The sequence below is a fragment of the Solibacillus sp. FSL W7-1436 genome, assembly GCF_038007305.1.
Classification (GTDB): Bacteria; Bacillota; Bacilli; order Bacillales_A; family Planococcaceae; genus Solibacillus.
In genome coordinates this window covers 990515-1451887 of record NZ_JBBOWV010000001.1, presented here as the reverse complement: position 1 = coordinate 1451887, position 461373 = coordinate 990515, and the positions used below count along the sequence as shown (strand labels likewise).

At 39.3% G+C, this 461373-nt stretch carries 423 protein-coding genes, 15 tRNA genes, 18 rRNA genes, 1 other RNA gene, 2 pseudogenes, 4 riboswitches and 3 other annotated features (1 of these 466 running past the window's edge); of the genes and pseudogenes, 343 read left to right on the top strand and 116 right to left on the bottom strand.

Annotated elements, in window-relative coordinates:
• Nucleotides 1-194: 194 nt before the first annotated feature.
• Complete coding sequence (metG, locus tag MKX73_RS07275; protein ID WP_340716880.1) at nucleotides 195-2156, bottom strand: methionine--tRNA ligase; 1962 nt, start codon at nucleotides 2154-2156, stop codon at nucleotides 195-197.
• A gap of 343 nt (nucleotides 2157-2499) precedes the next feature.
• Between metG and MKX73_RS07270 the strand changes: the two genes are divergently transcribed.
• On the top strand, nucleotides 2500-2778 hold the full coding sequence (locus MKX73_RS07270; protein ID WP_008408305.1) for an AbrB/MazE/SpoVT family DNA-binding domain-containing protein: 279 nt from the start codon (nucleotides 2500-2502) through the stop codon (nucleotides 2776-2778).
• Nucleotides 2779-2893: 115 nt separating this feature from the next.
• Here MKX73_RS07270 and rsmI read toward each other — a convergent pair whose 3' ends face one another.
• The 13 genes from rsmI to MKX73_RS07205 form a co-directional block, all read right to left on the bottom strand.
• Nucleotides 2894-3763 carry a 16S rRNA (cytidine(1402)-2'-O)-methyltransferase gene (rsmI, locus tag MKX73_RS07265; RefSeq protein ID WP_340716879.1) on the bottom strand — a complete coding sequence of 290 codons (870 nt, stop codon included), beginning with the start codon at nucleotides 3761-3763 and terminating at the stop codon, nucleotides 2894-2896.
• Nucleotides 3744-4022, bottom strand: a complete 279-nt coding sequence (locus MKX73_RS07260; RefSeq protein WP_340716878.1) for a GIY-YIG nuclease family protein — start codon at nucleotides 4020-4022, stop codon at nucleotides 3744-3746. The genes rsmI and MKX73_RS07260 overlap by 20 nt, the downstream gene beginning before the upstream one ends.
• Nucleotides 4006-4755: a tRNA1(Val) (adenine(37)-N6)-methyltransferase gene (locus MKX73_RS07255; protein ID WP_340716877.1), complete on the bottom strand. Its 750-nt coding sequence runs from the start codon at nucleotides 4753-4755 to the stop codon at nucleotides 4006-4008. Before MKX73_RS07255 ends, MKX73_RS07260 begins: the two co-directional genes overlap by 17 nt.
• A gap of 88 nt (nucleotides 4756-4843) precedes the next feature.
• The gene (yabA, locus tag MKX73_RS07250; RefSeq protein WP_339174646.1) at nucleotides 4844-5206 is read right to left on the bottom strand and encodes a DNA replication initiation control protein YabA; all 363 of its coding nucleotides are present in this window, start codon (nucleotides 5204-5206) and stop codon (nucleotides 4844-4846) included.
• A gap of 24 nt (nucleotides 5207-5230) precedes the next feature.
• Nucleotides 5231-6046, bottom strand: coding sequence for a PSP1 domain-containing protein (locus tag MKX73_RS07245; protein WP_340716876.1), 816 nt, complete (start codon nucleotides 6044-6046; stop codon nucleotides 5231-5233).
• On the bottom strand, nucleotides 6039-7061 hold the full coding sequence (gene holB, locus MKX73_RS07240; protein ID WP_445783307.1) for a DNA polymerase III subunit delta': 1023 nt from the start codon (nucleotides 7059-7061) through the stop codon (nucleotides 6039-6041). Before holB ends, MKX73_RS07245 begins: the two co-directional genes overlap by 8 nt.
• A 105-nt stretch (nucleotides 7062-7166) precedes the next feature.
• Nucleotides 7167-7607, bottom strand: coding sequence for a YaaR family protein (locus MKX73_RS07235; RefSeq protein ID WP_340716874.1), 441 nt, complete (start codon nucleotides 7605-7607; stop codon nucleotides 7167-7169).
• A gap of 135 nt (nucleotides 7608-7742) precedes the next feature.
• A complete protein-coding gene (locus tag MKX73_RS07230; RefSeq protein ID WP_079523149.1) occupies nucleotides 7743-8072 on the bottom strand; it encodes a cyclic-di-AMP receptor in 330 nt (109 codons plus the stop codon).
• Nucleotides 8073-8141: 69 nt separating this feature from the next.
• The gene (gene tmk / locus MKX73_RS07225; protein ID WP_340716873.1) at nucleotides 8142-8771 is read right to left on the bottom strand and encodes a dTMP kinase; all 630 of its coding nucleotides are present in this window, start codon (nucleotides 8769-8771) and stop codon (nucleotides 8142-8144) included.
• A 19-nt stretch (nucleotides 8772-8790) separates the two neighbouring features.
• Nucleotides 8791-10212 carry an aminotransferase class I/II-fold pyridoxal phosphate-dependent enzyme gene (locus MKX73_RS07220; RefSeq protein WP_340716872.1) on the bottom strand — a complete coding sequence of 474 codons (1422 nt, stop codon included), beginning with the start codon at nucleotides 10210-10212 and terminating at the stop codon, nucleotides 8791-8793.
• A 349-nt stretch (nucleotides 10213-10561) separates the two neighbouring features.
• Nucleotides 10562-10677: ribosomal RNA gene (gene rrf, locus MKX73_RS07215) — 5S ribosomal RNA — on the bottom strand.
• Between the two features lie 87 nt (nucleotides 10678-10764).
• Nucleotides 10765-13693, bottom strand: a 23S ribosomal RNA gene (locus MKX73_RS07210).
• A gap of 230 nt (nucleotides 13694-13923) precedes the next feature.
• Nucleotides 13924-15481: ribosomal RNA gene (locus tag MKX73_RS07205) — 16S ribosomal RNA — on the bottom strand.
• Nucleotides 15482-15999: 518 nt separating this feature from the next.
• On the opposite strand from MKX73_RS07205, the gene MKX73_RS07200 reads away from it, so the two are divergent.
• Complete coding sequence (locus MKX73_RS07200) at nucleotides 16000-16188, top strand: hypothetical protein (protein WP_340716871.1); 189 nt, start codon at nucleotides 16000-16002, stop codon at nucleotides 16186-16188.
• A 63-nt stretch (nucleotides 16189-16251) separates the two neighbouring features.
• On the opposite strand, the gene MKX73_RS07195 is transcribed toward MKX73_RS07200, so the two are convergent.
• Nucleotides 16252-17130: a helix-turn-helix domain-containing protein gene (locus MKX73_RS07195; protein WP_340716870.1), complete on the bottom strand. Its 879-nt coding sequence runs from the start codon at nucleotides 17128-17130 to the stop codon at nucleotides 16252-16254.
• A 268-nt stretch (nucleotides 17131-17398) separates the two neighbouring features.
• Here MKX73_RS07195 and MKX73_RS07190 point away from each other — a divergent pair, with 268 nt between their 5' ends.
• Nucleotides 17399-18331 carry a DNA primase gene (locus MKX73_RS07190; RefSeq protein ID WP_340716869.1) on the top strand — a complete coding sequence of 311 codons (933 nt, stop codon included), beginning with the start codon at nucleotides 17399-17401 and terminating at the stop codon, nucleotides 18329-18331.
• Nucleotides 18332-18566: 235 nt separating this feature from the next.
• Here the strand turns inward: MKX73_RS07190 and rrf (MKX73_RS07185) are convergent.
• The 9 genes from rrf (MKX73_RS07185) to ffs form a co-directional block, all read right to left on the bottom strand.
• Nucleotides 18567-18682 (bottom strand): 5S ribosomal RNA (rrf, locus tag MKX73_RS07185).
• Between the two features lie 87 nt (nucleotides 18683-18769).
• Nucleotides 18770-21698, bottom strand: a 23S ribosomal RNA gene (locus tag MKX73_RS07180).
• 230 nt (nucleotides 21699-21928) lie between these two features.
• Nucleotides 21929-23485: ribosomal RNA gene (locus MKX73_RS07175) — 16S ribosomal RNA — on the bottom strand.
• 275 nt (nucleotides 23486-23760) lie between these two features.
• On the bottom strand, nucleotides 23761-24030 hold the full coding sequence (locus MKX73_RS07170; protein WP_340716868.1) for a pro-sigmaK processing inhibitor BofA family protein: 270 nt from the start codon (nucleotides 24028-24030) through the stop codon (nucleotides 23761-23763).
• 69 nt (nucleotides 24031-24099) lie between these two features.
• On the bottom strand, nucleotides 24100-24315 hold the full coding sequence (locus tag MKX73_RS07165; protein ID WP_251691791.1) for a YaaL family protein: 216 nt from the start codon (nucleotides 24313-24315) through the stop codon (nucleotides 24100-24102).
• A gap of 16 nt (nucleotides 24316-24331) precedes the next feature.
• Entirely contained in the window at nucleotides 24332-24928 is a 597-nt protein-coding gene (gene recR / locus MKX73_RS07160; protein ID WP_079523431.1) for a recombination mediator RecR, read from the bottom strand.
• A gap of 70 nt (nucleotides 24929-24998) precedes the next feature.
• Entirely contained in the window at nucleotides 24999-25313 is a 315-nt protein-coding gene (locus tag MKX73_RS07155) for a YbaB/EbfC family nucleoid-associated protein (RefSeq protein WP_008408640.1), read from the bottom strand.
• Between the two features lie 25 nt (nucleotides 25314-25338).
• On the bottom strand, nucleotides 25339-27087 hold the full coding sequence (dnaX, locus tag MKX73_RS07150) for a DNA polymerase III subunit gamma/tau (RefSeq protein WP_340716867.1): 1749 nt from the start codon (nucleotides 27085-27087) through the stop codon (nucleotides 25339-25341).
• Between the two features lie 225 nt (nucleotides 27088-27312).
• An RNA gene (gene ffs, locus MKX73_RS07145) (signal recognition particle sRNA large type) lies at nucleotides 27313-27580 on the bottom strand.
• 158 nt (nucleotides 27581-27738) lie between these two features.
• On the opposite strand from ffs, the gene MKX73_RS07140 reads away from it, so the two are divergent.
• From MKX73_RS07140 to MKX73_RS07125, 4 genes are all read left to right on the top strand, one after another.
• A tRNA-Ser gene (locus MKX73_RS07140) sits at nucleotides 27739-27831 on the top strand.
• Nucleotides 27832-27997: 166 nt separating this feature from the next.
• Nucleotides 27998-29260, top strand: coding sequence for an ATP-binding protein (locus MKX73_RS07135; protein ID WP_340716866.1), 1263 nt, complete (start codon nucleotides 27998-28000; stop codon nucleotides 29258-29260).
• Nucleotides 29260-30138 (top strand): response regulator, encoded by an 879-nt coding sequence (locus MKX73_RS07130; protein ID WP_340716865.1) that lies wholly within the window; start codon nucleotides 29260-29262, stop codon nucleotides 30136-30138. The genes MKX73_RS07135 and MKX73_RS07130 overlap by 1 nt, the downstream gene beginning before the upstream one ends.
• 81 nt (nucleotides 30139-30219) lie before the next feature.
• Nucleotides 30220-31488 (top strand): cation:dicarboxylate symporter family transporter, encoded by a 1269-nt coding sequence (locus MKX73_RS07125; RefSeq protein ID WP_340718863.1) that lies wholly within the window; start codon nucleotides 30220-30222, stop codon nucleotides 31486-31488.
• Between the two features lie 45 nt (nucleotides 31489-31533).
• Here the strand turns inward: MKX73_RS07125 and MKX73_RS07120 are convergent, their stop codons facing one another.
• Complete coding sequence (locus MKX73_RS07120) at nucleotides 31534-32154, bottom strand: RraA family protein (RefSeq protein WP_340716864.1); 621 nt, start codon at nucleotides 32152-32154, stop codon at nucleotides 31534-31536.
• 157 nt (nucleotides 32155-32311) lie between these two features.
• Here MKX73_RS07120 and MKX73_RS07115 point away from each other — a divergent pair, with 157 nt between their 5' ends.
• Nucleotides 32312-32689 (top strand): sodium:proton antiporter, encoded by a 378-nt coding sequence (locus tag MKX73_RS07115; protein WP_340716863.1) that lies wholly within the window; start codon nucleotides 32312-32314, stop codon nucleotides 32687-32689.
• A gap of 43 nt (nucleotides 32690-32732) precedes the next feature.
• Here the strand turns inward: MKX73_RS07115 and MKX73_RS07110 are convergent, their stop codons facing one another.
• The 3 genes from MKX73_RS07110 to MKX73_RS07100 all read right to left on the bottom strand — a co-directional run bounded on the left by MKX73_RS07110 (nucleotide 32733) and on the right by MKX73_RS07100 (nucleotide 34961).
• A complete protein-coding gene (locus MKX73_RS07110; protein ID WP_339174622.1) occupies nucleotides 32733-33401 on the bottom strand; it encodes a deoxynucleoside kinase in 669 nt (222 codons plus the stop codon).
• Nucleotides 33398-34036: a deoxynucleoside kinase gene (locus MKX73_RS07105; RefSeq protein WP_340716862.1), complete on the bottom strand. Its 639-nt coding sequence runs from the start codon at nucleotides 34034-34036 to the stop codon at nucleotides 33398-33400. Before MKX73_RS07105 ends, MKX73_RS07110 begins: the two co-directional genes overlap by 4 nt.
• Before the next feature lie 112 nt (nucleotides 34037-34148).
• Nucleotides 34149-34961 carry a hypothetical protein gene (locus MKX73_RS07100; RefSeq protein WP_340716861.1) on the bottom strand — a complete coding sequence of 271 codons (813 nt, stop codon included), beginning with the start codon at nucleotides 34959-34961 and terminating at the stop codon, nucleotides 34149-34151.
• 103 nt (nucleotides 34962-35064) lie between these two features.
• On the opposite strand from MKX73_RS07100, the gene tadA reads away from it, so the two are divergent.
• Together tadA and MKX73_RS07090 are read left to right on the top strand one after the other, a co-directional pair.
• Nucleotides 35065-35568: a tRNA adenosine(34) deaminase TadA gene (gene tadA, locus MKX73_RS07095; protein WP_340716860.1), complete on the top strand. Its 504-nt coding sequence runs from the start codon at nucleotides 35065-35067 to the stop codon at nucleotides 35566-35568.
• A gap of 10 nt (nucleotides 35569-35578) precedes the next feature.
• Entirely contained in the window at nucleotides 35579-36277 is a 699-nt protein-coding gene (locus MKX73_RS07090; RefSeq protein WP_340716859.1) for a YwaF family protein, read from the top strand.
• Nucleotides 36278-36343: 66 nt separating this feature from the next.
• Here the strand turns inward: MKX73_RS07090 and MKX73_RS07085 are convergent, their stop codons facing one another.
• Together MKX73_RS07085 and serS are read right to left on the bottom strand one after the other, a co-directional pair.
• A complete protein-coding gene (locus MKX73_RS07085; protein ID WP_340716858.1) occupies nucleotides 36344-37195 on the bottom strand; it encodes a hydroxymethylglutaryl-CoA lyase in 852 nt (283 codons plus the stop codon).
• A 215-nt stretch (nucleotides 37196-37410) separates the two neighbouring features.
• A complete protein-coding gene (gene serS / locus MKX73_RS07080; RefSeq protein WP_340716857.1) occupies nucleotides 37411-38703 on the bottom strand; it encodes a serine--tRNA ligase in 1293 nt (430 codons plus the stop codon).
• A gap of 96 nt (nucleotides 38704-38799) precedes the next feature.
• Nucleotides 38800-39013, bottom strand: a binding site (T-box leader).
• A 150-nt stretch (nucleotides 39014-39163) separates the two neighbouring features.
• Here serS and pdxR point away from each other — a divergent pair.
• On the top strand, nucleotides 39164-40567 hold the full coding sequence (gene pdxR, locus MKX73_RS07075) for a MocR-like pyridoxine biosynthesis transcription factor PdxR (RefSeq protein ID WP_340716856.1): 1404 nt from the start codon (nucleotides 39164-39166) through the stop codon (nucleotides 40565-40567).
• A 34-nt stretch (nucleotides 40568-40601) separates the two neighbouring features.
• Here the strand turns inward: pdxR and asnB are convergent, their stop codons facing one another.
• From asnB to dnaA, 13 genes are all read right to left on the bottom strand, one after another.
• Complete coding sequence (gene asnB, locus MKX73_RS07070) at nucleotides 40602-42428, bottom strand: asparagine synthase (glutamine-hydrolyzing) (RefSeq protein WP_340716855.1); 1827 nt, start codon at nucleotides 42426-42428, stop codon at nucleotides 40602-40604.
• A 127-nt stretch (nucleotides 42429-42555) separates the two neighbouring features.
• The gene (locus MKX73_RS07065) at nucleotides 42556-43893 is read right to left on the bottom strand and encodes a D-alanyl-D-alanine carboxypeptidase family protein (RefSeq protein WP_340716854.1); all 1338 of its coding nucleotides are present in this window, start codon (nucleotides 43891-43893) and stop codon (nucleotides 42556-42558) included.
• Nucleotides 43894-44027: 134 nt separating this feature from the next.
• Nucleotides 44028-45494: an IMP dehydrogenase gene (guaB, locus tag MKX73_RS07060; RefSeq protein WP_340716853.1), complete on the bottom strand. Its 1467-nt coding sequence runs from the start codon at nucleotides 45492-45494 to the stop codon at nucleotides 44028-44030.
• Nucleotides 45495-45691: 197 nt separating this feature from the next.
• A 5S ribosomal RNA gene (gene rrf, locus MKX73_RS07055) occupies nucleotides 45692-45807 on the bottom strand.
• Between the two features lie 87 nt (nucleotides 45808-45894).
• A 23S ribosomal RNA gene (locus MKX73_RS07050) occupies nucleotides 45895-48823 on the bottom strand.
• Nucleotides 48824-49053: 230 nt separating this feature from the next.
• Nucleotides 49054-50611: ribosomal RNA gene (locus tag MKX73_RS07045) — 16S ribosomal RNA — on the bottom strand.
• Nucleotides 50612-51090: 479 nt separating this feature from the next.
• On the bottom strand, nucleotides 51091-52182 hold the full coding sequence (locus MKX73_RS07040; protein ID WP_340716852.1) for an HD-GYP domain-containing protein: 1092 nt from the start codon (nucleotides 52180-52182) through the stop codon (nucleotides 51091-51093).
• A 181-nt stretch (nucleotides 52183-52363) separates the two neighbouring features.
• The gene (gyrA, locus tag MKX73_RS07035; RefSeq protein WP_340716851.1) at nucleotides 52364-54862 is read right to left on the bottom strand and encodes a DNA gyrase subunit A; all 2499 of its coding nucleotides are present in this window, start codon (nucleotides 54860-54862) and stop codon (nucleotides 52364-52366) included.
• A 93-nt stretch (nucleotides 54863-54955) separates the two neighbouring features.
• Entirely contained in the window at nucleotides 54956-56881 is a 1926-nt protein-coding gene (gene gyrB / locus MKX73_RS07030; protein WP_340716850.1) for a DNA topoisomerase (ATP-hydrolyzing) subunit B, read from the bottom strand.
• 60 nt (nucleotides 56882-56941) lie between these two features.
• Nucleotides 56942-58060: a DNA replication/repair protein RecF gene (gene recF / locus MKX73_RS07025; RefSeq protein ID WP_340716849.1), complete on the bottom strand. Its 1119-nt coding sequence runs from the start codon at nucleotides 58058-58060 to the stop codon at nucleotides 56942-56944.
• A gap of 3 nt (nucleotides 58061-58063) precedes the next feature.
• Complete coding sequence (gene yaaA, locus MKX73_RS07020) at nucleotides 58064-58300, bottom strand: S4 domain-containing protein YaaA (RefSeq protein ID WP_340716848.1); 237 nt, start codon at nucleotides 58298-58300, stop codon at nucleotides 58064-58066.
• A 125-nt stretch (nucleotides 58301-58425) separates the two neighbouring features.
• Complete coding sequence (dnaN, locus tag MKX73_RS07015; protein WP_340716847.1) at nucleotides 58426-59562, bottom strand: DNA polymerase III subunit beta; 1137 nt, start codon at nucleotides 59560-59562, stop codon at nucleotides 58426-58428.
• Between the two features lie 171 nt (nucleotides 59563-59733).
• Nucleotides 59734-61077 carry a chromosomal replication initiator protein DnaA gene (dnaA, locus tag MKX73_RS07010; protein WP_340716846.1) on the bottom strand — a complete coding sequence of 448 codons (1344 nt, stop codon included), beginning with the start codon at nucleotides 61075-61077 and terminating at the stop codon, nucleotides 59734-59736.
• Nucleotides 61078-61764: 687 nt separating this feature from the next.
• Here dnaA and rpmH point away from each other — a divergent pair.
• The 11 genes from rpmH (at nucleotide 61765) to MKX73_RS06955 (ending at nucleotide 72048) form a co-directional block, all read left to right on the top strand.
• Nucleotides 61765-61899, top strand: coding sequence for a 50S ribosomal protein L34 (rpmH, locus tag MKX73_RS07005; RefSeq protein WP_008408389.1), 135 nt, complete (start codon nucleotides 61765-61767; stop codon nucleotides 61897-61899).
• Between the two features lie 95 nt (nucleotides 61900-61994).
• Nucleotides 61995-62336 (top strand): ribonuclease P protein component, encoded by a 342-nt coding sequence (gene rnpA, locus MKX73_RS07000; RefSeq protein ID WP_008408387.1) that lies wholly within the window; start codon nucleotides 61995-61997, stop codon nucleotides 62334-62336.
• A gap of 132 nt (nucleotides 62337-62468) precedes the next feature.
• The gene (yidC, locus tag MKX73_RS06995; protein WP_340716845.1) at nucleotides 62469-63251 is read left to right on the top strand and encodes a membrane protein insertase YidC; all 783 of its coding nucleotides are present in this window, start codon (nucleotides 62469-62471) and stop codon (nucleotides 63249-63251) included.
• Entirely contained in the window at nucleotides 63252-64016 is a 765-nt protein-coding gene (gene jag, locus MKX73_RS06990; RefSeq protein ID WP_340716844.1) for an RNA-binding cell elongation regulator Jag/EloR, read from the top strand. It begins immediately after the preceding gene.
• Between the two features lie 173 nt (nucleotides 64017-64189).
• Nucleotides 64190-65575, top strand: coding sequence for a tRNA uridine-5-carboxymethylaminomethyl(34) synthesis GTPase MnmE (mnmE, locus tag MKX73_RS06985; RefSeq protein ID WP_340716843.1), 1386 nt, complete (start codon nucleotides 64190-64192; stop codon nucleotides 65573-65575).
• 33 nt (nucleotides 65576-65608) lie between these two features.
• A complete protein-coding gene (mnmG, locus tag MKX73_RS06980) occupies nucleotides 65609-67498 on the top strand; it encodes a tRNA uridine-5-carboxymethylaminomethyl(34) synthesis enzyme MnmG (protein WP_340718862.1) in 1890 nt (629 codons plus the stop codon).
• 60 nt (nucleotides 67499-67558) lie between these two features.
• Nucleotides 67559-68275 carry a 16S rRNA (guanine(527)-N(7))-methyltransferase RsmG gene (rsmG, locus tag MKX73_RS06975; RefSeq protein ID WP_014822346.1) on the top strand — a complete coding sequence of 239 codons (717 nt, stop codon included), beginning with the start codon at nucleotides 67559-67561 and terminating at the stop codon, nucleotides 68273-68275.
• A gap of 249 nt (nucleotides 68276-68524) precedes the next feature.
• On the top strand, nucleotides 68525-69409 hold the full coding sequence (noc, locus tag MKX73_RS06970; RefSeq protein ID WP_340716842.1) for a nucleoid occlusion protein: 885 nt from the start codon (nucleotides 68525-68527) through the stop codon (nucleotides 69407-69409).
• A gap of 222 nt (nucleotides 69410-69631) precedes the next feature.
• Entirely contained in the window at nucleotides 69632-70393 is a 762-nt protein-coding gene (locus tag MKX73_RS06965) for a ParA family protein (protein ID WP_340716841.1), read from the top strand.
• Nucleotides 70386-71231, top strand: a complete 846-nt coding sequence (locus MKX73_RS06960) for a ParB/RepB/Spo0J family partition protein (protein ID WP_340716840.1) — start codon at nucleotides 70386-70388, stop codon at nucleotides 71229-71231. The genes MKX73_RS06965 and MKX73_RS06960 overlap by 8 nt, the downstream gene beginning before the upstream one ends.
• A 109-nt stretch (nucleotides 71232-71340) precedes the next feature.
• Nucleotides 71341-72048, top strand: coding sequence for a DUF554 domain-containing protein (locus tag MKX73_RS06955; RefSeq protein ID WP_340716839.1), 708 nt, complete (start codon nucleotides 71341-71343; stop codon nucleotides 72046-72048).
• Here the strand turns inward: MKX73_RS06955 and yyaC are convergent.
• Complete coding sequence (yyaC, locus tag MKX73_RS06950; protein WP_340716838.1) at nucleotides 71965-72591, bottom strand: spore protease YyaC; 627 nt, start codon at nucleotides 72589-72591, stop codon at nucleotides 71965-71967. The two genes, MKX73_RS06955 and yyaC, sit on opposite strands and share 84 nt — an antisense overlap.
• Nucleotides 72592-72706: 115 nt before the next feature.
• Here yyaC and MKX73_RS06945 point away from each other — a divergent pair, with 115 nt between their 5' ends.
• The 6 genes from MKX73_RS06945 to rpsR all read left to right on the top strand — a co-directional run bounded on the left by MKX73_RS06945 (nucleotide 72707) and on the right by rpsR (nucleotide 76420).
• On the top strand, nucleotides 72707-73612 hold the full coding sequence (locus tag MKX73_RS06945) for a mechanosensitive ion channel family protein (protein WP_340716837.1): 906 nt from the start codon (nucleotides 72707-72709) through the stop codon (nucleotides 73610-73612).
• 3 nt (nucleotides 73613-73615) lie between these two features.
• Entirely contained in the window at nucleotides 73616-73816 is a 201-nt protein-coding gene (locus MKX73_RS06940) for a DUF951 domain-containing protein (protein ID WP_340716836.1), read from the top strand.
• Between the two features lie 128 nt (nucleotides 73817-73944).
• Nucleotides 73945-75045, top strand: a complete 1101-nt coding sequence (gene ychF / locus MKX73_RS06935; protein WP_340716835.1) for a redox-regulated ATPase YchF — start codon at nucleotides 73945-73947, stop codon at nucleotides 75043-75045.
• A 207-nt stretch (nucleotides 75046-75252) separates the two neighbouring features.
• Nucleotides 75253-75543 carry a 30S ribosomal protein S6 gene (gene rpsF, locus MKX73_RS06930; protein ID WP_340716834.1) on the top strand — a complete coding sequence of 97 codons (291 nt, stop codon included), beginning with the start codon at nucleotides 75253-75255 and terminating at the stop codon, nucleotides 75541-75543.
• Between the two features lie 38 nt (nucleotides 75544-75581).
• A complete protein-coding gene (gene ssb, locus MKX73_RS06925; protein WP_014822353.1) occupies nucleotides 75582-76139 on the top strand; it encodes a single-stranded DNA-binding protein in 558 nt (185 codons plus the stop codon).
• Between the two features lie 41 nt (nucleotides 76140-76180).
• Entirely contained in the window at nucleotides 76181-76420 is a 240-nt protein-coding gene (gene rpsR / locus MKX73_RS06920; RefSeq protein ID WP_191701183.1) for a 30S ribosomal protein S18, read from the top strand.
• 152 nt (nucleotides 76421-76572) lie between these two features.
• On the opposite strand, the gene rbsB is transcribed toward rpsR, so the two are convergent.
• Genes rbsB through MKX73_RS06890 form a run of 6 tightly spaced genes read right to left on the bottom strand, consistent with a single transcriptional unit; the run spans nucleotide 76573 to nucleotide 82214 of the window.
• Entirely contained in the window at nucleotides 76573-77511 is a 939-nt protein-coding gene (gene rbsB / locus MKX73_RS06915; protein ID WP_340716833.1) for a ribose ABC transporter substrate-binding protein RbsB, read from the bottom strand.
• A gap of 15 nt (nucleotides 77512-77526) precedes the next feature.
• A complete protein-coding gene (gene rbsC, locus MKX73_RS06910; RefSeq protein ID WP_340716832.1) occupies nucleotides 77527-78468 on the bottom strand; it encodes a ribose ABC transporter permease in 942 nt (313 codons plus the stop codon).
• Nucleotides 78455-79951 (bottom strand): sugar ABC transporter ATP-binding protein, encoded by a 1497-nt coding sequence (locus MKX73_RS06905; protein WP_340716831.1) that lies wholly within the window; start codon nucleotides 79949-79951, stop codon nucleotides 78455-78457. The genes rbsC and MKX73_RS06905 overlap by 14 nt, the downstream gene beginning before the upstream one ends.
• A 15-nt stretch (nucleotides 79952-79966) precedes the next feature.
• Nucleotides 79967-80356, bottom strand: a complete 390-nt coding sequence (gene rbsD, locus MKX73_RS06900; RefSeq protein ID WP_340716830.1) for a D-ribose pyranase — start codon at nucleotides 80354-80356, stop codon at nucleotides 79967-79969.
• On the bottom strand, nucleotides 80353-81231 hold the full coding sequence (rbsK, locus tag MKX73_RS06895; RefSeq protein ID WP_340716829.1) for a ribokinase: 879 nt from the start codon (nucleotides 81229-81231) through the stop codon (nucleotides 80353-80355). Before rbsK ends, rbsD begins: the two co-directional genes overlap by 4 nt.
• Complete coding sequence (locus tag MKX73_RS06890) at nucleotides 81228-82214, bottom strand: LacI family DNA-binding transcriptional regulator (protein ID WP_340716828.1); 987 nt, start codon at nucleotides 82212-82214, stop codon at nucleotides 81228-81230. The genes rbsK and MKX73_RS06890 overlap by 4 nt, the downstream gene beginning before the upstream one ends.
• A 497-nt stretch (nucleotides 82215-82711) precedes the next feature.
• On the opposite strand from MKX73_RS06890, the gene MKX73_RS06885 reads away from it, so the two are divergent.
• The 14 genes from MKX73_RS06885 to rlmH all read left to right on the top strand — a co-directional run bounded on the left by MKX73_RS06885 (nucleotide 82712) and on the right by rlmH (nucleotide 98801).
• Nucleotides 82712-83659: a YybS family protein gene (locus MKX73_RS06885; RefSeq protein WP_340716827.1), complete on the top strand. Its 948-nt coding sequence runs from the start codon at nucleotides 82712-82714 to the stop codon at nucleotides 83657-83659.
• A 13-nt stretch (nucleotides 83660-83672) separates the two neighbouring features.
• Nucleotides 83673-85649, top strand: coding sequence for a DHH family phosphoesterase (locus MKX73_RS06880; protein ID WP_340716826.1), 1977 nt, complete (start codon nucleotides 83673-83675; stop codon nucleotides 85647-85649).
• The gene (gene rplI, locus MKX73_RS06875; protein ID WP_340716825.1) at nucleotides 85646-86092 is read left to right on the top strand and encodes a 50S ribosomal protein L9; all 447 of its coding nucleotides are present in this window, start codon (nucleotides 85646-85648) and stop codon (nucleotides 86090-86092) included. The genes MKX73_RS06880 and rplI overlap by 4 nt, the downstream gene beginning before the upstream one ends.
• A gap of 12 nt (nucleotides 86093-86104) precedes the next feature.
• Complete coding sequence (gene dnaB, locus MKX73_RS06870; RefSeq protein WP_340716824.1) at nucleotides 86105-87457, top strand: replicative DNA helicase; 1353 nt, start codon at nucleotides 86105-86107, stop codon at nucleotides 87455-87457.
• A 188-nt stretch (nucleotides 87458-87645) separates the two neighbouring features.
• On the top strand, nucleotides 87646-88932 hold the full coding sequence (locus MKX73_RS06865; protein ID WP_340716823.1) for an adenylosuccinate synthase: 1287 nt from the start codon (nucleotides 87646-87648) through the stop codon (nucleotides 88930-88932).
• A gap of 289 nt (nucleotides 88933-89221) precedes the next feature.
• Nucleotides 89222-90691, top strand: a complete 1470-nt coding sequence (locus MKX73_RS06860) for a peptidoglycan DD-metalloendopeptidase family protein (protein ID WP_340716822.1) — start codon at nucleotides 89222-89224, stop codon at nucleotides 90689-90691.
• Nucleotides 90692-90928: 237 nt separating this feature from the next.
• Nucleotides 90929-91639 (top strand): response regulator YycF, encoded by a 711-nt coding sequence (yycF, locus tag MKX73_RS06855; protein WP_340718861.1) that lies wholly within the window; start codon nucleotides 90929-90931, stop codon nucleotides 91637-91639.
• 5 nt (nucleotides 91640-91644) lie between these two features.
• Complete coding sequence (gene walK, locus MKX73_RS06850) at nucleotides 91645-93480, top strand: cell wall metabolism sensor histidine kinase WalK (RefSeq protein ID WP_340716821.1); 1836 nt, start codon at nucleotides 91645-91647, stop codon at nucleotides 93478-93480.
• Nucleotides 93477-94808: a YycH family regulatory protein gene (locus MKX73_RS06845; protein WP_340716820.1), complete on the top strand. Its 1332-nt coding sequence runs from the start codon at nucleotides 93477-93479 to the stop codon at nucleotides 94806-94808. The genes walK and MKX73_RS06845 overlap by 4 nt, the downstream gene beginning before the upstream one ends.
• The gene (locus MKX73_RS06840) at nucleotides 94795-95628 is read left to right on the top strand and encodes a two-component system regulatory protein YycI (RefSeq protein WP_340716819.1); all 834 of its coding nucleotides are present in this window, start codon (nucleotides 94795-94797) and stop codon (nucleotides 95626-95628) included. Before MKX73_RS06845 ends, MKX73_RS06840 begins: the two co-directional genes overlap by 14 nt.
• 12 nt (nucleotides 95629-95640) lie before the next feature.
• The gene (locus MKX73_RS06835) at nucleotides 95641-96429 is read left to right on the top strand and encodes an MBL fold metallo-hydrolase (RefSeq protein WP_340716818.1); all 789 of its coding nucleotides are present in this window, start codon (nucleotides 95641-95643) and stop codon (nucleotides 96427-96429) included.
• 181 nt (nucleotides 96430-96610) lie between these two features.
• Nucleotides 96611-97903, top strand: a complete 1293-nt coding sequence (locus tag MKX73_RS06830) for a S1C family serine protease (protein ID WP_340716817.1) — start codon at nucleotides 96611-96613, stop codon at nucleotides 97901-97903.
• A 163-nt stretch (nucleotides 97904-98066) separates the two neighbouring features.
• A complete protein-coding gene (locus MKX73_RS06825) occupies nucleotides 98067-98231 on the top strand; it encodes a CxxH/CxxC protein (protein WP_079523607.1) in 165 nt (54 codons plus the stop codon).
• A 90-nt stretch (nucleotides 98232-98321) separates the two neighbouring features.
• Nucleotides 98322-98801 (top strand): 23S rRNA (pseudouridine(1915)-N(3))-methyltransferase RlmH, encoded by a 480-nt coding sequence (gene rlmH, locus MKX73_RS06820; protein WP_087617907.1) that lies wholly within the window; start codon nucleotides 98322-98324, stop codon nucleotides 98799-98801.
• On the opposite strand, the gene MKX73_RS06815 is transcribed toward rlmH, so the two are convergent.
• The 3 genes from MKX73_RS06815 to istA all read right to left on the bottom strand — a co-directional run bounded on the left by MKX73_RS06815 (nucleotide 98742) and on the right by istA (nucleotide 102911).
• Complete coding sequence (locus MKX73_RS06815) at nucleotides 98742-100451, bottom strand: recombinase family protein (RefSeq protein ID WP_340716816.1); 1710 nt, start codon at nucleotides 100449-100451, stop codon at nucleotides 98742-98744. The genes rlmH and MKX73_RS06815 overlap by 60 nt on opposite strands.
• 323 nt (nucleotides 100452-100774) lie before the next feature.
• The gene (gene istB / locus MKX73_RS06810) at nucleotides 100775-101497 is read right to left on the bottom strand and encodes an IS21-like element helper ATPase IstB (protein WP_340716815.1); all 723 of its coding nucleotides are present in this window, start codon (nucleotides 101495-101497) and stop codon (nucleotides 100775-100777) included.
• Entirely contained in the window at nucleotides 101490-102911 is a 1422-nt protein-coding gene (gene istA / locus MKX73_RS06805) for an IS21 family transposase (RefSeq protein WP_340716814.1), read from the bottom strand. Before istA ends, istB begins: the two co-directional genes overlap by 8 nt.
• Nucleotides 102912-103295: 384 nt before the next feature.
• On the opposite strand from istA, the gene MKX73_RS06800 reads away from it, so the two are divergent.
• From MKX73_RS06800 to MKX73_RS06780, 5 genes are all read left to right on the top strand, one after another.
• Nucleotides 103296-104216 carry an ABC transporter ATP-binding protein gene (locus tag MKX73_RS06800; protein ID WP_340716813.1) on the top strand — a complete coding sequence of 307 codons (921 nt, stop codon included), beginning with the start codon at nucleotides 103296-103298 and terminating at the stop codon, nucleotides 104214-104216.
• On the top strand, nucleotides 104217-105167 hold the full coding sequence (locus MKX73_RS06795) for an ABC transporter permease (RefSeq protein ID WP_340716812.1): 951 nt from the start codon (nucleotides 104217-104219) through the stop codon (nucleotides 105165-105167).
• Between the two features lie 24 nt (nucleotides 105168-105191).
• Nucleotides 105192-105890 (top strand): response regulator transcription factor, encoded by a 699-nt coding sequence (locus MKX73_RS06790; protein ID WP_340716811.1) that lies wholly within the window; start codon nucleotides 105192-105194, stop codon nucleotides 105888-105890.
• Nucleotides 105887-107260: a sensor histidine kinase gene (locus MKX73_RS06785; protein WP_340716810.1), complete on the top strand. Its 1374-nt coding sequence runs from the start codon at nucleotides 105887-105889 to the stop codon at nucleotides 107258-107260. Before MKX73_RS06790 ends, MKX73_RS06785 begins: the two co-directional genes overlap by 4 nt.
• 214 nt (nucleotides 107261-107474) lie before the next feature.
• The gene (locus MKX73_RS06780; protein ID WP_340716809.1) at nucleotides 107475-107798 is read left to right on the top strand and encodes a nucleotidyltransferase family protein; all 324 of its coding nucleotides are present in this window, start codon (nucleotides 107475-107477) and stop codon (nucleotides 107796-107798) included.
• Nucleotides 107799-107939: 141 nt separating this feature from the next.
• Here the strand turns inward: MKX73_RS06780 and MKX73_RS06775 are convergent, their stop codons facing one another.
• The 3 genes from MKX73_RS06775 to MKX73_RS06765 are packed head-to-tail and all read right to left on the bottom strand — an operon-like array spanning nucleotide 107940 to nucleotide 110654.
• Nucleotides 107940-108737 (bottom strand): hypothetical protein, encoded by a 798-nt coding sequence (locus tag MKX73_RS06775; RefSeq protein WP_340716808.1) that lies wholly within the window; start codon nucleotides 108735-108737, stop codon nucleotides 107940-107942.
• Nucleotides 108738-108769: 32 nt separating this feature from the next.
• The gene (locus tag MKX73_RS06770; protein ID WP_340716807.1) at nucleotides 108770-109483 is read right to left on the bottom strand and encodes a hypothetical protein; all 714 of its coding nucleotides are present in this window, start codon (nucleotides 109481-109483) and stop codon (nucleotides 108770-108772) included.
• Nucleotides 109473-110654 (bottom strand): nucleotidyltransferase domain-containing protein, encoded by a 1182-nt coding sequence (locus MKX73_RS06765; RefSeq protein ID WP_340716806.1) that lies wholly within the window; start codon nucleotides 110652-110654, stop codon nucleotides 109473-109475. The genes MKX73_RS06770 and MKX73_RS06765 overlap by 11 nt, the downstream gene beginning before the upstream one ends.
• Nucleotides 110655-111088: 434 nt before the next feature.
• On the opposite strand from MKX73_RS06765, the gene MKX73_RS06760 reads away from it, so the two are divergent.
• Nucleotides 111089-112921 carry an ATP-binding protein gene (locus tag MKX73_RS06760; protein WP_340716805.1) on the top strand — a complete coding sequence of 611 codons (1833 nt, stop codon included), beginning with the start codon at nucleotides 111089-111091 and terminating at the stop codon, nucleotides 112919-112921.
• An 82-nt stretch (nucleotides 112922-113003) separates the two neighbouring features.
• On the top strand, nucleotides 113004-114257 hold the full coding sequence (locus MKX73_RS06755; protein WP_340716804.1) for a hypothetical protein: 1254 nt from the start codon (nucleotides 113004-113006) through the stop codon (nucleotides 114255-114257).
• Nucleotides 114258-114473: 216 nt separating this feature from the next.
• Here MKX73_RS06755 and MKX73_RS06750 read toward each other — a convergent pair whose 3' ends face one another.
• Nucleotides 114474-115727, bottom strand: a complete 1254-nt coding sequence (locus MKX73_RS06750; protein ID WP_340716803.1) for an MFS transporter — start codon at nucleotides 115725-115727, stop codon at nucleotides 114474-114476.
• A 547-nt stretch (nucleotides 115728-116274) separates the two neighbouring features.
• Here MKX73_RS06750 and MKX73_RS06745 point away from each other — a divergent pair.
• On the top strand, nucleotides 116275-117066 hold the full coding sequence (locus MKX73_RS06745) for a sensor domain-containing diguanylate cyclase (protein ID WP_340716802.1): 792 nt from the start codon (nucleotides 116275-116277) through the stop codon (nucleotides 117064-117066).
• A gap of 110 nt (nucleotides 117067-117176) precedes the next feature.
• Here the strand turns inward: MKX73_RS06745 and MKX73_RS06740 are convergent, their stop codons facing one another.
• Nucleotides 117177-118583 carry a VWA domain-containing protein gene (locus MKX73_RS06740; protein WP_340716801.1) on the bottom strand — a complete coding sequence of 469 codons (1407 nt, stop codon included), beginning with the start codon at nucleotides 118581-118583 and terminating at the stop codon, nucleotides 117177-117179.
• A 359-nt stretch (nucleotides 118584-118942) separates the two neighbouring features.
• Here MKX73_RS06740 and MKX73_RS06735 point away from each other — a divergent pair, with 359 nt between their 5' ends.
• The 5 genes from MKX73_RS06735 to MKX73_RS06715 all read left to right on the top strand — a co-directional run bounded on the left by MKX73_RS06735 (nucleotide 118943) and on the right by MKX73_RS06715 (nucleotide 125972).
• Entirely contained in the window at nucleotides 118943-120511 is a 1569-nt protein-coding gene (locus tag MKX73_RS06735) for a histidine kinase N-terminal 7TM domain-containing diguanylate cyclase (protein WP_340716800.1), read from the top strand.
• A gap of 181 nt (nucleotides 120512-120692) precedes the next feature.
• Nucleotides 120693-122489 carry a sulfatase-like hydrolase/transferase gene (locus tag MKX73_RS06730; protein WP_340716799.1) on the top strand — a complete coding sequence of 599 codons (1797 nt, stop codon included), beginning with the start codon at nucleotides 120693-120695 and terminating at the stop codon, nucleotides 122487-122489.
• 618 nt (nucleotides 122490-123107) lie between these two features.
• Nucleotides 123108-123410: a DUF4212 domain-containing protein gene (locus MKX73_RS06725; protein WP_340716798.1), complete on the top strand. Its 303-nt coding sequence runs from the start codon at nucleotides 123108-123110 to the stop codon at nucleotides 123408-123410.
• A gap of 16 nt (nucleotides 123411-123426) precedes the next feature.
• Nucleotides 123427-125094 (top strand): sodium:solute symporter family protein, encoded by a 1668-nt coding sequence (locus tag MKX73_RS06720; protein ID WP_340716797.1) that lies wholly within the window; start codon nucleotides 123427-123429, stop codon nucleotides 125092-125094.
• 287 nt (nucleotides 125095-125381) lie between these two features.
• Nucleotides 125382-125972, top strand: coding sequence for a TetR/AcrR family transcriptional regulator (locus MKX73_RS06715; protein WP_340716796.1), 591 nt, complete (start codon nucleotides 125382-125384; stop codon nucleotides 125970-125972).
• A 91-nt stretch (nucleotides 125973-126063) separates the two neighbouring features.
• Here MKX73_RS06715 and MKX73_RS06710 read toward each other — a convergent pair whose 3' ends face one another.
• Nucleotides 126064-126309 (bottom strand): hypothetical protein, encoded by a 246-nt coding sequence (locus MKX73_RS06710; RefSeq protein WP_445783326.1) that lies wholly within the window; start codon nucleotides 126307-126309, stop codon nucleotides 126064-126066.
• 199 nt (nucleotides 126310-126508) lie between these two features.
• Between MKX73_RS06710 and MKX73_RS06705 the strand changes: the two genes are divergently transcribed.
• Both MKX73_RS06705 and MKX73_RS06700 read left to right on the top strand, forming a co-directional pair.
• Nucleotides 126509-127252, top strand: a complete 744-nt coding sequence (locus tag MKX73_RS06705) for a DUF4230 domain-containing protein (RefSeq protein ID WP_340716795.1) — start codon at nucleotides 126509-126511, stop codon at nucleotides 127250-127252.
• 319 nt (nucleotides 127253-127571) lie between these two features.
• Nucleotides 127572-128840, top strand: a complete 1269-nt coding sequence (locus MKX73_RS06700) for an OFA family MFS transporter (protein WP_340716794.1) — start codon at nucleotides 127572-127574, stop codon at nucleotides 128838-128840.
• Nucleotides 128841-128951: 111 nt separating this feature from the next.
• Here MKX73_RS06700 and MKX73_RS06695 read toward each other — a convergent pair whose 3' ends face one another.
• Entirely contained in the window at nucleotides 128952-132752 is a 3801-nt protein-coding gene (locus MKX73_RS06695) for a S8 family serine peptidase (RefSeq protein ID WP_340716793.1), read from the bottom strand.
• A 350-nt stretch (nucleotides 132753-133102) separates the two neighbouring features.
• Between MKX73_RS06695 and MKX73_RS06690 the strand changes: the two genes are divergently transcribed.
• Nucleotides 133103-133327 (top strand): hypothetical protein, encoded by a 225-nt coding sequence (locus MKX73_RS06690; protein ID WP_340716792.1) that lies wholly within the window; start codon nucleotides 133103-133105, stop codon nucleotides 133325-133327.
• A 139-nt stretch (nucleotides 133328-133466) separates the two neighbouring features.
• Here the strand turns inward: MKX73_RS06690 and MKX73_RS06685 are convergent, their stop codons facing one another.
• The gene (locus MKX73_RS06685) at nucleotides 133467-134054 is read right to left on the bottom strand and encodes a hypothetical protein (protein WP_340716791.1); all 588 of its coding nucleotides are present in this window, start codon (nucleotides 134052-134054) and stop codon (nucleotides 133467-133469) included.
• 317 nt (nucleotides 134055-134371) lie between these two features.
• On the opposite strand from MKX73_RS06685, the gene MKX73_RS06680 reads away from it, so the two are divergent.
• The 8 genes from MKX73_RS06680 (at nucleotide 134372) to MKX73_RS06645 (ending at nucleotide 141552) form a co-directional block, all read left to right on the top strand.
• Nucleotides 134372-134794, top strand: coding sequence for an organic hydroperoxide resistance protein (locus tag MKX73_RS06680; RefSeq protein ID WP_340716790.1), 423 nt, complete (start codon nucleotides 134372-134374; stop codon nucleotides 134792-134794).
• Nucleotides 134795-135189: 395 nt separating this feature from the next.
• Complete coding sequence (locus MKX73_RS06675; protein WP_340716789.1) at nucleotides 135190-136398, top strand: glycosyltransferase; 1209 nt, start codon at nucleotides 135190-135192, stop codon at nucleotides 136396-136398.
• Nucleotides 136364-137107: an HAD-IIB family hydrolase gene (locus tag MKX73_RS06670; RefSeq protein ID WP_340716788.1), complete on the top strand. Its 744-nt coding sequence runs from the start codon at nucleotides 136364-136366 to the stop codon at nucleotides 137105-137107. The genes MKX73_RS06675 and MKX73_RS06670 overlap by 35 nt, the downstream gene beginning before the upstream one ends.
• 163 nt (nucleotides 137108-137270) lie before the next feature.
• Entirely contained in the window at nucleotides 137271-137600 is a 330-nt protein-coding gene (locus tag MKX73_RS06665; protein ID WP_445783306.1) for a CotD family spore coat protein, read from the top strand.
• A 170-nt stretch (nucleotides 137601-137770) separates the two neighbouring features.
• Nucleotides 137771-138853 (top strand): type III polyketide synthase, encoded by a 1083-nt coding sequence (locus MKX73_RS06660; protein ID WP_340718859.1) that lies wholly within the window; start codon nucleotides 137771-137773, stop codon nucleotides 138851-138853.
• Between the two features lies 1 nt (nucleotide 138854).
• Complete coding sequence (locus MKX73_RS06655) at nucleotides 138855-139397, top strand: isoprenylcysteine carboxyl methyltransferase family protein (protein WP_445783325.1); 543 nt, start codon at nucleotides 138855-138857, stop codon at nucleotides 139395-139397.
• A 199-nt stretch (nucleotides 139398-139596) separates the two neighbouring features.
• Nucleotides 139597-140736 (top strand): zinc-dependent alcohol dehydrogenase, encoded by a 1140-nt coding sequence (locus MKX73_RS06650; RefSeq protein ID WP_340716786.1) that lies wholly within the window; start codon nucleotides 139597-139599, stop codon nucleotides 140734-140736.
• A 174-nt stretch (nucleotides 140737-140910) separates the two neighbouring features.
• Nucleotides 140911-141552 carry a peptidylprolyl isomerase gene (locus MKX73_RS06645; RefSeq protein ID WP_340716785.1) on the top strand — a complete coding sequence of 214 codons (642 nt, stop codon included), beginning with the start codon at nucleotides 140911-140913 and terminating at the stop codon, nucleotides 141550-141552.
• 33 nt (nucleotides 141553-141585) lie between these two features.
• Here the strand turns inward: MKX73_RS06645 and MKX73_RS06640 are convergent, their stop codons facing one another.
• Entirely contained in the window at nucleotides 141586-142329 is a 744-nt protein-coding gene (locus MKX73_RS06640; protein WP_340716784.1) for a DUF2268 domain-containing protein, read from the bottom strand.
• Nucleotides 142330-142429: 100 nt separating this feature from the next.
• Between MKX73_RS06640 and MKX73_RS06635 the strand changes: the two genes are divergently transcribed.
• Nucleotides 142430-142687, top strand: coding sequence for a hypothetical protein (locus MKX73_RS06635; RefSeq protein WP_340716783.1), 258 nt, complete (start codon nucleotides 142430-142432; stop codon nucleotides 142685-142687).
• Between the two features lie 41 nt (nucleotides 142688-142728).
• On the opposite strand, the gene MKX73_RS06630 is transcribed toward MKX73_RS06635, so the two are convergent.
• Nucleotides 142729-143577 (bottom strand): DegV family protein, encoded by an 849-nt coding sequence (locus MKX73_RS06630; RefSeq protein WP_340716782.1) that lies wholly within the window; start codon nucleotides 143575-143577, stop codon nucleotides 142729-142731.
• A gap of 522 nt (nucleotides 143578-144099) precedes the next feature.
• Between MKX73_RS06630 and mqo the strand changes: the two genes are divergently transcribed.
• The 8 genes from mqo to MKX73_RS06590 all read left to right on the top strand — a co-directional run bounded on the left by mqo (nucleotide 144100) and on the right by MKX73_RS06590 (nucleotide 151654).
• Nucleotides 144100-145584: a malate dehydrogenase (quinone) gene (gene mqo / locus MKX73_RS06625; protein WP_340716781.1), complete on the top strand. Its 1485-nt coding sequence runs from the start codon at nucleotides 144100-144102 to the stop codon at nucleotides 145582-145584.
• Between the two features lie 101 nt (nucleotides 145585-145685).
• Nucleotides 145686-146165 carry a methylated-DNA--[protein]-cysteine S-methyltransferase gene (locus tag MKX73_RS06620; RefSeq protein WP_340716780.1) on the top strand — a complete coding sequence of 160 codons (480 nt, stop codon included), beginning with the start codon at nucleotides 145686-145688 and terminating at the stop codon, nucleotides 146163-146165.
• 45 nt (nucleotides 146166-146210) lie between these two features.
• Nucleotides 146211-146816 (top strand): class I SAM-dependent methyltransferase, encoded by a 606-nt coding sequence (locus MKX73_RS06615; protein WP_340716779.1) that lies wholly within the window; start codon nucleotides 146211-146213, stop codon nucleotides 146814-146816.
• A 243-nt stretch (nucleotides 146817-147059) separates the two neighbouring features.
• Entirely contained in the window at nucleotides 147060-148271 is a 1212-nt protein-coding gene (locus MKX73_RS06610) for an ABC transporter substrate-binding protein (protein ID WP_340716778.1), read from the top strand.
• Nucleotides 148272-148348: 77 nt separating this feature from the next.
• Nucleotides 148349-149224, top strand: a complete 876-nt coding sequence (locus tag MKX73_RS06605; protein WP_340716777.1) for a branched-chain amino acid ABC transporter permease — start codon at nucleotides 148349-148351, stop codon at nucleotides 149222-149224.
• A gap of 9 nt (nucleotides 149225-149233) precedes the next feature.
• The gene (locus MKX73_RS06600; RefSeq protein ID WP_340716776.1) at nucleotides 149234-150172 is read left to right on the top strand and encodes a branched-chain amino acid ABC transporter permease; all 939 of its coding nucleotides are present in this window, start codon (nucleotides 149234-149236) and stop codon (nucleotides 150170-150172) included.
• Nucleotides 150169-150945 (top strand): ABC transporter ATP-binding protein, encoded by a 777-nt coding sequence (locus MKX73_RS06595; RefSeq protein WP_340716775.1) that lies wholly within the window; start codon nucleotides 150169-150171, stop codon nucleotides 150943-150945. The genes MKX73_RS06600 and MKX73_RS06595 overlap by 4 nt, the downstream gene beginning before the upstream one ends.
• 1 nt (nucleotide 150946) lies before the next feature.
• Nucleotides 150947-151654 (top strand): ABC transporter ATP-binding protein, encoded by a 708-nt coding sequence (locus MKX73_RS06590; protein ID WP_340716774.1) that lies wholly within the window; start codon nucleotides 150947-150949, stop codon nucleotides 151652-151654.
• Between the two features lie 113 nt (nucleotides 151655-151767).
• Here the strand turns inward: MKX73_RS06590 and MKX73_RS06585 are convergent, their stop codons facing one another.
• Both MKX73_RS06585 and rluF read right to left on the bottom strand, forming a co-directional pair.
• Nucleotides 151768-152493 carry a DUF6904 family protein gene (locus MKX73_RS06585; RefSeq protein ID WP_340716773.1) on the bottom strand — a complete coding sequence of 242 codons (726 nt, stop codon included), beginning with the start codon at nucleotides 152491-152493 and terminating at the stop codon, nucleotides 151768-151770.
• A gap of 51 nt (nucleotides 152494-152544) precedes the next feature.
• Entirely contained in the window at nucleotides 152545-153249 is a 705-nt protein-coding gene (rluF, locus tag MKX73_RS06580; RefSeq protein WP_340716772.1) for a 23S rRNA pseudouridine(2604) synthase RluF, read from the bottom strand.
• 353 nt (nucleotides 153250-153602) lie between these two features.
• Here rluF and adh point away from each other — a divergent pair, with 353 nt between their 5' ends.
• The 5 genes from adh to MKX73_RS06555 all read left to right on the top strand — a co-directional run bounded on the left by adh (nucleotide 153603) and on the right by MKX73_RS06555 (nucleotide 158609).
• Complete coding sequence (gene adh / locus MKX73_RS06575; protein WP_340716771.1) at nucleotides 153603-155129, top strand: aldehyde dehydrogenase; 1527 nt, start codon at nucleotides 153603-153605, stop codon at nucleotides 155127-155129.
• Between the two features lie 17 nt (nucleotides 155130-155146).
• Nucleotides 155147-155503, top strand: coding sequence for a DUF779 domain-containing protein (locus MKX73_RS06570; RefSeq protein ID WP_340716770.1), 357 nt, complete (start codon nucleotides 155147-155149; stop codon nucleotides 155501-155503).
• A gap of 116 nt (nucleotides 155504-155619) precedes the next feature.
• Nucleotides 155620-156594 carry a DUF4003 family protein gene (locus MKX73_RS06565; RefSeq protein ID WP_340716769.1) on the top strand — a complete coding sequence of 325 codons (975 nt, stop codon included), beginning with the start codon at nucleotides 155620-155622 and terminating at the stop codon, nucleotides 156592-156594.
• Between the two features lie 31 nt (nucleotides 156595-156625).
• A complete protein-coding gene (locus MKX73_RS06560; RefSeq protein WP_340716768.1) occupies nucleotides 156626-158056 on the top strand; it encodes an aldehyde dehydrogenase family protein in 1431 nt (476 codons plus the stop codon).
• A 64-nt stretch (nucleotides 158057-158120) separates the two neighbouring features.
• The gene (locus MKX73_RS06555) at nucleotides 158121-158609 is read left to right on the top strand and encodes an acyl-CoA thioesterase (RefSeq protein ID WP_008407032.1); all 489 of its coding nucleotides are present in this window, start codon (nucleotides 158121-158123) and stop codon (nucleotides 158607-158609) included.
• Nucleotides 158610-158667: 58 nt separating this feature from the next.
• Here the strand turns inward: MKX73_RS06555 and MKX73_RS06550 are convergent, their stop codons facing one another.
• Nucleotides 158668-159981, bottom strand: coding sequence for a globin-coupled sensor protein (locus MKX73_RS06550; protein WP_340716767.1), 1314 nt, complete (start codon nucleotides 159979-159981; stop codon nucleotides 158668-158670).
• Between the two features lie 164 nt (nucleotides 159982-160145).
• Between MKX73_RS06550 and MKX73_RS06545 the strand changes: the two genes are divergently transcribed.
• The 7 genes from MKX73_RS06545 to radA all read left to right on the top strand — a co-directional run bounded on the left by MKX73_RS06545 (nucleotide 160146) and on the right by radA (nucleotide 167109).
• Nucleotides 160146-160358 carry an acyltransferase gene (locus tag MKX73_RS06545; RefSeq protein WP_340716766.1) on the top strand — a complete coding sequence of 71 codons (213 nt, stop codon included), beginning with the start codon at nucleotides 160146-160148 and terminating at the stop codon, nucleotides 160356-160358.
• 120 nt (nucleotides 160359-160478) lie between these two features.
• Nucleotides 160479-160784 (top strand): DUF4870 domain-containing protein, encoded by a 306-nt coding sequence (locus MKX73_RS06540; RefSeq protein WP_340716765.1) that lies wholly within the window; start codon nucleotides 160479-160481, stop codon nucleotides 160782-160784.
• 202 nt (nucleotides 160785-160986) lie between these two features.
• Nucleotides 160987-161451: a CtsR family transcriptional regulator gene (locus MKX73_RS06535; protein WP_340716764.1), complete on the top strand. Its 465-nt coding sequence runs from the start codon at nucleotides 160987-160989 to the stop codon at nucleotides 161449-161451.
• 12 nt (nucleotides 161452-161463) lie between these two features.
• A complete protein-coding gene (locus tag MKX73_RS06530) occupies nucleotides 161464-162006 on the top strand; it encodes a UvrB/UvrC motif-containing protein (RefSeq protein WP_340716763.1) in 543 nt (180 codons plus the stop codon).
• Nucleotides 162003-163100 (top strand): protein arginine kinase, encoded by a 1098-nt coding sequence (locus MKX73_RS06525; protein ID WP_340716762.1) that lies wholly within the window; start codon nucleotides 162003-162005, stop codon nucleotides 163098-163100. Before MKX73_RS06530 ends, MKX73_RS06525 begins: the two co-directional genes overlap by 4 nt.
• Nucleotides 163097-165541 carry an ATP-dependent Clp protease ATP-binding subunit gene (locus MKX73_RS06520; protein ID WP_340716761.1) on the top strand — a complete coding sequence of 815 codons (2445 nt, stop codon included), beginning with the start codon at nucleotides 163097-163099 and terminating at the stop codon, nucleotides 165539-165541. Before MKX73_RS06525 ends, MKX73_RS06520 begins: the two co-directional genes overlap by 4 nt.
• Before the next feature lie 194 nt (nucleotides 165542-165735).
• Nucleotides 165736-167109, top strand: coding sequence for a DNA repair protein RadA (gene radA / locus MKX73_RS06515; RefSeq protein ID WP_340716760.1), 1374 nt, complete (start codon nucleotides 165736-165738; stop codon nucleotides 167107-167109).
• Between the two features lie 73 nt (nucleotides 167110-167182).
• On the opposite strand, the gene MKX73_RS06510 is transcribed toward radA, so the two are convergent.
• Nucleotides 167183-167830 carry an acetate uptake transporter gene (locus tag MKX73_RS06510; protein WP_340716759.1) on the bottom strand — a complete coding sequence of 216 codons (648 nt, stop codon included), beginning with the start codon at nucleotides 167828-167830 and terminating at the stop codon, nucleotides 167183-167185.
• 282 nt (nucleotides 167831-168112) lie between these two features.
• Between MKX73_RS06510 and MKX73_RS06505 the strand changes: the two genes are divergently transcribed.
• From MKX73_RS06505 to MKX73_RS06380, 26 genes are all read left to right on the top strand, one after another.
• A complete protein-coding gene (locus MKX73_RS06505) occupies nucleotides 168113-169189 on the top strand; it encodes a PIN/TRAM domain-containing protein (protein ID WP_340716758.1) in 1077 nt (358 codons plus the stop codon).
• Nucleotides 169190-169202: 13 nt separating this feature from the next.
• A complete protein-coding gene (gene ispD, locus MKX73_RS06500) occupies nucleotides 169203-169883 on the top strand; it encodes a 2-C-methyl-D-erythritol 4-phosphate cytidylyltransferase (RefSeq protein ID WP_340716757.1) in 681 nt (226 codons plus the stop codon).
• Nucleotides 169884-169997: 114 nt separating this feature from the next.
• Nucleotides 169998-170474, top strand: a complete 477-nt coding sequence (ispF, locus tag MKX73_RS06495) for a 2-C-methyl-D-erythritol 2,4-cyclodiphosphate synthase (RefSeq protein ID WP_251690903.1) — start codon at nucleotides 169998-170000, stop codon at nucleotides 170472-170474.
• Nucleotides 170475-170705: 231 nt separating this feature from the next.
• Nucleotides 170706-172166, top strand: coding sequence for a glutamate--tRNA ligase (gene gltX / locus MKX73_RS06490; protein ID WP_340716756.1), 1461 nt, complete (start codon nucleotides 170706-170708; stop codon nucleotides 172164-172166).
• 101 nt (nucleotides 172167-172267) lie between these two features.
• Nucleotides 172268-172489: a binding site (T-box leader), on the top strand.
• Nucleotides 172490-172581: 92 nt separating this feature from the next.
• Nucleotides 172582-173985: a cysteine--tRNA ligase gene (gene cysS, locus MKX73_RS06485; protein WP_340716755.1), complete on the top strand. Its 1404-nt coding sequence runs from the start codon at nucleotides 172582-172584 to the stop codon at nucleotides 173983-173985.
• A complete protein-coding gene (locus MKX73_RS06480; RefSeq protein ID WP_014822403.1) occupies nucleotides 173986-174399 on the top strand; it encodes a Mini-ribonuclease 3 in 414 nt (137 codons plus the stop codon).
• 137 nt (nucleotides 174400-174536) lie between these two features.
• Nucleotides 174537-175265 carry a 23S rRNA (guanosine(2251)-2'-O)-methyltransferase RlmB gene (rlmB, locus tag MKX73_RS06475; protein WP_445783324.1) on the top strand — a complete coding sequence of 243 codons (729 nt, stop codon included), beginning with the start codon at nucleotides 174537-174539 and terminating at the stop codon, nucleotides 175263-175265.
• Nucleotides 175266-175269: 4 nt separating this feature from the next.
• On the top strand, nucleotides 175270-175782 hold the full coding sequence (locus MKX73_RS06470) for an NYN domain-containing protein (protein ID WP_008407006.1): 513 nt from the start codon (nucleotides 175270-175272) through the stop codon (nucleotides 175780-175782).
• Nucleotides 175783-175876: 94 nt separating this feature from the next.
• Nucleotides 175877-176500, top strand: coding sequence for an RNA polymerase sporulation sigma factor SigH (sigH, locus tag MKX73_RS06465; protein ID WP_340716753.1), 624 nt, complete (start codon nucleotides 175877-175879; stop codon nucleotides 176498-176500).
• Between the two features lie 77 nt (nucleotides 176501-176577).
• Nucleotides 176578-176724, top strand: coding sequence for a 50S ribosomal protein L33 (gene rpmG / locus MKX73_RS06460; RefSeq protein WP_079523505.1), 147 nt, complete (start codon nucleotides 176578-176580; stop codon nucleotides 176722-176724).
• 41 nt (nucleotides 176725-176765) lie between these two features.
• Nucleotides 176766-176951 carry a preprotein translocase subunit SecE gene (gene secE / locus MKX73_RS06455; protein WP_079523504.1) on the top strand — a complete coding sequence of 62 codons (186 nt, stop codon included), beginning with the start codon at nucleotides 176766-176768 and terminating at the stop codon, nucleotides 176949-176951.
• 180 nt (nucleotides 176952-177131) lie between these two features.
• Nucleotides 177132-177671 (top strand): transcription termination/antitermination protein NusG, encoded by a 540-nt coding sequence (nusG, locus tag MKX73_RS06450; RefSeq protein WP_079523503.1) that lies wholly within the window; start codon nucleotides 177132-177134, stop codon nucleotides 177669-177671.
• Between the two features lie 180 nt (nucleotides 177672-177851).
• Complete coding sequence (rplK, locus tag MKX73_RS06445; protein ID WP_008406998.1) at nucleotides 177852-178277, top strand: 50S ribosomal protein L11; 426 nt, start codon at nucleotides 177852-177854, stop codon at nucleotides 178275-178277.
• A 132-nt stretch (nucleotides 178278-178409) separates the two neighbouring features.
• Nucleotides 178410-179108, top strand: a complete 699-nt coding sequence (gene rplA / locus MKX73_RS06440; protein WP_340716752.1) for a 50S ribosomal protein L1 — start codon at nucleotides 178410-178412, stop codon at nucleotides 179106-179108.
• 75 nt (nucleotides 179109-179183) lie between these two features.
• Nucleotides 179184-179330 (top strand) — a sequence feature (ribosomal protein L10 leader region).
• 32 nt (nucleotides 179331-179362) lie between these two features.
• On the top strand, nucleotides 179363-179863 hold the full coding sequence (rplJ, locus tag MKX73_RS06435; RefSeq protein WP_079523500.1) for a 50S ribosomal protein L10: 501 nt from the start codon (nucleotides 179363-179365) through the stop codon (nucleotides 179861-179863).
• A gap of 72 nt (nucleotides 179864-179935) precedes the next feature.
• Nucleotides 179936-180298, top strand: coding sequence for a 50S ribosomal protein L7/L12 (gene rplL, locus MKX73_RS06430; RefSeq protein WP_079523499.1), 363 nt, complete (start codon nucleotides 179936-179938; stop codon nucleotides 180296-180298).
• A 193-nt stretch (nucleotides 180299-180491) separates the two neighbouring features.
• Entirely contained in the window at nucleotides 180492-181094 is a 603-nt protein-coding gene (locus tag MKX73_RS06425) for a class I SAM-dependent methyltransferase (RefSeq protein ID WP_340716751.1), read from the top strand.
• A 243-nt stretch (nucleotides 181095-181337) separates the two neighbouring features.
• Complete coding sequence (gene rpoB / locus MKX73_RS06420) at nucleotides 181338-184892, top strand: DNA-directed RNA polymerase subunit beta (protein WP_340716750.1); 3555 nt, start codon at nucleotides 181338-181340, stop codon at nucleotides 184890-184892.
• Nucleotides 184893-185038: 146 nt separating this feature from the next.
• The gene (rpoC, locus tag MKX73_RS06415) at nucleotides 185039-188719 is read left to right on the top strand and encodes a DNA-directed RNA polymerase subunit beta' (protein WP_340716749.1); all 3681 of its coding nucleotides are present in this window, start codon (nucleotides 185039-185041) and stop codon (nucleotides 188717-188719) included.
• A gap of 180 nt (nucleotides 188720-188899) precedes the next feature.
• Nucleotides 188900-189151, top strand: coding sequence for a ribosomal L7Ae/L30e/S12e/Gadd45 family protein (locus MKX73_RS06410; RefSeq protein ID WP_008406985.1), 252 nt, complete (start codon nucleotides 188900-188902; stop codon nucleotides 189149-189151).
• 100 nt (nucleotides 189152-189251) lie between these two features.
• Nucleotides 189252-189671, top strand: coding sequence for a 30S ribosomal protein S12 (gene rpsL, locus MKX73_RS06405; protein ID WP_008406983.1), 420 nt, complete (start codon nucleotides 189252-189254; stop codon nucleotides 189669-189671).
• A 41-nt stretch (nucleotides 189672-189712) separates the two neighbouring features.
• Nucleotides 189713-190183 carry a 30S ribosomal protein S7 gene (rpsG, locus tag MKX73_RS06400; protein ID WP_008406982.1) on the top strand — a complete coding sequence of 157 codons (471 nt, stop codon included), beginning with the start codon at nucleotides 189713-189715 and terminating at the stop codon, nucleotides 190181-190183.
• Nucleotides 190184-190264: 81 nt separating this feature from the next.
• Nucleotides 190265-192343 (top strand): elongation factor G, encoded by a 2079-nt coding sequence (gene fusA / locus MKX73_RS06395; RefSeq protein WP_340716748.1) that lies wholly within the window; start codon nucleotides 190265-190267, stop codon nucleotides 192341-192343.
• A 140-nt stretch (nucleotides 192344-192483) separates the two neighbouring features.
• Nucleotides 192484-193671, top strand: a complete 1188-nt coding sequence (gene tuf / locus MKX73_RS06390; protein ID WP_340716747.1) for an elongation factor Tu — start codon at nucleotides 192484-192486, stop codon at nucleotides 193669-193671.
• A 203-nt stretch (nucleotides 193672-193874) separates the two neighbouring features.
• The gene (locus MKX73_RS06385; RefSeq protein WP_340716746.1) at nucleotides 193875-196052 is read left to right on the top strand and encodes a malate synthase G; all 2178 of its coding nucleotides are present in this window, start codon (nucleotides 193875-193877) and stop codon (nucleotides 196050-196052) included.
• Nucleotides 196053-196198: 146 nt separating this feature from the next.
• On the top strand, nucleotides 196199-197020 hold the full coding sequence (locus MKX73_RS06380) for a methyl-accepting chemotaxis protein (protein ID WP_340716745.1): 822 nt from the start codon (nucleotides 196199-196201) through the stop codon (nucleotides 197018-197020).
• 47 nt (nucleotides 197021-197067) lie between these two features.
• Here the strand turns inward: MKX73_RS06380 and MKX73_RS06375 are convergent, their stop codons facing one another.
• On the bottom strand, nucleotides 197068-197955 hold the full coding sequence (locus tag MKX73_RS06375) for a LysR family transcriptional regulator (protein ID WP_340716744.1): 888 nt from the start codon (nucleotides 197953-197955) through the stop codon (nucleotides 197068-197070).
• A 118-nt stretch (nucleotides 197956-198073) separates the two neighbouring features.
• Between MKX73_RS06375 and MKX73_RS06370 the strand changes: the two genes are divergently transcribed.
• From MKX73_RS06370 to rpsI, 40 genes are all read left to right on the top strand, one after another.
• On the top strand, nucleotides 198074-198754 hold the full coding sequence (locus tag MKX73_RS06370) for a response regulator transcription factor (RefSeq protein ID WP_340716743.1): 681 nt from the start codon (nucleotides 198074-198076) through the stop codon (nucleotides 198752-198754).
• The gene (locus MKX73_RS06365; protein ID WP_340716742.1) at nucleotides 198751-199722 is read left to right on the top strand and encodes a sensor histidine kinase; all 972 of its coding nucleotides are present in this window, start codon (nucleotides 198751-198753) and stop codon (nucleotides 199720-199722) included. Before MKX73_RS06370 ends, MKX73_RS06365 begins: the two co-directional genes overlap by 4 nt.
• 97 nt (nucleotides 199723-199819) lie before the next feature.
• Entirely contained in the window at nucleotides 199820-200581 is a 762-nt protein-coding gene (locus MKX73_RS06360) for an ABC transporter ATP-binding protein (RefSeq protein WP_340716741.1), read from the top strand.
• On the top strand, nucleotides 200571-202553 hold the full coding sequence (locus tag MKX73_RS06355; RefSeq protein WP_340716740.1) for an FtsX-like permease family protein: 1983 nt from the start codon (nucleotides 200571-200573) through the stop codon (nucleotides 202551-202553). Before MKX73_RS06360 ends, MKX73_RS06355 begins: the two co-directional genes overlap by 11 nt.
• Before the next feature lie 125 nt (nucleotides 202554-202678).
• On the top strand, nucleotides 202679-203998 hold the full coding sequence (locus MKX73_RS06350) for a Na+/H+ antiporter family protein (protein WP_340716739.1): 1320 nt from the start codon (nucleotides 202679-202681) through the stop codon (nucleotides 203996-203998).
• A 360-nt stretch (nucleotides 203999-204358) separates the two neighbouring features.
• Nucleotides 204359-204667, top strand: coding sequence for a 30S ribosomal protein S10 (rpsJ, locus tag MKX73_RS06345; protein ID WP_008406970.1), 309 nt, complete (start codon nucleotides 204359-204361; stop codon nucleotides 204665-204667).
• A gap of 51 nt (nucleotides 204668-204718) precedes the next feature.
• Nucleotides 204719-205348 (top strand): 50S ribosomal protein L3, encoded by a 630-nt coding sequence (gene rplC / locus MKX73_RS06340; RefSeq protein WP_008406969.1) that lies wholly within the window; start codon nucleotides 204719-204721, stop codon nucleotides 205346-205348.
• A gap of 27 nt (nucleotides 205349-205375) precedes the next feature.
• Nucleotides 205376-205999, top strand: coding sequence for a 50S ribosomal protein L4 (gene rplD / locus MKX73_RS06335; RefSeq protein ID WP_251690867.1), 624 nt, complete (start codon nucleotides 205376-205378; stop codon nucleotides 205997-205999).
• Entirely contained in the window at nucleotides 205999-206283 is a 285-nt protein-coding gene (gene rplW, locus MKX73_RS06330; RefSeq protein WP_008406966.1) for a 50S ribosomal protein L23, read from the top strand. Before rplD ends, rplW begins: the two co-directional genes overlap by 1 nt.
• A gap of 43 nt (nucleotides 206284-206326) precedes the next feature.
• Nucleotides 206327-207157 carry a 50S ribosomal protein L2 gene (gene rplB / locus MKX73_RS06325; RefSeq protein ID WP_340716738.1) on the top strand — a complete coding sequence of 277 codons (831 nt, stop codon included), beginning with the start codon at nucleotides 206327-206329 and terminating at the stop codon, nucleotides 207155-207157.
• A gap of 60 nt (nucleotides 207158-207217) precedes the next feature.
• Nucleotides 207218-207496: a 30S ribosomal protein S19 gene (gene rpsS, locus MKX73_RS06320; RefSeq protein ID WP_004233637.1), complete on the top strand. Its 279-nt coding sequence runs from the start codon at nucleotides 207218-207220 to the stop codon at nucleotides 207494-207496.
• Nucleotides 207497-207518: 22 nt separating this feature from the next.
• Nucleotides 207519-207863, top strand: coding sequence for a 50S ribosomal protein L22 (rplV, locus tag MKX73_RS06315; RefSeq protein ID WP_340716737.1), 345 nt, complete (start codon nucleotides 207519-207521; stop codon nucleotides 207861-207863).
• 3 nt (nucleotides 207864-207866) lie between these two features.
• Nucleotides 207867-208523 carry a 30S ribosomal protein S3 gene (gene rpsC, locus MKX73_RS06310; protein ID WP_340716736.1) on the top strand — a complete coding sequence of 219 codons (657 nt, stop codon included), beginning with the start codon at nucleotides 207867-207869 and terminating at the stop codon, nucleotides 208521-208523.
• Nucleotide 208524: 1 nt separating this feature from the next.
• Nucleotides 208525-208959 carry a 50S ribosomal protein L16 gene (gene rplP / locus MKX73_RS06305; RefSeq protein ID WP_008406960.1) on the top strand — a complete coding sequence of 145 codons (435 nt, stop codon included), beginning with the start codon at nucleotides 208525-208527 and terminating at the stop codon, nucleotides 208957-208959.
• A complete protein-coding gene (gene rpmC / locus MKX73_RS06300; protein WP_008406958.1) occupies nucleotides 208949-209149 on the top strand; it encodes a 50S ribosomal protein L29 in 201 nt (66 codons plus the stop codon). Before rplP ends, rpmC begins: the two co-directional genes overlap by 11 nt.
• A gap of 18 nt (nucleotides 209150-209167) precedes the next feature.
• Nucleotides 209168-209431, top strand: coding sequence for a 30S ribosomal protein S17 (gene rpsQ / locus MKX73_RS06295; protein WP_008406957.1), 264 nt, complete (start codon nucleotides 209168-209170; stop codon nucleotides 209429-209431).
• A 46-nt stretch (nucleotides 209432-209477) separates the two neighbouring features.
• Nucleotides 209478-209846, top strand: coding sequence for a 50S ribosomal protein L14 (gene rplN / locus MKX73_RS06290; RefSeq protein WP_008406955.1), 369 nt, complete (start codon nucleotides 209478-209480; stop codon nucleotides 209844-209846).
• A gap of 37 nt (nucleotides 209847-209883) precedes the next feature.
• A complete protein-coding gene (gene rplX, locus MKX73_RS06285; protein WP_191701161.1) occupies nucleotides 209884-210192 on the top strand; it encodes a 50S ribosomal protein L24 in 309 nt (102 codons plus the stop codon).
• A 28-nt stretch (nucleotides 210193-210220) separates the two neighbouring features.
• The gene (gene rplE / locus MKX73_RS06280) at nucleotides 210221-210760 is read left to right on the top strand and encodes a 50S ribosomal protein L5 (RefSeq protein WP_079523482.1); all 540 of its coding nucleotides are present in this window, start codon (nucleotides 210221-210223) and stop codon (nucleotides 210758-210760) included.
• 21 nt (nucleotides 210761-210781) lie between these two features.
• Nucleotides 210782-210967 (top strand): 30S ribosomal protein S14, encoded by a 186-nt coding sequence (rpsN, locus tag MKX73_RS06275; protein ID WP_008406949.1) that lies wholly within the window; start codon nucleotides 210782-210784, stop codon nucleotides 210965-210967.
• Between the two features lie 30 nt (nucleotides 210968-210997).
• The gene (rpsH, locus tag MKX73_RS06270) at nucleotides 210998-211396 is read left to right on the top strand and encodes a 30S ribosomal protein S8 (protein ID WP_008406947.1); all 399 of its coding nucleotides are present in this window, start codon (nucleotides 210998-211000) and stop codon (nucleotides 211394-211396) included.
• A 31-nt stretch (nucleotides 211397-211427) separates the two neighbouring features.
• Complete coding sequence (gene rplF / locus MKX73_RS06265) at nucleotides 211428-211967, top strand: 50S ribosomal protein L6 (protein WP_251690862.1); 540 nt, start codon at nucleotides 211428-211430, stop codon at nucleotides 211965-211967.
• 42 nt (nucleotides 211968-212009) lie between these two features.
• Nucleotides 212010-212369 (top strand): 50S ribosomal protein L18, encoded by a 360-nt coding sequence (rplR, locus tag MKX73_RS06260; protein ID WP_008406944.1) that lies wholly within the window; start codon nucleotides 212010-212012, stop codon nucleotides 212367-212369.
• Between the two features lie 21 nt (nucleotides 212370-212390).
• Entirely contained in the window at nucleotides 212391-212891 is a 501-nt protein-coding gene (rpsE, locus tag MKX73_RS06255) for a 30S ribosomal protein S5 (protein ID WP_008406937.1), read from the top strand.
• A 14-nt stretch (nucleotides 212892-212905) separates the two neighbouring features.
• Nucleotides 212906-213085 (top strand): 50S ribosomal protein L30, encoded by a 180-nt coding sequence (rpmD, locus tag MKX73_RS06250; protein ID WP_445265728.1) that lies wholly within the window; start codon nucleotides 212906-212908, stop codon nucleotides 213083-213085.
• A gap of 33 nt (nucleotides 213086-213118) precedes the next feature.
• Nucleotides 213119-213559: a 50S ribosomal protein L15 gene (gene rplO, locus MKX73_RS06245; protein ID WP_008406935.1), complete on the top strand. Its 441-nt coding sequence runs from the start codon at nucleotides 213119-213121 to the stop codon at nucleotides 213557-213559.
• A complete protein-coding gene (gene secY, locus MKX73_RS06240; RefSeq protein ID WP_340716735.1) occupies nucleotides 213559-214854 on the top strand; it encodes a preprotein translocase subunit SecY in 1296 nt (431 codons plus the stop codon). Before rplO ends, secY begins: the two co-directional genes overlap by 1 nt.
• Nucleotides 214855-214916: 62 nt before the next feature.
• A complete protein-coding gene (locus tag MKX73_RS06235) occupies nucleotides 214917-215570 on the top strand; it encodes an adenylate kinase (RefSeq protein WP_079523477.1) in 654 nt (217 codons plus the stop codon).
• 412 nt (nucleotides 215571-215982) lie between these two features.
• Nucleotides 215983-216201: a translation initiation factor IF-1 gene (gene infA, locus MKX73_RS06230; RefSeq protein ID WP_008406932.1), complete on the top strand. Its 219-nt coding sequence runs from the start codon at nucleotides 215983-215985 to the stop codon at nucleotides 216199-216201.
• 37 nt (nucleotides 216202-216238) lie between these two features.
• Entirely contained in the window at nucleotides 216239-216352 is a 114-nt protein-coding gene (gene rpmJ, locus MKX73_RS06225) for a 50S ribosomal protein L36 (RefSeq protein ID WP_000868344.1), read from the top strand.
• A 24-nt stretch (nucleotides 216353-216376) separates the two neighbouring features.
• Nucleotides 216377-216742: a 30S ribosomal protein S13 gene (gene rpsM / locus MKX73_RS06220; RefSeq protein ID WP_340716734.1), complete on the top strand. Its 366-nt coding sequence runs from the start codon at nucleotides 216377-216379 to the stop codon at nucleotides 216740-216742.
• 26 nt (nucleotides 216743-216768) lie between these two features.
• Entirely contained in the window at nucleotides 216769-217158 is a 390-nt protein-coding gene (rpsK, locus tag MKX73_RS06215; RefSeq protein ID WP_008406718.1) for a 30S ribosomal protein S11, read from the top strand.
• Nucleotides 217159-217303: 145 nt separating this feature from the next.
• Nucleotides 217304-218248, top strand: coding sequence for a DNA-directed RNA polymerase subunit alpha (locus MKX73_RS06210; protein ID WP_008406717.1), 945 nt, complete (start codon nucleotides 217304-217306; stop codon nucleotides 218246-218248).
• Between the two features lie 56 nt (nucleotides 218249-218304).
• A complete protein-coding gene (gene rplQ, locus MKX73_RS06205; protein ID WP_108714263.1) occupies nucleotides 218305-218682 on the top strand; it encodes a 50S ribosomal protein L17 in 378 nt (125 codons plus the stop codon).
• Between the two features lie 444 nt (nucleotides 218683-219126).
• Nucleotides 219127-219972 carry an energy-coupling factor ABC transporter ATP-binding protein gene (locus MKX73_RS06200; RefSeq protein ID WP_340716733.1) on the top strand — a complete coding sequence of 282 codons (846 nt, stop codon included), beginning with the start codon at nucleotides 219127-219129 and terminating at the stop codon, nucleotides 219970-219972.
• Nucleotides 219948-220820 carry an energy-coupling factor ABC transporter ATP-binding protein gene (locus MKX73_RS06195; protein ID WP_340716732.1) on the top strand — a complete coding sequence of 291 codons (873 nt, stop codon included), beginning with the start codon at nucleotides 219948-219950 and terminating at the stop codon, nucleotides 220818-220820. Before MKX73_RS06200 ends, MKX73_RS06195 begins: the two co-directional genes overlap by 25 nt.
• Nucleotides 220817-221614, top strand: a complete 798-nt coding sequence (locus MKX73_RS06190) for an energy-coupling factor transporter transmembrane component T family protein (protein ID WP_340716731.1) — start codon at nucleotides 220817-220819, stop codon at nucleotides 221612-221614. Before MKX73_RS06195 ends, MKX73_RS06190 begins: the two co-directional genes overlap by 4 nt.
• A gap of 12 nt (nucleotides 221615-221626) precedes the next feature.
• Nucleotides 221627-222373 (top strand): tRNA pseudouridine(38-40) synthase TruA, encoded by a 747-nt coding sequence (truA, locus tag MKX73_RS06185; protein WP_340716730.1) that lies wholly within the window; start codon nucleotides 221627-221629, stop codon nucleotides 222371-222373.
• Between the two features lie 233 nt (nucleotides 222374-222606).
• Nucleotides 222607-223044: a 50S ribosomal protein L13 gene (rplM, locus tag MKX73_RS06180; protein ID WP_251690846.1), complete on the top strand. Its 438-nt coding sequence runs from the start codon at nucleotides 222607-222609 to the stop codon at nucleotides 223042-223044.
• 29 nt (nucleotides 223045-223073) lie between these two features.
• Nucleotides 223074-223466, top strand: coding sequence for a 30S ribosomal protein S9 (gene rpsI / locus MKX73_RS06175; RefSeq protein WP_251690844.1), 393 nt, complete (start codon nucleotides 223074-223076; stop codon nucleotides 223464-223466).
• 70 nt (nucleotides 223467-223536) lie between these two features.
• Here rpsI and MKX73_RS06170 read toward each other — a convergent pair whose 3' ends face one another.
• Entirely contained in the window at nucleotides 223537-224574 is a 1038-nt protein-coding gene (locus MKX73_RS06170; RefSeq protein WP_340716729.1) for a C45 family peptidase, read from the bottom strand.
• Nucleotides 224575-224690: 116 nt separating this feature from the next.
• Between MKX73_RS06170 and MKX73_RS06165 the strand changes: the two genes are divergently transcribed.
• The 5 genes from MKX73_RS06165 (at nucleotide 224691) to MKX73_RS06145 (ending at nucleotide 230500) form a co-directional block, all read left to right on the top strand.
• A complete protein-coding gene (locus MKX73_RS06165; protein WP_340716727.1) occupies nucleotides 224691-225023 on the top strand; it encodes a 2-keto-3-deoxygluconate kinase in 333 nt (110 codons plus the stop codon).
• Between the two features lie 32 nt (nucleotides 225024-225055).
• On the top strand, nucleotides 225056-226795 hold the full coding sequence (locus MKX73_RS06160) for an ABC transporter ATP-binding protein (RefSeq protein ID WP_340716726.1): 1740 nt from the start codon (nucleotides 225056-225058) through the stop codon (nucleotides 226793-226795).
• A 25-nt stretch (nucleotides 226796-226820) separates the two neighbouring features.
• Nucleotides 226821-228596 carry an ABC transporter ATP-binding protein gene (locus MKX73_RS06155; RefSeq protein ID WP_340718858.1) on the top strand — a complete coding sequence of 592 codons (1776 nt, stop codon included), beginning with the start codon at nucleotides 226821-226823 and terminating at the stop codon, nucleotides 228594-228596.
• A 58-nt stretch (nucleotides 228597-228654) separates the two neighbouring features.
• Entirely contained in the window at nucleotides 228655-229368 is a 714-nt protein-coding gene (locus MKX73_RS06150) for an N-acetylmuramoyl-L-alanine amidase (protein WP_340716725.1), read from the top strand.
• A gap of 73 nt (nucleotides 229369-229441) precedes the next feature.
• Entirely contained in the window at nucleotides 229442-230500 is a 1059-nt protein-coding gene (locus MKX73_RS06145; protein ID WP_340716724.1) for a P-loop NTPase, read from the top strand.
• Nucleotides 230501-230542: 42 nt separating this feature from the next.
• Here the strand turns inward: MKX73_RS06145 and gerD are convergent, their stop codons facing one another.
• A complete protein-coding gene (gene gerD / locus MKX73_RS06140) occupies nucleotides 230543-231160 on the bottom strand; it encodes a spore germination lipoprotein GerD (protein WP_340716723.1) in 618 nt (205 codons plus the stop codon).
• A 148-nt stretch (nucleotides 231161-231308) separates the two neighbouring features.
• Between gerD and MKX73_RS06135 the strand changes: the two genes are divergently transcribed.
• Nucleotides 231309-231989, top strand: coding sequence for a KinB-signaling pathway activation protein (locus MKX73_RS06135; protein ID WP_340716722.1), 681 nt, complete (start codon nucleotides 231309-231311; stop codon nucleotides 231987-231989).
• A 70-nt stretch (nucleotides 231990-232059) separates the two neighbouring features.
• Here the strand turns inward: MKX73_RS06135 and MKX73_RS06130 are convergent, their stop codons facing one another.
• Nucleotides 232060-232704, bottom strand: a complete 645-nt coding sequence (locus tag MKX73_RS06130; RefSeq protein WP_340716721.1) for a hypothetical protein — start codon at nucleotides 232702-232704, stop codon at nucleotides 232060-232062.
• A 253-nt stretch (nucleotides 232705-232957) separates the two neighbouring features.
• On the opposite strand from MKX73_RS06130, the gene MKX73_RS06125 reads away from it, so the two are divergent.
• The 20 genes and pseudogenes from MKX73_RS06125 to MKX73_RS06030 all read left to right on the top strand — a co-directional run.
• Nucleotides 232958-234514: ribosomal RNA gene (locus MKX73_RS06125) — 16S ribosomal RNA — on the top strand.
• A 317-nt stretch (nucleotides 234515-234831) separates the two neighbouring features.
• A 23S ribosomal RNA gene (locus MKX73_RS06120) occupies nucleotides 234832-237760 on the top strand.
• A gap of 87 nt (nucleotides 237761-237847) precedes the next feature.
• Nucleotides 237848-237963 (top strand): 5S ribosomal RNA (rrf, locus tag MKX73_RS06115).
• A 277-nt stretch (nucleotides 237964-238240) separates the two neighbouring features.
• A complete protein-coding gene (locus MKX73_RS06110; RefSeq protein WP_340716720.1) occupies nucleotides 238241-238873 on the top strand; it encodes a FusB/FusC family EF-G-binding protein in 633 nt (210 codons plus the stop codon).
• Nucleotides 238874-238969: 96 nt separating this feature from the next.
• A complete protein-coding gene (locus tag MKX73_RS06105; RefSeq protein WP_340716719.1) occupies nucleotides 238970-240259 on the top strand; it encodes an alpha/beta fold hydrolase in 1290 nt (429 codons plus the stop codon).
• 160 nt (nucleotides 240260-240419) lie between these two features.
• Nucleotides 240420-240495: transfer RNA gene (locus tag MKX73_RS06100), tRNA-Asn, on the top strand.
• 131 nt (nucleotides 240496-240626) lie between these two features.
• Nucleotides 240627-240701, top strand: a tRNA-Glu gene (locus tag MKX73_RS06095).
• A 45-nt stretch (nucleotides 240702-240746) separates the two neighbouring features.
• Nucleotides 240747-240822: transfer RNA gene (locus MKX73_RS06090), tRNA-Val, on the top strand.
• 30 nt (nucleotides 240823-240852) lie between these two features.
• Nucleotides 240853-240936, top strand: a tRNA-Tyr gene (locus MKX73_RS06085).
• A gap of 13 nt (nucleotides 240937-240949) precedes the next feature.
• A tRNA-Gln gene (locus MKX73_RS06080) sits at nucleotides 240950-241024 on the top strand.
• Between the two features lie 17 nt (nucleotides 241025-241041).
• Nucleotides 241042-241114, top strand: a tRNA-Lys gene (locus MKX73_RS06075).
• 193 nt (nucleotides 241115-241307) lie between these two features.
• Entirely contained in the window at nucleotides 241308-242213 is a 906-nt protein-coding gene (rocF, locus tag MKX73_RS06070; protein ID WP_340716718.1) for an arginase, read from the top strand.
• A 150-nt stretch (nucleotides 242214-242363) separates the two neighbouring features.
• Nucleotides 242364-242927, top strand: a complete 564-nt coding sequence (sigW, locus tag MKX73_RS06065) for an RNA polymerase sigma factor SigW (protein WP_008405972.1) — start codon at nucleotides 242364-242366, stop codon at nucleotides 242925-242927.
• A 13-nt stretch (nucleotides 242928-242940) separates the two neighbouring features.
• Nucleotides 242941-243555, top strand: a complete 615-nt coding sequence (locus tag MKX73_RS06060; protein ID WP_340716717.1) for an anti-sigma factor family protein — start codon at nucleotides 242941-242943, stop codon at nucleotides 243553-243555.
• A 209-nt stretch (nucleotides 243556-243764) separates the two neighbouring features.
• Complete coding sequence (gene cdaA, locus MKX73_RS06055) at nucleotides 243765-244601, top strand: diadenylate cyclase CdaA (RefSeq protein WP_340716716.1); 837 nt, start codon at nucleotides 243765-243767, stop codon at nucleotides 244599-244601.
• A complete protein-coding gene (locus MKX73_RS06050) occupies nucleotides 244594-245604 on the top strand; it encodes a CdaR family protein (protein ID WP_340716715.1) in 1011 nt (336 codons plus the stop codon). The genes cdaA and MKX73_RS06050 overlap by 8 nt, the downstream gene beginning before the upstream one ends.
• 81 nt (nucleotides 245605-245685) lie before the next feature.
• Entirely contained in the window at nucleotides 245686-247038 is a 1353-nt protein-coding gene (gene glmM / locus MKX73_RS06045) for a phosphoglucosamine mutase (protein WP_340716714.1), read from the top strand.
• 374 nt (nucleotides 247039-247412) lie between these two features.
• Nucleotides 247413-247937, top strand: a complete 525-nt coding sequence (locus tag MKX73_RS06040) for a type 1 glutamine amidotransferase domain-containing protein (protein ID WP_251691090.1) — start codon at nucleotides 247413-247415, stop codon at nucleotides 247935-247937.
• A gap of 702 nt (nucleotides 247938-248639) precedes the next feature.
• Nucleotides 248640-250439, top strand: a complete 1800-nt coding sequence (gene glmS / locus MKX73_RS06035; protein WP_340716713.1) for a glutamine--fructose-6-phosphate transaminase (isomerizing) — start codon at nucleotides 248640-248642, stop codon at nucleotides 250437-250439.
• Nucleotides 250440-250657: 218 nt separating this feature from the next.
• Nucleotides 250658-250840, top strand: a pseudogene (locus MKX73_RS06030) (cytidine deaminase); the annotation flags it as partial.
• Between the two features lie 18 nt (nucleotides 250841-250858).
• Here the strand turns inward: MKX73_RS06030 and MKX73_RS06025 are convergent.
• On the bottom strand, nucleotides 250859-251278 hold the full coding sequence (locus tag MKX73_RS06025; RefSeq protein WP_340716712.1) for a DUF3888 domain-containing protein: 420 nt from the start codon (nucleotides 251276-251278) through the stop codon (nucleotides 250859-250861).
• A 219-nt stretch (nucleotides 251279-251497) separates the two neighbouring features.
• On the opposite strand from MKX73_RS06025, the gene MKX73_RS06020 reads away from it, so the two are divergent.
• Nucleotides 251498-252055: a hypothetical protein gene (locus tag MKX73_RS06020; protein WP_340716711.1), complete on the top strand. Its 558-nt coding sequence runs from the start codon at nucleotides 251498-251500 to the stop codon at nucleotides 252053-252055.
• 147 nt (nucleotides 252056-252202) lie between these two features.
• Nucleotides 252203-252610, top strand: coding sequence for a hypothetical protein (locus MKX73_RS06015; RefSeq protein WP_340716710.1), 408 nt, complete (start codon nucleotides 252203-252205; stop codon nucleotides 252608-252610).
• 352 nt (nucleotides 252611-252962) lie between these two features.
• On the opposite strand, the gene recJ is transcribed toward MKX73_RS06015, so the two are convergent.
• The 3 genes from recJ to MKX73_RS06000 form a co-directional block, all read right to left on the bottom strand.
• Nucleotides 252963-254633: a single-stranded-DNA-specific exonuclease RecJ gene (gene recJ / locus MKX73_RS06010; RefSeq protein WP_340718857.1), complete on the bottom strand. Its 1671-nt coding sequence runs from the start codon at nucleotides 254631-254633 to the stop codon at nucleotides 252963-252965.
• Between the two features lie 280 nt (nucleotides 254634-254913).
• The gene (gene lnu(G) / locus MKX73_RS06005) at nucleotides 254914-255717 is read right to left on the bottom strand and encodes a lincosamide nucleotidyltransferase Lnu(G) (RefSeq protein ID WP_153863849.1); all 804 of its coding nucleotides are present in this window, start codon (nucleotides 255715-255717) and stop codon (nucleotides 254914-254916) included.
• Nucleotides 255718-256069: 352 nt separating this feature from the next.
• A complete protein-coding gene (locus tag MKX73_RS06000) occupies nucleotides 256070-257113 on the bottom strand; it encodes an IS1595-like element ISBsp6 family transposase (RefSeq protein ID WP_076611814.1) in 1044 nt (347 codons plus the stop codon).
• A 673-nt stretch (nucleotides 257114-257786) separates the two neighbouring features.
• On the opposite strand from MKX73_RS06000, the gene MKX73_RS05995 reads away from it, so the two are divergent.
• The 6 genes from MKX73_RS05995 to MKX73_RS05970 all read left to right on the top strand — a co-directional run bounded on the left by MKX73_RS05995 (nucleotide 257787) and on the right by MKX73_RS05970 (nucleotide 265807).
• Nucleotides 257787-258221, top strand: a complete 435-nt coding sequence (locus tag MKX73_RS05995; protein ID WP_340716709.1) for a hypothetical protein — start codon at nucleotides 257787-257789, stop codon at nucleotides 258219-258221.
• Between the two features lie 288 nt (nucleotides 258222-258509).
• Nucleotides 258510-258989 carry a hypothetical protein gene (locus tag MKX73_RS05990; protein WP_340716708.1) on the top strand — a complete coding sequence of 160 codons (480 nt, stop codon included), beginning with the start codon at nucleotides 258510-258512 and terminating at the stop codon, nucleotides 258987-258989.
• Nucleotides 258990-259254: 265 nt separating this feature from the next.
• Nucleotides 259255-260061: a TnsA endonuclease N-terminal domain-containing protein gene (locus MKX73_RS05985; RefSeq protein WP_340716707.1), complete on the top strand. Its 807-nt coding sequence runs from the start codon at nucleotides 259255-259257 to the stop codon at nucleotides 260059-260061.
• A 29-nt stretch (nucleotides 260062-260090) separates the two neighbouring features.
• Nucleotides 260091-262265, top strand: a complete 2175-nt coding sequence (locus tag MKX73_RS05980) for a Mu transposase C-terminal domain-containing protein (protein ID WP_340716706.1) — start codon at nucleotides 260091-260093, stop codon at nucleotides 262263-262265.
• Nucleotides 262246-263955 carry an ATP-binding protein gene (locus MKX73_RS05975; protein ID WP_340716705.1) on the top strand — a complete coding sequence of 570 codons (1710 nt, stop codon included), beginning with the start codon at nucleotides 262246-262248 and terminating at the stop codon, nucleotides 263953-263955. Before MKX73_RS05980 ends, MKX73_RS05975 begins: the two co-directional genes overlap by 20 nt.
• Nucleotides 263921-265807 carry a TnsD family transposase gene (locus MKX73_RS05970; RefSeq protein ID WP_340716704.1) on the top strand — a complete coding sequence of 629 codons (1887 nt, stop codon included), beginning with the start codon at nucleotides 263921-263923 and terminating at the stop codon, nucleotides 265805-265807. The genes MKX73_RS05975 and MKX73_RS05970 overlap by 35 nt, the downstream gene beginning before the upstream one ends.
• Before the next feature lie 51 nt (nucleotides 265808-265858).
• Here the strand turns inward: MKX73_RS05970 and MKX73_RS05965 are convergent, their stop codons facing one another.
• Together MKX73_RS05965 and MKX73_RS05960 are read right to left on the bottom strand one after the other, a co-directional pair.
• Complete coding sequence (locus tag MKX73_RS05965) at nucleotides 265859-266569, bottom strand: type II toxin-antitoxin system VapC family toxin (protein ID WP_340716703.1); 711 nt, start codon at nucleotides 266567-266569, stop codon at nucleotides 265859-265861.
• Nucleotides 266570-266572: 3 nt separating this feature from the next.
• Nucleotides 266573-266803, bottom strand: coding sequence for a hypothetical protein (locus MKX73_RS05960; protein ID WP_340716702.1), 231 nt, complete (start codon nucleotides 266801-266803; stop codon nucleotides 266573-266575).
• A gap of 798 nt (nucleotides 266804-267601) precedes the next feature.
• Between MKX73_RS05960 and ltrA (MKX73_RS05955) the strand changes: the two genes are divergently transcribed.
• The 7 genes from ltrA (MKX73_RS05955) to MKX73_RS05925 all read left to right on the top strand — a co-directional run bounded on the left by ltrA (MKX73_RS05955) (nucleotide 267602) and on the right by MKX73_RS05925 (nucleotide 273773).
• Nucleotides 267602-268861: a group II intron reverse transcriptase/maturase gene (gene ltrA / locus MKX73_RS05955; RefSeq protein ID WP_340718855.1), complete on the top strand. Its 1260-nt coding sequence runs from the start codon at nucleotides 267602-267604 to the stop codon at nucleotides 268859-268861.
• Nucleotides 268862-269197: 336 nt separating this feature from the next.
• On the top strand, nucleotides 269198-270310 hold the full coding sequence (locus MKX73_RS05950; RefSeq protein WP_340716701.1) for an ABC transporter permease: 1113 nt from the start codon (nucleotides 269198-269200) through the stop codon (nucleotides 270308-270310).
• Nucleotides 270311-270988: an ABC transporter ATP-binding protein gene (locus tag MKX73_RS05945; RefSeq protein WP_340716700.1), complete on the top strand. Its 678-nt coding sequence runs from the start codon at nucleotides 270311-270313 to the stop codon at nucleotides 270986-270988.
• 116 nt (nucleotides 270989-271104) lie between these two features.
• Nucleotides 271105-271812, top strand: a complete 708-nt coding sequence (locus MKX73_RS05940) for a ZIP family metal transporter (protein ID WP_340716699.1) — start codon at nucleotides 271105-271107, stop codon at nucleotides 271810-271812.
• 91 nt (nucleotides 271813-271903) lie between these two features.
• Nucleotides 271904-272812, top strand: coding sequence for an aminoglycoside phosphotransferase family protein (locus MKX73_RS05935; protein ID WP_340716698.1), 909 nt, complete (start codon nucleotides 271904-271906; stop codon nucleotides 272810-272812).
• Nucleotides 272813-272853: 41 nt separating this feature from the next.
• A complete protein-coding gene (locus tag MKX73_RS05930; RefSeq protein ID WP_340716697.1) occupies nucleotides 272854-273063 on the top strand; it encodes an ATPase in 210 nt (69 codons plus the stop codon).
• Nucleotides 273060-273773, top strand: coding sequence for a class I SAM-dependent methyltransferase (locus tag MKX73_RS05925; protein ID WP_340716696.1), 714 nt, complete (start codon nucleotides 273060-273062; stop codon nucleotides 273771-273773). Before MKX73_RS05930 ends, MKX73_RS05925 begins: the two co-directional genes overlap by 4 nt.
• A gap of 267 nt (nucleotides 273774-274040) precedes the next feature.
• On the opposite strand, the gene MKX73_RS05920 is transcribed toward MKX73_RS05925, so the two are convergent.
• Nucleotides 274041-274808, bottom strand: a complete 768-nt coding sequence (locus MKX73_RS05920) for a sulfite exporter TauE/SafE family protein (protein WP_340716695.1) — start codon at nucleotides 274806-274808, stop codon at nucleotides 274041-274043.
• Nucleotides 274809-274906: 98 nt separating this feature from the next.
• On the opposite strand from MKX73_RS05920, the gene MKX73_RS05915 reads away from it, so the two are divergent.
• On the top strand, nucleotides 274907-275794 hold the full coding sequence (locus MKX73_RS05915) for a LysR family transcriptional regulator (RefSeq protein WP_340716694.1): 888 nt from the start codon (nucleotides 274907-274909) through the stop codon (nucleotides 275792-275794).
• 100 nt (nucleotides 275795-275894) lie between these two features.
• Nucleotides 275895-276323 carry a phosphate-starvation-inducible protein PsiE gene (gene psiE / locus MKX73_RS05910; protein ID WP_340716693.1) on the top strand — a complete coding sequence of 143 codons (429 nt, stop codon included), beginning with the start codon at nucleotides 275895-275897 and terminating at the stop codon, nucleotides 276321-276323.
• A gap of 67 nt (nucleotides 276324-276390) precedes the next feature.
• Here psiE and MKX73_RS05905 read toward each other — a convergent pair whose 3' ends face one another.
• A complete protein-coding gene (locus MKX73_RS05905; protein ID WP_340716692.1) occupies nucleotides 276391-277335 on the bottom strand; it encodes an S-layer homology domain-containing protein in 945 nt (314 codons plus the stop codon).
• A gap of 149 nt (nucleotides 277336-277484) precedes the next feature.
• The gene (locus tag MKX73_RS05900) at nucleotides 277485-278453 is read right to left on the bottom strand and encodes a DMT family transporter (RefSeq protein WP_340716691.1); all 969 of its coding nucleotides are present in this window, start codon (nucleotides 278451-278453) and stop codon (nucleotides 277485-277487) included.
• A gap of 140 nt (nucleotides 278454-278593) precedes the next feature.
• Between MKX73_RS05900 and MKX73_RS05895 the strand changes: the two genes are divergently transcribed.
• From MKX73_RS05895 to MKX73_RS05840, 12 genes and pseudogenes are all read left to right on the top strand, one after another.
• Nucleotides 278594-279454 (top strand): LysR family transcriptional regulator, encoded by an 861-nt coding sequence (locus tag MKX73_RS05895; protein ID WP_340716690.1) that lies wholly within the window; start codon nucleotides 278594-278596, stop codon nucleotides 279452-279454.
• Nucleotides 279455-279642: 188 nt separating this feature from the next.
• Nucleotides 279643-279849: pseudogene (locus tag MKX73_RS05890) on the top strand (MFS transporter); the annotation flags it as partial.
• The gene (locus MKX73_RS05885) at nucleotides 279836-280678 is read left to right on the top strand and encodes a M20 metallopeptidase family protein (RefSeq protein WP_340716689.1); all 843 of its coding nucleotides are present in this window, start codon (nucleotides 279836-279838) and stop codon (nucleotides 280676-280678) included. The pseudogene MKX73_RS05890 and the gene MKX73_RS05885, both read left to right, overlap by 14 nt.
• A 79-nt stretch (nucleotides 280679-280757) precedes the next feature.
• Entirely contained in the window at nucleotides 280758-281051 is a 294-nt protein-coding gene (locus tag MKX73_RS05880; RefSeq protein ID WP_340716688.1) for a DUF5316 domain-containing protein, read from the top strand.
• A 104-nt stretch (nucleotides 281052-281155) separates the two neighbouring features.
• The gene (locus MKX73_RS05875; protein WP_340716687.1) at nucleotides 281156-282283 is read left to right on the top strand and encodes an S-layer homology domain-containing protein; all 1128 of its coding nucleotides are present in this window, start codon (nucleotides 281156-281158) and stop codon (nucleotides 282281-282283) included.
• A gap of 140 nt (nucleotides 282284-282423) precedes the next feature.
• Nucleotides 282424-283245: a methyl-accepting chemotaxis protein gene (locus tag MKX73_RS05870; protein WP_340716686.1), complete on the top strand. Its 822-nt coding sequence runs from the start codon at nucleotides 282424-282426 to the stop codon at nucleotides 283243-283245.
• Nucleotides 283246-283505: 260 nt separating this feature from the next.
• On the top strand, nucleotides 283506-283925 hold the full coding sequence (locus MKX73_RS05865; protein ID WP_340716685.1) for an ABC transporter permease: 420 nt from the start codon (nucleotides 283506-283508) through the stop codon (nucleotides 283923-283925).
• A gap of 34 nt (nucleotides 283926-283959) precedes the next feature.
• The gene (locus MKX73_RS05860; protein WP_340716684.1) at nucleotides 283960-284409 is read left to right on the top strand and encodes a GNAT family N-acetyltransferase; all 450 of its coding nucleotides are present in this window, start codon (nucleotides 283960-283962) and stop codon (nucleotides 284407-284409) included.
• A 16-nt stretch (nucleotides 284410-284425) separates the two neighbouring features.
• Nucleotides 284426-284965 (top strand): GNAT family N-acetyltransferase, encoded by a 540-nt coding sequence (locus MKX73_RS05855; protein WP_340716683.1) that lies wholly within the window; start codon nucleotides 284426-284428, stop codon nucleotides 284963-284965.
• 42 nt (nucleotides 284966-285007) lie between these two features.
• On the top strand, nucleotides 285008-285262 hold the full coding sequence (locus MKX73_RS05850) for a YczI family protein (protein ID WP_340716682.1): 255 nt from the start codon (nucleotides 285008-285010) through the stop codon (nucleotides 285260-285262).
• Between the two features lie 108 nt (nucleotides 285263-285370).
• The gene (locus MKX73_RS05845; protein ID WP_340716681.1) at nucleotides 285371-285802 is read left to right on the top strand and encodes an NUDIX hydrolase; all 432 of its coding nucleotides are present in this window, start codon (nucleotides 285371-285373) and stop codon (nucleotides 285800-285802) included.
• 46 nt (nucleotides 285803-285848) lie between these two features.
• The gene (locus MKX73_RS05840) at nucleotides 285849-286910 is read left to right on the top strand and encodes a PQQ-dependent sugar dehydrogenase (protein ID WP_340716680.1); all 1062 of its coding nucleotides are present in this window, start codon (nucleotides 285849-285851) and stop codon (nucleotides 286908-286910) included.
• 266 nt (nucleotides 286911-287176) lie between these two features.
• Here the strand turns inward: MKX73_RS05840 and MKX73_RS05835 are convergent, their stop codons facing one another.
• From MKX73_RS05835 to MKX73_RS05815, 5 genes are all read right to left on the bottom strand, one after another.
• Nucleotides 287177-287380: a helix-turn-helix transcriptional regulator gene (locus MKX73_RS05835; protein ID WP_079523390.1), complete on the bottom strand. Its 204-nt coding sequence runs from the start codon at nucleotides 287378-287380 to the stop codon at nucleotides 287177-287179.
• Nucleotides 287377-287904 (bottom strand): DUF6773 family protein, encoded by a 528-nt coding sequence (locus MKX73_RS05830; protein WP_340716679.1) that lies wholly within the window; start codon nucleotides 287902-287904, stop codon nucleotides 287377-287379. The genes MKX73_RS05835 and MKX73_RS05830 overlap by 4 nt, the downstream gene beginning before the upstream one ends.
• 149 nt (nucleotides 287905-288053) lie before the next feature.
• Nucleotides 288054-288614 (bottom strand): signal peptidase I, encoded by a 561-nt coding sequence (lepB, locus tag MKX73_RS05825; RefSeq protein WP_340716678.1) that lies wholly within the window; start codon nucleotides 288612-288614, stop codon nucleotides 288054-288056.
• A gap of 43 nt (nucleotides 288615-288657) precedes the next feature.
• Nucleotides 288658-289830 carry a M20 metallopeptidase family protein gene (locus MKX73_RS05820; RefSeq protein ID WP_340716677.1) on the bottom strand — a complete coding sequence of 391 codons (1173 nt, stop codon included), beginning with the start codon at nucleotides 289828-289830 and terminating at the stop codon, nucleotides 288658-288660.
• A gap of 19 nt (nucleotides 289831-289849) precedes the next feature.
• The gene (locus MKX73_RS05815) at nucleotides 289850-290392 is read right to left on the bottom strand and encodes a GNAT family N-acetyltransferase (protein WP_340716676.1); all 543 of its coding nucleotides are present in this window, start codon (nucleotides 290390-290392) and stop codon (nucleotides 289850-289852) included.
• Between the two features lie 410 nt (nucleotides 290393-290802).
• Here MKX73_RS05815 and MKX73_RS05810 point away from each other — a divergent pair, with 410 nt between their 5' ends.
• On the top strand, nucleotides 290803-292470 hold the full coding sequence (locus tag MKX73_RS05810; protein WP_445783323.1) for a sensor domain-containing protein: 1668 nt from the start codon (nucleotides 290803-290805) through the stop codon (nucleotides 292468-292470).
• A gap of 41 nt (nucleotides 292471-292511) precedes the next feature.
• Here MKX73_RS05810 and MKX73_RS05805 read toward each other — a convergent pair whose 3' ends face one another.
• Nucleotides 292512-292913 carry a PH domain-containing protein gene (locus MKX73_RS05805; RefSeq protein ID WP_340716674.1) on the bottom strand — a complete coding sequence of 134 codons (402 nt, stop codon included), beginning with the start codon at nucleotides 292911-292913 and terminating at the stop codon, nucleotides 292512-292514.
• A gap of 81 nt (nucleotides 292914-292994) precedes the next feature.
• The gene (locus MKX73_RS05800; RefSeq protein WP_340716673.1) at nucleotides 292995-294206 is read right to left on the bottom strand and encodes an NAD(P)/FAD-dependent oxidoreductase; all 1212 of its coding nucleotides are present in this window, start codon (nucleotides 294204-294206) and stop codon (nucleotides 292995-292997) included.
• A gap of 120 nt (nucleotides 294207-294326) precedes the next feature.
• On the opposite strand from MKX73_RS05800, the gene MKX73_RS05795 reads away from it, so the two are divergent.
• The 4 genes from MKX73_RS05795 to MKX73_RS05780 all read left to right on the top strand — a co-directional run bounded on the left by MKX73_RS05795 (nucleotide 294327) and on the right by MKX73_RS05780 (nucleotide 297115).
• The gene (locus tag MKX73_RS05795; RefSeq protein ID WP_340716672.1) at nucleotides 294327-294989 is read left to right on the top strand and encodes a phospholipid phosphatase; all 663 of its coding nucleotides are present in this window, start codon (nucleotides 294327-294329) and stop codon (nucleotides 294987-294989) included.
• A 329-nt stretch (nucleotides 294990-295318) separates the two neighbouring features.
• Nucleotides 295319-295633: a PadR family transcriptional regulator gene (locus MKX73_RS05790; protein WP_339174242.1), complete on the top strand. Its 315-nt coding sequence runs from the start codon at nucleotides 295319-295321 to the stop codon at nucleotides 295631-295633.
• 2 nt (nucleotides 295634-295635) lie between these two features.
• Nucleotides 295636-296682, top strand: a complete 1047-nt coding sequence (locus MKX73_RS05785; protein WP_340716671.1) for a DUF4097 family beta strand repeat-containing protein — start codon at nucleotides 295636-295638, stop codon at nucleotides 296680-296682.
• A 76-nt stretch (nucleotides 296683-296758) separates the two neighbouring features.
• Nucleotides 296759-297115, top strand: coding sequence for a hypothetical protein (locus tag MKX73_RS05780; RefSeq protein ID WP_340716670.1), 357 nt, complete (start codon nucleotides 296759-296761; stop codon nucleotides 297113-297115).
• A 46-nt stretch (nucleotides 297116-297161) separates the two neighbouring features.
• Here MKX73_RS05780 and MKX73_RS05775 read toward each other — a convergent pair whose 3' ends face one another.
• On the bottom strand, nucleotides 297162-298874 hold the full coding sequence (locus tag MKX73_RS05775; protein ID WP_340716669.1) for an ABC transporter ATP-binding protein: 1713 nt from the start codon (nucleotides 298872-298874) through the stop codon (nucleotides 297162-297164).
• Complete coding sequence (locus MKX73_RS05770; protein ID WP_340716668.1) at nucleotides 298871-299605, bottom strand: MerR family transcriptional regulator; 735 nt, start codon at nucleotides 299603-299605, stop codon at nucleotides 298871-298873. Before MKX73_RS05770 ends, MKX73_RS05775 begins: the two co-directional genes overlap by 4 nt.
• A gap of 359 nt (nucleotides 299606-299964) precedes the next feature.
• On the opposite strand from MKX73_RS05770, the gene MKX73_RS05765 reads away from it, so the two are divergent.
• The 8 genes from MKX73_RS05765 (at nucleotide 299965) to MKX73_RS05730 (ending at nucleotide 306155) form a co-directional block, all read left to right on the top strand.
• The gene (locus MKX73_RS05765) at nucleotides 299965-301542 is read left to right on the top strand and encodes an NlpC/P60 family protein (RefSeq protein ID WP_340716667.1); all 1578 of its coding nucleotides are present in this window, start codon (nucleotides 299965-299967) and stop codon (nucleotides 301540-301542) included.
• Nucleotides 301543-301647: 105 nt separating this feature from the next.
• Nucleotides 301648-302049, top strand: coding sequence for a DUF948 domain-containing protein (locus MKX73_RS05760; protein ID WP_340716666.1), 402 nt, complete (start codon nucleotides 301648-301650; stop codon nucleotides 302047-302049).
• Between the two features lie 365 nt (nucleotides 302050-302414).
• Nucleotides 302415-302537, top strand: coding sequence for a hypothetical protein (locus MKX73_RS05755; protein WP_285848962.1), 123 nt, complete (start codon nucleotides 302415-302417; stop codon nucleotides 302535-302537).
• A 22-nt stretch (nucleotides 302538-302559) separates the two neighbouring features.
• Nucleotides 302560-302682, top strand: coding sequence for a hypothetical protein (locus MKX73_RS05750; RefSeq protein WP_008405892.1), 123 nt, complete (start codon nucleotides 302560-302562; stop codon nucleotides 302680-302682).
• Between the two features lie 449 nt (nucleotides 302683-303131).
• Nucleotides 303132-303695 (top strand): alkyl hydroperoxide reductase subunit C, encoded by a 564-nt coding sequence (gene ahpC, locus MKX73_RS05745; protein WP_087618112.1) that lies wholly within the window; start codon nucleotides 303132-303134, stop codon nucleotides 303693-303695.
• A 176-nt stretch (nucleotides 303696-303871) separates the two neighbouring features.
• Nucleotides 303872-305461 carry an alkyl hydroperoxide reductase subunit F gene (ahpF, locus tag MKX73_RS05740; protein WP_340716665.1) on the top strand — a complete coding sequence of 530 codons (1590 nt, stop codon included), beginning with the start codon at nucleotides 303872-303874 and terminating at the stop codon, nucleotides 305459-305461.
• Nucleotides 305462-305553: 92 nt separating this feature from the next.
• Entirely contained in the window at nucleotides 305554-305847 is a 294-nt protein-coding gene (locus MKX73_RS05735; protein WP_445783305.1) for a hypothetical protein, read from the top strand.
• Nucleotides 305848-305933: 86 nt separating this feature from the next.
• Nucleotides 305934-306155 (top strand): hypothetical protein, encoded by a 222-nt coding sequence (locus tag MKX73_RS05730; protein WP_340716664.1) that lies wholly within the window; start codon nucleotides 305934-305936, stop codon nucleotides 306153-306155.
• A 126-nt stretch (nucleotides 306156-306281) separates the two neighbouring features.
• Here the strand turns inward: MKX73_RS05730 and MKX73_RS05725 are convergent, their stop codons facing one another.
• Nucleotides 306282-307154 (bottom strand): MerR family transcriptional regulator, encoded by an 873-nt coding sequence (locus tag MKX73_RS05725; protein WP_340716663.1) that lies wholly within the window; start codon nucleotides 307152-307154, stop codon nucleotides 306282-306284.
• A 181-nt stretch (nucleotides 307155-307335) separates the two neighbouring features.
• On the opposite strand from MKX73_RS05725, the gene MKX73_RS05720 reads away from it, so the two are divergent.
• Nucleotides 307336-309537 (top strand): MMPL family transporter, encoded by a 2202-nt coding sequence (locus tag MKX73_RS05720; protein WP_340716662.1) that lies wholly within the window; start codon nucleotides 307336-307338, stop codon nucleotides 309535-309537.
• A 90-nt stretch (nucleotides 309538-309627) separates the two neighbouring features.
• On the opposite strand, the gene MKX73_RS05715 is transcribed toward MKX73_RS05720, so the two are convergent.
• Entirely contained in the window at nucleotides 309628-311364 is a 1737-nt protein-coding gene (locus MKX73_RS05715) for an ABC transporter ATP-binding protein (protein ID WP_340716661.1), read from the bottom strand.
• On the bottom strand, nucleotides 311361-313103 hold the full coding sequence (locus MKX73_RS05710; RefSeq protein WP_340716660.1) for an ABC transporter ATP-binding protein: 1743 nt from the start codon (nucleotides 313101-313103) through the stop codon (nucleotides 311361-311363). The genes MKX73_RS05715 and MKX73_RS05710 overlap by 4 nt, the downstream gene beginning before the upstream one ends.
• A 599-nt stretch (nucleotides 313104-313702) precedes the next feature.
• On the opposite strand from MKX73_RS05710, the gene MKX73_RS05705 reads away from it, so the two are divergent.
• From MKX73_RS05705 to MKX73_RS05690, 4 genes are all read left to right on the top strand, one after another.
• Complete coding sequence (locus MKX73_RS05705; protein WP_340716659.1) at nucleotides 313703-314221, top strand: fructose-2,6-bisphosphatase; 519 nt, start codon at nucleotides 313703-313705, stop codon at nucleotides 314219-314221.
• A gap of 17 nt (nucleotides 314222-314238) precedes the next feature.
• Nucleotides 314239-315816, top strand: a complete 1578-nt coding sequence (locus MKX73_RS05700) for an amidohydrolase (protein WP_340716658.1) — start codon at nucleotides 314239-314241, stop codon at nucleotides 315814-315816.
• 93 nt (nucleotides 315817-315909) lie between these two features.
• Nucleotides 315910-316416, top strand: a complete 507-nt coding sequence (locus MKX73_RS05695) for a DNA-deoxyinosine glycosylase (RefSeq protein ID WP_340716657.1) — start codon at nucleotides 315910-315912, stop codon at nucleotides 316414-316416.
• Between the two features lie 84 nt (nucleotides 316417-316500).
• Nucleotides 316501-316971: a DinB family protein gene (locus MKX73_RS05690; RefSeq protein ID WP_340716656.1), complete on the top strand. Its 471-nt coding sequence runs from the start codon at nucleotides 316501-316503 to the stop codon at nucleotides 316969-316971.
• 77 nt (nucleotides 316972-317048) lie between these two features.
• On the opposite strand, the gene MKX73_RS05685 is transcribed toward MKX73_RS05690, so the two are convergent.
• Nucleotides 317049-317819, bottom strand: a complete 771-nt coding sequence (locus MKX73_RS05685) for a TSUP family transporter (protein ID WP_014822492.1) — start codon at nucleotides 317817-317819, stop codon at nucleotides 317049-317051.
• 132 nt (nucleotides 317820-317951) lie between these two features.
• Here MKX73_RS05685 and MKX73_RS05680 point away from each other — a divergent pair, with 132 nt between their 5' ends.
• The 7 genes from MKX73_RS05680 to MKX73_RS05650 all read left to right on the top strand — a co-directional run bounded on the left by MKX73_RS05680 (nucleotide 317952) and on the right by MKX73_RS05650 (nucleotide 324315).
• A complete protein-coding gene (locus MKX73_RS05680) occupies nucleotides 317952-318671 on the top strand; it encodes a YjjG family noncanonical pyrimidine nucleotidase (RefSeq protein WP_340716655.1) in 720 nt (239 codons plus the stop codon).
• 65 nt (nucleotides 318672-318736) lie between these two features.
• The gene (locus MKX73_RS05675; protein ID WP_340716654.1) at nucleotides 318737-319405 is read left to right on the top strand and encodes a nuclease-related domain-containing protein; all 669 of its coding nucleotides are present in this window, start codon (nucleotides 318737-318739) and stop codon (nucleotides 319403-319405) included.
• Nucleotides 319406-319960: 555 nt separating this feature from the next.
• Complete coding sequence (gene ltrA, locus MKX73_RS05670) at nucleotides 319961-321220, top strand: group II intron reverse transcriptase/maturase (protein ID WP_340718855.1); 1260 nt, start codon at nucleotides 319961-319963, stop codon at nucleotides 321218-321220.
• A gap of 181 nt (nucleotides 321221-321401) precedes the next feature.
• Nucleotides 321402-322238 (top strand): putative RNA methyltransferase, encoded by an 837-nt coding sequence (locus MKX73_RS05665; RefSeq protein ID WP_340716653.1) that lies wholly within the window; start codon nucleotides 321402-321404, stop codon nucleotides 322236-322238.
• Nucleotides 322239-322244: 6 nt separating this feature from the next.
• Entirely contained in the window at nucleotides 322245-323132 is an 888-nt protein-coding gene (locus MKX73_RS05660) for an NAD-dependent epimerase/dehydratase family protein (RefSeq protein ID WP_340716652.1), read from the top strand.
• A gap of 66 nt (nucleotides 323133-323198) precedes the next feature.
• Nucleotides 323199-323801, top strand: a complete 603-nt coding sequence (locus MKX73_RS05655) for a lysophospholipid acyltransferase family protein (protein ID WP_340716651.1) — start codon at nucleotides 323199-323201, stop codon at nucleotides 323799-323801.
• 55 nt (nucleotides 323802-323856) lie between these two features.
• On the top strand, nucleotides 323857-324315 hold the full coding sequence (locus MKX73_RS05650) for a low molecular weight protein-tyrosine-phosphatase (protein WP_340716650.1): 459 nt from the start codon (nucleotides 323857-323859) through the stop codon (nucleotides 324313-324315).
• A 188-nt stretch (nucleotides 324316-324503) separates the two neighbouring features.
• On the opposite strand, the gene MKX73_RS05645 is transcribed toward MKX73_RS05650, so the two are convergent.
• Nucleotides 324504-325253, bottom strand: coding sequence for a hypothetical protein (locus MKX73_RS05645; RefSeq protein WP_340716649.1), 750 nt, complete (start codon nucleotides 325251-325253; stop codon nucleotides 324504-324506).
• A gap of 149 nt (nucleotides 325254-325402) precedes the next feature.
• Between MKX73_RS05645 and ypfJ the strand changes: the two genes are divergently transcribed.
• From ypfJ to MKX73_RS05610, 7 genes are all read left to right on the top strand, one after another.
• Complete coding sequence (ypfJ, locus tag MKX73_RS05640) at nucleotides 325403-326266, top strand: KPN_02809 family neutral zinc metallopeptidase (protein WP_340718854.1); 864 nt, start codon at nucleotides 325403-325405, stop codon at nucleotides 326264-326266.
• Between the two features lie 157 nt (nucleotides 326267-326423).
• A complete protein-coding gene (locus tag MKX73_RS05635; protein ID WP_340716648.1) occupies nucleotides 326424-327143 on the top strand; it encodes a YebC/PmpR family DNA-binding transcriptional regulator in 720 nt (239 codons plus the stop codon).
• Nucleotides 327144-327341: 198 nt separating this feature from the next.
• The gene (locus tag MKX73_RS05630; RefSeq protein WP_340716647.1) at nucleotides 327342-329090 is read left to right on the top strand and encodes a methyl-accepting chemotaxis protein; all 1749 of its coding nucleotides are present in this window, start codon (nucleotides 327342-327344) and stop codon (nucleotides 329088-329090) included.
• A gap of 176 nt (nucleotides 329091-329266) precedes the next feature.
• Entirely contained in the window at nucleotides 329267-330964 is a 1698-nt protein-coding gene (locus MKX73_RS05625) for a M3 family oligoendopeptidase (protein ID WP_340716646.1), read from the top strand.
• Nucleotides 330965-331111: 147 nt separating this feature from the next.
• Nucleotides 331112-332200, top strand: a complete 1089-nt coding sequence (locus MKX73_RS05620) for an AI-2E family transporter (protein WP_340716645.1) — start codon at nucleotides 331112-331114, stop codon at nucleotides 332198-332200.
• A gap of 102 nt (nucleotides 332201-332302) precedes the next feature.
• Nucleotides 332303-332770, top strand: a complete 468-nt coding sequence (locus MKX73_RS05615) for a hypothetical protein (RefSeq protein ID WP_339174159.1) — start codon at nucleotides 332303-332305, stop codon at nucleotides 332768-332770.
• A 20-nt stretch (nucleotides 332771-332790) separates the two neighbouring features.
• Complete coding sequence (locus MKX73_RS05610) at nucleotides 332791-333015, top strand: hypothetical protein (RefSeq protein WP_340716644.1); 225 nt, start codon at nucleotides 332791-332793, stop codon at nucleotides 333013-333015.
• 521 nt (nucleotides 333016-333536) lie between these two features.
• Here the strand turns inward: MKX73_RS05610 and MKX73_RS05605 are convergent.
• The 4 genes from MKX73_RS05605 to MKX73_RS05590 all read right to left on the bottom strand — a co-directional run bounded on the left by MKX73_RS05605 (nucleotide 333537) and on the right by MKX73_RS05590 (nucleotide 338785).
• A complete protein-coding gene (locus MKX73_RS05605; protein WP_340716643.1) occupies nucleotides 333537-335654 on the bottom strand; it encodes an MMPL family transporter in 2118 nt (705 codons plus the stop codon).
• Between the two features lie 108 nt (nucleotides 335655-335762).
• A complete protein-coding gene (locus tag MKX73_RS05600) occupies nucleotides 335763-336779 on the bottom strand; it encodes an inorganic phosphate transporter (protein ID WP_340716642.1) in 1017 nt (338 codons plus the stop codon).
• Nucleotides 336780-336798: 19 nt separating this feature from the next.
• Complete coding sequence (locus MKX73_RS05595) at nucleotides 336799-337419, bottom strand: DUF47 domain-containing protein (RefSeq protein WP_008405849.1); 621 nt, start codon at nucleotides 337417-337419, stop codon at nucleotides 336799-336801.
• A gap of 205 nt (nucleotides 337420-337624) precedes the next feature.
• A complete protein-coding gene (locus MKX73_RS05590) occupies nucleotides 337625-338785 on the bottom strand; it encodes a class I SAM-dependent methyltransferase (RefSeq protein ID WP_340716641.1) in 1161 nt (386 codons plus the stop codon).
• Nucleotides 338786-339004: 219 nt separating this feature from the next.
• Here MKX73_RS05590 and hflX point away from each other — a divergent pair, with 219 nt between their 5' ends.
• The 11 genes from hflX to zupT all read left to right on the top strand — a co-directional run bounded on the left by hflX (nucleotide 339005) and on the right by zupT (nucleotide 350729).
• Complete coding sequence (gene hflX / locus MKX73_RS05585) at nucleotides 339005-340282, top strand: GTPase HflX (RefSeq protein WP_340716640.1); 1278 nt, start codon at nucleotides 339005-339007, stop codon at nucleotides 340280-340282.
• A 316-nt stretch (nucleotides 340283-340598) separates the two neighbouring features.
• Nucleotides 340599-342083 (top strand): peptide MFS transporter, encoded by a 1485-nt coding sequence (locus MKX73_RS05580; protein ID WP_340716639.1) that lies wholly within the window; start codon nucleotides 340599-340601, stop codon nucleotides 342081-342083.
• A gap of 405 nt (nucleotides 342084-342488) precedes the next feature.
• Nucleotides 342489-343322 carry a GNAT family N-acetyltransferase gene (locus MKX73_RS05575; RefSeq protein WP_340716638.1) on the top strand — a complete coding sequence of 278 codons (834 nt, stop codon included), beginning with the start codon at nucleotides 342489-342491 and terminating at the stop codon, nucleotides 343320-343322.
• Between the two features lie 47 nt (nucleotides 343323-343369).
• Nucleotides 343370-344479, top strand: coding sequence for an o-succinylbenzoate synthase (gene menC, locus MKX73_RS05570; protein ID WP_340716637.1), 1110 nt, complete (start codon nucleotides 343370-343372; stop codon nucleotides 344477-344479).
• 277 nt (nucleotides 344480-344756) lie between these two features.
• Complete coding sequence (locus tag MKX73_RS05565) at nucleotides 344757-345713, top strand: ABC transporter permease (RefSeq protein ID WP_079523340.1); 957 nt, start codon at nucleotides 344757-344759, stop codon at nucleotides 345711-345713.
• Nucleotides 345700-346656, top strand: coding sequence for an iron chelate uptake ABC transporter family permease subunit (locus MKX73_RS05560; protein ID WP_340716636.1), 957 nt, complete (start codon nucleotides 345700-345702; stop codon nucleotides 346654-346656). Before MKX73_RS05565 ends, MKX73_RS05560 begins: the two co-directional genes overlap by 14 nt.
• Nucleotides 346653-347420 carry an iron ABC transporter ATP-binding protein gene (locus tag MKX73_RS05555; protein WP_079523338.1) on the top strand — a complete coding sequence of 256 codons (768 nt, stop codon included), beginning with the start codon at nucleotides 346653-346655 and terminating at the stop codon, nucleotides 347418-347420. The genes MKX73_RS05560 and MKX73_RS05555 overlap by 4 nt, the downstream gene beginning before the upstream one ends.
• 183 nt (nucleotides 347421-347603) lie before the next feature.
• Nucleotides 347604-348641: a siderophore ABC transporter substrate-binding protein gene (locus MKX73_RS05550; protein ID WP_340716635.1), complete on the top strand. Its 1038-nt coding sequence runs from the start codon at nucleotides 347604-347606 to the stop codon at nucleotides 348639-348641.
• A 63-nt stretch (nucleotides 348642-348704) separates the two neighbouring features.
• Nucleotides 348705-349037 carry an antibiotic biosynthesis monooxygenase family protein gene (locus MKX73_RS05545; protein WP_340716634.1) on the top strand — a complete coding sequence of 111 codons (333 nt, stop codon included), beginning with the start codon at nucleotides 348705-348707 and terminating at the stop codon, nucleotides 349035-349037.
• Between the two features lie 127 nt (nucleotides 349038-349164).
• On the top strand, nucleotides 349165-349758 hold the full coding sequence (locus MKX73_RS05540; protein ID WP_340716633.1) for a phosphatase PAP2 family protein: 594 nt from the start codon (nucleotides 349165-349167) through the stop codon (nucleotides 349756-349758).
• 149 nt (nucleotides 349759-349907) lie between these two features.
• The gene (zupT, locus tag MKX73_RS05535) at nucleotides 349908-350729 is read left to right on the top strand and encodes a zinc transporter ZupT (RefSeq protein ID WP_339196385.1); all 822 of its coding nucleotides are present in this window, start codon (nucleotides 349908-349910) and stop codon (nucleotides 350727-350729) included.
• Between the two features lie 106 nt (nucleotides 350730-350835).
• On the opposite strand, the gene MKX73_RS05530 is transcribed toward zupT, so the two are convergent.
• From MKX73_RS05530 to thrC, 3 genes are all read right to left on the bottom strand, one after another.
• Nucleotides 350836-351483, bottom strand: coding sequence for an NAD(P)-dependent oxidoreductase (locus MKX73_RS05530; protein WP_340716632.1), 648 nt, complete (start codon nucleotides 351481-351483; stop codon nucleotides 350836-350838).
• Between the two features lie 151 nt (nucleotides 351484-351634).
• On the bottom strand, nucleotides 351635-352546 hold the full coding sequence (gene thrB, locus MKX73_RS05525; protein WP_340716631.1) for a homoserine kinase: 912 nt from the start codon (nucleotides 352544-352546) through the stop codon (nucleotides 351635-351637).
• The gene (gene thrC, locus MKX73_RS05520; RefSeq protein ID WP_340716630.1) at nucleotides 352543-353601 is read right to left on the bottom strand and encodes a threonine synthase; all 1059 of its coding nucleotides are present in this window, start codon (nucleotides 353599-353601) and stop codon (nucleotides 352543-352545) included. Before thrC ends, thrB begins: the two co-directional genes overlap by 4 nt.
• Before the next feature lie 209 nt (nucleotides 353602-353810).
• On the opposite strand from thrC, the gene MKX73_RS05515 reads away from it, so the two are divergent.
• The 3 genes from MKX73_RS05515 (at nucleotide 353811) to MKX73_RS05505 (ending at nucleotide 357307) form a co-directional block, all read left to right on the top strand.
• Complete coding sequence (locus MKX73_RS05515; RefSeq protein WP_340716629.1) at nucleotides 353811-355043, top strand: MFS transporter; 1233 nt, start codon at nucleotides 353811-353813, stop codon at nucleotides 355041-355043.
• Nucleotides 355044-355400: 357 nt separating this feature from the next.
• On the top strand, nucleotides 355401-356249 hold the full coding sequence (locus tag MKX73_RS05510) for a MurR/RpiR family transcriptional regulator (RefSeq protein WP_340716628.1): 849 nt from the start codon (nucleotides 355401-355403) through the stop codon (nucleotides 356247-356249).
• 131 nt (nucleotides 356250-356380) lie between these two features.
• On the top strand, nucleotides 356381-357307 hold the full coding sequence (locus MKX73_RS05505; protein ID WP_340716627.1) for a manganese-dependent inorganic pyrophosphatase: 927 nt from the start codon (nucleotides 356381-356383) through the stop codon (nucleotides 357305-357307).
• A 19-nt stretch (nucleotides 357308-357326) separates the two neighbouring features.
• On the opposite strand, the gene MKX73_RS05500 is transcribed toward MKX73_RS05505, so the two are convergent.
• Nucleotides 357327-358703, bottom strand: a complete 1377-nt coding sequence (locus tag MKX73_RS05500) for an FAD-dependent oxidoreductase (protein ID WP_340716626.1) — start codon at nucleotides 358701-358703, stop codon at nucleotides 357327-357329.
• A gap of 155 nt (nucleotides 358704-358858) precedes the next feature.
• On the opposite strand from MKX73_RS05500, the gene MKX73_RS05495 reads away from it, so the two are divergent.
• From MKX73_RS05495 to MKX73_RS05435, 13 genes are all read left to right on the top strand, one after another.
• Nucleotides 358859-359563 (top strand): DsbA family oxidoreductase, encoded by a 705-nt coding sequence (locus MKX73_RS05495; protein WP_340716625.1) that lies wholly within the window; start codon nucleotides 358859-358861, stop codon nucleotides 359561-359563.
• A gap of 214 nt (nucleotides 359564-359777) precedes the next feature.
• Nucleotides 359778-360416 carry an FMN-dependent NADH-azoreductase gene (locus MKX73_RS05490; RefSeq protein ID WP_340716624.1) on the top strand — a complete coding sequence of 213 codons (639 nt, stop codon included), beginning with the start codon at nucleotides 359778-359780 and terminating at the stop codon, nucleotides 360414-360416.
• A gap of 199 nt (nucleotides 360417-360615) precedes the next feature.
• On the top strand, nucleotides 360616-360921 hold the full coding sequence (locus MKX73_RS05485; RefSeq protein WP_340716623.1) for a winged helix-turn-helix transcriptional regulator: 306 nt from the start codon (nucleotides 360616-360618) through the stop codon (nucleotides 360919-360921).
• Nucleotides 360922-361006: 85 nt separating this feature from the next.
• A complete protein-coding gene (gene murB, locus MKX73_RS05480; protein WP_340716622.1) occupies nucleotides 361007-361918 on the top strand; it encodes a UDP-N-acetylmuramate dehydrogenase in 912 nt (303 codons plus the stop codon).
• 99 nt (nucleotides 361919-362017) lie between these two features.
• Nucleotides 362018-362776, top strand: a complete 759-nt coding sequence (locus tag MKX73_RS05475) for an exodeoxyribonuclease III (RefSeq protein WP_340716621.1) — start codon at nucleotides 362018-362020, stop codon at nucleotides 362774-362776.
• Nucleotides 362777-362853: 77 nt separating this feature from the next.
• On the top strand, nucleotides 362854-365265 hold the full coding sequence (locus MKX73_RS05470; protein WP_340716620.1) for a penicillin acylase family protein: 2412 nt from the start codon (nucleotides 362854-362856) through the stop codon (nucleotides 365263-365265).
• 48 nt (nucleotides 365266-365313) lie between these two features.
• Entirely contained in the window at nucleotides 365314-365457 is a 144-nt protein-coding gene (locus MKX73_RS05465; protein ID WP_340716619.1) for a hypothetical protein, read from the top strand.
• Nucleotides 365444-365725 (top strand): late competence development ComFB family protein, encoded by a 282-nt coding sequence (locus tag MKX73_RS05460; RefSeq protein ID WP_340718853.1) that lies wholly within the window; start codon nucleotides 365444-365446, stop codon nucleotides 365723-365725. Before MKX73_RS05465 ends, MKX73_RS05460 begins: the two co-directional genes overlap by 14 nt.
• A 312-nt stretch (nucleotides 365726-366037) precedes the next feature.
• On the top strand, nucleotides 366038-366457 hold the full coding sequence (gene mntR, locus MKX73_RS05455) for a transcriptional regulator MntR (protein WP_339174086.1): 420 nt from the start codon (nucleotides 366038-366040) through the stop codon (nucleotides 366455-366457).
• Between the two features lie 26 nt (nucleotides 366458-366483).
• Nucleotides 366484-367341, top strand: coding sequence for a CvfB family protein (locus tag MKX73_RS05450; RefSeq protein WP_340718852.1), 858 nt, complete (start codon nucleotides 366484-366486; stop codon nucleotides 367339-367341).
• Between the two features lie 119 nt (nucleotides 367342-367460).
• Complete coding sequence (locus MKX73_RS05445; RefSeq protein ID WP_340716618.1) at nucleotides 367461-368375, top strand: DUF1002 domain-containing protein; 915 nt, start codon at nucleotides 367461-367463, stop codon at nucleotides 368373-368375.
• A gap of 98 nt (nucleotides 368376-368473) precedes the next feature.
• Entirely contained in the window at nucleotides 368474-368755 is a 282-nt protein-coding gene (locus MKX73_RS05440) for a GNAT family N-acetyltransferase (protein ID WP_340716617.1), read from the top strand.
• A gap of 345 nt (nucleotides 368756-369100) precedes the next feature.
• A complete protein-coding gene (locus MKX73_RS05435; protein ID WP_340716616.1) occupies nucleotides 369101-369508 on the top strand; it encodes a 3-oxoacyl-ACP reductase in 408 nt (135 codons plus the stop codon).
• A gap of 161 nt (nucleotides 369509-369669) precedes the next feature.
• Here MKX73_RS05435 and MKX73_RS05430 read toward each other — a convergent pair whose 3' ends face one another.
• Both MKX73_RS05430 and MKX73_RS05425 read right to left on the bottom strand, forming a co-directional pair.
• Entirely contained in the window at nucleotides 369670-371190 is a 1521-nt protein-coding gene (locus MKX73_RS05430) for a succinate CoA transferase (protein WP_340716615.1), read from the bottom strand.
• A gap of 333 nt (nucleotides 371191-371523) precedes the next feature.
• Nucleotides 371524-372174 carry a LytTR family DNA-binding domain-containing protein gene (locus MKX73_RS05425; RefSeq protein ID WP_339174070.1) on the bottom strand — a complete coding sequence of 217 codons (651 nt, stop codon included), beginning with the start codon at nucleotides 372172-372174 and terminating at the stop codon, nucleotides 371524-371526.
• 576 nt (nucleotides 372175-372750) lie between these two features.
• On the opposite strand from MKX73_RS05425, the gene MKX73_RS05420 reads away from it, so the two are divergent.
• The 3 genes from MKX73_RS05420 to MKX73_RS05410 all read left to right on the top strand — a co-directional run bounded on the left by MKX73_RS05420 (nucleotide 372751) and on the right by MKX73_RS05410 (nucleotide 375005).
• Complete coding sequence (locus MKX73_RS05420) at nucleotides 372751-373545, top strand: helix-turn-helix transcriptional regulator (protein ID WP_340716614.1); 795 nt, start codon at nucleotides 372751-372753, stop codon at nucleotides 373543-373545.
• Between the two features lie 289 nt (nucleotides 373546-373834).
• A complete protein-coding gene (locus MKX73_RS05415; RefSeq protein WP_079523311.1) occupies nucleotides 373835-374089 on the top strand; it encodes a hypothetical protein in 255 nt (84 codons plus the stop codon).
• A 25-nt stretch (nucleotides 374090-374114) separates the two neighbouring features.
• Nucleotides 374115-375005: a M15 family metallopeptidase gene (locus MKX73_RS05410; protein WP_340716613.1), complete on the top strand. Its 891-nt coding sequence runs from the start codon at nucleotides 374115-374117 to the stop codon at nucleotides 375003-375005.
• Nucleotides 375006-375107: 102 nt separating this feature from the next.
• On the opposite strand, the gene cls is transcribed toward MKX73_RS05410, so the two are convergent.
• Nucleotides 375108-376574 (bottom strand): cardiolipin synthase, encoded by a 1467-nt coding sequence (gene cls, locus MKX73_RS05405; RefSeq protein ID WP_340716612.1) that lies wholly within the window; start codon nucleotides 376572-376574, stop codon nucleotides 375108-375110.
• Between the two features lie 78 nt (nucleotides 376575-376652).
• Entirely contained in the window at nucleotides 376653-377453 is an 801-nt protein-coding gene (locus MKX73_RS05400; protein WP_340716611.1) for a YwqG family protein, read from the bottom strand.
• A 480-nt stretch (nucleotides 377454-377933) separates the two neighbouring features.
• On the opposite strand from MKX73_RS05400, the gene MKX73_RS05395 reads away from it, so the two are divergent.
• Nucleotides 377934-378071, top strand: a complete 138-nt coding sequence (locus MKX73_RS05395; protein WP_176141992.1) for an Lmo0850 family protein — start codon at nucleotides 377934-377936, stop codon at nucleotides 378069-378071.
• 92 nt (nucleotides 378072-378163) lie between these two features.
• On the opposite strand, the gene MKX73_RS05390 is transcribed toward MKX73_RS05395, so the two are convergent.
• Nucleotides 378164-379354, bottom strand: a complete 1191-nt coding sequence (locus MKX73_RS05390) for an FtsW/RodA/SpoVE family cell cycle protein (protein ID WP_340716610.1) — start codon at nucleotides 379352-379354, stop codon at nucleotides 378164-378166.
• A 290-nt stretch (nucleotides 379355-379644) separates the two neighbouring features.
• Between MKX73_RS05390 and MKX73_RS05385 the strand changes: the two genes are divergently transcribed.
• The 4 genes from MKX73_RS05385 (at nucleotide 379645) to MKX73_RS05370 (ending at nucleotide 383737) form a co-directional block, all read left to right on the top strand.
• The gene (locus MKX73_RS05385; RefSeq protein ID WP_340716609.1) at nucleotides 379645-380394 is read left to right on the top strand and encodes a hypothetical protein; all 750 of its coding nucleotides are present in this window, start codon (nucleotides 379645-379647) and stop codon (nucleotides 380392-380394) included.
• 98 nt (nucleotides 380395-380492) lie between these two features.
• Nucleotides 380493-381566 carry a D-alanine--D-alanine ligase gene (locus tag MKX73_RS05380; protein WP_340716608.1) on the top strand — a complete coding sequence of 358 codons (1074 nt, stop codon included), beginning with the start codon at nucleotides 380493-380495 and terminating at the stop codon, nucleotides 381564-381566.
• Nucleotides 381567-381578: 12 nt separating this feature from the next.
• The gene (locus tag MKX73_RS05375; protein ID WP_340716607.1) at nucleotides 381579-382949 is read left to right on the top strand and encodes a UDP-N-acetylmuramoyl-tripeptide--D-alanyl-D-alanine ligase; all 1371 of its coding nucleotides are present in this window, start codon (nucleotides 381579-381581) and stop codon (nucleotides 382947-382949) included.
• 92 nt (nucleotides 382950-383041) lie between these two features.
• Nucleotides 383042-383737, top strand: a complete 696-nt coding sequence (locus tag MKX73_RS05370) for an alpha/beta hydrolase (RefSeq protein WP_340716606.1) — start codon at nucleotides 383042-383044, stop codon at nucleotides 383735-383737.
• Between the two features lie 154 nt (nucleotides 383738-383891).
• On the opposite strand, the gene MKX73_RS05365 is transcribed toward MKX73_RS05370, so the two are convergent.
• On the bottom strand, nucleotides 383892-384065 hold the full coding sequence (locus tag MKX73_RS05365) for a hypothetical protein (protein WP_340716605.1): 174 nt from the start codon (nucleotides 384063-384065) through the stop codon (nucleotides 383892-383894).
• Between the two features lie 36 nt (nucleotides 384066-384101).
• On the opposite strand from MKX73_RS05365, the gene MKX73_RS05360 reads away from it, so the two are divergent.
• The 3 genes from MKX73_RS05360 to MKX73_RS05350 all read left to right on the top strand — a co-directional run bounded on the left by MKX73_RS05360 (nucleotide 384102) and on the right by MKX73_RS05350 (nucleotide 387821).
• Nucleotides 384102-385646 carry a DEAD/DEAH box helicase gene (locus MKX73_RS05360; protein WP_340716604.1) on the top strand — a complete coding sequence of 515 codons (1545 nt, stop codon included), beginning with the start codon at nucleotides 384102-384104 and terminating at the stop codon, nucleotides 385644-385646.
• 227 nt (nucleotides 385647-385873) lie between these two features.
• The gene (locus tag MKX73_RS05355; RefSeq protein ID WP_340716603.1) at nucleotides 385874-386353 is read left to right on the top strand and encodes a PH domain-containing protein; all 480 of its coding nucleotides are present in this window, start codon (nucleotides 385874-385876) and stop codon (nucleotides 386351-386353) included.
• Nucleotides 386346-387821, top strand: a complete 1476-nt coding sequence (locus tag MKX73_RS05350) for a PH domain-containing protein (RefSeq protein ID WP_445783322.1) — start codon at nucleotides 386346-386348, stop codon at nucleotides 387819-387821. Before MKX73_RS05355 ends, MKX73_RS05350 begins: the two co-directional genes overlap by 8 nt.
• A 46-nt stretch (nucleotides 387822-387867) precedes the next feature.
• On the opposite strand, the gene MKX73_RS05345 is transcribed toward MKX73_RS05350, so the two are convergent.
• Nucleotides 387868-388491 carry a rhomboid family intramembrane serine protease gene (locus MKX73_RS05345; protein WP_340716601.1) on the bottom strand — a complete coding sequence of 208 codons (624 nt, stop codon included), beginning with the start codon at nucleotides 388489-388491 and terminating at the stop codon, nucleotides 387868-387870.
• A gap of 90 nt (nucleotides 388492-388581) precedes the next feature.
• Here MKX73_RS05345 and acpS point away from each other — a divergent pair, with 90 nt between their 5' ends.
• The 29 genes from acpS (at nucleotide 388582) to tsaD (ending at nucleotide 408948) form a co-directional block, all read left to right on the top strand.
• Nucleotides 388582-388935, top strand: coding sequence for a holo-ACP synthase (gene acpS, locus MKX73_RS05340; protein ID WP_340716600.1), 354 nt, complete (start codon nucleotides 388582-388584; stop codon nucleotides 388933-388935).
• Nucleotides 388936-389000: 65 nt separating this feature from the next.
• Nucleotides 389001-389993 (top strand): LolA family protein, encoded by a 993-nt coding sequence (locus MKX73_RS05335; protein ID WP_340716599.1) that lies wholly within the window; start codon nucleotides 389001-389003, stop codon nucleotides 389991-389993.
• A gap of 240 nt (nucleotides 389994-390233) precedes the next feature.
• The gene (gene alr, locus MKX73_RS05330; protein WP_340716598.1) at nucleotides 390234-391352 is read left to right on the top strand and encodes an alanine racemase; all 1119 of its coding nucleotides are present in this window, start codon (nucleotides 390234-390236) and stop codon (nucleotides 391350-391352) included.
• A gap of 166 nt (nucleotides 391353-391518) precedes the next feature.
• Nucleotides 391519-391806: a hypothetical protein gene (locus tag MKX73_RS05325; RefSeq protein ID WP_008405780.1), complete on the top strand. Its 288-nt coding sequence runs from the start codon at nucleotides 391519-391521 to the stop codon at nucleotides 391804-391806.
• 4 nt (nucleotides 391807-391810) lie between these two features.
• The gene (locus tag MKX73_RS05320; RefSeq protein ID WP_008405778.1) at nucleotides 391811-392161 is read left to right on the top strand and encodes a type II toxin-antitoxin system PemK/MazF family toxin; all 351 of its coding nucleotides are present in this window, start codon (nucleotides 391811-391813) and stop codon (nucleotides 392159-392161) included.
• 275 nt (nucleotides 392162-392436) lie between these two features.
• The gene (locus tag MKX73_RS05315) at nucleotides 392437-392838 is read left to right on the top strand and encodes an anti-sigma regulatory factor (RefSeq protein ID WP_340716597.1); all 402 of its coding nucleotides are present in this window, start codon (nucleotides 392437-392439) and stop codon (nucleotides 392836-392838) included.
• Nucleotides 392839-392851: 13 nt separating this feature from the next.
• Nucleotides 392852-393847: a PP2C family protein-serine/threonine phosphatase gene (locus MKX73_RS05310; RefSeq protein WP_340716596.1), complete on the top strand. Its 996-nt coding sequence runs from the start codon at nucleotides 392852-392854 to the stop codon at nucleotides 393845-393847.
• Between the two features lie 68 nt (nucleotides 393848-393915).
• Complete coding sequence (locus tag MKX73_RS05305; protein WP_339174019.1) at nucleotides 393916-394248, top strand: STAS domain-containing protein; 333 nt, start codon at nucleotides 393916-393918, stop codon at nucleotides 394246-394248.
• Complete coding sequence (gene rsbW, locus MKX73_RS05300; protein ID WP_340718851.1) at nucleotides 394248-394718, top strand: anti-sigma B factor RsbW; 471 nt, start codon at nucleotides 394248-394250, stop codon at nucleotides 394716-394718. Before MKX73_RS05305 ends, rsbW begins: the two co-directional genes overlap by 1 nt.
• On the top strand, nucleotides 394696-395481 hold the full coding sequence (gene sigB / locus MKX73_RS05295; RefSeq protein ID WP_340716595.1) for an RNA polymerase sigma factor SigB: 786 nt from the start codon (nucleotides 394696-394698) through the stop codon (nucleotides 395479-395481). Before rsbW ends, sigB begins: the two co-directional genes overlap by 23 nt.
• A gap of 127 nt (nucleotides 395482-395608) precedes the next feature.
• Nucleotides 395609-397780, top strand: coding sequence for a Tex family protein (locus MKX73_RS05290; RefSeq protein WP_340718850.1), 2172 nt, complete (start codon nucleotides 395609-395611; stop codon nucleotides 397778-397780).
• 75 nt (nucleotides 397781-397855) lie between these two features.
• Nucleotides 397856-398329 carry a SprT family protein gene (locus MKX73_RS05285; RefSeq protein WP_340716594.1) on the top strand — a complete coding sequence of 158 codons (474 nt, stop codon included), beginning with the start codon at nucleotides 397856-397858 and terminating at the stop codon, nucleotides 398327-398329.
• 188 nt (nucleotides 398330-398517) lie between these two features.
• Nucleotides 398518-398593 (top strand) — tRNA-Asn (locus MKX73_RS05280).
• A gap of 5 nt (nucleotides 398594-398598) precedes the next feature.
• Nucleotides 398599-398673: transfer RNA gene (locus tag MKX73_RS05275), tRNA-Glu, on the top strand.
• 30 nt (nucleotides 398674-398703) lie between these two features.
• Nucleotides 398704-398779: transfer RNA gene (locus MKX73_RS05270), tRNA-Asp, on the top strand.
• A gap of 4 nt (nucleotides 398780-398783) precedes the next feature.
• Nucleotides 398784-398858, top strand: a tRNA-Gln gene (locus tag MKX73_RS05265).
• Between the two features lie 4 nt (nucleotides 398859-398862).
• Nucleotides 398863-398938, top strand: a tRNA-Lys gene (locus MKX73_RS05260).
• Nucleotides 398939-398992: 54 nt separating this feature from the next.
• Nucleotides 398993-399078, top strand: a tRNA-Leu gene (locus tag MKX73_RS05255).
• 10 nt (nucleotides 399079-399088) lie between these two features.
• A tRNA-Arg gene (locus MKX73_RS05250) sits at nucleotides 399089-399165 on the top strand.
• 19 nt (nucleotides 399166-399184) lie between these two features.
• Nucleotides 399185-399258, top strand: a tRNA-Gly gene (locus MKX73_RS05245).
• Nucleotides 399259-399455: 197 nt separating this feature from the next.
• A 16S ribosomal RNA gene (locus tag MKX73_RS05240) occupies nucleotides 399456-401011 on the top strand.
• Between the two features lie 230 nt (nucleotides 401012-401241).
• Nucleotides 401242-404170: ribosomal RNA gene (locus tag MKX73_RS05235) — 23S ribosomal RNA — on the top strand.
• Between the two features lie 103 nt (nucleotides 404171-404273).
• Nucleotides 404274-404389: ribosomal RNA gene (rrf, locus tag MKX73_RS05230) — 5S ribosomal RNA — on the top strand.
• Between the two features lie 133 nt (nucleotides 404390-404522).
• Nucleotides 404523-405614 carry an NADH-dependent flavin oxidoreductase gene (locus MKX73_RS05225; RefSeq protein WP_340716593.1) on the top strand — a complete coding sequence of 364 codons (1092 nt, stop codon included), beginning with the start codon at nucleotides 404523-404525 and terminating at the stop codon, nucleotides 405612-405614.
• 142 nt (nucleotides 405615-405756) lie between these two features.
• Nucleotides 405757-406095, top strand: a complete 339-nt coding sequence (locus MKX73_RS05220; RefSeq protein ID WP_340716592.1) for a hypothetical protein — start codon at nucleotides 405757-405759, stop codon at nucleotides 406093-406095.
• Nucleotides 406096-406338: 243 nt separating this feature from the next.
• Nucleotides 406339-406791 (top strand): tRNA (adenosine(37)-N6)-threonylcarbamoyltransferase complex ATPase subunit type 1 TsaE, encoded by a 453-nt coding sequence (tsaE, locus tag MKX73_RS05215; RefSeq protein ID WP_340716591.1) that lies wholly within the window; start codon nucleotides 406339-406341, stop codon nucleotides 406789-406791.
• Nucleotides 406788-407492: a tRNA (adenosine(37)-N6)-threonylcarbamoyltransferase complex dimerization subunit type 1 TsaB gene (gene tsaB / locus MKX73_RS05210; RefSeq protein WP_340716590.1), complete on the top strand. Its 705-nt coding sequence runs from the start codon at nucleotides 406788-406790 to the stop codon at nucleotides 407490-407492. Before tsaE ends, tsaB begins: the two co-directional genes overlap by 4 nt.
• Nucleotides 407492-407935: a ribosomal protein S18-alanine N-acetyltransferase gene (gene rimI / locus MKX73_RS05205; RefSeq protein WP_340716589.1), complete on the top strand. Its 444-nt coding sequence runs from the start codon at nucleotides 407492-407494 to the stop codon at nucleotides 407933-407935. Before tsaB ends, rimI begins: the two co-directional genes overlap by 1 nt.
• Nucleotides 407935-408948: a tRNA (adenosine(37)-N6)-threonylcarbamoyltransferase complex transferase subunit TsaD gene (tsaD, locus tag MKX73_RS05200; protein ID WP_340716588.1), complete on the top strand. Its 1014-nt coding sequence runs from the start codon at nucleotides 407935-407937 to the stop codon at nucleotides 408946-408948. Before rimI ends, tsaD begins: the two co-directional genes overlap by 1 nt.
• A 566-nt stretch (nucleotides 408949-409514) precedes the next feature.
• On the opposite strand, the gene MKX73_RS05195 is transcribed toward tsaD, so the two are convergent.
• Complete coding sequence (locus MKX73_RS05195; RefSeq protein ID WP_340716587.1) at nucleotides 409515-411455, bottom strand: ABC-F family ATP-binding cassette domain-containing protein; 1941 nt, start codon at nucleotides 411453-411455, stop codon at nucleotides 409515-409517.
• A gap of 243 nt (nucleotides 411456-411698) precedes the next feature.
• Here MKX73_RS05195 and MKX73_RS05190 point away from each other — a divergent pair, with 243 nt between their 5' ends.
• The 3 genes from MKX73_RS05190 to tatC all read left to right on the top strand — a co-directional run bounded on the left by MKX73_RS05190 (nucleotide 411699) and on the right by tatC (nucleotide 413482).
• The gene (locus MKX73_RS05190) at nucleotides 411699-412334 is read left to right on the top strand and encodes a redox-sensing transcriptional repressor Rex (RefSeq protein WP_340716586.1); all 636 of its coding nucleotides are present in this window, start codon (nucleotides 411699-411701) and stop codon (nucleotides 412332-412334) included.
• Nucleotides 412335-412412: 78 nt separating this feature from the next.
• Nucleotides 412413-412640 (top strand): twin-arginine translocase TatA/TatE family subunit, encoded by a 228-nt coding sequence (gene tatA / locus MKX73_RS05185; RefSeq protein WP_008408483.1) that lies wholly within the window; start codon nucleotides 412413-412415, stop codon nucleotides 412638-412640.
• Nucleotides 412641-412657: 17 nt separating this feature from the next.
• A complete protein-coding gene (gene tatC, locus MKX73_RS05180) occupies nucleotides 412658-413482 on the top strand; it encodes a twin-arginine translocase subunit TatC (RefSeq protein ID WP_340716585.1) in 825 nt (274 codons plus the stop codon).
• Between the two features lie 78 nt (nucleotides 413483-413560).
• Here tatC and MKX73_RS05175 read toward each other — a convergent pair whose 3' ends face one another.
• A complete protein-coding gene (locus tag MKX73_RS05175; protein ID WP_340716584.1) occupies nucleotides 413561-414073 on the bottom strand; it encodes a CPBP family intramembrane glutamic endopeptidase in 513 nt (170 codons plus the stop codon).
• A 495-nt stretch (nucleotides 414074-414568) separates the two neighbouring features.
• Between MKX73_RS05175 and groES the strand changes: the two genes are divergently transcribed.
• The 3 genes from groES to MKX73_RS05160 all read left to right on the top strand — a co-directional run bounded on the left by groES (nucleotide 414569) and on the right by MKX73_RS05160 (nucleotide 418117).
• A complete protein-coding gene (gene groES / locus MKX73_RS05170; RefSeq protein WP_008408486.1) occupies nucleotides 414569-414853 on the top strand; it encodes a co-chaperone GroES in 285 nt (94 codons plus the stop codon).
• Between the two features lie 115 nt (nucleotides 414854-414968).
• On the top strand, nucleotides 414969-416600 hold the full coding sequence (gene groL, locus MKX73_RS05165) for a chaperonin GroEL (RefSeq protein WP_340716583.1): 1632 nt from the start codon (nucleotides 414969-414971) through the stop codon (nucleotides 416598-416600).
• A 149-nt stretch (nucleotides 416601-416749) separates the two neighbouring features.
• Nucleotides 416750-418117 carry an S-layer homology domain-containing protein gene (locus tag MKX73_RS05160; protein WP_340716582.1) on the top strand — a complete coding sequence of 456 codons (1368 nt, stop codon included), beginning with the start codon at nucleotides 416750-416752 and terminating at the stop codon, nucleotides 418115-418117.
• A 147-nt stretch (nucleotides 418118-418264) separates the two neighbouring features.
• Here the strand turns inward: MKX73_RS05160 and MKX73_RS05155 are convergent, their stop codons facing one another.
• Nucleotides 418265-419011 carry an alpha/beta hydrolase gene (locus MKX73_RS05155; protein WP_340716581.1) on the bottom strand — a complete coding sequence of 249 codons (747 nt, stop codon included), beginning with the start codon at nucleotides 419009-419011 and terminating at the stop codon, nucleotides 418265-418267.
• 187 nt (nucleotides 419012-419198) lie between these two features.
• Here MKX73_RS05155 and MKX73_RS05150 point away from each other — a divergent pair, with 187 nt between their 5' ends.
• The 10 genes from MKX73_RS05150 to MKX73_RS05105 all read left to right on the top strand — a co-directional run bounded on the left by MKX73_RS05150 (nucleotide 419199) and on the right by MKX73_RS05105 (nucleotide 432238).
• Nucleotides 419199-420086, top strand: coding sequence for a LysR family transcriptional regulator (locus tag MKX73_RS05150; protein WP_340716580.1), 888 nt, complete (start codon nucleotides 419199-419201; stop codon nucleotides 420084-420086).
• A 5-nt stretch (nucleotides 420087-420091) separates the two neighbouring features.
• On the top strand, nucleotides 420092-420934 hold the full coding sequence (locus MKX73_RS05145; protein ID WP_340716579.1) for a tetratricopeptide repeat protein: 843 nt from the start codon (nucleotides 420092-420094) through the stop codon (nucleotides 420932-420934).
• Between the two features lie 143 nt (nucleotides 420935-421077).
• Nucleotides 421078-421572, top strand: coding sequence for a chemotaxis protein (locus tag MKX73_RS05140; protein ID WP_340716578.1), 495 nt, complete (start codon nucleotides 421078-421080; stop codon nucleotides 421570-421572).
• Between the two features lie 143 nt (nucleotides 421573-421715).
• Nucleotides 421716-423101 carry a protoporphyrinogen oxidase gene (hemG, locus tag MKX73_RS05135; protein WP_340716577.1) on the top strand — a complete coding sequence of 462 codons (1386 nt, stop codon included), beginning with the start codon at nucleotides 421716-421718 and terminating at the stop codon, nucleotides 423099-423101.
• Nucleotides 423102-423188: 87 nt separating this feature from the next.
• A riboswitch (SAM riboswitch) is annotated at nucleotides 423189-423286 on the top strand.
• Between the two features lie 102 nt (nucleotides 423287-423388).
• Entirely contained in the window at nucleotides 423389-425233 is a 1845-nt protein-coding gene (locus MKX73_RS05130; protein ID WP_340716576.1) for a bifunctional homocysteine S-methyltransferase/methylenetetrahydrofolate reductase, read from the top strand.
• Entirely contained in the window at nucleotides 425226-428657 is a 3432-nt protein-coding gene (gene metH / locus MKX73_RS05125; RefSeq protein WP_340716575.1) for a methionine synthase, read from the top strand. The genes MKX73_RS05130 and metH overlap by 8 nt, the downstream gene beginning before the upstream one ends.
• A gap of 69 nt (nucleotides 428658-428726) precedes the next feature.
• Entirely contained in the window at nucleotides 428727-429239 is a 513-nt protein-coding gene (locus MKX73_RS05120; protein WP_340716574.1) for a GNAT family N-acetyltransferase, read from the top strand.
• A 131-nt stretch (nucleotides 429240-429370) separates the two neighbouring features.
• Nucleotides 429371-430402, top strand: coding sequence for a fatty acid desaturase (locus MKX73_RS05115; protein ID WP_340716573.1), 1032 nt, complete (start codon nucleotides 429371-429373; stop codon nucleotides 430400-430402).
• Between the two features lie 88 nt (nucleotides 430403-430490).
• Complete coding sequence (locus MKX73_RS05110; protein ID WP_340716572.1) at nucleotides 430491-431627, top strand: sensor histidine kinase; 1137 nt, start codon at nucleotides 430491-430493, stop codon at nucleotides 431625-431627.
• Complete coding sequence (locus tag MKX73_RS05105; RefSeq protein ID WP_339173958.1) at nucleotides 431624-432238, top strand: response regulator transcription factor; 615 nt, start codon at nucleotides 431624-431626, stop codon at nucleotides 432236-432238. The genes MKX73_RS05110 and MKX73_RS05105 overlap by 4 nt, the downstream gene beginning before the upstream one ends.
• A gap of 92 nt (nucleotides 432239-432330) precedes the next feature.
• Here the strand turns inward: MKX73_RS05105 and MKX73_RS05100 are convergent, their stop codons facing one another.
• The 3 genes from MKX73_RS05100 to MKX73_RS05090 all read right to left on the bottom strand — a co-directional run bounded on the left by MKX73_RS05100 (nucleotide 432331) and on the right by MKX73_RS05090 (nucleotide 435393).
• Nucleotides 432331-433302: a proline dehydrogenase family protein gene (locus MKX73_RS05100; protein ID WP_340716571.1), complete on the bottom strand. Its 972-nt coding sequence runs from the start codon at nucleotides 433300-433302 to the stop codon at nucleotides 432331-432333.
• A 367-nt stretch (nucleotides 433303-433669) separates the two neighbouring features.
• Complete coding sequence (locus tag MKX73_RS05095; RefSeq protein WP_340716570.1) at nucleotides 433670-435022, bottom strand: ammonium transporter; 1353 nt, start codon at nucleotides 435020-435022, stop codon at nucleotides 433670-433672.
• Nucleotides 435023-435051: 29 nt separating this feature from the next.
• Nucleotides 435052-435393 (bottom strand): P-II family nitrogen regulator, encoded by a 342-nt coding sequence (locus tag MKX73_RS05090; RefSeq protein WP_079523171.1) that lies wholly within the window; start codon nucleotides 435391-435393, stop codon nucleotides 435052-435054.
• A gap of 361 nt (nucleotides 435394-435754) precedes the next feature.
• Between MKX73_RS05090 and MKX73_RS05085 the strand changes: the two genes are divergently transcribed.
• From MKX73_RS05085 to MKX73_RS05050, 8 genes are all read left to right on the top strand, one after another.
• Complete coding sequence (locus MKX73_RS05085) at nucleotides 435755-437224, top strand: nicotinate phosphoribosyltransferase (RefSeq protein WP_340716569.1); 1470 nt, start codon at nucleotides 435755-435757, stop codon at nucleotides 437222-437224.
• A gap of 18 nt (nucleotides 437225-437242) precedes the next feature.
• A complete protein-coding gene (nadE, locus tag MKX73_RS05080; protein WP_340716568.1) occupies nucleotides 437243-438067 on the top strand; it encodes an ammonia-dependent NAD(+) synthetase in 825 nt (274 codons plus the stop codon).
• A gap of 152 nt (nucleotides 438068-438219) precedes the next feature.
• Entirely contained in the window at nucleotides 438220-439161 is a 942-nt protein-coding gene (locus MKX73_RS05075; protein ID WP_340716567.1) for an AAA family ATPase, read from the top strand.
• Nucleotides 439161-440348, top strand: coding sequence for a DUF58 domain-containing protein (locus MKX73_RS05070; protein WP_340716566.1), 1188 nt, complete (start codon nucleotides 439161-439163; stop codon nucleotides 440346-440348). The genes MKX73_RS05075 and MKX73_RS05070 overlap by 1 nt, the downstream gene beginning before the upstream one ends.
• Nucleotides 440345-442495 carry a transglutaminaseTgpA domain-containing protein gene (locus tag MKX73_RS05065; RefSeq protein WP_340716565.1) on the top strand — a complete coding sequence of 717 codons (2151 nt, stop codon included), beginning with the start codon at nucleotides 440345-440347 and terminating at the stop codon, nucleotides 442493-442495. The genes MKX73_RS05070 and MKX73_RS05065 overlap by 4 nt, the downstream gene beginning before the upstream one ends.
• Nucleotides 442496-442526: 31 nt before the next feature.
• Nucleotides 442527-442628: riboswitch (purine riboswitch) on the top strand.
• 117 nt (nucleotides 442629-442745) lie between these two features.
• Complete coding sequence (gene guaA / locus MKX73_RS05060; RefSeq protein WP_340718849.1) at nucleotides 442746-444299, top strand: glutamine-hydrolyzing GMP synthase; 1554 nt, start codon at nucleotides 442746-442748, stop codon at nucleotides 444297-444299.
• A 190-nt stretch (nucleotides 444300-444489) separates the two neighbouring features.
• Nucleotides 444490-444639, top strand: a complete 150-nt coding sequence (locus tag MKX73_RS05055; protein ID WP_339173936.1) for a hypothetical protein — start codon at nucleotides 444490-444492, stop codon at nucleotides 444637-444639.
• Between the two features lie 249 nt (nucleotides 444640-444888).
• Nucleotides 444889-445776 carry a DUF2382 domain-containing protein gene (locus MKX73_RS05050; protein ID WP_340716564.1) on the top strand — a complete coding sequence of 296 codons (888 nt, stop codon included), beginning with the start codon at nucleotides 444889-444891 and terminating at the stop codon, nucleotides 445774-445776.
• Between the two features lie 293 nt (nucleotides 445777-446069).
• Here MKX73_RS05050 and MKX73_RS05045 read toward each other — a convergent pair whose 3' ends face one another.
• On the bottom strand, nucleotides 446070-446471 hold the full coding sequence (locus MKX73_RS05045) for a hypothetical protein (RefSeq protein WP_340716563.1): 402 nt from the start codon (nucleotides 446469-446471) through the stop codon (nucleotides 446070-446072).
• Nucleotides 446472-446748: 277 nt separating this feature from the next.
• Nucleotides 446749-446850: riboswitch (purine riboswitch) on the top strand.
• 140 nt (nucleotides 446851-446990) lie between these two features.
• Here MKX73_RS05045 and MKX73_RS05040 point away from each other — a divergent pair.
• The 12 genes from MKX73_RS05040 to purB all read left to right on the top strand — a co-directional run.
• Nucleotides 446991-448325: an NCS2 family permease gene (locus MKX73_RS05040; protein ID WP_340716562.1), complete on the top strand. Its 1335-nt coding sequence runs from the start codon at nucleotides 446991-446993 to the stop codon at nucleotides 448323-448325.
• Nucleotides 448326-448419: 94 nt separating this feature from the next.
• Nucleotides 448420-448896: a GNAT family N-acetyltransferase gene (locus MKX73_RS05035; RefSeq protein WP_340716561.1), complete on the top strand. Its 477-nt coding sequence runs from the start codon at nucleotides 448420-448422 to the stop codon at nucleotides 448894-448896.
• A gap of 401 nt (nucleotides 448897-449297) precedes the next feature.
• Nucleotides 449298-450853: ribosomal RNA gene (locus tag MKX73_RS05030) — 16S ribosomal RNA — on the top strand.
• A 339-nt stretch (nucleotides 450854-451192) separates the two neighbouring features.
• Nucleotides 451193-454121 (top strand): 23S ribosomal RNA (locus MKX73_RS05025).
• Between the two features lie 101 nt (nucleotides 454122-454222).
• Nucleotides 454223-454338: ribosomal RNA gene (gene rrf / locus MKX73_RS05020) — 5S ribosomal RNA — on the top strand.
• Nucleotides 454339-454847: 509 nt separating this feature from the next.
• Nucleotides 454848-455546 (top strand): response regulator transcription factor, encoded by a 699-nt coding sequence (locus MKX73_RS05015; RefSeq protein ID WP_340718848.1) that lies wholly within the window; start codon nucleotides 454848-454850, stop codon nucleotides 455544-455546.
• Nucleotides 455543-456991 carry a sensor histidine kinase gene (locus tag MKX73_RS05010; RefSeq protein WP_340716560.1) on the top strand — a complete coding sequence of 483 codons (1449 nt, stop codon included), beginning with the start codon at nucleotides 455543-455545 and terminating at the stop codon, nucleotides 456989-456991. Before MKX73_RS05015 ends, MKX73_RS05010 begins: the two co-directional genes overlap by 4 nt.
• A 1-nt stretch (nucleotide 456992) precedes the next feature.
• On the top strand, nucleotides 456993-458030 hold the full coding sequence (locus MKX73_RS05005) for a LolA family protein (RefSeq protein ID WP_340716559.1): 1038 nt from the start codon (nucleotides 456993-456995) through the stop codon (nucleotides 458028-458030).
• Nucleotides 458031-458183: 153 nt separating this feature from the next.
• On the top strand, nucleotides 458184-458372 hold the full coding sequence (locus MKX73_RS05000) for an NETI motif-containing protein (protein WP_079523775.1): 189 nt from the start codon (nucleotides 458184-458186) through the stop codon (nucleotides 458370-458372).
• Between the two features lie 98 nt (nucleotides 458373-458470).
• Nucleotides 458471-458570, top strand: a riboswitch (purine riboswitch).
• A gap of 169 nt (nucleotides 458571-458739) precedes the next feature.
• Entirely contained in the window at nucleotides 458740-459228 is a 489-nt protein-coding gene (gene purE, locus MKX73_RS04995; protein WP_340716558.1) for a 5-(carboxyamino)imidazole ribonucleotide mutase, read from the top strand.
• Nucleotides 459225-460349, top strand: coding sequence for a 5-(carboxyamino)imidazole ribonucleotide synthase (purK, locus tag MKX73_RS04990; RefSeq protein WP_340716557.1), 1125 nt, complete (start codon nucleotides 459225-459227; stop codon nucleotides 460347-460349). Before purE ends, purK begins: the two co-directional genes overlap by 4 nt.
• 13 nt (nucleotides 460350-460362) lie before the next feature.
• A protein-coding gene (purB, locus tag MKX73_RS04985) for an adenylosuccinate lyase (RefSeq protein ID WP_340716556.1) crosses the window boundary here: on the top strand, nucleotides 460363-461373 show its 5' portion. 291 nt of this gene lie beyond the right edge of the window; only the first 1011 of its 1302 coding nucleotides appear in the window; it begins with the start codon at nucleotides 460363-460365; its stop codon lies beyond the right edge, outside the window.

Genomic DNA, 461373 nt, shown 5'->3' with positions numbered 1-461373 from the left:
ATTACATATAGGTTACAAAATACATTTTAATTATTGTGTAAGCGGTAAAAATTGGGATGGTAAGTCCCAAAAAACCACTCAACATCCTTTTTAAACCATATATAAATTATATTTGAATAGTTTTATTTTTTTATTGTTGGTAAAATAATGAAAAAGTCTGCTGAACTTTTACGGTCCAACAGACTCTTTTCAATTTACTTCACTTGTGCACCATTGGCTAATTTCGGGTCAACAGTAGCCAGCGTTAAAATTCCATCATGTGAGCCTGCTAAAATCATCCCTTGAGATAATTCGCCGCGTAATGTAACAGGTTTTAAATTGGCCACGACTACTACCTTTTTACCGATAAGTTCTTCCGGTTTGTAATGCTCGGCAATACCTGATACAACTTGACGTTGTTCATAACCTAAATCAACCTGCAGCTTTAATAATTTCTTGGCTTTTGCTACTGGTTCACATGCCAATACTGTTGCAACACGCAAATCTACTTTCATGAAATCATCAATTGTAATTTCTTCTGTATCCGGTGCTTCTACTGTTGTCGTTTCTTCTTCCTGTATTGTTTTTACAGAGCTTTGCATTTGTTCACGAATGTAAGCTACTTCCACTTCTGTATCAAGACGCGGGAAGATCGGTGTTCCTTTTTCAGCAACTTTTATGTTTTTCGGAATAACATTACCGAATGTTTCAATTGTGTCCCATTGTAATGATTTTTCATCAAGACCTAATTGTTCAATAATTTGTTTTGGGGCATTTGTCATGAATGGCTGAATCATAACTGCAATATGACGTAAGCTTTCTGCCAAATTGTTCATAACAGCAGCAAGTTTATTTTTGTCGGATTCCTCTTTCGCCAATACCCAAGGAGAAGTTTCATCAATATATTTATTCGTACGTGAAACTAAAGACCATAATTCAGAAAGTACGACACTAAACTGCATTTTTTCCATACTTTCTTCATATCTAACACGTACATTCTCAGCATGTTCTTTTAATGCTGCATCAAATTGTGTCGCTTCCAAGTTTTCAGTAGGAATTACCCCATCGAAATACTTGTTCATCATGGAAACTGTTCTGTTTAAAAGGTTTCCTAAATCGTTTGCCAAATCGAAGTTTGTACGCTCGACGAATGATTCAGGTGAAAATACGCCATCTTGACCAAATGGCAGTTCACGCAATAGGAAATAACGTGTTGCATCCAAACCGTATCGCTCGATTAACATTTCGGGATACACAACATTACCTTTAGATTTCGACATTTTTCCATCTTTCATCATTATGAAACCGTGTGCAAAAATTTTCTTTGGTAATGGTAAGTCCAACGCCATTAAGAAAATCGGCCAATAAATTGTATGGAAACGAACAATATCTTTCCCTACTACATGGACATCTGCCGGCCAATATTTATTGAATAACTCTTCATTATCGGAACCGTATCCTAAAGAAGTAATATAATTCGATAATGCATCTACCCATACATAAATAACATGTTTCGGATTCCCTGGTACTTTTATTCCCCAGTCAAATGATGTACGGGAAACAGATAAATCTTCCAGACCCGGTTTAATGAAGTTATTAATCATTTCATTTTTGCGAGATTCCGGCTCGATAAACTCTAAATTATTTTCATAATAAGCAAGCAGTCGGTCCGAATATTTCTTCATATTAAAGAAATATGACTCTTCCTTTACTTTTTGCACATCTCGCCCACAATCCGGGCACTTTCCATCGACTAATTGCGTCTCAGTATAATAAGACTCACAAGGTACACAATAAAGTCCTTCATACTCGCCTTTGTAAATGTCACCGTTGTCCAAGAATTTCTGGAAAATTTTCTCTACAGAATCTTTATGACGCGATTCAGTGGTTTGAATAAAGTCATTATAGGAAATATCCATAGTATTCCATAATTTCTTGGCACCTTCAGCAATTTCATTTACATAATCTTGCGGATGCATATTAGCTTCCTGGGCTTTTTCCTGAATTTTTTGTCCGTGCTCATCCATGCCTGTTAAAAAGCGGACATCAAATCCTTTTAGACGCTTATATCGCGCTATTGCATCAGATGCAACCGTCGTATATGCAGTACCGATATGGAACTTTCCACTCGGGTAATAAATTGGGGTTGTTATATAGAATGTTTGTTGTTCACTCACGAAAGTGCCTCCATTTGTTTGTTAAGTATAAGTCTTATTCTAACGAAGTACGAAAATTGTTTCAATGAAAGTTTATTGGATTTCATCTTTGTCGAATAATCTAAACTAAATATTGGTAATTGATTAAATCTTTCCGACTATTCGAAATATTCAATGGTAAGTTTTTTTTATAATTTCCTTAAAAAGTACAAATATGACAAAAAAGTTTCTTAAATGAAGGAAATATGAATGCTAAATTATTGACGTTTATGGTATTAGTTGGTATGATTTTAACTAGATCAAGATGAATGTCGAATTTTGACGAATTTAAAATAATTTTTTTTATATAGGAGGAAATATTAATATGAAATCAACAGGTATTGTACGTAAAGTAGACGAATTAGGACGTGTAGTTATTCCAATCGAATTACGCCGTACATTAGGTATTGCTGAGAAAGACGCTTTAGAAATTTATGTGGATGACGACAAAATCATCTTAAAAAAATATATGCCTAACATGACATGTGCAGTAACTGGTGAAGTTTCTGATGAAAACATGCGTTTAGTAGGCGGTAAATTAATCTTATCTTCAGAAGGTGCAGAAGCATTAATGAAGGAAATTCAAGAAAACTTAAAAAAATAATACCACTTACTTAAGCAACTGAAGCGGTTACGCGTTCACTAAATTAAGTAATACAAAGTATTATTTTACCAAATATAAAAAGCGTTGAAAAGTATGTTGACTTTTCAACGCTTTTTTACTGATGGTATGCCTGATAAACATCACGTTTTGGCAAATTGCGTAATTTGGCCACTTCTTTAATGGCTTCTTTTGAAGATAATTGAGTTTCTTCTATTATATAAGTAACATGTTCTTCCAGTGACATTGACGTCCAATAAGCTTCTTCTTCTTCGATCTCACCCGAGGTATTGCCTTCCAGCACGATACAGAACTCACCGCGAATTTCATTTTCATTTGCCCAAACAATCGCTTCTTCTATAGTACCTCGCAAAAACTCTTCAAATTTCTTCGTTAATTCCCTTGCCAGTGTAATTTTACGGTCACCTAATACGAGCTGCAAGTCTTTTAATGTTTCCTTCAGACGATGTGGCGCTTCATAAAAGATCAGTGTTTCATCCCGTTTCGACAATTTTTCCAACTGTTCTCTGCGTTCCTTTTTATTTCGTTTTAAAAATCCGAAGAAATAAAACGGCTGTGGAGATAGACCGGATGCAATCAAAGCGGTTAAAGCGGCATTGGCTCCAGGGATTGGTACGACAGCAAATCCTTCTGCAATTGCTTTTACGACAATATCTGCTCCAGGATCCGAAATACAAGGTAAACCTGCATCACTTACTAATGCGATGGACTTCCCTTCTTGTAAATAGCCAAGCAATTTCTCCCCGCCTACTTCAATATTATGTTCATGATAACTAATGAGCGGTGTTTGAATATCGAAATAATTACATAGCTTTTTCGTATTGCGCGTATCTTCTGCAGCAATAATATCGACTTCTTTTAAAATACGCAGTGCACGCATCGTCATGTCTTCCAAATTGCCAATTGGTGTCGCTACTAAGTAGAGGCAACTTCCTTGTTCGTGCTGGCTACTTTTTTGTGAGTTCATCTGTAGCACTCCTTATATAGTTTATTTTTTGGGGACGTTTTAATTGTTTAAATGCATATTCAGCGGACATTGCCTGCTGCTTTGTTTCAAATGTTTCATAATAAATGCACGTTACCGGTCCGCGTGCTCTTGTATATTTTGCCCCTTTACCTGCATTATGTGCTGCAATTCGCTTCTCTAAATTGTTCGTATAGCCTGCATATAATGATGCATCACTGCACTCTAACACATAAAAGTAATGTTTAGTTTCCTTCTCCATATAAAAGTGCCCTCACTTCTGCCGTATATTCATTATTATCCTCATATACGTATAAGGGCGGCAATACTTTCAAATCCGGTTTGCCGTCTTTAATTGCTTCAATCAATAATGTATTCGCTTCTTTCCCGCGTTTCGGATAGACAAACTGAATACGCTTTGGTTCCAGCCGATTTGCCCGCATCGCACTTACAATATCCAAAAGTCTGCCTGGTCTGTGTACAAAAGCCGCCTTTCCGCCCTGTTTTAATAGACGGCTTGTTGCTTCAACTGCTTCATCAAGCGTTAAATAAAGCTCATGTCTGGCAATCGCATAATGTTCACTCGTATTTTTTTCACTTAATTCATGTGCCAAAAAATAAGGAGGGTTACATGTGACAACATCATATTTTTCAATACCAAGTAATCCAGGTGCATCTTTCACATCTCCAAGCTGCATGTCGATCTGTTGTGCCAAGTTATTGTATGCAATACTGCGCGTTGCCATATCATGCAACCGCGGCTGCAATTCCACACCTGTAATCTTTGCATTTGTCCGCGCACTCAAAAATAGCGGGATTACCCCATTGCCTGAACATAGATCAATAATATGTCCTTTGTTTTTCGGAACTTGTACAAATCGCGCAAGTAATACTGCATCCAATGAGAACGAAAAGACGGACGGGCTTTGAATAATCCGTAAATCTTCCGCCAGTAAATAATCTAATCGCTCATCATCCTTCAACCATTGTTCCACTATTAAATCCTCCACTTAACTGCTATTTTAATCAGTCTTTTCTAAACAAAAGACTGATATCTACTTTAGCAGATTCAGCCTTTTGTTTTTAACCATTTTGTTTATTTAAAAATGATAGACAGAACAAACAATCTTCACCTTTACGTGAGCTTCCAAAATGTACGTGACATACGTGGAAGCCTTCATTATAAAGCCTTGCTAAATTATCGTACCCTTCACCAATATCTACTGGTTCTTTTTTCAGCTCTTCTACTACTCGTTTACTTGCAGTTGCTTCATTCGCTAATAGTTCTTCTAAGCGCGTACGTAGGTGAAGGTTTTCTGTTTGAAGCGTCTGATGCTCCTCCATCATATGCGCAACAAATTGCTTAAGTGCGCTAAATTGCTGTTGCATTGATTCAAGCTGTTGTTCGAACTCCATAACAGTATCCAAAAAATTACGGTCCTTCACTCAAGCCACCCCATTAATTTCTATCTATATCAGATTTTTCTCATAATGCATAAGCTCTTCAAGCGTATATTCAACCATACGCTCCTGCTTCGTCAAATATACTTGAATGAGTCGCTCTAATACATTTAATCCGACGACTTTGCCTTCGCCTTCTGGTGTCATTGATAAATCACCGATGTCCGGCATACCTTCTTTTGCAATTTCATAATCATCATTTTCGTATTTTAGACAACACATCAAACGTCCGCATAATCCGGAGATTTTTGTTGGATTCAGCGATAAATTCTGGTCCTTTGCCATTTTAATCGACACAGGCTCAAAATCACCTAAAAATGTCGAACAGCAAAGCATTCTTCCACATGGACCAATTCCGCCAAGCAGTTTCGCTTCATCGCGAACACCAATTTGACGCAGCTCGATACGCGTACGGAATACACTAGCTAAATCCTTAACTAATTCCCGGAAATCTACACGTCCTTCTGCTGTAAAATAAAAAATAATTTTATTGCGATCAAATGTATATTCAACGTCAACGAGCTTCATATCCAGCGAATGCTCAACAATTTTCGTATTCGCTAACTCAAAGGCACGTTTTGACTCAATAGTATTTTCTTCTACCTGGAAACGGTCACGTTCATCTGCTGGACGAACTACTTGTTTTAATGGTAAAACAACGTCATTCTCCCCGACTTGTCGCATTGGTACAACGACTTTGCCATATTCAATTCCCCGCGCAGTTTCTACAATTACATATTCGCCAACTTCCAAAATATAAGCGGCTGGATCAAAATAATATATTTTACCCGCTTTTTTAAAGCGAACTCCGACTACATTATACAAATGTATACCCCTCCTGAAGATTCAGCATAAGCTGTTCCATCAATAACGTACGATTCATATTACGATTTAAATTTGTGCGGGCCTGCAAAATAGACTGCATTTGGCGTGACAGCTTTTCATATGTCAATACGAGTGCCATTTCATTAAATCGTTGATACATATCAGGATACGTGCACTTTGCTTGCTGATTCGCTTTAATCGCTACAATATCACGGTACGCAAAAAGCAGCAAATCCAGTGCTAGCTCCATATCTTCTTTTTCTTTGAAGAGTGGAAGCCATTCTTCATGAATATATAATAATGCTTCATGAACATTTTGATGAACAATCTCTACTAATTTTAACACTGTTTTTCGTGCAAGTACAAATTGCTCATCATTTGCAAGTGCAATAGCTGTTTCAAGATCGTTTGTCACCATGCTTGTTGTCGATGCCATTGAATTTGTAATACCCTGTTCCACCAGCTGATCCATCAGCATAGTACGAGGTGCTTTAGCAAATTTAATATGCTGACAACGAGAACGAATCGTCGGAATGATAGATTGGATTTGCTCGGTTAATAAAATCGCCACGACCTGTCCGTCCGGTTCTTCCAAAAACTTTAAAAGCATATTAGCAGAAGCAATATTTAATTTATCTGCATGATGAAGCACATAAATTTTTTTCCCTTCCTCTACACCTGTCATCTTCATTTCAGCAACTAAATCTCTTATTTGATCAATTTTTATAAATTGTCCATCAGGTTCTACTTGCCAAATATTCGGATGATTTCCCGAATCAACTCGTCTGCAATTTCGACATGTTTCACATGGAACATTTTCTGACAAATTTCCGCAAAGAAGAAGTTTCATAAAAAAAGAGACGACATCTCGTTTACCCGTACCTTTTTCACCTTCGAATATATAGGCATGTGCTAAACGATTTTTATCTACAATTGTTTGCAGTTGCTTCATCACTACAGGTTGCAGTTTCGTAAGCTCTTCAATAGTTCGTGTCAATTCCCTCACCTTTTTCATTTCCTGCTTCTATTTATTTGAATGCCCCTATGTACAATTCAAACAATATATTTTCTGCTTGGAAAAATGCCCGTGTCTAGTGCTCAACAAAGACACGGGCATTTTTTACATATACAGATTTATTAAAAGTCCCTTAATCTCGCCAATTTTCGCCAATAGCTCAATAGACTCTTTTTCTTCATTTAAAATATCTTCTGCCAATTCGACAAGACGTTCATCAATTGTTTCGACAATTTTTAAACGGCGTCCTTCTCCAAAACGGTTCCATGTATGTGATTGCTTCGTCTCAAGCCCATAATCTACTGTTTCTTGTAGAAAACGTTTCACAAGCATTTTAAAGCGTGCTAATTCACGTAGATTCCGCGATCGTGCTACTCGGTCTCCCGCTGTAGAAATATCACCCATTAATCTTGTGAGCTGCTCTGACTGCATTTTCGACTCTTGCTTTACAATCATGTCACCAAAGCGATTTCCGTTTTGATTTGTCGGACGCAAATCATTGCGATTCGCATTCAAATTTGTGCGGAGATCTTGATTAATCTTCATTTACCATTCTCCTCCAAAAAATAACGCCCCACTATACTTACTACCGAACTCGGTTTTATACGCTCAATAATATTTACTGCACGAATTTACCAATACCGAATGGGGCTTCAATTTCTTTCAGACTGCTGAAAGAAATTAAAAATGATGGAATTGTTCGATTGGTAATACAAATACAATCGCTCCTCCAACTTCAACTTCAACAGGGTACGGGATGTATGAATCTGCGTTACCCCCCATTGGAGATACAGGAGCAACCATTTGCTCACGTGATCGGCAGTTTTCACGAATAATATCTAATAGCTTTGGAATTAAAGAATCATCCGTACCTATTAAAAATGTTGTATTCCCCGATCGTAAAAACCCACCTGTACTCGCTAATTTTGTCGCACGATAGTTGTTTTTTGTTAATGCATTCGATAAGCGGTTGCTATCTTGATCTTGCACTACTGCTACTACTAACTTCATCCGTACTCACCCCTTCATTGAATTGGTTCCTCTATTATATCATAAATAAAAGGTACACTTCATTTACTTTTACCCTAATAGCGGATTTAAAATCCCCCATACTTCTTCGATTACCATTTCGATAGGCTGGTCGGCGTTCACTATTTTGTAGCGCTCAGGATATCGTCTCATCGCTTCCTCGTATCCTTCATATACCTTTTTATGAAATGCCAATCCTTCAGCATCCAATCGGTTAATTTCATCGCTGCGCGTCGCATGAATACGTGCTAATCCCTTTTCAGGTGCAATATTGAAGAAAATTGTTACATCCGGAAGTCGCTTTCCTATCGCAAATTCATTAATGGCAAGTACATCATCGACTCCGATTTCCCGTGCATAGCCCTGATATGCCAATGACGAGTCAATAAACCGATCGCATAATACATGCTTTCCTTTTTCCAATGCAGGCACAATTTTTTCATAGAAATGCTGTGCCCGTGCTGCAGCATATAATAATGCCTCTGTCCGCTCATGCATTTCTGTATGTGCGGGGTCTAAAATAACCGCCCGGATTTTTTCGGCGATTTCGATTCCGCCGGGTTCACGTGTCAGTAATGCTTCAATACGCTTTTCTTTTAAACGCTCCCCGATTGCTTTTAATACACTCGTTTTTCCGGCACCTTCCCCGCCTTCAAACGTAATAAATAAATTCCTTTGCATTTTTATATTCTCCCTGCATCTATATTATGACTTGTATTAATTTTTCCTGTAATCGGTGATCTCCCTGGAACATTGCCCCGATCGCCAGTAACTCCTCCAACTGATTAATATGTGCTTTTGTAATTTTTTCACCTTGTACGAGTAATGGAATTCCAGGTGGGTATGGAATAATTGTTGTTGCTGCGATTCGCCCGATAGCTTGCATGTAGGGAAGCCATTCATTCTCTGCCTTCTCTATTTCTTCAAAGCTATACTCAGGTTGTGTAATCGCTATCGTTTCAAAGCTTTCGGCTTCGTTTATATTCTCAATGCTTGGGAAGTGTTTTAAATGTTTATATACCTCTTTCATACGGTTACATAAATCCTTAAGTGAATAAGAGTCTCCCTGCTTTAATAGCGGTAAAATTAAAAGCACTTGTTTTGCATCTGCCAACTCTACAAATATATGCAATTTTTCCATTGCTTCTTTTAATTGAAATCCTGTATAGCCCGGAGCACGGACTAATAGTTTTAATGAATCATTCACTTCAACAACCTGTAAATCCGTTGCCATTGCCAAAGATTCAATAAATTGCCGGCGCTTCTCCATAAGATACGCATAATCGGCTTCCTTATAATTCGCCACATAGCTTCTTGCATCATCAAGGGAAGCTAATAATAAATATGATGGACTACTCGATTGTAACATACGTAAATAACGGTTTACTTTCTGCTCACTTACCAACGAGGATTTCATATGTAAAAAGGAAGCCATTGTCATAGCGGGCAGTGTCTTATGCGCAGACTGGACAACAATATCTGCACCTAGCTCCAATGCCGAAGCAGGCAGTTCCTCCGATACGGCTAAATGTGCCCCATGTGCCTCATCAACCAGAACAGGAATCTTATATGCATGGCATAATTTAATTTGTTCTGCTAAATCATTTGCTGTCACCCCGTAATAAGTCGGATACGTAAAAATGGCGGCTTTTGCATCGGGATAGCTCGCTACCGCTTGCTCTAATATCTCCAGATCGATACAACCCGCTGTCTGACTCTTTATATCCCACTTTGGCGAAACATATACAGGATTCGCTCCTACAAGTTCCAATGCATGAAAAATAGATTTATGTGCATTTCTTTGAACAAGTACTGTATCTCCTTTTTCACATGTTGCATAGATCATTGCCAAGTTTCCGACTGTTGAACCATTCACTAAAAAGAAACTACGACTTGCTCCATATGTAGCTGCGAGAAGCTGTTCTGCCTGCAAAATGGCTTCTTCCGGATGATGGAAATCATCCAGTCCTGTCAGTTCGGTTACATCATATTTTAATGCCTGTTTAATTTCATTTGGCAAATTCGACAGCAACCCATTTTTATGTCCAGGCACATGAAAAGATTGCGGTTCATCCGCAACAAACTTTTTCAATGCTTGAACGATTGGTCGATCATTGTTCACCACGTTCACCTCATTTTCATTGTCCTTCTATTATAAGGCTCATCCAACTTTCAGACCACCATTGGCATTAGAAATGAAAAACTAGCTAACGCTGATCTGTTAGCTAGTTTTAGGTCCGATATTGCTTACTTATAAGCTGTTAATTGAACTACTATTATTATCACTACTATCGCTATCTGCATTCGTCGCTGCTTCCAGACATTTGTTTTCTCAAAGTTCAATTATTAAAACTTGCTCTCTTATCTCGTTGTAATTGTCCTTACACAACAAACTCTGCCCACGTTTCTTGAACAAACTATAAATGTAAACAAACAAAAAACCCACTGATTTCTCAGTGGGTTTTACATGTGCGAAGCGACGTCCTACTCTCACAGGGGGAAGCCCCCAACTACCATCGGCGCTAAAGAGCTTAACTTCCGTGTTCGGTATGGGAACGGGTGTGACCTCTTTGCCATCATCACTTCACTATAGTGGGCTTTAAAAAGCCTATGTAAAAGAATTTTCATTCTTTCAAAACTGGATAAACGTTTCATTGAATTTGTGCAATAAAATGTGGTTAAGTCCTCGACCGATTAGTATTCGTCAGCTGCATGCGTCGCCGCACTTCCACCTCGAACCTATCTACCTGATCGTCTTTCAGGGGTCTTACTTACTTGCGTAATGGGAAATCTCATCTTGAGGGGGGCTTCATGCTTAGATGCTTTCAGCACTTATCCCGTCCATACATAGCTACCCAGCGATGCCTTTGGCAAGACAACTGGTACACCAGCGGTATGTCCATCCCGGTCCTCTCGTACTAAGGACAGCTCCTCTCAAATTTCCTACGCCCACGACGGATAGGGACCGAACTGTCTCACGACGTTCTGAACCCAGCTCGCGTACCGCTTTAATGGGCGAACAGCCCAACCCTTGGGACCGACTACAGCCCCAGGATGCGATGAGCCGACATCGAGGTGCCAAACCTCCCCGTCGATGTGGACTCTTGGGGGAGATAAGCCTGTTATCCCCGGGGTAGCTTTTATCCGTTGAGCGATGGCCCTTCCATGCGGAACCACCGGATCACTAAGCCCGTCTTTCGACCCTGCTCGACTTGTAGGTCTCGCAGTCAAGCTCCCTTATGCCTTTACACTCTACGAATGATTTCCAACCATTCTGAGGGAACCTTTGGGCGCCTCCGTTACTCTTTAGGAGGCGACCGCCCCAGTCAAACTGTCCGCCTGACACTGTCTCCTACCCCGCTAAGGGGCATGGGTTAGAAGTTCAATACAACCAGGGTAGTATCCCACCGACGCCTCCTTCGAAGCTGGCGCTCCGAGATCTCTGGCTCCTACCTATCCTGTACAAGTTGTACCAAAATTCAATATCAGGCTACAGTAAAGCTCCACGGGGTCTTTCCGTCCTGTCGCGGGTAACCTGCATCTTCACAGGTACTATAATTTCACCGAGTCTCTCGTTGAGACAGTGCCCAGATCGTTACGCCTTTCGTGCGGGTCGGAACTTACCCGACAAGGAATTTCGCTACCTTAGGACCGTTATAGTTACGGCCGCCGTTTACTGGGGCTTCAATTCACAGCTTCGCTTGCGCTAACCGCTCCTCTTAACCTTCCAGCACCGGGCAGGCGTCAGCCCCTATACGTCACCTTACGGTTTTGCAGAGACCTGTGTTTTTGCTAAACAGTCGCCTGGGCCTATTCACTGCGGCTTCTCTAGGCTATGCACCCAAAGAAGCACCCCTTCTCCCGAAGTTACGGGGTCATTTTGCCGAGTTCCTTAACGAGAGTTCTCTCGCACACCTTAGGATTCTCTCCTCGACTACCTGTGTCGGTTTGCGGTACGGGCACCTCTCACCTCGATAGAGGCTTTTCTTGGCAGTGTGAAATCAGGAACTTCGCTCATACGAGCTCGTCATCACAGCTCAACGTTATAGTATGCGGATTTGCCTACATACACGCCTTACTGCTTGAACACGCGCAACCAACGGCGTGCTTACCCTATCCTACTGCGTCCCCCCATTTCTCAAACGGTGAGGAGGTGGTACAGGAATATCAACCTGTTGTCCATCGCCTACGCCTATCGGCCTCGGCTTAGGTCCCGACTAACCCTGAGCGGACGAGCCTTCCTCAGGAAACCTTAGTCATACGGTGCATGGGATTCTCACCCATGTTTCGCTACTCATACCGGCATTCTCACTTCTAACCGCTCCACCAGTCCTTCCGGTCTGACTTCAACGCTGTTAGAACGCTCTCCTACCACGCATACTCAAAGTATGCATCCACAGCTTCGGTGAATCGTTTAGCCCCGATACATTTTCGGCGCAGCGTCACTCGACCAGTGAGCTATTACGCACTCTTTAAATGATGGCTGCTTCTAAGCCAACATCCTGGTTGTCTAAGCAACGCCACATCCTTTTCCACTTAACGATTACTTGGGGACCTTAGCTGGTGGTCTGGGCTGTTTCCCTCTTGACTACGGATCTTATCACTCGCAGTCTGACTCCCGTGTATAAATATCCGGCATTCGGAGTTTGTCTGAATTCGGTAAAGCGAGATGCCCCCCTAGTCCAAACAGTGCTCTACCTCCGGTATTCTCAATCACGAGGCTAGCCCTAAAGCTATTTCGGAGAGAACCAGCTATCTCCAGGTTCGATTGGAATTTCTCCGCTACCCACACCTCATCCCCGCACTTTTCAACGTGCGTGGGTTCGGGCCTCCAGTGAGTGTTACCTCACCTTCACCCTGGACATGGGTAGATCACCTGGTTTCGGGTCTACGACCACGTACTAATTCGCCCTATTCAGACTCGCTTTCGCTGCGGCTCCGTCTTCTCAACTTAACCTCGCACGTAATCGTAACTCGCCGGTTCATTCTACAAAAGGCACGCTATCACCCATTAACGGGCTCTAACTACTTGTAGGCACACGGTTTCAGGATCTATTTCACTCCCCTTCCGGGGTGCTTTTCACCTTTCCCTCACGGTACTGGTTCACTATCGGTCACTAGGTAGTATTTAGCCTTGGGAGATGGTCCTCCCGGATTCCGACGGAATTTCACGTGTTCCGCCGTACTCAGGATACACTCTGGAGGGAATGAACTTTTGACTACAGGGCTTTTACCTCGTTTCGCGGACCTTTCCAAGTCGCTTCGTCTAATTCATTCTTTTGTAACTCCGTATAGAGTGTCCTACAACCCCAAAGAGCAAGCTCTTTGGTTTGGGCTCTTCCCGTTTCGCTCGCCGCTACTCAGGGAATCGAATTTTCTTTCTGTTCCTGCAGGTACTTAGATGTTTCAGTTCTCTGCGTCTGTCTTCAACACGCTATGAATTCACGTGAAGATACTATCCGATTAAAGATAGTGGGTTCCCCCATTCGGAAATCCCCGGATCAAAGCTTACTTACAGCTCCCCGAGGCATATCGGTGTTAGTGCCGTCCTTCATCGACTCCTAGTGCCAAGGCATCCACCGTGCGCCCTTATTAACTTAACCAAAAGTTAACACTTGGATAAAATCCAAGATTTAGTTTACACGTCAATTGCTTGACTTGTTTAAAAATCTATAAAATAGAAATTTGATTTATTGCTTTCAATGTCGTTTTATCCAGTTTTCAAAGAACAAAGGTTTTGAAGTGTTTCATTCAATTAAGAATGAACCTTCAAAACTGAACAGCAACCGTTAATGTTTCATTCCCCAAGGGAATGATTCCGAAAAATCCTTAGAAAGGAGGTGATCCAGCCGCACCTTCCGATACGGCTACCTTGTTACGACTTCACCCCAATCATCTATCCCACCTTCGGCGGCTGGCTCCATAAAGGTTACCTCACCGACTTCGGGTGTTACAAACTCTCGTGGTGTGACGGGCGGTGTGTACAAGGCCCGGGAACGTATTCACCGCGGCATGCTGATCCGCGATTACTAGCGATTCCGGCTTCATGTAGGCGAGTTGCAGCCTACAATCCGAACTGAGAACGGTTTTATCGGATTAGCTCCCCCTCGCGGGTTGGCAACCGTTTGTACCGTCCATTGTAGCACGTGTGTAGCCCAGGTCATAAGGGGCATGATGATTTGACGTCATCCCCACCTTCCTCCGGTTTATCACCGGCAGTCTCCTTAGAGTGCCCAACTGAATGATGGCAACTAAGAATAAGGGTTGCGCTCGTTGCGGGACTTAACCCAACATCTCACGACACGAGCTGACGACAACCATGCACCACCTGTCACCGTTGCCCCCGAAGGGGAAACTATGTCTCCATAGTGGTCACCGGGATGTCAAGACCTGGTAAGGTTCTTCGCGTTGCTTCGAATTAAACCACATGCTCCACCGCTTGTGCGGGCCCCCGTCAATTCCTTTGAGTTTCAGTCTTGCGACCGTACTCCCCAGGCGGAGTGCTTAATGCGTTAGCTGCAGCACTGAGGGGCGGAAACCCCCCAACACTTAGCACTCATCGTTTACGGCGTGGACTACCAGGGTATCTAATCCTGTTTGCTCCCCACGCTTTCGCGCCTCAGTGTCAGTTACAGACCAGACAGTCGCCTTCGCCACTGGTGTTCCTCCAAATCTCTACGCATTTCACCGCTACACTTGGAATTCCACTATCCTCTTCTGCACTCAAGTTCCCCAGTTTCCAATGACCCTCCCCGGTTGAGCCGGGGGCTTTCACATCAGACTTAAGGAACCACCTGCGCGCGCTTTACGCCCAATAATTCCGGACAACGCTTGCCACCTACGTATTACCGCGGCTGCTGGCACGTAGTTAGCCGTGGCTTTCTAACAAGGTACCGTCAAGGTAGCGCCAGTTACTACGCTACTTGTTCTTCCCTTGCAACAGAGTTTTACGAACCGAAATCCTTCTTCACTCACGCGGCGTTGCTCCATCAGACTTTCGTCCATTGTGGAAGATTCCCTACTGCTGCCTCCCGTAGGAGTCTGGGCCGTGTCTCAGTCCCAGTGTGGCCGATCACCCTCTCAGGTCGGCTACGCATCGTTGCCTTGGTGAGCCGTTACCTCACCAACTAGCTAATGCGCCGCGGGTCCATCTTATAGTGACAGCGAGATGCCGTCTTTCAACTTTCAAACATGTGTTAAAAAGTATTATTCGGTATTAGCCCCGGTTTCCCGGAGTTATCCCAATCTATAAGGTAGGTTACCCACGTGTTACTCACCCGTCCGCCGCTAAAATTTTAAAGGTGCAAGCACCAATAAAATTTCCGCTCGACTTGCATGTATTAGGCACGCCGCCAGCGTTCGTCCTGAGCCAGGATCAAACTCTCCATAAAAGTAGTTTGAAAGCTCATTTGCTTTGCTAGCGATCCAACTTCGTTAGAAGTTGGAATCTATTGTTTGCTTCATTTAAGAAGCTTGTTTCATTAACGTTGCTTGTTCAGTTTTCAAGGTTCATTGCGCCGTTTAAGTGACAACTTTTATATCTTACCATTTTGTAAATGTTATGTCAACGTTTATTTTAAAATGTTTTTTCGATATTTGTTGTCGTCGTTGCGACTTCTAATAATATATCATGATATTATTCCTTTAGCAATAGTTTTTTATAACTTTTTTTGATTTACTATATTTAATGTCATTATTTACGTTTCTATCATCAACCAAGTCATGCTCACTATAATATTCCTCATCTATAACAACTCTACCATTGACTAACAAAAAGATTTAGATAAAAAAATCTTCCTTTTACAAGTACATGCTCATTAGAAAGAGATTAAATATTAACATTCTAATATTGTAACTTTTTTACAGAAAGCATATATACTTTATATAAGTAAAAAAGGAGGAAATTAATATGACACCTATTGAAGATCGTAAATGTAGAAATTGTGGAGGTTCTGAATTTGATGAAGCAACAGACTACTTGTTACTGAGGAAAAGTAAAGTTTCATTTGTTGGATCTGAAAAAATTTATACTTTCTGTACAAATTGCGGGGAAGTCCTATCAATTCGCCTCACAAATCCAAATGTTTTTAAAAAGTAAAAATGTAAACGGGGGGTTTCTAAGTATTTTAAAAACCCCTCTTAATCGTCATTTGTCAGCAAATCAAACGAGCCAGTGCCCTTTCAATTCCCTCAAGATTTTTAAAAGAGCTTCTCGTCCTAATATTTCTAAAAAGATTTCTGCACGCTTGTATTGATATTTAATCTCTTCTTCTGAATATCCAAGCTTCTCATAACACTGTCCGAGATAATAATAGAAGTTTCCTATATACGTTATTTTTTCAGTTTTAACCGATTCAGCAATGCCTGATTTTGCTATCTCAATAGCATCCTTATAAAATTCCATATCATAAGTAGTTTTTACTTTATTAAAAATGACTTTCAATTTGAAGGTATTAGAATCAAATAAAACGTTGCTGTCTAAAATATTCAGGTCGATTTTATTATAATAGAACATCGACATACTATGTTCCTTCTTAAGTGAATATAAAACAGCCAATGAATTTTGAATACGCGCCAACAAATAATTTTTATTCAATTCATAATTCGGTGTCTCGTGAAGCAGCTTTGTAATTTGCAGCAATGCCTCATCAATTGTCACTTTTTTTGTGTGATACCCACTTAAATAATATAACCACTTAAAATAGTATTGGTACCAGTTATTTTCTGTTTCAGAATCAAGTTCATTGTTGGCCAGATCATATATTTTTTCATACTCCATATAAGAGAGCAAAGTCTCTACCTGATTTAATAAATCTTTTTCCAAGTTATTGTTTTCCAAATAGATGATATCAGTGAAATGTGTAACCGGTATATTTAGTTTAAGAGAAAGTAATAACAGAATATCAATACCGGGTAACATCTTTCCCTTTTCAATAAGGCTAATAGTTGCCTGTGAACAAACATCTTTACAAAGTTGTTGTTGTGTAATGTTTCGGAGCTTCCTCAATTTTATAATTTCTTCCCCTAATAATTTCCCCATTAAGATTAACTCTTTCTCTATAACTTTAACAAGTTGTATCATTTGAATTCCGTAATCCCTTAGTCCATAAATTAATCCTATCAATACCTTAATTAAAATTCACCCTTAACTTTAGTAAAACCGTTTAATTAACTTATAGAACATCTTTTCTTTCTCTTTTTAAAAAAATTGGTATAAAACCGAACCATTAAGAATAGAAAAAAGTAGAGAAGTAAATTTAGCAATGCATAGAATAGAAAAATCCCCCGTAGAACAGGAGAGAGAAAAGATGGAACAAACGATTTCGATAGAGAACCGTATTAAAGAAATTTTCGCAGATGATCCGTTATATTTAGTAATTAAAGAAACACCAACTGAACAATTCTTTTTATCGGAACCTTATTTGTCCGACCTCATCGAAAAGAAATACTATTCCACACCTGAAGTTGCCAGCTGGTTTAATGTCACTGATGCACAGATACGTTACTACATTAAACCGTTTGAAGAGTATCTTTTTGATGGTGAAGCGTCAAATCCCACTACAGCATCGGTTATTCGTCTGGACTTTAAAGCTGTCTTAAAATTGCGTATGATTCTGCTTTTAAAAGACGAGTATCGTGTAAAAGGTTTAAAGCAGCTGTTACGTATTAATAAAGATGGCCATATTGTAAAAAAAAGAATCCCTTCCTCAACAGAAGTAGGAATGCCCGATAATATTGAATACAGACTCAATGCCATGAGCCAGGCCCTGGAGCAGATTATGAAGACAGGTTTGTTTAAAATGGAACAAGACGAAGAAACTGAGCAGATGCAATTAAGCTTAAATCATGATTTCTTTAAACAGGAAATCAAAGCACTCCCTCCGGAACCATCACAGGAATTGGGGGAGATCCAAAATGCCACAAAAAAACTTGAACAGGAAAATGCAGAATTGAAAAAGAAAGTCGAGGAAATCATGGCTTCGAATAAAGAAGATATCGCAATTCGTATTAGGGAAAAGGCAATTGAGCAAATTGTGCTTAACCGTTTGCAAAATGAGGCAGTCCAGCAGTACTCACAACAAAAAAAGACGACTCTTTTTCAAAAACTTTTCCGTTCTTCGCAATTGGAAGTCGATAAAAAACTGTACATCGCTGCATATATAGAAGAAAGGTTTTCTAAACAACTAACTCAAGCTCTTCTTGAATACCATGAACAATCTTTAAGCTATCAAGATGAGTGATTCAAAGTGCTTCCTTCTTTAAGGGAGCTTTTAAATTGAATATGGGACAATTAATAAGCTAAATATATTAGAAACATTTCCATTCTATTTTACTCGGCTTACACACAGCTTGTAATCTTATTCCTAATTCCTTTCTGGATACATTGCAGTTACCATTATTTAAAAGCTAAAGTTGATTAAATTTTAATTTAAAACGACAAAAAAACCCACTGATTTCTCAGTGGGTTCTACATGTGCGAAGCGACGTCCTACTCTCACAGGGGGAAGCCCCCAACTACCATCGGCGCTAAAGAGCTTAACTTCCGTGTTCGGTATGGGAACGGGTGTGACCTCTTTGCCATCATCACTTCACTATAGTGGGCTTTAAAAAGCCTATGTAAAAGAATTTTCATTCTTTCAAAACTGGATAAACGTTTCATTGAATTTGTGCAATAAAATGTGGTTAAGTCCTCGACCGATTAGTATTCGTCAGCTGCATGCGTCGCCGCACTTCCACCTCGAACCTATCTACCTGATCGTCTTTCAGGGGTCTTACTTACTTGCGTAATGGGAAATCTCATCTTGAGGGGGGCTTCATGCTTAGATGCTTTCAGCACTTATCCCGTCCATACATAGCTACCCAGCGATGCCTTTGGCAAGACAACTGGTACACCAGCGGTATGTCCATCCCGGTCCTCTCGTACTAAGGACAGCTCCTCTCAAATTTCCTACGCCCACGACGGATAGGGACCGAACTGTCTCACGACGTTCTGAACCCAGCTCGCGTACCGCTTTAATGGGCGAACAGCCCAACCCTTGGGACCGACTACAGCCCCAGGATGCGATGAGCCGACATCGAGGTGCCAAACCTCCCCGTCGATGTGGACTCTTGGGGGAGATAAGCCTGTTATCCCCGGGGTAGCTTTTATCCGTTGAGCGATGGCCCTTCCATGCGGAACCACCGGATCACTAAGCCCGTCTTTCGACCCTGCTCGACTTGTAGGTCTCGCAGTCAAGCTCCCTTATGCCTTTACACTCTACGAATGATTTCCAACCATTCTGAGGGAACCTTTGGGCGCCTCCGTTACTCTTTAGGAGGCGACCGCCCCAGTCAAACTGTCCGCCTGACACTGTCTCCTACCCCGCTAAGGGGCATGGGTTAGAAGTTCAATACAACCAGGGTAGTATCCCACCGACGCCTCCTTCGAAGCTGGCGCTCCGAGATCTCTGGCTCCTACCTATCCTGTACAAGTTGTACCAAAATTCAATATCAGGCTACAGTAAAGCTCCACGGGGTCTTTCCGTCCTGTCGCGGGTAACCTGCATCTTCACAGGTACTATAATTTCACCGAGTCTCTCGTTGAGACAGTGCCCAGATCGTTACGCCTTTCGTGCGGGTCGGAACTTACCCGACAAGGAATTTCGCTACCTTAGGACCGTTATAGTTACGGCCGCCGTTTACTGGGGCTTCAATTCACAGCTTCGCTTGCGCTAACCGCTCCTCTTAACCTTCCAGCACCGGGCAGGCGTCAGCCCCTATACGTCACCTTACGGTTTTGCAGAGACCTGTGTTTTTGCTAAACAGTCGCCTGGGCCTATTCACTGCGGCTTCTCTAGGCTATGCACCCAAAGAAGCACCCCTTCTCCCGAAGTTACGGGGTCATTTTGCCGAGTTCCTTAACGAGAGTTCTCTCGCACACCTTAGGATTCTCTCCTCGACTACCTGTGTCGGTTTGCGGTACGGGCACCTCTCACCTCGATAGAGGCTTTTCTTGGCAGTGTGAAATCAGGAACTTCGCTCATACGAGCTCGTCATCACAGCTCAACGTTATAGTATGCGGATTTGCCTACATACACGCCTTACTGCTTGAACACGCGCAACCAACGGCGTGCTTACCCTATCCTACTGCGTCCCCCCATTTCTCAAACGGTGAGGAGGTGGTACAGGAATATCAACCTGTTGTCCATCGCCTACGCCTATCGGCCTCGGCTTAGGTCCCGACTAACCCTGAGCGGACGAGCCTTCCTCAGGAAACCTTAGTCATACGGTGCATGGGATTCTCACCCATGTTTCGCTACTCATACCGGCATTCTCACTTCTAACCGCTCCACCAGTCCTTCCGGTCTGACTTCAACGCTGTTAGAACGCTCTCCTACCACGCATACTCAAAGTATGCATCCACAGCTTCGGTGAATCGTTTAGCCCCGATACATTTTCGGCGCAGCGTCACTCGACCAGTGAGCTATTACGCACTCTTTAAATGATGGCTGCTTCTAAGCCAACATCCTGGTTGTCTAAGCAACGCCACATCCTTTTCCACTTAACGATTACTTGGGGACCTTAGCTGGTGGTCTGGGCTGTTTCCCTCTTGACTACGGATCTTATCACTCGCAGTCTGACTCCCGTGTATAAATATCCGGCATTCGGAGTTTGTCTGAATTCGGTAAAGCGAGATGCCCCCCTAGTCCAAACAGTGCTCTACCTCCGGTATTCTCAATCACGAGGCTAGCCCTAAAGCTATTTCGGAGAGAACCAGCTATCTCCAGGTTCGATTGGAATTTCTCCGCTACCCACACCTCATCCCCGCACTTTTCAACGTGCGTGGGTTCGGGCCTCCAGTGAGTGTTACCTCACCTTCACCCTGGACATGGGTAGATCACCTGGTTTCGGGTCTACGACCACGTACTAATTCGCCCTATTCAGACTCGCTTTCGCTGCGGCTCCGTCTTCTCAACTTAACCTCGCACGTAATCGTAACTCGCCGGTTCATTCTACAAAAGGCACGCTATCACCCATTAACGGGCTCTAACTACTTGTAGGCACACGGTTTCAGGATCTATTTCACTCCCCTTCCGGGGTGCTTTTCACCTTTCCCTCACGGTACTGGTTCACTATCGGTCACTAGGTAGTATTTAGCCTTGGGAGATGGTCCTCCCGGATTCCGACGGAATTTCACGTGTTCCGCCGTACTCAGGATCCACTCTGGAGGGAATGAACTTTTGACTACAGGGCTTTTACCTCGTTTCGCGGACCTTTCCAAGTCGCTTCGTCTAGTTCATTCTTTTGTAACTCCGTATAGAGTGTCCTACAACCCCAAAGAGCAAGCTCTTTGGTTTGGGCTCTTCCCGTTTCGCTCGCCGCTACTCAGGGAATCGAATTTTCTTTCTGTTCCTGCAGGTACTTAGATGTTTCAGTTCTCTGCGTCTGTCTTCAACACGCTATGAATTCACGTGAAGATACTATCCGATTAAAGATAGTGGGTTCCCCCATTCGGAAATCCCCGGATCAAAGCTTACTTACAGCTCCCCGAGGCATATCGGTGTTAGTGCCGTCCTTCATCGACTCCTAGTGCCAAGGCATCCACCGTGCGCCCTTATTAACTTAACCAAAAGTTAACACTTGGATAAAATCCAAGATTTAGTTTACACGTCAATTGCTTGACTTGTTTAAAAATCTATAAAATAGAAATTTGATTTATTGCTTTCAATGTCGTTTTATCCAGTTTTCAAAGAACAAAGGTTTTGAAGTGTTTCATTCTATTAAGAATGAACCTTCAAAACTGAACAGCAAACGTTAATGTTTCATTCCCCGAAGGAATGATTCCGAAAAATCCTTAGAAAGGAGGTGATCCAGCCGCACCTTCCGATACGGCTACCTTGTTACGACTTCACCCCAATCATCTATCCCACCTTCGGCGGCTGGCTCCATAAAGGTTACCTCACCGACTTCGGGTGTTACAAACTCTCGTGGTGTGACGGGCGGTGTGTACAAGGCCCGGGAACGTATTCACCGCGGCATGCTGATCCGCGATTACTAGCGATTCCGGCTTCATGTAGGCGAGTTGCAGCCTACAATCCGAACTGAGAACGGTTTTATCGGATTAGCTCCCCCTCGCGGGTTGGCAACCGTTTGTACCGTCCATTGTAGCACGTGTGTAGCCCAGGTCATAAGGGGCATGATGATTTGACGTCATCCCCACCTTCCTCCGGTTTATCACCGGCAGTCTCCTTAGAGTGCCCAACTGAATGATGGCAACTAAGAATAAGGGTTGCGCTCGTTGCGGGACTTAACCCAACATCTCACGACACGAGCTGACGACAACCATGCACCACCTGTCACCGTTGCCCCCGAAGGGGAAACTATGTCTCCATAGTGGTCACCGGGATGTCAAGACCTGGTAAGGTTCTTCGCGTTGCTTCGAATTAAACCACATGCTCCACCGCTTGTGCGGGCCCCCGTCAATTCCTTTGAGTTTCAGTCTTGCGACCGTACTCCCCAGGCGGAGTGCTTAATGCGTTAGCTGCAGCACTGAGGGGCGGAAACCCCCCAACACTTAGCACTCATCGTTTACGGCGTGGACTACCAGGGTATCTAATCCTGTTTGCTCCCCACGCTTTCGCGCCTCAGTGTCAGTTACAGACCAGACAGTCGCCTTCGCCACTGGTGTTCCTCCAAATCTCTACGCATTTCACCGCTACACTTGGAATTCCACTATCCTCTTCTGCACTCAAGTTCCCCAGTTTCCAATGACCCTCCCCGGTTGAGCCGGGGGCTTTCACATCAGACTTAAGGAACCACCTGCGCGCGCTTTACGCCCAATAATTCCGGACAACGCTTGCCACCTACGTATTACCGCGGCTGCTGGCACGTAGTTAGCCGTGGCTTTCTAACAAGGTACCGTCAAGGTAGCGCCAGTTACTACGCTACTTGTTCTTCCCTTGCAACAGAGTTTTACGAACCGAAATCCTTCTTCACTCACGCGGCGTTGCTCCATCAGACTTTCGTCCATTGTGGAAGATTCCCTACTGCTGCCTCCCGTAGGAGTCTGGGCCGTGTCTCAGTCCCAGTGTGGCCGATCACCCTCTCAGGTCGGCTACGCATCGTTGCCTTGGTGAGCCGTTACCTCACCAACTAGCTAATGCGCCGCGGGTCCATCTTATAGTGACAGCCGAAACCGTCTTTCAACTTCAAAACATGTGTTAAAAAGTATTATTCGGTATTAGCCCCGGTTTCCCGGAGTTATCCCAATCTATAAGGTAGGTTACCCACGTGTTACTCACCCGTCCGCCGCTAAAATTTTAAAGGTGCAAGCACCAATAAAATTTCCGCTCGACTTGCATGTATTAGGCACGCCGCCAGCGTTCGTCCTGAGCCAGGATCAAACTCTCCATAAAAGTAGTTTGAAAGCTCATTTGCTTTGCTAGCGATCCAACTTCGTTAGAAGTTGAAATCTATTGTTTGCTTCATTTAAGAAGCTTGTTTCATTAACGTTGCTTGTTCAGTTTTCAAGGTTCATTGCGTCGTTTAAGTGACAACTTTTATATCTTACCATTCTGTGAATGTTATGTCAACATTTATTTTAAAATGTTTTTTTGATATTTGTTGTCGTCGTTGCGACTTATAATAATATATCACGATATTATTCACTTGGCAATAGTTTTTGTTATTTTTATTTAAATAATATTAATAATGTTACACACATCATACCGGGAATGCCTAAGATTGCTATTGTAAGAACTGAAAAGAAATTGATCGGCACATAAAAAAGAAGCCCTGCAGCCCCGATCATTAAGTTTCCTAAAAACAGTACAACGATAACAACTGCAATTTTAAACCAGAACCAGGCAAAGTACTCCCATACTTTTCCTCTTGCGTTTTTATTTAATAAAAAAAGAAACAAGACAACAAAACAGACCATAGCTAAACCTATGTATTGCATAGCACCATCCTTTTTTATTTAGTGGTAACATATGCAACTGCTTCGCTTCTTATTTCTAAAAGATTATGATTATTTAATTAGTACACGACGTACACGCGCTTCTTTATATAAGTAATAATGTATGCTTTCGGCTCTTTTTCGTTCAGCAATTACATCTAAGTTATAATCGTCGGTCAATTCTTCAATTACCTTCGCACTTTGTAATGCTTCTTTTGTCTCTTTAATAGAAGAAACTAGTTTCTCATCAAATTCTTTTTTGAGTTTCCCTTTCCGAGAAAATAACATGGGGCTTCCTCCTGTATTACAGCTCGCGTCTACCTTCCAGCGCTTTTGATAATGTTACTTCATCCGCATATTCCAAATCTCCGCCAACAGGTAATCCGTGTGCGATACGTGTAGTGCGAATTCCTGATGGTTTAACAAGGCGGGAAATATACATCGCTGTCGCTTCCCCTTCTATTGTCGGGTTCGTCGCTAATATTAACTCTTGTACACGCTCGTCATGCAAGCGCCCCAATAACGATGCTACATTAATGTCTTCAGGTCCTATCCCGTCCATCGGTGAAATTGCACCGTGTAACACATGATAAAGACCTTGATAATCACGCATCTTCTCCATAGCTATTACATCTTTCGGATCCTGTACAACACAAATCGTCGATACATCACGTTGTTTATCTGAACATATATGACAAGGGTCGATATCTGTTATATGACCACATTGAGAGCAATAGAGTAAGTTACGTTTTGCATCAACAAGCGCTTTTGCAAATGTCGATACAGTATCTTCTTTCATTGTTAATACGTGAAATGCCAATCGGGCAGCTGTTTTCGGACCAATGCCCGGCAGCTTCATGAAACTGTCTATTAATCGAGATATCGGCTCTGGATAATGCATTCTGTTCCCCCTTCTTTAAAAAGGCACATCCCAATGTTTGAGATGTGCGCTACATTCTACTTGATACAACTTAGAAAGGAAGGTTCATCCCTTGTGTGAATTTGCCCATTGTAGAATTTGTTGTCTCTTCAACTTTTTTCAATGCTTCGTTTGTTGCAATAACGATTAAATCTTGTAGCATTTCGATATCTTCCGGATCTACTACAGACTCATCCAAATTTACTTCTAGCATTTGACGTTGGCCGTTCATTACTACTTTCACCATACCGCCACCTGCAGCACCTTCAAATAACTGTGCATTTAAAGCCTCTTGTGCTTCCATCATTTCTTTTTGCATTTTTTGCATTTTTTTCATCATGCCTTGCATATTACCCATACCACGCATCTTATTTCCTCCTTAAAATGTATATTTATTCTTCGATAACCTCAACAAAGTCTTTTCCAAAACGTTTTTCGGCTTCTGTAATGAGCGGATCTTGCGCTTCCATTACTTGAACATCGTCAAGGAAAGGGGGCTCTTCTATTAAATCCTCCGCCGCATTCACTTCATCCGATGGTGATTTTTTTTGATTTAAGCCATTTTCATTTATAAAGTTTTCACGCAAACGGATCCAAGCCGGTTCCGGTATACATAAAAGTTCATATTGAATCCCTATTTCCGAAGCGATCTGCTGTGTAAACAATGAAACAAGTGCATTGTTGTCAGCTACCATTTGACAATGTATATCATACTTGAATTTTATCACAAAAGCACTTGCATTTGCGGCTACAGGCTCTGCATCCGCCAATAAAGCTGCATGTGATTTTTGCAAGCTTGCCAAACCACCCGCCCAAGCAGATTTCACTTTTTGCAGGTCAGGTTTTGTTGCAGTTTTTAATACTTCCTGTATACGGCCCGTTGGAGCATTATATTGATTCCCTTGGGGACGTACACGCTGGCGGGCCTGTTCCTTTTGTTGAACAGGGGCTCCTCCACCATTTTGAAGCTGTTGAGACAGTTGCCCTAACCGGCTTTCAAGGGAAGCTACCTTACCTTCAATAGCTGGATCGACTGCTGCTGTCGCTTGTGGTGAAGCTTTATATTGGGCCATTTTTAAAAGGGCCGTTTCTAAATATATTTTCGTATGATGCGAAAAGCGCATTTCTTGCTGGGTCTTCGCCAAAATATCGATAAAACCGTAAAGTGTATTAGCTTCAAACTGGCCTGCTAATGACAAAAACTTTTCATCCGGTGAAATAAACTCCAATAATTCCTCTAACGTACCATCTGCCTTTAATAGAAGCAGATCCCGGAAGAAAGTAATAAAGTCTTCCGCAAGGCGTAATGGTTCTTTCCCGTCCGCAATTAAGTTTTCGACACTTCCTAATACTTGGGCAACATCCTTTTCCTGTAGAGAAATCGCAATATCGTAAAACGCATCTTGGCTTACGGAACCTGTTACAAGAAGTACATCTTCCAATTGAACGTGTTCATTACTAAACGAAACAACCTGGTCTAGTAAACTTAGTGCATCACGCATACCTCCTGCTGCAGCTTGAGCAATTGCCTTTAATGCCTGCTCATCATAGCCCATACCGATATCTTCCAATACAACCTTCATACGCTCTACTATATCTATAGAAGAAAGTCGTTTGAAATCAAATCGCTGACAGCGGGAAATAATCGTTGCCGGCAGTTTATGAGGCTCTGTTGTAGCTAAAATAAAAACCGCATGCTCAGGTGGCTCTTCAAGAGTTTTTAATAATGCATTGAATGCGCTCGTAGAAAGCATATGCACCTCATCTATAATGTACACTTTAAAGCGAGCATTAGCTGGGGCAAAACGGACTTTTTCGATAATATCGCGCATTTCTTCCACCCTTGAATTGGAAGCAGCATCAAATTCTATTACATCCGTATGTGAACCTTCAGTAATACTTAAACAAGTAGGGCATTCATTGCATGGCTCACTTGCCGGGGCATTTTCACAGTTCAATGCTTTTGCGAATATTTTTGCAGTACTCGTTTTCCCTGTTCCTCGAGGACCGGAAAATAAATAGGCATGTGTTGTCTTGCTTGCGAGGAGAGCATTTTGAAGGGTCCTCTTTACATGTGTCTGACCTGACATTTCTCGAAATGACTGTGGTCTATAAACACGATAAAACGCTTGATATGTCAACCTTTCCCCTCTCCCTTCCATTTAAAAATACATACATTCAGTATAGCATAAAGTAAGTACAAACTCTTTTGAAATGAGATGAATAAATAATCTGTGACATTGAGCAGGAACTACTTTATTCAGTGATCAATTAGTAATAAGTTGAATGAAAATAAATTCTCTTTTTCATATAAAAAACGCATCCACCAATAAATGATGGATGCGTTTGAAATGGTAATTTTAATACCGTGCACCTTTCTTCGACTGCCGCACATAAGCGTTACTCTTGTCGCCAGCTCGGGTTAGGCTACCCCGCGGCACATAAGTGATACCACTTAATGCTGCTTCCTTCCGGACCTGACATGGTTCATGGGTACTTATTGCGCAGGACCCAACCGTCAACACTACGTGCAAAAGGCAGACCAAACAATACGGACAGCCTCAGAAAAGGAATTCAATCTTGCTAGAGCGGATTGCAAGTTACAGGGCACCGCTACCTCCCCATCTAGCACGGCAAGTATTAGTATACTAAGCAAGCTATCAAATTGCAATGAATTGCTTTAATTAATTTTTTCCAATCCAAAAAATTCAAAGATTTTTTGTCTAAATTTTATTGACGCAAAACTCATTACGTGGTAAATTAATCTTTGTCGAAAAGACATCTTATATTTTGGAGGTATACCCAAGTCTGGCTGAAGGGATCGGTCTTGAAAACCGACAGGCGGGTAACACCGCGCGGGGGTTCGAATCCCTCTACCTCCTCCATTTTTGAACTTTCATCCGCTGTAATTAGTTAAGCGGTTTTTTTTATATCTAAATTCACTTTAAAGTACTATTTTCATTCGTGGAAATAGTACTTTTTTGTATTTATAGACAACTATCTTGTACAATTAAGTACTATGTCATATTTGTAAAGGGCGGTATATCAAAATTGGAATCGACTCAGCCACATATTAAAACAACTAAACTATTCTTATTTATGCTACTCGTCGGCTTATTGACGGCTATTGGCGGCGAAATTAAAATAATTCCCTTTGAAGAAGGACCTTTTCGTTTCGGTCTAGGAAGCATTATTTTCTTCTTTGCTTTACTGATCCGTCCATTACCGATTGTCTCTACCGGTTTGCTGACTGCACTAATCGTCATCGTCGGTCGTTCATTTCTGGATATTTTTATTTATGGACAAAGCTTCCTTACTCATATCATAGAACATTTGCCGGCCGGTGCCTTTTATATAGTCTTTGCACTATGTTTTAAACTAATCCCGCTCGACGAGTTAAAAAAACAACCACTTATGCTCGGTTTATCGGCAACAGCATTTGAAGTAATATCAAACACGATCGAACATGTATTAACGGACATTCTGCTTGTTTCTGATCAGGAAACTTTTACTTCGTTTTTATTGTTCATCCTCGTTGGATTGTTACGCAGTTATTTTGTTGTAGGCATTTACAGCATGATTACAATGTCTGAACAGAAAAAGCAGCTGAAACAGCTCATGACAATTCATTCGGAGTTATATGTAGAAGCATTGTACCTTCAAAAAACGATGACCCAAATCGAGCAGCTTACAGCAAACAGTTATCAGCTATACAAAAAGCTGAAAACAAATGAGGCGCAGCTAGCTTCCGAAGCTTTACATATTGCCCAGGAAATCCATGAAGTTAAAAAGGATAATGAACGTATTCATGCCGGGCTTTCTAAAATTACAACGAGAAATTACCCGTCAGATTTTCTGTTGTCTGATTTACTAAGTTTTATTGTAGAAGCAAATGAAAATTATGCCGCCTATTTAAATAAATCGATTTCCTTTACACTGATTTGTCCTGATGATTATCAAACAAAAAACCATATTGCACTGTTTGCGATTTTAAATAACTTAACGGCCAACGCTGTGGAGGCAATTGAAGAAAGCGGATTTATTACATTGAATATCGTAGTCGAGCAGGATATGACTTCTTTTATTGTAGAAGATAATGGAGTCGGAATTGATGCGGCACTCATTCCCATCATTTTTGATGCCGGCTATACATCCAAGTTTAACGAGCAGGGCCAAGGTTCTACAGGAATCGGCCTTTCCCATACTAAAACAATTGTAGAAAACCTTGAAGGGAATATTCATGTAACAAGTGATACATCGACTTGTTTTATTGTACAGATTCCTACAAAAAATATTCAAAAGGAGAATTACTAATGCGCTATTTTATAGTAGATGATGACCGGGCAAGCCGTATGATGCTCAGTAATATTATTAATGACTGTGAACTCGGAGCTGTCATTGGTGAGGCAAAAAACGGTCTGGATGCCATTCCCCAAATTTTAATGATGCAGCCGGAGTTTGTATTAATTGATTTACTGATGCCGAAGTTGGATGGAATCGAAACAATTGAACGCCTTCAGCAAAATGGTTTTAAAGGTCAGTTTATTATGATCTCACAAGTGGTTAATAAAGAAATGGTCGCTGAAGGCTATTCAAAAGGAATTGAATTCTTCATTCATAAGCCTATTAATAAAGTTGAAGTACAAATGGTATTAAAACGGACAACTGAGCAATACTTATTAAGAAATTCTTTGCAAGTTATTCGCCAGTCCCTGACAAACTTTGATATCACAGATGTGACACATACAAAAAAGACGGCACGGGAACATATCCAGTCCATCTTAAATGATATGGGCATTGTCGCTGAAGTGGGCAGTGAAGATATTATAAAAATTATTGAACAGCTATTAATCGAGAAGCATAAAATAGCGCCGCTCCCTCCATTAAAGGAAGTATATGAACGTGTTGCCATGCTGACGAAAAATACGCCTGACGAAATTGTAAAAGAGAGTAAAGCAATTGAACAGCGTGTACGCCGAACTATATTAGCCGCAATGATTAACTTGGCGAACTTAGGGATTGTCGATTATACAAACTCTGAATTTGAGTATTATACCCCTCGTTACTTTGACTTAACGGATATTCGTTATTTAATGAATCAAATAGAGAATAATGAGCAACGTAAAGCAAAAGTAAACATAAAAAAATTCATCCAAGTTTTATATTCTGAAATTATTAGTAAGGTGGATTAGTCGGATTTTGTCGGATTTTGTATGTATCTAATAAAATTAGTTTTAGGCTAGTCCTGAATCTGATTTTTTAGGAGGAACTATATTTTGAAAAAGTTTAAAATTAGTTTAGCCGCGCAAATTTTAATCGGTCTTGTACTCGGTGTTATTGTAGGTGCTGTGTTCTTTGGTAATGAAACTGCACAGTCTTACTTACAGCCACTTGGCGATATTTTCTTAAACTTAATTAAGATGATCGTTGTACCGATTATTATTTCGACACTAATCGTTGGTGTTGCCGGAACTGGTGATATGAAACAATTAGGTCGTCTTGGCGGTAAAACACTTATTTACTTCGAAGTTATTACAACAGTTGCGATTGTTGTTGGTTTATTAGCAGCTAACCTATTCCAACCAGGTGCTGGTATTGATATGAATGCATTAGAGAAATCTGATATTTCTTCTTATGTAGAAACAACGGAAGCTGAAGAAGATAAAAGTAAAATCCAGATTATTGTAGACATCGTTCCTAAAAACATTATAAATGCAATGGCAGAAGGCGATATGCTGGCAATTATTTTCTTCTCTGTAATTTTCGGTTTAGGTGTAGCGGCAATTGGTGATCGCGGAAAACCAGTGCTCGCATTCTTCCAAGGTACCGCAGACGCCATGTTCTGGGTCACAAACTTAGTAATGAAATTCGCACCAATCGGGGTATTTGCACTTATAGGTGTAACCGTTTCCAAATTTGGTGTAGAATCCCTTATTCCGTTAGGGAAATTGGCAATCTTAGTATATGCAACTATGATTTTCTTTGTAATCGTTGTATTAGGTATTACAGCCCGTATTTTCGGTATTAATATCTTTAAATTAATTCGTATGATTAAGGACGAGCTATTACTGGCCTACACTACTTCTTCATCAGAGACAGTATTACCTCGTATTATGTTAAAAACAGAAAAAATGGGTGCACCGAAAGATATCGTATCGTTCGTAATCCCGACAGGTTATTCATTCAACTTAGACGGTTCTACTCTTTACCAGGCGATTGCAGCAATCTTCATTGCGCAAATGTACGGTATTGACCTTTCAATTATGGAACAGATTACATTAATGCTTGTATTAATGGTAACATCTAAAGGTATTGCGGGTGTTCCAGGGGTATCTTTCGTAGTACTTCTTGCAACATTGGGTTCTGTAGGTATCCCACTTGAAGGTTTAGCATTCATTGCAGGTATTGACCGTATTTTAGATATGGCTCGTACAGCTGTAAACGTAGTAGGTAATACATTGGCAGCACTTGTTATGGCGAAATGGGAAAAACGTTTCGACGAGAAGCAATTTGCTGAGTACCAAGCTGCGAACCTAAAATAAAATTAGAAAATGGCGTAGTGAACAATAAATTCACTACGCCATTTTTTATTTCACCACTTTTGCTAAATAAGCACGGATTGATGCTTCCCCATTATGTAATGCCTCATGTGCCCGTTCTTCATCCTTCTTTACTTTTGCTTCTGCAGCCTCAATAATCCGTTCAACATCCTTCTGAGGGATAATAACGACACCATCACTATCACCCACGACATAATCACCTGTTTGAACAGCCACATTTCCTACAGATACGGCTATGCCTACTGTCCCGCCCCCATGTTTATTGCCTGCTGCTACTGTTGTACCTAATGCAAATACCGGAAAGTCAATTTCCTTTGCAGCTGCTATATCGCGAATAACCCCATCCACTACAAAACCTTGCACACCGATACCTTGCGCTAGCTGCATAACAAAGTCCCCCGCTACAGCACGATTTGTATTGCCCTTAGCATCGATGACTAAAACTTCCCCTTTTTCAGCCTGACTGATCGCTTCTAGTACCGCTCCATTTTCCCCGTCCGGCAGGCGTACCGTTCTCGCTTGTCCTGCAATTTTAAAGTGTTCGGCAAGCGGTTTAATAGTCGATGCTACATTCGTATGTCCCCCTGTTGCATCGGAAATTGCTGTCGTCGGTAATGCACGTAAGCGATCTACCTTCGATAAAGTCATATTCCCATCCCCTTTTCGCTATAATGTTACAAATCGTAAAAATTTGTAATTATTTTAAGCATAAACGATATAACTTTTCCTTCGCAATATTTTTTAAAATCGTTACAAATATACTTATATTGGGAATACTAATAATAAAGAGAAGGAGGGATCTATATTGAACAATCCGCTCATTGAAACAGTGACAGATGAAAGTGGGAAGACAACGTATAGGATGAAGACCTTCGATATACAAGTTACTGCCCGGCTGACAGGCGGTCTCGCCCCTACAATCACATATATGCATAAAGATAAAGATGTTACGGATGATATACGTTCAATTCGCTTTCATTTTGAAAACCCGGCATCATATATCGAAAACTATGCTTCTTTTCAAAGGATGCTTTATGAAAGGGAACAACGTGCGGTGAACGAGCTTTATGAATCCATCAGTATGAAACCTAAAAATATGACGACCGGTAAACAAGTTTTATGGAGTTTCTTCGTGTTCCTTCTCATTATGGCACCTATTTTTATCATCGTTTGGACGAAATGAAAAAGACTGATTTCCGCTATTCTACAGAAATCAGTCCTTTTTATTATTTTCGTAAATGACTTGTTTGTTCTAGCATATAACCGATACGTGCTACGACATCCTCTACCTGTGCAGGGTTCTTCATTAAATCATAATCGTTAATATCAATACGCAGCACCGGGCATGCATTGAAGTTGTTAATCCAGTCTTCATAGCGTCCGTGCATTTCTTCCCAGTACGAATGAGGCGTTTGCTGCTCCATCTCGCGTCCTCGTTCATGGATACGTCCTATTACATCATCAATTGGACCTTCCAAATAAACAAGCAGATCCGGATGCGGGAAATACGGTGTCATAACCATTGCATCAAAAAGATTTGTATATGTTTCATAATCTGTCGGTGTCATTGTACCTTTGTCATAATGCATCTTCGCAAAAATGCCCGTATCTTCGTAAATAGAACGGTCCTGAATAAAGCCCCCGCCATATTCAAAAATACGCTTCTGTTCTTTAAAACGTTCGGCAAGGAAATATACTTGCAAATGGAAGCTCCATTTTTCAAAATCATCATAAAATTTATCTAAATAAGGGTTTGTATCAACCTTTTCATAAGATGTACGGAAGTTTAAGCTATGTGATAATGCTTTTGTCATTGTTGACTTTCCGACACCGACTGTTCCTGCAATTGTAATCACTGCATTAGCAGGAATATTGTACTTCTCTCTTAAGTTCATTTCTGATGCAAACTCCTTTGTTGTAACTTTTCTTCTACTAGTCGTAGTACGTAATTTAAATCTTCTTCATTCTTCACAAAATCAAGCTCATCCCCATTTAATGAGATGACAGGAATTTCTGGATGCATCTTTTCAAAATGTCCGATAAATTGATGATAATCGCTTGAAAGTTGTTCCATATAGTCACGTGAAATGTTCTTTTCCATTTCACGACCGCGCATAGCGATCCGTTTCATTAATGTATCTAAGCTTGCATGTAAATAGATGACCATATTTGGCTTTGGCATATCAGCAGTTAAAATTCGGTAGATCGACTCGTACTTTTCGTATTCATTCGGTTTTAAAGTACGTTTTGCAAAGATCAGATTTTTAAATATATGATAATCAGCCACTACTGGCCCTTGTGCTTCAATAATTTCATGAATATCAGATAATTGTTTATAGCGATTGCACAGGAAAAACATTTCCGTTTGGAAGCTCCACTCATTAATATCTTCATAGAACTTACCGAGAAATGGATTTTCATCTACAATCTCTTTTAATAAATGATAGTCAAACGTTTGTGATACGGCCTTAGATAATGAGGTCTTCCCAACACCAATCGGACCTTCTACTGTTATAAATGGCACAGACATTAGAAGTGCTCCTTCTCTTTTTATAGTCAATGCTTTTAATTTTATCACAACGTTCTTTAGACAACAAAGCAAACAATTCTATTTTAATGAATTCATGCATAGCCAATTTCTACTAATCAAATAGCGCCAGCGCTTCCTCCTGTAATTCAAATAACTTTTCACGCTGTTTATCATAATCAGCATTTATTTTTTCTAGCCGGGCAAATACCATTTCCTGAAGAGACTGTTCTTTTTCAATATAGCTTTGTTCGATTTGCTCATAATTTTTCTCAGTTTTTTCGGACAGATCGTGTAATGCCTCGAATAACTGATCATCTAGCTGGCTTTGTGATGCAGCTTCATTATCCATCAGATTTTCGATTGCCTCATCACGCTTTTGTACCAGCACATGGCAGTTTTCTTCAAACAGCTGCTCTGCTTCATCAAATTGCTGATTAGATTTACTCAAGGTGTCTGTAAACTCCTGATGTAAATTATCCAATGCCTGTTCCATTGCCCCTGTCAGATCCGTTGCCTGTGCAATCTGTGTTATTAGCGCTTTCTGCTGTTCATGATAAAATTGAAACTTCCTGCATTCTTCCGCTTGTTTTTGCTCAAGAAGTTCAATTTTATTGACGTGATAGTTTTTTTTCTCTTCTTCACAAACAATATTATATTTTTCTAATATAACTTCCCTTTTATTAGCGAATAACATTTCAATTTTTCCGATTGCTTGGTCGCGATTTTGGTTAAGTTTCTTTTCCTCGTGTTCATACTGTTGTGCAATCGCTTTTTTTTGCTGTTCATACTGCTTTTGCAGAGTCCTAGTCACTTGCTGCTCATTTTTCTCAATCGTCAATAATTTCTGTTCATATTCTTTATCCAGATCAGCCAATGCTTTTTCAAAATACTCATTTACTTCTTCCACGCTTTGAAATGATTTCATCGCTGTTCTCCTTCAAACTTTTCTTTCATCATAGCATGATTTATTTCTTGTCGCCCATCTATTCAATAGCATGCTAAACTAGGTTTTAAGGAGTGAGAGACGAATGCTCGAAAATAAAGATCACCATTACATGCAGGAAGCATTGGAAGAAGCAAAAAAGGCTGCTGCGCTTGGAGAAGTGCCGATCGGCGCGGTTATTGTATATAAAGATGAGATTATTGCACGTGCACATAATTTACGCGAAACAACCCAAAATGCTCTGACACACGCAGAAAGCATGGCCATTCAGGAAGCTTGCAGCAAAATAGGCAGCTGGCGGCTGGAAGAAACTACTTTATACGTCACGCTTGAACCTTGCCCGATGTGTGCAGGAGCTATTTTGCAATCGCGCATACCACGGGTTGTTTATGGTGCACGTGATGTAAAGGCGGGCTGTGTCGACTCATTATACCGTCTGCTCAATGATCCGCGTTTTAATCATGAATGTACTGTAACGGAAGGTGTTATGGCAGAAGAGTGCGGACAAATTTTAACAGACTTTTTCAAAGCGCTTCGCGACCGTAAAAAAGCAGAGAAATTAGCAAGAAAACAACAATCCGAAAAGTAAGGTGTGGGAAATGGACGGATTTTCTATTTTTGATTCGGTTCATATAATGTGGCTTATCATTATTGCGGTTTTTTTAGTTTTTTCTTTATATTTTTATCATTGTTTTTCTTATGAAAGGCAAGATCTTTTCCTGAAATCGGCTTTTTGGCTGCTGCTGTTTTTAGAAGTAGCAAAGCAGATTTATTTACTCGTAACCGATCAATATTCATATTGGAGTCCACCACTCCACTTATGCGGTTTTGGCATTTTCATTATTGGCTGGCACGCCTATTTCCCAAATCGCACAACAGCTACACTACTATACACGCTCACATTACCCGGAGCTGCGATTGCACTTTTATTCCCCGGATGGACAATTGATCCGGTTGGCGGGTTTTTGCACTTTCACAGTTTCATCTTTCATGCACTGCTTGTTGTAGTGGTAGCGGCTTTGATTTTGGAAAAGCAGCTGGCGACAAATTTTACTGATATTTGGCGGTCTGTATTATTTCTGTTAATCACAGTTCCGCCTGTGTATGTATATAACGCCCATTTCCATACGAATTTCATGTTTCTAAACCGTCCTGTAAAAGGGACGCCTCTTCAATGGTTGAACGATGCATTTGGGGCAACTGGTTATTTAGCCAGTTTAGCAGGAGTTATCATTTGTATTTGGATTGTGCTTTATATACTTCTTGCCTTACAAAAACGACGGCACATTACCGAATAAATGTGCCGTCGTTTTTATTTTGCTTTTTTCCAATAATCCATTTTAATGAATAGTTTCCGGCCATTCTCAAACTAAGCTGAAAGCGAAATTAGCCACTTCCTTTAATTTTTCCTGTTGGATATTTGTTTTTATTTCCATCGCTTCAAACAGCTCCACCACTTTTTCCGTTGCTACATTTCCTGTAGCTCCAGGCGAAAATGGACAACCGCCCAGTCCGGCAATCGAACTATCAAACTTTTCAATTCCAGCATTTATTGCAGCTATAATATTTGCATAGGCAAAACCGTTTGTATCATGGAAATGGGCCACGAACATTGTATCTGGGAAATCTTTTTTCAATGCGCTGAACCGTTCATACACGATGCGCGGATTTGCCTGTCCATTCGTATCTCCAATTGAAATTTCGTCAGCCCCGTCATTTACAAATTGTGCTACGACCCGCTTTACCTGCTCATAGGAAATGACCCCTTCATACGGACAGCTAAAACACATTGATACATAGCCCCGAATAAACTTCTGCTGAGCTTTGGCATGCCGGAACATTTCGCTGCACTCCGTCAAAGATTCCTCAATGGAACGCTTTATATTTTTTTGGTTGAATGTCTCACTTGCCCCGACGAATACCGCAATCTGCGGTACACCTGCATCAATTGCCCGTTCCAGCGCTTTCATATTTGGGGTTAAAGCGATATACTCCATCCCCAATTCGTTGCAGAACGCCGTAATTTCCTGTGCGTCCGCCATTTGCGGGACAATTTTCGGATGAACAAATGAAGCCGTTTCAATACGCTGGAAACCCGCTTCATATAATCGCTTGATTAATTGTTTCTTTTCTTCTGTCGGTACAAAGCGTGATTCATTTTGCAAACCGTCACGCGGACCAACTTCAATAATTTCAACTTGCTTAGGAAAGTGCATGATTTTCACCTCAATAAGATTTTGGAAGTTTTAATATATGTTCTCCTGCGTATGATAAAATCAGTTTCATTGAATTTTCCAAATCCACATTCACTAAATTATGTATATTATTTTATCGAATATAACAAAATACTCTCGATTTGTAAATCAAATGCTAATTCCTTCATTTTATAAAAAAAAAGTGTGTTGAAATTGAATTCAACACACTTTTTAAATTATTTTACAGTAATGATTTCTAGGCCACCCATATATGGACGTAACACTTCCGGAATAACAACAGAACCGTCTTCCTGTTGGTAATTTTCCAGAATTGCGGCTACTGTACGGCCAATTGCTAGACCTGAACCGTTTAATGTGTGAACGAATTCCGGTTTTGCGCCTGCTTCACGACGGAAACGGATATTGGCACGACGCGCTTGGAAATCTTCGAAGTTTGAACATGAAGAAATTTCGCGGTACATGTTTTGAGCAGGAATCCATACTTCCAAGTCGTACTTCTTCGCAGCTGTGAAACCTAAATCTGCTGTACACATTTTTAGTTTGCGGTATGGTAAACCTAAAATCTGTAACACCTTTTCAGCATGGCCAGTTAAAATTTCAAGTTGCTCATATGATTCTTCCGGTTTAACGAAACGCACTAATTCTACTTTGTTGAACTGGTGCTGACGGATCAGTCCGCGTGTATCACGACCTGCAGATCCTGCTTCTGAACGGAAGTTAGCGCTGAATGCAGAGAAAGCTTGCGGCAGCATATCTGCTGATAAAATTTCATCACGGTAATAGTTTGTTACCGGAACTTCGGCAGTCGGAATCAGGTAATAATCCATTTCATCTTCTTCACGAACTAATTTAAATACGTCTTCTTCAAACTTCGGTAATTGGCCAGTACCTGTCAGTGAATCGCGGTTAACGATTTGCGGTGGCAGCATTTCTGTATAACCATGCTGATCTGAATGAAGGTCCATCATGAAGTTCAGTAAAGCACGCTCTAGACGGGCACCTAAACCTTTATAGAATAAGAATCGGCTTCCCGTAACTTTAGCACCGCGTTCAAAGTCCACGATATCTAAATCTTTTGCAATATCCCAGTGTGCCTTCGTTTCGAAATCAAATGCCGGTACATCACCCCAAGTGTATTCTTCCACGTTGTCATCTTCTTCTGTGCCAACAGGTACTGATTCATGTGGGATATTCGGCAAACGCATCATCATATTTTTAAATTCATCTTCAATTGCATTTAACTCTGCATCCAATGCTTTAATTTCATCGCCTACTTCACGCATACGTGCAATCACTTCTGTTGCATCTTCTTTGTTGCGCTTCATAACAGAAATTTGCTCTGACACTTTATTGCGCTCTGCTTTCAATACTTCTGTTTTGGCGATTAGTTCACGGCGTTTTGAATCTAAGTTTTCAAAGTTGTCCAGATTTCCTAAATCTTCATTACGTGTAAGAAGCATACGTTTTACTTCTTCAAAATTGTCGCGGACGCGTTTAATATCTAACATAATTTTTCCTCCTAAAATTTATGAAATGATGATCTTGAGCACTTTAACGCGTTAATGTATTAGCGGAGTAAATACAAAAAAGCCCTCAATCCCTATGAAAGGGACGAGAGCTACCCGCGTTGCCACCCTAATTGAATAGAAAACTCTATTCCTCTTAACAATTAACGACTTTGGTAAGCCGGCTTCCACCTACTGTTATTTCGGAAAAAGCATCTCAAGGACGGATTCACAAGTGTCTTTATCAGCTTCCACCGACCGCTGACTCTCTAAAAAAAACGTGCTTGCTACTACTTCCTATCATCGAATTCATTTATAAATTTAACCATACTGTACTATAAAACCATATACATTTGCAAGTTCTGTTGAAAACGTTCACTAATTTTCTACAACATGCTATACTTTTCTGACACTATCAATACTAGTTAAAATCTAAATTTCAATAAGGTTACATAAGGAGGTAATGACAGTGCTTTTCTTTCAGCTTCATAAGGAACATACGATCCCGCTATATGAACAACTGTATATCGGTATAAAAAATGCCATTACTAACAACCAGCTGGCTGTTGGTGTACGTCTTCCTTCCAAAAGGGAACTTGCGGATTTTTTCAATATAAGTCAAACAACCGTCGAACTTGCGTATTCGCAGCTGCTGGCTGAAGGCTATATTATATCAAAACCGCGTATCGGTTATTTTGTTGAAGAAATAGATTCATTACCTTACCGCCAAAGTGACACATCAAACAATGAAGTTAAAAAAACAGCGGAAACGACAGAATATAAAGTTGATTTCTCTTCCGCAAAAATTGATGAGGAAGCTTTTCCATTTACAATATGGAGAAAATACGCAAAAGATGTGCTCGATAAGCCGTTCAAACATTTACTTCAGACAGGGGAACGACAAGGTGAGCTTGCGTTGCGTATCGAAATCGCGAACTATTTACACCAGTCACGCGGAATCGAATGCCAGCCAGAGCAAATTGTCATTGGCTCCGGTACCGAGCAGTTACTGCCTATGATTTTAAAAATTTTGGATGCTGACTCAAAGCTTGCTTTTGAAAATCCGGGCTATTCACCCATTCCCCGTCATCAGTTAGGGCAGCTCGCCATTCCTATTTCTGTTGATACAGACGGAATTGTGGTGGAACAATTACAGAAATCCAATGCAAATGTTGTTTATATTACACCTTCACACCAATTCCCAACAGGTGCGGTTCTTTCAGCCAACCGTCGCACTCAATTATTAAATTGGGCAGCTAAAACGCCAGACCGCTTTATAATCGAGGATGATTACGACAGTGAATTTCGCTATATTGGAAAGCCCATTCCGGCACTTAGAGGATTAGATGCAAATGACCGGGTCATTTATTTAAGTACTTTTACGAAATCTCTGATGCCATCCCTGCGTGTTGCCTTTTTCGTCTTGCCGCCAACACTCGTCGAACGCTATCAGGAACATTTCAATTACTATTCTTCTACTGTTCCTCGTTTTGAACAGCATATTTTAGCGAATTTTATGAAGGATGGACACTTTGCAAAACATCTAAATAGGATGCGTAAAATTTATCGTAAAAAACACGATAAATGCATTGAAGTCTTTTCAAATCATTACTCTCAAATATCAATATCCGGGGATGCTGCCGGTACAAACATACTCGTTGCATTCCGTCATGAAAAATCTGAACGGGAACTGCAAAAGATTGCACGTGAACACGGGACTCATATTTTACCGTTATCAAATTATTATTTAACAGAGCAGCATTACACGAAAAGAACATTTTTATTAGGTTTTGGTAATTTACAGCTCCATGATATTGAGCCGAACATCCATCAGCTGATGGACATTTGGGGAATTTCTAAAGATTAATATAAAAGAGACGTTCCGTATAGGAACGTCTCTTTTATGTTGAAATTATATTGATGCGGTACTGTTCGGCCCAATCATGTAATTGTATAAAATATGCGATGAGTTGTGGCCCTGCCATTAACTGGCCAAACCAAGGTATTTGAAACGATTGGCCGTTTGTAGCAAGCAACCGCTCTAACTGCTCCTTCTCAAACAATTCATGGAGAACTGAGTGCTTCTGCCGTAAAATTTGCTCCAATCGGTTGTGAACGAGTTCTGTATATTTAGGGTGATATGTTTTCGGATACGGGTTTTTCTTACGTTCCACAACTTCCTTCGGTAAAATATCCTGAAATGCCTTTCGTAAAATTCCCTTTTCCATTCCGCCGCTGTTTTTCATTTCCCAAGGAATATTCCAGACATATTCAATTATTGTATGATCGGCAAACGGTACACGGACTTCCATACTTGCACCCATCGTCATCCGGTCATTTCTTTCCAATAATGTCTGCATAAAGAACTGGTTATTTAAATAAAACAGCTGCTGGCGTTCCTGCTCTTCTTTCGTCCCTAAAAATGACGGCATCCCCTTTACTGCCTCTTCATAAGTACTTTGCATAAACTGCGGTAACTGCAGGCGTTTTTGCCAATCTGATTTAAATAACTGTTCACGTTCCTTTGTAGAACGAAGCCAAGGGAAAAGTGTTTCTTTTTTACCTTCATAAAACCATGGATAACCGCCAAATACTTCGTCAGCACATTCACCCGATAGTGCCACAGTATGTTCTTTTTTCATTTCTTTACAGAATAAGTAAAACGAGCTATCAATATCCGCCATACTCGGCATATCTTTTAAACGCATTGCCTGTTCTAAACCATCTACTAATTCCTGTTGAGTCAGCGTCACTTGTCGGTGCTTTGTCTGAAATGCCTGTTGCATTTTTCCGATCCAGTATTCATCCTGTGACGTTTGAAACGAGTTTTTTGTGAAGTGAAAGTCATTTTCTTCAAATGCTACGGAATACGTCGCCAATGTTTTCTGTTCTTTTGCAAGTTGTTGGGCAGCAACTGCCGTTATGATACTTGAATCGAGTCCGCCTGATAGCATTGTACTTAGCGGCACATCGCTTATTAGTTGGCGAATAATCGCATTAGTTACGAGTTCCCGGACATTTTCAATCGTTTCTTCCTCTGAATGCTCATGTTGTTTACTTTCAATGTCCCAGTACTGCCAGCTTTTCCTGAAACCGCTCCGCACTATCATGGCGTATGCGGGCTTAACTTCCTTAATTCCTTTAAATATGGCATGCCCTACAATACGGGATGGTCCAAGACTGAATAATGCAGCAAGCCCTTCTGCATCAACTTCAGCCTTCACAGCAGGATGTGCCAGTATCCCTTTTATTTCAGAACTGAACAATAGCCCATCCGGAAGCTCATAGTAAAACAGCGGCTTTACCCCTAGCCGGTCACGACATAGGAATAACGATTGCTCCTGTTCATTCCATACAGCAAAAGCAAATATTCCGTTCAAGTACTCCATACAACGCTCTTTCCATTCAACATAAGCCATTAAAATGACTTCTGTATCCGATGTTGTATAAAAGGAATGGCCCAAATTTTTAAGCTGTTCGCGAAGTTCATTTGCATTGTAAACTTCCCCATTATATACAATTGTCAATTCGCCGCGAGTCATCGGCTGGTTACCTGTCACTAAATCGATAATGGCAAGCCGTTTATGGCCCAGTAAAGCATGTTTGCTTATAAAGTATCCTTCACTATCCGGACCCCGGTGTAAAAGCGTCCTCGTCATTTTTTTAATCATTGACTCTTCATTTACTAAGTGAGTCGAGTAATCGATCCAACCTGATATTCCACACATGATTAATCCCTCCATGTACCAATGTATGTTTTGCATGGTTTATCGACAAATTGTCCCATTCGAAAAAATTTCTTAAAACGAAAAAAAAGCCTTTCTACAAGTGTTTACTTATAGAAAGGCTTATTCATTATTTAATTAAATTACCTGCAAATCCAAACACACCATTCCATAAATTACCGAAAAAGCTTCCGATACCTTGGAACATCAATGAGATTTTTCCTGCACGTTCAACCGATTCTGTCGTCACGACATCTGCTGTAATAGGATTGCCGTCAATATAGCCGAAATCTACACCTTCTTTTGGTGCAAGTACTGCCTGTCCGACTACTTGGTCTTTCTCAATTCCCGCTTCAAGTTCTTTCTTGTCCAGTGTCAATGTCGGAACGTATGAATCTTTTTCGCTCGTCTTAACCATTACAGAAACCGGCTCTTTTACACCGATTTTGACAGAGTCTTCTTTCCCTTTAATAACAGGAATTGTTTTTTGCTCTTCAAATACATAGTTACCTGGAAGAAGTTCTACTTTCGAAAATTGACCGAATCCATAATCGAATAACTTCGCCGTCGCATCAAAACGTGCTTTATAAGAGCCAACACCTTTTGAATCCACTGCCTTCATAACAACAGCGATTAAACGTGTATCGCCACGTTTAGCTGTTCCTGTAAATGTATGACCAGCAAAGTCTGTTGTCCCTGTTTTCAACCCGTCTACGCCTTCATATTCATATACAAGGCCTGGTAGCATGAAGTTCCAGTTGGACATACTAATTGCATCCGAAGTACCTTCACGGAATATTTTCTTCGGAATTTTTGCTGTTTCTAACATGTCAGGATGATCTTTTAATAAATGGTACGCTAATTTTGCTACAGAACGAGCAGGCATAACGTTTTCATCCTTTTCTCCAGTACCTTCTGGATGCATGCCTTGTAAATCAGCATTATTCAAACCTGTTGCATTTACAAATTTATAATTCTCCAAGCCAAGTTCTTCTGCTTTTTTATCCATTAATTTCAGGAATTCTTTTTCTGTACCTGCAATTGTTTCAGCAATTGCAATTGTAGCAGCATTTGCAGAATAGATTGCCATTGCTTCATATAATTCTCTGATCGTATACGTACCATCAGCACGTAACGGCACATTACTCAATAAACGGTTTTGGGAAACTTTATATGTATACTCTGTTACATTATATTGTTGATCCCATGAAATTGAACCTTCTTCGATTGCATCAAGTAATAGATATTCTGTCATCATTTTCGTCATACTTGCAATACCTAAAGCCGTCTCTGCGTTTTGCTCATATAAAATTTTTCCTGTGTCTGCATCAATTAAAATTGCTGCATCTACCGTTAACCCTAAATCCGTCGCTGCGTTTGTCTTAGCAGGGGCCATCGCCAGCATGCTAAGTATTAAAATCGGAATTAAGACAACGCTTAATACCGTTTGCATTCTTACCTTCTTCACAAAGCTACCTCCAAATTTTTATTCTTCTCTAACGCCATTTTATCATACATAAGTAGTTGTATGTGACCTTCTGTTAATAAAAAAACGTTACTATCTCAATTTGACGATAGTAACGTTTGAAAGTTTCCTAGTAATTATTGTAAAGAGTAGTTTGGTGATTCTTTCGTGATTTGTACATCATGTGGATGTGATTCACGTAAGCCTGCACCCGACATTTTAATGAACTGTGATTTTTCACGTAAATATTCTAAATCCGGTGCACCGCAGTAACCCATTCCGGCACGTACGCCACCAACCAATTGGTGAATTGTATCTGCTAAAGGTCCTTTGTATGGTAAACGACCTTCAATTCCTTCTGGTACAAGCTTTTTCGCATCTTCTTGGAAGTAACGATCTTTAGATCCTTTTTCCATTGCACCTAATGAACCCATTCCACGGTACACTTTAAAGCGACGTCCTTGGAAAATTTCTGTTTCACCAGGAGATTCAGATGTTCCTGCTAATAATGAACCTAACATTACAGTATGTCCACCTGCAGCTAAAGCCTTTGTGATATCGCCTGAATATTTGATACCGCCATCAGCAATAATTGTTTTGCCTAATTCACGTGCAACTGATGCTGCATCGTAAACAGCAGTAATTTGTGGTACACCAACACCTGCAACAACACGTGTTGTACAAATAGAACCAGGACCGATTCCTACTTTTACAACATCGGCACCAGCTTCAAATAATGCACGTGTCCCTTCAGCTGTTGCAACATTTCCTGCAATAATATCTAAGTCCGGGTAAGCTGCACGAATGTCTTTAATAGTATTTAAAACGCCTTGAGAATGACCATGTGCTGTATCAATTACAACGATATCCACTTGTGCTTCCACTAGTTTGGCAATACGCATCATTGTATCTTTAGAAACACCAACCGCAGCTCCTACAACTAATCGGCCATGGCTGTCTTTTGCTGCATTTGGGAATTCAATTACCTTTTCGATATCTTTGATTGTGATTAAGCCAGTTAGTTTACCCGCTTCATCAACAATCGGTAACTTTTCGATTTTATATTGCTGAAGAATTTTTTCAGCATCTTCTAAAGTTGTCCCTACAGGAGCAATGATTAAATCTTCTTTTGTCATTACATCATCAATTTTTAATGAGTAATCTGAAATAAAGCGTAAATCACGGTTTGTAATAATACCAACTAACTTTTGATCTTCCATGTTATTTACAATAGGGACACCTGAAATGCGGTACTTGCCCATTAAGTGTTCTGCATCGAAAACTTGATGTTCTGGTGTAAGGAAGAATGGATTTGTAATAACGCCGTTTTCAGAGCGTTTTACTTTTTCGACTTCTTCTGCTTGTTCATCAATACTCATATTTTTATGAATAATACCAATTCCACCTTGACGAGCCATTGCAATTGCCATTTTCGATTCGGTTACAGTATCCATACCTGCAGAGATCAATGGAATGTTTAACTTAATGCTGTCAGTTAGATTTACAGACAAATCAACATCTTTCGGTAACACCTCAGAGTGCCCTGGTACTAATAGTACATCATCAAATGTTAAACCTTCTTTAGCAAATTTTGTTTCCCACATTGTTAAGAATGCCTCCTATTTATAAAAGAATATTATTGTAAGGTTACCCCCGAGGGACATCACTGTCAAGATTCTTTAAAAAATAAAATAATTCGGAATATTATATTATCTTTGATTTTCTCCTTAAAACGAGAAAATAAGCGTTTTATAACGAAAATAACAAAAAACCCACTGATTTCTCAGTGGGTTTTACATGTGCGAAGCGACGTCCTACTCTCACAGGGGGAAGCCCCCAACTACCATCGGCGCTAAAGAGCTTAACTTCCGTGTTCGGTATGGGAACGGGTGTGACCTCTTTGCCATCATCACTTCACTATAGTGGGCTTTAAAAAGCCTATGTAAAAGAATTTTCATTCTTTCAAAACTGGATAAACGGTTCATTGAATTTGTGCAATAAAATGTGGTTAAGTCCTCGACCGATTAGTATTCGTCAGCTGCATGCGTCGCCGCACTTCCACCTCGAACCTATCTACCTGATCGTCTTTCAGGGGTCTTACTTACTTGCGTAATGGGAAATCTCATCTTGAGGGGGGCTTCATGCTTAGATGCTTTCAGCACTTATCCCGTCCATACATAGCTACCCAGCGATGCCTTTGGCAAGACAACTGGTACACCAGCGGTATGTCCATCCCGGTCCTCTCGTACTAAGGACAGCTCCTCTCAAATTTCCTACGCCCACGACGGATAGGGACCGAACTGTCTCACGACGTTCTGAACCCAGCTCGCGTACCGCTTTAATGGGCGAACAGCCCAACCCTTGGGACCGACTACAGCCCCAGGATGCGATGAGCCGACATCGAGGTGCCAAACCTCCCCGTCGATGTGGACTCTTGGGGGAGATAAGCCTGTTATCCCCGGGGTAGCTTTTATCCGTTGAGCGATGGCCCTTCCATGCGGAACCACCGGATCACTAAGCCCGTCTTTCGACCCTGCTCGACTTGTAGGTCTCGCAGTCAAGCTCCCTTATGCCTTTACACTCTACGAATGATTTCCAACCATTCTGAGGGAACCTTTGGGCGCCTCCGTTACTCTTTAGGAGGCGACCGCCCCAGTCAAACTGTCCGCCTGACACTGTCTCCTACCCCGCTAAGGGGCATGGGTTAGAAGTTCAATACAACCAGGGTAGTATCCCACCGACGCCTCCTTCGAAGCTGGCGCTCCGAGATCTCTGGCTCCTACCTATCCTGTACAAGTTGTACCAAAATTCAATATCAGGCTACAGTAAAGCTCCACGGGGTCTTTCCGTCCTGTCGCGGGTAACCTGCATCTTCACAGGTACTATAATTTCACCGAGTCTCTCGTTGAGACAGTGCCCAGATCGTTACGCCTTTCGTGCGGGTCGGAACTTACCCGACAAGGAATTTCGCTACCTTAGGACCGTTATAGTTACGGCCGCCGTTTACTGGGGCTTCAATTCACAGCTTCGCTTGCGCTAACCGCTCCTCTTAACCTTCCAGCACCGGGCAGGCGTCAGCCCCTATACGTCACCTTACGGTTTTGCAGAGACCTGTGTTTTTGCTAAACAGTCGCCTGGGCCTATTCACTGCGGCTTCTCTAGGCTATGCACCCAAAGAAGCACCCCTTCTCCCGAAGTTACGGGGTCATTTTGCCGAGTTCCTTAACGAGAGTTCTCTCGCACACCTTAGGATTCTCTCCTCGACTACCTGTGTCGGTTTGCGGTACGGGCACCTCTCACCTCGATAGAGGCTTTTCTTGGCAGTGTGAAATCAGGAACTTCGCTCATACGAGCTCGTCATCACAGCTCAACGTTATAGTATGCGGATTTGCCTACATACACGCCTTACTGCTTGAACACGCGCAACCAACGGCGTGCTTACCCTATCCTACTGCGTCCCCCCATTTCTCAAACGGTGAGGAGGTGGTACAGGAATATCAACCTGTTGTCCATCGCCTACGCCTATCGGCCTCGGCTTAGGTCCCGACTAACCCTGAGCGGACGAGCCTTCCTCAGGAAACCTTAGTCATACGGTGCATGGGATTCTCACCCATGTTTCGCTACTCATACCGGCATTCTCACTTCTAACCGCTCCACCAGTCCTTCCGGTCTGACTTCAACGCTGTTAGAACGCTCTCCTACCACGCATACTCAAAGTATGCATCCACAGCTTCGGTGAATCGTTTAGCCCCGATACATTTTCGGCGCAGCGTCACTCGACCAGTGAGCTATTACGCACTCTTTAAATGATGGCTGCTTCTAAGCCAACATCCTGGTTGTCTAAGCAACGCCACATCCTTTTCCACTTAACGATTACTTGGGGACCTTAGCTGGTGGTCTGGGCTGTTTCCCTCTTGACTACGGATCTTATCACTCGCAGTCTGACTCCCGTGTATAAATATCCGGCATTCGGAGTTTGTCTGAATTCGGTAAAGCGAGATGCCCCCCTAGTCCAAACAGTGCTCTACCTCCGGTATTCTCAATCACGAGGCTAGCCCTAAAGCTATTTCGGAGAGAACCAGCTATCTCCAGGTTCGATTGGAATTTCTCCGCTACCCACACCTCATCCCCGCACTTTTCAACGTGCGTGGGTTCGGGCCTCCAGTGAGTGTTACCTCACCTTCACCCTGGACATGGGTAGATCACCTGGTTTCGGGTCTACGACCACGTACTAATTCGCCCTATTCAGACTCGCTTTCGCTGCGGCTCCGTCTTCTCAACTTAACCTCGCACGTAATCGTAACTCGCCGGTTCATTCTACAAAAGGCACGCTATCACCCATTAACGGGCTCTAACTACTTGTAGGCACACGGTTTCAGGATCTATTTCACTCCCCTTCCGGGGTGCTTTTCACCTTTCCCTCACGGTACTGGTTCACTATCGGTCACTAGGTAGTATTTAGCCTTGGGAGATGGTCCTCCCGGATTCCGACGGAATTTCACGTGTTCCGCCGTACTCAGGATCCACTCTGGAGGGAATGAACTTTTGACTACAGGGCTTTTACCTCGTTTCGCGGACCTTTCCAAGTCGCTTCGTCTAGTTCATTCTTTTGTAACTCCGTATAGAGTGTCCTACAACCCCAAAGAGCAAGCTCTTTGGTTTGGGCTCTTCCCGTTTCGCTCGCCGCTACTCAGGGAATCGAATTTTCTTTCTGTTCCTGCAGGTACTTAGATGTTTCAGTTCTCTGCGTCTGTCTTCAACACGCTATGAATTCACGTGAAGATACTATCCGATTAAAGATAGTGGGTTCCCCCATTCGGAAATCCCCGGATCAAAGCTTACTTACAGCTCCCCGAGGCATATCGGTGTTAGTGCCGTCCTTCATCGACTCCTAGTGCCAAGGCATCCACCGTGCGCCCTTATTAACTTAACCAAAAGTTAACACTTGGATAAAATCCAAGATTTAGTTTACACGTCAATTGCTTGACTTGTTTAAAAATCTATAAAATAGAAATTTGATTTATTGCTTTCAATGTCGTTTTATCCAGTTTTCAAAGAACAAAGGTTTTGAAGTGTTTCATTCAATTAAGAATGAACCTTCAAAACTGAACAGCAAACGTTAATGTTTCATTCCCCAAGGGAATGATTCCGAAAAATCCTTAGAAAGGAGGTGATCCAGCCGCACCTTCCGATACGGCTACCTTGTTACGACTTCACCCCAATCATCTATCCCACCTTCGGCGGCTGGCTCCATAAAGGTTACCTCACCGACTTCGGGTGTTACAAACTCTCGTGGTGTGACGGGCGGTGTGTACAAGGCCCGGGAACGTATTCACCGCGGCATGCTGATCCGCGATTACTAGCGATTCCGGCTTCATGTAGGCGAGTTGCAGCCTACAATCCGAACTGAGAACGGTTTTATCGGATTAGCTCCCCCTCGCGGGTTGGCAACCGTTTGTACCGTCCATTGTAGCACGTGTGTAGCCCAGGTCATAAGGGGCATGATGATTTGACGTCATCCCCACCTTCCTCCGGTTTATCACCGGCAGTCTCCTTAGAGTGCCCAACTGAATGATGGCAACTAAGAATAAGGGTTGCGCTCGTTGCGGGACTTAACCCAACATCTCACGACACGAGCTGACGACAACCATGCACCACCTGTCACCGTTGCCCCCGAAGGGGAAACTATGTCTCCATAGTGGTCACCGGGATGTCAAGACCTGGTAAGGTTCTTCGCGTTGCTTCGAATTAAACCACATGCTCCACCGCTTGTGCGGGCCCCCGTCAATTCCTTTGAGTTTCAGTCTTGCGACCGTACTCCCCAGGCGGAGTGCTTAATGCGTTAGCTGCAGCACTGAGGGGCGGAAACCCCCCAACACTTAGCACTCATCGTTTACGGCGTGGACTACCAGGGTATCTAATCCTGTTTGCTCCCCACGCTTTCGCGCCTCAGTGTCAGTTACAGACCAGACAGTCGCCTTCGCCACTGGTGTTCCTCCAAATCTCTACGCATTTCACCGCTACACTTGGAATTCCACTATCCTCTTCTGCACTCAAGTTCCCCAGTTTCCAATGACCCTCCCCGGTTGAGCCGGGGGCTTTCACATCAGACTTAAGGAACCACCTGCGCGCGCTTTACGCCCAATAATTCCGGACAACGCTTGCCACCTACGTATTACCGCGGCTGCTGGCACGTAGTTAGCCGTGGCTTTCTAACAAGGTACCGTCAAGGTAGCGCCAGTTACTACGCTACTTGTTCTTCCCTTGCAACAGAGTTTTACGAACCGAAATCCTTCTTCACTCACGCGGCGTTGCTCCATCAGACTTTCGTCCATTGTGGAAGATTCCCTACTGCTGCCTCCCGTAGGAGTCTGGGCCGTGTCTCAGTCCCAGTGTGGCCGATCACCCTCTCAGGTCGGCTACGCATCGTTGCCTTGGTGAGCCGTTACCTCACCAACTAGCTAATGCGCCGCGGGTCCATCTTATAGTGACAGCGAGATGCCGTCTTTCAACTTCAAAACATGTGTTAAAAAGTATTATTCGGTATTAGCCCCGGTTTCCCGGAGTTATCCCAATCTATAAGGTAGGTTACCCACGTGTTACTCACCCGTCCGCCGCTAAAATTTTAAAGGTGCAAGCACCAATAAAATTTCCGCTCGACTTGCATGTATTAGGCACGCCGCCAGCGTTCGTCCTGAGCCAGGATCAAACTCTCCATAAAAGTAGTTTGAAAGCTCATTTGCTTTGCTAGCGATCCAACTTCGTTAGAAGTTGAAATCTATTGTTTGCTTCATTTAAGAAGCTTGTTTCATTAACGTTGCTTGTTCAGTTTTCAAGGTTCATCGTGTTGTCGTTGTGACAACTTTTATATCTTATCATTATTTCGTGTTGTTTGTCAACACTTTTTAATAAAAAGTTTTTTTGTCGTTGAAGCATTTATCTTTCATGCGACAACTTTTACTATTTTACAGCATCCTTCAACTCAAGTCAACTACTTTTTAATTTATATCTTTCAAAAGGTGTTATCTTGTAAGGACTTTAAATATAATAACATTTGATTTTCTAATCGTCAATAGTTTATTGAGTGTTTTTCTTTTTTTATTATACCTTTATTAAGACAGACAAAAATAATATAAAAAAGGGCTGCTTCTTTATATAAAGATACAACCCCTTAACGATTAATTAGTTTGATTTATATCCTTAAGAAAGGATACGCGAAATATAGAAGCTTCTATTAGAAGAAAGATCTATAATTTCCCCTGTGCGCGTTAATTTGACAAGTGGACGTGTAGGTGAATACTTATTGATGAACATTACTTCACCAAGCTCTAAATTTGATAATTCAACTTTCGTTCCAATTGGTAGATCAACGACAATATGCATTAAAGCCTGAACAACTTTAATATCAAATTTTCCAAACTCCTCTTCCTTAATCATCTCGGTTACTTTAAAAGGAGACTGCTTTGATCGATACATACGTTCACTGGTCATCGCATGGAATACATCTGCTACAGCAACAATCTGGGCAAAGATTGAAATCGATCCGCTACGGTCACCTTTTGGATACCCGCTGCCATCCAAACGTTCATGGTGCTGATAAACAGCTATTTTCATAATATCTTTTATAGCTGTTACATTTTTAATTAGTAAGTAACTATAATAAGGATGTTTTCTTACTTCCCTAAATTCTGACTCTGTTAAGACACTTTTCTTATCCCGTATACGTGAAGGAATTCTTGACATCCCACTATCTGCTAACATTCCGGCGATGGCAAGCTGAATCGTATCTCCCCGCTCATATCCCATTTTCTTTGCAATGACAGCCGCAATTAAACCTGTAGCAATACAATGGTGGTATAAATAATCCTTCGCATTCGAATAACTGTTCAGATCAAATATATAAGTGCGATTTTCTAAAACCATATCCATTAACGGAATCATTATGTTTCTTACCTTTGTCAGGTCTACTCTTCCGCCAGCTTCCCAATTTGAAAATTCTTTTTTCAATTGTTCAATTCCATCGAGATAGGATTTTTCAAAACTTGCAGATTGCTCCAATGGTAAAGTTACAGGAGGATTTTCTAACTTCTCTTCAATTATCTCTGTTTCATCAACTTCGTTTTCATTATGTATTAATACTGTTTTTAAGTTAAATAGTTCAAATACGCGTAAATGTTCTGGCTTTACTTTTGTATTTTTATAGATAATTGGATATTGTGTATTGGCAAAAATATCTTCAGCAATTACTTTACCTAATCGCAATTCCTCAACTCTTATCAATATTGCTTCCAATTTCACAACCCCTTAAGCTCATTATCGATTAGTAAGTAAGGATAAATACTCATCAAATAATCGATTCTTTCTAAATAACTACTAATCTTTCCATATTAACGTTAATTATAACGAATGGAAAATAAATTACAATCAAAAAAAGTAATCTAGATAGTCTAAACTAACTAGATTACTTTTGGAATTATTCTTCTACAGCTGAATTTGACTCTCCATCAGTTTCGGAATCGATTTCTTCATCATCCGGAGCATCATCTTCTTTTTTCACCCGTGCAACAGTTGCTACATATTCGCCTTCAGCAAGTCTGATTAAACGAACACCCTGTGTGCTTCGTCCAATAACAGATATATCATTTACGTCCATACGAATTAACATACCATTGATTGTTATTAACATAATGTCTTCTGATCCATCCACGGCCTTAACCGCGCACATCTTACCGTTCTTATCGGTAATTTGCATCGTTTTCAGACCTAACCCGCCACGGCTTTGTAAACGGTATTCGGATTCAGGTGTACGTTTACCGTAACCATTTTCAGTGACAACTAAAATTTCCTGACCTGGTTCAAGAATTTCCATTCCTACTACAAAGTCACCATCGCGAAGTTTAATACCGCGTACACCGGCTGCCGAACGACCCATCGAACGAATATCGTCTTCTTTAAATCGTACTAACATACCATCGCTTGTACCGATAATAATTTCTTTTGTGCCATCCGTTAAATGTACAGAAATTAAATCATCGTCTTCTCGTAATGTAATGGCGATTAAACCATTAGTACGGATATTTGCAAACTGATCAACAGGTGTACGTTTTGTTACCCCTGTTTTTGTAGTAAAGATAAAGTAGGCATCTTCTTTAAACTCAGTTACGCGAATCATTGCAGTAACATGCTCACCTTTATCAATATTAAGCAAGTTTACAATTGGCAGTCCTTTCGCTTGGCGACCGAACTCCGGAATTTCATATCCTTTTGCACGGAATACTTTCCCTTTTGAAGTGAAGAAAAGAATTGTATCGTGTGTAGAAGTGAATAATAAATGTTCTACGAAGTCATCTTCATTCGTGCCCATACCTTGTACACCACGGCCACCGCGTTTTTGCGAGCGATACGTATTCGCAGCTAAACGTTTAATGTAACCGTTATGTGTTAATGTAAGTACCGAATTTTCACGAGGAATTAAATCTTCGTCTTCAATCATTTCTAAACCGCCAGCTGTAATTTCTGTACGACGCTCATCACTGTAACGCTCTTTAATATCCGTCATTTCTGTACGGATAATTTCAACTACTTTTGCTTCATCAGCCAAAATCGCCTTTAATTCATCGATTAGCTTTAAAAGTTCCTGGTATTCAGCCTCAATTTTTTCGCGTTCCAATCCGCTTAAACGCACAAGACGCATATCCAAAATTGCCTGTGCCTGGCGTTCAGATAAATTAAAACGCTCCATTAATTGAGGTCTTGCTTCTTCACCGCTGCGAGAAGCTCGGATAATAGAAATAATTTCATCGATATGATCAAGCGCAATACGTAAACCTTCTAAAATATGTGCACGTTCCTCTGCTTTTCGAAGCTCGAATGCAGTACGACGTTTAATTACTACTTTCTGGTGTTCTAAGTAATGATAAAGCACTTCTTTTAGACCTAATACTTTTGGCTGTCCATCAACTAGCGCAAGCATATTTACACCAAAGCTTGATTGCATTGCAGTTTGCTTAAATAAATTGTTCAGTACGACATTTGCGTTTGCATCACGGCGCACTTCAATAACGATACGCATACCGTTACGGTCTGATTCATCGCGTAAATTAGTAATACCGTCAATCTTTTTATCCCGTACTAACTCGGCAATTTTTTCAATTAGTTTTGCTTTGTTGACTTGATATGGTAATTCGTGCACTAAAATGGTCTCTTTACCGTTTGAAGCTTGTTCAATTTCCACTTTAGCACGAATTGTCAGTGAACCACGGCCTGATTCGTATGCACGGCGAATTCCGCTGCGTCCTAGAATAATTCCCCCTGTAGGGAAGTCAGGACCTGGAATGATTTCCATTAGCTCTTCTGTCGTAATGCCTGGGTTGTCTGCTACTGCCAATACACCGTCAATCGTTTCTCCAAGATGATGTGGCGGAATATTAGTAGCCATACCTACGGCGATACCAGAAGCACCATTCACTAATAGATTCGGATAGCGAGCCGGCAATACTAAAGGTTCGTTTTCACTGCCATCATAGTTTGGTCCATAATCAATCGTATCTTTGTTAATATCGCGCAACATTTCCATCGCGATTTTTGACATACGTGATTCTGTATAACGCATTGCTGCGGCTCCGTCGCCATCAACTGAACCAAAGTTACCATGACCGTCGACCAGCATATAACGGTAGCTGAAATCCTGCGCCATACGGACCATCGCATCATAAATAGATGAGTCACCGTGAGGGTGGAATTTACCCATTACGTCCCCTACGATACGGGCACTCTTTTTATATGGTTTATCTGAAGTATTTCCCAGCTCCTGCATACCGTATAAAATACGGCGATGTACCGGTTTAAGTCCATCTCGCACATCAGGTAAGGCACGCGAAACGATAACGCTCATCGCATAGCTTAGGAAAGATGATTTTATTTCTGTTGTAATATTTCTAGATTCAATATGTCCATGCTGAATGTCAGACAAAATAAGGACCTCCTTCCAATTGCACTAACTAATCAATTATGCCCAAGCATAATTGTATCCTTCTGCGGGCGTTTGAAAACCCGCAGAAGGATGCTAAATATCCAAGTCTTGCACGTATACTGCATTTTCTTCGATAAAATCACGACGTGGGGCAACTTCATCACCCATTAAGTGATCGAAAATTTTATCTGCTTCAATTGCATCATCCAATTCTACTCGAATTAAAGTACGGTGCTCTGGATCCATTGTTGTATCCCATAATTGTGTTGCATTCATTTCCCCTAAACCTTTATAACGCTGTACATTAGGCTTCGGTAACTTCGGCAGACGGTTTAAAATATCTTCTAACTCCTGATCAGAGTAGCAGTATTCAACATGTTTCCCTTGTTTCACCTGGTAAAGCGGCGGTTTTGCGGCATATACATAGCCCGCTTCGATTAATGGACGCATGAAACGGAAGAAGAATGTCAGCAATAGCACACGAATATGTGCACCATCGACATCGGCATCCGTCATAATTACGATTTTGTGATAACGTGCTTTTTCTAAATTAAACTCTTCCCCAATACCAGTACCGAATGCTGTAATCATCGCACGGATTTCGGCATTCGATAAAATACGGTCCAAGCGTGCTTTCTCAACATTAAGGATTTTTCCGCGCAATGGTAAGATCGCCTGGAAATGACGGTCACGGCCTGATTTAGCCGATCCGCCGGCAGAGTCACCCTCTACAATATAAATCTCAGATTCAGCAGGGTTTGTCGAAGAACAGTCTGCTAATTTACCTGGTAAGCTTGAAACTTCTAGTGCAGATTTACGACGTGTAAATTCGCGGGCCTTTTTCGCTGCTACACGCGCACGTGCCGCCATAGTACCTTTTTCGATAACTTGGCGTGCAACCGTTGGATTTTCAAGCAGGAAACGTTCAAATCCATCTGAGAATAAAGCATTTGTAATCTGACTTACTTCAGAGTTACCAAGTTTTGTTTTAGTTTGACCCTCAAATTGAGGTTCCGGGTGTTTTATTGACACGATTGCCGTTAAACCTTCACGAACATCTTCGCCTGTAAGGTTGGCATCCGATTCTTTAATCAAGTTTGCTTTGCGGGCATAGTCGTTAATAACACGTGTTAAGGCAGTTTTAAAGCCTGATTCATGCGTACCACCTTCATACGTGTTGATGTTGTTTGCAAAGGACATAATATTAGAGCTGAAGCCTGAATTATACTGCATAGCAATTTCAACCGTAATGCCTTCTTTTTCGCCCAGCACATCAATCGGTACATGGATAGGTTCTTTATTTTCGTTTATATGCTCAACATATTCACGAATACCGCCTTCAAAGTGGAATGTTTCAGAACGTTCCTGTCCGATGCGCTCATCTGCAATCGTAAGGCTGATGCCACGATTTAAATAGGCTAGTTCACGGATACGTGTTGCTAAAATATCGTATTCATAAACTGTTGTTTCTTTGAATATTTCGCTGTCAGCTTTAAATCGAGTTGTTGTACCTGTATGGTCTGTTTCACCGATGACCGTTAATTTTTGAACCGTTTGACCGCGCTCAAAAATAATTTCATGGATTTTACCATCACGGTGTACTTGAACAATTGTCTGACTTGATAATGCGTTTACTACAGAAGCACCAACACCGTGAAGACCACCTGATACTTTGTAGCCTCCGCCACCGAATTTACCGCCGGCATGAAGTACTGTCATAATTACTTCAACAGCAGGCATACCCATTTTTTCCTGAATATCTACGGGAATACCACGACCGTTATCTTCTACGCGAATCCAATTGTCTTGTTCAATTGTCACTGTGATTCCTGTACAATAACCTGCTAAAGCTTCATCAATACTATTATCAACAATCTCCCAAACTAAATGGTGCAATCCTTTTGAACTTGTTGAACCAATATACATGCCCGGACGTTTTCGAACAGCCTCTAATCCTTCTAATACTTGTATTTGATCCGCATCATAAGATTGCTGGACTTTATTATCTTCTAAAGCCACTATTGTTCACCTACTCTTTCATAACTATCAGTATGCTTCTTTATTACGTATTTCAATGCACTATGGTTGTTCAATTGTTCCTTGTGTGACTTGGAACAATTTTGCGTGCTGTATTGTGTCATGGTGAATACCTTCTACGCTCGTTGTTGTAACGAATGTCTGGACTTCACCTTGAATTGTATTTAATAAATGTGATTGGCGATAATCGTCCAATTCAGATAAAACATCATCCAATAAAAGAATCGGAGTTTCCTTCGTTTCCTGTTTGATAAGTTCAATTTCGGCAAGCTTTAAAGATAATGCCGTTGTGCGTTGCTGCCCTTGTGAGCCATATACTTGAACATCATAATCATTCACAAAAAACTGCAGATCATCCCGATGAGGCCCTATAAGTGTTACGCCTCTCTCAATTTCACGCTGCTTCACTTCTTCTAGTTTCTTTATTAAGTAATCCGTCATTTCTTCGGCAGTCCAGCTTGCTTCCATCCCTGTTACAGGACGGTATTTTATGACAAGCTTTTCTAATCCTCGCGAAATGCCAAAGTGAATCGGTTCAGCCCAATCTTGTAAAAGCTCGATAAACTGAAATCTTTTACGGATAATTTGAATTGCCGCCTGCACATATTGTTCTGTATAAATATCAAACATCACATCAGATGCGAGTGATTGTTTTCCCGCATTTTTTTTCAATAAATGATTACGTTGTTTCAAAATCTTTTGGAATGTTAGTAAATCATGTAAGTAAACAGGGGAAATTTGTCCGATTTCCATATCGATGAATCTTCGGCGAATTTGGGGGCTGCCCTTTACGATATTCAAATCTTCAGGTGCAAACATTACTACATTCATCTGTCCGATATAATTGCTTAGTTTCGTTTGTTCAAGATGATTGATTTTGCCCTTTTTGCCTTTTTTTGAAATCGTCAATTCGATAGGAACGCCACCGTAACGCTTATTTACCACACCTTCTATTTTACCATAATCCGCATCCCAACGTATTAATTCTTTATCGTTCGCGGTACGATGAGATTTGGCCATCGCTAGTACATAGATTGATTCCATTACATTTGTTTTTCCTTGAGCATTCTCCCCAATAAAAACATTAATTTTATCTGAAAAATCCAGTGTTAACGATTCATAGTTACGATAATTTGTTAGCTGCAAGCGCTCGATGTTCATGTATTAATTTTCTCCGTTTTGAATAAATGCATCTACAATTTTGTAACGGCCTACACCAGGGATATTAATCACATCTCCATGACGCAGTTTTTTTCCGCGGCGATCTTCCACTTCTCCATTTACATACACTTCATGTTCACTTAAAAACCACTTTGCCATACCGCCAGAGCTAATTGCATCTGTCATTTTCAGCGCTTGACCAAGCGTTATATATTCTGTATCAATTACTAATTCATTCAACGTAATTCATCCTCCACTTAAATAAAGTCTTATCATTCTATCATACCTAAAAATTGTCCATAAGTAAAAAAGGAACGGTCTCATTAACAAGTTAAGACCATTCCTTTTCAAATTTTTATTTAATTTTAGTAAGTACGTACAGGTAAAATCAGCTGTAATATTGCATCATCTGCAACAGAACGTAGGATGAACGGGCGCATTGCACCTGTAAATTCAATTACTACATCTTGTCCATCAATCGCTTTTAAGGCTTCCATCATATATTTCGCACTAAATGAAATCTTTAATGATTCGCCTTCCAGATTTTCCACTTGGATCTGCTCTTCAACTTTACCGATCTCAGGTGAGTTCGATGAAATTTCGACTGTCTGATTTTCCAGTGTTTCAAAACGAACAACATTGTTGCGGTCTTCACGAGCTAAAAGTGAAGCACGGTCAATTGCCTGCAATAAAGATTTTCCGTTAATCGTAATCATTGTTTTAAACTCTTCCGGAATTAAACGTGATGTGTCCGGATAATTGCCTTCTAACAGACGAGAGAAGAATAGAACATCATCTGTTTTAAATAAGACATGCTGGTTTGTCAGTACGATTTGTACAGGATTATTTGTGTCTTCTAAAATTTTGTTCAATTCATTTAAGCTTTTCCCCGGAATTACGACTGAAGTAATGTCATTTGGTAAATTTTCAAGATTTACTTTACGACGCGCTAAACGGTGACTATCCGTCGCAACGCATATTAATGCATCACCTTCAACTTTCCAGTTTACACCTGTCAACACCGGACGGCTTTCCGATGTCGCTACAGCAAATACAGTTTCTCTAATAACTGATTTCAATAAATCTGTCGGAATCGTAAATTGTCGGTCTGCAGCAATTTCAGGCAACTGTGGATATTCGGTAGCATCTGAGCCAATAAGATGGAACTCTGATTTACCTGAACGAATGATAGTTGCATAGCCGTTTGTAATTTCGATTTCAACTTCATTAGTAGGCAATTTACGGATAATTTCATTGTACATACGAGCTTGCAGCACAATAGAGCCTGTTTGTGTAATATCCATAATTTGTTCGCCATTTTCTTCTACAGGAATGAATGTCTGGATTGTAATGTCTGCATCACTACCAGTTAACGTCATACCTTCGTTTGTAACATCGATTTTAATCCCCGTTAAAATGGGAATCGTCGTTTTAGAACTTACAGCTTTCATTACATCGTTTAATCCTGCTAAAAGACGATCACGTAAAATAGTAAATTTCATTAGTTTACCTCTCTTATATAATTAATTATTTATTTAAAGATATTAATAGATATAGTAATAGGGCCTGTGAATTTGTGGATAACCCCTATTTTGATCAAGTAGAGAGCGCTATCCACATGTTGATAACTTGTGAATAGTCTTGTGTGAAAAAGATAAAGTTATACACAGAGTTTATTTACCTAACATACTACGAATTTGTTTAATATCCTGCTGAAGCTGCTGATCTGTTTTAAGTAAAGAAGAGATCTTTTCATGGGCATGGATTACTGTAGTATGATCACGTCCCCCAAATTCTTCACCAATTTTGGGTAATGAGTAATCTGTCAACTCACGAGATAAATACATTGCAACCTGGCGTGGATAAGCAATCGACTTTGTCCGGCGCTTTGCTTTAAAATCTTCCAGGCGTATATTGTAATGTTCTCCTGTTGCAGTTTGAATATCTAAAATAGAAATCATGCGCGGTTTGGAATTCGGCATAATATCCTTTAAAGCTTCAGCAGCAAGTTCAGGCGAAACATCCATATTTACTAAAGAAGAGTAAGCCACAACTCGGATTAATGCCCCTTCAAGTTCACGAATATTCGTATCAACCTGGTTGGCAATATACAGCATGACTTCATTCGGAATATCAAGTCCATCCGCTTTCGCCTTTTTACGTAAAATTGCAATACGCGTTTCTAAATCAGGCGGTGCAATATCAGTAATCAGTCCCCATTCAAATCGTGAACGCAAACGATCCTCTAAAGTTGGAATTTCCTTTGGAGGGCGGTCACTTGAGATGACAATCTGCTTCGATTCTTCATGCAGTGTATTGAATGTATGGAAGAATTCCTCTTGTGTCGATTCCTTACCAGCTAAAAATTGAATATCATCTATTAGCAGTACATCAACATTTCGGTATTTATTGCGAAAATCGATTGTTTTATTATCACGGATTGAGTTAATGAACTCATTTGTGAATTTTTCGGATGATAAATAGACAACATTTGCTGTCGGATTATGTTCTTTTACATAATGTCCAATTGCATGCATTAAGTGAGTTTTTCCTAAACCTACCCCCCCATAAATAAAGAACGGGTTGTAAGCTTTGGCAGGCGCTTCTGCTACAGCCAAGCTCGCTGCATGGGCAAAGCGGTTACCTGAACCAATAACGAATGTATCAAATGTGTACTTTGGATTGAGCATACCTGGGGTAATGTCATGGTGTTCACTTGATTTTGCCTGAGTAATTGGGGGCGGAAGTTCAAAGTCATCTGCAGCCTGATCTTTCTGGACAACAAAATTAATGACTAGATCCTCTCCAGTTAACTCGTTTAATATTCCTGTAATCATATGGATGTAGTATTGTTCAAGCCAATCGCGGGCAAAAGAGTTAGGCGCGGAAATCGTCACTTTTGTGCCACTATGCGCAAGAAGTTTTGTTGATTTCAGCCAAGTATCAAAGCTCGGTTTCGAGATTTTCTGTTCAGCTTGGGCAAGGACGGCATTCCATAGGTTTTCTAAATGTTCCAAGCTCTTTCTTCCTTTCATTAATTCATTTCACATTCGATTCGTATATTTAAATGACAAAGCTCATACTAACAAAAATTAGTTGAGAGTCTCTTTTTATGTGAATTTCCTTACAAATGCAAACTTTCTTGCTGACGAAAAAAGAAAGGCTCTGTTAGATGGTTAATAGGAAACAGAGCTATAAAATATATATTTTATAATTAAAAAGGAGTTCATACACATAACCACAAGTTGTGGATAAAGGTTGTTCTAGAGTAGGGGAAATCTTTGTCCACAGATTATCAACAATTGTGGATAATATATTTCCCAGAAAAGAATTCCACAAAGTAAAACACAGTTATCGTATCAAATAAAGTTAGGTATTTCAATACTTAAACGATCTTATCCACATAATCATATGTTATATACATAACAGTTGTCCACAGGTTTGTTATATGTGAAAAACCTGTAGATAACGGTTGTGGATAATTTTTAAAGGCAAAAATACTATTCACAGCATAAACTTAAATTAATTTTAAAAATTGTGGATAAGTGTCAGCGTAGATCAGCAGAGGGATTATATGAGGTTTATAAGGAAAAAGAGAAAAATAAAATTGAAGCATTGACAAATAGGTTTCATTCTTTATATAATATCATGGTCTGTATGTAGAGATAGATATAGTAACGCTCGAATTCAGGAGGTGTATATAAATGAAACGCACGTACCAACCTAAAAAACGTAAGCACTCTAAAGTTCACGGTTTCCGCGCTCGTATGAGCACTAAAAACGGCCGTAACGTATTAGCTCGCCGTCGTAAAAAAGGAAGAAAAGTATTATCAGCATAAGTCCACTGAGCCACATCAGTGGTCTTTTTTTTCTTTTATCGTTGTTGAATGAGCAAAAAAAGTACCAATGATTAGATGGAGCAGGTGAATGGATCATGAATAAACGCCAACGTATAAAGAAAAATGAAGATTTTCAAAAGGTGTTTAAAAAAGGTAAGTCGTTTGCGAATCGCCAATTTGTTGTATATTGCTTGAAAAAGGAAGAACAACAGGCGTTTCGTATTGGCTTATCAGTGAGCAAAAAAGTAGGAAATGCTGTCACTCGGGTTCAAGTGAAGCGCTATATTCGCCAAGCTTTTCTGGAATTAAAAGATGAAGTTAAACAAGATATGGATTATGTTATTATCGCCAGAACGCAGGCGGCCACACTGGATTTTCACGAAACCAAAAAAAGCTTGCAGCATGTTTTAAAGGTTGCAAGAGTATATAAAGGATAGTTCCACAATTAATTGTTTATCATTCATTGCTCTAAACTTTGAATTTACAGAACAATTAGTAGTGTACGAACGTCCGCACATGGTAAAATATTGTCATAAAAATTGAATAGGTTTGCTTTAGGAGGAAGAAGGTTGAAGAAAAATCTATGGATAATGCTGTCACTTGTTTCAGTAGTATTACTGCTGTCAGGCTGTACAGAATTTGACCAACCAATTTCATCTGAAAGTGAAGGCTTTTGGAATGAATATATTGTTTGGCCATTAGTATCATTTATTAAGCTTTTTGCTGATATGTTTGAAGGTAATGCTGCGAATTATGCATTTGCAATTATTATCGTAACTGTTATTATTCGTCTAATCATTCTGCCTTTAACTATCAAACAAGTAAAAAGTTCTAAAAAAATGCAGGAAATGCAACCGAAGTTAAAAGAGCTGCAAGCGAAATACAGCTCAAAAGACGCGGCAACTCAGCAAAAATACCAGCAGGAAATGATGCAGTTAATGCAGACTTCTGGTGTTAACCCGTTAGCTGGATGTTTACCGATTCTTATCCAAATGCCGATCCTAATCGGTTTCTATCATGCGATTAGCCGTATGAATGCAACACCGGCTGCATTTGAACTAGGGACGTTTTTATCGGTTCCATTAGCGGAGCCAAGTATTGTATTTGCTGTTATCGCAGGTCTTATCCAGTATGTAGTATTAATGACTGGACCAGCAGTGGATAACCCGCAAATGAAAATTATGATGTACATCATGCCATTAATGATTGTTGGTTTCGGTATTATTTTACCTGCCGCATTATCATTATATTGGGTAGTCGGAAACTTTGTATCTGTATTACAAAACCTTGTTATTTACAAACCTTGGAATAAAAATAAACCGGATGCTACCGATGCTAAAGGGGCGAAATAAGTGAAACAAACTACGCAAATAGGCGCAACAGTAGAAGAAGCGATCTCATTAGCGTTACAAAAGCTTGGCCATACTCGTGAACAAGTTGATGTGGAAGTTTTACAAGAGGGTAAAAAAGGATTTTTAGGTTTTGGAGCACGAAATGCTGAAGTTCGTGTCACTGTAAAGGAAATTGTTCAGCAGCAAGTGGATCAAGAGAAGACTTCAGATTCTGCATCTGTTGTGGAAGAGCCGGCAATTGCCGAAAAAACAATCGAGCAGGATCCGGTTCCAGCTAATGAAGATCAACCAATTCACCATGAACAACAACAAGTGGATCCTATTGAAGAGGCAAAACAGTATTTAACGAATATTGCTTTAGGAATGGGAATTACAGATTTAACAATTGATCATGAAGCAGATGGTAAACATGTTTCATTTAAGTTATCGAGCGAGAAAGCAGCGTTATTAATTGGAAAGCGTGGTCTTACATTAAATGCGCTTCAGCATTTAACCCAGCTGATTCTTAATAAAACAGCCAAATCGTTTATGATTTTACAAATGGATGTGGAAGATTATCGTGAACGACGCCAAGCAGCACTTGAACAGCTGGCATTACGCATGGCTGACAAGGCCATTCGAACACGAAAACCCGTATCATTTGAACCAATGGCATCTTATGAAAGAAAAATTATTCATAATGCTTTGGCGAATCGAATAGATATCGAAACGCACTCGGAAGGTGTCGAACCAAATCGATATTTAGTCATTGAGCCAGTAAAATAATATACAGACATATTTCGACCTATTCTTCTGGATAGGTCGTTTTTTAATGAAAAATGGATTCAAATCTACATTACTTTAGATTTTAATAAAAATATGTTAGTCTAAATTGTTAGTTAGTATAGCACGGATGTGATTTATCCACATGTGGATAACACTGAAATAGGAGGATATAAATGGAATTCGATACGATTGCTGCGATTTCCACTCCGATGGGAGAAGGAGCTATTGCGATTGTTCGTCTAAGCGGCGATGAGGCGGTAGCGATTGCAGATAAAATATTTAAATCACCAAATCATAAACGTTTGACGGAAGTTGCGACACATACTATCCACTACGGACATTTAATCGACCCGAAAACCGATGAAGTGGTAGAGGAAGTTATGATGAGCTTAATGCGCGGACCTAAAACATTTACGCGTGAAGATGTTGTCGAGATCAATTGTCATGGCGGTATTGTATCTGTCAACCGAGTACTGCAGCTTGTATTACGCTACGGTGCACGTTTAGCAGAGCCTGGAGAATTTACGAAGCGTGCATTTTTAAATGGCCGTATCGACTTGTCACAGGCAGAAGCGGTAATGGATTTAATCCGTGCGAAAACAGACCGTGCAATGAATGTTGCGCTCGGCCAGATGGATGGAAAGCTTTCACGTCTTATTACATCTTTACGCCAGGCATTATTAGAGACGCTGGCACAGGTGGAAGTAAACATTGATTATCCGGAATATGACGATGTGGAAGAAATGACGATTCCTGTACTTCTTGAAAAATGCGGTTGGGTACGCGAAGAAATTATTAAATTACTTCAAACATCATCTCAAGGTAAAATTTTGCGTGAAGGTTTATCTACCGTTATTTTAGGACGTCCGAACGTAGGCAAATCATCTCTTTTAAATAGTTTAGTGCAGGAAAATAAAGCGATTGTAACCGACATTGCAGGCACAACTCGTGATATTATTGAAGAATACGTAAATGTTCGCGGAGTTCCTTTACGTCTAGTTGATACAGCAGGTATTCGGGAAACGGAAGATATCGTTGAACGAATTGGTGTTGAGCGTTCTAGAGAGGCATTAAAAGATGCTGATTTAATATTGCTTGTATTAAACTACGGAGAAGAGCTTACAGAAGAAGATGAACGCCTTTTTGAAACGATTCAGGCGATGGATTATATTGTCGTTGTCAACAAGACAGATATCGAACGTAAAATCGATTTAAACCGTGTTCATGAATTAGCTGGGAAACATCGTGTCGTAACGACTTCGTTATTGAAAGAAGAAGGTGTAATTGAGCTGGAAGAAGCAATTGCAGCATTGTTCTTTGAAGGGCAAGTGGAAGCGAATGATTTAACATATGTATCAAATGCGCGGCATATTGCGTTATTGCATCAAGCACAACAGGTAATTGAAGATGCGCTTGCTGCAGCTGAATCAGGTGTACCTGTCGATATGATTCAAATCGATGTGACACGTACATGGGAGATTCTTGGTGAAATTATTGGAGATACTGTACAGGAAAGCTTGATTAATCAGCTATTCTCGCAGTTCTGTTTAGGGAAATAAATCGGAATAATAGAGAGGAAGAACAACATGTCAATACAATACGAAGCAGGTAATTTTGACGTAATCGTTGTTGGTGCAGGACATGCGGGTGTGGAATCTGCATATGCAGCTGCGAAAATGGGTGCTAAAACACTCATGCTTACAATTAACTTAGATATGATTGCGTTTATGCCATGTAATCCTTCAGTCGGCGGACCTGCAAAAGGAATCGTTGTTCGTGAAATTGATGCACTTGGCGGTTTAATGGGACGCATTATCGATAAAACACATATTCAAATGCGCATGTTAAATACCGGAAAAGGTCCAGCAGTACGCGCTTTACGTGCACAAGCGGATAAATTCCAATATCAGCATGAGATGAAACGGGTTTTGGAAGAAGAAGAAAACCTTCAAATTCATCAGGCGATGGTCGATGAACTAATTGTAGAGGATGGCGAAGTAAAAGGTGTCATTACACAAGTTGGAGCAATTTACCGTGCACCGGCTGTCATTATTACAACTGGTACGTTTTTACGCGGGGAAATTATTTTAGGAAATCTGAAATATTCTTCTGGTCCAAACAACCAGCAGCCATCGATCAAATTAGCGGATAACCTAAAAGAATTAGGATTTGATTTAATTCGTTTTAAAACAGGTACACCACCGCGTGTAAACAACCGTACAATTGATTACTCAAAAACGGAAATTCAGCCTGGTGATGATGTACCCCGTGCATTCAGTTTTGAAACAACAGAATATATTATGGATCAGCTTCCTTGCTGGTTAACTTATACAACAGAAGAAACACATCGTACAATTGAGGAGAACCTGCATTTGTCTCCAATGTTTTCAGGGATGATCAAAGGGACAGGTCCACGTTACTGCCCATCAATTGAAGATAAAGTAACGCGCTTTAATGACAAACCGCGTCACCAGATTTTCCTGGAGCCTGAAGGACGCAATACACGTGAAGTATATGTCCAAGGTTTATCAACAAGCTTACCGGAGCATGTTCAGAAGAAATTAATCGCATCGATCCCTGGTTTGGAAAATGCCGAAATGATGCGTGCAGGCTATGCGATTGAGTATGATTCAGTGATTCCTACACAATTATGGCCAACATTAGAAACGAAAAAAATCCAAGGTCTTTATACAGCAGGTCAAATTAACGGTACTTCAGGCTATGAAGAAGCAGCAGGGCAAGGCTTAATGGCAGGAATGAATGCCGCAGCAAAAGTTTTGGGCCGTGAAGAAATCATTTTAGACCGTTCAGATGCTTATATCGGTGTTTTAATTGATGACCTGGTTACAAAAGGTACGAATGAACCTTACCGTTTATTAACTTCCCGTGCAGAGTACCGTCTTCTATTACGTCACGATAATGCAGATTTACGTTTAACGGAAATCGGTTATAAAGCAGGGATGATAACGGAAGATCGTTACGCGAAGTTCCAAGAGAAAAAAGCACAGATTGAACAGGAAATCGCCCGTCTGCGTGAAATTATCATCAAGCCGAATGCGACGACACAGGAGGTCATCCGCAATGCTGGCGGAGCAGAACTAAAAGATGGTATCCGCGGAGCAGACCTTTTAAAACGTACTGAAATGACGTATGATTTAGTTGCCTCCCTAATTCCACCAGAAGTGGAACTTACAGGGGATGTAAAAGAACAGATTGAAATTCAATTAAAATATGAAGGGTATATTCAAAAAGCACTTCAGCAAGTAGAGAAAATGAAGAAGCTTGAAGATAAGAAAATACCTGAAAATATCGATTATGATGCTATCCCAAGCTTGGCGACCGAAGCGCGTATGAAGCTTAAAAGTGTTCAGCCGCTTTCAATTGCTCAAGCATCGCGTATTTCAGGTGTAAACCCTGCAGATGTTTCAATTTTACTTGTCTATATTGAGCAAGGTAAAATTGCGAAAGTAACTACGAACTGAATGATGTGAGCGTCTTTATCCAAAAAAGGCGCTCATTCTTTAATATGGAGGAGTCATTTTATGAACGAAAAGCAGTTTATCGAAGCATTGAAGGAAAAGGGTATCGAGCTTTCAGAACACCAGATTGCGCAGTTTAAAAAATATTTTGAACTTTTGGTCGAGTGGAATGAAAAGATGAACTTAACGGCGATTACGGATTTGGAAGGTGTTTATTTAAAGCACTTCTATGATTCAATCAGTGCGTCATTTTATTTTGATTTTACAAAAGTGACAACGGTTTGTGATGTTGGTGCAGGTGCAGGCTTCCCAAGTATCCCGATTAAAATTTGCTTCCCGCATTTGCAAATTACGATTGTCGACTCGCTAAATAAACGAATTACATTTTTAAATCATTTAACAAATGAGTTAAACTTGGATCATATGACGTTTGTCCATGCACGTGCAGAAGAGTTTGGCCAAAATGCAGCATACCGTGAAAAATTCGATGTAGTCACAGCGCGCGCGGTAGCACGTCTTTCTGTATTGTCAGAGCTATGTATTCCTTTAGCAAAAGAAGGCGGTTATTTTGTTGCATTAAAGGCTGCAGCAGGAGCAGAAGAATTAAAAGATGCGACAAAGGCTATCTCTACATTAGGCGGAAAATTAATAGAGGAGTTTGCATTCCATTTACCGGTAGAGGAAAGCGAACGTTCACTTTATGTATTTGATAAAGTAAAATCAACACCAAAAAAATACCCGCGTAAACCAGGTGTTCCTAATAAAACACCGATTAAATAAAAAAATTAACAAAATTTGAAATATATCCGTCTTTTGCTGCATATATATTTATATTTATGTTTTTTTAGTGGATAGAAAAATATAAGTTTATTTTGAAATACAAATGGGTAAAGACACTATTTTGTCCTTTTTTAGGCGAAATCTGTCTTTCTCGTAAATTACTATTCATTGAACACTGTACATTTTTGAATGAATCAGAAATAATATTGTATATGAGGTAGACAGTTTCCTAAAGGTGGTGCCACACGGATGAAAAGTACTTTTTCACGTTTTTTCGGAGGCGGGAGCAAAGAGCCTGAAGTAAAAAGTGAAGTAGAAGTAATAGAGAATATCTCGATGGCTTCAGAAGAAGTAGTTAAAATTCCAATAGACAAAATCATTCCGAACCGTTATCAGCCACGTACAGTTTTTGATGATGAGAAGATTGAAGAATTAGCAAGAACAATTCATACACATGGCGTCATTCAACCAATTGTGATTCGTCCAATGGATAATGACCCGGATAAATATGAAATAATTGCCGGTGAGCGACGTTATCGAGCGATGAAATCTCTACAATGGGTAGAAGTGCCTGCTATTGTACGCAATTTAAATGATCGAGAAACGGCGTCTATTGCCCTGATTGAAAACCTTCAACGTGAGGAATTAACAGCAATTGAAGAAGCGCTTGCTTATCAAAAGTTATTAGGATTGCATCAGCTTACACAAGAAGCGCTTGCACAACGTCTTGGTAAAGGACAATCAACAGTTGCTAATAAATTGCGTTTATTAAAGTTGCCTCAATTTGTTCAGGATGCTATTTTGAATCGTGAAATTTCGGAACGTCATGCCCGGGCTTTAATTGTAGTCAAGGATGAGCAATTACAAATGCAGCTCATTGCAGCGACGAAAGAGTTTGATTGGAATGTTAGACAGCTTGAAGAGCAAATTCAAAAAATTCTAAATCCCGATGAGCCAGAGATAAAAAAACGTAAACCAAGCAGAAAAGCGATTAGCAAAGATGTGCGTATTGCCCTTAATACAATCAAGCAGTCGTTATCGATGGTGACGAAAAGTGGAATAAATGTAAAAACGGAGGAAGAAGATACAGACGATTACTACCAAATCACTGTAAAGATTCCAAAGAAAAAATAAATTATTGAACTGCCCGAAAGATAACGACTTTCTAGGCAGTTTTTTTAGTAGATTAGTAGGAACAGCAAGTTTTTTTGAAATAAATTTAGTTTCATAGCATCGTTTTCTAACATTTTTTGTTAAGATAAAAGAAATAGTATTATAAAAGGAAGATTTAGTAAGCCGAGATTTTTAGACTTTAAAAATATACCTAAATTGAAGTGATGAAAGCAGGTGCGGGTATTGGGACGTATTATTGCGATAGCCAATCAAAAAGGTGGCGTAGGAAAAACGACGACCTCTGTTAACTTAAGTGCATGTTTAGCTATTTTAGGAAAGAAAGTATTAATAATCGATATCGACCCACAAGGTAACGCTTCAAGCGGATTAGGTGTTCGAAAAGGTGACTTGGAAAGCTGTGTATATGATGTATTGATTAATGATGAAGATATTAAAGACGTCATTCAACAAACGGATGTAGAAAATTTATATATTGTTCCTGCTACAATATCATTGGCAGGTGCTGAAATTGAACTTGTGTCCACAATTTCCCGTGAAGTTCGACTGAAAAAATCTTTGCAGGAAATTAAAAATAATTTCGATTTCATTATTATTGATTGTCCGCCATCTCTTGGTTTATTAACAATCAATGCATTGACTGCCTCGGATGCACTGATTATCCCGGTCCAATGTGAATATTATGCATTAGAAGGGTTAAGCCAGTTGCTTTCAACAGTCCGCCTTGTCCAAAAGCATTTGAACAAGGAGTTAATGATTGATGGCGTGTTGCTCACAATGCTCGATGCCCGCACGAATTTAGGGCTTCAAGTAATTGATGAAGTAAAACGCTATTTCCAGGATAAAGTATATCGCTCGATCATTCCTCGTAATGTCCGGTTAAGTGAGGCACCGAGCCATGGTAAACCGGTAATTTTATATGATGCAAAATCACGCGGAGCAGAAATTTACTTAGAGTTTGCAAGGGAAGTGATTAAAAATGGTTAGAGGTTTAGGTAAAGGAATTGATGCGCTTTTTCGTGAAGAGGCCGTACATAAAGAAGATCAGGTACAGCAAATTGCAGTCGGAAAAATTTCAGCAAATCCATTTCAGCCACGTAAAATCTTTGATGAAACTGCAATTGAAGAATTAGCCAGTTCTATTATTGAACATGGTATTATTCAACCGATTGTTGTCCGCAAAAATGCCAGGAAATATGAAATTGTAGCAGGTGAACGTCGTTATCGTGCGGCTGTCAGTGCAGGTTTAACAGAAGTACCTGTCATTGTAAAAGACTTTAATGAGCAGCAAATGATGGAAGTTGCCATATTGGAAAACTTGCAGCGTGAAGATTTAACTCCAATTGAAGAGGCAGAAGCATACAACAGTTTAATTGTGAAACTGAATTTCACCCAAGACGATTTAGCGAAAAGATTAGGAAAAAGCCGTCCGCATATTGCCAACTTGATCCGTCTGTTGCAGTTACCGGAAGACATAAGAGACCTTGTCAACGAAGGAAAACTGACAATGGGGCATGGCCGTGCATTGCTTGGATTAAAAAATAAACGACGTATACCTGAAGTGGCGCATAAAGTAATAAAGGACCACCTTAATGTTCGTCAGTTGGAGAAGTATATCCAAGATTTAAATGAGGCCGTTTCACGTGAAACAAAACCGACGAAAAAAGATATTCATACACAGGCAACAGAGTCCCAGTTACGTGACTATTTTGGAACACAAGTACAAATCAAAAAAGCTAAGAACAAAGGTAAAATTGAAATTGAATTTTATTCGGATGATGATTTGCACCGCATTCTTGAAATATTAAATATGGAACAACAATAAAAAGTGCTGAACAAAAAGTTTCAGCACTTTTTTTATGAACAGTTATAATATAAAAAGATTAATATATAAAATTGGATTTGTCACACAGCAAATAGAAAGAGGAAATTTCATGGTATTACTAGGTTCTCTGTTAAATGCATTATTCATCATTATCGGTGCATTGGTTGGCCGTATTTTTAAAAATATTCCGGAATCCATGCAGCAGACAGTGCTATCCATTATCGGTTTAGTTGTTGCACTGTTAGGAATTCAAATGGGATTGGAGAGTACGAATTTTATTCTTCTTATTGTGAGCTTGATCATTGGTGCGGTCATCGGCGAATGGCTCGATCTTGAAGAGAAATTTAATCGCTTAGGTCGATGGATTGAGTCCCTTTTTGGAAAGCGTGCACAAAAAGGAACGATTGCAGAGGGATTTGTAACCGCAACGCTCATTTTTGTTATCGGCTCAATGGGAATTCTCGGTGCTCTCGATAGCGGCTTGCGCAACGATCACAATATCCTCATCACTAAAGGGATTATCGATGGATTTATGTCGATTATATTAAGTTCAACTTTAGGGATCGGTGTCTTACTATCGGCGGTTCCTGTACTTTTATATCAAGGAACAATTGCCCTATTTGCGGGTGTTATCAGTACATATATTCCTGGCGAAGCACTGGACCTGTTCATCACAGAAATGACGGCAACAGGCGGTATTATGATTATGGCAATCGGTTTGAATATTGCCGGATTAACGAAAATCCGTATAGCCAATCTGCTGCCAGCGATTTTGATGGTTGGGATACTCGTTGCTATTATTTTTCCGTTTCAATAGATGGCGCTGCCATGCTAAAACAAGTGCCCGAACAATTTTATCGCTCATAGAATACGTAACATGCAATCTTGTATTTTGTAATACTTTAGCCTCCATAAAGCCTCCTACATTAACAATTCCTTTAACAGAAATGTTGCCGATAGGGGGCAACTCTTTTTTCACAGCTTTCCCGGGATAAAGAGGACCCTGTTGGATTAGAATAGAACCAATCGCATTTGATTCACCTAAACAAGCATCAATCGCAATAATAAAAGGTTGTTCTTTTTCATTAATAAGCTGTTCATAACGCTCTACTATATTGAGTGCATGAAGCGGTGCCTGCAATGTTCCGATGACCGGAAACGGAAATGAAAAAGTTTGGTGCAGCTGGCTGCCGATAATTGGTCCTAATGCATCACCTGTAGACCGGTCTGTACCGATACAGCAAAAAATAAGTTCTTCATGGTCAAACGGAATCGTTTTTAGAAAGATTTCGCTCAGCTCCCAAACTGCGCTCGTCTGCTCATAATGGACACTATAATTTTGAGGACAGGCTTGTGTCATATTATCACTCCTTTAATTTTCTGATTTAAGTAGATTACTCGAGAAATAAGCTGAAATACGATATATTTATGCAGTATATTCAATTTTAAAGTTTGTTATACAAGAGGTGGTAAATTTGGAAGAAGATTTGAAATTAGATTTAGAGGAATTTTCCGAAACGGATTTAAAAGGACTAGCACACTATACGACAAGGCTCTGGGATTATGTCACAAGTGCTGAATTTTGGGATGCTATTATTATAGCCAGCGCAAAAATTCTGGCGATTATCGTTATTTCTTATGTTGTTGTTTTTATCGGTAAAAAGGTAATTCACCGTGTGTTTATGCTGCGCGTAAGAACGAATGAACGCCGGCACCTTACAATTGTAAAGCTGCTGCAAAGCGTTCTAAGCTATTTAGTGTACTTCTCTGCCATTATGGGGATTTTATCGGCCATGAATATACAAGTAGCTGGATTACTTGCAGGGGCCGGGATTGCTTCTGTGGCGATCGCCTTTGGTGCGCAAAACTTAGTGAAGGATGTCATTACAGGATTTTTCATTATTTTAGAGGATCAGTTTGGTGTAGGGGATTTTGTGAAAATCAATACGGCAGAAGGTACCGTTATGGAAATCGGTCTTCGTACAACAAAAGTTAAGGGAGTAACAGGAGAACAGTTTATTATTCCAAACGGCAGTATTGTAGATGTCATCAATTATTCAATCAATAACTCAAAAGCTACGATAAATATGCAAATTTCGCTCGATGCAAATATTGAAAAAGTGCAGATGGTTATACAAAACTATTTGGATACGTTACCGGAAAAATATGAGGAACTTGTTTCTGCTCCTGTCTTTTTAGGTGTCACAAATACGACAAGCACAGAAGCGACAATTGCTATTACAATAGAAACATTACCATTACAGCAATATTCAATAGCACGTATTATTCGGAAAGATGTAATCGACATCCTAACACGCAACGGTATTCCTCTTGCTGTACCGAAAATGATGTTTTATGAGCGAAATCAGGGAGGAGAATAATAGATGGAAGCAAAGCAGTACGCTCTAAATGACGTTGTGGAAATGAAAAAACAACATCCTTGTGGCACAAACGAATGGAAAGTAATTCGATTAGGTGCCGATATTCGCATAAAATGTGAGGGCTGCGGACATAGCGTTATGATTCCACGCCGCGAGTTTGATAAGAAAATGAAGAAAATTTTACGCCAGGCAGAAGAAGTCTAAAAGCAAAATAGACTTTTGTGCCCGCAATCAATATAATAGACAAGGTTGTAAAATTTAATGGACAGAAAAATCCATAAAATAATTAATAATAAATTTAAATGAACTGAACATAGAAAGGTTGTGTCAATATGGCATTAACAGCTGGTATTGTTGGTTTACCTAACGTAGGGAAATCGACTTTATTCAACGCAATTACAAAAGCAGGCGCTCTTGCGGCTAACTATCCGTTCGCAACAATCGAACCGAACGTTGGCAGCGTAACTGTTCCGGATGAGCGTTTAGACAAATTAACAGAATTAGTAGTACCAAAGAAAACAGTTCCGACAACTTTTGAATTTACAGATATCGCTGGTATCGTAAAAGGTGCTTCTACTGGTGAAGGTTTAGGAAACAAATTCCTTGCCCATATTCGTGAAGTAGATGCAATTTGCCAAGTTGTTCGTTGTTTTGAAGATGAAAATATTACACATGTTTCGGGTACAGTTAACCCGATCGATGACATTGAAGTTATTAATTTAGAGTTAATTTTAGCGGATATGGAATCAGTGGATAAACGTATTGCACGTGTAGCAAAAATGGCAAAACAAAAAGATAAAGAAGCAATGGTGGAAGAGCCGATTCTTCAAAAACTTAAAGAAGTATTGGAAGCTGAAAAACCTGCTCGTGCGGCAGACCTTTCAGATGATGAGAAAAAAGTAATCAAAGGTTTACACCTATTAACGATTAAACCGATGCTTTATGTTGCGAACGTTTCTGAGGATGAGGTAGCGGATCCATCTGAAAACAAGTATGTAAAAATGGTACAAGAATACGCAGCAGCAGAGGGCGCACAAGTAATCACTGTTTGTGCGAAAATTGAAGAAGAAATCTCTGAGTTGGAAGACGATGAGAAAAAGGAATTTTTAGCTGAACTAGGAATTGCTGAATCAGGTTTAGACCAATTGATTAAGGCTTCATACAGCCTGTTAGGTTTAGCTACTTACTTTACAGCTGGTGTACAGGAAGTTCGTGCATGGACATTCCGTAAAGGTATGAAAGCACCACAATGTGCCGGTATTATTCATACTGATTTTGAACGCGGTTTTATCCGTGCTGAAACAGTAGCATTTACGGATTTAGTAGAGTACGGTTCAAAGCCGGCTGCAAAAGAAGCAGGTCGAGTGCGCGCTGAAGGTAAAGAATATGTAGTACAAGACGGCGACGTAATGGAATTCTTATTTAACGTATAATTAGCAGACGCTTTGTGAGTAGAAATTTATCCTCACAAAGCGTTTATTTATATAGAAAATAATCTATTTCATTAATATTAAAAGGTACAGCCAGTTGCATAGAGATAACAACTATGATACAATTCATTGATGTGAGTAATAGAAGTTACTTACTCCTTGCTCCCTATTTAGTAGGAGAGCCCAAGTCCATAAGGAGGTGCAAACACAATGAGAAAGTACGAATTAATGTACATCATCCGCCCAAACATTGAAGAAGAAGCGAAGAAAGCTTTAGTAGAGCGTTTCCAAGAAATCTTAACTTCAAATGGTGCAGAGATCACAGAAGCAAAAGATTGGGGTAAGCGTCGTTTAGCTTACGAAATCAATGACTTCCGCGAAGGTTTCTACCAAATCGTGAAAGTTAACGCTGGTACTGAAGCTATCAACGAGTATACTCGTCTAGCTAACATCAGCGAAGACATCATCCGTCACATCGCAGTACGCGAAGAAGAAAAATAATTTTTAAACTTAAATGCTGAAAAAAGGAGGGCGCATTGATGATTAACCGTGTCGTATTAGTCGGAAGGCTTACAAAGGATCCAGAGCTTCGTTACACACCGAGTGGAGTTCCAATGGCACGTTTTACGATTGCCGTAAACCGTACATTTTCGAGCCAGTCGGGTGAACGCGAAGCAGATTTCATAGGCTGTATCGCCTGGAGAAAACAAGCTGAAAACTTGGCAAACTTCATGAGAAAAGGAAGTTTGATTGGTGTAGAGGGTCGTATTCAAACAGGTAGCTTTGAAGGACAAGATGGAAAGCGTGTGTATACTACAGATGTCGTTGCTGATTCAGTGCAGTTCCTAGAACCACGTGGAGGAGCTAATGCATCACAAGGTGCACCAAGCCAACAATATAGCGGTGGGCAAAATTATGGTGGTCAGCCATCTTATAATCAGCCTAACCAACAATTTGGGGGCGCGCAATCACAGGATTCTTACGGTTCTTATCAACAGCCAGCCCAAAATCAGCAAAATTATACACGTGTAGATGAAGATCCATTTGCTAACAGCAAAGGACCGATTGAAGTTTCGGAAGACGATTTACCGTTCTAAGAGCTTCACATCTATAATTAAAAATTAAAAGGAGGAACACGATAATGGCACCACGTCGCGGAGGCCGCAAACGCCGTAAAGTTTGCTACTTCACTTCAAATAACATTACGCACATCGACTACAAAGATGTAGATCTTTTAAAGAAATTCATCTCTGAGCGCGGTAAAATTTTACCACGTCGCGTAACTGGTACTTCTGCTAAATACCAACGTAAACTTACAAACGCAATCAAAGTTTCACGTATTATGGCATTATTACCATTCGTAGCTGAAGAAAAATAATTTTTCTTAAAAGTACAGCATAGGCTTATTCGGCCTCTGCTGTACTTTTTTTATTGTACGAGGTTTATACAGTTCCATATAAAAAAGGCTGCCACAAGATTACTCGTGACAGCCTGATAAGGGCAATAGCCTATTTAAAGGCCGTTGCGTTATTATTTTGTAATTAGTTCAAGATTGACCGGAATTACTTCTTCAACCATTTCACCGTTTAAATAAGCAATCGCTGTTTCCATTGCAATTTTTCCGATTTCATCAGGTTTTTGTGCAACCGTTGCGGCTAAACTTCCTGCTTTTACAGCAGCTACCGCATCGTCAGTCGCATCAAAGCCGACTACTACAATCTTCTTACCTGAAGCCGAAATTGCTTCTTGTGCACCTAATGCCATTTCGTCATTATGTGCAAATACGGCTGTAATATCCGGGTTGGACTGCAGGATATTCTCCATTACTGTTAAGCCTTCAGAGCGGTTAAAGTTCGCTGTTTGCTTGGCAACGACATCTAGTATACCTGTGACAGCCTCATTGAATCCTTGTCCGCGATCACGCGCAGCAGACGACCCTGCGACACCTTCCAATTCAACAACTTTGGCACCTTCACCAACCAGCTCTGTAATATAATCTCCAGCCAGCTTTCCGCCAGCTACGTTATCAGAGGCGATATGTGATACAACTTCGCCACCTTCAGATGAACGGTCTACCGTGATGACCGGAATATTTAAAGCATTCGCAGATTCAACTGCCGTTGCAACAGCAACTGAATCTACCGGATTGATGATGATCAGATCAACGTTTTGTTGGATTAAATCTTCAATATCGGAAGCTTGCTTGGATGCGTTATCCTGCGCATCAACAATCGTTGTTTTCACACCGAGCTCTTTCGCCTTCGCTTCTGCATTTTCACTTAGCGTTACGAAGAAAGGATTGTTTAAAGTTGAAATTGACATACCGATTGTTAATGTATCATTACTGCTTTCTGTTGATTTAGCCGATGTTCCGAAAGAAGGTTCCAAAGAGAAGCCTGGTTTTACCGAACAAGCCGCAAGCATCACCGTGGCCAAAAGTGCCATTAATAATATTAAATGTTTTTTCACGCTAATGACCTCCTTCTATGCTGTTTTTTTACGGTCGATTAACACCGCGATTAAAATTACAATTCCTTTTACTACTTGCTGGAAGAATGAAGAAACACCGATTAAGTTCAATCCGTTATTCAACACCCCAATAATCAAGGCACCTACTAATGTACCGAAAATCCAGCCTTTACCGCCCGTTAAACTTGTTCCGCCTAAAACAACAGCTGCAATTGCATCCAACTCATAAGATGTCCCTGCTGTTGGCTGTGCAGAGTTTAGACGAGATGTTAAAATCAGCGCAGATAAAGCGGCTAACATACCTGTTAATGAGTATACGGCAATTTTTACACGATCTACATTGATTCCTGATAATTTAGATGCGGATTCATTGCCGCCTACTGCATAGACACGGCGTCCGAATGTTGTTTTATGCATAATTACATATAACGCAATGAAAGCGAGAATCATTGTACATACCGGGACTGGAATACCGAAGAAATATCCTTTACCCAGCATTTGGAATGTAATTTCATTTCCTAAATCTGAAACAGGACGACCATCCGTATACACTAATGTTAAACCGCGGTAAATCGTCATTGTTGCCAATGTTGCGATGAATGGTGCTACTTTTCCTTTTGCAATGATGACACCATTGACAGCACCAAGAACGGCACCTAATAACAAGGCCGCCAGAATTGTTAATACAGGATCTATTCCTGAAGCGAGCATTGTGGCAGCTACGGCACCTGTAAGGGCTAATGTCGAACCGACCGACAAATCGATGCCGCCGGTTAAAATAACAAAAGTCATACCAAATGCGATAAGTGCACTAATCGAAACCTGACGTAAAATATTTAAAACATTATCTGTTGTCATAAAGCTTGGATTTAAAATCGTAATGACAATTACAATCAAAAATAATCCTAAAAGAGGACCTAGCTTTCCTAACATTTCTTTCGAGCTAGTTTTTAACAATTTCTTCTCCTCCTGTTGCGTAATGCATAATAGTTTCTTGTGTTAAGTCAACATTGTCTAAAATTGCCGTTTGGCGTCCTTCGTGCATGATCATTACACGGTCAGCCATACCTAACACTTCCGTTAGCTCTGAGGAAATCATTAAAATGGCTACACCTTGCTCAGCTAACTGATTCATAATCGAGTAGATTTCCTTTTTTGCACCGATATCAACACCGCGAGTAGGCTCGTCCAAAATTAAAATATCCGGTTTTGTACTTAACCACTTTGCGATAACTACTTTTTGCTGATTACCGCCGCTTAATGAGCCGACAGCCTGTGCCGCATCACTGCAGCGTATATTTAGCTGATCAATATATTTAGCAGCATGCAATTGCTCTTCTTGTGGTTGAATAAAACCACTTTTTGCAATTGCTTTTAAATTTGTTAAAAACATATTTTCCTTAATTGAAAAATCCAGTACAAGACCTTCTGTTTTGCGGTCTTCCGTCACAAATCCAATCCCGTAATTCATTGCCTGAATCGGATTTTTAATCGATGCTTTTTTCCCGTGGATAAAAATATCACCTTTGGATTTTTTAAGGTTTCCAAAAATCGCCTGGGCTACTTCTGTACGGCCTGCTCCCATTAAACCGGCGAATGCCAGGATTTCCCCTTTACGGATCTGGAAGTTTATATCTTTGCATAGTTCAGGACATGTCAGCCCTTTTACTTCTAAAGCGACTTCCCCAATCTTTGCATTACGGCTTGGATAACGTTCACCAAGCTCACGCCCGACCATCATTTTAACGATTTCATCAAAAGTTGTTTTTGGAATTTCACGAACCCCAACATACTCACCATCACGTAAAATGGTAATTCGATCACAAATTGCAAAAATCTCTTCCATACGATGTGAAATATAAACGAACGAAATACCTTTTGCCTTCAGTTCCCGGATCGTTTCAAAAAGTGTTTCAATTTCACGATCTGTAAGGGCAGCGGTCGGTTCATCCATTACGATATACTTCGCTTCCGAATTAATCGCTTTGGCAATTTCGATCAGTTGTTGTTTTCCGACTGACAGTGAACCCGCAGGCTGACGTACATCAATATGCAAACCGAGTTTTGCCAACAGAGCCTTTGCTTCTTTATTCATTTCGCGCGTACGAAGGAATCCCGTACGACCGATTGTTTTTTCTTTTCCTAAAAAAAGGTTTTCTGCTACAGATAAATGCGGCAAAATGTTTAATTCCTGGTGAATTACGTGAATGCCTAGGTTTTCTGCGTCTTTTGCTGAAGTAAATGTATACGACTGACCATCAACTAGCACATCGCCATTGTCACGCGAGTAAATACCGGCCAAAATTTTCATCATCGTTGATTTACCGGCACCATTTTCACCCATTAAGGCATGGATTTCCCCATCTAACAGGGTGAACTCAACATTATTTAATACGACGTTGCCACTGAATGCTTTTTTTATGCCCTTCATTTCAATCATGTTCCGTCACCTACCTTAGAAAATTACGCCGCTTTGTAGCATGATATTGGCGTATGGTGTTATTTCACCTGTACGAATAATGACCTTTGCTTCGCTCGACATCTTTTTGAATTGTTCATGTGATATATATGTAACCGGTTCCACAATTTTCAATAAAGATGAATGAATTGTTTCGTTTGCAGTTACGATTTCTTCAGCTAAGTAACAATGTTCCACTTTTAAATCTTCCAGAACGACTTCTAAAATTGTCATAAATCCAGGTTCTCCGAGCTTGTATGCTAAATCGATACATGTAACGCCGTCCGGAATCGGTAATCCGCAATCGGCAATAACAATTTTATCTGTATGACCTAAGCGTGCAAATATGCCGGCCAATTCGCGATTTAAAATGCCCTGTTTCTTCATTTTGCGCCGTCCTTTCGAGCAGTCACCTCATCTAATTTTGGCATACCGCCTTGGGCACCAAATTTTTCAACGGATAATGACGCCGCTAAATTCGCAAAAAATACCGCTTCTTCAATCGACTGCCCGTTTGTAATCGCATGTGCGAATGCACCGTTAAATGTATCACCGGCACCTGTTGTATCAACAGCAGTTGTTTTATATCCTTTTACGTGCACATGTTTTGATCCATCGTAGTAGCGTGCACCATCTTCACCTAATGTTACGATTAACTGATTTGGATATTTTTCCAATGCTGCTTCAACATCGTCTCCAAAGAGCAGGGCACATTCAGTTTCGTTTGGTGTTAAGTATTTAATATTAGGCATCCACTCAATGTCGAAGTTTGCTGCCGGGGCAGGGTTGAATAGTACAGGTACTTGAAGTTCTTTGCATAACTTTAAGCTGTACTCAATCGTTTCCACTGGAATTTCAAGCTGCATTACTACTAACTGACTGTTTTCAATGACCGTTTTTGCTGAAGCAATCTCTTCCGGTGTTACTTTAGAGTTCGCCCCTGGTACAACGACAATGCGGTTGTCCGATTCGTGGAGTAAAATATTTGCAATGCCAGTAGCACCATTTGTATTTATAACTAAGCTTGTATCTATATTTTCTTCATTAAGGTTTGCACGCAGCTCCGTACCGAAGCTGTCTGTGCCGACAGCACCCAACATTTTAACCTGGCTGCCTAGACGGGCAGCAGCTACTGCCTGATTTGCACCTTTACCGCCTGGAACCGTTGTAAATAAGCTTCCTAAAACAGTTTCCCCTTTTTTAGGGAATACATCCATTTGAACAACTAGGTCCATATTGATGCTACCTATTACCGTAATCATTTTGCAGCTTCCTTTCTTGTCGTCCCTCGCACAATTAGTTGTGGATCTATATTTAATACCGTTTGTATAATTTCTTTGCCTTCAATCTGTTCAATTAACATTGTTGCGGCTGCAGCACCCATCTTGTATAAATCCTGGCCGACCGTTGTTAATGGGGGTGATACCATTTCACCAAGTGCAATTCCGTCAAAGCCTACAATTTGCATGTCCTCCGGTACGCGCTTACCAAGTTTATGCGCAATATGGAGTGCAGCAATGGCTAATGTATCACTGCTTGCAAAAATACCTTCAATCTGCGGGTTTACTGATAAAGTCTGTTCAATCGCTTCGGCAGCAACTTTAAAATCGAATGATGTTGTGATAATAATTGGCTCCAGTCCTTGTTCATCCGTTGCTTCAAGAAATCCGGTAAGGCGGTCATCCGCGGTTTTTAAACCTTGTGGACCACGAATACACAGTAAATTTCTTGCCCCATTTTTAAATAAGTACTCCGCCCCAATCCTGGCCCCTTTTTGGTTATCGGTTGCCACAGTCGGGATAGTCGCGTCGATTATTCGGTCAAGTGCAACGATTGGCGTATTAATGGACATATAAACAGAAGGGTCCAGTAAGCTTGTTGCTACTATTAAGCCTGCAACATATGTTTGTGACAGACGCTCTAAATATAACAGCTCTTTTTCCATCTGGTCGTCTGAATTACAAAGAACAACTGTATAGCCATAGGACCATGCCATGTCTTCCACTGCACGCGCCAGTTCTGGGAAATATGGATTTTTTATATCCGGAACAATAAGACCAATAATATTGGATTGTTTTTTACTTAATGAACGTGCAACACTGCTTGGCTTATAATCCAGCTCAAGAATTGCCTTTTCAATACGTTCTGATGATTTTTTACTGACATAACCATTTTGGTTTAAGTAGCGTGATACTGTTGCCACAGAAAGATTTGCAACCTTTGCTACATCTTTAATGTTAACCATCTATCCGCCCCCTAAACAAAATGTGTTACCGGTTACATAATATATGCTATACAATACAAATTGTCAACGAAATAAAGGACATAAAGAACAGAAAAACAGCTTCCATTACGTAGAACCTAGTTATTCAGACAAAAAATACTCCATATTAAGTTATACTAAAAAAATTATAATGACATACTAATGATTTCTTTTATATTCGATGTAATGGATTCCCTTCCTATATATTGGTCATATGCCAGTATTTGCATGCACTTATAAAGCTTTAGATATAGGCGGATATTTAAAGTTTGGGGAAGTTAATGGGACTGTCATAATGGATTGGTTCGATTCATTCTTCTTATCGTAACGGTTATTTTGTTTGACCATGCAAAAATGGTACAATAGGAAGGTGAGAAAAGTTGATAGTAGACTGGTCGAAAAGCCGGCCAAAAGTAATAGCAAAGTTTGAATAGTCCTTGCATTATAGTCTAGCGAACAACAGATAAGGAAGGTTCTCCATGCAAAATAATCAATCAAGAAAGCTGGCACATGGTGCAATGATGATTGCGCTGTTCACTGTGCTGATGGCAATCGTATTTTATATTCCTTTGGCGAATATTATCGCGGCGATTATTGCTCCATTACCGATGATTTGGTATAGCGCAAACTATAATCGGAAGTCATCGCTTTTAGTCGCAGTAATTGCTGTATTTGTTACTTTTTTTATTGGTGGACTGCTATTACTGCCTGCGTCATTAATCTTTGCGGCAGCAGGTGTAGCGATAGGGGATGCTATTTTTCATAAAAAAAGTAAAGTATTTATGTTTATCTCAACGAGTCTTGTCCTGCTGATCACATTTGCGATTCAGTATTTAATTTCATTGCGTTTGTTTGAGGTAGATTTTATTCGGGATTCCCTTGCGCTCATGAAGACAAGCTATATGGAATCGATTAAAATGACGGAGAGTCTGACTGGACAACCTGTGCCCAAAGAAACAATGGAACTGGCGAATACAATGTTAAATACGTTGGAAATGACAATACCGGCTTCCATTACGTTTGCCATGTTGTTTTTAACATTTATTATTATTACTGTTAATTTACCGATTTTAAAACGCTTAAAAGTAGACGTACCGAAGTTTGCGAAGTTCAGTGAATTACGTTTACCGCGATCGGTGTTATGGTATTACTTGATCGTTTTATCAGTGAATTTATTCGTTCGTCCAGAGGCCGATTCTACATTGGCTATTATTATGCTAAATATTTCAATGGTATTATGGGTATTATTAACAATACAAGGTGTTTCATTTATACATTTTGTCATTGATTCGTTTGGCTATCCGAAGTTTATAAAAGTTTTGAGTACAATTTTAGCGATACCTCTTTATTCATTTGTTATTTTAGTAGGTATTGTTGATTTAGGCTTTAATGCACGTAATTACATTCGAGAAAAGAGTCAGAAATGAGGAGCTGATGGGAATGGGGGTTTTTCGTAAAAGACCAATTCGATATCCACTATTAGTATTGTTTTTACTTGGTGCAGTAGCAGCTATCCTTATTATGATGTGGAATGTATGGGTGGGAATAGCCTTTATAGCTATTTATTCAGCAGCAGCTTACTACACGGTAAAAGTTGAATTATTAACATATGTAGAAACCGAAAAGCATATACAAGCACTTTCCTACCGGATGGAGGATGTCGGAAAAGAGGCATTCCTGGAAATGCCATTCGGAATCCTGTTAATGAATGATGAAATGACGGTGGAATGGGCAAATCCGTTTATGCTCCGCGTCCTGCAGCAAGAATCGCTGGTCGGATATGAAATGGAAATGATTTCAGAAGAGCTGCCTCTACTTGTTAATCAAGACCAAAAAAATGAAACGGTCATTGCCATCAATGATCGGAAATATCATATTTATTATAAAGAAGAAGAGAAACTTTTCTATTTCTTTGATATTACAAAGCAAGCGCAGATTGAAAAGCAATATATGGCGGACCGTACAGTACTCGCTATTCTATTTATCGATAACTATGATGAGCTTACTTCGGGCATGGATGATCAGGCACGAAGCGTCACCAATACGATGATGACATCGATTATAAATGAATGGGCGGCAAATTATGATATTTTTGTTAAAAGAATCGCATCGGACCGTTACATGGCTGTGTTAAATGAATCGATTTTATCGGAACTTGAGCAGAAGCGTTTTTCAATTTTAGATGTAATTCGTGAACGAACACTGATGCAGAAAAATTTATCATTAACATTAAGTATCGGTATTGGAGCAGGATCTCAATCTCTTGTGGAGCTTGGGCAATTAGCACAATCCGGACTTGATCTGGTTCTGGGCCGTGGCGGTGACCAAGTTGCCATTAAGCAGTCCAATGGTAAGATTCGCTTTTATGGCGGTAAAACAAACCCTGTTGAAAAGCGCACAAGAGTACGTGCCCGTGTAATCTCGCATGCACTGAGTGATTTAATTCAGGATAGTGACCGCGTTTTCGTAATGGGTCATAAAAATCCCGATATGGATTCAATAGGAGCATCTGTCGGTGTACGTAAAATGGTTGCGATGAACGGTATTGAAGGATTTGTCGTAGTCAATTTTGATGAAGTACGCGGGAGTGTAGACCGGTTAATGACCGAACTGGAGCAAAAAACCGATTTTTACGATCGCTTTATTACACCGGACGAAGCTTTATCGAAAATCACTCCAAAATCACTTGTAGTTATTGTCGATACACATAAGCCGAGTATGGTAATTGATAGTCGAATACTAAGCAAAACGGATAAGGTTGTTGTTATCGACCATCACCGTCGTGGTGAAGAGTTTATCAATAATCCTACTTTAGTATATATGGAGCCGTATGCATCCTCTACAGCAGAACTTATTACGGAGCTGCTGGAATACCAGCCTCAAAATGAAAAGTTATTGCCGCTTGAAGCGACAGCATTATTATCTGGTATTATAGTGGATACAAAAAGCTTTACATTAAGAACAGGTGCGCGTACATTTGAAGCCGCTTCATATTTACGTACATTTGGTGCTGATACGGTGCTGATTCAACGTCTTTTAAAAGAAGATGTAGAAACATATGTCGCCCGTTCGAAAATTATTCAAACTGTTGAATTTCCGTTTGCAGGAATTGCGGTTGCACATGGTGAAGATTCAAAAGTATATGATTCAGTATTAATCGCACAAACAGCAGACATTTTATTAACAATGAAGGATGTCGGTGCCTCATTTGTCATTGCCCATCGCAATGATGGACTAATCGGTATTAGTGCACGTTCTTTAGGAGAAGTGAATGTCCAGCTTGTCATGGAAAAGCTTGGCGGTGGAGGCCATTTAACAAATGCCGCTACCCAGATGGAAGCACAAACCATTGATGAAGTGAAAAAATATTTATATGAAGCAATTAATGAAGTAGTCGAAGGGAGTAATGAATCATGAAAGTAGTATTTTTAAAAGACGTAAAAGGTAAAGGCAAAAAAGGTGAAATCAAAGAAGTGGCAGAAGGTTATGCACGCAACTTTTTAATTAAAAACGGTTATGCAAAAGAAGCCAATAACCAGGCAATCAGCGAACTGCAAGGTCAAAAGCGTTTAGAAGAAAAAAATGCGGCAGCAGAGTTGCAGGCAGCGAAAGATTTAAAAGAGCAATTAGAAGCAATTACAGTAGAAGTAAAAGCGAAATCAGGTGAAGGTGGTCGCCTATTTGGTTCAGTTTCTACAAAGCAAATTGCAGATGCATTACAAAAGAAACATGGTTTTAAAGTAGATAAACGTAAAATGGATTGTAATGACGGACTTCGTTCATTAGGTTTTGCCAATGTACCAGTGAAATTACATCAAGATGTAAAGGCTACTTTAAAGGTACATGTAATTGAAGAATAAGGAGCGACAACAATGAACGAATCCATGATGGACCGTGTTCCTCCGCATAATAGCGAAGCGGAACAATCGGTCATTGGAGCCGTATTCCTTGAACCACAAGCTCTAATAACAGCATCTGAAATTGTTGTAGCAGATGATTTTTATCATATTGCCCATCAAAAGATTTTCCAAACGATGCTGAACTTGAGTGATCAGGGAAAAGCAATTGATCTTGTCACTGTAACGGAAGAATTATCAGCAAAAAAAGAGCTCGAGGATATTGGCGGATTAAGCTATATTACTGAATTGGCAAGTGCAGTTCCGACAGCTGCCAATATCGCACATTACGCAAAGATAGTGGAGGAAAAGGCGATTTTACGTCGCCTTATTCGCGTTGCCTCTAAAATTGCGGATGACGGATATACACGGGAAGACGAGGTAGAGGTTCTTTTAGCCGAAGCTGAAAAGAAAATGCTTGAAGTTTCAAACCGTAAAAATGCGGGTGACTTTAAGCACGTAAAAGATGTACTCGTTCAAACATTTGATAATATTGAACAGCTTCAGTCACGTGACGGAGATGTGACAGGTATTCCTACCGGCTTCCGTGATTTGGACAAGATGACGGCCGGTTTCCAACGCAACGATTTAATTATTGTGGCAGCCCGTCCTTCAGTTGGTAAAACAGCCTTTGCCCTAAACGTAGCCCAAAGTGTTGCTGTAAAGGCCCGTGAAAATGTAGCCATTTTCTCACTTGAGATGGGCGCGGATCAGCTTGTCATGCGTATGTTATGTGCAGAGGGGAATATTGATGCACAACGTTTGCGTACAGGGGCTTTAGAGACAGAGGACTGGAGCAAGCTGACGATGGCAATGGGAAGTTTATCAAATTCCGGGATTTATATCGATGACTCTCCTGGCGTCCGCATGACGGATATACGTGCAAAATGCCGTCGATTGGCTAAGGAAAGCGGTTTGGGAATGATCTTAATCGATTACTTGCAGCTTATTTTAGGCAGCGGTAAGCCAGGGGAAAACCGTCAGCAGGAAGTATCGGAAATTTCCCGTTCTTTAAAAGGCTTAGCGCGTGAATTAAAAGTACCTGTAATAGCCTTGTCACAGCTGTCTCGTGGTGTAGAGCAGCGTCAAGATAAACGACCGATGATGAGTGACTTGCGTGAATCCGGTTCAATCGAGCAGGATGCCGATATTGTAGCCTTCTTATACCGTGATGACTACTATGATAAAGAATCGGAAAGTAAAGATATTATCGAAATCATTATTGCGAAACAGCGTAACGGTCCAACAGGAACTGTAAGTTTGGCATTCCGTAAAGAATATAATAAGTTCCTGAACTTAGAATTTACCCCTCCTCCACGAGAGGAATGATACTTAAACACGAACATTACACATTAGTTAAATGTGGATGTTCGTGTTTTTTGTTGACATTTAGGATTTGAAATTGATAAAATGTTCATGTTTCATCATTAAGGAATTAAAAGGTAAATTCTTATGAAAAAGAATGAAATACTTAATACATAATCATTAGGTGAATCATTCGTCGGAGGTGCATATAGATGACAGCTGTAGTTGTAGTAGGTACGCAATGGGGAGATGAAGGAAAAGGTAAAATTACGGATTTCCTTTCAAAAAGAGCAGATGCAATCGCACGTTATGCTGGTGGAGATAACGCGGGACATACAATTAAAATTGGTGAAGAGACATATAAATTGCATTTAATCCCTTCAGGAATTTTTTATCCGGATAAACTTTCGGTTATAGGAAATGGTGTAGTTCTTAATCCAAAGTCAATTGTAACGGAATTAAAAGGACTGCAAGCTAGAGGAATTGATACTTCCAATTTAAGAATTTCCAACCGTGCACATGTTATTTTGCCATATCATATTTATCAGGATATCGTAGAGGAAGAGTCACGTGGTGATGAAAAAATAGGAACAACAGCAAAAGGTATTGGTCCATGCTACCAAGATAAAGTTGCGCGAATCGGAATCCGTGTAGCAGATCTTTTAGATAAAGAAACATTTGAAAAAAAATTACGTGCAAATCTAATATTAAAAAATCGTTTATTTACGAAGTTTTATGAAGTAGAAGGCTTACAATATGATGATATTTTCGAGGAATACTACGCATATGGTCAAGAAATTGCCCAATATGTAACGGATACATCAAAAGTACTGAATGATGTTATTGATGAAGGCGGTAAAGTGCTGTTTGAGGGTGCGCAAGGAATTATGCTTGATGTCGATCAGGGTACTTATCCATATGTAACATCTTCAAATCCAGTGGCAGGCGGTACAGCAATCGGATCAGGTGTAGGTCCAACAGCTGTAGAACGTGTTGTTGGTGTATGTAAAGCATATACATCCCGTGTTGGTGATGGCCCATTCCCATCTGAGCTTCATGATGAAATTGGCCAGCAAATTCGTGAAGTAGGCCGTGAATATGGTACAACAACAGGTCGCCCGCGTCGTGTTGGATGGTTTGACTCGGTTGTCGTTCGTCATTCGCGCCGAGTTTCGGGGATAACAGATCTGGCTTTAAACTCTATAGATGTATTATCAGGCCTTGAAACAGTTAAAATTTGTACAGCGTATGAATATAACGGCGAACAAATTACAGAATACCCGGCAAACCTGGAAATCATTGAACAATGTAAACCAGTCTATGAAGAACTGCCAGGTTGGTCAGAAGATATAACAAACGTTCGGGCATTTGATGACCTACCTGAAAATGCGAAAAATTACGTACAGCGTATTGTTGAGCTTACAGGTATTTCATTGATGACGTTCTCAGTTGGTCCTTCACGCGAGCAAACAAATATTGTAAATGAAATTTGGAAATAATGATTTGAATTAATGGAGTGTATTAAAAGTCTATCCGGCTTTTAATACGCTTTTTTTATTAGTAAGAAAAACTATAAATGGATATAAAGTGGGGGTATGTACTATTTTACCTACTAAAAATGTAACATTCTTTTAGAAAATAATACATTTACATTACAAAAAGACTGGAACGGTTCATTTGAAATGTGAAATATGCTACATTAGCAAAGTGTGTTTTTAGTCACCGCTAGTTATTTTAATGAAAATACATCATTTTTATAGAACAGATCTAGTTGAAAGGAGCTTTATCATGAGTTCAAAAGGAAACAAGTTAGACTTAAAAAAATCAAATCTAAGTCTAATGAATCGTCATAATAGAAAACTTAAAATGGCTGCATTATTTGCCTTACTTGCTTCTACCGTGACATTCAATATAGGTTTCGCGAATGAAACAGATAAAGAAAAATTCGCTAAAGTTTTCCACGTTTATGTATCTGATACATACGTAGGTAGTGTTGCAGATGAAGCAACAGTAAATGAGGTTATCGAACAAAAAGAGCAAGAGGCAAGCGAACAATATGAAGATTTAACAATTGACGCAGGCGCTGATATCTCACTTATCCCAGAGCAAGTATTTACAGTCGATGCTAATGAAGAGCAGACATTAAAAAACCTTCATGAGGCAATTACTGTTCAGGCAAAAGCCTACTCACTAAAAGTGGGAGAAACAGTCGTTGCATCAGTGAAGGATAGAGAAGAGTTTGAAGCTGTAATTGACGGATTAAAGCTTCAATTTGTGACACAAAATGATTTAAAAGAATTGCAAAACAATGCATCTAAAGATTCTGTACCCGAATTACAAAAGGATGAAACACGTCTGGTAGATCTTACATTATCTACTCCGATTACAGGAGATGAAGTGTTGGCCGAGCCGGCAAATATTGTTTCTGCTAAACAAGCGGTACAACTGTTACAAACAGGAGCATTGGAGCAAGAAGTATATACTGTAAAAGCAGGAGATGTGTTAGGTTCTATTGCAAAAGCACATGATTTATCAACTGCTGAATTATTAAAGATCAATCCTACGCTTAAAGCAGATACTGTCCTGCAAATTGGTGAACAAGTCAATGTAACTGTACAAAAACCATTTGTTACAGTAAAGGCTGTTTATGAAAAGAAAAAAGTAGAGGAAATCGACTTTGCGAAAGTTGTCAAAGAAGATGCAACAATGCTTAAAGGTAAAAAAGTAGTTAAGCAGGAAGGCGAAAAGGGCAAGAAAGAAGTTTCATATTTAATTACCGAAGAGAATGGTGTCCGTACGGAAAGAATACAGTCAGAGGCAAATGTAGTATCAGAGCCTGAAAACCGTATTGTAGTTGTCGGAACGAAAGTAATCCCTTCTGTTGGAACAGGAACTTTTGCTTGGCCGGCAGTGGGAGGCTATATATCAAGTAACATGGGAGAGCGTTGGGGACGTTATCACTACGGAATTGATATTGCCCGCCCATCAAATTATACGATAAAAGCAGCGGACAACGGCATCGTCAAAACTGCAGGCAAGCATTCAACATATGGAAATTATGTAGTGATTAACCATAAAAACGGTTTTGAAACGTTATATGCTCATTTATCTCGTATTGATGTAAAAGTTGGACAAATTGTGGAACAAGGCTCCGCTTTAGGACAAATGGGTTCAACAGGACGATCAACTGGAACACATTTACATTTTGAAGTTCATAAAAACGGTAAAGAAGTAAATCCGTTATCATATTTAAAATAATTTTTAGCAGTCCAAGACAGAATTGGGCTGCTTTTTCTATAATATGGTCTTCAAGTTATGTGGATGGGAAAATTTCAAAAAATATTCTTAAATGGGTGGAATATTTCCCGGAAAATAATCATAGCAATATAGCTGTATAATGCACCAAATGGCAAAGCATGATAGAGTAGTTATAGTAAAAATAAAGATAACCTTTCATAATATATATAGAATTTATGAGAAAAGAGGAATTTTATGATGGATAAAACGATATTAGTTGTGGATGATGAAAAACCAATTGCAGACATTCTGCAGTTTAATTTAATAAAAGAAGGTTATCGCGTTATTTGTGCCTACGATGGGGACGAAGCGCTTCAAAGAGTAGAAGAGGAACAGCCGGATTTAATGTTGCTGGACATTATGCTACCTAAACGTGACGGCATGGAAGTATGTCGTGAAGTCCGTAAAAAATATGATTTCCCAATTATAATGCTAACGGCAAAAGGCTCGGAAATTGATAAAGTACTCGGATTGGAAATGGGTGCTGACGATTATGTAACAAAGCCGTTCAGTACACGTGAATTAATCGCCCGTGTAAAAGCGAATATGCGCCGATTAAATGTTCCTGCTCAAATAGAGGAGGCACAAGCGGAAACGAATGATATTGTAGTGGGCTCTTTAACGATTCAGCCAGATGCCTACTTAGTATTAAAGCGTGACGATTCAATTGAATTAACCCACCGTGAATTTGAATTACTGCACTATTTGGCAAAACATATTGGTCAAGTTATGACACGTGAGCATCTGCTGCAAACAGTATGGGGCTATGATTATTTCGGTGATGTACGGACAGTGGACGTAACAATCCGCCGTTTACGCGAAAAAATTGAAGATAATCCAAGTCATCCTTTATGGATTGTTACAAGACGAGGAGTCGGCTATTACTTACGAAACCCTGAACAGGAGTAAAATACATGCAAAAAGTGAGCTTTTTTAAGTCCATCCATGTAAAGCTTGTATTGATTTATGTCCTATTAATTATTATTGCGCTTCAAATTATAGGTATATATTTTTCAAAGCAGCTGGAGACGAATTTAAAAACGAATTTCCAAGATTCGATTCGCCAAAGAATAGAGCTTGTGCATTATAGTGTGCGTGAAGAAATGATAAAAATACGCGATGAAAATACCCCTCCCTCTTTAGGAGATAGTTTAAAAACGATTTTGGAGGGATTTTCTACAGAAGATATTAACAAAATCTATGTTGTGGACCATCAGGATCGTATATTGGCTACTTCCGACGATGACCAGGCAATTGTAGGTCAGCGTATAAATGAAGAAATTATCCAACGGGCCGTGTCTTCCGAAACTCTGTTGGATAAGATTTCATTGGATCGGGATACAGGCGAGCGTATATGGATAATGGCTGTTCCTATTATGGATAACGTAGGGCTTAAAGAGGATTTAAAAGGTGTCATTTACGTTCAATCGAATATTGAAAAGGTATACGAGCAACTAAATGAAATTAACCGGATTTTTGCAGCAGGTATTGCAGTGTCGCTTGCTATTACAATTATATTAGGAATTTTGGTTGCGCGAACCATTACTCGTCCCATTTCCGATATGCGGAAACAGGCGCAGGCAATGTCAAAAGGAAATTATGCAAGGAAAGTGCGTGTATACGGAACAGATGAAATCGGTCAGTTAGCCATTGCTTTCAACCATCTGACTAATCGTCTGCAGGAAGCACAATCCACGACAGAAGCAGAACGCCGGAAACTGGCAAGTGTACTTAGTAATATGACAGATGGTGTAATTGCAACAGACCGTAAAGGAAAAATTATTCTGATTAATGATCCGGCTTTGGAATTGCTTCATGATTCACGTGAAACAACTTTAAACCGTCCGATTGCATCGGTATTGCGCTTGGACCAGGAGTATAGTTTTGAAGACTTGATTCATATGAAAGATCCTGTGAATCTTGATTTTAGTATGAATGATGCGCCATATGTGTTACGAGCAAATTTTTCCGTAATTCAAAAGGAAACAGGTTTTGTAAATGGTCTGATTACAGTATTGCATGATATTACCGAACAGGAAAAAATTGATATGGAACGTCGTGAATTTGTTGCGAATGTTTCCCATGAATTGCGTACGCCTTTAACGACGATGCGCAGCTATTTAGAAGCGCTTGCAGAAGGTGCATGGAAAGATGAAAATATAGCGCCGACATTTTTAAACGTCACACAAACTGAAACAGAGCGTATGATTCGCCTTGTAAATGATTTGCTGCAATTGTCTAAAATGGACAGCCAGGAGTATGAACTGAATCTGGAGTTTATAGAATTTAACAAGTTTTTCATGCAAATTATCGACCGATTTGAAATGTCGAAATCACAGAATGTCGAGTTTATCCGATTAATTCCAGAAAAGAGCTATTTTGTAGATATTGATACGGATAAGCTGACACAGGTAATAGATAATATCATTTCAAATGCTTTGAAATATTCTCCTGACGGCGGCAATATTCGATTTGGATTTACCGTTCACGATAATATGCTTCGCGTTATGATTTCAGATGATGGTATGGGAATTCCGAAAGAAAATGTGACGCGAATTTTCGATCGCTTTTATCGTGTAGACCGGGCAAGAGCAAGGTCGATGGGCGGAACAGGTTTAGGTCTTGCAATTGCTCGTGAAATGATTGAAGCACACGGCGGGAAAATTTGGGCAGAAAGTGAGGAAGGCCAGGGTACTACGATATTCTTCACATTGCCATATGAATTGGATGAAGCGGGGGATTGGGAATGAAATATGTTGAACAGATAAAATCTCTTTTATTAGCATTCCTCGTTTTACTCAGCATTGTGTTCACACTTCTTATTTGGAATTACAAACCGGAATATGAAACGGTAAAGGAGACCCAGATTGAGGAAGTACTTGTCGGCAAACCGAAGGGCATACAGGAAGTAATAAAACCGTACAGATTGTTATATCGTCAAAATGAGCAATTTTACGGGACAGTCTCTTTAAAACCTTTAGAAGATTTGTACAGTCACTTAAGCTTATGGCAAGTGTACGAGATGGATTTAATTAACGTTGACCTTTCAGACAGTAAAATGAACGAAATACTGCGTAAAAATAATCGTATAACAATGTTTTATAGTGAAGAAATTCCAATGCGTGTTTTCTCTAATCTTTTGTCACTTAATGATTATGAAATACCAGATGCAAGCTTTACACGTCTTATCATAGACTGGTCAAATGTAGAGAAAAGCAGTCAGTTACAGTTGCTTTTCCTGAACACAGAAAAGCGATTATTATATAGAGCATACGCGGGTGTACCGGATAAAGATTATTTCACGAAGAAGATAATTGAACCGGCAAATGATTATAGCCAGTATGTTGAGGTTGAACGGGATGCTTTACGCTCTTTATATGTGCCCAAAGATCCTATAAAATCAGCAAGGTATATGTATTTAAATGAAGAGATTCAACCGGACTTATTTAAAAGAATTCTCTTCACCGAATTAAATATCGTACAACGGAATATTGAAAGTTCTCAATCCGAACGGTTTACTGATGGGACATCGTTAATGACAGTAGACAGTCAAAATCGAATTATAAATTATGTATACCCGACTGCAGAAAGTATTGCACCGATGTCTTCCACGACATTATTGATAGACAGCTATAATTTTGTAAATGACCATGGCGGGTTTACAATGGATTACCGCTTGTCTTCAATGAACATTGGAAGGCACAGTACAGAATACCAGCTATTTGTACAGGGTTTACCTGTTCACAGTAATGTTACGACAACACGTCTCGTAACTACTTGGGGTGAAAACCGCATTTTCCGTTACCGCCGTCCTTACTATTCAATCGGAACAGTTTTCCAAATAGTACAGAGAGAGCTTGAATCAGGAGAACAAGTAGTTGAATCCCTTCGTTTAAAAAATAAAAAATTATTTGAAGAAACAGAGGAAATCCTTGTCGGGTACAAGTTAACGCAGGAAAAAACTGAGGAAGATACAGACGTAATCGTATTGGAGCCAAGATGGTTTGCCGTAACAAACAATGTATGGACAGACCTTTCACCCGAAGAAGCAGGGGGTGATGAAGTTGGATTGGAGTAGAACGAAAACTATTTTTATATGGGTTTTTCTCGTATTGAATCTCTTTTTATATACGCAGTATCTAGAGAGTTATAAAGAAGGCCAGAAAATAGAAGTTTTAGGGGAAACGATGGAAATTGAAGCACGTTTGAAGGGAGATAATATAACGTATATCGCCCTTCCGAACAATAAGGAAAGTGCAGCATATTATTCCGGGCAAATTAAAAATTTCTCTCCATCTGAAGTGCCATACTTTACGAATCAAAGTGCAAAGATTGAAAATAACAATAAGCTGATTGTGACGATGGACAAGCCTGTAAAACCTCAGAAAACCGATACCCGAGATTCATATACTGATTTTGTCCACAATAATGTGTATGAAGGTGATTCCTATGTGCTATGGGATATCGATGAAGAGAAAAAAGAAGCGACATTTTTCCAGAAGGTAAACGATGTAACATTGTATTATAATGTGCGCGGTTATGTAAAACTTTATTGGGATGATGACAACCGCATAGTTTCCTATGAGCAAACAATGCTGGAAGAGCATAAAAAATTAGATAAAGAACAGAATCTATTAACTGCAAGACAAGTATTGCAGATTTTATATGGGAAGAATTTATTAAAACCGGATTCTCAGATAACGGAAATGAATCTAGGTTACTCCACAATCGTTCAATTAACGCAAACACAAGTATTTGCACCAACATGGGAAGTACGGGTAAAGCTGGCTGATGACACAGAGGAAATACATTTTGTGAACGCGGTACAAGGACGAATTGTAGAGATCCAAAATGACTTATCCGAAATTGTCGAGCAGACAGAGGATTTGGAAGAGTAAGGAGTTTTAACAATGCGATTTAGCGTTTTAGCAAGTGGCAGTACTGGAAACGCGGTCTACGTAGAAAATGATGAACATTCATTTTTGATTGATGCAGGCTTAAGCGGAAAGAAAATGGAGCAACTGTTTGCTAATATAGATCGTGATATGAAAAATTTATCAGGCATTTTAGTAACACATGAGCATAGTGATCATATTAAAGGGCTTGGTGTAATAGCACGTAAATATAATATTCCTGTCTTTGCAAATGCAAAAACATGGACAGCGATGGATGGACTAGTAGGAACAATTCCAACGGATTTATGTTTCGATTTTAATATGGAAACAGTAAAAACGTTTGGCGGGCTGGATATTCAATCATTTGCGGTGTCTCACGATGCTGCTGAACCGATGTTCTATACATTCTATGAGAACGGACGAAAGCTTGTTGTCATTACAGATACAGGCTATGTCAGCGACCGTATGAAAGGATATATCTCAGCAGCCGATGCCTACGTGTTTGAAAGTAATCATGATGTGAGCATGCTTCAAATGGGCAAATACCCTTGGAGTATTAAACGCCGTATATTATCGGATGTAGGACATGTTTCAAATGAGGATGCTGCAGTGGCAATGGCTGATGTTGTAGCAGAAAAACCTACGCAGATTTATTTGGCGCATTTAAGTAAAGACAACAATATGAAAGATCTGGCGCGGATGAGCGTAGAACAGACATTACAGTCTTGCGGCATTATTGCAGGAGAATATTTGCATCTGCACGATACCGATGCAAATGAGCCGACAAAGCTTGTGACAGTATAATTTTTGCAAGGCATAATTGAAGTAAATATGGGTAAAAGATAGGTGTGTTAAAAGTTTCTGCTTTTAGCATACCTTTTTTATTTTATTGATAATTTTTAATTAGGTTTTATGTGATTTTCATCTAATTTTAATGTTAAATGTGTATGCTATCAGTAAGAAGAATATAGAAAGGATGAGCAAGATGGGTTACTATCCTGAAGACGATAAGAAAGAAACTCAAAATGATCGTATTGCAGAGCTTGAGGCTCGTTTACAAAGAGAAGAAGAAGAGAAAAAACAGCGGCAAAATAGAAAAGAAAAAAAAGGCGGCAGTAAAGGCGGGTATTTTTTATCTGGTTTAAGTGGTGTTGTCGTTGGTGCTTTATTATTATGGCTCCTGCTTCCTTCGCTGGCAAATCAGTTGCCGGGTGGTAATGAAGTAAACTCGGTTACAAATGATTCTCCAAACTCAACGATTAGTCAAACTGCAACAGAAGTGACAACAGACGTAACGAATGCGGTTGAAAAAGTATCGAGTGCCGTTGTTGGGATAACAAACATTCAAAATGTGGCACCTAACTTTTGGAACCAAAGCACGGGAGAAGCTCAAGCGGTAGGTAGCGGTTCGGGCGTTGTGTATAAAAAAGATGGGAAATTTGCCTTTATCGTAACAAACCATCATGTTGTGGATGGAGCAGAACAAATTGAGGTAACATTGGATGATGGCGAGAAAGTAAAAGCAGAGCTTATCGGTTCTGATATTTGGACAGACTTGGCAATACTTTCAATACCAAGTGAAGGAATTGAGACAGTAGCAGATTTCGGGGATTCGGATGTATTAAAACAAGGTGAAACGGTAATTGCCATAGGGAATCCACTTGGCCTAGACTTTTATGGATCGGTAACAACAGGTGTAATTTCGGGGAAAGACCGCTCCGTACCGGTCGACTTAAATGAAGATGGCGCAGAAGACTGGTCAACAGAAGTATTACAGACGGATGCAGCGATCAACTCAGGGAACTCAGGTGGTGCCTTAGTGAATATTGCAGGTGAATTAATCGGTATAAATTCGATGAAAATTGCCCAGTCTTCAGTTGAGGGCCTAGGATTTGCGATTCCGATCAATTCAGCGATTCCGATCATCGAGCAATTGGAAAAGCACGGGGAAGTTCAACGTCCAACAATGGGCATTTCCTTAGTCGATCTGACGGAAGTACCGGCATATTATCAACAGCAAACATTGAGATTACCGGAGGAAGTCACAAATGGTGTTGTCATTTCCCAAGTTGTAAGAGGGTCTGCTGCGGATAAAGCAGGATTACAGCAGTACGATGTCATTGTAGAAATGGATGGCGAAAAGATCGAAAATGCAATTGAGCTTCGCAAACATTTATATAATGAAAAATCTATTGGCGATACATTAAAAATTAAAGTTTATCGTAACGGTAAAATAGTAGAAGCTAACTTAGAGTTGGTGGAAAATGCACAATTGTAAATGTGGATAACTTAATTAAAGACTGAAATTGTACACAACGGGTAGAGAAGAAAAAGGCTTGTCTTTTCTACTCGTTTTTTGTCTGTTACAATGGGTTGTGGATAACATTTCGAAAATTGTGAATAAGTTTGTGGAAATTTCAGAAAAGAAAGAAGGTTTAAAAATGAAGACTTACAGCTGCGAAACCCATATAGATCATGCGTTAGATATGCATGTGGCGGAAACAGAAAACTTCCCGATGATGGATTTACTATCGGAAGAAGAAAAGTTATCAACAACTTGTTCTTACTGTGAACAGTCAGCAACATATGTTGTATCAAGTAAATAACTTTACACAATATATAGTTTTTACTTGTGGATATGTGCATAACTTTTGTGGATAACTTGTTTGTAAATGGAATGTAAAGGTGGATAAGTTGTGAATATTACTATCATCTCGGTTGGTAAGTTGAAAGAAAAGTATTTAAAAATGGGTATCGAAGAATATGTGAAGCGATTAGGCGGCTACGCAAAAATCGATTTAGTGGAAGTACCGGATGAGAAAGCACCTGAACAGTTAAGTGATGCTGATATGGAAATCGTCAAACGTAAGGAGGGAGACCGTATCCTTGCGAAAATCAATGACGGGACATATGTTATCGCATTGGCACTCGATGGTAAAATGAAAACAAGCGAAGAAATGGCCGCTGATTTAGAGGCGCTGATGACCTACGGGAAAAGCAAAGTTGCATTTGTTATAGGCGGATCATTAGGATTGCATACGGATGTACTTAAGCGCGCAGATGAAAAACTGTGCTTCGGAAAAATGACACTGCCCCACCAGCTGATGAAACTCGTGCTAGTAGAACAGATTTACCGCAGTTTCAGAATTATTAAGGGTGAACCGTACCACAAATAGAGGCAAAAATTGTTGTAGATAAGGTGGTAATTCTTTATCGGAAGCGGGTATTGAAAATGTGTTTTCATTATCCGTTTCACGATATAACAAATGGATAAGTATAAAGGTTTTGGATATATTCATTTCAGTAAAATCAAATTCAAGTTCTATGGCTTTTATAGTTCTAGATTTATCTATTTGCTTGATTGCGATATTATCAATTAACAACTGAAGTAATTGTTTTTGATTTTCTCTAGAAGTCTTCCTATAAACTGACAGGAATTTTTTTAGTAGCTTTTCGATCAACTCTGGTTGAATCACTTTAGAATCGATAGAACCTAATTGTATTATAATCTCATTTTTCTTCTGTTCTAACTCCCTTTTCTCAATGGATACCTTTTGCAATCTTTCTTGCAGAATATCGACAGGAAGAGTATTTTTCTCAAAGGCATCCATATACTTTGCCTGTAATTGTTCAATTTCTTTTAATCGTATGTCAATCTTTTCTAGTTCTTTGTTAAGCTGACTTATCGAATGAGCAGAACTTGAACTTATGTCTGTGAGCGTCTTATATAATCTCTTCTTATTAGAACTAAAATGTTCAATTTTCTTGATAACCGTATCTTCTGCTTCATAAGCCTTAATAGAATTAGCTTTACAAGCAGCTGATCCTTTATTATGAAAATCGCTACAGACGTAATAACGATGTTTCCGTTTCGTCCCATCCTTTCGAGTATGTGTTGTAATCGATGGAACCATTCCTTGACCACAATCAGGACAGCGTAAAAGGCCACTAAGTAAAAATGGTTCGTTTGATTGACGCTGCTTAAATGATTTACTTTTTCTCCTTGCTCGTACAACGCTCCAAAGTTCGTCTGAAATAATAGGTTCATGTTTTCCTTCTACAAGAATGGGATTTGGATTTTTCCCTTTTCTTCGTTTAGAATCCCAATTTTCAAATTTTAGCCAACTGATTTTACCGTTATATATTACATTGTCTAGGATTTGTGCTACACCATTAATAGAGAAATACCGATTCCGTTTCGTCCTATATCCTGCTTTATTTAAATGGTTGGAAATTGCTCTAAGGCCCTTACGATTTGCATACATATGATAGATTAACTGTACTACTTCAGCTTCTTTTTCATTGATAACTAGTTCCTTCTTAACAGTGTCATATCCAAATACAACTCCGCCGTTCCATCTCCCTTCCAAAGCCCTCTGTTTCATTCCAAGCTTAACATTTTCCGCTAATGTATTTCGCTCCATTTCAGCTATTGAAGCCATAATTTGAAGTACTAAGCGACCTATAGGACTACTGGTATCAAAGTTTTCTGAGTAGGATATAAATTTGACGTTGTATTTTTCAAATTTATCTAGCATCATAAGTGTTTCTAGCATATTTCTAGAAAGTCGAGAAATTTTCCAAACTAATACCGCATCAAATCTCTCATTTTCTACATCTTTTATTAGTCTTTTCATTTCCGGCCGTCCTTTTACGGATTTACCGCTAATTCCTTCATCGACATATTCATCAATCACTTCCCAGTTATAGATTTGAGCATATTGCCGGAGTGTTTGAAGTTGAGCAGCTATACTGAAACCTTCTTTTGCTTGTTCTTCTGTACTTACGCGGGCGTAGATGGCTACTCTTCTTATTTCTGTTGTCATAGTTGTCCTCCTTTTATCATTATAATACTATGAAAATAATATTAGAGGAAAAAGGAGTTTAGTATTTATCAGATTGTATTTGTGTGGTAAGTAGTATTACGGAAATTAAATTCAGGACATTATCATTACTTTGAGGAAGATTTATAACTTGTGAAATAGTGTTCTTAATGCTAATAGGGGTTAGTTTAAAATTCAGATTAATATTCGCTCATGAATCATGTGAGATTGCGGAGTTATCCTTTATTACGTAGTTGTATTTTGCAAGAGAAAAGTGCAGAGAATTGCAACGAAAAATACAGAGTGTTGCCACCCGATTTTTTTCACTATTTTCTCGACAATGCATTTGTTAAACGGAAGCTCTGGCCCGTGTAGGAAATAATGTGGGCGTGGTGAATCAAACGATCCACCAGAGCTGCCGTTAAACGTGAATCCGAGAAAATGCGGTTCCACTGACTAAATTCTAAATTTGAAGTGATAATTAAGCTCTTTTGTTCATAGAACTCTGAAATAATTTGAAACAGTAATTCTGCTCCTTCTTTGCCGAAAGGTAAATAACCCATTTCATCTAAAATCATTAAATCAACTTTCTCTAATTTACTTCTAAACTGCTTCAATTTCCCCGTATGTAGGGCGTGCTCTAGCTCCTCAACTAAATGCGATACACGATAAAAACGTACTTCAAATCCATGCTCACAAGCCTTTCGGCCAAGGGCAGAAGCTAAATGTGTTTTACCTGTTCCAGGTGCGCCAACTAAAATGACATTCTCTTTTCTTCGAATAAAATCTAGCTGTTCTAACTCATCTTTCGTTAAATGGCTAGGAAAACAAATATCTTTATGCCACTGGTAGCTTTCTAGCGTTTTTGTATCAATGAAACGAGCTTGTTTCAAGTTACGTGCTATTTTTGCTTGTTCTCTGCCAAGCTGCTCTTTTAATAAAACTTGATACAGATATTCTTCCGGCTCAGTAAAAGGCACTTCTTTAATTGCTTCTGCTACATATGCTAATCTCAATTGCTTACAGAGTGTTAAAATATCTTCATTCATGATTTAACACCTCCGTCCCTTTTGGGGATAAGGCATCATATTCTGTCCAATTAACACCGTAAGGATGTTCAGTTTCTTCAGCCTCACGGCCAATATAATTATAAAAATTTTGATCAATATCATTCATATCATGTGTAAGTAAAAGTGTCAGTAATTCATTAATCCGTTGTTTTCTTAACGCAAGTGAAGGAACTGTTAAATACTCTTTAATGCGCGTTGGCAGATAGATTGAGTAACGGGAATGCCCTACAACACGTGGTTTTTTCAACCAATCTTTTAAGATTTCCTTCCATGGAATAAAACGACGTTTTCTCATATAAGGTCGGGCATCAGATAATAAAATTTCTCCGTCATTTGTGATGACTTTATACGAATCCCAGTAGGTCACACAAGAAAGCTGGACGTAGTTTCTTGCTCTTGGCACATGAATCAAATGCCCATCAAGTTTGAATTCATTATATTTATTAAACTTGATTAAAAACTGCTTAAATACCGGATACGGTTTTTCAGGTAATTTGATTAATTGCTTTTGCTCGCGCTTCCACAGTTCATCAATCATTACTTCTTTTTTATAATGAACTCGTTGACGATCCTTGATTAATTGTTGTTCTAATTGATTCGTTAAATCTTCAAGATCCTTTATTACCGGAGGTAGGCTAAAGAAGTTATAACGAACATAACCTACTTTACCTTCCACATGACCTTTTTCATTTCCTTTTCGTGGGTTACATACTTGCACTTTGAACCCGTAATATTGTTGGAAATGTCGAAAGGCTTCTGTTAGTTGTGCCTCTGAATCGCCTTTTCTTACCTTTTTCACCGCAGGTGTTAAGTTATCAATTCGAATGCTCAATGGGACACCACCAGCCTGTTTAAATAACACTTGAAGTCCGCCTAAAAAGCATTCTAAATTTTCACCCGGCATCGGTACCGCAAATGCTGTATTACTTGCTGGAAATGACATGACCAATGCGTGAACATCAAGTATTTCGCCATCTTGAACAGCTTCCATAATCCCGAAATCTACTTGAGCTTCTCCTTCTGGATGTTCTAAACGTTCATGACCTTTGTCTATTTCGTCTTCTTGTGCTGCTTTCCATTCTTGAATGAAATTACAAAGTGTTCTATAGGAACCTTTGAAGCCCTTCTTTACTAAATCTTCAAACATTTTCTTATTTGTACGGCGTAACTTTTTCTTAAGTTTTAAATCCTCTTCTAACCAATCAATTACGATTTCTCCCCATTCTTCGTCGTACATCATGCCCGTTTTCAAATGAGTTTTCTCTTGAGGCAATTGATCTCCATCGCCATATTTTTTGGCAGTGCGCCAATTCACTTGCATTGTATTGGCAATTTCGGTAATAGATAGTCCTTTTTCATTTCGTAATGTTTTGATACAATTAACTTCAGACATTGCTAGCATCCTTTCTTACCTCCACTTTTTGGATTCGACACCTAAAAGAGTAGAGGGACTTGGGGTGGCTGGCAAGTCTTTTTTTATGCACAAAAATAGTGCAGGACTCTGTACAAATTCTTTGCACTAGTCTGCACTTTTATTTTGCAATAAACAGTAGTAGATGATATACTGCGTACCAATTGAACTTGAACTTACAATATACTGCTTTTCTGAGAAGGAATGCAGCTTTTTTGTGTCCTATATTTTATCCTTTTTGGCTTGAGTGGAGAAATTCATATAGTAGATAAATCTTAATACTTTTTTAAGAACTTAATAAGTGTATGATAAAGTCCCAGTGTAATAATAATGAATAGATAAAAGATAAAACTGGAGGTATTAAAATTGGAAAATCAAGCAGTTGTTGAATTGATCAATGTTAAAAAACAAATTGGAAAAATTACTATTATAGATGACATATCTCTAAGAGTCTTCAAAGGGGAAGTTTTTGGTTTCTTAGGTCCTAATGGTGCTGGGAAAACAACAACCATACGAATGATGGCTGGATTAATTGGGATTACAGAAGGTGAAATTCTTATCAATGGGATTAGTATTAAGAAAAATTACGAAAAAGCTATTTCGAATGTAGGAGGAATTATAGAAAATCCAGAGATGTATAAGTTTATGTCTGGCTATGATAATCTAGTTCATTATGCCAGAATGGTTCCCCAAAAGATAACAAAAGAAAGAATAAATGAAGTCGTTAAACTTGTTGGTCTTGAAAAAAGTATAAAAAATAAAGTAGGCAGATATTCATTAGGGATGCGGCAAAGGTTGGGACTTGCTCAAGCATTGCTCCATTCGCCTTCATTGTTAATTCTAGATGAACCAACAAACGGTCTCGACCCTGCTGGTATCCGTGAAATTAGAACATATATACGAAAAGTTGCACATGAGGAGAACATGGCTGTTTTTGTATCCAGTCATTTGCTAGCAGAGATGCAATTAATGTGTGATCGAATTGGGATTATTCAAAATGGGAAGTTGATTCGCGTGGAAACGATAGGAGAAATGGTTGATGTTTCTAAAGAAGCAACCATTCAATTTCAGGTGAAACCTTTGGATGAAGCCTTTCATTTTTTACAATCCTTATATGAAAAGACAGATATAGAAATAGTAGATGATTTTATTAAGATAAGATTGAAACCAGAACAGATTCCTCAATGTAACAAAGCACTGGTGGAAAATGATTTCATGGTGTATGGAATAATCTCTACTCAAGCTACGCTGGAAGATAAATTCTTAGAAATTACGGAGGAAAAATAGATGGTATCGTTAATTCAATTGATTAGAAACGAAAATATGAAATTATATAAACGTACTGGTACTTGGGTGATGATAGGGTTAATTATATTGGCAATAATTGGTGTAGGGCTTTTTACGAAATTTGTTTTAGATTCAAATGAACAAACAGATTGGAAAGAGCAACTGAAAGCTGAAAATATGCAGTTAGAGAATACGATGAAAGACACTGAACAGTTGGGTATAGGGAGTAATTATGTAAAACAACAATTAGCTATCAATAATTATAGACTTGAAAATGATGATCCACCTATCAATTCTCAATCTTTGTGGGGCTTCATGATTGATGTAACAAATTTTACAGGTTTTGTCGGATTATTTTCTATTGTAGTTGCTGCAGGTATTGTGGCAAGTGAGTTTTCGTGGGGGACCATAAAGTTACTGCTCATTCGACCAGTTAGTCGTTCAAAAATATTACTTTCAAAATATATCACTACCATTTTATTTGCATTATTATTGATTACACTATTGTTTGGTTTATCCTTTATTTTTGGTAGTTTGTTGTTCGGATTTAGTGGGATAGAACAGTCTAATTTAGTATATCAAAATAATCAGGTTGTTGAGCAGAATATGATAACTTACATTATAAGTCTATATGGATTTAATAGTATCGATCTTTTCATGATGCTTACCTTTGCATTTATGATATCTACTGTGTTCCGGAGTAGCTCGTTAGCTATTGGTATCTCTATATTTTTAATGTTTACTGGTCCACAACTCGTGCAACTGTTAAGTAATTATGAATGGGTGAAGTATGTCTTATTTGCAAATACTAATTTACAGCAATATACGAATGGAATTCCTATAGTAGAAGGAATGACAATGGCTTTTTCCATAAGTATGCTTATTATTTATTTTGTTATATTTATTGGCGTTTCTTGGATTACTTTTGAAAAGAGAGATGTTACGACATAATAACGGTGGTAAAGGTGGATTATTATGAAGCCAGATAAAATTTTAGTTGTAGAAGATGAAACAGAACTTGGAGAATTAGTAAGAGATTATCTTACAGTGGAAGGATATCAAGTAATTCTCGCAGAAGATGGTGAGGAAGGAATGCAATTATTTCATCAGGAACAGCCAATTTTGGTTGTTCTTGATATTATGTTACCTAATATAGATGGAACAGAAGTATGTCGTAGGATCAGACAAGAATCAACTATTCCAATTCTAATGATGAGCGCTAAACAGAGGGATACGGATAAAATCATTAATCTAGGTATTGGCGCTGATGATTATATAACAAAACCGTTTAGTCCGGGGGAATTAGTGGCGAGGATTAAAGCCCATATTAGGCGTTATAAACATTTCTCTGATCAAAAACATGATAAGGGAATCGTTTCATATGGCGATCTAAGGTTAGATAAAAATAGGTATGATGTATATGTAAAAAAAAGGAAAGTTGATTTAACGGCGAAGGAATTCCAGTTGCTATATTTTTTGGTATCTAATAAGGGACAAGTCTATACAAAAGAACAGCTGTATGAGCAAATATGGGGATACAATCATATTGGTGATGTAAATACAGTTACGGTGTATATTCGAAAAATTAGAGAAAAAATAGAAGCCGACTCCTCCAGACCAAAATATGTTCAAACCGTTTGGGGTGTAGGTTATCGATTGAATGATGAATTATGAAATCAAGTCTGAAAAATAGGCTGATTCTCGCCTTTTTATCAATAATAATCATTCCTATCCTTGCCACAATTGCTTCATTTTTGATAGGAGCCGAAAATTTTGATTCTCAAGAGGATGACCAGTTGAATGCTTTATTCAAAGATGTAAAAAAGAATATTAGGGATAATGAAGATAATATATCCGATAAACAACTTTTTTACACAAATCTTGTTCCTTTATTAGATTATTACGATATTAACTTATCTATTTACGAACAAAGTAATGAATTACTATTTGACTCAAAACAATTTCGACCTAGAGATAAGAGTCAGAATCATCTAATTGACATTGGTAATTTTACAATAGATGTCCATACTCCTTTGGGTGAATTATGGCGAATTGATATTGAAGCCAATTCATTTAAAAGCAAACCCTTTAGTGTTTTTCGAGATGTCTTACGGCTCATTTTTATTAGTCTAGGAATTGGTCTAATTACTTTAATGTTACTAATTGTTGGGTGGATATGGTATATAACAAGGACGGTACTCGGTCCGATAAGACATATTTATCAAGCTACAGAGGAAATGAGGGTGGGAAATCTTGATTATCCCATAACATATAAAAGGGATGATGAGATAGGCCGGTTTATTCAGGGATTCAACTTGATGAGAGAACACCTAAAAAAATCCTATGCGAAACAAAAACAATATGAAGTATCACGAAATGTGTTAATAGCCAGTATCTCTCATGACTTACGAACACCTTTATCTTCAATAAAGGGATATGTTGAAGGTTTACTAGATGGAGTAGCAAGGGATCAAGAAATGCGTGAAAGGTATCTGAGAGTTATTTATGATAAATCAAATCACTTAGATAACTTAATTGAAGACCTGTTCGAATACTCGAAAATGGAAATAGAGGAACTTCCAATTCATAAAGAAGTTGTGAATGTAAATCATTACTTTGAAGAGATGTTGGATAAAGTGAAATTTGATTTGATTCGTAATGAGACAAAGCTTGAATATGTTATCAAAGCTCCCCCTATTCAGATGAAACTTGATCCTAAAAGGATAAGGCAGGTAATGACTAACCTAGTTGACAATTCAATTCAATATGGAAGCAATGAAATATTTATTGAAGTAGCACAAACAAATAAACACCTAATTGTAAAAGTGAGAGATGATGGTCAAGGAATTGATGAGGAAGATATACCAAACATTTTTAATCCCTTTTTTCGAGGTGAAAAGTCAAGAACTAAAAAACAAAGCAGTGGATCAGGATTAGGTCTTTCCATCGTAAATTATATTATTAAAGTTCATCAAGGTTCTATTAATGTCGAAAGTCAAAAAGGAAAAGGGAGTCTTTTTACACTTACCATCCCATTAAATTAACTTGAAGTCTCACAACTAGCTAACCAAGTCATTTACTGGGCAGTACACAACGATTCCATTCAACAGAAAAAATACCCCATAATCGGGGCGCAATTGTTTTATAAATGTCTTATTAAACTAATGAGTGGTTAGTGCAATTACGGTAATGGACTTTCTTCTACGAGAGATAAAATAATGAAAGGAAATAACTTACGTAGGAAATGGTGCTGGTGATATGTTATCGAAACAGGTAATCCTTGCTGAATTATCAAAAAACCTAAATACATGGAAAGAAGATTATGGTGTAAAGCTAATTGGTTTATTCGGCTCGTATAGCCGTGATGAACAAAAAGAATCTAGCGATATTGATGTGATCGTAGAGTTTAACGACGCGGATTTATCTTTTGATAATTACATGGATTTAAAAATTAGCCTTGAGGATCTTTTTCAGAAGCCGATTGAGTTAGTCATATTAAATGATATTAAACCTTCTTTAAAGTCAAATATTCTAGCAACCATTACATATGTAACCGAGGACAACCAGTGGGATTATAATTAGCAGTCTATTCGTCAGGAGTAATTTTCTGGGTATTCGAATCATTATTATAATTGCTTTGTTAATCAGATAACGGATCAGGGTACTTATCCAATTATAAAGTAAGTACCCTGTTTTTCTATTTACTCAAGGGTCTTCTTAATATCACAACACTTTATATCCCCTATTAAACAAATAGTTGCTTCGAGAGGCTTGATACACAATGATATTTTCAAACCCTGTTCTACTACCGTTTTTAAAACATTTATTTATGATTAATTGATTATGATTAGTATTCGTGGTGCAAAATACATTTAATTTCTTATAACTCTTGTGATAGACATTGGTTCTTTTTCTTATCTCTTTTATATATTCGGGATTTAGAGAGCGATTGCTATCAATCTCATTACCACTTTTAATAAAAATAGTAGGAAGATGAGCCTTGTTTGTTGGAATTTGGCTATCAGTAATTTCATAGGTATCAACCAGTATCAAATTCAACTCATTTGATGGATAATCCATATTCTTTTCGATGACATTAATGGATTGAGCTTTTACTTCTACATCACTATCAACAATCACTTCAGGGAAAATATCCTTCAAAAGTAATTTATACTGTAGATACATAGGTACTCTTACTAGACTAACCTTCCCATAGCCAAGAATTTTGCTGGCTAACCAATATACCCATATTGGATACTCATTATACTTGTTTCCAGAGTTGAATAATTTGTCTTTATTTGCTTTTGTTCTCCAAATATAAATAATTATAGATAAAATAAACCCGCCAATAATAGAAATTACTCGTTCACTATTAATAATGCTTTTTATCATTTCATCAAAATTTGTTGCATCCATACCTATCAGGGAGAGAATACCGTAGGCAATCTCTTGAAGTGGGTAAAAGATACTTACTATTACTGGTAACAAGATTAATAAACATTGAAATAAGACCTTATTCACTACCGATATCACCCCTAAATAATATTTTGTCATTATGCATAAGGGATTAATTTTCGCATACGTTTCTGCATTTGATTTTCTTTCCATTTATCGTAATAAAGAGAAATAATATCTTTATCAATAGAAAATTCCTTCCGAGTCATCACATTTCTATATTCAAGTATTTTTTTATGGAAAGAACATTTTGTTACAATGCGTTCACAACCACACGGACACTTCTTTTTATTACCTCTATTTGGTTTTTGACTTAATATATCTAATAAGTTAATTACCTGATCAATATATTTAAGTTCAAAAACTTCCACATAATCCTGAATAATACCATCTATACCGTGGTATAACTCACCAAATACAAAGTTTTCCTCACCTTGAAGTCTAAGTGAAATTGCATAGAAGTATGGAACCACACATGAATGAATAAAGCCATCTAAAGTAGGGTTGTCCTTAATACGTTTCTTCAAGCTCATTGGCGATCCTAAACATAGAGATGAATCGGGATACGCATGATAATCCAACGTTTTGGGAAATCTCTCTCCGATTTCGTAGACAGTCGGAATCTCATTTGGGAAAATTTTAGGGATGACAATCTTTATTAAAAACTCGTCCTTTATATTTCCATAGGATTCATCCGTTATATCTAGAGACAAGATCCCTTTAACAACGTACTCTTCGTTGTTTGAAGGAGCCAAAGACATTTGGGGGTTACTTTCTAAAAACATTTCTAATTCTTTAATATTAATATGCATCACCCCAAGGCTTCGGTGGATTTATTGGTAGGCTAGTGACATTTCTCTGTTTGTTACTTTTAAGATTGTATGTCTTATTTAAAAAGTTGTTATCTATATTCAAAGAGAATTTATTATTTAAGATTAAGCTAGCTGTTTCATAACTTTCCGTTTTTAATAAGTTGTTAAAATCAACTTTCGCTTGTAATAACCAGTTTTTGAAATTTCCTTCTAAATCTAATTTCTTTCCTTCTGACGTATCCCACCTGTCTGTAAAATCTTCATTGGGGTTCACAGGATTGGGAACTCTGGGAGTACTAGGGTTAATATATGTTGGCATATTTTCCAATAGATTCATCAATGCTTCTTCTAAATTCAATTCTCCATTATAGGCTCTAGCTGCCAAAGTTGTTATAATGATAGAAATCGGCTTACTATCATTTTCTCCAAACATATTATCGCGATGTCTCTTTAACAATTGAATACATCTTTGAAGAATGGTTTTTCTGCCATAAATTGGAACAGGCGTTATGGAAGAACGATTGTATATTCCGAAGTCGCCCATTGTCATGCGACTCTCAAACCATTTCAAATATCCTTCTGGATTACTAATATTCCAGTCTTGCGAGATAATGGAATAATTTTCAAGTTGATCATCAGTTATGTTTATAGCAGCGTCGACCACAGATTTGTTTAAGGATTCTTCATAATTAAAAGTATCTTCCAATTGTTTTTTGTAGACCGATTGCTTATCAATATTTAATGGTATACATGGAACTATATCTAAATGAAATTTAACCTCATCCATATACTCTAATCTCCAACAGCGGTGCTTCTTTTCTAGTTCCTGCTTGATACCCTTTGCTACACGATAACTTTCTAGTTCAGTACCAACCATTTCTTTTAATTGTTCCTGTGTAAATAAAGACTTAAAGTTTGGGATAATGACTTTACAACCCATGTCTAAATCATATTCTTCTTGTTCGATAATAGGTTTTATAGTAGTACCTAATGCAAAAGAGCCTTGAGGAAATATGTTTATATCTACATCTTTGAAAGAACTATTTTCTCTATTAAGCCATTCTCCCAACGACTTATATCTTTGAATTGTTTTTTCAACAACATAATCAGGTAAATCTAGTTGATCAATCATTTCTTCTAAAACACCTTTTTTATATATTTTTTCAGGCATTACAAATCCCCTTTCGTATTGTTTATCAATTGTTTTATGTTACCAACCATCATACTAAATATAGTAACATAGAATATTTGTTCCCACAATATATGGTGTTATTAATAATCTATTAAAAAGAATAACCTATACCTTTAGAGGATTTTTTAAGGAGCATATCACCATTTCCTAAATTTGCAAATACTTCTATATTGAAAGGGCAAAAAGGAGAAAGGATGGTCCCCTTTCTCCTATTCCATAAATATATCCTCGTTATTAAATTTGAAAACAACATTCTTTATTGTACGGTCTTTAGGTTTTTCCCCTTTAGTGACATGAACCTCTTTGATGATACGGTGTAAGAATAACTTTCTTTCTTCATCAGGAATTGAGGGGTATGAACAATGAGGCTACCACTTGAAGTAGGCAGTGTAATAGAGGTAAGAGGTACAAGGGTGAAGGTACAAATGTATAGCGACCTAAACCATACTTCTTTTAATTACGAAGGAGAGATAATAAATAATATATCAGTGAATAGCTTTGTTATTATTAAAAAGGGCTTTTTATACTTAGTTGGAAAAATAGATGCGGAATATATTGAAGACTTATTGAACCCTAAAAAACTACAAGAAAAAGATTATCGGTTTAGCAAGGGAACAATCTCTCGGATATTAGAAGTACAAATAGTTGGTTACTTAGATAATAAAAGATTTGATAATAGTGTTAAACATTTGCCAATGATCGGAAACCTCGTATATGTACCAAGGAAACAGGATATTATAGATATCTATGCAGGTAGTAGAACAGCAAATGTACAAAGCACTGATTTAACTTTTTCTATAGGCAACTCTATTCATGAAAATATTCCAGTAGATTTTTCAATCAACTCTTTTTTTGCATCACATATTGGCATATTTGGTAATACTGGGAGTGGCAAATCTAATACCATAGCTAAATTATATTATGAGTTGTTCAAGACTATTGGTGCAAATAAGATAGGAATGAAAAGTGCGTTTCATCTTTTCGATTTTAATGGAGAGTATGCTCATAGAGGTGTATTTGGTCTTGAGGATTCAGATATTAGCATTATAAATCTAAGTACTATTTCAGATAATAATGAGGATAAGTTAAAGATTTCCTCAGAATATTTCTACTCTCCAGAGATATTATCAGTTTTATTTAGTGCAACTGAACAAACCCAAAAACCATTTATTAAAAGACTATTAAGTAGGATGGAATATGCAAATGAAAATGGCTGGGGGATTCAGAATTGGCTACCATATTTGTTTGCTAAATCCCTAGTACATTCATCAAGGGAAGTCTTTGAGTATATTAAGGAAATAATTGATTATCTTTCGAAAGATTGGGAAGGTCAGGAACATGACCGATTTTTGGAAAGGATTAGATCCATTCAATGGCATACTCAGAGTAATTATTTCTTTATTAATGGATTAGCTCATTTTAATACTGTTGATGATGTAAAACAAACATACAAAGTTCAATCTGGGTACGAGTATTTAGTTTATTGGTGTTCTGAATTAGATAATATGGATATTGGCTGGTGTGATTATTTTATATTCAACGCTAAGTTACAACTTGCTAGTGATATGTTAAATCGTTATGCACAATTTGACCATATAAACCCTTTAATTCATAGGATTGAATCTAAAGTTAAAGAGCTTGAACAAATTATAGAGATAACTGAAGATACAATAACACAATCTTCGCTTATTACAATTTATTCTTTCAGGGAGTGTAGTGTAGATATAAAAAAAGTTATGCCCTCTTTAATAGCTAAAATGCTTTTCGATAATCATAAAAAGCAAACACATCAGAATAATATTGACAAGACAGTACATTTGATAATTGATGAAGCCCATAATATACTATCGAGCCAAATAGTAAATAAAGAGACAGGTTGGCATAGTTATCGATTAGAATTATTTGAAGAAATTATCAAGGAGGGTAGAAAGTTTGGCTTTTTCTTAACAATTAGTAGTCAGCGACCTTATGATATTTCACCAACAATTATTTCCCAAGTTCATAATTACTTTATACATAGGTTAGTTAATGATAAGGATTTGGATATGATAGATAATACTATTCCAACTTTGGATAGGGTCTCTAAAAATGCAATACCCACTCTTTCTAGTGGTACGTGTATAGTTTCGGGTACGGCTTTAACTATGCCGATACTTTTACAGGTAGAACAGGTTCATGAAAAAGCAAATAGGCCAAGCAGCGATAATGTAAATCTTTGTGATTTGTGGGATATAGATACTAACTGAATACCGAAAGAATTGGTGGTTTACTTTGTAGTAGATAAAGTATTTATGATTGCAGGAAACAATTCAAAGGGGGGAAATATCGATGGTCACAAAATGGATAAAAGAAAATCCGGATTTTTTTAAGAAAAATAATATGGATAGATTAATAGTTTTGAAAGGTAACAGTGATATAAAAGAGGAATTCGCAAAATATGCATTAATGTTTAAGGAGTCTGCACATCTTATTACTGAGTATATTTTTGAAAAGGCTGATATCAGTAAATTAGATACATATTTTTTCTCATTAGCATACCTTTACCGACATAGCCTTGAGCTACTTCTCAAAGCAATAGGGTTTAAATACACTTTAGACTTAGAGAACAGAAAAGACTTTATAAAAGACACGTTTCATAATTTATCGTTGCTTCTTGAAGCAGTACATCCGCACATAAAAGATAATGTGGTAAAAAATCGGGAGGCATTTCAATGGCTTGAAGCATTTTTAAAAGACATGAATGATATCGATAAGGAATCCGATTCTTTTAGATATCCTTTTGGAATAACAATTAAAAGGGAACCCTTTGATAACAAAAAGCATTATGGTATTAGATCATTCTTCGAAAAGCAGACACATATTGATTTATTCGCCTTTGCTAATAAGATGGAGGTAGCATTTGAAATTTTAGAAAGTTATTTGCTTGAGAAAGATATAAAAGATGAGTTGTTTAAAGAGTATAAACCAGTGTTTTTAGAAGAAGGTGGAGATTATTATTATCAAAGTGTAATTGGTTATTCATATAGTAAGGACAAATTTTATCCATATGTAAAAGCCTATACTGAATCAGCTGAGTATCTTTATGATTGTATGAGTAAAGATAGAAAACTTAATGGGTTGCTTTTTATTCCTATGTGCTATCTTTATAGAAACGCAATTGAACTTGCAATGAAGGAAATCTTATTTGAAGAATGCTCGTATAGCTTTCAGGAGACAGTAGGATTAATGAATAATAAGAAACATAGTATTTTAGGTTTATGGAATTCAATTAAGTCAGATATTATAAAACATGCTCAGGCTCCAGAAGATGATACGACTTTAACTAATGTAGAAAAATATATTAATCAACTTCATAATATTGATGGGCAAGCAGACAAATTTAGGTATCCTACAGATAAACACATGAATTTACACTTTGAAAAGTCTAAAAAGTTAGATATAGAGAATATAGTTAATTTTTTTGGTGAATTAGCTACTTTTTTAAGTGGTGTATGCATGATGATGTCTGCCCATAATGAATGGCTAGCTGAAATGGAAGCTGAATATAGAAGCGAAATGGAAACTTATTATAGAGAATACTGAAAGCATCTTTAAACAATTAGTATATGTAGACTTTGGAAATATAATAATTTACTTTGTCAAAGATGTAATCAAATGAATAATAAAATAGGCATCGGTACTTCACCAATGCCTATTTTTTGCCTCTTAAATCATCACGGTGAACCGTATCATAAGTAAGTGAGGTTTTAGAAACAGGCACATTCGCTTCATGCGATTGTGCCTGTTTTTCTACTAAAACTATTCAGATGTATTTTGTTTTCGGTCTAATTGATGGCTAAAGAAAGTTAGGAGACTTGCACAGACGGCAATTATCCCACCGACCCAAGCTACATTCATTAAATTCCCCTGATGGTACACAAATCCACCTAATGCAGAACCAAAAGCGATGCCTACGTTGCTTGCCACTGGCATTAGTGAAGCGGCGAGTCCTGTTGCTTTTGGCTGATAAATTCCTGCAAGATCAATTAAATATAGCTGGGTAGATGTTGTTAAAAGGATAGCCATTAACGACATTAATCCAATATTTATTAATCCTAAAACAAAATGATTGGTAGTCCAAAATAAACTTGTCAGCACAACTGCTTGTACGAGAAAAACAAACCGAAGGCGACCGATTGCATTTCGGCTAGCAATTTTACCGGCGAGGATATTGCTGAAAATCGAAATAAACCCATAACTAAACAAGATTATACTAATTGACTTATTTGGTGATCCCATTTCTTTCAAGATTGGTACAAGGTATGTAAAGACTGCATAAGTTGCGCCAAATCCGAGTGTAGGAATGAAAAAAGCCATCAATATACGAGGCTTGGTCAATAAAGAAAACTGATCACGTATCGAACTGCGTACTTGGCTGAGTTTATGAGGTAAGACAAAAAAGGATGCCAAAAACGCCAATGCCCCTAGGAAAGTGGTTAACATGAAAGTGGCATTCCAGCCGTAATCTTCGGCAATAACAATACCAATTGGTACTCCAACGACATTTGCAAGTGTGAAACCGCCGAAAACGAATGAAATAGCAAGTCCGCGTTTTTTAATTGGTATGGTTTCACTTGCTACAATCATGGCTAGAGAGATTAAAACTCCCGTTACAATCGCTGTCATAATCCGTAGTATAAGGAGCATGATATAGCTTGTCGAAATTATGCACAAAGCATTTAAAATGATGAAAGATGCTATTAAAAACAACATCCATTTTCGCTTTGGTAAATGACTTGTTACTGACATCACCAGTGGTGTAGCGATGGCAAATGTAATTGCAAACGCAGAAACGAGTGTGCCGGCTTTTACATTAGTCATATTAAGACTTGAAGAAATATCTGTTAAAATTCCGACAATAACAAATTCACTTGTCCCGAGAACAAATGTTAATAAAGAAAGTGTTAAAATCAGCAACCAATGTTGCTTTGATAATTTTGTGGAGTGCATAAATACCTCTTTCTTAGATGAATGTAATTGTGTGACATAGTAATTACACAACCTTAATATCATACCAAGAATATGTTTGCCTGAAAAACCCTAACTTAGTTAAGTGGAGGATATTGAATTTCTGGAATTGATAAGGATGCAGAGTTAGCAAAAGAGCATTAAAAAGTGCATTTAGGGAAAGTCACGGTGAACCGTATCACAAATAAGTGCGTTTTTAATAAACCATCTATTACAGTATTTTTATTGTAGTTGGTGGTTTATTTTTATGTTTCATCAAAAACTGATAATTTACAGATAGAATGTGATAAGGTACTTACTGAAAGGTTAACAGTCCGTAAAGGTTAAAAATATCTTATAAATTGAGTTTAGGTTATGCAGTGGATTACTTAAAATTGTATAACTATAATAGGGATAACAGGAAAAATTAAACTGATTTAAATGTCTGGTAGGAGACTTATGTAATGATTTTATTTTTAGTTGGGTTAGTAATTGGGTTGGCAACATATAGGGTCTATTTAAAGTATCAAAATCAAAATTTCTAAAAGATAATATTTCCTTAAAACTAGTGGAGAGGTCCAAGGATGTTATTTATTATTATCAGGTAATGCCTGTGTATAAGCATATATACACTAGTCCTTCTGTAGATTTCTTTTTAGGTAAAGGAACATTAGAAGCGCTAAATAAGGATTCGAATACACCTTTTGAAATGATTCATCCAGAGGATAAAGCAATTATGGAAGCGAAAGTTTCAGGGGAGATTGACTATAACGAGGGAATCATTCAACGTCTAAAAGGAACAGATGGGATATATCATTATTTTGAAGAATATGCAACGCCTATCTATGAAAATGGAAAAATCGTTGCAATACAAGGTATTATGCGTAATATAGATGACAAAGTAAAACTGGAGCGAGAGTTATATTATCAAAGCACACATGATGCCTTAACTAATATTTATAATCGTGGCTATTTTGATAAAATGCTCCATTATTATAATGAGTTAGAAAATGTTTCGATTGGTATGATTTTATGCGATGTTGATAAATTAAAATTTGTAAACGATACATATGGTCATAAAAAAGGCGATCAGCTTATACAAGCAGTAGCCAAGCTTTTAACGGATTTCTTTTCTGACACCACAATTATTTGTCGAGTGGGAGGTGATGAATTTGTCATTATTTTACCAAAGACATCTAGGGAACAGTTGGACTTCCTATTTGATCATTTCCGAAAGAAAATTAACCATTCCCCTGTTGAAAGTGATGGAATTCATCTTCAAATGTCAATTGGCAAAGCTTTTAGGGATCAATCGTTTAATGAAATGGAAAGCATTTATATAGAAGCAGATAAAAATATGTATATAGAAAAAAATCAAAAACGAAACTTAACGCTAAGATTATAGAAGAGCAGTTTATTAAAAGACCACTTAAAACGGGTTGTACTAGTTTTAAGTGGTCTTTTTGTATAAATTAACAGCAATGCATATTGGAATGCCTAACACTGATTGTAAACCTATTCTCCATCTGGACGGGATTCTTTAATCAGCTGGTCCATGCCTTCAATTCCTTCTTCTTTGATCTGCTTGAGTTCCTCATAAAAATTCTTGCCGGCTTCCTGACCTTGCTTAAAGTTGGCAGTGGCCAGATCCTTTAGGGCTCTCAATTGGTCATAGGTAATCATTTCTTCGTCAAAAAGTATATCGATTGCAACATATTCAGAAGTCACTTGAGCTCTTACGTTATTCATCCAGTCGACGCTGAATTCATTAATGTCATTTGTAGCATGAACGTCTCTCCAGTTTTTATCATTTATCGCTCCAACGCTCCACTGCTTCCATTTTTGAAGAATTTCTTCAGTACGTTCGAATTCGTTTCGAAGACCTTCTGCGTTTTGAACGTTAGTGTACGTTCCATTCGCTTCCTTTGCGACTTCCTTTAGCTGTTGCTGTGCCTTGGAGTCTGCATTAAAGCCAATTACATTAATGATTGGGGAGATGTTGCTTCCGGCAAAGCTTTTTGCTACTGTGACAGGATCTCCATCACATGTTTCAATGCCATCACTCACTAGGTAGATGAGGTTGGTGTTAGTCTCCCCATCTAAGCCCTCAAAACTTTTTGCTGCAGATTCAAGTGCACCGGCAATAGGTGTCCAGCCAGCAGGCTCAAACTGATTCATTGCTTGTTGGAAAGCAGCTTCATCATAAGGGCCTCGCTCATAGACTTCTTCAATGGCACCACACGACATCGCCTTATCAGAGCTATTACCTGTTCCTTTATGTCCGTAAACTCGAAGTGAAACATTGGCCTCTTCCGGAGCAGAAGCAAGGAAGTTCTGAATCTCTCGCTTCGCTTGAGCCATCCGTGTCTCCCCACCTGCATCCGCGCGCATGGAACCACTAGCATCCAAAATGATTTCGAGATTATAATTCTCTTTGAATTTATAACGGGGGTCTGCTACAGGCATCCCTTCCATATCAAACTGTGCCGCATCCAATACACTGGATGGGTCAGGGAGGCTGATTCTCGTTATATTATAAATATAGCGGTAGTAGAGTTCCAGTTCTTCCTGAGTAGCGTTCTCCGGTAGTGGGGATACATCCCCAAATAATTTTAGGAAGTTTGCATGGGCTTCTTCCGAATTCCCTATAGTTTCGTTGTTTAAGAGTCCCGCACCTTGTTGAACATAATCTTGCGGTACTGTAGGAATCTCTGGAAGATCCATCTCTTCCAGTTCAGCAAGGATACTTTCTTCCTCACTTACCACTTCCAGCGTTTCTGGCGTTTCCTCGTCCTCAGTTACTACGTTTTCTGTAGAAGGGCTTGTCACTGTCTCTGTCTTTGCTTCTTCGTCCTCCTGACAGCCAGTAAGGAAAATAGTTGCTGCGATGGCCATGGCCAATGGTCCTAATCTTATTTTCATGTTGCTCTCTCCCTTCATGAGTAAGTTGAAAGTTTCTGATGATATTTAAATTATACGGTATCCGAAGTAAATGGTTTCATTTTTTTTATTAAAATGTGAAAAGTATAGGGCAGAGGGATTGTGTTATGAAAAAACTTCTAAATGAAATGGACAAGAGTTTAGGTTTTGTTTTACTTATATTTCATCAATAACAGGAGCGCTGGTCATTTTCTAACAAACAAAATGATATTGTAAATCAGATGCTGAATGATAATATTACGAATAGATATATTAAAATGGATTTTTCAATTTGAAATAGTTCTATCATTATCTTTATAACTTAGTATTTATTGAAAAACTCTATCGGAGGATTACACATTATGAGCTATAACTTTATACTTTCATCCATTTTATTTCTTTTTACTTTTTGCTACATGATGTTGCTTTATTATGCTTGGCAAAATAGAGAAACTCCTATTTCGGTAAGTTATGGCTTGGGTGTCTTGACTGCGTTTTTTTATACATTTGGATATGCTTTTCAACTTTTAAGTACGACTGTGGATCAAATGATGTTTTGGATCCATATTCAATATATAGGAATTCCCTTTGCTCCATTTATTTGGGTAATCATGACATTACAATTTACAGGTAAGCAAAGGTTCTTAACAAAAAGAACGATTGCATTATTATTAATGGGTCCAATTTACACGTTAACTGCCCACTTTACAAATGAATGGCATCATTTATTTTATAAGAGCGCCACATTAGATTTTTCTCAGGGATTTCCGCTTATTGATTTGGACAGAGGCATGTTATTTTACTTACATATTTTCTATGTTTATATTTATCATCTATTTGGTGTCGTTTTATTGCTTCATGTGTATTTTCAAGCAAATAAAGAGAGAAGAAAACAAATTATCCTGATGTTAATTGGTTCATTATTTGTATTTGGTTTTCCTTTCATTCATTCGGTGGATGCACTTAAAATACCAATCGATATTTCTCCATTTGGCCTTATTTTTTCTTCTTTATTTTATTTGTGGGGAATTTATCAATTTAATATGCTGAAGTTATCTCCTCTGGCTATGAAAAAAGTTTTTGAATCTATAAATGATGCTGTAATTATTTTTGATACAGATAATAATTTAAAAATCTGCAATAAGTCCGCTAATAATTTGTTTGAGCAGATACCAAATAATAAACTGATTGGTAAACCTGCAGCAAAAGTGCTATCTCACTTTCCGCTATTAGTGAGTTTTATTGAACATAAAGCTGAAATGGATAATGGGTCAACACAATCAATGCAACTGAGAGAAAAATATTATAATGTCCATTTTTCATATGTAAATGGAAGTAATAATTTTCCAATTGGAAAAATGTTTATATTACATGATATTACCGAATCTATCAAATATGAAGAAAGCTTACTTTTGCAATCTAAACAATATGAATACTTAGCGCATCACGATGTATTAACCGGATTATATAATCGGACGTATTTTGAAGAAGAAGTTAAAAAGAAATTGGAACAGTCCAGAGAAAAAGACGCTGCATTAATGCTCTGTGATTTAAACTTTTTTAAAGAAATTAATGATGTATACGGTCATTTAACAGGAGATAAAGTATTAATTTTTGCGGCAGATTGCTGGCGTGAATGTTTGCCGGTCCCTAACATACTAGCACGTTTAGGCGGCGATGAATTTATTATGTTTTTTGAGCAAATTGAATCAAAGGAAAAGTTTTTTAAGCAAATAAATGAGATACGTCATGTATTCCAGATGAACTTATATAAGCGGGACAATATTGAAATTGAAGTTGTACCAAGTATGGGCATTGCTTTTGTTAAGGAAGAGGGCTCAGATTATGAACATCTATATCATACTTGTGATACGCGTATGTATGAGGACAAAAAGAATACAAAAGAACATTATTCGATGAAAGAATTGTAGAGAATGCCATTCAAAAATCAGTTTATACTCACTGCGGCATACCTTTACCGTAAATAGATACGGTTTAGGTAACGAAGTATCAACATTGCCTTGCTAAATAATATCCCGAAATGTGTATGGTAATTTCTAACCTGTAAACATAAGATGTTTTAAACATTGATGTTTGTAAGGGGGAAGATATTTGAGATCACAGAAACAGGAGAACATTCAGGAAAAAAAACCAAATTTTCTTATCTTTATAGTGGATGAACAACGATTTCCGACAGTTTACGAAAATAAGGAACTAAAGAAATGGCGTAAGGAAAATCTGAAGACACAGGAATTATTACGGGAAAATGGAATGGAGTTTTTAAACCACTATATTGGCAGCACGGCTTGTTCACCAAGTAGAGCAACACTGTATACTGGGCAATACCCATCATTACATGGGGTGACTAAAACAACTGGGGCTGCCGCTTCTGCATTTGAACCGGATGTATTTTGGTTAGATCCTAATACAGCTCCTACTTTTGGGGACTATTTCCGTGCGGCAGGCTACCGCACATTTTGGAAGGGAAAATGGCATGTGAGCCCTCAGGATATTTTGATTCCTGGAACTCAAAATGCATTGCCTAGTTACGACTCAAATACAGGTATTCCTGACCGTAATCTAGAAAAGCTTTACCTGGAATCCGACCGTCTAAATGAATATGGCTTTTCTGGCTGGCTTGGTCCTGAACCCCATGGAACTAATCCTCGTAATTCTGCTTCATCTGCTGCCATTGGAACAAGCGGGCGCGATGAAGTGTATTCAAGGGAAGCAGTTGAGTTAATCCATTCACTTGAAGCAGACCGTGATAATCAAGACCAGCCTTGGCTGATAGTATCTTCTTTTTTAAATCCGCATGATATTACGTTGTTCGGGGAGACAACTGAACTTCATCCATTATTCAACTTTGAAGTAGATCCTTCTGTTCCATTTATTCCGCCTGCTCCTACGTCGGACGAATTATTGGATACAAAGCCTACTGCACAACATAGTTACAAAGAGACTTATCACAAAGCTTTCCAACCAACAAGAGATAGTCTTTTTTATCGTCAGCTTTACTTTTCTCTTCATAAAAAAGTCGATCAGGAAATGGGTAAAGTATACAGTGCATTGAAATCCAGCAAATTTTACGATAATACAATTGTAATTTTCACTTCCGACCATGGGGATTTATTAGGTGCTCATGGGGGATTATTTCAAAAGTGGTATAACGCATACGAGGAAGCGATTCATGTACCATTTATCGTTCATAGTCCAAAAATGTTTGCAAACAGGCATATTACGGACATGTTGACGAGTCATGTAGATATCCTGCCAACTCTGTTAGGATTGGCTAAAATTGACGTAAACAAAATTCAGCAGGAGATAAGAAAAAATCATACTGAAGTACATCCGCCTGTAGGCAGAAATTTGATGCCTCTTCTTCATGGAGAGGATACTTTTCTGCGGGCAAATGAGCCGCTTTATTTTATGACAGATGATGATGTAACGAGAGGATTATCCCAGGTAAGTCTTACTGGCCAACCTTATAATTCTGTTGTTCAGCCAAATCATATTGAAACTGTCATTGCTTATCTTCCAACAGGTCAAAATAGGGAAAGAGAGCTATGGAAATTTTCCAGATACTTCGATAATCCGCAATTTTGGAGTAATCCGGACGTACAAGATCAAGTAACGGAAATTCAGGGGCAAACGCCTATTAATGACGATGTTGCTGTTTCTGTATCAAAAGTAGTAACGAAAACCGTTCCAGTTCCTGAACAATTTGAGCTGTATAATCTCACAAAAGATCCTCTTGAAAGAAAAAATCTTGCAAGTCCTGTAAATGCAAATATCGTTACAAGAATGATTGAATCATTATTGATGAGTCTCCTGGAAGAACAACGGCAGCAAAAAAGGCTTACACCAACGAATGGGTCCGTTTCGTGTGCAGAAAATAGTGGAGATTGATAAGGAATTTCTTCTAAAACACAAAAAAAGCAGCATCTCACGGGGAGATACTGCGGTAGAATTCTTTGTTCCTGAAGAACTCTAATGGGTTTGGCACCCAATAATGCTGATTTAATAAGCTTAAATTAACATTTTTGATGTCAAAAATATGTGGTCATTTACTACTATTCCAATATAACACAGTAAACCGTGAAATCTTTAATAATTATGTATTCTGTGTTTAAGTTCGAATGAAAACCCATATTGGACAGTTTAAACCATCTGGAACGTTGATTTACCATCGTCCCAGATGGTTTTATTTTTTTGCTGGTCTATTTTAGTAATCCCTAATCAACTGGATTTTTTTATTCCATAGTCGTTTTATCCTGGACTTTTTCGACATACATTAAAAAAAACATAAAGACATAGGGGGAATTTGTTGCTTCTGTTCATTATTCTTTTCTCCATTTGCTGTCTTGCTTATGGACTGATTAAAAAACGTTTCATCGCTCTCACCTTTCCTGTAATAGGACTTATGATTTTAATGGTTGTTAAAGTGATTTTAGTACCACTTCCTTTAAAGGAAACAATTCTTTTCATTTTTGATTTACGTTAAAAATTTGAAGAAAGAAGGTCTAGATGAAAAAAATCGACAAAAAAGTTGCTGATGCCTATTTCCGTGAGAAAAATACGTACATGGCTATTTATTTTGCTATTTGGTTTTTAGTGTCTTATGTAATGGTAGCGTTTGCAGACTCATTAACCGACGTTCAGTTTTTAGGATTCCCGTTCCACTATTTTATGGGGGGGATTGGAGCCTTATTTACTTTCATTGTTTTACTGTTTGTAAATGCAATGGTAGGGGACAAAATTGATAAAAAGTATGGGATCAGTGAAGAGCGAAATGAAGAAATTGGTTCAAACAATATGATTAATCATTAATGGAAGGGGGTAATTTATGGATACTCAATTTATAGTTTCAATGTTGATTATATTAGCTACATTTGCTTTATATATTTGGATAGCAGTTTATAATACTGCTAAACAAACATCGGACTTTTATGTTGCCGGTCGTGGAGTACCGCCAATTTTTAACGGTATGGCAATTGGGGCAGACTGGATGAGTGCAGCATCCTTTATCGGGATGGCTGGTACGATCATGTTACTTGGCTATGACGGGTTGGCTTATATTATGGGATGGACTGGCGGTTATTTATTTTTATCAATATTACTCGCGCCACAGCTTCGTAAATTTGGTCGCTATACTGTGCCTGAATTTATCGGAGACCGTTTCAATAGTAAGGCAGCACTAATTATAGCAGCTCTATGTACAATTATTATCAGCTTCACGTATTCAATCGGGCAGCTATCAGGTTCTGGTGTAGTAATCGGACGTCTCTTTGAAATTGATGCGAAAATAGGAACAATGATCGGCGTTGTGCTCATCGCATTTTATGCTGCATTTGGTGGTATGAAAGGTATTACTTGGACTCAAGTTGCACAATACGTCATTTTAATTATCGCCTATTTAGTACCTGTTATTTTTATGTCACTACATTTGACTAGTAACCCCTTACCATGGATTTCCTATGGCGAAATTTTAACAAAAATGGGTGAACTCGACCGGGAGCTCGGTATTTCGGAGTATTTTGCACCATTTACAAATGGAACCAAGTGGCAGTTTTTAGCTCTTATGTTCACGCTAATGTGTGGTACAGCGGGACTTCCGCACGTAATCGTACGTTTTTATACAGTAGGTACTATGAAGGCAGCACGTTGGTCAGGTGCATGGGCATTAGTTTTTATCGGGCTTTTATATTTTAGTGCACCAGCTTATGCAGCTTTTGCTCGTTTTATATTAATGACGGAAGTTGCTGGTAATAAAATTGCTGAACTGCCTGCCTGGACTCAATCATGGATTGATACTGGAAAATTGGGAATAGCAGATGCGAATGGTGATGGTATTCTTCAGTGGCTTGAACTGCAAATTGCCAACGATATTGTCGTAATGGCAACACCCGAAATTGCAAATCTAGGTGTATTTGTTATTGGGCTCGTGGCAGCAGGCGCAATGGCGGCTGCCTTATCTACAGCTGGTGGTTTAATGATTTCTATTTCCTCTTCATTTGCACACGATATTTATTACCGCATCATCAATCCACAGGCATCTGAACAAAAACGCCTGTTAATAGGACGTATTTCAATTGTTGTTGCAACACTATTAGCTGGGATTATTGCATTAAACCCACCTGGTGCCATTACCCAAATTGTTGCATGGGCATTTGCACTTGCAACAGGTACTTTCTTCCCGGCACTCGTTTTAGGTGTCTGGTGGAAGCGTGCTAATGCAAAAGGAACAATAGCAGGTATGCTTGTCGGCTTAGCGGTAACACTTATTTATATTTTCAGTGCTAAGTATGGCGGCTTTACGGTATTAGGCATTATTGATACTGGGGCCGGTGTTTTCGGAGCAATTGCAGCCTTCGCAACTAATATTATTGTTTCGCTTTCAACACGGGCTCCTTCTCAAGAACTTCAAGATGCAGTTATAAACCTCCGTTATCCAGAACAGATGGTTTATAAAGAAGGTGAAGTTTATTTAAATGACGGATCATCACAAGAGTAAAAGATTAAGACGCAGTTCCATTGTTTTTTAGCAAAATTTTATTGAAGCCAAAATATAAAGATATGCTCCCCAACAGGTAGACAGATGAATTACAAAAATCTGTTTATCGATTGGGGAGTTTTTATTGGCATCCAAGCTAAATTTTTTCTATTTAATCTCCAATTTATCTTTTTCTGAAATTTCAACATGCTGTTTATTATTATTTGTTTGTTTTATAATTTAATAAGAATTCAAAGCGATCAATAAAATAAACAGATTGTTCAATTTTGATGAAAGAGGGTGCTTTTTTGAGCGTTTATACTGAAAAAAATCGCAGAACAAAGGAGCTTATTCAAAAATCCTTTATGGAGATGCTGGAAAAGAAAACTTTCGAGTCAATTACAGTAAGGGATATTGCGAAAACAGCCAAGATTAATCGGGGAACGTTCTATTTACACTTTATCGATAAGTTTGATTTGCTGGACCAGATTGAAGCCCAACTATTCGAAGAACTTGGGGATCATATTGATGAATTGCAATCGAACTATTCTTCTGTACATACGTTCGAAAAAGAACAGGAACAATTAGCTTCCGCTTTATTTAATTCGATTAAAATGCACGCACCACTTTTAAAAATCTTTTTAAGTGAACATGGAAGAGCGGGTTTTCATCTTCGGTTTAGAGCAGCCTTTTCAGAAAAAGTGCGTGTAAACCTGGAGGGAAATGAAAGCTTCAATGCAAATTTAAATGTGCCGATGGAATACTTCTTAGCCTTTATCACATCTGCTTTTTTAGGACTGATTGAACAATGGGTTCAAAATAATTTAGACAAGACCCCTGAAGAAATGACAGCATTATATATTAATATAATCTCCTTTATTCAAAGGAAGAATACTTAGCATTCCTACAGACGGTATGGCCTGGGCATACGGTACAGCCGATATAGAGGCTAATAATCAAAATAAAAAAGAAGGTGCAATACCTTCTTTTTTAAATATTGCTTGTGCGCTGCTTTTTGATGAATCGGACCGCAACGATAATGGCGGCAACTGCAATAATCACATAAAATAGTTGCCGATATTGATGTGAGACAGAGACAATTCCATAGGAAACAGAGGCTAGTACAAGTCCATAAATCATGTTGCCAATTGTAGTAGCTGAGATAAAATAAGATATTTTCATTTTGCTTAAGCCGGATACGATGTTGATCAAATTCGTAGGAAGGAATGGCAAAATGCGCCCTGACAGAACAAATAGAAAACCGTTTTGATTGATTTGCTGCTCATATTTTTTCAGTTTTTATGAAAAGGATTACATATTCTCCGTTATATCTCGTAGTAACCTTTTTTAATTATTATTTGTTATGATATTCAAGTATAAATATGGTAATTATAATATGATTTTCCTCAACAACATAAAGGGAGGGGGAGGTGCCATGAGTAAAAAAGATGAAGCATTGACACAAATTGAACAAGTACTGCAGGAATTGAAAAAGGGTGAGGAAGAAAGTGCTGCCACCGCGGTTATAGGACAGCGCAGTGGAACCAACAATATTTCCGGAGCAATATTTAAAGTTATATTTAAATTTTGGGGTTTTAAGATTTTATTAATTGCATTGCTTCTTATCCTTATCACATTCGGGGGTACTTGGTTATTTTTCGGTAACACATTAAAAAAAGAAAGTACTGTATTTGTAGAACAGATCCAGGAATTAGCGACGCTTGCAACAGCTGAAGCCCATATGAAGGTGATCATTGAGCAAGAAGATAATAAACTGTTCGGTAATGATATTTCGGTTAATTTCCCAGGCACAAAAAGAGAACTATTATTAATAGTCCCCGCCACAGTCATTGCAGGTGTTGATCTTAAAGAAGTAACATCGGATGATATTAAAGTCAATGAAGATGACAAAGAGCTGGAGATCGTTCTGCCACGTGCAAAGCTTATCCAGGATCCCGCTATTCAGATGGAAAATGTCAAAACTTTCTCGGATGAAGGATTATTCCGTGGGGAAGTGAAATGGGATGAAGGGTTTGATCTGGCAGCGGAAGCACAGAAAAAAATAAAAGATGAGGTCATTGAAACAGGTTTGTTGGAATCGGCAGAAAAAAGTGCGGAGAAAGTTCTCACAGGTTTTTTCAGAAATCTGGGCTATACTGTGAAAATATCTTTTAAATAGATTTTAATTATATTCACTGAAATAAATTGGTAAAATTTTCTGCCTCAAACAGTCTAATTACTTTAATTAGACTGTTTTTTTATGTAATTAAGCACAGAATAATTCGAATAATTCGCGAAGTATTTCCGGAATTCAAAAAAATAGTATTCAATTATCGTGAATACTATTATATAATCACTTTGTTAATGTTCGTGAAAATAAAATATTTATTCTATAAATTACTTATTATTATTAATAATATGAATAATATACGAACTATTTTTATTTTATTTTAATTAAAGTTCGTTTTTAGAATAAATGAATAATGAGGAGTTTTGAAGTGGGTAAGTTTGAAAATAAATGGATGCGTGCGGTCATTCCAGCTTTATTGATTCACTGTAGTATTGGTACTGTTTATTGCTGGTCGTTATTTAAGGGGGATATTGCCTCTTATGTCGAAAAACCTGTCAGTGAAGTGGAATGGGCATTCAGTATAGCTATTTTTGTTCTTGGTATGTCTGCGGCATTTGGCGGAAAATTTGTTGAAAAGGATATTCATAAGTCATCCTTGCTTGCGGCAATATTTTTTGTTGCAGGTATGGCAGCAACAGGTTTCTTTATTTATCAAAAATCATTGATTGGTATTTATATTTCATATGGTGTTGTTATGGGGATTGGACTTGGAATCGGCTATTTAACACCTGTAAAAACACTGATGCTTTGGTTTAAAGAACAGAAGGGATTGGCAACGGGCCTTGCTGTTGCCGGCTTCGGGTTAGCGAAAGTTATTGCAAGTCCGTTAATGGAAAAGTTACTCGGCAATCGAAATAGTGAAGGGCTGTTAGTAAACCCTACAAATATCTATACAATGTTTTATATTTTAGCGGCGATCTATTTAGTAATGATGGTTGTCGGACACTTAATTTTAAAGAAACCGGCAGGATATGAAGAAGAAAGTACTGCAATGTATAGCTTCAGCTATAGAAAAGTATTGACGAATAAAACATTTATCGGTATTTGGCTAATGTTCTATATTAATATTACATGTGGCTTGGCATTAATATCCCAGGAAAAAGGGATTTTGGCTTTCATTGGATTTGGAGCGATTGGTTTAGTTAGTTCCCTCACTGCCATTTTCAATGCAGGTGGGCGAATTGCATTTTCTGCGTGGGGAGATCGCCTGAAAGATCGTAACTCCATTTACAAAATTATTTTCATTTCTTCTATTAGCATCATTTTATGTACGGTTGTATTTGACGGAATAAATAATTCTATGGCGATTCTTATCATTGCCTTACTTTGTATTGTAAATGCAGGTTACGGTGGAGGTTTCTCGTCTTTACCGCCGCTATTATCAGACCGATTCGGTATCGACAGTATTTCAACTGTACATGGTTTAGCTTTATCAGCATGGGCTTTTGCAGGTTTGACGGGCAATCAGCTAAGTGCAATTATCCTTGAAAAAACACAATCCTATGACATGGTATTATACGTAATCGCCGCTTTGTTCACGATTGCGACTTTAATTAGTATCTTCGTTGTCAAACCGGAAAAAGTGAACTTGGAAAATGAAGAGTTTAATAAGAAAAAAGAAATAGTAATTGGATAAAGTTTGAAAGGGTGCTTTGATAAAAGGCATCCTTTTTCTTAAGGATAAAAAAAGCTAAGTTTAAGCTCCATTGTATATGGAGTCTTAAACTTAGCAATACTAGCAAAAATATTAATTATTTTTAGGACCGTTACCATTACCGTTGCCGTTGCCGTTGCCGTTGCCATTGCCGTTGCCATTGCCGTTGCCATTGCCATTACCGTTGCCGTTGCCATTACCATTGCCGTTACCGTTGCCATTGCCGTTGCCATTACCATTGCCGTTACCGTTACCATTGCCGTTACCAGGCTTTACAACATTGACATCAAACGTAAGTGTATGCTCACCATATGTTACTGTAACAGTAGTAGTACCCTGACCTTTACCTTTTACAGTACCTGCTTTTACAGTAGCAATCTTATCGTTTTCTACTTGGTAATTTGCAAGATTAGTAACATCTTTTTCCGTTGTTTCACCGTTTAAAGTTGTTACTTCAGTAATTTTAACCGAAACTTCTTTACCGACTCTTGTCTCAACTTGAGCTTGGTCGATTTCAAGAGTTACAACTGGCTCTTCCACGACGGGAGCTTTAACTGTAACAGTTACTGTCGCTTCATTTTCGCCATGTGACACAGTAATTACCGTTGTGCCTTCCGCTACTGCAGTTACTAAACCATTTACAACTGTAGCAACATTTTCATCTGCCACAACATACGTAGCTTTTGAAGTTACGTCTTCTTCTGTTGCATCACCTTCAGCAGGTGTTGTTGTTTCTGTTACCGTAAGCTGTGCAGTTTCTCCAGCTGTCAGGTCCAGCTCAGTCGGATTTACAGAAAGGGTTACAACAGGTGCTGTAACTTCTTTTTCAAAGATAATCGCTTCTCCAACATTACCAGCAGCATCTGTAATAACTACTGTTACAGCATTTGTTTCAGCTGTAACCGGGAATGTGAAGCTGCCGTCCTGATTTAAATCGAATGCAACCGGTGCTTGTACTTCGCCGTTTACAGTCGCAACATATGAAGCTTTTAATTTATCATTTAAATCATAGTCTAAACCGTATAAATAAAGTTCTTCATTGTAGTCGATATACTTATCTGTTACCTGTCCCGAAACAACACCTTCAGTTTCTGAACCTGTAATTTCCGGTTTTGTCGTTTTTACAACAATCGGTCCTACATAACCCGCAACTATTCCTGTAGCTGCAAGGCCAGTAAAGTCGATTGTATACAGACCATCCGGAATTGTAGTTGCCGGTGCACTGCCCCATGGTTTATACTGCCCGCCAACATTCAGTGTATAAGATCCTTTACCTAATGAAGCACCTGAATGCAGATAACCGATGTAGCCGTCCCCATATTCTCCACCTTCAGGATTCATAATATCCCAAAGCTCGATATAGTTCGTTCCAACATCACCAGTTAATGTGAATGAAAGGACACCTGAGTCTTTAATACCGTCACCGTTAAATGACAGATCAGTTTCTGTGATTTTAAAATCTTTAATTTCAGTTGTCGCCGCCGCGTTACTGAAATCAGCCGCGAATGGCAATGAAGCTTCTGTAGATCCACCGTCAATATGGATGAAACCTAAAATTTCAGAGCCGCTTGGTGCTACAGCCTGTGAAGCAGTTAAAGTAATGTTTAACAGCTGCTCACCAGCTAAAGTAAATGTTGGCTGATCCACTGTAACTGCTGCATCGCCAAATGTTTTAGTCACATCTACGGATACGTTGTAGTTACCGCCGTTTCCTTTAATGTCTTTTACTAATATTTGTTTCGTTACAGAAATATTGCCGTCTTTCAATGATTGAGGACCAAAAGTAACCGTCCCTTTTTTATTTTCTACAATTTCACCATTGCCGTCTAAAACTGCTGTATCAAGTGCATAAGCAAGAATTTCGGGATGAGCTGCCGCATAAGCATTTACGCGACCGGCACCTTGAGAGAATACATCATATTTTGCAGTATCCAATACTTTAGCAGTATTCGAAAGCGCCACTTTTACATCAAAAGCATCCCAATCAGGATTTGCCTGTTTTACTAATGCTGCGATACCAGCAATATGTGGGGTTGCCATAGACGTTCCTGTTTTACGATCATATGCTTCATCGTAAACCGCATCAGGGAAGTCCGCTTGATACATAGGAATCGTTGACATAATGTTTGTACCAGGCGCTGTTACGTCTGGTTTAATATCGAAGTTCGGTGTAGAAGGACCACGTGAACTTGAAGAGTTTACATCGTCACCTGTTGTTGTAGTTGAAGCAAACTTGCCGAAGCTTACTTTACCTGTACCATCTTGTAATGCAGTGCGAATTGCATTGCCGTCTGTTACTGACATATCGAATGTTGGCAAGAACTCAAAAGAGTCACCAAGGAATGTACCTGAAATGTTCGGTGCATTCGTTCCGCCGGAAAAGTTATGGATAATTGTAGCTACTGCACCGTTTGCTTTAGCATTTGCAATTTTATCAACAAATGCGATATCACCGCGCGAAATTAGTGCCACTTTCCCTTCAACATCAATTCCTTCAAAATCTTTTAATTCTCCATTACCAGGAATCGCAACTAAATCAAACTCACCTTGAAGCTGTGTTGATAAGTTTTTACCAAAAGTTGTTCCCATTAAAGGAAGTTGTTTTGCTAAGTTGTAGTCGCCTACAGTAATGTTAACTTCACCGTTATACATTGTTTCCGGGTTTGTTGTATTACCTACTGCAATCCCTAAACGAGCAGTTGCAGGTGTGCCCATTGTTCCACGGTTTGGACCTGAGTTACCTGTTGCAACAACACCGATTGTTCCAGCCATCATTGCGTTATTGATCGCAAATGATCCTGCATCTGTTTCAGTGTTAGCGCCACCGCCTAGTGAAAGGTTGATGACATCCATTTCTTCTTGGACAGCTGTTTCAATTGCTTTAACAATACCTGATGTCGCACCGCTTCCGTATGCTCCAAGAACGCGGTAAGCATAAAGGTCCACTTTTGGTGCTATACCTTTAATGCCGAATTCGTTAGCACCAATTGCTGCAATTGTTCCGGCAACATGAGTACCGTGAGAAGTATAGAACGAGCTTCCGTTTGCATTGAATTCAGGTGTTCCTGCTGGACGCTCTGAAGGTAATGTTTCCGATGCATCGTTATCTGCACGTGGTTTAGAGTAAGTTGAAGAGTTAGGAATAAAGTTCTTTCCGCCTTTATAAATACCAGCAAATTCAGGGTGATCTGCATCAATACCTGTATCAAGTACTGCCACTTTTACCCCTTGTCCTTCAATTCCTTCATTCCAAAGCTTTTCAATGCCAAGGAAAGAAATACTAGTATTCATTTGTGCTTCCAATTGCTCGTCTTTAATAAGTTCTGATGATTTTTTTGATTTTGGAGATTTTGTTGTAATCTCTTCTGATGCGTATACCGTTGCATCCGGTTCAATTAAAGTGATTCCTTCAACTGAAAGCAGTTTTGGAATGTCATTTGCTTTAATTGTTGCCGCAAATCCGTTTAGTACCGTATCAAAAGTGTAGCCTTGTTTCATTTGCACCTGTTTGGCAGTTAACTCTTTTTTAACTTTTGCCTGTTGTGCTTTTACATTTGAACGTACTTCATTTGCACGGGCATTAGAAAACTTTTTGCCTTTAACCTGGCTGATTCCTTGCTCCAATGCTACCGGTTTTTCGGATAAATGAACGATGACTGCAACCTCTTGATTGCCTGAAATATTTTGCAGGCTTTCATGAAGGATTGGACCATCTTTAGACAAGCTAAGCTGTTCAGCGATTGCCGCCTTTAGCTGAATGACGCTTTCACTTTGCCCATCCTGCTTGAATGATTTTGATTCTGCGCTTGCATTCGAGAATGGAACCAATAAAGAGAACACCATAATGAAAGCCAGAATACTACTAAAGAATCTCGTAAACTTAAACTTCTTCAATTCTCATTTCCCCTTTGTGTTAAATTTTCGCACTATTCAGTTTAATGCGGTATTACCAATTTATCACAATGGAAATTATCCGAATATCGAAATTTATATTTTTTCCAAAAGATTGATAAATAGTATCAGTTTGTAAAAAATAGGTTAAATCTATCTTCCTAATAATTTAGTTAAATAGTAGAACTTTCTTATGAGAATAAGTAAATTGGAGGACCTAACTCACTAATAAAAGAAAGGGGATTGTATATATATTTAATAAAAGGAGTGGATAGTGGTTAAACTTTTTAATGAAAAGTTTAAAGCAGAAATGACTTTTATACTTTTCAAATAAAAATCAATGGAGGATGGCTATGTCAAATATGAATTTTAAACGCAACAATGCAAAAGTAAGAGGCAAGCAAAGTTCGAATAAGCTAGAAGTAAATCAAAACCGTAAAAACCCCCAGCAAGAAGAGTTTGTATCAGAACTTGATTTTATCTTTAATGCAGCTCCAGTAAAGGAAAATCAAGGTCCCGCCAAAAGAAATAAAACAGGCATGAACGAGCCTGAAAGTGAACGAACTGCCTGGAACTGATTTATATTTGACATCTATTCAGCACATTGAGGTAAGAACTAAGGCCAAGGCCTTGGTTCTTTTTGGTGAAAATTAATTTATCGATTCAACTGCAACAGCCATACCATTTAATCGTCGATTGGCTTAATTTGCTGCTGGTTCAGCCATGATTTTTCTTCTGTATTTCCTCTTCCGTTTCTTCAAGCTCCTTCATGTATTCCTGATACTCCTCTTCTACCTCCGTTGTTGAAGGGAGGAGATGTTCTGTTGATGAATCAATCCTCTCTCCATGACGGATCATTTTATAAATAATCATCCCGTTATTTGGTTTTCCATTAAATGTGGTCATCGGAACGGCATCGAATAATACATAATAAAATGCATAAAAAACAAAGCGATCCCAAAATGTTTTATATTCTTCAATGAACCCGTTGGCTATCAGAAAATTGATTGTAAGGCCGAATATAAGATTGATTAGAATAGGCCCGGAATAAATACTAATATAGGCAAATTTATTTTCATGTTTTAATTTGTCATACGAAAACCAGCTATAAAAATGATAGTATCTGCGGATATCAACCATACCAAACTTAAAAACTCTACGACCGGAACCAATTGTTACCCTTGGTTCGATTACCCCGAATAGCCGGCTGACAATTACGTAACCCAATTCTCTAAGAAAGACAACAGCAGGTAAAATAATAAAGGCAGAAATGACTAATGAAATGAGATCGGATAAGCCAAACATATTATTATCCCCTCCCAACTAATTACTTGTAAGATGATACCCCTCAGTAACAATTTAAAACATAGGCAATCGCTCTGTTCCCAATACTTACATTGCCTATATTCCAGCCGTTGGTACAGAAATAAAAAAATATATAAAAATAGCATATAGAAGCCCGTAATGACACTGCTTCAGTCTGACAGGCAAAGCTATCAACCAACCCTTTTACTGCATTCCCGATTATGGATTTAACAATGTCTTAACATTAAAAACTTTTTAAAAAAGGAAATAACGGGTAAGGATATGTTGTAACTAAAATTGAAAGGTGTGGAAGTGGAATGTCTGAAAAGTTATTTACTGCTATTGCTACTGCTTCGGGAGGACGTGAAGGTAAAGTACAGTCGGATGATGGGGTAGTTCAATTCGAAACAGCAATGCCAGGTACACCGCGGGCAAAAAATATTGAAAATGCTACAAACCCGGAGCAGTTATTTGCTGCAGGGTATGCTGCCTGTTTTGATAGTGCCCTTCAATTAACAGCAAGTAAAGCCCGTGTAAAATTTACGTCTGAAGTAACAGCGAATGTCAGCTTATTAAAAGATGAACAAGATCAAGGGTTTAAGCTTAGTGTTGTACTTCAGGTGAAAGGGACAGATATAGAGCGTGAACAGTTAGAGGACCTGGTGCATAAAGCACACGAAGTATGCCCTTATTCAAAAGCAACAAGAGGCAATATTGAAGTTACGCTTGAAGTTATTTAGTAAGCTGTACTGACTTGAGAAGAATTATTGATTATAGGTATTTTTAACTCTTTTTGGTTAATTAACATAATAATAAAGTTTCATTTTTAAGATTTTTTAGAATATTTAGTTTAATTGTTATCCTTTAGGGGTACGTATCAATCGAGCTAAAAAATAATTATTTTAACTAGACCGTAAAATTCAATGCCCTTAATCTCTCTTCTATTATTTGCTAGGTAGTGTGAGGGTATTTGAATCAAACGAAAATAAAGGACAGCTTAAGAAGTTATAAATACTACCTAGCCGATGAAGAGTAACTTATGAAAAGTTACCATCATTTCATTAAAAATCAGCAAGACAGCAGTAAATTTTACAGCTATGATTCGCTGCTTAAGAACGAAAGGATGAGATTTCATTTGAGAAAGATATTATTTATTTCTGATCATGGCGACCCTTTAATACCTCTTGGAAGTAAACAAGCAGGTGGACAAAACAACTATGTAAAACATTTAGCACTGCAGCTTGACGGACTCGGTTACAGTGTTGATATTGTTACACATTGGAGCGATGGACAAAAGCCGGCTGTTGAACAGTTGGGTGAGCGTAGTAAAGTATACCGCTTTGCAGGTGGTCAAAAAGGATTTGTTGATAAACGTCAGATGTTTACTTTACTTCCTCGTTTATATAAAGAAATGACTGAGGCAATGGATATTAGCAGCTATGATGTTGTTCATACCCATTACTGGTTATCAGGAGTACTGGCATACAATTTGCAGAAGGAATATTCATTTTACTGGTGCCACACAAATCACTCCCTTGCAATTGCAAAAGAGCAAGGTACAGGCTTTATCGAAAATAAGCGTAAGCATTTTGAAAAACTGATTATGGAGCAAGCAGATGTAGTTATTGCTACTACTCCTAATGAGAAGCAACAGATTGAAGTTTTTACAAAGAAAAAAAGTACAGTATCTGTTGTGCCGGTAGGAGTTTCACCAGTGTATCTGGCATCTTCTGAAGAAGAGGAACAGTTTGCATTTCCATATTACTTTTATGCAGGCCGTTTAGAAACTTCAAAAGGGATTTTTGATCTTTTAAAAGGATTCAAACATATGCTGGATATGCATGAAGTCCCTCAAAACGTGAAGCTGCTAATTGCAGGTGGTTGTCAGGATACGGTTGATATAAAGAATTATTGTCCGATAAGCGAACCGCTAAAAGAAGCGATCAAAGGAATGGAAGACCGCGTGTTATTCCTTGGCCCAAAAAATGAAAAACAGTTGAAGAACCTTTATTCAGGTGCATTGGCAACAATTATGCCTTCACATTATGAATCGTTTGGGATGGTAGCGGCAGAAGCACAGGCCTGTGGTTGCCCTGTAATTGCGACACATGTAGGTGGACTAAAAGATGTCGTTAAATCCGGAATGACAGGTTTCCATATACCTAAAGAAAATGTGCAACAATTAAGCGATAGCATGGCATTTTTCTTAAAGAGCTCGCCTAAACAATTAAAAATGCGTCGTGATGCAAAACAATATGCGATGAAAGAATTTAACTGGACTCTTATTTCCCGCAAAGTAAAGGAGCTGTATGAACGAAAAAATGCCTACATTTCCTTACCTTAAACCTCATATTTTAGCAACAGATTTAGATAATACGATTGTTAGTGATAAGGTTCCGCATACTGAACTGTGGGAAACGCTGGCACTTGAAAACACATCTCTCATATATATTACCGGAAGATATAGACAGTCCGCGATTGATTTAATCGAACGTGAACAACTGCCAAAACCGGACATTTTAATATGTGATGTTGGAGCTTCGATTTACCTGGGTCCGACATATGAGCTTGACCAGGAATGGGCAGGCAACATTAGGCAGGAAGACTTTGAACAGGTTAAAGCGATAGCAAAATCCATTGACATTGCCAGACAGCCAATAGATACACCTTGGCGACTGGCCTATTTTGCCAGTAAAATGCAAGTTCAAATACTTAAGCAAGCGATTAAGCAAAATAATTTAGCAGTTGATCTTATTTTCAGCAGTGAAAGAGATGTAGATATTCTGCCTGCAAATATTAATAAAGGTGCTGCACTGAAATATGTACTTAATAAGTGTCAATATAATGGGGAGGTTGTTGTAGCCGGAGATTCCGAAAATGATCTCAGTCTTTTCACTCTCGGTTATCCAGCTATTGCAGTTGGAAATGCATGTGACGCCATATTAGCATTATCGGAAAATGAGCATATTCATTATGCAAAGGGACATGCATCTGCCGGTGTAAAAGAAATATGGGAAAAACTTTACACACCATTATCACAAAAGATTCAATAGGTTTTTACTAGACAATTACTACTCCGACTTTACTTCGCTATTTTTACAGATAAATGCATATTCTTTAAAATTTGTTTCTTAACAATAGGCAAGTAAATAGGTTATTCCAAATTCCTTTCATAAATTATAAGAGATACACCAACATGAAGGAAGGAGGATAAAATTGACTAATAGAAACTGGTTTAATGATGAAAGAGGTCAATCGTTTTACAATAATGCTCAGCAATTACCAACGCAAACAGCACCAACTCAATATGCATCACCGCAAATCTCACCAACGAGACAATACGTTCAAAGAAATGTATCAAACACAGTGGTGCCACATGTGCATCCATCCCATTTAACAACGGTCAACCAACATTATATTAACAACCAACACTATTTCCCTCATACACAATCTGTTGTGAATGAGTGTTTCGAAACTAATACGATGTGTGGAACACCGTTTAGACCGAATGGCGGTTGTGGTTGTTCAAAACGACGAGGCTGGTAAGTCGTTCTTTAATTGTTTTGGCTAATGCTAATAAATAAAATAGCACCATCCATTTAATGGATAGTGCTATTATTCATGGATGCGACTTTAAAATTTCCAGCTAGTTCTGTATATTTTTATAATTTTATCAATACATTGAAAGAAAATAATTCACATAAGGAGAAATTACTATTCCAAAAATCGCTTCAGTAAGTACTCATACACCGCCTTTCACATTAGCTCAGACAAATATTGAGCAATTGACGAAAGAGCTTTTCCAACATAAAATTCCAAAGTTAGAACGATTATTGAAAGTTTTTGAGAATGGTGAAATAAAAACACGGAATTTATGTGTTTCACCTGACTGGTATCGCGAAGACCATACATTTGAAGAACGCAATGAGCTCTATATAAAACTGGCTACAGAATATAGTGTTGAAGTCATAAAGAAGTGTTTATCAAACCGTTCCTTTTTACAACAGGAACTATCTACAGAAGAGATAGATGCAATTATTTTTATTAGTAGTACAGGTATTTCTACGCCAAGCATTGATGCCCGTGTTATGAATATTCTTCCTTTTTCCAATGAACTGGTCAGAATCCCTATATGGGGGCTTGGCTGTGCGGGGGGAGCGGCAGGCATTAGCAGGGCGTACGACTATTGTAAAGCACACCCAAACGCCAAGGTGCTTGTCGTTTGTGTTGAGCTATGCAGTCTTACCTTCCAGAAAGATGATTATTCAAAAAGTAATCTCGTAGGAACTTCATTATTTGCTGATGGAGCGGCCTGTGCACTTGTATGCGGCGATGATGTTGAGCTAAAACAAAATGTACCAGTTCCATATATTAAGGGACGTGGCTCAAAGTGGATGCCGGATTCTGAAGATGTGATGGGATGGGATGTTAAAAATAGCGGTTTGCATGTTGTATTTTCAAAGAGCATTCCGGTCATTATTTCGAAATGGCTTGGGCCATTTATTCATGAATTTTTAAATAAGCACGATGTTTCACATGAACAGATTGAGAATTTTGTCGCACATCCCGGCGGAAAAAAAGTATTACAAGCCTATGAGGAAACATTGAATTTAACGACGGAACATACAGATGTTTCACGTGAAATATTGCAAAAAAATGGAAACATGTCATCTCCGACAGTTCTGTATGTTTTGGAGCAATTTATGTTAAATGAAAAAAGAGCGGATACTTTAGGATTATTGGTTGCTTTAGGGCCTGGCTTTAGCGGAGAAGTCGTATTATTGGAATGGAGGGAGTAAGCTGGTTTTTTATATTGTACTAGCTTTTGTAATTATTCAAAGATTAGTAGAGCTGGTTGTAGCAAAGAGAAATGAGAAATTAATGCTTGCTAAAGGAGCATATGAAGTAGGAGCTTCCCATTACCCATTCATGATTTTACTGCATACGAGCTTTTTCGTAAGCCTTCTTGTTGAAGTAGTATTTTTCAGTGGACAATTTACACCACATTATATATGGCTCGTTTTATTTTTACTGCTGCAGTTGTTGAGGGTATGGTGTCTGGTTTCGTTAGGATCCTTCTGGAACACGAAAATTATTATTTTACCGGGAGCAAATGTAGTAGCGAAAGGGCCGTATTCTTTTATACGACACCCGAACTATTTGGTTGTATGTTTAGAAATTGCTGTATTGCCACTAATGTTTCAGGCATACTTTACAGCTATTTGTTTCACTATATTAAATTTCATCATCCTGTCTGTTCGCATCCCGATGGAGGAAAAGGCACTAAAAGAAGGGACAGACTATACAGCATATTTGGAACGGAATAATGTTAAACAGCCGTAAATTAAAGCACTAATCCATTTTAAACTGCTCCCTGATTGTTAGACACATCTAACAACTGGAGGGGCATTTTTTTATGTCGGTCAATTGGCTAAACAGATAGTTGATTTAATGTATATTTTTATTGCTGGGGGGTATATAACCTACAGAATTACTTTACTGAAGTTTAATTCTAATACTTTATCCAACAGGAGGGGTCTTATTGAAAGCAGTAACGTATCAAGGTGCCAAAAAAGTAGAAGTGAAAGAAGTTCCGGATGCAAAAATTGAAAAGCCAGATGACATTATTGTACGTATTACCTCAACAGCCATTTGCGGGTCAGATCTCCATATTTATCGTGGGGCAATGCCGGCACGAGAAGATTTTGTAATTGGACATGAGCCTATGGGAATTGTGGAGGAAGTCGGACCTGACGTAACAAAGGTTAAAAAAGGAGACCGTGTTGTTATTCCTTTTAATGTTGCGTGTGGCGAATGCTTCTATTGTCAAAATCAGTTGGAAAGCCAATGCGATAATGCCAACGAAAATCCGGCGATCGATTCGGGTGCATACTTTGGATTTACAGAGCGCTACGGTGACTTTCCGGGAGGACAAGCGGAATATTTACGTGTACCGTACGGGAACTTCATACCATTTAAAGTACCTGACAACTGTGAACTGGAAGATGAGGCATTACTGTTTATATCTGATGTATTGCCGACTGCCTATTGGAGTGTAGAAAATGCGGGTGTTAAAAAAGGTGATACGGTCATTGTGCTAGGTTCAGGACCAATCGGCTTAATGGTACAGAAATTCGCATGGATGAAAGGTGCAAAGCGTGTAATGGTAGTAGACCCTTTAAGCTACCGTTTAGAGCATGCGAAACGCACAAACAATGTAGAAATATTTAACTTTGATGATTTTGATGATGTTGGAAATCATCTTCATGAAATTACCCATGGCGGAGCTGACGTAGTTATTGACTGTGTCGGTATGGACGGGAAAATGTCTCTTGTAGAAAAGGCACAGCAAAAGCTGAAACTTCAGGGGGGAACACTGAGCGCAATCGATGTGGGTATAAAATCCGTTCGAAAGTTTGGTACCATCCAGCTGACAGGTGTGTATGGTTCATTATACAATATGTTCCCATTAGGCAATATTTTTGAGCGTAATATAACTGTAAAAATGGGTCAGGCACCGGCGATTCATTACAGTCAGATGCTTTATGATATGGTTGCTGAAGGGAAGATTGATCCAACAGAAATCATTACCCATAAAGTGCCGCTATCTGAGGCAAGTGAAGCATATAAGAAATTCCATGACCATGAAGATCAAAGTATTAAATTTATTTTAAAACCTTAATTCCCCTTTCCTGTGGAATTTAAATAATAAATAATAAACGTTCTATACTACACCTAAAACATTGCAACGGTAATGTTTTAGGTGTTTTTTATTGAAAAGGATGTTTCCAGCAGATGCTCTTGTTTATACTTCCGTAGTATGATGGAGGTATGTTGGAAAAGGAGATGAATTTGAGTGAAAAAGTTTTATCAAATCGTTTTATTTACAGTACTAGTCGTTATTTTAGCCGCATGCGGTAAGGAAACGTCGGACAATAAAGAGCAGGAAAATACTGCGAATTATGCTGAGGAAGTAAAGGAAAATCCAATTGTTACGATTACAATGGAAAATGATGAAAAAATCATTATTGAGCTAGAGCCAAAAACTGCCCCTAATACAGTGGCCAATTTTATCTCACTTGTGGAAGATGGATTTTATGATGGACTGATTTTCCACCGTGTTATTCCCGGTTTTATGATACAAGGTGGAGATCCGGATGGTACAGGTATGGGTGGACCGGATTATGCAATTAAAGGAGAATTTACTTCAAACGGATTTGAAAATACATTAACCCATGAACGCGGTGTAATTTCAATGGCCCGTTCCCAAGATCCGGATTCGGCAGGCTCGCAGTTCTTTATAATGACGGAGCAGGCAACACATTTGGATGGTGACTATGCAGCATTCGGCAAGGTAACTGAAGGAATGGAAATGGTCGATGAGATTGTTGCTGCAAAGCGCGGGGCCAATGACAAACCGCTGGAAGATCAGAAGATAAAAACAGTTGAGGTGGACACGAAAGGCTTTGATTATCCAGAGCCAGTCATTCAAAAATAGTATGGAAGGGAGTAACCGTCATTAATTATCCGGTTACTCCTTTTTCCAACCTGCACCTTCCAAAAAATTATATGATGGCATGGACAGCAGTTGTTTCACGTCGTAAGGGCCTTTCTTTTGTAAAAAGGCTTCAACCAATCGGTAACCGGTACAATATCCGATCCAAGGGGGTAAATTTAATGCCGAGTCCCCGAATAAAAAAGCTTGATGTTCATGTAAACCCGGTACATGCAATGCCTGTTTGAAATGCGTATCCCAATAACTTAACACTTCCTCCAAGGAATAGCGCTTCGTCCAGGAACTTAATGCATACTCTCCATATAAACTTTCCACCGCATGTTCGGCAAGTCCCTCCATAAGCAATGAATCGAGCAATGTAGGGGGCTCTATTAAAAACCTGCGCCTGCAAATATGGTGATATTCATGGGTAAACAACGCATGAAGCTCTTTTATTGTAATGCGAGGGGAGACATACAAACAAATGCCGTAAGGATAGGCAACACCATTTTTCACGAATCCGTTTTTTATCGGCAAAATGGCTACAGGTATATCAGGTCCTTCCCATAAACGTATCAATTCCTCCAATAGTCTTTTCGTTATTTGCCAAACATCCAAAGTTAAGCGGAGTTCATCATGTTGAAGCAACCCTTGTTGTAAAAGTTCAAATTGAACAGCCTCAGGCGGAAATCGAGGGAAGATGGATTGAATGATCGGGTAGGCTGCCAGCTCACGATGTTCCGTTTTCTCAAATAATATTTTTGTATCAAGAATGGGCATAAGTTTCTCCTTTTTCTTAGTGTATGAACTAGACGATGCGCATGTATGTGCAAAAAGCTTGAACATATAGTAGGAAAACTTAGAGAAGGGAGGGAAAGTTATGACTCACCAAGAGGCATATGATTTGTGCTGCAAACATCACGGAAAACGTGTGAGAATAAATGATAATAAAGGAAATGTCCATGTAGGAAGAATTACGAAAGTAGATAATCGTATGGTTTGGATTATGCCTGATAGAGCGGGCTATGGAATTGGATTCTGGGGATTTGGTGGAGGATACGGGGCACCTGGCTTTGGATATGGTATTGCATTAGGTGCAATTACCGGTATTGCACTGGCATCAATTTTCTTCTGGTAAAAATAAAGAAGCTGGCACAATTTTTTGTGCCAGCTTTTATTTTATTTATCATTTGTAAAGTAAATTCCGACTGTGCCGCGGCCGACATGTGCACCGATTACAGAGCCGATTGTTGTCGTTTCAATTGCTTTGGGCTGAATCTTTTCTTCAATTGCAACTTTCACTTCGTGCATCAGTTCCTCATCGTTACTATGTGAAATACCGACAACCTTATTTGTGAAGTCACCGCCACGCTCTTTCATAAGTTCAGTCATGCGATTAATGGCTTTTTTGAATCCGCGTGTTTTTTCTATTGGTACAAGCTTGCCATCATCCATATTTAAAATAGGCTTAATATTAAGCAGTCCACCCATAAAAGCACTCGCTTTTGATACACGGCCGCCTTTTGCCAAGTGGTTTAAATCTCCAACTGTAAATAAATGTTCCATTGAATTGGCCATCGCTGCAAGTTTTTCAACAGCTTCATTAAACTCAATACCAAATTTATTTAAACGCACTGCTTCTTTTACTACTAAGCCTTGACCGTAAGAAGCACATTTCGTATCAATAATTTCTAATTTTAAGTCCGGATAACTTTCCAGCACTTGATTTTTTGCCAAAATTGCTGTTTGGCATGTACCGGACAATTCTGATGAAAAGGCAATATAAACTCCTTCTTCACCTGATTTTGCTAATTCCTCAAAAGCGTTAATAAATACTTCTAATGAAACTTGTGATGTTTTTAGTTGCTCACCTTCAGCAATTGCCGCGTAGACCTGGTCTGTTGTGATGCCGATAATGTCATCATATTCAACACCTTTCACTAGTACGCGTAACGGAAAAAGATGTACTTCTTCATTATCAAAAAATGATTTTGGTAAGTCAGAACCACTATCCGTATAAATTTTCATAAACATCCCCCTTATCTCACTCAGATTGATTTTAGTTTTAATTTAAATTATGAACTATTTACATTTGTCATGTATTTCTTATGATAACTGTACTTATTATATAGTTTATGCAAAGAGCGATGCCTACTATTCTTACAAAATAATGCCGATATTTCAAGTTGATATTAATAGAAATTCCATTTAATGAAAAGTATACGCTTTTCATTGTAGCATAACTTAAAATAGACAAAATAGTTAGAAAAAAATTGTTAGAAAATAAAGAAAACATAAATAAATGATTTTAAGCTTCGACAAAATATGCTCATAAATGTTTCGCCTTTTCTCGATAAAGACAACCTTTTCACTTGCTGGTGAAGTCCCGGTTTGTATATATTTTAATCTTTTCACAATTGTGTTACACTACAATAAGGTAATAAATGATATAGAATCAATGGAATCGTCTCCTATATAGGGTTGTCGATAATAGAATAGAGCGCTTACATTATTCTAAAAATCTTAATATATATGTAAGGGAAGGTAAAAATGAGTAACAAGCATATCAAATCAGACGTTATCTTAATTGGTGCCGGAATTATGAGTGCTACTTTAGGTACAATGCTTAAAGAATTAGCACCGGATTGGAAAATCAAAGTATTTGAGAACTTAGCTAAAGCTGGTGAAGAAAGCTCTCACGAATTAAACAATGCCGGAACTGGGCATGCCGCTTTATGTGAGCTTAACTACACAAGTGAGAAAAAAGACGGGACAATCGATATTACTAAAGCGATTAACGTTAACACACAGTTCCAGGATTCACTACAATTTTGGACACACTTAGTTAACACAAAGCAAATCGAGAAACCGGAAGAATTCATTATGCCACTGCCACATATGAGTATGGTACAAGGTGCTGGAAATGTCGAGTATCTTAAAAAGCGTCATGCAGCAATGACAGCAAATCCATTATTCGAAGGTATGGAATTCTCAGATGATCCTGAAACACTAAAACAATGGATTCCTTTAATTATGAATGAACGTACTTCAAGTGAACCTATTGCTGCAACAAAAATTGATTCTGGTACGGATGTTAACTTTGGGGCGTTAACTCGTACGTTAATCTCGAACTTACAAAAGCAAGATGTGGATGTAAACTACAACCATAATGTTTTGGATGTAAAACGTTTAAAAGATGGTTCTTGGGAAGTAAAAGTTCACAACAAAGAAAACAGCAAAGTTGAATACCACACTGCGAAATTTGTATTCCTTGGAGCTGGTGGTGGTAGCCTTGAGTTACTACAAAAATCCGGTATCCCTGAATCAAAACATATCGGTGGATTCCCGATTTCCGGTTTATTCTTAGTTTGTAACAATGAGGAAGTAGTAAATCAACACCATGCGAAAGTATACGGTAAAGCAGCGGTTGGTGCGCCACCGATGTCAGTACCACACTTAGACACTCGTTATATCGATGGTAAAAAATCATTATTATTCGGACCGTTTGCAGGTTTCTCTCCGAAGTTCCTAAAAACAGGTTCAAATATGGATTTATTTGCATCTATCAAGCCACATAACTTAATGACACTACTTGCTTGTGGTGTAAAAGAAATGTCGCTGAGCAAATATTTAGTTTCTCAATTAGTTCTTTCAAAAGAAGCGCGTATGGATGAATTACGTCAATTCATTCCAACTGCCAAGTCAGATGACTGGGAAATCAGTGTTGCAGGCCAACGTGTTCAAGTTATTAAAGACACAGACGCTGGTAAAGGTACATTACAATTTGGTACTGAAGTTGTAACTGCACATGACGGTTCTATTGCGGCATTACTAGGTGCATCTCCAGGTGCTTCTACAGCTGTATCTGTTATGTTAAAAGTAATCAACCAATGCTTCCCGGGAGAAATGAAAGCTTGGGAGCCTAAGATTAAGGAAATGATTCCATCTTACGGTGAAAACTTAGTTGAAAATACAGAACTTCTTAAAGAAGTACATGAAACAACAACGAAAGCTTTAGGTTTAAACAAAGCATAATTGTTAATAGGAAGAACCTTTAATCATTGTCGGATTAAAGGTTCTTTTTTTAATGAAGAAATTACGCTATAGTAAATTTGGAGAAGGGAAGGAGGATTCCAATGTATAAATTAGATTATGCTTCACCAATAGGTGTTATTGAAATTGCAGGAAGCGAACATTTTATATCATCCGTATTATTTGCAGAGCGAGAAGAAATACTGAACTTCCCAACTAATGATACCCCTCAGCTTTTATTGGACTGCAGTACAGAACTGGATGAATATTTTAATGGCCAACGAAAAGATTTTTCTGTACTTTATAAATTAGAGGGAACCATTTTTCAAACATCGGTATGGCAAGCATTGACAACCGTTCCTTACGGGAAAACCGCTTCCTATAAAGAAATTGCACAACAAATTGCAAATGAAAAAGCGGTACGCGCTGTTGGGATGACAAATAGCAAAAATGTGATAAGTATTATCGTCCCATGCCACCGGGTTATCGGCCAAAACGGGAAACTTACAGGCTATGCAGGCGGTTTATGGAGAAAACAATGGCTGCTTGAACATGAGCTTAAATATAGCTTCAACTTAAATTAATGTTATAGCAACATAAAATTTTCAATTGATTTGTGAGGTGAACGAATGAACGAACAGCAATATGATCATATGCTAAACATCCAAACTACCGGTTATCAATATGGTTTTCCGAAATTAGCAAAGTACCATCGCTATGAACCAACACCTTACAGCGGACTGGAACAATTATTCGAAAGCTATGAACTGCCGGCCAATGCACGCTTTCTTGATATCGGCTGCGGGAAAGGGCGAGTTCCTATTTATATTTACCATCGCTTCAATATTCCCGTTACAGGAATTGAAATGGATCAGAAGTTTTTCACGGAAGCGGAGCAAAATGCAGAACAATATTTAAGAAAATTTAAGAAGAAACATGCTCCCATCCAATTTTTGAATATCATTGCCGAAACATATGAAATTACAAAGCACGATAATGTCTTTTTCTTCTTTAACCCCTTCTCAATACATGTATTTCGTGAATTTATGAAGCATATTATGGATTCTGTCATGTTATATCCTCGAATGGTAGATATTATTTTATATTATCCATCCCCTGAATATATGGATTATCTACAACAAGAGCAATCACTTCAATGCTATTTAGATATAAAATTACGCCACGAAAAAAATGAAAATGAACGTATCGTCGTTTTTCGGATTCCGGAAATATAAACGGCGATTTTTTTATTAATAGAAAGTATTAGACTGGGAATTTTGAATACATAAAATTCACAGAATAATCACACTAGACTAAAAATTACTATTCGTTTACAATACAGAAGTTGGAATAATTGATTATATTATTCTCGTAAATTTAATCTGAATATTGAAAATTTAGATTGTGCGAATGTGGGGTATTGGTTATAATTATCAGAAATATCAAACATTTGGAGTATGACTAAGGGGGAAATGATGATGACAAATCACAAAAAGACAAAAAAGTATGGTTCATTATTCATGGCAACAGCATTATTAACAGGGGTATTAGCTGGATGCGGTGATGATACCTCTAGTTCTTCAGGATCAGGCGGCAGCAGTAATGCAGCTGGCGATACAATTAAAATTGGCGCTAACTTAGAATTATCAGGTGCTGTAGCTTCTTACGGATCATCGATTAATGATGGTGCAAAATTGGCGATTGAAGAAATTAATGCAGCAGGCGGTATAGATGGTAAACAGCTGGAGTACATTCCAGTCGACAATAAATCAGAAACAGCTGAGGCAACTTCTGCTGCAATGAAATTGGCAGAACAGGAAAAAGTAGTGGCGATGTTGGCGCCGGCTACTTCAGGTAACTCGGTTGCAACGGTCCAAATTGCAGCTAAGCATAAAGTTCCAATGGTTACAGCCTCAGGTACTGCACCAAACGTAACGGTTAACGATGATGGATCAATAAATGAATATGCGTTCCGTACATGTTTCATCGACCCATTCCAAGGGACGGTAGCGGCAAACTTTGCGACAAATGAACTGCAAGCTAAAAATGTGGCGATTTTCGCGGATAATGCTTCAGATTATGCGAAAGGCTTAGCGGCATCATTCAAGGAAACGGTATCCTCAAACGGTGGCACAGTAGTCGCTGAAGAGGCGTATGTTGCAAAAGACGTAGACTTTAAATCTCAATTAACGAATATTAAAGGGAAAAATCCTGATTTCATTTTCATCCCTGGCTACTATGAAGAAGTAGGGATCATCGTAAAACAAGCCCGTGAATTAGGTATTACCGTTCCGTTAATGGGTGCTGACGGATGGGACTCGCCAGAACTAATTGAATTAGCTGGTAATGATGCATTAAATAATACATTTATTACGAACCACTACTCATCTGAAGACCCGGATTCAAAAATTCAGGACTTCGTAAAAGCATTTAATGATGAGTACAGCAAATCACCGAACGCTTTCCATGCATTAGGCTATGATTCTATTTACTTTATCGTAGATGCGATCAAGCGTGTAGACGGAGACATTACAGGTGAAGCAATTCAGAAACAGCTTGCGGCAACGGAAGATTTAAGCTTAGTAACAGGTACTTTCACAGTTGACGAAAACCACAACCCAGTAAAATCAGCAACAGTTCTAGAATTCGTAGACGGTAAACAACAGTTCAACTCTAAAGTTAATCCTTAATTTTTTACGAGTGAGGGGGGGCGGAACTTGCCTCCCTTTTTTTCATACATTTAATAGAGAAAAAAGGAGTGAACTGTATGGAATGGATCCAACAATTAGTGAATGGTATTTCGCTAGGTAGTATTTATGCACTTATCGCACTAGGCTATACGATGGTATACGGGATTATTAAGCTTATCAATTTTGCCCACGGTGATGTTTTCATGCTTGGTGCTTTTATCGGCTTTTATGCCATTGCACGTTGGGAAATGAATGTCTTTTTAGCGCTTATTATCGCGATGATATTATGTGCAGTCATCGGAGTAATTATAGAGCGTGTCGCTTATAAACGACTGCGTAATGCAACCCGGATCGCAGCTCTTATTACGGCAATCGGTGTCTCACTGTTAATCGAATATACGGTAATTTTCTTTAGAGGTCCTTCTCCAGAAGCTTATCCGGCAGTATTTGCAACGAAGAATATTGAAATTTTCGGTGCACAGATCAGTACGTTGGCGATCTTTATTTTATCAGTATCGATTTTCTTGATGATCTTATTACAATTCATTGTTCATAAAACAAAAATCGGTAAAGCGATGCGCGCCGTATCCCATGATGCAGATGCAGCTCGCTTAATGGGGATTAACGTAGATAATACGATTTCAGCCACATTTGCAATCGGATCTGCATTGGCAGGAGCTGCGGGCGTAATTTTTGGTATTTACTATACACGTATCGATCCGTTAATGGGGATTATGCCTGGTATTAAAGCTTTCATTGCCGCTGTTTTAGGTGGAATCGGCATTATTCCGGGAGCAATGGTAGGCGGTCTTTTACTAGGGGTTGTTGAAACAGTTGTTTCGGCGCTCGGATATTCATTATGGCGAGATGCAGCCGCGTTTGTCATCCTGATTTTGATTTTAATATTACGTCCAGCGGGTATTTTCGGTAAAAATACGCGCGAGAAAGTGTAGGTGAACAGCATGAAAAAATCGAAAATCTTTTGGGGTTATGCCGTCCTAGCACTTGTGATTTACGCAGTTGTTCAATTATTGATTTCCAACGGTTCCATCCAGTTCTATTATCAGAATATGTTCATCGCAATGTGTATCAATATTATTTTGGCGGTAAGTTTACATGTCATTATCGGGGTTACAGGTCAGTTTTCGATAGGGCACGCAGGCTTTCTGGCTGTAGGAGCTTACATATCGGCAATTTGTACAATGAAATTTGACATGCCATTTATAACAGCCATTTTAATTGGTGCTCTTGTTGCAGCACTTGCCGGCTTACTTGTAGGCATTCCATCACTTCGTTTAAAAGGCGACTACCTGGCGATTGCGACGCTGGGATTTGCTGAAATTATTCGGATCGTATTTGTAAATACCGACTATGTAGGTGGTGCAGCAGGCTTGCAGGTTGCCCATCAGTCTACATGGACATATGCATTTTTTGCGACATTCATTACCATTCTTGTCATCTCCAACTTTACGAACTCCCGCCATGGTCGTGCGTGCATTTCGATCAGGGAAGATGAAATTGCCGCTGACGCAATGGGTATCAACACAACCTATTACAAAGTTGTCGCATTTGCAATCGGTTCGTTCTTTGCCGGAGTGGCAGGTGCCATTTACGCCCACAACTATTATATTATCCAGCCGACTGCGTTCGGATTTTTAAAATCATTTGATATTTTAATATTCGTTGTGTTGGGCGGTTTAGGCAGCTTATCTGGTTCTGTTATCGCTGCAGTATTACTGACATTCGTTTCGACGTATTTACAGGACTTCCCGGAAACACGGATGATTATTTACTCACTGATTTTAATATTGGTTATGCTATACCGTCCGACAGGTTTATTAGGTTCAAAAGAGATTACAGCATACTTCAAGTTTGGTAAAAAAGGAGGTACACGCGTATGAGCAGTGCACTTCTAAAAGTAGAAAAGCTAGGTATTCAGTTTGGTGGTTTAAAGGCTGTTCAAAATGTAGAAATGCATTTGAATCAAGGAGAGTTGATTGGTTTAATCGGCCCGAATGGTGCAGGAAAAACAACAACGTTTAATATGCTGACAGGGGTTTATACTCCAACCGAAGGCACAATTCTATTCAATGGAAAAGCAATTGGCGGCCTGGATCCATATAAAGTAACACGCCAAGGAATTAGCCGGACATTCCAGAATATCCGCCTATTTAAAGAGTTATCTGTACTGGATAATGTAAAGGTCGCAAACCATGGCTTGGCAAAACATAATTTAGTTTCGAGCATTTTCCGTTTACCAAGCCACTTTAAAGGCGAAGAGAAAATGGAACAGGAGTCATTGGCATTTTTGAAAATTTTCGGGCTTGATGTATACCGTGATGAGCTTGCGAAAAACTTGCCATACGGAATGCAGCGCCGTCTTGAAATTGCCCGGGCATTGGCTGCAGCACCAAAGCTATTATTGCTGGATGAACCGGCAGCAGGGATGAATGCCAAGGAAACACATGATTTAATGGAGCTTATTGCTTTTATTCGTAAGGAATTTGATTTAACGATTTTATTGATCGAACATGATATGAACCTGGTTATGGGGATTTGCGAACGGATTTACGTGCTTGACCACGGACAATTGATTGCTGATGGGACACCTGAAGAAATACGTTCAAACCCGAAAGTAATTGAAGCGTACTTAGGTGAGGAGGTTACAGAATAATATGCTATTAATCAATGATATCGACGTTTTCTATGGTAATATCCAAGCATTGAAAGGAATCTCCCTCGAAGTAAAAGAAGGTGAAATTGTTACACTGATCGGTGCCAATGGGGCAGGAAAAAGCACATTGCTAAAAACAATTTCAGGTTTACTGAAACCAAAGCGCGGCTCGATTGAATATTTAGGTACGACAATTGCCGGAAAGCCCGCACAATCAATTGTGAAAGCAGGAATCTCCCATGTACCGGAAGGCCGCCGTGTATTCTCAAATATGACAGTGGAGGAAAATCTGGAATTGGGTGCCTATTTACGAAATGACAGAGAGGCTATCAAGAAGGATTTAAACCATGTATTTGAGTTGTTCCCCCGTTTGTTAGAACGACGAAAACAGCTTTCAGGGACGCTATCAGGCGGTGAACAGCAAATGCTTGCGATGGGCAGGGCTCTAATGGCTAAGCCGAAGCTGATCATTATGGATGAGCCATCAATGGGTCTTGCACCGCTTATGGTAAAAAACATCTTCAACATTATTGAAATGGTCAACAAAGAAGGCGTGACGGTACTGCTTGTAGAGCAAAACGCACATATGGCGTTATCGGTTGCCCACCGCGCCTACGTTTTGGAAACAGGTAAAATCGTCCTGACAGGTTCAGCAAAAGAACTGCAGGAAAGCGATGAAGTAAGAGCCGCTTATTTAGGCGGATTATAAAAACAGGATTAGGATGAAATTATTTTGATACAGCAAGAAACCACCATTTTTCTCTTTAAGGGAAATGGTGGTTTTGGTTTAAGATGAGTTATCTTTATAGACTCCTGCAAAGGCTACCACACGATGGTATCCTCTTCCGGATATTTGAATGTGAGCTCCACTTCATGGAATGGCTGCTTTGAAATGCTTGTCACCCCTAAAAGCTGCTGAATAAGCACTTTATATGTCTCATCCTCTGTTAAAAAGCGTAAAGCAAACGATGTAATATATTCTGCACGTTCCTCTTTGGATAATGATAAATACTCCAAATTTAAAATATCAACATACTGCGTTGCATACTGATGGAACAATGGTGATTTTGTATGAAGCCCCGTTAAAAACGCCACATAATGCTCCTTTGTCATGAAAGAGGCAATCGCATCAGCAACAAGTGCTTGGAATTTACGGACCGATGTAACAGCGATGCTCCACTCCGAATTATTTATAGTCTTTTTATAAAGAGAAATGAAATCATTTAATGCCAGTGCTGCAAAAACGAGCTCAGGTAATAAAAAATTGACCCCGTAATAAATGTTTCGTTCAGGGATAATGGCATTCATTTTCTTTTTCGTCTCTTTATTCATACCATTCGGCACGAAGTCAATCTGATGTTCCCCTTTGGAAGCCTGGCGCAATTTTAAACAAAACGATAATAAGCGCTGCCTTACTCCCTCATAATGAAAGTAGCGTTTTTCTTCCCCGATTACTTCATAAATTGCATGAATCACATCATCTAAATCCCAATAGTCTCCACTTACCGTTAATCCTGTTAAGTTTTCCGTTGGTTTTATTGTCAGCATGATGATACCCCCTTTGCATATAAAGGAACGTTCAAAACATGAGAACAGTCCTTATTGCTTTGGTGTGTAGTTCAATAATTGGAACAGTTCATTTCTTTCTTTATCTGTAAGGTCACGCCACTGACCGACTTTTAAATTGCCGATATGAATATTCATAATTCGAATACGCTGTAATCGCTGTACCGAATAGCCAAGAGCGGAACACATACGGCGAATTTGGCGATTTAGCCCTTGCTCTAAAATAATTTTAAATACTTTTGAGGAAACCTTTTCTACTCGGCAAGGTAATGTCGTTGTATCTAAAATCTCTACGCCTGAGCTCATATCATGGATAAATTGATCGGTAATCGGCTTGTCCACCTGTACAACATATTCCTTTTCATGATGGTTTTCTGCCCGTAAAATTTCATTGACGATATCTCCGTCATTCGTAAGAAGCAGTAAACCTTCTGAATCTTTATCCAGACGTCCGATATGGAAAATACGCAGCGGGTGGTTTACAAAATCCACAACATTTCCTTCGATCTGCTTTTCCGTTGTACTCGTAATTCCGACAGGCTTGTTCAGTACAATGTAGACTAATTCTTCCTGTCTTTTTACAGGCTTGCCGTCAACTAATACTTCATCACCTGTTTCAACTTGGCTGCCGTTTGTCGCCAAAACCCCATTGATTTTTACACGACCGTCTTCTACCCATTTATCTGCACCGCGACGGGACACGATGCCTGTTTCTGCTAAAAATTTATTGATTCTCATAATTTTTCACCTACTAATAGAATATCTTCAGTATACATGAGTGTATCTGTAATTTTGTAATACTTCTTTCCAAATGATGCTTCTTTGTATTATAACTAAACCTATATTTACTGGAATTTACCCGTTTTATACATTTTTATTATAGTATTCCTTCATTTTCAGTATATCAGAGTAGAGAATAATAAAATAATCAGAAAATTGTAGTTTAATATTTGAAATGATTCCACTTTTCTGACAATATAGTAAATGAAGGTACCTCTCACAGAAGAGTGAGTTTTACAGCATGAATTTCAGCATGGCCTTTTTATGAGAAGGTATGGTCACTATAATTTGTGCAAAGGGGAGAAATTTCAATGGCAGCAGTGTATCAAAATCCAAATACGGATGGCGCATTAGTAAATTTCAAGGAGCGTTACGACAACTTTATCGGTGGTAAATGGACACCGCCAGTAAAAGGGGAGTACTTCGACAATGTAACACCTGTAACGGGTAAAGTATTTACTAAAGTAGCGCGTTCTACGGAAGAAGACATCGAGCTTGCTTTAGATGCAGCCCATGCAGCAAAAGATGCCTGGGGGAAGACATCGGCAACTGAGCGCTCGAATATTTTACTAAAAATTGCAGATCGCATGGAACAGAATTTAGAAATGCTGGCCGTTGCAGAAACATGGGATAACGGTAAGGCAGTACGTGAAACATTGAATGCAGATTTACCATTGGGCATTGATCACTTCCGCTACTTTGCTGGTGCTTTACGCGCACAGGAAGGGTCTCTTAGTCAGATCGATGAAAATACAGTAGCCTATCACTTCCATGAGCCGATCGGTGTAGTTGGACAAATTATTCCATGGAACTTCCCGTTATTGATGGCAATCTGGAAATTGGCACCTGCTTTAGCTGCAGGAAACTGTGTCGTATTAAAACCAGCTGAGCAAACACCAGCATCCATTTTAGTGCTTGTTGAACTTATTGAAGATTTACTTCCGCCGGGTGTGCTGAATGTTGTGAATGGCTTCGGTTTGGAAGCAGGAAAGCCTTTAGCTTCGAATCCGCGCATTGGTAAAATTGCGTTTACCGGTGAGACGACGACAGGCCGCCTTATTATGCAATATGCATCACAAAATCTGATTCCGGTTACTCTCGAATTGGGCGGTAAATCACCGAACATTTTCTTTGAGGATATTATGGATGCAGACGATGCATTTTTGGATAAAGCGGTAGAAGGCTTTGTATTATTCGCTTTAAACCAAGGTGAAGTATGTACATGTCCTTCTCGTGCACTTATTCAGGAATCAATTTACGAGAAATTTATGGAGCGCGTATTAAAGCGCGTAGAAGCAATTAAAACAGGTAACCCTTTAGATACAGATACAATGATGGGTGCTCAGGCATCATCAGAACAAATGGAGAAAATTCAATCTTATTTACAAATCGGTAAAGAAGAAGGTGCGGAATGCTTAATCGGCGGCGAGAAAAATGATTTAGGCGGCGATTTTGCAGACGGTTACTATATTAAGCCGACTGTATTTAAAGGTCATAATAAAATGCGAATTTTCCAAGAAGAAATTTTCGGTCCGGTTGTTGCTGTAACAACATTTAAAACGAAAGAAGAAGCTTTGGAAATCGCAAATGATACATTATACGGATTGGGATCAGGTGTTTGGACACGCGATATGAATACTGCTTACCGCTTCGGTCGAGGCATTCAGGCAGGACGTGTATGGACGAACTGCTACCATGCATATCCGGCACATGCTGCATTCGGCGGCTACAAAATGAGTGGTATTGGACGCGAAACACATAAAATGATGTTAAGCCATTACCAACAAACGAAAAACCTTTTAGTCAGCTATGATGAAAACCGCCTAGGCTTCTTCTAAGAGAGGGGGTGCAAAATTTGGTTGAACGCGTTATTGCAACCGATGCAGCACTACAATTGATTGAGAAGTTGAAAGAACGCCACGGACCGATTATGTTCCACCAATCCGGGGGATGCTGTGATGGTTCGTCCCCAATGTGCTATCCGGATGGCGATTTAATTGTCGGCAACCAGGATATATTGCTTGGCCATATTGGCGGGAGTCCGTTCTATATGCACAAAAACCAATATGATTATTGGAAGCATACACAGATTATTATTGATGTAGTCGATGGACGTGGTGGAATGTTTTCATTGGAAGGCGTTGAAGGGAAGCGCTTTTTATCCAGATCAAGGGCTTTCACAAAAGAAGAGCTTAATGACCTTCAAGTATAATTTTGTAAAAGGGAATGCTGGTCCGACAATCAGCATTCCCTTTTTGTTATGGATATAAGCAAATTTTTTTCACTTCAAAATTTTAGGCGTATAATCATAAGTGGGAGTGTGAACTGATGGATCGGACAGCTTTTATACAATTACTTAAAAATAATAATGAACGGATGGAGCTATTTTTCGGGTCGGATGTTCAAAGTAATGCCCGGATACCGTTAGCGGTACAATTTACATTTTCACGTGAAACATTTAATGGTCCTTTATTTGAGAGGAATGTAAAAGATATACATAATCAAAAATCCAAGCAATCATTCTTTGAGTTTTTTTCTACACCGTCAAATAAGTCGGTTTTAACGTATAAAATGTTAGCCCATTTCGTATTGTATCCTCAGCCTGAACAGGAGCTTCAGCGAGTAGAGTTAAATGAAAAGGCATTGTTGAACGCAGGATTTAAAAGCAGCGGTTATCAAAGAATTGCAGCCATTTTTTTAATGGACGAAGCACATGCAAAATCAGCAAAAATTTTACATGACGAAATGAAAAAGCATCATTACTTCCTGACGGGCAAAGATGATATTCCATATGCGGTATTACTGACGAAGAAGCAAGGCGACCCGGTTAAGCTCGCCGAAACAATGCGGAAATACTATGATGCATTGCACAGTAAAGATTTTAAAAACGGGGATGCGCTGCAGGCAATGACGCAGCTATTGCCATTGTATGACGAGGAATTTCAGCCTGTATTAGTTGATTATGTAGTTGCGATGAAGCAGTCTTTTATAAATAGTGGCGTGAAAGTGAAGAAAAGTTTTTATCCATATTTAGCTTTGCTTGCTTTAGCGGGGGCTACATCGGAAGTTGTCGGTGAAATTGTAGAAATGGAACATGCACTCATTAAGCTACCGATGTTTAATGAGATGCAAGCGTATGCTTTAATGACCGCTGCCCAGTATGTACTGAAAAATTTAGTGGAAAATGATACGCTATCCGAATTCAACGATAGTCTATTGTTTATGCAGGCTCTTGCGATAAGCGATTATATAGGTGATGTTCCAATTTTATTGGCAATCGATATTCTCGATATATTTTTTTAATTTGGGTAAACAATAGTGAGGAGTGAATTAAATGAAACAGACAAAATTGTGGATTAACGGCAAATGGGAAAGTACGAATGAAACAACAGAGTTAACAGCACCTTATACGGGAGAAGTGCTTGCAAATGTAGCAAAAGCAACGGCAGCGGATGTGGAGCGTGCCATTGAAGGTGCACATGAAACATTCCAGTCATTCAAAAAAACGACTGCATATGAACGCGCGGAAATTTTATACAAAGTCGTCACGATCATGAGAGAACGTAAACAAGAGCTTGCAAAAATCTTGGCAGATGAAGCAGCAAAACCAATATCAGCAGGCATTGCAGAACTGGACCGTACGATTGCGACTTATCAATTTGCAGCAGAAGCAGCAAAACAAAGTACAGGTGAAACAATTCCAATGGATGCAGCACCAGGTGTAAAAGACAGAATCGGTTATACGAAGCGAGTTCCATTAGGCGTAGTTTCTGCGATTACACCGTTTAATTTTCCATTTAATCTAGTAGCCCATAAATTAGGGCCAGCCTTTGCTGTAGGGAATACAGTTGTATTAAAACCTGCATCCCAAACTCCGTTAAGTGCACTTGCAATGGCGGAAATTTTCAAAGAAGCAGGTTTACCGGATGGCGCATTGCAAATTGTCACAGGCAGCGGCGGGGAATTGAGCGAAACACTTGTCACACATCCTCTTGTAAAAAAAGTGACATTTACAGGTAGTGGTGCGGTAGGCCTAAAAATAAAAGAAAAAGTCGGCTTGCGAAAAATTACTCTAGAGCTTGGTTCAAATGCGGCACTCATTGTAGAACCTTCAACACCGCTTGAAAAAATTATGAAACGTGGCGTAGGCGGTGCATTTGGATTTGCCGGACAAGTATGTATTTCATTGCAACGCATTTATGTCCATACTTCCATTTATGAGGCGTTTACAAAATTATTTGTTGAAGAGACAAAGAAACTAGTTGTCGGAGATCCGCATGACGAGAAAACTGATGTCAGTGCAATGATTCACCCCGATGAAGTCAGCCGTATAAAAAGCTGGATTGAAGAGGCAAAACAACAAGGTGCTACGGTTGCAGCAGGAGCAGAATTTACAGAACGCACTTGCTCTCCAACTGTCATGACGAATGTGAAGCCTGATATGAGAATTGTTTGTGAGGAAACTTTTGCACCGATTGTCTCCATTGTGCCATATGAAACGCTGAACGAGGCAATTGCCCTTGTCAACAGTTCGGAGCTTGCGTTAAACGCGGGGATATACACAAATGTATTAACAGATGCGATGCAAGCTGCTGAAGAAATTGAAGCAGGCGCAGTCATCATTAACGATATTCCGACATTCCGTGTAGACAATATGCCGTATGGTGGCGTCAAAATGAGCGGCTACGGCAAAGAGGGCATTAAATATGCAGTGGAAGAAATGACTGATTTGAAATTCATTACAATGAAGTTGAATTATGAATAGTTTGTACTAGCACTTCCATCTTCTGAATAGTAACATGGAGTGTAGTCTAGAAAGGAGGAAGGTTATGAAAAATACTCTGCCTATGAGCTTTTCAAAATCTATCCAAACACGATTAGTACTACCTCCTGATACAAATCATCATCAATCGATATTCGGGGGGAAAGTGTTAGCATATATTGATGAAATTGCGGCGATTGCTGCAATGAAACATTGCCAAGGTGAAGTCGTTACTGCTTCTTTTGACTCAGTAGATTTCGTATCCTCTGCCTATGCAGGTGATATGATTGAGTTGGAAGCTGTCGTATCCGGGACAGGTCGTACTTCGATGGAAGTATATGTACGGGTTGTATCAAGAAATATTAAAACAGGTGCAAAGAAATTAACGACGGAATCATTCGTAACGATGGTCGCGATTGACGAAAACGGCAAGCCAAAAGAAGTGCCGGGTGTTGAACCGGAGACGGATTTTGAACGCCATTTATTTGAAACAGGCCCGATTCGTCAGGAGCACCGAAAACAAAAGCGAGCATTATCAAAAAAACGCCGCGCATAAAAAAAGGGGATATCAAATGCAAAATGCCATTTGATATCCCTTTTGTATTTTAAAAAAATTAATCATGCAGCTCCTGAACAATACGGAGCAATGAATCCGAAGATGTTAACACATTGTTGGATGTATGTGTTAAACCGGTAATAACAGATGAAATGGCATGAATGTCTTCATTCGTGTTTTCATATTGCACTTTAATGCCATGTACTGCTTCTGTAATCGAAGTAAAGGAATCCGCCAAGTTTTTCTGCGTATCCACGCTCATTTTTACCTGCTCATCAACACTTGTTACAGAGACGGACATTTGGGAAATACTAAGTTCGGTTTCTTTAATTAAATGAGAGACGTTTTGTACCGCATTTTTAGTTTCCTCAGCAAGCTTTCGAACTTCATCGGCTACTACTGCAAATCCTTTCCCGTGTTCACCTGCGCGTGCTGCTTCAATGGATGCATTTAATGCAAGCAAGTTTGTCTGATCGGCAATCCCTGTTACTAATCCTACAATTTCAGCTATTTTTTTAGATGATTGACGCAGTTTCACCATTGATGATTCAAGTGTATCCACACGATCTAAAATATTTGTCATAATGGCTGTTTGGTTAACTAAATATGTAGTCCCAGTCGTTGATCTATTCTCTGTTTCCGCTACTAAACTTAATCCTTGTGTTGTGTTGGAAGCAATTTCTTCGGACTGGCTCGCAATTTCCTGTAATGAGGCATTTGTCTGATCACTAATAAGTGTTAACTCTTGTGCAGTATGTTGGATTCGCTCTACAATTCGGTATTTCATTTCCAGACTTTCAGTACGGATGCGCTGCTCTTCTTTTTCGTATGCTTCAATCACAAGCTGCTGCTCGAAGTTGATAAGTTTTGAAAAAGCATCAATTGCTTTGGCCATTTCTACATTCGACATTGTAATTTTACTGATAAAGTCGATAAATGTTGTCATTAACGATTGGAATGATGCAATATACCACTTTGATCGCAGTCCGATTTTGACATGGACATGTGCAATCGTTTGTCGTTCCTCTATATAATTTGAATCGATATTACAGTTGAACATTGCTTCTAAATGCTTCGTTAAAGTACCTTTAAGACGCTCCATTCGGGCAGAACTTCCTATAATATCCACGAGCTCCGGACTTAAGCTGACTGCACCGTAAAACTTCTCCACCATAACCGGAACAACCTGTTGTGCAAAAGGTTCCAGCTGTTTAATCACGGCCAAATCCTCTGTCGTTAATTTTAGCAGTTGAAGCTGTTTATGTAAGTCAGGATAGTTTGAAACATCCAGATTTACTTGCTGCTCATAATTGGCTATATCAAAATAAGGCTTGTTTGAAACTTTTGTTGCTCTTGAAAACAGAATACCCATGTTCTTCCTCGTTTCATCTATTTATTAAATAATACTATTTTACTGCTTATATCGGATAATATCAGTAATATTTCTATAAAGATTAAAAATTTACAGTAATTTGTATTTGAGGTAATATAATAACTATTAAAATGATGCAGTAAATAGTGAAAGGCGTTGTATAAATGAAGTTTCATAAAGGACGTTTGAAGTTTGTTTTACCATTGTCTCTTGGGGTGGCGATTGCATCTTATATTATGCTCGTCAACAATTATGCAGAAGTAGGCGGTCGCGACCGGATTTTAATAGTTATTGGAGCAACCATCCTAACCGCGGTTATTTCATATTTTTTATTCCCTCAGGAAGGGGACAACCCGAAAGATAGAGGCCCATACTGAATAACTATAGATGTCACTTGGAAATCTCGAAATAAAATTCGGGATTTTTGTCCTCTCTATGAAACTTTTATGAATATTATCCGTAAATAAGCTAATAAACTAAAGTGAGGTTGATAACAAATGGAATCTAAATGGTCGAAAATCATCATTCATGCCAGTGCATTCTTTGCGCCGTTCCTTGTACCGATTCTGTTTTTCTTAATAAGTTCTGAAGATGAAGTAAAGCGTACAGCAATCCAAGCGTTGCTATTCCAGGTTGTATTCGGAATTCTAATTGCGATTGCAGGAGCTCTTTCTGTAGTATTAATCGGTTTACCATTCCTGTTAGTATTTTTACTTATTTTCTGGATTGCACCGGTCATCGGTATTGTAAAAGCATTATCTGATCAGCATTGGAATTATCCAATTGTCGGTCGCTGGGTATAATTTACCCTCAATTTGGCAAAGTTCATATAAAGCGGTAAGGTTTGTTTAAAAACACCTTATCGCTTTTTTACATAAATAGGGATTTATTAGTGTGAAAATAGGGAAACCTAAAACAAGAGTGATTAGTTGCATTTCAAAAAATAAATATTGTATATTTAAGTCAAAGATAGTCAAAGTCAGTTGATGAGAGGTGAGAGACAGCATGAGGAATATATCTGACATAATTGAAGGGTATTTGAAGGAAGTTATTGAATTAGAGGGACAGGGACTTATTGAAATAAAGCGAAATGAATTAGCAAAGCAATTTGCCTGTGCTCCTTCCCAAATCAATTACGTTATCAATACACGTTTCACGACCGAGCATGGCTACTATGTAGAGAGTAAGCGGGGTGGTGGCGGTTATATTCGGATTTTGCGTGTAACAATCCACTCTAAGAAAAATTTACTTGACGAAATGGAAACACAAATAGGTAACGCCATTGCCCAGACTAATGCTGAACGTATTATTTTCCGGTTATTGGATGAGGACATTATTACAGAGCGAGAAGCTAGCATTATGAAGGCCGCTTTAGATCGTGTCACATTACAAGTAGCATTACCGCTGCGTGATGAGCTAAGAGCACGTATTATGCATGCAATGCTACAAACGATTTCTTTTGAAAAGTAGAGGTGGATTATTATGATATGTGAGCATTGTAAACAGCGTCATGCCAATGTTACCGTTACTCAAGTTCACAATGGTCAAAAAGTCGAGCGTCACTACTGTGAAGTATGTGCCACTCAATTTCATCCATTTCAATTTGATGTAAATGAAGAGCCTGCATCTCTTCAGCAGCTTATTTCAAATTGGTTCAATTTTGTGCCTGTGAATGCAAAAAAAGAAAGTACGACAACGAATACAGCCAGTCCAAAAACATGTCCTTCCTGCGGGTTTACGTACCGGCAGTTTTTAAAGCAAGGTAAGTTTGGATGCGGTCAGTGTTACGAAACATTTAGTGAGCAATTACCACAGCTACTTGAACGACTTCAGGCAGGTACTCAGCATGTAGGGTATGTGGAAGAAGGACCTTCGAAAGAGAAAGTAGAACTACAAATTCAAGAGCTCCGTTCATCACTGCAGCAAGCTATTGCTGAAGAACGCTTTGAAGATGCCGCTTCCATACGTGATGAAGTCAGGGAATTGGAAAGTAAAATAAAACAGGAAGGTGAGGGGAACGCATGAACATCGAGCATTTTTTAACGAATGCCAGTCCCAGCTGGATGCAGCACGAAAGCGATTCAGATATCGTCATTAGCACGCGCATTCGGCTTGCTCGTAATATTGCCAATACTCGATTTCCGATAAGTTTTACCGAACAGGAAGCACAACTGATCGAAGAAAAAATGATGCAGTCATTATTATCTTCGGATAACAATCCATATCAGTTTTCCTATTTCCAAATAAAAGATATGCCGGTTTTACAACGCCAAATATTAGTGGAGAAGCATTTGATCAGCCCGAATTTGGCACGAAGAAAAAAAATTGGATCATTTTTTTTAACAAAAGATGAATCCATTAGCATATTAGTAAATGAAGAGGATCATATTCGCATCCAGAGCCTTATGCAAGGGATGAATTTAAAAGAGGCATTTGATAAGGCTCGTAATATTGACCGCTACCTAAGTAAGTCAATTACGTATGCATATGAAGACCGCTATGGTTATTTGACAAGCTGCCCGACAAATGTCGGAACAGGACTTCGAGCTTCTGTTATGCTCCATTTACCGGCACTCACAATGATGAAGCAGATGAATCCGTTAATTCAGATGATGACACGGTTAGGAATGGTGGTGCGGGGTATATATGGAGAAGGCAGTGAAAATTTAGGGAATATTTATCAAATATCAAACCAGATCACATTAGGTAAATCAGAAGATTTGATTTTGCAGGAGCTTCAGGATGTTGTAGAGCAAGTGATCAAAAAAGAAGAGCTTGCCCGCAAAAATTTGCTGATGCGAGCGCCTTCCGTATTGGAAGACCGCCTTAGCCGTTCACTTGGTACTTTGAAGTACGCAAGAATTTTAACAAGTGAAGAAGCAGCAAGCTGTTTATCAAATGTGCGTCTTGGGGTAAGTTTAGGATTATTAGAAGCAATTTCACAGCGTAAACTAAATGAGTGCATGCTTATTATGCAACCTGGACTCATTCAGCAATATATTGGTACTACGTTACAACCGGCAGAGCGCGATATGTATCGTGCGAAGCTGTTGCAAGAAAAGTTAAACGAGCAAGATGAAGCTACAAACAATGGGGAAAAAGGAGAGGATTTTCTATGATGTTTAATCGATTCACACAACGTGCTCAGAAGGTATTACAACTTGCTCAAGAAGAGGCAATTCGTCTTAAGCATAAAGAAATCGGAACTGAACATATTTTACTTGGCTTAATTCGTGAAGGTGGCGGAATTGCCGCTAAAGCTCTGGAAGCAATTAATATTAGCCCTCAAATGATTGAAACTGGCATTGAAGAACTCGTTGGAAAGGGCACTGAAGATGTAGGTCCTATCGTACATTACACACCGCGTGCTAAAAAGGTAATCGAACTTTCATTGGATGAATCGCGTAAATTAGGGCATGCATATGTCGGAACAGAGCATATTTTATTAGCTTTAATTCGTGAAGGTGAAGGGGTTGCTGCCCGCGTACTGGCGAATACAGGTGTAAGCATCAATAAGGCACGCCAACAAGTTTTACTGTTATTGGGCAATAACGACTCAAACAATAGCGGTAATTCAAGCATGACGCAAACAGTCAATACACCAACACTTGATAGCTTAGCCCGCGATTTAACAGCGGTAGCGCGTGAAGGTTCACTTGACCCGGTTATCGGCCGTTCAAAAGAAATTACACGTGTTGTAGAAGTACTGTCACGCCGTACAAAAAACAACCCGGTGCTGATCGGGGAACCTGGTGTCGGTAAAACGGCCATTGCAGAAGGTTTGGCACAGCAAATCATCAATAATGAAGTACCGGAAACACTACGCGATAAACGTGTAATGACGCTTGATATGGGTACAGTTGTTGCAGGTACAAAATATCGTGGGGAATTTGAGGACCGTCTGAAAAAAGTGATGGATGAAATTCGCCAGGCCGGCAATATTATTCTATTCATCGATGAGCTTCATACATTGATCGGTGCAGGCGGTGCTGAAGGTGCAATTGATGCGTCAAATATTTTAAAACCATCACTGGCACGTGGGGAACTGCAATGTATCGGTGCGACAACATTGGATGAGTACCGCAAATATATCGAAAAAGACGCGGCTTTAGAGCGTCGTTTCCAACCGATCCAAGTTGATGAGCCATCTGTTGAAGAAACAATTCAAATTATTAATGGTTTACGTGATCGCTATGAAGCACATCACCGTGTGAAAATTTCGGATGAAGCGGTAGAAGCAGCTGCAAAATTATCGGATCGCTACATTTCGGATCGTTTCTTACCGGATAAAGCAATTGACTTAATCGATGAGGCTGGTTCAAAAGTGCGCTTACGCTCTTATACTGTTCCACCTAATTTAAAAGAGTTGGAAGATAAATTGGAAGGCATTAGATCTGAAAAGAATGCCGCTGTTTCAGGACAGGAATTTGAAAAAGCAGCTGCATTACGTGATACAGAGCAAAAGCTGAAACAAGAGCTTGAACAACTGAAAAAAGAGTGGAAAGAAAAACAAGGCAAAGAAGAGTCTACAGTATATGTAGATGACATTGCGCAAGTGGTAGCGATGTGGACGGGAATTCCAGTTTCGAAAATCGCACAGGCAGAATCTGCGAAGTTATTAAACCTTGAAGAAGAATTACACAAACGTGTAGTTGGTCAGGGTGAAGCGGTAGAGGCGATTTCCCGTGCTATCCGTCGTGCACGTGCTGGTTTAAAAGATCCGAAACGCCCAATCGGTTCATTTATCTTCCTTGGGCCTACAGGTGTCGGTAAAACGGAACTGGCGCGGGCACTTGCTGAAGTAATGTTCGGTGATGAAGATGCGATGATTCGTGTAGATATGTCCGAGTATATGGAGAAACATTCGACTTCTCGTTTAGTCGGTTCACCTCCAGGCTATGTAGGATTTGACGATGGTGGTCAATTGACTGAAAAAGTCCGCCGCAAGCCTTATTCGGTTGTACTATTGGATGAAATCGAAAAAGCGCATCCGGATGTGTTCAACATCTTGTTACAAGTGTTGGAAGACGGTCGCTTAACTGATTCAAAAGGTCGTGTAGTCGATTTCCGCAACACAGTAGTCATTATGACATCGAATGTTGGGGCAGATGCTCTTAAATACCGCAAACATGTAGGATTCAGCGCTGGTTTAAGTGATTCGAAAGATAAAGACATGAAGAGCACAATGCTGGAAGAGCTGAAAAAAGCGTTCCGTCCAGAGTTCTTAAACCGTATTGACGAAATGATCGTGTTCCATTCATTGGAAAAAGATCACTTAAAAGAAATTGTGTCATTAATGGCGAACTCTTTAAAGAATCGTCTGAAAGAGCAGGATATCGAACTGCAGCTTACAGAGGCAGCGCTTGAGAAAATTTCGGAAGAGGGCTACGATCCACAATACGGTGCGCGTCCATTACGCCGTGCATTACAAAAACATGTGGAAGACCGTTTATCCGAAGAGCTGTTAAAAGGTACATTGGATAAGACGCAAACAGTCGTGCTTGACTATGTAGATAATGAGTTTATCGTACGTACACAAGAAAAAGTAGCAACGAATTAATTAATAAAAAACAGACGAGGCTGGATATTCCCTGCTTCGTCTGTTTTTTTAATCGTTGTAGGGTTGGAGACATAAAAATCAGTCCTCCCCGTCACACGCAGTAATGCTGAAAAAGAATTTCGCGGCAGATTAGTGGGTATTCGATTTTGTTTCGTGTACAATTATAGGAACAAACATTCGAAGGAGCTAGCAAAATGGCGAAAAAGAAGTCTAAATTTATGTGCAGCAGCTGTGGCTATGAAGCAGCAAAATGGATGGGGCGCTGTCCTGGCTGCGGTGAATGGAATACGATGAATGAAGAAGTCGAAGTCATCACAAAAGGACCGCGTGGAGCGTTCCAGCATTCTACAACCGCGACAAAGGCAACACCTATTATTCATGTTGAAGTACAGGAAGAAACACGTATCGCTACAGAAATGAATGAGTTTAACCGTGTACTTGGAGGCGGTATTGTACCGGGCTCACTAGTACTAATAGGCGGCGATCCTGGTATCGGGAAATCGACATTATTACTTCAAGTATCGGCGCTTCTTTCCAATCAGGGAAAACGTGTATTATATATTTCCGGTGAGGAATCTGTACGTCAGACGAAGCTGCGCGCTGAACGTCTGGGTGTACATACGCCGGAGCTTTATATTTACTCGGAAACGAATCTGGAGTTTTTAAATCAGACTATCGATGAAGTACAGCCGAAATTTGTGATAGTCGATTCAATTCAAACGGTACACCATCCGGAAATAACAAGCGCGCCAGGCAGTGTTTCGCAAGTACGTGAATGTACAGCGGAACTGATGCGTATCGCAAAGACAAAAAACATCGCTATTTTCCTTGTTGGTCACGTTACAAAAGAAGGACAGATTGCCGGTCCGCGTATTTTGGAACATATGGTAGATACGGTGCTTTACTTTGAAGGGGAGCGCCATCATAACCACCGGATTTTACGCAGTCAGAAAAACCGTTTTGGTTCTACAAATGAAATCGCGATTTTTGAAATGCTCCACGGAGGATTAAAAGAAGTATTAAATCCATCCGAGCTGTTTTTACAGGAACGTTCGCAAGGTGCCCCAGGTTCAACAATCGTTGCATCGATGGAAGGGACTCGCCCGATCCTGGTAGAAATACAGTCGCTTATTACACCAACGAGTTTTAATTATCCGAAGCGTATGGCAACTGGGGTCGATCAGAACCGTGTCCAGCTTTTAATGGCCGTACTGGAAAAACGAATGGGCATGATGCTTCAGGCACAGGATGCCTATATTAAAGTTGCCGGTGGTGTGAAGCTTGATGAGCCGGCGATTGATTTAGCTGTATTAACAAGTATTGTTTCAAGCTTTAAAGACCAGACAGTACGTCCGACAGACTGCTTTATCGGGGAAGTCGGGTTAACCGGTGAAGTACGCCGCGTTTCAAGAATTGAACAGCGTGTCCAGGAAGCGGCCAAACTAGGGTTCAAACGTGCCTTTATTCCAGCTTCCAATATCGGTGGCTGGGAATTCCCGCCGGATATTCAAGTCGTTGGCGTCGAAACAATCAGTGACGCACTGCGGGAATCTTTCCAAAATTTATAGGGAATGGGTTTTTGTTAACTCGTCCTAAAAAGAAGGCATGAAAAGTAAAAATACTTTTCATGCCTTTTTATAATTATGCTTTTACCGCTTTTTCTTTCTTTAAAAATGCTTCTCTTGTGAAAATGCCAAAAGGCTTTCCGATCGGCAGGAAGCTGAAGCCGAAATGCTTGTTGAGTACATTGGCCCCTGCGCCGTAAAATGATAAAAGGGCAATGATTAACTCAGAGTAGGCAGCAAGTAAATGCATGCCATGCTCCATAATTCCAAATGAGCTTAATGCCAGGCCGATAAATAAGAAATCGATCATTACAAAGATGGCAAATAAAACTTTATTTGTTTCAGCTGCACCAATCGTCATAAATAGGGTAAAGATTAAATAACCTAAATACACAACACCGAGCTGAGTCGTATCAGCAGATGCCTGTAATGTTGCACCAAATATGCCGGCTTGAACGAACCAGCTCATACCAACACCCATCCAGAACAAACCATATGCGCCGAATGCCGTCGTACCAAATGTATTATTATGCTTTGAATCTAATACGGATGCGTAAAATTGTGCAATACCCCCCAAAAATATTGCCCAAGGAATAACCAGACCTAAGCCTTCTGTCCAGCCTAATTTTTGAGTGGAAGCAACAAATGTTACAATAGCCAATCCGAATAAACCAATAGCAGAAGGATCAGCAGTAGAAATTTTTACCTCTTTTGCAGTATTCAAAACGTATTCTCCTCTTCTAAGTTGAAATTGTATATTATACTAAAATAATATATGCAAAAATTTGATTAAACTACTGAAATGGGGATTTAGAATGAAGTATGTCATTTTTAAATTAATATCGCGTAAATTTAACTATTAAATAGGGGATAATCTTAAAAAATGGGTAAAATTCTAATATTGGGATTTAATTACATTTCATTGTTTATTTGCCCTTGCTTTTGGTACCTGGGCTTCGCATGAATGAAAATTTAGATGTATAATTATTAAATGGAGGTGAAACAAATGTTGAAGAAAATAATTCAAGTAGCATTTTTATTTATCGGTGGAGCATTAGGCCTCATTTTCTTACCGCCATTATATGCATTCATGAACTTATCATCCAATCCATGGCTTAATAATCCATATTTCAGTGTTGCAATAGGTGCTGCTTTGTTATTCGTTTTATCGTTTGCATTATCTGATTACTTTGTAAAATTAATTACTTGGTTAGAGGAAGTATTATTCAAATTGCCGGCTGCGGATTTACTGTTTGGTACGCTCGGTTTAATCGTAGGGCTATGTGTAGCTACATTGGTCGGTGTCGCCATCAATCAAATGAACATTCCTGTTATAACCGCAGTTGTTCCTGCCATTTTATCCATTGTCCTTGGCTATCTCGGATTCCGGTTAGGATTCAGTAAACGGGATGAGCTATTGCAGATTTTTTCCGGGAAATCAACGAAAAAACGTCAAAGTGACGGGTCAGTCAAGGAAGTTCAGGAGCAGCAGTACAAATTGCTCGATACAAGTGTCATTATCGATGGGCGTATTGCCGATATTTCAACAACAGGCTTTGTTGAAGGGATTTTAGTCGTGCCGCAGTTTGTATTGACAGAACTGCAGCATATTGCGGATTCATCCGATACATTAAAGCGTACACGTGGTCGCAGAGGTCTTGATATTTTAAAACGCCTTCAGGACGAACGTGCTTCGAAGGTACTTATTACGGAAGTTGATTTTGAAGATGTGTCTGAAGTGGACTTAAAGCTGGTTCGCTTAGCAAAAAACATGAATGCCCAAATACTGACGAATGATTTCAACTTAAATAAAGTTTGTGAACTGCACCGTGTACAAGTATTGAATATTAATGATTTGGCAAATGCTGTGAAACCGGTTGTTATTCCGGGTGAAGATATGCAAGTCGTTGTCATTAAAGACGGAAAAGAACACAATCAGGGTGTTGCCTATTTAGATGACGGAACAATGATTGTCGTAGAAGGCGGCCGTAGTTATATTGGACAGGCGATTACTGTTACTGTAACAAGTGTCCTTCAAACATCAGCAGGGCGTATGATTTTCGCCAAGCCAAAAGAGGGTTAGGATGTGAAGCATTTTGCGTTATGAAGTCGTTTTGCCGGCAGCAGGAAGCGGAAAGCGCATGGGGGCCGGACAAAATAAATTATTTTTAAACTTAGCGGATAAACCGATTTTAGTTCATACACTTCTTGTTTTTGAACAAGATGAAAACTGTACAGGAATCTGGATTGCCGTAAAAGATGAGGAACGTCCATTTATCCGTTCGCTCATCGAAAAATATAATATTGTAAAAGTAAAAGGTATGCCTACAGGCGGTGAAGAACGCCAACATTCAGTGCATTCATGCATAAAAGAAATGAATGCAGTGGATGTTGTCCTTGTTCATGACGCCGCACGTCCTTTTATTACGATTCCGAAGATTAACGAACTTGCAGAAGTCGCTTATGAAAAAGGGGCAGCGATTGCAGGTGTTCGTGCAAAGGATACGATGAAAGTCGTCCATAATGGTCTAATTAAAGCAACTGTTGACCGCGAATCGTTATGGATGGTTCAAACACCGCAAGCGTTCCGTTACGAAATTTTGGCAGAAGCTGAAGACCTGGCAGAAAAAGCAGGTTTTTTAGGAACGGATGAAGCGATGCTTGTGGAACGTTTAGGCCATGATATTCATATTGTGGAATGCAGTTATGAAAATGTAAAAATGACAACGCAGGAAGATCTGGTTTTCGGGGAAGCTATTTTAAAACAACGAAAATAGCAGATACTTAAAAAAGTTTGCGGGGCTTTTTCCGGACAAGTTGATTATACTAATGATAATGAGATTAGCAGAAAGAAGGTGAAAGCTAGCTTACGAATGTAGGCTGGCAACGATATGTTTCGAATTGGACAAGGATTTGACGTTCACGAATTTGCAGAAGGACGTCCATTAATTTTAGGTGGTATTACGATTCCACATGAGCGCGGCTTAGTAGGTCATTCGGATGCCGATGTGCTTTTACATACAGTTACAGACGCGGCATTAGGTGCAATTGGTGAAGGGGATATTGGCCGTCACTTCCCTGATACGGATCCGGAGTGGAAAGACGCCGATTCGGCGAAGCTGCTCGAATACATTTGGAAGATGGTTGAAGAGCGCGGATATAAATTAGGCAATGTGGATTGTACGATTATGGCACAGCGTCCAAAAATGGCCCCGTATATTTCACAAATGCAAAACCGAATCGCACAATTATTGAATGCGGAACCTTCGCAAGTAAATGTAAAAGCGACAACAACAGAGAAGCTGGGCTTTGTCGGCCGTGAAGAAGGAATCGCAGCAATGGCAACGATTCTGTTAGTTAAAGCATAAAGTGAAACTTATCTACCCGTTAATGCTGGATAAAATTGAGGGCGTGTGTCAAAAATCGGCACACGCTACTTTAATTTAACAACTTACAGTGGTAGAATGGTTAAAGTTTAAAAGACATCTATTGTGCCGATAGTGGACAATATAATGTCCGTTCATATACATATAAAAGTAAACTTTTTTTATATGCGAAAAAGGTCGAGCGTTTTGACGCTAAAATTAGGAGGCAATATTATGACGAAAACAGTTCGCGTTCGTTATGCACCATCGCCAACAGGATTCTTACATATCGGTGGCGCACGTACAGCTTTATTCAATTATTTATATGCAAAACATCACAACGGTACTTTTGTAGTACGTATTGAAGATACAGATATTGAGCGTAATGTAGAGGGTGGGGAAGCTTCTCAACTTGATAATTTACGCTGGTTAGGTATTATGCCGGATGAGTCTATTGATATCGGCGGACCATATGCACCTTACCGTCAAATGGAGCGTCTTGATATTTACAAAGAGCATGCAGAAAAAATGCTTGAAAACGGACAAGCGTATAAATGTTTCTGTACTTCAGAGGAGCTTGAAGCATCACGCGAAAAACAAAAAGCGCAAGGTGTTGCTGCACCTGCATATGATGGGAAATGCCGTCATTTAACTGCAGAGGAAGTTGCTGAAAAAGAAGCTGCTGGTATCCCGCACACAATTCGTATGCGTGTTCCTGAAAATGTTACGTATCGTTTCACTGACTTAGTTCGCGGCGAAGTATCATTCGAATCAAAAGATATCGGCGACTGGGTACTTGTAAAAGCAAACGGTATCCCAACATACAATTATGCGGTAGTGCTGGATGATCACTTCATGGAAATTACACATGTATTCCGTGGTGAAGAGCATTTATCAAACACACCAAAACAAATGATGATCTTTGACGCATTCGGATGGGAATATCCGCAATATGGTCATATGACATTAATCGTAAATGAAGAGCGTAAAAAATTATCAAAACGTGATGAGTCAATCATCCAGTTCGTTACACAATACAAGGACCTAGGCTACTTACCGGAAGCGATGTTTAACTTCTTTGCATTACTTGGCTGGTCACCTGAGGGAGAAGAAGAAATCTTCTCACATGACGAATTTGTAAAGCTGTTTGATGAAAAGCGCTTATCAAAATCACCATCAATGTTCGATAAAACAAAATTGACATGGATGAACAACCAGTATATTAAAAAAATGTCTCATGAAGAGGTAGTTGCTTTAGCGTTGCCGCACTTGCAAAAAGCCGGCTTACTTCCGGAAGAATTATCTGAAGAACAACATGCATGGGCTTCTGATTTAATCGCTCTTTACCATGAGCAAATGAGCTTCGGGGCAGAAATCGTAGAGTTATCGAGCCTATTTTTCACAGAAGAAATTGCATATGATGAAGAAGCAAACGAAGTGTTGGCTGGTGAAACAGTGCCGGCTGTTATGGCTTCATTTAAAACTCAATTAGAAGCTTTGGAATCTTTTGATGCCGCTTCGATTAAAGCAGCTATTAAAGCTGTTCAAAAAGAAACGGGCGTAAAAGGGAAAAATCTGTTTATGCCAATCCGTGTTGTGACGACTGGTCAAACACATGGTCCGGAACTGCCGAATGCCATCGCTTTACTTGGCAAGGAAAAAACAATTGCCCGTGTTGAAAAATTTGCACAGTAATCCATTTTGAAACATTTGGAATTAGCTACCGGATTGTTCATATGGATATAATGATTGATTTTTCTGAAAATAGATGTAAAATGAATGTAAATTGCATAAAAGATAGCACGTTGAGAAGGAGAAGTACGCTGCGCACCCCTTATTAGAGAGGATCACCACCGGCTGAAAGTGATCCAGGTTAGGGCAAAGCCGAAATGCACCTTTGAGTATTTAACTGAAATTGAAGTAGGTTAAATCGATTTGTCCACGTTACAGGACTTCAAGCGGAAAAAGTATTGTTGCTTTTTCAACCAGAGTGGAACCGCGCATCTAGCGTCTCTGTCACCTTTTCAAGGTGATGGAGGCGTTTTTTTAATTAAAATTACAAATTAACCCGATAGAATTTTTAAGAGTACAATGAAAAAGGAGAGGCAATATGACGATTCAAATTTTCAATTCGTTGACAAGACAAAAAGAACCATTTATTCCGTTGGAGGAAGGTAAAGTAAAAATGTATGTATGCGGACCAACTGTATACAATTACATCCATATTGGAAATTCCCGCCCGGTAATCGTCTATGATACAGTACGTCGCTATTTACAGTATGCAGGTTACGAAGTGAAATTCGTTTCAAACTTTACCGATGTGGATGACAAAATTATTAAAGCAGCAAATGAGTTGGGCGAAGAAACATCTGTATTAACAAATCGTTTTATTGCTGCTTATTTTGAAGATATTACGGCACTTGGATGTCAGAAGGCTGATGCGCACCCGCGTGTAACAGAACATATGGATGATATTATCGCGTTTATTGAAGTTCTGATCGACAAAGGCTATGCATATGAATCCCAAGGTGATGTTTACTACCGTACACGTAAATTTAATGGTTACGGAAAATTAAGTCACCAATCGATCGATGATTTAAAAGTGGGAGCGCGTATTGAAGCGGGCGAGAAAAAAGAAGACCCGTTGGATTTCGCATTATGGAAAGCTGCAAAAGCAGGCGAAATTAAATGGGCATCACCATGGGGAGAAGGACGTCCTGGATGGCATATTGAATGTTCTGTAATGGCGCGTGAGCACTTAGGTGATACAATCGATATTCACGCAGGTGGACAGGATTTAACATTCCCTCACCACGAAAATGAAATTGCCCAATCCGAAGCGCATAATGATAAAACATTTGCGCGTTATTGGATGCATAATGGCTATATTAATATTGATAATGAAAAAATGTCGAAATCACTGGGTAATTTTATATTAGTGAATGATATTCGCAAGCAAATCGACCCGCAAGTGTTGCGTTTCTTTATGCTGTCAGTTCATTACCGTAATCCGATTAACTTCGCTCAGGATTTAGTGGAAGCAGCGAAAAGTGGTTTAGACCGAATTCGTACATCCTATACGAATGTCGAGCACCGTCTCACATCTTCGGCAAGTTTAGGGGATAACAGCGAGCAGTGGCTTGAAAAAATCAGTCAGATTAAAGTTGATTTCGAAAATGCAATGAATGATGACTTTAACACAGCAAATGCGGTTTCAGCATTATTTGAACTTTCCCATATTGCCAATGTGTATTTAAACGAAGCGAATACGGATAAAGAAGTATTACAGGCAATTTTAACGATGTTTGATACAATTGGAAATGTACTGGGTATTCATATAAAAGTAGAAGCAGGCTTACTCGATGAAGAAATCGAGGCATTAATCGAAGAACGTAACCAAGCCCGTAAAAATCGTGATTTCGCTCGTTCAGATGAAATCCGCGACCAGCTGCTGGGCATGGATATTGTTCTTGAGGATACTCGTCAAGGTACACGCTGGAAACGAGGACAGTAAATGCAAAACTTAACACCACATGATGTCATACAGTTAAATGCACTGGCGCTCGCTTATATGGGCGACGCCGTGCTTGAACAAAGAATTCGGGAACATTTAATATTGTCGGGCCGTGCAAAGCCTAACACATTGCATAAAGAAGCTACGAAATATGTTTCGGCCAAATCCCAGTCCAATATTGTGCATCGCATGATTGAAGAGAATTATTTAACAGAAGAAGAGCAAGCTGTTTTCCGTAGAGGACGCAATGCCAAATCAGGATCTGTTCCAAAAAATACAGATGTCCGCACATATCGTAACAGCTCAGGATTTGAAGCAGTTTTAGGCTTCTTATTCCTCAGCAAAGAACATCATCGCGCAAATGAAATAATCGATTACGCAATCGAGATTGTCGAACAGGCAAAAGGAGTGTAACTATGGCAGAGAAAAGACAGCAAAATCGTAAACCAAAAGATTTTAAAAGTCGCGATAAAAAAGCAGATACTTTTAAAACTCATGAGAAAAAGCAACAAGAAAAACCGCAAACTGCCCAGGAAGAATTATCAGGAGAAATGATTGCAGGGAAAAATCCGGTACTTGAGGCACTTCGCGCAGGCCGGGAAATCAATAAGCTATGGATTGCTGAAGGCGTTAAAAAAACAGGTGTACAGGAGCTGATGGACTTAGCGAAAGAGCAAGGTGTCCTTGTTCAGTTTGTACCAAAGCAAAAGGTCGACAAACTTGCAGAAAACCATCAGGGAATTGTGGCATCGGTCGCGGCATATGACTATGCAGAATTGGACGATTTGTTTGAAGCAGCAAAGGCAAAAAACGAAGATCCGTTCTTTTTAATATTGGACGAGTTGGAAGATCCGCATAACTTAGGATCGATCATGCGTACAGCAGATGCAATCGGTGCACATGGTATCATTATTCCAAAACGCCGCGCAGTCGGTCTGACAGCAGTTGTTGCTAAAGCTTCAACAGGTGCCATCGAGCATGTACCTGTTGTGCGTGTAACCAATTTAGCCCAAACGGTGGATGAGCTAAAAGACCGCGGTGTTTGGATTGCCGGAACAGACGCAAAAGGTTCGGCAGATTATCGTAAAATGGATGCAACATTACCGCTTGCATTAATTATTGGTAGTGAAGGTAAGGGAATGAGCCGTCTTTTGAAAGATAAATGTGACTTCTTATATCACTTGCCAATGGTCGGTCATGTGACATCATTGAATGCTTCCGTAGCAGCGGCATTACTTATGTATGAAGTGTACCGCAAACGACAAGAAGCTAACGGATGAGGTCATGCAGAACATATTGCTAGTAGACGGCTATAACATGATTGGTGCATGGAGTGAGCTTCGGCCTTTACGCGAGCCTCACTTCGAGGATGCACGTGATCGGTTAATTGAACGAATGGCGGAGTATAAAGCACATACAGGCTGGCGCGTTATCGTTGTATTTGATGCCCATCTTGTCCCGGGCACGGAGCAGCTGTATATTCAGCATGCTGTGGAAGTGCTTTATACACGTAAAAATGAAACAGCGGACGAGCGCATTGAAAAGTTATCAAACGAATTAAAAGGACGGAAAATCCAAATACATGTTGCAACATCGGATATGACTGAACAAAACGTTGTATTTGGTCATGGTGCATTGAGAAAATCAGCACGTGAGCTTGAAATTGAAATGCAAATTATTCAATCTAAAATTTCATCCAAAGTAAAAGAATCGACCGACGAAAAACCGGCCTCAAGAATTAAGCTATCTAAAGAAGTAGAACTGCAGTTTGAAAAATGGAGAAGAGGGCTCAAGTAATAGATTGCCCGTAATTTCCAATTAAGTTATACTATTCCTAATTATTCTAGCGTAACTGAGGTGATTTTCATTGCTTAAAAGTGAGAAGTTACAAATGGTACTACGTTTTGAACATTTGACAGATGAAGAGCTTGTAGAACAAGTGCATCTTGGCAATACAGATGCGCTAGATTTTTTGATTTCAAAATACCGATTGTTTGTTAAAGCGAAAGCACGGTCGTATTTTTTAATTGGTGCAGACAAAGAAGATATTATCCAAGAAGGAATGATTGGCTTATATAAGGCGATTCGGGATTTTAAGGAGGACAAGCTGGCGTCATTCCGTGCCTTTGCAGAACTTTGCATTACACGGCAAATTATTACGGCAATTAAAACAGCTACTAGACAAAAGCATATTCCGCTAAATTCATATGTTTCTTTAGATAAGCCAATTTACGATGAAGAATCAGAGCGTACGCTGATGGATATTATTACGAGCCCGATTTCAGACGACCCTGAGTATTTGATGATCAATCGTGAAGATTATCTTTATCTGGAAGAGAAGATGGCCGAAGTGTTGAGCGAACTTGAACAGCAAGTATTGGTTCGTTATTTGGAAGGCCAATCCTATAATGAAATTTCTGAAGAATTGGACCGACATGTAAAATCCATCGATAATGCATTACAGCGGGTGAAGCGTAAATTGGAGCGTCATCTTGAACTAAAAGAAATAACTTAAACACCATGAGCCTTTATTGACAGTGGGAAATTTAGGTGTTAGTCTTTAAAGGACAAACTGCCGAAAAGGTGATAAACATGGCAAAGAAAGTCGTTTTAAGTTGCGAAAAGTGCGGTTCAAGAAACTATAATGTCCCGAAAAAAGAAGGGGCAACCGAGCGTTTAGAACTGAAGAAATTTTGCTCTCATTGCAATGAGCATACAATGCATAAACAAACGTTATAAATGAAACATAGATTAATTCGTTGTTCGGAGGTTAGGCAAAGATGAGTAAAGTAACAAACTTTCTACAAGAAGTCGGCTCGGAAATGCGCAAAACAAGTTGGCCGAAAAGTAAAGAGTTAACGAAGTATACGGTAGTGGTTGTTTCAACAGTTGTCGTGATGGCGTTATTCTTTACAGCAATAGATTTAGGAATCTCAGAATTATTCCGTTGGTTCTTGTCTCTGTAAGCTATATCATGTTAATATTTCGAAATAGCCCGTCCATGCCATATAACGGGTTTTTTCATTTGTTAAAAAATGCTGACAGCTTAATTTAAAGAAATAGATTATTGAAGTTTTGTGAATAGGGAAATATATACCCTAACACACTTAATGTAAAGGAGGGACGGACGATTTAGTCCTACCTATATGGAGAAAAATTGGTATGTAGTTCATACGTATTCAGGTTATGAAAACCGAGTGAAAGCAAATCTTGAAAAACGCGTGGAAACGATGGGAATGCAAGATAAAATTTTCCGTGTAATCGTAGCTGAGCATGAAGAAATCGATGTAAAAGAAGACGGTAAGAAAAAAGCGGTAATGCGTAAAATCTTCCCGGGTTACGTTTTAGTAGAATTAATCATGACAGATGATGCTTGGTATGTTGTTCGTAATACACCTGGCGTTACAGGATTTATCGGTTCTTCAGGCGGCGGTGTAAAACCGACTCCGTTATTACCGGAAGAAGCGGAACGTCTGCTTGCGCAAATGGGTATGAATGAAACATTATTAGGTGAAGTTGAAATTACTGTCGGTGAAGTTGTAGAAGTTCTTGAAGGACCATTCGCACATTTCCAAGGCCGCGTAGAAGAAGTAGATGTCGACAAAGCAAAATTAAAAGTTCTTGTTGATATGTTCGGTCGCGAAACAGTAATGGAGTTAGACTTTAACCAAGTTCAAAAAATATAGAATTATTTATACTTGATTAAGTAATTTAAAAGTGTTATCATTTCAAAGGTCAGACTGTCCAACTTTTGGACGTATGATTATAATTAGTTTTAATGTTATCGGCAAGTTAGCTGACGAACAGATATTTGAGTGGGAGGGGCAACCCAGTTACCACATCACGGACTTAAGGAGGTGTGTCTCGTGGCTAAAAAAGTTATTAAAGTTGTAAAACTTCAAATCCCTGCTGGTAAAGCAAACCCAGCGCCACCGGTTGGTCCTGCATTAGGTCAAGCAGGTGTAAACATTATGGGATTCTGTAAAGAATTTAACGCTCGTACTGCTGATCAAGCTGGTCTTATCATTCCAGTTGAAATTTCAGTATTTGAAGACCGTTCATTCACTTTTATTACGAAAACTCCGCCAGCTGCAGTATTACTTAAAGTAGCTGCTGGTATCCAATCTGGATCTGGTGAACCAAATCGTAAAAAAGTCGCAACGGTTAAACGTGATAAAGTTCGCGAAATCGCTGAACAAAAAATGCCAGACCTTAACGCTGCTTCAGTTGAAGCTGCTATGTTAATGGTTGAAGGTACTGCGCGAAGCATGGGTATTACGATCGAAGACTAATCCCATCTTCAACACTTGATGATGTTTTTGTTTTTGGAAGGTTGCTGCACTCGGATACTTGTTTGATGAGTGCGCAACCTTTATTCGTGGGAGGTCAAATCCGTTACAACCACAATCAAGGAGGAAATTATAATGGCTAAAAAAGGTAAAAAACTGCAAGAAGCAGCTAAATTAATCGACCGCGCAACTTTATACTCTGTTGAAGAAGCAGTAGCGTTAGCGCAAAAAACAAGCACTGTAAACTTTGATGCAACTGTAGAAGTAGCATTCAAATTAGGTATCGATACTCGTAAAAACGACCAACAAATCCGTGGTGCGGTAGTATTACCACACGGTACTGGTAAAACTCAACGCGTATTAGTTTTCGCTAAAGGCGATAAACTTAAAGAAGCAGAAGCTGCTGGCGCTGACTATGTGGGCGATGCAGAATACATCCAAAAAATCCAACAAGGTTGGTTTGATTTCGATGTAATCGTTGCAACTCCTGACATGATGGGTGAAGTTGGTAAATTAGGTCGTGTATTAGGTCCTAAAGGTTTAATGCCAAACCCTAAAACAGGTACAGTTACATTTGACGTAACAAAAGCAATCGAAGAAATCAAAGCTGGTAAAGTAGAATACCGTGCTGAAAAAGCTGGTATCATCCACGCACCAATCGGTAAAGTTTCTTTCGAAACAGAAAAATTAGTAGAAAACTTCTTAGCTGTATTTGAAGTAGTTCAAAAAGCTAAGCCAGCTGCATCAAAAGGTACTTACATGAAGTCTGTAAATGTTACAACTACAATGGGTCCTGCAGTTAAAGTTGACGCTGCTAACGTAACAGTTAAGTAATTTCCGATTTTTTTAAAATCGTAAAATAAAATTTGTTGACAACACGCCTCTTGCTTTGGTAAGATGGGTGCTGTTGTGAATCATCCATTTGTACCGTAGACAGTAGGGGTGCTTTAAGCACTTAATGATCCTACCGAGGACATAGGAGTTCGGATTCTTTTTAAGATGATGTACTTTCAGCCTCTATGTCTATTATCGATATAGAGGCTTTTCTTTGTCGGTATAAATGACTCATTCTAATAGGAGGTGTCATCATGAGCAAAGCAATCGAAACTAAAAAAGTTCAAGTTCAAGAAATCGCTGATAAATTCTCTGCTGCCGGTTCTGTAGTAGTAGTAGATTACCGTGGTTTAACTGTAGCGCAAGTTACTGAATTACGTAAGCAATTACGTGAAGCAGGTGTTGAGTTCAAAGTTTACAAAAACACTTTATCTCGCCGTGCTGCTGAAGCTGCTGGTTTAGAAGGAATCAATGAATTTTTAACTGGTCCTAACGCTATCGCATTCTCTAACGAGGACGTAGTAGCTCCTGCTAAAATTATTAACGAGTTCGCTAAGAAAAACGAAGCGTTAGAAATTAAAGCTGGTATCATCGAAGGTACATTGGCATCAGTTGAAGACGTTAAAGCTCTTGCAGAACTTCCATCTCGCGAAGGTCTATTATCAATGCTTTTATCTGTACTTCAAGCTCCAGTGCGCAACTTCGCACTTGCAACAAAAGCTGTTGCAGAACAAAAAGAAGAGCAAGGCGCTTAATAGTAGCCTCATAACTTCAAAAATCAGGCAAACTGCCTAAAACTAATAAACATTCCATAGGAGGAAATTAAAATGAACAATGAGCAAATCTTAGAAGCTATCAAAGCTATGACAGTTCTAGAATTAAACGATTTAGTAAAAGCAATCGAAGAAGAATTCGGTGTAACAGCTGCTGCTCCAGTAGCAGTAGTTGCTGGTGGTGCTGCAGGCGCTGCTGAAGAAAAAACTGAGTTTGACGTAGTATTAGCTTCTGCTGGTGGAGAAAAAATCAAAGTAATCAAAGTGGTTCGTGAAATCACTGGTTTAGGCTTAAAAGAAGCTAAAGAAGTTGTAGATAACGCTCCTAAAGCTCTTAAAGAAGGCGTTTCTAAAGACGAAGCTGAAGCTATCAAAGCTAAACTTGAAGAAGTTGGCGCTTCAGTAGAAGTTAAGTAATTTCAGTTTAACTTTAATTGCTAGGCCTTGAGCTTAGTTTAATAAGGAAAGCTCGTCACATTTTTGCGGCGGGCTTTTCTTTATTTAACTTTTGTGGATATGAAAATATTGAATTTTTATAGTAATCCACATGAAAAGACAACATTTTGCACAAATTACCGCAAAATGTATTTTTTCTAAGGAGGCGTGTTGCATGTCTGAACATTATTATTCAAATAAGCCTCGAACTGAGAGTAAACCACGCCAATGGAAATTCACTTTATTAGGCAATACATTTACGTTTGAAACGGATACGGGTGTATTCAGTAAAAGCGAAGTAGATTTTGGTTCCCGTGTACTAATCGATGTGTTTGAAATGCCTAAAATTGATGGTGTTTTGCTTGATGTAGGTTGTGGCTATGGACCGATCGGATTGTCGATCGCAAAAAACAACCCTGAACGTGAAGTATACATGATGGATATCAATTCACGAGCAGTTAGTTTGTCTCAAAAAAATGCCCAGCTTAACGGGGTTCAAAATGTACGTATTTTTGAAAGCGATGGCTTAGCCGCTGTAGAACCTGGAACGAAAGTAGCCGCAGTATTAACAAACCCTCCAATTCGTGCCGGTAAGGAAACAATCTTTAAATTTTATGACGGCGCATATGAATTGTTAGTGGAAAATGGTGAACTGTGGATTGTTATTCAGAAGAAACAAGGGGCTCCATCAACCATTAGTCATTTGGAAGAAATGTTTTCAGAAGTAGATGTTGTTGAGAAGAAAAAAGGATATTGGATTATTCGTGCAAAAAAATAAGTAAGATTAGTTTCCAATATTGACTTGACAAATCGAGTATGATAACATAATAAAATGCAAAATTATTATTTTGAGGTAGTATGCCCTTTTGCATTAAATATTCAAAGTTACGGGTATACTGCTAAGAATAAGTTGAGTTTAACCGAAAATGAGGTTTAAAAAAAGTCTCGTTTTCTTTTTGTCTTTCGAAATCATACACTATTTGTATGTTTTTGCAAAGACCTATTATCGCTTTATTGAGGGGTGAATGAGTTGACAGGTCAACTAGTTCAGTACGGACAACACCGCCAGCGTAGAAGCTTTGCGCGTATTAGTGAGGTGCTGGAACTTCCGAATCTAATCGAAATCCAAACAGCATCTTATGAGTGGTTCCTTGAAGAAGGGTTGCGCGAGATGTTCCACGACATTTCTCCAATCGAAGATTTTACAGGTAATCTTTCATTAGAATTCGTCGACTATACTTTAGGAGATCCTAAGTATGATGTGGATGAGTGTAAAGAGCGTGACGTTACTTATGCTGCACCATTACGTGTAAAAGTGCGTTTGCACAACAAAGAAACAAACGAAGTGAAAGAGCAAGATGTCTTTATGGGTGATTTCCCATTAATGACAGAAACAGGTACGTTTATTATTAACGGTGCTGAGCGTGTTATCGTTTCACAGTTAGTTCGTTCTCCAAGTGTATACTTCCACGAAAAAACGGATAAAAACGGTAAAAAAGGCTTTGGTGCAACGGTTATTCCAAACCGTGGTGCATGGCTTGAATATGAAACAGATGCTAAAGACGTTGTATATGTACGTATCGACCGTACACGTAAATTACCGGTAACAGTACTTTTACGTGCATTAGGTTTTGGCTCGGATCAAGAAATTTTAGATATCATTGGCGACAATGAATATTTACGTAATACGTTAGAAAAAGATAATACGGAAGGTACTGAAAAGGCTCTTCTTGAAATCTACGAACGTTTACGTCCAGGTGAACCACCAACAGTTGAATCTGCGAAGAACTTATTATATTCTCGCTTCTTTGACGCAAAACGCTATGATTTAGCGAATGTTGGTCGTTACAAAATGAACAAAAAGCTTCACATCAAAAATCGTTTATTCAACCAAACGATTGCAGAAACTTTAGTGGATCCTGACACAGGAGAAATTATCGTAGAAGCAGGTACATTATTAGACCGCCGTAATTTGGATAAGTTAATTCCTTATTTAGAAAGTGGTGTCGGTTTCCGTACATTAAACCAAGTTGGTGGCGTATTGGAAGATGATATTACAATTCAATCGGTTAAAATCTTTGCACCAAATGATGAAGCACAAAAAGAAATTAACGTTATTTCAAACGCCTATGTAGATGAAGAAGTGAAAAATATTACTCCAGCCGATGTATTGGCTTCTGTATCGTACTTCTTCAATTTATTATATGACGTTGGTAACACAGATGATATTGACCATTTAGGTAACCGTCGTTTACGTTCTGTTGGTGAATTACTACAAAACCAATTCCGTATCGGTTTATCTCGTATGGAGCGTGTAGTACGTGAGCGTATGTCAATTAACGACACAGCTGCAATCGTACCACAGCAATTAATCAATATCCGTCCTGTTATCGCTTCGATTAAAGAGTTCTTCGGTAGCTCTCAATTGTCTCAGTTCATGGACCAAACTAACCCGTTAGCAGAATTAACGCATAAGCGTCGTCTATCTGCATTAGGGCCTGGTGGTTTAACACGTGAGCGTGCTGGTATGGAAGTACGTGACGTTCACTACTCTCACTATGGTCGTATGTGTCCGATCGAGACTCCAGAGGGACCGAACATCGGTCTTATCAACTCATTATCATCATTCGCAAAAGTTAACAAGTTTGGCTTCATCGAAACTCCTTACCGCCGTGTTGATCCAGAAACAGGTGCTGTAACGAGCGAGATCCATTACTTAACTGCTGACGAAGAGGATAACTATGTAGTTGCACAGGCGAACTCAATCTTAAATGAAGACGGTACTTTCGCAAACGAAGAAGTTGTTGGACGTTTCCGTGGTGACAACACTGTATTCTCAAAAGATCGTATCGACTACATGGATGTATCACCTAAACAAGTAGTATCTGCTGCGACAGCATGTATTCCGTTCTTAGAAAACGACGACTCAAACCGTGCGTTAATGGGAGCGAACATGCAACGTCAAGCTGTTCCATTACTATATCCAAATGCACCATTCGTTGGTACAGGTATGGAGCACGTAGACGCACGTGATTCAGGTGCTGCTGTAGTAGCTAAATTCGATGGTATTGTTGAACATGTAGAAGCACGTTCAATTCACGTACGTCGTATTGAGCTAGTAGATGGTAAAGAAGTAAAAGGTGATTTAACAAAATATAAATTACAAAAATTCATTCGTTCTAACCAAGGTACTTCTTATAACCAACGTCCAATCGTAAAAGTTGGCGACCGTGTAAAACCTCGTGATATTTTAGCCGATGGTCCATCAATGGAAAAAGGCGAATTAGCACTTGGTCAAAACGTACTTGTTGCGTTCATGACATGGGACGGCTTCAACTACGAGGATGCTGTAATTATGAGCGAACGCCTTGTAAAAGACGATGTATATACTTCTGTTCATATTGAAGAATATGAATCAGAGTCTCGTGATACTAAGCTTGGACCTGAAGAAATCACACGTGATATTCCAAACGTAGGTGAAGATGCACTTCGTAACTTGGACGATCGCGGAATTATCCGTATCGGTGCTGAAGTTCGCGATGGTGATATTCTAGTAGGTAAAGTTACGCCTAAAGGAGTTACAGAGTTAACTGCGGAAGAGCGTTTATTACATGCTATCTTCGGTGAAAAAGCGCGTGAAGTACGTGATACTTCTCTTCGTGTACCACACGGAGCCGGCGGTATCATTTTAGATGTAAAAGTATTCAACCGTGAAGACGGCGATGAATTACCACCAGGTGTAAACCAATTAGTTCGTGCTTATATTGTTCAAAAACGTAAAATCCGCGTTGGTGACAAAATGGCCGGACGTCACGGTAACAAAGGTGTAATTTCACGTATCTTACCGGAAGAGGATATGCCGTTCATGCCGGACGGAACACCAGTAGATATCATGCTTAACCCACTAGGGGTACCTTCTCGTATGAACATCGGACAAGTGCTTGAGCTACACTTAGGTATGGCTTCTCGTTACTTAGGTATTCATATGGCGTCACCAGTATTCGATGGTGCCAACGAAGCCGATGTTTGGGAAACAATGGAAGAAGCTGGTATGAACCGTGACGGTAAAACAATTCTTTATGATGGACGTTCAGGTGAGCCATTCGATAGCCGCGTTTCTGTTGGTGTCATGTACATGATCAAACTTGCGCACATGGTTGACGATAAACTTCATGCACGTTCAACTGGACCTTACTCATTAGTAACGCAACAGCCGCTTGGTGGTAAAGCACAATTCGGTGGTCAGCGCTTCGGTGAGATGGAGGTTTGGGCACTTGAAGCATACGGTGCTGCTTACACGTTACAAGAGATTTTAACTGTAAAATCGGATGACGTTGTAGGTCGTGTGAAAACATACGAAGCAATCGTAAAAGGTGAAAGTGTTCCAGAACCAGGTGTTCCAGAATCATTCAAAGTATTAATTAAAGAACTTCAATCATTAGGTATGGATGTGAAGATGCTTACAATCAACGACGAGGAAGTGGAATTACGCGACCTTGACGATGAAGATGAAGTAGCTGCACCTGTCGAAAGATCTAATGATAAAGAAGAAGACCCAGTAGAATCATTTGAATAACTTCAATTGAATCGGGCAGGTATATGCCCTGCCCGGTTTTCTTATATTTTAGATACAAGTTTCATTATGGCCTAATATGAAATTTTGTAAGTGTAGAGCTACATTAAAAGTCATTTACGACTTATAACTAAAGGGAGGTAGGCTCCTTGATCGATGTTAATGAATTTGAATATATGAAAATTGGTTTAGCTTCACCTGACAAGATCCGTTCTTGGTCATACGGAGAAGTAAAAAAACCTGAAACAATTAACTACCGTACATTAAAACCAGAAAAAGATGGTCTATTCTGTGAACGTATTTTCGGACCAACAAAAGACTGGGAATGTCACTGTGGTAAATATAAGCGTGTACGTTATAAAGGTGTCGTTTGTGACCGTTGTGGCGTAGAAGTAACGCGTTCGAAAGTTCGCCGTGAACGTCAAGGACATATCGAACTAGCAGCACCTGTATCACATATTTGGTACTTCAAAGGTATTCCAAGCCGTATGGGTCTTATTTTAGATATGTCTCCACGTGCATTGGAAGAAGTAATTTACTTTGCTTCATATGTAGTAGTTGACCCAGGTCAAACGTCTTTAGGCTATAAAGACTTACTTTCTGAAAAAGAATACCGTGCATACCGTGAAAAGTATGGCAACGAATTCGAAGCAGCAATGGGTGCTGAAGCGATTAAAAGTCTTTTAGAGAAAATTGACTTGGAAGATGAAACACAAGTTTTAAAAGAAGAGTTGAAATCTGCACAAGGCCAACGCCGTACACGTGCGATTAAACGTTTAGAAGTAGTTGAATCATTCCGTAACTCAGGCAACAAACCCGAGTGGATGATCTTAGATGTACTACCGGTAATTCCGCCAGAGCTTCGTCCAATGGTGCAATTAGATGGTGGACGTTTTGCTACGTCTGACTTAAATGACCTTTACCGTCGTGTTATTAACCGTAACAACCGTTTAAAACGTTTACTTGACCTTGGTGCACCTAGCATTATCGTTCAAAACGAAAAACGTATGTTACAAGAAGCGGTTGACGCATTAATCGATAATGGTCGTCGCGGTCGTCCTGTAACAGGTCCTGGTAACCGTCCTTTAAAATCACTTTCACATATGCTGAAAGGGAAACAAGGTCGTTTCCGTCAAAACTTACTTGGTAAACGTGTAGACTACTCTGGTCGTTCGGTTATCGTAGTAGGTCCTAACTTAAAAATGTACCAATGTGGTCTTCCAAAAGAAATGGCAATCGAACTATTCAAACCTTTCGTTATGAAAGAGTTGGTAGAACGTGGCCTTGCCCATAACATTAAGAGTGCAAAACGTAAAATTGAGCGTTTACACAACGAAGTTTGGGATGTATTGGAAGATGTAATTCGTGAGCATCCGGTATTACTTAACCGTGCACCGACGCTACACCGTCTTGGTATCCAAGCATTCGAGCCTACACTAGTAGAAGGCCGTGCAATCCGTCTTCACCCATTAGTATGTACAGCTTATAACGCTGACTTCGATGGTGACCAAATGGCGGTTCACGTTCCACTATCAGCTGAAGCACAAGCAGAAGCTCGCTTACTTATGTTAGCAGCACAAAACATCCTTAACCCGAAAGACGGGAAACCGGTAGTAACTCCATCTCAGGATATGGTATTAGGTAACTATTACTTAACACTTGAGCGTGAAGGTGCTCGTGGTGAAGGAGCAATATTTAATGATTCAAACGAAGTGTTAATCGCCTACCAAAACGGTCATGTACATTTACACTCTCGTATTGCGATTAAAGCAAGCTCATTAAATAACCCGACATTTACAGAAGAACAAAATAAAATGTTCTTATTATCGACTGTAGGTAAAGTAATCTTCAATGAAATTTTACCGCGCTCATTCCCTTATATTAATGAGCCTACTTCAGTCAACTTAGAACAGAAAACACCTGAAAAGTACTTCGTAAACTTAACAATTGACGAAGAGCTACTGAAAGAAATCGAAGCAACAGAAGGCTATGCTGATTTATCTGAATCAGAAAAAATTGAAGCACAACGCCGCGCTATTTTAGCGAAGCACTTCACAAATATGCCTGTTGTAGATCCTTTCCGTAAAAAGTTCTTAGGAAATGTTATTGCTGAAGTATTCAAAGAGTTCCACATTACAGAAACTTCTAAGATGCTTGACCGCATGAAAAACTTAGGTTTCAAATATTCTACTCGTGCAGGTATTACAGTAGGTGTATCTGACATCGTCGTATTACCGGATAAAGGTGTAATCTTAGATGAAGCCCAAAGCAAGGTAGATAAAGTAATGATCCAGTTCCGCCGCGGTTTAATTACTGAGGAAGAGCGTTATAACCGAGTTATTAACGTATGGACAGCTGCGAAAGATGAAATTCAAGGCAAGCTGATGAAATCTTTACAAAAAACTAACCCGATCTTCATGATGTCTGACTCTGGTGCCCGTGGTAACGCATCGAACTTTACACAGCTAGCTGGTATGCGTGGTCTGATGGCCAACCCGGCTGGTCGTATTATCGAGTTACCGATCAAGTCTTCATTCCGTGAAGGTTTAACAGTATTAGAGTACTTCATCTCTACACATGGTGCGCGTAAAGGTCTTGCCGATACAGCACTAAAAACTGCCGATTCAGGTTACTTAACTCGTCGTCTAGTAGACGTAGCACAAGATGTTATCGTTCGTGAAGACGACTGTGGTACTGACCGCGGTTTACTAATCGGTTCATTAATGGAAGGAAACGAATTGATCGAAGCGTTAGACGAACGTATTGTTGGTCGTTACGTGAAGAAAACAGTTCGCCATCCAGAAACAGGAGCGGTTATCGTAGAGCGTGATGGTTTAATTACACAAGATATTGCCCGCGTTATCGAAGATGCAAAAATCGAAGAAATTACAATCCGATCTGCATTTACATGTAATACAAAACACGGCGTATGTAAAAAATGTTACGGTATGAACTTAGCTACTGGTGAAGAGGTAGAAGTTGGTGAAGCAGTAGGTATTATTGCTGCACAATCTATCGGTGAGCCAGGTACACAGTTAACGATGCGTACATTCCATACAGGTGGGGTAGCCGGTAACGATATCACACAAGGTCTTCCACGTATTCAGGAAATTTTCGAAGCTCGTAACCCTAAAGGGCAAGCAGTCATTTCTGAAATTACTGGTACAGTAATCGAAATCGAAGAAATTCGTGAAGGTCTTAAAGAAGTAACGATCCAAGGTGATGTGGAAACACGTAAATACCAAGCACCTTACAATGCGCGTCTAAAAGTAGCAGAAGGCGACACAATTGTAGCGGGTCAAACATTGTCTGAAGGTTCTATCGATCCGAAGCAATTATTAAAAGTTAAAGATGTATCGACAGTTCAAGAATATTTATTAAAAGAAGTACAAAAAGTATACCGTATGCAAGGGGTAGAAATCGGAGACAAACACATCGAAGTAATGGTTCGCCAAATGCTTCGTAAAGTGCGCGTGATTGAAGCAGGTGACACAGAGCTATTACCAGGGTCACTTCTTGATATCCACCAATTCTCTGAAGCAAATGCTGAAGCCGTACTTAGCGGAAAAACTCCAGCAACTTGCCGTCCTGTCATCTTAGGTATTACAAAAGCTTCTCTTGAAACAGAATCATTCTTATCAGCTGCATCATTCCAGGAAACAACACGTGTGTTAACGGATGCTGCAATTAAAGGTAAACGTGATGAGCTTCTAGGTCTGAAGGAAAACGTAATTATCGGTAAACTAGTTCCGGCTGGTACAGGTATGCAACGTTACCGTCAAATCCGTATGGAGCAAGAAGAATCAGCAGAAGTAATTACAGCTGAATAGCATTATATAATGAAGAGATCCCGACAGAGACCATTCTCTGCCGGGAGATTTTCTTTGAAATTTCCTTGAATTAAAAATTAACAAACATACTTTCATAAGAAATCTGTTGACAGTGTAAGTTTGGAATGATAATATATTGAAGGTTGATAGTTAACTGTCTGTACTTAGGAGGATATGAAAATGTCTTACGATCAAGTAAAACAGGCCAGTAAAACAATCATAGGTATAAAGCAAGCAGTGAAAGCAATGTATGCTGGACAAGTAACAGCTCTTTTTGTCGCAATCGATGCAGACAAATGGGTAACCGATCCGGCCATTCTTCTCGCGAAAGAAATCGGTGTACCAGTCAATTACGTCGATTCAAAGAAAGAACTTGGTAAAGCTTGCGGCATTCATGTTGGAGCTGCAGTTGTTGCGATTACTGCGATGTAGTTTTTGTGTAAAATACACAAAGACTTTGTTTTTACCCAAAAAATGAACCACCTGGATGTGTGGTATTGAAACAAGGAAAAAATGAAGGGAGGACAAATCGATGCCTACAATTAACCAATTAGTACGTAAGCCTCGTCAATCTAAAAGCACGAAATCAAAATCTCCAGCGTTAAACAAAGGATATAACTCATTTAAAAAATCTTTAACTGACGTTAAGTCTCCTCAAAAACGCGGAGTTTGTACTCGTGTAGGTACAATGACACCACGTAAACCGAACTCGGCTTTACGTAAATACGCTCGTGTACGCTTAACTAACCAACTTGAGGTTACTGCGTATATCCCAGGTGAAGGTCACAACTTACAAGAACACAGTGTAGTTCTTATCCGTGGCGGACGCGTAAAAGACTTAGCTGGAGTACGTTACCACATCGTTCGTGGTGCACTTGATACAGCTGGTGTTAACGGTCGTTTACAATCTCGTTCTAAATACGGTACTAAACGCCCTAAAGAAAAAAAATAATTTAAGTTTAAATATACAACGATTTGAAAGGAGGAAAACACATGCCTCGTAAAGGTCCTGTTTCCAAACGTGACGTGTTACCAGATCCACTTTATAATTCAAAACTAGTAACTCGTTTAATCAACAAAATGATGATTGATGGTAAAAGAGGTACTTCTCAAAAGATTTTATACGGAGCTTTCGAATTAGTTCAAGAGCGTTCGGGTCAAAATGCTTTAGAAGTATTTGAAGCTGCATTAAACAACGTAATGCCTGTATTAGAAGTACGTGCTCGTCGTGTTGGTGGTTCTAACTACCAAGTACCAGTAGAAGTTCGTCCAGAACGTCGTACAACTTTAGGTTTACGTTATTTAGTAAACTACGCTCGTCTTCGTGGAGAAAAAACGATGGAAGAGCGCTTAGCTAACGAAATCTTAGATGCATCTAACAACACAGGTGCTTCAGTTAAGAAACGTGAAGATATGCACAAAATGGCAGAAGCGAACAAAGCATTCGCTCACTACCGTTGGTAATTTGATCTTTGCTCTAGCAATGCTAGGGCCAAGATTTTTACCATCTATACAGTTAACCCAATATGGAAGGAGAAATTTCCTATGAAACGCGAATTCTCTCTAGAGAATACTCGTAATATTGGGATCATGGCTCACATTGATGCTGGTAAAACAACAACAACGGAGCGTATCCTTTATTACACTGGTAAGATTCACAAAATCGGTGAAACTCACGATGGTGGAGCTCAAATGGACTGGATGGAGCAAGAGCAAGAGCGTGGTATCACGATCACTTCTGCTGCAACAACAGCTCAATGGGACGGTCACCGTATTAACATCATCGATACTCCAGGGCACGTAGACTTCACAGTTGAAGTTGAACGTTCTCTACGTGTACTTGATGGTGCAGTAACAGTATTAGATGCTCAATCAGGTGTTGAGCCTCAAACTGAAACAGTATGGCGTCAAGCTACAACATACGGAGTTCCTCGTATCGTATTCATCAACAAGATGGATAAAATGGGTGCAGACTTCCTATATTCTGTAGGTACATTACATGAGCGTTTACAAGCTAATGCTCACCCAATCCAATTACCGATCGGTGCTGAAGATGACTTCTCAGGAATTATCGACTTAATCGAAATGAACGCAACGTTCTATGGTAACGATTTAGGTACTGATGTAACTGTTGGTGAAATTCCAGCAGAATACAAAGACCAAGCTGAAGAGTACCGTGAGAAATTAATCGACGCTGTTGCAAGTGTTGATGAAGAACTTATGGAGAAATACTTAGAAGGCGAAGAGATTTCTAAAGAAGAATTAAAAACGGCTATCCGTAAAGCGACTATCGCGGTAGAATTCTACCCAGTTCTTTGTGGTACAGCATTCAAACACAAAGGTGTTCGTAAAATGTTAGATGCTGCTGTAGCATTCTTACCAGCTCCAACTGACGTAGAAGCTATTAAAGGTACTGACGTTGACGGCGAAGAAGAAATCATCCGTCATTCTTCTGATGAAGAGCCATTCTCAGCTCTTGCTTTCAAAGTAATGACAGACCCATTCGTAGGTAAGTTAACATTCTTCCGTGTGTACTCAGGTACATTAGAAGCAGGTTCTTACGTACAAAACTCTTCTAAAGGTAAACGTGAACGTGTAGGACGTATCCTACAAATGCACGCTAACTCTCGTGAAGAGATCGCAAAAGTATATTCTGGTGACATCGCTGCTGCTGTAGGTCTTAAAGATACTACAACAGGTGATACTCTATGTGATGAGAAAAACCTTGTTATCTTAGAGTCAATGGACTTCCCAGAGCCAGTAATCTCTCTTTCTGTAGAACCAAAATCTAAAGCTGACCAAGATAAAATGGGTCAAGCTTTACAAAAACTACAAGAAGAAGATCCAACATTCCGTGCTCATACTGACACTGAAACAGGTCAAACAATCATCTCTGGTATGGGTGAACTTCACCTTGATATCTTAGTTGACCGTATGAAACGTGAATTTAAAGTAGAAGCTAACGTGGGTGCTCCAATGGTATCTTACCGTGAAACATTCCGTAGCGAAGCTAAAGTTCAAGGTAAATTCTCTCGTCAATCTGGTGGTCGCGGTCAATACGGTGACGTAACGATCGAGTTCTCTCCAAACGAAGAGGGTAAAGGTTTCGAATTCGAAAACGCTATCGTTGGTGGTGTTGTACCTCGTGAATACATCCCTGCAGTAGAAGCGGGTCTACGTGACTCTCTTGACCGTGGTGTTGTTGCTGGTTACCCACTAATCGACATTAAAGCGAAATTAGTATTCGGTTCTTACCATGACGTTGACTCAAGTGAAATGGCGTTCAAAATCGCTGCATCTATGGCATTAAAAGAAGCAGCTAAAAAATGTAACCCAGTTATCTTAGAGCCAATGATGAAAGTAGAAGTTGTAATTCCAGAAGAGTACCTTGGTGATATTATGGGTAACATTACTGCTCGTCGCGGTCGCGTAGAGGGTATGGAAGCTCGTGGTAACTCTCAAGTAGTACGTGCTATGGTTCCACTATCTGAAATGTTCGGATATGCTACAACTTTACGTTCTGCAACTCAAGGTCGCGGTGTATTCTCAATGGTGTTCGATCACTATGAAGAAGTACCAAAATCAATTGCAGAAGATATCATCAAAAAAAATAAAGGTGAATAATTGAAATTTCACCTTGCATCAAGTATAAATAATTTGTAAGCTATGATTGACTGACTATAGATGGGGCCCGTTTATAGTCGGCATCTTAGAATAAATAATTTTAAAAAAAATAAAACATATCTCTGAGGAGGCATTTTCTAATGGCTAAAGAAAAATTTGACCGTTCAAAAACGCATGCTAACGTTGGTACAATCGGACACGTTGACCATGGTAAAACAACTTTAACTGCTGCTATCGCAACAGTTCTTTCTAAAAAAATGGGTGGTTCAGCTAAATCTTACGCTGACATCGACAACGCTCCAGAAGAAAAAGAGCGCGGTATCACAATCAATACATCTCACGTAGAGTATGAAACTGCAACTCGTCACTATGCACACGTTGACTGCCCAGGTCACGCTGACTATGTTAAAAACATGATCACTGGTGCTGCACAAATGGACGGCGGTATCTTAGTAGTATCTGCTGCTGACGGTCCAATGCCACAAACTCGTGAGCACATCTTACTTTCTAAACAAGTAGGTGTTCCTTACTTAGTAGTATTCATGAACAAATGTGATATGGTTGACGACGAAGAATTATTAGAGTTAGTAGAAATGGAAATCCGTGACTTACTATCTGAATATGACTTCCCAGGCGACGATGTTCCAGTAATCAAAGGTTCTGCATTAAAAGCTTTAGAAGGCGAAGCAGAATGGGAAGAAAAAATCGTTGAATTAATGGACGCTGTAGATTCTTACATCCCAACTCCAGAACGTCAAACTGACAAACCATTCATGATGCCAGTAGAGGACGTATTCTCTATCACTGGTCGTGGTACAGTAGCAACTGGCCGTGTTGAACGTGGTCAAGTTAAAGTTGGTGACGTTGTAGAAGTTATCGGTATCGAAGAAGAAGCTAAAACTACAACTGTAACTGGTGTAGAAATGTTCCGTAAATTATTAGATTACGCTGAAGCTGGTGACAACATCGGTGCTTTATTACGTGGTATTGCTCGTGAAGATATCCAACGTGGTCAAGTATTAGCTAAACCAGGTTCAATCACTCCACACACTAACTTCAAAGCTGAAGTTTATGTATTATCAAAAGAAGAGGGTGGACGTCACACTCCATTCTTCTCTAACTACCGTCCTCAGTTCTACTTCCGTACAACTGACGTAACTGGTATCTGCATGTTACCAGAAGGCGTAGAAATGGTTATGCCTGGCGACAACATCGAAATGACTGTTGAATTAATCGCTCCAATCGCTTTAGAAGAAGGTACTAAATTCTCTATCCGTGAGGGTGGCCGTACTGTAGGCGCTGGCGTAGTAGCATCTATCCAAAAATAATTTTAGCTTAATCGCTAATTTTCAAAGAACACCTTGCAGGGACGCTTGCAAGGTGTTTTTTTTATACCCTTTATAGCGTAAAAGCATAATGTTTATTCAATATATGTATTTCATTTATATATCATGACTCTTGTATAATAGAACGTAAGAACAGGGGATTCTAATTAGTTATTAGAAATGTTCATTCAAAAGGGGGATTTATAGTGACAAATTATGTGCAAGTGGGGAACTTACAAGTAGCAGAAGTATTATTTGAGTTTATTAATGAACAAGTATTACCGAATAGCGGAGTAGAGCAAACGGCATTTTGGGATGGTTTCGATCAGCTGGTTCATGAGCTGGCTCCTGAAAACAAGGATTTGCTTGCTAAGCGTGATACACTGCAGACACAAATTAATGAGTGGCATAAAGGAAATAAGGGGAATTTCCAATTTGCCGACTATAAAGCATTTTTAGAAGAAATCGGTTACGTCGAACCTAAAGTAGAAGATTTCCGGGTGGAAACTGAAAACGTTGATGCAGAAATTGCATATCAGGCAGGTCCGCAATTAGTTGTACCTGTAAGCAATGCACGTTATGCGATTAATGCTGCAAATGCACGTTGGGGAAGTTTCTATGATGCACTTTATGGTACAGATGCCATCAGTAATGAAGATGGTGCTGAAGCAGGTAAAGGTTATAATCCGATACGTGGTAACAAGGTAATCGCGTATGCGAAGAAGTTTTTAGATCAAGCTGCTCCTTTAACGGCAGCCTCACATAAAGAAGCGGTAACTTATAAAATTGCAGAAGGCAAATTAGTTGTGATACTTGCAAATGGTGAAACAACGACATTGTCAGAACCTGAAAAGTTAGTGGGCTATCAAGGTACAGCAGAACAGCCGACTGCTGTTTTACTGAAAAATAATGATTTGCACATTGAAATTCAAATTGACCGCAATCATCCAATCGGAAAAGATGATGCAGCCGGCGTAAAAGATATCTATTTGGAATCCGCAATTACTACAATTATGGACTGCGAGGATTCGGTGGCGGCAGTAGATGCAGAAGATAAAGTAGAAGTTTATGCGAACTGGTTAGGGTTAATGAAAGGCGATTTGACAGCGACTTTTGAAAAAGGTTCAAAAACGGTAACACGTACATTAAATCCTGACCGTATATATACAGGAGTTAATGGCGAAACGGTAACATTAAATGGCCGTTCGCTGATGTTTATCCGCAATGTAGGTCATTTGATGACAAATCCGGCTATTTTAGATAAAGATGGCAGCGAAGTACCTGAAGGAATTATGGACGGAGTTGTAACGAGCTTAATAGCAAAGCATGAAGTAATCGGTAATGGTCAGTACAAAAACTCGCAAAAAGGTTCCATTTATATTGTAAAACCGAAAATGCATGGCTCAAAGGAAGTAGCGTTTGCAAATAAACTGTTTGAACGTGTAGAAGATCTAATCGGATTGGAACGTTTCTCTTTAAAGATTGGTGTTATGGATGAAGAGCGTCGTACATCACTAAACTTGAAAGCGTGTATTCGAGAAGTGAAAAATCGTATCGTATTTATTAATACTGGTTTCCTGGATCGTACAGGTGATGAAATCCATACATCGATGGAAGCAGGCCCGATGATTCGCAAAGGTGAAATGAAAACTTCCACTTGGCTTACTTCATATGAGAAGTCAAATGTCGTTGTTGGTTTAAATGCGGGCTTGCAAGGACGTGCACAAATCGGTAAAGGTATGTGGGCAATGCCTGACTTAATGGCGGATATGATCGAACAAAAAGTTAACCACCCGAAAGCAGGGGCGAACACTGCCTGGGTTCCATCACCTACAGCCGCAACTTTACATGCAACGCATTATCATGAAGTAAATGTAAAAGATGTTCAAAAAGGCATTGAGACATCTGAAGATTTACGGGATGCAATTTTGGAAATTCCGGTAGCGGCAAATACAGACTGGTCACCTGAGGAGATTCAAAATGAGCTTGATAATAATATACAAGGGATTCTAGGCTATGTTGTGCGTTGGGTGGAACATGGAGTAGGTTGTTCGAAAGTGCCGGACATTAATGATATCGGCTTAATGGAAGACCGTGCTACACTGCGTATTTCAAGTCAGCATGTGGCAAACTGGCTGCATCACGGTATTTGTACGAAAGAGCAGATAGAAGAATCGTTAAACCGCATGGCAAAAGTTGTAGATGAACAAAATGCCGAAGATCCGGAATACTCGCCAATGTCTGCAAACTACGATGAGTCTGTAGCTTTCCAAGCGGCAAGCGAATTAATATTTAAAGGTTATGATCAGCCTAACGGATACACAGAACCAATTTTACACAAAAAGCGTATTGAAGCTAAAGCAAAGCAAAAAGTGAATGCGTAAATTTCTAAGCAACTACTATTTCTTCTGAGATAGTAGTTTTTTTCGTTTAACTGTTAAAAGTTAGCGGAGTTTCACTTAATTTACAGCATTGGTGGTATAATAGTCACAATATAGTAATTTTAGTAATAGGAAAGAAGAGAGTTAAAATGCAAAACAGAATTGAATCCTTAGATGCACTTATTTTATCGATACCGATTATGAAAGAAGCAATTCCAACAGACATATCAATTGCCGTATGTAACCTGGAAAAGTTTGTAGCCTATTTCCCTGCAAAAGATTTAGATCTGAAAATACAAGTAGATCAACAATTACATCATGAAGAACCGCTAATGATAGCACTAAAGAAAAACCGCCGTTTGGAAGCCTTTGTGCCAGCTGATTATTATGGTTTTGAATTTATCGGAACTGCAACGCCAATATACGATAAGACGGGTAAAACAATTGGAGGAATTGCTGTCCAAGTAAGAAAGCATTCGGAATTAATAGAAATTTCCCAAGCAATAACGGGTTCTTTAACACAAGCGAACGAACAGATCGGAAGTATAGCGGATGGTTCTACAAGCTTAAAAGAGTCGGCAAACGAGTTGCTGCAGCAATCAAAGCAGGCTGAAAAGAATGTTCAACAGACTTCCGAAATTTTAACATTGTTAAAACGTATGGCTGATCAAACAAATTTGCTCGGTTTAAATGCCGCAATCGAAGCTGCACGTGCAGGTGAAAAAGGGAGAGGCTTTGAAGTGGTAGCAACGGAAATCCGCAAATTTTCAAAAGAAACAATTGAATCAACACAAAAAATTAGAGAAACGATGAATCAAATCAATGAAGCTACACAGAAAATTACGAACTCCATTGCTGAAATTTCCGCTATCGGAACCTTACAAAGTGAATCCATTCAACAGGTTTCCGATTTTGTAAAGGAAATTCAGACAATGTCAGCACAGTTAAATAAATATGCAAGTAAATTATAAGATGGTTGCCTAGAAAATATGAAACTTTCACTTTCTAGGCAACTTTTCTATTGGGAGACAAATTCCCGGGCAAGTTTAATAAATTCCCGTACTGCAAAAGGCAAGTATTTATTTTTCTTCCACGTAACACCCAGTTCAAGATGGATTGCTTCTTCCTGAAATGGGATGCATTTGATTGAATTGTAAGGGATTTTTTCGGCAAGCTTTTTCGGAAGCAGCGCAATCCCCAATTTTGCCTGAACCATTTCAATAAATAAATCTTTCTGAGTCGTTTCACAGGCAATGGTAGGGAAAAACCCTTGTTTGGAGCACTCCTCGATAATGCGGTCATACAAAATAAAATCTTTCCGGTAAATAATAAATGTCTCGTTCGCTAACTTACTTAGCTGTATCGATTCTTTTGCTGCCAAAAGATGACTCTCATGGACGATTAACATTAAAGGGTCTTTTAAAAAACGGATTGTTTCCAAAGATTCGTTCGTGGAAGTCACACTGCACACTAACCCGACATCCAGTTCACCAGCTTCAATTTCCTGACGTATACGCTTTGTTCCGACTTCCGTTAATAAAATTTCGATATATGGATTTAGCTCTTTATAATAGCTGATCAACTTTGAAAAAAACTCGGCGCCTACAATTGGTGGTATACCAATGCGGATTTGACCTTTCTTTAATTCCATCAGATCCGTCAACTCCGAACGCAAGTTTTGAAATGATTCGAGTACTTGCATCGAATTCACAAGAACGGCCTGACCGGCATCCGTCAGTTCAAGCTGTTTGGATGAACGGTAAAATAACGGTACACCCAGCTCTGACTCGAAATTTTGAATAGCTTTACTAATGGATGGCTGTGATACGTGCAAAGTTGCAGCTGCCTTCGTAAAACTTAAATGCTTTGCTACTTCAACAAAGTATTCGATTTGGCGCAGATCCATATTCTTTCCCCACCTCTTCACCTATAATTCCTGTAATTGAATTGATTATAGCAAAGTTTGTAACGGTTGGACTGTTAGTTTTTTGTATAATGGAAGTATATAGAAGGAGTGGTGTTCTTTGAAGGTATTATTAATAGAAGATGATGTCTCCATTTTCGAACTGATAGGCGAGCGATTAGCACAGTGGAATATACAAGTAATTGGACCGAAAGACTTTCAACATATAATGGTGACGTTTAAAGAAGAAGAGCCTCAGCTCGTTATTATTGATATTCAGCTGCCTGCATTTGACGGTTTCCATTGGTGTCGTGAAATAAGAGCAGTTTCGAATGTCCCTATTTTATTTCTCTCTTCACGTGACCACCCGATGGATATGATCATGGCGATGCAAATGGGTGCGGATGACTTTGTGCAGAAACCTTTCCATACAGAAGTATTGGTTGCAAAAGTACAAGCATTGCTCCGACGTGCTTATAATTATCAGGAAGCGCAGCAAAGTGATACTGAAAAATGGAATGGGGCAGAGATTCATTATGACCGCGCGATAGTTCACTATAAAGCCAAACAGGTAGAACTAACAAAAAATGAGCTGTTTATTTTAAAGGTGTTGGTCAAGTCGAAAGGACAAATCGTTTCCCGGGATGAACTGATGCGTAAATTATGGGATGACGAGCGCTTCGTAAACGACAACACATTAACGGTCAATGTAAATCGTCTACGCCAGCGTTTGGAGGATATTGGTCTTCACAATGTAATCATAACGAAAAAAGGCCTTGGCTATTTGGCGGTGGATGCATGATCCGCTTGTTTATAAGACAATATATATCCGTAATGCTGTTTATAATACTACTGCAGCTGCTTTTGAACTTAATATTATTTCTAGATAGAGGCTTCCATGATGTGTCACTACTCTATTTAAATATCATTTGGTTTACCCTCGTCGCCGGTTATTTCTGTTTATGCTATATGAAAGACAGAAAATTGATGAAGCCATATGCGAAGTTTAAAGGAAATTACTATGACGTTATTCATGAAGATTATAAAGAGCAGCTGGCTGATAAGAATGCAAAAATACAGGAACAGAAGCAGATTGTACTAGAACGGCAGGATGAACTTTTAGCTTGGGTACACGAAATGAAATCCCCATTAACGGCAATGCAGCTGTTGATGGAAAAAGTGGAAAAAAGCGTAGTGAAGGAACGCATTGAAAATGAATGGCTGCGTCTTTATTTATTATTAGACCAGCAGCTTCATGCAACACGTCTTATGACAATCGAACTTGATAACCGAATTGAAAAAGTAAAGGTGAAGGATATTCTTATTCAGGAAATTAAGGCACTGCGCAGCTGGTGCTTTGAAAAGAAAATCGCCATTGATGTGGAAGCGGACGATCTGACTGTACAATCAGACGCAAAGTGGCTAGGTTTTATCGTACGGCAAATATTATCAAATGCGGTAAAGTACAGTGATGTAGGGGGAGAAATCCGAATATCCTCTCAAATTGTTAATGAGCAGGCAGTTCTCATCATTCAAGACGACGGGATTGGTATAAAGCGTGAAGATTTGCCGCGTGTATTCCGCAAATCCTACACGGGAACAATTGGTCGTGAAACGAGTTCTGCAACAGGAATGGGGCTGTACCTGGCTAAACACGCGGCACAATCACTGCATATAATTTTGGAAATCGAATCAACAGAAGGGGTAGGTACTTCTGTAAAAATTACTTTCCCGAAAATGAATGATTATCAAAAAACGCTTGGAATGTGACGAACTTGTCACTTACCACGCGTTTTTGTCATGTAAATCAAACGATTCCCACTAACCGAACATGTAAAATGAAAATAACAAGAAAGGATGGGAAACAATGAGCATTTTAATCGCACGTAAAGTTCGAAAAACATATGGTAAGCGCTCGCTTGCACAGGAAGTATTAAAAGGCATTGATCTGGAAGTGGAAAAGGGTGAATTTGTCGGTATAATGGGCGCTTCAGGTTCCGGAAAAACAACATTATTAAATGTACTTTGCTCCATAGACCGAGTGACAGACGGATTTGTCGAAATTAATGGGCAAAAGCTCCAGGGGATGAAGGAGCGCACATTAGCGAAGTTTAGACGTGATGAGCTCGGCTTCATCTTCCAGGACTATAATTTACTGGACACATTAACGGTTAAGGAAAATATTCTATTGCCGTTATCGCTCAGTTCGATTCCAAAGGCAGCGGCAGAGCAACGTTTACAGGAGCTCGTAACAATTTTAGGGATCACAGATATCTTAACAAAATATCCGAACGAAATTTCCGGTGGTCAAAAGCAGCGTACATCTGCAGCAAGAGCCCTAATATCGAATCCATCGCTTGTATTTGCAGATGAGCCGACAGGGGCACTTGATTCAAAAGCGGCTACTGCACTGCTTGATAATTTAGCGAAAATTAATAAAGCAAAAAATGCCACGATTATGATGGTAACACATGATGCTGTAGCAGCCAGTTTCTGTTCTCGTGTACTGTTTTTAAAAGACGGCCAAATTTATACGGAATTATATAAGGGCGATAAGTCACGCAATGAATTTTTTCAGCAAATATTAAATACGCAAAGTGTTCTAGGCGGTGAGCAGAGTGAAGCTTAGTCAGCTTGTATTTAAAAGCATGCTAAAAAATATGCGTCACTATTACTTATACTTTTTTGCACTCATTTTCAGTGTGACGCTGTTTTTCTCATTTGTGACATTGCAGTACAATGAATCGGTAATTGAAGCGACAAAAGCAAGTGGCACGGCAGCTTCGGGATTTGAAGCGGCATCGTATATGCTGTATTTTATTGTCCTGTTCTTTGTGCTGTATGCCAATCACTTGTTTATTAAACGCCGCAGCAAGGAAATTGGATTGTATCAATTAGTAGGTATGACAAAAGGGCTTGTGACACGCCTGATCGCCTTTGAAAATATCCTATTATTTATTGGTGCGGTAAGTATCGGAATTATATTAGGTTTTTTAAGTTCGCGTTTGTTTGCAATGATTTTACTGAAACTACTAAAATTTGAAGCAGTTGTAGCACTGAGCATTAGTAAAGTAGCAGTTGTGAACACATTAAGTGTATTTGGTATCTTGCTCGCAATTCTTTTAGTGCAAATGGCATTTATGGTACACAGAACAACATTACTCTCGCTATTTAACGCTTCCAAGCAGGCGGACGAGCGTGTGAAACGCTTTAGTGTTTTCCCGATGATAATGGGAGCGATTGGGTTGGCACTGATTGTTTACGGCTACTATAAAAGTACGGTGTTATTTTCAGGGCAAACAAAAAACCTGTTTTTAAGTATGATGATTATTTTAGCAACGACAATTGGCGGGACTTACTTTGTTTTCCGCTATTCGATTGCTTTCATATTAAACCTGTTCCGTCTGAGAAAGAAAGGGCATCTAAATCTGACCGATGTTCTGGCGCTGACACCAATTATGCACCGAATGAAGGGCAATGCTAAATCATTGACGCTCATTACAGTCATAACAGCGGTATCGCTTGCAATTACGACACTATCCTATATTAGTTACTATTCAGCAGGCAGTACAGCAGAAAATTCGGTACCAGCAGACTATATTATGGTAGATGGACGGGGAGAATCGTTCATTGAAGCGCTGGAGCAGGAAGGAATTACATTTAAGGAAGATAAGTTCAGGTTAACGAGCGCACAATTTGATATGACGGAAACTTTTTCTGGTGAAATAGTAGCTTTACTTCAGGGTAAGACATTAGCGGACGCCCTAATAATTCCGCTTTCGGACTACCATCAGCTCGATCCGGATTTACAACTTTCAAAAGGAGAGGCGATTATTGCGGGCTATAATGGCTTCCAGGCAAATATATTGCCGATAGAAGCACCACACGACTTTACATTGCTGCATCAGGAGCACCAGTTTCCGCTAAAAGTTAAGGATGTGAACGATACATCGATTATAGCATGGCATATTACAGGAGGCGGCTTTGTATTTATCGTTGAAGATACTCTGTTTGACCAACTACAGCAATTAAATGAAGAATATGCAATCGGTTATACTGTACATGAACAAACATCAATTAATTTATTGGATGCAGATGATGAAACATATAGGCTTACAGAAAAGCTTTATAAACAATTAGGAGCAAATATAATTTCTGATGCTGAAGGAGTCAGTGAATTGAATAAAATCAGTTCACTACGATCAGAGGTAGAGTCTAATTTAAATCTATATGGCACGACAATCTTCACAACGGCATTTCTAGGTTTAGCTTTTTTACTGGCAACGGGCAGCATTTTATACTTTAAGCAAATGTCTGAAGCAGATGAAGAGATGGAATCCTATAAGGTTCTTCGCAAAATCGGCTTTACACAGGATGAATTAACGCGCGGTATAATGATGAAACAGTTATTTAACTTTGGTGTACCTTTACTGATTGGATTATTGCACAGCTACTTTGCAGTGAAATCCGGCTGGTTTTTATTCGGTACAGAAATGACAACGCCCCTACTTGTAACAATGGCATTATATATCGTTATGTATATCATATTTGCTGCATTAACAATCAATTATTACAGAAAAATAATAAAACAGGCTTTATAATACTTTAAACCGTCAATTTTCTCTTATTTGACGGTTTTATTTTATCTAAATCCGTTGACTCATGTTCAATTTTCTTGTAACTTTAACACATTAGTAATTTAGCAGACGAAAGTGAAGTGTACAACATGAATGCTGTTTTAATAGCGGTAGGGGTTATGCTTATTTTGAGCCTACTGCGTATAAATGTCGTTTTATCCCTTACGATAGGGGCAATTATTGGCGGCCTTGCCGGAGGATTAAATATAACAGAGACGATCAAGGCCTTTGTAGACGGTCTTGGCGGAGGAGCAACAATTGCGCTAAGCTATGCACTGCTTGGTGGATTTGCACTCGCAATATCTCGTACTGGTATACCTGAAGTATTAGTAAAAGCAATTTTAAAAATTGTACAGCGTGAAGGCGACTCTCAAAAGAAAGGTGCTGCCAAAGCATTAATCTTCTTAGTATTGCTGGCAATGGCGATCATGTCGCAAAACTTGATTCCGGTGCATATCGCATTTATTCCACTAATCGTACCGCCGATGATCAAAATTATGAACATGCTGCAAATTGACCGCCGTTTAATCGCATGTATTTTAACGTTCGGTTTAGTTATGCCCTATATGTTCATACCTGCGGGGTTCGGTTTAATCTATCAAGGAATTATTGTCGATCAGATGGCTATAGCAGGGCTTGACGTTGCTTTGAGCGATGTTCCTAAGGCAATGGTTATTGTTGCGCTAGGAATGGCTGTAGGGCTTGCAGGAGCATTTGTTGCCTACCGTAAACCAAGACAGTATGAAAACATCGAACTGGAAACATCTAATGATTTAAATAAAGAAGTAAATATATTGCACATTATTTTTGCGGCAGTTGCATTAATTACTTCTATAGTAGTACAAGTAATGACAGATTCAATGATTGTCGGATCGATTGCCGGTATTATCATTTTATATATTACTGGTGCACTAAAAGTAAAAGAAGCAGATAAGGTTTTATCAGATGGAATGCGTATGATGGCATTTGTCGGGTTTGTAATGATTTCAGCAAACGGATTTTCAGCTGTCATCAATGCTACAGGTGATGTTGAAACACTAGTATCCGGTGCAATGGACATTTTCAACGGGAATGTAAGTATAGCTGTTTTAGTTATGTTAATTGTCGGTTTGATTGTCACAATGGGAATTGGTTCTTCATTTGCGACAATTCCAATCATTGCAGCAATCTTTGTTCCGATCGCTATTGAACTGGGGCTAAGTGAATTAGCGATCATCTGTTTAATCGGAACAGCAGGCGTACTTGGTGATGCGGGCTCACCAGCATCCGATTCTACATTAGGTCCGACAGCAGGGCTAAATGTCGATGGACAGCACAATCATATTTGGGACACATGTGTACCGACATTTATCTTCTATAATATTCCACAGATTATTTTCGGATGGATTGCAGTCGTTTTCTTCCTATAATATAGTCGTCGCTTTCAGCAATTAGAAAGCGGCGATTTTTACGTTTTCTGAAGCAATAGTTTTCAGAATAATATATTTAAAGCATATTACTCCCTTTTCAGTTGCTTTCATCGCCAGAAACTTATATACTAGAAAACGGCTCAAAAAGAGCGAACCTATTTATAAAGAATAAAACATTATGAAAAGAATTTTGCTAAAAGACTTGCAAACTTCTTTTTTATTGTATATAATGTTGAATGTTGGTCTTTGACTGCGATGAAGCGAGAGGTTGCCGACACACCCGGCCGCTTTGCCATGGCGGTGTGTAGGAGAAATTTTCGTGGAGAATGTCTAGAAAATAGGCGAGAAGGAGGGAAAGTAATGGCAAAACAAAAAATTCGTATTCGTTTAAAAGCATATGATCACCGTATCCTTGATCAATCTGCTGAGAAAATCGTTGAAACTGCGAAACGTTCAGGTGCTGGAGTATCGGGTCCGATCCCACTACCAACTGAAAGATCTGTATACACGATCTTACGTGCGGTTCATAAGTACAAAGATTCTCGTGAGCAATTTGAAATGCGCACACATAAACGTCTTATCGACATCGTTAACCCGACACCACAAACTGTTGATGCGTTAATGAAGCTTGATTTACCATCTGGCGTTGATATCGAAATCAAACTTTAATGGTAAAAACAAATATAAAACTTTTTCTAAAATTTACAGGAGGTGTGACAAATGACTAAAGGAATCTTAGGTAGAAAAATTGGTATGACTCAAGTTTTCGCTGAAAACGGAGATCTTATCCCAGTAACAGTAATCGAAGCTACTCCAAACGTAGTTTTACAAAAGAAATCTGTTGAAACTGATGGCTACGAAGCGATCCAATTAGGTTTTGAAGATAAGCGCGTTAAGCTTTCAAACAAACCTGAACAAGGTCACGTAGCAAAAGCAAATACTGCTCCTAAGCGCTTCATCCGTGAGTTCCGCAACTTAGAAGCTGCGACTTACGAAGTTGGTCAAGAAGTCAAGGTTGAAATTTTCGCTGAAGGCGATGTAATCGATGTAACAGGTGTAACAAAAGGTAAAGGTTTCCAAGGTGTTATTAAACGTCATGGTCAATCTCGCGGCCCTATGTCTCACGGTTCTCGTTACCACCGTCGTCCTGGTTCAATGGGTCCAGTTGCCCCGAACCGCGTATTCAAGCAAAAGAAATTACCTGGACAAATGGGTGGCACAGTTGTTACTATTCAAAACCTTGAAATCGTTAAGGTTGATGTAGAGCGCAACTTACTACTTGTTAAAGGTAATGTTCCTGGTTCTAAAAAAGCATTAGTAACAGTTAAAACTGCTATTAAATCAAAATAATTCTCTTAAAGAAAGGAGGAAACAGGAATGACAAAGGTTTCAGTACTTAGTCAAACAGGTGCTTCAGTTGGTGAAATCGAATTGAACGATGCGATTTTCGGAATCGAGCCAAACGAAGCTGTATTATTCGACGCTGTAGTTGCACAACGTGCTTCTTTACGTCAAGGTAATCACAAAGTTAAAAACCGTTCTGCAGTTGCTGGTGGTGGTCGTAAACCATGGCGTCAAAAAGGAACTGGTCGTGCTCGTCAAGGTTCGATCCGCTCTCCACAATGGCGTGGTGGTGGTGTTGTATTCGGTCCTACTCCACGTAGCTACGCTTACAAACTACCTAAGAAAGTTCGTCGCTTAGCAATTAAGTCTGCTTTATCTACGAAAGTATTAGAGCAAAACTTAGTAGTACTTGATGCATTATCATTTGATGCACCAAAAACAAAAGATTTCAAATCAGTATTAGCTGCTTTAGAAATCAGCAAAAAAGCATTATTCGTAACTGCTGAAGTTAACGAAAACGCTATTTTATCTGCTCGTAACATCCCTGGTGTTACAGTGTTAACAGCTGAAGGAATCAACGTATTAGACCTATTAGGTCACGATAAAGTTGTTTTCACTCAAGATGCTGTAAAAAAAGTTGAGGAGGTGCTTGGATAATGGAAGCACGTGATATCTTAAAACGTCCGGTCATTACTGAGCGTTCTTCAGAAATTATGGCAGAGAAAAAGTATACTTTCGAAGTAGACACTCGCGCTAACAAAACTCAAGTTAAAGACGCTGTTGAAGAAATCTTCGGTGTTAAAGTTGAGAAAGTAAACGTAATGAACTACAAAGGTAAGTTCAAACGCGTTGGTAAATTCGGTGGATACACTAACAAACGTCGTAAAGCGATTGTTAAATTAACTGCTGACTCAAAAGAAATCGAGTTATTCGAAATCTAATTCTAAATTTATATAAGTAACCTTACAGAAGGAGGGAATACAAATGGCGATTAAAAAGTATAAGCCAACCTCAAATGGTCGTCGTAACATGACATCATCTGATTTTGCTGAAATCACTACTGATAAACCTGAAAAGTCTTTATTATTACCGATTAAACGCAAAGCTGGTCGTAACAACCAGGGTAAAATTACTGTTCGTCATCACGGTGGCGGTCACAAGAAACAATACCGTGTTATCGATTTTAAACGTCTTAAAGACGGCATTCCAGGACGCGTTGCTACAATTGAGTACGATCCAAACCGTTCTGCGAACATCGCTTTAATTAACTATGCTGACGGTGAAAAACGTTACATCTTAGCTCCGAAAGGTCTTGAAGTAGGTCAAACTATTTATTCAGGTCCAGAAGCGGATATCAAAGTAGGTAACGCATTACCATTAGCTAACATTCCAATGGGTACTACAATCCATAACATCGAAATGAAACCTGGTAAAGGTGGACAATTAGTACGTTCAGCTGGTACTTCTGCGCAAGTATTAGGTCGTGAAGGTAAGTACGTAATCGTTCGCTTACAATCTGGTGAAGTACGTTTAATCCTTGCTACTTGCCGTGCAACAATCGGTCAAGTTGGTAACGAGCAACACGAACTTATCAACATCGGTAAAGCAGGTCGTTCTCGTTGGTTAGGTAAACGCCCAACAGTACGTGGTTCTGTAATGAACCCTAACGATCACCCACACGGTGGTGGTGAAGGACGTTCTCCAATTGGACGTAAATCTCCAATGACACCATGGGGTAAACCAACTCTTGGTTACAAAACTCGTAACAAGAAAAATAAATCATCTAAATTTATTATTCGTGGACGTAAAAAATAATGTGGTAAAACTACGGTTCGGTTCGAGAGCCGTGGTCGTATCACGGAGGGAGGTTCCTAAATGGGTCGCAGCTTAAAGAAAGGACCTTTTGTTGATGACCACCTAATGAAAAAGGTGGAAGCACAAGAGGCTTCTGAGAAAAAACAGGTTATTAAAACTTGGTCTCGCCGTTCTACTATCTTCCCAAACTTCATCGGTTTAACAATCGCTGTATATGATGGACGTAAACACGTTCCTGTATACGTAACTGAAGATATGGTAGGTCATAAACTCGGTGAGTTCGCACCAACTCGTACTTATAAAGGTCACGGTGCAGATGACAAGAAAACAAGACGCTAATTTTGAGAGGAGGTAAATCCTAATGACACAAGCTAAAGCTATCGCTCGCACAGTTCGTATCGCTCCTCGTAAAGTTCGTCTAGTAGTAGACTTAATCCGAGGTAAGCAAATTGGTGAAGCAGTTGCAATTTTACGTCATACTCCAAAAGCGGCGTCTCCAGTCGTTGAGAAAGTATTAAAATCTGCAGTTGCTAACGCTGAACACAACTACGAGTTAGATATTAACAACTTAGTTGTATCTGAAATCTTTGTTGATGAAGGTCCAACATTAAAACGTTTCCGTCCACGTGCACAAGGTCGTGCGTCGGCAATCAACAAACGTACTAGCCACATTACAATCGTGGTATCTGAGAAGAAGGAGGTTTAATCCGTGGGTCAAAAAGTACATCCAATAGGACTACGTGTTGGTGTTATTCGTGACTGGGAGTCAAAGTGGTTCGCTGAGAAAGACTACGCTAACTTATTACACGAAGACATCAAAGTACGTAAATATATCGAAACTAAACTTAAAGATGCATCTGTATCTAAAGTAGAAATCGAACGCGCTGCAAATCGCGTAAACATCACTATTCACACTGCGAAACCGGGTATGGTTATCGGTAAAGGTGGTACGGAAGTAGAAAACTTACGTAAACACTTAACTGAATTAACTGGTAAACGTGTGCATATCAACATTATTGAAATCAAACGTGCAGATCTTGACGCTAAATTAGTAGCTGAAAACATCGCTCGTCAACTTGAGAACCGCGTATCATTCCGTCGTGCTCAAAAACAATCAATCCAACGCACAATGCGCGCTGGTGCAAAAGGTATTAAAACACAAGTATCTGGTCGTTTAGGTGGCGCTGATATCGCGCGTGCTGAACACTATAGTGAAGGAACTGTTCCGCTTCATACATTACGTGCTGACATTGATTATGCACATGCTGAAGCTGATACTACTTACGGTAAACTAGGCGTTAAAGTTTGGATCTACCGTGGTGAAGTCCTTCCTACTAAAAAGAACTCTGTGGAAGGAGGCAAATAATATGTTATTACCTAAACGCGTAAAATATCGTCGTGAACACCGTGGTAACATGCGTGGAGAAGCGAAAGGCGGTAAAGAAGTATCTTTCGGTGAGTTTGGCTTACAAGCCACAACAGCATCTTGGATTACAAACCGTCAAATCGAATCTGCTCGTATCGCAATGACTCGTTACATGAAACGTGGCGGTAAAGTTTGGATCAAAATCTTCCCACATAAGCCTTACACGAAAAAGCCTCTAGAAGTCCGAATGGGTTCTGGTAAAGGTTCTCCTGAAGGTTGGGTAGCAGTAGTAAAACCAGGAAAAGTAATGTTCGAAATTGCTGGTGTATCTGAAGAGGTAGCACGTGAAGCACTTCGTTTAGCATCACACAAACTTCCTGTTAAATGTAAGATCGTAAAACGTCAAGAAACTGGTGGTGAATCTAATGAAAGCTAATGAAATCCGTGACCTTGCCACTAATGAAATCGAATTAAAAGTGAAATCACTGAAAGAAGAGCTTTTCAACCTTCGCTTCCAATTGGCGACTGGTCAATTAGAAAACACAGCTCGCATCCGTGAAGTTCGCAAAGCGATCGCACGTATGAAAACTGTGATTCGTGAAAGAGAAATCAGTGCAAATAACTGATAAAGGAGGGTTTTAAGTATGACTGAGCGTAACCAACGCAAAGTTTACACGGGCCGTGTTGTTTCTGACAAAATGGATAAAACAATTTCTGTTTTAGTTGAAACTCATAAAAAGCACAAGCTTTATGGCAAGCGTGTAAAATACTCGAAAAAGTTTAAGGCTCATGATGAGCTAAACACTGCGAATATCGGTGATATCGTACGTATCATGGAAACTCGCCCGCTATCAGCTACTAAACGCTTCCGTTTAGTTGAAGTTGTAGAAAAAGCGGTTATTATTTAATAACACATTTCGGAATAAAATATATTTCCGAAGGGAGGTAACCTAAGTGATTCAACAAGAAAGTCGTATGAAAGTTGCTGACAACTCAGGTGCACGTGAAGTTTTAACTATTAAAGTACTTGGTGGTTCTGGACGTAAAACTGCAAACATCGGTGATATCGTTGTTTGTACGGTTAAGAAAGCAACACCAGGTGGCGTTGTCAAGAAAGGTGACGTTGTTAAGGCTGTTATCGTTCGCACAAAATCAGGTGCACGTCGTAAAGACGGTACTTACATTAAGTTTGATGAGAATGCTTGCGTAATTATCAAAGATGATAAATCACCACGCGGAACTCGTATTTTCGGACCAGTTGCACGTGAGTTACGTGATGGCAACTTCATGAAAATCGTTTCTTTAGCTCCAGAAGTTCTTTAATTTCATGACAGTACCAATCAAGGAGGTGCGACACATAATGCATGTTAAAAAGGGCGACAAAGTAAAAGTAATTACTGGTAAAGACAAAGGTAAAGAAGGCGTAATCTTAGCTGCTTTCCCTAAACAAGACCGTGTTCTTGTTGAAGGTGTAAACATCGTTAAGAAACACGTTAAACCTAACCAGCTTAACCCACAAGGTGGAATTGTATCTCAAGAAGCTGCAATCCACGTTTCGAACGTAATGCTAATCGATCCTAAATCTGGCGAGCCGACTCGTGTAGGTATTGAGATCAAAGATGGCAAAAAAGTTCGTGTTGCAAAAAAATCAGGTGTAGTAATCGACTAATAAGTAAATTGAGAAGGGAGGTACACACATGAGCCGCCTAAAAGAAAAATATTTAAACGAAGTTTCACCTGCTCTTATGAGCAAGTTCGAATATAAATCAGTAATGCAAGTTCCTAAAGTGGAGAAAATCGTAATCAACATGGGTGTTGGTGACGCTGTTCAAAACTCAAAAGCTCTTGATGTAGCTGTTGAAGAATTAACAACAATTACTGGTCAAAAACCAGTAGTAACTAAAGCGAAAAAATCTATCGCAGGTTTCCGTTTACGTGAAGGTCAAGCGATCGGTGCTAAAGTTACACTACGCGGTGAGCGTATGTATGAATTCCTGGATAAATTAATCTCTATCGCACTTCCACGTGTACGTGACTTCCGTGGTGTTTCTAAAAAAGCATTCGACGGTCGCGGTAACTATACATTAGGTGTTAAAGAACAATTAATTTTCCCAGAAATCGATTACGATAAAGTTTCAAAAGTACGCGGTATGGACATCGTGATCGTAACTACTGCGAATTCTGACGAAGAAGCTCGCGAGTTATTAACACAGTTCGGTATGCCGTTCCAAAAGTAATAAAATAAGGAGGGCGAAGACGTGGCAAAAAAATCAATGATCGTTAAACAACAACGCACGCAAAAATTTAAAGTTCAAGAATATACACGTTGTGAACGCTGTGGCCGTCCACACTCTGTATACCGCAAATTTAAACTTTGCCGTATTTGTTTCCGTGAACTTGCATATAAGGGACAAATTCCTGGCGTTAAAAAAGCCAGCTGGTAATCCCCTAATTTGGGAAGGAGGTAAATTTTCATGACAATGACTGATCCGATTGCAGATATGCTTACTCGCATTCGTAATGCGAACATGGTTCGTCACGAGAAGTTAGAAGTTCCTGCTTCTAACGTAAAGAAAGAGATCGCTGAAATTTTAAAGCGTGAAGGTTTCGTACGTGATGTAGAATATGTAGAAGACAACAAGCAAGGTATCATCCGTATTTTCTTAAAATATGGTAAAGAGAACGAGCGTGTTATCACTGGTCTAAAACGTATTTCTAAACCAGGTTTACGTGTATATGCTAAAACAAACGAAGTACCTAAAGTATTAAACGGTCTTGGTATCGCTTTAGTATCTACTTCAAACGGTTTATTAACTGACAAAGAAGCTCGCGCTAAACAAGTTGGCGGAGAGATCTTAGCATACATTTGGTAATTAGTAAGAAAAGAACGGAGGTGCAATATAAATGTCTCGCGTAGGTAAAAAAGTTATCGAGGTACCTGCTAACGTTACAATCGAAGTCGCTGCTGACAACGTTGTTACTGTTAAAGGTCCTAAAGGCGAATTAACTCGTCAATTCAACCAAGATATGAAAATCGAGCAAGAAGGCAACACACTTTCAGTTGTTCGTCCTTCTGATTCTAAAGAACACCGTACAAACCACGGTACAACTCGTGCGTTACTAGCTAACATGGTAACAGGTGTTTCTGAAGGCTTCACTCGTACTCTAGAACTTGTCGGTGTAGGTTACCGTGCTCAGTTACAAGGTACTAAGCTTGTACTAAACGTTGGTTACTCTCACCCAGTTGAGTTCACACCTGAGCAAGGATTAGAGGTCGAAGTTCCTTCGAACACGAAGATCATCGTTAAAGGTATTTCTAAAGAGCGTGTTGGTGCATTAGCATCTAACATCCGTGACGTACGTCCACCAGAGCCTTACAAAGGTAAAGGGATCCGTTACGAAGGTGAATTCGTTCGCCGTAAAGAAGGTAAAACAGGTAAATAATGCGGCGTAAAACCGCATTAAATTTTGAAAGGAGTGACCACTGTGATTACGAAACAAGATAAAAATCAAGTTCGTAAAAAACGTCATGGGCGTGTTCGTTCTAAAATTTCGGGTACTGCACAACGTCCACGTTTAAACGTATTCCGTTCTAACAAGAACATCTATGCACAACTAATCGATGACGTAGCTGGCGTAACTTTAGTTTCTGCTAATACTCAAGAAAAAGCTTTCGAAGGTATGGGCGCAAACGTAGAAGCTGCTGCTAAAATCGGTGAAACAATCGCTAAACGCGCTGCTGAAAAAAATATTACTACAGTAGTATTTGACCGTAGCGGTTACTTATATCACGGACGTGTAAAAGCTTTAGCAGAAGCTGCACGTGAAAACGGCTTAGAATTTTAATAAGAAGGAGGGACATACTTCATGAGTCGCATTGACGCAAACAAATTAGAACTTGAAGAACGCGTAGTTACAATTAACCGTGTTGCTAAAGTTGTTAAAGGTGGTCGTCGCTTCCGCTTCTCTGCTCTAGTAGTAGTAGGAGATAAAAATGGTCATGTAGGATTTGGTACTGGTAAAGCCCAAGAGGTTCCAGATGCAATCCGTAAGGCTGTTGAAGACGCGAAGAAAAACTTAATCGAAGTACCACGCGTGGGTGGAACTACTCCACACTTAGTGCAAGGTCGCTTCGGTGCAGGTTCAATCTTAATCAAACCTGCAGCTCCTGGTACAGGAGTTATCGCTGGTGGTCCAGTACGTGCTGTACTTGAACTAGCTGGTATTACTGATATTCTTTCAAAATCTCTTGGTTCAAACACACCAATCAACATGGTGCGTGCAACTGTAGCAGGTTTAACTGAATTAAAACGTGTAGAAGAAGTTGCAAAACTACGCGGTAAATCAGTGGAAGAGTTATTAGGATAAGGGGGGGAATTATAATGGCTAAATTACAAATCACCCTTAATAAATCTGTCATTGGTACTAAACCTAACCAACGTAAAGTTGTTGAGGCATTAGGATTACGTAAAGTAAACCAAACTGTGGAACAAGCTGATAATGCTGCAATCCGCGGTATGATTACAAAAGTAGCTCACTTAGTTACTGTTAAAGAAATTTAATTTCAATTATACGAACAAGGAGGTGCCACCCAAATGAAACTTCATGAGTTAAAACCAGCAGAAGGTTCACGTAAAGTACGTAACCGCGTTGGTCGTGGTATCGGTTCTGGTAACGGTAAAACTTCTGGTAAAGGTCATAAAGGTCAAAACGCTCGTTCTGGCGGCGGCGTTCGCCCAGGATTTGAGGGGGGTCAAAACCCACTTTTCCGTCGTTTACCTAAACGTGGCTTTACGAACATTAACCGTAAAGAATACGCTATCGTTAACCTTGACGCGTTAAACCGTTTTGAAGATGGTGCAGAAGTAACACCTGCATTATTATTAGAAACTGGTATCGTGAGCAACGAAAAAGCTGGAATCAAAATTCTAGGTCATGGAACGTTAAGCGTTAAGCTTAATGTTAAGGCTCACAAATTCTCTGCTTCTGCTAAAGAAGCAATTGAGAACGCTGGCGGAACAACTGAGGTGATCTAATGTTTCAGACAATCTCTAACTTTATGCGCGTTCGAGATATACGAAATAAAATCATCTTCACACTTTTAATGTTAATCATTTTTCGTCTCGGGACATTCATCCCGGTACCGAATGTTAACGCAGATGTATTAAAGGCAACTGATGAGTTCAGCTTAGTAGGTTTCCTTAATACGTTTGGCGGTGGTGCATTGGCAAACTTCTCGATCTTTGCGATGGGGATTATGCCGTACATCACAGCCTCAATTATTGTCCAGTTGCTTCAAATGGATGTTGTTCCTAAGTTTGCAGAATGGGCGAAACAAGGTGATGTAGGTCGACGCAAGTTGGCTCAATTCACTCGTTACTTTACGATTGTATTAGCATTCATTCAATCTTTCGCAATGAGCTTTGGGTTTAACCAATTTTATGGCGGATCATTGATTACGGATACTAGTATTCAATCATACTTAACGATTTCAATCGTATTAACTGCAGGTACAGCATTCCTATTGTGGTTATCTGAACAAATTACTGCATATGGTGTCGGTAATGGTATCTCTATTATTATCTTCGCTGGTATCGTAGCTGCGATTCCTAACGCAGTAAACCAAATCTATGCACAACAAATTGATGGAGCCGGCGATCAATTGTTTATCAATATTGCCATTCTAGTTCTATTAGTTCTCGTGCTGCTTGCTGTTGTCGTTGGAGTTATTTATATTCAACAAGCGTTGCGTAAAATTCCAATCCAATATGCAAAACGAGTTGCTGGAAATTCACCTAAAGTTGGTGCACAGCAAACGCATTTACCGTTAAAAGTAAATGCTGCAGGGGTTATTCCGGTAATCTTTGCAATTGCGTTTATTGTTACACCTCAAACTTTAGCAACTTTCTTTGGAGATAATAATGTAACAGCGTTTATTACGAACACGTTTGACTATACTAAACCTGTTGGTATGTTAATCTATGTTGCTTTAATTATCGCCTTCACATACTTCTATGCATTCATTCAGGTGAATCCGGAAAATGTGGCAGACAACTTGAAAAAGCAAGGTGCTTATATCCCGGGTATCCGCCCAGGTAATGACACTCAAGCTTACTTAACAAAAGTTCTTTATCGTTTGACATTAGTTGGTGCTTTATTCTTAGTAGTTATTTCAGTAATGCCGATTTTATTCATTAACTTTATGAACCTGCCGGCTTCGGCCCAAATCGGGGGAACAAGTATGATTATCGTAGTCGGTGTTGCACTTGAAACGATGAAACAGTTAGAGTCTCAGTTAGTGAAGCGTCATTATAAAGGCTTTATGAAATAATGCAGGTTTAGGAAACATTCTCGTTTCCTTACCGGCTTATGCTATAAAGGGGAGTATTACGTATGAATATCGTTTTAATGGGTCTTCCAGGTGCTGGTAAAGGTACTCAGGCTGACAAAATTGTTGAGAAGTACGCAATCCCTCATATTTCTACAGGCGATATGTTCCGTGCCGCTATTAAAGAAGGTACAGAATTAGGTTTACAGGCCAAATCGTTTATGGATCAAGGTGCATTAGTACCTGATGAAGTAACGATTGGTATTGTTCGTGAACGTCTTTCACAACCAGACTGCGAAAAAGGTTTCTTATTAGATGGATTCCCGCGTACAGTTCCTCAAGCTGAAGCTTTAGACAGCATCCTTGAAGAATTAGGGCGCCCTGTTGAGCATACTATTAATGTTCAAGTTGAAAAAGAAGAATTAATCGCACGTTTAAGTGGTCGTCGTATTTGTAAGACTTGTGGTACATCATATCATTTAGTGTTCAATCCGCCAAAAGTGGATGGCATTTGTGATAAGGATGGCGGCGAGTTATACACACGTGCAGATGATAATCCTGAAACTGTTACAAACCGTCTGGAAGTAAATATGAACCAAGCACAACCTTTACTTGATTTCTATGAAGCAAAGGGAGTACTTACAAATATTAATGGACAGCAAGAAATTTCAAAAGTATTTGCTGATCTTGATGCTCTATTGCAGGGCAGCCGCAGCTGATATCCGTCCGGGCGCTAGACAGCTTCCGCGGTAGTCATGCGGAGGCAACAACGAAACATAATTTTTTGAGAGTTGCAAAAGCATATTGTGCCCGGTATATACTATAAAGGTTGAGCACTTAATTAGTGTGATGACATCTTTGTAACGTATAATGGGTTTCGTGGAAGCATCTGTGTAACGGGTATGAATCTCTCATCAAGACATTCCGGCTATCGTGTTAACATAAGGATGCGGTTCCTTATAGGATACTGTTTCCATGGATTGTGTGAAGCGAAACCAGACGAGCGTCTTATTCTACATCTCTCATGCAATCCAAACATATGTTGAAACGAGTTGCTTCTTAATTAGGAGAAACAGTTGCAAGAGCTCGCATGAGTTTTTTGATATAAGCATATAGAAGGGAGTCGAGAAGATGGCGAAAGACGATGTAATTGAAGTCGAAGGGACAGTTCTTGAGACTTTGCCAAACGCGATGTTTAAGGTAGAATTAGAAAATGGGCACACTGTGCTTGCACACGTATCTGGAAAGATCCGTATGCACTTTATCCGTATCCTACCTGGAGATAAGGTTACTATTGAGTTATCTCCTTATGATTTAACTCGCGGTCGTATCACATACCGTTTTAAATAATCTTTTGCACTCCGGACTATTAAGGAGGTTAGGTTAGATGAAAGTGAGACCATCTGTGAAACCGATCTGCGAAAAATGTAAAGTAATTCGCCGACGCGGTAAAGTAATGGTAATCTGTGAAAATCCTAAACACAAACAAAAACAAGGATAATTAATCAAGGAGGTGCACTAACGAATGGCACGTATTGCTGGTGTTGATATTCCTCGCGACAAACGCGTTGTAATTTCATTAACATACATTTACGGTATTGGTAAAACTACTTCTCAAAAAGTCTTAGCAGGTGCAGGTATTGACGAAAGTACTCGCGTTAAAGACTTAACAGAAGATCAATTAAACCAAATCCGTGAACAATTAGATTCATACAAAACTGAAGGTGACTTACGTCGTGAAGTTTCTTTAAACATCAAACGTTTAATGGAGATTGCTTCTAACCGTGGTATCCGTCACCGTCGTGGTTTACCTGTTCGTGGTCAAAATACGAAAAACAATGCGCGTACGCGTAAAGGTCCACGTAAGACTGTAGCGAACAAGAAAAAATAATTAAGTAAAGGAGGTTCCTTCTTAACATGGCTCGTAAACAACAAACTCGTAAACGTCGTGTGAAAAAGAACATCGAATCTGGTGTTGCTCACATCCGTTCTACATTCAACAATACAATCGTAACGATCACTGATATGCAAGGTAACGCATTATCTTGGTCTTCAGCTGGTGCTTTAGGTTTCCGTGGTTCACGTAAATCAACTCCATTCGCAGCTCAAATGGCTGCTGAAACAGCTGCAAAAACTTCAATGGAACATGGTTTAAAAAACATTGAAGTAACAGTTAAAGGTCCTGGTTCAGGTCGTGAAGCTGCAGTACGTGCACTTCAAGCTGCTGGATTAGAAGTAACTGCTATTAAAGACGTTACTCCAGTTCCTCATAACGGTTGCCGTCCGCCAAAACGTCGTCGTGTGTAATGGGTGCAGCTTAGAAGTATAATTACTTCTACGTACATCATGTTACTTTGTACAAAAGTCTTGTGCATTTTATAGTCTAACTCAGATTAACAACTATGATGATAAGAACCTATACATTAGATGTTTTGAAGGAGGGTAAATTGGAATGATCGAAATTGAAAAACCAAAGATTGAAACAGTGGAGATTAGCGAAGATGCCAAATACGGCAAGTTTGTTGTAGAACCGCTTGAACGCGGTTATGGTAATACTTTGGGGAATTCTCTACGTCGTATCCTTCTGTCTTCATTACCTGGAGCTGCTGTTACGTCAATTCAAATTGACGGCGTATTACACGAATTCTCAACTGTAGAAGGCGTTGTAGAAGATGTCGCTTCGATTATCTTAAACGTGAAAAAGCTAGCTTTAAAAATCTACTCTGACGAAGAAAAAGTTATTGAGATTGATGTAAAAGGTGACGGAACGGTTACTGCAGCTGACATTACACATGACAGTGATGTAGAAATTTTAAACCCAGATCTATATATCGCAACAATCGCTAAGAACGGTCATTTACGTATGCGTATGTACGCACAACGTGGCCGTGGTTATACTCCTGCTGATCAAAACAAACGTGAGGATCTTCCTATCGGCGTGATCCCGATCGACTCTATTTACACTCCAGTTTCACGCGTCAACTTCCAAGTAGAGAACACTCGTGTTGGACAAAATTCTGACTACGACAAGTTATCACTTGATGTATGGACAGATGGAAGCATCGGTCCTAAAGAGGCGATTTCACTTGGAGCGAAAATTTTAACTGAACACTTAAATATCTTCGTTGGCATGACGAACGAGGCACAAACTGCTGAAATCATGGTCGAAAAAGAAGAAGACCAAAAAGAAAAAGTATTAGAGATGACTATCGAAGAACTTGATCTTTCTGTTCGTTCTTACAACTGCTTGAAGCGCGCTGGTATCAATACGGTACTGGAATTAGCTAACAAGTCAGAAGATGATATGATGAAAGTACGTAATCTTGGTCGTAAGTCTCTTGAAGAAGTTAAGCATAAGTTAGAAGAGCTTGGTTTAGGATTGCGTAAAGAAGACTAAGCGAAAAATTATAAAATTTAGCTAGATCAGATATATTTAAAAGGAGGGAAACGTCCATGGGTTACAGAAAACTTGGTCGTACAAGTTCTCAACGTAAAGCATTATTACGCGACTTAGCTACTGATTTAATCATCAACGAGCGCATCGAAACTACTGAAGCGCGCGCTAAAGAAACTCGTAAAGCAGTTGAGAAAATGATTACTTTAGGTAAACGCGGAGATTTACACGCTCGTCGTCAGGCAGCTGCATTCATCCGTCGTGAGCTAGTAACAGTTGGAGAAGGCGAAGAAGAAAAAACTGTTTTCGCACTTCAAAAATTATTTGACGATATCGCACCTCGTTATGCGGAGCGTCAAGGTGGTTACACTCGTATTCTTAAAGTAGGTCCTCGTCGTGGAGACGGCGCACCAGTAGTAATTATTGAATTAGTTTAATTCTTAATAACATACAGGTGGAAAAGGGGTGTCCGGTTCACCGGTTGAACCCGCACCCCTTTTTTATATAAACATAATTGATTTATACGACATAATTAAGCTGAGCGTTATGATGAGCGGAGTAGTATTACTACTGGCGTCTCGTTTAGCTCTCCGCACCTCATTCAACGAATTTCCGGGCTTGAGCACCCGTAAATTTTGTAAATGTAACGACAAGCGCATTTCTCTGAATGAGGTGCGCGCTTTTTTATTTATGGAATGAAGGGTTGAGCCCCTAAATTCCCTATACATATGCAAACATAAAGTACGTTTAAATAGGTGGCCATTCGCGCAAAACTTGTTTGAAAACGTGCTTTATTTTTATATAGGTATCATTTCCTGGGAAATTTAAGTTAACTAATCATATGTCATACTATAGCGAAGCAGAGGGGAGATTAGCTGCGTATGAGTGAAATTTTATCATTTAATCAAGTAACCTACTCCTATACACCCGATGAACCTCAGACACGAAATGCGGTGGAAGGTGTTTCCTTTGTCATTAATAAAGGGGAATGGATTACGATTGTCGGTCATAATGGCTCCGGAAAGTCGACAATGGCTAAATTAATGAGCGGCTTACTAATGCCACAGCAAGGGGAAGTCCGTATAAAACGTGAAGTCCTCACAGAAGAGAATATATGGGATATTCGTTCGCAGATTGGTATCGTCTTTCAAAATCCGGACAATCAGTTTGTAGGGGCTACTGTGCAGGATGATGTTGCTTTCTCGCTTGAAAATAATGGTGTACCGCATGAAGAGATGGTTAAACGCGTCCACAATGCACTGAGACAAGTAAAGATGGAAGGCTTTATCAACCACGAGCCACATCATTTATCAGGCGGACAGAAGCAGCGTGTCGCTATTGCAGGTGCATTGGCAATGCATCCTCAAATATTAATATTGGATGAAGCAACATCTATGCTGGATCCTCAAGGCCGTGAAGAAGTGTTAACAATCGTGGAGGCACTGCGTAAAGAAATTGGTCTTACGGTACTGGCAATAACACATGATCTTGAAGAAGCTTTACTGGCAGACCGTATTATTTTTATGAATGCCGGTAAAAAATACGCAGAAGGAACGCCTGAAGAAATATTTGCATTAGGTGATGATCTCGTACAGTTTGGTTTGGATATGCCGTTTGCGATGAAAATGACGAAGCTGCTGCAAGCTCAAGGTGTACATCTTGTAGGACAACATATGACAGAAGAAGAGCTGGTGAATGACTTATGGACATCCAACTTCAACAAGTAAGCTATGCCTATGCAAAAGGCACTCCATTTGAAAAACAAGCTTTACATGAGGTTGACTTAACAATTAAAAGTGGAACATTTCAGGCGATTATCGGACATACAGGTTCAGGAAAATCAACAATCCTCCTTCATTTTAACGGATTATTAAAGCCATCGAGCGGTTCCGTAAAAATCGGGGACCGACTGATTGAAGCAGGAAAAAAGGCAAAAGACTTAAAAGCAGTACGCCAAAAGGTAGGCATTGTGTTTCAGTTTCCTGAGCACCAGCTGTTCGAGGAGACCGTATTAAAGGATATTATGTTCGGTCCGATGAATTTCGGGGTGTCTGAACAAGAAGCGGAAAAACGGGCGCGTGAGCTGATCTCATTAGTAGGGTTGCCGGAAGATATATTGGACAAGTCCCCGTTTGACCTATCTGGTGGTCAAATGCGCCGTGTTGCCATTGCGGGGGTATTGGCAATGGATCCTGAAGTAATCGTTCTGGATGAACCAACAGCGGGCCTTGATCCGCGTGGCCAAAAGGAAATTATGGACTTATTTTATAAGCTACATAAAGAGCGCGGTTTAACAACAATCCTTGTTACACATAGTATGGAAGATGCGGCACGCTATGCGGATGCGGTTGCCATCATGCATGATGGGCGCTGTGTGTTAACTGGAGATCCGCGTACAATTTTCAGCGATCGCCAAACACTTGCCCAATTCCGTCTGGAACCGCCACGCATTGTCCGCTTTCAGCATCAGGTTGAGAAGATGATTGGGAAACCATTGGCGAAAGTATGCTTAACTGAAGAAGAGCTTGCCCAAGAAATTGGACAGGCAATTCCAAAGGGGCGTGAACAGCAATGATGGAAAAAATGATTTTTGGGCGCTATATACCAGGCAATTCATTTGTGCATAGGCTTGATCCGCGTTCTAAGCTGCTCTTTGTTTTTGCATTTATTATCGTAGTCTTTTTTGCCAACAATGTTGTGACCTATGCGCTGCTTTTGGCGTTTACATTGCTCGTTATTCTACTATCTAGAATCCGCCTTTATTTTTTAATCAACGGCTTGAAACCCGTCATATTTTTAATGCTCTTTACTTTGCTTTTGCATTTGTTTATGACGAGGGAAGGACCTGTACTAGTTGATCTCGGCTTTATGAAAATATACGAAGAAGGTTTACGACAAGGGATGTTCATATCCATGCGCTTTTTAATGCTTGTATTTATGACATCAATTTTAACGTTGACTACTTCTCCTATTTCAATTACGGACGGTCTGGAAGTACTGCTCAATCCATTTAAAAAGGTAAAGCTGCCTGTTCATGAGCTTGCCTTAATGATGTCGATTTCTTTACGTTTCATTCCAACATTAATGGATGAGACGGATAAAATTATGAAAGCGCAGATGGCCCGTGGTTCGGATTTAAGCGCAGGACCGATTAAAGATCGTCTTAAGGCAGTTGTGCCGTTGTTAGTACCGCTCTTTGTCAGTGCATTTAAACGTGCAGAAGATTTAGCGACTGCGATGGAAGTGCGAGGCTACCGCGGGGGAGAAGGGCGTACGAAATACCGTCAGTTAAATTGGATGGGAAGAGATACAGCTATTTTAGTTGTACTTGTATTATTGGGCGTCCTGTTATGGATGCTGCGCAGTTAGAGGTGTATAGAGATGGTGAGATTAAAAGCGACTATTAGCTATGACGGTACCGGTTTTGCAGGCTATCAGGTGCAGCCTGGTGAGCGTACAGTTCAGCTTGAAATCGAAAAAGTATTAACAGTAATGCAAAAAGGGTCACAGGTAAAAATTACAGCAAGCGGCCGTACAGATGCACGTGTCCATGCAACAGGCCAGGTTATACATTTTGATACCGCTCTTGCGATTCCGCCTGAAAAATTTCAAAAAGCATTAAATGTCCAATTGCCGCGTGATATTCGTGTACTTCATATGGAGCAAGTAAGGGAAGACTTTCATGCACGCTATGATGTATCGGGTAAGCGTTACCGGTATATTTGGGACTGCGGTGCTGTTCAAAGCCCGTTTAGAAGGCATTATACAGTCGAGACAGGCGGAGTGAAGCCGAATGTAGAGGCAATGCGTGAAGCAGCACAAGCAATTGTCGGAACACATGATTTCAGCTGTTTCTGTGCGGCAAATACGAGTGTTGTCGATAAAGTGCGTACGGTGGATGCGCTGGAGCTTGTCTGGCATGGGGATGAGCTGCATATGACAATCAGCGGCAATGGATTTTTATATAATATGGTGCGGATCATTGCAGGGACATTGTGGGAAGTTGGCATCGGTCGAAGAGAAGCAACGTCACTGGAAAAGACGATTGCTTCGATGGACCGTGCACAAGCAGGTAAAACAGCACCGGCACATGGTCTATATTTGGAACAAGTTTTTTATCAAGATTGATAATTTTTTTTTGAAAAAGTTTCTCTTTTTTCTTTGAAATCCGAGAGAAATCCGCTTGTGAAAAGGGTTAACAACCTCTCCAGGTGTTCAATTAAATATCTTGACTTTAAACGCGATCCAGTATATGATGATGTATGGTATTTTCATTACCACCACAATAATAAGCCCCGAAACTTATAAAGTGTATATAATGAAAAATAACGGTAATTCATATCGATTAGGAGGATACAAACATGCGCACAACTTTCATGGCTAAAGGTCAAGAAGTAGAACGTAAATGGTTAGTAGTTGACGCAGAAGGCCAAACATTAGGTCGTTTAGCTTCTGAAGTAGCTTCTATCTTACGTGGTAAACATAAACCAACTTTCACACCAAACGTTGATACAGGAGATCATGTGATCATCATCAACGCTGATAAAATTGAGTTAACAGGTAACAAATTACAAAAGAAAATTTACTACCGTCACACTCAATTCTCTGGTGGTTTAAAACAACGTACAGCTGGAGAAATGAAAGAAAAATACCCAACTCAAATGCTTGAGTTAGCAATTAAAGGTATGCTTCCAAAGAACTCTTTAGGTCGTCAAATGTTCTCTAAATTGAACGTTTACACTGGTTCTGAGCATCCACATGCTGCACAAAAACCAGAAGCTTACGAGTTACGTGGTTAATCAATAAACTATAATAGGAGGAAATAACTTTGGCACAAGTACAATACATCGGCACAGGTCGCCGTAAAAGCTCAACTGCTCGCGTACGTTTAGTACCAGGCGAAGGTAAAGTAGTAATCAACAACCGTGATGTTTCAGATTACCTACCATACGAAACTTTACACTTAATTATCAACCAACCATTAGTAGCTACAGAAACTAAAGGTTCATATGACGTTCACGTTAACGTAAACGGTGGTGGATTCACAGGTCAAGCTGGGGCAATCCGTCACGGTATCGCACGTGCATTATTACAAGTTGATCCAGACTTCCGCCCAGCTTTAAAATCAGCGGGTCTATTAACTCGTGATTCACGTATGAAAGAACGTAAAAAACCAGGTCTACGCGGCGCTCGTCGTGCACCTCAGTTCTCAAAACGTTAATCTATACGATTACTATTTTGCGAAATTACAAAACCCTTTCTTGGAATCTTTCCGAGAAAGGGTTTTTTCTTTATTCATTTGCAAAGCCGTTCGTCGCATGAAGTTTTCCTTTGATTTTTGAGAGAGGCAGATGAGTACCGTTTAGCCAAGATTTAAAATCAATCACAACAGGTAACGCATCCCCGCCTAAAGCAAAAATGCATTTCCCTTCTGCCGGTAAATAGCCGACGGTATGGAGTGTACCATCCCATGCCCCGTATTTTGTCGCAAAGACTCCATTTTCGATACCATTCAATAATGTAAATGCTTTTTCAAAACTAAGTGGATTTGCCTGGGCATTTGAAATAATATGTTCCCGCGCCAAGGAATCTTCCGTTCGATAACGGTTTTCTTCTGTCAGGACTTTAAAGTGATTCGTGCAGGCTATTGCGTCCCGTACAGCTACATTGCGCGGAGATGCTTCTACTGCCACCATTGTTTGCTTGGCATCCAGTAATACATAATTAAATGAATGCTTATGGGGAATATCTTTTAACAATAAAATCCCCTCTTCAACAGTTGCACAACGCTCCAGTAACAGACGCCCAATCATACTGCATACAAAACCATCCGCCCTGTTTTTCGTATTGACAAAGTTATAACCGACGACAAGTCCTTTTTCATTCATTCCATCCATCCGCCCTGTAATTTGCATGGAGGGCCCCAGTGTTGCGTAGCCACCGTCTGTTGGATCATATAACACAAAACGCCCATCATAGCTTTTAGGGTCATTGTCATAGTTACGGATCATATAAGAAGGGCTTGTCGTAATAGAGCAGCCGCTTTTTTTGTGTGCGGCATAGTATCCGCCATAATGAAGTAAAGCCTGTTCTTCCTTATAACCAAGTGTATAGGCGAGACCTTCGATTTCCTCTTCAATCCCCGGGCCGAAACGGGCTAAAAGTTGTTTAACATATGTTTTATCTATAGAAAATCTATGATCCAATTGTTTATATAGTTCTTCTCTATTGGAAAGAAGCGGAGAATTTTTTAAAAGCTCTCCCTGATATATACCAAACTCATAATGGGATCCTCTAAATTGTATAATATCGCTCATCACGTTTTTCATTTTATGTACCCCTTTAATGAAACTGTTTTTCTTATAGTAACGATATTTAATGGACAATCAAAATAAAAGGGTTTGATAAAGTACTTCTCTTATATACTTTGTTCAGAGTAGTATTTTTGTATACATTAGTATACAATAGTATTCAAAAAGAGTGGGTGAAAAATTTGAAATCAGAAGGTAGAGCGAGACATCGAGGAGAAGGAGAACATAGTAATCGCCGTTCAAAGGGTGCCCAAACATTCCGTCGCGGGCGTGCACTGGAGTTTTACCGCCAACTCGAAATGAAACGGTCAACATTGAAACAACAGCTGGAGTCTGCGGAGTTGCAATCGATTCACCCTGTCATTGCCGGAGAACTGAAAGCAACCGAAGCGATTATAAATGATTTTGTAGGCTTGTTTCAGTTGAATGAATTGTTGGAAGAAACACAGGCAACAGAAGAGGAATAATTTTTCACAACATAAGGAAGTGAACTTTTTTAATGCAGGCAGTATGGAAACTCTCAAAATACATTAAGCCGTACATATTATTTGCAATCATCGCACCCGTAATGATGGTTATTGAGGTAAGCATGGATTTACTGCAGCCTACAATATTACAGCATATTATCGATGATGGGATTGCTCAAAATGATACGTCATATATCGTGAAAATGTTTGGCTTAATGATAGCGACATCCTTGATCGGCTTAATCGGCGGGGTAGGGTGTTCGATTTACGCATCGCGGACGGCCGTTAACTTTTCAACCGATCTACGTCATGATTTATATGAAACGATTACGTATTTTTCAAACAGCAGTAAAGATAAATTTACGCTCGGAAAGCTTGTTACGAATTTAACAAGTGATATGGAAATGCTTCAGCGTGCACTGACGATGCTATTAAAAATATTTGTCCGCGGGCCGATGATGTTTGTCGGGGCCATTGTCATTGTCTTTATTACAGCACGCGAGTTATTTCCGATTTTGTTAATTGTTGTGCCGATATTGGCATTTTGCATGTACTATTTTACGGCACTGTCAGGAAAGCTTTTTCATAAGGTGCAAAAGGTTGTCGATGTTGTCAATACGAAAGTCCAGGAAAACTTGGCAGGTATTCGGGTCATCAAGGCATACAACCGGAAAAATCATCAAATTGAGCAGTTTACCGGTGTGAACACACAGCTGATGAAGCGCAGTATGGAAGCCGATCAAATTATAGGTGTACTTGCACCATTTACGATGTTTGTCGTGAACTTAGGAATTGTAGCAGCACTTTGGATGGGTGCGATCAAAGTAGATAACAATACGTTGCAAGTGGGGGTTATTCTTGCCTTTATCAATTATTTAATGATGGTCATGCAAGGGCTGATGAGTTCTTCAATGGTACTTGTACAGCTGGCACGTGCGATACCAAGCGCGGGGCGAATTGTAGAAGTGCTGGAGGAGAAAACAGACTTAACGAACCCTTCGAAACCAGAGGCGAAAGTAATTCAAGGAAATATGAGTTTTGAAAATGTAAGCTTTTCTTATTTAAAAGAAACAGAACCGGTATTGAAAAATATTAGCTTCCACGTGAATGCAGGAGAAACGGTCGGCATTATCGGTATGACAGGTAGCGGGAAGTCGACATTAGTTAAAATGATTCCGCGCCTGTTTGACCCTGACAGTGGTGTCGTAAAAATTGACGGGTTACCGATCGGGAACTATTCATTGGAACATTTACGCCAGTCGATCGGTTTTGCGCCGCAAAAAGCGACATTGTTTTCAAAAACGATTGCCGACAACTTACGCTACGGCAAATCCGATGCAACAGCAGAGGAAATTTTGCAGGCATTGCAATCAGCAAACGCGAAGGAGTTTGTCGATAAGCTGGATGCAGGGGCAGAACATTTGCTCACACAAGGGGCGACAAACTTGTCAGGTGGGCAAAAGCAGCGGTTGGCAATGGCGAGGTCCTTTATCCGGAAACCGAGTATTTTAATTTTGGATGATGTGACGAGTGCGGTTGACAGTATCTCTGAAAAAACGATTCAACGGGCGATTGAGGAGCAGTTTAATGTAGTCACAAAAGTGATTGTCTCGTCTAAAATCTCTTCCATTCGTCATGCCGACCAGATACTCGTAATGGATGACGGGAAAATCGCCGCTATGGGGACACATGAGCAATTATTGCGTGAAAGCCCATTGTATCAGGAGATGGCCAAAACACAGGCAGAAAAAGGGGTGACCTTAAGTGAATAAACAACAAGGGGCACCGCCTGTACCAATGAGGCATCCAGGCGGGCGCTTTACAGGTCCGGTTGTGAAGCCGAAAAATCAAAAAGAAACACTGCTCCGTATTTGGAGCTATTTACGCATACAGAAGGTAGAACTGATCAGTGTTGTCATTTTCGTTATTATCAGTACTTTGTTAAGCTTAGTCGGCCCATTTCTGATCGGGAAAACAATCGATGATTATATTGTGAAGCTCGATGTTCCGGGAGCGATTCGGATGGCCCTTATTTTAGCCGGTGTCTATACCGCCTCATCGTTACTTACTTGGCTTCAAACATTCGTCATGATTCGGGTTTCACAGAAGACGATTCGCCGGTTGCGACAACAGCTGTTTGAGCAGTACCAGTCATTGCCCCTCGCCTTTTACGATAAAAGACAGCAGGGCGATTTAATGAGCCGGATGACAAATGATATTGAAAATTTAAATGCGGCATTGTCACAAAGTGTCATTCAAATTGTTTCGAGTTTTTTAACGATTATCGGAACGGCCTTTGCCCTCTTCTATTTGGATTGGCGATTAGCGCTAGTAACGCTCATCATTATCCCGCTCATCGTTTATGCGACAAAACAGATCATTAAACGAAGCAGTGTGAACTACAAGGCACGTCAACGGGATTTAGGCAATTTAAATGGTTATATTGAAGAAACCATTTCGAACTCGGATATTATTACGCTTTTCGGTCAGGAAAAATCAACGCTTGCGGAGTTTAAAGAAGCCAATGAGCGATTGCGCGGGTCAGCAATGCGTGCCGATATTATTTCCGGCTTCATGGGCCCAATCAATAACTTTATGAACAACCTAGGATTAAGTCTTGTAATAGGTGCCGGTGCAATCATGGCTGTAACAAGCGGACTAACAATCGGTGTAATCGCATCATTTGTTACGTATACCCGCCAGTTTTTCCGCCCGATCAATCAGCTTTCGAACTTGCTCAATACGTTCCAATCTGCCATTGCGGGTTCCGAACGTGTTTTTGAAGTGCTGGATGAAGCAAAAGAAGTAGCAGATATCGAAAATGCAAAAGTGAAAGAACAGTTTAGTGGAGATGTTCAGTTCGAAAATGTCCAGTTTGCCTATGAAACGGGCAAAACCGTGCTGCATGGAATTGATTTTGAAGCAAAAGCAGGAGAGACAATTGCCATCGTTGGTCCGACAGGTTCAGGGAAGACAACAATCATACAGCTGCTAACCCGATTTTATGATGCGACAGGTGGCCGGATCTTATTGGACGGCGAACCAATTGAACATTACAAGATGACGAATGTGCGTGATCATGTTGGAGTCGTGCTTCAGGATACGTATTTGTTTTCGGGGACAGTACGTGAGAATATTCGGTTCGGTAAGCTTCATGCAACGGATGATGAAGTTGAACAAGCGGCAAAAATTGCGTATGCACATAATTTTATAAAGTATTTGCCTGAACAGTACGAAACTGTGCTGACAAGCGGGGGCTTAAATTTAAGTCAGGGGCAGCGTCAGCTTATAGCGATTGCCCGTGCTATTCTAGAAGATCCCGACATCTTAATTTTAGATGAAGCAACTTCAAGTGTTGATACGATGACAGAAGTGCATATTCAAAAAGGTTTAAACAATTTGATGGAAGGGCGTACGAGCTTTGTCATTGCACACCGTCTTAAAACGATTGAAAATGCAGACCAGATTATTGTTATTAAAGATGGCCGGATTTTAGAACAAGGAAATCATGATTCTTTAATGAATCAACAAGGTTTTTATGCAACATTACAGCGTCAGCTTTTGTCGCAATGATAAGGTGAATATTCCACCGTCCTTTTGCGTATAGTAGGCAAAAAGGACGGTGTTTTTTTTGAGACGTTGGCTTGCACTCATATTCGTAATTTTGTGTTCGATGCTTGTCGTTGTATATGAAACGAATGCATCCGACCGGCGATTTTTTTTACCCGAGCCATTAGGTGGGGTAAAAATTGTATTAGATGCTGGTCATGGAGGGGTTGATGGTGGTGCTTCAAATGGAGAGGTAATCGAAAAAGATGTGACACTGGCAATTACAAAAAAAGTATCTCGCCAATTGACACGTTTAGGAGCAGAAGTAGTATTAACGCGTTCAACAGATGGGGATGTATTAAGTGAACATGCACCAAGTGAGACATTTCCGACACTTCGTGAGCGTAAAAAACAGGACATTTTTTTACGTGAAACGTTAGTAGAATCACATGAACCGGATCTATTTATTACGATTCATGCAAATGCAATCCCAAATAGCAAGTGGAGAGGTGCGCAAGTGTTTTACCATCAGACTGGACATGAGAAAAGTGCGGCACTCGCACAGGCAATTCAGCAGTCAATTCGAGAGACGATGGAAAATACGGAACGCGAAGCATTGGCGATTAAAAATGTTTATTTATTAAAGAAAATTGAAAAGCCGGCTGTATTAGTAGAAACAGGCTTTTTAAGCAATGAGGAAGAGCGTGATTTACTGGCAAATGACAGCTATCAGGAAAAAATGGCATTTGCGATTGCGCGGGGCATTGAAAATTATATTCACGTAAAATACGAGTAGGCAACATGTAATAACAATACGAATCGATTATGATATACTAACAATTGTAATTTCATTCAGGGGAGTGTTTGATATGTTAAATGAGGAACAAGTCCGAGAACTATTAGGAGCACTACAAGATCCGTTTTTACATAAATCACTAGCAGAAACAAAAGGTGTAACAAACGTTTCGATTAAAGCAGAAAAAGCGCATGTTAGTGTTCGTATTGCAATCGCAAAAACTAATACGCCTGAACAAATGACACTGCAAATGAAAGTTGTTGAAGTGTTAAAAGAAAATGGCGCAGCTTCCGTTGGGATTCGTTTTGAAGAGTTACCTGCAGAAGTACTGCAATCATTCCGTGGACAAGCGACGGAATCAGAAGCACAAGATATTTTATCACCTTTATCAAGCGTACAATTTATTTCGATTGCATCAGGTAAAGGCGGAGTTGGGAAATCTACGGTATCTGTAAATATGGCGGTAGCATTAGCACGCCTAGGTAAAAAAGTCGGATTAATCGATGCTGATATTTATGGTTTCTCTGTACCGGACATGATGGGTGTTACAGAAATGCCGGTCGTAAAAGATGACCGTATTTACCCGGTGGAACGTCTTGGTGTAAAAGTTATTTCTATGGGATTCTTTGTTGAAAACAACGCACCAATCGTTTGGCGCGGACCGATGCTTGGGAAAGTATTGGACCAGTTCTTCCGTGATGTAGAGTGGGGCGATTTAGACTACTTACTATTGGATTTACCACCAGGAACAGGAGACGTGGCTCTGGACATTCACCAAATGCTGCCGTCTTCTAAAGAGATTGTTGTAACAACACCTCACCCGACAGCTGCTTTCGTAGCAGCCCGTGCAGGTGCAATGGCATTACAAACAAATCATGAAATCCTTGGTGTTATTGAAAATATGGCTTGGTATGAAAGCAAAACAGGGGAAAGAGAATTTGTATTTGGACAAGGTGGCGGTCCTAAGCTGGCTGATGAACTGCGCACAAAGTTACTTGGTCAAATTCCGTTAGGACAACCAGATTGGACAGAGGAAGACTTTGCTCCATCTGTTTATGCAGAAAGTCATCCAACAGGTAAGATCTATTTACAAATCGCTGAAGAAATTATTTCAGAGTTAATTAAAAAATAAAAAAACAACCAGTTGTCCCGAATGAGACGACTGGTTGTTTTTTTATGACCCTCCACCACTTTCCTTACCGCCGCCGCTTTCCTTCTCCGAACCGGATCCGGATTCAGAACCTGATTCCGATTCCTTTTCGGATGAAGCTTCACCGCTTTTCTTAATGAGCTCCTGCCATTTTGTCTGCATAAGCGGATTTTCGATTGTTTCCATTACGATTTTCTCCAGCTCTTTTCGCATGACGGCACCTTTCATTATGCTTTCAAGCTGTTTTTGCATATCCGGCTGGCCGAAAAAAGACGTCAAAGCTTCTTGATAGCTGGCGTCATTCAGTAAGTTTTTCATTAAATCTTCCTGTTGATCCTGCATACTTTTGGCGAATGTTTCTTTGAATTTCGGGTCTTCGAATGTTTTAATCCAAAAATCCATTGCCTCTTTTGATAACATTGTCTCCTCGGTCGCTTTTTTTACTTCTTCTGTATTTAAAATAAGCAACTCCCGGAAATTCTTGTCTTCAAACATTTGGCGAATTGCTTTTTTCCCGTCCTCTGTTTGAATGGCATCGACCATAATTTTCTTCACTTCATCATAAGACATTGTCGTCGATTTGGCATCACTACAACCGGCAAGGAGAATGAGGGAAAAGGCTAGTATGATTAATCGTTTCACTTTTCTCACGACCTTTCTTCATTTATGCGCTTTCGCTTATTGTTCACAATTTTACAAATTATATGTAACATGTTTTATGAGAGGTCGCTTTTTTGACATCGAATTGATAAAATATACAAGATATATTAAAAAATGGGGGAATTTGTTCGTGACGATACGGAACTGGGTAAAGTTTGCTTTTTGGGCATTAGTAATCGGTGGTTTAGTTAATGCAGTTGCCTCGTTAATTATTCGTTGGGACTTTTACCAGCCATACTTAGCGAACGGAGAAATCACGGAATTTCTTGCTGCAGTAGTTTGGAATATCGTATTAGGGATGACGATGAGTGTAATGGCACAAGCAGGATTTTTCGCTTATTTGACATTACATCAAGTCGGGGTCAATATATTTAGATCGTTAACACTTTGGAATTGGATTCAAGTCTTATTAATAATTATCGTCTTGATCGATATTATTGTTTTCCGTTTCGCACCAGGAGCAAATGCAGCGGGAGACTGGATCTTTTATGGTTTCTTACTTGCAGTGCTGATAGTTGCGGCGATATGGACAGCAATTAAAAAAATCAAAATGACTCAAAAGCCGCATGTGCTGATTTCAACATTGTTTTTCATGATTGTTATTACATCTTTGGAATGGATCATTGCTTTAATGGGAAGACAAGATAATATTGATGTATATGTCGCACTATTATTATTCCCATTAGTAGCCGTTAATGCATACCAAATTTTAATGCTGCCAAAATACAATGCACAATCAGAAGAAGATCGAAAACGGTTGGAAGAGCGCCGTAAAGCAAGAAAAGAAACAGCCAAAACTGCAAAAGCGTAAAAAAAGGGCGGTCACAGAAATGAAAAATTTCGTGTCAGCCCTTTTTTAGTTATATAGTAGATTCTTCAACTTAAGGATAACGCTTTGTAGAAATTTCATAGCCAAATATATTTTGCTCAATAGATATAAATTTATGCGTCTTAATAAATTTATTGATTTCTTCAAATGAAACTTCCTTATCTCGGTGTAGAGGAATGCTAACAAATGAACCTTCAGGAATTTTACTTTCTTCTATAGGAAACGTATATGTCGGAGCAACGATATTAATTCCCAGCTCATGTAAAGCAGTTTGCATGGAAGTATCGACTTTATAATCGGCGGTTGCAAACCAGAGCGGTTTTTTGTAAAACGTTTTTTCATAGATTGCAATTTCTTTTTTTAATAGATTCTTATCCTCGTATTGATCACTATTAGAACCAAGCAATCCGACACGAATATTTTTTTCCCTCAGCATCTTTACCAAATCTGGACTTCGTAGCAACCAGTCGCTATCAGCCAATATAAGCGGGTATGGTTCACGAAGATTTGTAATCCAGTCTTCAAAACCTTTGTGGGAATAACTTAACTCAATGATTAAGCTTTGCCCAAGCTGACCTTTTGTGATGACTGCAGGGGCTTCTGTTAATTGAAATACAGGGGAAATACTATTTTTATCATCAAAATAGATAAAAACTAAAAATAAGCATAAAACCAGTGATACCAAAGTTTTGTACATGTTTTACTACCCACTTTCAATTAGTATTAAACGTGTTTATATAAAAAACTTATGAAAAAGTGTTGACGGATATAACAAGGGGGTGATACTATAAGTAGGTCGCCAAGAGATGACGCGACAAACGAAACAAAATGAACCTTGAAAACTGAACAAGCAACGTTAATGAAACAAGCTTCTTAAATGAAGCAAACAATAGATTTCAACTTCTAACGAAGTTGGATCGCTAGCAAAGCAAATGAGCTTTCAAACTACTTTTATGGAGAGTTTGATCCTGGCTCAGGACGAACGCTGGCGGCGTGCCTAATACATGCAAGTCGAGCGGAAATTTTATTGGTGCTTGCACCTTTAAAATTTTAGCGGCGGACGGGTGAGTAACACGTGGGTAACCTACCTTATAGATTGGGATAACTCCGGGAAACCGGGGCTAATACCGAATAATACTTTTTAACACATGTTTGAAAGTTGAAAGACGGTTTCGGCTGTCACTATAAGATGGACCCGCGGCGCATTAGCTAGTTGGTGAGGTAACGGCTCACCAAGGCAACGATGCGTAGCCGACCTGAGAGGGTGATCGGCCACACTGGGACTGAGACACGGCCCAGACTCCTACGGGAGGCAGCAGTAGGGAATCTTCCACAATGGACGAAAGTCTGATGGAGCAACGCCGCGTGAGTGAAGAAGGATTTCGGTTCGTAAAACTCTGTTGCAAGGGAAGAACAAGTAGCGTAGTAACTGGCGCTACCTTGACGGTACCTTGTTAGAAAGCCACGGCTAACTACGTGCCAGCAGCCGCGGTAATACGTAGGTGGCAAGCGTTGTCCGGAATTATTGGGCGTAAAGCGCGCGCAGGTGGTTCCTTAAGTCTGATGTGAAAGCCCCCGGCTCAACCGGGGAGGGTCATTGGAAACTGGGGAACTTGAGTGCAGAAGAGGATAGTGGAATTCCAAGTGTAGCGGTGAAATGCGTAGAGATTTGGAGGAACACCAGTGGCGAAGGCGACTGTCTGGTCTGTAACTGACACTGAGGCGCGAAAGCGTGGGGAGCAAACAGGATTAGATACCCTGGTAGTCCACGCCGTAAACGATGAGTGCTAAGTGTTGGGGGGTTTCCGCCCCTCAGTGCTGCAGCTAACGCATTAAGCACTCCGCCTGGGGAGTACGGTCGCAAGACTGAAACTCAAAGGAATTGACGGGGGCCCGCACAAGCGGTGGAGCATGTGGTTTAATTCGAAGCAACGCGAAGAACCTTACCAGGTCTTGACATCCCGGTGACCACTATGGAGACATAGTTTCCCCTTCGGGGGCAACGGTGACAGGTGGTGCATGGTTGTCGTCAGCTCGTGTCGTGAGATGTTGGGTTAAGTCCCGCAACGAGCGCAACCCTTATTCTTAGTTGCCATCATTCAGTTGGGCACTCTAAGGAGACTGCCGGTGATAAACCGGAGGAAGGTGGGGATGACGTCAAATCATCATGCCCCTTATGACCTGGGCTACACACGTGCTACAATGGACGGTACAAACGGTTGCCAACCCGCGAGGGGGAGCTAATCCGATAAAACCGTTCTCAGTTCGGATTGTAGGCTGCAACTCGCCTACATGAAGCCGGAATCGCTAGTAATCGCGGATCAGCATGCCGCGGTGAATACGTTCCCGGGCCTTGTACACACCGCCCGTCACACCACGAGAGTTTGTAACACCCGAAGTCGGTGAGGTAACCTTTATGGAGCCAGCCGCCGAAGGTGGGATAGATGATTGGGGTGAAGTCGTAACAAGGTAGCCGTATCGGAAGGTGCGGCTGGATCACCTCCTTTCTAAGGATTTTTCGGAATCATTCCCTTGGGGAATGAAACATTAACGTTTGCTGTTCAGTTTTGAAGGTTCATTCTTAAATGAATGAAATACTTCAAAACCTTGCTCCTGACGCTTGCGCTTTCGTCGCAAAGCTGCATGAAGCAAAATCAGTGAAGCTTTGTCACGATGTGATTGAAGTCAGCTGCTTCGTTCTTTGAAAACTGGATAAAACGACATTGAAAGCAATAAATCAAATTTCTATTTTATAGATTTTTAAACAAGTCAAGCAATTGACGTGTAAACTTAAATCTTGGACAAGTTCCAAGTGTTAACTTTTGGTTAAGTTAATAAGGGCGCACGGTGGATGCCTTGGCACTAGGAGTCGATGAAGGACGGCACTAACACCGATATGCCTCGGGGAGCTGTAAGTAAGCTTTGATCCGGGGATTTCCGAATGGGGGAACCCACTATCTTTAATCGGATAGTATCTTCACGTGAATTCATAGCGTGTTGAAGACAGACGCAGAGAACTGAAACATCTAAGTACCTGCAGGAACAGAAAGAAAATTCGATTCCCTGAGTAGCGGCGAGCGAAACGGGAAGAGCCCAAACCAAAGAGCTTGCTCTTTGGGGTTGTAGGACACTCTATACGGAGTTACAAAAGAATGAATTAGACGAAGCGACTTGGAAAGGTCCGCGAAACGAGGTAAAAGCCCTGTAGTCAAAAGTTCATTCCCTCCAGAGTGTATCCTGAGTACGGCGGAACACGTGAAATTCCGTCGGAATCCGGGAGGACCATCTCCCAAGGCTAAATACTACCTAGTGACCGATAGTGAACCAGTACCGTGAGGGAAAGGTGAAAAGCACCCCGGAAGGGGAGTGAAATAGATCCTGAAACCGTGTGCCTACAAGTAGTTAGAGCCCGTTAATGGGTGATAGCGTGCCTTTTGTAGAATGAACCGGCGAGTTACGATTACGTGCGAGGTTAAGTTGAGAAGACGGAGCCGCAGCGAAAGCGAGTCTGAATAGGGCGAATTAGTACGTGGTCGTAGACCCGAAACCAGGTGATCTACCCATGTCCAGGGTGAAGGTGAGGTAACACTCACTGGAGGCCCGAACCCACGCACGTTGAAAAGTGCGGGGATGAGGTGTGGGTAGCGGAGAAATTCCAATCGAACCTGGAGATAGCTGGTTCTCTCCGAAATAGCTTTAGGGCTAGCCTCGTGATTGAGAATACCGGAGGTAGAGCACTGTTTGGACTAGGGGGGCATCTCGCTTTACCGAATTCAGACAAACTCCGAATGCCGGATATTTATACACGGGAGTCAGACTGCGAGTGATAAGATCCGTAGTCAAGAGGGAAACAGCCCAGACCACCAGCTAAGGTCCCCAAGTAATCGTTAAGTGGAAAAGGATGTGGCGTTGCTTAGACAACCAGGATGTTGGCTTAGAAGCAGCCATCATTTAAAGAGTGCGTAATAGCTCACTGGTCGAGTGACGCTGCGCCGAAAATGTATCGGGGCTAAACGATTCACCGAAGCTGTGGATGCATACTTTGAGTATGCGTGGTAGGAGAGCGTTCTAACAGCGTTGAAGTCAGACCGGAAGGACTGGTGGAGCGGTTAGAAGTGAGAATGCCGGTATGAGTAGCGAAACATGGGTGAGAATCCCATGCACCGTATGACTAAGGTTTCCTGAGGAAGGCTCGTCCGCTCAGGGTTAGTCGGGACCTAAGCCGAGGCCGATAGGCGTAGGCGATGGACAACAGGTTGATATTCCTGTACCACCTCCTCACCGTTTGAGAAATGGGGGGACGCAGTAGGATAGGGTAAGCACGCCGTTGGTTGCGCGTGTTCAAGCAGTAAGGCGTGTATGTAGGCAAATCCGCATACTATAACGTTGAGCTGTGATGACGAGCTCGTATGAGCGAAGTTCCTGATTTCACACTGCCAAGAAAAGCCTCTATCGAGGTGAGAGGTGCCCGTACCGCAAACCGACACAGGTAGTCGAGGAGAGAATCCTAAGGTGTGCGAGAGAACTCTCGTTAAGGAACTCGGCAAAATGACCCCGTAACTTCGGGAGAAGGGGTGCTTCTTTGGGTGCATAGCCTAGAGAAGCCGCAGTGAATAGGCCCAGGCGACTGTTTAGCAAAAACACAGGTCTCTGCAAAACCGTAAGGTGACGTATAGGGGCTGACGCCTGCCCGGTGCTGGAAGGTTAAGAGGAGCGGTTAGCGCAAGCGAAGCTGTGAATTGAAGCCCCAGTAAACGGCGGCCGTAACTATAACGGTCCTAAGGTAGCGAAATTCCTTGTCGGGTAAGTTCCGACCCGCACGAAAGGCGTAACGATCTGGGCACTGTCTCAACGAGAGACTCGGTGAAATTATAGTACCTGTGAAGATGCAGGTTACCCGCGACAGGACGGAAAGACCCCGTGGAGCTTTACTGTAGCCTGATATTGAATTTTGGTACAACTTGTACAGGATAGGTAGGAGCCAGAGATCTCGGAGCGCCAGCTTCGAAGGAGGCGTCGGTGGGATACTACCCTGGTTGTATTGAACTTCTAACCCATGCCCCTTAGCGGGGTAGGAGACAGTGTCAGGCGGACAGTTTGACTGGGGCGGTCGCCTCCTAAAGAGTAACGGAGGCGCCCAAAGGTTCCCTCAGAATGGTTGGAAATCATTCGTAGAGTGTAAAGGCATAAGGGAGCTTGACTGCGAGACCTACAAGTCGAGCAGGGTCGAAAGACGGGCTTAGTGATCCGGTGGTTCCGCATGGAAGGGCCATCGCTCAACGGATAAAAGCTACCCCGGGGATAACAGGCTTATCTCCCCCAAGAGTCCACATCGACGGGGAGGTTTGGCACCTCGATGTCGGCTCATCGCATCCTGGGGCTGTAGTCGGTCCCAAGGGTTGGGCTGTTCGCCCATTAAAGCGGTACGCGAGCTGGGTTCAGAACGTCGTGAGACAGTTCGGTCCCTATCCGTCGTGGGCGTAGGAAATTTGAGAGGAGCTGTCCTTAGTACGAGAGGACCGGGATGGACATACCGCTGGTGTACCAGTTGTCTTGCCAAAGGCATCGCTGGGTAGCTATGTATGGACGGGATAAGTGCTGAAAGCATCTAAGCATGAAGCCCCCCTCAAGATGAGATTTCCCATTACGCAAGTAAGTAAGACCCCTGAAAGACGATCAGGTAGATAGGTTCGAGGTGGAAGTGCGGCGACGCATGCAGCTGACGAATACTAATCGGTCGAGGACTTAACCACATTTTATTGCACAAATTCAATGAAACGTTTATCCAGTTTTGAAAGAATGAAAATTCTTTTACATAGGCTTTTTAAAGCCCACTATAGTGAAGTGATGATGGCAAAGAGGTCACACCCGTTCCCATACCGAACACGGAAGTTAAGCTCTTTAGCGCCGATGGTAGTTGGGGGCTTCCCCCTGTGAGAGTAGGACGTCGCTTCGCTCAAAAAGTCGCTGCTGATTTAGTCAGTAGTGGCTTTTTTATATTATTGAAGATTATATATATGCTACTATACAATATAAAGAGTAAACTCATAACACAATAAACCAAAGATGGAGTCTTAAATAATGACTGCCTTCTTTGGTTTTTCTTATATTTGAATGAAATTAATTTGCATGCCTTAAACGAGGATTGCTTTAGTAGTTGACCATTAAAGCAGAAAGAAATACGATTAATGAATGTAAAATGTCTTACAAGGCAAAACATTGGAGGAAGCAACATGACAGCACCATTTTTAACAGTAGTGGACTTACGATTAATTGAGCAACAAGTAAATAAAATATTGAAGGCAAAACTGGCATCAAATGATAAGAAAATTGTAGCGGCTGTACGGGAGCTGGCAATTACAGAGCTAAGAGAAAAACTGACGCATGTAAATGAAGATATTATCAAAGAAGTGGAAACGGTTGAGGATACCGTCGGGGCAGATCTATTTTTCCAAAGCTTAAAGTCATATACTATTCCGTTTAAATCAATTTCCGAGCAAGGATTGCAAAAGCTATTTAAAAAGGATAAAAAGCTGAAGTTGCCTAAACTAGAAGTGATTGATTGGCAAGCAATAAGTTATCTGTCATGGGTTGATAAGGGGACAAACCGCCAATATATTGTACTGGAAAAGGAAGGTCAATATACGGCATTGCGTGGAGTTGTAGATGCCCACAATCCTATTAAAGGTGTCTGTTCGATTTGTAATCAGCACAGTTCAGTTCATTTGTTTACAGCTACAGTAAAGGGCAATAGTGATAATTATACATCTTACAGCAACTACATTTGTGATGATTCACAACTATGTAATCAAAAGGTCAGTGATTATGAAAAACTTCAGGATTTTGTGGCCCGTAATTTAATATGAAAATAAAGTCATCATTATTGATGGCTTTTTATTTTGAAACTTTTCCCTTTTCTAACCGTAAAGGAAATTAAGAATCAAATTGGGGAGGATTGAGCCATGAGAAAAATTGCTTATAGTTTAGCTGTTGTGTTATTGCTGTCAGCCTGTAATAGTGAAAGTACAGATAAGCCAACAGCAGAAAATCAAACGAAGCAGGAGGTTGTGCATATGGAAGAAGCGCTATTAGGAAAGTGGCAAGGGATGATTGAAATTCCGCAGTCTCCACTTGAGATTATTTTAAATTTGGAAGAGTCGAGCGGAAGTATTTCCGTACCAGCACAAGGAATCAGTGATTTTGCATTTGAATCAATTAAGTATAATGAGTCGGAGGTGGCAATCACCATTAATTTGGCCGGATCACTAATTAAAATTGCCGGGACGCTTAAGAATGAAGTAATGGAAGGAACGTTTACGCAAAACGGCCAATCCTTTCCTATTATGTTAAAGCCTTATACAGAAACACCTGTTATGTATAAGGAGCTATTGATTCCTGTTTCCGGCGGAGAGCTTAAAGCAGCGTTGGAAATGCCTGATAAAGCTACGGGAGAACTTGTTATCATCCATGCAGGGTCAGGTCCTACAAATAAAGACGGCAATACAGTAGGTGCTGGTTCGAATAATAGCTTAAAGATGATTGCAGAAAGCTTAGCGGAGGTAGGGATTGCTTCCATTCGTTTCGATAAGCGTGGAGTCGGTGATAATACGGCACTAATTAAAAAAGAAGAGGATTTGACATTCGATGTATATGTAGAGGATGTAAAATCCATTGTAGATTATGCTGAAAAGGATGACCGCTTTAATGAAATTCATTTATTAGGGCACAGTGAAGGTGCATTAATAATGACCATTGCTGCCCAGCAAAATGACGTAGCCTCTCTAATTTCGGTTGCAGGTATCGGCAGACCGGCAGATGAGGTTTTGATGGAACAATTGTCAGCAAGCCTAACCCCGAATCTACTGGCGGAATCGGAAAAAATACTGCAGCAATTAAAAGCGGGTAAAGAGGTGGAAACAGTGCCTGCACAGCTTCAATCATTATTTAGACCATCTGTTCAGCCATATATGATTTCATGGCTTAAATACGATCCCCAGCACGAAATAGGGAATGTTGATGTTCCGGTTATTATTCTTCAAGGGAGAAAAGATATTCAAGTAACCGAAACAGATGCAGAAAACTTATATGCAGCAAATGATCAGGCGATAATACATTATTTCAGTAAGATGAATCATGTGTTAAAAGAAATAGAAGGCGACCGAGAACAAAATATTGCGAGCTATTCCAATCCCGATTTACCACTCGCAAATGGCTTAATCGATGAAATTGTCGAGTTTATAAAGCGGTATTAGAAAACAATAAGTCATTATAATGAGGCATTTCTAATAGAAGAAAAGCATTATAAATAAAATGTTCAAATTATTTCAAAAAACTACTTGTATAAATTTTAAACGTTGCTATAATAATAAATGTACGAAAGATGGCTTGTACATCACTGTATAATAGTAGCGTTCCGAAGTAGCTCAGTTGGTAGAGCATCCGGCTGTTAACCGGCAGGTCGCAGGTTCGAGTCCTGCCTTCGGAGCCATTTTTTTTGCCTTTTTATTATTATAAAATAATCAATAAAACTTTTTTAAAAAAAGTTTTTAAAAAAGGCTTGCACTATATAAAGATTGATGATATTATAAATCTTGTCTTAAAGAGAACAACTTATATAACGGCCCGTTGGTCAAGTGGTTAAGACACCGCCCTTTCACGGCGGTAACACGGGTTCGAATCCCGTACGGGTCACCATTTAAGGCTTCATAAAAAAATAAAGCAGTAACACTTGTTATGTATGGAGGATTAGCTCAGCTGGGAGAGCACCTGCCTTACAAGCAGGGGGTCGGCGGTTCGAGCCCGTCATCCTCCACCATTCAACTTTAACAGTGTTGCATCATTTGTCGGAGGGGTAGCGAAGTGGCTAAACGCGGCGGACTGTAAATCCGCTCCTTAGGGTTCGGCGGTTCGAATCCGTCCCCCTCCACCATCTATAAAATGTTTGGGGTATAGCCAAGCGGTAAGGCAACGGATTTTGATTCCGTCATGCCCTGGTTCGAATCCAGGTACCCCAGCCATTTTTTTTATTTTTTATGAGCCATTAGCTCAGTTGGTAGAGCATCTGACTTTTAATCAGAGGGTCGAAGGTTCGAGTCCTTCATGGCTCACTTTTATTTTATAAACTTAGAAGTGTACTTAAATATCAAAAATAACAATCCTTTACTTATTTATAAGTAAAGGATTTTTTGCATTTAAAGAGGGAAAATCGTTTAGTTACTCGAAATTCTATAGGAGGATGAGCCGAGAATAGAATAGAACAGAAAAGAAAGAATAAACGACAACATGTTAGGGGATGCAGAAATGATGAATCAGAAAATTTCAATCGTAGGGGTACCATGTGACTATGGACAACAACGCCGTGGGGTAGATATGGGCCCGAGTGCCATCCGATATGCAGGTGTGCAGCAGCGTTTGGCCAATCTTGGCTATGAAGTGGAAGATGAAGGAAATATTCAAGTTATTGAAGGGGATGCAGCTGTATCAAAAGATGAAAAGCTGCTTAATCTTGAAGAAGTAATTAAGGTCAATACAGCACTTGCCGAAAAAGTGTATAACGTTGTAAAAAAGGATTACATACCGCTTGTTTTAGGGGGCGATCACAGTATTGCAATTGGTACATTGGCGGGCTTATCGATGAAATATAAAAATCTGGGTGTCATCTGGTTTGATGCCCATGCAGATTTAAATACACCGGAAACAACGCCGTCAGGAAATATTCATGGAATGCCATTAGCAACAAGTATCGGGCTAGGACATGAAAGGCTGACGTCAATTTTACATGCAGATCCTAAAATCAAAGCCGAAAACATAGTTATAATTGGCGGACGTTCCATCGATGAAGGGGAACGGGAGCTAATTAAAGCGCGGGGGATTAAAATATACACAATGCACGAAATCGATCGCCTTGGAATGACATATGTAATGGAAGAAACTCTAAAATATTTTAAGCAGCTGCAAATAGACGGGCTTCATTTATCACTTGATTTGGACGCGTTAGATCCTCTATATACTCCTGGTGTAGGGACACCTGTAGCAGGTGGAATCACTTATCGGGAAAGTCATTTGGCGATGGAAATGATTCAGGAATCCGGACTGATGACATCGGCGGAGTTTGTAGAAGTAAATCCTATATTGGATGAGCGAAATAAAACAGCAGAGCTGGCAGTTGCATTAATCGGCTCTTTATTTGGCGAAACTTTAGTATGATTATTACGAAAAAATTCGATTGGTCGTTACGAAGTTTGTTATAATAAAGGCACATATTTATGGGTGGAAAAAAATTTTTAGAGAAAATGAAACCTTTTAAAAAGCAATCCGTATATATAGAACAGCTGAAAAGGTGGAGAGGAAAGACAAATGGATGCGTTAGTTAATAAAAGAATAAAGCAAGTGCTTAAAGGTGACCAAAACGCATATGCCGACATCGTTAACCTCTACCAGCACAAGCTGTATCAAGTGTGCTATCGAATGCTTGGAAATAAACAGGAAGCAGAAGATATCGCACAAGAGGCATTCATACGTGCCTATATTAATTTACATTCGTATGATCAAAATCGAAAATTTTCAACATGGCTTTACCGAATCGGAACAAATCTCTGCATTGACCGTATTCGTAAAAAGAAGCCCGATTATTATTTAGATGCGGAAGTAGCCGGTACAGAGGGACTGGATATGTATTCTCAAATTGCCGCAGATGAGCAGTTGCCGGAAGAGGCTGTTGAGCAGATGGAACTTCAGGACCGAATACAGTATGAAATCAGCCGCCTTCCCGATAAGTATCGATCGGTCATTGTATTAAAATATATTGAAGAGCTGTCCCTTCAGGAAATAAGCGAAATTTTGGATATGCCTTTAGGTACAGTTAAAACCCGTATTCACCGTGGCCGTGAAGCGTTAAGAAAGCAGTTAAACAATTTGTAGGAGGAAGATACGCATGAAAACGTGTGCATCAGAATTCGTGGATTATATGCACGAATATTTAGATGGTGATATTAGTCGTGAGCATGAACAAATATTGAAGCAGCATTTACAAACATGCCCTGATTGCCAACAACATATGCATGAATTAAGTGACACGGTTGCGTTTATCAAGAGTGCAGCACATATTACTGCCCCTCCGAGCTTTGAGGATCAAGTGATAAGTCGTTTACCGAAACGCAAAAGTTCTGCCGGCATTAAACGTTGGTTCCGTCAGCATCCTGTACTTGTAGCTGCAGCAGTATTCTTTTTATGTATGAGCGCTACATTGCTGGGCAGTTTCCCGAATGATGATCATTTCTATGTGACGAAACAGCCTAATTTAGTTGTTGAAGGACAGACGGTAACAGTACCGGTCGGTGAAGTTGTAAAAGGTGACATCGTTGTGAAAAATGGAGACATTATTGTCGAAGGGGAAGTAGACGGCAATATTACGGTTATCAATGGCAACTACATGGCATCTACGGCAGTCGTTACAGGGCAAGTAGAGGAAATCGATGAAATGTTCGAATGGCTTTGGTACAAAATTAAAGACGGCTTCAATAAAACAATCGCTGTTTTTGAAAAGTAATAATGTGCAATTATTATTACCGCAAATACAATAAGAAATAATATTTTCTAAATAAATCGGAACTTTTTTTAAAAAAAAGCCGTTCTAGTATAGAAAGGAAAAGTCTACTCGTTCGGGTAGACTTTTTTCTGTTTGGAAAGTTAATCACTGACAGAATTGTGCTATACTAAAATCAAGATGGAATAGCAAGTAAAGGTGGGGGATGCCACATGCAAATAATTGAGCAATTTACAGACATTGCTGCTGTAGATATGATTTTTAAAGTACTGGACGTACTGCTCGTATGGTACGTAGTTTATAAAGCATTGACCCTCATTAAAGGAACGAAAGCCGTTCAATTATTGAAAGGGTTATTAATTGTGGTGTTAGCGAAATTTGCTACCTACGTTTTCGGTTTGGACACCCTCGACTGGTTGCTGCAAGAAGTAATTGACTGGGGTTTCTTAGCTATTATTATTATATTCCAGCCGGAAATTCGCCGAGCACTTGAGCAAATAGGACGAGGCAAGATTTTCCAGCGAACGAATAACCAGCAGGAAGATGAACAGACACGCTTAGTCGAAGCGATGAAAAAGTCTGTAAGTTATATGGCAAAACGCCGAATTGGAGCACTTATTTCGATTGAAAAAGATACAGGATTAAATGAATATGTAGAAACGGGCATTAAGATGGATGCCGCCATTTCTTCTGAATTAATGATTAATATTTTCATCCCAAATACACCGTTACATGACGGGGCCGTAATTATACAGAAAAACCAAATAGCCGCTTCGGCATGTTACTTGCCTTTGTCAGAAAGTGCATTTATATCCAAAGAACTTGGTACTCGTCACCGGGCAGCACTTGGGTTAAGTGAAGTGACAGATGCAATTACTGTTGTTGTATCAGAAGAAACAGGTGCGATTAGTATAACAGCTAACGGTAATTTACACCGTAATCTCACTATTACAGAATTTGAAGAATTACTGCGTAAATTGTGGTTTGGCCCTGAGCAAGATTCTAACTTAGCATCTAAGTGGACTTGGGGAGGGAAAAAGAATGGATAAAATATTTGATAGCTCATGGATGCTCCGTTTAACCGCTTTGTTTTTAGCGGTAGCCCTCTTCCTGTATATTCAAACAGAAGAAAAACGAGAAACGGACTCGGGTCCATCCAATGAAACAGATGTCATCACAAATGTACCATTGGAAGTGTACTATGATTCTGATAACCTATTTGTTACAGGGCTCCCTGAAACGGTCGATGTGAAAATTTCAGGACCGAAACAAATTGTAATGAAAACAAAGCTTGAAAAAGATTTCAAACTCTTTGTCGATTTAAACTCATTGTTAATTGGGGAACATAGCGTTACAATACATCAAGAAAACTTTTCCGAAAAACTGGATGTGTCAATTGAGCCTAGAATTATTAATATAACGATTGAGGAAAAGGTTACAGAACAGTTTCGTGTAGAGCCGGAAATGAATAACCGCCTTTTAGCTGAAAACTTCATACTGGACGAGATGACGGCAGAACCGTCGAAAGTAGCAGTAACAGGAGCGAAGAGCGTCATTGATAACATAAGTTATGTAAAGGCGACAGTTTCAGGCGAGAAAGATTTGAATGAATCATTTGAGCAGGAAGCGACTGTAAAGGTACTCGACCGTGATTTGAATAAGCTCGATGTCAGCATTAATCCGGATAAGGTCAATGTAAAAGTAGAAATAAATGAATATAGTAAAGAAGTCCCGATTAAAATCAATGAAATTGGGGAACCAGTAGAGGGGCTTACAATTGACAATATATCCCTGGAAAAATCTGACATAACGGTATATGGTTCGAAATCTGTAGTGGATTCATTAAAAGAAGTTGTTGTAGACGTCGATGTTTCAAAAATAAAAAAATCCGGTCCGTACGAATTTAAAATCGAGCTTCCGACAGGAGCTACCAAGTTATCACAAGATAAACTAACGGTACGCGCAAATGTGAGCGGTGAGCCGGTTCGTGAACAGGAAAAAGATAGTGAAGCAGATAATGATTCTAACAATGAAGATACAGATGGAAACTAACTATCAATAAATAGTAATCCACTTTAGGTGGTAAATTTAAAAACGTATGGTATTTCAAGCGTTGAAGGAGAGAGAAAGTAAATGGGTAAATATTTCGGAACAGATGGCGTTCGCGGTGTCGCAAATAGTGAACTAACACCAGAGTTGGCATTTAAACTAGGCCGTATTGGCGGCTACGTGCTGACGAAGGATGCTAAAGATCGCCCGAAAGTATTAATTGGACGCGATACACGTATTTCTGGGGAGATGCTTGAAGGTGCACTTGTTGCAGGTCTTCTTTCAATTGGAGCAGAAGTTATGCGTTTAGGTGTAATTAGTACACCGGGTGTTGCGTATCTTACACGTGTCATGAATGCTGAAGCAGGTGTCATGATTTCAGCATCTCATAATCCTGTCGCAGATAACGGCATCAAATTTTTCGGTCCGGACGGCTTTAAATTAACGGATGCACAAGAAGAAGAAATTGAACGTATTCTTGATGCAGAAGAAGATACATTACCACGCCCAGTAGGTGCTGCTGTTGGTTCAGTAACAGACTACTTTGAAGGTGGACAAAAATATATTTCATACTTAAAACAAACAGTTGAAGAAGATTTTGAAGGATTACATGTGGCATTAGACTGTGCGCATGGTGCAACTTCTTCTTTAGCGACTCATTTATTTGCAGATTTAGAGGCAGATATTTCAACAATGGGCGCTTCACCGGATGGACTGAACATCAATGAAGGTGTCGGTTCAACACATCCTGAAAAATTAGCTGCATTTGTCGCGGAGCGCGGCGCGGATGTCGGTTTAGCATTTGATGGAGATGGCGACCGTTTAATCGCTGTAGATGAAAACGGTACGATTGTTGACGGTGACCAGATTATGTTCATCATCGGAAAATATTTACACGCAAAAGGCCGCTTAAACAAAGGCACGATAGTTTCTACAGTTATGAGTAACATGGGCTTCTACAAAGCGCTTGAAGACAACGAAATGACAAGTGTTCAAACAGCAGTTGGAGACCGCTATGTTGTGGAAGAAATGCGTGCAAATGATTATAACTTAGGTGGCGAGCAATCGGGTCACATCGTATTTTTAGATTACAATACGACAGGCGACGGTTTGCTGACAGGTATTCAGTTAGTGAATATTATGAAGGCAACAGGTAAAAAACTTTCTGAACTTGCGGCGGAAATGACGATTTACCCGCAGAAATTAGTAAACGTGCGTGTAACAGACAAACATGCTGTTACACAAAATGAAAAAGTTGCCGCTGTCATCGCTGAAGTAGAAGCGGAAATGGCAGGAAATGGCCGTGTATTAGTACGCCCTTCAGGTACGGAGCCTTTAGTACGCGTTATGGTGGAAGCAGCTTCTGAAGAGGCTTGCGAAAACTATGTAGCACGCATTGCAGATGTAGTTCGTACAGAAATGGGTTTAGCTGAATAAATTGACTGGACAGCACCGGAAGCAATGGAAACATTGCTTCCGGTGTTTTTATAATGAATTTTCCAATATGCGGGTTAGAAATTCCATAAAAAAGTTCTAATAACATACCGTTCTTCTCATATCACCTCCACTATTCTAATAAAATGAACTCCAGGTTCACTCAAGATGACAAAATAACCTTTTTCCGCTTAAAACCAGTTATAAATTTTACTGTTCTAATGAATACTTAAACTGTTCTACCATTTGTTGAAATCGATTTGAAACTATTAACATTTGCTCTAATAAAGAAACGTGACTCATGTAAATATGTTTCATTTTCAAGAATTATGGGAAACAAAATAAAGTATCCTAATAAGACGAAGGAGTGTTTTACATTGGCTAAAATTGCAACATTAATTACTGACAAGTTTGAAGATGTGGAGTTCACAAGTCCGAAACAGGCACTAGAGGCTGCAGGGCATACAATTGTAACGATCGATAAAGAAGGCAATAAATCGGTTACTGGTAAAAATGGCGAGGCGACAGTTCAGATTGATAAAGGGGTAGCAGAGGCAAACCCGCAGGACTTCGATGCGTTATTTATTCCAGGTGGTTTTTCGCCGGATTTACTGCGTGATGATGAGCGTGTTGTAGCATTTGCAAAGTATTTTATGGATGAGAAGAAACCTGTCTTTGCAATTTGCCATGGACCACAGCTGCTAATTACAGCAAAGTCATTAGAGGGACGCGATGCGACAGGCTATAAATCGATTAAAGTCGATATGGAATATGCAGGGGTAAAATTCCATGATGAAGAAGTATTCGTTTGTCAAAAACAGCTTGTAACAAGCCGCACACCGGATGATTTACCTGCATTTAACCGAGAAATTGTAAATTTATTAGAAGAGAAGGGGCTTTAATCGAGCTCTTTGCATACGATAGAAAATAGTGCATATCCCGTTTTGATGTCATGTGGAGTGAGTCTTGTAAACAGTGGGAATGACAACTACCTGCTATTACAAACTTCTACTTCCAGGTCAAAACGGGATATTTTTTCTTGCGGGGAAAGTTCACATTTGTTATGGGGAATCCTTACTTTTTAAAGGGAAATTTTTTATGTGGAGCGCTTAAAATGATAGAGTAGGATTGACGGTGAAATTGTTTATGTGTATGATGTAAATGCTCAGTAAATGGAAATCGTTGAGCTGCGCAAAAGGAGAGAAAATCGCGCATACAAAATCGGAAAACAATAATAGCGCCAGAACTAAGGAAATCGAGCGGATGCAATCCTTAGTTGACGAGGTGGAGGTTTATCGAAATTTCGGCGGATGCCTCCCGATCGCACATGCCCGGTTGTAACTTTCGTTTTAAAACAGAGAAGCGATTCTTTGGACAGAAAAGCGAAACGGCATACAATTAAAAATAATATTCAGCTACATCACCTTTTTAAAAAAAGAGCTGGAACGTTACCGATGAGTGCAAGCTTTGCTAAACGAGAGCAAACATCACCTTCAGGTCAACCTTTCTAAAGTGCACTAGGCGAAAAAAGGCAGATTTCGTAGTCTGCTTTTGTGTTGCCTAAATGTGCTTGGATGTAGCTATTACATTGGAGGAAACGGATTATGTGTGGAATTGTAGGATATAACGGCGTATTGGACGCTAAAGAAATTTTATTAAAAGGTTTAGAGAAACTGGAATACCGCGGCTATGATTCTGCAGGGATCGCTGTACACAATGAAGAAGGCGTAACAGTTTTCAAAGAAAAAGGACGTATTGCAGATTTACGTAAAGCAGTTGATGGCGATGTGGAAGCAGCTGTAGGAATTGGGCATACACGTTGGGCAACTCACGGTGTACCTAACCGCTTAAATGCTCACCCACATACAAGTGCAACAGGCCGCTATACGCTTGTACACAATGGGGTTATCGAAAACTATCATTTGTTACAAAAAGCATATCTTAAAGGAATTCAGATGAACTCCGATACTGATACGGAAGTTATCGTACAGTTAATCGATTTATTTGCAAAAGAAGGCTTATCTACTTTAGATGCATTCCGTAAAACATTATCATTAGTGCACGGTTCTTATGCATTGGCGCTTTTGGATAATGAAGATGTGGAAACAATTTATGTAGCGAAAAACAAATCACCGTTATTAGTAGGTGTTGGTGAAGACTTCAACGTTATCGCTTCAGACGCAATGGCGATGCTGCAGGTAACTGACCAGTTTATCGAATTGCACGATAAAGAAGTTGTAATCGTACGTAAAGATAAAGTAGAAATCACAACATTAAATGGCCGTGTTGTTGAGCGTGCACCATATACAGCACAATTGGATGCTTCTGATATCGAAAAAGGAACATACCCTCACTATATGTTAAAAGAAATGGATGAGCAGCCTACTGTTATCCGCAAAATTATTCAAGCATATGAACAGGGAGAAGATGTGACGGTTGATGCAGATATTTTAAAAGCATTAGCAGAAGCTGACCGTCTATATATTATTGCGGCAGGAACAAGTTATCATGCCGGTTTGATCGGAAAACAGTATTTCGAAAAAATCGCTGGTATTCCAGTTGAAGTACACATTTCAAGCGAGTTTGGCTATAATATGCCGTTGCTATCGAAAAAACCTTTATTTATCTTCATTTCACAATCAGGTGAAACAGCGGACAGCCGTCAAGTATTAGTAAAAATCAAAGAGCTTGGCTACAAAGCGTTAACTGTAACGAACGTACAAGGCTCAACACTTTCACGTGAATCGGATTACACATTACTATTACATGCCGGTCCGGAAATTGCTGTAGCATCTACAAAAGCTTATGTTGCTCAAGTAGCTGTTTTAGCAGTAGCTGCCTATGCAGTTGCAAAAGAATTAGGAATGGAACTGGACTTTGATTTAAAACAGGAGCTGGCGATCGTTGCAAACGGCATCCAGACAATTATCGACTCTAAAGAAGAAATGGAACAGATTGCCGAAGATTATTTAAAAATCGCACGCAATGCATTCTTCATCGGTCGTAATATGGACTTCTGTGTATCACTTGAAGGTGCATTAAAACTTAAAGAGATCTCATACATTCAGGCAGAAGGTTTTGCCGGTGGTGAGTTAAAACACGGTACAATTGCATTAATCGAAGAAGGTACACCAGTCTTTGCGTTAGCAACACAACAGAGTGTGGCGCTCAACATTCGCGGAAACGTGAAGGAAGTAGTGGCGCGCGGTGCCAATGCATGTATTATTGCAATGGAAGGCATGGAAGAAGAGGGCGACCGTTTAGTCATCCCTTCAGTACATGAACTATTAACACCTCTAGTATCTGTTGTACCATTACAATTAATCAGCTACTATGCTGCACTTCACCGTCGTTGTGACGTTGATAAACCTCGTAACCTGGCAAAATCAGTTACGGTTGAATAGAGTTGAATATATAAACCGTTCGCTGTTGAAAGACAAAAAAGTCGGGAACTAGACAAAAAAGTCGGGAACTGGACAAAAAAGTCGGGAACTGAACAAAAAAGTTGGGAACTGATATATTCAATAAGAAAATTTAATCTAAAGCACGACCCAGGTTTTTATGGGGTCGTGCTCTTTTATGTTTATCTGTATTTACAGATAATTAAAGGGGGTTGACACCATTAAAGGTGCTTACGCCTTGTGGAGTCTGTCAAGAACGGTTGTTTTACTGGGATTTCCAAGTGAAATGTGCCATTTCAAATGATACATAAGCAATCATTTTTAAAACATTAAACGAACTACAACCTTACCATTGGACAGATACATATTACGAAGAAATGACTGAACAGTGGCAAAAAATATAGTTCCCAAACATCGCTTGGTTAAGCAGGAATTCTGCATTCAGTTTTTTCATTCGAATCAAATTTTCTTACGTTATAGTCCTGAAGAGACCACTTGCCTAAGGTTGACTCATCTTTTTTTACTGTTACCGTAAAAATATCAAGTGGATTATGTGTTCCTGTATAGGTCAATCCGTCTAACTTAACTTCGAATAACCAAGAACCTGAATGATCTAGCTTTTTAATTTCTACTACTCTTAAGCACATGAAACCAATTTCATTGGTAGTTCCATAGTGTTTTTCAACCGCTGAATACATTTGAGGTTGTAGTAAGTCAATAACTGCATCTTCCATTATATTTTCTCTAGTAGGAGGTGTACTGGTTGGTAAATTTTCTTGGGCTTGGATGTCCATTATAAGTATAAGCATTGTTAAAGGCACAAGTAGAAATAATTTTCTCATAACTCATTCATCCTTCACTTTTCTTGTTATCTTTCACTAAAGGAGAATAACTAATACAAAATTTTTTTATATTTAGTACGACCTTAATGGCTTTTACTTAATTAAATTCCCAAACGACGCTTTGGGTGCATTATGGAATTCAATTACAGCAGCGTTTTACTTGAATAAGAATTGTTGTAACTAAACTGGACAAAATAAAACTAAATAATATTTAGGGTGATGAAGTTGAATAAAATTTTTCCTCTTTTCTTATATTTATTAAGTTTCTTAATTTTGGGAATAAATGATGGACATGTTTCTGGGAATACAAACGATATTCCTCCACCTTTTGAGGAAATATATCCTGAAATAGGGTACAAATCGGTAGATGCAGCAGTAGACGATTTTGAACAACATTTTAATCAAGAGCTTATGTTACCAATAAGAGTACCACCAATTAGCTTTACGCATTACTGGGGCAGGTTTAGTGATTTAGATGGCGAAGCAAATGACACTCTTGAGGTTACATTTATAAGTGAACATTTTCCTAATAATCACTTTAAGATTGATGTGCGACCTATTCAACATAAAATCCCGTTTGAAAAGTATAAATCTAAAGAGATTAAATTAAAAAATGGGAATAATGCAATATATACTGGAGATTTATTCCTTGGTTTTAAATTGTTGATATTCGAAACAGATCATTGGCAATATGTGTTTAGTGTTGATGAAGATGTTTCCGATGAAGTAACACCTGAAATACTCGTCCAAATAGCAAATTCGATTGATTCTAAATAATCCTTATTTACCTAACGCTTTAGTGAAACAAGTATTTATAACGTATACAAAACAAATCTTAATAACTCCCAAATGACACTTTTGGGAAGGATTTTGAACCTATATAGTGTAATATAGATATATACAATTATTGGAAGGGGGATATTGGTGAAAAAGAAATTAAGTTTATTTTCACTATCAGCAGTATTGGCTTGTGGTATTTTTACATTTTCAAATAGTGCTTATGCAGTTACACATTTGAAAGAATTAAAAGACGACTATTATTCTACGGAGGTTCAAACTCTAACAGTTTTAGATTCCCAAGGTGTTTCCTACTTAACTACGGAAGAAGATTTACACACACCTTCTGGATTACCTATTTATAAAACTGAAGTATATTATGCCAACTTAGATGAATTAAGACAACAACCTGAGTTATTCGAATTTAAAAAAGATGTTGAAGGGCATTTGTATAAAGGTACTCTAGAATTATATCAAACTGAAATAGAAGACGACGGTAGCTGGAAAGCTATGTATAGCGGGGTAATTTCTAGAGTCGAATCGTCTAATGAATAACAGTTCCAATTTATACAAGTTGTATTCAAATAACGTTCCCAAATGAAAGTTTGGGGATACACAAAAAAAGCAGGAATGTTGTTAAATCAACGTTTCTGCTTTTACTATTGGTACATTGCTTATGCATAGTTATATGCATTTATATAAAATTCCCTTTTGGCCACGGTTTAAGCATGTTTTTGGGGACGCTGCGTCATTGACTTTCTTGCATAAAATCATGCATATCCCTATTGTTGCAAATCCACATTGTTTTTCATATTTTTCTTCCATCAACTGAACCTGTTAAGAAGAGTTTTTTATTTATGCCAAATTAACATGACCCTAATTCTCAACTTTTGGTCATGTTTTTCTTTTAAATTGACCGAAGATCATGAATGAGAAAGTTCTTATCTTTCCAACAATTGGGCGTATATAAAAATTCGAGTGAAGACCATTTATCTTGTAAATATCGGCCCTTTGAGAATGCCAACAATTCTTTTTTATGAATGGTTAACTTAACGTGGTCGTTAAGCTTTCCGAATAGTTCATATTTTAAGTCGCTTGTCATTGGGCAGTAGAAGATAGGTTTCGGATTTCCCATACCGAATGGCTCTAATGCAGCTAAATCATTGAATAACATCTGAGGGAATTTTTTTATATCCATTTGATTAATATATTGGATGATGGGTTGTTTTATAGGTTCATTTTCAACTACTAATTGAATCGCTCTTCTGAATGATTCGATTTTATCCATTTCAATAGTCAATCCTGCCGCACCTTCGTGACCACCATATTTTACTAAAAACTCCGAACAACTTTTAATTGGTTGAATAATTGAGAAATCCGTTCCTTGCACCGTTCTTGCTGAGCCTGTTCCTGATTGAGTAATAACGATGGCGGGTTTTTGAAAATTCTCTGTGATTCTTGCTGCAATGATTCCAATAATTCCATGGTGAAAGTCACCTTCAACAACAATAATTCGATCATGATTCCAGCCGTTTGTTAAAATTATTTCTTCAGCTAATAGATATTGGTTCTTTGATAAAGTCTGCCGTACACTATTTATTGCAATTAAATCTTTTAGTTCTTTTTCACTCGTATGTGGATTCGTCAACGCCAAAGTGGCTCTATTTGGATCGTCAATTCGTCCAATCGCATTAAAAATAGGTGCAATTTGAAAACCAATTTTTGAGCTATCAACATACGATATACGAAGCAAATCGATTAGTTTTTTTAAAATCGGTTGAGGATTGCTGTTCATTTTATGAATTCCAAGAGTACAGATCACCCGATTTTCTCCATCTAATGGCATTAAATCCGCAATTGTCCCAAGTGCAGCCATCTCAGCAAAATCCCACATGTGTTTTTCCCAAGATAACGTAGCTGTAACTTGAAACAACGCCTGTACTAATTTAAACGCAACCCCTGCTCCAGAAAGATTTGGATACGGGTATAAATTATCAGATCTTTTCGGATTGATAAAAGCATAACAATCGGGATGTTTACCCAATATTTCGTGATGATCTGTAACAATTACCTCGATGCCTTTTTCTTTTGCCGCTTTCATTGCATCATGAGCACTTGAACCATTATCTACGGTAATGATAAGTGCGATTCCTTTATTAGATATTTCTTCTATTGCTTTGGTGGAAATGCCATATCCTTCGTGTCTAATCGGTAAGCGAATTGACACATCTGCCCCAAAAAACTTTAAACAAGTATATAAAAGTGTAGATGAGCTAATACCATCCAAATCGTAATCGCCGAAAATCAGAATTGATTCTTTACGTTTCATTGCTTGAATGATGCGTACTACTGACTTCATCATATCATTCATTAAAAAGGGGTCATGTAAATGATTAATGGAAGGGAATAAAAATTTCCATACTTGCTCTTCTGTTTTGAACCCTTGTTTATAAATCTCATACATCAGAAGAGGATCTAAACATGTACTTCTCGCTAAATAATGAATGAGGTTTTTATTGGGGTGCGATTCTAACGAAGGATTTACTTCTATCCATGTTTTCGTGCTTTTATAGTTCATCAATAAACATCTCCAATGAAGTTTTTTCCTCGACTGTTTTGTTCATATGAATGTCATGTTTGACAAATTTTAAAAAGTTTATACGTATAATTCTTTTCCTTCTGGGAAATAAGGATTACTGATAAAAATTCGGCATTAGTCGAAATATCTATTCTCTTGGCTATGTTAAAGTTTATTGTTGATATAAGGTAAAAAATTAGAACTTCCATTTTTCTGGAAGTTCTATTAAATAATAATGTTTTATTCAACTAAAGCACCCGATAGCACAATAAGTTTTTTTCTATTCATTCATATAATGTAACAGTTTTTCGAAAAATTCATTGCTAACGGTTAACTGATACTGTTTTTCAACAAGATTTCGAAATTCCATAACGAGAAGCAAAGAGTTCTTATAGGCTTCATATAGTTCTAATTCATTTAATCGGGCAGTAGTCTTTTTAAACTTTTCATAGTTTTCAGGACTAATTTCTTTTTCAAGATTCTTTGTCATATTAAACCAATTATCGGCATTTTCTTCCGCAATTCGAATGAGTTGCAGTATATTTTTTTGTAATTGAGATAAAATTTCCAGTGAACGTGCATATTCCCCTCTTTTAAGAACATTAATCCCCATTAACCATAGGTTGGAAAAATTATTCAATAAAAAATTTACGTTTTCTTCTGTAAGTCTATTTGGTCCCGAACCTTCCAACCCTGATAAATACAATTCTAATTGTCCTGTTTCATCATAAATAAACATTGCTTTTGTGTCAGGAATGTAGCCTGATTCTTTGAATGAAGGAATAATATTCATTTCGCTTTCGGAAAGGAAATGAAATTCACCACGTATTAGATTTTCAAAAATTACTACTTCCGTACCGTACTCATTTTGATAGAGTAAATGGTAGGAAGCGACTTCATTTAGCCATTTTGCTGAATCAAAGGTGGAAATTGTATCATCTTTCAGAAAAACATAATATTCTATATCAGAGTATTGATCTCCCTCTCCTTTTGTAAAAGACCCATACATCATACAAGCAGATATTCGTTCATCTGACTGGACAAGTTCCTTAACCCTTGCCATTAGTTCTTTTTGTTTTAACAATTCGATTCCTTCTTTCTTTATTTTGATTCTGGGAGAATAATAAAAAATCCTCCCATATAATGTTGGAAGGATTAGTCATGTCACTCTTTACGATACTCAAATAAAACTAAGTAGCCTTTTTAGCTATTCAGTCTTACATTTATTTAGTATATGAAAAAATGGGCAAACTAATCCTAAGTTTTTAAACTGAAATATACTATTTCAATTGTTAAAAATTAGATTAGTTCTTCATTGTCCACCCATCTCTCCTTTCGATTAATAGTATATTAACACTTCATAGTTCAAAGTACAAGTTGTTGTGAAGAAATACACTTAAACTATCCTGCCCCGTTAGTTGAATAAGAAACACTGTTTAAACAGCAAATTTAGTTAACCTAATTGTATCATAAGTTTCTGAATTCTGTACTAAATTCCCTCTGATTATCAAATCATTCATTGTTACTTCATTTCTTTGATGTTGGATACTTTCTAAGACCTGAAACCAAGCAAGGTAATTGTTTAAATACTTAGTCGCAACACCATTAAATCGTTGTATCCAACCTTTTAGTCTTCTATGATAATTATTCACGTTCTGGATGTGGTAAAGCCCCTTTGTACGAATTTTACCATCGGACTTGAATTGGTAAATATCCATTCCCTTTTCAGCAGCATATGTTTTAAATGCACGCCAAGAATCCGTGCATAGTATATTTTCATTTGAAAGCTTATGCCCGATGGCTTTATCTAACTGTACTTTCGTTAATCTACCCATACCTAATATCTGCGAAATAGTGGTCTTGTCACGGTCTCTTGCAACTAATACACACACTTGTTCATTACTTATGCCACGTTTCTTTGCTGAACCACCACGTTTGCGAGGTTTTCTACCTTTAATTTTTCTTTGTCCTTTTTCTGAGTACAAGAAATAGGTCTCGTCCATTTCAACGATACCTTCAAAATTTGGTATTTCCATTTGCTTTAACGATGATAATAGTTTGTGCCTCCAATAAAATAAAGTGACGTGAGTAATGTTGCCGATTAAGTTAGCAGACTTCCGAAGAGAATAACCTTCAATCATACACTCAATAAATTTAATCCACTGGTTAAGGTGACGAGTTCGATAGAGAACTGTATTTGTGAGGTCGGTAAATGTCTTTTTACAAGCCTTACAGCGATAGCGTTGCTTTTTAACTTCTTCACCATCAACGATTGTTGTATATTTACCGAAGCGAACAATATGTTCTGATGTACAATCAGGACATTCATACCCATTCTTATTCTTACGTTCAGATATTTCGTGAAGAACGGTTCCAGTCGAACTTGATGCTCTTAGTGCATCAATTAAATATTCACGCAATCTGTGCTTCTCTGCGGGATTTAGTTTTTGAATGGCTTTAAGGATTTCAGTCGCTCTCACAATCATCACCAACCCTAATGTAGTTAGTTCAATTATAGAACATTCGTTCTTTAAAATCAATTATCAACAACTAACTTTAACAGAGCCATTCTCTTAAAAGACTTAAGGAATGAATTAGAAATATATTGAACTAACGGGTGCTTAATGCAAGAAGAGGAATTCCGAAATGTAGAATGATAACAAAGACAGGTAATTACTTATTTAATTGTACAATTTAATTAAAAGCACGATTCAACTTTCAGTTAACGGGTTCGGTTGATGGGGAAAAAACATTAAATAGCAGCATATTTGGGACACCAATTCATATATAAATTGGTGTCCTTATTTTTGTTGTTATATCAGAATCCCTAATGATTTAACACCTTAATTAGCACAACAATTCACATACAACTTGGAGAGACCACATAAATTTATGCGGTCTTGTTAAACTCTATGTCAAAACGGGTGTTAATTGTTCGCTTAATATCAAACTGAATTCTTTCTTCTAAAAGGGGAATAGGAAATTTATGTTAAAATAATTATATGGTAAAATTGAACAATTCTGAAAAAGGTATTAGCGTTCGGGTGCATTTCCCCATCAACCAAACCTATTACTATTTTATGAGTCTTTTTTGCTTTGAAACTCGTATAACTGATAAGTAAAAATATTTTAAAAAAAGAAAGAGGGATGAGAATGTCGAAAAAAATATTGGTTATATTGCTTGGTGGGATAATATTGATTTTAATTTTGGTATTTACTTTTCTGCAAAAGAACAATAATGTTACATCGGAATGGGAAGGATTTTATCTAGAACAAACAAGCAAAACCAGTGCTACGCAATACGCGATCTATTCTATTGATGGGACGCTCGTAATAAAAAATTCATTTATGCACCCTCCTCGTATTATTGGTTCTACCAAAGAAGATTTCAACAAGCATTTTACAATCACTGAAACGGAACTAATTCCTGGAGAGTATAAAAAATACAGTGTATTAAAGAACAAAGACACTTATACGATTAAAGTGAAGGGAAATCCAAAATTTAGTTATACTTTAAATAAAGTTGCACCAAGAAAATACAGAGGTGAGGATGGGATTGAATATTCAATTGGTTTTTATTTGGAATAACTTCCTCCAGGTAATTCCTCACTTCCCATCGGGTAGATGAAATTTAAATTAGCTAATAAAATACAGCAAAAAACGCTCAGAAACTGAGCGTTTTTTATTGTCAATTATAGTGTTAGTGTAGCTGTTGAAATATACGCTGATTAACCTGTTATTTACGTGGTTAATTGCACTTTTCTCCCCATCAACCGAACCCGTTAACTTTCAATGGATTGTTTTTTGTTTCATTGAAGGGATTTTACAACAACAAATAGAAATCAGAAGGAATAACAAATATTAGGGGGAGGAAATTTGTATACTGAAAACATTAGGCGTGCTATCAAAGTAATGGAAGATGAACAATACGAGGAATTCTTAATTAAATTGAGGAAAACCTTAAAATACAAACTCAATACGGATGTAAAGCCTTCTGAATTAAAAAAACAAGTAGAAAATTTTTTGCAAAATAAAATAGAAAAAATATCGATTAAATATCTCGAAGGGTATCTATTAACTTTGGACGAACTCTCTGTGGATGGTGGTTTTAAAGCGATTTTTCAGGGGAAAGTTACCGCTGCCAATACTTGGAGAGACTTATTAATTATTTCAACTCAAGATCAACCATTGCCACGAGATATAGATATTAATCTTGATGATGATCTATTAATAAAAGAAATTAAAGTATTGTTTATCAATGCATTAAAGTATTGTGCAAATGAAAACAAAGAAACGTTCCGAAATAATGTACATATCATTAATAGCTTTTTATCTATTCGTAAGGACTTGGAGTAATAATCCAAGTCCTTTTTAATATTATTTTTTAAAAACACGTTTATGTAGTTTATAATTTACATTTTTGGATAAAACTTAATTTTATAAGTAAATTGTATTTTACCTAAAAAGTGCAAAAAAAATATATTTTCTAAAAAAGGTTATAAAAAATAATTGTATTTATATCTTTTGTGATTTTTTGACTATCTCAAGCTAGAAAATTTTACAGCATGAAAAGCAGAATAGTACTAACTAAGATAGGAACAGACAACCAAGATGAAAGGCAGTGATAATTATCGCAAAAAGGAACACGCAATTAACGGAAAAGAAAATTGCCCAAATGGAAAAAGAAGGCCGTGGTCAGGGAACGGGGGCGAATTATAAGCCTTGGATAAACATTCAAGACTTCCCGTCTAATGGATTAGCCACGAGAGCCAAAGGTTGGAAAACAAATCGAATTCATCAATTCTTATCCAAATTAGAACGCGATTACTTTTATGTATTAGAGTGGAATCGAGCTGTTGTTGATATAAGAGAACAATATCCACTTACGCGAGAAGATACGCTATTCATCGCTGAAAGTAAAGGGTTTAAACACCCAACAGATCCCAAGTCACAAATTCCAATCGTGATGACCACAGATTTCCTTATCACATTATCTAATTCAGAAGGTACTACCCATGTTGCAAGAACGATAAAGCCATCACAGGAATTAGAAAACGAAAGAACCATAGAGAAATTTGAAATTGAACGGTCCTATTGGGAACAACAAGGAGTTGATTGGGGGATTATTACGGAAAAAGAGCTACCAAAGAAATTAATAGAAAATGTTGAATGGCTTCATTCTTCTTATTTCGAAATAGAAGACTTACCAATTTCAACTCTCCATACCTATACCGAACAAATGAAAACTTTCATCAAAAAATACAATACATCAATTATTGAGATGGTTACGGAATTTGATAAGAAATTCCAGTTAGGTAACGGTATGGGATTAGAAATTTTAAAGCATTTAATTGCACACCAAGAACTAAAAGTAGATATTAATCAAAAGATTCATACGCACCTTTGGTGTGAAGATGTATTTAAATAAATATTACTGAATAAGAAGGAATGAATTTAATGTTTGTCATTAATGACATTATTAGTTTTGAAGAGGCGAATGGTGAAAAACAATTAGAGCGTATTCTATGGATCGATGAAGGTAATGTAATTTGTTACACCATTAATATTGAAAATGAAAAAGCATTACCAATTAAGCGGAAAGTCTCAGACTTGCAGCAATTATTTAATGACCAATTGCTAACGTTAGTCGATAACGATCCTTATGCCTTTGTCTATCAAGATGAGAAACAAATTTCAGACAAAAATAAAACACTGCGAGATGAACGATGGAAAAGTATCGAAAGCATGGTTTTACAAGAACCAGATATATATGAAAGAGATAAAAGGGGTCAGCTTGTTCGTTTCTCAGTTGAAAACACAGGAAAAAACAAACGATTGTTTTATAAGTACATGGTTCAGTATTGGCAAAGAGGCAAAGTAAAAAGCGCATTGTTACCTAATTATACGAACTCTGGAGGTAGAGGGAAAGAGAAAACTTATAAAGATCAGAAAAACGGGAGACGAAGAAAGTTTGAAACGATAATCGGAAAAGGAGTTATTGTCACTGATGAAATTAAAAGAACGTTTGAAGTTGGCGTGAAAAGGTTTTATCATACCGTTAAAAAAAATTCTTTAGCCACGACGTATGATTTAATACTTAAAACCTTCTTTGTGGCAGATTATCGTTATGATAATGGTGTAAAGAAACCCATTCTGTTAGACCAAGATCAAATCCCCTCTTTTAGACAGTTCCGATATTGGTACGAAAAGACTTATCAATCTGAAGAAAAAATTCGTAACCGAAAAGGAAACCGAAAATATGAATTAAACCATCGGGCTGTATTAGGTACTTCAGTTGGTGATTTATATGGACCAGGAACGAAATATCAAATTGATGCAACAGTTGCAGATGTTTATATTGTTAGTTCATTTAATCGGAACTGGATTATTGGTCGTCCTGTCATTTATGTAGTGATTGATGTGTTTAGCCGTATGGTGGTTGGATTATATGTCGGGCTTGAGGGACCATCTTGGTTTGGAGCAATGATGGCACTTGCTAATACCGCTAGTGATAAAGTTTCGTATTGTAGACAATACAGTATTGAGATTGAAAAGGAAGAATGGGCTTGTCATTACCTACCCCAGACATTCCTTGCTGACCGTGGCGAATTGGAAGGCTACAATGTTGAGCGTCTTATCTCTGCTTTTAATATAAAGGTAGAGAATACACCGCCATATCGAGCAGATTGGAAAGGAATAGTTGAGCAACATTTCAGAATCATTAATATAACTGGTATCAAACCATTTCTTCCTGGCGTTGTGGACACAGATGTAAGAGTTAGAGGAGATAGAGATTACCGATTAGATGCAACGTTAACATTAGAGGAATTTACCAGCGTTATCATCAAATGCGTTCTCCATCATAACAATCATCATTGGTTAAAAAATTACAATCAGGATGAAATGATGATTCAAGATGAAATCTCACTTATTCCACGAGAATTGTGGAATTGGGGTATTAAGAATCGCTCTGGTAAACTTCGTTCGTACTCAGAAGATATTGTGAAACTGCATTTGCTACCGACCGCAAATGCCCGTGTAACGTATAAAGGAATTGAGTTTAAGAAAATGCGTTTTAGTAGCGATACAGCATTGAAAGAGAATTGGTTTGGGGAGGCAAGAGAAAAGAGTTGGCAAATTCCAATTTGTTACGATCCACGCGACATGTCCCGTATTTATTTGCCGAGTGAAGATGGTAAAAGTTATGAAGTAGCCACATTGTTAGACCATCATAAGAAATACGCAGGTAAGACAATGGAAGAAGTGGAGTATTACTTTGCTTACGAATTGTTAAAGAAACAACAGTTTGCACATGAAGAAACACAAAACAAAGTTGATTTAGCAAGTGATATTGAACACATTGTCCAAAAGGCACAGAAATCTCTAAATCAAGAAAAAATTGATCTGAGCAATAATCAAAAAGTAAAAGGAATTCGTGAAAATCGCTCAATAGAAAAAGAAGTAAAGCGTAAAGCAGAAACCTTTTTATTAGCAGATGCAAATCGACTGGAACAACCCGATGTACCTGAACCGATTATGGAAGAAACAATTACCCAACAAAGCGTTTCAAAGATTGAATTATTACGTCAAAAGCAAAAGGAGAAATTAAAGAATGCAAGAGTTAGTCACTAATGATAGGCAACTGTTGTACGGAAAAGAAATAGTAGACGCTATATATAGTGAACAAATTGTACAAGATTATGAATCTAATCCTTTAATTGAGGCACTGCCGCCAATATTTACGGAGGATGAAGTAATCGAACAATTATCAGTTTTTCCATCGTTTGATGAAAAAGAACGTGTTCTAAACCCTAATTATCGTTTTCATTGTGTCCAGAGATTATTTCAATACTTTCAACCATTTGAAACGCACTTAGATTTAGAACAACGCATTTCAAGAGCCATTCGTCAAGGATACTTGCACCGAAACCCAATGAAGAGAGAAGAAGTCATGCGGGTGCATGAGAGTTATCAAGCGATAAAAGCAGGGAAATTTTTAAAAAACTATCAAACCGAGGTGAAACGAACAGCAGCTGGATTTACGATTATTGGTCTTTCGGGTATTGGGAAATCAACGGCAATTGAACGGGTTTTATCTTTTTACCCGCAATTGATTAAGCACCGTGACTATAAGGGAAAACCGTTTATTTTCACACAAATTAGTTGGATGAAGTTAGAGTGCCCTTTTGATGGATCATTGAAAGGGCTATGTATTAGCTTTTTTTCAGAATTAGACCGATTATTAGGTTCCAACTATTTAAATAAGTTCGGTGCTCAGCGAAATACGACTGATTTAATGCTTCAACGAATGGCACACCTTGCAAGCCTGCATGGGGTTGGATTACTCATTATTGATGAAATTCAGCACCTCAGCCTTAGTAAAAGTGGCGGTTCGGATAAAATGCTAAACTTTTTTGTCACGCTGGTGAACACCATCGGCATTCCTGTTTTAATGGTTGGTACCAATAAAGCGATTTCTATTTTGCAAAGTGAGTTTCGTCAAGCAAGACGGGGAAGCGGTCAGGGAGATATGGTCTGGTCACAAATGCCAAAAGATACGTCATGGGAGTTATTTTTGGAGGGGATGTGGGAGTATCAATGGACAGCTGATTACACACCTTTGACTGAAGAACTCAGTGATTTTTTATACGAAGAGAGTCAAGGGATTATTGATATTGCAATCAAACTTTTTATGCTATCTCAGGTCAGTGCAATTTCGACTGGCACAGAAAAAATAAGCAAGAAAATAATCCAACAAGTGGCGAAAGATAGTCTGCGATTGGTTAAACCAATGTTAGATGCTTTGAAGTCAGGTATTCCAAGTGAAATTGCCAAGTATGAGGATATTCGTCCCATTGATATAGATGAAGAAATGGAAAGATACAAAGCTTCCGTTGACTTGCAAGAAAAAATTCGCATTCAAAAGAAATTGCAACAGCAGAAACGACAAAAAATGAAGCAATCTCTTTTAGAAGATATGACTTTGCAATTATTATCAATGGATTTTGAACCAAAGGAAATTGAGCGTGCTGTAAAAAGCGTATTAAACAACTTTGGAGAAGATGTCGAAAAACCGACGTTGCTAAAAGAAACAGTAAAACTCCTAATTGACAAGGATGAAATGAAGGCGGAAAGCAAAGCTGTGAAAAAGAAAGCAAAAACAACAAGCGAAAATTACTTGATTCAATTAATGCAAGAAGCAAGGAAAAAGAAAAAGTCTGTTCATGAATACTTTTTGGATAAAGCTATTATTAAACAACCATTAGACGAGTTCTGGGAGGATGAAGATGATGTTGAATTGGTTTCCAACGCCGTATCCTGACGAATTATTGTATAGTGTTCTAGCAAGGTACCATGTTAGGTCTGGAAATATAAGTCCTAAAGTGACAACTGAAGAACTGTTTGGAAAAAGGACAATTAGATCAGTTTGGGATTTACCAGCAAACTTAAACATATTACTCAATCAAACAGGGTCTTATTGGAATACGGATCAGTTAATTTTCAATCATACAATGTATCCGTATTATGCTGCTTTTTTATTACCAAAGCAAGCTGATCAAGTAAAGCAATCCATGATTGGCAATAAGGGTAGCACGATTCATACTCGCATAGGCGTTTCAGCAAGTAATGTGAAATTAAAATCTCACCTTTGGGTATGTAGTGATTGTATCAAAGAAGATATGAATACTTGTGGCGAAACGTATTGGCGTCGTATTCATCAATGTCCAGGTGTTTATATTTGTCCTAAACATGAAACGGTTTTAGAAGAAACAGTTGTTTCTACCAAGGCTATCAATCAGCATGAGTATGTAATTGCAACTTCAACGGTAGAAAGGAAAAAAATGAATACCGATGGATTAAAGGAAGATGAAGTTCAATTGTTATTAGAAATTGCAAAAGCATCTTATGCGTTATTAATAAACAGTCATCTTCAAAAAACGAATAACACGTTGCAGCAAAAATATAAAGAGTTTTTAAAGCAAAATGACTATGCAACTTCAAATGGCATTTTAAAACGAAATCGATTATACACCAGCTTTAGGGCGAAATTCTCTGAGCGTTGCTTGGAACTTTTACAATCTACGGTTGTATTAGAAGAAACTGATTGGCTTACTATGATATTCCAAAAGCACCGTAAATCCTTTCACCCGATTCGGCATTTATTAGTCATGTTATTTCTAGATACCAATTTGGATCATTTATTAGATAAAAATAAGTATCAGCCCTTTGATAAAGCTCCGTGGTTATGTTTGAATGTAGCTTGCTCAAATTTTCAGAAGTCTGTTGTTAAAGAGTTAACAATAACAATCGACTACGATACGAGGAAGCCAGTTGGAACCTTTCGATGTGACTGTGGTTTTATTTATTCAAGAAAAGGACCCGATAAAATATCGGCAGACAAATATCGAATTGGCAGGATTAAAGAATATGGACATGTTTGGAAAGGGAAACTAACTGAATTAGTGAGTGAGGGTAAATCACTTACAGAGATTTCGAGAGATTTGCATGCTGATCGTGCAACAGTCAAAAAATACGCTGCCGAGTTGGAGTTGATTGTTCCTTGGAAATCTCCCAAAAATAAAAAGAAAAACACTAATATTCCTTCTGAAGAATATGAAAATCAGCTTGCTGAAAGAAAGAATAAATGGTTGGAAACTCAAACGTCATATCCTGAAAAGTCGAAAACGGAACTCAGAAGATTGGTACCAGATGTTTATGCCTTTTTGTATCGAAACGACCGAGAGTGGTTAAATGAATTCTCGCCAAGTAAGAAAAGAGTTCTGCCTCCTAATTACCGAGTGGACTGGGAAAATAGAGATGAAGAAATGGTGAATGCTTTAAAGAAAGTGGTTCAAAGTTGGGATGTTGCTACTGATAAACCTACAAGAATCACAATAACTTCTCTCGGAAAGGAAATAAACCGATTTTCGTTATTACAGAAGAAAGCGGACAAGCTACCAAAAACGATGGATTTTATCCGTAAAGTTTCAGAGGATGTAGTAACCTTTCAAAAAAGGCGTATCGAATTCTGCATAAAAAAGTTAAAAGAAGAGGGTGAACCAATTATCGAATGGAAAATATACAAAAAGGCAGGGCTTCGACCGACGGTTTCGGGTGAAGTTAAACGGTATATTTCGCTTAGGGTAACTGAGTATGAATCCACTAATAATTAATCTTTGAGTAAACAAGTCACCCTCAATTAAGAGGGTGACTTGTTTTAAAAATCATGCTATTTTGTCAATTACTAAGGGCACATTCAACGAAAGTCTAGGGTGAGTGAAATCACCATCAAGAGTTATAAATTTATCACATCCATTATTGATTGCAATTGCTAAATGTAGTGAATCAGTAGAGTCGAGTTGATAATTTAGCTGATAATTTATAGCGTTTTGTAAATCATCCACATTTGAATCCAAATGTGAGAAATATACTCCTTGTCTTTCAATGATTAGGATTATCCCATCATATAAATCCTTCGCTTTGTTATAGAAACAATCCAATAAATGAATTTTATTTTCATTTGATTTTGCTTCCTTTATTAGGTCAGGAATATATAAACTTTCTGGATTTTGCTTATAATAGGTAAAATTATGAGAAGCTGTTTTATTGAGATATTGGACTGCTTCTAATTCTACAAGATAACCCCTTTCTTTCTCAGGAATAAAGTCAATTCTTCCATTTTTTTTATGTATTATAGATTGGTATCGACGGAAAGTTGACAACGCCCTCTTGACGATAAATTTGAAAATATTGTTATAGACTTCAGTATAAACGTGATTACTAATTGTGTATGTCACATTACTTTTTCCAGATTCTCGAATGAAATCAATTACAGCTTGATATCGGCTATCGTTTGCTTGTGTCATTGTTAGAAGAAAACAAGCATCTACGTAATATTTAGATGCTTGAGTTCCCATAGGATTGTTTTTAATCATTTTTTACCTACTTTGCTTATAAACATCCATCAGGTTTTGGCCAAAAGCATTTCCATCTAAACCTAATGCTTTGACCATTTCATGAATGTCGTTGGATTTAAGTGATTTAATTTTTTGATTTACCGTATTATCAACTTTTTCAGGGGGTTTAACTGGGATATCTATTGTCAAGTCCACCACTCCTATTTTTTTATTATTTGTAAAATTATACATTTTTTTAAAATGTTTGTCCATAGGGATCGACTCCTTTTTACACTTATCCCCTATTTCATGGATTTTATTCAATATATGCTTGGTTTCTTTAAAAATGAAAAACTCCTTTATATTAAAACGTATGAATGCAAGTTATGGCGTTCCATAGTTCCCGACTTTTTTGTCATGGAATAAAAATGAGTGGTTCCCGACTTTTACTTTTAGTGTTTGTCATATTGAACGATAGAATGCGGGTTTGAACATATCATAGTTCCCGACTTTTTTGTCTTTGAACATTCGCTTATCTATTAAGCGAACGGTTTTTTTAGTGTGCCGGGCATGTCTGCCAACTAGGTGATGAAAGTTCACTGTGGACGTTGGGATATGCGAACCATTAGCCGAAGACAAGGGTGTCCGTGGCGACGCGGAATCTGAAGGAAGTCCTAGGCAAAATCTTGGTCTGAGGAATACGAATCGTATGAGGTTGATTCATCTGGATAAGGTTGCTAAACAAACTGAAGTCCCAAATATCCTCGGAAGATGAGTCAATAAATGCGGCAGATAGATGAGAGGAAAGTGGGCAGGCTTACCCCGGGAGATCTGATGAATAACCCCAGAGGAACCTGTGCAGTGATGTACAGCTGAATCATCAGAAGTCAGCAGAAGCCATAGTACCAGCAATGGGAAGGGCTGAACGAAAGGAGTGAACGTGAAGGAGAATATTACATGGAGATGAAGATACAGAACCGAAAGGGCTACCCTAAAAGTAAGGTACGGAATACCTCATGTTTAGGTTTAGCGTGGAATCTATCATGTGCATTTCTCTATACACGCGAACATATGGAAGGATTAATCAACGTAATAATAAGCAGAGATAATTTGAACGAAGCTTTTGAGAAAGTGCGTAAAAATAAAGGTGCAGCCGGTGTCGATGCGAAAGATATAGAGGCAACCCGCCAATACTTAAAAGAGAATAATACTCAGATTATCGAAATGATTAAAACAGGTAAATATAAACCGCAACCGGTTAAAAGAGTTGAAATTCCCAAACCAGATGGAGGGAAACGACTATTAGGAATTCCCACGGTTACAGACCGTGTTATTCAACAAGCGGTTGTACAAGTGTTAACCCCAATACTAGACCCAATGTTTAGTAACTATAGTTATGGGTTTCGCCCGAATAAAAGTGCTCATCAAGCAATTGAACAAGCAAGAAGTTATATTGAGGAAGGTCATAAGTTTGTCGTAGACATCGACTTAGAGAAATTCTTTGATAGAGTTCAGCATGACAAGCTGATGTCACTCATGGCGAAATATATTTTATGTAAACCGACATTAAAGCTAATAAGAAGTTTCTTAAACGCTGGTACCATGATAGACGGAACTTTTATTCACTCAAAAGAAGGTACGCCACAAGGTGGACCGTTAAGTCCATTACTGAGTAATGTAATCCTTCATGAACTTGATAAAGAACTAGAGAAACGCAATCATAAATTCGTTCGTTACGCAGATGACTGCAACATTTATGTCAAAAGTGAAAGAGCAGGAGAACGAGTTAAAGAAGGCGTCACGACATTTATCGAAAAGAAACTTAAATTAAAAGTGAATGAAGAGAAATCAGCAGTGGGAAAGCCGATAGCACGTGTATTTTTAGGTGTGAGCTTCTATAACGCCAGAGGTGTAATCAGAGTATACGTGCCAAAGAAATCAAAGAAGCGTTTCGAAGAAAAGCTAAAATATATTACAAATCGTAATTACTCAATTGATATGGAATCGCGCATTCAGAAAATCAATTATCTCATTCAAGGATGGGGCAACTATTTTAAAATTGCCGACATAAAATCCTACGCAAAGGAAATAGATAGCCATATTCGAAGAAGATTAAGGGCATGTCGATGGAAAGAATGGAAAAGAACCATAACAAAATATAGAAACCTCAAAAGACTAGGTATCAACCATAACGATGCCTATAGAATGGCCAATACTCGTAAAGGGTACTGGCGCTCCTCAAATAATCCAATCATCGACCGAGCATTAAACAATAAATATTGGTTAAAACTCAAGTTGAAAAACCTCGCTACAATCATTAATCCTACATAAAACTTTTGAACCGCCGTATACGGAACCGTACGTACGGTGGTGTGAGAGGTCGGTTAGCCAATTAATGGCTAACCTCCTACTCGATTATTAATATAGCTAATCATCTTTAGCGAAATTTCTGTATAAAAAATTAAATAGTTTATATAAAGTTCACATTTGAGGTCTATACTATAATACGAAATGGAAGAAAATTATATTTATCCAATTTTTAATAACTATAATTTACTATCGAATTATAGTTTTTAAAAATAAGATAAGTTATTTAGAGGTGATCAGTTTTCTATTAATTAGAAGAATTGAAGAATCGGTTCATATATAAACTAAGGAGGATTTAAAATGTTTTTAGCAATTAAAGAAATGAAACACGCAAAAAAACGTTTCATGATGATTGGCGCGATTATTATGCTTATCGCATGGCTTGTTTTTATTTTATCGGGACTAGGTAATGGTTTATCGTCATTAGCCGCAGCAACGATGAAAAATATTGACGGAGATCTTTTTATTTATGAAGAAGGCTCTGAAGCAACAATGATGAAAACGAAGGTAGAAGGTACGATTGCCGATGATGTTGAAGGTCAGTATGGTGTCAAAGAGGCAGCAAAATTCGGACAATCAACTGTTATCGTGAAGTCACCGGATGCGAAAGATAAAGTAGACGTAGCTTTCCTTGGAATCGAACCAGGTAAGTTTATCGAACCAAAAGTTGTAGCAGGTGAGCAATTGTCTGCTGAAGACAAAATGGGTGTAATCATCGACGAGTCATTACAAGAAAAAGGCTATGAGATCGGCGATACAATTGAAGTAACAAGCTCAAGCATCGAATTAACAGTAGTCGGTATTACAGAAGGAGAAACGTTCAACCATTTACCAAGTGTATTTGTAAACCTGGACGTGTGGCAAAGCTATGCATTTGCAGCACCAGGGTCAGACAATGGTTTAGAGAGTCCGGTAGCAATGATTGCGCTGCAAGGTGCAGACATTGACGCTGAAAAGATCGAAAATAACTTCGATGAAATTGAAACATTTACAAAATCAGAAGCTGTAATGGGGATGCCGGGTTATAAAGAAGAAAGCGGAACAATCTATATGATGCTTGCCTTCTTATTCATCATTTCAGCAGTTATTATTGCGGTGTTCTTCTATGTATTCATTTTGCAAAAAACACAGCAGTTCGGTGTAATGAAAGCAATCGGTGCATCAGACAGTTTTATTAAAAAATCTATTATTTCACAAGTATTCGTATTATCACTGATCAGCATTATTGCCGGCATTGTATTAACCTACTTGACAGCTCTTGTTTTTCCAGAGGGAATGCCGTTTAACCTAGACTTTAAAATGGTTATTTTATATGCGATTGTGTTATTAATTGTATCTGTTTTAGGTTCTGTTATTTCAGCCCGCCAAGTGACAAAAATTGATCCTTTAACAGCGATTGGGAGAGTGGAATAAATGACAGGCTTAGTACTGAAAAACGTAACGAAATCATTCAAAGAAGGGGACTCTACAGTTGATGCACTTAAAAATGTATCTCTTACAGTCAACCCGGGCGAGTTCATCGCTATTATCGGTCCATCAGGTTCAGGGAAGAGTACACTTTTATCGATTGCGGGGGCACTGCTTCAGCCAACGACTGGTGAAGTACTTGTTAACGGTACAGATATCGGCAAGATGAAGGAAAAAGATTTATCGGCTTTTCGCTTAACAGATGTCGGGTTCATTTTACAAACATCAAATTTAATTCCGTATTTAACGGTGTTAGATCAGTTGCTGCTAGTGCGTAAAATGAAAGGTAAAGTTAAAGCAGAAGATACAAAGTTTGCGAAAACATTACTAACGGAATTAGGGTTGGGTGATAAGTTCAACAAATTCCCGAATGAGCTTTCTGGCGGGGAACGCCAGCGTGTTGCAATCGCCCGTGCGTTTGTGAATAATTCAAACATCATTTTAGCGGACGAACCAACAGCAAGCTTAGATTCAAAGCGTGCATTTGAAGTCGTAAAGCAAATCCGAAAAGAAGTTAAAGAACGCAACAAAGCAGCAATCATGGTAACCCATGACGAACGTATGCTGGAGTTTTGCGATAAAGTTTACCGTATGGAAGACGGGCTGTTAACTCTGGAAGGATAACAAAATTATATTTACCGTATTTAAAGTAAACCCCTACTTTAAATACGGTTTTTTTATTTTCATAAATCATCTGCACTAACCATACGACTAACTATACTCAGTGAAAGGTGATAACGATGTGGGTACTAGGTTTTTTATGGACTTCTGCAGGGATATTCATTGGTGGCATGATCGCTTGGCTCTTTAAAGGAATTAACCAAAGGGCACATATTATTTATGCGCTTTGTACAGGGGTAATTCTAGGTTTGATCAGTTTTGAAATACTCCCGGAAGCTGTAGAATCAGGCGACTGGTTAAGTACGATTATTGGGTTTATTCTAGGAATGATGCTATTCAAAGTGCTGCATAGCAGATTGAACTTTAGACAAGGTAAAGAAAGTCATGCTAAAAAGAACTTATATATTCGAACTGGAATATTATTAATGCTTAGTTTTGCGGTTCACAATTTACCGATTGGAATAACGTTAGGGGCCAATCAACAACCCGATCTTGCAAAGGCATTACTGCAAACACTTTTATTTCATAGTATTCCCGAGGGAATAATTTTGTTTATCCCTTTAATTTTGGCTGGATTCAACATATTTACTGTTTTAATAATTTCACTTCTCGTTTCGATTCCAGTAGCTTTAGGGGTTTTTATCGGTAGTTTTCTTGTTCACCCGTTACTTAATACTATCTTCATGAGTTTCGCTATGGGGATGATTTTTATAGTCACCATATCGGAAATCTTATATCCGGCACTTCATAAATCTTCAGTCTTCAAAATTTTATGCGGCACATTTATCGGGTTTGGAGTAATCGGATTTTATCTGCACTTACTTTAAATTTAGAACATCAATTTTAACTAATTTGGAAAATTATTTACATATATATGTTAAACTACTAAAAGCAATTACTAACAAATGGAGGAAATTTATGGTCGATATAAAAAACTACGATACATTCAAGAAAATTGAAGCGATCCATAAAGGATGGTCGGACGATAAAAAGTACTATATAGAAACAGTTACAAATGAGAGGCTGTTGCTTCGCATATGCGATATCGCGGAGTATGATAAAAAGAAAAATGAGTATGAAATTATAAATTGCTTAGCTGAAAGGGGCTTGCCTGTTTCACGGCCTGTCGATTTTGGATTATGTGACAATGGCAAAAGTGTCTATACGATTTTTGTATGGTGTGACGGTGAAGATGCGGAGCAGATACTGCCGAACCTGACAGAAGCTGAACAATATTCACTAGGGGTAAAATCAGGGCAAATACTGAAGGGAATTCACAGCATTCCTGCACCAGCAGAGCAGGAAGAATGGGGAACAAGATTTAATCGTAAAGCGGACAGTAAAATTAAAATGTACCAAGACTGTGATGTAAAAATAGCTGGTGACGATAAAATTATTCGGTATATTGAAGAGAACAGACACCTCCTGGAAGGCAGGGAGCAATGTTTTCATCACGGTGACTTCCATGTTGGAAATATGATTATATCCCCTCAGAAAGAGCTGTATGTAATTGACTTTAACCGCAGTGACTATGGAGATCCGTGGGAAGAGTTTAACCGGATAGTGTGGAGTGCCGATACCAGTCCATACTTTGCTACAGGGCAGCTTAACGGATATTTTAACGGAACACCGCCGATGGAATTTTTCCCGTTGCTTGCATTCTATATAAGCAGTAATATGCTGTCATCCCTTCCTTGGGCTGTAGATTACGGGGAAGACGATTTAAACGTAATGAAAAATCAGGCAAAAAATGTTCTGGAATGGTTTGACGGTATGAACAATCCTGTACCGACTTGGTATAAAGGAGAATTAAATTTGGTTGATTAAAAGCTAATGGACAATAAATAGAATAGAACGGAGATGAAATAATGGGAAAAGTATTTTGGATTCCATTAATTGCCTCGTTTGCAGCAATGGCCGTTTTATATTTTATCGGTTATTTAGCTGACTTAAATTTTCTTATATTTAAAATTTCCCTCTCGCATACTGAAATTGCTTTACTGCCAGTCTTTGTAGGGGCAGCAGTAGGAATAATAACTGAACGGATGCTTAAAAGGAAGGCAGGGGAAGTTGAATGATTGCCTATTACTACGACCAGCTTCATACATGGGGGAAAGAAGATGATTTCTTCATGGAGCTGCTCCAATTAACAAAAGCTAAAAAGATTGCCGACTTGGGCTGTGGTACAGGGCGGGTAACGATAGAATTGGCAAAGGCCGGTTATGAAGTAACTGGAATCGACCCAAATGAAGAAGCGGTTCTTCGAGCTCAAAATAAAGCTCATGCAGAGTCGGTTTCATGGATAGTCGGTGATAGTCAGGACCTGACAGTTAACTCGTATGATGCAGTAATCATGACAGCGAATGTGGCGCAGGTTTTTATTTCGGAAGAGAGCTGGAATCGTGTACTGCAGGATGTATTTAAAGCATTAAAGCCTGGTGGGTACTTTATTTTTGATGCGCGGAATCCTCAAGCTAAAGTATGGGAAGAATGGCAAAAAGATGAGACGGTAGACGAGCTTCAAGATGTTCATACAGGGGACCCGTTGCTGTACTGGGATGAATATGAAGGACTGGATCGGAATGTTTTTACCTTTTATGAAAAAATCAAAAATGTTAATACGGATATTACATACGAAGCAAAGGTTCAGCTAATATTCCGTAGCTTTGAAGAAATTTCGTCCTCTCTTAAAGAAGCGGGATTTTCGACAGTGGACGCTTATGAAGATTTTAAATTACAGCCGGCTACGAATCAGGCAAAATCGTATGTCTTTCATTGTATAAAATGATTTGAATGATAATAGAACAGGAGAGGATTTTTTGGATAACATACTGGAAAATGCTTATCAAATTTCGGGAGTGATCCTCCTCATATGTGGTGTATATTTTTATTGGCATTTTAAAAAGTTGAAGAAACAAAACAAGCTTACATCCTCTGAACGTGCGGTTTACATTATTACACGAATTGCGATGTTTGTTTTTGCAGGGAGCTATTTTCTTTTGTTTCTAAATAATTCATAATGGCTGGGACAGCTAAGTTTGTCCCAGCTACAGTATTAAAATAGTAAATCCGATATCACTTGGATAATTAAAAGGAAAAATATAATGGGGAGCAGAATTTCAACCCATTTCCCTTTTAAATAAGGAATGATTTTCAGACCGATATGTGAGCCGACAATCGATCCGACAGCTACCGGAACGGCCACTCCCCAATTAACAATCCCATAAAATAAGTAAAATAAAAAAGCAGTCGTACAGCTTGCAAACATTAAAAAACGTGTCATCTCTGCCGCCATTACATAGCCGACTTGTTTCTTCAGAAAATATGTAATGTTTAGCAGTGCAGACCCTGTTCCTAGCCCGCCATCATAAATACTAATAAAAAAGGGTGCGATTAAATTAGTTTTCTTTTCGATGTCCGGCTGTTCATTTACAACTTCCTTTTTCTTCTTTTTAATAACGAAAAAGAACATCACGATCAACACCGTACAAGCAACAATATTCATCGTATGTTCCGCTAATCTTGTCGCTAAAAACGCCCCGCTTATACCGCCAATTGCAGAAATCAGCATAAAAGGAATCATCTTTTTGAGTGATACTCTTTTTTTCAGTGTCAGAACAATGACGGTCGAAAATGAAGATATACCTGTTGCAAATTTATTAATTGCGACAGTCGCATGAATGGGTATGCCGACTAACAATAAGGAAGGAAGCAATACGAATCCTGCAGCTCCAAACATGACCCCTACAATGGAAGCAAGTATGCCGATTGCAAATAAAATGAGCCCATCTACTGATAGCCACTCTATAAATAAGTTCTCCATACAAATCCCCCCTACTCACAAAATACTGCTATACTACTCATAAAACAAATATATATATTTTGTATATTCATAAATATAAGTTATGAGTGGGTGAGAAAATGAATTTACATACACTGCGAATTTTCACAAATGTTGCAAAGCTGGGCAGTATAACAGAAGCAGCAAAATTCCTTCATATCAGTCAGCCTGCTGTTACTGTGCAAATACGCAAACTTGAAAAAGAAATCGGAGTTAAACTTATAGAAGGAAAAGGTAGAGGGATTCAGCTCACATATGAAGGCGAATTTCTTTATGAGCAAGGGTTGCGATTATTTCATCTGGAGGAACAGATTGATGAAAAGTTTAAAAACTTTTTGGAAAAAAAGGAGAACATTAAAATTGCTTCCTCCTATATTTCAACAAATTATATTTTGCCGCCAATCATTGCAGGCTATAAATCGGAAAACCCTAATATCGATATGTATGTCTCATTAGGAAATGTTCAATCTGTTGAGCGTCTTGTTCTCGATTATAAAGTCGATTTTGGTTTTGTTGTGCAAAGCAATATAGGTCATGAAGATTTAAACTTTGAAAAAATAATGGATATCCCATTTTGGTTTGTTGTCCATCCAACACATCCTTTGGCAAATAAAACAGTATCGATTTTTGAACTAAGTGAACATGATTTTATATATAGGGAACGAGGCAGTTCAACACTGGATTTGATGGAGGCCATTTTTTATACGCATAATTGCCCGTTACCGAGGTTCGGCTTACAAATAGAAGGTGTACTGGAATCGATTAAAGTTGTCGAAGCGGGGTATGGGATGGCTATTGCCCCAGCATGCAGTGTAAAGGAAAAGTTATCACAGGGAAGCATTGCGCGTGTCTTTGTAGATCAGGTGGAAATCAGTCAGAGCCTATTCAGTTGTACGAGAAAAGTGGATAAGAGGGAGCATCCATTTATTCAATATTTTAAAAGAAACCTAAGTGATTTAGAAGTTTAAATCAACGTGAAAAATTTTTTGGAATAGTAATCGCTTACAAAATTGACACACCTCCAAGGATGAAATAATCTGAAAATATAACGTCTGGAGGTGTGAATAAATGAAGTTTTTATCCAAACCTAAGCCCTATAAAGAAATCATTCCGAAAGTGCTGCAAGTGATTTTGAATATTGGTTTAACAGTACTGGCGTTGGCTCTTTGTGTCATGCTTATCATTGAAATGGTCGAGCTTTTAAAGTTCATATTTAACGGGGAAAAGCATGAATACAAATACTTTCTGGCAAAAATTTTAGTATTCTTCCTGTATTTCGAGTTTATCACGATGATAGTGAAATACTTTAAAGAAGATTATCATTTCCCGCTTCGTTATTTCATGTATATTGGAATTACGGCAATGCTCCGGCTTATTATTGTCGAACATGATTCTGCGATAGATACACTCATTTTTGCAGGGGTAATCCTGATATTGATTGTTAGCTATTATATTATCAACATTACACCGAGAGAGAGACCAAACAGAAAAATCTAAGCTTCAACTTATTAAAAAAAGGCTAATCAATAAGATTAGCCATCTGGTCGATATAATCTAACTTCTATTAATTGATCTTTTCAACATTCAGTTTCCACATTCCGTTCGCATCTTTTGAAACCGCCATTTTCACATTAATATCTTCGAACAAAATGTCTCCTTCTTTATAGATCATCGTTGCCATAGTCACAGCATTTAAATATCGTACATCTCTATAGGAAGCTAAATATTTAACAGTTGTATTATTAGTTAATGATTTGATCTTTTCCATTGCGGTATCTTTAGAAATACCTAGATGTTCAAAGTCATTGAGCAGGTTGTTTTGATTTAAGAAATACAGTTCGCCATTTGCAGCTTTCGCAAGCATATTTGCAAACTGGGAACGTTTAATCGGTGTACTTGGTTTGAAATTTCCGTCCTCGTAACCACTTAAAATTCCGATTGTTTGAAGTGTTGCGATCTCCTGCCCCCAAGGATACGTAAAATCATTTCCGTTAAATATATCAGATGGGGAAGCGCCGCTGTCTTTGTAGCTTTGCAATTGAATTAACGGAATTTCATATGCTTTTACAATGACTCCGGCAAATTGCCCGCGCGTTAGGGGCTGGTTAATACCGAAAGCCCTTGGAGAGGAATAAGAATCATTCACATAATACCCGCGCATTATCCCGTTCCAGTCCAGCTTATTAATGTAAGGGAAAAATTGATCTGTTTTTGGCACATCAATAAAGTTCGCACCACTGTACCATTCCGTATATTCAATTTCTTTTAAGCGGTCATCCAATACTTTTGCCAGTATACTTGCAACTTGTCCACGCGTAATATTTTCATATGGTCTAAATTGCGGCAATGTCCGGCTAATTGCTTTTTGATCCAGTAAATACTGAACAGAGGGATAAAAGTTGTCCGATTCCTTGACGTCTTTGTAGTGAACAGTCGCAGCATTGACATCCACCCCGGCTGCAAACATCATGCCTAACGCAATACTGATGGAGGCAATCGTTTTTCTCACTTTACCAACTCCTTTGTATTTTTAAAGTAAATTAACCTAAAAGATAACATTGTCAGGAAAATATTACAATGAACTATATAAATAAGAGAATTTAAATAAGCGCATCTATCTTATTTGATAGATACGCTTATTTTTAAGCCTGGTTGTAGTTAGGAAACCCCTTCACTCCATGTAGATTGCACCGAATGATGGGTTCTTTTTTTGTCACGCATTCTTAAATACATATTGTTAGATAGCAGCGCAATAATAATCAACACTGTTCCAACAATATCAAATACCGTTACTGCATTCCCCTGAACAATGGAAATAAACAGAGTTGTAACAGGAACGAAATTGATGAACAGTAATGCATTTAAAGGGGTCAGGTAGCTAACGCCAATATTCCAGCCCAATAAAGCGATAACACCCGGGAAAATAATCATAAACAGTAAGTGCGGACCTACTGCAACTACATCATTTACTGCCGGCACCGGTACAGCACCGAACATTGTTGCACCTAAAGTAACGAACAACGCGGTTACCGTTCCAAGTAAACAGCTCAAGGTAGAATAGCGCAAAGCAGACCAATGACTGAATTCATTGGCACCCATTGTATAAATTACCCAGCCAACAACAGCGATAAAGATTAACAGTGACGGAATAAACTGACCCGTCGTGCCTAAAAATGCCTGAAGATCGCCTTTAGTAATTACTAATACCGCCCCGATAAATGACAGCAATACACAGAGTAATGTAAACAGGGATGGACGATGTTTAAAAATCATCCACGAGATGACAATCGAAATCATCGGCATCAGCGATTCCATTATAGAAGCCGTCATAACACCGGATTGTCCGAGCATATCCTCGCCCCAGAAAATAAGCAAATTGTATATTGTAAAGGCCATTGTTCCGAAAAACCAAAGCTGCAGGCCCTTCCCTTCAAAACGGAAAGCTTTCTTTCCTTCTTTCCATAATAACAGTGCAACTAAAATGACTGTCACTGCGCCATATCTGAAAATAGTAAAGTAGAAAGGATCTATATGTTTAAACGCATCATGTGCTACCGGAAACATTGCCCCCCATGATACTGCAGCTATAAAACAAAGAACAGAACCTATAAAAACGCTATTTTTCAATCTTAATTACCTCTTTCATTCAATTAATATCTACATCATCTTACAATTGAAATGGTATCTCGTAAAATGAATAAAAAACATTGTTAATATCATAATCTTTGATACCATAATAGTAGGTTATATAAGGATGGTGGAAAAGGATGGAGTTTAAAGATTTGGAGATTTTTCAGCTCGTTGCAGAGAAAGGCACTGTTACGGAAGTTGCAAAAGAGATGAATTACGTACAATCGAATATTACATCAAGAATTCAAAAGCTTGAGGTGGAGTTAAATACACCATTGTTCAACAGACATCGTCGTGGAATGATTTTAACTCCCGAAGGAAAAAAACTATTGGCCTATAGTGAAAAGATATTATTGCTGACGGATGAAATGAAGCGGGCCGTCCTTAATAAAGAAGAACCAATCGGCAAACTGGAAATCGGTACAGTGGAAACGGTGTATCATTTACCGAATATCTTGTCTTCCTATATAAAAAACTATGAAAATGTAGACTTGTCACTAATAACAGGGGTCACGGAAAAGTTAGAAGAAAAAGTATTGAATTATAAATTGGACGGAGCTTTTATTACAGCGTCAAATGTTCATCCGGATCTTGAAGCATATGATGTATTTGATGAGGAGCTTGTCCTCATTACGGAGCCCCGCAAGAAGAAATTGGAGGGGCTGAAAGATGAACCGTTCCTTTGTTTTAAAAAAGGCTGCGGTTACCGGGCACGTCTGGAAAAATGGTATGAGCAAGAAGGTGCAATGCCCGAAAAGGTAATGGAGTTCGGAACATTGGAAACGATTATACGCAGTGTTGCAATGGGGCTCGGCGTATCATTTGTCCCAAGGTCGGCAGTAGCCCACCTGGAAAAAAGCGGAGAAATCACTTGTCTTCAATTGCCAGGTGAATACAGCCAAGTTAAAACAGTTTTTATCCGCAGGGCAGATGCGTACTTAACGACAACGATCGAAAAATTTATTGAAACGATTCAACATAATAGACAGTTAATCTAAACATGGAGTATGGGAATGTGATTATCTGGTGATTAATATAAGTATTTAAATTTAAAGCAATTGCCGCGTATTTACCGCAGCGATTGTTTTTTCTTTTTTTTTGACCAATTGTTTTACTGGTGGAAAGTATGATTTAAAGAGTTTTGAAGACATTATATTTATGCTTTAAAAATATTGGAGGATTTTTCATGAATACTTATAAAGGCACGAATAAAATGATCATCGGAATTGTATTCGGTGTTATTACATTCTGGTTATTTGCACAGACAATGGTAAACGTTGTACCAGCTGTTCAAGAAGATTTAGGCATTTCGCTTGGTACGATTAATATTGCGATTAGTTTATCAGCTTTATTCTCAGGGATGTTCATTGTAGCAGCAGGTGGTCTTGCTGACATTAAGCAAATACAAAGATCAGTTGCACGGAACGGTTAAATTCATATTCCAGCCTGCTGAAGAACAATTTCCGGGAGGAGCCATTCAAATGATAGAAGAAGGGGTGCTGGAAGGAGTAGATGTGATCTTCGGCAATCATTTACTTTCTTCTGTTCCATTGGGGAACTTTACCGTACCAAAAGGGAGTGCAACAGCTTCCAGCGATTATGTGGAAATTAAAATAATCGGTAAAGGCGGACATTCTTCTGCTCCCCACACTTCAGTCAATCCAATTGTGATAGGTGCACAAATAGTCAATCAAGTTCATCTGTTGCTGAGCCAAAAAGTTGATCCGGTACAACCCGTAGTGGCGGCGATTACTATGTTCAATTCCGGTGTTGCAATAAATGTTATCCCCGAAGAAGCATCGATTGCAGGTACGGTTCGTACATTTAACGAGGAACAAAGGGATAATGTCAAAACGGTTTTGAGCCATATTCTCAATAATGTCACAGTAACCTACGGGGCCACTTATGAGCTGGAATATAAGAGAGGGTATCCGCCATTAGTAAATACCGATAAAGAAGCAGAAATTGTAAGAGACTTGCTGAATAATATCGACCATTTAAGCGTAATTGAAATACCCCCTATTATGGCAAGTGAAGATTTTTCCTATTATCTCCAGCAGGTTCCGGGAATCTATTTTTATACTGGTTCAGCTACAGAGGATCCCGCCACTCAATTTCCGCATCATCATCCAAAATTTAATATCGATGAACGGGCAATGAAAAATTCAGCGAAGGGATTATTAAGTATCGTACATTATTATTTAGTTCCAGAGGATGCCTGATAAGTAGTTTTCGCTGTACTTGTCTATTTTGAAACCTTTTCCAAACTAACTAGGTATATAGGAGAAGGGAGGAGTAAATATGAAATATTTGCTAATTGGTACAGGATTATCTTTAATAGGTATTTTAATCGCTGTTATTATTTGGGATGTTCATATGATTTCCAATATTACAAGCGGAATGGGTTTTATCTTTCTAATTGTGGCATGTCTTTTCTCGGGAGCCTTTGTAAATGGAGATCGAATGCGGGCAAACTGGTCAAATGAAACGAAAGAAAACTGGGTTCAAAGAAATAAGATTGCATGGCGTTCCCTGATAATGGCGGTTCCTATCTTTGCTGTCGCATTCATCTTTTACTACTATTTAGGCTATTAATTTATTTCTCAAAAATATTACCAAAATATACTTGTATTCATATAAATTCTGTTTAAGTAATATGTTAAGGTATTATAGATTTTGGAGAAGTGGGGTTAACTAGATTGAAGGTAATTCAATTAGCATTTTTATTAATTTTTACAGTTTGTTTTATTATTGTAACGCCAGCGACGGCAGCAGAAAAAACGATCGATCAGTATTACATGGATGATGTAAGTTATGAACATGGCGCATATGAGCAGTTGGAGCGTTTCTTATATGCAAATATTATCGATGGATATGAAGAACCGACAGTTTATGAAGAAGATGGAGAAGTATACGAATACACTTCAATTCTTTTAAAGCCCGAAAATAGCATTACGCGTGCACAGTTTACGAAGATTTTAGTGAACGCAATGAATTTAAAAACCGGTGATATTAAAAAAGAGTTCTCTGATGTAAACACTTCTGCCTGGTATTATGATTTTGTTCAGATTGCCAGCAGTAAAGGCATTATTACCGGTAAAGAAGATGGTACATTTAAACCGAACGATAAAATTACACGTGCTCAAATGGCTGCGATGATTTATCGCGCATTTAATGGAACAGTTGATTTTTCGAAAACAGGAAAAATGTTTATCGATGTAAATCCAAACAGCTATTCTTATGAGGCGATTGTGAAAACAGCAGGTGCCGGTATTGTAAATGGCTACGGAGAAACATTTAAACCGAATGATTATGCAAAGCGTTCTCATGCAGTATTGATGATTGACCGTGCCTTGCATTTGGAGAGTGGTGAAGCAGAAGATGAAGCTTCAATCATTGCAACAGTGAATCGTTATATTGATAAAGAGTTTGAGTTTTCTTCAGACACGGAAAACGTAGAAGATATGGATGCGCTCTATCGTGAAACAACAACAGGCTACTATTTAGCATATTCCCTTGATAGCCAGTTGCTATTGGAAGACGCAGATTTTTCGACTGGTTCAAGTTCATCTGAAAAAATCGGCGAGTATTCAAGTAAGTTGATTACACTGAATAAACGTTTTGCCGCAGTAAAAATTGATGATTTGAAAGTTCATATTAAGATGACTGACCCGGAAATCAACTTTAATCTGGAAATGACATTAGACTTATCCGGAACGGCCTACTTAAAGAAAACAGAAGACGGTCAATGGAAAATCTATAATCTGGTCTATGATGAAGAAGACTACGATAACATGCTGACTGCAGCTGCAGCGATGGAAGAATAACAATAATTTCCCCTTCTTTTTTTAGAGAAGGGGATTTTTTTATAGGCGCATACAGCAGAGATTATTCAATTACATTTCAGAAGACTGCGATATTAAGATATTATTTTCTATTATATAATACAGTTAAAGGGGAGATGGGCATGCATACAAAATTACAGGCAGTGGTAGATACGATGGAGTTATATCAGGCAACTTTTCCGGAGGATGCTTGTATCATTGTAGCGAGCAATGAAGAGGTTGTTGGATACTTACCGGGAAAGTTCGTAGATTTAAAAATTAATGTAGGGTTGAAGATGGTAGATTTTCGCGGCACTGTTACAGAGCGTGCATTGACGACAAAGCGCTTTTTAAGAGAAGAAAAAGGTCCGGAAAGATTTGGGTTTGCTTATATTTCATCCGCTCAGCCAATCTTTGACGGAAAAGATATAATCGGAGTAGTAAGTGCCATTATTTCAAATGAAAAAATGGACTCCATGCGTCAATTAGCGACCGAGTTATCGAGTGCAGTAGAAGAAATGACTGCAACGAATGAAGAGTTAACTGCAGCGAGCATGGACGTATCTAACCGGTTAGATGGACTTGTTACATCAACAGAAGTAATGACGGCCGATATCGGGGAAATTAACCAAATGGTAGACCTTGTAAAAGGAATTGCATCGAAATCGCAAATTTTAGGATTAAATGCATCAATTGAAGCGGCTCGTTCTGGCGAACACGGAAGAGGCTTTGCTGTTGTAGCGAAGGAAATTCAGAAAATGGCGCAGAACAGCAAAGAAAGCGCAGAAAAAATTGCTGCGCAGCTTAATAATATTCGTGTTTCCATTGCAGATGTAAGTGGAACAACAAGCCAAATCGCAGCGTTTACAGAACAGTTTGCTACAAGTATGCATGAACTGAACGATGCATATGGAAGTGTGAACGGCACGGCGGAAAAGCTATTGGAAATTAGTGAAATAAAATAATAGAAATCGAACAACCACTCCGAAAGATGACCGGAGCGGTTGTTTTTAATTTACATTCAATCGGTTTTTAATAAGGACATGTTTCAAAAATGCTGCACCTGCAGCAACAAGAATCGTAATTAAAATGATAACAATACCGATCACGGCCACTAACGGAGGCAGTGCATTTGTATAATCGAGCAGGGAGAATTCTGAATATTTCGATATACTGCTCCAATATATTCCATTAATTGTTACAATAAGTAAAAGAGGTGAATGGAATGTTCGGTACAGATGATTATAAAAAAATAGAAAAGAATAGAAAACATTTCTTGATTTTTAATTTCATTACGATGCTGTTTTTTACGGGAATATCTTTTACTTCTGTTATTCCAAATTTAAAGGGGTTTGATTTAGTTTCTACATTTATAGTTTTCCTTATTTATATTGTTGTTGCGAATGTTTTTGTGGGGATTTTTGTTCACAAACCGGTACTGGTTTTTTTCATTTCGTTACTATTCAGTGCTCTTGGAATGGGCTGGCGCCTATGGCTTGAGTGGGGAGAATTCAGTTTAGTTGAACATACTAATATTGTTGTGATGATAGGTTATCCAAGTATTACAGCACTTATAATTACACTTATTTATGCTGTTTCGGAAAAGTTCAAGACGAAAAAGATTGTCATTATAGACAGGGAATAGAAGAGACTCAAGAAAATCAGGAAGGTGGATATGAATGGAATTTCGATTGGCTACTACAAATGATATGGAATTATTAATAGATTTACGTAAGCGATTATTAGTGGAGGAAGGGCAAACAGTATCTTCCAATATCGATGAACAGTTAAGAAACTTTTTTGAGAAGCAATTAAGCTCTGATCAATTTGTTCAATGGATTATTGAGAAAGAGAAAAGTGCGATCGCTACAGGAGGCATTCATTTTATGTCCTTTCCCCCTAGCTATTCCAATCCTACTGGCATTCGGGGGTATATTTTAAATATGTACACAGCACCGGAAAGCAGAGGTCAGGGGCTGGCGAAACAATTGGTTGAGCGTATACTGGCAGAAGCTCAGGAAAGAAATGTACATCACCTATTTTTGATAGCTTCACCGATGGGAAAACCGCTATACAAAAAAATCGGTTTTAAGGAAAATGATATTTACATGGAATATTTCATTAAATAGTTTAGGGGATGAGGAAATGATTTTAGAAACGGAAAGGCTCATATTGAAGCCGTATGAAGTTGAATTTGCAGATGCTATTTTTGAAGTAGTCAAGCATAGGGAGATTGCGGACACAATGGTCATGATTCCGCATCCATACCCGCGCGAAGTTGTCGATCAGTGGATTTCCTATTTGCAAAAAAGCTTTGAGCAAGGGTCAGCCTATGAGTTTGCTGTGTTTTTAAAAGAAAATGGCCGCTATATCGGGAATTGCGGGCTCGTGACAGTTTCAAAAAACCACCATAATGCAGAGGTGGGCTATTTTATCGATGTCTCGGAGTGGGGTAATGGCTATGCAACAGAAGCATGCAAAAGAATAATTGATTATGGATTTCAGGAACACCAATTTAATAGAATTTATAGCCGCTGCATGGTTAGAAATATCGCTTCAAGAAAAGTTATGGAGAAATCCGGCATGGTTTGGGAAGGACGCCACAGACAAGAATTTTTAAAAGACGACGTATATGAAGATATGGACTACTTAGCTATTTTAGCTGAAGAATATTTTAGAGAATAACTTATTTAAATCCATATTATGAAATAGGGGTGGGAGTTTCAAATGAAGGAAATGAAAGTAGATATACTTGTTGTCTTTCAACTGACTTTAGGGTTGTTGGCAGCGTTGATCGGTATTTATAGTCTGGTTACAGACCGCTTCCACCTGCAACCTTTTATGTTTATCGTTATGAGTGCGATGTTTGGGGTAATAGGATTTAGAGAATACAGAAGGACTCAAAATAAACAGTCAGGAATTCTCTATTGGGTTGTGTCAGTACTTATATTTGGCGTTGTGTTTGTATCGTTGTTTGGTTAATTAGGAAAAGCAGGCTTAAAGAAACACTCTTTTAATGGCAGGGTTTTATATTTCCTCTATAGAACCTTTTAATTAGCGATATAGATACTTTTAAAAGGACTGATGAGTTTGGAACAAATTCAGCAAGTAAGAAATATAACTCCGAAACATATTGTCTCCGCTGCAACGATTGTACTGAACAGTCATAATGAGATTCTGCTTATTAAAGGACCTAAACGAGGATGGGAAATGCCGGGCGGTCAAGTAGAAGAAGGAGAATCTTTGACAGCTGCAGCGATTAGGGAAACAAAAGAAGAATCGGGAATAGATGTGGAGATACTCAAATTCTGCGGTATTTTTCAAAATGTAGAGAAGTGTATTTGCAATACGCTTTTCCTGGCGAAACCAATTGGGGGGACACCGGCAACTTCACCGGAAAGTCTGGAAGTTGGGTATTTCCCAATTGAAGAGGCCATGGAAATGGTGACAGTGGGAAATTTTCGTCAAAGAATAGAATACTGTTTGGACGCAACGAAACACCCGTTTTTTATAGATTTTTAAATGCGGAAATATTGAAACAGTATGAATCACAATGGGAGGTTTTTCTGTGAAGCAGTTATTCTTTGGGTTGGGTATTTCCCTGCTATGTTTAACAGGGTGCTCTACAAATGAAAAACAACCTGTGTCCATTGGAAGTAACGGTTCGCAAGCGCTGGAGCAATACGAATCACTCGCTGCTAATTTGGAGGCACCGTGGGCAATTAATAAACTTGAGGACACTTTTTATATTTCGGAGCGGACAGGGCATATTGTAAAAGTGGAGCATGGAGAAATGACAAGACAGGAAGTACAGCTTGAAAAAACACTCTCCACTGCATCGGAGGCAGGGTTGCTTGGCTTTGTATTGGCACCGGATTTTGAACAGTCAAAAGAGGCATACGCTTATTATACGTATGAAAATGGGAACGATCAGTTTAACCGGATTGTATTGCTTTTTCTTGAAAATAATAACTGGCTGGAGAAACGTGTACTGCTTGATGAAATCCCCAGTGGTACATATCATCACGGTGGACGGGTGAAAATCGGACCGGATCAAAAGCTTTATGCGACAGCAGGTGATGCATCGAATCCACAAACTGCACAGGATTTGTCTACACTCGGAGGAAAAATATTGCGCATGAATTTGGATGGGAGCATTCCGGACGACAATCCTTTTCCGGATTCATATGTGTACAGTTACGGACATCGGAATCCGCAAGGTATTACGTGGACACCTGACGGGACAATGTATGCAAGTGAACATGGGCAAAGCGCAAATGATGAAATCAATAAAATTGAAGCTGGGAAAAATTATGGCTGGCCTTTAATAGAAGGAGAGGAAGAGCATGAAGGCTTCCTATCGCCTTTATTTACATCAGGCAGTGAAAATACATGGGCCCCTTCAGGTATGGCATTCTACGACAACAAGCTGTATGTTGCGGCACCGCGCGGAACAGCAGTGCTTGAATTTGATCTGGAGTCAAAAGAGGTAAAAGAAGTCGTCAATAATATGGGAAGAATCCGTGATGTCTGGATTGAAGATCATACATTGTACTGGATTACGAATAATACGGACGGACGCGGTACACGAGGAGAAAAGGATGATCAGCTGTACAAGCTTGAGTTATAGGAGAAAAGAGGCTGTAACAGAAGTAGAAAATCGTTGGATAAGAAGAAAACTCTTATTAAGAAATGGATATTTTGTGAAATTGATTGGAATGAAGGGCGACTCCTGCGGGAATAGCGTGACGCCTGAGACTACAGGCTCAGGCCACGCCCGCGGAAAGCGTCCCGGAATGGAAATCAATTTTAACGCACAGCAAAAAAATGCTATTTTTCTCTTAGAGAAAAATAGCATTTTTGGGTTATGTCCCATTCCCTTTTTTGTCGTTGCCGTTATTCGGACTGTTCATCCCAAAATAGTTCATCCAATGTCTTGTTTAATGTTCTGCAAATTGCGATACAGACACTTAATGTCGGATTATACTTGCCAAGCTCGATGAGTCCGATTGTTTGGCGTGTAACCCCAACTTTTTTTGCAAGTTCGTCCTGTGATAGATCATGTTCAATTCGGGCCATTTTCAATCGAATGTTTTTCATCGGTTTCGCCCCGCATCATCATCTTCTTCAAGCATTTTGCTGTTCACTTTTTGGCTTTTATTCAATGCGCTTTTATAGGCTGCAAATAAAAGCAGTAAATATAATGGAACGTAAATTATAAGCGAAACGATAAACACGATAAAGAAATATTCAATTGCCTGAGCAGAACTGTCCGCATATTGGTACGCGCTGTTAATCCCCATGAAAAGTGCAATGGCCAGACCCAATCCACTACCGAGGATCAGCTGTTTTGTGCTGTATGAAAACTTGCTGTTGGCATCATGAAGTTCAACTTCATCCGCAAATACCCCAAGCTGTGATGAACGGAAACCGTAGTATAAACTGGCGGCTATTAAAATGACCATCTCTGTGGCAATAGACTCCATATTTATTCCGAAACGGTAAATTTTAACCCCGATTGAAACGATAAGGATGATCATTGTCAGTAGATAGATTTCCCGGTAAATTTTATTTTGCATGTTGTATACACGCTCATCCACTATTTTTCTGTTCCAAAACTCCATTTTATCCCCTCCAAATTGTTATTGTTAAGCTCATTATACATTATATAATTCATAATGCAAACTATATATGTCATTATGTAATTTATTTTAGGCAGTTGAAATGAAAAAGCCGCCACTGCTAATTAAAGCAGTCACGGCATATTTTTTGATTATTTTACTAAACCTAGTGAATCGAGCGGATAAAAACGAATGGATGTGGACCCAAGAATATGATCTTTTGAAACTAGACCGATGCGTAGATCTCGGCTGTCACTACTTTTACGGCGGTTATCACCCATAACAAAAAAATACCCGTTCGGAATTTCCGAAACACCAACTAAATTTTCCAGTGTGAAATCGGGAGTTAAATCACCAGGATCGTTAAGAGCAGATTTGTATTCATCCAGATAGGGCTCGTCGATTTCCCGACCATTTATATAAAGCACATCGTCTTTATATTCAATATGATCACCTGGAAGTCCGATAATCCGCTTAATGAAATATTCGCTTTCGAACCCATCGAACACTATGATATCGAATCGATCAAAATCATGAAGCGATTTCCCGATTTTGTTGACGATAATACGGTCTCCGTCCTCATATGTCGGCATCATGGAAGCACCTTTCACATCAATCGGAGTAAAAATAAACGTCCGAATAGCGACAACAAACAAGGCAGTAATTACAATAACTTTAATCCATTCAAAAAGCTCGTTTTTTTCTTTTTGCATTTCTTGAAACCTCCTTAAAAAATCCGGGAGCTTGAAGTCGAAATTATTTTAAAACCCCATGAAGCTTCAGTGCTTCTACAAAAACATCGGCAATATTCAACATGGATTGTTCATCTACATCGAATCTTGGATGGTGATGCGGGTAGACTGCATTGATTTCCGGATTGCCGCCGCCTGTGAAGAAAAACGTGCCGGGCTTTTCCTGTAAATAATAGGTGAAATCTTCTGCTCCCATGCGAGGCGGGGTATTCAATACTTGCAAGTCCGGCAGGTTTATTGAGACCGCTTCGCGAAGCATAGCTGTTTCAGCCGGATGATTATATACGGCGTCATAGCCGCGAGTATAGTTGAAATCAAGCTTGGCACCATACTGAATTTCAATCGCTTTGCATAGGTTATTTAGCTTTTCTTCGACCATATCGCGGATCGCAGGATTGAATGTACGAACAGTCCCTGTTAAATAGGCTTTATCAGGAATGACATTGCCGACTGTGCCACTTTCAATTTTTCCGATTGTAATAACGGCAGATTCAATAGGGTCAGTATTTCTGCTGACAATTGGCTGCACACCAAATACAAACTGAGCCGCAGCAACAATCGGGTCGATTGTTTCGTGAGGTGATGCACCATGTCCGCCCTTACCTTGAATAGTGAGTTCAAAAAAATCGGCCGCTGCCATTGCATAGCCTTCACAAAACAGAACAGTGCCTAATTCACTCCAGGATGAAACATGGGAACCGTATACATAGTCGACACCATCAAGACAACCTGCTTCTACCATTGCCTTTGCACCACCTGGTACTACTTCTTCCGCAAATTGGTGGATAAATACGACATTCCCATGAAGTACGTCACGAATATCAGCAAGTGATTTTGCCAAACCGAGCAGTGCGGCTGTATGGATATCATGACCACAAGCGTGGCTTACTCCATCGACTTTCGATTTGTAAGGCACTACTTTTTCATCTTGAATCGGTAGTGCGTCAAAATCTGCACGGAATGCAATTGTCGGTCCATCAAAAGCACCTTTCAAATAGCCTACAACCCCATTACCGCCAACATTTTCTTTCACATCAATCCCATAAAGTCGAAGCTTTTCGGCAACGAGTTTTGGTGTATTAACTTCTTTAAATGAAAGCTCCGGATACATATGCAGATGTCTTCGGATTTCGACCATGTCCTCATAGTTTGCTTGCAGGTTCTCTTTTACGCTCATCTTCTCCACCCCTGAAAATTTAGTCGTTATTCAATGCTTCCCATTCTTCTCTAAGTAGTCCCATGCGAATCGAGTCATAATAATGCCCCTCGTAATAGCGAACTTTACGGATTCGTGCTTCTAGCTGCATCCCCAATTTTTCGCCAACACGAATCATGCGTTCATTGCCTGACCATGTCGTGAAACCAATACGCACTAATGGCATTGTATGAAATAAATGTGCAATCCATAATTTTAGGGCCCGTGTTCCAATCCCTTTTCCCCACGATTGTCCTTCATGCAGAACTATACCTATTTCGATCCACTTTGACGGTTCGTGTTCCCAGTAGTATGAAATAATTCCGCGAACAACCCCGGATACTTCAATTACCCACATGCTTTCATCGCCGATCCAATCCTGCTTTGTCAGGATAAATTGTTCGTAAGGAATCGCTCTATGCGGATAATACGGCGCATCCCATTTTTTCCATTCGGGCTGCTCATCTTTATAAATCAGCTCCCATAAACGTTTCATATCTTGTTCGATAATTGGTCGGATGATTAGTTCCTGATCTGTATACATCGCTTTCCTCTTTTCAAATAATTTTTTATTCATTTTTGATTGAAAAGAGTGAAGAGATTACTTTTCAATCACTTTCGTAAATGTTTTCATTTTTATCAATCCTTTCAATGGAAATTACTATTATTTTATCAGAATATTCCGGTAGATGTAGGGGTGATGAACATTTAATAGAGTAAACTAATAATAGGTTTCCAGTAATTTCAGATCACAAAGTATCTGAAAAAAAGAGAAAAAGTAAAAAATATTAAGAAATAGTCGAAATTATCTAAAAGAACTACCAAAATCATTTACTAAGAACTATAATTATGGATTAAAGAATGCATTTTTTAGAAAGTACGTTAGAAAAGAATCACTAAATAGAAGTTGGTGGATAGATAGTGAAAGCAGAAGATACAAATGTGCTAAGTTCAATGCAGCTGACGGTAGAGGAACTACAAAATATTAAAGTTGCGTTAGACGAGTCGTCCATTTTGGCTGTTACAGATCAACGAGGCATTATCACAATGGTAAATGACCGATTTTGTAAAATTTCCAAATATGAACGTTGTGAACTCATTGGTAAAGATCACCGACTTTTAAATTCAGGCTATCACCCAAAAACTTTTTTTAAGGAAATGTGGCGCACGATAGGTTCTGGCAAGACATGGCATGGAGAGGTATGCAACCGCACAAAGGATGGTTCAACATACTGGGTACAGACAACGATTGTGCCTTTTTTGAATGAAAAAGGAAAGCCTTATCAGTATATTTCGATTCGTACAGATATTACCGCCCAAAAGAAAATTGGGGAAATGATACATATTGCACACCATGATGATTTAACAGGACTTCCAAATCGCCGGATGTTGCTTAATGATTTGAAAACGCTGATCGAAGTTGAGCAACAGCCATTTTCACTTATGTTATTTGACGTGAACCGGTTTAAAAATATTAATGATGGCTTAGGACATCGGGTTGGAGATATGTTTTTAGTAGAAATTGCGGATCGGACAAAAATGTTAAAAAGTCCGCTTATGACTTTTTACCGTTTAAGTGGAGATGAATTCATCTGTATATTAAGAGATGCAGCACTGCTGGAAAGCGCTGCAGAAGATATACAAGCACTGTTTAAACACCAATTCAATTTAAATAATCATGCGTTTTATGCATCGATCAGTATTGGAGCGGTAAATTACCCGGATCATGGCCATTCAGCACAAGACATATTAAAATATGCGGATATTGCGATGTATGAGGCGAAAAAAAGCAATAATAAAGGTTTTGTTCTTTATAAAAAACAACAGCGCTTTTCACATAACCAGCTGCTGACATTGGAAACAAAGTTACATGATGCCATTAAAAATCAGGCATTTGAACTGTATTATCAACCGAAAGTAAATCTTCAAACGAATAAAATTGAAGGGATGGAGGCACTAATCCGCTGGTTTGACGATGAGCTTGGTTTCGTGCCACCGGATCAGTTCATCCCGTTTGCAGAAGATTTTGGACTGATCTGTGATATTAGTGAATGGGTTATTGCGAAAGCCGGCCGCCAAGTAACAGAGTGGAATAAACAATATAATTTAAATCTTCGTGTGGCGGTTAATATTTCTCCAAGTCATTTAAAGGCAGATAATTTTATTGAGCGGTTAAATCAGATTTTGCAGCAGCATGAAATTTCACCAGGCGCACTGGAAATCGAGATAACCGAAATGAGTTTTTTAGATCAAAATTCAGATTTACTCCATACAATCAAGCGATTAAATGAAATGGATATTACGCTGGCTATTGATGACTTCGGGACAGGCTATTCCTCATTAAGCTACCTGAAGAAATTCCCGGTAGACCTATTGAAAATCGACCGTTCGTTCATTCATGAGATGTATAAAAACAATGCAGATATTGCCATGGTTTCCGCGATGATTTCTTTGGCCCGGGCACTTAATTTAAAAGTAGGGGCGGAAGGTGTCGAGGAACATGAAGACTTACATCTGTTACGGGAGTTTGACTGTGAATTTGTACAGGGTTACTACTATAGCCGTCCATTGACGATGGTTGATTTTTCTCGACGTTTAAGTGAAAAGGGGATTTTCGTGTGAAAAATCCACGCAGATTGAATATTCAATTTGCGTGGACTTTTTTATGATTTGACTGTGATGCTTGGATTGATTTCAAGAAGCTTTTTTACAAATAGCTCCTTGTCCTTTGGAGAGACAAGAATGATTTGAATATGCGGATCAAAGGTAATTTCAATCCGGTCGATCGACATAGCCGGAGCCGATAGAGGATTTTTTGATGGACGTAAGCTTCGTATTTGTTTGATTGGGATTCGCTTTTTATAAATTCCCCCGTAAACGATGAGTTCATCATTTTCGATGACATATTTTGTACCAAAAAACAGTATGCATAATAAGACAATCATGAATGCTGTAACAAGCAGCAAGACAGCACTTGGCTCCGTAATGACCCCGTATATCATCGAGATCGGCACAAAAATAAATATAATTGCCATCCAAATATCCACCTTGGATTTAAAAACCATGAAAAAGCCCCCCTTCTACTTATAGCTTATAACAAAGAGGGGAAATTTAATAATACAATTCCAGCAACAAAGTTTTAATGGTTATTTAATTCCATATTTTCGGTCCAATGTTACAAGACGCGCATCGTCATTCGGGCGGTTCATGACTAAATCGGCAAGAATTTGTGAGCCAAGCATACTATAAACCGTGCCATTACCTCCAAATCCGAGCAGATAATAGTGATTCGGCTGTTTTGGATGCTGTCCGATAAAAGGAAGATGATCTAATGACTCGCCGAAGGAAGCGCAATATTTATAAGGGGCATGAAAAGTTTCTCCAGGCAGTAATTCATGAAGTTTATCTAACAGCACATTTGCCATTGCTTCCACTTTTGTTTCGTGTTTGGCAGGATCTGCTTTCTTTTCGTCCAATCCTCCGATTATAACGCGGTGATCCGTAGTTTTTCGCATATATAAATAAGGGCGGGCAGTTTCCCAAATGAGTGCATTTTCGTACCAGCCTTCAAAGCGAGGTTTTTGCTCTGTCACAATCGCATATGAGCGGTTAATGTCAGCCCCCTTCATTTTTCCATAAGGAAGCCGATCGTAGCCGGTCGTATATACAATACGGGATGTTTTAAAGATTCCGTTCATTGTGTGCAAGGTGATTTCATTTCCCTCATCCTCAATAATATTGGCATACGTATTCTCAAATAAATCCAGCCCTTTAGCGATAAGCTGCTCAGTTAATGAAACAACGAATTTGTAAGGATTCATTTCCGCGTCGTTTTTTGTGTACAAAGCAGCAGGCGCTTTAAAAGGCAAGCGCTTTTCTACGATAAGTTCATTCCAAAATTCAGCAGGGAATCCGTTCTTCACCAACATTTCACATTCTTTTTCAAGCTTTGAAACATCTTTTTTTTCGCTGGCAAAGCAAATGCTTGGACGTCGTATGAAATCAGCCTGATCTTTTAGAGATTGTGCGATTTTTTCAATCTGGTCAACTGCTTCAAAGCAAAGTTTATAAAAACGTACAGCGTCCTCTTCTCCGATTAAATCACTTAGTTCATGTAATTGAATATCATTTGAATATTGAAGTAGTCCTGTATTGGCGGAAGTACTGCCGGAACCGAGCGCGTTACGTTCTAAAACGGCTACCGTTAAACCTTCTTCAATTAGGGCTTTTGCAGTCAATATTCCGCTCATTCCGGCACCTACGATAATTGCATCATAATGAGGTTTGATTGGTGGGTTTGTGTGTGGTTCTTTTAAAAGCGTTGTTGGCCAGAACAATAAACCATTGTGTAACTCCATAAATAGTCCCCCTTGTGTTTTCAAAAGAATATTTCCCGCTCCTTTCTGTTTCTAATCCTGAAATTTTTAATAACTTAATTTTGGGGTAAAGGGGGAAGAATTGAATTTAGGAGGAGGGGTATGATGGATCCTTATATTTTCGGATTTTTCACGATTGCCTATATTGCCATCTTCGTCTGGGGAATGGCAAAACATAAAAAAACGGCATCCGCCATTTTGTTTTTAGTGATTGCCGCTCTTATTTATGATAATGCAATATTAGCGCTGGGCCATGTCATCGGGGAGGGAGACCTTCTTGAAACACTCAGCTATGGCCGTTTTTGGCTCCACGCTATATTTACACCGACATTAATACTTTTTTCGCTGTTTGTCATGAAAGAGGCAAACCTTCATTTTGCCTTTAAGAGTTGGGTTTCTGTTACATTTAGCGCTTTATGGATTATTGCCATGATTGTTGAATATTTTGTGGAATTGAGTGGACTGGAGTTAGCCCCGGAGGAATCGTATGGTGTACTTAGCTACAGCACAATAGAAGCATCATCCGGCCCGCCGCCAATGATTCTGATTGTTCTTGTTGCCTTATTGATCGCCGCAATCATGCTTGCATGGAAAAGAAGATGGTGGTGGATGATTGTCGGGACAATCGTTATGACGATCGGTAGCGCATTTCCGATTGATATTGGCAGTGATGCAATTACAAATGCCTTTGAGTTAGTGTTGATTGCGACTCTAATGTGGACAGCCATCCATTTTTCGAATGACAGACCGTATAGAAGGTTTTAACGAATAATGAGGTCGGGACATAACCCAAAAATACTATTTTTCTCTCAGAGAAAAATAGTATTTTTTCGCTAAACGTTAAAATTGATTTCCATTCCGGGACGCTTTCCACGGGCACGGCCTGAGCCTGTAGTCTCAGGCGTCGTGCTGTTCCCGTAGGAGTCGCCCTGCATTCCAATCAATTTCCCAAAATATCCGTTTCTTAATAAAGAGTTGCTTCTTATTCAACGGTAATTCTACTTATGTCCCGACCTCATTTTTTGTACACTACCTTGCAATGAATAGTAGTGTTTGTTACACTATTATATATTAAATAGTAGTGAGGTGAAATAATGAATCCTCAATTTAAAAAAGGCGTGTTGAATTTATGTGTCCTCGCCTTATTGGAAAAGAAAGATATGTATGGATATGAACTTGTTCAGGCAATTTCTACACAAATTGAAATATCAGAAGGTGCAGTATATCCGCTATTGCGCAGATTAACAAAAGACGGTCTATTTACAACATATTTAATGGAGTCAACAGAAGGCCCGCCGCGAAAATATTATCAAATTACCGAACTAGGAATCGAACAACTACAGAGCTTACGTAATGAATGGGAAAGTTTTATTTCAGGTGTAAATACTTTAATTCAAGGGAGCGAATAAAAATGAATGAACAGCAATTTTTGGAATTACTTGATAACCATTTAGCAAAGTTACAGCAGCAGGAAAGAGATGACATCCGCAGAGACTTTGAAGAGTACTTTGAAAACGGCCGGGCAGAAGGAAAAACGACAGAAGAAATTATAAAATCATTCGGAAGTGTTGAAGAACTGGCAGAGGAGCTCCTTGCTTCATATGATGAAGAAGACTTCTTGGAAAATGTTGCGGTTGTAAAAAATGAAAAGCCGATTCCTTATCAAAATGTAGAAATTGAAGCTGACGGTGTAAATGTTGTAATTGTTCCAACGGATGATGACGAGGCTCTTATTGAAACAAAGGATAGGGATCAATTGACAGAAGCAACGATGCAAATAAAAGATGATACCCTATTCATCTCTATAAAGCGTCAGGAACAGGTCCGCCGTTTTTGGTTTATTACGATAATAGGAACGATCAATACAATAGATACAGTTATTTATCTGCCTAAAAAGCAGTATGAAAAGCTTGTGATTCATAATGACAATGGACGGATTAAGGTTTCCGAAACAATCGCACAGCAATTTTATCTGGCATCAGATAATGGCCGTATTTTAACAGACAATATTCAGGGGGAAGTTCTTGATGCGCACTCAGCTAACGGACGGGTGGTGCTTACAGAAACCAACATCGCACGCGTTAAAGCCAGCTCCAATAATGGCCGGATTATCGCAGAAGATGTGACGGGAAAAGAGCTTCGGTTAGAGTCAGATAATGGACGTGTCGAGATAAAGAATGTATTAGGTAAAATCAATGCGCAGTCACGAAATGGCCGGATTGTTGCACAGTTAAAAACTGTTGAATCACCATTGAAATTTGAGTCAGATAATGGCCAAATAATATTGAGTACAGAAGGAAAACTTCAAAATATTGAAATTGATAGTTGGACCGCCTGGGGATCCGTATCTATTTATAATGAAAAAATATCGCATTATTCGCACGGTACTAAAAAAAATACCATACAATTAAAAACAAGCAATGGGAAAATTACGGTTGAGGATCTTTTAGCCCAGTAATCTATGTAAAAGTTAGAAATTCATCGGCACAATCCGTATAATGAAACTAATGATAGTTGAAATGGAGTCGTTAACGATGAAAACATATAGCTTTAGATTATTTGGTGGCTATAAGGTGATGCTAGATAAAACGGATATAACAATTGACTATGCTGGCGAAAAATTTCTGTTTATAAATAAATCTAAACCCCGGATGAAAACTATTTCATACGAAGATATATTAAGAGTCGATTACAAGGAAGCGGGTATGACATTCGGTTATGTGCGTCTTATTACAACCGAAAATGCTCCATACGTAAGCAGTACGTATGTTGCCCAGCATGATGAAAACGCCTGGATGGTCGAAAAAGATGAAATTAGTTTTTTAAACGAAGTATTGGATATACTGAAAAAGCGCTGTAAAAATATACAGTTCGTTCAATTGAAAGCTTAAAATTAAAAAAAAGTGCTGCGAAGTTTTCTTCGGAGCACTTTTTGCTTTAAACCATTTGCATTTTTGACCAAAGCTGTTTGTAGTAGGAATGGGAGTCAATAAGCTCCGCGTGTGTACCTTCGCCTGACAGCTGACCGTCTTCAAACAGTAAAATCTGATCGGCGTTAGTAATTGTAGAGAGGCGATGTGCAATAATGATGGTCGTCCGGTTTTGCATTAAAGTCTGTAATGCAAGCTGGACTTCACGTTCGGATTCATTGTCCAAATTAGATGTTGCTTCATCAAGCAGTAATATTTGGGGATTACGTAAAATTGCACGGGCAATCGCAATCCGCTGCTTTTGTCCTCCCGACAGTTTAATCCCGCCTTCTCCAACTTCTGTTTCGATCCCTTGTTCAAGTGCCATCACAAAATCATAGGCATAGGCGGCCTTCAATGCTGCCATTACTTGTTCGTCTGTCGCTTCGTTTTGACCATAAAGAACATTTTCGCGGATTGAACCATTCATAAGGGGGGCGTCCTGCGTCACATAGCCAAACAATTTCCGCCATTCATATAAATCATACTGTTCAATATTTGTCGATCCATATAAAATCTTGCCTTCTGTCACATCATAGAAGCGTTCGATTAATGAAAACATCGTCGTTTTCCCGCCGCCACTACTGCTTACAAATGCGGTTGTTTTACCGGAGGGGATCGTAAAGTTCATCCCTTTTAAAATAGGCTGTTCGGCATAATGAAATTTTACATCCTGAAAAATGATATTTTGTGCCGCCGCAGGAATTGAAAGACCGGATATTTTTTCGGTTGCCTGAGCAATGATCGATTGAATACGTTCTGTTGCACCAAGTGCTTTCTGTAAGGCAGTGAAAAAAGTAGCCATTTGTGTAAAGGGGATGATGATTTGCACAAGGTAAATCATAATCGCAACAAGTTCCCCGGAAGAAATTGCTCCTGAAGATACTTGGGTTCCCCCATATCCGAATAAAAGAATCAGTACAATCATCATGATGAGCGTCATAATCGGTGATAAAATAGCAAGTATTTTCGCTTCTTTTAAACCAAATCGGTAAAGCTGCTCAATCCGGTTTTCACCCCGTTCTTTTTCCAATGTTTCAGTTTGCGAAGATTTTACAAGGCGGATATTTGATAATACCCGTCCAAGATGTCCACTGAATGAAGCGAGTTCATCCTGATTGGCTTTGGCGATTTTGTGCATTTTTTGTCCAAGTGGTAATGTAACAAAAATCGCAAGCGGAACGGCTATTAACATAAGAAGTGTCATTTTCCAGTCGATCCAAAGTAGAATTGCAATCGCACCGATTATAGAGAAAATCCCCGATACAAAGCTGACAAGATGATTTGTTACAAGTTCTTTTACGACACTTGTATCTTGTGTAATACGGCTCATCGTCTCCCCGGATTCATGGGCATCAAAGTAAGGGGTTTTTAAATGTAGAATATGCTGCCAAAGTGTATTTCGTAAATTCGCGACAATCCTTTCTCCGAGCATGCGCATGAGAAAATAAGTCAAACCACTAAGAACCGCCTGTATGACTAAAATTAGAGCAACGGCAGTGACCGCTGTCCAAGCAAAACCTGTAGTGGAAAAATCGTTGATCATATTCATCGTAAATAACGGTACGGCAAGTGAAGCGAGTGTTTCGATAATACTTAATACAAAAACAACAATAACGAGCTTTTTGGGAAATTTGCTTTTTTTGATGAGTTCCCATAATTGCTTCAGCTGAACGTTCATGTAATAACCCCCTCTAATATTTTCAATCGTACAGCTTGTTCCAAGAGCCAATTTTCTTCTTCTACAGAAAGCGGGATTGTAAATAACCAGTTATCAAAATCAATATTTGGATGTTTCTCGAATTCCTGCGCTAAACTTTTCGTTAATTCTTGCGGAATAATGGAAAATAACTGTTCAATCAGTCGTTTTAGTTCCCGGTCCTCCGGCGGATGCAGGAAAGCCTGTTTTACTTCATAGAGATTTTCAATGTAACGTCGATTAATTTCGATAAAGTTTATATCTAAATAATTGTAGACCTTTTCAATGAGCGGCTCCGGAAGATACTGTCTTAAATAATCCTTCTGGGCATCCTCTGTCAGTAAACTGTGAATGACGAGGAGTAATGTAGTGGGATCAACAGCCGTACTTTCCCGATGAATGTGAATGGCTGTCTCAATCGTTGCAAGCATTTGTCCCAGCTGTTTTTTCTTTTGTAGTAACTGTAACTTTTGATTTTCCAAAGATTCAAGCAGAGAAATATCTTTTTTGAGCAGCTCTTTAATTTCCTCCAAAGAATAATCAAGATATTTGAACGTCACAATCTTCTGGACAGTGATGATATTAGCGTCATTGTAATAGCGCTGTCCGCTTTCAGAAATACGGGCAGGTAATAATAAACCCTTTTCTCCGTAATAACGTAAAGTACGGATTGTAATGCCGGTCTTTTTAGAAAATTCCCCGATTGGATACATATTCCTCACTCCTTATATGTGTAGTATAAAAGCTGACGTAACGTAACATGCAATGAAAAGATTTTAAAAATTTTAAAAGGATAAATTTGTGGTGAAAAAATGTAACAATCTCCTCTGTATTACAAAAAAATAATGTGCAAATTTATCGAAAATTGTCACATTATGTTCCACGTGAAAAAAATTCAACTAAATATGAACCAGTTAATTTAGAAGAAATAATAAAAATTTGTAAAAATCAAAAAATATTAGTGAAATAACATAGAAAAAAATTACAATTAATACTATTATATTTAGAAAGAAAGGGTAAGTGCGTATAGAGATAGATAGGTAAATTTTTATATTATGGGAGGTTATGGAAAATGATAAGCGGGAATATGAAAAGAATGAGGAAAATTTTACTTCAAATTGGAATTATTTTTTTCCTGATAGCGGCAGCAGCAAATACAGGCTATGCCCAAATGTTCTCAGATGTAAAAAATGACTCTAAATTAAATGAAGAACTTACAGTGTTATATAATTTTGGTGGAGTGTTACAATCGCCAAACGATGCATTTCGTGCGGATGATCCAATTACAAGGTATGAAGTAGCTGAGTTTATCGTACGCACACTGCAAATTGATTTAGAAACGAGTACAATTCCTACATATTTAGACATTCCTGCAGAAGATCCGCGTATGCCTGTCATTGCTGCAATAACTCAGCTTGGCATGATGACAGGTTTTGAAGGGAAATTTAATCCGGATGCAAAATTAACGCGTGCACAGGCGGTAAAGATTTTGGTACCTGCTTTTCAGTTAACTGGTCAAGCCGCAATTCCATATACGGATATTGCAAAAAATCATAGTGCCGTCCCTGCAATTCAAGCATTAGCAGCAAATAAAATTGTATACCCGGCAAAAAGTCAAAAATTCTTCCCGAACGATATGATGACCCGCGGAGATTTTGTTTCATATATTGCAAGAATTATTGAGCCGTCATTAAGACCTACTGAACCTGAACAGCCTGTGTTCCAAAGCTGTGTAAAAGAAACGTCGAAAAAGCGTTATGTAGTAGATGTCGCTGTAACGAATCTATGGAATAAACCTAATCAGGCACGTGCTGTGGATTACCCGTCGACAAAAAATCCGGTAGAAATGCAAAAATGGATTTCATCATTAAGTTTGTCACAAAAGAAATGGCTTGTTGGTCGTACAGATACTCAGGCATTGTATGGCGATGAAGTATCATTGCTTGAAACAAAAGGAAAATGGCAACGTGTCGCGGCAAAAGATCAATATGTACCGTATTTAAAGGCAGGTTATCCGGGATGGGTTCCGCAATCTCATATTGTGGCAACGAACAAAAACTATGATGATTGCGGCATTGCAATTATTACTGCTGATAAAACGAATCTATTAGAAAAAGATGCAAAAACAAAATTTTTACAGATTAGCTACGCAACTATTTTGCCGGTAATTGATGAGACGGCAAAATATTATTATGTGGAGACACCGGGTGATGGGGTTAAGCTGCTAAAGAAAAGTGCAGCAAAATCGTATGATGATTATAGTGACGTTCCAAAACCGACAGCTGCTACAATCATAAAAGAAGCGAAGCGTTATTTGGGATTACCGTATCTTTGGGCAGGGACCTCTTCATGGGGATATGACTGCTCGGGAATTTTATATGGGGTATTCCGTACACACGGCATCATGATTCCGAGGGATTCATTCTACCAGGCAACAGGCGGTAAGGCTGTTGCGAAGAAAAACTTAAAGCCGGGAGACCTTGTATTCTTTGCGTATAATGGCGGCAAAGGGAAAGTGTACCATGTCGGCCTTTATATTGGTGACGGTAAAATGTTACATGCACCTCACTACGCATCAAAAGTGAAAATCGAATCAATGAATAGCGGTGTTTACAAAAAGAACTATTCGGGTGCAAGACGTTATTTATAAAAGGTCAAGAGTATTTAACTTACATGATAAAATATTTAGTGTATTGTTAGGAGAAAGTTGGGTATATGTAAGAAATGAAGGAATTTTAATAAGGAGGCATATTTTATGAATCCGTGGTTAATAGCAGCCCTCGTTATCCTGGGAATTGCTGTAGTTCTGTTAATTGTCTGTATTATTGTAGTAATCGGACCAATAAAAAAGGTCGTTACAGTACTGATGGCACATGCTGAAGGAATTAAAAAACAGCTGAATCCTATTCAAACCGAAACAGCGAAATTATCAACAACAGTCAATCATTTGATGGCAGATATCGAATATAAAAAAGAATCTGTCCAGTCCGTCATTCAATCGGTCAAAAATACAGGTGAAGTATTGGACCAAGTGAGTGATGTGTCACACGATGCGACTGTGAAGGTTATGAAGAAAGCGAACAACGATCCTCAACGACAAGCTGAGGTGGAACGTTGGACCAATACGGCGATGGGTATTATTCAGAGAAAAGCATAACGAGAAAAGGGATGTACAGATTTTTTGTACATTCCTTTTTTATTTGGTCAAAATGAAGAGGATAAACATTAAAAATAAACATGGTTTTATATGTAAGCGGTATTATTCTGTACTAGAACAGAACTTGCTGGCTTATCTTCTATTCTTCTGTTTTTTGTTTAATTCATCATTTTCAACGTATTCATAAATTGTTCAAACAAATCAGATAAATTGTGAACGCATTGTGAAAAGAGGGTTTAGGGGGTTTCTTTTTTGTTTAAATGGAGTAAAATAGAAAACAGGAAATGTGTTATATAACAAACTGCAACTGTCACGGGAAAATCGACTATTTATAATACAGTTTTATAAAAAAGGAGAAATGAAACATGTGGGTAGTAACAGTATTTAATGATATAAACGATATTCGTATATTTGAATATACGACGAAAATTGAAGCAACATCAAAATTGGAAAAGTATAAAAACGCAATCTTATCCTATACAAAATAAAAACGAAAAGGAGCGGTAAAACATGTGGGTAGTAACAGTGTTCAATAATCCAAATGACATTCGTATGTTCGAATACACAACGAAAAGCGAGGCTGCTGCATTTTTAGCGAAGTATAAAAATGCTGTCCTGTCGTTTACAAACTAGTTAAAGAAAGGTCTATGCAGGAAGTGAAAGCTTTCTGCATAGACCTTTTTATATTTGGAGGGAAATACCGAGAGTAGACAGATACGCTTTTCTCGTTTATTTGATTGTAGGAACCTTAAACGAGAATGGCAACTCTTAGAGAAATTTCTGGATACCTGATATAAGGGATGAAGAGAAAGTTATAATTATAATAACTATACTTCACTAAAATGAATATACAAAAATAGTGTTTTAAAGACATGATGATGATTTAAAGTAGTTTTTTTATGCATTTTAATCTCTGCGCCTTTATTGTGCGACACAAATGTGCGGTTTATTGTAGAAGTATTTGTTGAATTTAACTCTTCGAAGGTTGACGAAATATAGCTAATGTAAGATAATTTTGGATGGTAATAATAATTATTTTATAATAATTATTTCATTGATCTTTATATAGGAGGAATTTTAAAATGGCATTAATCGGTAAAGAAATCGCACCATTCGCTGCGAAAGCATTCCAAAAAGGTGAATTCATTGACGTAACTTCAGAAAACTTCAAAGGACAATGGTCAGTAGTATGCTTCTACCCAGCAGACTTCACATTCGTTTGCCCAACTGAGTTAGAAGACTTACAAAACGAATATGCTACTTTAAAATCTTTAGGAGTAGAAGTTTACTCAGTATCGACTGATACACACTTCACTCATAAAGCATGGCATGATACTTCTGAAGCAATCGGTAAAATTGAGTACATCATGATTGGTGACCCATCTCATACAATTTCTAAGGCATTTGATGTGTTAAATGAAGAAGATGGTTTAGCTGAGCGCGGTACATTCATCATCGATCCAGACGGCGTTGTACAAGCATTAGAAATCAATGCTGGCGGTATCGGCCGTGACGCTTCAATTTTAGTGAATAAAATTAAAGCGGCTCAATATGTACGTAACAATCCAGGTGAAGTTTGCCCGGCTAAATGGGAAGAAGGCGGAGAAACGTTAACGCCAAGCTTAGATCTAGTAGGTAAAATCTAAACTGAGTAGTAAATAACAAACAGTAAGCGACAAAAACAACCGTTACGGCTAAGTTTTTGTCGCTCTGTTTTTAACTAGGGGAAAAAGGTAAGCTCTCTATCTTTTAAATTTAATATGAAAGAGGTGAAAGGCTGGCTGTATTTGAGGGAGAATGGCCGCTTATTTTTCGGGAGGGAATGATAAGAGGTATTCATACAGCAGCTTATGCAGTGTTAGATAATCAGATTAAAGCGCAATTACAGCAGTATTTATCGATGCTCGAAGGTGATTTATTAATTAAAGTGAGTGTTAATGACGATAAAACATCGCAGGAAATGCTCAATTTAGTTGAAGAACTGGAAAAGATGTCGCCTCGTATTACAGTGCAACACGCATTATTAGAACGTACACCGAGTTTCAGTATTAATAAAGTAGGTGAAGGGGACTCCGGTATTACATTTGCCGGGTTACCACTAGGCCATGAATTTACATCATTAGTTTTAGCGCTATTACAAGTTTCTGGTCGTGCACCAAAAATCGATGCAGCGGTTGTAAAACGTATTCAGGCGATTAAGCAGCCATTGAAGTTTGAAACGTACGTAAGTCTTACTTGTCACAACTGTCCGGATGTTGTGCAGGCATTAAACATTATGGCGGTTTTAAATCCGAACATCTCGAACGTGATGATCGAAGGTGGGGCATTCCAGGCTGAAATTAAAGATCGAGATATTATGGCAGTGCCTACTGTATATCTAAACGGCGAAAACTTCGGTGGCGGCCGGATGGAGCTGGAAGATATTTTAACGAAGTTAGGTGAAGTATCGGACGGATCGGAATTTGCAGATAAGGAAGTTTTTGATGTATTGGTAGTAGGTGGCGGTCCGGCAGGTTCTGCGGCTGCTATTTATTCAGCGCGTAAAGGAATCCGTACAGGTATCGTAGCAGAGCGCTTCGGTGGTCAGGTTAACGATACGTTATCAATTGAAAATATTATCGGGACAAAGGCTACAGAAGGTCCTGCATTTGTCTCAAGCTTAGAAGCGCATGTATTGGACTATGAAATCGATGTGATGAAATCACAACGTGCAGCAAAAATCGAGAAGAAAGATTTAATCGAAGTGACGTTGGAAAATGGCGCGGTGTTAAAAGGGAAAACAGTTATCCTTTCCACAGGGGCCCGCTATCGTCAACTCGAGGTACCTGGTGAGGAAGAATTTAAAAATAAAGGTGTTGCGTATTGCCCGCATTGCGACGGCCCGATTTTCAAAGGGAAAGATGTTGCAGTGATCGGTGGCGGTAACTCCGGTGTAGAAGCGGCAATCGACTTAGCGGGTATTGTAAACCGTGTTACGTTAATCCAACGTAACGGTGAGTTGAAGGCGGATAAAGTGTTGCAAGAGCGCGTTCGCAGTCTGAAAAACGTAACTGTTATTACAAATGCTTTAACTACTGAAATTACAGGTACTGATAAAGTAAATGGCTTAACGTATAAAGACGTTGTGACAGGTGAAGAAAAGCATATCGAAGTACAAGGTGTATTCGTTCAAATTGGTCTATTGCCAAATACAGAGTTCCTTGAAGGGACTGTAGAAATGAATGCGCATGGTGAAATTGTTATAGATAAGCACGGTGCAACCAATATTCCGGGAGTTTTTGCTGCTGGCGATTGCACAGACACAGTGTACAAGCAAATTGTCATTTCAATGGGGTCTGGGGCAACAGCTGCTTTAGGGGCATTTGACTATATGATCCGTAATGTTGATTCACGTGAATTTGTGAAAGCATAATAGAAAAATCCGTTGTACGTAGAAATCGTACAACGGATTTTTTTAGGTTAGAATAGTGGTAATTAAATCAAAATTAACAGGAGTTGGCGGGAATGGTGAAAAGGGAGAGAACATTGCGTATTTGTCCAATGGGACACCGGTATTATAAAAGTACAGATTGTGGGACTTGCCCTAAATGTGAGCTAGAGAAAAAGCCTTCGGAAGGTTTCTTATCTCGTTTATCCTCACCTGCACGTAATGCACTGATGAATGCAGGTATAACCGAGCTGGAGCATCTTGCTGAATTTACGGAAAAAGAAATTATGCAATTGCATGGAATCGGACCTTCTTCATTGCCAGTATTAAAACATGCGATGGCGGAGAAAAATATTAACTTTAAAAAATGAATAAGTTCTTGTTTAAAAGTAAAAGTGTAACCCTCTCCACTTTCGGGTAAAAGATAAGAGACTATTCGAAAGGGAGGTTTTTATAAATGAAAGACGATAAAATCAAACATAAAAAACTCGACAATCCAGATTTATTGAATACCGAAAACGAAAGCATTTTCGATATAGATGAGGAAATGAAATTTGTGGATCCGATTCCGGTGGAAGAATTGAACGATCAAGTAAAAGATGAAAAATATCGTGCGAACACAAAAACTACTTCAGGCAGTGAACGTAAAAACCAGCCGGACGAAACGAAAGATAAATAATTTACAATTACAGTTCAAAGATTGGCCATTTTGCAAATCAGGCAAAGTGGTCAATTTTTGCTTTTCGGAAACAATAAGAAAAAGCTCGCTGTGCTAGAAGTACGGCGAGCTCAGTATTGAATAATGCTAAAGATTAGCGGGAGGAAGAATATCATCAATTGTTCTTGCTAATTTTAATGCTTTTAATTGGAACTGTTCATAAAAAGCTTCTGTCCCTGCACCACCGATATAAAAAGAAATATGCTCATGAACTTGTGCCAATTTTTCCAGTGTATGAATGGATTGGGCAAATTCATTGTAAGCGATCTCGGTAGATCCTGTCAGCAAAACAATTGCTGGCTTCTTCAAGGCGATAGCGGATTGGATCGCTGTTGGAGCGGGTGAAGGTCCAAGCATCAATGTGCGGTAACCCCGCAACATACATTGGATAAGCAGAATTTGCATAGGGATTTCATGTCTTTCTCCAGGTAGACAGCTTCCTAATGCGAGTGGTGCATCGTCCGGAACATAAAAATGTCGACGAAGGTGGCTTAAAAAGTCACGCACTGTTTGACTGCTTATTGCTTCTTGGTATTCACCCCAGGCTTTTTCGCACCAAAGCTGTCCAACTTCATGGAGGAAGGGAACGACGATGTCTTTAATTAGTTTCTCAACACCAAATTTATGATGAGCCTGTTCGAGCAAATGCAAAATTTTATGCTCATTCGCTTCGGTGCCGGCTTGAATTAGCGCTTTGTGGAAGAATGATACAGGATCTTCTTCCGGTATATCCTTATTTTTAATATAGTGATCTACCGCTTGTTTGATTGTCATACCGCTATTAACGTATTGTTTCAGCTGCAATAACGTTTGAACTTCATCTTCCGTATATATGCGGTAGCCATTGTCTAATCTGCCAGGTTGAATAATCTGGTAGCGATCTTCCCATTTTCGGATCAGTTGTTTAGAAAGATTCGTTAAGTTAGATACTTGTTGTATCGAGTAAGTTTTTTTAGTCATATTTTACCACCTCCTAAAAGAATCCTTGTTAAACTCTATTCAACCGAAAAAGAAAGTACTTGTCAAATGTTTTTAGTATACTGTACAATGTTTGTATAACATAAGTTAAAGGGTATTATTAAAAAGACATAATTACCTTGTAATATTTGGAAGAGTTAAATGAGAAAAAGGAGGCTATGTAATGTCTAAACATCCATTGGAAAAATGGGGAAGTGTAATGGGCGGTAAGAAAACACGTTGGATTGTTTTAGCTTTATGGATTATGTTTGCCGTTTTATTTGCACTTATCTTCCCGCAAATTAATAGTGTTGAAAACTTTGTGGGTGATGAAATCCCTGATACTTATACATCCATTCAGGCAGGGGAAATAATGGAGGAGGAATTTTCTTCTGATAGTGGGATCCCGTTATTAATTACTTGGTATAACGAATCAGGTCTTACAGAAGAAGATTTGACAAATATTAAAGGGTTATACAAACAACTGGCGGATGAGCCGTTAGATGGACAGGAAACAATCCCGCCATTTCATAACCTTCCCGTTCAAGCATTGATGGGATCGCTTTCCGAGAACGGTGCAGCACTTGTCACACCTGTTTTCTTTTCAACAGATAAAAATTCAAATGTTCTAAAAGAAAATTTAGCGATTATTAAAGAACGTACAGAAAGTCAATTTGGCGAAAATCCGTATGATACAAATTTAGAGGATGAGGGACTTCATGCTCGATTCTCTGGACCGGTTGGGATCTCGATTGATGCGACAGACCTTTTCAAAGCAGCTGACGTACAACTAATGGTTGCCACTGTAATTATCATTTTAGTCATCTTATTAGTAATTTACCGTTCACCAATTTTAGCGATTATCCCGTTAATTGTTGTAGGGGTAGCATATTTAGTTGTCAGTCCGTTACTGGGTGTGATGGCCGAAAACGGATGGATCGATAAAGATGCACAAGCGGTAGCGATTATGATTGTATTACTGTTTGGTGCTGGTACGGATTATTGCTTGTTTTTAATTACACGTTACCGTGATAAATTACTGATTGAAGATAATAAATTTACAGCCTTGGCATCGGCTGTTCGTGAATCGACAGGTGCCATCGTAATGAGTGGTTTAACGGTAGTAATCGGATTAGCGACATTGGCATTGGCGGATTACGGCGCATTCCAGCGTTTTGCTGTTCCGTTTAGCTTTGGTGTATTAATTACAGGTTTTGCGGTGGTTACATTGCTTCCGGCTGTTCTTGGTATTTTAGGACGCGCAGCGTTTTGGCCATTTGTTCCTCGTACGGAAGAGGCCGAAAAAGCAAATGCCGTAAAGAAAAACAAACCATATAAACAACGTAAACCTAATCACCGTTATATGCGTAAGGTCGGTGAATTTGTTACTTCGAAACCGTGGCTTGTCATTATTGTTGCGGGAGCGATATTAATTGGTTTAGCATTTGCTTCAACAACTATTAAGTACAACTATGATTTAATTTCTTCATTCCCTGAAGATATGCCTTCACGTGAAGGATTTACAATCATTGAAGAAAATTTTACACCAGGTGAATTGGCACCGGTTCAGCTGTTGGTAGACGGTGAAGGAACTGATTTGGATATTACAGAGCAACTGTTAAAACTCCCATATGTCGGTGTAATAAAAGAAATGCGTAAAGGTGAAACAAACAGCGAAATTCAACTTTATGAAATTGATTTAGATAAAAATCCATATTCGAATGAAGCGATGGAAGATGTTGAGCAAATGAAGGACGATGTTAAACAAATTCTTGCGGATAACAATATGGAAGACGGCCAATTCTGGATCGGGGGCGAAACAAGCTCTCAACTGGATACAAAAGTCGTTCAGTCAGGCGATGAAAAAATCATTCAGCCTGTCATGATTATTATTATTTTCGTTGTATTATTAGCATACTTACGGGCTTTAATCACATCGATTCACTTAATGGTTACAGTAGTGATATCTTTCTTCTCTGCTTTAGGTGCAGGCTGGCTGATCATCCATTACGGATTAGGTCATGAAGCGATGGCTAGTGCGATTCCACTGTACAGTTTCGTATTTATTATTGCATTAGGTAATGACTATAATATTTTTATGATTTCTGATATATGGAAAAACCGCAAGCGCAGAATTGCGCATAAAGAGGCCATTTCAAATGGTATTGCTTCAACAGGTGCGGTTATTACGTCTGCTGGTCTGATTTTGGCTGGTACATTCCTGGTATTAGCAACATTGCCAATCCAGCTGTTAGTACAATTCGGTATCGTAACAGCGGTAGGAGTACTGCTGGATACGTTCGTCGTACGCCCATTACTCGTACCGGCTCTTATTACGGTGTTTGGTAAATGGTCGTACTGGCCGAACAAAAAGCTCGAAAAATAGCAAAAAGCGTATAGCTCCCCGATGAAAGGGGGCTATACGCTTTTTTAATTAATGAAACTTTAGATTTTGGGCGCTTTAGCGCTTTTGTTCTTAAGAAGATAATGAACCCGATTGCAGGCGATACATAAGTTCATACTTACCGCCGAGTGCCACGAGTTCATCATGGCTGCCTTGTTCAACAATTTCACCACGGTCCAATACTAAAATTTTATCTGCATTTTTAATAGTGGAAAGTCGGTGTGCGATAATAAACGTTGTACGACCTTTTTTCAGTACGTCCATTGCATGTTGAATAATTTCCTCTGTTTCCGAGTCGATATTCGATGTCGCCTCATCCAGAATAAGAATAGCCGGATCAAATGCAAGCGCACGCGCAAACGAAATTAACTGGCGCTGACCGGAAGAAAGTGTACTTCCTTTTTCGATTACAGGCTCATCAATTCCTTTTTCGAATTTTGATAAGACACGTTCGCCTCCGACGGCTTCAAGCGCTTTTTCAACAGTTTCTCTTGAAATTCGCTTATCATTGAGGCTAACGTTCGAAGCGATCGTTCCCGTGAACAAATAAGGATCCTGCAAAACGATTCCCATATGCTCGCGGATCGCTTGGCGCGGAAGCTTCGTAATATCTTTCCCGTCAATGATAATCCGGCCTTTTTGCGGATCATAGAAACGGAACAGTAAATTCATAATCGAACTTTTCCCCGATCCTGTATGACCGACAAGTGCAATCGTTTCGCCTTCTTTTGCTTCAAAGTGAATATCCCTCAGCACATATTCATCATTTTTATAGGCGAATGAAACATGATCAAACACAACATTTCCTTTATAACGATCGATTCGTTCTGTACTTACTTCTTCCCCTTTTTGATCAAGCAGTTCAAACACACGTGAACCTGCTACAAGTGAACGTTCAAGCTGGGAGAACTGGTTGACCAAATTCGTAATCGGATTGAACAGACGAGTAATATAATCAACAAACGCATATAGCGTACCTGCTGTTACCGCTTCAGGCATTGTCATGGATTGAGTGCCGAAGTAAAAGACAAATACGGCAAACATTCCAAGTCGTAAAATATTGACAAGGTTATGGGATGTCGCGGAGTCCAGCATTAAAAGTTTACGATTGTATTTATAGTGTTCGTCATTCATCTCATCGAACTCTTGCTTCATCTGTTCTTCGCGGCGGAATGCCTGAATGATCGTCATCCCATTAATCGATTCATTGATCATTGCATTGATATCCGCAATTTTTGTTCGAATAATATGGTTGTACTGTGAAGCGAATTTCCGGTATAAAATCATCCAAATATAAACAATCGGAATGAGCAATAGAGCGAAGAGTGCCATTTTCCAATTTAAAATAAATAAAGCTATATATACCCCTGCAATGGTAATAAAGCTGTTCGCGAATTGCGAAAGTACAGTTACATACAGATTGCGTATTGCCTCTGTATCATTTGTGACACGGGCAACAACTTTCCCGGCCGGCAAGTTATCGAAGTATTCAATTGGCAGCTTTTGAATATGACCGAATACATCTTTCCTTAACTGCTGAATTACGAAGTTTGCACCACGTTGTAAAAAAATGAACATTAAATAACGGAATACAGCAGTCAGTACAGATAATAAGAAGAAAATCGACAACAGGATAGCGATCGGTTCGACTTGCAGATTACCTGGTTCCATATAATGGTCGATAATGTATTTAGCGATGAACGGTCCTGCAATATCTGTTGCGACCGCAATTGTTAATAAAGCTAATCCGATTAAAATCGGTTTTTTAAATTTTAAAGCATACAGGTACAGTCGTTTTGATGTACTCATTGCTCCACCTCCTCAAGCTGCTGGCGGTCAAACTGCTCTTTGTACCAGCCACCTAAGCGTAGGAGCTCTTCATGTGTACCTCGTTCAACGATACACCCATCATCCAGCACGATGATTTCATCCGCATGCTGAATACCTGACAGGCGGTGAGTCGAAATGATCGTCGTTTTTCCAGCGCGCTCTGTTTGTATATTTTCAATGATTTTTGATTCTGTTTTAGCATCGACAGCAGATAAAGAATCGTCCAAAATTAAAATTTCCGGATCTTTAATCAATGCACGTGCAATGGAAACACGCTGTTTTTGGCCACCAGACAAAGATACGCCTTTTTCACCGACAAGCGTTTCAATGCCAAGCGGTAAAATTGATAAATCTTTTTCAAAGTCTGCCAGCCGAATTGCTTCTTCGATTTCGCTGTTCGTAGCATTCTCTTTCCCGAATAAAATGTTTTCACGGATTGTGCGGGAAAATAGTATATGATCCTGTGGTACATAGCCGATCCAGTCCAAAATCTGTTCTTTAGTCATTTGTGCCAAGTCCGTATCATTAATGGCAATTTGCCCATTGCCCAACGGATATTCACGCAGCAGCTGACGGATAAATGTTGTCTTTCCCGAACCTGTCTTTCCGACAATCCCAAGTGTGTGCCCTTTTTTGAGGTTCAGTGAGATTTGCTGCAAGTTTTTCACCTGAGATAACGGGTACTGGAATGTAAAATCAGCAAACCCGATAGAATTCGGTGTATGATGCGTCATTGGTGAAGGGGGATTTTGAACATCCGCTTCATATTCCAATGTATCCTGTACACGGTCAAGCGAAGCACTTCCTTGCTGCATGACATTAATAAGCTCGCCAATTGCGAACATAGGCCAAATTGCCAAACCTAAATAAACATTAAATGAAACAAGCTGACCGACCGTTAGCTCATTATTTGATACAAGAACAGCACCGTATCCTAATGCGATGACATAACAAATACCAGTTCCGATTTTCGTGATTGGCATAAAAAGTCCGTTAATATAAGCGACACGCATGTTTTTGGCGAAAATATTTTCGCTCATTTCCGAGAAGCGTTCTTCATCTTTTCCTTCTTGAACATATGCGCGGATGACACGAGTTCCTGCAACAGATTCCAGCACATTGTCATTCATCTCACCGAATGCACCTTGTGCTATCATATAGCGTTCATGAACAATTTTACCTAAATATTGAATGATGATAGCCATGACTGGAATTGGGAGCATCGCAAAAAATGTCAGCTTCCAGGAGATGAAAAAGCCCATTGCCAAAATGATCAGTGCCATATAGACAGTCGAGTCAATGAGTGTCATAATACCGAAACCTGCAGTTAATGTAACTGCGTTTAAATCGTTTGTAGCTTTGGCCATCAAGTCACCAGTACGATTTTTTTCGTAAAACGTCGGAGTCATTTTTAAAAATTGATGCATCAGTTTTTTTCGCAAAATACGGTCAAGCGTAATGGAACCGCCAAATAACTGATATTGCCATATGAAGTTTAAAGCGTAGCTCACGATGGCAGCGCCAATAACAAAGCCAACATACTTCAGCAGCTGAGTCTGATTCATATCGCCATTTGTCATGTCATCAATGGCTTCCCCTAAAATCCATGGAGGCAAAACTTCGATAAAGCTCGCCAGCATTAAGAGTACAATCGCAATTGTATATTGCTTACGGTACATTTTTAAAAACCATTTTAATTTCACAAATACATTAAACATTACGTATACCTTCTTTCTTCAATGTTGATCGTGTTGCTACCCATCATCGTATCGATCCAGTTTTAATAGTTTTCGTTGTAAAAAGATAGTCATATAAAGCCCTCCTAAAATATTGTTACACTATAAGGCACCGTACATTTCTTCACGGATTTTTTAAATGCCGCTGCAATGTAAACAAAAAAGACACCTATTCCGATTTTTCGAAAAGGTGTCAAAACGAAAAAGGGCACAGGGGAATCCACACCTGTGCCTTTTATTTACATGTACGTGCAAAATTAAAACAGAAGGTCAGGTTAGGGCAATATGAAATTGTAGCTTTTGAAATGTGTGAATTTACAATTGATGTGTTCATATCCCTTAACTCCTTTCCTTGTTTTGAATTATTTAGTGTTCCTTAATATTAGTGTAGGCAATTATTGTTGTCAATATTTTTTGAAAACATTTTATTTTCAGTGTTGTAATTTTTTGTATTTCTTATAATTAAATAGCCTTAGCTGAAATTCAGTATAAAAGGTACTCATAAAAAGTCACCGGAAGTTTGAAAATTGTTTGTTAATTCTGTATCTTGAAAGTAATACATCAAAAGGAGTGAGACAACAATGAAGAAATTGTTATTGATCATGCTATTTGCGCTTTTGCTCGCAGCATGCGGGACAAAAGAGACGAGTGATGATGTAAATAATGTCCCGGGAAATAATTCAGACAATGTGACACAGGGTAGCCCTGAAGTAAAACCTGAAGTGAAAGAGGAAAAGATTACTTTATATAAATCAGATGAGAATGCGGAAAATACCGTTCCATTTGAAGAAAACTTTGTCAGCGGTGAAGAAGAACTAGTACCGTTTATTTTCTCAAAAGTGAATGAACATGATGTAGAGCTGCTGGATTATACAATGGAAAACGAAGATAAAAACTTAGTGCTAAATTTAGGTGATGATATTTATACTATTCAAGGTTCTGCAGGTGCCACTATGTTTGTTGAAACGTTAGCGCGTTCTTATTTTGAAAATTTACCTGAAGTGCAGGAAGTGACGTTTCTATACAAAGGATCGGACGAACCAATCTTGGATCATATGAATATAGGATTACCATATAAACGAGAAGATTTTGATATGTAGACGGGGGATAGCTGAAGATGAAGCAACTATGGACTAACGGCACGATATATACGATGGAACAGGAAGGGGCAACTGTTCAGGCAGTGCTTGTACAGGATGGTAAAATCCTGGAAACAGGAACATTCGAGGGTTTACAAGTACACGCAGATGATATTATCGACTTGCAGGGGGCAGTTATGTACCCGGGCTTTGTAGATAGCCATCTTCATATGATCGGACATGGTGAAAAATTGATGCGCCTTGATTTAACAGTAGCGACAAGTGGTGAAGAGCTTGTGCAACTGGTGAAAAATGCAGCAGATCAACTTCATGATGGGCAGTGGCTTATTGGGGACGGCTGGAATGAAAATCAATTTACAGATGGCCGCATCCCAACCAAAGAAGAGTTGGATGCAGTAACAAGAAGCCCGATATTCCTTAATCGTGTGTGCCACCATGTTGCTTTAGTCAATTCAGCCGCTCTCCACTTGGCAGGGATTACAATAAATACGGAAGATCCTGCAGGCGGAAAGATAGGGCGACATGAAAATAATGAGCTAAACGGATTGTTGTACGAACAGGCAACGAATCTAGTATCCTCATTATTCAAACAGGAGGGAGAAAGCTATATTGAAAGCTTGGCGCAGTCCTTGCAGCTGGCGATCGAACATATGCAATCCTATGGTTTAACTGGCGGACATACAGAAGAAATGAGTTATTATGGACATTATTTGAATCCATTAACTGCCTATCACCGTGTTGTTGGTGAACGGAAGCATTTCCGCGTTAACTTATTGCGCCATCATGCAGTATTTGAGGAAATGATCACGAATAATGCGCAGTTTAATGAGCCATTTATCGAACCGGGTGCAATGAAAATTTTCGCAGATGGTTCATTAGGAGGCTCTACTGCTGCACTAATGGCTCCCTATGCAAATGATGAACATAATAAAGGGATGCTCATTCATACGGATACTCAAATGGAAGCACTCATTCAATTAGCGCGGAAATATAATGAAGCGGTAGCCATTCATATAATCGGTGATGGTGCAATGGAACAAGTGCTTCAATATCTAGAGAAATATCCTGTAGCTGAAGGAAAGCGCGATCGCCTGATCCATTGCTGCGTCGTATCAGAAGAACAGCTTGCCCGCATGAAGAAACTGCAGGTTATATTGGATTTGCAGCCAGCTTTTGTAACATCAGACTATCCGTGGGTGACTGAGAAGCTTGGGGAAAACCGTGCTGGTCATCATTATGCTTGGAAAACGTTTATAGATGAGGGGTTCATATGTGCGGCAGGTACCGATGCACCGATTGAAGCAATGAGTCCATTTGAAACGATCTATGCGGCAGTCGAGCGAAAAAAGCCAAAAGATACACATGAAGGTTATAACCGCGAGCAAAAGGTTTCCCGTTATGAAGCAGTGAAGATGTACACAGTGGGAAGCGCCGAGGCAATTTGTAAAGAAGACGAACGCGGCTTTATCAAAAAAGGATATGATGCGGATTTTACTATCCTCGATACCGATTTAATGAAATGCAGCCCGGAGGAAATTCTCCAGACAAGTGCATTATTGACCGTTGTTGACGGAAGGATCGTATATAAAAAATAATGAACGCTATAGTAAAAGAACCGCATACTTTTATGTGGTTCTTTTATCATTAACCTTTAAATTAAAGACTGGAAAAAAAAGGTGGAAGTTGTCATGGGGTCAATCCAAAATATCTTACCTCCGATTGTGGATGAAAAAACTAAAGTGCTTATTCTTGGATCGATGCCTGGAAAGCAGTCACTGGAAAAGCAGCAATACTACGGCAACCGACGGAATCATTTTTGGCCGATTATAGAAAAGCTTCTAGCAACCGATATTCCGGAAGACTATAACGAAAGAATTGCACTTCTTCGTAAACATCGTATAGGGCTGTGGGATTCAATTGAAAGCTGTGAACGCGAAGGCAGCCTTGATGCAACAATAAAAAATGAGGTACCGAATAACTTTTCGGAGCTTTTTAAAAAATACCCGCAAATACAGCTTGTCCTATTTAATGGCGGGAAAAGCTTCGATGTTTTTAAAAGACATATAGGTCTCGAAGTATTGGATGGTCGAGCGTACAAAAAAATGCCATCAACAAGTCCGATTCCAGGGAGGAATATTAAAACCTTTGATGAAAAAGTAGAAATATGGAGCATCGTGCTGGAATATTTATCGTAATCAAAAATCTTAACGGTTGATTGATAGCGCAATGCCATCTTATTCGGTATGATAAAAACAAATCATAGTAAAGGGGAATTATTTATGTATCGTGTAGCAGAAGATTTTGTGAAAGATTGGGCGATTTCATCAAAAGGTGCATTGAAAGTAATGCAGGCTATTCCGGATGACAAAATGCATATTGCCATCGTAGATGAGCACAATTCATTAGGGTGGTTATCATGGCATTTAGTGAGTGTAGCAGGCGCATTCGGCCATTTTGCGGGATTGCAAATTCCGGGCCCAGGTCCTGATATGCCACAGCCGGCAACAATGGCTGGAATTATAGAGAAGTATGAAATGGTGCGCGAAGCGTATAAAAAAGAAGCGGCAGCATTAACAGAGGAACAGCTTTTAGAAGAAGTACCTGCTTTTGGAGGAATGATGAAGCGCGGTGAATTACTCAGCAAAGTAATCTCACATCAAACACATCATGTTGGCCAAATGACAGTATTACTTCGCCAAGCAGGCTTAACAGTACCGCCAGTAATGGGACCTACAAAAGAAATGCAATAACAACTCAGCCCCGAATATATTTCGGGGCTTTTTAAATGAAAAAAGATGCCCAAGTATACGTTGGACATCCAGTAAATTTATTTCAGGAAGAAATCATAGCTATTTTTTGCAAGTAATGTAATTGTGACGATGATGAAAAGGACACGCACATAGCCGCTTCCACGTTTAATTGCAAACCGAGAACCGACAATCGCTCCGACAATTTGAGCGGCCCCCATTATCAAGCCATATGTATAATTAATTTGCCCTAAATAGATAAACATTAAAAGTGCCCCGATATTACTCCCGAAATTAAGAAGTTTTGCATTACCGGCTGCCTTTAAGAAATCATAGCCGACCATCAGAAATGCAAAAATCAGGAATGACCCGGTACCAGGACCTAAAAAACCGTCATAAAAACCAATCAGTGAAATCACTAAGAAAAATAAAATATACTTTGTCTTTGAAAGTGATTTGACCGCCGAAATGCTGCCCCAATCTTTTTTGAAAATTGTATAGACCGCTACAGCTGCCAGCATGATCAGCATTAATGGTTTCAATAAGTTCGGATCAAGTAAATGGACAATCCAAGCCCCGATCATCGAACTGATAAAAACCCATGGGAAATATTTCATGACGGATTTAATATCCAGCTTTCCAGACCGATAAAAGGTAATAGTACTCGTTAAGGACCCCATTGTCCCGGCGAGTTTGTTTGTTGCAACAGCTGCAGAGGGACTGAGCCCGGCAAACATTAATGCAGGCAGTGAAATAAGGCCACCGCCTCCCACAACAGAATCGATAAATGCTGCTAAAAAACCAAAACAAATCAAAATAATAACTAGTTGTGGGTCTAACTCAAATCCCATAAAAAAACCCTTCTTTCTTCACATAGAGCAATACACTCATGCTATCGAAAATCAGGAGTAGTGTAAATAGTTAAAATTATGATGCGATTATGATAAGGTAATATATTAGAATAATGGAAACGGAGTATACAAATGAAGGATTATCAATTTTTATTATTTGACTTGGATGATACATTATTGGATTTTAAAGCGGCAGAAAGATTAGCTTTGCCGAAATTATTTGAAGCACATCAGCTACCATTAACGCCTCAAATCGAAGCTGTTTACCGGGAAATTAATACAGGTTTATGGCGCTCGCTTGAAGAAGGGCTGATTACTCGGGACTTTTTAATGGAAACGCGTTTCGGCAAGACATTTGAGTATTTTGGCGTTGAAGTGGATGGCAAGGTGCTGGACGCTGAGTACCGTGGATATTTGGCAGAAAGTAAAGTGTTTGTTGAAGGGGCATTGGAGCTGATTCAAACATTGGCACCAGAATATGAACTGTACATTACATCGAATGGATTGGCGGAGACACAGTTGAAACGCCTACAAGTAACAGGGCTGGCACCTTATTTTAAGCAAGTTTTCGTTTCGGAAGATACAGGCTATCAAAAACCGATGAAGCCGTTTTTTGATTATGTATTTGAGCGAATTCCGAATTTCGACCCGAACAAGGCGATGATTATTGGTGATTCCTACAGTGCGGATATTACGGGGGGCGCAAATGCCGGAATCGATACATGCTGGCTTAACCCGTTGAATGCAGTACCAATAACAATTCACCCAACTTATGAAATACAAAAGCTGGAACAACTTTTACCGATAATAAAAAGTAATAAAGCCATCAATGAACAGCCTTTAGGAATATAGGGAAGACGTTGGTGTTATATAAAATATAAAATGAAATGCGATGAAGCAGGCAAGGAGTGAACGCAATGACCTTAACTATACTGGTCGTTGTAATTGCGATTATAGGTTACTTTATATTTAAATTATATAATCATGACAATACAACATTTTATCAATTGACCGGCTATTCTTATTTTGATCTCCTATTGAACAAAAGTGTCCGAACTTCCTACCAGCTGATGAATGAATTAGAGCATGTTCAAGGTTCAAAGAAAATAATGATGAATCTAAAACTTCCTGTTCATAATGAAGTACAAACAATTGACGCGCTTTTACTTCATGAATCAGGAATTTATGTAGTGAATGTGAAAAAGAAATCTGGCTGGATTAACGGACGGGAACAGAGCATTGAATGGATTGAGTTATTACATAAAAATCGCAAAAACGTTTTTAATAATCCAATCCATGAAACAAAGCGTTTAATCCATGCATTAAAAGACCGGCTGCCGGAAGTGGATGGTGCACTTTTTGAAACGATGGTAGTTTTTACGAATGATTGTTCATTCCAGCAGATTGAAATTCACTCTTCCGATGTCGAAGTGCTGAAAATCGCGGAATTGAAAAAGTGGGCAGCAGCACTTGAAGGAAAACGTTTATCAGATACAGAGATTGAAAAGTTGTACGCGACATTAGAGACCTTTACACATGATATAAATACGACATTACGTTCAGAAGCTGTCACATCGGTAAGTTAATACGAAAGAGAGCAAAGCAGTTTTTTCTGCTTTGCTTTTTTTAGTGTGCCGGGCATGTCTGCCAACTAGGTGATGAAAGTTCACTGTGGACGTTGGGATATGCGAACCATTAGCCGAAGACAAGGGTGTCCGTGGCGACGCGGAATCTGAAGGAAGTCCTAGGCAAAATCTTGGTCTGAGGAATACGAATCGTATGAGGTTGATTCATCTGGATAAGGTTGCTAAACAAACTGAAGTCCCAAATATCCTCGGAAGATGAGTCAATAAATGCGGCAGATAGATGAGAGGAAAGTGGGCAGGCTTACCCCGGGAGATCTGATGAATAACCCCAGAGGAACCTGTGCAGTGATGTACAGCTGAATCATCAGAAGTCAGCAGAAGCCATAGTACCAGCAATGGGAAGGGCTGAACGAAAGGAGTGAACGTGAAGGAGAATATTACATGGAGATGAAGATACAGAACCGAAAGGGCTACCCTAAAAGTAAGGTACGGAATACCTCATGTTTAGGTTTAGCGTGGAATCTATCATGTGCATTTCTCTATACACGCGAACATATGGAAGGATTAATCAACGTAATAATAAGCAGAGATAATTTGAACGAAGCTTTTGAGAAAGTGCGTAAAAATAAAGGTGCAGCCGGTGTCGATGCGAAAGATATAGAGGCAACCCGCCAATACTTAAAAGAGAATAATACTCAGATTATCGAAATGATTAAAACAGGTAAATATAAACCGCAACCGGTTAAAAGAGTTGAAATTCCCAAACCAGATGGAGGGAAACGACTATTAGGAATTCCCACGGTTACAGACCGTGTTATTCAACAAGCGGTTGTACAAGTGTTAACCCCAATACTAGACCCAATGTTTAGTAACTATAGTTATGGGTTTCGCCCGAATAAAAGTGCTCATCAAGCAATTGAACAAGCAAGAAGTTATATTGAGGAAGGTCATAAGTTTGTCGTAGACATCGACTTAGAGAAATTCTTTGATAGAGTTCAGCATGACAAGCTGATGTCACTCATGGCGAAATATATTTTATGTAAACCGACATTAAAGCTAATAAGAAGTTTCTTAAACGCTGGTACCATGATAGACGGAACTTTTATTCACTCAAAAGAAGGTACGCCACAAGGTGGACCGTTAAGTCCATTACTGAGTAATGTAATCCTTCATGAACTTGATAAAGAACTAGAGAAACGCAATCATAAATTCGTTCGTTACGCAGATGACTGCAACATTTATGTCAAAAGTGAAAGAGCAGGAGAACGAGTTAAAGAAGGCGTCACGACATTTATCGAAAAGAAACTTAAATTAAAAGTGAATGAAGAGAAATCAGCAGTGGGAAAGCCGATAGCACGTGTATTTTTAGGTGTGAGCTTCTATAACGCCAGAGGTGTAATCAGAGTATACGTGCCAAAGAAATCAAAGAAGCGTTTCGAAGAAAAGCTAAAATATATTACAAATCGTAATTACTCAATTGATATGGAATCGCGCATTCAGAAAATCAATTATCTCATTCAAGGATGGGGCAACTATTTTAAAATTGCCGACATAAAATCCTACGCAAAGGAAATAGATAGCCATATTCGAAGAAGATTAAGGGCATGTCGATGGAAAGAATGGAAAAGAACCATAACAAAATATAGAAACCTCAAAAGACTAGGTATCAACCATAACGATGCCTATAGAATGGCCAATACTCGTAAAGGGTACTGGCGCTCCTCAAATAATCCAATCATCGACCGAGCATTAAACAATAAATATTGGTTAAAACTCAAGTTGAAAAACCTCGCTACAATCATTAATCCTACATAAAACTTTTGAACCGCCGTATACGGAACCGTACGTACGGTGGTGTGAGAGGTCGGTTAGCCAATTAATGGCTAACCTCCTACTCGATTTTAACAGCAAAGGGAGTAGTGACCACTATTTCCTTTTTTTATTTGAATGAGTTTATGGTACGATACTAGCGAACACATATGAAGGAGGATCCATCATGGGTCTATTATCAAAACGAGCGTTAAGCATTCAGCAGTTTCAAATAAATAGCCGACTTTTTGCATGTCCTATCTGTAAACAGGAAATAGCGATAAGTGATGAAGGAAAAATGAGTTGTCTATCGAATCATACATTTGATGTGGCAAAACAAGGCTATGTTTATATGTTAAACCGTCCTGTCCAATCAATGTATGGGAAAGAATTATTCGATTCGCGTCATACGGTCATTCAAGCAGGAATTTATGATCGGTTACAAGCAGCGATTGCCCGGGAAATCACTGTAGAAAAACCGGTAATTTTAGACACAGGTTGTGGCGAGGGGTCACATTTGCATCGTATTTGCGAACAGCTTGATCGCCCTGTTGGTGTAGGAATCGATATTTCAAAAGAAGGAATAATCGCAGCGGCAAAATACAATCCAGAACAGCTGTGGTGTGTCGGTGATTTAGCGAATAGTCCGTTCAACGAGCAATCATTTGATGCGATTTTAAATATTTTATCCCCCGCAAATTACGATGAATTTAAAAGGCTGTTAAAGCGGGGCGGCAAAGTAATTAAAGTTGTGCCACAGGAAAATTACTTAAAAGAACTGCGTAAACAGGCATTTGCAGATTCGGAAAAGGAAAGCTATACAAATGCTCAAACGGTAGAACGTTTTAAAGCAAGTTTTGCCAATACCGAAGTAAAAAGAATTACGTATACAGTACCGCTTGAAGCCCATTTAGTGCAAAACCTGCTCGAAATGACACCGATGGGCTGGCATATTGATGATAAAGCAAGCATTCAATTACAGGAAATTACAATTGATTTAGATTTATTAATTGGAATGGAGTGAACGTAGATGAAGAAAATCCTAGTATTAGGCGGGACACGATTTTTTGGGCGTAAATTAGTGGAACTTTTATTGGAAGAAAAGCATGAAGTAACAATTGTCACGCGCGGAATGTCGGAAAATCCATTTGGCGATGCAGTGGAGCATATTAAAGTGGACCGTAAAGATACGGCGGCTTTTGAGAAAGCGCTGGAGAATCGTACGTTTGATATTGTGTATGATAATATCTGCTATTCGCCAAACGAAGCAAAACAGCTGTGCGATCTTTTCAACGGGAAAATCGGTAAGCTCGTTTTTACATCTACATTAGCTGTATATGAGGCAGATGGCAAGCCGCATTCTGAAGGAGATTTCGATCCGGATTCATATGGCATCATCATGGGGGACACGCATGAATTTACATATGGTGAAGGAAAGCGTCTGGCAGAAGCGGTATTTTATAAGTTTGCCGAGTTCCCTGTAGTCGCAGTTCGTTTCCCGATCGTCATGGGGGAAGATGATTATACTCGCCGTCTGCATTTCCATGTTGAACGCATTATTAATAGGGAACCGATCGGATTTTCGAATACGGATGCAAAAATGTCCTTTATTCAGGCAACAGAAGCGGCTCGATTTTTACAGTGGGCAGGTAATGATCATGTAGAAGGTCCAATTAATGCGACAGCAAACGGGGTCATTTCTTTAAAAGACCTTATTTCTCTTATTGAAGAAAAAACAGGCGAACGTGCCAAAATAGCATTGCTTGGAACAGAGGAAATCCGTTCACCATACGCCATTCCCGCAACATGGTATATGAAAAATGACAAGGCGGAACAATTAGGATTTTCGTTCAGCCAGCTTGAAGATTGGCTGCCGCCATTAATCGAGCAAATTGCGGGAGCTACCGCAAAACAGTAGCCATTGAACGAAGGCATGACTTTCAATTAAAATGAAGTGAGATTAACGATAAGGTAGGAATGAAACGTGTATAAATTTATTGCAAGAGTTGTATATGGAATTTTAGGGGTTAACGGGTCAAAGGCAAAGGTATACGGGAAAGAAAATATACCGAAAGAAGGCGGCTTTGTTGTTGCCTGTACACATAATGGCTATATCGATATTTTGAACCTGGGGATTTCGATGCTGCCAAAAGAAGTACACTTTATGGCTAAGAAACAACTATTTGATGTGAAAGGATTAGGCTGGCTAATTAAAAGGTTGAATGCATTCCCGGTGGATCGCGACAATCCGGGACCAAGTGTTATTAAAATCCCTCGTCAGCTTATTAAAGAAGGAAAAGTAGTCGGAATCTTCCCGAGTGGAACGAGAAGCTCTGAAAACTCGGAATTAAAAGCCGGCGCAGTGACGATTGCCCAATTGGCGAAGACGGAAATTTTACCGGCTGCTTATATCGGGCCGAAAGATGTGAAAGGTGTATTCAAACGCCAAAAAGGCTATTTGATTTACGGGAAACCATTTACGGTTGGCGCAGGAAAAGAAGGTCGTGAACAATCCATTCAGTTTTTGGAAGATGAACTGAACCGATTGACAGTACACTTAAAAGAAATGCATCCGGAAGTAAAATAACAGGAGCTGCGCGGAATCCTTCGTGCGGCTTCTTTCATTAGGAGTGGATAAAGAGATGAAGCAAGTACTATTCGTATGTTTGGGCAATATTTGCCGTTCTCCTATGGCAGAAGCTGTCATGCGTGATCTGATCGCTAAACGCGGTTTGACGGATAAAATTGCAGTCGACTCAGCTGGCACGAGCAATTACCATATTGGAGAACCTCCGCATAAAGGGACGATGGCGAAATTACAGGAATACGGAATTGTGACAACAGGCATGTTTGCAAGACAGTTGCGCACTTCCGATTTAGACAGTTTTGACTATATTGTCTGTATGGATGAAAGCAATGTGAAAAATACGGTTGAAATGCTTCGTGCAGAAGCAGATGCAAAAGTGTTCCGTTTCCTTGATTTGACGTCACATCAAAAAGATGTTCCGGATCCTTGGTATACAGGAGATTTCCAGGAAACGTACGATTTATGTTTAGAAGGCTGCGAGGCATTGCTGGAGCGGATATTGCAGGATATATAATAATTAGGGAAAGCGGATTTGATTATATGTTTATCAAATCCGCTTTTTCATCTCCCTGCACCGATTTCAGTTTCTCAATAATCACTTCATTTTAATGTTCATATGTCATATCAAATTAGACAGAATCAGATTTTCCGGAAAGCGAGTGGATCTAAAAATGCCAGCTTTGATCATGGCAAAATCTCCGTTTACTTTGTTTGAGTTGGAGGCTCGTTAATGGAAGCAAGCACCGAAGTTACCTCATATCCATCATTCATAATAAACTGTTCCGCAATGAGCCCATCGCCATAGTCATAATAAAAGTGATTTTTCCCACCCTCAACCTCTTCGGTAATTTGAATTAAATTATCATAGTTTTTGTAAGGTGTTTTAAAATTTACGGGATAAGTTACTGTTTTATTTTCAAATGTTTCGCCACTAGCTAGAGGCATTTGTAAAATAATCTGGAGAGATTCTAATTGATTCAACTGTTCTAAAGTAAATGATTTTCTTTCGATATCTATTATTTCTTCATACACGAGCTCTATCGTATCTTGTTTTATACGATAAACTTTTTGTATTTCTGCACCACCATTATCTTCTTGTACTTCAACATAATTATCGAAAAGCCATGTCGTTGTTTCTTTAAATGATGCATATTCATTGCCTGTTCCTAAAAAGTAAGCGACATCCCCATCTTGTTTAAAATAGTTTCGTAATGGCAAATCTGGTTTTTCTCCGATTTCTCCATTACTTGAATCATTTTCTTCGTTTGAAGGTAGAAAGGCTTGATTGGAATCATTTGTTGACCAAGGCTTCAAGAAAATTGCAAGTGCTGCCAGTGCAAAAAGAACTGTAAATACTGCATAGTATAAACGCTTGGAACTTTTTGTTTGCGGCTTTTGCCGTTTTTTCCCGCTTACTTTTGATATAAAGACCTGTTTATCGGACACAATCATGATAAAGCACCCCTTTCTCTTTAATTATCAATTAGACGAAGCAAAGGATCAGCACGTTACATTAAATTTTATTACTGTCTGTTATAAGAAGCACTGTAGAGGGTAATTATATGGCAAAGTATGCAAAGATTCATATGGAGGGAATAGCTATGGATGTGAAGGGAAGACGAAAAAGCAGTAATGTTGAAGATCGTCGGGGAATGAGTGCCGGGAAAATCGGTGGAGGTTTAGGTGGAGTCGGGATAATTATCGCCATTATTTTTACATTGCTCAATGGCGGTGATGCAGGAGATGTTGTTTCCGAAGTTTCAAAGAGCATTACGCAAAACGGTGCGACTTCCGAAAACTATGAACCGACTGCTGAAGAAGAGGAACTTGCCGAATTCGTTTCTGTAGTACTTGCTGATACGGAAGATATATGGCAGCAATTGTTTGCTGATAATGGGCGGACTTACGAAAATCCGACGCTCGTATTATTTACGGATAGCGTAAGCTCTGGATGCGGGATGCAAAGTGCTGCGGTTGGGCCGTTTTACTGTCCGGCAGATTATAAGCTTTATATTGACTTAAGTTTCTATAAAGAGTTGAAAAACCGTTTTGATGCACCGGGTGATTTTGCGATGGCTTATGTAGTCGCACATGAAGTTGGCCACCATGTCCAAACATTATTGGGCACGTCGGAACAAGTGCATGCGCTAAACGGAAAAGTATCACAAGCAGAATACAATGAAGCTGTGAAACGTCTGGAACTTCAGGCGGACTATTACTCAGGTGTATGGGCACACCATGTCCAGGACAAGGGCTATTTGGAAGAAGGCGATTTTGAAGAGGCATTAACGGCAGCAAATGCCATTGGCGACGATACATTGCAGATGGAAGCGCAAGGCTATGTCGTTCCGGAAAGCTTTACACATGGTACAAGCGAGCAACGGATGCGCTGGTTCAAAAAAGGTTATAATGCCGGAACACTTCAAGGCGGCGATACTTTTAGCTTAGAGGCTTCCCAATTATAAATATGACCTATAGCATAGAAAAAATGCTATAGGTTTTTACATTTTTTTATGCAGAGTAATTTAAAATTATTTCAAGTTTATGTATAATAAATAAGTTAAATATATTTTTTCGTTTTTAAATAACGTTACTAATAGAGTATGAAAGAGAGTGAACAAAATGGGTCGTAAGTGGAATAACATTAAAGATAAAAAGGCTGGGAAAGACGCAGCAAATAGTCGTATTTACGCTAAATTCGGTCGTGAAATTTACGTAGCAGCAAAATCAGGTGAACCAAACCCGGAATCTAACCGTGCACTGAAAACAGTTTTAGAACGTGCGAAAACTTACTCTGTACCAAAACATATTATTGAAAAGGCAATCGACAAAGCAAAAGGCGGCGGCGATGAGCAATTCGATGAGTTACGCTATGAAGGTTTCGGTGTGGCAGGTACAATGGTGATCGTTGATGCATTAACAAACAACGTTAACCGTACAGCTTCTGAAGTACGTGCAGCATTCGGCAAAAATGGCGGTAACATGGGCGTATCCGGTTCAGCGGCGCATATGTTCCAAAATACTGCTGTATTCGGAATTGAAGGTAAATCAGAAGATGAAATTCTTGAAATTTTAATGGAAGCAGATCTGGATATGCGTGACATTATGGATGAAGAAGGCACAATTATCGTTTATGTTGAGCCGGAACAATTCCATGCAACTCAAGAGGCGTTTAAAGAAGCAGGCATCGAAGAATTTACTGTAGCAGAATTAACGATGCTGCCAATGACAGATGTTGCTTTAACTGGTGAGGATTTAGTGAAATTCGAAAAAATGATTGATGCATTGGAAGATTTGGAAGACGTGCAACGCGTGTACCACAATGCTGATTTAGGCGAATAAAAATGGAGCTCAAAGATGATTCTTTGAGCTTTTTTTGTGTCTGAAATTCCCGTTGGAAACTAACGGGAAATGGATAGTGCTATTGACTTATTATTCGTTAATAGTATATAGGATTTACCGAAAGAAGTTGCATTTAAATAACCTATAATTCAAAATAAATTTAACAATCAAATATTATACTAGGAGATAAAACAGGTTATGAAAAGAATGGACAAATTAGGTAGTAGAATCATATTGATGATCGGCATTATTTTCGCCGTTATTTTACTATTAACGATTATTATGCTTCAGTTTAATTCCGCTCGTTCAGTTCAGTCATCGGTGAAAGAACGTACGATAGAAGTAGCTAGTAATATCGTAAATTATATAGATGTAGAAAAGTATGAACAACTTATTGAAGAGCCGGAAGCAAATGCAACATATTGGGAATTACGTGAACAGTTAAATGAATTACGCGAATACAATGGTGTCTTGTATGCCTATACCTATTTTGTTCCAGAGGAGAATGGGGAAGTTACCTTATTAGTTGATGGTATGCCGGCAGATGATACCGAAAACGCCGGAATGCTGGGTGACCCATCAGGCTCTACAAAGTATGAGCATATTGAGCGTGTTAACGAAGACGGCCGGTTCGCATCCGATCTTTTAAGCAGTGATTTTGGTGAATATATTACCGGTATTGTTCCGGTTAAAAATGATGCAGGAGAAACGATAGCCTATTTAGGTGTTGATATCGACGCATCGTATATTTCTGCTTTAACAGAGAATGTAGCAAAAGAAATTGTCCCAATTATTGCGCTCATTTTCATCATTATTTTTATAGCAGCCTTATTCGGAATCTATTCTTATATCCGTCGGGCATTATCTCCATTACAAACATTGAATAAAGCAGCAGAAAATCTGGCTTCAGGTGATATTGTTGAATCACAGGCGATGTTAGATAAGCTGAATTTTAAAACGAACAATGAAATCACAGCGTTCGCAAAAAATTTCCAAAGCTCGCTTGTCGAGTTATCTGCCACATTCCAAGTATTGAAGGAACGGACAGATGGACTTGGACAAGTTGTCGATCTAATCGAAAAATCTACAGAACGTGTGAACACATCAAACGGAAAAATGGTAGAAAATATTACCACAATTTCACACAGCGGTTCATTACAGCAAGTAAGCAACAATGAAGTAAATGCCGCAATGAATGAAATGGCAATCGGCATTCAGAAACTGGCTGATACATTCAATGAGATTGCCGAAATTTCTTCTGATATGACAAACCTTGTTGAAGATGGCGCACAAAGTTCCGGTAATGTAGTCGGGCAGATTCAGGGGGTAGAAAAATCGGTTGAAAATACAGCTGTGCTTGTTAAAGAAATGGGAGAAAACTTCCACTCGATCAAAGAAATGGTGACAGTCATTACGAATATTTCGGATCAGACGAATTTACTGGCGCTGAATGCAGCAATTGAAGCAGCACGTGCCGGAGAAGCCGGAAAAGGATTTGCGGTTGTGGCGGATGAAGTGAAGAAACTGGCAGAAATGTCCCGTACATCAGCGGAGGAAATTTCCGGTCACCTGCAAAAATTCTCGCATATTACGGACCGTTTACTAGTTGAGATTGATATGACGACAACGGATGTTAAAGAAGGAACGGTGGCAGTAGGTGAAATCGGTCAGCGCTTAGAACAGATTTTAAATTCTGTATTGAATGTCAACAATCGCATTCAGGACGATTCAGCAGTTGTTGAACAAATGTCGGCAGGTGCAGAACAAATTTTAGCTTCGACTGAGGAAATGAGCCGTCTAGTGAATGATACTTCCGACTATGCAAAACATTTGGCCCTTGCTTCAGATGAACAAACACTCGTAGTCGATGATTTAACAAAAGCGGTTGAAGAGTTGGATAGCCATTCTCGGCAAGTTGTATTGGAAATGGATAAATTCAAAATATAAAGACCGATATAAGCAGCAGAGACCTTTTCTCGGCTGCTTATTTTTTTATGACTTATAGCCTAAAATAATGCTGGATAAATATTCTGAAAATAATTGCAATTTTTGCCATAATCATAAATAATAAAATAGAGGGAATTTCGAATTCCGAATGAATTGAACAGATGAGGTGAACGAGTTTGGTAACATTTAAAGACTTTGACTATAAACGTCCGGATTTAGAACAAATGAAAGAACAGACAGCTGCATTATTGGAAGAATTTAAAGCTGCAACTACTGTAGATGAACAAAGCGAAGTGATCGAAAAATTAAATGCGATCCGCAATACATTTTCTACAATGGCCAATCTTGTCTATGTACGTGCATCAATTGATACAAATGACGATTACTACCAAAAAGAGCGTGACTATTTTGATGAAGTAAGCCCAATGGCAGATGAGCTTGTTTTTAATTACTATACAGAACTGGTGAAATCGCCTTTCCGTGCACAACTGGAAGAAAAATGGGGCACGCAGCTATTTGCATTAGCCGAAAATTTATTGAAAGGTTTCTCTCCTGCAGTAATCGAGCTTATGCAAAAAGAAAACAGATTAACATCTGAATACAGCAAGCTCGTTGCTTCGGCTCAGATTGAATTTGACGGCAAAACATTGACATTGGCACAGCTTGGACCATATGCTGAATCGACTGAGCGTGAAGTTCGTAAAGCGGCACGTGAAGCGAGTGCAGATTTCTATGCTTCGAATAAAGAAAAATTCGATCAGATTTATGATGAGTTAGTAAAGCTTCGTCATGAAATCGCGGCAAAATTAGGATTTAAAAACTATGTGGAACTTGCCTATGTCAATATGAACCGTGTTGACTACAATGCAGAGATGGTCGCAAAATTCCGTGAGCAAGTACGTGAAAACATCGTGCCGCTTGCAACAAAACTGTACGAGCGCCAAGCAGAACGCATCGGTGTGGAAGACTTCAAATTCTATGATGAAGGCTTAACATTCCTAACAGGAAATGCCGTTCCTCAAGGTGACCCGGAATGGATTATTAATAACGGTAAAAAAATGTACGAAGAACTATCAGAAGAAACAGGTGAGTTCTTCAACTATATGATCGAACATGACCTGATGGATCTGGTTGCGAAAAAAGGTAAGGAAAGCGGCGGATACTGTACGTTTATCGAAGACTACGAATCACCGTTCATCTTCTCGAACTTTAATGGCACATCTGGTGATATCGATGTACTGACACATGAGGCAGGACATGCATTCCAAGTGTATTCAAGCCGAAATATTGGGATTCCGGAATACTTATGGCCGACATATGAGTCAGCAGAAATCCATTCTATGAGTATGGAATTCTTCACGTGGCCTTGGATGGAGCTATTCTTCAAGCACCAGACTGATAAGTATAAATTCTCGCACTTAAGCAGCGGGCTACTATTCTTGCCATACGGTGTAGCGGTCGATGAGTTCCAGCATGTCGTGTATGAAAACCCGCAAATGACACCAGCTGAGCGCAATGCTGCATGGAAGGAAATCGAATCGAAGTATTTACCGCATCGAGACTATGATGGTCATGACTATTTAGAATCAGGAGCTATTTGGCAGCGCCAAGGCCATATTTATTCATCTCCATTCTATTATATCGACTACACATTAGCGCAAATTTGTGCATTCCAGTTCTGGAAGCGTTCACGAGAAGATTTTGAAGGCGCTTGGAAAGACTATCTGCACCTATGCAGTCTTGGCGGTTCATTTGCTTTCACAAAACTTGTTGAGGAAGCGGGCTTAATCTCGCCATTTGACGACGGCTGTGTGGAGTCGGTTGTAGGGACAATCGAAGACTATTTAAATTCAATTGACGACAAAAAGCTATAAAATTTATGAGGTGCGTTTCGCAAATATTATTTTGCGAAACAATCCTTTTTTATTTTTTGTATTTTATGAAGCTTTGTGGCATGCTAAAACGTACATAGTATAGTGAAAATTAAAAGGAAAAGAAAGTTTGAGAAAGAGAGTGAGCCGATGACCAGAAAACTGTGGTTCCAAGTGGGCGTAGGAATTTTACTTACATTATTAATCATCAAATATTTTATTGAAATTCATCCGATTTTTAATCCGATTATCATCATTTTTACGACAATTCTTGTACCGTTATTACTCGGTGGGGTGCTCTATTATATTTCGGAGCCATTGCAGCGTATATTGGAAAAGCGAGGTATGCCGAGATGGGGAAGTTTAATAACGATTGTCCTTATAATTGCTGGTTTATTAGCAGGCTTTCTGATTCTAGTTGGTACTCCGATTGCAAACCAAGTTAACAGACTTGTTGAAAATGCACCGACGATCGCTAAGGATATTGAAGAAGCAGCTGATTTTATTTTAGATAATAGGGAAAATATCCCGATGCTGCCACCGCAAATAGAAGAGTTTATAGCATCAGTAACCACTTCTATTCAAGATATTGCTGTCGCTAGTAGTAAATATCTAGTTTCATTTTTGAGTGGAGCGGTAACGGTAACATTAACATTGGTACTGGCGCCATTTTTCTTTATTTTTATGTTGAAAGACCATGAAAAATTCGCTCCTCAAATTTACGGTATATTTTCCGGGGAACGCCGCACATGGGTGAAGAAAACATTGGAAGATATCGATAACGTATTAAGAAGCTATGTACAGGGACAGGTACTGGTCAGCTTTTTACTCGCGATTATGATGTACATCGGTTATTTGATCATTGGTTTGGATTATTCATTGTTACTTGCTCTTTTTGCATTTTTCATGAATATGATTCCATTTATCGGACCATGGCTTTCCCTCGTACCGGCAGTGATTGTAGCACTTCTTAATAACCCATTTGACATTATTTGGGTCGGTGTTGTAACGCTTATCGCACAACAAGTAGAAAGTAACCTGATTACACCGAATGTTATGGGACGTTCTTTGGATATCCATCCGTTGACGGTAATTTCAATCGTATTGGCAGCAGGGAATATTGCCGGTTTTATCGGAATTTTAATCGCCATTCCTACGTACTGTGTCCTTAAAGTAATCGTTCAAAATATTTATGAAGAACGCAAACAGATTAAAGAAGCAGCCACAAAGAATGTGTAATAAATTTAGCGGGACATATGTGATAAGCATATGCTTCGCTTTTTAATTTTCGCCGGAAACGGTATACTTATTAATTGAAAAGACATTTAAAAGGAGCATACAATGCTAACATTTGAACAAAAACAAGAAATTATCGAATCATTTCCTCAGTTGACTAAAAAGGAAATTTCATTAAAACGAGTGAATTATCACTTTGAAGGAAGTCTTTACGAAAAATCAATCGTTGTAGAAAAGCTGCATCCAAACGGCAATGGCTTTGTTTTCGTGGGCGACTTATTGAAATATGAAAAAGAAGCTGGCGATAACGGGCTTGTTAATATTCGCGACTACAGCGAGGAAGCGTTGCGTGAAATCGTGCGCGATTCCATCAACTACTTATCTGAGGAAGAAGAAGAGATTTTACCGATTGTCGAGACATGGATATCACGTGAAGGCACGACGAAGCTTGAGCTTGAGTTTAACGATCGTTCTTGGAATATTTATCATCAAGGAAATTTAGAGGAAACATTCGGTACGCGTGAAGACGCTGTCGCATATTTACGTGAGGAAGGTTTCCGCCTTTCAAAATAGATAAGTGAGGGAATCGAAGTATGACACAACAGAATTCATCGAAGGAAATGTCCGGAAATAAAATGGTCAAAATTATCATCGGTACAATTTTAGTAGTATCCATTGCTATTGTCATTGTAATTCAAGTATTTTACATGTTGTGGGAACCGAAAGACCCGAAACAAATCGAGTTGAACAAAAGTGAAGAGTTGAGCGATGTAAATTCAGTTATGCTTCCGGTTGAGGAACAGTTGAATATAGGTTAAATAATCCCCCTTCGCCGGCATACTGGTGAGGGGGATTATTGTTTGTGTTTTGGCGCTGGGAGGTTGTTGTTTTCTAATAAACAGGTGGAATGTTCTAATATATTTTAAAATGTTCTAATAAAAGTGCGATTTTCTAATATCTTTGTCCAATGTGCTAATAAGTGTTCGAGATTTTCTAATATCGGGGGCGGATGTGCTAATATCGCACCAAGTTGTTCTAATATATGCGCGAGATGTTCTAATAAAATCAAGACCGGCCACCCGGGCTCCCACAATTGAAAGGAAAAGCAGTTTAACCGTCAACCGTTTCACCCGAGTTTCTAATAAAAGTGGCGGAAGTTCTAATAACCACACAACTTCTTCTAATAACCCCGGTAAAAGTTCTAATAAACTCAAGATCGTTCAACCGATACCTCTCTAATTGAAAGAAACCTCAATCGTCTCACCACAATTTCTAAGTAACAGAATTAAAAACAGCCGCCCAGCCCATTTTCACCAGGCCGGACGACTATTATTGATCACTATCTCGTATTCTTCTTAAAAGGCAGCCACCAGTTCCAGTCGCCAAACAGCTTCATGAAACTTGGGACGAGCATCAACCGGATGATTGTGGCATCGATGGCAATCGCGATCGCAATACCGACTCCAATCTGCTTCACGGGCATAACATCCGTAAAGGCAAATGCGCCTGTAATGACAATCATAATAAGCGCTGCCGATGTAATAATCTTACTTGTAGAGACAAGTCCATCGACCGTTGCCTTCGTATTAGTTGCCCCTTTTAAATATTCTTCCTGAATACGGGAGATTAAAAATACTTCATAGTCCATACTTAAGCCGAACACTAAGCAGAAGGTCAGCACCGGAATAATCAATACAATTGTCGTCGCTTCCAAACCGAAATGGCCATACTGGAAAATGTATACAAGAATACCGAACGTCGCACCCAAACCAAGAATATTCATCAGAATCGCTTTCAACGGAATTAAAATCGAACGGAACGCAATCATTAAAATAAAGAAGGTAGATACAATGATGATTGCTATGGCAATGAGTACTTTACCGGCAATTTCATCGAAAATTTCCTGATTGAATTTCGCTTGACCGGATAAGGCGAAATTGACGCCCAAGTCTTTTTCGCTCCAGTCGCGTACAAAATCCTGAGCTTCAAATGAAGAACCTTCAGCATCTAAATAAGCGACCATATACATTTTGTCTTCCTGAATAAAGTTTTCCGCCACTTCATCCAGTGCACCAGGTGCTTGCGGGTTGCTGTTTGCCATTTCCCACATTTCAACGGAATCAATATTGGCTACAGTAAACATTGATGTTACACGATCGACAAGCGGGTCATCCAACAGCTGCTGCTGAATATCGAATATCTTCTCGCGGCCTTCTGTCGTATCCCAAGCTTCGGCATCTTCATGTTCTGCCAGAAGGAATACCGGTGTATTATCGGCAAGCCCGAACTGTTCATCGAGCGTATCAAATGTTTGGCGTGACTCATAGGATTCAGGCAATGATTCCGTAGAAGGAATCGTTAACTCGATATCTTTGATCGGCACCATTGCAATACATAGCACGATGATGGCCACAACAATAATTGTGACAGGTCGTTTCATGACAAAGGCAGCAAACTTCTGCCAGCGGGAGGCAGTCGGTTTGATACGGAAAACACGTCCTTTATTTAAACGGTCACCAAGAAGCATCAATGTTGCCGGTAAAAGGGTAATACCTGTTAAGACAGCCAACAACACGACAATTGATCCGCCAAGTGCGATATTCATGAAGATTTCGACATCGATTACGATCATTGCGCCAAGACCGATCATGACACAGAGCGCTGAAAAGATAATCGATCGTCCGGCTGTCTGGATTGCAATTTGAACTGACTGCTCAATCGATTGTGTATTGCGTTCTTCACGGTAACGGTTTATAAGGAGCAATGCAAAATCAATACTTAAAGCCAATCCGAGCATTGGGACGATATTTAATACGAAAATCGATAAGTTCACATTGTCTCCTAAAAGAGCCAATAAACCAAGTGTGATGACAACCGTTGCCCCACCTACTAAAATTGGCAGTAAAGAAGCTACGATCGTACCGAATGCCAGCAGTAAAACGATTAATGCAATCGGAAGACCAATCGTTTCCGCTTTAATTAAGTCATTTTGACTGGCGACATTAATATCCTTTGAAATAACCGGTTCACCGGTAATGGAAATGCCATTATTTTCGCCGAGCTTTTCACGAAGCTCATCAATAATCGGGAAGTAATCATCCACCGAATTATCAAACTCCAGCATTCCATAGGCATAACCTTCTTTATTTAATTCTTCGACACCTACAGGAGATGTGATTGTTTGAATTTCTCCAATTGTTTCCAGACTTTCAAGTGCAGATGAAATTTCCTCATCCGTTTTATTTTTAAACAGGACAAAAATCGTTTTTGCGGGTAAATCGAATGTATCGGATAGCTCGTTCGTTACATACGAGTGGTCGCCATCATAGAAAAACCCATCCCCTTGCAGTTTAGAAGGAAGTTGAAGTGCAAAGAATGCTAGAACAACCAAAAGTGCGCACCATAGTACCACAATCGGTTTTGCGTATTTTGTAATGAATGCTGCGAACTGTTTCATAAATTACCGCCTTTCCTTTTCCATAATTACAGTGTAATGGATTCGTAGAAAAAAAGAAAAGAGGGAGGTTTGTCCGAAAAAACTTTCGAAACATACCTGTCCTCTTTACTAAAAGAATAGATTTAATACTGAATAAATAATTGCTGCCATGACAGCAGAAATAGGCATTGTAATAATCCATGTTGTAACAATTTTACGAGCCATACCCCAGTTTACGCCTTTTACATTTTGAGCAGAACCGACACCCATGATTGCAGAAGAAATAACATGTGTTGTTGATACAGGCAAGTGAATTAATGTCGCACCGAAAATGATGGATGCGGATGCAAGATCTGCAGCAGCACCATTTACAGGGCGAATTTTCATGATTTTGCCGCCGACTGTTTTAATGATCTTATAACCGCCGATTGAAGTACCAAGACCCATTGCTAAAGCACAGGCAAAACGCACCCAGCCTTGTACATCATCCGTTGTCTGCAAATTCGCTGCAATAAGTGCCATCGTAATAATACCCATTGCCTTTTGAGCATCGTTTGTACCGTGGGTAAAAGATTGAATTGCTGCAGTGAAAATCTGCATAATACGGAAACCTTTATTTGTTTTATATAGGTTCATATTCTTAAAAATGAATTTCATTATTGTCATCATAATATAACCGGCACAAATCGCGATGATTGGCGATGCTAATAAAGCAATGATGATTTTTGTGAATCCGCTATAGTTTAAAACCCCGATTCCAGATGCCGCAATGGCAGCACCCGCAATCGAACCGATCAGTGTATGAGAAGAACTTGATGGAATTCCAAAATACCAAGTGACTAAGTTCCAAGTGATCGCCGATAATAGAGCGGCCAAAATAACAACAGTACCGATTAATGGTGCATCAGGTGTAGATAATGCAAATGGGTCGACAATATCTGACGCAATCGCCTTTGCTACACCTACGAATGTAATGGCACCCAAGAAATTCATAAACGCAGCCATGATTACCGCTACTCGAGGAGGTAGCGCACGTGTTGAAACGGATGTTGCGATGGCATTTGCCGTATCATGAAAACCATTAATGAAGTCAAATGCAAGAGCAAAAAAGACTACTAGGACAGTAATGATAAGTAGTGTATTCATTAAAAGGACTCCTCATTAATTACGCATTACGCATAATGATTGTTTCGATTGTGTTAGCAACTGTTTGACAGTAGTCGGCAATTTCTTCTAACTGCTCATAAATATCCTTGAATTTAATTAGACGAATAGGATCTTTTTCATTTAAAAACAGCTTTTTAATAGAAGATCGTAATACTTCATCACATTCACGTTCATAATCTTTAATTAAAATTGCGTGTTGGCGCATTCCAACAAGATCTTTTTTGTTTAACAGTTCCATCGCTTTTACGATTTCATCAGTAGATTTGGCGATATAGGCTAGGAAATCACGCATCGATTCATCGATTTCTGTTAATGAAAACATTTCGAAATGTGCAATCGTACCTTCTGCACCATCTAACACATCATCCATACGAATTGCTAATGATAAAATATCTTCACGCTCAATTGGTGTCATAAATGATTTATTAAGCATGACGATTAATTCATGAATTAATTTATCACCTGCTGTTTCGTATTGCTTCATACGAATGCTTATTTCCTTTAGATCTGCAACCGTTTCTATGCGGAAATCATTAGCATAGTGAATACCTTCACGCATATTTTCAGCAATTTTTAACAAGGCTGAGAAAAACGGATCTTGCTTCTTTGAACTAAACATGGAATTGCCTCCTGAATATATATAATTAAAATAATTTTAAAAATTAACCTCAATTATCATAACAAAAACTTAAAAAAATCTATACAAATTTCGCTCTAACCTTATCAATCTTTACAATTCTGTAACAAAAGAAAAAAGCGGATAAGCAAATATTTTTGGTCAAAATGTAGAAAAAATGCACATTAACGAGAAAAGTGTTTTGTTATTATAGTAAATTTTGCAGCTCGTTTTCCAAAAATGGCTTTGCGTTTAAAAAGCGTACAAATTCATCATACTTTAATCGCTGCTCACTCGTTGGCTTCTTCCCGGTGAAATAAGCACGTATTAAAATATTCTTTGGCGTGTTTTCCATATCGATAAATTCCAATAATTGAGTATCATATCCGACTAGTGTTAATAGTTCTGCGCGAATTGAATCCGTAGCTAATGCGGCAAAGCGCTCCTTCACTAAACCGTGCTGTGTCATAATCGATAATGCAGGTGACTGCAGTTGACGGTTCAGCTCATGCTGACAGCAAGGAACACTTAAAATAACTTTCGCTCCCCATTTTACTGCACGGGCTAATGCCATATCCGTCGCAACATCACAAGCATGGAGGGTTACAACCATATCTACAGCAGTTTCTTCATTGAAGTCATTAATATCCCCAACTAAAAATTGCAGATCTTCATATTGTAAATCTGCTGCAATCCGGTTACATTCCTCAATTACTTCCTTTTTGAGATCAAGGCCTGTGACATGTATATCAAGACCCTTTTCAATTTTTAAATAATGATACAAAGCAAATGTTAAATAGGATTTACCTGAACCGAAATCTAGTATGCGAATCGTTTTGTCTTTCGGTAAATGGGCTAAAGAATCATCGATAAATTCAACAAAGCGATTGATTTGTTTAAACTTATCGTATTTCTGTTGCTTTATTTTTCCATCTTCCGACTGCACTCCTAAACGGACTAAAAACGGATGAATCCGGGAATCATCCAATAAATATTGTTTTTTTCGGTTATGGGATAAGTTCACTTGTTTAGTTGTAGCATTTTGATCAGATTTCCAAAGCACTTTGTTTTTCTTCGAGAGCTGCACTTGTACTGTCTGCTCCTGAAACTCGGCGTGTACTTGACGGAACTGTTCGAAAAGAGCATCGAGCTTTGCTGCTAAGTCTTCAATCGTAATATTTTCATGCTTTAAAATGCGCTCATATTGATATTCCAGCTGTATCATATATTCTCCGCGAATTTCTACGGGCTTGAGTTTGACCCGTTTTAAGTCACTGGATTTTTGACGTGGCTGGCTAATAGTTGCCTGTAGTAGTGTTTTATTAGAAATAAGTGCATGAAGCTGCACTTTCATTTGTTCGAATTCCATAAAAACCGCCTTTTCTTTTTTATCAATTACGCCTCGGCGTAATGGCGTCCGGATTTTTTGAATTTGTTCAAAAATTTCCTTTAGAAAATCTGTGACATCCGCCGGGGCTCAATGTGTGTTTATAGTATCATAATGCGCTTATATGTTGTCATTGTACAGGTTTTTGAATTGTATGTTACGATGAGGAAAAACTATAGATGGTAGCAAGGAGGCAAAAATTTGAAAGATGTTGAAGTATTAATTGAACGCGGTATATTAGTTGGCGTCAATTTACAAAAAGATGAGCATTTTGATTACTCAATGGAAGAGTTGGCAAATTTAGCACAAGCTTTAGATGTGGAAATTGTCGGCATGGTGACACAAAACCTGGAACGTGTGACCCCTTCACATTATGTAGGTACAGGAAAGATTGAAGAAATTAAGGCGTTCTTTGATGAAACAGATGCCAACATCGTTATTTTTAATGATGAACTCTCGCCATCACAAATCCGTAATTTAGAACGTGATTTACAATGCAAAGTAATAGACCGTACAATGCTGATTTTAGACATTTTCAGCCGTCGCGCAAAAACACGTGAAGCGCAATTACAAGTAGAGCTCGCTCAATTACAGTATATGCTGCCGCGACTAGTTGGGCTCCATGCTTCACTGTCCCGTCAAGGGGGAGGAACAGGAGGCGGCTTTAAAAACCGTGGGGCAGGGGAAACAAAACTTGAACTTGACCGACGTAAAATTGAAGATCAGATTTCGAAAATCAAGAAAGAGCTTGAAACCGTTAAAGAACAGCGTGAAACACAGCGGAAGCAACGCCGTAAAAATGCAGTACCTGTCGTATCAATTGTAGGTTATACAAATGCAGGAAAGTCCACGATTATGAACCAGTTACTTGCAAAAGCGGGCCAGGATGATACGAAGCAAGTATTTGAAAAGGATATGTTGTTCGCGACACTTGAAACTTCGGTCCGTAATATTGAACTGGAAGACAATAAATCCTTTTTACTGACTGATACGGTTGGGTTTGTTAGTAAACTTCCGCATCATTTAGTAAAAGCATTCCGGTCGACATTGGAAGAAGCCCGGGAATCCGACCTCCTGCTGCATGTTGTCGATGTTTCAAATGAGGAATACCGCTTTATGATGGAAGTAACGAATGAAACATTAAAAGCGATTGATGTTGAAAATATTCCTACTATATATGTATACAATAAATCTGACTTAGCCGATGTGGAATATCCGTTAGTAAGCGGAGATAATATTTGGCTTTCTGCGAAGGAAGATAGAGGGCTGGAAGAGTTGCTTCAGCAAATTAAGCAACAGATTTTTGCTAATTATGTTACATGTCAAATGCTTATTCCATATAATCAGGGTGGAATTGTTTCCTATTTAAATGAGCAGGCAACCGTTCTTGAAACCGCATATGAAGAAGAAGGTACATTATTAACGCTTGAACTTAAAGAAGCCGATTATCAAAAGTATGAAATTTATGTTGTGAAATAAAGAAGGAAATACAAAGCTAAAGTACGTTGCTTATGACAGTGCACTTTAGCTTTTTTATTTTTTAATAAAATTTTGTCTTTAAGAAAAGTCAAAATAATTTATTTAGTGAAGTAATTGTTTTATAATACAAAAATCTGTTGTGATGATTTGCTTTATTTGTCTGAAAATATCGAAAAAACATAAAATTATAACATTTTGATTATTTGTTGATTTTAATCAACTATTAGGCTAAAGTGTTCAAGTATATTATTTCAAATGTCAGACAACAGACCTCGAAGTTTATTGTCAGAATATTTATTAATCGGGAGGATTTCAAATGTATTCAAAAGAAGAAATCGTGAAGTCCGTTCCTCAAACTGGTTTTGTTGGTCAACCTAAAGGGTTGTTTACACTATTCTTTACAGAGTTTTGGGAACGTTTTTCATATTATGGTATGCGTGCCATTCTATTATTCTACATGTACTATGCAGTTAAAGATGGTGGTTTAGGATTAGATCGTACGCAAGCTAACATTATCATGTCGATTTACGGTTCATTAATCTACATGTCAGGTATTATCGGCGGATGGATCGCTGACCGTATTACGGGTATGCGTAAGGCGATATTCTATGGCGGAATATTAATTATGATAGGTCATATCCTATTGGCCTTGCCGCTTGGTGTAACAGCGCTTTACTTATCGATGTTCTTTATCATCATTGGTACTGGTTTGTTAAAGCCGAACGTTTCATCTGTAGTTGGTGACTTGTATGCAGAAAATGATGCGCGTCGTGATTCAGGGTTCTCAATTTTCTATATGGGTATCAACATGGGTGGTTTCCTGGCACCTTTATTAGTTGGTTTATTCCAAAAAAATTGGGGCTTCCATGCAGGATTCAGTGTTGCTGCAGTAGGTATGTTCATCGGTTTAGTTGTTTACTTAATGTCACAAAAGAGCCTTGGTTTAGCAGGTTCTGTAGCACCAAATCCACTTTCTGATAAAGAGAAGAAAACGACAACTCGTAACTTCACAATCGGTGGTTTAATTATTGTAATTTTAGGTTTTGTAGCTTATCAAAAAGGATATGCAAGCATTGAAAACTTCTCATTATTAATTACATTCTTAGGTGTAATGATTCCTACGGCTTTCATACTTTATATGTATCGTAGTCCAAAAACAAATGCAGACGAAAAATCTCGTCTATTAGCATATATCCCATTATTCATCTGTGCGGTAATGTTCTGGGCAATTGCTGAACAATCTTCAACAGTTATTGCAACATTCATTGATACACGTACAAACTTAAATTTATGGGGCTTTGAAATTCCGGCTGCATGGTTCCAGTCATTCAATCCATTATTCATTATCGTTCTAGCGCCAATGTTTGCGTTTATGTGGACGAAATTAGCGGATCGCGGACCATCAACTCCGAAGAAATTTGCTTTATCTTTATTCTTTGCAGGTATTTCATTCTTCGTAATGATCGCAGCAATCGTTTTAACTCCGGAAGATACGTTAGTAAATCCACTTTGGGTTGTATTCTCAATCTTCCTGTTAGTATTAGGTGAGCTATTGCTATCACCGGTTGGTCTATCAGCTACAACGAAATTGGCACCAGCTGCATTCGCAGGACAAACAATGGCGTTATGGTTCCTAGCTTCAGCTGCTGCACAAGCAATTAACGCACAGTTAGTTCGAGTTTACGGAATCGTATCTGAAACAACTTACTTCGGTGTATTAGGTGGTTTATCGGTTGTGTTAGGTGTTATTATTCTTCTGATTTCACCAATCATCTCTAAAGCAATGCGCGGGATTAAATAATTTCCAAACCTTTATTTACAGAATTTCTGTAAATAAAGGTTTTTTCTTTTGAACAATAAGGAATAATAAAAGTTAACTACTTAAAAAGGTAGTATGTGGTATATAATGGGATTGGGATGATACTTAAAGAAGCTTTACACAATCTTTGTTTAAGTAGGTATCAATTCTTCACATGAACTTCTTTCAGCGATTGTCAAAAACTTTTGCCGAAAGAGACCCAATTAATTGGGTTAATTTCGCTGTATTTGGTCGAAAATAACCTGGGTAACCGATATATGTAGAACATTCCCGATGGTTACACATCTTTTTCAGAAATTATGCAACATTGCATAATGACGGAGAGACACTAAGTAAGGCAAGGCGTTTTAAAGTATGAAGAAAAGTAACTATAGGGGAGGCAGAATTATGTTAGAATCAGTGACGATTAAAGAATTAACGACAATTGAACAAATTGAAGAGGCACGTATGCTAGAGCATGAAATTTGGGCTGTCGGCAGCATTCCGGTACATCAGACAATTGCGACGATTCGCAATGGCGGGATTGTACTTGGTGCATATTTAAATGATGAAATAATTGGTTTTAACTATAGTTGCCCTGGATATATGGATGAGAATATATACTTATATTCCCATATGATTGGTGTGAAGCGTAATTATCGTGAGCAAGGCGTTGGAGAACTGCTGAAAAATTACTTGAAGGATATCGCAATCGAGCGCGGTTACAGAACTTGTCGCTGGACATTTGATCCACTTGAAGCACGCAGCGGATTTTTGAACTTTTCGAAGTTGCGCAGTTACAGCGATACTTATATAGAAAATTGCTATGGTGAAATGGAAGACCCGTTCAACCGGGTATTGCCTACAGACCGTCTTTGTGTAGAGTGGCAACTTGTTGATAATGACTACTTACGCTGGGATGCGAAAGTGGAAGAATTACTGGATGAAGCAAAACCGTTAGTAAATTGGGAAGAAAATATGGTAGGCCTTCCTACATTGGATCCGGAACAGAAGTTCTCTAAAGAAGAGGCGCTTATTCATGATGCGTATCTATTGCCCATCCCTACGAACTTCCAGAAAATCAAAGTGGAAAGTGTTGCTTTGGCGGAAGATTGGCGCTACAAAACAAGAAATATTTTACAGGCAATGTTTGATCAAAATTACAAAATAATTTATTTAAATAAAATAAATGATAATATTAGCCATTACTTACTAGTAAAGCGTTCATTATTTGCTCTTTAATTATGAATGAATGATGCCGCAGCTAAATATTATTAGGAGCAACAAAGATGAAATTAGTAGAAGTGACAATACATGAACTAGTGATGCGAATGAAAACTCCATTTACGACTAGCTTAGGTACTATGCAAGATAAGCGTTTTTTAGTTGTGGAGGCGAAGGATGAAAGTGGTGTAGTCGGCTGGGGTGAGGGGGTTGCATTTGAAGAGCCTTCCTATACAGAAGAAACATTTAAAACTTCACTTCATTTATTGGAGGATTTTTTAATTCCTGCATTACTCGGTAAAGAATTAAAGCATCCAGATGATGTGTATGAGCGATTCCGTACGATTCGACGCAATAACATGGCGAAAGCGTCGATCGAAGGAGCGGTGTGGGATATTTATGCCCAATTGACGAACCAATCGCTGGCAACAGCTGTTGGCGGAATCCAGGAAAAAATTGAAGTAGGAATCAGCATCGGTTTACAGCCTACAGATGAACAGCTGATCGATACAATTCGGCAGTTTTTGGATGAAGGTTATAAGCGAATTAAAGTAAAAATTAAACCGGGAAAAGATATTGAGCTGATCCGAACAATACGTCAAGCATTCCCGGCAATTCCTTTAATGGCAGATGCAAACTCTGCGTATACATTGGATGACATCGATCGACTAAAAGAGCTGGATGCATTTAATTTAATGATGATCGAACAGCCATTAGCGCATGACGACATCATCGATCATGCCGTATTGCAAAAACAAATAAAGACACCGATTTGTTTAGATGAGAGTATTACTTCTTTGGAGGATACGAGAAAAGCGATTCAGCTAGGCAGCTGTCAGGTGGTAAATATTAAAATTGCGAGAGTTGGCGGAATTAGCGAGGCGAAGCGTATTCATGACTTCTGCATGCAACACCATATTCCTGTATGGTGCGGGGGAATGCTGGAAGCGGGTATCGGCCGTGCGCAAAATGTAGCACTGACAAGTCTTGCAAACTTTACAATGCCTGGAGATACCGCGGCTTCTGAACGCTATTGGCATGAAGACATTATTCAACCGGAAGTAACCGTTACAGATGGCTACATTACCGTTCCGAAAACAAAAGGGCTTGGCTATAATGTAAATCGCGAAGCAATAAATAAATACAGTGTAAATAAAAAAACATATCGCATGTAATTGTAAGGCCACAATTTTATTAATTGTGGTCTGTTTCTATTCATTTTTACTTCCTATTAGAATACATACGGGATGTTGTAAATAAAACGGCGAATCGCTCTAAAAATACATTTTTCAGTCTATTCCTCTTTTAATACAAGGTAATATAAATTGTCTGTTTGATTTTCATTATTAGCAATTATATAATGATGTAGGGAAAGAGATGATTCTCATTTTCATTTAGAATTTACGTATTATATAAAAATCTAAAATATATAAAGAATAGTGGGAGAATGTAATGAGACTTTGGATGCTCGTAGTTGCAACCATCGTTCTGTCCTTTATATCATTATTTATTGGTGCAATTGACATTAAGCCATCTGATTTACTGGATTGGGATTCAGATAAAATGCAGATTTTCTTAATGAGTCGAGTACCTCGATTAATGGCAATTATACTTGCCGGGGCAGGGATGGGTATTTCAGGATTAATTATGCAAAGCTTAAGCCGTAACAAATTCGTATCGCCGACAACTTCTGGTACGCTCGATGCGGCAAAGCTAGGTATTGTTGTATCAATGATATTTTTCACAAGTGTAGGATATATGGAGAAGATTATCTTCAGCTTTACATTTGCACTGATCGGTATGATGATTTTCATGCGTCTTCTTGAAAGCATTAAATTCAAGGACGTTATTTTTGTACCTCTAATCGGGATTATGTACGGAAATATTATTGGTGCCATTTCAACATTTCTTGCGTACGAGGCAGATGTGCTGCAAAGTGTGGATACATTCTTCCTAGGAAGTTTTACGCTTGTTGTATCAGGTCGCTATGAATTGCTTTATATAGCAGTACCCGCAATTATCCTCGCGTATCTATATGCCAATAAGTTTACAGTAGCTGGTATGGGTGAAGATTTCGCCAAAAATCTTGGCTTAAGCTATCGTACCGTTTTAAATCTCGGTTTAGTACTGGTAGCGATTATATCCACTACAGTTGTCTTGACGGTAGGGATTATTCCTTTCCTTGGATTAATCGTACCGAACTTGGTTTCATTATATATGGGGGACAATTTACGAAAAACAATTCCACATACTATTTTCTTAGGTGCAGCATTCCTATTAATGTGTGATATTTTAAGTCGTTTAATCGTATACCCGTTTGAAATTCCAGTAAACACAACTGTTGCGGTAATCGGCAGTGCGATCTTCTTAGTAATGTTATTTAGGGGGAAAGCATATGCGAAAAAATAGTACGAAGCTAATTTTCTTAGCAATTATCGCACTGGTGTGTATTGCGTTATTTGCTTTTTACAATATTCAAGGCGGATTCAGTTATGCCTTTCCAAAGCGATTAGAGCGAATTGCGGCAATGGTTATAACTGGTACGGCGATTGCTTATGCAACCGTTACATTCCAGACGGTTACACATAACCGTTTACTGACACCCTCTATGATGGGTGTCGATTCGATGTATGAAGTAGTGCAAACAATTATTTTCTTCTTTGCAGGGTCTGCATCAATCTTTGTAGTTAGCCGTTATTTAAACTTCGGTCTATCAATTGTGGCGATGGTAATTTTTGCCCTGATTTTATACCGTTTCTTATTCCGGGCGGATAAACATCCGATATTCCTGCTTTTACTTGCCGGAATGATTATCGGAACATTGCTCGGCAGTTTTGTAACATTTTTACAAGTAATAATTGACCCGGTAGAATATGAAAGTTTACAGACACGTTTATTTGCTAGTTTTATGAATGTGAAAACAGAGCTGCTGCTCATTGCTGTCATTATTTTAGGGGCATCTTTTATTTACGGATACCGTTTATTGCGTGATTTAGATGTTATGTCACTAGGTCGTGAGAATGCAATAAACTTAGGTGTAAATTATGATAGAATAGTATTAAAAGTATTAATTTTATCTTCAGTTTTAATTGCAACATCTACTGCGCTAGTTGGTCCGATTACATTTTTAGGGTTAATCGTTTCGAACTTGGCATATCAGTTTTTTGCTACGTACAAGCATTCCGTTTTAATAGTGGGTGCGAGTCTTATTAGTATTATTGCACTTGTCGGTGGGCAGTTCTTAGTACTGCATGTATTCCAGTTAAGTACAACGATCAGCGTTATTATTAACTTTGTCGGTGGACTTTACTTTATTTACCTAATACTGAAGGAAAGTAGGAAAGCAGGATGATTGAAATTAAAGGGCTTTCTAAAAGCTTTGGAAAAAAACCGGTCGTTGAGGATGTCTCATTAACTATACAGCCAAAAGCAATCACTTCATTTATCGGACCGAATGGAGCAGGTAAATCCACATTATTATCAATGGTAAGCCGATTGCTTGATGCAGATACAGGTGAAGTATTTTTAGATCAGAGTGATGTAAAAAAAATGAAGTCCAATGATTTTGCGAAACGTGTAGCAATTTTACGCCAGTCAAACCATTTAAATGTGCGTTTAACAGTTCGTGAACTTGTATCATTTGGACGTTATCCATATTCGAAAGGCCGTTTAACTCCGGAAGATGAACAACATATTGACCGTGCGATAGAATATATGACACTGGGTGATATGGAGCATAAGTTTTTGGATGAACTATCAGGTGGTCAAAAGCAGCGTGCCTTTATCTCAATGGTAATTGCTCAGGATACGGAATATATTTTATTAGATGAGCCATTAAACAACTTGGATATGAAGCACTCTGTTCAGATTATGAAAATTTTACGTAAGCTTGTTGATGAATTGGGCAAAACAGTAGTAATTGTTTTGCATGATATTAACTTTGCTTCAGTATATTCAGATCGGATTGTCGCTTTAAAAGATGGACGTCTTGTAAAAGATGGCCCAACAAATGAGATTATTAACTCAGAAGCATTACGAGAAGTATATGATATGCATATTCCGGTGCAAGAACAAGATGGATGTCGCATTTGTGTATACTTTAATTCACACAGTTAAATAAAATTGGAAATAAATGCATAGGTTTGCTCGCTTATGCATTTATTTTATGAATTTAATTGAGAATGAATATTAGTTTCAGAATATTCGTTGACAAGTATGTACAGTTGTTTTACACTAACCTTAGTTAATTGAAAACGATTATCACTCTCGCTTGAGAGAACATTAGGAGGAAAAGTAACAATGAAAAAGTGGAAATTTTTAACGGCAGCAGCATTAACATTAATGTTAGCAGCTTGTGGTTCAGACGATGAAACATCTACAAAAGATGAAGCAAACAAACCAGCTAAAACAGAAGAGACAACTACAGCTTCAGAAACTTCAGCTTTCCCAATGACAGTTTCTTCATTATCAGCAGGCAGTGAAACAGAAGATGGTAAGTCTCTTACTTTTGAAGATGTAACATTTGAAGAAATGCCAAAAAACATCGTAGTATTTGACTACGGTTTCTTAGATACACTTGATGCATTAGGTGTTGAAGGTATTGTTGGTATCGCTGCAAACGGCGGTAAAGGTAACTTCCCTGAGCATTTAAAAGAAAAATATTTAACAGATTCAGTTACTGACGTTGGTTCTTTAAAACAAATCGACTTCGAAAAAGTTGCAGCTGCTAATCCAGATGCAATCTTCATCTCAGGTCGTCAAGGTTCTTTCTATGAAGAGTTAAAAGAAATTACACCAAACGTAGTATTCATCGGTTCTGATAACTCGAACTATGTGGATGGCGTATTTGAAACAGTTGACTTAGCTGCGGAAATCTTCGGCAAACAAGAAAAAGCTGAAGAATTAAAAGCTGCATTACAAGAAAAAGTTGATGCTGTTAAAGAAAAAGCAGCTGGTTATGAAAATGCATTAGTAGCAATGTACAACGACAAAAAGATCTCTGGTTTCGACAACGGTGAAGATTCTCGTTTTGCATATGTGTACAATGACTTTGGTTTCAAACCATCAACTACTGACATCAAAGCATCATCACACGGTTCTGACTTCTCTTATGAATCAATTCTTTCTGTAGATCCAGAAGTATTATTAATCATCGACCGTACAGCATCTGATGTAGAAACAATCAAAGCTGACATCGAAAACGATATTATCAAACAAACTCGTGCTTACAAAGAAGGCAAAATTGTTTACCTTGATGGCGTAAACTGGTACTTCTCTTCTAACGGTGTAACAACTGAAGCAGAAAAATTAGATGAAATCTTAAACGAATTAAAATAATATAATAAATATGGCATGTCTCTAACTAGAGGCATGCCATTTTTAAAAGAGAGGGGAACTAAAATGTTTGTACAAATCCGCAAATGGATCGTAACCGAAGGCAACTCTGATAAAATTATTGAGCGCTTTAGCAAAAAACCGGGTCAAGGCCCATCAATGCTTGAACAACGTGAAGGCTTTATTGGCCGTGAACTGCTTGTAAAAAATGTTCGACGTGGTGAAGAGGAAGTTGTAATGATTATTCGTTGGGAATCAGAAAATGCATGGAAAGCCTGGGAAAAGAGCCCTGAGCATATTGCAGGCCATAAAGCGAAAATCAAAGAGCATGGCGGTAAACCACCAAAACCGGAATTTGTTATTTCGATGGAGCACGGAAATTATACAGTAGTGGAATAATGGATATTTATATAGAAATCTACTTTGCACAGTTTTTCTGCAAAGTAGATTTTTATTTTTTTGTATATTACATATAATAATAGGGTAAGTAAAGTAACAGTTTGACTGAAGAAAGTAGGTGTAATTTTTGAAAAAGGGATTTTCTGTTTTGGCAGTTTTTACATTAGTAACATTTATAATAATCGCATTAAATTTTGATACAGTAAGCTTTGAAGCATTCGATTTAAAAGTCAGCTCCTTATTGCTTGGAAATAGTTTCATTATTTTATTTCACAAAATAGGAGAAACAAAATTTATTATAGCTGCAACGATAATTTTGCTGCTTTATGTGGCCATCTTTAAAAAGGATTTCCGCGGTGTGCTATTTATATTACTTACAGTCGGGGTTGGAAATGGTCTAAATCAGCTACTGAAGCATATTTTTGCACGTCCACGTCCGGACCTTGAAGACCAGCTATCGTCATTTAGCTTTCCTTCCGGCCATGCGCAAATTAGTGTCATGTTTCTATTGACGCTGGCATACTTGATTTCGAAATGGCTGAAAAACAAGAGATGGGATTTTATTACATACACTATAATGCTGATTTTAATTTTTTTAGTAGGATTATCACGTATAGCGGAAGGGCGCCATTATGCAACAGATGTTTTAGCAGGATGGAGCATCGGGTATACTTGGTTTATGGTATGCGTATTATGGTATGAGTCAAAAAAACATAAATAGAAGTACCGGGATTCCTGATAATTAGGAATCCCTTTTTTAGTAATATTGATTTGGTTTCCTGCATAAGATGTTTCCTTATTGAAAAAAGTTGCGCAAAGGAAACATTGTGCGTATAATGTGAGAAAAGAATTATAAAGAAGGAGAATAGTATGGATGAGAATGTATTATTAGCGCTTGGCTTAACATTATTTGCAGGGCTTGCTACCGGTATTGGCAGCCTAATCGCATTTTTTACAACACGCACAAATAAGAAGTTTCTTTCGATTGCATTAGGATTTTCGGCGGGCGTTATGATTTATGTATCGCTTGTAGAAATTTTTGTGAAAGCGAAAGATGCTTTAGTAAACGTACATGGTGAAACAGTAGGGTATTGGTACACAATCATCGGCTTTTTCGGAGGGATGCTTGTAATTGCCTTAATTGACCGCTTTATTCCGAAAGGGAAAAATCCGCATGAAGTAAAGTCTGTAGAAGATGTTCAAAAGGCTCAACTGACCGGAAATGAAGATGTAGAAGCGGACCGCCTCATGAAAATGGGATTATTTACAGCGCTGGCAATCGCAATCCATAACTTTCCGGAAGGTATTGCAACATTCATGGCGGTACTTCAAGATCCGAATGTCGGAATAGCGATAGCAATTGCGGTAGCTATTCATAACATCCCGGAAGGTATTGCGGTAGCCATTCCTATTTTCTATGCAACAGGGAAGCGTATGAAGGCATTTAAATGGTCTTTCGCCTCTGGTTTGTCAGAGCCGTTAGGTGCATTGATTGCCTACTTAGTACTCATGCAATTTATGACAGATACATTGTTCGGTATAGTTTTTGCTGGTGTTGCAGGTATTATGGTATTTATTTCGATTGATGAACTGTTGCCCGCTGCTAAAAAATATGATGAAGCACACTCTTCTATTTACGGCTTAATAGCAGGTATGGCAGTAATGGCCATCAGTTTAGTAATGTTAACTTGATTTCCTCACAAAAAAGCCAGCATCTCTCCTACAAGGGGCATGCTGGCCTTTTAGGTATTAAAGCTTCGGTGCCTATTGGCGGAATAGAAGCTTTAACCCTTTTTTATTAAGATGCGGCTGTTACATTTTCGGATGCAACAGTAAATGTTGTATTTGGATATTCACTTTTTTCGATTTCATCAAGCAATGCGACAGCAAAATCAGCATAACTGATATAACTGTTAAATTGCGAGTTTACTAAAATTTTCTCTTCGCCTTTAATATAATGGCCGGTACGTGGTCCATCTGAATCGAACATAGCAGACGGGATGGCAAAGGACCATTGAATTGAAGAATTTTCTAAATCACGCAGGTTCTGCAATTGAGCCTTTGCTGCGACAGCAAGGTCTTCTGGATAATCCTCGAGATCCATAAGACGAACTGTTTTTTCACGGTCAACAAAAAGGCAGCCTGAACTACCGATAACAAATAATTTTTTTTCTGTACCTTCCAATAAGGAAATTAAATGTTCACCGGCATCAACATGCAGATGTTCCTCTCCTGGTAGTGGAGCAAAAGCATTAATTAAAATATCGAAAGGAGCGATTTGTTCCTTAGTTAATTTAAACAGGTCGCTTTCAATGATATTAATATTATCTTCTTGTACTGTTGCCTTGTTTTTTACAATCGCTGTCACATCAAAGTTTCTCATGATTGCTTCTCTTAATATATGAGTTCCTGCCTTACCCGCAGCCCCAATAACTGCAATTTTCATAAACATTACCCCTTTCTAACAGTAGATTTATTAATATACCCAAATTCAAGGGAAATTATGCATAAAAGACAAAATAGAATATAAAAAAACAAAAAATGTACGTTATTCAAATCGAATAACGTACATTAAACATCCTTATAAAGCGTTTTATCTATAAATTGTTTGTATAAGCTTTGACACTTGAGCCGGATGGTGAAGCCGTTGTCAATACGACTTGATGTTCCGGAAATTGCTGTTGCATTGATGCAACAAACTGTTCGGATAAATTGGGCGGAATCATCGAAATTAGTGTTGGACCGGCACCGCTTAAAGCAGTTCCATATGCTCCAGCTTTTTTTGCCGCTTCGCGAATTTCATAATATGACGGAATAAGATTTGCGCGGAAAGGCTCATGGAAAAGATCTGATTCCATATAACGTCCGATTCGCACATAATCTTTCGCAATAAGGGAAGCGGCGAGCATATTCGCATTGGCACTCGCACGCACTGCATAGCCTCGCTTTAGCTGATCCGGTAAAACACCGCGTGATGCTGCTGTTTTGAGTTCGATGTTCGGAATAAATACAACGAATGCTGCATCCATTTCCCGAATATGCAGTGTGTCGACAATCCCTGTCTCATCCATTGAAGAAATCGTCAATCCCCCTAAAACCGAAGCGGCCGCATTATCAGGATGACCTTCAATTTGAGATGAAATATTCAGCTTATCCTGTTGAGACAATTTCAGATTTCCTAAAACATCGGCCAATTCAATAGCACCGACAATTGCTGCCGCGCTGCTGCCGATACCACGTGCAAGCGGAAGCTCACTAGTCATCTCTATTTTACATGGGGGCAGCGTTGCATTATATTGCTGCGCTACCTGCTGTGCAATTGTATAGATTAAATGCGTTTCGACTGTCGTATCAGTGGGCACATTGTCTCCAATATGCACAAATTCCCACTCGTCTTGTAATGTGACATCCAATGTCAGATATAGTGATAGTCCAAGACCAATGGAATCAAAACCAGGACCTAAATTTGCTGTACTGCCAGGAATTTTGATTTGCCATTTTTTACTCATAGACTAAATACGCCCTCGATATAATTACGGATTTCCTGCTCATCATTTTGAAGTGAAACAAGGTCTACTGTGGAAACATTCATTGCTGTATCCGGATCTTTTAAGCCATTACCAGTAAAGACTGTAACTACGCGACTGCCTGCAGCGATTTTGCCGGCTTTCACAGACTTAATGACACCGGCTAATGAAGCAGCCGAACCTGGTTCAACAAAGATTCCTTCTCTGTTGGCGATTAGTTTATACGCATCTAAAATTTCATCATCTGTTACAGAATCAATTTGACCGCCTGATTCATCACGGGCAGTTTCCGCGAACTTCCAGCTTGCCGGGTTCCCGATACGAATCGCAGTTGCTACTGTTTCAGGATTGGCAATTGGTGCTCCTTGCACGATTGCAGCAGCACCTTCTGCTTCAAAACCGTACATTTTAGGAAGACCGCTTTGTTTTGCTTCATTATATTCTTTAAAGCCTTTCCAGTAAGCTGTAATATTCCCAGCGTTTCCTACAGGAATACATAAATAGTCAGGAGCTTGGCCAAGTTGATCTACAATTTCAAAAGCCGCTGTTTTCTGACCTTCGATACGATATGGGTTTACAGAGTTAACAAGTGCGATCGGAGTATTTTCACCGATTTTGCGCACAATATTTAATGCATCATCAAAGTTGCCGTCAATTTCAATAATTTTCGCACCGTACATGCAAGCTTGCGCCAATTTACCAAGTGCAACTTTGCCTTTAGGAATAACAACGATGGACTGGATGCCGGCACGAGCAGCATAAGCTGCCGCTGCTGCAGATGTATTGCCTGTAGATGCACAAATGACAACTTTTGAACCTTCTTCAATAGCTTTTGCAACAGCAAATACCATACCGCGGTCTTTAAAAGAACCGGTTGGGTTAGCGCCTTCGATTTTCCCGTATAACTCGATTCCGAGCTCTTTAGATAAATTTACTAATGGAATCAGTGGCGTATTTCCTTCATTTAGTGATAAAGCAGGTGTATTTTCAGTAACAGGTAGGTACTGTTTATATTCTTCGATAAGACCTTTCCACATAGATAATAAACTCCTTCTGTTCTCGCTAGATGAACATTTGTTTTTGTATACAAGACATTTTATACCTATGTGTCCCTTATTTCAATAGAAATTGTTAAATTGTCGGAACAATTCGTTAAGTTAAAAAAATGTTGTCACTTTTAAGAAATAAATGTATGATAGTAACGTTGTTAAGTCAAGTGTAAAGACACATGGAAGGTGGAAAAGTAATGTCGGTGGAAACAAATGAACAAAAACCCCTATCACGTAATAAACTGCTGCGTATAGCAGGTGTTGGATGGATGTTCGATGCAATGGATGTCGGAATACTGTCATTTATCATTGCAGCACTTGCGGTTGACTGGGGATTAAATAGCAGTCAAATGGGGTGGATTGCAAGTGTAAACTCAATCGGAATGGCCGTTGGTGCGCTGTTTTTTGGTGCACTTGCAGATAAGGTTGGACGTAAACAAATCTTTATGTGGACACTAATAATATTCTCAGTTGCAAGTGGTTTATCCGCATTTACAACAACTTTGACCCTATTTTTAATTTTACGTTTCTTTGTTGGCATGGGGCTTGGCGGGGAATTACCTGTCGCTTCGACACTTGTATCTGAAAGTGTAAAAGCTGAGGAACGCGGGAGAGTTGTCGTTTTACTTGAAAGTTTTTGGGCTGGAGGCTGGCTAATTGCCGCACTGATTGCCTATTTCGTTATACCGGCTGAATTTTGGCCAATTGAAGGTTGGCGCATCGCGTTATTGATTACTGCAATCCCTGCATTTTATGCAATTTATATAAGAATGAAATTACCGGACTCTCCACAGTTCAGGGTAAAAGAAGAGTCAAAAAAACGTTCGGTATTCCAAAATATCGCAACGTTATGGGAGAAGAAACATGCACGTTCTACACTAATGCTTTGGATTTTATGGTTTGCGGTTGTATTTTCTTACTATGGCATGTTTTTATGGTTACCAAGTGTAATGGTTGGAAAGGGATTTGATTTAATATCAAGTTTTAAATATGTATTAATCATGACTTTGGCCCAATTACCAGGTTATTTTACAGCCGCTTGGTTTATCGAGAAATTTGGGCGCAAGTTTGTATTAGTTACATACTTATTAGGAACTGCAGCAAGTGCCTTTGTATTTGGCGGTGCAGAAACGATTGAAACATTGCTGATTTCCGGTATGCTGCTTTCGTTCTTCAACTTAGGAGCATGGGGTGCCTTATATGCGTATACACCTGAACAATATCCGGCAATCGTACGTGGTACAGGAGCGGGTATGGCGGCAGCAATTGGCCGAGTTGGAGGTATTTTCGGACCATTATTAGTGGGGACACTGCTGACTAAGGGCTTTGATATTAGCTATATTTTCACGATTTTCTGTGGAGCGATTGTCATCGGAGTGCTGGCTGTTATTTTTTTAGGAAAAGAAACAAAACAAACAGAGTTACTGTAGTTGTAAATAATTAGCATTAATATGCTTTATAATAATGAAGAGAGATCTGGGCTTATAAAATAGCTCAGGTCTCTTTTCATATTGATAGACTGTAAAAAAATACCTATTCGGAAAATTAATATAACGGTTTTTTAATATTTGTTTAAATATAAATCATAAATTTTACAAATGTATGTCAATTTCCTACTTTGAATTTTTTATTCTTTAGTATGCTAAAGTTTTTTCAGAAAACTCGTTGAATTCTATTATTATTCATGATAATGTATTTTTTATTATTAAGAATTTGGTGCACGTAATGTTACATGAGTAAGTGAGATATTATTTTAATAAAAAATATAGGAAAGGGAGATGGAAAAATTGACTATTTGTGAAAATATAAAAAAGAAGTATATTCGTCTTTCTAAGGGACAGCGGAAAGTTGCTCAGTTTGTTATGGATAATCCGAATATAGTAGGGACACATACCGCCTCAGAAGTAGGAAGGTTGGCAGATGTTAGTGAATCAACTGTAATCAGGTTTTGCTATTCGATGGATTTAGCAGGTTTTAGTGAGCTCCAGGATAAGCTGAAGGAATATTTAATGGAAAAAGGCGAAGTGAGCGAAGTTAAGCAAGCGATGCCTGTTAAAAAAATCCGCAATCATATTGGGGCAGATATTGTAAAAAAAGATATCGCCAACATCTCAAAAACATTCAATCAGCTGAAAGAGCAAGATGTTGAAGAGGTTGTACAATTGTTACATACAGCAAAAAAAATCCACTTTTTAGGTTTCAGACAGTCGACACCAGTTGCATTTTGGATGTACAGCAATGTCAACAGGCTACGAGATCATGTTCATTTTATTCCCCATGAGGCAGACAAAATTGCACAACAACTGGCATATATGGATGAAGATTCATTACTCTTTATTATTTCGCTAGATGAAGAATATGAAGATATGGCGACAACAGTAGAAATTGCCAAAAGAAAAAATGTGAAAATTGTAGCAATTCGGAACAAAGAGCTTACATCTCAAACGGAACCGGCTAACCCTGTACTTATCGTTCCCAATACAAAAGAAGCCGGAGTTACATGTACAATTGCCATTTTCTCTCTTTTGCATATATTATTAGAATCTATGGTAAGCCAAGATCCTCAGTATTATGAGCGTTATACTAAAAAAGCAAAAAGCGCGGTCGGTACCTCTCATTTAATAGCGATCAGCTAAAACTGTAATGGCTAACCCATAGCCGTTACAGTTTTCTTTTTGCTATTTAATATTGATAAATCTTCTGTTTTTCACTTTCTGAACGTTATGTTAAAATGAAGAGCGAAAAGCATTTAATAGGAGGCTCACTCATGAGTAAAACATTAGTTTTCGGACATAAAAATCCAGATACAGATACAATTACTTCAGCAATTGTTTATGCATACTTAAAACAACAATTAGGTGTAGATGCAGAAGCAGTTCGTCTTGGTGAATTAAATAACGAAACGAAGTATGCACTAGAAAAATTCAACTTTGAAGCACCACGTCTAATTGCTAACGTAAAAGATGAAGGGGCACAAGTAATCTTAGTGGATCATAATGAATTCCAGCAATCAGCAGATGGAATCGAAGAAGTACAAATCACGGAAGTAATCGATCATCACCGTGTTGCAAACTTCCAAACAGCTGACCCGGTATATTTCCGTGCGGAGCCTGTAGGTTGCACAGCAACAATCTTAAATAAATTATACAAAGAAAATAATGTTGATATCCCGGCTAATATTGCTGGTTTAATGCTTTCTGCTATTATTTCGGATACATTATTATTCAAATCGCCAACATGTACAGAGCAAGATGTGAAAGCCGGCGAAGAACTGGCAGCAATTGCAAATGTTGACACTGCAGAATATGGTTTAGCTATGTTAAAAGCAGGTGCGGACCTTTCAGATAAGTCATTGGAAGATTTATTGTCATTGGATGCAAAAGGCTTTGAATTCGGTGAGTATAAAGCGACGGTTGCCCAAGTAAATGCAGTGGATATCGAAGACATTCTTGGTCGCCAGGAAGAGCTTGAAAACTTATTGAACAAAAATATTGCAGATAACGGTCTGGATTTATTCTTCTTCGTTGTAACAGATATTTTAAACAATGATTCAACAGCAGTAGCAGCTGGACAAGTTGCAGAAGAAGCAGCGAAAGCTTTTGGTGCAACAATTGTCAATGGTCGCATCAGTCTACCGGGCGTTGTATCACGTAAAAAACAAATCGTTCCGGTTTTAACAGAAAAATTAAAATAAAAATGAATCCGGTAACTCTTTAAGAGTCACCGGATTTTTTCATTTTTAACGGGTAGACAGCAGGACCTTCAATGACTTCGCCTTTTGCGTTGTAGCGTGATCCGTGGCATGGACAATCCCATGTATCATCTGCAACATTCCATCTCGTTTTACAGCCAAGATGTGTACATTTCGGTGCATCAGGGCGATCAATATAGCCTTTTACAAGTTCTTTTCCGATCATTCCGCCCGTTTGCAGCATAAAGTAAAAAGCCTTCCCGAAATTTGAACGATTCGGTGAGAATAAAGCAGTTGCCGGATTTGCCATCTTTTTAATAAGATCTGTAAGCAATGTTCCTGCAACAAGCGAAGATGAAAGTCCCCACTTGTTGAATCCTGTTGCAATATACAAACTGTCATCACTTGGGGATAGCTGGCCGATATAAGGAATTTGGTCAGCAGTCATGACATCCTGGGCACTCCAGCCGTATTCATATGGCGGAAGCTCAAAGTCTTTCGTTAGCTCATGCTGCAGTGTCTCGTAAAACGGGTCTGTATCGCTTGTCGATCCTGCTGTATGTGATTGTCCACCATAGATGAAGTAGGGCTGATTATCGATAAGCGCCGTTCTGATTGTCCGACTTTGAGCATCGACGCATAAATATTGACCTTCCAACAGCTCTGAATATTTTGTTGCTGTCAGGTAAGAACGTTTAATTTGCAGCTTCATCGAATAAAGCTGACGGATCGATTCAATCGGATAATGTGTACATAAAATCAGCTTTTTATAATGAACAGTATGGTCATCGCTTGTATGGAGACAATTTTTCGACATTTCTAACTTAGTGACCCGCGTATTTAAATAAAGTTGAGCTCCATGTTTTCTTGCTAAATGAACATACGTATTCGTAAACTCGACAGGATTAATCTGACCTTCATTTTTAATACCGAGCGCAAGTTCTACAGGAACCGAAAGCTCGATGTCTTTTGTTGCGACAAACGGAATGCCAATTTTTTTATAACTTTCCGCCTCATTCAGCAGCTGTTCCTTTCCTTGCGGGGTAGCTGTATATACATAGGAAGTAGCACGGGAAAAGCTGGTGCTACTTTCGGAAACTGCCTGTTCAATTGCATGTTTATTCGCCTCGTAGTAAATTTTCCCGTCTTCTTCATTGAGTTTTGAGTAAATAAGATTATGCTGTACGGTTAATTTTCCAGTAGAATAGCCGGTTGTACCTTGTGCAAACTGGGGCATTGCTTCGATTAGCACGACATTAAGCCCCTCTTTAGCCAGCGAATATGCAGTATAAATACCACTGATCCCCCCTCCTATAATGCATATATCGCAATTAATCGATTCTTGCAGAGTAGGAGCAGCAAAATCTGAATGTGTTGGAAGCCAGAGCGATTGTTTCAAATTATCACCTTTTTATTTTTAGCATTGGAAAATGAACCGGGATTTATTCAGCTGTTGTCACATATTAAAAATTCCGGACCTAGGGGGGGCTGATTTCAAACATTGTACTTTTGTATTATTGCTCGCTACAATACAAGACAAGGAGAGTGATTAGCATGAAAATCGAAGTATGGTCCGACTATGTATGTCCTTTTTGCTATATCGGCAAAAAACAATTAGAAATTGCATTAGATGAACTTGGGTACGGAGATGCGATTGAAGTAGCATATAAAAGCTATTTATTGGATCCTTCTACACCAGTTGATACGAATAGCTCTGTATATGAGGAACTATCACGTAAATACCAGATTTCATTAGATGAAGTGAAGAAAATGACAGCAAATGTTACAGCGCGTGCAAAAGAAGTAGGACTTGAGTACAATTTTGATGAAATGAAAAGTGCAAACACTGTAAAAGCGCACCGTTTAGCAAAATGGGCTGAAACGGAAGGGAAAGAAAAAGAGTTTACCGAGCGTGTGTTAAAAGCCTACTTTTTAGAAGGTGAAGCAATCGGACAAACTGAGGTATTGCTGGCATTGGCAGAAGAAGTTGGCTTATCTGCAGAAAAAGCGCGTCATGTTATTGATAATGATGAGTATATGGAACAGGTACAGCAGGATATCGCGGTTGCTCAGCATCTAGGCGTACGCGGTGTACCTTTCTTTGTCATCGATAATAAGTACGGTATTTCAGGTGCTCAGCCACAGGAAGTATTTGAACAAACTATCGAAAAGGCAGCACAGGAAATTGGTTTGCGTAAGCCTTTGAAAATGCAAGGGATGGACGGCGCTGGGTGTACTGATGACTCTTGTGATATTTAACGGGAGTGTTTAGTGCATTAATGGGAAAAACCTCCTAAATTAGTGATGTTATATAAATGCGAAATAGGGATTCAGACTAAAGTATGAGAGCAATCTAATTGATTTTTTTAGGTTGTTCTTTTATTATATAAAAGTACCTCGAATTTGAGATACTTTAAAACAAGATAAAAATTTCAAAAATAAATAATATTGAAAATAGTAGGGAGAAATGAAAATGACAAACGTATTAGTAGTAAAAGCAAATAACCGTCCGGATGGCGTATCAACAAAAATGTATGAAACATTCATGGCAGAAGTAGCGAACAATGAAGGTTTAAATGTAACAACTTTTGATGTATTTGAAGAGAATATGCCATATTTCGGTCAAGAATTATTCAATGCTTTCGGTAAAGCACAAGCTGGCGAAGAATTAGCAGCAATCGAAGCAGGTTCTTTAGCTGCTTTCAACAAATCTCGTGAAGTATTAACAGCAGCAGATGTAGTCGTATTCGCATTCCCATTATGGAACTTAACAATTCCAGCAGCATTACAATCATTTATCGATTACACTTATGGCGCAGGCTATTCATTCAAATACGATGAACAAGGTCAATTAGTAAGCTTAATGACTGATAAAAAATATATTGTATTAAACGCTCGCGGCGGTATTTACTCAACACCACAAGCATCTGCATCAGAAATGTCAGTAAACTACATTAATGCAGTTATTGGCGGCGTATATGGCATGGAAAAAATTGATGAAGTTATTATCGAAGGTCATGCATCAAATCCGGCTGGAGCTGAACAAATTATTGCTGATGGCTTAGAAAAAGTAAAAGCTGCAGCACAAAATTTAGCAAAAGTAACAGCTTAATCTAATTACTCATATAGTAGAGAAGGGTTGCTCACAAAATTGTGGGCTCCCTTCTTTTTTTAATCGCTTCACAGTATGGCTGAAGATAAAATTTCACTTTGCAGTAAGCTACTTACTTTTTGTAATTAGTGAGAAGTGGTAATATAATAAGTAGCAGTTAAATAAATTTAGTTTTAGAGTAGTGAATGAGGTGAAGAAAATGAAAGAATCAGCACTATGCCCGCGTCTGTCAAAAGCAATGGAGCTTGTTGGAAAGCGCTGGACAGCTTTAATTATTTACCAATTGTTAGAAGGACCTCAACGTTTCAATGCGATTGAATCAGCATTGCCGATCAGTGGACGCTTACTGTCAGAGCGTTTAAAGGAGCTCGAAAAAGAAGGTATTGTTGAACGGAAGGTATACTCGGAAGTACCTGTTCGTGTTGAGTATAATTTAACGGATAAAGGGCGCTCACTTGAACAAACTGTGAGAGAAATTGAAATATGGGCGAAAACTTGGTTATAAATCATGCTGTTTTACTTGTAAAAAGCGTTATAAAAACAGATACTTAAAAAGTACGTCAGCTTTACAGGAAAGGAAAATGTTTTTTATGACAATTCAACAGTGGGAAAATGATTTATTACAATGGATTCCTTCAACTAATATAAAAAAAAATGAAACCTTAAAAAAATATACGATGACAAAACTTGGCGGTAAGGCAGATATTTTAGTGCTGCCGAAAACAGAAGAGCAAGCAGCAGCTGTCGTTAAGTATGCATATGAAAAAAATGTACCGCTACTCATGCTGGGGAACGGCTCCAATATGGTCGTACGTGATGGCGGTGTACGAGGGATCGTCCTGCATTTTGCTTTATTGGACGAAATTCGCATTGAAGGTGATACGGTTTATGCACAAAGTGGTGCATTGATCAAAGAAGTATCAAAACAAGTCGCAGCTCAAAGCTTAACCGGTTTTGAGTTTGCATGTGGTATTCCAGGTTCAATCGGTGGAGCAATGGCAATGAATGCCGGCGCTTACGGTGGTGAGGTTAAGGATATCGTCACAACATGTAAAGTTTTAACACCGGAAGGAGAACTTCTTGAGTTGAACAACGAGCAACTTGAACTTTCCTACCGGAAAAGCATTATTGCTAAAAAGGGCTATTTCGTACTGTCTGCTACGTTCCAGTTAGCATATGGTGATCAAAAGCAAATCGATGAGAAGATAGCCGATTTAACTTTCCAGCGTGAATCGAAGCAGCCGCTTGAATATCCTTCAGCAGGCAGTGTATTCAAACGTCCCCCAGGTTATTTTGCAGGTAAACTAATTCAGGATAGTGAATTGCAAGGCAAAGGTGTCGGAGGGGCAGAGGTTTCTACAAAGCATGCAGGATTTATCGTCAATAAAAACAATGCTACGGCAAAGGACTATATCGACACAATTCAAATGGTACAGCGTGTTGTAAAAGAAAAGTATGATATCGACTTGGAAATGGAAGTAAAAATCGTCGGTGAAGACTGATCTTGGAAGATATAAAATGACTTCAACTCGTGCTAATTTAGCGCGAGTTCTTTTTTTAATGGGTAATTTTAATTTGGGTTACATAAAAGGAGCAGGAAGATGAAATTTATTTCGTGGAATGTAAATGGCATACGTGCTTGTGTTAATAAAGGATTTTTGGATTATTTTAATGAAATGGATGCGGATTTTTTCTGTATCCAGGAAACGAAATGCCAGCCAGGACAGATTGACCTTCAACTGGAAGGATATTATCAATACTGGCATTCGGCAGTGAAAAAAGGCTATTCCGGTACGGCTGTATTTACGAAACATGAACCGTTAGCAGTGTATTACGGTATCGAAAACGAAATTGCGGCAGATGAAGGACGTATCCTGACGTTGGAGTATGAAAAATTTTATTTAGTGAATACGTACACACCGAATGCAAAAAGGGATTTAACCCGTTTGGAGGAGCGTCTTCAATGGGAAGACCGAATGGCATTATATTTGAAGGAACTTGATGCGAAAAAGCCCGTCATTTATTGTGGAGATTTGAATGTTGCACATAGTGAATTGGATATTAAAAATGTGAAATCCAATATCGGAAATTCCGGATTTACATATGAAGAGCGCGGGAGAATGACAGACTTACTTGCAAGCGGTTTTACAGATACATTTCGACATTTCCACCCGGAAGAAACCGACCACTTTACATGGTGGAGCTATATGGCGAAAGTACGTGAGCGAAATATCGGATGGCGCATCGACTATTTTATAATCTCGGACCGACTTGTGGAAAAAGTAGAGGAAGCATCAATACAGCCAGAAATTTTAGGTAGCGATCATTGCCCTATCGTATTAAAATTAAAAACGGTGTAAGATGAATAGACTAATAGAAAAAGAACTTTTACAGCATATTAAAGCTTTGTAAAAAACGAATAAAAGAGGTGGAATTAGTGGCACAGCAGATGAAAAAGTCAAAAGGGCGCAAATTTATAAACATCGTCATCTGGGCAGTTGGAATTTTAATTATTGTAGGTGGTGCAGCAGTAGCCGGATTGCACTTATACGTAGCGAACTCTAAACCTGTCATTGAAGGTGAACTTGCGGTCTCAATTTTAGATGATGATGTGGAAGTTACGAGAGATGGTGTAGGGGTACCACATATTGTGGCCAAGTCTGATGCAGATCTATACCGTGCACAAGGTTATGTACAGGCACAGGATCGTTTATTCCAAATGGATTTGGCGCGCCGCCAAGCAAGCGGAACATTAGCCGAAGTCGTTGGTGAATCTGCAGTAAATACCGATAAGTTTTTCCGTACATTCAGTTTACGACATGCTGCGGAGTTATCATGGGATGGCTATGATGCACAGTCAAAACAAATTCTTGAATGGTATGCAGAAGGTGTAAATGCATTTATCGATGAAGTCAAAGATACAAGCAAACTTTCATATGAATTCAAATTACTCGGGTATACGCCTGAAGCTTGGACACCGATTGATTCTTTGACTATCGGAAAATATATGGCATATGACTTGGGCGGAAACTGGAATCAGCAAGTTTTCCGATCATGGGCAATGCAAAACTATACAAAAGAACAAGCTGAAGAATTATTTGTAGAGTACCCGGAAAATGCTCAATCAATTATTGAAGCAAATTTAAATCTGGAAACGGATATTGCAAGTGCCATTCCAACAGATTATTTACCTTCGGAACATAATGGCAGTAATAACTGGGTTGTTAGTGGTGAGCTCACAAAATCAGGTAAGCCATTGCTTGCAGATGATCCGCATTTAGGATTAAGCACGCCATCTGTATGGTATCAGATGCATCTGGAATCACCTGAACAAAATGTAAGTGGTGTAATTTTTGCAGGGATTCCTGGAATTATTCTTGGGCATAACGAACAAATTGCATGGGGCGTAACGAATGTGAACCCGGATGTGCAAGATCTATATATTGAAAAACCAAACCCGGAAAACCCATATGAATTTGAATATGATGGTGAATGGGAAGAGGCAACTGTAAGACAGGAGCCGATCAAAGTAAAAGACGGCGAAACGGTGGACTTTGAAGTTGTGGAAACACGCCATGGTCCAATCATTTCCAACATTGTACTAAAAGATACAAAGATGAAAGAGCAGTTCTCTATGCAGTGGACAGCACTGCAATCAACACAGGAATTGAAAGCAGTATTAGGCTTCAATAAAGCGACAAACTGGGAAGAGTTCGAAGTTGCGCTAGAGGACTTTAAAGCACCGGCACAAAACTTTGTGTTCGCTTCAACTGATGGAACAATTGCATACAAAGCAAATGGTCTAGTGCCAATCCGTAAACAAGGTACAGGTGCTTTACCGGTACCAGGTAACTCTTCGGAATATGGCTGGGAAAGCTATATCCCATTTGACGAGCTGCCAACAGTTATTAATCCGGAAGAAGGCTATATCGCAACAGCAAACAATCAAGTTGTAGGCGAAGAATACCCTTACCATATTTCAAATCTTTGGGCACAGCCTTATCGATATGAGCGAATCGTAGAGATGATTAAAACACCGATGTATGATGAGGAAACAGGTGAATTATTAAAGCTTTCTGTTGCAGAAATGAAAGGAATGCAAATGGATAAAAAGAATTTGCATGCCGCAGAATTTTTACCAGACTTGCTTGAAACGATTAAAGCTCAAGACAAAGAGGGCAAGTACAAGAATGTCATTACACTTCTGGAAGAATGGGAGTATTACGATGACAAAGACCAAGGTGCACCACTTGTGTACCACTTCTTAATCGAAAATATGGAAAAAGCGTTATTCCAAGATGCGATGCCGGAAGATGTTTATAAATTAATGCCTGGCAAATCGCAAATCACCGACCAAATGCTGCGTGATGCCTATGCAGGTAATCCGGGTGTCTGGATTACAGAAGAAGGCGGATTGGATAAATTCGTTTATACTGCATTCGAGGATGCTGTAACGAAGATTAAAGGTAAATTTGGGACGTCTGTTTCAAAATGGAAATGGGGCAGCTATAATCAGCTGACATTTGATCATCCATTAGCAAGCGCATCTGACTTTTTAGCAGACTATGTCAACCCTGAAAAACTACCGGTTGGCGGTTCTAGTGTTACCGTGCAGGCAGCTTCTGAAGATGGCAGCGGAAATGTAAATCACGGTGCATCATGGCGCTTTGTTGCCGACTTGGATGATTTATCGTCAGCCTATCATATTGTTGGTCCGGGACAGAGCGGACATGTGAAGTCGAAATGGTATGACAACCAGACTTCAAACTGGGTTTACGGGCGCTATCATAAAACGAAAATCGATGGCGATATCGATCATGGTTATGAATTGATTCTAAAAGCCGAATAGCAAAATTGAAATGGTCCTCCCTTTTAATAAAGGGAGGATTTTTTTGAAATGTACTTCGATTTTTATTACTCGAAAGTAACAAAGCCTTATATGCTAATCGAAATGTTTGAGTTAAATTACTTGGCGTTATATGATTGGAGAAGAGAATCTAGTTTTATAAATGAGGCGAAAGATGACAATGTCAGGTATTAAATTAATAAATGTAACAGAAGAAATTGTAAGAGGGCTTGTTAGTTTTCTGCTGCATGGCGTTGAATATCAAACATTTTGCCATTGTGAACAATGTGAGATGGATGTGAATGCAATTGTTTTAAATGTATTGCCGGCTCGTTATGTTACATCAAACGAGACGAGAGATGCAGTATTTCAACAAATGAGCACACCGGAAAATCTTGAGGAAATCAACAAACAAATTATCCGTGCACTTCACATTGTAAAACAATATCCCAAGCATCCATAAGAAGTGATTACAATGTCTTCTTTTTGTATATAAGCAGTGATGGTCAAAGTTTATAAAGATAAAATGAAGAGGTTATTCAATTAGGGGCATACTAATTGCAATAGCCTTTTTCTTTTAATGCCTTTTAGTGTAGGAGGCTGTTTTTATTGCCATAATTACGGCAAAGGCTGACTAATCTGCTCCCCGTATAAACCATAGCCAAATTGTTATGAAACTGAATGAATGTAATTTAAGCGAATACTGTTTTCAGTTAACTTTTTGCGTGGAATTGTAGTAAACTGAAAGAAGCAATTGGAAAGAGAGGGAACAGCTATGCCAACACCTAGCATGGAGGACCACATCGAACAAATTTATCTATTAATTGAACATAAAGGGTATGCACGTGTGTCCGATATTGCTGAAGCTTTATCTGTTCTACCTTCCTCCGTTACAAAAATGGTGCAGAAATTGGATAAAGACGGCTATTTAATTTATGAAAAATATAGAGGCTTAACATTAACGCCAAAAGGGCAAAAGTTAGGAAAGAGACTTGTTCAGCGACATGATTTGCTGGAACAATTTTTGCGTTTAATAGGGGTTGATGAAGAACGTATATATGAAGATGTTGAAGGTATTGAACATCACTTAAGCTGGAATTCCATTGATCGCATTGCGGATCTTGTACAGCTTTTAGAAGAAGAGCCTCAATTGACCAAGAAGCTGGAAGAAATGAAATCAAATCATAGTATGTAATGATTAACAAGAAAAAGGAGAATATGATGAATCAATTAATAAAATCAGGACAAGTAGTGGAATTAACGGTATTGGAAGAGCAAGGGTCACGTTATATTTTAACAAATGGTGAATTGGAAATTCCTTTAAATGCATCAGATGTAGCAGAAACAATTGCAATCGGCGATGTTTTAAAAGTATTCCTTTATACGGATCGCCGCGGAGACCTTCAGGCAACGACAGCCATTCCGCATATTACAGAAGCGGATTACGGTTGGGCACGTGTGTTGAAAGTGACAAAAGAAGGTGCTTTCTGTGATATCGGTACTTCCCGTGAAGTATTAGTACGGGCTGAAGACTTACCGGCTATTGAAGAAGTATGGCCGGAAGCAGGCGATCATTTGTATATTACATTACGTACAGATCGCAACGGGGATTTATTCGGTCGGTTAATTACAGAAGAAAAGGTTAATGACATGTATGAAGGCGCAGCAGAAGATATGTTCAATAAAAACATTACAGCTCGACCATACCGTCTATTACCAGTAGGCTCGTTTTTATTAGGCGTTGAAAAACCATATCGTATTTTCGTACACGAATCAGAAATGAAAGCTGAGCCGCGTTTAGGACAAGAAGTGTCGGTGCGCATTGTTGATGTGAAGGAAGATGGTTCGTTAAACGGCTCATTTTTACCTCGAAAACATGAGCGTTTAGGTGATGATGCTGAAAAGATCTTCGCATATTTAGAAAGTGTCGGCGGAAAGATGCCATTTGGCGATAAGTCAACACCAGAGGAAATTTCTGAAATGTTCAATATGAGTAAAGGTTCGTTTAAACGTGCACTAGGTACGCTAATGAAAGCACGTAAAATTACGCAAAAAGACGGCTGGACAGAAATCGTTTAAATACAAATATAAGTAAAAGGGGAAATGCATATGAAACCTTTTACTTTTTTTATTCGTATTAATTAGAGAATGTACAGTATAATCGGACAACATATACATTCGCAAAGGGGGATTTATAAATGAGACAAAAATGGATGGCAGTCATCGCAACTTTCGTGTTACTGATTTCTTTCGTTTTACCAATGAGCGCTTCTGCGGCGACTACAGAACAAAAAAATCCAATCAATGAAAAGCTCGGTGTACCAATCGTTGTTTATGGAGGCAATTTATCTGCTGATGAAAAGGAAACAGTGAAAACTGCATTGCGTGTAGATCAGGAAACAGAAATAGATGAAATTACAATTTCAGGACAGGATTTAGCAAAATATATAAAAGATAGTAACCCGAGTTCACGCATGTTTTCGTCTGCTAAAATTACACGTCAGGATGCTGGCAAGGGACTTACGATTAGTATCGTTACACCAGATAATATTACACAAGTAACATCGGAAATGTATGCGAATGCGATGTTGACGGCAGGTATTGAAGATGCAATTGTGGAAATTGCGGCTCCAAAACCTGTAACAGGTCACTCTGCACTGGTAGGAATATATAAAGCCTATGAAGCAAAGACAGGCGAGACATTGGATATTGAACGTACAGATGTCGCGAATGATGAATTATCCGTTGCTACATCAATTGCGGAATCGGCAGGAGTTTCAGATGCACAAGTCGCGGAGTTACTAACGGAAATCAAAAAAGCGATTGCTGAAAATAAACCGGCATCAAAAGAGGAAGTACAGCAAATTGTTGAAGAGCAGTTGAACAAACTGCAAATCAATTTAAGTGAAGCAGACCGTCAGCTTTTAGTTGATTTAATGGACCGAATCAGTAACCTGAATATCGACTTCAGTAAATTATCATCACAGCTTTCGGATTTAACAGCAAAATTCGATGAGAAGTTCGGTGCGATATTAGAGGATGAGGGATTTTGGCAAAGTGTTAAAAATTTCTTCAATAATTTGATCAATACCATCTCCTCATGGTTCAAATAAAATAGTTCTCCAATGAAGGCACTCGTAAAACGGGTGCTTTTATTTTTATTGAAAATTCAAATTATGGTATATTGTGAAGTACAGAAGGAGGGAGAAATATGGAATTTAATTTAAAAGACAAAGGAAACAACTATGGTGCTCTGGAATATGAATTGAATGGTCAGCGTGTTGCCGAAATTACTTGGGTTTTACGTGACGGTGTCATGAATATGGATCATACGTATGTATCCGATGTACTGCGCGGCCAGGGGGTAGCCAAAAAGCTTTTAGATGCCGCTGCGGATTATGCTCGAGAAAATAATTACAAGATGAATGCTATTTGTTCATATGTCGTTTCTTCATTCCAAAAAAGCGATGCGTATGACGATGTAAAAGTATAGCAGCATATAAAAAACACGATTTTCATTTTTTTGGAAAATCGTGTTTTATTATGGAATTATAATTTTTTGTTTTATTATCATGATTAACTAAAATCCTACAAACAATGAAATGAGAACAGTAATGACTCCTGAAACACCAAGAAGAGAAAGGATTTCGGTACCTTTATATGTAATTTCTTTATTTTGGAACATAATGAACGCTCCTTTATTTTTTTATTTATATATATTTATCCAATTCAGGTAGTTTTTAATCCTATAACGTCGAATGTTTTAAAAGAATTTCGCAGGGTATATTAATTTATATGAAAAGGTAAATTAAATTCCGAATCAGGAGGTAATATTATTATGGCTAAATTAAAAGGTAAAGGCGTTGTAGTTGCAGGTTTATTAGCAGGTGCTGCTTCATTTTTAAGTAAAAAGGAAAACCGTGATAAAGCAATGGATTATTTGAATAAAGCAAAAGGTAAGGTAAACGAAAGTGGCGGAGTGCAGGGCTTGATGGAGAAAGTCCAAGGCAAAACGGCCGGTTACAGTAACGAAGATGCGCATCCATCATCAACAGGAGATCTTGATACAAATATTGCAAAATCGGCTTCTGTAGGTAAAGATGATTATAAAAAAGAGTCACTGGAAGAAGTTGCATCGACAGCAGGAGAAGTTGCGGATCATACGTTGGAAGGTAACCAAATGGTCGAAGAAGGCGCTCAAACAACAACTGATTATTACAACTATGAACAGGATAAACGAGCATAAGCAGTCCGGTTAACTATATAAAAACAAGGCAGGCGGGAAATGAGCCTCCTTTTTTTTATGGTATTAGTGATTAATATTGTGGTCGTGAGCAAGGTGTTAAATAAAAAAAGGATTTGTCTGAAACAAATCGTTTCAGACAAACCCTTTAACAGGTATAAAGATTAAGCGTTAGCTGTTTCTTTTTTCATTGTTTTGTTTTTAGCAAGGTTAACGTGCCAAGATAAAGCTTCCTCTAAGATGTGAGGAGTGTGCGCGCCGCCAGTTGCTTCGTAAGCGCGGTTATAGTAATCCCATAACTGCTCTTTGAAATCTGGGTGAGCACAGTTTTCGATGATTAACTTCACGCGCTCTTTTGGAGCAAGTCCGCGTAAGTCAGCGATACCTTGTTCAGTTACGATTACGTCTACATCGTGCTCAGTGTGGTCTACGTGAGAAACCATTGGTACGATTGAAGAAATCGCGCCGCCTTTTGCGTATGATTTCGTTACGAAGATACCAAGACGAGCGTTACGTGCGAAGTCACCAGAACCGCCGATACCGTTCATCATTTTAGTACCTGAAACGTGTGTAGAGTTTACGTTACCATAAATATCTAACTCAAGAGCAGTGTTGATTGAGATTAAGCCCAAACGACGGATAAGCTCTGGGTGGTTAGAGATTTCTTGTGGACGTAAGCAAATTTTGTCTGCATACTTTTCTAAGTTGCCGTAAACTTTTTTCTGTAATTCTTCTGTAAGTGTAATAGAAGTTGCAGCAGCAAAGCGTACTTTACCAGCATCAATTAAGTTGAATACTGCATCTTGTAATACTTCAGAAGCAACTACAAGGTTTTCGAATTCTGCATCAGCAAAGCCGTCTAATACTGCGTTTGCTACAGAACCTACACCTGATTGTAATGGCATTAATTCATTTGTTAAACGGCCCGCTTTGATTTCAGAACGGAAGAAGTCTAATAAAATGTTTGCCATTGTTTGTGTTTCCTCATCTGGAGGAACGATTAATGAAGGCGCGTCTGGCTCTTCAGAAATAACGATTGCTTTAATTTTTGCTGGATCAACTTTAATACCGATTTCACCGATACGTTGCTCAGCATTTGTCATTGGAATCGCGTCACGCTTACCTTGTTCACCTGGAACATAGATGTCGTGAATACCGATCAATGCTTCCGGATGAGAGATATTTAATTCGATAATAATATTCTCTGCATATTCAGCGAAGATTGGTGAGTTACCTACAGAGTTTGAAGGAATGATTAAACCGTCTTCTGTAATTGCAACTGCTTCTAAAATTAAGTGTTTGATAGGACCGATAATTCCTTGACGTACTAACTCAGCATTGTGAGAAAGGTGTGCGTCTACATAAGAAATTTCGCCTTTGTTTACTAAACCGCGCATTACCGAATCGCCTTGGAAAGGACCGCGTTTGTTAATAACACCAGCAGCAGCTAGGTAGTTATCAACTTCAGGACCTAATGAAGCCCCTGTATATACATCAATTTTGAATTTTTCATTTTTAGCGCGCTCTACTAATGCCATTGGTACAACTTTAGCGTCACCTGCGCGAGTAAAACCTGACATCCCTACTACTGTGCCATCTTGGATTAAAGCAGCAGCTTCTTCAGCAGATACAACTTTATCTACTAATTGTTTTAAACCTAAACGTTTCTCAACTCGTGGATCCATTAATAAATCCTCCCCTAAATAAGTTATTTAATCGTTTGATAAACAGAAAATTTTGTAATTTTCTGTGTTTTTCACCAGGTAATAAACCGGTATTTATGCTAATATTATCATCAAATTGTCACATTTACTTCACGCACAACATAAAAGCGCTTAAAAGACGATTAATAGAGAAATTTAATGCAAAAAAGAGATAAAAAAAGATTAGTATCGAAGTTTGTTTCTGAGGCGGTTTAGCAAATATGCACAATTAAGGTCGGAAAAATAGGTCGAAAGACTAGGGGGATGAAAAGCATAAAAGCGACTCATATATGTACGAGTCGCTTTTAAATAGTTTTAGAATCCTAAAGAACGGCGGAAGTAGCTTGCATAGCGTTGGCTTACAGGGATACGTGTACCGTCTTTCATAATTAACAGGAAAGTTGAGTGTGAGTCTGGCTGGATTTCATCAATATAATCGATATTTACAATGTAAGAACGGTGGCAGCGAATGAACGAATCAGGAGCTAAAAATAACTCTAAGTCACTTAAGTTCAAACGGTGATACCCTTCACGGTGCATCGTTTTTACAAATGTTTTACGTAATTGAGTTTCCAGATAAATCACTTGGTTGTGTTTAATTGGGTACCAGCAGTCATCAATTTTTACTGTAATATAATTTGTTAAAAATGGAGAAGGTTTTTGAGGGAAGATCGCTGTAATAGCACCTTTTGTTTCGCCTTCTTCAATGAGAGGAATACTCATTCCGTAATATGGAACACCGAATACGTCCGATTCAATGTATGAATTGATCTTTTGACCATACGTTAATGCTTTGTACGCAGCAGAACCTTCTTTAATCGGGTCGCCTGCTTTGATTTTTAAGTCTACTTTTTTGCTTGGCTGGTAATATAAATACTCATTGGTATCTGAAATAGCAATTGATGTATTTTCAGGGAAAAATTCTTTAATGACTTCCATAATTTCTTCTATTTGTCTTGGATCCACTTTATAACACCTCTTTATAAGCATTTTATACAATTATGAACTATTTTACTACATATTTAAAGAAATTAGGTTGGTAAGATTTTTTAAATTGAAAAAAGTTAAAAAAGATTTTAAAAAGAATTTTTCTTTATAAAAAATATAATGAAAAAATAGCGTGAAAATTACTATGCTAAAAGAGTATGATTAGGTGAAATATGCATTTTTTAAATTCCTTTATTTCTATAATTGGAAGTAACCTAATAATTTCGTCCTAGGTTAATTGTTAAAATTAGGTTGAAAGCAAAACTTGAAATATGGTAATATTCACTATAGTTACTAATAAAATGTACTATTATGCGGATATTAACGCATATTATAATAGTATAAATATAAAAATGTATAAATAATTACTTTGCTTAATAAAAGAAATTTACTATAGAAATTTCTTATGATTAATATAATGATATTACTTATTATGAAGTACAGGCACGCTCATGTATAATCTGCAGAATTATGACAAATTTTTGTCCATTTTGTATTAGGCTTGTTTTTCCAATAAGTAATAGAAGGTCATTCTGAAGAAAGATGGGGTAACTTATGCAACTACATCAATATTCAATCTCGGAAACAATTTCAAAACGATATTTTCAAGAGATTGACAATATCAATCAATATGCTGGTATCGAAGATTTTTTTGTTCTGGAATCTCGATTGGTTTTTGAAGTTTATCATTTAGAAGTAGCGAAAGCAAAGAAGACATTACATGAAATTATAGACATATTATCCGCACGCTTCGGAAAACAGGTCATTAAAGTAGTGCGCTCATACTTTGTTACGTTATCCTCAATTGTTGCGCGTAAGCTTTTAGATAATCAAGTTCCTTCTAAAAAAGCATTTGCCTTCAATTTAGCATGTGCAGATATGATTGAAAACAAGATGAAGGATGCCGAGTTTCTGCAATTTGCAGATGACTTAATCGATTTTTATGTGTATTTTATTGCGGACCGTAAACAGCCTACGTTCCGTCACCAAACAGTAAACAAAGTAATTATGTACATAAATGATGAGCTGGAAAATGATTTAACAGTTGAAAGTATTGCAGCGAACTTCCATATTAGTACGAGTCATTTATCGCGTATTTTCCGTGAGCATGTAGGAATCACTTTAGTTGAATACTTAAATGTTCGCCGTGTAGAGGAATCCCAATATTATTTACGTCATACGAATAAAAGTATTACGTCAATTTCAGATCAGTTCCATTTCTGCAATCAGAGTTATTTCACTAGAATTTTCAAAAAATACACAGGTGTAACACCTAAACATTTCCGCGACGAACTGCATCATGAGTTTTTCCGTTTTGAAATTCCTGAAGTCGAGTATGAAAGTGTTTAATACAAGAAATCCTGCTGGTGCATATAATGCCACATAGAAGTAGGGCGGATAGGTTAGTTTAATTTCTTTATTCTTAGTCCGGTTTAAAGTTTCAGAAAAAAAAGAATAATATATGAAAACTCTGCATGGTATATATTATTACATGTAGAGTTTTTTATTTGAAAACTAGTTATTATTTTTAGGATTTTCAAAATTGCATTATCAATTAAGCTAGTTTTATACTAAACAAAGATTGAAAATCAGATTGCGCTTAATGAAGAAGATGCAATCATCATGTAAGGAGAGAAAAATGAAAAAATATGAAAGAGCGATCTCACTCGTTTTAGTTGCAGGAGCTAGTTTAACCGCACTATTTTTCATTGTGAAACAAAATATGGAAGCGGCTATTTTAGCTATGACGATTATGTTTACATTTACGAATTTTTTCCGTTCACGCACCTTTAAAGAAAAGGGTCATGAAAAAGAAGCAAAATGGATGCAGAAGATGTCGATGATTTTTGCGGTTTTATCAATTATTGTTTTATTCATTATTGTTACAGGATAAAAATAGAAAAAGAAGGCGAAATGGAATGAACAGAAAAGCAAACAGAAAAAGTCCGATCGCAATGATTGTATCCATTTCAATTATTATTTTAATCGCGATCTTAGGGTCTATTTATTATAAATTTGAAGTAGCACAATCTGCTACAGAAGAAGAATCTGTTGAACCAACTGAACTGGAAAATGAAGAGACACAAAATAAAGCAATCGAAACGGAAGAACCGTTGAAGCAACAAGATGGAAATGCTGATGATATGGCTTCTTCAGGAAAAAATGGTGAAAACCCTTCGGTAAATTCCGGGGAGCAGCCAATAAAGCAACCTGCTAAAGAAATTCCACCCGCTACGAAAGAAGTGGAGCTGGAAAATGGATATATTGTCGGCCAAAAGCCTGCAACAGAACCTACTTTTGTAAAAGGGGTTTTAATTGCGAATAAGAAAAATCCTCTTCCTGCTACCTACAATAAAGGGGAAGATCCTAAGGCACGTGCAGCCTTTGAAAAGATGGCAAAAGCTGCGATGGAAAATAACATTGAGCTCGTTGCTTTTAGTGGTTTCCGTTCTTACGAATATCAAAAAACGCTATATGACCGTTATGTGAAGCGAGACGGAAAGGAAGCGGCCGATCGCTATAGTGCAAGACCAGGATATTCCGAGCATCAAACGGGACTTGCTTTTGATATCGGGGAAAAGGGTCGTGAAGAATTGTGGCTGACAAATGAATTCGGCGACACTGAAGCAGGGCAGTGGTTGGCACAGAATGCCCATAAGTACGGGTTCATTTTACGTTATCCTAAAGGGAAAGAAGAAATTACAGGTTTCATGCATGAATCATGGCATTTCCGTTATCTGGAAGGCGATCTGGCGACGAAGGTATACGAAGCAGGCGTAACGCTGGAAGAATACTTAGGGATTCAATAATACGTGGATTATAAATAAAAAACCAATTTTCTCTTGGAGGAAAATTGGTTTTTTTACATGTTCAAAAGGTTTTCAACTTACTCTATTATCACAATCATTTTTTTATAAAATCGGGGACAATAACCGGGAGATGGATTCTTTGAATTTAATAAAATTGGAACGGTTATTATACAGTTCATATGTGAGCTCTGAGCAGTCTAATATATCATTTTCGAATATTTCAGCAAGACTGTGTGCCAATAATCCATCATAAAGAAGGGCATTCACTTCAAAGTTTAAACTAAAGCTACGCACATCAATATTTGCGGTACCGACTGAAGCAATTTCATCATCCACGACAATCATTTTGGCATGAATAAAGCCCTTCTCATACTGGTATACTTTGGCTCCAGCTTCAACGAGAGGTCCTACATATGAATAAGTCGCCCAATAGACGAACATGTGGTCAGGTTTATTCGGAATCATAATCCGAACATCGATTCCGGATAGGGCAGCGATTCGAATCGCATCAAAAAATGATTCATCCGGAATGAAATACGGGGACTGTATGTACACGTATTTTTTTGCATTTGAGATTAAATGCAAGTAGTTATTTTTAATGACTTCCCATTCTGTGTCAGGTCCGCTTGATATAATTTGCAGAGCGGCTGTTCCTTTTTGAGGAATAATCGGAAAATAACGTTCCGCATAACAAATATCATTTTTGGCACTTGCCTGATTCCAGTCCAAAATGAAGCGAGTCTGTAATGGGTGGACAGCACTCCCTTCAATACGTAAATGTGTATCGCGCCAGTAGCCAAATCGATCCGATAAACTTAAATATTCATCCCCAACGTTAAATCCTCCAATATAGCCGATACGCCCGTCTATTATGGAGATTTTTCTGTGATTTCTGAAGTTCAGGCGTGGGTTGATGAGCGGCAAAATCGAAGGGAAAAACACTTCTACTTCACCGCCAGCTTCGATCAGCTCTTTAAAATGCCGCTTCCGAACTCCGCGTGAGCCCATTTCATCAAATAGTACTCTTACTTTTACGCCTTGTTTCGCCTTTTTTATTAAAGCATTTACAATGCGTTGTCCCAAGTTATCCAGTTTGAAAATATAGTATTGAATATGAATATGGTTTTTCGCATGTTGAATATCATTTATAAGTGCTTCGAACTTGTCACTGCCGTCATCGAAAATTTTCACATCATTATCCTGTGTCAGAACAGCGTTGTTTGTTTTTAGATTCATATAAATAAGATGGTTATAATTTTTAATATTTTCTGTACGCAGTTCCAGCTCGTTATTTTCAATTGCTTCAATCTGATAGTTAATCAGTTGTTCAATCCCGATATCTTTTCTGCCATCCCAACGGAATAAGTGTTTTTTTCTCAATTGTCTTCCCAATAATAAATAAAGGAAAAATCCAACAAACGGTAAGAAAAAAAGAACGAGCAACCATGCCCACGTCGATGAAGGCTTTTTGCGCTCTAGAAAAATGACAGTCAGTGCAAATAGAATATTTAAAAACATTATAAGTGGTACGAGAATGGAACTTTGGATAATTGCGCTCAAAAGATTCACCTACTTTCCTTCTTTCTTATTATATCCTATGGAAGCAAAACAAAAAAAGAAACACTTCAAGCGAGTGCTTCTTTGTGATTAATATTCCTCAACATGGAAGTAAATATCCGAGAAATCACATTGTGCTAATTTTTTGGAGTTAATGAAGAAGCTGATAATCCCGCTATCTCCCCACATAATATTCTGCTCATCGTTTGAAACGATCTGCAGTAACAATGTGTCGTAGTGCTGTAGATAGGGCGACGTTTTTCTGAAGTCCTGATGTATAAAATAGGGATAGCCGCCAATTTTATGTTCTGCCGCTAAATAACTTTCCAAATATACATCCTGAAATGAACGGTCATCCAATGTAATGGGTGCATCCATTATTTCAGGTTTAAAATAATTATTTAAACGGTAATCCATTGCAGATACCGGTTCAAATTGTGTTTTTGTTATAAGCTTCATTTCCTGCTGAATCGGAAAGCTGCTGATGTTTACGTCTTCTAAATACGTGAAATCCTGAATAAATTCATTATAGTGACCTTGATAAGGTATATACTGCACTTTGAAAGAACGACATTCCGAATGTAACTTTTCCTTTTCATAACATTGCTGCGGGATATAAAATTGCAATATACCATCTTGCGGAAATGGGTGATCAAGCTGAATTTCCGCAAAGTTAAGCTGCGCCAGAAACAGCATATAGCGATTGCGGTTATCTTTTGGATGTTCCATTTTATTTGTCAAAAAAGGGAGACCGGCAAATTTACTTTCATGTAAAAAAGCAGGCTGTTTTACCGGTTGTAAAATTGCTACTTGTTCGGCTGAGTGACTTAAACTTGTATGATAATGGATCAATTCTTTTGGAATATAAATATTTTTTTCTATATGTGGCATTTGAAGTTCCTCCTACTGAAGTAACATCTATGTGAAAGATGAATTAAAGGCCCCGTACGAACGAATATTTATCAATTCCTAACGGATTTACTTCACAAAAATGGTCTTGATATGTTCAATATTTCCACTTGTAATTTTTGTTAAACATAGTTGGAAATATAATACAATTCATTTTGACTACCTGTGAAAAATAAAATTATTAAATAACATGTATTCGAGAAGGTTATGTAAAATATTTCAAAAGTAATTATGAATTTTACAGTAAAAATTTCCGTTAAAAATAAATTTATACAGGTTTATTATTGTTAATAAACGGTTAAGTTTAATTATGTTTTAGTTTTGTCACAAAACAGGAAAGAAAAATAAGTTTATACGTGGTAACATATGAAGTGAGTAGAAGGTCTGACCTTATGAATTTGAAACTTTTAATACGAAATAACGTTATATATATTAACAAAGGAAAGTTTGAGGTGTAATCAAATGGCGAAAGAGATTGATTTAAAGCGTATTGTTACAAACTTATCAAAATTAGGTGTTACGGCGACAGTTACGAAATCTCGTCTTGAGCTTTTAAAAGTTTTAACACCACCAACACAAACTCCACAAACGCAAAATTAATGGAAATCAGGTGTGATGAAACCCCGTTCATCGTACCTTATTTTCTTTCAGCAATAGGAAAAGGACCCGTGCATGGCACGGGTCCTTTTATTTTATTCATCGTCCGGATCATTTGTTGTAAACATGTACGTCCGATAATGAAATTTCATACTGTAGACTAGACCAATCGCTAAAGCATTCCCCATCATCGAACTGCCTCCGTAGCTAATGAAAGGTAGCGGAATCCCTGTAATCGGCAGAAGCTGTATTGTCATACCGATGTTTTCGAAAACATGGAATGTGATCATAGCGATAATCCCTGCACATACATAAGTACAGAACGGATCTTTTAATAATAATGTCATCTTCGTTAAGTGATAGATTAACAGGAAGTATAGACAGATAACAGCGCTTGCGCCGATAAAGCCCCATTCTTCTCCGATGACAGCAAAGATAAAGTCTGTATGGTTTTCCGCAACATATACTTCACGCGCCATGAATCCTTTACCGAAAACCTCACCGGAGCCAATGGCATTTAGTGAAGTAATTAAATGATAGCCGTCTGAAGTCGCATACTCATAAGGGTTGATCCAAGAGTAAATACGGGCGAACTGGTATGGCTGGAAACCAAATGTCTTTTCCAGAAAATCCTGCATATACAGTGCCATCCATAATAGTGAACCGCCTACAACTACTGCACCGCCAAAAAGCGGCAAAATAATTTTCCAGGTTACACCTGCGACAATTACAAGTGCTGCAGTAATAGCAAAGAATACTAGAGCAGAACCCAGATCCGGCTGCATCATAATGAAGCCAAGCGGTATTGCCAACGTCAAACAAATTTTACCGAGCAGCAATAGATCGGATTTAATCGTTTTAATCTGGTAATTTTCATTGTGCTTACTAATTAAAAAGGCAGAAGCCAAAATGTAGAATGTCTTCATAAATTCCGCAGGCTGAATATTACCGATCGGTGTTTGGAACCAGCTCTTTGCTCCGTTTGTTTCGACAGTTAAACCAGTTGATGTCGGAATAATGACAAGGGCAACTAATAGTAAGATTCCGAACCCGTACAACGGCCAGGCCATTTTTTTATACTGATCAGGGTCAAAGTACATAACAAATGCAACAATAACAGCAAAAATAGCGTAGTTTATTATTTGCTTCGGAATGAAATTTATTCCATATTGACCTGAAGTTTGTGCAGATGCGATTGCAAGCACACTTACTCCTAAAAATATGATGAGGATAGTAGTAAGCGGCCAGTCGAACCGTTTATTGAAATTGTAATTGTTTGTATCCATTCATTTCACCTTAATTATTAAATTTAACCCTTTCAAGGGCCAGAAGATACCAACAAATTGAAGGCTCTTTATATGGCACAACATTTCCCGGTAATGGACTTGCAGAATAGGAAAGTTTTCACGGAAATTGCTGTAATGTTTTAAGCTTTATTTACTTTATCATATTCTTATAAAAATTACTTTAGTAAGACTAATTTAAAAGTTGGACGAAACAGGTGAGAAAATGTTTCAAATTTGAATGAGAAGTCATATAATAATCATATTATTCATATTAAAGGGGCGTGCAAATCGTGGCTAAGAAAATGAAATCTGCTGAAGATTTTATGCATCATTTATATATTCATATGAACGATGTCGAACATTTTGTTATTTATAGTGGTCTTACACTGAAGGAATTTATGGTTTCGGTTGAGCCCGTAAAAAATGTTCTGCTATTAAAGCACGCGTATGAAAATGGCTCTTTTAATATGCATACACAATTTGATTTTGTAACAAGTGAAGATATGCGAGATTTTTTGAAAAGGGAAAGCGATTTAAAGAAAGATTTATGCTGGGTGGATTTTACGACAGAGAAAAACATTAATACGTTAACGCCTCTTGAACAGGCAGAACTCCTGTATTTAAGCCATAAGCGTGAGCCGCTTGCATCGCCATTTTTCAGCAAACTGCAAAATCGCTATGCTTATTATTCATCTGTAACTGACAAATTGACAAAAGTATATTATCGTTTTATTGGCGATTCTGAAATACTTGTTGCGAATCTATTTAATCAAATGATAAGAGATAAAGAAGGTGTTGGGAGCTTTTGGAGAAGAAAGAATAAAAACAACTCACCGACAATCGATCCTTCTACATTAAGATTATATCGGCCTTTTGTTAAGGAAGGCGCATTGCTGTCATTATATAAGCTAGATAAACCAAATTCCCATTATGCAATCGAACTCCGGTTGCTGAGCGATTATGATTATCCGGATGAAGTTTGGGATGATTTAGATGAAATATTAAAACAAGGCTATGATGAATTAATACAAATTAGTTGACACTCACAGCGAACAGGGCAGTGGGTGTTTTTTATCCGATGTAAGCGTTTAGAAGATTCGTGATAAAATAAGGTTAGTGAAAACTGGAGGTCAAAAAAATGAAAAAAAGAATTGGTTTATTATACGGTGGTAAGTCAGCCGAGCATGAAGTATCACTCTCAACCGCAAAGGCAGTAACGCAAGCAATGGATTTTAATGAGTTTGACGTTTTCCCGATTTTTATAACATTGAAGGGCGAATGGCGTGTTGGACCTCAATTAACAGAACCCGCTCAAACAATTGAACAATTGCAGTTTACAACGGCATCAGACCAGTCTGAAAATAATATTACGCAATTTATTGCAAAACATATGGAAAGTCCGTTTGATGTGATCTTCCCTTTACTGCATGGAACGAACGGTGAAGATGGAACAGTACAGGGCTTTTTGGAAGTGCTGAACATTCCCTATGTAGGCAACGGTGTTCTTGGTTCAGCATCAGGTATGGATAAGGTAGTGATGAAGCAGTTGTTTGAAATGGCAAAATTGCCGCAATTACCTTATGAATATTTTATTCGAAGTGAATGGGAGCGGGAGAAAGAAGCTTGGATTAAAAGATGTGAACAGTCTTTAGGCTATCCGATGTTTGTTAAACCGGCTAACCTGGGTTCAAGTGTAGGGATCAGCAAAGCGACGAATGCAGCGGAACTAGAAAAAGCTGTCCAATTTGCACTGCAATATGACCGCAAAATTGTGATTGAACAAGGTGTAACGGCTAGAGAAATCGAACTTGCTGTTTTAGGAAATGATACACCTGACGTTTCAGTGGCAGGTGAGATTAAGCCAATGACCGAGTTTTATGATTATGATTCAAAATATAAAGATGGCTCGACAGCATTGATTATTCCGGCACCATTACAAGACGAGGTTTATACAGACTTGGTAGATATGGCGAAAAGAGCGTTTAAAGCGATCGACGGAGCGGGATTAGTGCGGGCAGATTTCTTTGTAACTGAAAACAACGAAATCTATATCAATGAAGTAAATACAATGCCAGGATTTACACCGGTAAGCATGTATCCTTTATTGTGGCAGCATACGGATGTAACATATCCACAGCTAATTAAAAAGCTGATTGGTTTTGCACTGGAACGTTATACAGAAAAACAGCAGCTTCAATACAACAGAGATTGAGTGGGATAAAAAGTGAAAAAAAGTTTACAGCAAATTGCAGCATGGTTAACGATAGAAAATCAGTCATTTCCTGAAACGATTGTCACAGGTATTTCCATTGATACACGGACAATTGCAGAAGGGGATTTATTTATTCCTTTCCGTGGAGAAGCAGTAAATGGGCACCGTTTTGTTGAGCAGGCATTTGAAAAAGGCGCGGGAGCTTCATTATGGATGATTGATGAGCCGAATCCCCCGGAACATTTGCCGTTAATTTTCGTGGAAGACCCGGAGCAGGCACTACAAAAAATGGCCGAGAGTTACCGTAATGAGCATAAAGCGACATTTATCGGGATTACCGGTTCAAACGGGAAAACGTCTTCAAAAGATATTTTGGCGGGAGCCCTTTCACCATACTTTAAAGTACAAAAAACAATCGGGAACTTTAATAATCAGCTTGGTTTACCGATTACGATTTTACAGCTTGATGAAGATACGGAAGTTTCCGTATTGGAAATGGGGATGAGCGGTTTTGGAGAAATTGAATTTCTAACAAAGCTTGCACGACCGCATTATGCCATTATTACAAATATCGGCGAAGCTCATATGCAGGATTTAGGATCGCGGGAAGGGATTGCGCAGGCAAAGTTTGAAATTGTAAAAGGATTGTCTGAAGAAGGTGTTCTTTTTTATGATGGTGATGAACCGCTACTCCAAAACCTAGTTGCAAAAACACCGCAGTTAAAAACACAGGCATTTGGCTTTAGCGAAGCACAGAGTTTAGCGGCATCACAAATCGAAGCGACAGCGCAAGGAAGCAGTTTCCATGTAGATGGAGTCATCGAGGGAGACTTCTTCATTTCGGTTTTAGGCGAGCACCAAGTGAAAAATACATTAAGTGCAATGCTCGTTAGTAAGGCATTAGGTTTAACTGACGAACAAATCCGCGAAGCATTAAAGAAAGTAGTTTTGACAGATATGCGGATGCAGCTTGTTCCAGTCGGCGATTTATTATTTATTAACGATGCGTACAATGCTGCGCCAACATCGATGCATGCAGCTATACAATTTGTCGAGCAAACGACAATCCGCAATGAAAAGTGGCTTGTACTTGGTGACATGCTTGAGCTTGGAAATGATGAAAAGCAAATGCACGAAGGAATTGCCGCACATATTCAACCTGAAGAAATACGCTATGTTTGCTTATATGGCCCGCGCATGAAGTGGCTTTATAATAAATTGCAAGAAACATTTGATGCTGATCATTTAGTGTATTCCGAAAGCGATTACGCACCGATTATTGAAAAAATCCAGTCTCATGCAACAGATGAGTCCATCCTTTTAGTAAAAGGTTCACGTGGAATGCAGTTGGAGAAAATTATCCATTCAATCGAGTTAGCCTAGTGCTAGCTCGATTTTTTTAGCGCAATAACTTTTTTCGACAAAGAATGTCGCTTATTATAGTTACTAACAGTGTGTGGAAAGCAGGTGATTGAATGAAAGTCGGTGTCCTATTTTTACATGGATTTTCTGGTGGACCGTATGAAGTACAGCCTTTTGCGCATTATATAGAGCAACGAATAGATTGGGTCTTAAGTATTCCGACATTCTCCGGTCACGGTGATGCAGAGCATTTGGCAATGAAAGGCTATAAAGCAGAGCACTGGATGATGGAGGCGGAAATCGCATACCGGCAACTGAAAAAGCAAGTCGATGAAGTCATAGTCGTCGGTTTTTCGATGGGCGGAGTCATTGCGATGTACCTATCTATACGTTACCCAGTAAAAAAGTTGGTACTCCTAAGTGCTGCAGCAAAGTATGTGAGTCCTACGCAGTTAGTAAAAGATGTTCGAGCAATTGCCCAGGATATGGTGCATAAAAAGATAGAAGAAAATGAATTGTTCGCACGGTACAAATTTAAATTTAAAAATGTTCCGTTGACAGCAACGATTGAATTTATGAAGGTCGTGAAAAGAACGGAACCTTATATAAAGAACATTCAGTGCCCAACTTTTATAGTACAAGGGGAGCTGGATGGTATTGTGCCTAGTGCAACTGCCCAAATTTTATTTGAACAAATTCAGTCGCAGCAAAAACAAATGTATATTTCAGATTGTGGAAAACATCATATTTGTTACAGTGATGATTGTGAGCAATGGTTTGAGCAAGTGTATCAATTTTTAGTGGGTTAATAAATATCTGACTATTTTGATACAAAGCAATATCATTGCATACCGTTACAACCCATGTTAGACTAATAAAAGCAATGGATACATTTTGTGCGAAGACTCTTCAGACGTATAGGTGAAGAGTGCTTTTTTTTGATAAACGGTTTTATTCTATTTTTTACAAAAGCAACAACCAATTAGAAACGGTAGAATTGAACCGCTCGGCAATGACCGGGCTTTCCTTTTCATATAAGAAACTCTGTAATGAAGCAGAGAGAATTTTTAAGTAACGGAAACGTTCCACATACAATGGCTCGAAATTTGCCGCCATTTCATCTGAAAATGTAACCATTTGTCAACTTATACAGGAAAAAGGAGAATGAAGAGTTTGACAAATTTTTCAGAATTAAACATTAGTGAATCGACATTACGTTCTATTAAGCGTATGGGATTTGAAGAAGCAACACCAATCCAAGAAGGAACAGTAACGTTTGCAATGGCTGGCCGTGACGTTTTAGGCCAAGCACAAACAGGTACTGGTAAGACAGCTGCATTTGGTATTCCTTTAATCGAGAAAATCGATCCAAAAAATCCAAATATCCAAGCTTTGGTAATTGCTCCAACTCGTGAATTAGCAATCCAAGTTTCAGAAGAACTTTATAAATTAGGTTATGACAAGCGCGTAAAATTATTATCAGTTTACGGTGGTCAAGAAATCGGCCGTCAAATCCGTGCATTGAAAAATAAACCACAAATTATTGTAGGTACACCAGGTCGTATTCAAGACCATATTAACCGTCGTACATTACGTTTAGACGAAGTACAAACTTTAGTTTTAGACGAAGCGGATGAAATGTTAAACATGGGCTTCATCGATGACATTAATGCGATTTTAGAAAACGTACCATCAGATCGCCAAACATTACTATTCTCAGCGACAATGCCTCCAGCAATCCGCAAAATTGCAGAGACATTCATGAAAGATCCTGAAATCGTAAAAATTAAAGCGAAAGAATTAACAATGGAAAACATTGAACAATTCTTCGTAAAAGCAACAGAGCGCGAAAAATTCGATGCTTTATCTCGTCTATTGGATTCACAAAAACCAGAATTAGCAATCATCTTCGGCCGTACGAAACGCCGTGTTGATGAATTAAGCCAAGCTTTAGGATTACGTGGCTTCTTAGCTGAAGGTATTCACGGTGATCTATCACAGGCGAAACGTATTTCTGTTTTACGTCAATTTAAAGAAGGTAAAATCGATATCCTAATCGCAACAGACGTTGCAGCACGTGGATTGGATATTTCAGGTGTAACACATGTTTACAACTTTGATATTCCACAAGATCCAGAATCATACGTTCACCGTATCGGTCGTACAGGCCGTGCTGGTAAATCAGGTGTTGCAGTAACATTCGTAACACCTCGTGAAATGGGTTACTTACGCATCGTAGAAGAAACTACGAAAAAGCGTATGACTCCTTTACGTCCACCTTCATCTGAAGAAGCATTAGTAGGCTTACAAGAAGATGCAATGCAATCATTAGTTGATTTAGTACAAAATAATGATTTAGGCAACTACCGTGACTTAGCGGCTAAGTTATTGGAAAATAATGATGCGCTTGACTTAGTAGCGGCAGCACTTAAATCAATTACTAAAGAACCGGATGCTACACCAGTATCATTATCGGAAGAACGTCCATTACCAATGCGTCGTGACCGTTCACAAGGTGGCGGAGGCCGCGGCCGTGGCGGTAATGACCGTAACCGTGGTGGCAACCGTGGCGGTGGAGACCGTCGCGGAGGAGATCGCCGTCGTGAAGGTGGCGGAAGCCGTTCTGGCAGCGGAAGCCGTGAGGGAGGTCGTCGTGAAGGCGGTGCTCGTCGCGAAGGCTCTCGTGACCGTCGTCCACGCCCACGTCGCGAAGACTAATACTATTCAAACACATCAACGATTATTCGTTGGTGTGTTTTTTTATGGGGATTTTATATAAATATATTTTCCGGGAAATAAAATTTTTATAAATTATTTAACAAATTTACCAATTAACTATACTATGAGGGAAGGGGAATGTTTTTATCACCCTAGATATTAAGCGGAATGAAACATTTAAGCATTTAATACGTATAGCATAATAGAAAGAAAGAGGTGTAGGACGAGTGAGAGAACAACCAAAGTTTCAGTTGCCTAAAAAAGCGCGAACAGTATGGAGACTATATGGAATAATTCAAACTTTTATCATCGCTCTTTTAACAGGCGGCATCGTATTTTTAACAGTCCGGTTTGACTGGCCTCAATGGATTATGTGGATTGCCATTGCGCTCGTAATGGTATCGATTGCATTTTCGGTTATTGTCTTCCCGAGCATCCGTTGGAGAATATGGCGCTATGAAGTACGAGAACAGGAAATCGAAATTCAAAGCGGTCTTTTTGTCGTTAAACGGACATTGATTCCGATGGTGCGCGTACAGCATGTCGATACTGAGCAAGGACCGATTTTAAAGAAGTACATGCTAGCGAACATATCGATTTCTTCGGCGGCAACTGTACATACGATACCTATGCTGAAAGTTGAAGATGCTGATGAGTTGAGGACAAAAATTTCTGAACTTGCAAGGGTGGCGGAAGATGATGTCTAAAGAGAAATATAAGCTTCATCCTGTAACGGCGATCATCAATGTAGTAAAAGCATTGAAAGACCTCCTCATACCGATCATTATCATTGTTGCGGCAAACGGGTTTAATATTAATCTGGATTATCGAAGCGAAACATTTTTCAGTGAAATGATCCCGCTCTTTATTTTAGTGATTGTCCTATCAGTAACGGTAGTGAGCGGTCTGATAAAGTGGTGGACATTTGTCTATTGGTTTGAAGATAGTGAACTGCGTGTGGAATATGGTCTTTTTATAAAGAAAAAGCGCTACATTCCATTTGATCGCATACAAAATCTGAATTATAAAGAAGGTATTTTCCACCGGTTATTCAAGCTTGTACAAGTACAGGTTGAAACGGCGGGAAGTAAAGACGGTAAACCAGAAGCAGAGTTAACAGCGGTAACGAAAGCTGCAGCAGACGAAGTGGAAATTCAAATGAAAAAGGCGAAGCAAAAACTGCCTCTTGAAAATGATCTGGTACAACTGGCGGAAGAAGAACCGGAGCAGAAATCAGTGGTGCTGCATAAAATGAAAGTACCGGAACTGCTATTGTTAGCGACGACTTCCAGCGGTGTTGGAGTAGTAATTGCCGGAGTTTTTGCTGTCCTTTCACAATTTGCGGAGTTTATTCCATTTGATTTGATTTATGATGAATTGGCGTTTTTAGTGAAATACGGATATATTGTCATCATGATTCTCATCGCTCTTGCGCTAATGCTGGCATGGGGAATTTCAGTTGGCTTGACCTTTTTAAACTATTATAACTTTACTGTCAGCAAGCAGCATGACCGGTTGATTATTACGCGGGGATTAATCGAAAAAAAACGTGTGACAATCCCGTTAAACAGGGTTCAGGCGATTAAACTTGCGGAAAACCCTTTCCAGCAAATGCTCGGCTTGGCATCTGTTGCAGTAGAAAGTGCCGGGGGAGGATTTAGTGGGGAAAATGATAAAAAAATCATCCTCTTCCCGTTAATTGCAAAAAAAGAATTGTTTACACCATTGGCAGAACTGTTTCCAGAATACGATTTTCAAGTTACCCAACTTGTTCAGCCGCCAAAAAAAGCACAGCCTTTTTTCTATCGGATTGATTTTATATGGTTGGTTCCGTTGATTGGTGCAATCTCGTACTTTTTCTACCCGTATGGACTGTTATCATTATTGCTAATCGTGCCAATCATTCTACTGGGAAGATGGCAATTTAAGACGACCGGATTTACGGTGAAAGATCAGCAAATTACGATTGTCTCGCGCCTAGTCAGCCGTGTAACATTTTATGCTTTAAAAAAGCGTGTTCAAATCACGCAAGGTAGTCAAACCTATTTCCAGAAGCGACGGGATATTGGTTCTGTAAAAATTGTAGTGATGTCGGGCATGCACGGTGCTTCAGCGACAGCGCGTCATATGGAACAACAGGAAGTCGAAAGAGTACTGTCCTGGTATGAACATTAAAAAAACAGGATCCGCGAAGAATTTTGACTTTTCGCGAATCCTGTTTTTATTTTACCCGTCTAATGGGCTGTTTGCGCCAGCGTCCCATATTTTTAGGGTTAAAGTAAACAACCCCTAAAATAAAGCCGGTAACTAAACCGCCTAAATGTGCAGCAATATTAATATTTGGAGTTAAAAATGTCATAATAATGCTAATCACTATTAACGGCAATATAATTTGTCTTAACTGCGGGAATAGATGTCTTGTGTAATAAACAAGGGCACCGAACGCACCGAAAATTCCATACAGTGCTCCACTTGCACCAACGCTTGCATAATAGGCATCCTGTGTTGCGTATGTAGCAGCAACACCAAAAATTCCGGCTAAAAAGTAAATTGTTAAAAAACGCATTTTGCCGGCGATTTTTTCAAGCTCCGGACCAAATAGAAACAGGGAGAACATATTAAAAAGAACGTGCATAAAACCTGCATGTAAAAACATGGACGTAATAATACGCCACCATTCACCGGCTGCGATGAGTCCATTGACGCTCATACCGGCATAAAGCAAATCTTCGCCGAAGCCCGGGATTAATGTTAGGACGAAAACAATCAGATTAATTGCTATAATTGACGATACGACCGGATATAACGCAATATACTGTTTAAAATTTTCTCTACGAATAAACATGTTCCACCTCAATTAAGTCGATACAAAATAAAACGTATTTTTATTCATTATACATTGGAATAATGATTAAAAGAAAGGGAGAGCTATTAAATGATAAAAGGGATTGGCTTGGATTTAGTAGAATTGGACCGAATCGAAAAAATGATCGGACGTTCAGCGAAATTTGCTCAAAGAATTTTAACGGAAAGGGAACTGGCCATATTTGATACATTATCGGATATGCGCAAAGTGGAATTTCTGGCAGGGCGCTTTGCGGCAAAGGAAGCATACTCAAAAGCAAATGGTACAGGAATCGGAAAAGGCTGTGAGCTACATCAAATAGAAATATTAAAAACAGAGCAGGGAAAACCTGTATTATACTTTGATGGTGAACAGGTGAACGGGTTTGTTTCCATTACTCATACCCGTACGACAGCAGCTGCCCAAGTAATCTTAATGCAATAATACATACATGCACACCTTGGCTCATATAGTAATTTATCGAAATAGATAATCGAAAGGGTGAATCTTTGAAACTCCGACTGCTGGCAGTTGTCATTTGTTGTCTCTTTTTGGCGGCGTGTGGAAAAGCTACAAAGGATGAAGTGATTGAGGATGTTAACAAGAAGTGGAATGACGCAAAAGGTTATGAACTAAGTGCCTCGATGGAAGTTCGGACAGGCGCAGAGCCACGTGTTTACGATGTAAAAGTTTGGCACACAAAACCGGATTTTTACCGAGTGGCAGTTAATCCAAAAGGTGAGTCAGAACAGCAGTTAATCGTTCGAAATGAAGAAGGTGTCTTTGTTGTCACACCATCGTTACGTAAAACGCATAAATTCCAAAGTGAATGGCCAAAGCAAAACAGTCAGGCTTATATAATTGGTGCATTGGCTGATGATTTGGTGTCAGATTCAAAAGCAGTAATGACTGAAGACGATGCGAGCTATACTTTTGAAGTTGCGACACGAAATGTAGACCAAACAGCATTACCAGTTCAGCAAATTGTAGTAGATAAGAAAACGATGCTTCCGACAAAAGTTAGTGTTATGGATGAGTCTTTACAAGAACAAGTTGTGATTACATTTGCAGACATTAAATTAGGAGTACAGCATACTGCGGAAGAATATGCGGTAGAAAAATTCTCTGAAAAAGAAGAAAAGAAAGCCGCATCAGCAGAAGTGGCAGAGACAGAGTTTAACGTGTATTACCCTACGATTGACTGGGCGCATACAAAGCTGACAGACGAGTTTGAAGTGCAGGAAGATGGAAACACACGAGTTATTTTAACATTTGAAGGGGAAAAGCCGTTTACACTAATGCAGCAGCCGATCCAATCGGATGATACTATATTACCTGTATCTGGGGATCCGGCAGACTTAGGCTATACAATAGGGGCTATTACTGATAACTCAATCCAATGGGACAAAGATGGCATGACCTTCTTTATCGCTTCCACAAAATTAACAAAGGATGAATTACTGGAAGTAGCTGCAAGTGTGCAGGAAAGTAGTATTAAGTAAGCTACCAATCAGCAGGGGTTCACTTCCTCCTGCTGATTGTTTATAAAATAATTTTAAAATCCGTCTTTCTGAACTTGTTTTTAAATTGTATTTTATGGTTATATTTAATTAAGAGACATCTTGCGCATTTCGTGTAAGATGATTTCTTACGTCTGCAGATTTAGGAATAATTGACTGAAAATTACATAAATAACATAAATAACAATAAGTTTAAACTTATAAAAAGAGGGTAAAAATCGAATGGATACTCCAATATATTACAGACCAACAAAAGCAGTTATTGATTTGCAAGCAATCACGCATAATCTAACTTCACTACGAAACCATATAGGACCGAATATCCAAATTATTGCTGTAGTAAAAGCAAATGCATATGGTCATGGAGATGTGGAAGTTGCAAAAACGGCTATCGAAGCCGGTGCAACAATGCTTGCTGTCGCAACACCCGACGAAGCAGTACATATTAGAGAAAATTTTAAGGATATTGATATTTTAGTATTAGGTGCTTCACCACATGCCTTTATTCCGTATGCATCATCAGAAAATATTACCCTTACCGTCTATTCAACAGAGTGGCTGCAGGGAGCGCAGCATTATACACCACTGTTGAATCCGATAAAACTTCACATTAAAGTGGATTCGGGCATGGGACGAATCGGTGTATCCACTAAAGAAGAACTATTGGAATTGTATACAATGATTAATTCTTCCGATGATTTTTTGGTGGATGGAATTTTCACACATTTTGCTACTGCAGATGAGGAAGATTCAATGTACTTTGACAATCAGGCTACCCTATTCAAGGACTTTTTAGGTGTTTTGCCACAAAAGCCCCGTCTTGTTCATGTAGCCAATACAGCAACCGCTTTAGTAAAAGATCCTTCTTTGCACTATGATGCGGTACGTTTCGGTATTTCAATGTACGGATTGCTGCCGTCAGGTTATGTAGGCACTAAATTGCCTTTTGCGATTAAACCGGCATTATCTCTACAGACAGAACTCGTCCATGTAAAAAAAATGCAGGCCGGTCAATCGGTAGGTTATGGTGCAACATTTACGGTGGAAGAGGACTGCTACATCGGAACAATTCCGATCGGCTACGCAGATGGAATGATTCGTAAGCTTTCTGGACAGGAAGTACTTGTTGGAGGAAAAAGAGCGAAAATTGTCGGAAGAATTTGTATGGATCAAAGTATGATTTTACTTCCGGAAGCATATAATGTTGGGGAAGAAGTTGTACTAATAGGCTGCCAACAGCAAGAGGAAATCACGATAGATGATTGGGCTCATAAACTCCAAACAATTAATTACGAAGTGCCATGTGTAATCACGGCCAGAGTTCCTAGGGTATATAAATAAATCGATGTAATATAGCTGTAAATAACTTCAAATATACAAAACAAGTATGTCCATATTTATTCCTTTATTGCGAGAATTGTCAGTTTTTTAATTTTCCTGTCTTTTCATTGTAGGCAATCAATGATAGAATGAATGGGAAATGGGATGTTCGGTGGAGGTGCTTGTTTTGTACGCGAAGGAATTAGTAGAAGTAGAAGAAGTAGTAATTGACATACCAAATGAGCTAGTAACGCAATTCGAAAGAACGTTTGGGCGTAATACTGAGAATGGTTATATGATGGCGTATTTGGCGACTCAAAATTATACAAAGCATATGCAACCAAATCAAATACGGGAAGCTTTAATAAAGGGCTATGTGGAAATGTCGCAAATTAATCTGACAATTTGCAGTGAGTGCTTGCATGCAGAGTATGAAGCGGAACATATGGTGGAGCGTCTCGTAAGCGGGGGATGACAATTTGATTGTAAAGCGTGGAGACGTTTTTTTTGCTGACCTATCGCCAGTGGTAGGTTCAGAACAGGGCGGGACTAGACCCGTTCTTATTATTCAAAATGATATTGGAAATCGCTTTAGTCCAACCGTCATTATAGCTGCAATTACTGCGCAAATTCAAAAAGCAAAGTTACCTACACATGTTGAAATCGATGCTAAAAAGTATGGTTTTGAACGTGATTCGGTAATTTTGCTTGAACAATTGCGTACAATTGATAAATCACGATTAACAGATCGTATTACTCAGCTGGATGCAAAACTAATGCAGGAAGTAGATATCGCTCTTAATATTAGTTTAGGACTCGTAAAATTTTAATACATAAAAAAACATCGAAACATTGCGTTTCGATGTTTTTTATTATTACAAATAAAGTTCGATATAATTTTTTTGTAAATAGTAAACTGTAATCATGTAAAATTGTAATTTTTTACTTAAAATTATAAAAATAGCAAAAATATAGTTGAAAATTTAATCCAACTAAACTACAAGGGATAACGTATGGTATAATGTGTTAAAGATTAATAATTCAAAAAAATGATACTATACGTTAACTCCATAGAAAGAAAAAGTAGGAAATTGGGGGAGCTATAATGAATACGAAATCTACCGTAGAGATTGTAACAGAATGGGATATTGTAGCTGCACGCCAACTTGGACGTAACGAGGCGAAGGTAATAGGCTTTGGCGCGGTAGATCAAGCTCGAATTACGACGGCGATAAGTGAACTGGCCCGAAATATTTATTTATATGCCCGTGCAGGGGAGGTTACAATAGAGCGTATTAGCAATGAAGAGAAAGTTGGCCTTCGCATAATAGCGGCAGACAAAGGACCGGGAATAAGCAATCTGAAAAAAGTAATGGAAGACGGCTATTCTACTTCAGGAGGACTTGGAGCAGGTTTGCCGGGGGTCAAAAGACTAATGGATACAATGGAGATTCAGTCCACTGTAGGAAATGGAACGACAATAGTTATCGAAAAATGGGTAAAGTAGGATGTGATAAAATTTGAAAGAGCTGCAAATACAATATCAAAAAATCTTATCGGATTTTTTGGCAAACCAAACTGAGCGAAATTTATATATAGGTCAGAACTTTATTCGACAGTTAATTCAAAAAAAAGTAGCTCCAGAAGAGGTAATCAATATCCACAAATATGCGATAGAGCAAATTTATCCAGATCTACCAGAAGATATTTCACACAGCTATGATTTTTTAATTGAGATTATGGTGCACTTTGGTTTAACTTTAAAGGAGCATCAAAGTTTACTGGAACAGCAGGAAGAACTGCGGATGGAAATGAATGTCGCTACAAAAATCCAGAATATGATTCTTAGAACGACAGTACCTGTACTTGATCAGATTGATATTGGGATGCTATCTGTCCCGATCCGCAAAATGAATGGTGATTATGTTCATTTCTTAAATAATAATGATTCAGTTGTCAGTGTAGCTGTAACTGATGTTGTCGGAAAAGGTGTACCTGCAGCCCTATGCATGTCAATGGTCAAATATGGGCTTGATACACTTGAGTATGCAACGAAAGATCCGTCTTATATTTTAGAAGTGTTAAACCGCATTATTGAAAAAAGTGTTGATGATAGTATGTTTGTTTCGATGTTTTACGGGACATACAATATTAAAGAAAGTAAATTTACATATGGGTCAGCTGGGCATGAGCCTGCTATATATTATAATGCCCGTAAAAAAACTTTCTTTGATTTGGAATCGAAAGGTTTACTATTAGGTGTTATGCCGGAAGTAACATATCCGCAATACGACATTTGTTTGGAAGAAAATGATTTTATCATTATGATTACAGATGGTGTAACGGATTTCCGCAAGCAAGGGGAGCTGGATCCCAGAGATGTGATTAAGAATTTGGCTTTGAACTGTAACCATCTTTCGGCACAGGAGATGTGTGAGGAAATGTATACCTATTTGAAAAACTTGCCTGATTTCGAACTAGAAGATGATTTTACGGTTGTTATATTTAAAAAATAAAAAAAATTATGTTTTAATTCCCGCGGATTCGGGAATAGTAAGAAGGTTTATAATGGAGGTGTCTAATAATGAATGTTAATGTTCAATTTAGAGAAGATGGAGACGTATTAAAAGGCTATATCGAGGGTGAGATAGATACTTACACAGCCCCGATTTTACGCGAAGAACTGGAGACTGTCCAAATTGTGGAAGGCCGAAAAATCGAATTGGATTTATCAAAAGTTAATTATATGGACAGTACAGGCTTAGGGATATTTGTTGCATTTTATAAAAAAGTTACAAAGGAAAATGCATCATTAAAATTAGTGAACTTATCAAATCGTTTAGTCAGATTGTTTGAAATCACAGGATTAAGTGAATTAATGAGTATTGAGATAGATGAGGAATTGGAGTTGAAATGATGAGAGCATTTGACTATATTGAAATTCGAGTGCCTGCCAAATCGCAATATGTAAGTGTTATCCGGCTAACAATTTCAGGATTAGCGATGCGAGTTGGGTTTACGTATGATGAGATTGAAGATTTAAAAATTGCTACAAGTGAAGCGGTGACAAATGTTGTACACCATGCTTATAAAGCAAACGAGGATGGCGAAGTTGTAATCGGCTGTGCATTGTTCGAGGACAAGATTGAAATAATGGTCGCAGATTACGGAGTCAGCTTTAACTTTGAAGAGATCAAATCAAAAGTTGGTCCATATCATGAAAATGAAAACGTAGCATTATTACGTGAAGGTGGATTAGGGATTTATTTAATGGAGACTTTAATGGATGAAGTGAAATTAAATAACGAAGGTGGCGTCACTGTTTTCATGACAAAGTATGTCTCGAGAGAGCAGGTGAAAGGGAATGTCGAAAGAATCACTACCTAAAAATACATCAAAAGAAGAAGTGCTAAATTGGATTGCAGAATATCAGGCGAGCGGCTGTGAAGATTCACAAACAAATCTTGTGCTCCATTATCAGCAATTAGTCGAGTCGATTGCACGCAAATATTCACATGGTAAATCTTATTATGATGATATTGTACAAGTAGGGATGCTTGGCTTATTAGGTGCGATCCGACGATTTGACCCTTCTTTTGGCAGAAGCTTTGAGGCGTTTGCTGTACCGACGATTGTCGGTGAAATAAAACGCTTTTTACGTGATAAGACTTGGGACGTGCATGTTCCGAGACGTATTAAAGAACTGGGGCCTAGAATCAAGGCAGCTGTCGAAGCATTAACGACATCGCTGCAGCGTTCCCCATCCATTACTGAAATTGCAACATACCTGGAAGTACAGGATGAGGATGTACTGGAAGCGATGGAGATGGGCCGAAGCTATCAGGCGCTTTCGATGGACCATTCCATTGAATCGGATTCTGATGGCAGTACGGTAACGCTATTTGATGTAGTTGGTCGGGAAGATGCAGGGTTTGAAGTGACTAACCGCCGCATGATTGTAGCAGATGCGATGAATGTATTAAGTGAACGTGAGCGACAAATTATCCAATTAACCTATTTGGAACAGCTTAGTCAAAAGGAAGCCGGGGAGAGACTCGGTATATCCCAAATGCATGTTTCGCGAATTCAGCGTAAGGCAATTAAAAAATTACAGGACGCCATTACAGCAAGTGGCGGCGTCTCGTTATAATGTTTGAGAGTCTACTAGCATAATTTAGTAGGCTCTTTTTTCATGCATAAATTCAAAGCTTTTTTGGGAAACAATATAAATGGAATGGTACACTAAAAGCAAGTTCGAAATTTAAAGGAGTGGCATGATGGATCAACAAAAAATGTTACAAATAATCGCGAAAGATGCGAAAGTGGAACCAAAACAAGCAAAAGCGGTTATTGGACTACTGGAAGAAGGTAACACAGTACCTTTTATCGCACGTTACCGAAAAGAAATGACAGGTTCACTTGATGAGGTTCAAATAAAGGCAGTGGAAGACCGCTACCATTACATACAACAGCTCGAAACACGAAAGGAAGAAGTGCTGCGCCTGATTGATGAGCAGGGTAAATTGTCGGAGGAACTGCAAACAGCTATCCAAGCATCAACGGTTCTTCAACGCGTAGAAGATTTATACCGACCATTTAAACAAAAGCGCCGTACAAAAGCAACGATTGCCAAAGAACGGGGATTGGAGCCGTTAGCTGAAGAACTGTTAAAGTTTAAAAAGCGTACGTTGGAGGAAATGGCAGCGCCTTATATTAACGAAGAACAAGGTGTAACTGGAATTGAAGATGCATTGGCTGGTGCGCGCGATATTTTAGCAGAGCGATTTGCCGATGATGCAGCCATTCGTGAAAAGCTGCGTATTCTATCTTGGCGTGAAGGGAAGCTTGTAACAACGGTAAAAAATGCGGATAAAGATGAAAAACAAGTATTTGAAATGTATTATGCATATGAAGAACCTGTTCACCGAATTGCACCCCACAGAGTATTGGCGGTAAACCGCGGTGAAAAAGAAGAAGTGATACGTGCAGCAATTGAAGTTCCAATCGATAAAGCAACAACACAAATGGAAAATCATTTTATTCCTAGAAATTTTGTAGGCCCTTCTGTAAATGAAGTAAAGTCGGCTATTGCGGATAGCTATAAACGATTAATTAAACCGTCTATTGAAAATGAGCTTCGAGCAGAGCTATCAGCAAAAGCAGAAACACAGGCGATTCATATTTTCTCTGAAAATCTACGCAACTTATTATTACAGCCCCCAATGCGCGGTAAAATGGTTCTTGGCGTAGACCCTGCATACAGAACAGGCTGCAAATTAGCGGTAGTCGATGAAATGGGCAAGATGATAGAAGTTGGCGTTATCTATCCACATACTACGTCGGATCCTTCAAAAGCAAAAGCGACAGTGAAGGGATTATTAAAGAAATATCCGATTAGTATTATTGCGATTGGAAATGGGACAGCCTCCCGTGAAACAGAGCAGTTTATTGCGGAACTGCTGAAAGAAGTAGACGGAAACATTGCATATGTTATTGTCAACGAAGCAGGGGCCTCCGTATATTCGGCTTCAGAAGTGGCACGAGCGGAATTCCCGGATTTACAGGTGGAACAACGAAGTGCTGTATCGATTGCCCGTCGATTGCAAGACCCGTTATCAGAGTTAGTGAAAATTGATCCAAAAGCAGTCGGTGTAGGGCAATACCAGCATGATGTTTCACAAAAGCAGCTTGCGGAATCACTGACGTTTATAGTGGAAACAGCAGTAAACCAAGTTGGGGTAGATGTAAATACAGCTTCAGCCTCTCTTTTACAATATGTATCCGGACTTTCGAAAACAGTAGCGGAAAATATTGTGACGATGCGTAGTGAAAACGGACAATTCACCTCACGTGCACAACTGAAAAAAATTCCGCGATTGGGTGCCAAAACTTATGAACAGGCAGTCGGTTTCTTGCGTATTGCAGATGCTAAAAACCCGTTAGATGCTACAGGTATCCATCCGGAAAGCTATAAATTAGCCGAAGCCGTACTGGAAGCAGCTGGATTAACGAAAAAGGATGTCGGAACGGCAAAAGCCGAAGAAGCGATCAGCAAGTTAAATTTAACAGAATTAGGCGAGACATTAGAAGTAGGGGAAGTGACGTTGAAAGATATTGTCGATACATTAATGAAACCTACCCGAGACCCTCGTGATGCTTTCCCGCAGCCGTTATTGAAAACAGATGTACTTCAAATGGATGATTTGCAAGTTGGAATGGAACTGCAAGGCACCGTCCGAAATGTCGTTGATTTTGGAGCATTTGTCGATATCGGTGTTAAGCAGGATGGACTTGTCCATATTTCCAAATTGCAAAAAGGTCGTGTTAAACATCCATTAGATGTTGTTTCCCTTGGGGATATCGTGACGGTTTGGGTAGAAAAAGTAGAAGCGAATAAAGGACGTATTTCATTAACGATGTTAACTCCGGAAAATCAACAGAGCGTGTAAAGAGTGTGATTTTCAATTATAATAAAAAGCGCATAGCTAAATATGCGCTTTTTATTAATTTAAGGGGGTTGGCATATGACGGACGAACAGGCACAAAAATTAGTGGAACAGTTATCGAACGATTTTTTTAATCGGCCGTTTATTCATAAAGCTTATTTTAATAGTAGATTGAAAACGACGGGCGGTCGGTATATGTTAAACAGCCACAATATTGAACTTAATAAAAAACTTTATGATCATTTCGGAATAGAGGAGTTAAAGGGGATTATTTTACATGAGCTTTGCCATTATCATCTTCATATTTTAGGGATGGGTTACAGGCATGGAGATGCGGACTTTCGGAATCTATTGAAAAAAGTAGGCGCACCGCGTTTTTGTTCTACATTGGAACAGCCTAAAGAAAAGCCGAAGCAAAAGACAATACATATATACAGCTGTTCGGATTGCGGACAACTATATAAAAGAAAAAGAAAAATGGATGTAAAAAAATATTGCTGCAGTATGTGCAAGGGGAAAATTAAATTTCTTCATAGCGAAAATAATTCTTAAATTGATGTTTAAAAAAGAATGAATAATGGTATACAGTAGTTATGTTGTTTTTTAGAGAGAATGATTTTTGCTCTATATATAGGAAGAGATTTTTTCTTTAAATTTTTTCAGGAAAAGTGTTGACGAAACGGAAATCGCTCTCTATAATAGTAAAAGTCGACAAGATGATGTCGCAAAGAAGTAGTTATTCCGAAGTAGCTCAGTTGGTAGAGCATCCGGCTGTTAACCGGCAGGTCGCAGGTTCGAGTCCTGCCTTCGGAGCCATTGATGGCCCGTTGGTCAAGTGGTTAAGACACCGCCCTTTCACGGCGGTAACACGGGTTCGAATCCCGTACGGGTCACCACTTATATTTTAATAACGAAGATTTACTAATGGTCCCGTGGTGTAGCGGTTAACATGCCTGCCTGTCACGCAGGAGATCGCCGGTTCGATCCCGGTCGGGACCGCCATTTTTGGGGTATAGCCAAGCGGTAAGGCAACGGATTTTGATTCCGTCATGCCCTGGTTCGAATCCAGGTACCCCAGCCATTTAGAGCCATTAGCTCAGTTGGTAGAGCATCTGACTTTTAATCAGAGGGTCGAAGGTTCGAGTCCTTCATGGCTCACCAGTTTTCATATTGACAAATTATTTCAGAGATGTATAATAATTATTGTCGGATGAAGCGGTCGTGGCGGAATGGCAGACGCGCTAGGTTGAGGGCCTAGTGGGGGCAACCCCGTGGAGGTTCAAGTCCTCTCGGCCGCACCAAAAATTCCCGGCGCCCGTAGCTCAATTGGATAGAGCGTCTGACTACGGATCAGAAGGTTATGGGTTCGACTCCTGTCGGGCGCGCCATAATTTACTATAATATAATGCGGGTGTAGTTTAGTGGTAAAACCTCAGCCTTCCAAGCTGATGTTGTCGGTTCGATTCCGATCACCCGCTCCAGTTTTTATTAAAAAAACTGTTGACATCTAAAAATAGATGTTGTAAGATATGAAAGTTGTCACTTGAGACAACACAATGAACCTTGAAAACTGAACAAGCAACGTTAATGTAACAAGCTTCTTAAATGAAGCAAACAATAGATTCCAACTTCTAACGAAGTTGGATCGCTAGCAAAGCAAATGAGCTTTCAAACTACTTTTATGGAGAGTTTGATCCTGGCTCAGGACGAACGCTGGCGGCGTGCCTAATACATGCAAGTCGAGCGGAAATTTTATTGGTGCTTGCACCTTTAAAATTTTAGCGGCGGACGGGTGAGTAACACGTGGGTAACCTACCTTATAGATTGGGATAACTCCGGGAAACCGGGGCTAATACCGAATAATACTTTTTAACACATGTTTTGAAGTTGAAAGACGGTCTTGCTGTCACTATAAGATGGACCCGCGGCGCATTAGCTAGTTGGTGAGGTAACGGCTCACCAAGGCAACGATGCGTAGCCGACCTGAGAGGGTGATCGGCCACACTGGGACTGAGACACGGCCCAGACTCCTACGGGAGGCAGCAGTAGGGAATCTTCCACAATGGACGAAAGTCTGATGGAGCAACGCCGCGTGAGTGAAGAAGGATTTCGGTTCGTAAAACTCTGTTGCAAGGGAAGAACAAGTAGCGTAGTAACTGGCGCTACCTTGACGGTACCTTGTTAGAAAGCCACGGCTAACTACGTGCCAGCAGCCGCGGTAATACGTAGGTGGCAAGCGTTGTCCGGAATTATTGGGCGTAAAGCGCGCGCAGGTGGTTCCTTAAGTCTGATGTGAAAGCCCCCGGCTCAACCGGGGAGGGTCATTGGAAACTGGGGAACTTGAGTGCAGAAGAGGATAGTGGAATTCCAAGTGTAGCGGTGAAATGCGTAGAGATTTGGAGGAACACCAGTGGCGAAGGCGACTGTCTGGTCTGTAACTGACACTGAGGCGCGAAAGCGTGGGGAGCAAACAGGATTAGATACCCTGGTAGTCCACGCCGTAAACGATGAGTGCTAAGTGTTGGGGGGTTTCCGCCCCTCAGTGCTGCAGCTAACGCATTAAGCACTCCGCCTGGGGAGTACGGTCGCAAGACTGAAACTCAAAGGAATTGACGGGGGCCCGCACAAGCGGTGGAGCATGTGGTTTAATTCGAAGCAACGCGAAGAACCTTACCAGGTCTTGACATCCCGGTGACCACTATGGAGACATAGTTTCCCCTTCGGGGGCAACGGTGACAGGTGGTGCATGGTTGTCGTCAGCTCGTGTCGTGAGATGTTGGGTTAAGTCCCGCAACGAGCGCAACCCTTATTCTTAGTTGCCATCATTCAGTTGGGCACTCTAAGGAGACTGCCGGTGATAAACCGGAGGAAGGTGGGGATGACGTCAAATCATCATGCCCCTTATGACCTGGGCTACACACGTGCTACAATGGACGGTACAAACGGTTGCCAACCCGCGAGGGGGAGCTAATCCGATAAAACCGTTCTCAGTTCGGATTGTAGGCTGCAACTCGCCTACATGAAGCCGGAATCGCTAGTAATCGCGGATCAGCATGCCGCGGTGAATACGTTCCCGGGCCTTGTACACACCGCCCGTCACACCACGAGAGTTTGTAACACCCGAAGTCGGTGAGGTAACCTTTATGGAGCCAGCCGCCGAAGGTGGGATAGATGATTGGGGTGAAGTCGTAACAAGGTAGCCGTATCGGAAGGTGCGGCTGGATCACCTCCTTTCTAAGGATTTTTCGGAATCATTCCCTTGGGGAATGAAACATTAACGTTTGCTGTTCAGTTTTGAAGGTTCATTCTTAAATGAATGAAACACTTCAAAACCTTTGTTCTTTGAAAACTGGATAAAACGACATTGAAAGCAATAAATCAAATTTCTATTTTATAGATTTTTAAACAAGTCAAGCAATTGACGTGTAAACTAAATCTTGGATTTTATCCAAGTGTTAACTTTTGGTTAAGTTAATAAGGGCGCACGGTGGATGCCTTGGCACTAGGAGTCGATGAAGGACGGCACTAACACCGATATGCCTCGGGGAGCTGTAAGTAAGCTTTGATCCGGGGATTTCCGAATGGGGGAACCCACTATCTTTAATCGGATAGTATCTTCACGTGAATTCATAGCGTGTTGAAGACAGACGCAGAGAACTGAAACATCTAAGTACCTGCAGGAACAGAAAGAAAATTCGATTCCCTGAGTAGCGGCGAGCGAAACGGGAAGAGCCCAAACCAAAGAGCTTGCTCTTTGGGGTTGTAGGACACTCTATACGGAGTTACAAAAGAATGAATTAGACGAAGCGACTTGGAAAGGTCCGCGAAACGAGGTAAAAGCCCTGTAGTCAAAAGTTCATTCCCTCCAGAGTGGATCCTGAGTACGGCGGAACACGTGAAATTCCGTCGGAATCCGGGAGGACCATCTCCCAAGGCTAAATACTACCTAGTGACCGATAGTGAACCAGTACCGTGAGGGAAAGGTGAAAAGCACCCCGGAAGGGGAGTGAAATAGATCCTGAAACCGTGTGCCTACAAGTAGTTAGAGCCCGTTAATGGGTGATAGCGTGCCTTTTGTAGAATGAACCGGCGAGTTACGATTACGTGCGAGGTTAAGTTGAGAAGACGGAGCCGCAGCGAAAGCGAGTCTGAATAGGGCGAATTAGTACGTGGTCGTAGACCCGAAACCAGGTGATCTACCCATGTCCAGGGTGAAGGTGAGGTAACACTCACTGGAGGCCCGAACCCACGCACGTTGAAAAGTGCGGGGATGAGGTGTGGGTAGCGGAGAAATTCCAATCGAACCTGGAGATAGCTGGTTCTCTCCGAAATAGCTTTAGGGCTAGCCTCGTGATTGAGAATACCGGAGGTAGAGCACTGTTTGGACTAGGGGGGCATCTCGCTTTACCGAATTCAGACAAACTCCGAATGCCGGATATTTATACACGGGAGTCAGACTGCGAGTGATAAGATCCGTAGTCAAGAGGGAAACAGCCCAGACCACCAGCTAAGGTCCCCAAGTAATCGTTAAGTGGAAAAGGATGTGGCGTTGCTTAGACAACCAGGATGTTGGCTTAGAAGCAGCCATCATTTAAAGAGTGCGTAATAGCTCACTGGTCGAGTGACGCTGCGCCGAAAATGTATCGGGGCTAAACGATTCACCGAAGCTGTGGATGCATACTTTGAGTATGCGTGGTAGGAGAGCGTTCTAACAGCGTTGAAGTCAGACCGGAAGGACTGGTGGAGCGGTTAGAAGTGAGAATGCCGGTATGAGTAGCGAAACATGGGTGAGAATCCCATGCACCGTATGACTAAGGTTTCCTGAGGAAGGCTCGTCCGCTCAGGGTTAGTCGGGACCTAAGCCGAGGCCGATAGGCGTAGGCGATGGACAACAGGTTGATATTCCTGTACCACCTCCTCACCGTTTGAGAAATGGGGGGACGCAGTAGGATAGGGTAAGCACGCCGTTGGTTGCGCGTGTTCAAGCAGTAAGGCGTGTATGTAGGCAAATCCGCATACTATAACGTTGAGCTGTGATGACGAGCTCGTATGAGCGAAGTTCCTGATTTCACACTGCCAAGAAAAGCCTCTATCGAGGTGAGAGGTGCCCGTACCGCAAACCGACACAGGTAGTCGAGGAGAGAATCCTAAGGTGTGCGAGAGAACTCTCGTTAAGGAACTCGGCAAAATGACCCCGTAACTTCGGGAGAAGGGGTGCTTCTTTGGGTGCATAGCCTAGAGAAGCCGCAGTGAATAGGCCCAGGCGACTGTTTAGCAAAAACACAGGTCTCTGCAAAACCGTAAGGTGACGTATAGGGGCTGACGCCTGCCCGGTGCTGGAAGGTTAAGAGGAGCGGTTAGCGCAAGCGAAGCTGTGAATTGAAGCCCCAGTAAACGGCGGCCGTAACTATAACGGTCCTAAGGTAGCGAAATTCCTTGTCGGGTAAGTTCCGACCCGCACGAAAGGCGTAACGATCTGGGCACTGTCTCAACGAGAGACTCGGTGAAATTATAGTACCTGTGAAGATGCAGGTTACCCGCGACAGGACGGAAAGACCCCGTGGAGCTTTACTGTAGCCTGATATTGAATTTTGGTACAACTTGTACAGGATAGGTAGGAGCCAGAGATCTCGGAGCGCCAGCTTCGAAGGAGGCGTCGGTGGGATACTACCCTGGTTGTATTGAACTTCTAACCCATGCCCCTTAGCGGGGTAGGAGACAGTGTCAGGCGGACAGTTTGACTGGGGCGGTCGCCTCCTAAAGAGTAACGGAGGCGCCCAAAGGTTCCCTCAGAATGGTTGGAAATCATTCGTAGAGTGTAAAGGCATAAGGGAGCTTGACTGCGAGACCTACAAGTCGAGCAGGGTCGAAAGACGGGCTTAGTGATCCGGTGGTTCCGCATGGAAGGGCCATCGCTCAACGGATAAAAGCTACCCCGGGGATAACAGGCTTATCTCCCCCAAGAGTCCACATCGACGGGGAGGTTTGGCACCTCGATGTCGGCTCATCGCATCCTGGGGCTGTAGTCGGTCCCAAGGGTTGGGCTGTTCGCCCATTAAAGCGGTACGCGAGCTGGGTTCAGAACGTCGTGAGACAGTTCGGTCCCTATCCGTCGTGGGCGTAGGAAATTTGAGAGGAGCTGTCCTTAGTACGAGAGGACCGGGATGGACATACCGCTGGTGTACCAGTTGTCTTGCCAAAGGCATCGCTGGGTAGCTATGTATGGACGGGATAAGTGCTGAAAGCATCTAAGCATGAAGCCCCCCTCAAGATGAGATTTCCCATTACGCAAGTAAGTAAGACCCCTGAAAGACGATCAGGTAGATAGGTTCGAGGTGGAAGTGCGGCGACGCATGCAGCTGACGAATACTAATCGGTCGAGGACTTAACCACATTTTATTGCACAAATTCAATGAAACGTTTATCCAGTTTTGAAAGAATGAAAATTCTTTTCAAGGGTTTCAAGACACAGTAGTGTATTGGAAGCCGACAATAGTGAAGTGATGATGGCAAAGAGGTCACACCCGTTCCCATACCGAACACGGAAGTTAAGCTCTTTAGCGCCGATGGTAGTTGGGGGCTTCCCCCTGTGAGAGTAGGACGTCGCTTCGCACACGCTAAACCACTGAGAAATCAGTGGTTTTTTTGTTTATAAAACCCGGTATATTAAATATTTGAGGACCTCTAACTTGAAAATAAAATACAGTTTCGTTAAAGTACATACATAGTAAAGGGAGGAATTGTAATGAAAGCACTTTTTGAAAAATTTAAATTGAATGAACAGGTTGAACTACGAAATCGTTTAGTTATGGCACCTATGACAACCTACTCTGCAAATGAAGATGACACTGTTTCCGATGAGGAAATCACATATTATAAAGAACGTGCTGCAGGTGCTGGAATGATCATTACAGCATGCGCATATGTCGCAGCAAACGGCAAAGCATTCCCCGGACAAATTGCCGCCCATGAAGACCGTTATATTCCAAGTTTGCGAAGAATTGCACAGGCTATTCAGCAGGGTGGTGCTAAAGCGGTTTTACAAATTCATCATGGAGGCCGTCAATCATACCAAAATTTAGTACCAAACGGAGATGTGGTAAGTGCGAGTACAGCTGTTACAATTGAAAAAAAAGAAGCTCGTGCATTAACACTTGAAGAGACTAAAGAGATGGTTAAAGCTTATGCAGAAGCGACAAGAAGAGCAATTGAAGCGGGGTTTGACGGCGTTGAAATACATGGTGCAAATACGTATTTAATTCAACAGTACTTTTCTGCCTTTACTAATAAAAGAACAGACGAATACGGCGGAACATTTGAAAATAGATTACGTTTCCCACTGGAAGTAGTAAGTGAAGTAATTAAAGTTAAAAACACATATGCAGACGAAAAATTTATTGTCGGTTACCGTTTCAGTCCGGAAGAACCTGAAGAAGATGGTATTACAATGGATGATACAGTAAAATTAGTGGATGAATTAGCGAAAACAGCGCTAACATATTTGCATATCTCTCTGGGGGATTTCAAATCGGAAACACATCGTTATGAAAACGGCCAACAAAACCGTATTTCTGTAATTCACAGCTTGTTAAATGGGCGTAAACCATTAATCGGTGTCGGGTCAATTTATACTCGTGAAGAAGCAGAACAAGCATTACAGTTAGGTGCAGATTTAGTAGCGCTTGGCCGTGCCTTGTTGATTGAGCCGCATTGGGTGGAAAAGGTACAGAACAAGGAAAACGTTGTCACATCTTATGATGAAAAAATTGATACTGTAATTCCTGGTCCTTTAATGGAGAAAATCCTGTCAAGACCAGGTTGGATTCCGGGTATATAAGTCAGTAATTTCTAAAATGCAAAATTTAAGTTTATGAATTATGGAGGATGCGAATACGTTCGTATTCTCCTTTTTCTATTGGCTATGTTTGAACCGCTTAATTTCGGGAATGGTTTCATAAGGATATTGAGGGGGGATACGAATGAATAAAAAGGGTTTTTATGTCTTCCTGTCTATTTGTCTCGTTATGCTGGTAGCTATGCTAATAACAGCTTGTCAGGATGAAGTATTAGAGATAGAAGAAAGTAATACATATGTTTGGCAAAAATACATGAATGAAGAAGAGTATGAAGAAGTAAAAGAGGGGATGTCTTATTTAGATGTAGTGCGCATTTCAGGAGGCGCCGGACAGAAAATTGATACCGGTACTTATGAATGGAATGATGAAATTCTTTTGACAAAAGGGTATCGTCTAAAATTTGAGGATGAAGTATTGGTAAAGAAAGAAGTAATAGAACGCAAAGGTAACTCAAAGCGTTAGGAAACGGCAAAAGTGAGGTTGAACGTAGGGGTGCTAATAGTATTTCTTCTTTAGCCTACAAATAAAGAAAAGTACGGAAACATTCTTTTTTCTTATAAAAAAGGAGTGTTTTTCTTTTTTTTACAGCTACTTTATATTAACGTATTTGAGTATGAGTCAATCCAAAAGTGATACATTTTGAACAATTGCTTCAGTTCAAGTAAACTAGAGATAATGGATTTTTTTTTGGAAGGAAGCAATCAGATGATATTTGAAAAAGATATAGAAACGCTGGAAGAGACTCAGGCGCTTGCGATGAGATTGGCGGAATTAGTCGAGCCGCAGTATACGATTACACTTGAAGGTGATTTAGGTGCCGGCAAGACGACATTTACACAGAGCTTTGCAAAAGGACTTGGCGTAAAACGGACGGTCAATAGTCCAACATTTACGATTATGAAGCAATATACGGGACGTATACCGCTTAATCATCTGGATGTATATCGTCTGGAAGATAGTGATGAAGATTTAGGATGGGAAGAAATTTTTTATGGGGATGCTGTAACAGTTGTGGAATGGGCACATCTTATACAGGAAGATTTGCCTGAAGAGCGTTTAGCAATTGAAATTACACGCATCGATGAAACAAAACGCAAATTTGTATTGAAACCGATAGGCGAAAAGTATGTTCGTCTTTGTGAGGAGTTATTAAAATGATTTGGTTAGGAATAGAGACAGCAAATGCACCACTTTCTGTCGCAATAGTACAAGATAATAAAATAATTGCAGAAGTCGTGCAAAATATAAAATTAACGCATTCCGTTGGTGCAATGCCGGCAATTGAAGAAGTTATAAACAAGGCAGGCTTAATACCGGAACAAATTGATGCGATCGCCGTTTCTGAAGGTCCCGGCTCTTATACAGGCGTTCGAATTGGTGTTACTCTTGCCAAAACTTTGGCCTGGTCATTGCAAAAACCATTGGTAGGTGTATCAAGCTTGAAAGCACTGGCTGCAAATGCACGTGTTGCGAACTACGCAATCTGTTCATTGATCGATGCCCGTCGTCAAAATGTATATGCAGGTGTATATGAAGCAAATACTATGGAGCCGATTGTTGAAGATCATCATGATCATATCGATGGATTATTACAGAAGCTGCAACAATTAGAACGACCAATATTATTTGTCGGAGCCGATGCCGGTATGTACATGGAAAAAATTCAGCAAGTGCTAGGTAATTCTGCTATCCGTGCACCATTTACGATGGATCTACCTCGTGCATCCGAACTGATTGCTTTAGCACAACAAATGCCATTACCGACAATTGAGGCTGTCCATGGTTTTGTTCCCCAATATCGCCGTATTGCAGAAGCAGAAGCGAATTGGATAAAGGAACAGAAAAAGGAGCAACTTTAATGGTACAGTATCGCAGAATGACAATCGATGATGTTCAGGCTATTCATAAAATTGAACTTGCAACATTTCCTGTACCTTGGACATTGGATTCATTTTATTACGAAATGACTGAAAACCAATATGCCCATTATTTAGTTGCGGAAAACGAAAACGGTGAAATTATCGGCTTCTGCGGAATCTGGCTTGTTATTGATGCAGCACAGATTACCAACGTAGCAGTTGTACAATCTGTACGTGGTCAAGGTATTGGCGAGACACTTATGCGTGAAGCGATGCGAGTAGCAAAAGAAGCAAATATGGACGTCATGAGCTTGGAAGTACGTGTAACGAATACTGTTGCACAAAATTTATATCGCAAACTTGGTTTCCAAGATGGAGGTCTTCGTAAAGGCTACTATACGGACAACCAGGAAGATGCGTTAGTAATGTGGGTGAATTTATAATGGATAACTATATATTAGCAATTGAAACTAGCTGTGATGAAACAGCAGCTGCCATTATTAAAAATGGCACAGAGATTATTTCGAATGTTGTATCATCACAAATTGACAGTCATAAGCGTTTCGGCGGAGTTGTCCCGGAAATCGCATCACGTCACCATGTTGAACAGATGACAATTGTTTTGGAAGAAGCATTAAAACAGGCAAATATGGAACCGAAAGATTTAACAGCAGTTGCCGTAACTGAAGGACCGGGACTGGTAGGTGCATTGTTGATCGGTATTAATGCGGCTAAGGCGTTCGCATTTGTACATGGCTTGCCATTAATCGGGACCCATCATATTGCCGGACATATTTATGCAAACAATCTTGTACAGCCAATGGAATTTCCGCTGTTGGCACTCGTTGTTTCAGGTGGGCATACAGAGCTTGTCCTGATGCGTGAACATGGTTCGTTTGAAGTTATTGGCGAAACACGTGATGATGCTGCAGGTGAAGCATATGACAAAGTAGCACGCGTATTGAATATGCCATATCCGGGTGGTCCGCATATTGACCGCCTTGCACATGAAGCGACAGAAGCCGTTCCTTTCCCGCGTGTATGGCTGGAGGAAGATTCATATGACTTTAGTTTCAGCGGTTTGAAATCTGCAGTGATTAACTATAAACATAATATGGATCAGCGCGGTGAAGAAATCATTGCCGAGCATGTTGCAAAAGGCTTCCAGGACAGTGTAGTGGAAGTATTAACAGGAAAAACAGTACGAGCAGCACGTGAATTCCAGGTAAAACAAGTAATTGCAGCCGGCGGTGTATCGGCCAATAAAGGATTGCGTACAGCATTGGAACTTGCGTTTAAAGATGAAGGTATTCCATTTTATGTACCGCCTTTAAAATTATGTACAGATAATGCTGCAATGATCGGTGCGGCAGCATATGAAATGTATAAAGCAGGAGTTCGTGGAAATTTAGCTATGAATGGACGACCTGGGTTGGAGCTTTTGAGCTGGAAATAGGGTAAATAGGCATGATGAAAAGGTGTAGCACTACATCCTTTTCTCATGCTTTTTTTATATGTATTTTTAATTTGTTTTCTTTCAATAATATAAAAAAGTCGAATCTAGTAATTTATGATGGATAAATCTCATTTATAACAAGTTTTTATTGACTGTTCAACTTTTCTGAAAATTATCCACAGATAAAGTAAAATACCCACAAAAAAACTTGCGAACATGCGTACTTATACACAAACTGTGCATAACTTGTGGGTAACATGTGACTTATCTATATATAGTAGTGTCTTTTTCACACAGCAATGTGCATAACTTTGATTTTAAATGTGGATAATGTGGAAAACTATGTTGATATGTTGATACTACTAGATTTGTATTGTGAATAAAATTGTGGAGAAATTTGTAGAAATTTGGCGTATTGACCTATATATATGATTATCATGTAGAAAGGATGATAGAAAGGTTTAATATTATACAATAGCAATACAACAAATATAACTCTGCGGAAAAAAGCCTGGCCATGAGCGTATAAAAATGGAGTGTCCATATGTTGATGGACACTCCATTAATTATAGGTGGTCAAGCTCTTCGTTTAGTTCAAGCCATTCCATTTCAAATGATTCGTGCTGTTCTTTTACATCATTCAGCTCAGATTGGATTGATAAAGTTTTTTCATGATCCGAATAAATGTCAGGATCACATAGTTGTTCTTCAAAGATGGCGATTTTTTCATTTAAAACGCCCATCTGCTTTTCAATATCTTCTATTGCACGGCGAATTTGACGTTCTCTTTTTTTCGCGTCCTTATCAATCATTGATGTCGTCTTAGTTTGAACAGGCGATTCAGCCGAATTTTTTTCAACGGCTGCGGCTTTCATTGCAGCTAATTCTTCAAGCTCCTCTTTCTTTTCCACATAATAATCGTAGTCACCTAAATATTCGAAAGAACCGGTACCTGAAAGTTCAATGACTTTTGTAGCAATACGATTGATGAAATAACGGTCATGTGAAACGAATAGCAGTGTTCCGGGATAATCGATTAGGGCATTTTCCAATATTTCTTTACTGTCCAAGTCTAAATGGTTTGTCGGCTCATCAAGTACTAGGAAATTAGATTTTTGCATCATTAATTTCGCAAGTGCAAGTCGCGCTTTTTCTCCACCTGATAAGGAATTCACTGTTTTCGATACATCATCCCCGCTAAAAAGGAAGCGACCTAAAATGTTGCGTATATCCTTTTCGTTCAGCAATGGCCATTCATCCCAAAGCTCGCTAAGAACAGATTTATTCGAGTGAAGCTTTGCCTGCTCCTGATCATAATAGCCGATTTGAACATTTGTACCATAACGGACATCGCCGGCAAGTGCCTCGATATCTTTAACGATTGTTTTCAATAAGGTAGACTTCCCAACACCGTTTGGTCCGACAAGTGCAATACGATCTTCTCTAAATACACGCATTCCAATATTTTGGGAAATAGCCTTACCGTTAAAACCGATTGTTAAATTATCGACGGACAGCACGTCATTTCCGCTTTGGCGGTCAATTGAAAAACCGAAGTTGGCACTTTTTTCATCGCCATCAGGAGATTCCATCCAACTCGTCTTCTCCAGAACTTTGCGACGTGACTGGGCCATTTTTGTAGTGGAAGCACGGGCAAGGTTTTTCTGGATAAATGTTTCGAGCTTGGCCTTTTCATCCATTTGACGCTCATACATTTTTAAATCACGTTCGTAGTTTTTCGCCTTTTCGTCTAGATAGGCACTGTAGTTCCCTACATACTTCGACACTTTCGTACGAGACACTTCGTAAACGATCGACACGACCTGATCCAGGAAATAACGGTCATGCGAAACGATTAAAATCGCTCCTTCATAACCTTTTAAGTAGCCTTCCAGCCATGACAATGTTTCAATATCCAGATGGTTGGTCGGCTCATCCAAAATAAGGAGGTCGGGCTTTGACAAAAGAAGCTTAGCTAGGGCAAGGCGTGTCCTTTGTCCGCCGGATAGAGAGCGAATCGGCTTTTGATAATCTTCGGGGAAAAATTGCATCCCATGCAGAACAGAGCGTGTATCGGCTTCATACTGATAACCGCCTGCATCTTTGAAATCATGCTGCAGCTGGTCATACTCTGCCATGATGCGTGCATATTGTTCGCTATCTTCATAAATCGCAGGGTCGGCCATTTGCTGTTCTAGGTGACGCAGCGTTTGCTCCTGTTTTTGCAGGTTTGCGAAAATTGTCATCATTTCGTCCCAAATTGAAAGTTCAGAGTCTATGCCTGCATGCTGCTCTAAATAACCGATTTGAATATCTTTTGGAATAATAATTTCACCGGAGTCATAGCTCATTTGTCCGGCAATTATTTTCAGTAATGTGGATTTGCCGGCACCGTTTCGTCCCACTAATGCCACGCGATCCCGGTGCTGTACTTCTAGTTTTACACCGCTTAATATTTCATCTGTAATAAAGGATTTATATAATTGATTTACCTGTAAGACAATCATGTTTACACCTCAGTTTCTCCTATTTAGTTTAATGTATGGGAACATTGTTCGCAACGATGGATACTTTACTTGTCGCTCCTTGTTTAGTAAGATTAACTTGCTTCTGCACAAAGAGTGGAGTTCAGTTAAGCGTGTCATATCGCTTGGCGAAAACGGCGTGATAAAATCATGTTAGTTGGCCCCGACAGTTTAAATGGAGGCATTATTGAAAAGATTTTGCAAATGTACATAGGAGGAGAATGTGTGAAACAAGAAGTAAAAATTCCACAAGCAACAACAAAAAGACTTCCTCTTTATTATCGATTTTTGAAAAACTTCGCGACTGAAGGTAAAAAGCGTATTTCTTCACAGGAATTAAGCGATGCGATGAAAATAGATTCGGCTACGATTCGACGTGACTTTTCTTATTTTGGAGCACTCGGTAAAAAGGGGTATGGATATGATGTCCAGTATTTACTCGAGTTTTTCCGTCAAACTCTGGATCAGGACGAAGCGATGAACGTTGCACTAATAGGAGTCGGAAATCTGGGTAATGGCTTACTTAAATATAACTTCCAAAAAAATCACAACACGCGTATCGTTGTTGCATTTGATACGAAGGCCCCGTTGGAAGGAACGACGATTAGTGATATTCCTGTATTCCATCCAGATCGACTGGAGGAAATGTATGAGGAATTTGGCGCGGAGCTGGCGATACTGACTGTTTCATCCCGCTCAGCACAAATGATGACAGACCGACTCGTTAAAATAAATGCAAAAGGTATATTAAATTTCACACCAGTACGATTATCTGTTCCAGACACGATTAAAGTGATGAACATTGATCTATCGGTAGAATTACAGGCACTTACGTATTTAGTGCGAAACTCAGGTAAGTAATAAAATGTTCAATACTATAAATAGCAAATTCTAGTTAATTAATGTAAAATATACATAATAATAGAGGAGGTGGCTATAGTGATTGTACATCTAAATGCGATTACACCTGTGAGCCTGATTATCATTGGACTGATTGCTTTGTTAATATTCGGACCCAAAAAATTGCCATCATTAGGTCGTGCGATGGGGACAACTTTACGTGAATTCCGTAGTGCTACGAAAGGCTTGACGGATGACGACGACGATTTCGATACAAAGAAAAAAGTGATTGAACATAAAGAGAACGAAAAAAACGAAGTAAAGTAAAATAAGGATGTCTTGCTATGAATTCAAGAGAATTAACCGTACTTGAACATATGGAAGAGCTTAGAAAACGCCTGTTTTTCGTAGCGATTTTCTTCGTGATGGCCCTTTTCATCGGTTTCTATACGGCGAAACCACTTATTCGATACATTCAACGCAGTGATTTAGCTGCCAGTTTTTCGATGAACGCATTTAGTCCGGCAGATCCTTTAACCGTTTATTTACAAGTTACATTTATTGTAGCTGCCGTTATTGTATCGCCATTATTGCTTTACCAGCTATGGGCGTTTATCACACCTGGTTTGCATGAGGCTGAACGTAAGGCAACATTGAAATATATTCCGTATGCATTTGTACTGTGTATTGGGGGAATAGCCTTTGCCTATTTTGTGTTATTTCCATTTATAATGCGATTTATGACGGACTTATCCAATGATTTGAATATTACGCAAACAATCGGTATTAATGAATTCTTCTCATTTCTAATTAAGTTAATTGTACCCTTTGCGGTGCTGTTTCAATTACCTGTTGTAACACTGTTCCTTTCTCGTCTCGGAATCATCAATCCGAAGCTTATGGTGAAATTCCGGAAATATGCGTATTTTGTATTAATCGTAATTTCGGTATTGCTGGCACCGCCTGATTTAGTATCGAACATTATTATTGCAATTCCACTATTTGTTTTATATGAACTGAGTATTGTCATTGCGCGAATTGGTTACCGAAAATATGAAGTGGCTGAAAAAGAACGCTTATTGGCAGAAGAAGAACGTGAACGTGAGCTGCAAGTAGAAGAACTGCTTGAAATGCAGCGCAGGCAAATGGAACAGATGAATAATAGTTAATGACAACGCTATCGAACTTGATAGCGTTTTTTTGTTTTCTGTATAAAAAAACCCGCTATTTTACATAGCGGGCAGAAGTTATATTTGAAACTTATCGGCATTCATCTGGATAAATGTGACGAAACCGTTCAAGAGGACGTGCGCGATAATCGGTGTGAGAAGACGCTTTGTTTTATGATATAAAAATGCGAAAATCATACCGCAAATTGTATACAATAAAATGTGCGTGAAATCCATATGGATCGCAGCGAATACAATCGCACTGATTATGCTGGCAATCCAGAAATTATAGTTTTGTATAATCGAACCGAAAATGACACGGCGGAATACAAGCTCTTCCAAGACCGGTCCTAAAAATACAGTCGCAATGATCATTATCGGAGCTACCTTTGTGACACTCATAATTGCTTCGGTATTTTCAGAGCCCATGTCAATTCCTAAAGCAAGCTCGATGTAAGCACCGATTGTCTGGCCTAAAAAGACCAGGAAGAAACCGATAATCCCCCAACCGATAGAAGCACCAATAGAAGCCTTCTCTCCTTTAAATACATCCCAAAATTGCTTATTGCGGGAGATTAATATAAAACTCACAATAAAAGCAACCGCAAATGATATAGTTGACCACCAAGCAGATAATTTTATAAGTTTATCCTGCTCAGACATACCAGGAAAAAGTTGTAAAAGGGAATCTTTTAAGCCGGGTATGAATATAAGTAATAAGGCTGATAACTGACAGATGATATAAGTTATTAACACATAAAATGCGGTCTTCTGTGTTTTAAACTTATCTGATGAACGGGAAGTCACGAATGAAAAACCTTCTTTCTCTCTTACAGACTAGTAGAATTACACACCCACGAAATGCATGAGGTATGCTGTATCTTCTATTATAGAGTTTACTATGGACTATTATGAATGCCCCACTGTTATACATTTAACATTATTGTAGAGGAATTTGCCAATAAATCAAAATTTTTTAGTGCACATACTTGCAAAAAAATATGGAATTCTTTAAACTAATAAATGTGTTAGCACTCGACAAATGAGAGTGCTAAAAATAGAAAATTTTTTAGGAGGTTGTTTCAATTGTTAAGACCATTAGGAGATCGCATCATTATCGAACTTGTTGAGGTAGAGGAAAAAACTGCATTTGGTATTGTTTTACCCGACTCAGCAAAAGAAAAACCACAAACTGGTAAAGTAGTGGCAGTAGGTACAGGTCGTGTTCTTGACAACGGCACTCGTCTTGAGCTTGACGTAAAAGAAGGCGACGAAATTATCTTCTCTAAATTCTCTGGTACGGAAGTTAAGTACGACGGCGTAGAATATTTAATCCTGCGTGAGAGCGATGTACTTGCAATTGTCGGATAATTACAAAATCAAAAGAAAAATGCAGCTAGTTATACATACTAATCTTTGCTAGCTGCACATCTTCATAAACAATAAATTAAAAAATAGATCGTAAATATTAGGAGGAAAATGAATTATGGCAAAAGATATTAAGTTTTCAGAAGAAGCACGTTCATTAATGGCGGCTGGTGTAGATAAATTAGCTAACGCTGTAAAAGTAACTTTAGGTCCTAAAGGCCGTAACGTAGTTTTAGAGAAAAAATTCGGTTCTCCACTTATTACAAATGACGGTGTATCGATTGCAAAAGAAATTGAATTAGAAAATGCTTATGAAAATATGGGCGCTAAATTAGTAGCTGAAGTAGCTTCTAAAACGAACGAAATTGCAGGGGATGGTACTACAACAGCAACAGTACTTGCACAAGCGATGATTCGTGAAGGTCTTAAAAACGTAACAGCTGGCGCTAACCCAGTAGGTATCCGTAAAGGTATGGACAAAGCGGTTGCTGCTGCATTAACAGAGCTTCAGGCTATTTCACGTCCGGTAGAAAATAAAGAATCGATCGCACAAGTAGCGGCAATCTCATCAGCAGATGATGAAATCGGTCAATACATTGCTGATGCGATGGAGCGCGTAGGCAACGATGGCGTTATTACAATTGAAGAATCAAAAGGTTTTACAACAGAACTAGATGTAGTAGAAGGTATGCAATTTGACCGTGGTTATGCATCACACTACATGGTAACTGATACAGATAAAATGGAAGCGGTACTTGATAACCCATTCATTTTAATTACTGACAAAAAAATCTCTAACATTCAGGAGATTTTACCGGTATTGGAACAAGTGGTTCAACAAGGTCGTCCGATTTTAATTATTGCTGAAGATGTTGAAGGGGAAGCTCTTGCGACATTAGTAGTAAATAAATTACGTGGTACTTTCAACGCAGTAGCAGTAAAAGCTCCAGGTTTCGGTGACCGTCGTAAAGCAATGTTGGAAGATATTGCCGTATTAACTGGTGGTCAAGTAATTACACAAGATCTTGGTTTAGACTTAAAATCAGCTGATTTATCATCTTTAGGTCGTGCTGCGAAAGTTATCGTATCAAAAGATAACACTACAATCGTTGAAGGTGCTGGTAACACAGACGCAGTAGCGGGTCGTGTAAACCAAATCCGTGCACAACTTGCTGAAACAGCATCAGAATTCGACAAAGAAAAATTACAAGAGCGCTTAGCTAAATTAGCTGGTGGTGTTGCAGTTATTAAAGTTGGTGCTGCAACAGAAACAGAATTAAAAGAGCGCAAATTACGTATTGAAGACGCATTGAACTCAACTCGTGCAGCGGTAGAAGAAGGTATCGTATCAGGTGGTGGTACAGCACTTCTAAATGTATACGCGGCAGTTGAAAAAGTATTGGATCAAGTGGAAGGCGATGTAGCAACTGGTGTACGCATTATTTTACGTGCATTAGAAGAGCCAGTTCGTCAAATTGCTGAAAACGCTGGATTAGAAGGTTCAATTATCGTTGACCGTTTAAAACGTGAAGAAGTAGGTATTGGCTTCAACGCGGCAACAGGCGAGTGGGTAAACATGGTTGATGCAGGCGTAGTTGACCCGGCAAAAGTTACGCGTTCAGCATTACAAAATGCAGCGTCAGTAGCTTCACTGTTCTTAACAACAGAAGCAGTAGTTGCAGATATTCCAGAACCAGCAGGCAGCGGTATGCCGGACATGGGCGGCATGGGTATGCCAGGAATGATGTAATTCCATTAAATAACATTGAACGTTTTTCATAATACAAATCGGTTGTTTTGTTTATTAGCAAAACAGCCGATTTTTTTTTATACATTATTTTGTATTTTAATAATCGATAAATTATAATATGTAAAGGTTCCAAAAAAAGGGGGAATTGGATGAGGAAGTTTTCGGTTTTACTGACACTTGTATTGTTTTTACAACTCGTTTTACCATTGGCAAATATAGTGCAGGCAGAAGATGAAAGTAAGTCGCTTTACTATTTAGCGCTTGGTGACTCGCTCGCTGCGGGAATGAATGAAAACGGCGAAATTGGTTTTGGCTATGCAGACTTACTCGCTAAAAATTACCAGGAACAGAAAAGTGAAGTTATATTCAATAAAGGATTTTCTTATCCTGGGTTTACAACAGTCGATGTGTTAAAAGGTATTGAAGAAAACGTCACGAAACCTATTTATGATTTAAATGGTGTCTCGCAAAATAATGTAGCAATCAAGGAAGCTATACAGCAGGCAGACATAATTACACTGAGTGTTGGAGCAAATGATATTTTAAAAAATGTAAATCGCTCTGAATCCGGTGAATTCAGCTTTGATACATCAGGTGTTCTTAAAAGCATTCAGGATGTATCGGTGAACTATAAAAAGATTTTCGAAAGCATTTATAAAATTAATCCTGAAGTTAAGATGATTGTCATGGGTCTTTACAATCCGTTTCCTTATATTGAAGATCCTGCAATTCAAAAGCAGCTAAGCTTACTCGTGACGACTCTGAATAATTCAATGAAGAGTATTGTAGAAAATAATGGCGGCATATTTACTGAAGTGGCTGCACAAATCGCTGCGGATGCGAAAACGTATTTACCGAACCCTCAAAATATCCATTTAAGTGAAGCGGGTTATCAAGTCGTAGCGGATGCGATGTTGAAGAATTATTTGGATGCATTGATCAGAGAGGAAGATAATTCGGAAGGCGAGATCGTCAAAGCGCCATTTACTGATATTCAAAACCATTGGGGCAAAGATTATATTGATGCTGCCTATGCAAAAGGTATTATGAATGGATATGAAGATGGTACATTCCAGCCGAATGCCAATATGACACGTGCTCAAGTGATATCTGTCATTTCAAAGGCTTTTGGATTAACTGGAACAAACGAAGCTCCTTTTAAAGATATCAGTCATTATGCACAGCAAACTCAAGATGCAATAGCTGCTGCATATGAAGCGGGCTTAATTAAAGAAAATAACGGGTATTTTAATCCTCAAGGTAAAATTACACGTTCACAGTTAGCATTGATTTTAATGCGCCTTTCAAACATTCAGGCTGGTCAGCAGTATGTACCTGCAAAACAGGCACCTTTCCATGATATTGCAAATTATGACCGTGAAGCGCAGTTAGCAATTACCTTTTTATATGATGCGGGCGTAGTGCAGGGAACAAGTGCCACTACATTTTCACCTAAAGGCAATGTTACACGTGCTCAAGTGGCGAAAATTTTAGTACTTGCAGTAAATGAAAAATAAAAAACAAGCGTTAAATGGACGGGGATCCATTTAACGCTCGTTTTTTGCTGACGAGTAAACAAAAGCAAACTCGTCTATATCATTGCAAAAACGGGGATTTTTGCAAGGGGACACAATGTTAATTATAAACTGTAGCGGGTGCGGAAATTATTCTTTCCACTTTAACCCTTCAAAGAAACGATAAATTTCTTCAAACACTAATTCACGTTCTTTACCTAATGTTAATATATGTCCGGAATTAATGAAAGTTTTAACTGATTTAATTCGTGAATTTACTGAACTATAAATAAGGTCGGCGCTTTCACAATAATATTCATCATCTTCCAAACCACGTAAAATGTGGACTGGAGTCTTGATAACATTTAATTTTTCACTTGTTTCATTAATCATATTTTGTAAATAGTTTAATGAAGGCATTTTTACAAGCTCAGCAATTTTATTTCGGCTATCAACTGATTCGTCATAAGTGCCTGATAACTTTTTATAGTTAATAGCATAATCAATAATTCGATTTTGTAAACTGTCTGTTGATTTTGCTGTTGCTGGAGCAGACATAGTAACAATCGCTTTTGTCGGACGTTCTTCACCAAGCTTCAAAGAGAAGATACCGCCAAGAGAAACACCTGCTACTGCAATTTCATCATAGCCACGATTACGCAATTCATCATAGCCTTCTATAACACTGTCCCACCATTCTGCGGGTTGTGATTGAATTAATAAGTCAGGGCCACCACCATGGCCTTTATATAATGGTGCATGTACTGTATAGTTACGATCCGCTAAATACTTTCCTAAACGTTTTACATCATTTGTATTTCCGGTAAAGCCATGCAGTAATAAAACAGCACGTTTTCCGGATTCAATTGTAAAAGGTTTCGGCGCGATGAGTTTCATTGTCAATTAGACCCCTTTTTTTTATGTCAATTTTATAAAACTTCAAAAAAATGCTTGAAATCTTAAAATAATTTTGTTATGAAAAGCTGTTGTTATCGATTATTATAAAGGTATAAATATATAAGTACAATTTATTATTTTTATTATATTGATGCAAAAAAGTTATGAATGATGTGAGGTATGTAAAATGGAGATTGAACAGCTTCAATATTTCAAAACCGTTGCTACAATGCAACATATGACACGTGCGGCAGAAGTTTTGGCGATTTCCCAACCGGCGTTAAGTAAGTCGATTGCGAACATTGAACAGCATTTAGGAGTACCGCTTTTTAACCGTGAAGGAAGATCAATCTATTTGAACCGTTTTGGTGAGCTTTTCCTGCAAAGTGTCAATATCATTTTGGATGAATACGATCGTATTAAAGAAGAATTTGAAGATATTATTAAACCGGGTTCTGGAGAAGTGTCATTTGGCTTTATCCATACACTCGGGATGGAAATTGTGCCGGAACTGATTGCGTCAACAAGTGAGGCATTTCCGAACATGCAGTTTTCTCTGACACAGGCGACTTCGTTAAACCTGTTAAAGCGGCTTGAAGAAGGGGCCATCGATTTGTGCCTATCGCAAAAAATAGAATCCAGAGTAATTGAAATAGAGACCGAAGAATTATTTGTGGAGGAGCTGTTTGTCATTGTCCCGACAACACATCCATTAGCACAGCAAGATGCTGTTAAATTTGAGGATGTAAAGAATGAACCATTTATTGCGATTAAAAAGGGGAATTCGCTCCGACAACTGGTGGATGAGCTTTTTTTAGAGCGGGGAATTGCGTTAAACACAACATTCGCTGCCGAAGAAATGCACACAGTAGCAGGATTTGTCGGTGCGGGCATGGGGATATCCGTAATACCGAATATTAAAGGGCTTGATCATTATAAAGTAAAACGTTTAAAGCTTGATCCGCCATGTTTCCGTTCCGTCTGTGTTTCATGGGCAAAAAATCGTTATTTGCCTCCAGCTGTATCCGAGTTCAAACAGTATTTACTGGATTATTTTAAGCAAAAGGAGGAGTGAATGATATGGAGCACAACCAATTTAGAGCCTGGCTTAAACTGCAAGGAATCGAGCATGAGGAAAAGTGGCTGGAGCAATTTGACTCAGCATGTAAAGAGGACGGGCAGGCAATCGTAAATATCGCCCTGTTATACAAAGTTCATGGACAATATGACGAAATGTACGACTTGCTGAATAAGGCGGTTGAGCAGCAAAACAGAGAAGCTATGTATGAACTGGGAAACTGTTATTTTGAACAGCTTGGCGAAAAAGGGAGCGAGCACCAAGCATTTTTACTCTATCAAAGTGCTGCACAATTGGGTCACCCGGATGCAATGAATAATTTAGCAGATATGTATTTGAACGGTGAAGGAACAGCAGTTGATGAACAACGGGCGCTCAGCTGGTTCAAGAAGGCAGCGCAATTAGGAGTCGCCGAAGCAATGTTTACCCTAGGAATGATGTATGAACAAGGATTGGGAACGGAATGCGATGAATCCCAGGCCTTTGCTTATTATTCTTGCAGCGCAGAACTGCAGGATGTCGAGGCAATGTATCGCATTGGTATGATTTGTTTTTCAGGAGAACTGGGGCAACAGCAAGATCAGGAAAAAGCGGTGGAATGGTTTTTAAAAGCGAGTGAACAGTTCCATGTCGATGCAACATTTAATATCGGCTACTGCTATGAACATGGTTGTGGTGTCACCCGAAATAACGATAAAGCAATCCATTACTATAAAAAGGCAAGTCTACTTGGAGATATGGAAGCAACAAAAAAAATTGTAAACTACTATGAGTTGACGGACCCAGCTGAAGTAACCAAGTGGCGGGAAAAGCTAATAGTTCTAAATAACGATATAAATGAATAATAATGAGATAGAGACAATAAAAGTTTCCATTTTCTATCATCCTGTCATAATTTAGACCCATTTTATCTTGAAAAATAGGTTTAATTTTAGTGAAAAATAGGAAATATATTATAAGGGGAAAGTATTAAGAAGGGGGAATTTTCATGTTTATGTTTGCAGTCCACCAATTCTCTTCTGAACATAATGAGGATAGTAGTATTCAAAAACTACAGCAAATGCTATTAGAACAGCGAGAGAATTTGACGACGCTATGTACAATCGTAGAATATTTAAAAAGTTATATCCAAACAGGATTAGATCATAAAGATGTTGTTAAATACAAGCAAAAAATCCAAATGATGACGGATAAACAAGAAAAACGCTACAATCAGATTGATGAGCTTATCAATACTAATATTTTGGAATTGAAGAAGGGTAAAACAGCAGATAATACCGCACTTATATACGGGAAAGAAGTCCGGAAAATTGAATCTGGTGTTCGTACTTTAAAACTATTTGCGAGCGATGCGGTGAATATGTTAGATCTTAACAAACACTTGGAAAATCGCAGCAGTGAACGCATCCGTTATTTTGATAAACGCTCTATGTCTTTGGAAGCAGAAATTATTTCCCTAACAAAGCAACTATCTTATAAATAGTATAAGAAGCCGTCCTACCATAATTTCAGGTAGGATGGCTTTTCTTATGTGTTTGTGAAAATTGTAATACCCTACAGACCATATTTTGTATAAAAAAGTTTATACTTATAAAAGAGAAGTGATCGAAATAGGAGAGAATGGATATGAAAACAGTAGTAGTTGTAGGTGGCGGGATTACCGGGCTATGTACGATGCATTATTTAAAAAATAAAATGCATGAGCAAAACGTGGAAGCGCGGTTAATACTGATTGAAAAGAACGAATATTTAGGCGGGAAAATTCATTCCGAAAAGGATAAAGGCTTTATTATGGAAACGGGGGCTGACTCAATTGTAGCTCGCCATCCGGAGGTATTGAAGCTCGTAAAAGAACTTGATTTTGAATCAGAGCTTGTCTATAACGAAACAGGCATTTCTTACATTCATACGAATAATGAGCTGCATGCAATCCCGGCAGGATCGACATTCGGTATTCCGATGAGTGTGGAATCGCTCATGTCGAGTACATTAATTTCTGAAGAAGGAAAGAAGAGAGCACTTCAAGATTTAGAAATCCCGAATACTAGATTTACAAAAGAAAGCTCGATCGGTACGTTTTTGGAATACTTTTTAGGAGAAGAAATTGTCCGCAAGCAAATTGCCCCTGTATTGGCTGGTGTTTATTCAGGCGATTTATATCAATTAAGTCTGGCATCCACTTTGCCTTATTTAGTGGACTATAAGAACGACTACGGATCGATTATTAAAGGGTTCGAGGCACATCGTGAGCAATTCGAAAAAGCTGCGAACAAGAAATTTATTTCTTTCCGTTCGGGGTTATCGGCACTGATCGATCGTTTAGAAGAACAGCTGCCGGAAGTTGAATTCATGAAAAAGACAGTGACAAAGCAAATCAATAAATTAGGCGAGCAATATGAAGTCGTGCTGGAAGATGAAACAATTTTAGCGGATGTTGTTGTACTGGCGGTCCCGAATGAAACGGTACGCCAAGTCATACAGAATGAAGCGCTGGAAGACCAGCTGAAAAAGTTTACAACGGCATCCGCTTTAACGATGTATGTGGGCTTTGATGTACCGGACAATATTTTACCGGCAGATGGGACAGGATTTATCGTTTCGCATAATAGTGATTTAGTTTGCAATGCGTCTACATGGACGAGCCGTAAATGGAAACATACGTCTGCAGAAGGCAATTTACTCGTTCGCCTGTTTTATAAAAATATTAATCCGCATTATGAAGAGTTGGCAGCCATGTCTGATGAAGAATTGACGAAAGTCGCATTGGAAGATATCCGTCTCAGCCTGGGTATTGAAGCGGAACCGACAGTCGTCAATGTAACAAAGTGGATTGACCAAATGCCCCGTTATGATTTGGCGCATAATGAAGCATTATCGGAAGTTATACAGCAACTGGGAACAGATTACCCGAATGTTCTTTTGGCAGGATGTGCCTATTTCGGTGTAGGAATCGGTGCCTGTATTTCAAACGGCAAAAAAACGGCTGAACAGATTATTAGTCGAATTATGTAAAGAAATACTTCATTCAGCTAAAGGGTATTGACGGAACTATTAGATAACGTTATGATTCATTTAATTATTTTAAAAATTCATATTATTTTCTTATCAAGAGAAGTCGAGGGACTGGCCCGATGAAACTTCAGCAACCAACGTTAAGTCAGGTGCTAAATCCAGTGGCGGATGCCAGAAGATGAGAAGGGATTAAGTTGATAACTATTATGCCTTCTTTTATTTAATGAAAGAAGGCTTTTTTATATCGTTAATATACTGAAAATACTGTAAATGATGGAGTGAGGGCAATGGGTTTACTTGAAGAATTACAAACACGGGTTTTAACAGCAGACGGGGCAATCGGAACACTTCTTTATTCATATGGATTGGATTATTGTCATGAAGAGATGAATATTGCACGTCCTGATATTATAGAGAAAATTCATGGTGAATATATTGCGGCAGGTGCAGATATTATTCAGACAAATACATATGGAGCAAACCGGATTAAGCTTGCGCGTTATGGCTATGAAAATCGTGTGAAGGAATTTAACGAAGCTGCTTTAAAAATTGCAAAGCGTGCTGCTTCCCTGGATGGGCAATATGTTCTGGCGACGATCGGTGGTATTCGCGGAATCCGAAAAAGTGATGCGACATTAGACGAAATTTTAACTGCATTCCAAGAGCAGGCCGAAGTATTACTAGCTGGTAACCCGGATGGATTTTTACTGGAAACGTATTACGATTTTGAAGAATTATCGCACTGTGTCCATCTACTACGTTCAATGACTGATTTACCGATCATTGCCCAGGTGACGATGCAGGAACCGGGCGTCCTTCAAAATTTAATGTCTCTGAACGAAGCACTTCAGGATTTGGAAAGATTAGGTGCGGACATTGTGGGGAGCAACTGTCGCTTAGGTCCTTTCCATACGATTCAGGCATTTGAAGGAGTCAATTTACCGGATAAGGCTTTTTTATCGGCTTACCCGAATGCGTCATTATTGGATATTGAAGATGGCCGTGTTGTCTATGAATCGGAAACCGACTATTTCGCACGAGCAGCCGTTGAACTTGTAAACCAGGGAGTCCGTTTAATTGGCGGTTGCTGCGGAACGACCCCGAAGCATATTGCGGCTGTAAAAAAACGTTTGGCGAATATGCAGCCGATCGAAACGAAAGAAGCGAAACATGGGCAAACACAATTTGTCCGTATTCCGGAGCCTCGTAAACAAGAGCCGCTCCATGAAAAGGCTAAACGTGAACGTTCTGTTATTGTGGAACTTGATACACCGCGTCATCTGGAAATTGACGGATTTGTCGAAGGGGCTAAACAACTGGCAAAAGCGGGCGCCGATGTCATTATGATGGCTGATAACTCACTTGCTTCGCCGCGAATCAGTAATATCGCGATGGCTGCTATTTTAAAAGAGCATGGAATTCGTTCATTGCCGCATTTAACTTGCCGTGACCGCAATTTAATCGGGCTTCAGTCACATTTAATGGGACTTGATGCGCTGGAACTCCATGATATTCTTGTCATCACAGGGGACCCGACAAAAGTGGGGGATTTCCCGGGAGCGACGAGTGTGTATGATGTTTCGTCAATGGAGCTTATTTCTCTTATTAAACAGCTAAATAAAGGCGGTTCTTTTACAGGGAAATCGCTGCGCAAACAGGCGAATTTCTCGGTAGCCGCTGCCTTTAATCCGAATGTCCGCGTGCTGGACCGTGCAGTTGCCCGTTTAGAGAAGAAAATCGAGCATGGTGCAGATTACTTTATTTCACAGCCGGTTTATACGAAAGAAAAAATTATCGAAATCTATGAAGCGACAAAGCATTTGGAAACACCGATCTATATCGGGATTATGCCGCTTACTTCTTCACGCAGCGCGGAATTTTTACATCATGAAGTACCGGGCATTAAATTGTCCGATGAAGTACTTGCGCGTATGGCTGCCTGCGGGGATGACAAGGAAGCATCGACAGCAGAAGGAATCGCGATTGCGAAAGAGCTGCTCGATACTGCATGCAAATACTTTAACGGTATTTACTTAATTACACCGTTTTTACGCTATGATATGACGCTGGAATTAATGGACTATGTAAAACAATATGATGTGGAAAGTAAAGGAGTTCAGTCGAATGTATAATCACCCGATTCATGAGCAATTACAAAAAAGAATACTTATCATCGATGGTGCCATGGGGACGATGCTTCAGGCAGAAAACCTAACATATGAAGATTTTGGCGGAGAGGACTTGGACGGTTGTAATGAAAACCTGGTACTGACGAGACCTGATGTTTTGGGCAAAATTCACCGTGAATATTTAGCTGCCGGCGCAGATATTATTTGTACAAATACGTTTGGCGGAACACCTCTTGTTCTAGATGAATATGACTTAGGCGACAAGGCGGTTGACATTAATAAGCAGGCGGTCGAAATTGCACTGGAGGCAGCGAAAGAGTTTTCGACACCAGAATGGCCGCGCTTTGTTGCAGGTGCAATCGGGCCTACGACAAAAACATTGTCGGTAACAGGCGGTATTACATTTGAAGAGTTGGAAGAAAACTTTTATATACAGGCTAAAGCGCTAATCGAAGCTGGGGCGGATCTAATCTTAATGGAAACTTCCCAGGACATGCTGAATGTTAAAGCAGGAACGATTGCAATTCACCGTGCATTTGAGGAACTTGGCAAAGAGTTGCCTGTCATGATTTCAGGGACAATTGAGCCAATGGGAACAACGCTTGCCGGGCAATCAATCGAAGCATTTTATATTTCGATCGAACATATTAAACCATTGTCTGTCGGACTGAACTGTGCGACAGGTCCGGAATTTATGACCGATCATATCCGTTCATTGGCAGAGTTGTCGAATGGCTACATTAGCTGTTATCCGAATGCCGGCTTACCGGACGAGGAAGGCTGCTACCATGAAACACCGGATTCATTATCAAAAAAACTGCAAGGCTTCGCAGAAAAAGGCTGGCTGAATATCGTCGGCGGCTGCTGTGGTACAACGCCGGCACATATTGCGGCGATCCGTGAAGCGGTAGATGGCTATAAACCGCGTGAGCCGAAAGATGTAACACATGGACATGTCGTATCAGGTATCGAGCCATTGCAATACGATGAATCAATGCGCCCGTTATTTATCGGGGAGCGTACGAATGTTATCGGCTCTCGTAAATTCAAAAACCTGATCGTTGACGGCAAATTTGAAGAAGCAGCGGAAATTGCACGTGCACAGGTGAAAAACGGAGCACATGTCATCGATATTTGTTTAGCAAACCCTGACCGTGATGAAGTGGAAGATATGAAAAACTTTATGCAGGAAGTTGTGAAAAAAGTTAAAGTACCGCTTGTAATTGACTCGACAGATGAAAAAGTAATGGAAGTCGCACTGAAGTTTTCGCAAGGTAAGGCTATTATTAACTCCATTAACCTGGAAGATGGCGAAGAGCGTTTCGATGCTGTGATGCCACTTGTGAAAAAATATGGGGCATCGCTTGTTGTCGGTACGATTGATGAAACTGGAATGGCTATTACACGTGAACAGAAGCTTGAAGTGGCGAAGCGTTCTTATAAACTCTTAACAGAAAAATGGGGCATGTCAGCAGAAGATATTATCTTTGACCCGCTAATGTTCCCGGTAGGTACAGGTGATGAGCAATATATCGGTGCTGCTGAGGAAACAATCGAAGGAATTCGCATGATTAAGGAACATTTACCAGGCTGCTTAACAGTGCTTGGTGTAAGTAATGTTTCGTTCGGTTTACCGCCGGTTGGACGTGAAGTATTGAATGCGGTGTACTTATATCACTGTACACAAGCTGGCCTGGACTATGCGATTGTAAATACTGAAAAACTGGAGCGCTATGCATCGATTCCTGAAGAGGAAATCAAGCTGGCGAACGACCTGATCTTCAATACAAACGATGAAACGCTCGCTGTATTTACTGACTTTTACCGTGATAAAAAGAAAGATGCCGTCGTGAAAGAATTACCGGCGACAGTGGAAGAACGCCTTGCGTATTACATATTGGAAGGTACGAAGGAAGGGTTAATTGAAGATTTAAATGCAGCCCTTGAAAAGTTCGATACACCGCTTGATATTATTAATGGACCATTAATGGCAGGGATGGCGGAAGTCGGCAAGCTGTTTAACGAAAACCAGCTGATTGTAGCAGAAGTGCTTCAAAGTGCCGGTGTCATGAAAGCAGCGGTTGCTCATTTGGAGCAGTTCATGGAAAAAGGCGATACGAGTGCCAATAAAGGGACGATGGTATTGGCGACAGTAAAAGGCGATGTTCATGATATCGGGAAAAACCTTGTTGACATTATTCTAAGCAATAACGGCTATCGTGTAGTAGATTTAGGAATTAAAGTAACACCTGCACAGCTGATTGAAACAATTCGAAGAGAAAAACCCGACTTTATCGGCTTGTCAGGTTTACTTGTAAAATCGGCTCAGCAAATGGTCATTACTGCACAGGACTTTAAAGAAGCCGGTATCGATATTCCGATATTAGTAGGGGGCGCGGCATTGTCACGTCGCTTTACTGAAACGAAAATTGCAGATCAGTATGATGGACCGGTAATCTATTCAAAAGATGCGATGCAAGGTTTGGAACAGGCGAACCGATTGATGAATTCAAACGAGCGTGAAGTATTAATAGGAGAACTGCGTGATGCAAGAGAAAAACGTCTGGAATCGGATGCGAAGCGTGCAGAACGTCCGGCAGTGGCAGTTCTCGAAAAGCCGGTTCGAACAGTGGGAGATGCCGCTGTTTGGAAACCAAAAGATTTAGTACCGCACATTAAACCGGATTATTCGGTAGCTCATTTACATCCGTATGTGAATATGCGTACATTGATCGGTCATCATTTGGGACTTAAAGGGAACTTGGAGCAAATGCTGGCCGATCAGGATGACCGCGCTGTTTTACTGAACGATTTAGTGAATGGTTATTTAACAAGCGGCGGGTTGAGTGCTTCAGGAATGTATCAATTCTTCCCGGCACAATCAGATGGTGATGATGTTGTCGTGTACAGTCCGGAAGATGCAAAAACGGAGATTAAACGCTTTACATTCCCGCGCCAGCAAACAGCACCGTATTTATGTTTATCGGATTATTTAAAGCCGGTTGACAGTGGTGAAATGGACTATATTGCATTAATGGTCGTAACGGCAGGTAAAGGGGTAAGCGAAAAAGCAAAAGAACTAAAACAAGCAGGCAAGTTCTTGGAGAGCCATGCATTACAAGCGACTGCACTTGAACTTGCGGAAGGCTTTGCTGAGCGTATCCACCAGGAAATCCGTGACCAATGGGGCTTCCCGGATGCAACGGACTTTACGATGCGTGACCGATTTGCAGCGAAATATCAAGGACAACGATTCAGCTTCGGCTATCCGGCATGTCCAAATCTGGAAGACCAGGAGAAACTGTTCTCTCTATTGAAACCGGAAAAAATTGGCGTACACTTAACGGAAGGTTTTATGATGGAGCCGGAAGCAAGTGTGTCGGCAATTGTGTTTGCTCACCCGGATGCACGTTATTTTAATGTATAATTGATTAAAAAATACCGCTTTACCTTTTTTGAGGTAAGGCGGTTTTGCGACCTTTAGGAGGAAGAAATAATGATTCGACGCGCAACAAAAGAAGATATACCGACGATTTTAGAAATATTTAACGATAATATCCGAAACTCCACGGCGATTTACATGTATGAGGAACAAACTTTGGAAAACCGTTTGAGATGGTTTGAACAGAAGCAGGCCTCAGGTTACCCATTATTCGTATTTGATGAAGACGGAGAAGTAGCGGGTTATGCAACTTACGGGAGTTTCCGTGACTATCCGGCAAACCTTTATACAGTAGAACATTCGGTATACGTGCATAAAAATCATTATAAAAAAGGGATTGCCAGTAAACTGATGCACGCAATTATAGAAGAAGCAAATGCAAAAGGTATAAAGACGATGGTTGGCTGTATTGATAAAGAGAACAGCGCCAGTATTAAAATACATGAGAAATTCGGGTTTTCATACAGCGGAACAATCCGCAATGCCGGTTATAAATTCGGGAAATGGCTTGATTTAGTATTTTACCAATTGGATTTGGATGGTCCGAAAAATCCACAGGAGAATTAAAAAAGGAAACTAGTTATTACCAGGTCATATGACATCTGTCATAAAAAATATGTGATGTTTGAGCGTTTTATCATATCCCCTCTTTTTATATGATGATATTAAGAATTTTTTGTAGAAAGAGGGATCGACACATGGTAAGCACACATGCAGATAAAACAAAGCAACTGAGAAAAGATGTTGCACCGTTCGCAAAATCAGAAACGCGACTTAGTATTCAACAAATATTAAATACGCTTGTACCACTTGTATTAATTTGGGGTGCGGGTTATGTATTGCTCCAGTACTCACCTTGGTTAACGGCGTTATGTAGTATCCTAGCTTCAGGGTTTGTTATTCGTGTATTTATTATTTTCCATGACTGTACACACGGTTCATTCTTCAAAAGCAAAAAGGCAAATGCCATTATCGGAAATATAACAGGTATTGTGACATCGTTCCCATATGAAAAGTGGAAGCGCGAGCATACGATTCACCACGCGACAAGTTCAAACTTGGATAAGCGCGGAATTGGCGATATCGATATGCTGACAGTTGATGAATACTTGGAAAAATCAAAATTAAGTCGTTTAGGTTATCGTTTATACCGCAACCCGATTGTTATGTTTGGTTTAGGGCCACTATTTATGGTACTTATACTGAATCGTTTAAATCGTAAAGATGCAAAGCGTAAAGAGCGCTTAAACACGTATTTCAATAACATCGCTTTATTAGTTATTTGTACAACCCTTATTTTAATTTTTGGTTGGTCTACGTTCTTATTAGTTCATGGGTTAACATTATTTGTTGCAGGTTCATTAGGGATCTGGCTGTTCTATATTCAGCATACTTACGAAGATTCATACTTTGAAGTTGATTCGGAGTGGGATTATGTAAAAGCTGCAGTAGAAGGAAGCTCATACTACAAATTACCGAAAGTACTGCAATGGATTACAGGAAATATAGGTTTCCACCACGTACACCATTTGTCGCCGCGTGTACCGAACTATAAGCTGGAAGATGCGCATGAATCGATCAAGCCTCTTCAGCAGGCAACAACGATCACATTAAAAACAAGCCTGGAATCGATTCGCTACAAATTATATGATGCTGATAACTACCGCTTTATTACATTTAAAGAAGCGGCAGAACTTGAGGCAACACGTAACCGAACTGTTGCGAACTAACTTTATACAAGAATTAAGGTACCTCAATCTATAGCTTGAGGTACCTGTTTTATTATAGAATATAGGTAAAAAGAGAAGCGAGGCAATTATGCAAACATGGTATAGTATCATCCCGAAAAGTCCGATGTTGAGTATTTATATATGGATAATCTTTTGTATTATGCCATTTTTCTTCATTATCCAATCATTCACATTATGGCAGATTACTTTAGGCATCACTTTAATTTTATGTTATTTCTTATGTCATTATTTTTCATTCAGTGCCAGACCCGGGCTGAAATATATGTGGATCAGCTTTCAAATGTTGCTGAATATCGCCATGACACTTGTATTTGGCTACGTATATTTGGCATTGTTTACCGCGTTTTTCATCGGTAATATAAAACAGCCGGTTGGATTTTATATAATGTATGGCTTACATATAGGTTTTACCGTTCTTTCGATTGTCGGAGGTTATTTCATCTTCCTTGACTTATTTTTATCGCAAACACCATTTATTATTATTAATATGCTCGGTGTTGTCCTGCTGCCATTTACGCTCTTTTCGAGAACGCGGCGGGAAAACTTGGAAGGTGAGCTGGAAACGGCACGGGAACGTATTTCTGAATTGACGGTGATAGAAGAACGTCAGCGTATTGCGCGTGATCTACACGATACACTAGGTCAAAAACTTTCCATGATAGGTTTGAAAAGCGACTTGGCGGCTCGATTGGTTGAGAAAAATCCGGAACAAGCCATTATAGAAATAAAGGATATTCGTCAAACCGCGAGTGTCGCGCTAAAAGAAGTACGTGAGCTTGTAGCTGATATGCGTGCGGTAAGAGTGGAAGAAGAGCTTTTTCGTGTAGAACAAATACTAAAAGCTGCACAGATTAAACTGCGGTTAAATGGAGATAAAACTGAAATCAAAATGCCGATTTTAGCGGAAAACGTTATTAGTATGTGCTTGAAGGAAGCTGTTACAAATATCGTTAAACATAGTAAAGCGACGATTTGCCGTATTAGCTTTTATCAAAGTGATGATGAATTCAAAATGACGATTCAGGATAATGGGGTCGGCTTTGAACGCTCGAATACATTACTCGGTGGAAGTGGTTTAAAAGGGATGCAGGAGCGTATTGAATTTATCAATGGTTCACTTGAAATAGAGAGCGATGAAGGGACGACGGTCGTGCTGAAAATACCGTTGGCGATCACGCATCAAAAGGGAGAGAACGTGAAATGATTCGAATTGTAATTGCTGAAGATCAGGGAATGCTGCTTGGGGCGATGAAATCGTTGCTCGGCATGGAAGACGATATGGAAGTGGTAGGTCTTGCCAAAAACGGAGAAGAAGCCATTGAGATGGTAACGGAACTTAATCCGGACATTTGTATTATGGATATAGAAATGCCGATTAAAACTGGGCTGGATGCTGCCGAAGCATTAAGAGGAAGCGAATGTAAAATCATTATTTTAACGACGTTTGCGCGACCCGGTTATTTCGAACGTGCAAGAAAAGCAGGCGTGCGCGGCTATTTATTGAAGGACAGTCCGATAGAGGAGCTTGTCAATTCCATTCGGATTATTATGGATGGGCGTCGCATTTATGCACCGGAGCTAGTGGATTTTGTGTACGAAGACGATAGTGAAAATCCGCTTACGGAAAGGGAGAGCCAAGTGCTGGAACTTGTTGCGGAAGGGAAGACGACAAAGGAAATTGCCGCTGAACTATATTTATCGGCAGGAACGGTACGAAACTACATTTCCGTCATACTTGATAAGCTTGGTGTCGGCAATCGAATTGAAGCAATCGCACGCTTTAAAGAAAAAGGCTGGAATAAAAAGAAGATGTGATTGAAGAAGGCCTGTCATTAATTTAAATATTTAAAAACCCCTCTTATTTTGTCTGTGAACAAAATGAGGGGGTTTTTAGTTGGAAGTGCCCGTTATTTCTTTTTCGTTAATCGCCCTAGAAGGTATGCGCCTGCCGCTACTGCCAGTATTGTGTTTGTCTTTTTATTGAATACTTGTTTAGTAACGAGGCTGATGTTTTGCGGACGTTCTGCCAAGCGACGCATGAAATAGCCGTACCAGTCTTTGCCGTAGGGTACATATACGCATACTTGATAGCCTTCGCGTGCAAGTTCCAGCTGCAAATCTTTTCGGAACCCGTAAAGCATCTGAAACTCAAATTTTTCTTTTGGAATATCATATTGCTCAACGTAATATTTTACATGCTTAATAATATTATGGTCATGTGTGGCGATCGAAGTAAAATGTCCGTGCGCCAAGTGGTATTCAATCAGCTCAATAAAGTTGATATCAATATCCAGTTTATCCTGGTAAGCTACTTCTTCCGGTTCTTTATAGGCACCTTTTACAACACGCAGACGGAAATCTTTGAAGTTTTCAATATCGTCCTTTGCGCGGTGGAAGTATGCTTGAATGACTGTTCCTACATTATCGAATGATTTTGCGAGTTCATCCAGTATATCGAATGACGGTTGTAGTCGCTTATAATCTTCCATATCAAAATTGACGAAAATTCCGTATTCATGTGCGCGCTCCACAATTTCATATAAATTGTCGTAGCAGAAGTCGATGTCGATATCCAAACCTAGCTGTGAAGGTTTCAAGGAAATGTGTGCATCCAATTCTTCCACCTGAATGGCTTCGATCATAGCTAAAATTTCTTCTTTCGCTTGCATTGCTTGCGATTCATCAGTAACGAATTCGCCTAAATTATCTACAGTGCAAGAAATCCCTTGTTCATTTAATTTACGAATACTTTCGATTACTTGTTCAATAGTTGTCCCTGCAACAACGCTTTGTGCGCCCAACTTCAAACCATATTGCTGAGCTGCATTGTTAAGAGTTTGATTTTCGGATAATGAAATGAAAAAATCACGTAAAGCCATAAAAACATCTCCTTAAAATTCATCATTTTCTTAAAATTATACCATAGCGCTATTTTCGCGGATTACGAACAGCCGTCTTAATTAATACCCATTCTAACCTTCTGCAAGCGATGATTGAATAATGCAGGATGGGTAATTACTAATTGTTTTACTTCAAACGCTACGTTGTTAAAGTGAATGGCTTGTTCTATCCTATGTTGCTCGTTCACTGTCAATTTCTATATATTAGGATAATCCTATTGAGTAAAGAAAGCAAAATAACAAGGAGCTGTCTGAAAAAACTTTCAGAACAGCTCCTTGTTCAGTTTATAATTTATTGAAAGAATGGCTCGAAAATGTGTGGGGGGAGGGGGCACACATTTCGCTTTTAGCTCTTTGTGGAGCTTAAAGAATTCGGGAACCCGGTTTTAGTTTTAGACCCGCTGTCTTGTACGTTGGAAGGAGCAGGAACTCTTCCTAAGTTCGTTAGACGTTGGGCAAAACTGTCATTTGTTTTTGTAAGACCTTTAAAAGTTTCCTGCATTTCATAAGCGTATGCGCCATGTTCTGCAATATCCAAGCCTTGGACTTCTTCTTCATGTGCAACACGTAGAGGGACAAATAATTTAATAATATATGTTGCGATAGCAACAGTGCTTGCAGTCCAGGCAATTACTGCGACAACACCTAATGCCTGCACGCCTAGTAATCCGGCACCACCGCCGTAAAATAGACCGCCACCAGCAGTATCAAATAATCCGACAGCTAAAGTACCCCAAATACCAGCTACACCGTGCACAGCGACAGCACCGACCGGATCATCCACTTTTAGTTTATGTTCAATAAAGCGGACTGCTTCTACCAACACAACGCCACCAACAGCACCTGCAATGATAGATCCGACAATGCTTAAATTAGCAGCACCGGCAGTAATACTTACTAAACCAGCTAAAGCACCGTTTAGTGTTAAAGAACCATCGATAAAGCCATAGCGAAGACGTGTATAAAATGCAGTAGCAATTACACCGGCAGATGCGGATAAGAAAGTATTTGCAATAACACCAGGAACTAATGCCGGATCTGCTGCCAATGTTGATGCACCATTAAAGCCGTACCAACCTAACCAAAGGATGAAAACACCTAATGCGCCAAGTGGGATTGAGTGACCAGGAATAACGTTTACAACACCTTTAGCATACTTTCCGATACGAGGACCAACGATTGCTGCAACAACTAGAGCTCCAACAGCACCAGTTAAATGTACAACAGTTGAACCAGCGAAATCGACGAATCCTAAAGAAGTTAACCAGCCGTCACCTTGCCATACCCAGTGGCCGACAACCGGATAAATAATAGCAGTCATGACAATGACCAATGCCATATAGGCCATAATATTAGTACGTTCAGCAACAGCACCTGAGATGATTGTTGCACATGTAGCGGCGAACATTGCCTGGAATACGAAAAATGCGATATCATCTACACCACTTAATGCAAAACCGGAAGTGCCGATCAATCCGCCGGAACTTTCACCGAACATAATAGCGTAGCCGACTGCGAAGTAGACAAGACCTCCGATTGAAATTGTTAAAATGTTTTTCATTAAAATATTGACGGCATTTTTAGAGCGTGTAAACCCTGCTTCTACCATCGCGAATCCCGCATGCATGAAGAATACGAAAAACGCCCCAAGCATTACCCAAACTAAGTTAATCGATAATTCCAATGCTTCATTCGTCATTAAAAACTCCTCCTTTTAGGAATATTTTTTTAGTCAATTGCAATTGAGCCAAGCTCTTTTGTACGTATACGAATTGCCTGCTCTACAGGGTAAATGAAGATCTTACCATCACCAACTTCACCGGTAGAAGCTTCACGCAATAATACATCAATGATCGGTTGTACTTTTGCGTTGTCGACAACCATCTCGAGCTTGAGCTTTTGCGAAAATTCCATTGAAAAAGAGTTTCCGCGAAACAATCCGATTTTTCCTTCTTGTCGCCCAGCTCCGGCAATCTCGGAAATACTTAATCCATCGATTCCTTCAAGAGCTAACCCCTCTCGAACTTGTGCAAACACCTCAGGTCGAATAATCGCTTCAATTTTTTTCATGCTCAACAACTCCTTGTGTTATGTTATCTAACATGATAAATTGAATTTCTGTATAAATCAATAACTAATGTAAGGAAAATTAACATGTATTTTCGATTGGTTTAATCGCATTGTGAGATGATGTAAAAAAAAGGAAGGAGCAACAAGGTTTGAAGGACAGTTGAAATTCGAAATCATACTGACTGACGAAAGTTTTAAAACGTTTTTTATTTAGTCGAATGGGGAAAACTATACAACCAGCACAGCAAAATAACTGCCATGTAAAAGTAGGTAACATGGAAGAAAGAATCTTCATACTTCGAATTAATTGAAGATGGTGTATACTATGACTAAATTATGTTTTGGAAGAAGGGAATTTACGATGAACCAAAAGTATGTAGATGATAGTTTTGCTTTGCATACCGATTTATACCAAATTAATATGGCGGAAAGCTATTGGGCAGACGGAATGCATAATCGGAAAGCTGTATTTGAGTTGTATTTCAGACAATTGCCATTCGGGAACGGCTATGCAATTTTTGCCGGATTGGAGCGTATGCTGAATTATTTAAAAGATTTTCGATTCAGCGAAACCGATATCGCATATTTACGAGATGAACTTCAATATAAAGAAGATTTTATCGAATACTTAAAAACGATTCGTTTTACGGGTTCCATGTATTCGATGGAGGAAGGGGAACTTGTTTTCGCGAATGAACCGATTGTGCGAATTGAAGCGCCGCTAGTGGAAGCGCAACTGATTGAAACAGCACTATTGAACATCGTAAACTATCAAACGCTGATTGCGACAAAAGCTAGCCGCATTAAGCAAGTTGTCCAAAAGGAAATTGCGATGGAATTCGGTACACGCCGCGCGCAAGAAATGGATGCAGCTGTTTGGGGAGCTCGTGCCGCAGTAATCGGCGGTTTTGAATCTACTTCAAATGTACGAGCAGGGAAACTGTTTAATATTCCTGTATCGGGTACACATGCACATGCATTGGTACAAGCTTATAAAAACGATTATGATGCATTCCATTCCTATGCGAAACGCCATAAAGACTGTGTATTTTTAGTTGATACGTACAATACATTAAAATCAGGTGTCCCGACAGCAATCCAGGTAGCGAAAGAACTTGGGGATAAAATTAATTTTATCGGAATTCGTTTAGACAGCGGAGATATTGCCTTTCTTTCGAAGGAATCACGCCGAATGCTTGATGAAGCGGGATTCCCGGATGCGAAAATTATCGTTTCCAATGATTTGGATGAATATACGATCTTAAACTTGAAAGCGCAAGGTGCCCGAGTGGACATGTGGGGAATCGGCACAAAACTCATTACTGCATATGACCAGCCTGCTCTAGGTGCTGTTTATAAAATGGTATCCATTGAAAATGATCAGGGCGAGATGGAAGATACGATTAAAATTTCAGCCAATGCTGAAAAGGTAACGACGCCTGGTTTAAAACGAGTTTACCGGATTATCAATAAGAAAAGCGGGAAATCAGAAGGGGACTATATCGCAATGGCTGATGAAAATCCTGCTGCTGAAGAACGAATCAAAATGTTCCATCCGGTGCATACGTTTATCTCGAAATTCGTGACGAACTTTGAGGCGAAGGAATTGCACCGCAATGTGATTGACAATGGTGAGATTGTTTATAAAAATCCGACATTGATGGAGATTCGCCAATATGCGTTCGACAATTTGGAATTGCTCTGGGATGAATATAAACGTTCGTTAAATCCAGAGGAATATCCGGTCGATTTAAGCCAAAAATGCTGGGATAACAAAATGCGCAATATCCAGGAAGTGCGCGATATGGTAACAGAACTCGAAGAACGATAAGGAGTGAGGACATTGTCTATGTTGCAGCAACAAATTATTGAAGAGTTAAAAGTACAGCCGACAATCGATGTAGAACAGGAAATCCGAAAGTCCATTGATTTTTTGAAGGAATATGCGAAACATCATCCTTTCCTAAAAGGATTTGTGCTCGGTATAAGCGGCGGGCAAGACTCCACTTTAACGGGTAAGCTTGCTCAGATGGCTGTCAATGAACTAAATGAAGAAGCGGGAGACTCTGTTTACTCGTTCTGGGCGGTAAGATTACCTTACGGCAAGCAATTCGATGAGAAAGATTGCCAAGATGCACTCGATTTCATCCAGCCTTCAGAAGTGTATACAGTTAATATTAAAAATGCTGTAGATGCAAGTGTAAACGCACTTTCGGAAGCAGGAATAACGTTGAGTGATTTTGCAAAAGGAAACGAAAAAGCACGTGAAAGAATGAAAGTACAATATTCGATTGCAGCAGCAAATGATGGCGTCGTACTCGGCACGGATCATGCTGCAGAAGCTGTAACAGGCTTTTATACGAAGTATGGTGATGGCGGTACGGATTTAATGCCGATTTTCCGTTTGAATAAACGTCAAGGTCGTGCGATTTTAAAACATTTAAACTGTCCTGTCCATTTATATGAAAAAGTTCCAACTGCAGATTTAGAGGAAAACCGTCCTGCATTGCCGGATGAAGTTGCACTTGGTGTGACGTACGAGCAAATTGATGATTATTTGGAAGGTAAGGAAATCCCGGAGCAGGCACGTGAGAAGCTTGAAGGGCATTACTTGCGCTCGATGCATAAACGACATATGCCGATTACAATTTTCGATAATTTCTGGAAACAATAATACACGTGAGAACATGATAAATCACCTTACTTCTTTTTGATGAAGTGGGGTGATTTTCCATTTTAAAGGGAAACTAGTTGTGCTCGCATTTCGTTTTCGTTATGCTTAAACTACATGCCAAAGATGCAAGATTTCAGGTGGGAGGACAATTCATGAATGAGCAGATCGAAGGAATAATCAGAAACATCGAAAAAGTTATGATAGGAAAAAGAGAGATTGCCGAGCTAAGTATTGTTTCACTATTAGCAGGGGGGCATGTATTACTGGAAGACGTACCGGGTGTCGGGAAAACGATGATGGTGCGTGCGCTTTCAAAGTCTTTAGGTGCAAGTTTTAAACGTATTCAATTTACACCGGATTTACTACCATCTGATGTAATTGGCGTTTCAATATATAATCCGAAATCATTGCAGTTTGAATTCCGTCCGGGACCGATTGTCGGCAATATTGTATTGGCAGATGAAATTAACCGGACATCACCAAAAACACAGGCCGCTTTATTGGAAAGTATGGAAGAGGGGTCTATTACGGTAGACGGTGAAACAATTCAACTGCCGAAACCGTTTTTTGTAATGGCAACACAAAACCCGATTGAATATGAAGGGACATACCCGCTTCCGGAAGCGCAGCTGGACCGATTTTTACTGAAAATAAAAATGGGCTATCCGACGAAGGAAGAGGAAATTGAAGTGTTGAATCGGGCCGAAAGATCAGTACCGATTGATGACCTTTTCCCGGTATTAACGATTGATGAGTTAAACGATTTGAGGGAACAGGTAAAACAAGTACATGTAGAAAATAATATTAAAGAATATATCGTGTCGATCGCCCAGCATACACGTCATCACGAAAATGTGTATTTAGGTGTGAGTCCCCGTGCTTCCATCGCATTAATGCGTGCCGCGCAAAGCTACGCCTTTATGAAAGGGAGAGATTATGTTATCCCGGATGATATTCAATATTTAGCGAAATTCGTTTTCGGCCACCGCATTATTTTAAAACCAGAAACACGCTATGAAGGAATTACGGAAGAAAAAGTGATTGAAAGTGTTCTTCGTCATATCCATGTTCCTGTTAAAAGGTATGTACAGTAATGAAGGGAATTAAGCAGTTTCTGAAGCATGGCGGGCGTTTAATTACCGTTGTTTCGTTGCTTATTATTACGTATTGCTATGCGATGTTCCAAGGGGGCTTTGTTAGCTGGTTTGTTTTCTTCACGATTCTGCCGTTTTTGGTCTATTCGATTTTACTGGCGATAATTCCGATACGCTTTAAAGAAATATCCCGGACTTTATCGAAAGAACGAATTGAGCGTGGGAGCAATGTTCAAGTTACCGTAACATTCCGTAATACGAGCTGGTTTCCGTTCGTTTTCATGATGGTGAGAGAACTGCCGATGAGGGAGGAACATTTTGAAAAACCGAACGGAAATGTAAGAAAACTATTTTTGGTTGGATGGAAACGCGAGTTTAAGTGGACGTATGAATTGAAAGATTTAAAACGCGGGGAGCATCATTTTAGAGGATTGCTGTTTACGTGTACGGACTTTTTTGGATGGACAATACGAAATGTAGTAATAAATCATCCGCAACTATTTCTAGTATATCCGAAAGTATCGGACGTCAAATTATTGCCGGTTGGAATGCAATATGACCAAGGTACAAGTCAATCCCGCTATTCTTTGATCAAGGATACAACGGTTGCGACAGGTGTGCGCGAATATGTACCGGGTGACCGGTTTTCCTGGATTCACTGGAAATCCTTTGCGAAAAATGGTGAACTGCGTACGAAGGAATTCGAAGATCAAAAATCACAAAATACATTCGTACTAATCGATCGCGCAGTACAGAAAAACTTTGATGCTGTTGTCGATTACACGGCGTCTTATATAAAGAAAATTATAAAAAAACAGGGCGATGTTTCATTTTTAAGTGTAGGGGTTGACCGGTATTTTACGCCAGTAATTAAAACGGGCAAACAATATGAAAAAGTGCTGCAGCATTTGGCGACGGTCGAACCGGATGCGCAGTTTGGCGTCGAACGATTATTATTTGAAGAACAGAAAATGATGAGCCGCTCCGTTGTTGTCATTTTAACAGGTGAAATGACCCCCGATCTGCAGGAAGTACTGAATGCAGGAACGAAATATGCACGTAAAATTATATGCTTTGTTGTAAGTGATCAAAAAAATCCGGTTCCGCATATAAGTCAAAATAATGAAGTGCATTATATCGGGATGGACGAGTTGCAGCGGACATATTCGGAGGTGAAGCACGCATGAGACGCAGCACAGCCGAAAAAGTAGAACTCGCTATTTTCTATTTTATTGTTTTTCTGATTTTACGAGAATGGCTAGTGCCGGTTATGGAGTTGACGGACACCGGCTACTTTATGCAGTTTGTATGGTTCGTAGCGCTTTGTTTATTTCTCGGTATTTTTTCACTGCCTTTTATTGTTAACTGGCTCATTAAACTGGCGTACATTACGTGGTTCATTGTCAGTGTGTATAAAGATGAAGTATTGACGACGATGCAATTTTTGTCTGGAGAACTGAAATATAATTTGGATATACTGCTTGCGGGAGAGTGGATTTATGTAAGTGACCCATTCCGGACAAGCCTGTTTTTCGTATTGATATGGATGCTGATTTATTTAATTCAGCATTGGGTAAGTGTGCGCTACAGCATTTACTATTTCCTGGTGCTTACAGTATTTTTCATCGGGACACTCGATACTTTTACAGATTACGATGGTACAGCAGCGATTATTAAAGTAATGCTGCTAGGTCTTGTGCTTACATCTTTGCTGTTTATAAAACGGCTTATGCAGGCAGCGGAAATGCAAAAAGACTGGATAAACTACTTGAAGTATGCAACTCCGATTATTATTTTTGTCATGATGGCAGGTATTGTTGCAACACTTATGCCGAAAGCAGAGCCGCAATGGTCGGATCCGGTACCGTATGTAAAAAGCATAGCGGGTATTGGAGGTAATGGGAGTCAGTCGGTTGCAACAGTTGGTTATGGGGAAAATGATGAGCAACTGGGTGGACCGTTTGCAGGTGACAATACGCTTATCTATGAAATAAAAACACCTATCCGCCAATATTGGCGTGTGGAGACGAAGGATGTTTATACTTCTAAAGGTTGGGAGCAATCGAATGATGAGTCAGAGCAGCAAACGCTTCAGTTATCAGATCCACTGCCGCTTTCAATCGAACCTGGAAGCGAAGAACCCCAGTCGGTGGAAGTACAGGCTATAAGTGAAGAATATTTGTTTCTGTTACAGGCCTATGGAGTTACTTCTTATGATTTAAACGGGATGCATACCGGTTTGAGATATAATACGGGCAATGAGAAAATTTTGCCGCTTATCGATAGTGATGTGATAGCGCCTGCATCATACGAAATGACCTTTCAGCAGCCGGAATACAGTTATGTAGCTCTGAAGGAAACATTATCTTCAACAGGTAGTAATCCGCGATATTTACAGCTTCCGGATAATTTGCCGCAGCGTGTAACCGATCTGGCGCATGAAATTACGGATACGTATGACAGTGTATATGACAAGGCGCGGGCAATTGAAGGTTATTTTGCACGTAGCGGTTTTCAATATGAAACGACAAATGTACAAATCCCATCGGCTGACCAGGACTATGTAGATCAGTTTTTGTTTGAAACAAGGCTTGGCTACTGTGATAACTTCTCTACTTCAATGGTTGTCATGCTGCGTTCGATAGGCATTCAGGCGCGTTGGGTAAAAGGTTTTTCAAGCGGAGAACGAATCGGTTCACAAGACGGTACGTTTACGTATCAGGTGACGAATAATGATGCCCATTCATGGGTTGAAGCGTATATTGACGGTATTGGCTGGATGCCGTTTGAGCCGACAATCGGGTTTAGCAATCCGATGAATATTGACTATGATATAGATTTTGAAGCTCCGGAAGAAGAGCAGTTACCTGAAATGGAAGAACCGGAAGCACCAAAGCCGGAGTTGGAAGAGCAAGATACAGATAAGCAGTCAACTAACGGTACAAGTGGAATGGACTGGTCAAAATTTAAATGGGTGCTGTACGTATTATTGGCACTTGTTTTGATTGGGTTAATTATTGCATGGAGAAAACGCGGAAAATGGCAACCGAAACTTGCTGTCCAAATGAACCGTTCAAAATTAGAAAAAACGGCAACATTTGAAGAGGCTTACTTTGTATTGCTGAAACAGCTGGAGCGCATTCATCTAAAACGAGGGCAGGATGAAACGCTGCAACAGTTTGCAATGCGTGTCGATCGACAGTTGGATACGACGAAAATGAGCGAGTTGACGGCGTTTTATGAGCGTCTTATCTATGCAAAACAGACCGACCAAATGAACACGGCTGAAATGAAAGAAATTTGGGAATATTTAATCAATCGTACGAGTGGTTGATTTTAATGCGATGAAAGAGTAAAATTTAGAAAAATAAATAGTATTGTGCCTTCATATAAGTCTGGTAATATGGTCCAGATGTTTCTACTAAGTTACCCTAAATAACTTATCTATGACGGTGGGTCTCGCTATATCCTTGTAAGGCATAGTTATACCCACTTGAAGAAGAGATGAAATATGAACGCGTAGAAATTATTTTCTAACGCGTTTTTTTCTTAATATAGGCCGCAAAAAATTAGAAGAGGTGGAAATAGTGTCAACTCCTTTGTTAAAAGAGCAAGAAAAGATTGTCGTTCTTGATTTCGGTAGTCAGTTCAACCAATTAATCACTCGTCGTATTCGTGAATTCGGTGTATTCTCGGAATTACATCCACATACGATTACTGCTGAAGAAATTAAAGAAATGAATGCTGTAGGTATCGTATTTTCAGGTGGTCCAAATTCTGTATATGATGAATCGGCATTCCGTGTAGATCCAGCTATTTTTGAATTAGGTTTACCGATATTAGGTATTTGTTATGGCATGCAGTTAATGGCCCACACACATGGCGGTAAAGTGGAAGGCGCGGCAACTCGTGAATACGGGAAAGCTGAAATTAACATTACTTCGGATAATAAATTATTTGCGGACTTACCAAAAGATCAAGTTGTATGGATGAGCCATGGTGACCATGTAACAGCGGTACCAGAAGGTTTTGAAGTAATTGCGACAAGCCCGGCATGTTCGATTGCAGCAATGGCTGATGCTTCTCGTAAATTTTATGCAGTACAATTCCACCCGGAAGTACGCCACTCTGTATACGGAAATGATTTACTGAAAAACTTCGTATTCAATGTTTGTGAAGCTAAAGGCGACTGGTCTATGGCGAACTTCATTGAAATCGAAATTGCGAAAATCCGTGAACAAGTTGGGGATAAACAAGTGCTTTGTGCATTATCGGGCGGAGTTGATTCATCTGTAGTAGCAGTATTAATCCACAAAGCAATCGGTGACCAATTAACTTGTATGTTCGTGGATCACAACTTGAACCGTAAAGGCGAAGTTGAGCAAGTTATGAAAACTTTCACTGAAGATTTCGATATGAAACTGATCAAAATCGATGCGCGTGAACGTTTCATGAATAAACTTGCAGGTGTTTCCGATCCTGAACAAAAACGTAAAATTATCGGTAACGAGTTCATCTACGTATTTGATGAAGAATCATCAAAGCTGAAAGATATGGACTTCCTAGCGCAAGGTACGCTTTACACAGATATTATCGAGTCTGGTACGGCAACTGCCCAAACAATTAAATCACACCACAATGTTGGTGGGTTACCGGAAGATATGAAGTTTGAATTAATCGAACCTTTAAATACACTATTCAAAGACGAAGTACGCGCTTTAGGTCTAGAATTAGGTCTGCCTGAAGAAGTTGTATGGCGTCAGCCTTTCCCGGGTCCTGGATTAGGTATCCGTGTACTTGGTGAAGTAACAGAAGAAAAACTGGAAATCGTTCGTGAAGCAGACTATATCCTGCGCGAAGAAATCAAAAAAGCTGGTCTTGAACGCGACATTTGGCAATACTTCGCTGTATTACCTGATATCCGTTCAGTAGGTGTAATGGGTGATGGCCGTACGTACGATTACGCAATCGGTATCCGTGGTGTAACATCAATCGACGGCATGACATCTGACTGGGCACGTATTCCTTACGATGTACTGGAGAAGATTTCTGTACGTATCGTAAACGAAGTGAAGCACGTAAACCGCGTGCTGTATGACATTACTTCTAAGCCACCAGCAACGATTGAGTGGGAATAGTACGGATTGACGTTTAACTTTTTACTCCCTTTTAGTTATTGTAATGATAACTAAAAGGGAGTTTTTGATTTGCGGGAAATGGGCTGGTGAAATCGTGAGTACACTAATTTAAGGTTTACTTCAGTAAAATGAGGTATATTATATATATTGAATAGGTTCTCTGTGAAGACGGGAAAAGTAGGTGAATAAAATGGGAAAATATCAATTGGATAGTAAAGGCAAGGCAGCTGTTGCAAAGTATCATGAAAAAAACAAGCCGGCCCAATTCGATAAAAAACAGCAACTTGAAAAATTGCGTGCGCAGTATTTGGAAAAGAAACAACAACAAAACGATAAATAATCTGTATGGAAACATAGGAAGAGTAACATCTTTCTATGTTTTTTTATTGGATAATACATTTCGTCATTATCCAATTAATAATAAAATACTGTCATAACAGTGTTTCTTTTTCTTTCATTTTTATTACAGAATGTTAAATTTATCATCCCTGCGTTTATTATTTAGGAGAAAAGGTATTGTATAGTATGCCAAATCAGTAGAGACAGTCGGTATACAAAAACTAACATAATGAAACTGGAGGAATGAAACATGGAAACGAATAATAACAAATTATATGGTATTTATGACAATGAAGCGGAATTACAGGCAGAAATGGATCGCCTTCGTGCACAAGGCTACGGTGAGGAAGATATGTATATCGTATCGAATCGCAATGATCAGTTATCGATGTACCGAAACTCAAAAGGGTACGGCACTAACACAGACGGTTATGACACTGATCATAACGAAGGTTCTTGGTGGGACCGCTTTAAAGCATTCATGATGGGCGAAGATTTAGTACGTGACCAGCACTTTACACAAATGGGCATCTCTGAGGATGAACGAAACCGTTATTATGATGAATTACAGGCAGGGAAATATTTATTGTATGTAGATAGAGACTACGGTACTTATTTTGATGAAGGTACTAAAAATTATGGCGTGAATAATCATTATGAGCGTGATTATGAGAAAACGGATGAAGAACGTTTAGCGCTTCACGAAGAACGTCTGCAAGTAGATAAAAAACGTGTACAGACAGGTGAAGTGCAAGTTGACAAACATGTAGTCGAAGAGCAGCAAACTGTTGAGGTACCGGTAGAACATGAAGAAGTCTATGTGGAAAGACGTCCGGTTAATGAGGACACAACTCTTAATGCAAATGGGAAACTTCATGATGGTATCACGCATGCCTATGAAGAAGAGGGTAAAATCCATATCCCTGTAACAGAAGAACAAGTTGAAGTTACGAAGAAAGATGTCGTTACGGAAGAAATCGTAGTCGGCAAACGAAAAGTAACGGATACTGAAACTGTTTCGGACACGGTACGCCGTGAAGAGGCGGATATTAAAGATACGACTAATACTACGAATCATTTAAATGACTTAGATAATCTGGATGATGATCCGTTAAAACGAACAAATCGCGGATTATAAATAGTTATAAAAAAACAAGGAAGCCTGTTTACGCAGGCTTCCTTGTTTTATATGATAGTTATATTCTAGAAATTCATTTTAGACTTAATATTATTCTTCAACAGTGGCTTTTTCGCGAGTTTTCCACTCGATTCCACTCGTAACACATCCGAATGTAACAATTATTAAAAGTACAAATAATGTGTTATGTAACCAGTAGGGCATTCAAACCCCTCCTTTAATAGTCTGTGTTTCATTTTATTATTTTAACATATTAAAGGATAATACTCTTATTTTTAGATTGTAAGATATAATTATTTTTCATATTTTTGAACAAAAAATGTCACAATTATAAAGAAGAAAAATGCGATCAGTAAAATAGAACCCCCTACAATGAAGAACACCATGTTCAGAGTTTCATTTGTGTCAAGCGGATTTAAATTATATAGCCACATCCCAATACATAAACCAAAAGCACCAATCATGCCTAAAATACTTTGGATTTTAACAAAAATCAGCTTGCGAATAGGTACTGAATAATAGAAAATCCCCCAAGCAAAAACTGATAACCAACCTACCAATACAAAGTGTGCGTGGATTGGGCGTAAAGAATAGTTCATCTCACCGCTCATGATTGATCCGATTAATACACCGATAAAGCCTGAAACAGCAGCAAAGCGAATTAAAAGCAATGCCCATTTTCGTTGTTGTTGCAAAAAAATCCCCCCTCAATTTGTTCAAACTTCACTATAGAGGAGTAATATAACATTTCTATAAACTATCTATAAAATAATTATTAGTTTCTTCGATTCAGTATAAATATAGCAAAACTTAGATTGGATTTTGTGTATTCCTTGCTTAATAATAACAAATATAACCAAAGGAACAAAAGTATATGACTAATTTATAGATATTTTCACGAACTATGTATTAATATTTATAAAAAATGTTCGGAAATAGCTTGTAATTTGAAAAATGAAATGATATATTACAAACGTAAATTAAATACGTCGTCGTATAATGTCGGGAATAAGGCCCGTGAGTTTCTACCGAATCACCGTAAATGATTCGACTACGATTTATAAATAAGTAATTACACTTCTAAATAAGAGTGGAATGTACTTATTTTCCTTAAATCGTGGACATGCGGCATTTATGCTTTGCGTGTCTTTTTTGTTTTTAAGGTTAAGTGTTCTTTAGATGTTGAAGACGACAACACGGAGGAAAGTTTCATTATGAAAAAGTATTTCGAGTTCGATAAACTTGGAACAAATTATCGCCGGGAGATTTTAGGTGGTTTTACAACTTTCTTGGCAATGGCTTACATTTTAGTAGTAAACCCTAGCATTTTAACGCTATCAGATATTGAAGGTTTACCAGATGCATTACGCATGGATTATGGTGCAGTATTTGTGGCAACAGCTGTTTCAGCAGCAATTGGATGTTTCATCATGGGGATTGTTGCAAGATACCCATTAGCTTTGGCGCCAGGTCTTGGCTTGAACGCATTCTTTGCTTACACAGTGGTCTTAACAAACGGAAGTCCTTGGCAACACGCTTTGGCTGCAGTATTTGTATCAGGTGTATTCTTCTTACTTTTAACAATTACAGGATTACGTGAAAAATTAATCAACGCCATCCCGATGGAACTTAAAATTGCCGTTGGTGCTGGTATCGGATTATTCGTATCGTTCATCGGTTTAAAAAATGCCGGCATTATCGTTGCAAGTGATGCAACAGTTGTCGGTTTAGGCAACTTACATGATGGTGAAGTATTACTAGCAATTTTTGGTATTATTCTTACAGTCATTTTCTTAGTTCGTGGAATGAAAGCTGGCGTATTTATTGCAATGGCGATTACTGCAATTGTGGGGATGTTTATTGGTTTAGTTGATTTACCATCACAAGTTGTATCGGCACCACCAAGTGTTGAACCAACTTTCGGTAAATTATTCTCGGCATTCACTGATCCTGAGTTCTACTCGCTAACAATGGTATCGGTTATTCTATCATTCTTATTCGTAGACTTCTTTGACAACGCAGGTACTTTAATGGCTGTTGCCAACCAAGCAGGATTTGTTAAAAACAATAAATTACCTCGTGCAGGTAAAGCATTGATCTCAGATTCAATCGCATCTATTTCAGGTTCGATCTTTGGTACTTCAACAGTAACATCTTATGTAGAATCTTCAGCAGGGGTTGGAGCAGGCGCACGAACAGGTTTCGCTTCAATCGTTACAGGTATCTGTTTCTTGTTGGCTCTATTTTTATCACCAGTATTAAGTGTTGTAACAAACGCAGTTACTGCACCGGCATTAATCGTTGTAGGTATTTTAATGGTATCTTCTCTCGGACAGATCGAGTGGAATAAATTCGAAGTAGCTGTACCAGCATTCTTCACAATGTTAATGATGCCATTAACATCGTCAATCGCAACAGGTCTTGCAGTAGGTTTCGTATTTTATCCGTTAACAATGGTGTTGAAAGGTAAAGCAAAAGAAGTAAGTCCGATTATGTATATTTTCGCAGTACTCTTCCTGATCTATTTAGGTACTGTCGGTTCAATGTAGAATCATCACCAGTCAACGATTGTTGGCTGGTTTTTTTATTTTTGCAGGAAAATATAATTGAGAAATTGAAATGAATAGTAAAGGGGTGAGTTTAATGGTTATCAAAATAGAAGAAGCAAAGGAACAACACTATATAGAAGTAAATCGTTTAGTAAGGCAAGGACATGACGAGCATGTACAAGGGGATAGTGCGGTATTCCAGGAAGTCGAGAGTGTTATGCCAGAAGAATATTATTTGCAGTTGCTTGAGCAAGAGCAAAGTACCGTATTAATAGCAAGGGAAGAAAATAAAATAATAGGATTTGCTGTCATTAGTATAGAAGCTTCTCCGGATTTCCCTTCATTAGTTAATAGGAGGTATGCATACATTCATGATTTTGGTGTAGACCAGTCATCCAAAAGAAAAGGGATTGGATCGCTGCTTTTTGAAGCTTGTTTAGAGTGGGCGAAAGAAATGAATGTTGATAAAGTGGAGTTAAATGTATGGGAATTCAATGAAGAGGCCATCGCTTTTTATAGAAAGCATTCTATGGAAACCATAAGCAGAAAGATGAGGTTGGCTATTAGATAGTTATTTCTTAAGGGAAATAAATTATTTTTGAAGTGACAAGTAAAATAACTTTACTCTATATATAATAGGAAGAAACTCAATTTAAGTTGTAGAGTAGAAATCAGAAAATTTTTTCTTTAAATAAAGGGTTGCATAAACCTTTGTATCGGGTGTATAGTTAATCTCGTTGCTGCGAAACAAACGCAAACAACACAAACAAAAAAATAAATTTTATAAAGTTGTTGACAAACATAAACAACACTGTTAAAATTTAAAACAGTCGCACAAACGACTGACACAATGAACCTTGAAAACTGAACAAGCAACGTTAATGAAACAAGCTTCTTAAATGAAGCAAACAATAGATTTCAACTTCTAACGAAGTTGGATCGCTAGCAAAGCAAATGAGCTTTCAAACTACTTTTATGGAGAGTTTGATCCTGGCTCAGGACGAACGCTGGCGGCGTGCCTAATACATGCAAGTCGAGCGGAAATTTTATTGGTGCTTGCACCTTTAAAATTTTAGCGGCGGACGGGTGAGTAACACGTGGGTAACCTACCTTATAGATTGGGATAACTCCGGGAAACCGGGGCTAATACCGAATAATACTTTTTAACACATGTTTGAAAGTTGAAAGACGGTCTTGCTGTCACTATAAGATGGACCCGCGGCGCATTAGCTAGTTGGTGAGGTAACGGCTCACCAAGGCAACGATGCGTAGCCGACCTGAGAGGGTGATCGGCCACACTGGGACTGAGACACGGCCCAGACTCCTACGGGAGGCAGCAGTAGGGAATCTTCCACAATGGACGAAAGTCTGATGGAGCAACGCCGCGTGAGTGAAGAAGGATTTCGGTTCGTAAAACTCTGTTGCAAGGGAAGAACAAGTAGCGTAGTAACTGGCGCTACCTTGACGGTACCTTGTTAGAAAGCCACGGCTAACTACGTGCCAGCAGCCGCGGTAATACGTAGGTGGCAAGCGTTGTCCGGAATTATTGGGCGTAAAGCGCGCGCAGGTGGTTCCTTAAGTCTGATGTGAAAGCCCCCGGCTCAACCGGGGAGGGTCATTGGAAACTGGGGAACTTGAGTGCAGAAGAGGATAGTGGAATTCCAAGTGTAGCGGTGAAATGCGTAGAGATTTGGAGGAACACCAGTGGCGAAGGCGACTGTCTGGTCTGTAACTGACACTGAGGCGCGAAAGCGTGGGGAGCAAACAGGATTAGATACCCTGGTAGTCCACGCCGTAAACGATGAGTGCTAAGTGTTGGGGGGTTTCCGCCCCTCAGTGCTGCAGCTAACGCATTAAGCACTCCGCCTGGGGAGTACGGTCGCAAGACTGAAACTCAAAGGAATTGACGGGGGCCCGCACAAGCGGTGGAGCATGTGGTTTAATTCGAAGCAACGCGAAGAACCTTACCAGGTCTTGACATCCCGGTGACCACTATGGAGACATAGTTTCCCCTTCGGGGGCAACGGTGACAGGTGGTGCATGGTTGTCGTCAGCTCGTGTCGTGAGATGTTGGGTTAAGTCCCGCAACGAGCGCAACCCTTATTCTTAGTTGCCATCATTCAGTTGGGCACTCTAAGGAGACTGCCGGTGATAAACCGGAGGAAGGTGGGGATGACGTCAAATCATCATGCCCCTTATGACCTGGGCTACACACGTGCTACAATGGACGGTACAAACGGTTGCCAACCCGCGAGGGGGAGCTAATCCGATAAAACCGTTCTCAGTTCGGATTGTAGGCTGCAACTCGCCTACATGAAGCCGGAATCGCTAGTAATCGCGGATCAGCATGCCGCGGTGAATACGTTCCCGGGCCTTGTACACACCGCCCGTCACACCACGAGAGTTTGTAACACCCGAAGTCGGTGAGGTAACCTTTATGGAGCCAGCCGCCGAAGGTGGGATAGATGATTGGGGTGAAGTCGTAACAAGGTAGCCGTATCGGAAGGTGCGGCTGGATCACCTCCTTTCTAAGGATTTTTCGGAATCATTCCTTCGGGGAATGAAACATTAACGGTTGCTGTTCAGTTTTGAAGGTTCATTCTTAATAGAATGAAACACTTCAAAACCTTTGTTCTTTGAAAACTGGATAAAACGACATTGAAAGCAATAAATCAAATTTCTATTTTATAGATTTTTAAACAAGTCAAGCAATTGACGTGTAAACTAAATCTTGGATCTAAACTTCATTTTATGAAGTTAGGCCTCTGGCAGATGTTACAGATTTTTTAAAGGAAACTTTTTGAGTAAACTCAAAAAAATCTGAACGCAATTACGCCAAGGCGAAATTGATCTAAGTGTTAACTTTTGGTTAAGTTAATAAGGGCGCACGGTGGATGCCTTGGCACTAGGAGTCGATGAAGGACGGCACTAACACCGATATGCCTCGGGGAGCTGTAAGTAAGCTTTGATCCGGGGATTTCCGAATGGGGGAACCCACTATCTTTAATCGGATAGTATCTTCACGTGAATTCATAGCGTGTTGAAGACAGACGCAGAGAACTGAAACATCTAAGTACCTGCAGGAACAGAAAGAAAATTCGATTCCCTGAGTAGCGGCGAGCGAAACGGGAAGAGCCCAAACCAAAGAGCTTGCTCTTTGGGGTTGTAGGACACTCTATACGGAGTTACAAAAGAATGAACTAGACGAAGCGACTTGGAAAGGTCCGCGAAACGAGGTAAAAGCCCTGTAGTCAAAAGTTCATTCCCTCCAGAGTGGATCCTGAGTACGGCGGAACACGTGAAATTCCGTCGGAATCCGGGAGGACCATCTCCCAAGGCTAAATACTACCTAGTGACCGATAGTGAACCAGTACCGTGAGGGAAAGGTGAAAAGCACCCCGGAAGGGGAGTGAAATAGATCCTGAAACCGTGTGCCTACAAGTAGTTAGAGCCCGTTAATGGGTGATAGCGTGCCTTTTGTAGAATGAACCGGCGAGTTACGATTACGTGCGAGGTTAAGTTGAGAAGACGGAGCCGCAGCGAAAGCGAGTCTGAATAGGGCGAATTAGTACGTGGTCGTAGACCCGAAACCAGGTGATCTACCCATGTCCAGGGTGAAGGTGAGGTAACACTCACTGGAGGCCCGAACCCACGCACGTTGAAAAGTGCGGGGATGAGGTGTGGGTAGCGGAGAAATTCCAATCGAACCTGGAGATAGCTGGTTCTCTCCGAAATAGCTTTAGGGCTAGCCTCGTGATTGAGAATACCGGAGGTAGAGCACTGTTTGGACTAGGGGGGCATCTCGCTTTACCGAATTCAGACAAACTCCGAATGCCGGATATTTATACACGGGAGTCAGACTGCGAGTGATAAGATCCGTAGTCAAGAGGGAAACAGCCCAGACCACCAGCTAAGGTCCCCAAGTAATCGTTAAGTGGAAAAGGATGTGGCGTTGCTTAGACAACCAGGATGTTGGCTTAGAAGCAGCCATCATTTAAAGAGTGCGTAATAGCTCACTGGTCGAGTGACGCTGCGCCGAAAATGTATCGGGGCTAAACGATTCACCGAAGCTGTGGATGCATACTTTGAGTATGCGTGGTAGGAGAGCGTTCTAACAGCGTTGAAGTCAGACCGGAAGGACTGGTGGAGCGGTTAGAAGTGAGAATGCCGGTATGAGTAGCGAAACATGGGTGAGAATCCCATGCACCGTATGACTAAGGTTTCCTGAGGAAGGCTCGTCCGCTCAGGGTTAGTCGGGACCTAAGCCGAGGCCGATAGGCGTAGGCGATGGACAACAGGTTGATATTCCTGTACCACCTCCTCACCGTTTGAGAAATGGGGGGACGCAGTAGGATAGGGTAAGCACGCCGTTGGTTGCGCGTGTTCAAGCAGTAAGGCGTGTATGTAGGCAAATCCGCATACTATAACGTTGAGCTGTGATGACGAGCTCGTATGAGCGAAGTTCCTGATTTCACACTGCCAAGAAAAGCCTCTATCGAGGTGAGAGGTGCCCGTACCGCAAACCGACACAGGTAGTCGAGGAGAGAATCCTAAGGTGTGCGAGAGAACTCTCGTTAAGGAACTCGGCAAAATGACCCCGTAACTTCGGGAGAAGGGGTGCTTCTTTGGGTGCATAGCCTAGAGAAGCCGCAGTGAATAGGCCCAGGCGACTGTTTAGCAAAAACACAGGTCTCTGCAAAACCGTAAGGTGACGTATAGGGGCTGACGCCTGCCCGGTGCTGGAAGGTTAAGAGGAGCGGTTAGCGCAAGCGAAGCTGTGAATTGAAGCCCCAGTAAACGGCGGCCGTAACTATAACGGTCCTAAGGTAGCGAAATTCCTTGTCGGGTAAGTTCCGACCCGCACGAAAGGCGTAACGATCTGGGCACTGTCTCAACGAGAGACTCGGTGAAATTATAGTACCTGTGAAGATGCAGGTTACCCGCGACAGGACGGAAAGACCCCGTGGAGCTTTACTGTAGCCTGATATTGAATTTTGGTACAACTTGTACAGGATAGGTAGGAGCCAGAGATCTCGGAGCGCCAGCTTCGAAGGAGGCGTCGGTGGGATACTACCCTGGTTGTATTGAACTTCTAACCCATGCCCCTTAGCGGGGTAGGAGACAGTGTCAGGCGGACAGTTTGACTGGGGCGGTCGCCTCCTAAAGAGTAACGGAGGCGCCCAAAGGTTCCCTCAGAATGGTTGGAAATCATTCGTAGAGTGTAAAGGCATAAGGGAGCTTGACTGCGAGACCTACAAGTCGAGCAGGGTCGAAAGACGGGCTTAGTGATCCGGTGGTTCCGCATGGAAGGGCCATCGCTCAACGGATAAAAGCTACCCCGGGGATAACAGGCTTATCTCCCCCAAGAGTCCACATCGACGGGGAGGTTTGGCACCTCGATGTCGGCTCATCGCATCCTGGGGCTGTAGTCGGTCCCAAGGGTTGGGCTGTTCGCCCATTAAAGCGGTACGCGAGCTGGGTTCAGAACGTCGTGAGACAGTTCGGTCCCTATCCGTCGTGGGCGTAGGAAATTTGAGAGGAGCTGTCCTTAGTACGAGAGGACCGGGATGGACATACCGCTGGTGTACCAGTTGTCTTGCCAAAGGCATCGCTGGGTAGCTATGTATGGACGGGATAAGTGCTGAAAGCATCTAAGCATGAAGCCCCCCTCAAGATGAGATTTCCCATTACGCAAGTAAGTAAGACCCCTGAAAGACGATCAGGTAGATAGGTTCGAGGTGGAAGTGCGGCGACGCATGCAGCTGACGAATACTAATCGGTCGAGGACTTAACCACATTTTATTGCACAATTCAATGAACCGTTTATCCAGTTTTGAAAGAATGAAAATTTTTTCCAAGGGTTTCAAGACACACTAGTGTATTGGAAGCCGTAATAGTGAAGTGATGATGGCAAAGAGGTCACACCCGTTCCCATACCGAACACGGAAGTTAAGCTCTTTAGCGCCGATGGTAGTTGGGGGCTTCCCCCTGTGAGAGTAGGACGTCGCTTCGCACACGCAAAACCACTGAGAAATCAGTGGTTTTTTTGTCGTCTTAAATAAATACATAAAGGTCGATTATATTCTGAGCATCGACAGGAACTTTGTAACATTACTTTTGAATAATTATCCTCTATGAATTTTCATAATATACGTACAAAATTCAAACCCATTGCCTTGACCAAAAAGGTTCTTCCTCTCCTTATAAACATCAAACTTATTTCCGTTATCTGTTCATTAATATAAAAAGTTTAAAACCCTTCATATTTTCAATCAAGAATTGCAGTGGTCCTCTTGCTGTTTATCTTATAAAAAAGACTTCCTTTTCTTTAGGACACCTCTTATAACAAATTATCCGGTTGAACGTAAATATCCATTTTAAACGAACATCTTTCTTTACAGTGAAAAGGTAATATAGCTATCTATAAACACACAATACAAAGTAAGGTAAAATATAAAGGATTTATAAAGTTACAATTATCGGAAAAATTACTTGCTATAGTGATTGTAGGAGGCGTACATGATGGCACAACAAATTCTTTTAGTGGAGGATGACCGCGAAATTGCGCGCATTATTAAAGACACGTTAATAAAGGAAGGCTATGCAGTGACAAGGGCAACGACAGGAATTGAAGGATTAGAAGATTTCTCTGCAGGTAACTATGATTTGATACTTGTTGATTGGATGTTGCCTGAAATGGATGGGTTATCAATGATTGAACATATTCGACTGCAAAGTGATGTCCCAATTATTATGATCAGTGCAAAAAGCAACGAAACGGATAAAGTCACAGGGTTGCAGGATGCCGATGATTATTTGGCAAAGCCATTTTCTTTAGAAGAATTGAAAGCACGTGTTCGGTCTCAATTACGGCGATGGCAGCGTTATAATAAAGTTTTTGCAACAGAAGAAATAAATTCATATGTACATGGTTTAAAAATCGACTGGGTAAAAGAACGTGTTTACAACGAAGAGGAAGAAATCAACTTGACGCAAAAAGAGTTTGCGCTACTGAAAGTACTGGCACAAAATCCATTCGAGCTATTTACAAAGGAAGCGTTGTATACACATGTTTGGCACCAAGTTGAGATGGATCAGACGCATACAGTAACAGTGCACATTAAAGAATTGCGCGAAAAGCTGAACGATCCTGTGAAATCACCTAACTATATACAAACTGTATGGGGGAAGGGCTACCGCTTTATAGGTGAACAAGTATGAAGATTAAATCATGGCTTCTGCTTACGTACTTGCTTGTCATGATTTTGCCGTTACTTGCACTGTACGGTCTTTATGTAACAATTAACGCCTACTACCAAGATAAAAGTGTTGATGAATATTTTGAAAAGTGGGCAGTTGTTACAGATTTAAAAGATCAATTGGAACATCCATCGCTTTACAATATTAATGCGAATTATAAGGAAATCGAGAAACTGACATCCGATCAGTTGATGATTACTTTATACAGTCCGAATGGCAAGATTTATTATTCTTCAAATGTAATTAACTCTTTCAGCAGCTTTGAATCGAAAAGTACTGTTTATAAAAATCTGTATGAGTTTGAACAAAACTATAAGACATTTATTTATAAAGAACCTGTTTATGAAGACGGGGAAATGAAGGGTGTTTACAAAATTACGCTCATTCGTTCGGAATGGCTGGAACAAGTAAACACAAAATCGCTAATTGTCGTAATCAGCTTAATAGCAGTAATGCTGATTATATACGGGGTGGTTGTCTATTTACTGAACCGACGCCTCAATAAGCCTGCAAAAAGACTAATGGAACAAATGCGTGCATTCGCCAAGGATGAAGCAACAAATCCGCTTCCCGTCACAAAGGATGAAATCGGAGAATTAACCGAGAGCTTTCAACTAATGCAGCAGGAAATAACCGCAACACGGAAAAAGCTTGCAGTGGAACAGCAGCAAAAGGAATTTATGATTGCGAGTCTGTCGCATGACTTGAAAACGCCTCTTACATCAATTCAAGCATACGCAGAAAGTTTACGGCACGGGAGCCATTCTGAGAAGGATCGTCTTGAATATTTGCAGATCATTCAGTCCAAATCAGAGTATATGAAGCAGTTGCTTGATGATTTAATGATGTTGACATTACTGCAGTCCCCGACATATGAAATGGAACTTGTAAAAGTCGATGGTGAAGAGTTTTTTGATATGCTGCTCAGTGATTATGAACAGATTAGCAGAGAAAAAGGATTTGAAGCGAAAACGACAGTCAATGTGGCTGGCAGTTATTTTGTAAATCCGAAGCAATTGATGCGGGTTGTCGATAATATTGTCGCGAATGCATGGACGTATACAAATCCAGGAGGAACCATTTATGTATCTGCATTTGAAACACCGAATATTCCTACGTGGAGTATAGGGAAATTAGCAGAAAGCTTTAAGGAAAAGGGTGTTTATATTGTTGTACAAAACAGCGGTGCAACGATAACGGAACAGCAGTGTAAACAAATGTTTGATCCGCTGTATCAGATTGATGATTCCCGGAGCCATATAGGTGAGCGGGGGGCCGGTCTCGGTTTAAGCATTGCAAAGCAAATTATGGCTAAGCATGATGGAACAATCACTGCATTAGCACAGCAAAATCAATTAGCGATTGTCATATGGCTACCACCAATTGAAGAAGAGAGGAATGGATAAAATGAAAAAAATAATTTATTCAGCAGCATTAGTTTTAACGCTATCTTTGGCGGCATGCAGCAATGAGGAAAATTATTCACCCCAGGAAATATTGAATCAGGCAATGCAGGAGACGTCTGAGCTTGACTCCTTCTATGGAGAATATAAAATGACAATGGACGACGGGACCGAAATACTTTCAAAGCAATGGGAGAAAAACGGAAAAACTCGTGTAGAAATGGTCGATTCCACAGGTGAGGAATCGATTGCAGTAAACGACGGAAAAACATTATCTTCCTATTCGAAAACAGCGAATGAAGTGATTATTTTTGAACTCGGATCGGACGTTGAAAATTTTGTTCGACCAACGTTAAAAGAGCAGGCATTACGTACGCTGGAACTAATAAAAAATTCCCATGATATTACGATTGGCGAAGAAGAAAAGATCGCGGGTCATGAAACATACCATTTAATCGCAAAAGCCAAAAAGCAAAATACGCTAATTGGGGATATGGAAGTATGGGTAGATAAAAAAACATGGATGACTTTAAAGACGATTTCGGTAAGTGGTGACATGAAAATAACTTCTGAATTTACCAAATTTGAACCGAACAGTAAAGTTGATGATTCCAAATTTACTCTGGATATTCCGGAAGGTGCCATTGTTAAAACCGAATCTATACAGCCACCTGAACAATTAACAGAGCAGGAAGCTGTCGAGAAGCTGGGCTCCTTTTTAATCTTTCCCGAATCACTTGGCTACACATTGGAAGGAATTGAAGATATGGGGATGGCGGAAACTGGAGAAATTGCGTTAACATATTCCAAAAACGGTGAGCAGCAATTCTCACTTTCAATCTTCAAACCAATGGAGTCCATCGGTGAAGATGAAGAGATCATTGAAGTACGCGGACAAAAAGGATCAAAAATTGATTTGGAGACTTTTAAATTACTCCAATGGGATGAAGAGGACTTACGCTATAATATAATTATTGAAAATCCTGACTTAACATTCGAGGATATACTGGAGTTAACCGAACAAATGGAGTATATAAAATAAATGAACAGGTGCAATCACATGTAATATGTGATTGCGCTTTTTTATTTTCCAGTTGTGACAAATCGTTCACAAAATAAAATCTTTCTATTAGAAAGTACTAAAAATATCGTGGTATAGTTAGAGCGATATTTTACATGTGGAAGGATGACCTTTTTGGCTAAAAAGCAAGTATGGTATGAAGTAGAAGAAAATGAAACAATCGAGCAATGCCTTGAAAGAATGAAGAAAGATGGCTATATGCCATTTGGACGAAGAGAAGAGCCTGTGTTTGAAGAAGTAAATGGCGAACCTGTTTACTTACGTCAAAAAATACAATTTAAAGGTGTATTAATAGAAGATTAGCGATTGATTCGATTGAAAACCGAACATTGTCTTTTGCTTTAAAAATATTGTTCGCATTTTTGCATTGATTTTATGCGTAACCCTTGTTAAAATGTGAACAGGAAAAACATTTAATCCCTCATATATGCTAGAGAATATGGCTCTAGTGTCTCTACCCGGCACCGTAAATACCGGACTATGTGGGAAAGCAGCTTCAGGTATGATAAATAAAGGGTGTGGATCGCAATGCAATTATCTACATATACTTTTAATGCTCAGTCCTCAAGTAGATTGCTTTCTCATGCGTAGAGCGTAGAGAGCAGTTTATTTGAGGATTTTTTACATTGATTTTTAACAAGTGGAGAAGATGTTTAAAGGAGCGAAATTCATGAATCCGAAAATTGGCGTTATTATGGGAAGTTCAAGTGATTGGGAAACGATGAAGCATGCTTGTGACATATTGGACGAGCTGCAAGTGCCTTATGAAAAGCAAGTCGTTTCAGCACATCGCACACCAGATTTAATGTTTGAATACGCGGAAGCTGCGCGTGGACGCGGTATTCAGGTAATTATTGCAGGAGCAGGTGGAGCGGCACATTTACCAGGTATGGTAGCAGCAAAAACGACATTACCTGTAATCGGAGTACCTGTACAGTCACGTGCACTGAACGGCCTTGATTCACTACTATCGATTGTGCAGATGCCAGGTGGTGTACCAGTTGCAACTGTGGCAATTGGCAAAGCAGGGGCTACAAACGCCGGTCTGCTTGCAGCGCAAATTTTAGGAGCGTTTGATCAGGAGCTTGCTGCAAAACTTGAGGCAAGACGTGAATCGACAAAAGCGCAAGTTTTGGAAAGCACAGGTGACTTAACGTGACGAAAATGATTTACCCTGGACAAACAATCGGCATTATCGGCGGTGGTCAGCTTGGTCGTATGATGGCTGTTGCAGCAAAAGAAGCCGGCTATAAAATCGCAGTACTGGAACCAACAATGGATTCTCCTTGCGGGCAAGTGGCAGACATACGAATAGTCGCAGCTTATGATGACGAGGCAGCATTGGAAGAGCTAGCGGAAGTAAGTGATGTCATAACATATGAGTTTGAAAACATTGATTACGATGGTTTAAAGCGTTTAACACAAATGGCCTATGTTCCTCAAGGTGCAGAGCTTGTGCGCATTACACAAAATCGTGTCACAGAAAAGCAAATGATTGTTGATGCAGGCTGTCCTGTTGCGCCATATATTGTCGCTTCAACATTTGAACAGCTTCAAGAAAACATCGGAGAAATCGGCTTCCCATGTATCGTAAAAACTGCACGGGGCGGTTATGATGGAAAAGGTCAGCAGTTATTGAAATCTGCTGAAGACTTACCGTTAGCAAAAGGATTGTTTGCACATTCACAGTGTATTGCAGAGGGCTTTGTTCCATTTACAAAGGAGATTTCAGTCATTGTTCAACGCAATGGAGATGGTGAAACATACTGCTTGCCTGTCGGAGAAAACATCCACATAAATCATATTTTACATGAAACGATTGTGCCGGCACGTATCGAACAGTCTACAGCACAATTAGCTGAAGAAGCTGCTCTAAAAATTGCGGATTCACTACAGCTTATTGGTACATTGGCGGTTGAAATGTTCGTCCTTGAAGATGGCAGTATCGTAATTAACGAATGTGCACCACGTCCGCATAACTCAGGCCATTACTCGATTGAGGCATGCAATATTTCACAATTTACTCAGCATATTCGTGCAGTATGCGGATGGCCGCTACGTAAGCCAAAACTGTGGGCGCCATCGATTATGGTGAATGTACTTGGTCAGCATGTTGTTCCATTAACAAATTCAATTTCAAAGTTTCCTGACTGGTCAGTACATCTGTACGGGAAATCAGAAGCAAAGGTAAATCGAAAAATGGGTCATGTTACAATCATGACAGATGATATAAAATCAGCATTAGAACAAATTACAGACTCCGGTATCTGGCCGGAGTAAAAGGAGAAGATTTATGATAGAACGCTATACACGTCCTGAAATGGGTGCAATTTGGACTGAAGAAAACAAATTTAAAGCATGGTTAGAGGTAGAGATATTAGCTTGTGAAGCTTGGGCTGAAATCGGTGAAATTCCTAAAGAAGATGTCGTAAAATTACGTGCAAACGCATCATTTGATATCAATCGTATTTATGAAATTGAGCAGGAAACACGTCATGATGTCGTAGCATTTACACGAGCTGTTTCGGAAACACCTGCACTTGGCGAGGAAAAGAAATGGGTGCACTACGGTTTAACTTCAACGGACGTTGTAGATACAGCACTATCATACTTAATCAAACAGGCAAATGAAATTTTACGTAAAGATTTACATCAATTCATCGCCATTCTGACTGAAAAAGCAAAAGAGCATAAATTTACAGTAATGATGGGACGTACGCACGGTGTGCATGCAGAACCGACAACATTTGGCTTAAAACTTGCATTATGGCTTGAAGAGATGCGCCGTAACTTAGTACGTTTTGAAGAAGCTGCTAAAGTAATCGAAACAGGTAAAATGAGTGGTGCTGTCGGAACATATGCCAATATTAATCCACGTGTGGAAAGCTATGTATGTGAACATCTTGGATTGGCAGCTGCACCTATCTCCACACAAACATTGCAGCGTGACCGCCATGCCCAATATTTTTCTACATTGGCTTTGATCGCTACATCAATCGAAAAGTTTGCGACAGAAATCCGCGGACTGCAAAAATCAGAAACACGTGAAGTGGAAGAAGGATTTGCGAAAGGGCAAAAAGGTTCATCTGCTATGCCGCATAAGCGTAATCCGATCGGCTCTGAAAATATGACAGGTATGGCACGGTTAATGCGCGGCTATATGCTGACAGCTTATGAAAACGTAGCTTTATGGCATGAACGTGATATTTCACATTCTTCAGCTGAACGTGTCATTATTCCGGATGCCACAATTACATTAAATTATATGTTAAATCGTTTCGGTAATATTTTGAAAAACTTAACT

What these genes read in the sequence shown, in the direction of transcription:
- MKX73_RS05495 (WP_340716625.1), top strand. Translation starts at nt 358,859, where the DNA reads ATGAAAATCGAAGTATGGTCCGACTATGTATGTCCTTTTTGCTATATC.
- rpsF (WP_340716834.1), top strand. Translation starts at nt 75,253, where the DNA reads ATGAGAAAGTACGAATTAATGTACATCATCCGCCCAAACATTGAAGAA.
- MKX73_RS05090 (WP_079523171.1), bottom strand. Translation starts at nt 435,393, where the DNA reads ATGAAAAAAATTGAAGCGATTATTCGACCTGAGGTGTTTGCACAAGTT.
- rpsL (WP_008406983.1), top strand. Translation starts at nt 189,252, where the DNA reads ATGCCTACAATTAACCAATTAGTACGTAAGCCTCGTCAATCTAAAAGC.
- MKX73_RS05075 (WP_340716567.1), top strand. Translation starts at nt 438,220, where the DNA reads ATGAATGAGCAGATCGAAGGAATAATCAGAAACATCGAAAAAGTTATG.
- lepB (WP_340716678.1), bottom strand. Translation starts at nt 288,614, where the DNA reads ATGCAAAAAGAAAAAAACGAGCTTTTTGAATGGATTAAAGTTATTGTA.
- MKX73_RS06610 (WP_340716778.1), top strand. Translation starts at nt 147,060, where the DNA reads ATGACAAATCACAAAAAGACAAAAAAGTATGGTTCATTATTCATGGCA.
- MKX73_RS05865 (WP_340716685.1), top strand. Translation starts at nt 283,506, where the DNA reads ATGTTCGGTACAGATGATTATAAAAAAATAGAAAAGAATAGAAAACAT.
- rplA (WP_340716752.1), top strand. Translation starts at nt 178,410, where the DNA reads ATGGCTAAAAAAGGTAAAAAACTGCAAGAAGCAGCTAAATTAATCGAC.
- MKX73_RS06480 (WP_014822403.1), top strand. Translation starts at nt 173,986, where the DNA reads ATGCAAAACTTAACACCACATGATGTCATACAGTTAAATGCACTGGCG.
- rpsJ (WP_008406970.1), top strand. Translation starts at nt 204,359, where the DNA reads ATGGCAAAACAAAAAATTCGTATTCGTTTAAAAGCATATGATCACCGT.
- MKX73_RS06735 (WP_340716800.1), top strand. Translation starts at nt 118,943, where the DNA reads ATGAGCTATAACTTTATACTTTCATCCATTTTATTTCTTTTTACTTTT.
- rplO (WP_008406935.1), top strand. Translation starts at nt 213,119, where the DNA reads ATGAAACTTCATGAGTTAAAACCAGCAGAAGGTTCACGTAAAGTACGT.
- MKX73_RS06200 (WP_340716733.1), top strand. Translation starts at nt 219,127, where the DNA reads ATGAGTGAAATTTTATCATTTAATCAAGTAACCTACTCCTATACACCC.
- MKX73_RS07085 (WP_340716858.1), bottom strand. Translation starts at nt 37,195, where the DNA reads ATGCACTTTCCTAAGCAAGTTGAAATTATTGAAGTTGGTCCGCGTGAC.
- MKX73_RS06795 (WP_340716812.1), top strand. Translation starts at nt 104,217, where the DNA reads ATGGTATCGTTAATTCAATTGATTAGAAACGAAAATATGAAATTATAT.
- MKX73_RS05715 (WP_340716661.1), bottom strand. Translation starts at nt 311,364, where the DNA reads ATGAGTACATCAAAACGACTGTACCTGTATGCTTTAAAATTTAAAAAA.
- MKX73_RS06885 (WP_340716827.1), top strand. Translation starts at nt 82,712, where the DNA reads ATGCAAAATAATCAATCAAGAAAGCTGGCACATGGTGCAATGATGATT.
- pdxR (WP_340716856.1), top strand. Translation starts at nt 39,164, where the DNA reads ATGACAGTGCTTTTCTTTCAGCTTCATAAGGAACATACGATCCCGCTA.
- sigB (WP_340716595.1), top strand. Translation starts at nt 394,696, where the DNA reads ATGTCGAAAGAATCACTACCTAAAAATACATCAAAAGAAGAAGTGCTA.
- MKX73_RS06670 (WP_340716788.1), top strand. Translation starts at nt 136,364, where the DNA reads ATGAACGAAAAAATGCCTACATTTCCTTACCTTAAACCTCATATTTTA.
- rnpA (WP_008408387.1), top strand. Translation starts at nt 61,995, where the DNA reads ATGAATAAACGCCAACGTATAAAGAAAAATGAAGATTTTCAAAAGGTG.
- MKX73_RS05145 (WP_340716579.1), top strand. Translation starts at nt 420,092, where the DNA reads ATGGAGCACAACCAATTTAGAGCCTGGCTTAAACTGCAAGGAATCGAG.
- MKX73_RS06685 (WP_340716791.1), bottom strand. Translation starts at nt 134,054, where the DNA reads ATGTTTGGCTTATCCGATCTCATTTCATTAGTCATTTCTGCCTTTATT.
- MKX73_RS05790 (WP_339174242.1), top strand. Translation starts at nt 295,319, where the DNA reads ATGAATCCTCAATTTAAAAAAGGCGTGTTGAATTTATGTGTCCTCGCC.
- tuf (WP_340716747.1), top strand. Translation starts at nt 192,484, where the DNA reads ATGGCTAAAGAAAAATTTGACCGTTCAAAAACGCATGCTAACGTTGGT.
- MKX73_RS06690 (WP_340716792.1), top strand. Translation starts at nt 133,103, where the DNA reads ATGTCAAATATGAATTTTAAACGCAACAATGCAAAAGTAAGAGGCAAG.
- yyaC (WP_340716838.1), bottom strand. Translation starts at nt 72,591, where the DNA reads ATGACACAAGCCTGTCCTCAAAATTATAGTGTCCATTATGAGCAGACG.
- MKX73_RS05800 (WP_340716673.1), bottom strand. Translation starts at nt 294,206, where the DNA reads ATGGAGTTACACAATGGTTTATTGTTCTGGCCAACAACGCTTTTAAAA.
- MKX73_RS06740 (WP_340716801.1), bottom strand. Translation starts at nt 118,583, where the DNA reads ATGAAAATAAGATTAGGACCATTGGCCATGGCCATCGCAGCAACTATT.
- MKX73_RS06720 (WP_340716797.1), top strand. Translation starts at nt 123,427, where the DNA reads ATGGATACTCAATTTATAGTTTCAATGTTGATTATATTAGCTACATTT.
- MKX73_RS05720 (WP_340716662.1), top strand. Translation starts at nt 307,336, where the DNA reads ATGTCTAAACATCCATTGGAAAAATGGGGAAGTGTAATGGGCGGTAAG.
- MKX73_RS05050 (WP_340716564.1), top strand. Translation starts at nt 444,889, where the DNA reads ATGGAAACGAATAATAACAAATTATATGGTATTTATGACAATGAAGCG.
- MKX73_RS05110 (WP_340716572.1), top strand. Translation starts at nt 430,491, where the DNA reads ATGCAAACATGGTATAGTATCATCCCGAAAAGTCCGATGTTGAGTATT.
- MKX73_RS05035 (WP_340716561.1), top strand. Translation starts at nt 448,420, where the DNA reads ATGGTTATCAAAATAGAAGAAGCAAAGGAACAACACTATATAGAAGTA.
- MKX73_RS05620 (WP_340716645.1), top strand. Translation starts at nt 331,112, where the DNA reads ATGACCAGAAAACTGTGGTTCCAAGTGGGCGTAGGAATTTTACTTACA.
- MKX73_RS05225 (WP_340716593.1), top strand. Translation starts at nt 404,523, where the DNA reads ATGAAAGCACTTTTTGAAAAATTTAAATTGAATGAACAGGTTGAACTA.
- MKX73_RS06555 (WP_008407032.1), top strand. Translation starts at nt 158,121, where the DNA reads ATGAAAAATACTCTGCCTATGAGCTTTTCAAAATCTATCCAAACACGA.
- rbsD (WP_340716830.1), bottom strand. Translation starts at nt 80,356, where the DNA reads ATGAAGAAACAGGGCATTTTAAATCGCGAATTGGCCGGCATATTTGCA.
- MKX73_RS05290 (WP_340718850.1), top strand. Translation starts at nt 395,609, where the DNA reads ATGGATCAACAAAAAATGTTACAAATAATCGCGAAAGATGCGAAAGTG.
- MKX73_RS06755 (WP_340716804.1), top strand. Translation starts at nt 113,004, where the DNA reads ATGGTCACAAAATGGATAAAAGAAAATCCGGATTTTTTTAAGAAAAAT.
- MKX73_RS06540 (WP_340716765.1), top strand. Translation starts at nt 160,479, where the DNA reads ATGGAATCTAAATGGTCGAAAATCATCATTCATGCCAGTGCATTCTTT.
- MKX73_RS06210 (WP_008406717.1), top strand. Translation starts at nt 217,304, where the DNA reads ATGATCGAAATTGAAAAACCAAAGATTGAAACAGTGGAGATTAGCGAA.
- MKX73_RS06865 (WP_340716823.1), top strand. Translation starts at nt 87,646, where the DNA reads ATGACAGCTGTAGTTGTAGTAGGTACGCAATGGGGAGATGAAGGAAAA.
- MKX73_RS06470 (WP_008407006.1), top strand. Translation starts at nt 175,270, where the DNA reads ATGCAGAACATATTGCTAGTAGACGGCTATAACATGATTGGTGCATGG.
- MKX73_RS05015 (WP_340718848.1), top strand. Translation starts at nt 454,848, where the DNA reads ATGGCACAACAAATTCTTTTAGTGGAGGATGACCGCGAAATTGCGCGC.
- secE (WP_079523504.1), top strand. Translation starts at nt 176,766, where the DNA reads ATGAGTAAAGTAACAAACTTTCTACAAGAAGTCGGCTCGGAAATGCGC.
- MKX73_RS06235 (WP_079523477.1), top strand. Translation starts at nt 214,917, where the DNA reads ATGAATATCGTTTTAATGGGTCTTCCAGGTGCTGGTAAAGGTACTCAG.
- rsbW (WP_340718851.1), top strand. Translation starts at nt 394,248, where the DNA reads ATGAGAGCATTTGACTATATTGAAATTCGAGTGCCTGCCAAATCGCAA.
- MKX73_RS05115 (WP_340716573.1), top strand. Translation starts at nt 429,371, where the DNA reads ATGGTAAGCACACATGCAGATAAAACAAAGCAACTGAGAAAAGATGTT.
- MKX73_RS05490 (WP_340716624.1), top strand. Translation starts at nt 359,778, where the DNA reads ATGACAAACGTATTAGTAGTAAAAGCAAATAACCGTCCGGATGGCGTA.
- MKX73_RS05515 (WP_340716629.1), top strand. Translation starts at nt 353,811, where the DNA reads ATGTCGGTGGAAACAAATGAACAAAAACCCCTATCACGTAATAAACTG.
- MKX73_RS05105 (WP_339173958.1), top strand. Translation starts at nt 431,624, where the DNA reads ATGATTCGAATTGTAATTGCTGAAGATCAGGGAATGCTGCTTGGGGCG.
- MKX73_RS05695 (WP_340716657.1), top strand. Translation starts at nt 315,910, where the DNA reads ATGGGGTCAATCCAAAATATCTTACCTCCGATTGTGGATGAAAAAACT.
- MKX73_RS05550 (WP_340716635.1), top strand. Translation starts at nt 347,604, where the DNA reads ATGAAAAAGTGGAAATTTTTAACGGCAGCAGCATTAACATTAATGTTA.
- MKX73_RS05565 (WP_079523340.1), top strand. Translation starts at nt 344,757, where the DNA reads ATGAGACTTTGGATGCTCGTAGTTGCAACCATCGTTCTGTCCTTTATA.
- tsaB (WP_340716590.1), top strand. Translation starts at nt 406,788, where the DNA reads ATGATTTGGTTAGGAATAGAGACAGCAAATGCACCACTTTCTGTCGCA.
- MKX73_RS05580 (WP_340716639.1), top strand. Translation starts at nt 340,599, where the DNA reads ATGTATTCAAAAGAAGAAATCGTGAAGTCCGTTCCTCAAACTGGTTTT.
- MKX73_RS06525 (WP_340716762.1), top strand. Translation starts at nt 162,003, where the DNA reads ATGAACATCGAGCATTTTTTAACGAATGCCAGTCCCAGCTGGATGCAG.
- MKX73_RS05440 (WP_340716617.1), top strand. Translation starts at nt 368,474, where the DNA reads ATGGAATTTAATTTAAAAGACAAAGGAAACAACTATGGTGCTCTGGAA.
- rpmJ (WP_000868344.1), top strand. Translation starts at nt 216,239, where the DNA reads ATGAAAGTGAGACCATCTGTGAAACCGATCTGCGAAAAATGTAAAGTA.
- rpsG (WP_008406982.1), top strand. Translation starts at nt 189,713, where the DNA reads ATGCCTCGTAAAGGTCCTGTTTCCAAACGTGACGTGTTACCAGATCCA.
- MKX73_RS05160 (WP_340716582.1), top strand. Translation starts at nt 416,750, where the DNA reads ATGAGGAAGTTTTCGGTTTTACTGACACTTGTATTGTTTTTACAACTC.
- ssb (WP_014822353.1), top strand. Translation starts at nt 75,582, where the DNA reads ATGATTAACCGTGTCGTATTAGTCGGAAGGCTTACAAAGGATCCAGAG.
- MKX73_RS06195 (WP_340716732.1), top strand. Translation starts at nt 219,948, where the DNA reads ATGGACATCCAACTTCAACAAGTAAGCTATGCCTATGCAAAAGGCACT.
- rpsM (WP_340716734.1), top strand. Translation starts at nt 216,377, where the DNA reads ATGGCACGTATTGCTGGTGTTGATATTCCTCGCGACAAACGCGTTGTA.
- tsaD (WP_340716588.1), top strand. Translation starts at nt 407,935, where the DNA reads ATGGATAACTATATATTAGCAATTGAAACTAGCTGTGATGAAACAGCA.
- MKX73_RS06615 (WP_340716779.1), top strand. Translation starts at nt 146,211, where the DNA reads ATGAACGAACAGCAATATGATCATATGCTAAACATCCAAACTACCGGT.
- MKX73_RS05305 (WP_339174019.1), top strand. Translation starts at nt 393,916, where the DNA reads ATGAATGTTAATGTTCAATTTAGAGAAGATGGAGACGTATTAAAAGGC.
- MKX73_RS05430 (WP_340716615.1), bottom strand. Translation starts at nt 371,190, where the DNA reads ATGGATCCACGAGTTGAGAAACGTTTAGGTTTAAAACAATTAGTAGAT.
- serS (WP_340716857.1), bottom strand. Translation starts at nt 38,703, where the DNA reads ATGTTAGATATTAAACGCGTCCGCGACAATTTTGAAGAAGTAAAACGT.
- murB (WP_340716622.1), top strand. Translation starts at nt 361,007, where the DNA reads ATGACAATTCAACAGTGGGAAAATGATTTATTACAATGGATTCCTTCA.
- MKX73_RS05700 (WP_340716658.1), top strand. Translation starts at nt 314,239, where the DNA reads ATGAAGCAACTATGGACTAACGGCACGATATATACGATGGAACAGGAA.
- MKX73_RS05600 (WP_340716642.1), bottom strand. Translation starts at nt 336,779, where the DNA reads ATGAATACACTACTTATCATTACTGTCCTAGTAGTCTTTTTTGCTCTT.
- MKX73_RS06605 (WP_340716777.1), top strand. Translation starts at nt 148,349, where the DNA reads ATGGAATGGATCCAACAATTAGTGAATGGTATTTCGCTAGGTAGTATT.
- MKX73_RS06550 (WP_340716767.1), bottom strand. Translation starts at nt 159,981, where the DNA reads ATGGGTATTCTGTTTTCAAGAGCAACAAAAGTTTCAAACAAGCCTTAT.
- MKX73_RS05395 (WP_176141992.1), top strand. Translation starts at nt 377,934, where the DNA reads ATGGCGAAAGAGATTGATTTAAAGCGTATTGTTACAAACTTATCAAAA.
- MKX73_RS06860 (WP_340716822.1), top strand. Translation starts at nt 89,222, where the DNA reads ATGAGTTCAAAAGGAAACAAGTTAGACTTAAAAAAATCAAATCTAAGT.
- MKX73_RS06110 (WP_340716720.1), top strand. Translation starts at nt 238,241, where the DNA reads ATGACAGCACCATTTTTAACAGTAGTGGACTTACGATTAATTGAGCAA.
- MKX73_RS07100 (WP_340716861.1), bottom strand. Translation starts at nt 34,961, where the DNA reads ATGAAATCATTTCAAAGCGTGGAAGAAGTAAATGAGTATTTTGAAAAA.
- MKX73_RS05835 (WP_079523390.1), bottom strand. Translation starts at nt 287,380, where the DNA reads ATGAAAAACATTCGATTGAAAATGGCCCGAATTGAACATGATCTATCA.
- rpsE (WP_008406937.1), top strand. Translation starts at nt 212,391, where the DNA reads ATGAGTCGCATTGACGCAAACAAATTAGAACTTGAAGAACGCGTAGTT.
- MKX73_RS05130 (WP_340716576.1), top strand. Translation starts at nt 423,389, where the DNA reads ATGGGTTTACTTGAAGAATTACAAACACGGGTTTTAACAGCAGACGGG.
- MKX73_RS05765 (WP_340716667.1), top strand. Translation starts at nt 299,965, where the DNA reads ATGATAAGCGGGAATATGAAAAGAATGAGGAAAATTTTACTTCAAATT.
- MKX73_RS05665 (WP_340716653.1), top strand. Translation starts at nt 321,402, where the DNA reads ATGGGTCTATTATCAAAACGAGCGTTAAGCATTCAGCAGTTTCAAATA.
- MKX73_RS05465 (WP_340716619.1), top strand. Translation starts at nt 365,314, where the DNA reads ATGTACTTCGATTTTTATTACTCGAAAGTAACAAAGCCTTATATGCTA.
- MKX73_RS05545 (WP_340716634.1), top strand. Translation starts at nt 348,705, where the DNA reads ATGTTTGTACAAATCCGCAAATGGATCGTAACCGAAGGCAACTCTGAT.
- fusA (WP_340716748.1), top strand. Translation starts at nt 190,265, where the DNA reads ATGAAACGCGAATTCTCTCTAGAGAATACTCGTAATATTGGGATCATG.
- MKX73_RS05895 (WP_340716690.1), top strand. Translation starts at nt 278,594, where the DNA reads ATGGAGTTTAAAGATTTGGAGATTTTTCAGCTCGTTGCAGAGAAAGGC.
- MKX73_RS05750 (WP_008405892.1), top strand. Translation starts at nt 302,560, where the DNA reads ATGTGGGTAGTAACAGTGTTCAATAATCCAAATGACATTCGTATGTTC.
- MKX73_RS05995 (WP_340716709.1), top strand. Translation starts at nt 257,787, where the DNA reads ATGTCGAAAAAAATATTGGTTATATTGCTTGGTGGGATAATATTGATT.
- MKX73_RS07110 (WP_339174622.1), bottom strand. Translation starts at nt 33,401, where the DNA reads ATGAACTTAAGAGAGAAGTACAATATTCCTGCTAATGCAGTGATTACA.
- MKX73_RS05560 (WP_340716636.1), top strand. Translation starts at nt 345,700, where the DNA reads ATGCGAAAAAATAGTACGAAGCTAATTTTCTTAGCAATTATCGCACTG.
- rplW (WP_008406966.1), top strand. Translation starts at nt 205,999, where the DNA reads ATGGAAGCACGTGATATCTTAAAACGTCCGGTCATTACTGAGCGTTCT.
- MKX73_RS05555 (WP_079523338.1), top strand. Translation starts at nt 346,653, where the DNA reads ATGATTGAAATTAAAGGGCTTTCTAAAAGCTTTGGAAAAAAACCGGTC.
- MKX73_RS06155 (WP_340718858.1), top strand. Translation starts at nt 226,821, where the DNA reads ATGAGGCATCCAGGCGGGCGCTTTACAGGTCCGGTTGTGAAGCCGAAA.
- MKX73_RS05530 (WP_340716632.1), bottom strand. Translation starts at nt 351,483, where the DNA reads ATGAAAATTGCAGTTATTGGGGCTGCGGGTAAGGCAGGAACTCATATA.
- MKX73_RS05755 (WP_285848962.1), top strand. Translation starts at nt 302,415, where the DNA reads ATGTGGGTAGTAACAGTATTTAATGATATAAACGATATTCGTATATTT.
- MKX73_RS06505 (WP_340716758.1), top strand. Translation starts at nt 168,113, where the DNA reads ATGTTGAAGAAAATAATTCAAGTAGCATTTTTATTTATCGGTGGAGCA.
- truA (WP_340716730.1), top strand. Translation starts at nt 221,627, where the DNA reads ATGGTGAGATTAAAAGCGACTATTAGCTATGACGGTACCGGTTTTGCA.
- MKX73_RS07105 (WP_340716862.1), bottom strand. Translation starts at nt 34,036, where the DNA reads ATGTCTGTGCCATTTATAACAGTAGAAGGTCCGATTGGTGTTGGGAAG.
- MKX73_RS05645 (WP_340716649.1), bottom strand. Translation starts at nt 325,253, where the DNA reads ATGATTGTGTCCGATAAACAGGTCTTTATATCAAAAGTAAGCGGGAAA.
- MKX73_RS06410 (WP_008406985.1), top strand. Translation starts at nt 188,900, where the DNA reads ATGTCTTACGATCAAGTAAAACAGGCCAGTAAAACAATCATAGGTATA.
- rpsH (WP_008406947.1), top strand. Translation starts at nt 210,998, where the DNA reads ATGACAATGACTGATCCGATTGCAGATATGCTTACTCGCATTCGTAAT.
- holB (WP_445783307.1), bottom strand. Translation starts at nt 7,061, where the DNA reads ATGAAAAAGGTGAGGGAATTGACACGAACTATTGAAGAGCTTACGAAA.
- MKX73_RS05980 (WP_340716706.1), top strand. Translation starts at nt 260,091, where the DNA reads ATGTTTGTCATTAATGACATTATTAGTTTTGAAGAGGCGAATGGTGAA.
- rpmC (WP_008406958.1), top strand. Translation starts at nt 208,949, where the DNA reads ATGAAAGCTAATGAAATCCGTGACCTTGCCACTAATGAAATCGAATTA.
- rpsQ (WP_008406957.1), top strand. Translation starts at nt 209,168, where the DNA reads ATGACTGAGCGTAACCAACGCAAAGTTTACACGGGCCGTGTTGTTTCT.
- rplM (WP_251690846.1), top strand. Translation starts at nt 222,607, where the DNA reads ATGCGCACAACTTTCATGGCTAAAGGTCAAGAAGTAGAACGTAAATGG.
- nadE (WP_340716568.1), top strand. Translation starts at nt 437,243, where the DNA reads ATGTTGCAGCAACAAATTATTGAAGAGTTAAAAGTACAGCCGACAATC.
- MKX73_RS05095 (WP_340716570.1), bottom strand. Translation starts at nt 435,022, where the DNA reads ATGACGAATGAAGCATTGGAATTATCGATTAACTTAGTTTGGGTAATG.
- MKX73_RS05150 (WP_340716580.1), top strand. Translation starts at nt 419,199, where the DNA reads ATGGAGATTGAACAGCTTCAATATTTCAAAACCGTTGCTACAATGCAA.
- MKX73_RS05650 (WP_340716650.1), top strand. Translation starts at nt 323,857, where the DNA reads ATGAAGCAAGTACTATTCGTATGTTTGGGCAATATTTGCCGTTCTCCT.
- MKX73_RS06130 (WP_340716721.1), bottom strand. Translation starts at nt 232,704, where the DNA reads ATGTACAAAACTTTGGTATCACTGGTTTTATGCTTATTTTTAGTTTTT.
- MKX73_RS05420 (WP_340716614.1), top strand. Translation starts at nt 372,751, where the DNA reads ATGCAACTACATCAATATTCAATCTCGGAAACAATTTCAAAACGATAT.
- MKX73_RS06940 (WP_340716836.1), top strand. Translation starts at nt 73,616, where the DNA reads ATGGAAGCAAAGCAGTACGCTCTAAATGACGTTGTGGAAATGAAAAAA.
- MKX73_RS06585 (WP_340716773.1), bottom strand. Translation starts at nt 152,493, where the DNA reads ATGCTGACAATAAAACCAACGGAAAACTTAACAGGATTAACGGTAAGT.
- MKX73_RS05685 (WP_014822492.1), bottom strand. Translation starts at nt 317,819, where the DNA reads ATGGGATTTGAGTTAGACCCACAACTAGTTATTATTTTGATTTGTTTT.
- MKX73_RS05505 (WP_340716627.1), top strand. Translation starts at nt 356,381, where the DNA reads ATGAGTAAAACATTAGTTTTCGGACATAAAAATCCAGATACAGATACA.
- acpS (WP_340716600.1), top strand. Translation starts at nt 388,582, where the DNA reads ATGATAAAAGGGATTGGCTTGGATTTAGTAGAATTGGACCGAATCGAA.
- MKX73_RS05630 (WP_340716647.1), top strand. Translation starts at nt 327,342, where the DNA reads ATGAAAAGAATGGACAAATTAGGTAGTAGAATCATATTGATGATCGGC.
- rpmD (WP_445265728.1), top strand. Translation starts at nt 212,906, where the DNA reads ATGGCTAAATTACAAATCACCCTTAATAAATCTGTCATTGGTACTAAA.
- MKX73_RS05445 (WP_340716618.1), top strand. Translation starts at nt 367,461, where the DNA reads ATGAGACAAAAATGGATGGCAGTCATCGCAACTTTCGTGTTACTGATT.
- rbsK (WP_340716829.1), bottom strand. Translation starts at nt 81,231, where the DNA reads ATGATTACGGTAATAGGTAGCATCAATATGGACCTAGTTGTTCAAATG.
- MKX73_RS05410 (WP_340716613.1), top strand. Translation starts at nt 374,115, where the DNA reads ATGAACAGAAAAGCAAACAGAAAAAGTCCGATCGCAATGATTGTATCC.
- purE (WP_340716558.1), top strand. Translation starts at nt 458,740, where the DNA reads ATGAATCCGAAAATTGGCGTTATTATGGGAAGTTCAAGTGATTGGGAA.
- MKX73_RS06600 (WP_340716776.1), top strand. Translation starts at nt 149,234, where the DNA reads ATGAAAAAATCGAAAATCTTTTGGGGTTATGCCGTCCTAGCACTTGTG.
- MKX73_RS06425 (WP_340716751.1), top strand. Translation starts at nt 180,492, where the DNA reads ATGTCTGAACATTATTATTCAAATAAGCCTCGAACTGAGAGTAAACCA.
- MKX73_RS05965 (WP_340716703.1), bottom strand. Translation starts at nt 266,569, where the DNA reads ATGATTAAAAACAATCCTATGGGAACTCAAGCATCTAAATATTACGTA.
- noc (WP_340716842.1), top strand. Translation starts at nt 68,525, where the DNA reads ATGAAAAGTACTTTTTCACGTTTTTTCGGAGGCGGGAGCAAAGAGCCT.
- mnmE (WP_340716843.1), top strand. Translation starts at nt 64,190, where the DNA reads ATGGAATTCGATACGATTGCTGCGATTTCCACTCCGATGGGAGAAGGA.
- MKX73_RS05610 (WP_340716644.1), top strand. Translation starts at nt 332,791, where the DNA reads ATGACACAACAGAATTCATCGAAGGAAATGTCCGGAAATAAAATGGTC.
- MKX73_RS05475 (WP_340716621.1), top strand. Translation starts at nt 362,018, where the DNA reads ATGAAATTTATTTCGTGGAATGTAAATGGCATACGTGCTTGTGTTAAT.
- MKX73_RS05085 (WP_340716569.1), top strand. Translation starts at nt 435,755, where the DNA reads ATGAACCAAAAGTATGTAGATGATAGTTTTGCTTTGCATACCGATTTA.
- cysS (WP_340716755.1), top strand. Translation starts at nt 172,582, where the DNA reads ATGACGATTCAAATTTTCAATTCGTTGACAAGACAAAAAGAACCATTT.
- rplE (WP_079523482.1), top strand. Translation starts at nt 210,221, where the DNA reads ATGAGCCGCCTAAAAGAAAAATATTTAAACGAAGTTTCACCTGCTCTT.
- MKX73_RS06590 (WP_340716774.1), top strand. Translation starts at nt 150,947, where the DNA reads ATGCTATTAATCAATGATATCGACGTTTTCTATGGTAATATCCAAGCA.
- hemG (WP_340716577.1), top strand. Translation starts at nt 421,716, where the DNA reads ATGAAAACAGTAGTAGTTGTAGGTGGCGGGATTACCGGGCTATGTACG.
- MKX73_RS05880 (WP_340716688.1), top strand. Translation starts at nt 280,758, where the DNA reads ATGAAATATTTGCTAATTGGTACAGGATTATCTTTAATAGGTATTTTA.
- MKX73_RS05415 (WP_079523311.1), top strand. Translation starts at nt 373,835, where the DNA reads ATGAAAAAATATGAAAGAGCGATCTCACTCGTTTTAGTTGCAGGAGCT.
- MKX73_RS06025 (WP_340716712.1), bottom strand. Translation starts at nt 251,278, where the DNA reads ATGAGAAAATTATTTCTACTTGTGCCTTTAACAATGCTTATACTTATA.
- MKX73_RS05040 (WP_340716562.1), top strand. Translation starts at nt 446,991, where the DNA reads ATGAAAAAGTATTTCGAGTTCGATAAACTTGGAACAAATTATCGCCGG.
- MKX73_RS06880 (WP_340716826.1), top strand. Translation starts at nt 83,673, where the DNA reads ATGGGGGTTTTTCGTAAAAGACCAATTCGATATCCACTATTAGTATTG.
- MKX73_RS05615 (WP_339174159.1), top strand. Translation starts at nt 332,303, where the DNA reads ATGCTAACATTTGAACAAAAACAAGAAATTATCGAATCATTTCCTCAG.
- MKX73_RS05315 (WP_340716597.1), top strand. Translation starts at nt 392,437, where the DNA reads ATGAATACGAAATCTACCGTAGAGATTGTAACAGAATGGGATATTGTA.
- MKX73_RS05785 (WP_340716671.1), top strand. Translation starts at nt 295,636, where the DNA reads ATGAATGAACAGCAATTTTTGGAATTACTTGATAACCATTTAGCAAAG.
- MKX73_RS05915 (WP_340716694.1), top strand. Translation starts at nt 274,907, where the DNA reads ATGAATTTACATACACTGCGAATTTTCACAAATGTTGCAAAGCTGGGC.
- MKX73_RS05805 (WP_340716674.1), bottom strand. Translation starts at nt 292,913, where the DNA reads ATGGTTTTTAAATCCAAGGTGGATATTTGGATGGCAATTATATTTATT.
- tadA (WP_340716860.1), top strand. Translation starts at nt 35,065, where the DNA reads ATGCTCGAAAATAAAGATCACCATTACATGCAGGAAGCATTGGAAGAA.
- nusG (WP_079523503.1), top strand. Translation starts at nt 177,132, where the DNA reads ATGGAGAAAAATTGGTATGTAGTTCATACGTATTCAGGTTATGAAAAC.
- MKX73_RS07260 (WP_340716878.1), bottom strand. Translation starts at nt 4,022, where the DNA reads ATGGAGAAGGAAACTAAACATTACTTTTATGTGTTAGAGTGCAGTGAT.
- istB (WP_340716815.1), bottom strand. Translation starts at nt 101,497, where the DNA reads ATGAATGAAGATATTTTAACACTCTGTAAGCAATTGAGATTAGCATAT.
- rplX (WP_191701161.1), top strand. Translation starts at nt 209,884, where the DNA reads ATGCATGTTAAAAAGGGCGACAAAGTAAAAGTAATTACTGGTAAAGAC.
- MKX73_RS06765 (WP_340716806.1), bottom strand. Translation starts at nt 110,654, where the DNA reads ATGCCTGAAAAAATATATAAAAAAGGTGTTTTAGAAGAAATGATTGAT.
- rplL (WP_079523499.1), top strand. Translation starts at nt 179,936, where the DNA reads ATGAACAATGAGCAAATCTTAGAAGCTATCAAAGCTATGACAGTTCTA.
- MKX73_RS05435 (WP_340716616.1), top strand. Translation starts at nt 369,101, where the DNA reads ATGGCTAAATTAAAAGGTAAAGGCGTTGTAGTTGCAGGTTTATTAGCA.
- rplQ (WP_108714263.1), top strand. Translation starts at nt 218,305, where the DNA reads ATGGGTTACAGAAAACTTGGTCGTACAAGTTCTCAACGTAAAGCATTA.
- MKX73_RS06830 (WP_340716817.1), top strand. Translation starts at nt 96,611, where the DNA reads ATGGGTTACTATCCTGAAGACGATAAGAAAGAAACTCAAAATGATCGT.
- rsmI (WP_340716879.1), bottom strand. Translation starts at nt 3,763, where the DNA reads ATGAACTCACAAAAAAGTAGCCAGCACGAACAAGGAAGTTGCCTCTAC.
- MKX73_RS06020 (WP_340716711.1), top strand. Translation starts at nt 251,498, where the DNA reads ATGAAGTTGAATAAAATTTTTCCTCTTTTCTTATATTTATTAAGTTTC.
- ypfJ (WP_340718854.1), top strand. Translation starts at nt 325,403, where the DNA reads ATGGATGTGAAGGGAAGACGAAAAAGCAGTAATGTTGAAGATCGTCGG.
- tmk (WP_340716873.1), bottom strand. Translation starts at nt 8,771, where the DNA reads ATGCAAAGGAATTTATTTATTACGTTTGAAGGCGGGGAAGGTGCCGGA.
- MKX73_RS05860 (WP_340716684.1), top strand. Translation starts at nt 283,960, where the DNA reads ATGGAATTTCGATTGGCTACTACAAATGATATGGAATTATTAATAGAT.
- MKX73_RS05055 (WP_339173936.1), top strand. Translation starts at nt 444,490, where the DNA reads ATGGGAAAATATCAATTGGATAGTAAAGGCAAGGCAGCTGTTGCAAAG.
- MKX73_RS05730 (WP_340716664.1), top strand. Translation starts at nt 305,934, where the DNA reads ATGAAAGACGATAAAATCAAACATAAAAAACTCGACAATCCAGATTTA.
- MKX73_RS06905 (WP_340716831.1), bottom strand. Translation starts at nt 79,951, where the DNA reads ATGATTGAAATGAAGGGCATAAAAAAAGCATTCAGTGGCAACGTCGTA.
- MKX73_RS05725 (WP_340716663.1), bottom strand. Translation starts at nt 307,154, where the DNA reads ATGACTAAAAAAACTTACTCGATACAACAAGTATCTAACTTAACGAAT.
- ltrA (WP_340718855.1), top strand. Translation starts at nt 319,961, where the DNA reads ATGGAAGGATTAATCAACGTAATAATAAGCAGAGATAATTTGAACGAA.
- MKX73_RS07235 (WP_340716874.1), bottom strand. Translation starts at nt 7,607, where the DNA reads ATGAAGATTAATCAAGATCTCCGCACAAATTTGAATGCGAATCGCAAT.
- MKX73_RS05660 (WP_340716652.1), top strand. Translation starts at nt 322,245, where the DNA reads ATGAAGAAAATCCTAGTATTAGGCGGGACACGATTTTTTGGGCGTAAA.
- MKX73_RS05070 (WP_340716566.1), top strand. Translation starts at nt 439,161, where the DNA reads ATGAAGGGAATTAAGCAGTTTCTGAAGCATGGCGGGCGTTTAATTACC.
- MKX73_RS05950 (WP_340716701.1), top strand. Translation starts at nt 269,198, where the DNA reads ATGTTTTTAGCAATTAAAGAAATGAAACACGCAAAAAAACGTTTCATG.
- ltrA (WP_340718855.1), top strand. Translation starts at nt 267,602, where the DNA reads ATGGAAGGATTAATCAACGTAATAATAAGCAGAGATAATTTGAACGAA.
- MKX73_RS05595 (WP_008405849.1), bottom strand. Translation starts at nt 337,419, where the DNA reads ATGTTTAGTTCAAAGAAGCAAGATCCGTTTTTCTCAGCCTTGTTAAAA.
- radA (WP_340716760.1), top strand. Translation starts at nt 165,736, where the DNA reads ATGGCGAAAAAGAAGTCTAAATTTATGTGCAGCAGCTGTGGCTATGAA.
- rimI (WP_340716589.1), top strand. Translation starts at nt 407,492, where the DNA reads ATGGTACAGTATCGCAGAATGACAATCGATGATGTTCAGGCTATTCAT.
- MKX73_RS05925 (WP_340716696.1), top strand. Translation starts at nt 273,060, where the DNA reads ATGATTGCCTATTACTACGACCAGCTTCATACATGGGGGAAAGAAGAT.
- MKX73_RS05365 (WP_340716605.1), bottom strand. Translation starts at nt 384,065, where the DNA reads ATGGTTACATTTTCAGATGAAATGGCGGCAAATTTCGAGCCATTGTAT.
- MKX73_RS07200 (WP_340716871.1), top strand. Translation starts at nt 16,000, where the DNA reads ATGACACCTATTGAAGATCGTAAATGTAGAAATTGTGGAGGTTCTGAA.
- metH (WP_340716575.1), top strand. Translation starts at nt 425,226, where the DNA reads ATGTATAATCACCCGATTCATGAGCAATTACAAAAAAGAATACTTATC.
- MKX73_RS05850 (WP_340716682.1), top strand. Translation starts at nt 285,008, where the DNA reads ATGAAGGAAATGAAAGTAGATATACTTGTTGTCTTTCAACTGACTTTA.
- ychF (WP_340716835.1), top strand. Translation starts at nt 73,945, where the DNA reads ATGGCATTAACAGCTGGTATTGTTGGTTTACCTAACGTAGGGAAATCG.
- MKX73_RS05930 (WP_340716697.1), top strand. Translation starts at nt 272,854, where the DNA reads ATGGGAAAAGTATTTTGGATTCCATTAATTGCCTCGTTTGCAGCAATG.
- MKX73_RS07195 (WP_340716870.1), bottom strand. Translation starts at nt 17,130, where the DNA reads ATGGGGAAATTATTAGGGGAAGAAATTATAAAATTGAGGAAGCTCCGA.
- MKX73_RS07120 (WP_340716864.1), bottom strand. Translation starts at nt 32,154, where the DNA reads ATGACTTTATCGAAGGTAGATCGCTTACGTGCATTACCGACGACAGCA.
- MKX73_RS05390 (WP_340716610.1), bottom strand. Translation starts at nt 379,354, where the DNA reads ATGGATACAAACAATTACAATTTCAATAAACGGTTCGACTGGCCGCTT.
- rplV (WP_340716737.1), top strand. Translation starts at nt 207,519, where the DNA reads ATGACACAAGCTAAAGCTATCGCTCGCACAGTTCGTATCGCTCCTCGT.
- MKX73_RS05775 (WP_340716669.1), bottom strand. Translation starts at nt 298,874, where the DNA reads ATGAACGTTCAGCTGAAGCAATTATGGGAACTCATCAAAAAAAGCAAA.
- MKX73_RS05675 (WP_340716654.1), top strand. Translation starts at nt 318,737, where the DNA reads ATGACCTTAACTATACTGGTCGTTGTAATTGCGATTATAGGTTACTTT.
- MKX73_RS05065 (WP_340716565.1), top strand. Translation starts at nt 440,345, where the DNA reads ATGAGACGCAGCACAGCCGAAAAAGTAGAACTCGCTATTTTCTATTTT.
- rplJ (WP_079523500.1), top strand. Translation starts at nt 179,363, where the DNA reads ATGAGCAAAGCAATCGAAACTAAAAAAGTTCAAGTTCAAGAAATCGCT.
- MKX73_RS06170 (WP_340716729.1), bottom strand. Translation starts at nt 224,574, where the DNA reads ATGAAAAACGTGATGAGCGATATTATACAATTTAGAGGATCCCATTAT.
- walK (WP_340716821.1), top strand. Translation starts at nt 91,645, where the DNA reads ATGCAAAAAGTGAGCTTTTTTAAGTCCATCCATGTAAAGCTTGTATTG.
- MKX73_RS05605 (WP_340716643.1), bottom strand. Translation starts at nt 335,654, where the DNA reads ATGAAACAGTTCGCAGCATTCATTACAAAATACGCAAAACCGATTGTG.
- MKX73_RS06595 (WP_340716775.1), top strand. Translation starts at nt 150,169, where the DNA reads ATGAGCAGTGCACTTCTAAAAGTAGAAAAGCTAGGTATTCAGTTTGGT.
- glmM (WP_340716714.1), top strand. Translation starts at nt 245,686, where the DNA reads ATGGGTAAATATTTCGGAACAGATGGCGTTCGCGGTGTCGCAAATAGT.
- alr (WP_340716598.1), top strand. Translation starts at nt 390,234, where the DNA reads ATGGATACTCCAATATATTACAGACCAACAAAAGCAGTTATTGATTTG.
- tsaE (WP_340716591.1), top strand. Translation starts at nt 406,339, where the DNA reads ATGATATTTGAAAAAGATATAGAAACGCTGGAAGAGACTCAGGCGCTT.
- MKX73_RS07270 (WP_008408305.1), top strand. Translation starts at nt 2,500, where the DNA reads ATGAAATCAACAGGTATTGTACGTAAAGTAGACGAATTAGGACGTGTA.
- menC (WP_340716637.1), top strand. Translation starts at nt 343,370, where the DNA reads ATGAAATTAGTAGAAGTGACAATACATGAACTAGTGATGCGAATGAAA.
- MKX73_RS05935 (WP_340716698.1), top strand. Translation starts at nt 271,904, where the DNA reads ATGGTCGATATAAAAAACTACGATACATTCAAGAAAATTGAAGCGATC.
- MKX73_RS05820 (WP_340716677.1), bottom strand. Translation starts at nt 289,830, where the DNA reads ATGAGCGTAAAAGAGAACCTGCAAGCAAACTATGAGGACATGGTCGAA.
- MKX73_RS05815 (WP_340716676.1), bottom strand. Translation starts at nt 290,392, where the DNA reads ATGTATACAGATCAGGAACTAATCATCCGACCAATTATCGAACAAGAT.
- MKX73_RS06955 (WP_340716839.1), top strand. Translation starts at nt 71,341, where the DNA reads ATGGTATTACTAGGTTCTCTGTTAAATGCATTATTCATCATTATCGGT.
- secY (WP_340716735.1), top strand. Translation starts at nt 213,559, where the DNA reads ATGTTTCAGACAATCTCTAACTTTATGCGCGTTCGAGATATACGAAAT.
- MKX73_RS06640 (WP_340716784.1), bottom strand. Translation starts at nt 142,329, where the DNA reads ATGCCCATTCTTGATACAAAAATATTATTTGAGAAAACGGAACATCGT.
- MKX73_RS05970 (WP_340716704.1), top strand. Translation starts at nt 263,921, where the DNA reads ATGATGTTGAATTGGTTTCCAACGCCGTATCCTGACGAATTATTGTAT.
- rluF (WP_340716772.1), bottom strand. Translation starts at nt 153,249, where the DNA reads ATGAGAATCAATAAATTTTTAGCAGAAACAGGCATCGTGTCCCGTCGC.
- MKX73_RS06545 (WP_340716766.1), top strand. Translation starts at nt 160,146, where the DNA reads ATGAAGTTTCATAAAGGACGTTTGAAGTTTGTTTTACCATTGTCTCTT.
- MKX73_RS05120 (WP_340716574.1), top strand. Translation starts at nt 428,727, where the DNA reads ATGATTCGACGCGCAACAAAAGAAGATATACCGACGATTTTAGAAATA.
- MKX73_RS07170 (WP_340716868.1), bottom strand. Translation starts at nt 24,030, where the DNA reads ATGCAATACATAGGTTTAGCTATGGTCTGTTTTGTTGTCTTGTTTCTT.
- MKX73_RS05770 (WP_340716668.1), bottom strand. Translation starts at nt 299,605, where the DNA reads ATGTATCCAATCGGGGAATTTTCTAAAAAGACCGGCATTACAATCCGT.
- MKX73_RS07190 (WP_340716869.1), top strand. Translation starts at nt 17,399, where the DNA reads ATGGAACAAACGATTTCGATAGAGAACCGTATTAAAGAAATTTTCGCA.
- MKX73_RS05005 (WP_340716559.1), top strand. Translation starts at nt 456,993, where the DNA reads ATGAAAAAAATAATTTATTCAGCAGCATTAGTTTTAACGCTATCTTTG.
- yycF (WP_340718861.1), top strand. Translation starts at nt 90,929, where the DNA reads ATGGATAAAACGATATTAGTTGTGGATGATGAAAAACCAATTGCAGAC.
- MKX73_RS06630 (WP_340716782.1), bottom strand. Translation starts at nt 143,577, where the DNA reads ATGAAAATTTATACGGATAGTGGTTCTGACTTACCAAAATCATTTTTT.
- MKX73_RS05400 (WP_340716611.1), bottom strand. Translation starts at nt 377,453, where the DNA reads ATGCCACATATAGAAAAAAATATTTATATTCCAAAAGAATTGATCCAT.
- MKX73_RS05920 (WP_340716695.1), bottom strand. Translation starts at nt 274,808, where the DNA reads ATGGAGAACTTATTTATAGAGTGGCTATCAGTAGATGGGCTCATTTTA.
- MKX73_RS06105 (WP_340716719.1), top strand. Translation starts at nt 238,970, where the DNA reads ATGAGAAAAATTGCTTATAGTTTAGCTGTTGTGTTATTGCTGTCAGCC.
- MKX73_RS06360 (WP_340716741.1), top strand. Translation starts at nt 199,820, where the DNA reads ATGAGCATTTTAATCGCACGTAAAGTTCGAAAAACATATGGTAAGCGC.
- rplD (WP_251690867.1), top strand. Translation starts at nt 205,376, where the DNA reads ATGACAAAGGTTTCAGTACTTAGTCAAACAGGTGCTTCAGTTGGTGAA.
- MKX73_RS05370 (WP_340716606.1), top strand. Translation starts at nt 383,042, where the DNA reads ATGAAAGTCGGTGTCCTATTTTTACATGGATTTTCTGGTGGACCGTAT.
- MKX73_RS07165 (WP_251691791.1), bottom strand. Translation starts at nt 24,315, where the DNA reads ATGTTATTTTCTCGGAAAGGGAAACTCAAAAAAGAATTTGATGAGAAA.
- rplI (WP_340716825.1), top strand. Translation starts at nt 85,646, where the DNA reads ATGAAAGTAGTATTTTTAAAAGACGTAAAAGGTAAAGGCAAAAAAGGT.
- glmS (WP_340716713.1), top strand. Translation starts at nt 248,640, where the DNA reads ATGTGTGGAATTGTAGGATATAACGGCGTATTGGACGCTAAAGAAATT.
- psiE (WP_340716693.1), top strand. Translation starts at nt 275,895, where the DNA reads ATGAAGTTTTTATCCAAACCTAAGCCCTATAAAGAAATCATTCCGAAA.
- MKX73_RS06705 (WP_340716795.1), top strand. Translation starts at nt 126,509, where the DNA reads ATGAGTAAAAAAGATGAAGCATTGACACAAATTGAACAAGTACTGCAG.
- gltX (WP_340716756.1), top strand. Translation starts at nt 170,706, where the DNA reads ATGACGAAAACAGTTCGCGTTCGTTATGCACCATCGCCAACAGGATTC.
- MKX73_RS05830 (WP_340716679.1), bottom strand. Translation starts at nt 287,904, where the DNA reads ATGGAGTTTTGGAACAGAAAAATAGTGGATGAGCGTGTATACAACATG.
- MKX73_RS06680 (WP_340716790.1), top strand. Translation starts at nt 134,372, where the DNA reads ATGTCTGAAAAGTTATTTACTGCTATTGCTACTGCTTCGGGAGGACGT.
- sigW (WP_008405972.1), top strand. Translation starts at nt 242,364, where the DNA reads ATGGATGCGTTAGTTAATAAAAGAATAAAGCAAGTGCTTAAAGGTGAC.
- MKX73_RS06890 (WP_340716828.1), bottom strand. Translation starts at nt 82,214, where the DNA reads ATGGTTAACATTAAAGATGTAGCAAAGGTTGCAAATCTTTCTGTGGCA.
- cdaA (WP_340716716.1), top strand. Translation starts at nt 243,765, where the DNA reads ATGCAAATAATTGAGCAATTTACAGACATTGCTGCTGTAGATATGATT.
- asnB (WP_340716855.1), bottom strand. Translation starts at nt 42,428, where the DNA reads ATGTGTGGAATATCAGGTTGGATCGATTACTCGACTCACTTAGTAAAT.
- MKX73_RS06380 (WP_340716745.1), top strand. Translation starts at nt 196,199, where the DNA reads ATGCAAAACAGAATTGAATCCTTAGATGCACTTATTTTATCGATACCG.
- MKX73_RS05705 (WP_340716659.1), top strand. Translation starts at nt 313,703, where the DNA reads ATGAAGAAATTGTTATTGATCATGCTATTTGCGCTTTTGCTCGCAGCA.
- MKX73_RS05220 (WP_340716592.1), top strand. Translation starts at nt 405,757, where the DNA reads ATGAATAAAAAGGGTTTTTATGTCTTCCTGTCTATTTGTCTCGTTATG.
- tatC (WP_340716585.1), top strand. Translation starts at nt 412,658, where the DNA reads ATGAATTCAAGAGAATTAACCGTACTTGAACATATGGAAGAGCTTAGA.
- MKX73_RS05100 (WP_340716571.1), bottom strand. Translation starts at nt 433,302, where the DNA reads ATGGCTTTACGTGATTTTTTCATTTCATTATCCGAAAATCAAACTCTT.
- MKX73_RS06785 (WP_340716810.1), top strand. Translation starts at nt 105,887, where the DNA reads ATGAAATCAAGTCTGAAAAATAGGCTGATTCTCGCCTTTTTATCAATA.
- MKX73_RS06190 (WP_340716731.1), top strand. Translation starts at nt 220,817, where the DNA reads ATGATGGAAAAAATGATTTTTGGGCGCTATATACCAGGCAATTCATTT.
- MKX73_RS05450 (WP_340718852.1), top strand. Translation starts at nt 366,484, where the DNA reads ATGAATCAATTAATAAAATCAGGACAAGTAGTGGAATTAACGGTATTG.
- MKX73_RS05140 (WP_340716578.1), top strand. Translation starts at nt 421,078, where the DNA reads ATGTTTATGTTTGCAGTCCACCAATTCTCTTCTGAACATAATGAGGAT.
- MKX73_RS07130 (WP_340716865.1), top strand. Translation starts at nt 29,260, where the DNA reads ATGCGCTATTTTATAGTAGATGATGACCGGGCAAGCCGTATGATGCTC.
- guaB (WP_340716853.1), bottom strand. Translation starts at nt 45,494, where the DNA reads ATGTGGGAAACAAAATTTGCTAAAGAAGGTTTAACATTTGATGATGTA.
- MKX73_RS05855 (WP_340716683.1), top strand. Translation starts at nt 284,426, where the DNA reads ATGATTTTAGAAACGGAAAGGCTCATATTGAAGCCGTATGAAGTTGAA.
- MKX73_RS06520 (WP_340716761.1), top strand. Translation starts at nt 163,097, where the DNA reads ATGATGTTTAATCGATTCACACAACGTGCTCAGAAGGTATTACAACTT.
- MKX73_RS06565 (WP_340716769.1), top strand. Translation starts at nt 155,620, where the DNA reads ATGGATCGGACAGCTTTTATACAATTACTTAAAAATAATAATGAACGG.
- dnaN (WP_340716847.1), bottom strand. Translation starts at nt 59,562, where the DNA reads ATGAAATTTACTATTTTACGTGATCGTCTTTTAGCAGGATTAAACGAT.
- MKX73_RS06835 (WP_340716818.1), top strand. Translation starts at nt 95,641, where the DNA reads ATGCGATTTAGCGTTTTAGCAAGTGGCAGTACTGGAAACGCGGTCTAC.
- MKX73_RS05195 (WP_340716587.1), bottom strand. Translation starts at nt 411,455, where the DNA reads ATGATTGTCTTACAGGTAAATCAATTATATAAATCCTTTATTACAGAT.
- rplP (WP_008406960.1), top strand. Translation starts at nt 208,525, where the DNA reads ATGTTATTACCTAAACGCGTAAAATATCGTCGTGAACACCGTGGTAAC.
- MKX73_RS06635 (WP_340716783.1), top strand. Translation starts at nt 142,430, where the DNA reads ATGACTCACCAAGAGGCATATGATTTGTGCTGCAAACATCACGGAAAA.
- MKX73_RS05575 (WP_340716638.1), top strand. Translation starts at nt 342,489, where the DNA reads ATGTTAGAATCAGTGACGATTAAAGAATTAACGACAATTGAACAAATT.
- MKX73_RS05485 (WP_340716623.1), top strand. Translation starts at nt 360,616, where the DNA reads ATGAAAGAATCAGCACTATGCCCGCGTCTGTCAAAAGCAATGGAGCTT.
- MKX73_RS06780 (WP_340716809.1), top strand. Translation starts at nt 107,475, where the DNA reads ATGTTATCGAAACAGGTAATCCTTGCTGAATTATCAAAAAACCTAAAT.
- MKX73_RS06815 (WP_340716816.1), bottom strand. Translation starts at nt 100,451, where the DNA reads ATGACAACAGAAATAAGAAGAGTAGCCATCTACGCCCGCGTAAGTACA.
- rpsK (WP_008406718.1), top strand. Translation starts at nt 216,769, where the DNA reads ATGGCTCGTAAACAACAAACTCGTAAACGTCGTGTGAAAAAGAACATC.
- MKX73_RS06825 (WP_079523607.1), top strand. Translation starts at nt 98,067, where the DNA reads ATGAAGACTTACAGCTGCGAAACCCATATAGATCATGCGTTAGATATG.
- MKX73_RS05945 (WP_340716700.1), top strand. Translation starts at nt 270,311, where the DNA reads ATGACAGGCTTAGTACTGAAAAACGTAACGAAATCATTCAAAGAAGGG.
- sigH (WP_340716753.1), top strand. Translation starts at nt 175,877, where the DNA reads ATGGTACTACGTTTTGAACATTTGACAGATGAAGAGCTTGTAGAACAA.
- MKX73_RS05590 (WP_340716641.1), bottom strand. Translation starts at nt 338,785, where the DNA reads ATGGAATTCGAACAAATGAAAGTGCAGCTTCATGCACTTATTTCTAAT.
- rplF (WP_251690862.1), top strand. Translation starts at nt 211,428, where the DNA reads ATGTCTCGCGTAGGTAAAAAAGTTATCGAGGTACCTGCTAACGTTACA.
- istA (WP_340716814.1), bottom strand. Translation starts at nt 102,911, where the DNA reads ATGTCTGAAGTTAATTGTATCAAAACATTACGAAATGAAAAAGGACTA.
- MKX73_RS05975 (WP_340716705.1), top strand. Translation starts at nt 262,246, where the DNA reads ATGCAAGAGTTAGTCACTAATGATAGGCAACTGTTGTACGGAAAAGAA.
- rocF (WP_340716718.1), top strand. Translation starts at nt 241,308, where the DNA reads ATGATGAATCAGAAAATTTCAATCGTAGGGGTACCATGTGACTATGGA.
- MKX73_RS06060 (WP_340716717.1), top strand. Translation starts at nt 242,941, where the DNA reads ATGAAAACGTGTGCATCAGAATTCGTGGATTATATGCACGAATATTTA.
- mqo (WP_340716781.1), top strand. Translation starts at nt 144,100, where the DNA reads ATGAGTAACAAGCATATCAAATCAGACGTTATCTTAATTGGTGCCGGA.
- MKX73_RS06530 (WP_340716763.1), top strand. Translation starts at nt 161,464, where the DNA reads ATGATATGTGAGCATTGTAAACAGCGTCATGCCAATGTTACCGTTACT.
- MKX73_RS06560 (WP_340716768.1), top strand. Translation starts at nt 156,626, where the DNA reads ATGAAACAGACAAAATTGTGGATTAACGGCAAATGGGAAAGTACGAAT.
- ahpF (WP_340716665.1), top strand. Translation starts at nt 303,872, where the DNA reads ATGATAAGAGGTATTCATACAGCAGCTTATGCAGTGTTAGATAATCAG.
- MKX73_RS05810 (WP_445783323.1), top strand. Translation starts at nt 290,803, where the DNA reads ATGCAGCTGACGGTAGAGGAACTACAAAATATTAAAGTTGCGTTAGAC.
- MKX73_RS05870 (WP_340716686.1), top strand. Translation starts at nt 282,424, where the DNA reads ATGCATACAAAATTACAGGCAGTGGTAGATACGATGGAGTTATATCAG.
- thrC (WP_340716630.1), bottom strand. Translation starts at nt 353,601, where the DNA reads ATGTGGAAAGGTCTTATCGAAGAATATAAACAGTACCTACCTGTTACT.
- MKX73_RS05710 (WP_340716660.1), bottom strand. Translation starts at nt 313,103, where the DNA reads ATGTTTAATGTATTTGTGAAATTAAAATGGTTTTTAAAAATGTACCGT.
- MKX73_RS06845 (WP_340716820.1), top strand. Translation starts at nt 93,477, where the DNA reads ATGAAATATGTTGAACAGATAAAATCTCTTTTATTAGCATTCCTCGTT.
- groL (WP_340716583.1), top strand. Translation starts at nt 414,969, where the DNA reads ATGGCAAAAGATATTAAGTTTTCAGAAGAAGCACGTTCATTAATGGCG.
- MKX73_RS06145 (WP_340716724.1), top strand. Translation starts at nt 229,442, where the DNA reads ATGTTAAATGAGGAACAAGTCCGAGAACTATTAGGAGCACTACAAGAT.
- MKX73_RS05285 (WP_340716594.1), top strand. Translation starts at nt 397,856, where the DNA reads ATGACGGACGAACAGGCACAAAAATTAGTGGAACAGTTATCGAACGAT.
- MKX73_RS06375 (WP_340716744.1), bottom strand. Translation starts at nt 197,955, where the DNA reads ATGGATCTGCGCCAAATCGAATACTTTGTTGAAGTAGCAAAGCATTTA.
- MKX73_RS07155 (WP_008408640.1), bottom strand. Translation starts at nt 25,313, where the DNA reads ATGCGTGGTATGGGTAATATGCAAGGCATGATGAAAAAAATGCAAAAA.
- MKX73_RS06050 (WP_340716715.1), top strand. Translation starts at nt 244,594, where the DNA reads ATGGATAAAATATTTGATAGCTCATGGATGCTCCGTTTAACCGCTTTG.
- MKX73_RS05735 (WP_445783305.1), top strand. Translation starts at nt 305,554, where the DNA reads ATGGTGAAAAGGGAGAGAACATTGCGTATTTGTCCAATGGGACACCGG.
- rsmG (WP_014822346.1), top strand. Translation starts at nt 67,559, where the DNA reads ATGAACGAAAAGCAGTTTATCGAAGCATTGAAGGAAAAGGGTATCGAG.
- MKX73_RS06350 (WP_340716739.1), top strand. Translation starts at nt 202,679, where the DNA reads ATGAATGCTGTTTTAATAGCGGTAGGGGTTATGCTTATTTTGAGCCTA.
- MKX73_RS06365 (WP_340716742.1), top strand. Translation starts at nt 198,751, where the DNA reads ATGATCCGCTTGTTTATAAGACAATATATATCCGTAATGCTGTTTATA.
- recR (WP_079523431.1), bottom strand. Translation starts at nt 24,928, where the DNA reads ATGCATTATCCAGAGCCGATATCTCGATTAATAGACAGTTTCATGAAG.
- MKX73_RS06725 (WP_340716798.1), top strand. Translation starts at nt 123,108, where the DNA reads ATGAAAAAAATCGACAAAAAAGTTGCTGATGCCTATTTCCGTGAGAAA.
- MKX73_RS06960 (WP_340716840.1), top strand. Translation starts at nt 70,386, where the DNA reads ATGGTTAGAGGTTTAGGTAAAGGAATTGATGCGCTTTTTCGTGAAGAG.
- MKX73_RS06770 (WP_340716807.1), bottom strand. Translation starts at nt 109,483, where the DNA reads ATGCATATTAATATTAAAGAATTAGAAATGTTTTTAGAAAGTAACCCC.
- MKX73_RS05760 (WP_340716666.1), top strand. Translation starts at nt 301,648, where the DNA reads ATGAATCCGTGGTTAATAGCAGCCCTCGTTATCCTGGGAATTGCTGTA.
- dnaB (WP_340716824.1), top strand. Translation starts at nt 86,105, where the DNA reads ATGAACGAATCCATGATGGACCGTGTTCCTCCGCATAATAGCGAAGCG.
- MKX73_RS05795 (WP_340716672.1), top strand. Translation starts at nt 294,327, where the DNA reads ATGATGGATCCTTATATTTTCGGATTTTTCACGATTGCCTATATTGCC.
- MKX73_RS05635 (WP_340716648.1), top strand. Translation starts at nt 326,424, where the DNA reads ATGGGTCGTAAGTGGAATAACATTAAAGATAAAAAGGCTGGGAAAGAC.
- mntR (WP_339174086.1), top strand. Translation starts at nt 366,038, where the DNA reads ATGCCAACACCTAGCATGGAGGACCACATCGAACAAATTTATCTATTA.
- rpmG (WP_079523505.1), top strand. Translation starts at nt 176,578, where the DNA reads ATGGCAAAGAAAGTCGTTTTAAGTTGCGAAAAGTGCGGTTCAAGAAAC.
- MKX73_RS06750 (WP_340716803.1), bottom strand. Translation starts at nt 115,727, where the DNA reads ATGATATTAAGGTTGTGTAATTACTATGTCACACAATTACATTCATCT.
- MKX73_RS05010 (WP_340716560.1), top strand. Translation starts at nt 455,543, where the DNA reads ATGAAGATTAAATCATGGCTTCTGCTTACGTACTTGCTTGTCATGATT.
- MKX73_RS05345 (WP_340716601.1), bottom strand. Translation starts at nt 388,491, where the DNA reads ATGTTTATTCGTAGAGAAAATTTTAAACAGTATATTGCGTTATATCCG.
- rpsS (WP_004233637.1), top strand. Translation starts at nt 207,218, where the DNA reads ATGGGTCGCAGCTTAAAGAAAGGACCTTTTGTTGATGACCACCTAATG.
- thrB (WP_340716631.1), bottom strand. Translation starts at nt 352,546, where the DNA reads ATGAGTAAAAAATGGCAAATCAAAATTCCTGGCAGTACAGCAAATTTA.
- MKX73_RS06620 (WP_340716780.1), top strand. Translation starts at nt 145,686, where the DNA reads ATGTATAAATTAGATTATGCTTCACCAATAGGTGTTATTGAAATTGCA.
- MKX73_RS07090 (WP_340716859.1), top strand. Translation starts at nt 35,579, where the DNA reads ATGGACGGATTTTCTATTTTTGATTCGGTTCATATAATGTGGCTTATC.
- rplC (WP_008406969.1), top strand. Translation starts at nt 204,719, where the DNA reads ATGACTAAAGGAATCTTAGGTAGAAAAATTGGTATGACTCAAGTTTTC.
- recF (WP_340716849.1), bottom strand. Translation starts at nt 58,060, where the DNA reads ATGAACATCGAGCGCTTGCAGCTAACAAATTATCGTAACTATGAATCG.
- MKX73_RS05380 (WP_340716608.1), top strand. Translation starts at nt 380,493, where the DNA reads ATGAAAAAAAGAATTGGTTTATTATACGGTGGTAAGTCAGCCGAGCAT.
- MKX73_RS06790 (WP_340716811.1), top strand. Translation starts at nt 105,192, where the DNA reads ATGAAGCCAGATAAAATTTTAGTTGTAGAAGATGAAACAGAACTTGGA.
- zupT (WP_339196385.1), top strand. Translation starts at nt 349,908, where the DNA reads ATGGATGAGAATGTATTATTAGCGCTTGGCTTAACATTATTTGCAGGG.
- MKX73_RS05350 (WP_445783322.1), top strand. Translation starts at nt 386,346, where the DNA reads ATGTCTAAAGAGAAATATAAGCTTCATCCTGTAACGGCGATCATCAAT.
- ahpC (WP_087618112.1), top strand. Translation starts at nt 303,132, where the DNA reads ATGGCATTAATCGGTAAAGAAATCGCACCATTCGCTGCGAAAGCATTC.
- recJ (WP_340718857.1), bottom strand. Translation starts at nt 254,633, where the DNA reads ATGAACTATAAAAGCACGAAAACATGGATAGAAGTAAATCCTTCGTTA.
- rlmB (WP_445783324.1), top strand. Translation starts at nt 174,537, where the DNA reads ATGATTGCAGGGAAAAATCCGGTACTTGAGGCACTTCGCGCAGGCCGG.
- MKX73_RS05690 (WP_340716656.1), top strand. Translation starts at nt 316,501, where the DNA reads ATGTATCGTGTAGCAGAAGATTTTGTGAAAGATTGGGCGATTTCATCA.
- MKX73_RS06535 (WP_340716764.1), top strand. Translation starts at nt 160,987, where the DNA reads ATGAGGAATATATCTGACATAATTGAAGGGTATTTGAAGGAAGTTATT.
- ispF (WP_251690903.1), top strand. Translation starts at nt 169,998, where the DNA reads ATGTTTCGAATTGGACAAGGATTTGACGTTCACGAATTTGCAGAAGGA.
- MKX73_RS05460 (WP_340718853.1), top strand. Translation starts at nt 365,444, where the DNA reads ATGTCAGGTATTAAATTAATAAATGTAACAGAAGAAATTGTAAGAGGG.
- MKX73_RS05780 (WP_340716670.1), top strand. Translation starts at nt 296,759, where the DNA reads ATGAAAACATATAGCTTTAGATTATTTGGTGGCTATAAGGTGATGCTA.
- adh (WP_340716771.1), top strand. Translation starts at nt 153,603, where the DNA reads ATGGCAGCAGTGTATCAAAATCCAAATACGGATGGCGCATTAGTAAAT.
- infA (WP_008406932.1), top strand. Translation starts at nt 215,983, where the DNA reads ATGGCGAAAGACGATGTAATTGAAGTCGAAGGGACAGTTCTTGAGACT.
- MKX73_RS05155 (WP_340716581.1), bottom strand. Translation starts at nt 419,011, where the DNA reads ATGAAACTCATCGCGCCGAAACCTTTTACAATTGAATCCGGAAAACGT.
- rplB (WP_340716738.1), top strand. Translation starts at nt 206,327, where the DNA reads ATGGCGATTAAAAAGTATAAGCCAACCTCAAATGGTCGTCGTAACATG.
- MKX73_RS07230 (WP_079523149.1), bottom strand. Translation starts at nt 8,072, where the DNA reads ATGAAGTTAGTAGTAGCAGTAGTGCAAGATCAAGATAGCAACCGCTTA.
- MKX73_RS06160 (WP_340716726.1), top strand. Translation starts at nt 225,056, where the DNA reads ATGCAGGCAGTATGGAAACTCTCAAAATACATTAAGCCGTACATATTA.
- rpmH (WP_008408389.1), top strand. Translation starts at nt 61,765, where the DNA reads ATGAAACGCACGTACCAACCTAAAAAACGTAAGCACTCTAAAGTTCAC.
- MKX73_RS05940 (WP_340716699.1), top strand. Translation starts at nt 271,105, where the DNA reads ATGTGGGTACTAGGTTTTTTATGGACTTCTGCAGGGATATTCATTGGT.
- MKX73_RS05960 (WP_340716702.1), bottom strand. Translation starts at nt 266,803, where the DNA reads ATGGACAAACATTTTAAAAAAATGTATAATTTTACAAATAATAAAAAA.
- MKX73_RS05680 (WP_340716655.1), top strand. Translation starts at nt 317,952, where the DNA reads ATGAAGGATTATCAATTTTTATTATTTGACTTGGATGATACATTATTG.